Source organism: Paraburkholderia phytofirmans OLGA172, from assembly GCF_001634365.1.
GTDB lineage: Bacteria > Pseudomonadota > Gammaproteobacteria > Burkholderiales > Burkholderiaceae > Paraburkholderia.
The window spans coordinates 3,041,884-3,497,621 of record NZ_CP014579.1 but is presented as its reverse complement, the minus strand read 5'-3'; the positions used below and the strand labels follow the sequence as shown (position 1 = coordinate 3,497,621).

The window sequence follows — 455,738 nt, the reverse complement described above, 5'->3', positions numbered from 1 at the left end:
ATGATCACCATCTACCACAACCCCCGTTGTTCAAAATCGCGAGCCACGTGCGACCTGATTGCTAGCACCTACAACAGCGCAAACGAACCAACGGAAATTGTCGAATACCTGAAACAGCCGCCCACGGTCGCGCAGTTAAAGCAACTCAACACACAACTAGGCTGCACAGTCCGAGAGATGATCCGCGACACCGAAGCCGAATACAAAGCACTCGAGCTTGCCAACGTCACGCTGAGCGACGCTCAGTTATACGAAGCATTGGCAAAGCACCCCGTCCTCCTGCAACGACCGATCGTCGTGCGAAACGGGCGAGCCGTGATTGGCCGCCCGCCGGAAAATGTCGAAGCGCTATTCGCCTAGGCGTCGAAACATCACGGCCTACGTGACTTAGGCCTTGGCGGGTAATGCAGCGTCCTTCGTCACAATCTTTGTCGGGATGATGTGCAATTCGCTGAATGTGTCGGCAATACGTTGTTGTTCTGCAAGTATGTTCGCGTCGACGGGTTTGTAGATGTGCGCGTAGTGCCGCAAACCCGCTTCGATCACGCCTGCGTCGAGCCCCTGAATCGGCGCGAGTTGTGCGGCTGCTTCGCCGTAGTGGCCGCGTATCCATGCCCCCTCTTTACCCACCTCGTCCATCGTGATCGCGAGTACGTCACCGTTTCGCTGCGCAAACGGCCGCGCGCTCAGGAAGAACTGATGGTGACTCACGATACCTCCGGCGTCGGCAAGCAAGCGGGCGTTCGACTGGCGTTTTGCCGACTCGAGGAACGGGTCCCAGATCGCCCATGCATCGATCGCACCGCGTTCGAAGGCCGCACGTGCATCGGCGGGCGCCAGAAAAACGGGGTGGATATCGCTGTACTTCACGCCGTTCTTCTGCAATGCGGCGACCACAAACCAGTGAACGTCCGAGCCTTTATTGAACGCGATCTTTTTGCCCTTCAGGTCGGCCAGTGTTTTGATCGGCGCGTCCTGATGCACGAGGATGCCTTCGGCATGCGGCGTCGGGATCTCGTAAGCGGTGTAGACAAAGTTCGCGCCGGCCGCCTGCGCGAACACCGGCGGCGCTTCGCCGACATAGCCGAAGTCGATCGCGCCGACATTCAGTCCTTCGAGCAACTGCGGTCCGGCGGGGAACTCGGTCCACTTAACCGTGAGGCCAAGCGGAGCAAGCCGCTTTTCGAGCGTGCCGTGCGCCTTCAGTAATACGAGCGTATTGGCCGCCTTCTGATAACCGATGCGAAATTCCTTCACCTGCGCGTCCGCGGCGAAGACTGACGTGGAGACAACGGGCAACGCCGCGGCGGCCAGCGAGGCGCCCACGCCGGCGATAAACGCACGGCGGTTGAGCAACGGATGACGGGACATAAAAGTGCTCGTTAAAAAGACGGACGCAAAACGGACCGATTGGCTTCGACGATAATTCGTCTGCAGGCTTGGACGAACCGATAAATTCGCATAAGCAAATCACGGCAGAAGGCACAGGCACACCGAAGAAGCCTGGCTGCGTCTAGTCGCCGTGCGCCGCTACAATCCGTCATCCGCGCGCAGTCGCGGCTGCGTCAATCGGAAAAGGGACATCGTGCATCTGACGACAACACTCACGCCGTGGTCATCCCACGATACTCAACTGATCTTGTCGTGCGTGCTCGGACTCGCACTGATCATCGTCTTTATCAGCGTGCTGAAGCTCGCGCCGTTTCTGTCGATTCTGGTCGGCACGTTCGCGGCGGGTTTTTCGGCCGGTCTGCCGCTGGAAGCGGTGGCCAGCGCATTCAGCAAAGGCGCCGGTGCATTGCTCGGCGACGTCGGCATCATCATCGCGCTAGGGGCGATGCTCGGTGCGCTGATGGCGGAATCAGGCGCCGCCGACCGGCTCGTCTCGACCATCCTCAAACATTCCACGCCGCGCACGCTGCCTTGGATGATGGCACTGGTGGCGATCATCGTCGGCTTGCCGCTTTTTTTTGAAGTCGGTCTGGTGATGATGGTGCCGATCATCTTCGTGATGGCGCGCCGCTCGCAGCAGCCGATTCTGCGTATTGCGATTCCCGCGCTCGCCGGCATGACCACGCTGCACGCATTGTTGCCGCCGCATCCGGGCCCGCTGATTGCGGTGAGTGCGTTGCATGCGGATCTCGGCCTGACGCTCGGTCTCGGCATGATCGTTGCGATTCCCGCGGTCATTCTCGCGGGTCCGGTCTACGGCATCTGGTTGTCGAAACGGATGCACGTGGTTGAGCCGGAAGAAATGGGCAAGCTTTTCACTGCGCCGCAAAACGCCGGCGAGCCGCCGAATTTCGCGATCTCGCTCATCACGATCCTGTTGCCGGTCGTGCTGATGCTGGGCCGCACGGTCGCGAAACTTCTGCTTCAACCTGAGACTTTCCTGTTCAACGCACTCAATTTTCTGGGTGAGCCATTGGTCGCCCTCGGCCTCACCGTACTGTTCGCGGTGGTGGCGCTGGGCTGGTCGCGCGGCATGGCGCGCGACCGGGTCGGCGGTATTCTGCGCAAGAGCTTGCCGCCGATCGCTGCCCTGCTGCTGACCATCGGCGCAGGCGGTGGCCTCAAGCAGGCGCTTGTGGTGGCCGGCATCAGCACGACGATCGGCAAGATCGCCGTCGGCGCGCACATGCCGCTGATTTTGCTGGCGTGGCTGATCGCCGTCGCGCTGCGGCAGGCCACCGGTTCCGCGACCGTTGCGACCACCACGACCGCCGGCATCGTTGCGCCGGTCGTCGCGGGCCTCAGCACGACCCACAATTCGCTGATGGCGCTCGCGATCGGCGCCGGTTCCGTGTTCTTCTGCCACGTGAACGATGCGGGCTTCTGGATGGTGCGCGAATACTTCGGGCTGCAATTGAAGCAGACGGTTATGGTCTGGTCGGTGCTGCAGACGATCGTATCCGTCGTCGGTCTCATATTGACGTTCGCGTTGTGGACCGTGTTGACCTGAGCCTGGCAGGGGGATCGCAAGCGGCGCCCCTTCAGTCGTCGTTGCCGCCCGCCCCCGGCGTCGCAATCCCGCTCACCGTATGCGCAGCCACGCGCAGCAGGCGAATCTGCTTGCGGTAATTGCGGCAGCCGCTGCAAGTCGGCAGATGCAGCCGGATCGCGACCCATTCGCCGGTCGTCAAAGGGCGGTCGAGCGCGTCTGACAACAGGCGCGTGATGTTCTTACACTTCCCCATTCGCATCCTCTCTGGATAGGCCCTTTTCGCTCAGGCAAGTGCGCAAGCGCAGCCGCGCGCGGTAGATCAGCACGCTGCAGTGATTGGCGGTCATCTGCAGTTCGGCGCAGATCGCTTCGGTTTCGAGATCGAGGAATTCGCGCATCATGAACACGCGCCCGATGTGCTCGGGCAGGTGTTCCAGACACATCTCGAACAAGGTCCAGAATTGCTGCTGCCGCAGCGCGGTTTCCGGCGTCGGCCACGGCTGCGGCTTGGACTCGCGCGACCAGTGGCCGTTGTCCTTGAAGAGTTCGCGATCGAGGAGCGCTTCGCCGTCGATTTCGGATTCGAGCGCCGACAGGTTCACGGTGCGCTGCCGGGCGCGCAAGGTGTCGACAAGCTTGTGCCGCAGGATGCCGAACACCCACGTCTTGTGTTCCGATTGCGCGGCAAACCGGTCGGCTTGCGTCCAGGCGGCGGCCAGCGCTTCCTGGACGGCGTCTTCGGCGGCAGCGGCATCGCGTAGTTGCAAACGGGCGAAGCGCAACAGGTCGCGCCGCAGTTGCGTGAGATAGACGGGATCGTCGAGCGCCGGCCCGCTTACTTGCGCCATGGCATGCTCCGTCGCCGCGCTCGCGGTTGCCGCACGTTGTCTCGTGAATCGTTGTGGTTCATAGGCGGGTGGGTCTCCTCGCGCAGTTCCCGAACGTGTGCGCCATTCTCCCGCACGTTCCTGCGCAAGCGAATCGGTATTGAACATGTGCCCGCCAGCAAGCGATGACCTGATCCCCTTAGTCGTGCTGCGACGGGCTTTATGACAGCGAAAAACATTATTGCGCAAAATGAAATCAACGCTGCGATGGTGAACCGTGACCTTGAGCGCATAGGCGAAACGTGCAGTCAGCTACGTCTCGAACCGGCCCTAAATACACACCTGGATTATTTCACTATTTGAAAAAATGTCTTCTTGCCTTCGGTATTTTTATGCGGACATTGAATCGTTATTCTTCAGTCCATCGATCGCATCAGATCGCAAACCAGATGCTGAAGAGGAGCCGCACCATGAAACGCATTCTTACCGCCCTGATCGCTTCCGTTGCGCTGTTTGCTGCTGCTTCGGGCGCAGCTGAGGCTGCAGCACCGGCCCAATGCAACGGCCCGGCATCGTACTGCAATGTGTTCTTCGGCAACTAATCGTCCGGAGGACGCGGCCGGACGCATGTCCAGTGCGAGTCTGCTGACGAGACGGGTTCTCGAAGTCAAAAAAGGGCGCTGACAAAGGCGCCCTTTTTTGCGTTTCATTCAACACGTTTGACGCGCGTGGATGGCATCTGCAGAACAAGGTCAGGAGCCCACGCCATCAGCGTGCGAGCGTCACAAAACAGAAAGCGGTACACAATACGCGGCACTCCAAAGCAACACCCGCGCCCGGCGCGCAAATGCGTCAAATGCTCGCTCTTCTAACGTGTTACAGTGAGCCAACGGCTTGCAGTTCTCCTGCGCGTCTTACGCAGTCCCTCAGGCATCCGCCTATCTTCACAGCGCCCTGCATCGAACGGGGTCCTTTCCTTCTACTTCGCCTTGCGTGCCGTCGGCGTGGCCTGACAGAAGCGGCCGCTCTTCACGCGCATCGTCGATCAACATCGTGTTTTTGCTAAAACGCCGCGACTCGCCCGGCGTCACGCCACACATACAGCAACACGCCTCAAGCGAGATCCTTCACAGGAGACGACCACCATGAGCAATACGATCAGAAGCTACCGGGGCCTCGAGATTTATCCACTGGTTTATCCGCACCAGCCACGCTCTCCCGATGGCGCCCGCCACTACGATGCGGGTTTCGACGCCGCCGTGCGAATCTGCCGGCGCGGCACCGACGACACCTTGACCAGCAGCCGCGTATTTCGCGTGCCGAGCCGCTCTCCGTTTGGCGCAGCCGGCGACGCGCGCATTGCGTCAGCGAATTACGCGGAGCGAGTGATCGACGGCATGGTTGCCGGCCAGTCGATCGCCGGTCTTTGATGCGCGCACCGACGGCAAGTCATCTTTCCAGGCGCTCGCAGGGCGCCAATTCCACGCCGCTAACCGGCCGCGCGAACTATCAGGTCGCCGTGTCGTCGCGCCGAACCTCCAGTGGGACGGTGCCGACGCTGAAAGTGATCCGGTTGAGCGACGAGCGCGTGATCTATCCCTTTCAGGGCCACGCGGACATGCCATTCTTTGAAAATGCCGATGCCGCCCAACTGTTTGCCGAGACCTACGGCTGGCAGCTTGTGGATGGCGACATCGCCGTCCCGGAGTGACAGTGGCGAAGGTGCATTTGCCTCAAATTGTCCTGGACCGAAAGCATGCTTGATTGAGAAGGCAAAAATACCAGTTATCCACAAGGTTATTCAGCAAATCTGTGGATAACTTTGGGTGCTACCGGGTTATCCACCGGTTGCAACTTTCCAGATGGGTGCCTGCGCAGCCAGAAGCGGGCGTTTGGGTACCCGCTGCCGCCATCCCGTCCCGCTTTTGCCTATGATGGACAGTTCGTACCCTTTTGCGCGTCCAGCGCCTCACCTCAAGGAAGCGAACATGGCCTATCACATCGCAGTCGTTGTCGGCAGCCTGCGCCGCGCATCGTTCAACCGCCAGTTGGCGCAAGCCGTGATTTCACTCGCGCCCGCGGACTTCACGTTCGAATTCATCGAGATTGGCTCGTTGCCGCTTTACAGCCAGGATTACGACGCCGACTATCCCGACGTCGCCAAGCACCTGAAGCAACGCGTCGAAGCCGCCGACGGCCTGCTGTTCGTCACGCCCGAGTACAACCGCTCCATGCCGGGCGTCCTGAAGAACGCACTCGACTGGGGCTCGCGGCCGTGGGGCACCAACTCCTGGGCCAACAAACCCGGTGCGGTGCTCGGTACATCGGTCGGCGCAACCGGCACGGCGCTGGCGCAACAGCATCTGCGCAACGTGCTGGCGTACCTCGATGTCGCCACGCTTGGCCAGCCTGAAGTGTTCATCAAGCACGACCCCGCGGCCATCAACGAGAAAGGCGAGATCGTGAACGACGGCACCCGAAAGTTCTTGCAGACGTTCGTCGACCGTTACGTCGCATGGGTCAAACGTCAAACTGCTGCCTGACGGCCAAATTCAGGCGCCTTTGCAAAGGCATCTCCATACCGAAAGCGCCGGCATGCTGCAACTTCACGACACGCCGGAGCCTGCACGGCGTCCACCTATACGTGGTGATGCCCTGTCACCCTTTCCCAGCCATGCCGCACGGCGAGCTTGAAGCGCTCCCACGTGCTGTCGGGCGAGGTGGTCTCCCAATGACGCCGGGCTTCCGGCTCGACGTCGTCCCACGGCCGGTCGCGATAACGCACGTCCCGACCGATCTCCGCGCCGTAACGATAGGCCGGCACGTAATCTTCATAGCGCGAGGTCTCGGCCGCGTACTGCTCCTCGTAGTGCGTGCGGAAATCCTCCTCGTATTCCAGATACTCGTTCGGAATCTGGCCGCCTGAACCCTCGGTCGGCTGCTCCGCTTCGGAGATGACTTCCGGCGGCTGCATGATCGCGCCCGAGCCGGGCATCGAACCGGCCGCGATCGCGGTCCGTCCCGCATCGCCAACCAGCGGGTCCGTGACGGGCTCGTTGACCGGGTCGCGCATCGGCCGCTCAGCCGGCGGCGGTGGGACGAACGGCTCGGCGTCGGTGCCCATGAGCGGCGGCGGATAGCGTGGATCGGCCGCGGTCGCAGGCTGTGTGGTTGAACGGGCAGTCGCCACGCCGGGCGTCGCCACGCTCGATGTATGCGGCGTGCCGGGCGTCGCTGCGCCGATGCCGAGTTCGTCGAGTATTGAATGATCGCGGCTCGATTCCACTGGCGTGTCCCAATCGGGCGAGCGCTCGCCGATGTCGGTCGCGCCCAGCCTCTTCAAGGTATTGCGAGCGAGTTCCGCGTGCGATTCGCTGGCTGCGCTGACGCAGACCAGGACGGCGCCGCGGCGGACGGCTTCTGTGTAGCGAGCTGTTTCCGACGCGCGATGGCCGGTCGCAAACAGGCTCGAGATAAAACGCTCGATATTGGCGAGCACGCCGGAATTGGCAACTTCATCGGTTGCGGATCCGACAGAGGGTTCCGGATTCGCCTGCAACTCGATCGTTTCGCGTGCAAAGCCGGTCTGCACAAGCGTGTCGCGTGCGGTTTCTGCTTGAGAATAGGTGTCGAATAAACCAATCACAGTGTGTCGCATGGCTGTCTCCCGGCGGTTTCAGTTGGGACAGACGGCGTAAGCGCGCGTCGGCCTCCTCCCCTGGAAGCACCGCAACGATCATGCCGGGCCTGCGCGATATGCCCGTATGCCCGCTGCTGGCCGCCCGCACCGATCTGGTTACGTAGAAACTGCGGCATACCGCTGCCGCGCTTTTACAACCGCCGGTAATGAGCGGCGACCCTGACAAGCTGGGCTTTAGCCGGCTGGATGCGCCGCCGCGGCCGGATCGGTGCCCGTCTGCGTCAGATCGCGCTGGATTGCTTGCAGGAGCGTTTCCAGCAACGCGATATCGAAAGGTTTGGACAGCACCCGCACGTTCACATGCCGCGCCCGGTCGAGTTCTTCCGCGTAGCCGGTGACCAGAATGACAGGCAGCCTGGTGTCGAAAGCCAGCACGGCTTCGGCCAGGTCGATGCCGTTCATCGTGCCGGGCATGTGGATGTCCGACAGCACCAGATCGAACGGCAGGGGCTCGCCAGTGCGCGCCTGTCTCGCGTGGGCGTCGTCGAACAGGCGCAGTGCGGTATCGGCGTTGAACACGCAGGTGACCTGGTGGCCCATCATCTGCAATAGAGCTTCGGTGCCGGCGGCGACTTCGTCGTTGTCCTCGACCAGCAGGATGCGCAAGCCCTGCGGCGCACCGCTTTCCTCGACGCCCGGCTCCGCCGGCAATTCGGCCTCGGGCGCCGCCATGGCGCGCGGCAGGTAGAGGCGCACGGAGGTGCCCGCGCCGATGGCGCTATCGATCGCGGCGAGCCCGCCAGAGCGCTCGCAGAAGGCGAAAACTTGCGGCAGCCCGAGACCGGTGCCCATGCCTTTGGGCTTCGTCGTGAAAAGCGGTTCGAAGGCGCGCGCGAGCACGCCAGGCGGCATGCCGCCGCCGGTGTCTTCCAGCGACAGTTGCACGAAGTCGCCGGTCAGTGGAAAGCCGTCCTCGCGGCGAAAGCTGATATTGGCGGCTCGAACCGTGAAGCGGCCGCCGTTGGGCATGGCGTCGCGCGCGTTCACGGCGATGTTGATCAGCGCCAGTTCGAGCTCGGCGACGTCGACACGCATCGGCCAGATAGCGACGCCGATGTCCATCACCAGCGAAATCTTCGCGCCCAGCGATGCGCGCAGCAATTCGCGGCACGCCGGCAGCCAGCGCTCGAGCGCCAGCGTCTCGTTGCGCAACGGCTGCTTGCGCGCGACGCCGAGCAATTGCCGGGTGAGCGACTGGCCGCTCTTGAGCGCCCGCTCCATCGCCGACAATTCGCGGTCGAGCCCCGGCGTGCCGCGCCGCCGGGCGATCTGCACGTTGGCCGAGACGATCATCAGCAGGTTGTTGAAATCATGCGCCACACTGCCGACCAGATTGCCGAGCGCCTCCATCTTGCGCGACTGGCGATACGCGGATTCGATCGAGCGGCGCATCGAGGCTTCGGCCTGCCAGCGCTCCCACGCTTCCTCTTCGGCGCCAAGGCGGCGCAGCGACAGCCAGATCACGCACCACAGCACAAAGGACGGCGTGAACATCGACAGGATCAGCACGCTCAGATGCCGGTACCACGCGGCCCAGATCGCGGGGGTGCGATAGGCGCACGACACGTACACCGGATAAGCGCCGACGCGCCGGAATGCGAGGATCACATTGTCGCCGTCGATATCGGAATGCATCCGTACGACGCCGGCTCGCCGCCCTTGCGCCAGCGCTTCGGCCAGTGGCGAAGTCGGCGCCATCGCCGCCGGTTCGCGCGGGCGGCGCGGATAGTGCGCGAGGATCGCGCCGTCGGTGCGGATGAGGCTCATGATCATCGGCGTGCTGTCGGTGCCGCCGAGCAGTTCCCTGTAAAACGCGTCGAAATAGCTGGGCCGCAGTGCGACCGAAACGACCCCGGCGAACGAGCCGTCGGCGGCGACGCGCTCCACGCCCGTGTTGAACACCTGTTCGCCCACGACGTGTCCCGTCATCACCTTTGAGACATGTTCGAGGCCCTTGCCGTCGCGAATGCCGACAAAATCGTCGCGCTCGGCAATCGACAACACCGGCGCGGGATAGAAGCGGCTGGTGGCGAGCAGATCACCCTCGAGGCCGAAAATCGACACGGCCGCCACCTGCGGATAGCCACCGCCCATGGTGCGCAGCTTTTCGTGAATCTCGCCTTCTTTAGCGCGAACGCCGTTGTCGTCCAGACCTTGTGTCAGATCGACGATGCGCGCGTCCAGCGTCTCATTCATGTCGAACACTTTCAGCGCGTGTTCTTCCGCCACGCGCACGGTGCGCAGCGTCACGTCGGTCGCGTCGGCCATGCGCCCGCGCAGGTCGCTGAACGCCATCGCCGCGACGTATACGCACGGCAGCACGATGGCAGCGATCAAGAGCGCGATCAGCGTGATGCGCCGGACGTGGAAATTCTGTTCCGGCACGGCCGGAAAGCGCGCCTCGTCCTGGCGGCTAGCGGGAAGGCGGCTCGCTTCGGGCGGGTCGAACCGGTCTGGTGTCATGGTCGATAACGCTAAGGTCGTTCGGGACGAAAGGGCCGGGAGTCGGCTTCATACGAAAAGCATAGACACGTAGCGGCGGTACTGGTTATGTGACAAATGGCCGGCCGGTGATTTGTCTGCTGTCTAAATCAGTGACAAATCGAGAAGCGCAAACGTACACAAAAGTATAATTGCAAAATAAAGCGGGAAGAATCTACCAAAATTTTTTCAAAAATAGTCATTGACGGGAAAAATTCTTTAATCAAATCGAAATTGGCGAGTTGCCTTTCCGCCGTTTTGCTTCGAGAATCGATGCCATTACAAATAATGCGTCCGCCATGTTCGGACGCATCTGCCGCGAGGGCCGCCAGATAACGCGCACAACGCGTGACCGAAGGCGCTCGTGGAAACAGGCGCGCGGCAAGGGGACCACCCCGATCCGTGAAGCCGCGGGGATTCATCTACGGGGTAGGCTCGAACATGCCGGTCATAGCCGTTGTCCACCGTGCTCGCACGCATCCATGCGCGCTCACGGGTTCCGTCAAAAGCAGCCTCGCTGCGCGCTCCCCCCGCTCGTTTGAAAGCCGCATTCTCGCAAGCTTCAGCCCGCTTTGCCGCTGGTCGACAGACCACGCGTTAAAGAAACCCACTCTACCCGCCGTTAACGCGTAAGAGCTAATTTCGCTTATTGACCCGCCCATGTCTCTGCCTATTGTGATCGCCGACGATTCGTTGCTTGCCCGCAAGGTGCTCACCAAGGCATTGCCGCCGGACTGGGATGTCGACGTGTCCTACGCGGCGAACGGGCGCGAAGCGCTCGGCCTGTATCGCGAAGGCAAAGCGTCGGTGATGTTCCTCGATCTGACGATGCCGGACATAACCGGCTACCAGGTGCTGGAAGCATTGCAGCATGAGGACCTGAACACCTTCGTCATCGTCGTCTCCGCCGATGTTCAGCCGATGGCCCAGGCGCGCGTGCGCGCGCTCGGCGCCGCCGCGTTCATCGCCAAGCCCGTGACGCCCGAGGCGGTACTACCCATCCTCAAGGAGTACGGGTTGTATGTCTGAGCCAGTCCTCAACGAAGACCAGCGCGACGCGCTGCAAGAGCTCGCCAATCTGGCGATGGGCCAGGCCGCGACGCGTCTCGCACGCCTGCTCGATGCGTTCATCGAATTGTCGGTGCCGCGTGTGAAGGTGGTGGCGGTGAGCGAGGCGGCAGAGGCGCTGCGCGAGATGACCGGGATCGACGACACGGTGAGCGCGGTGCGTCAGGGCTTTCGCTCCGACATCAAGGGCGAAGCGCTGGTGATCTGCCGCAGCGACAGCATCGACAAGCTGTGTTCGCTCGTGAGCGATCCGTATTCGCGCTCGAGCTACGAGACGGTGAGCCAGAAAGAACTCGTGTTCGACGTCGCGAACGTGCTGACGGGCGCGTGTGTCTCGTGCATTCTCGACCAGCTCGGCCGCACACCGGTCTTCTCCGCGCCGGGCTTGCTCGGTGAAGCGATGACGCTCGACGAAGTGTTCCAGCCCGGCGTGCTGCAATGGGAAGTCGCGCTGCTGGTCGAAGTCAATTTCGCGCTCGAGGACCAGAGCTTCCGCGCACACCTCGTGATCCTGATGGCCGAAGAGTCGATTCGCCACATGAACGAGGCGCTCGACGAACTGCTGTCCAGCCTATGAATGCGCCCGTGGACTCGTTGAGCGATCTGGTGGTCGAACGTGTCGGTTTCGGCATCTTCGTGCTCGATCGCGAGATGAACGTGCTCATGTGGAATCGTTTCATGCAGGATCACAGCGGGTTGTCGCCGGACCAGGTGGTCGGCAAATCGCTCTTTACGCACTTTCCGGAATTGCCGCGCGTGTGGCTGTCGCGCAAGATCGAAAGCGTGTTTCAGCTCGGCAGTTTCGCGTTCAGTTCGTGGGAGCAGCGCCCGTATCTCTTCAAGTTCGATCACGACCGGCCGATTACCGGCGGCGTCGATTTCATGCAGCAGGACTGCACGTTCATGCCGCTCATGCGCAATCGTGAAGTGGTGGCCGTGTGCGTGACCATCTCCGACGTCACTCATGTCAGTATCGTGCAGCGCGAACGTGAAGAAGCGGTTGCCAAGCTGCAGGAATACGCGGACCGCGACGGCTTGACGGGCATCGCCAACCGGCGTTACTTCGAAGCGCGCCTGCACGATGAGTACACGCGCTGGCAGCGCTACGGCGGCGAGATGTCCGTGTTGCTGTTCGATCTCGATCACTTCAAGAAAATCAACGACCAGTTCGGCCACGGCGTTGGCGATACGGTGTTGCGCGTGATGGCGCAGCGGGTCGCCGGGGTGGTGCGGGCGCAGGATACCTTCGGGCGTTTCGGTGGCGAAGAGTTTGCCTTGCTGTTGCCGTGCACGCCGCTCGAAGATGCCATGCGGGTCGCGGAAAAGATCCGCTGCACGATCGCCGACACGCCGGTCGAAGTGCAGGGCACAAGCGTGCCGGTGACGGCCAGCGTCGGCGGTGCGGCGGCGCGCGTGGGCGTGCCGGCCTACGACGTGCTCATCAACGAAGCCGACGCGGCGCTGTATAGCGCGAAGCGGCAGGGACGCAACCGCTCGGTGGCTTTCTCCTGAATTCGGCTTGCCGAAACCCTTCTTCCGGCCCCCTATTCACCCCCAAAACTGCGGCATCTCACAAACGTTGTTATACTTTTCGCCGTTTCCGGCATCCCAGCCGGGTGTTTCGCGCGTGCCCGCGCGCGCGGGCCGCTTGCCCTGCGGGTAAGCATTAAAAATTCTTGAACGCCTTTCAGCGGGCGCCTCCAGCGGAGATCGTCTTGGCTGTTTCCAATCTTGTCGTGGACGAACCAGAAATCGACGCCGCTGCCGCCACGTCCGGCAGCTCGTTTTATCTCGCGATGCGCATCCTGCCGGCCGCGCAGCGCGACGCGATGTATCAGGTCTACGCCTTTTGCCGCGCTGTCGACGATATCGCCGACAGCGACATGCCGCGCGCCGAACGCGCCGCCGCGCTCGAGCGCTGGCGCGCCGACATCGACGCGTGCTATGCGGGTGCACCGCGCGCTTCCTTGCGCGCGCTGACGCGGCACATTCATACGTTTCACCTGCAACGCGAAGATTTTCACGCAATGATCGACGGTATGGCGATGGACGCCGCCGCCGACATCTGCGGGCCGGACGAAGCCACGCTCGACCTGTACTGCGACCGGGTCGCGAGTGCGGCGGGCCGGCTATCGGTGAGGATATTCGGGATGCAGGAAGAGCCGGGCCATTTGCTCGCGCACCATCTGGGCCGCGCGCTGCAACTGACCAACATCCTGCGCGATATCGACGAAGACGCCGGTATCAACCGCTGCTATTTGCCGCACGAATTGCTGGCGCGCGAAGGCATCGCGGTGTCGAGCCCGGCGCAGATCGCCGACGATCCGTCGCTGCCGCGCGTCTGCGCCACGCTTGCCGAGCGCGCCAAGGCACACTTCGCCGCCTCCGACGCGATCATGGACCGCGAGCCGCGCAACCACGTGCGGGCGCCGCGCATCATGTCGGGCGTCTATCGCGTGATGCTCGAACGAACGCTTGAGCGCGGATTCGACATTCCGCGTACGAAGGTCAGCAAGCCGAAACTGCGCCTGCTGTGGATCGTCGCGCGTTACGCGCTCTTCTGAGCTGATGCCCAAGCTCATCCATGTGATCGGCGCCGGCCTCGCCGGCCTGGCCGCGGCGGTGCAATTGCAGCGCCGCGGCGCGCAAGTCGTGCTGCATGACGCAGCCCCGCAGGCGGGGGGCCGTTGCCGTTCGTATTACGACCCCAAGCTGGGCGCGACGATCGACAGTGGCAATCACATGGTGCTATCGGGCAATGTCGCCACGCTCAACTATGTGCGCGCGATCGGCGCCGCCGACGAGCTGGCCGGTCCGGCCCAGCCCGAGTATCCGTTCGTGGATCTGGCGACGCGGGCGCGCTGGACCGTGCGCATGTCGCCGAGCCGTCTGCCCTGGTGGATCTTCGACCCGAACGCGCGCGTGCCGAACACCGGCCCGAGCGATTATCTGGCGCTCGCGCCGCTGCTGTTCGCCAAGCCCGGGCGCAGTCTGGTGCAGACCATGCGCTGCAATGGCCCGCTGTGGGACCGCCTGCTGCGACCGCTGTTTCTCGCGATGCTCAATGTCGAGCCGCGTGAAGCGTCCGCGGAGCTGACGGGCGCGATGCTCAGGGAGACGCTGGTCGCCGGTGGTCTGGCGTGCCGGCCTCTGGTGGCGAAGAACGGTCTGGGCAGCGCCTTTGTCGACCCGGCGCTGCGGCTATTGCAGCATGGCGGCGCGGCGATCCGGCTCGAATCGCGCCTGAAAGACATGGTGTTTGCCGACACTGGCCCCGGTCGTGTCTCGGCACTGAATTTCGCGGACGAAAGCATCGCGATCGATGCCAACCAGGCCGTGGTGCTCGCGGTGCCGCCGGAGATTGCGCAGACGCTCGTGCCTGGCTTGCGCTCGCCGAATCGCTTCGCAGCGACCGTCAATGTGCATTTCGCGGTCGAGCCGCCGTTCGGTATGGCGCCGATCACGGGGCTGCTCAATGCGACAGCCGATTGGCTATTCGCCTCCGAAGGCCGCGTATCGGTCACGATCAACGCTGCGGAGCGCCTGCTCGATACACCGCACGAAGCGCTCGCGAAAACCATTTGGGCCGAAGTGGCTCAGGCTGCCAACTTGCCAGCCGAGCGGATGCCGGCCTGGCAGGTCGTGATGGAAAGACGCGCAAGCTTTGCCGCGTTGCCGGATCAGGAAACGCTGCGCCCCGGCACGCGCACTCGCTGGAACAACCTGATGCTCGCGGGCGACTGGACGGCCACCGGCCTGCCCGCGACGATTGAAGGGGCGATCCGCTCGGGCCAGAAGGCCGCGGACACGCTGCTGAATCAACCGATGGAACGCCGATGAACGACTTATCTCAAGCCCAGCCGCTGGACGCCGTCCTGCCTGAATTTGCCGAAGCGGCGCCGACTGTGCCAGACGCGGTGTCGAACGCTGCGCCCGTCGCTGCGCCGCAAGGCGCCGCAACGTCGCTCGACGCCGCGATCACGCGCGCCACCGACGCGATCCTCGGCGCACAGAAGCCGGACGGCCACTGGGTCTACGAACTCGAAGCCGACGCGACGATTCCCGCCGAATATGTGCTGCTCGTCCACTATCTCGGCGAAACGCCGAACCTGGAACTGGAACAGAAGATCGCCCGCTATCTGCGCCGCATCCAGCTGGCGGACGGCGGCTGGCCGCTCTTCACCGACGGCGCGCTCGACATCAGCGCCAGCGTGAAGGCGTATTTCGCACTGAAAATGATCGGCGACTCGCCGGATGCCGAGCACATGGTTCGCGCGCGCGAAGCGATTCTGGCAAACGGCGGTGCGGAAACTGTGAATGTGTTCACGCGGATCCTGCTTGCGCTGTTCGGCGTGGTGTCGTGGCGTGCCGTGCCGATGATGCCCGTGGAAATCATGCTGCTGCCCCAATGGTTCCCGTTCCATCTGTCGAAGGTGTCGTACTGGGCGCGTACCGTGATCGTGCCGTTGCTGGTGTTGAATGCTAAGCGGCCGGTGGCGCGCAATCCCCGCCGTGTCCGTATCGATGAGCTGTTCCGCGGCGCGCCGGTCAATACCGGCATGCGCGACCGGGCACCGCATCAGCACCTCGGCTGGTTCCGCTTCTTTCGCGGCGTGGACGTGATGTTGCGCATGCTCGACGGTCTGTTCCCGAAGGCGACGCGCGAACGGTCGGTGCGCGAGGCCGTGCGCTTCGTCGACGAACGGCTGAACGGCGAAGACGGCCTCGGCGCAATTTTCCCAGCCATGGCCAACTCGGTGATGATGTACGACGTGCTTGGCTATCCGGCCGATCATCCGAACCGCGCGATCGCCCGTCAGTCGATCGAAAAGCTGCTCGTCATCAAGGATGACGAAGCATATTGCCAGCCCTGCCTTTCACCGGTGTGGGACACCTCGCTTGCGGCGCACGCGCTGCTCGAGACTGGCGAAGCGCGTGCCGAGCAAGCGGCTGAACGCGGGCTCGCATGGCTGCGTCCGCTGCAGATTCTCGACGTGCGCGGCGACTGGATCTCGCGCCGTCCGGACGTGCGTCCTGGCGGCTGGGCGTTCCAGTACAACAACGCGCACTATCCGGACGTCGACGATACGGCGGTGGTGGTAATGGCGATGCAGCGCTCGGCGGCGCTGACGCAATCGGATGTCGATCGCGAAGCTATTGCGCGGGCGCGCGAATGGGTGGTCGGCATGCAAAGCAGCGATGGCGGCTGGGGTGCCTTCGAACCGGAAAACACGCAGTACTACCTGAACAACATTCCGTTCTCCGATCACGGCGCATTGCTCGATCCGCCGACCGCGGACGTGTCGGGCCGCTGCCTGTCGATGCTCGCGCAACTCGGCGAATTTCCGCAGGGCAGCGAGCCGGCGCAGCGCGCGTTCGACTACATGCTGAAGGAGCAGGAATCGGACGGCAGCTGGTACGGCCGCTGGGGCCTGAACTACATCTACGGCACGTGGACCGCGCTGTGTTCGCTGAACGCCGCAGGCCTGCCGCACGACGACCCGCGCATGAAGCGCGCCGCGCAGTGGCTCCTGTCGATCCAGAACGAAGACGGTGGCTGGGGCGAGGGCGGTGAGAGCTATAAGCTCGACTATCGCGGCTACGAGCGCGCGCCGAGCACGGCTTCGCAAACCGCGTGGGCGCTGATGGGCCTGATGGCGGCGGGCGAGGTGAATCGCGAGGCGGTGGCGCGCGGCGTCGAGTATTTGCAGCGCGAACAGCGCGAGCACGGTCTGTGGGACGAAACGCGCTTCACGGCGACCGGTTTCCCGCGCGTGTTCTACCTGCGTTATCACGGTTATCGCAAGTTCTTCCCGTTGTGGGCGTTGGCTCGCTTCCGTCATCTGAAACGCAACGGGCTGACGCGCGTCGCGGTCGGGATATAACGGATGGCGCTTTCGACAACGCCGGCAGTCGACGCCGGCCGCAGCGTCTTGCCGGTGATCGTGGTGACGGGTATGGCGTTCGAAGCGCGTATCGCGCGCGGCAAGGGGGTTGAGGTGGTCTATGCCGCGCGCGCCGATCTGCTGGAGCGGGCGTTGAGCGAGGCGGTCGCGCGTGGCTGTTCGGGAATCGTCAGTTTCGGGACGGCGGGCGGGTTGGCGCCGGACCTGGAGCCGGGCGCGCTGATCGTTGCGGAGGCCGTCGAGGGGCCGTTTGGGTTTGGGCGGCTCGAGACCGATCGGGCATGGGCTGACAGGCTCGCCGCGGCGTTGTCGGCGGGGCCGCTGGCGGCGCGTCTGCGGCGTGGGCTGATGGCTGCTGTGACCGCGCCTTTGGTTTCCGCTGACGACAAGCGTGTGCTGCATCGTTCGACGGGGGCTTTGGCCGTCGATATGGAATCGCATATTGCCGGTGCGACGGCCGCTGCGCATGGGTTGCCGTTTGCGGTGTGCCGCGCGGTTGTTGATCCGGCTTGGCGCACGTTGCCTTCCGCTGCGACTGCTGGCTTGCGGGATGATGGCACCACGGCGCTAGGGCCGATTTTGCGGGAGCTGCTGCGGCAGCCGTCGCAGCTCGGGGCGCTGATTCAGGTCGCCGTCGATGCGAGAGCGGCGCGGACCTCGCTGGTGCAGGCGCGGCGTGCGATGGGGGAGGCGGGGGTTTTGCGGTTGGGGGGTGGCTGACGGCGGGTGTTGGCTGTTTGCCTAAGGCGTTGGCCTTTTCTTGTTTTGTTTGTGGTCTATTAGCATTTTGCCCCTGTGCGTGGCGGCACTTTTCCTGGCCCGCTCTTCGGCGCTGCCCGGCACGCTTTGCGCGTGCCGGGGCGTCTGACTCAAATCCCTTATTGTGTCGCCGGGACTGCTTCCTGCGGTTTTTTCTTGTCCGTCGGCGCGGTTTGCTGGAGCGGCGCCGGGGTCATTACGCCCGACGCCGCTGCAGGCGCCGCCGCTGGGGCGCTCGGCATCTCGCCTGGATCGGAATAGTTCGGCGCACCCGCCGGGGCGCCTGTGGCGCCTCCCGATGCCGCGTTCGGGGCGTCCGCTGCGTCGCCCGGGTCCGTGTAATTCGGTACGCCCGCCGCCGCGCCCGAAGCACCCTTGGCGGGTGCGGCGGCGCCGGAGTCGTCCTGGTCCTCGTAGTTCGGGGGCGGCGCGGCGTTTTCGCCCGTGCCGCGCAGGCGCGCTTTACGCTGCTGTGTGTAGGCGTCGCGAACGAACGAATACTTGTCCAGCGCGGCCTGCTGCAGCAGGTTGGATGCGCCCAGCAGGTCGGAGCGCACGCTCACGAACTGCAGCACGTACAGCGGATTGCGTACTGCCGGCTCAATGTAGTTCAGCGGGTTGAACTTCACGTCCACGATCAGACCCATGCTGTCACGCACCGTGCTCGGACCAAACAGCGGCAAGACAACGTAGGGGCCCGACGGGACGCCCCAGTGGCCCAGCGTCAAACCGAAGTCCTGGTGGTGCTTCGGCAAGCCAGCCGGCGTCGCCCAGTCGAGCAGGCCGCCGAGCCCAAAGGTCGAGTTGAACGCGAAACGCACAAAGTCTTCAGTCGCGTCCGTGAACTTCAGCTGCAACAGGTTGTTGGCGACGTTGGTCAGGTCGCCCAGATTCGAGAAGAAGTTGCTCACCGCCGTGCGCAACGGCTGCGGTGTCACCTTCTGGTAACCCTTGGCGACCGGAACGGCAATGAAGCGGTCCACGCCGTCGTTGAAATTGAAAATCACGCGATTGGCCGGTTCGAACGGGTCGCCCGGTTTGCGGTCGGGGCCGGTCGCGCAACCGGAGATCAGACCGGTTGCGGTCAGCGCCAGCACGGTGGTTCGCATCTTCATACTTATATTCCTTTGTGCTTCGCGCGACGTGGGCGCGGCTTGCCCATCAGTACAGGTTGGAACACCACAGCGCCGATCAGCGTACAAAACAACGAGAGCGCCAGCAAGCGTCCCATACTCGACGTACCCGGATGGTGCGACAGCCAGAGGCTGCCGAACGCCGTTGCCGTGGTCGCTGCGCTGAACAACACAGCATGCGTGAGGCTCGACTGCAAAAGGCCAGTCTGCCCGTTGCGCCACGCCATGACAAAATAAATCTTGAATGCTACGCCGACGCCCAGCATCAGGGGCAGCGCAATGATGTTCGCGAAGTTCAGCGGCATGCCGAACACCACGCACAACTCCAACGTTACCAGTGCCGACACCAGTAGCGGAACCAGGGTGCGCAGCATGTCGCTGAGCCGCCGCAGCGCAATCCACAACAGCACGGCAATCGACAGCAACGCGTAGCCGGCCGCCTGCAGGAACGCCTTGATGATCGTATCCGCGGAATTCAGGATCGAAATCGGGCCGCCGATCGCGTCCGGCTCCGCTTTCTTCACCGAGTGGACGAAGCGGGCGAGCATTGCGTCGTCGTTTGGATCGGTGCCGGGTTTTACCTTCGGCGCGATGTCGACGAGCGCGCGGCCGTCCTTCGAGACCCAGCTTGTGGTGATCTCCTTGGGCAGGTTGTCGCGAGTAATCTCGGTTGGCTGCAGCAGATCCGCCAGTTGCTGCAGCGCGATGCGCAGCGGCTCGGACATCGCGGTTTCGGCGTGCTCGCGCGTGGCGGCGTCGGCGGCGGCCAGCTTTTGCAGCGTCGCGGACAGATGCCTGGCTTCGGCGGCGCCCGGGCCCGGGTGGTCGTCGGCGGCGAGCGAGAGCTGGTTCGACGCGCGCTTTAACGCGGCGACGCGCACCGCGTCCGTGGCTTGAGGCGCGGACTGTTGCTGCAGTGCGGGCAAGAGTTGCTGCGCGGCACTGGCGATCAGCATCAGCTTTTGCTGCTGCTCGTCCGGGATGAAGGTGTCCAGCGTGGTCACGCGGCCCACGTCCGGCAGCGTGCGCAGACGTGCGGCCTTCTGGTCCGCGTCGGCCAGCGTGGGCGCCAGCACACTTACATTGTTGACCGCCGCTTCCGGCGAATCCTTCAGCGACAGCAGCGTCGCCATCGATTCCGTGTGCGGGTCCTTCAGATGCAGCGGGTTGAAGTCGAAGTGCAAATGCGTGAGCAACGGCGAAGCGCCGATCACCACAATGAGCGTTCCGATCAGCACCGGCCTGCGGTGATGATCGAGGAAATCGTCGACGGGGGCCAGTTGCTTGAAGCCGGGCGAAACGGCTTCGACCGGCGGGTTGAAGACTTTCAGCAGCGCCGGCAGCAGCGTCATGTTGGTGAAGTACGCGACGAACATGCCGACGCCGGCGATCTCGCCCAATTCCGACACGCCGCGGTAAGCCGTCGGCAGGAACGAGAAGAAGCTCAGCGCGACCGCCACGGCAGCGAGCGTCAGCGGCACGCCGATGCTATGTGAGGTATGCATGAGGGCGGCGGAAAGACGGTTGTCGCGATTGCGCTCCTCACGATATTTGACACCGAACTGCACGCCGAAATCGACCCCGAGCCCGACGAACAGCACCATGAAGGCGACCGAAATCATGTTGAGCGCGCCGACCAGCAGCAGGCCGAGCGCCGCGGTGATCGCGAGCCCGACGAACAGCGTGATGAACACGGCGACGATCATGCGGCTCGAACGCAGTGCCAGCCACAGAATGACCAGCACGACGATGAAGGTGCCGATGCCGTTGAGCGCGGCGCCGTCCTGGACCGACGCGAATTCTTCGTCCGCGAGCGGCTGTTCGCCGGTCAGGCGGACCGTGGCGCCATAGCGCGTATCGAGGTGCAGCGAGGCGGCGGTGGCGCGGATCGCTTTCGACGCGCTCGCGCCCGGTTCCAGCGCGTCGTAGTTCACGACCGGCTGCACCGTGACGAAGGCGCGCGCCGGATCCGTGGCGGCGCCCTTATCGACCAGCGCGCGCCATGAGAAGGCCGCCGGTTGGCCGGCCAGCACGCGGTCGAACGTGGTTGCGCTTTGCGACAGCAAATGGCTCATGTCGGCCAGCTTCACCTGACCGAGCTGCAGCGGCAGCAAGAGGCTCGTGGTGAGCGTGCCGGCGAGGCCGGTCAGGCTCGGATCGTGCGCAAGGGCATTGACGAGCGGGCGCGACTGGACGAGCTGCGAGGTGGTCGAGAGGACCTCGTCGGTCGACGGGAACAACAGGCCATTGTGTTCGAAGAACGGGCCGCCGGCGGGCTGCGAGACCGCGATAAACTCCTTCGGATCGGCTTTGAGCGCGGCTGTCAGGGCATTGGCGGCGGCATCGGCAAACTCCGGTGCGCGGGCTTCGACCACCACCAGCACGGTTTGACCGCGATCCGGGAAGGCTGCGTCCATGGCATTTTCGAGCGACGACCATTGCTTGTTGGTCTCGACGAGACGGCCGATATCCGTGTTGATCTTGAAGTTATAGGCAACGTAGAAGCCGCTCAAAACGGCGAGCACGAGCGACACGGCGATGATCCGTGATGGATGGCGCACCGAATAGGCGACGAGGCGGACAATAGATGACTTCAGCATGTAGGCGGAGGTGGCCTTATCACGGATAGTGTTTTTGACGAAAGTGCACAAGTATACAGAGCCAGAGCGACTCGGTTCCACTTCGGTAGAAAGGCCGGCTCCCAGATGGCGTGGATGGGGCGGGAACGCAATATCGGTATACTGGTCTATCCTGCATTTGCTGTGGGCTCGTGAGCCTGCCAGCGCTTACTTCTTGGGGATTTGGCGAGCGTATGAAACGTTATCTGTCTGCTTTTCTGGCTGCGGCTGTGGTGTCCACTGCGGCCTATGCGCAAAGCGCGCCCGATGCGGTGGTGAAGAGTGCCGTCGAAGGCACGGTGGCCGCGATGAAGGCCGATCCACAGGCGCGCGGTGGCGATATGGCGAAGATTACCGAGCTGGTTCAAACGCGATTTGTGCCGGCTACCGATTTTCAGCGCACCACGCGGATCGCGGTCGGGAAGGCATGGGGCACTGCAACCCCTGAGCAGCAAAAGCAGTTATATGACCAGTTTACGCTGCTGCTGGTGCGCACTTATGCATCATCGCTTTCGCAGTTGCGGGATCAGGACGTGAAGTTCAAGTTTTTGCCTGTCAATGAGGCGGCCGGCGCCAAGGATCTGGTGGTGCAGTCGCACGTGATCAGCAACGGCGGTGACGATGCCATCGACTACCGGCTGACCAAGGGCGCCAACGGCTGGAAGATTTACGACATCAACATGATGGGCGCCTGGCTGATTCAGGTGTATCAGACGCAGTTTGCCGATCAGATTTCCAAGGGCGGCATTGACGGCCTGATCAAGTTCCTGACTGCGCATAACGCACGCAGCGCAGGCTGAAGTCAGCCAAAAAAGAAAAAGCGCGGTGGCAATCGGGCCCAGCCCCTCACTTAGCGTGTTGTTAGGGGCCTTGCCGGACGGGGCTGATTCAATGCCGAGGACCCAAATCCTCGGCATTTTTATATTTTTCGGCCCAAAAGTCTAAAATTCGGCGGCAATTTCCGCTTAAGGACCAGTTCTCGGCGCTTTCGGGCATTCAATCCGTCCACGGCAATCCGTGCGCGACGACCTCTGGCGGGGGTTCTCAGGCCGCGTCCGGGTATCAACGGCCTCAGCAATACCTAGCCTTCAGTCCCGCGCAGCCCGGCCTTCCAAGGAGGCCTGGCCTCGTTTTCCGCGCGGGAAATTTTTTTAAAAGTAGAAGAGCCCCGCCAATCCAAGACTGGCGGGGCTCAGCGTTAAATCAAACGCCCGGCAACAACACGCTAAGTGAGGGGCTGGGCAATCGGGCCACCGCGCTTTTTTGCGAAACATGCGCGTCAGTCATGGGGCGGACATAGCCGCCCCAATGCCAGAAGTTCTCAGTGTGCGGAAGCGGAAGCCGCCGTCTGCACCTTCTTACCCTTTCCAGCGCGCCCAATTTCTTCGAGCTTGATCTCGACGTGCCGCGAGAACACGTACTCAGCGGGACGCTGCTTGTCCAAAGCAATATCCTTGGTAAAGGCGCCGGAAGTCTTCGGGCCGCGCAAGCTGACCTTCAACGCCTTCAACGGGTGCGCCACCGTATCCATCACGGCAGTCGCTTCGAAACCGCAGTGCACCATGCAATCCGCGCACTTCTCATAGTTACCCGTGCCGTACTTTTCCCACTCCGTGGTTTCCATCAGTTCCTTGAAGGTCTTCACGTAGCCTTCGCCGACCAGGTAGCACGGCTTCTGCCAGCCGAACACCGTACGCGCCGGGTTGCCCCAAGGCGTGCACTCGTACGTCTGATTGCCGGCCAGGAAGTCGAGGAACATGCCCGACTGGCTGAACGACCAGTTCTTGCCGTTGTTGCCGCGCTTGAAAATCTCGCGGAACAGTTGCTTGGTCTTGTCGCGGTTCAGGAAGTGCTGCTGATCCGGCGCGCGTTCATACGCGTAACCCGGCGAGACGGTGATACCGTCCACGCCCATCGGGCCGAGCGTGTCGAAGAACGCGGCGACGCGTTCCGGCACGGCGTCGTTGAACAACGTGCAGTTGATGTTCACGCGGAAACCGCGGCGCTTCGCTTCCTTGATGGCGGCGACAGCCTTGTCGTACACGCCTTCCTGCGACACCGAGTGATCGTGCGCCTGTTGATCGCCGTCCAGGTGAACCGACCAGACGAAGTACGGATTCGGCTCGTAGTCGTCCATCTTCTTTTCCATCAGCAACGCATTCGTGCACAGGTACACGAACTTCTTGCGCGCGATGATGCCCTTCACGATCTGCGGCATTTCCTTGTGCAGGAGCGGCTCGCCGCCTGCAATCGAAACGACCGGTGCGCCGCATTCGTCGACTGCGCCAAGGCATTCTTCGAGCGACAGACGCTGATTCAGGATGGGATCCGGATAATCGATCTTGCCGCAGCCATTACAGGCAAGATTGCAGCGGAACAGCGGCTCCAGCATCAAGGCGAGCGGGTAGCGTTTGTTGCCAGAGAGATGCTGACGCATGATGTATGCGCCAACCCGGACTTTCTGTAGCAGCGGAATAGACAAGACGTCCTCCTTAAACTTCGCGTGCAGCGAGTGGTTGCATCAGTTTCGATGGCAACTTGAATTCGACTTTCTCTTCACGGCCCGCCATCGTCGTGACATCGACAGGCCCCAATGCGCGCAGCGCATCGATTACGTTCGTTACCATCTCTTCCGGCGCGGAAGCACCAGCCGTGATGCCGACGGTCTGCACGTTCGCAAACCACTCCGGCTTCACTTCCGAGCCATCGGCGACGAGATAACTCGCCACGCCGGTTTCGCTGCCGATCTCGCGCAGCCGGTTCGAGTTCGAACTGTTGGTTGCGCCCACCACCAGCAGCACCTCGACCTCTTTGCTCAGCTCACGCACCGCCGCCTGGCGGTTTTGCGTGGCGTAGCAGATGTCGCGCGTGTCCGGACCGACGATGTCGGTGAAGCGGCGCAGCAAGGCGTCGATGATGCCGCGCGTGTCGTCGACCGAAAGCGTGGTCTGCGTGACGTACGCAAGCGGCGTATCGAGCGGCAGGTCCAGATGCGCGACTTCGGCCTCGCTCTGCACCAGCAGCACCGTGCCGGGAATCTGGCCGATCGTGCCTTCCACTTCCGGATGGCCTGCGTGGCCGATCAGGATCAGGGTACGGCCCGCAGCCACATATTGGCGCCCCTGCACGTGAACTTTGGTCACGAGCGGGCAGGTCGCGTCGAGCACGTCGAGGCCGCGCTGTTCCGCGTCGCGCTCGACGGTCTGCGCGACACCATGTGCGCTGAAAATCGCGACGGCGCCATGCGGCACCTCATCGAGTTCTTCGACAAAGCGCGCGCCTTTCTGGCGCAAATTGTCTACCACGTGGCGATTGTGAACAATCTCGTGGCGGACATACACGGGCGCGCCGTGTTGCTGTAACGCGCGATCGACAATCTCGATGGCACGAACAACACCCGCACAAAAGCCGCGGGGCTGAGCAAGGATGACTCGCATAAATTGGCGAACTCCGACTGACGCGGGTCTCGAAGAAGTCGGTAATTATGACTTTATCGCCGCGACCATCTATTTAGTTGACGTCTTGAGCCCCGGCGATGAGGCCGGTACAGCAAAACCAAACGCGCATTCTAACGCTATCAGGCCGGCTTTGCTCTGCACGCCTGCCAAGGTGTTGGGCAGCCGCCGCACCGAGGGCTCGCCGTTCGGCACCGCATCCGTGGCGCAGGCGGCAATGCGCGGGTGGCAATGCGCGGATGGCAATGATTACACGCTGCACCGGTTTGGCGGAACCCTTAAACTACGTGGTCCTGCGGTGCACGTTTGCGACCGCATTACAGAAAGGTTTCAAGGCTCGCTGGATGGGCGTCGGATCAGAGCGGCGCGCGGCGCCGGTGCACCCACTCCTGTTCGGCAAGCTCGCCGGCGCGATTGCGCAGTATAAACTGCCGCTCGCGTTGCGTACTCCCGGGCGGCTGCGAATCGAGCTGTGCGGCGCCATCCGGCGGCTTGCTTGACTGGTGCGTCGTCGCGGCACGCACTGTGGTGATGCGTCTGTCGCGACGCGTCGGCGTCCACGCGGGTTCACTCGAGGGTAATGGTTAATGGCGGTGGTTCTGTTTCTTCTTTCGTGTCTTTCCCTGCTGATCTGGTGCGTGTTGTTGTTCGCGCGTGGCGGTTTCTGGCGGGCGCGTCCCGCCACGCCGCTCACGCTCGAACCGCGTGAAACCTGGCCTGCGGTTGCCGCCGTCGTGCCGGCACGCAATGAGGTCGATGTGATCGCGCAAGCAGTCACAACTCTGCTCGAGCAGGACTATCCGGGCGAGTTCCACGTCATTGTCGTCGACGACCACAGCACCGACGGCACCGCCGACGCCGCCCGCGCGGCCGCGTTGCAACTGCAATGCCCCGATCGCCTGACGGTCCTGAGCGCGAAGCCGCTGCCGCCGGGCTGGTCCGGCAAGGTGTGGGCGCAGTCGCAAGGTATCGAGGCGGTGCGCACGCTCGGCCTGCCGGCCGATTTCCTGCTGCTCACCGACGCGGACATCGGCCATCCCGCCGACGCCGTCGCACAACTCGTCGCCCGTGCGGATGCGGAAAAGCGCGACCTCGTCTCGCTGATGGTCCGTCTGCGCTGCGATTCGTTCTGGGAGAAGGCGTTGATCCCGGCCTTCGTGTTCTTCTTCGCGAAGCTGTACCCGTTTTCGTGGGTCAACAACCCGCGCAACCGCACGGCCGCAGCTGCGGGCGGCTGCATGCTGGTCCGGCGCAGCGCGCTCGAAGAAGCGGGCGGCATCGAGTCGATTCGCGCCGAACTGATCGACGATTGCAGCCTTGCTGCGCGGATCAAGCATCGCGGCACGGGGCGTCACCCGATCCGTCTGGATGTGGCGGCGCGCAGCGTGTCGCTGCGTCCTTACGACAGCTGGCGTGAGATCTGGAACATGATCGCGCGCACGGCCTTTACCCAGTTGCATTACTCGCCGCTGCTGCTGGCAGGCACGCTGTTGGGCATGACGATCATCTACCTGATGCCGCCGGTGGCTGCGCTGGTGCTCGGTCCGCAGGGCTGGCCGGCGTGGCTTGCCTGGGCGCTCATGTGCTGCGCTTATGCGCCGATGCTCGGCTATTACCGCCGCTCGCCGCTGTGGGCGCCGTTTCTGCCGCTGGTGGCTTTGTTCTATGTCGGCGCGACGTTCGCGTCGGCGGTGCGCTACTGGCGCGGCAAGGGCGGCCAATGGAAGGCGCGGGTGCAGGCGCCGGTGCAGGAGCGCTGAGACGCGCATTCAGAGATTTATCAGACGAAAAGAAAAGCGGCGCACTCTAAACTGAACCCCAAAAATTTGGACACCCGTCCACGCTTTTTGGGGTTCAGTTCATTCAGGCGCCGCTTTTTTAAATCGACCTTTATATCAGCCCTTGGTGAGCATCATGTACATCTGGATCACCATGTCGGGCGAGAACGTGAACGGCACCCAGCCGTGGCCGGTGTGGCGCATCACCAGCAGACGGTCGCCATTCGACTGTTTCTGCACGGCCATGACGGGGTTTTTCGTCGAGACGAAGCGCCAGCCCGGCGGGATGCCGGGCGGCGGTTCCGGCTTCATCGAGGCACGTGCGTTCGACAATTCCTCGATCAATTGCCCGATCTGCTCAGCACCCAGCGCGACCGTCTGACCGCCGATGGTCATCGTGATCTCGTTCTGCGCGGGGCGGTTGATTTCGAGCGTCGGCTGCAACTGGGCGGCCGGTTCTTCGCCAGGCGCCGGTGCCGGCTCCGCTGCCTCTACCGCGACCGCCGCTGCTTCAGGCGCAACGTCTTGCGCTTGCGATTCGGATGAGACGTGATTGGCCACCGGCGCTGCCTGCGCTGCGGCCTCTGCGGGTGTCTGGGGGATGTTTTCGGCCTGTGGGGCCACGACAGCCTGGATGAGCTGATCGACGCCCATTTCCAGCGCGCCGAGCTGTTCATGAAGATTCATGCGAGGTTTCTCTGGTAAGACCCACGATTTTAACTGCTGCGCGTAGGCTTTTACCTGTCGCAAACACAGTGACGTTGTAACAAAGTGCGTGCAGGCCACGCCGGAGCGTCCGGCGTGGCCTGCACGACCTGGGTGATGCGGCTTGCGCGGCCCGGCGCGGAGTATCGTGTCCGGGTTAGGACTTGATCAGGGCTTTAAATACCCGGCTTGCCTGAACCATTCGATCGCATCGCTCAAGCCTTCGCGATAAGGTCGCGCGCGATAGCCGAGCTCGCGTTCCGCTTTCGCCGACGTGAAGTACATTTTGTTCTTCGACATTTTCAAACCGTCGACGGTGAGGAACGGTTCGCGCTTCGTGATCTTGGCGACTGCTTCGGCGCCCGCGGCGAGCGGATAAAGCGGCCAGCGCGGCAAACTCAGCGTCGGCGCTTTGCGGCCGGTCAGCGCCGCGATATCCGCCAGCATTTGTTGCAGCGGCAGATTTTCGCCGCCGAGAATGTAGCGTTCGCCGATCTTGCCACGTTCGAGGGCGAGAAAATGGCCGGCGGCCACGTCATCCACATGCACGAGGTTCAGCCCCGTATCGACGAACGCGGGAATCTTGCCGAGCGCCGCCTCGACGATGATGCGACCGGTCGGCGTCGGCTTGACGTCGCGCGGACCGATCGGCGTGGACGGGTTGACGATTACGGCCGGCAGGCCGTCCTCGGCGATCATGCGCTCCACCGCGCGTTCGGCCAGCACCTTGCTGCGCTTGTACACGCCGATCGCCTGGTCGGCTTTGAGCGGCGAGGTCTCGTCCGCGGACTGACCGGAACTGGTGACTTTCAGCGTGGCCACGCTGCTCGTGTAGACGATGCGCTCGACCCCTTCCTTCAACGCCGCGCGCATGGTCGCCTCGGTGCCTTCGAGATTCGAGCGCTCGATTTCGCTCGGGTCTGGCGCCCACAGGCGATAGTCTGCCGCGACGTGCAGCAGATAGCGCACGCCGCGCAGCGCGTTGCGCATCGACGCTTCGTCGCGCATATCGCCGACGACGATTTCCGCATCCAGCGCCTCGACGTTTTTGCGTGGACTGGTAGCGCGCACCAGCACGCGCACCTTGAAACCCTTCTGCTGCGCGATGCGCGCCACCGACGAGCCCACGAAGCCGGATGCGCCGGTCACGAGCACGAGATCGCGATTCTGTTCGGTCATTCTCTTTCATTCCCTGCGTGACAGTCGACGGATTGTACGTGTCGCGCGGGCCGCGTGTCGCGCCGGGCGGCCTGGACGCGCAGGCGAACTGAGACATCGCCGAGCATTCTCGTCGCGACGCGACTAGAATGCCGGCTTGAAAGATTTGCGTTGCATGGGACACAGGAGAGGACGGCATGGCCCCGGATCTGGATCAGCGGATCGAAACGTATTACGTGCGGGTGCGCGGGACCGTACAGGGCGTGGGCTTTCGCCACGCCACTGTGCGGCAGGCCCACGCGCTCGGTATCAAGGGATGGGTGGCGAATCTCGACGACGGCTCCGTCGAAGCCATGTTGCAGGGCTCGGCCAACCAGGTCGACCGGATGCTGTCGTGGCTGCGGCACGGGCCGCCGGCGGCGCGCGTGACCGAAGTGACCGGCGAGGAGCGCGCGACCGAAAAGCGTTACGAGCGCTTCGAGCAGCACTGAGGCCACCGAGGCCACCGAGGCACGACTGAGCGCCTAGCGCGCCACCAGCAAACTCTCAGCGAACCCCCATTCATCTTCGACCCACTGATGGCTGCACACGAAGCCGGCATCGTCGGCGATCGCGGGCATCTCGTCCGCGCGATATTTGTGGCTGCTCTCGGTCCAGATGGTTTCGCCTGCTTTGAGCGAGACCGTCAATTGCGCGGCGCCCACGTGTACGGTGACATTGCGTTTCGCGCGCAGATGCATCTCGATGCTGCGCGCGTCCGGATTGAAGCGCGCGACGTGCTCGAACGCATCGAGCGGAAAATCGCCGTCGAGTTCGCGATTGACGCGCGCCAGCAGATTCAGATTGAACGATGCGGTCACGCCGATCGCATCGTCGTAGGCGGCCACGAGCACCGGCGTCGGCTTGATCAGATCCGTGCCGAGCAGCAGCGCGTCGCCGGGCGCCAGCATGTTGCGGATATCGCGCAGAAAACGCGTCGCCGCGAGTCGGCCGAAATTGCCGATCGTACTGCCAAGAAACAGCACGAGTAAGCGTTCGTCCGCCGCGCGGTTCTTGCTCACCTCGGCCAGTCCGGCCAGGTAATCGCGTTCATAGCCGACGATCGAGATGCGCTCGATGTCGCCGAGTTCGCGCCTGCACAACTGCAGCGCGCTGCGCGAAATTTCAATCGGGAAGTAAGAAGTGGGGCGCTTTTTACACAGCGCTTCCAGAATGCGCCGCGTTTTGCGGCCGCTGCCGCTGCCCAGTTCGGCGACGGTCACGTCGTGCGGCAGGTGCGCGACGATATCCGCCGCGTGCTTCGTGAGCAGCCGCTCCTCGGCGCGTGTCACGCCGTATTCGGGCAGCACGGTGATCACTTCGAACAGCGCGGAGCCTACTTCGTCATACAGATACTTCGACGGCAGCTCTTTCTGCGGCGTGTGCGTGAGTCCGGCGCGTACGTCGGCGGCGAAGGTAGCGCGAAGCAGATCGGGCGATGCGTCGTGCGAGAGGGCTGGCTGGGTCATGCTGGCTCCAGTAGTCACATTCGATGAGCGGGATTGCTGGCCGGGCGGCGGCATGCGCGGCGAAACGCAGTTGATGCATGCCGTGAGGAAGAAGGGCTGGCCCGGTCCGCGTGGACTGCCTTTGCCAGCCCGGCTCATTGATGCTGCAGAAGACGGTTGCAAATGACGGTTGCAAATGACGGTTGCAAATGACGGTTGACGGTTGACGGTTGCGACGGATATCCAGGATCTCCCAGATGACGTTGCAAACGGTGTCGCCAGACTTCGCAGCAAGATTCGCGCTTGAGCAACTGCACGGGAAATGGCCGGCGTTGCAGTTGCGGATTTGCCTGGCGCACGTGAAGTTATGTTCTAGTGCATCGGCGCGCGATGCGCACGGGAAAAATTGCTGCCAATTGCAAGGAATGAGCGAGCATGTTGGCGGGGAACCCGTCTAGAATGCCCGCTTGCATCGCTTATCGAAGATAAAAACGCAGCGCCTGATACGCACTACCAGCCGCACTGCCAGCTTGTGAGACTTCACTTCTAATGACAACAATTCGAGGCGTGCAGCCGTATGCTGCGCCGCACACACCTGTATCTGCATCTGCTCGCGCCCCCGCACCGCATGCCAAAGGGATTGAGCCACGAGCCGCGCGATGAACCAGTATGACCCAAAGCGCGGGATCGCGTTGTCACTCGGCGCGTCGGCGATGTTTGCTTTACTGTCCGCTTACGCCAAGCTGCTTGCGCCGCTGAGCGGTCTCGACATCTTCGCATGGCGTGTTGTGTGGACCGTCCCCGGGGCGCTTCTGCTGATCGTGCTGCGCAAACGCCTGCCTATTCTTCGGCAACTTCTTTACCGCATGGTGACGGAACCGAAGCTCGGCGCGGCGATGGTTGTCAGCGCAGGTTTGCTGGGCGCGCAGCTGTGGGTGTTTCTATGGGCGCCGCTGCATGGGCGCATGCTTGAAGTCTCGCTCGGCTATTTTCTGCTGCCGCTCGTGATGGTACTGGTGGGGCGCTTCTACTATCACGAGAGTCTCGACGGTCTGCAGTGGCTCGCTGTTATCTGCGCCGCTTTGGGCGTCGCGCATGAACTGTGGATGACGGGTGCCTTTTCATGGCCCACCTTGCTCGTCGCACTCGGCTATCCACCGTATTTCGTGCTGCGCCGCAAAATCAACCAGGATTCGCTGGCTATGTTCACGGTGGAAATGGCGCTGCTGCTGCCCGCGGCGGCGGTGTTTGTCGTCATCGGCGGGTCGCTTGCGACGATCGGCAACCGTATCGACATGTGGTGCTTGCTGTTGCCAGGGCTCGGTGCGCTCAGCACCATTGCGCTCGCTTCGTATCTGAAGGCGAGCCGGTTATTGCCGATCGCATTGTTCGGCATCCTCGGGTATGTCGAACCGGTGTTGCTCGTGTTTGTCTCGATCACGTTGCTCGGCGAGACGCTCAGTGCCGCACAATTGGTCACGTATATTCCGATCTGGATTGCGGTTGCGCTGACGGCATTGCATAGCGTGCGGCTCGTTCGCTTTGCGACGCGCTGAGCCTCGCTTCAGCGATGCGCCGCCGCGCGATCCGCATTGATGCGCGTCGCGCCGACCTGCGCCTCGATCGCTTCGCGCAGCGCCGGCCGCCAGCCGAAACCGAACAATGCTTCAGCGAGGACGAAGAGCGGCCCGATCAGCAGGCCGATCACATCGTCGACAAATGCCGGCTTGCGATGTTCATATGCGACGTGGCCAATGAACTGAAACACCCAGCCGACCACGAATAGTCCGATGCCCGAGGCGAGCCAGGTGAGCGTAGCTTGCGCAGCGAGCCACTGTCCGCACGCGACGCACAACACCGATACCACGGTCATCATTACCCCGAGCGGCACGTCGAGCACGAGGTAATAGACGCTCGCCGCGGCGAACAGCACCCACGCGGGCGATAAGGCAAACGGCAACGAAAACGGCAGCGCACCGAAGCCGAAAACCGGCCGGCTCAACAACACCGCCAGCGCCAGCACGATCATCGGAATGCCGATGAAATGCGTGGCGATATTGCGCCGGTCACGATGGTAGGCCGCGTATTGCGTAAGCTGTTGCGTCAGCGTTCTCATGGGTGCCGCTCCTCGATCAAAGTCAGCATAATCGCGGGCAGCCGAATTTGAAACCATCGGGTAGCCGACAATCGGGCACGGATGCCGTCCTATGACTGTGAGTTTTTCATCGAATGAGCTTGCCACGCTGCTTGAGCGCAGTGCGTGGTTTCGCTCGGCGCCCGCTGCCATGCAGGCGCAGTTGATCCAGGCGGGGCGTGTCGAGCGCCTCACGGCCGGTGAACGGCTCTTTACGCGCGGCGATTCCGACGACGGCCTCTATTGCGTGCTCGACGGTCTGGTGCGAATTGGCGCGGCGAGTTCGGCCGGCAAGGAAGCGTTGCTTGCGGTCATCGAGCCGGTCAACTGGTTCGGTGAGATCGCGTTGTTCGATAACCGCCCGCGAACCCATGACGCGTATGCCGAACGCGATGCCGAGCTGTTTCATGTGCCGCGCGCCGCGCTTGCCGCGCTGCTCGAACGCGCGCCCGAGTATTGGCATGTCTTCGGTTTGTTGTTGACGCAAAAGCTGCGCCTCGCGTTCGATGCCATTGAAGAAGCCGCCTTGCTTCCGGCTGCGCAGCGCGTGGCGCGCCGCTTGTTGTTGATGGCAGGCGGCTACGGCGAACCCGGCGCACTGCGGCGTGTGCTCAAAGTGCCGCAGGAGGACCTGGCGATGATGCTGGCTTTGTCGCGGCAGACGATCAATCAGGTGCTCAAGCAGTTCGAAACGCAGGGTGCGTTGAAGCTGGGCTATGCGGAAATCGAAATCGCCGATGCGCAAAAGCTCAACGCGCTAGCTGAGCTGAACCCAGCGCGGGATTGATCGAAGATCGGCTCGATTTAGCCCGTTAGCTCATCACCCCGGCAAACTCGGCGCGCAGGTCTTGCAACCGGTCGCGCGCGGTGCTCAGGCGCTCGACGAGTTGTGCCGAAGCGCGCGTGATCGGCATGCGTGTTTCGTCCGTCATTGAATGATCGAAGGCCAGCAGGGCTTTTGATCGCGGACGGCTTGGCGGCGCTTCAATGGTCCGATCAGTGCTGCGGGGAGTGTCGAGATCAGCGTATGCAAGGTGAAATCGAGGTCGTCGAGCGCAATGTCGAGTTGCACGCGTACTTCTTCGCGCACGGCCTCTGTGCTGATCACATACACGCCGAGCGGAGAATGAAGCAGGGTGCGCAGCTGGGCGCCAGGAAGATCGTGCGGAGGGTGGGGCAGGGTCACCTGCAAGCGGGCGCGAGCCGCGGGGAAGGGAATCACATTGTTGCGTTGGGCCGGCGGCGCGCTGAGCGGCTGCATTTCGAAGCTGTCGATTGATTGCGTGAGAGCCATTTGATGCGGCGTTCGTTGACGCCATGGTTGATCAAGACAGTTCGAGATTAGACGTCTACGGGTAAACGCAGTGCAAAAATTGGGGTGTCTGACGAAAAAAAGGCGAGTCACTAGACTCGCCCTCCCTGAACGGCACAGTTCGGCTTCGATTAACTACGCATGCCTGGCCGGTGCGTGCCGAAAACCGATCACGTGTTATTGCGCTTTCGTCGTGTCGGTTTTTGCGCCGTCGGTTTTTACCGGGGCAGTGCTGGCCTCTTTCGTGCTGTCCGTCTTGGTCTTGCTTGCGCTTGTGTCGACCGGAGTCTTCTTGGTGGCTTTGTGCGTCTTCGCCGTGTGTGTGGCGGAAGCCTTTTTCACATGCGCTTTCGTAGCAGCTTTAGTCGGCGCATTCGTCGTCGCCGTGCCATTGTCGGCGGCGCCGGTTTGCGCGGCGGTGCTCGCCTTCAGATTCGCTTGGCCGGCGGGCTGCGTTTGTGCGGGTTGCGCGGCCGCCGGCGCGGCGGTTTGTGCGAATGCGGTCGACACGACGAGAGCGGAAGCGAGAGCAGCGAAAAGCGTCTTCATGATGTAACTCCTGGTTAAACCGGTTGTTCTTTGTGCAGCGGCTGAAATATTTCAGCGCTGCCGGTTTAACGTTGGCCGGAGGACAGCAGTTGACGGTGCTCTGGTGACAAAACGTAACGGCGGATACATATCGGGGTCCTGAATCCGCCGGCGCCGATCAGCCGGCACATCATCAGACCGCCCATCGGCACGTAATTCGACGTCAGACCCTTAGTAATACAGATCATATCTGGTTCGAAGCCGAAGTGCCGATGCGCGAACCACTCGCCGGTGCGCCCGAAACCCCCAATCACTTCGTCCGCGCACAACAGCACGTCGTACTGACGGCAAATGCGCTGGATCTCAGACCCGCCACGCCGGCGGGGGCGGTCTCGGCCGTTACACCAGCAACAGCCTAACGTCATGCTCCGTGAGCGCGCTATTGAAACGGATTCTGCACAATGCCCGGTTTCGCATCGGGCTCGTCCTTCACCTGTGCCGGCAGACTGGCCTGCGCCTGCAGCGCAGCCACCACCGCATCGATCGCTTCCTTCAGCGCCAGCGCAGCCTTCAGGCCGCGCTGGTCCCGAGTCAGCTCCAGCGTTCCGTTCAGCACCACGCGCGTGGTGCCGTTGCTGACGGTGAGTGCATCGCCCTGGATGTTGAGCACGTCGTCATCGTTGGAATAGGGTTTAAACACCTTTCAGTCCTCCCGGTCGCTGATCTTTGAGATTTACGCATAAGTATGCGCAATGTTGCCAACAATCTCAAGTGTTGTAATAATGGACAGAAGTCGCAACTTGCAGGGAGGACGAACTTCATGAATCGAGGGACTGTTGCAGGGCTCGCGAGGCGGATTCTTCTACCTCAATTTACGCTGACCGAGGTTTCCCATGCGGGCGACCCCGATGCGTATGAGGTTTCGGCAACGTCGGAGTCGTATTTTGTGAGGCCGACGATGGTTCCTGTCGGCGGTATCCGGCGCGACGGAAAGCCCCGCTGGGTTAAGCATCGCTTCAATCTGTTTCCAATCGTCCTCGACCGACACGGTGTGCCTTGGGCTGAGGCGGAGGTTTATCTCCTTGCTCGTATGCAGGGCACTTTGAATCCGTTGGCGACCACATTTATGGGAATCGGCGACGATTTGGCCTCGTACCGCCGCTTTCTGGACGAAGAGAAAATCGACTGGCTGGAATTTCCGTCTCTTAAGCAAATGCGGCCTACTTATAGATTCAGTGGGCATCTCACGTTTTGCGTAAAAAGCGAAGAGCTTTCAGCCTCGACGGCGCGTCGCAGGATGGGTACCGTCGTCAGCTTCTATCGATGGCTAATAACGGAAGAGGTATTCGAGCCCGCCTTCCCCGCGTGGAAAGAGCGAGATGTTTACATAAACATCTCCGACGCCCGGGGCTTTCGTCGCCTCAAAAAGGTTTCAAAAACGGACGTGTCTATCAGCGCCCCAAAGCAACGCGACTCGTTTGATGGATATATTGATGACGGTGGAAAGCTCAGGCCGCTACCTCTCGAGGAACAGGAATGGTTGGTGGATGCGTTGGTATCCATCGGCAATATCGAGATGGTGTTAATTCACATTTTCGCTCTCGTGACCGGGGCGCGGATTCAGACTGTCCTTACTATTCGAGTGCGGCATGTATTGATGCAAGAGGGTAGTGATGCAAGCGGCGAAATACGAATGCCGGTTGGTGCAGGTACAGGAATAGACACGAAGAACGATAAACAGATGGTGCTTCATGTTCCACGTTGGTTCTATTCGATGTTGAGTACATACGCAATGAGCGAGCGGGCGACCCGGCGGAGAAGCAAGGCTAAGGGGGGTGACGCGGAAGACCAGTATCTATTTCTCAGCGAGCGCGGCGCCCCGTTCTATCGAAGCAAGGAAGAAGCGATACAGTTTGATGACGAAAACGACCTGCGCCACATGAAGGCTGGGCAGGCGGTCAGACAGTTTATTCGTGACCGCGTACTACCCTTTATTCGCGAGAAGTACAACGTCGCCCACTATCACTATAGATTTCATGATACACGGGCAACCGCTGGCATGAACTGGACGGACGCACAGATGAAGCTTGTCACTGAGGGAGAAATTACGCTGCAGGATGCGCGGAAGTTCGTTGCGGTCCGTATGGGACACGACTCAACTGCGACCACAGACGGATACCTTCAATATCGACGCAATCTAAAGATGGTGCGTGAGGTTAAAGTTCAACAGGAAAGCCATCTGAAAACGCTAACCGAAAAAGCAATGGCGGGTTTGCTGTGAACTATGCCCGGCGCAATATTGAAATCCTGCAATTGCCGTTGATAGCCGACGGGTTTGTCGAACACCCAGAGCGCGCAATATTGCAATTCAAGAAAGGCGAAACCATTGATTTCGGCGCGTTTTGCTACTCCTCTGTAACGGAGGTCGCTAGCGCCCAGAGAGGCCTAAATCGTCCACGTTCTGAGCGCCTCGTGGATGCATCAACGTTTCGCCCAGAAAGAGTCGCGCCAATGCGCGCTGCCATCATTTTCTTTTCTCGCGAGATTAGCCATAGCGCCTACAGTCCGCTTACGGTAGCTTTAGCGGCGAGAACATTCGTGCGGTTTTTGTTTTGGGCAAACGAGAGCGGATTCTCCGATGTGCTGACAAATCGGCCGACACTCAGGCTAGGATTTCGGAGTTTCGTGTCCCATCTCTGGGAAGAGGTGGCCGCGCAGAGAATGACAGAAAAGACGGCCGGTGTGCGAGTCAGCACATTGCGCGAGGTTTTGGCACAGCTTTACGATATCGACGACATTCATCACGGAGTGCGTCTTCCTCGCTCGAGGAAACGGGCCGCGCAGCCAACGGTTCCACCCAGCGAAGAGGACCAAGGCAAAATGCTTGCGCTCTGTCAGGCACTCTTTGATGGTCTGACGTCTCTGTGCCTAGATTTCAAGCCTTATCCCTATCCGCTGGCAGTCCCACGGAGCCTTGGCGCTGCTGATGACAGTATGTGGATTTTTCCGTCTCGAAAGTGGTGCATGCCTCCACATCAGCTTGCAGTTCGTGAAAGCCTGACACTGGGCTATTGGGCCTTCGACTACGGGACCGGTACGATTGCAGAACCAGCGGAAATTGCGCATTACTATTCCCAAGATTATCCCTCGGACCGGTTAAACGCGGCGGCGATTGCTGTCTCGCACGCCCACGCCGCTATCAACGACGCGAACGTCAACGAGCGCAGCGCATATCGCGTCGCCGCCGCGTTGCGGGCCCATCAAGCATTTGTGGTGATGTTCCTCTCGCGGACCAACATGAACTGGGCACAGGTCCGAGAACTACCTTGGGGAGCCGACTACGAAGTAGGCGCGGAACGTCAGGGCTTCCGGGCGGTGAAGGCCCGAGCAGGAGGGAAAGTTGTCACGTTCGAAATACAGACGGTTTTTCTTCCGGAACTCCGAAAATTTCTCAAGCTGCGTGAATATCTGTTGAACGGAAGTGAGTACGAGTATCTTTTTATGATTTGCGACGGCCAAACGGGAAAGTTCGAACCGTTGCAAGCGAAGACACAGGACCACATTGCGGCTAGCTTGAGGCGAATCGACCCAAACGTACCCAACATTAAATCGCGGAAATGGCGCGCTGGAGGCGGCGACTGGATGCTTCGCCGTGGCGTTGACACGGAGACTGCGTCTGTGATTCTGCAAAATACAGAGTCAACCGTACGCAATAGCTACGCGGAAGGCTCGCCGATTGTCCAGATGGAAGAGCTAGGGGCATTTTTCGATAGCATCCAAACTGCGGTGATTGCCAAGGGATGTGAGGTTCAGAACGGAGTCGCGCGCCCGGTCGGACTGTGCTCAGATTTTGGTGCCCCGACTCAAAGCGAGCAAGCGGCCGTCGTACCGGATTGCCTAAGTAACGAGGGCTGCTTCTTCTGCAACAAGTTCAGGGTACACGCGGACGAAGATGACACGAGGAAACTAGTCAGTTGCCGGTATGTCATCCAGCGGACAGCGACGACCCACGATGAAGAACAGTTTTCGTCCATTTTTTCGCCGATTTTCAAACGCATCGAGGACCTGCTTGCGGAGATTGATAGGTTGAGCCCGGGTCTTGTCGGTGCAGTGACGCTGGAAGTTGAAAATGGCGAACTCGACGCCTATTGGGCCAGAAAGCTGGAAATGTTAATCATCCTCGAGTTAGTTTCATGAACTCAAGTACCGAAAGCCTTTCGCAACTGATATCGTCAGTCCCCCTGGTAGGCGCCTCTGCCATAGGCCAACCTCCTGCCGACGACACCGTCGTGAGCCGACGTGGTGACGGCACGGTCGCCTCTAGGTACGAGAATATGATTTGGGACTGGACCACATATGCGGACAGGGGGCGAAGCAGCCCCTTGAATTTCGCGTTCTGGCGAAAGAAAGACCCGGAGACCACCGCTCGGGCCGGACTCGTGCGTGAAATGAAGTTCCTACTCTATCTTGTTATTTGGAGGAGGGACGGTCCACCGTTCTCATATCGAACGCTTAAACAGCGTGTCGGCTTGCTTCGCGCCATAGCGCGACGATGCGAAAGTCGCGAGCGGACAATCCAAGACTTCCTTACCGATGAAGGTGAAGTTTTGGAGTTCTCGTCCGACACTAGTCCCGGAGCGTTGCTAGGCCTCCCGGGACTTCTCGAGGACTTGGCGACCTTAGGGCTTGAAGAAGTAGGTTACCGCGTCGCGGGTGACAAGGTGCAGCAATCGCTAAGGGTGATTCTTGGGCAGTACGGGGATTCTCTGAAGCAGGTTCCACCGATTCCTACCAGAATCTATACGCATATCCTGTCGACGCTCCGCCAAAAGCTGGAAGACTTCAATGCGGTGTTGGACCGGTTCCTAGACCTGACTAGGAAGTGCTACGCCGACCCGAGACTGGGACGAAGTAAGGGGTTGCAAAATGGCAAGGGTAAAGAACTGGGGGAAGCCTACATGTTCACCATGCCGGAACTTCTTAATGAATACGGTCTCAAGGAGTATTTTCACTCTAACGACATTTCCGCCGACGTTAAAGGCATTTCCAACTGGCTCCATACCATGCAGACGGTGGCTCGCCTTGCAATTCATGCATACAGTGGTATGCGCAACGAAGAGGTTTCAGCGCTCACGTGCGATTGCCTCGAGACATCGAAGAAAAATGGGCGCCTTCACTACATAATAAACGGAATTACCTCCAAGCTTACAGGGGGCACGCCAAAGAAGGCGAGTTGGGTAACCGGCAACGTCGGGGCTAGTGCCATCGAGATAGCGCAAAAAATCGCGTCCATCGTGCATGCGGTCGTCGTAGGCGACGCAGAAGAAGCGATATCGCCAGGTGCCGCACCGCTAATGCCAGCCATATCGCATCTTGGCTTCGGGGGGCGGCTACCAAAATCCGACGGTAACGGTCTCGTGACTAGCGTTCTTGGCCTGAGCGAAATGCCACGTTTGCGTTCGAGCCTGCAGCCGTTAATTACGGAAGCTGACCTGCTTGAGCTTGAGCACATCGACCCACATCGAGCGTGGCGCACCGAAGAGAATTTCGTTGTCGGTACACCCTGGAAACTGACAAGTCATCAACTTAGGCGTTCGCTCGCCTTGTATGCACAGCGCTCTGGCTTGGTTTCTCTTCCATCACTTCGCCGACAGCTTCAACACATAACGGAAGAGATGTCTCGTTACTACGCTCGTGGGTCGGTCTTTGCAGAAAATTTCATAGGTGACTATAAAGCGCATTTCGGCCGAGAATGGCAGTCGACTCAGCCGGCGTCGGCTGCACTAAGCTATATAAAAAATGTTCTGCTTGGTGATGAGGTATTGTTTGGAGCTCACGGCAACTGGATTGAACACCGGTTGAAGGACAACGATGGTGTCGTAGTGTTCAATAGAGAGCGCACGATGAGGCGCTTCAAAAAAGGTGAGCTGGCATATCGTGAGACGAGCATCGGCGGATGCACGAGCACTGAGAAGTGCGACAAGCTGCCGCTGAGCTGGTTGAACGTGGAATGCGTGAACGGTTGCAAAAATCTTGTCGGACGCCTGCCCAAATTGGAGCGGGTCATTGTCGCGCAGTCGAACTTGGTCGATGCGCTTGACCCGACATCCCCGGGGTACAGGATGGAGAAGGCCGACCTTGAAGTTCTGGTGAGCGCTCGGGACAAAGTAGTAAAAAGGGAGTTCGCGAGGAATCATCGGAAGAGAGGTGGTGAAGGAGAGATGCGTGACTGACGGCAAAGGCCCACTTGAGGATTATTTCACTGCACTTGATAGGCTGAAGTCAGGGAAGTCGACGATAGTCAATAAAGGAACCCGCATAACAAACGACGCGGTCTCTGTTGAGGCGGGGCGCGCGAAAGGGAGCATAAAAAAGTCGCGAGCGATATTCGCGGATTTGATTCTGGCCATCGACGAGGCAGCAGGCGAACAATCGAAACCGGCGAAGGAGAAGCAAGAAGCGCTATCGAAGAAAAAGGATGAAATCAGGCAGTTACGGCTGGCGCTTGATGCCTCGCTGGCGAGGGAGGTCTCCCTGTTACACGAGTTATTTGAGGCGAAGAAGAAGCTGAATAAGCTTACTGCCGAAAAGGTGATACCGATTCGGAGAACGCGTCGGAAGTCGACCGGAGAAGACTCATAGGGTTTAGAGTGCACTGGGAGTTACGCGCTTCGACACGTCGGCCCCGGTCCGAGCCGGCGTCCAGTGGTGGTTCCTCAGGCGCTTTGAGAGGACGGTTCCGACAAAACAGCGCGACACAACGCGCCCGCCTTAGCGCAAATAGTTCGGGCACTTCTTCACGATGTACCTTGGGATTCGCATAGCAACTTGCCCGCAATATGTTCTGGTGCAGGTCTCCGCTCACAACCTCCCGCGCAATCACACGGGTTCGCGTCCCGCGTCCAATTGGGCGCCAAGGCTCTTCTAGGCATTCACCACACTGATGACCTTGGTCGGCGCGCACACCTACCGCCCTCGAGTAACCAGTTATGGACGTAGCCGTAAGTGATTGTTCTATATAGCGATTAGGCTGTCGTCTGGATGTCCATGCTGATGTGTCCGCCTAGTTCTGTTTTCGGTGCGGATGTCCACAGCCGTTATCCGTTCCGCTCACGTGTCCGTTGGTTCTCCCTACTTCGTTCTCGACTTAACTCGCTTTATGGGCGTTGGCCACCGAAGTGCCGTCGGTCCGGATATTGGTGCCGGCGCGGCGCTGTACGCTAGGTTTCTTTCCGAGTTTTGCGGACGAGCCTCTGCATGTCTACTTCGAGCTCACCCGGTTCAAGTGGCTGTAGCAATGTTTCAATTCCAACCCCAAGCGCGAATGCGATTGCTTCAACATCGGAAAGGCTCGGATTGACTACCTGCCTCTCCAAGTTCCCGACGTAAGTCCGGAAGTGCCTCGACTGTACGGACAGCGTTTCCTGGCTTACACCAAGGGCGGCCCTAACCTTGTTTACATTCCGTGCAATTCGCTCAAGTGAGGGGCGATTGTCGGCGCTCGCGCTCGCGGGTAACCCGCTTGTAATCAATTCGAGTATGTCGACATCTAGCACCCGGGCGACCTGGTCCAACGTAGCGAATCGGGGATTTGACTTGCCGCGTTCCATGGCCGTTATAGACGGGCGCGACACGCTTGACATCCTCGCCAATGCATCTTGCGTCATGTCTCGCAGGTCTCGTAAAGCTCTTAGTCGTTGGGCGAGCTGGGTAGCTGCAGCGGATGGTTGCTTTTGCATAGCCGCGCAAGCATTCCCCACCACGATAGTTTTTTCTAGATATAAAGAAATAGCACTCTTGTAAATAGCACTCTATAAACTATACAATGGGCTTTGTGATGCGTGCGGTGGGCGCGATACCGAGGAAACGCAACGACGTCGCTCCCGGGCCGGCTACTTCAGCGATACGCCTAATTGAGACGCACAGTTCGACTTGCTGTTCGCCGCAGAAATGTCAGAGGGCGCAGACCTCTAGGGTTCTGCGATGTGTACAAATTACTGGCCCAAACGTTATCTGCGCAGCGTTCTACGGTTCCGGGCTGCGCTGAACCGGAGGGCAATCCATGCGGGTTCGACGGTAACGGATGTTTGCAACGCAGTTTCGCTACTGGTGGGAAGAAAACACTTACCTCGCCGAGATACAAATGGAAAACAGCGCTGGCGACGAGTTCGCGGCGCTATACGACCCGGACGTTGGGATATGGAAGGTATGGCAAGACGAAGAGTTGGTTGCGGTAATCGGCGGCAGCGTGCATCCCGACGAGGAGCGGGGACTTGGTCTCGGTATCTTCTTGATGAACTTCGAGGATGCGGTGAAGTCGCTCGTGGCAAGAGAGGTTAAATGCGGTTATTTCGGATGGCCGGCGCGTCGCCACGACACACGCGGCAGGCGTCCCGAGCCTGATGGCTCGCAATCTATCACCACAGGACATACCTCGAATCTCGACGGTTGGTATGCCCGAGACGGCGAATACGAGTTAGTGCTAATGCCTGACTCGTCGCTGATAGCGCGAATTGGCGGGGCAGAGCCGGCGAATGCAGCAGACGGCACGTTGCGATGGCGGCTAGACGATAACGCGCGTTTCGAGCTCACCACGAGGACGAATTGGGACTGTCATCCTGCGGGGAATTTGGACTGGATTTACCGGCTGGCACTCGCCATCGTCGCTAGCCAGCATGTTGGTGATGTGAACTGGCGTGACTGGCAAATCTGATAGATGTTCATCATGAAAGCTCAAGTCACCGGCGCAGGCATCGGCGAAGCATGGAAATGGACCGCTACGGCATACCGCCAGGAGATGAACGCACACTCTGATGTCCTCGGCGAACCGTCGGTGCTATTGGGAGAGTGTTTCGCCGAGACATCTGGAGCGGGCGACGGGACCCTTTTGAGGGAAGTAATCGCATCGATGTTGAAGCGTCTTGAGGCGCCGAATGATGGAGGTGCAACAACGCCTCAAGAAAGGCGGGCCCCGATGACAGCGATGACCATTGTCATTCGGGTCGGCCGCCGTGCACGTCCTACGGAGGCAATCACAATCATGCGGTTTGACGTTGTTCTCAAAGACGGTCTGGTCTACACCAGCGTCATGAGGGAGGACGCACCACGCATGGACATAGAGCCTATATCGTGCGGAAGGGACGCACATATTTGGAGCATCTTTCGCGAAGTCCTACTGCGTCTGTGAAGGATGATACCCCAGAAATTACAGGAGGCGCGGCGAGCGTGCGTGGCGTTCCGGCGGGCGAATTGAAATTGTAACGTAAGCACTACGATGTAGATGACTTTGGCTACAAGAATATTCGTTGTTATCCGAATCAACGAACAGAAGTAAAGGAGCAGCTATATGAGCATCGGAAAGGTGAAGCCGCTGACGGAAGAGCACGACATTGTCCTGATTCGTTGGCGAGTATTGCGTGCAGACAATGGGACGGACCGTCTGGTTGGAGCGCGTCTCGATGACTTTGACGGCCGGGTCAGTTCCGCACTGACTGAGTTCGATAGAGAACGAATGGTAGCCACCACGCGCTCCGGGCGTGTGTATCTATTACAGGGTCCGCCCGGCTATAACGCCGATGCGGAATACGTGTGGGAGTTTGTTTGCAAGCGCGACGGAATCAAAGAGTTTGCTGACGTAACGCGAGAATACTATCCAGCATCGGATGTTGACGCGAACAACGTCACCGAACCATCGGCGGCCCCATCTACGACCGGTACCCAGCATTCGTCACCGATACCTAAGGCCCAGTGACTAGGATTCAACTCGTTTTCGACGCGCGAGCGCCGACCCTCTACCTAGATATAGACGGTACGCTGCACGCCGGTTCTGCGGTCATCGATGACGCCGGGCTCGTCGCACTTGAGAGCAGGCGGGAGTTGTTCGAATTCGCCCCGGTGCTCGTTGAACTGCTTGCACCGCACCAGCGCGTTCAGATTGTACTGACCACGTCCTGGCTGCTGCTTATAGGCCGTAACGGTGTTGTTTCGCACCTTCCCGAAGCCCTACGTTGCCGAGTGGTTGACGACACTATGAGAATCAGGTCGAGGATGGGCGAGGTGCGGGACGGCACCGACCGCGTATCCAAAATCCTACGCCACGTTTGGTCTCACGGAGTGAAGACCTGGCTCGCGCTCGACGACAGGGCATGGGGAGTGCCGGCTGGTTACGCCGAACATTTCGTTCATCTCTCCCCCGAAAGCGGCGTTAGTTCGCCCGATGCGCGTTCGCGGATTGAATCTTGGCTGCGTGAGCAGCAGGAGCAGTAGCCTCATTTCGAAGGGGAGACGATTTCCTCTTGCTTATGTGATTTCGAGTTCTGGCGGCCTGCAAATGACCAATACTGTTGCAAAGGACAGGAACTGGGCCGAAGCTCGTGACCTACGAACGCGAGCGCACCATCACCCGAGACCGTGGCGTCATTAAGACGACAGGAAACTGTTGCGTCCCGAAAGTGATGAAATGGTGCTGCGCGCGTTTCTCGTCACTACGACAGTTTGCGCAAACAGAGGAGGGATGCTCCATGAGCCCCGACGCTTACGAACGTGCGATACAACGGATTGATGCGGAATTTGACATCCCGCAGTACGACGTATCAGGTCTCATTCGCCTAATTCGCGCAAATGACGGACGGCTACCTGCCGACAAGTATGAGCGATTCGGGTATCTGCCAGACGCCGTCCTGCAGCGAATCGAGGCCATCGTCCGCGAGGTTTTTGGAATTGGAATCGACGGCTAGCGGCCGTGCGCTATACCTTGCAATGCCACGATTGCGGGGCTTCGGTGAGTGGGTGTCCGATTTTGTCCCAAGGTCCCGACCGGCTAGTTCAGGAAAGTGGGTCTTCGCGTCAGGCATGAAAGCCATGGACCTACCGCATTCTTACAACATTCGAACGACGCGAACAGAAGTGCGGTTAAGACCTGACGTCAGCTTGTTCTAGCTTCCCCACTGAAATTGCTAAACCGGCTAACACATAAAAACAAGTGCTGTACGCATAACATCAAGGAGGTAGCGCAACTCGTCTACGGATTCGCTGTGTTTTTGACCTTCCTCAACCTGGCAGTCATGTGATGAAAGACATTGCTTCCAATCAGCTCTATCTGCTCGGCTTCCCGTTCGCAATCGTGATTGTGATGGCCTTGCTGGTCCTGGCGATTCGAGCGGTCGTTCGATATGTAGTGGTCACGCGCGTTCAGCGAAAGAGGCCGGGGGACGACACGTAGGTCAAGGCCTTTCAGCCGCCGCAGAAAATCGCCGAGACAGAGAAAGCGCTCAGCCGCAGGTAACCATTTCTCGACCTGGCGACGCCGAGACTGCTTGTTTGTGTTTTTCATGCTCCCCTCCAGCAAGTCTGGGGGCAACCGACCCTGGGGAAGGCGTAGACCGCCCACCCCAGTTCCGCGCCTTGTCTACCATCGGCGATAAGCGCTATTGGCCAATCTGGCCGCTTACGCGGTTTTCCTGCTGATTCAACGCGTAGTTTTCTCGCCGGGTGATATGGCTGCCGTCCTGGCTTGCCATATCGCGCTCCTCCTGCCGAATCTGATGGTCATCCCGATGCAGTCTCGCCGCCTCGGCGTGCGACATGTCGCCTTCCCGTACTTCCTGGTGAATGCGACGGTCCTGATTCGCGAGGCGATGGTTGACCTCAACACGGCGTGGGTGCGTCGCATCCCAGTTGGTTTGCGCCGAGGCGGTGCCGGCGAATGAAAAGGCAAGTGCTGCAACAGCGGCAAGTTTGTAGGCAATGTCGTGCATGTTCGTCTCCGATTCAGTTGAAGGGACGGCTTCTGGCCGTTCATCTCCTTAACGTCTCGGACGGAATTCCTGAGAAGGCTCGGGACGAGGTAGGCGTTTCAAATTACACGTCTCGTTACACACAAACACACTGGTAATCTGCGCTCCAAATATAGTGCGTTCACAACTGACAAGTGAGGCACGTTATGAAACGAATCATTGCGCTGATGCTGATGGCCGTATGTCTTGGAACCGCGCTGGGCGGCTGCATCGTTGTGCCTGCAGGCGGCTACTATCACCGCTATTAACTGTAGCTGACTAGCAGCCATTCAACTGTTCAACCGTACATATCTGACCACGCAAATCATGACCATCTTACGTAGCCGCTGGTTCGCGATGACACTCGTCGCCGGCCTTGGCATTGGCGTATCGTCCGTCGCTCTCGCGCATGTCGATGTTGGAGTCAACATTGGCATCCCGGGTGTCGCGTATGCACCCGAGCCGGTCTACGCACCGCCGCCACCGGTGTACGTCGAACCTCCTGCTGCTGTTGTCATCAGTCCGGGATGGTATAGAGACCGCTATTACGACGGGCATCGTTATTGGGACCGTAGGGAGTGGGAAGAGCACCATCATGATGAACGGGAGTGGCACGATGCTCGGGACCATTACGATGGGCGTCGTGGTGACTGGGGCCATGACCACGACGGCGGTGGCCCGAGAGATGGCTGGCACCGTGACCACTGGGATGGCGACGAGAGGCACGACCATTGACACGAACGGCGCTGGTGTTGCATTCGGCGTGCGGAGACTTCCGCAGGTTCATCCCGTACCGCGCGCGTAACGCGGTGGCTGCGGACGTCTTCGGCGAGAGACGCGGTTGTCGTGGCACGCGCGGATTTGCTATTGCGCTGGCGCCACCTGCAGCCAGCAAAAAACGTCTCGCCAACGGTCGGTGGTCATCGAACTGAACCAGTCATTGTGACCGGCGCCGGGCAATAGCAGGAGCTGCGCATGAGGATGCAGGCGGGCAAGCCGCTCAGCGTGCCACACGGGGATGAGTGTATCTTGCTCGCAACCGACTACAACGACCCGACCTACATAGTGCTTCAGCGCGTCGACCGAATCGAACGGGCTATGCAATATCCATCGAACTGGAAACAGCCGTAGCTTCTCCGAGGCAACATTTTCCAGCGAATCCCACGGCGTGATGAGCAGCACACCGGCGACCGCTGACTCGTTGCCGGAGACTACTTGTGCTGCCATGCCGGCACCCAGCGACTCGCCGGCCAAAAATACAGGTCCTGTCCATTGGGCCCTGGCGTCGGAAAGCGCGCTTCGCGATGCTGCCAAAGCCGCTCTCATCGTTCGCGCGCCCGGTCTTCTGCCATGGCCGGGATACTCGACCAGGACAGCCCGGTATCCAACACGCACAAACACTTCGGCAAGAGACTGCTTGTTCTCCGCCGACTCTGCGTTACCGTGATAGACGAGGACCGTTCCAACCGGTTCGCGGCCATCTGGGGTGACCACATATCCTGAGTACCCGCCGCTGGGATACCACGCTTGGACCTCATAGTCCCCATGATGTCCCGACCGGATATCAGTCACGCTTGGGACCGGAGGGAGCAGCAGCCGGTCCTGGAAAACGTAAAGGGCCACCGCCGCCACAACGTAGACGACGAGCGCAAAGCGGAGGGCAGAAAATAACAAGGACATATTGCTTGCAATGTGTGCGCGTGGTCTGCGCGCATGCGCTACTACTTCGTTCCTGGTCTTGCCGTTAATTTGCGGTCGTATCGCCGGGCACGTACTTCACTGCCGCTCGTTAAAAAAGCCGCAGCGCGACTGGGATGCCATCGCGAGGAATGGTGAATAGTGCTGGCGTGTCTTTCCGGCTAGGGGAGGATTAGCGGGGCGATGAGCCCTGCTTTTTCCCTGGCTTCTCCGATTAAAAAGCGGTCCTTGTGAGGTAAGCGGCGTAAGGTACGCCGGGTTGAAACAACAATCGTACAAACGCGAGCAAGTTCCTCCGGATGCGTCCCGGGTCATAAAAGCGTGCACGCCTGGTCGAAATCGAGGCGCGGGCCGCGCGGGTGGAGATTGGAAGCATCGCCGTATCCCAGGTTGCACAAGAAGTTCGATTTGAGGTGACCTTCCGGGAAGAACTCTTCGTCGGCATCCCGGTCGCTTTTCCCTCCTCCAAAAAACTCCTCGTCGACCTTCGCGTTATCGAAGCCGGACATCGGTCCGCAATCGAGCCCCAGGGCACGAGCGGCGAGAATCAGATAGGCCCCTTGCAGAGAGGAATTGCGCCTCGCGGTCGTGTCGACCAGTTCCGGCGCACTTGCGAAGTGGTCACGCATGCCGGGATTGTGCGGAAAAAGCGTGGGCAGCTTTTCGTGAAAATTCAGGTCGTAGGCGATGATGGCCGTCACGGGGGCGCTTATCACCTTGTCTACGTTCCCGGGGGAGAGGGCCGGCACCAGCCGTTCCTTGGCCTCTTTCGTGCGGAGGAAAACGATTCTTGCCGGGTTACAGTTGGCGCTCGTGGGAGCCCACTTCATGAGGTCATAAAGTTGCCGCAGTGTTTCATCGGCGACCGGTTTGTTCAGCCACACGCTATGCGTGCGCGCTTCACGGAACAGGAGATTGAGCCCATCATCATTCAATATGTTGTTCATGAAACCTCCTTGAATGGCAGACTGCGGTGAGCGCGCACGGCGCAGTCCCGCATGGCGGAATTATAGTTTCAACAACAAGGTTGGTTCCGTCGAGCCGGAGCAACGTGGAACCCTTCGCGGTCCACCTCAAAAATGACGCGGCATAACTTATGCGGACGGTTGGCCCGACATCAATGTCTAGGGCGATGGTCGATGTCCCAGAAATGCGCGTGCACGTGTAATACCTCGCGCGGATTGCTTCCCGACCAGAGCCGAATCGCTGGTTGACGTACTCGGCTGCTGACACCAACATAATATTGGCCCTCATGTCGAAAATCGGCAGACCAGCCAGATTGGGCAGCAAGCCGTTGATGACGGAGTCGTTTCTTGATTGGCAGGCTGGTCAGTCCGATGCCGGCATACGGGTCAACCTTGCATTGGCGACAACACGGCGATGACCTCAGATGGGCCATCAAGGCGCTACCGATGCCTGCTGTCCTCGGCAGGGATGGGAAACACTTTATCATTTACCACCATCACCTCGGACGTGCGCTGTGGGACGCTCAGGTTGAGTATGCCTACGTGGAGGTGGTGTGCGACGTTTCCAAGCTCGCCACGGAGGCGTTCTGGAACGAAATGGCGTTGAAGCGCTGGGTGCACCCGTATGACGAGCAAGGAATTTTGCACGGGATAGCGGCCGTCCCCGGTCATGTGTCAGGTCTGGTAGACGACCCGTTTCGCAGCCTGGCTGCATTCGTCAGGGACGCTGACGGTTATGCCAAGACGCCAGAGCCATTTGCGGATTTCCAGTGGGCCGATTTCTTCCGGACTCGCATCCGACTTTGGACCACTTCGTTTCAGTTTACTGCGGCTGTACATCAGGGCGAATACCTCGCGAAAAGCCCGGATGCCAGAGTGCTGCCAGGCTTTATTGGCGGCAAAAAGCGGTAGGTCGCCTGGATGCACGGCGCTGGGTGCTCAGCTTCACTGTGCGTTCGGTCGAGGCTGATAGGTGAGAGCTTCGAACGTTGAGGAAATATGGCCAGGCGACATAGGGAACAGCATCGTCTTGAAACCATTGGCTGGTTGCGTGCTGCGGTTCTCGGAGCCAATGATGGCATCGTATCGACTGCCAGCCTCGTTACCGGCGTAGCATCAGCACATTCCTCTCATGGAAGCATTGTGCTCACGGCCGTGGCCGGGCTGGTTGCGGGGGCCATGTCGATGGCGACTGGCGAATACGTATCTGTTTCTTCGCAGGCGGATACTGAAAAGGCAGCTTTGGTCCAAGAGCAGGCCGAACTCGAGGCTGACTTTCCGCGCGAGCATCGAGAATTGACTGCAATCTATGTGCGTCGCGGTCTGGCTTTGCCGCTTGCCAAGCAGGTTGCCGAAAAGCTGATGGCCCACGACGCGCTTGGCGCTCACGCACGTGATGAGCTGGGCATTTCGAAAGTGACGTCCGCCCGACCTTTGCAAGCAGCACTGGCTTCTGCCTGCAGCTTTTCGGTGGGCGCAGCCTTGCCGGCTATCGTTGCCGCAGTTGCGCCCGAACCGGTGCTGGTTCCACTTATAGTCTTCTCTGCCTTGGTTTCGCTAGCCTTTCTGGGCGGCCTGGCCGCAAAAGCGGGCGGAGCGAAAGTCGGCCCTGGCGTTGTCCGCGTGGTCTTCTGGAGTGCTTTGGCAATGGGTGTGTCTGCAGGTGTCGGCGCCTTGTTTGGTGCGGTAGCCTGAGGCGCCGCGCTCGCGTCGTGTCGGCTCGGGCGCCCAACCAACATCTCACGGGCCATCCAAGGCGCGCGGGCAAAGAAATCTGGCGGATGGAGCGAACGCCGAGCGAGTTTTCCGCTGCGAACACGGCGACGCCGGCGCGTCTAGCTATTGCGCGACGAAATTTGCCGTAGAAGGCATCACCGAGTGCTTGGCCATCGAGGTCGCCCCGTTGGGGATTCATGTGACGGTAGTGGGGCCAGGATACTTCAGCACTGAGTATCTCAGCGGCATTCCGTCAAGTACGCGAAAAAAGCAATCGACGCATATGCTGCGACGGCGCGGGCTACACGTGGAGCAACGGTCGCTGTCAATGGAAAAGAGGCCAACGACCCGAAGAAGCTGGCGCAGGCACTTATCACGCTTGCCATGTCGATACGCCGCCGTTGCGCTTGCAATGCTTTGAAGACCGGATTGCAGTAACTTGCCCGGTTCCCGAAGGTATGGCAGAGATAGACTATCAGATGCTACAAGACGGAGTTCGAGATGCAGGGAAGATTCAGGCAGTAGTTGATGCAAGATGGGCGCCGAAGGGGTAGCAGCGCATGACGTCCTTCCATCAAGGAGTCAACGAGGAGCAAGACATGGAACTTAAATGTGTTGTGGCGGTTGTTCGGCCGGACGCTCTGCAAACTCTGGAAAAGAGGCTCGGCGCTATTGATATCCACGGCATAACCGTCAGCAAGGTAAAAGGGTTCGGCGCGCATCCAAACCTGTTTGCCGATGATTGGACGACCGAACACCTCAAAATCGAAATTTTCGCCCAGGCATCGGACGTTGAAACCCTCGTAAGAGCAATCATGGATATCGCGCACGTCGGGCCGGCCGGCGACGGCATAGTCGCGATTATTCCCGTCGAAAGGTTTTTCCGCGTCCGCACGCAGTCTGAGGCAATACCTTGACCTGATGGCTCACGCCGATGGTCCTGAGTGCGCTCGCCCCGGCTCTGGCACGGGAGGCCGAAAAGGACAACGGTGCAGACTGGGTTCGTGCGTTGCTCGGTGAAATGAGCCGGTCTTGTCGCCGGCCATTCCATCGGAGCTAAATGGCACACGAACAGCATCAACCTTGCATCTCGGCCTTCGACGCATGAGCGACGGCTTGCGACCACTGCGTCGCTTCCCGTTTGTGAGAGGAACATGCGACCGAAATGGCCGAACGCATAAAACTCGATGTCGATTGCGCGGCGGTCTGCCGCCTTGCATCCGGTGGCATGGTATGCAGCCGCCGCCACGCGACGGCTATCTGTGCCTTGTGCGCGCAGGTGTGCTGCGTGCGCCGCAGAATGCAAGGAGCATCAGGAGGAGCATTGCAAACGCTGTACGGGAGCGTGTCGCAAGTGTGCCCGCGAACGCCTAGCAAAACCGCGAAGCCTGGCGGCAGAAAAAACTCTGTCAGTCGGCAATGCTCACATTGCTATGTGCCGTCGAGAAAGCACAATGCCCGGCGAACCGGGCACTTGCGTTGCAAAAGAAGAGCTGGCACTTAGGCCGGCGTGATGTTTGCAGCCTGCTTGCCCTTCGGGCCTTGCTTCACTTCGAAGCTCACCTTCTGGTTTTCCTGGAGGGATTTGAAGCCGTTTCCCTGGATTTCAGAAAAATGCGCGAACAGGTCTTCGCCGCCGCCGTCCGGCGTGATGAAGCCAAAGCCCTTTGCATCGTTGAACCACTTCACAGTACCTGTTGCCATTTTCCTGAATTTTCCAAAAAGTTTTGTCTTGTTGTCACATTCAGCGGAACGGCAGAACGTGACGCCTTCTTTGTACCACGGGGAAATGACAGCCGACAACCAGGGGCGCTACGCGTTGCTTCCGAAAATGTCGAGACCGCAGCGCGAAACCGAAAAACAGGTCACCCCCGCGACTTTAACCGTCTGTGCGAGAGCCCAAGGTCAGTGACGACTACTTCCAGTCGGGTGGTCAGGTCTCTCGGCGCGGCGGAACGAGACGTGACGCTTTGGCGCGCGGGAGTTACCGTTCCGAGGAGTACGGATTGTGAGCGCCTTTCTGAACTTCTCCACGTGGACCTCGCGTGGCTATGCGCAGATGAAGCTTAGGCCACAGCATTTCATGGCAGTTCTCGTCGGACGCGAGCTCGCAAGCGGTCCGACTTGTCGCTACTCATCGGCGCGTCGGTCGGGTCGCGTGCCGGGCCCCCTGCCATTGACCGGCATCACGGTCGAAATGGCATGTTTGAAAACAAGTTGCACGCCTGGACCAGACTCCAACAGAACTGCAAACTGGTCAAAGCCGGCCAGTTGACCACTCAGTCTGATGCCGTTCACGAGGAACACGTTTACGGTGGTCTTGTCCTTTACGAGCGTCTGCAGAAAGTCGTCTTGAACGCATGGCTGCGCATCTGGTCGGCAGGGAACTCTCGTGTTGCAGTTTCTTATTGGGTCCGCCTCATCTTCTGAGGCAACCCAGACTGCGCTTAGCCTGCCACTACGAGCGGGATTTTTTTTGGCCGTGCGTGATATTAGGACACGACAAGAATCAACTTTGGTTATTGTGCCGGTCCGTCCGAATTCACGAGCAGGTTATCCAGTGTGAAACCAGAGAGCCCGTGCCGGAGGGCTGCTAGCGGCCGACATCGCCCAAAACACCTCACTCTTTCACTGAAGGTGTAAGCGTACAATGTCCCGGAGCACGACCGGCGGCGGAGAACAACATGTCAAATCAAGCCTCAGTTCAAGACGAATTCCTGCAGGCACTGCTCAAGGGAAAGACCCCGGCAAGCGTTTACCTGATTAACGGAATCAGACTGAGCGGCCAGGTCGCGTCGTTCGACTCATACGTAGTTCTCCTGGAGTCCCCGTCCGGCCACCAGATGGTATTCAAGCACGCAATCTCTACGGTGATGCCCAGCACAGGGGAACGGGCGCCACGGTCGCTTCCCAATGCGGAAGACAATCGGGCGAGAACCTCGCGCGCGTAGTGCACGGGTGCTACGCGTAAGTGTGGTCCCTCGTTAAGCGAGTGAGGCACGCCCCAGGTATCCGACGCACGCTATTCCGGAGCAACAGCCCGTCGCGACACGGCATCCGCCTCAAGGGGGAGCCCGACAAGCTCGATGGGTTTGCCGGCCGCCTCCGATTGCAAATTTTGCGGCTTCAATGGATGTGTGCTTGGCGGTCACCGCGCTTGAGGCGATGGACGGTTAGCGAATTTTCGCACGGGGGCCCACTACCGACAGCGTGTGCCAGCGTCCGGGGCTGGCAGGGGATAGTCGTCCAGCTTCAGATGCTGGTGGCACATGTGCCCGTGTTGTCCATGACCTTGCCAAGAAAATGTCGGAATAAGTGTCGCAGGGCGTGGCGGGTATACGGGCGGCATCGGCCACCTCAAAACGTTTCTGGCGCCGCACAAGCACGCCGAGGCTGCGTGCGGTTCGAAACCGCACTGGGCAATCAAACGCCGACGACTTCACGGTCATTCAACGCGGAGGCGCGCCGCCGCTGGAACCGCTCACTTAGCGGCAGCCGCGTTGAACATTGCCCGCAGTATTTCTTTGTGCTCGGACCTTAACCGGTGAGCACTGGCAGGCAAATCGATGACGACCTTGAATTTGAGGTCACCGTTCTCCCCGGTCTTCGAATTCTTCAACCCCGCCTTTTCCATCGTGACGATTTTCCCCGCTCGGGTCATTGGCGGCACGGCGACCTTGACCTGCGTGCCGAATAACTCGACCGGAACTGCGCCACCCAACATGGCTGTGACAAAGTCCACCGTAAGGTCCCGGGTCAGGGTAAGGCCGTGCAGCTCGTAGGTGCGATGCGCCTGAATCTTGATGCGACAGAAAGCCGAACCCGGCGCACCCCCGTTCAGACCAGGGCCTCCAGCGCCCTTAACACGCAGAACGGTGCCTTCGACGACACCGGGCGGGACAGTCACCCTTATCGTCTTCTCAGTCCTGACTACGCCCTTTCCGCTGCAGTTCGGACAGCGCGTCTCGTCGACCGCGCCGTAGCCACTGCACTTCCTGCAATTGCGCCCATGGTCGTCTTTGCCGTCGCCGCCGCATGACGGACACGCGAAATGACCGGAGAGCTTGCCGTTTCCGTCACAGGTTCCGCACAGCCTCGGTGCAAGCATCGTAACGTCCACAACGCCGCCGAAAATTACCGTTTCGAGCGGGACCGTCATCTTGCATTCGATATCCGCGCCTTGGACGGGCGGCGGTCCACGTCGCTTGTTCCATCGCGCCCGGACGGCCTCATCAAAGGACGAGCCTGGCGACGCACTGTCGGATGAGCTAGACCGGCGTGCCGAAATCTGGAGGTCGTAAAGCTCTCGCTTGCGCGGGTCGCTCAGCACGTCGTACGCGCTCCTGATTTGCTGGAACCTCGTTTTGGCGTCGTGCGGGTTGGCCGGGTTGCGGTCCGGGTGCCAGCGCATCGCCAATCGGCGGTACGCCTTCACGATATCGTCGGCGGACGCGGTGCTCGTAACGCCAAGGGTCTGATAATGCGTGTCTGAGTTCAACGTTTAACTGCCATTGACGGTCCCACAGAGTATGCCGGCGCAATTGACTGCCAATTGTACTGAATGTCACTATCGGTTCGGGAAATCGCCCCCTTGGAACGCGACGCGCCCGTAAGCCGTTGGCTCGCCGGTGCGCCGTTCCGGCGTGGGGCCAGGTTGGACCTGGTGGGCGGTGGAACGCCGGTGCTGGTCCGGCCCCGAGTTGTAGCGTACTTCACGGATTGGGCAGTTCCCCCGGCAACTCAGCACCGTGCGCACGAATCGCTGCAATCAACTCTGCGGCAGTAATCTCGTAGCGAATTTCGCGATGAATGCCGGGCTTCCGTTGGTCAACGTCGATGAGAAGGATGGCCTTTCCGTCGACCGCTGCTTCCAGGCGCAAGACGCGCACGTCTTGGCCGGTCGTGTCGTCTCGTTCAGTCATCAGAGTCATCGTGCCTGTCGCACCGTTCATACGCATGAAACGTCTCCTATTGCTTGCATTTCGTCGGGGGTCGATTGCCCGGCCAAACTCTCGTCGCGGCGTCGGCTGCACCCATCGGCCAAGTTGAGCTACGACGCTGCCTGCAGCGGTACGTCACAAACAGCGGATGAACCGGTGACGAGCTGGCTGCTACAGATGCGTCGCTCTCGGATTTTCGCCTGACCTGCGGGACATGAGGATGTCAAACGCTTCGCGCGCGTCTTTCAGTTCTTGCATCGCGACTTCGAACGCGACGAGCTCCGGCGTTGACGGCCGTCCGTCTCCATTCGGAGCAAAGCGCGGTTAAAGAGCGTTCAGTGCAGTACAACCCGGCCCCCTCACTCGCCTTAATCATGCTTCGTGACGCCCTTTCTGTGCCGCCGCTTCTCTGCTTGTCGGTATGTCTGTACCGCGCCCAGCTTGAATGTCGTCTCCCCAGTCACCGCGCTACCGACGTCACCCAGCTGTCCCGCCGTCGCCAACTTCCTGACATAGGCCGGCGACACGTTCAGCAGCGTCGCGACTTCTGCGGCACTAATCCTCCCGTCATCCGAGGCCGTCGCAACCTGGCTCGGCTCCACCGGCGCATTCGGTTTCCGCCGGAGCGGGCCAGCGGGCACATCGACCGCACTCAGAAGATGCATGAGCACTACGCGCCGCGCTCGAGCATCGGCATCGGACGACAGCAGTTCCTGCCTGAAGGCCTTCAAAAGTACTTCGGGGAATGCCAGGTTGAGCGCCTCGGCGAGACGGTCTCCTGTTTTCAGCTTCCTGCCGTCAAGCGCCGCAGCCAGCAACCCCGCCAGCTCTTCTCCCAGAGCAGTCGCAACCGGCGCAAGCGCCAGTTTCAGTCCATCGGCCAGGTCGGGGACAGCCGGTGGCTGAGTGGATGCGGATGCAGACTTGCGCTTTGCTGGCATGATGGGCTCCGGAGGCCTCCCGATAGTATGCGCTGGCGCGGTAAAGCCAAGGGCCCGGAGCCCCTGGCCAGTCATCCGGCCATCCGGCAGTCCGGAAAGACGTCCATTGTGCCGCGCTACAAGTTCGCATACGGTTTACGCGTGGCGGTCTGTTCCATTTCAGCAAGCATCGCCCAATGACGGCTACGCCAATCGCAGTGGACTGTGACATTCCGTCATCCGAAGACATTGAACGCATCTACGACGCGGCCGATGGCGTCTATATAACGCGGCCTATTTCAATTTTGGAAACAATCATGGCAACCGGTACCGTGAAGTGGTTTAACGATGCGAAGGGCTTTGGCTTCATTACGCCAGACGACGGCGGCGAAGACCTGTTCGCACATTTTTCGGAGGTGAAGGCAGAGGGATTCAAGTCCCTTCAGGAGGGACAAAAGGTGAGCTTCGAAGTAAAGCAGGGCCCCAAGGGCAAGCAAGCGGCGAACATCATGCCTATCTGATAGCTTGGCGCGCTCGCTATCTTGCAAAGAATGGTCCGCTATGGCGGACCATTCTTTTTTCGGCTGTTTGCCGATTGTGAACGTGGACGGGGGCGCGTACTTGATTGACCGCGCCCGCATGGGATGAGAAGGCCACCGCTTTTGTTCGAGAGCACGGCCATGGACCTCGATAGCGTGTTCACAGCGGTCACAGAACCGGCGTAACCGGTAGGTCCGTGACAGCGTCCGAGGTGCACTGGTTGCCGCCAAAAAGGGAGTCGAAAAAGGGCACTCACAAAAAAGCGAGCAGAGCTCGCTTTGAAAATTTCCTGGGCAACCGCGACCTCAACGACCTTATTTCTTCTCGACCGCTTCGACCTGTTCAATGGCTTGTTTAGTCGACTTGGCCGAGGCGGCAGACGCTGCGCTGACGTTGCTTTCGGCGTTTTCGACAACCTGTTTCGTTGTCTCCTGGGCAGCGCGGTACGCTGAGCTGGCGGTTTCGGTGGCGGTCGCAATAGCGGACTTCCATGCGGACAAGACTGCTTCACTTCCTGCCGGCGCGTTCTTCGCGAGGCTGTCGACGAAAGCTTGCGAATCCTGCTGGTACTGCTTGAGCTGAGCTTCTGCGAGCGCGGCGAGTTCGGTCTGGGTGCTGGACACGATTTCGTAGACATGGCGCCAGTACGACTGCGCTTTTTCTATGGCGGGTTGCGTCTGGCTCGCAGGCAGCGCGAACAACTCCTGCGGCTCTTTGGCCGCAAACGCCTTGGCCAGGATTTCCTGACTTTCGGCAAGGGTCGATTTGACCGCTTGCACATTCAGCTCGACCAGCTTTTCGATGGCTTCGAACGCTTTGCTCAAGAGACCAAGCGTCGTTTCGAAACCGGCTTTCTGCGCGGCGACCAATTGTTCCGGGGCAAGATTGCTCATCACTACCTCCATAGGGGTGAAGTGCCGAATGTCCGGGAAACCGTAGAACGGAATCACGAACGACGAGTCGTAGAGTTGGAATCGCTATTGCGACGCAGCAAAAGACCATCCTAGGGTAGAGCGCCCGAAAGTCAATCGTATGTCGCGATGTCGCGATGTCGCGATGTGGCGATGCGCGGCGTGTGCGAGCGACGCTTGTGTGTGGTTTAACGAATTCGAACATTGCAAGACATTGCTCAGGCCGAGACCCGGGGATTGTTGCGCGTACTGCTCATATGGCACCAACAGGTGCCCGCCGATGCAGCAGTCTGGCTCTTGCCGCACGGACCGGGTTACCTCAAGCTCGTCGACTAGCGCTGCGGACGAGTCCTCGCTGAACAAGGGGCACATGTCGGCAAGCTGCTCCGGCGAGCCCTGCAGCATCGCTTCTACCGAATCGTCCATGCAGTGTCGGACCCAGCCCATGACGCCCAGCGCCTAGGCGCGGCGTACCGAGGCTTCGCGATAGCCGATGCCCTGCACGCGGCCGCGTACTCGCACGAGCCGGGTTTTAAGCATCCCATCTTTGTCGTCAGCTTCCACGCGCGCGGTCGGAGCTTCAACATCCTGCGGGCGTAACCAGTCTATCGCGTCGGGTGTGGAATAACGGACCCGAAGAACACGACCCACGTCTGAAAGTCATCGCTGAAGGTTTCGAAGCGATGTGGCACATGTGCAGCAACGAACAGAAAATCTCCGGTCTCGAAAGCAACAACTTCATCCTCGCGCCGGAACGTGCCGTGACCTGACGCGACAAAATATAACTCGTCGCGGTCGTGCGGTTGCTGCATGTCGGCGGTGCGTGGCGAGAACAACTCCAGCGATACGCCTTGTCGCTCGAACAGTTCGACAAACGGCAGCGACTGCGCCGCGAGTGTGGCGCGCAATTGTTCATGCGACAGCTTGAGCGGATTGGATTCAGCCATGTTCGCCTCCCTTGGTCCGTCCACTGTAGCCAGTCCGGGACGCGACCGCACGCGTCAATTTACCTCGACGTGGCTCACGCCGGCGAACCTGGTGGAGTCTGCACGGATATGGCCCGCGCGTGATGCGCTCCGGACGGAATCAGAACAAGACACACTGCCGAGGACAAGCGGCCGGCCTTCCGGCAGATTCGCGTCCGAAGCTCCCGCTTCGGGCGGTAGAATGATTGCGTACTTTAGCTCGGAGGGAACTGTGGACGACCGTTTTGACAGGCGACAACTGTTGCTGCACCTTGGTGACATCTTGGAAGCGATGAGCTGGGTGGCCAAGTTGAACCGGCCGGAAGCCCCGGTGGTGCAGTTGGCCGAGGATGAGGAGGCGCTGCAGGAGTTCGAGTTTCTGCGAGGCATCAGCTCCGCCATGACTGCTGCGGCATTCACAGAGCGCGCCGCGAGCGCATTCTTCCTGTGGCCAAAGGAACTGCTCGAAGAGCACTTGAATCGCAAAGCCTTGGCCTCCACCGTCGAGCACGACCTGTTCGAGGGCAACCCCGAGGGCTGGAAAGTCTATGTGACTCACATCCGGAAAGAGGTGAAGTGGTTTGGGGAGGACCTGCCCGAGATGAAGGCGGACGCCTCGCTGGAACCCGCGCACGACGCGTCTGAAGAGGCGAGCCCTGTCGAGGCGTCGGTCGAGACTGCTCCGCCTGCGGAGTGGGGGGCGTCCGATGAAAAGAGGGGGTGGCCCTGGCCCCAGCCTGGGTCGACCTCCTGAACAACCGCATCTGCGCGGGCATGACCGGTACGGCGGACATGAGCACGACTGCCGCCGTCGCCCTCGCCATCGAACAGTATCGAGCCAAGGTCCGCGCGCTCCGCTCCGACATGACGGGGCTCACTGTCCTCCCCTCAGACGAGGAAATTGTCACCTTGAGCGCACAGGGCGGCTATGTCGCGACGATAGTTGCCCCGCTTCAAGAGCTTCAATCGGACCCCGCTCAGTCAAAGGTAGGTGCGCTCGACTTCCCATCGTTGCTGAGATGAGGTCGTCCTCGCATGTGTTGCTCCTCGCAGTGGACGCCAAGTGCTCCGCAGTATCGCCCAGCTCATCTTGAGTAGCCAAATTAAATGAAGGCCCGTACGCCTCAGGCATAGAAGCAAAAAAGCCCCTCAGACTTCCGTCGCGAGGGGCTTCCTTTCCAGCGTCTCGGTTTAGAGAGCGGCGTCCTTCAGCTTCTTCAGCGGGCGAACTTTCAGACGCACCGAAGCGGGCTTCGCGGCAAACCACTTGTCTTCACCCGTGAACGGGTCCTTGCCGAAGCGCTTCTTCTTTGCCGGCACGTCCTGAGCAACAACCTTCAGCAGACCGGGCAGCGTGAATTCCTTCGCGCCCTTCTTGTGGACCGACGCGAGCACCGTTTCTTCCAGAGCGGCCATCAGAGCTTTCGCCGCTTTCGGCTCGACACCTGCGCGCTCGGCAAGATGGGTTGTGAGCGAAGCCTTCGTGAACGAATCCTTGATGGGCTTCAGTGGCGTGGCAGCGACCGCCGTCCTCGTGACAGGAGCCGCAGCCTTCTTCACCGTCGGTGCCTTCGCCTTTTTCTCGACCGGAGTCACCACCTTCTTCGGAGCCGGTTTTGCTGCAGCTTTCGTTGCACTCGTTGTTGCCATAGATTCCTCGTCATTGGTCAAAGGTTGGCCCGAGACCTTTGTCTTTGCGTAGTCACCGACAATACGCAAAGGCCTAAATCCTCAGGCTGGCGCTAGCGTAGCAACACGGATGTGAATCTGCAACGGGCGAGGCCCTAAAACAAGGGGTTTGTCGCCGAGGTGACGCAAAAACGATGACCTGTACCCCCCCGGAGAAGGCTGCGTCCACGTACAAGGCTATGCGAAAGGGTTTGAAGCACGGGCAGGTGGAGCAAAACTCTCGCGCAAGTCCAGCGTCGGGTGCCCTGTCGACTTTCTGCTGGAGAAGAAGAAAGCCATTCTCCCGGCCTATGACTGGGCTGCGTTGTATCAGCAACGCCCCTACGCCGAAGACGGTGGGCTGCTCAACGTCAAGGGCATGGTCCGGTACCGGGAGAACCCTCGCAGCGTTGCGCTGGGCATGGGCGGAGAGGAATGACGCGCGACCGCCAAGACGCCGCCCTGCTTGCCAGCTGCGCTCTCATCGCCTTCGCCTGCCTGGCCAACTGGTCCGCCGACAGCCCCCAGTTCAAGCGCTACGCGTGGCACAACGTGGTCGCCAAAGAGCATTGCTACCTGACCACGGACACCGGCGCCGGCCGACGGGTCTATGCCTGCGACGACGGGTACCGCGTCGAATACGAACTGAAAACAATGTCCCAGGAAGGCATCTGACCACAGCCCGCACAACCGGGCTTTTCATGTAGGCTATCGGGCGAGATAGGAGGCAACGATGCCTGACTGGTCAGAATGGCGAGCTTTTCCAGACCCGCGCAACTTCGGAATTCTTGTCGCGCCGTTTGGCCCGGGCGTCTACGAACTGCGCAATGAAGATGCCCTTGTATATTGTGGCAGCGGAGGCAACGTCGCGTTGCGTATGAGCTCGCTGCTACCGACCCCGCTCGGTGCCGGCACACGTAACAACGCGCCGCTGCGCGACTACATCCTCCGGAACCTGCCTCGGATAGAGTACTGCACGCTGCCGTGCTATACCCGAACTGAGGCGACGACTCGAGAGTACGAGCTCAAACAAGCGAGCACGTATCTATTTCACACCTAGCGGGCTGTTCGCGGTGCAGGCGACGCTCAGTTGCAGTTCGTGTTGACTATGTTTCCAAAGCTGGCAGACGTGCAATGCACACCGCTATTCACGGTGTTCAGATGAACAGTCTGCGGCTGGCGGGCGTTGACGGCTTGCATGGAGTTCGACCAGGCATTGAGGTTGTTCGCGAATTGCTGATTAGCAATCTGCTGCGCCTGGAGCTGGCGGTCCTGGTCCTGAATCAAACGAGCTTCCCGATACTGCCGCGAAGCGTCGACCGCTGCTTTGCCAATTGCATATCGGCGCTGTGCAAACTCGCCGTACGTCAGTTTCTGTTGGTAGAGCGCGACGACCAGCTCGCCCACTTTAGCTTCGGCCTCTTGTCCGAATGCTTGCTCTTGTTTGATAAGCGTAACGTCGAGAGGCGTCGCATTGGGCGGAATCACGTCAATAGCATGCTCGCGTCTGATGCAATCGTCCCGGAGGGTCGCCCACTTCGCGATGAGCGGCCGGTCGGCGGCAGACGGGAACGCGTCGAGCGATGCGTATTGGAACGGCGGCGCGTCGTCGAACTTGCGAGCAAATTGAATTTTGTCGCGGAGCGGGTCGAGCTCATGCGTCGACATGTCGGCCTCGCACTGCTTTAACGCGGATTCATACTGCGCTGCCAATGCGTCGTGCTGCGCCTTCGCCGCGTCTGCTGCTTCTTTCCGGTGCAGGCTCCCGCCGCCGTTCGCGTATCCCCGCGTGCCAGGTAGGCAGTCAGCCCACGCGATGCCTATCGCGCAGTCAGCAGGATGGTTCGCAAAACCCGGCCCGACGCTGCTACATCCTGCGAGCAATGCCATGGCGACCGAACTGGCGATTAATCTCTTGTTCATGACGTTCCATCCCCCGATGGTCTTGAATTTAAGCTACTTGATTGCGTCGACTGTGCAGCCGATGTATGTCGCAAGGATTGCCGAAAGGCTTCCCAACTGCTCGCTGTAGCGTTCCTGCTGTTCTTCGTTGAGGACGTGCGGCTTGCGAGCGCTGTCAACGCGGGAGTATGCCATCCAGTCGTTCACTGCGAAGCTCAATCTGGCCATCACAAAAGCAGCCTTCTTGGTCTGAAAACGCTCGAGCGACTCGCCATACGCCGGGCCCCCCATGCCAGTCAGTTCTTCACGAACCCGTGCCAAGGAGCCGTGCAAAGCCCACGCGGCGTAGTAAGGGGGCGGTCCACCAGCATGTTGTAACGCGCTTGGTTGTGGTCTTTGATTGCAGCGACGTATTCCGTTTGCAAGTAGTTCGCCTCGTCCGGTGGGACCTGCTCGACATGGGCATCAATCTCGTTGACCACCTTCAGCGATGCAGGAACCGCTTGCTTGCGCGCCGCAGCGCATTGCTGGTCCTCCGCATGCGCCACCACATGAACGGTCAGCAGCGCAGCAAAAAGCAAAATATGGGCTTTCACGGTGCCTCTTAGTTCTTTAGCGACTCCGCCATGCAGCTGACGTATTGGTTCACTATTGGCGCTGACCGCGTGCAAGCGGGGTGCCTGCAAATGGGTCATCACGCCAATCCACACCGGCTCGGGCAGACTGAACCGTGCGTGCTGCCTTTGACGACAATTCGAAATGTTCAATGGATTGTCCCGCGCTAGTCGCTTGTTTAAGCCATTGAGGCATTTCGCCTTCGCCGCTCCAGGTGTTCCCCGTTGCACTACGGTAGCGCGCTTCTTTCTGTTCTGTTTCTTCGCTTGCTATTGCTGCAGCCAGGTCGTCTGGCCTGATGCCAAACTCGTCCATGCGATGGCGGAGATAAGCAATCATGCTGTCTCGCTTACGTTCGTCCATGAAAGATTCCTTCTTAAGACAATTGCTTGACGTTCATCGAACGCCGATTGTGGCGAATCGCACGGTACGTGCATTGCGCCGATGTGATGGGATAGGCATGCCGATGGCAAGCAGTCGCATTCCGGGAAACTCGGGAGCAGGCGCAAGCGGCCTTGCTGAGTGGAGAACCAGGAAACCGGTTCTTCAATGTCGTATTTGGGCGTCTGGATTCATACAGAACCTTCGGCAACCTGTGACCTTATAGCCGTAGTATGCATCCACGTGGCATAGTGCGCTCATTTAATCAACAACAAAGGGAGTCCATATGGCAACACTAGAGCAAATCCAGGCAAAGGTGAAGAAGCTTCAGCTGCAAGCCGACGCCCTGCTGGCCAAGAAAACTCAGGCGGCGGTCGACCAAATTCGTGCACTGATGCTTAAGCACGGATTGACGACAGAAGATGTCGAGGCCAATGCAAAGGCGACGCGCGAAGCGAAAGCACCGAAGGGTAATGCCTCAAGCGGCAAGACTAAAGTTGTCGGCAGCGTCAAAGCCAAAAAGGCACCGAAGTACCGGCACCCCAAAACGGGCGCGACCTGGACTGGTCACGGCCGCGCGCCGGCTTGGATTGCCGAGGTCAAGGACCGCACGAAGTTCCTGATTGAAGGTGTTACGGACGCTGCTCCTGCAGCGAGCGTGGGTGCTGTGAGCAAGGCAAAGACTGCGGTCAGGAAGGCATCTGCTTCTGTCGGTGCGACTTCCCTCAAGGGGCAGCCGAAGGGGCCGCAGCCTGCCAAATATCGTGACCCGAAGTCTGGCGCGACGTGGAGCGGGCGCGGTCCGGCGCCGGCGTGGTTGGCTGGAACGAAAGACCGCAGCAAGTTTCTGATTGATGGCGCCGGCGCGGCGGCCGATGTGCGTGCTTCGAGCGAGACGAAGCCTTCGGCCAAAAAGGCGGTTGCCAAGAAAGCCGTCGGCAAGAAGGTCGCAGTGACAAAGACCGCACCGACGAAGAAGGTTGCGGTGAAGAAAACGGTTGCCAAGAAGGCGGTGAACGCGAAGGCGCCGGCGAAGAAAGCACTGGGCAAGAACGCCGCTGTGACTGCTCCGGTGGCCACTGTCGAGTCTGGCGCCGAGTCGATGACCTGAGCGCAGTTGTCCGTTGCCCGGTGGAAGCGCGATTCTCTGGTCCCACCGGGTGTACCAAGCCGACGACGTTTTATTGCGCCTGTGCTGCCTGACGTTGCGCGGCTTGCTGTTAAGCGTGCTGTTTCGCTAGCTGCCTGCAAACCATGCAGCCTCCGACTGCCCCAACGACCGCATGGTGTCCAGCATCGTGGCAGCCACTCCACCCACGACCGCGCCTTTGAGGCAGCCGGTAGCGTTCGCCGTTCCCATTGTTGCCAACGCCAGGGTAGTGGCCAGCAAAGCTATTTTTATCGGACTAGTTTCTTTCATTCGAAGGTACGTTGTTGTATTCCGGAGTCGCGGTACCTTCCGGCGTCGTTTCAATAGCCACTTTCACCGTGGCAAGACTGCTTGTCTCATCCTCTCAAAGTGACCGCCATCGCACTTCTCGATGAGTTCGAGCAGGTCCTTTAGGACGTCCGGTGCTTCGGAAAGGGCCGACGCGTCATCGTGGCCCTCCGCGATTTGTTCGGCATGAGAATGCGTATCAAGAAACCGCAGAATTCGCGTTTTCTTGGGGCCGTCGAAATCGACGGCTTCCAGCCTTGCGTGCAATGTGTCTTCATCTGGAATTTTGAACACCAGGAATGCCTCCAATAAGCGCCTGGCCAAGTTCGGTAGTTCATAGTACGTCTGTAGCTGTCCGCCTTCCGGGAAGGCGCTAGCTTCCACGATTCGTTTGAAAAGATAGTGATATTCAGACTCGTAGTCCCGCAGAAACGGGTCCATCTCTTCGAGTGTTGAGCTTCGCTGTCCGCCAACATAGGACGCTCGCAACATGTAAAAACGCGCGGGCTTCGCCTTTTGACGATTCGCGTGCCTGAACCAGTTCCGTACCTGTCGTAGGAAGGTGTAGTTGTGCGTCAGCACGAATAGCTGACCAGCATTAGACAGCCGACGCTTCATAAAGCCAAACGCACTGTAGATGGAGTTTGAGTCGAGGCTCGATATGGGGTCGTCCACCACTACGATACCGTGATTCAAGTCGAACGACCGGTCCTCAAGTGACTTAAGAAAGTAGAGAAATGCGATTGCGGTGCGCTCCCCTTCGCTGAGGTTCGTTGCGGCACCGCCTTGTCGAACTAGCCGATAGCCAGTGTCCTCAGGCACTACTTGGATATCGTCATGGCCGAGGTACGCTCGCAATTCGCGATTCAGTTCCGCCGCAGGCGGTCGATGTTCCAAGATGACCCCCTCCAGCATACGAATCTCCTTGTCGACTGTCACCTTAGCTTCGTCGGCTGAAGAATGCGCTTTCTTTGCAGATTCTAACTGCTTCTGCATTTCGAGCCAGTCATCGAGCGCAATCGCAAGTTCATGGTTATGCAACCGTTCACGAGCAGACGTAACCCGTTCGGCAAATGTGTTCGTTTTCCTATTATGCTTCTGCACAACCGCTTTCATGCGCGCAGATGCCTGCTGTCCCATGAATTCACTGAGCGCGGGTACGCCGGCGTGCAGAGATTTCAACAAAGTCGACAAGAATGACTTGTTTTCTTCCGGGAGACCGCTTCCTCCGACGAGCAGACTTTCAAGTTCCAGTGAGTCAAAAACGCGTGCCTGCTTTTCCTGCACAGCACCGGCGAGCGCTAATAGCCCACCCCGAAGGTTGAAGAGGTTTAAGTCAAACGTGCGTCGTGCTTCATCATATTCGGAGCGGAATTCTCTGTATAAGTCTGTGCTGCGCAGAAGGTTTGTCCATCCGTCTAGGTATGTGGCCCTACCCTCAATGCGCTTGGTCAAATCTCGAAGGTCGCGAGTAAAACGTCGGAACTCGTCGTTAAAATGAGCCTCGAGCTTCTGCAATCGGTTTACTGGTAACGGTTGGTCGCAGAATTTGCACATACCGGCGTTCTCGCTATGCCTGTGAATAGCTAGGCCGTCGCGAACCCAAACACTAACCTCTGGGTTCGTCGCAAGTTCGTCAATGATGCTCGATATGACCGTCTTTTTGAGCGCTTCTCGAACCTCGTTTTGAAGTGCCATCACATCCGGGAAATTTACTACTCCAAACTCGAGATGCGGCATGGGCGTCGCGTCTTTCATATCGAGCAACGCCTGGCGGTCTTCGGGTAACAAACGCGGCTCTGCTGCTTGGCTAAAAACCAATATCCTTTCCTTAAAGTCAGCGGCGTTATAGTTGTTGAAGCTGCCGCCCGGAGCGGTCAGCAGGTTTTTTATCGCGCGCGCAGCGTTGGTCGCATACTCATTGAGTTCTCTTTGAGCCCGGGCCTCGTCGCTCGCAGCCCTCGCCGCCTCGTCGGTCAGCTTCGGCAGCTCCGACTTCAGCGCATCCAATTGGCGTTGCTTTTCCGCACTCTCTTCGCCGAAAACGTAGACGGGAGGAAGACGGGAGAGAGGACCACTACTGCTCTCAAATACGCTCCGCGCCACCGTCTCCCGATTAAACACGCGTACGGGTGGCAGTGCCGATGCTCCAAGGTTCTTGCCGGAAACATGAGTGCCATCGAAAACGAACTCTACGTCGCCCTCTACGAGGGTTGTTGCCACTTGAACGGACTTGAAGAGGCCAGAAAGCGTGGTCTTCCCTGACCCGTTCCAGCCATAGATGAGGTTGAACCGTCCGAAGTTTTCGAGACCTCTCGGCCACACAAAGTCCTTGAAGATGCGGTGGTCGCGAATTTTTGCAAAGCGGTCGAGCTTCATTATCTACCCCTTAACCAAACTGCGGGCCGCACACAACACGGCATCTATTCTTGTTGCAACACGCCGAGCTTCGGTGCGTGCGCCGATAATGCCGAGAAAGCCTGATGCTGTCCCGTATGCAACTATTTCCTGAACACGTGCGTGCGATGCCAATTCAGATATGGGCGCATGTCGACAAAGGTTCGATTGGCTACCTGTCAGCAGTTCGAGCATTTCGATACATCAACACTCCGCCAGACCTCCTCACGCACGCGCCTTGAGTTGCGTGCGGTGCCGGGCGAGACATCAGTGAGACTCTCGTGCAGCCGATGCCAATCCGATGTCCGTCAGTTCATTATCGTACCCGGCCGCAGCACGTCAATATTGCCGCGCAACATGGCGCCGGGTAAAAGCATTGCGATAGGGTTGACCTGTCGATATAGTCTCTCCAGACGCCATTTATGCACGCTGCATAAATGGCCCAGCCTGACGAAGGAAGCACAGTACATCGAGCGCCCGTATCACCGCCCCAGAATAGGTAAGGCGTACTCTGGGCGCGGAAGCAGCGAAAAGAAGCGCTAAGCGTCGTTGCGCGCAGTGTACGGAGTCTGGCAGTGCCAAGGGGAGTCCGCCATCTCGCAGCCCGGAGACTCGCTGATATGTCCCACCTACTGGGCGGCCCGCATTCCGCGAGCATGAATTTTTTGCTAAATGGCCGTAGGTTTTTCTGGACAATGATATTTACTGGTTTGATAGCGCAAAGATTCAGTGTTGAATAAGTATCTCGATAATCCGTGCGGTGCGACAGATATCAGCTGATTTGCGGCAACGTGAGTCGAGTGAAAAAATGAGCCGGTCATCCGTAGTTACGTTATTTTGGGCATACTGGACCGATACAACTAGAACGGCGAGCTGCAAATGAGAGTGCGTCTTCCAAGCATCTATGCAGTAAGAGAGTACAAAGACAAGAATGCGATACGTCAACTACTTGAACCTGAGCGTGAAATCGACGCCACGGTCGTTCGATATACGACTGACGGGGCGACTGGCTGGGAAGTGACTCCGACCGACGGTGGCTTGCCGCTCTTGGTCCTGAACAAGGAGCCACGCGTTAGACCTGGGGTGCAGGAGGCAGCACTCATCAAGCTTGCTTCGCCCGAGACGTCGAACGGAACAATGGACGCCCGTGCCGGAACCTGGATTCAGCACCCCGCATTTGAGCGTTTAGGCCACGCACGGGGTAGGGAGCGCGTCACGAATGCGATAGCTTCTTGGCGCAATGCATTTTCATACATCGGTGAGGACCCTGCTAATGACGTGATTGGCCTTCGGCTACCGCAGGAAGGCGCGTTACATGCCATCCATGCTCACTGGTCGGTTAGCAGCGGAGTCGCCTCCGTGGTAATGCCTACGGGGACTGGCAAGACTGAAACAATGCTTGCTGCCTTGGTGTCAACTCCATGCGACAGGTTGCTGGTCGTCGTTCCAACGGATGCGTTGCGCACCCAAATCGCAGCGAAGTTCCTCACATTGGGCGTGTTCAAGTCGCCCCAATGCCGAGTTCTTTCCGCAAGCGCCCACTATCCTGTCGTTGGGGTCCTCGAGCACAAACCAAAGACAGTCGAAGCCGTGCAAGAATTCTTCGACGCCTGCAACATTATCGTGACGACCAGTCAGATTGCGGGTCTATGCGCGCCAGAACTTCAGCAACGGATGGCGACCCTCTGCAGCCACCTTTTCGTCGATGAAGCTCATCACGCAGAGGCGCCAACGTGGAAAACCTTCAAACTAAGTTTCGCCAGTCGTCACATACTGCAGTTCACTGCGACGCCATTCCGGGAGGACGACCAACTTATCGATGGCAAAATTATTTACGCCTACCCTCTGAGGAAGGCACAGGCCGAGGGATATTTCCGGCCAATCCGATTCGCCACAGTGTTCGAATTTGACGCGGCGAAGGCAGACAAAGCTATTGCGGAAAAAGCCGTAGCCGCGCTTGAGGCTGACGAAACCGGTCGACATGTTGCAATGGCACGGGTCGCGTCGATTGAACGCGCAGTGGCCGTACACGGTCTTTACGAGAGCATGGGTCGCTATCATCCCGTCCTGCTGCACAGCAAACTCGGTGCTCAAGAGCGACGCCAGTCGTTGGAAAGGCTTCGGTCCGGCGAATCGAGAATAGTCGTCTGCGTTGATATGCTCGGCGAGGGTTTTGATATGCCAGAACTCAAAATAGCCGCATTTCACGATATTCGAAAGAGTCTGTCTGTAACGCTACAGCTTGCTGGCAGATTTACCCGCGCGCGCAGCGACGTCGGTGACGCGACGTTCATTGCGAATACTGCGAACGTTGAAGTCCAGTCTGAACTCAGGAAGCTCTATACCCAAGACCCTGACTGGAACGATTTGCTTCCGCAACTCAGCGAGACCGCTATAGCGGGCGAGGTTGCGTCGCAGGAGTTCCTTGCGGGATTCGGTGACTTCCCTCCCGAATTTCCCTTGCGCGAACTGAAGGTGGCCGCAAGCATGGTTATCTATCGAACGCGATGTTCGGTGTGGGAACCGGAAAACTTCAGGAAGGGACTTTTTGCAGTGAAGTCGTCCCACGAGGTTTACCACTCCATCAATCAGCAGGAGCGGGTGCTAGTGGTCGTGAGCGGAAGCCCACGACCGTTGTCATGGACGGACATCGAGTCGATACACGATTGGGTTTGGGAACTGCTTGTGGCGGTTTGGGATGCGGAGAGGTCGCTTTTGTTCATTCACGGCTCGGGAAAGAACGGTGAGTACAAGTCGCTTGCGAAGGCGCTTTGCGGCGAGGACGTGGAACTGCTAACAGACCCTTTGCTCTATCGTTGTTTCCATGGCGTCACGCGTTTGCTCCTGACGAACCTCGGCCTAAATGAGCAGTTCGGTCGTCAGGTCCGTTTTATCGGGCGCATGGGTGCGGACGTCGCGAGCCGGCTTCCGGATGCGGCTAAACACAACGCCCGTAAGGCTGTCATTTCCGGAATGGGCTATGAGAATGGCGCGACCGCAACTATTGGTGCAGCGAAGCGGGGACGAGTATGGTCATTTCAGCGTCTCCGCATCGATGCGTTTGTGCGTTGGTGCAAGCACGTCGGAACGAAGGTCATCGACGAAACTATCGACCCGGAGGCGGTGCTCAAGGGAACGCTCGTTCCAGAAATCGCCGACTCGCGGCCAAGGGTTATGCCAGTTGCGATTGACTGGCCAGAGGCCATCTACACTCAACGCGAATCGGCGCTAGCAGTCAGTTTCGGTAGCAGTACCGCCGAGACCGAATTTTGCCGCGTCGGCATCGACCTTGTCTCGCCCACGGAGGACGGCCCGCTGTTCTTTCGGATATTCAACGACTCAGCGGATGCGGTGTTCCAGCTAGCGCTGCCCAGCGACGACTCCAAGATTGCGGACTACCGCTTTGTTCAGGTGAACGGCACGAGCACTATGAGGCGAAGCAATACTGAGCTCGAGATGCTCGATTTCTTCGAAGAAAATCCCCCCGTGTTTTGGTTCGCCGACGGCTCCTGTCTTGAGGGAAACCAATTGGTTAAGCTGCGGGCGACTTTCGAAACGTTCGACCGAAACAGGATTCAATCGTGGGACTGGACGGGAATCGACATTCGAAAAGAAGCCCAAGGTGTAACGGGCGCGCAGGATTCAATTCAGTTTCGCGTCATCGAGAAATTGCGCGCGGACGGGACTTATCACATTATTTTTGATGACGACGGCGCGGGGGAATCTGCTGATGTCGTTACAGCGATTCACAAGGAAGAAGATGGTCGGCCTGTCATTGAAGTCGATTTTTACCACTGCAAGTATGCTGGGGGTGAACCCGGCGCACGAGTAGACGACTTATATGTTGTATGCGGACAGGCGCAGAAGAGCATAGCATGGCTCCACGGTCTGAACCGCCCCGGATTTGGTGGAGGCTCCAATTTTTGAGAAAATGGAGCTATGAACAAGTCGAACAAATTTTCTGCTGAAGTCCGCGAGCGTGCTGTGCGCATGGTGCAAGAGCATCGGGGCGAGTATCCCTCGCAGTGGGCAGCGATCGAATCCATCGCCCCCAAGATCGGCTGTACGAGCCAGACGCTGCTGGGATGGGTCAAGCGAGAAGAAGTTGATAGGGGTGAGCGTGAGGGCGTCACGACGTCGGAACGTGAGCGCCTCAAGGCACTGGAGCGTGAGGTTAAGGAACTGCGCCGTGCCAATGAGATCCTGAAGCTGGCGAGCGCATTTTTCGCCCAGGCGGAACTCGACCGCCGCCTGAAGTCCTGAAGGCCTTTATCGATCAGCATCGCGACACCTTCGGGGTCGAGTCGATCTGCAAGGTCTTGCGGATTGCCCCGTCTGGCTATCGGCGTCATGCCGCACAGCTTCGCGATCCGTCGCGGCGCTGTGCCCGAGCGAAACGCGATGAGTTTCTGAGTCCGGAAATCAAGCGAGTCTGGCAGGCCAACATGCAGGTCTACGGCGCAGACAAAGTCTGGAAGCAGTTGAACCGGGAGGGTATCGCGGTGGCACGTTGCACCGTCGAGCGGCTGATGAAGCAACAGGGTTTGCGCGGTGTGAGGCGTGGAAAGCGAGTTCGCACGACGATCCCCGACGTATCGGCTCCACGCCCGCTCGACCGGGTCAACCGTCAGTTCAAGGCTGACCGGCCGAACCAGCTCTGGGTTTCGGATTTCACGTACGTCTCGACGTGGCAGGGCTGGCTTTATGTCGCATTTGTGATCGACGTATTTGCTCGGCGCATTGTCGGCTGGCGCGTCAGCTCGTCGATGACCACGGACTTCGTTCTGGATGCACTTGAACAGGCGCTGTACGCTCGACGGCCGGACAATGACGGAACACTGATCCATCACTCCGATAGAGGTTCGCAATACGTCAGCATTCGCTACAGCGAACGGCTGACCGAAGCAGGCATCGAGCCGTCGGTTGGCAGCAGGGGCGACAGCTACGATAACGCGCTGGCTGAAACGATCAACGGGCTGTACAAGGCAGAAATGATTCATCGTCGTGCGCCGTGGAAAACGCGTGAGTCCGTCGAATTGGCGACGCTGGAATGGGTAGCCTGGTTCAACCATCATCGGCTGATGGAACCTCTCGGCTATATCCCGCCCGCTGAAGCTGAGGCAAACTACTACCGGCAATTCAGCAATACCATCGCTGTGCCGGCATCAACTTAAACCAACCAGCCTCCACGATTCTCGGGGCGGTTCAGTCAGCTCCGACGCACCGACCTGTTCCTTCATTGGTTAAGGCGCGAACCGAAGACCAAAGACGGAAAGCATGCGACGCGGTATCAGCATGGCACGCAGGAAACTCTTATCGCGATGAAGGACGCTAGCCGCACCGCCGACCTGAAGCTTCGTATTTTCATCGTTCAACCTGGACTGTCCAAGGCTCGAGCCAGCGCTGCTCAACTGGCCCTGCTCAGTGTCGCAGAGAACTACCTACTGGAAACGTATGGCGTACCTTTTGGCGTCATCGGAAGCAACTAGCAGACGAGAGATTTTCTGTCGTACGACATTCACTGCTTCGGCCCAGGACGTCCGAGCGCCACACTCACGGGTCCGAGATGGCATAGACTTTCTACGGTCGATTTACAGGAAATCTACGATTTCCAAATAGAGCTTCGCACGACTATTATTTGGTTGCCACTGTCTCGTCAAGACGTCTGACCGAACAGCTCATCACACGGAAAGTGTCTGTATATCTCACGCTGTCGAGTTCAACTTAAACGGGTTGTGTTGTTACATAGCCTTCAACCAATGCGCTTAAAGGACGAAAACACCAGCGTCTGCGGCAAGTCAGTGCTGCTCGCACGTACGTGTGTTCACGGGAACGTCCTTGGAGGGCGGCACGCCACAGGCTGTGGCATGCTACGGATGAGGTACAAACGGGAGACTCCTATGTGCTACTCGGCTCAAATCCTTTCTGACTATCGGAAGTACGTGAAGATGTTCGGCGCGCAGATGAGCATCGCGGAGTTTGCTCGATTGTTTTTCGAGCGAGCCGAGGGCAGTAAAGCAAAGATACCAAAAGGAATTGAAGACTCGTTCGCGGACCCGCAGTCAGACGCCGAGCGAGAAGTCAAAGCGCTCATCGACCAGTTCAAGGCCGAGCAGGTGACGAAGCTCGAACAGGACCTCTTCAAGCAACGTGCCCGTCTTGCGGACGCAGAGCGGTCACTTCAGACAAAAGTGACGAAGGCGGCAACCGAGAGCCAGCGAATCGCGACAGACAAAATTGCTTGGACACGCGGCAAGCTGGACGACATCCAGCGGACCGAACCAAGGGCGCGCGACTCGCGCATTTTCCCTGGGCACTACGCGCCAGTTCTGGTGGTGGAGAATGGTCAGCGCGTTATCAGGCCCATGAGATATCAGTGCCGCATTGCCGGCAAACCTCCGTCATACGACGTCAAATACGCTGGCACCTACAACGCGCGCAGGGACAACCTCGAAGGATTCTGGAAACCGCTTTTCGGCTATACGCACGGCATTCTTGTCGTCAGCGCATTCTACGAAAATGTTAGCCGAGCGAAGACGGAGGGGCGAAACCTCTCAGAGGGGGAGCAAGACGAAAATGTCGTCCTTGAATTCAAGCCCAACCCGGCCCATGACATGCTTGTCGCGTGTCTTTGGTCACGCTGGTCTGCGCCGGGCGAGCCCGACCTCTTGTCTTTCGCAGCAATCACCGACGAGCCACCGCCGGAAGTGGCTGCGGCAGGCCACGACCGATGCATCATTCCAATCAAGCCGGAAAACATCGACGTCTGGCTCAATCCGAACGCGGCTGACCTGGCGACACAGTACGCAATCCTGGATGACCGAGACCGGCCATACTATGAGCACAGGCTGGCCGCATAGGAATGCCCATCCGAGCAAACGACCTGCAATGCCTAACCGTGGCTGTCCAGCCACGCTCGTGCCCAACTGAGCCCGGCCTGTTGTGCTTCTTCCTCGGTATCGAAATAGCCAAGCACGCCAGACGCTTCAACAAGTTTGTTGTTTTGCGTAATGGTCCCGCTTGCCGCATAGCGCCCTGGTTGGAGAATGTCTTCCTGCTGCAAGATGGCATGGCCCCAAGCGTTGTAGCCTCTGTAGCTCTCTAACTCCATCAACGGGTGACCTCAGCAGTTGCATTGCGAGAATCAACGCGAAGCACATTTCCTTCTGGCGTTATCTGCCGGGGGATGTCAGACAGGTCCGGCTCTGGCGTTTTCGCGGTTACGCCCGTCGGCGCGGTGTGTCGCTTCATCGCAAGCGTCGGCGCAGAGGCAGACATCGGTGCACGATGCGTCCGCGCCTTCACGATACGCGGCATGGCATGCTTGTGTTTTGCTGGCTTATGCGCTGTCGCAGGATGAAGCGGCGCGCCACCTACCTCTGGTGGGTACCAGATTTCCTTGTACTCACCAGTCGCAAACGCAGACGACGTGAAGCCGAGTAGCAACAAGGCACATCCAACAAGTCTCATCGGTCCTTCTCCTGATTTCTTCGCTTCAGCCAGTCACTGCAGCAGACTCCCTGACCGACACATTCGCCCTCACAACCGTCGCAATAATGTCGGTCGTGAATCGAATCATCGACCTGCCAGACGCTGTCGCCCGAAGGCGCCGCTGTCCCGACGGTGCGGCCATTTTCGCACGCGTAGAAGACCGGCTCTCCGGCTTTCCCGCGCCTGACCGCATCGTCAATCACCTCGTCGCCGAACACCGAGCGAAATTTTGCGACGAAGGCCGCTGTCTCGGGCATCGGATGGCCGACCTTGCGAACGCGTGCATCCATAGTTCAGCCTCCGATTAAAAGTGACAGTTCACTGTCGCAAAATTGCGTGTACGATACTGTATAAATATACAGGTTTTTCGATGCCACATGTCTACCGCTAGCGTTACTGCCGAAGAGATACACCCGTCCTTGTGGCGGGCGTCGCAGCTTGCGCGCGGCCGTGGGCGGGTTGTTGATACCGGCTACCCGGCGCTTTCAGCCGAGCTGCCGGGTGGTGGTTGGCCGGTCGGGGCGCTGATAGACCTTTTGGTGCAACAAGCCGGCATGGGCGAGCTTAGGCTTCTGCGTCCCGCGTTGAGTGCGGCGGGCAACCGGCCGGTGGCCTTCGTGCAGCCGCCGCATACGCCGGACGGTCTTGGGCTGAGCTACATCGGCCTCTCCATTGACCAGGTTCTACGCGTGAACGCGAAGACAACGGCCGACGCACTCTGGTCTGCTGAACAGATTCTGCGGGCGGGAAGTTGTAGTGCGTTGGTTTTCTGGACGCAGTATGCGCAAGCGTCATCGCTTCGACGTTTGCACCTTGCCGCGCAATCATCCGAGACGCTGTTCATCATGGTGAGGCCGCTGGCTGCAGCGCAGGATTCTTCACCGGCACTTTTGCGGTTGGCGTTACGACCGTCATCCGACGGCTTGACCGTCGATATCGTGAAACGACGAGGCCCCTCTCGCGCAGAGCCTTTGTCAATTCCTCTTCAACCAACTCCTGTTCTGCTTTCCCGACATGCGCGTCTTCCTCGCCGTTCACTTGCCGAAGTTGCCGCTCGAAGTATTCCGACCGCGTTGGTCGCCTGAGCCGGCTCAGGGCAGTGCTGTGCTTGAGAAGGACAAAGTTGTCATTGCCGACCTTGCGGCGCGCGCGGCTGGCGTCCGCCTCGGCATGAAGCGTGGTGGAGTGCTCACTCTGTCGCCCGAGACGGAGATGCATGAGCGCGATGTAGGTCGGGAAGCTGCGGCACAGCGGGAGGTCGGCATCTCCCTGATGCGGTTCTCGCCCGAAGTCGCGTTGCTTGACGAAGCGGTGGTCGTGGTCGAAGTTGGCGCGAGTCTGCGGCTTTTCGGCGGCCTGCGTGCGCTCTGCCGCGAAGCCAAGGCAGTACTCGTGACATTGGGCCTCAGCGCGCGCATCAGCGCTGCGCCCACCGGACAAGGCGCATGGCTACTGGCGAAGTTTGGGAACCGTAGGGTGCTGAAGCTGGCTTCACTCGAGCAGCGGCTGTCTCAACTCCCCATGATTTCTGTTCCTGAAGTTCGCCCATTCGCCGATTGGTTCTTCGGTCTCGGCTGCGAATCCATCGCTGACGTACGCCGTTTGCCCCGCGCAGGCCTGCAGCGTCGTTGCGGGGAACACCTGCTCGATTCACTTGACCGTGCGTTCGGGACAGCCCCGGAACTTTTCGACTGGCTTGAGTTGCCGCCGACCTTTTCTGCACGCATTGAGATGCCTGACCGGCTTGAGCATGCCGACGGCGCCGTTTTTGGCGCGCATCGACTGATTGTGCAACTGTGCGGATGGCTTTGCGCGAAGCAACTGGCAGTCACAGCGATAAATCTCCAGCTGGAACACGAACGCGGGCGCGACGCCATCGGGCCGACGACAATTGACATTGCGCTAGGTGAGCCGACGTGGCGGGAGGAACACCTGGTCCGGCTGTTGAAAGAGCGGCTTCATCGTATCGAGCTGACTGCGCCCGTTATCGCATTGCGGCTTGATGCATCCAGGGTTGAATCCGCAGCGCTGGCCTCCGACACACTGTTTCCAGAGCCGGGCGGCTCCAAAGAAGACCATGCACGGCTGCTGGAGCTACTCGTCGCACGACTTGGCGAAGAGAACGTCCTTCGGCCCGCACCGACAGCCGACCACCGACCTGAGGTTGCAAACCGCTGGGTTCCAGTGGCGCACAAGGCGAAACAGGAAGAGCTTCCTGAGGGCCTTCCGAGGCCGACCTGGATGCTGGATAACCCGGTGCGCCTCCTGATGCGTCAGCACAGGCCGTTCTACGGCTCGCCATTACGCATGGTATCGCCCGGTGAGCGCATTGAAGCTGGCTGGTTCGATGGCGAACTTGTAACGCGCGATTATTACGTTGCTCAAGCGGAAGACACAAGCTTCTATTGGATATATCGTGAACGCGTAAGCAGCCGCGACGCTGAGGAAGAACAGCGTTGGTTTTTACATGGTCTCTTCGGATGAAGTGCCCATGGACACAACCTTCAACATCTTGCCGGCGTATGCCGAGCTATTCTGCTTTTCGAATTTCACATTCCTGCATGGAGCATCGCATGCGGAGGAGCTGTCCGGGAGAGCCGCGCAGCTAGGATACTCTGCGCTCGCAGTGACCGACGAATGCTCGCTAGCCGGAGTTGTTCGAGCGCACGTTGCTGCAAAGGAAGCGAAGCTGCCCTTTATCGTCGGTTCGTATTTCCGCCTTGTGAACGCCGACGGCTCACCGGCATTCGCTCTGATTCTGCTCGCGAAAAACCGCGAGGGATACGGTAATCTATCCGAGCTGATTACGCTCGCTCGGACGCGCGCGCCGAAGGGCGAATACCGGCTCACGCCCCAGGACATCTCGCGGCCCGACACGGAAAACCGGCACCTGCGTGGCATGCCAGACTGCCTCGCGATTCTCGTTCCGGACTTTCCTGCGAAAGAAGACGCCCTTGCCGCGCAGGTCGAGTGGCTCGATGATACGTTCACGGGACGGGCCTGGGTCGGTCTTGTGCTGCATCAGCGCGCAATGGACGACATCCATCGGGGAGCGGTCGAATTCGTCGCTCGCAATCAGGATGTGCCGGTTGTCGCGCTAGGCCACGTCGTCATGCATGTGCGTTCACGAAAGCCGTTGCAAGACACAATGACAGCCATTCGCGTGGGCAGGCCAGTCCATGAGTGTGGCTACGACCTGGCGCCCAATGCCGAACAGCATCTGCGCTCCAGATTGCGCCTCGCGAACCTTTATCCGGGCGAGGCGCTCGCGGCGACGGTGGATATCGCGAGCCGGTGCACGTTTTCGCTCGATGAGCTGCGCTATGAGTATCCGGACGAACTGGTTCCCATCGGCTTCACGCCAGCGGCCTACCTTCGGCAGGAAACGTACGTCGGCGCACAGCGACGCTTTCCATCAGGTATACCGCACAACGTACAAGGGCAGATTGAGCACGAGCTTGAGCTTATAGCAGAGCTTCAATACGAGCCGTACTTTCTCACCGTCTACGACATCGTGCGCTTCGCACGTAGCCAGCATATCCTCTGTCAGGGGCGTGGCTCGGCCGCAAATTCAGCAGTCTGCTACTGCCTGGGCATCACCGAGGTGGACCCGGCGCGAGGGAACATGTTGTTCGAACGCTTCATCAGCAAGGAGCGTGGAGAACCACCTGACATCGATGTTGACTTTGAGCATCAGCGTCGCGAAGAAGTCATCCAGTACATCTATCGGAAGTACGGGCGTGACCGAGCTGCTATCGCCGCCGCCGTGTCAACCTATCGTCCACGCGGTGCACTCCGTGAAACCGGCAAGGCGTTGGGCGTGGACCCTCAGATAGTTGACGCGGTAGCGAAGTCGCATCACTGGTTCGATAACAGTCAGGACCTTTTGAAGCGTTTCGCGGAGTCGGGCCTCAATCCTGAAACTCCACTCATTCAGGCGTGGGCCAGACTCGCCTCGCAGCTGCTCAACTTTCCACGTCACCTGTCGCAGCACTCGGGCGGCTTTGTTATCAGTCGAGGGAAGCTGACGAGACTGGTGCCGGTCGAGAACGCTGCCATGGTGGACAGGTCAGTCATCGAATGGGATAAGGACGACCTTGAGGCATTAGGGCTTCTGAAAATCGATGTGCTTGCGCTCGGCATGCTGTCGGCTATCCGCCGGGCGTTGGACATCGTGTCAGAGCAGCGGGGCGAGCGATTCGAGATGCAGGACATACCGCCCGAAGACCCACAGACATACGAGATGATTTCGGCGGCAGACACGGTCGGCGTTTTTCAGATTGAATCGCGCGCGCAGATGTCGATGCTGCCGAGACTGCGGCCGAAGACCTTCTATGACCTCGTCATCGAAGTTGCCATCGTCCGCCCGGGACCAATTCAAGGTGGCGCCGTCCACCCGTATCTGCAGCGCCGTCAGGGATTTGAACCCGTGACCTATCCGAGCGAGGCGCTTGAGACTGCATTGGGCCGCACGCTAGGCGTGCCGATTTTCCAGGAACAGGTAATGCAAGTTGCCATTTTGGCGGCGGGCTTTACCGCCGGAGAGGCCGACCAGCTACGTCGCGCAATGGCGGCATGGAAAAGGAAAGGTGGGCTCCAGAGGTACTACGACCGCATCGTCAACGGCATGCTTGAGCGCGGCTACGACAAGTCGTTTGCGGACGGTATCTTCCAGCAGATACTGGGCTTCGGCGAGTACGGGTTTCCGGAGAGTCATGCGGCTAGCTTTGCACTGCTCGTGTACGCGAGCAGTTGGCTCAAGCGTCACGAGCCCGAAGCGTTTCTGGCGGCAATGCTGAATAGCCAGCCGATGGGTTTCTACTCGCCTTCACAGTTGGTGCAGGACGCAAAGCGCCACGGCGTGATGGTGCTGCCGGTAGACGTAACTATCAGTGGCTGGGACTCGTCGCTCGAGCCAATCGACGGCGTGCGGAAACCTTCCGTCAGGCTCGGATTATCGTTGCTCCGAGGTATGCGCGATGGGGCCGCAGAACGTATCGAGAACGCACGAGCCGTGCGTCAGTTCATGACCGTCTCCGACCTCGCGCGGCGGGCGCAGCTGGACCGTCACGACCTGCAGGTGCTTGCCGCAGCGAACGCATTGTCATCGCTTGCAGGCAATCGGCGCGAAGCGCTGTGGCAGTCGGTCGCAGCCGTGCCGGACAAAGACATGCTCTCGGTCGCGAAAATTGAAGACGAAACACCGGAGCTGGGTGCGCCCTCCGAAGCGGACGACATCGTTGAGGACTATCGGTCGATGGGGCTGACACTGGGACGGCACCCGCTGGAACTGTTGCGGCCACAATTGCTAGCCAACAAACTGATGCCGGCCTCAACGCTGCAGACTTATCGGAACGGCCGGTTGGCGCGCGGATGCGGCATCGTCACGGTGCGTCAACGTCCGGAGACAGCGAAGGGTGTCATCTTCATCACAATTGAAGACGAAACCGGAAATGTCAACGTCATCATTTGGCCCAAAGTGATGGAGCAGCAGCGCAAGGAGGTTCTCGGCGCGTCGTTACTCGGAGTGCTGGGCGTATGGCAGTGTGAAGGTGAGGTGCGACATCTCGTGGCACAACGTCTCATTGACATGTCGCATCTGCTCAGCGAGCTGCCGTCAATGAGCCGTAATTTTCATTGATGGTGTAATCCTCGGTCTAAGGGGGTCGCCCACGCTTCCTCTATCCGGTTGAGGTGCTTGACAAACGACCGAAATCTTGCTTATTCTGAAAAAAGGCAGGGACTCCCTGCCCGGGTAAGTTGGCACCCGTCACGCGCACGCAACGCATCAGGCAAAGCCAGACCGCCTCCCCCCACATTGAGTGTTGACTCCTTAACCAGGAGGGCGCTCAGGTAACGCGTGCCGCCTGACCACGAAAGCCCTCCATTGGTCGAGGACGTCTCATGTCTGACTTTGCCATCCCTTCTGTGGCTGAACAGGCCGCTACTCTCCACTCGTTTGTGGGTCGTTCCAACTTCTCTCTTGATTCCGCACGTGCAATCGTAGAGGCGCTCGTTGATGTGCATGAATCGCAACTGCCGTTAGCGCTTCGCCAACGTTTGCAACTGCAGCGGGTAAAGCTCGGGCACATGCAGGCTTTGCAGGTTGCCGCCAAGCTCCGTGGGCGTCGCGGCATGAACGACCCTAAGGAGCCGCCTGCGTTCGGCCTTCAATTTGCCGCCGTCGGTCACGATGGCGTAGAAACGAAGTTCACGCAGTTCGACGATGCTGCTCGCGCTTTTGTGAGCAACGTATCGGCGTTCGCGTCGCACCTTCGCCAGCCTTTCACGGCTACGCTGACCCGCAATGCCCAAGCCGTGATGTGCACGTTCGGCGAATTGATGCAGCCCGGATACGCCATTGCACTGTTGATGCTCGCCGACGAAAGCCGCGTGTCGGAGTGGATTGAGGGCATGCCAACCTTTCTCGAGTCGTTGCGCCGCACCGTTGAGGAGGCTGGGAGCCCGGGCGTCCTGGTCGGATACGCGTGCGCGCAGTACGGTACCGTCGGTCGCAAGAACTGTGGTCAGCTTGAGTTGTGGCGCGGCGGTCTGCGCGTTGCCGCTGGACACGAACTTGAGGCCTATTCCGCACTGCTCGAACGTTGGACGCCCGCGCAGCTCGCGCAAGCTGTCGCGGACATTTCGTCGATTCGCATTGGCAGTGAATCGGTGGCAGTAGTGTATGTCCTTCGTGAAACGGAATATCCGATGCGCGTCTCGAACCTTACGTCCTTGCATCCTGCTACGGAATCCCTTCTCAAGCGGGCGCAGCGTTTTGCAAAGCGCGGCCTCATGCAATCGATGGTCAAGCCTGCCGCCGCAATTCGCTATCCGGCAGGTAGCGGGCTGCCTGAATCCGTGGTGCTTAACGATGAGGTCCTTGACCGCCTGCTCGCCGATAGGGAGCTGTCCAGGGGCGTCTTGGCTGAAAAACTCGAGGTCGACGCAGACGAGCTGCCGGACCCTGTGCCTATCGGACTGTTCGTCAAGGTAGCGACGTTCCTCGATGTTACTGACTACAACGTACTGGTTGGCAACATCCCACGGGAGGCGTGGGTCGATGCGCAATCGCCCGAGGTTCTTCAGGGGCTGCTCGATGCGACGGACACGGTGAGCTTCGCGTTGTCGTCGAAGCTCAGCGCCGGAGACCGTGAGATGGTCAACGCAGCCGCAGAAGACCTCGCGGCCTCACGCTGGGCGGAACAGCAGAATCGTGCCGGTGTCATTCAGGGGCTGGACGGCGCGGTCCACTCCGTTGATGCCGAGGAGTTCCTGGCCCAATTGCAGAGCGTGGATTGCCTGGTGCGTGCCGGCGTGAAGCCCTTCTTTACGCCTGTACCCGACTATGAGGTCCCGGCCATCGGAAAGCGCCTTGTCATTGCCGTGCTGCCGACTGCCCCCGTTGCGTCGTAGGGTGGGGTGCTCGTCGAACGCCCGCTTCTGCGGGCGTTTTCTTCAGCTCGTTTTTGAAGACATGTTCAGTAGTCACTGCACCCTTAGACGCGTGAATTCCCGAAGGAGACGACCATGTGGTGTGAAACATTGAGTGAACGCGAGGGACAGGCGATGCAGAAGGTATTGCCTGAACTGAACGAGGTTCAATGGGCCAAGCCACTTGCCGAACGTATTGACCGTGACGGAGGGCTCAAGAGCGAGAACATGCCATTACTGTTTGAGGCGAGATTCGCTCACGGTCTGTATCTGCAAGGGTTGACGCCCGAATACGAATATCGCGGAGGGGTCGGGGAGACAGTCATCGACTTCCGAGTGCCCGGAAATACGGACTGGTTGTTCGAACTTACAAGTATCCGCCCGAGCGAGGCGGTCAAGCGAGCTACGCTTGATAGAGGTCCGTTCATCTCAAGATTCCTACAGTCGCCGCGCATGGCAAACAACGCAGGACAAAACGAGGAGAGTGAAGAAGGCGAAATATTACTGGCCCAGCAAAAAATCGGAGAGAAGGTTTTCAACGGTGACCAAGTCGTGAAATTTCCGGAACCCGACGGACGGATTCACATCATCGTCGTCGACATGCGGGCGTTTCTGGACGGCGGCGACCAATGGGACTATAGGCAAATTGCCTACGGCCCAAACGGGGTGCCGCAAGAACTCGTGCACTGCTGGCTACACAGAGGTCAGTGGCAGCCAATTCGCGGGCTATTCGAGCCCGAGTGCCCGGGAAGAGCTGCACCGCACGTACGGCAACGCATTCACTTCTTGGCGTTTGTGGCCGAAAAAACGTATGAACCCGGAGAAATCTTTAAACAAATTCTTCTTTTGCCCAATCCGGCATTACTAAGTAACGACGATGTAAAAGCCCTTGCCCCGCAATGTCCGGTCAAATATGGCGCATAAACTTGACCTTGAAAGGCACGACGCACGGCCCGTTCTTCGCCGGTAGTTCCCCGGCATATGGCAGTATTCAAACCGAAAGACAATCGGGCGTTCGCTCGTATATCGACCATCCGGGGATATCGCCAGTGCATATCGAATACTTGTGGGTAAATCATTTCCGAGGCATTGAAAGTCTCTGCTGGCGACCGGCGCGGGGCATCAACTGCTTGATTGGTCCCGGGGACAGCGCGAAGACAACCATCCTTGATGCATTGGAACTTCTGTTCGCTGAGCGCCAGAACGCGACCTTCGATGACCTCGACTTCTACGACACCGACACCTCGAAGGCGATTTCGATAAGTGCAGTCTTGTCTGGGCTTCCCGCCGAGTTCCTGCGCGACGACCGCTACGGCCTGTTGCTGTCGGGATGGAATGCGGCGACCGGACAGTGGACTCCTGAACCGGCGGAACATCTCGAAGTCAAGCCAGTACTAATCCTGCAGCTTGACGTCGATAGCACGCTCGAGCCGTCGTGGTCAATCTACGTTTCGCGCAACGGTATCGTGGACAAGTCCCGGCGTTTGAGCTTTTCGGACCGTAAGGCAATGGCTCCGGCAAGGCTCGGCGCATACGCTGACCGACATCTCTCTTGGGGACGTGGGTCGTCTCTTCAACGGGTCGGCTCGCACCCGGAACAGCTACCAGCGACGCTCAACGGCCTGCTACGCTCAGCACGCGATAGCTTTGCAACGGGTAGTGCCACGGCGTTCTCCGATTTAGTGAACGCTATCGCACCCGCCATCGCCAAGCTAGGCGTTAGTGTCCAGAGCGGACTGGTCGCGAATCTCGACCACACCAGCTTCTCGATGAATGCGAGCGGCGTGGCCTTACATGATGGAAATGTGCCGATGCGTTGCATGGGAACGGGTTCGTCTCGTCTGGCGGTGGCTGCACTGCAGAGCGCTGAATCCGCCGGTAGACAGTTCCTGCTCGTCGACGAACTCGAGTACGGCTTGGAGCCCCATCGCATTTCACTTCTTGTCAGCCATTTGCGTCAGCGCGTCGCCAGCAGCGGGCAGGCGTTCATCACAACTCATTCGACGGTGGTTCTGCGCGAAGTACGCTTTGACGAAGTGTTTGTCTGTCGACGGAACCCCAATGACGGCACCGTGAAAATTGCTCCAGCAGCGACGGCTACTACGCCAGTCCTAGATGCGAAGCGGTACGTTCGCGATAAGGGGGAGGCGTTGCTCGGTAAGACGGTGCTGGTTTGCGAGGGGCAAACGGAAATCGGGTTGCTGAAAGGTTTCGCCGAGGGAACGAGTAGAAATATTCAGGCAAGCGGTGTCGTTCTCGTAGATGGCGGCGGTGACCCGGCGGTGTTCGCCGTCGCACTGCACTTCGCCAGGATGGGCTACCGCACGGCGGTGCTTACGGACAGTGACCGGCCGATGGACAAGAACACGTTCGAGGAGCTTCAAGCAGGCGGCGTTCCTCATTTCGCATGGGGGCTTTCGCGCTGTACTGAAGAGGAACTGTTCTGTGGATTACCCGTCGATTTGCTGGGCGACTTGCTTTCGTTGATTGCCGAAAGTATTACCCATTCCCGGTTGCTGCAGGAGCTTTCGCGATTGGCTCAAATCACATTCAACAACCTTGACGAAGTCAAGCCGTACCTTTCAAACCCGGGGTTCGTGCAGGCGATAGGAATCCAGGCGAACAGGTCGAAGTGGATTAAGAACCACTTCGACCTTTGCTTCGAAATCGGTTCGAAGATTCTGTCTATGGCCGACCTGCTGGGCGATGGCAGCCTCGACGGCTATCTGCAACTGCTCACCAACTGGTTGACGGCCAATGATTGAGGTCGCCGTCGGGAAAATGCTGGCAACGCGAAAGGGAGCCATCGAGGCTCCTGCTGGTACGGGAAAGACCGAACAGATTGCCCTTGTAGCTGGCACGCTTACGGGGCGCTGGCTCGTGCTCACGCATACGGTCGCGGGCGTTGACGCAATCCGGAAGCGACTGAAGAAGTACTCAGTGCCTGACGTAAAGGCCCATGTCGAAACGATATCAGCGTGGTCTTACCGTTGGGCGCGCGCATTTCCCGAGAATTCGCATCTATCAGCTCAATGGACGGCAAAGGAAAACGATTGGTCGACAGTTCAGCGTGCTGCCGCAGACCTCGTCGAGAGCGGTGCGGTCCAGAGCGTCCTGGCCGCGTCTTACGATGGCGTGCTGGTTGATGAGTATCAGGATTGCGCAGAGTCGCAGCATCGACTGATATGCGCACTAAGCCGGATGATGCGCTGCTATGTGTTCGGCGACCCGTTGCAGGCCATATTCGGCTTCACCCGAACCGACCGCGTCGTCGACTGGCACACGCGCACACTTCCTGAATTTCCCCTGGCCGGGCGGCTCGCGACTCCGCACCGCTGGAATGCCGTTGACAACGGAGAGCTGGGCGCGTGGCTGCTGTCAGCGCGACCAGGAATTCAGGCAGGCAAGATTGACCTAACCAATGTGCCGCAGTCCGTTGAGTGGGTGCAGTGCGAGGCTGGGCAGCCGGTCACTGATTTGGGCAAGTTCTGTTTCGTTCGTTCACAACAGCCCGGACAGACGATGGCGGTACTCGATTCCAGTTTCGACGCAGTACGGCGCGCAAAGCTGGCGAAAACCATTGGCGGCACAACCGTCGAACCCGTATCTGGAAGATGCGAGCGGGACTTCTACGATTCCGTGCGAAACACCGGAGGTATCGAGCGTGTGGCGGCCGTCCTTGATTTTGCAAGCTCGGCATTCGCTGGTGCCGCTGCCGCATCCAAGAGGAAACGCGTCGAAAGTCTGTTGGCAAATCCGGGGCGCCAGCGAATTCCAGCTTCTCCTGCCGAGATTGCCCTTTGCGCGATGGCGCGAGATACATCCTTCCGGCATGTAGTCGATGCGTTACAGTGCATCGAACACGAAGGAGGTGTTACGGTCACCCGTCCTGAACTCGTTTACGGGATTAAGGCCTCTTTACGTCTGTGCGTAGAGAATCCCGGTCTCTCACTTGAAGATGCGACATGGCAAGTTGCCAATACACGGCGCGAACGCGGTCGAATCGTGCGAAACCGGTCCGTCGGAAGCACGTTGCTTGTGAAGGGACTAGAATTCGACCACGTTGTTATTACGCCGGATGCGTGCCGGACGAAGCTCGAATGGTATGTCGCGTTGACACGGGCGACCCGGTCCGTGCGAGTGCTCGCGCCACAGAAGTCATTCACTGTCGGCTAATTAGCCACCTGCACGAAAATTTGTTTCGCGGGACTACAGTTGACGCGCCACGCCAAGTCGCGAATCCTCATTGGAAGAGTGCGCCGAGACAAACGGCGCGCTGCAAACCGTTATTGGTTTGTTCAGAGGTTTAGAGGACGAAATCACCGGCGTCTTCGGAAGGTCGGCGGTCCTCTCACTTACGCTATGGCCGCATAGCACGGCTCGTCTGGGCAAACTTCTGTTATGCCTAGCCGTCGCTGTCGACCCAGGCTCGCGCCCACGCGAGCCCGGCCTGCTGTGCTTGCTCGTCGATATCGAAATAGCCAAGCACGCCAGACGCTTCAACAACTTTGTTGTTTTGCGTGATAGTCCCGCTCGCCGCATATCGCTCCCGCTGCAGGATATCTTCTTGCTGCAAGATGGCACGGCCCCACGCGTTGTAGCCTCTGTAGCTCTCTGACTCACTACGCATCCCCGGCAGCCACCGCCATCGGTTCAATTGCACCGCATAGGCCGCACAGCAGAGCGATGCATGGTCCCTGTGACGGCAGCTTGGGTTGGCATCGACCATTCGGACCGTCGAATCTGCGGCATTCGGCGCCCCAGTGGGCCGATGATTCTCATAGTCGTTTCCGGCACTCTCATTGGCCCGCTTGTTCTGACGAGATTGGCACGCCTCCAAATTGTCGTGACTGGTCAAACCCTGCTCGTGTCTGCAGGCGAGATTCCAGGCCTCGATTTGCTGGGCTCGGAGGTAAAATCTCGGACATTTCATGCCGTTAACTGCGGTAACGCCAAATCACCGTTCGACTCGGGCGGCCGACCTACCAACAAGTGGTAGCAGGTATAGGTATCAAAAAAATGAACCATCAGGCCCTATCTTCTTTCATCTGGTCTGTAGCCGACTTGCTACGTGGCGATTACAAGCAATCTGAATACGGACGCGTCATTCTGCCGTTCACCGTACTGCGACGTCTCGATTGCGTGCTTGAGCCGACGAAGGCGGCAGTACTGGCTGAATTTGACGCAAAGACGAAGGCGGGACTGAACCCGGACCCGTTCCTCACGCGCAAAGCCGGACAGTCGTTCTACAACACCTCACCGCTTGACCTCGTGAAGCTGCTGGGTGACCAGGACCATATCCGGCAGAACCTGTATACATACATCCAGGCATTTTCGCCCGCCGCGCGGGACATCTTCGAACGTTTCGACTTTTACACCCAGGTGGAACGACTCGCGAAAGCCAACCTGCTGTACTTGGTCACGGAGAAGTTTGCAAACATCGACCTGCACCCTGCTGTCGTAGATAACACGCAGATGGGTCTAGTCTTCGAGGAACTCATCCGGAAGTTTGCGGAAATCTCGAACGAAACGGCCGGGGAGCATTTCACCCCGCGCGAAGTCATCCGGCTGATGGTCAACCTGCTGTTCATTGAAGATGACGACGTCCTGACTTCCGGCAACGCCGTGGTCCGGACCATCTACGACCCGACAGCGGGCACGGGTGGCATGCTCTCGGTAGCGGGCGAGTATCTGCTTGAACACAATTCGGACGCGCGGCTCACCATGTTTGGGCAGGAGCTGAATGACGAGTCGTACGCCATCTGTAAGGCGGACATGCTCATCAAGGGGCAGGATGTCGCCAACATCATTGTCGGCAACACGCTCTCGGACGACGGTCACAGCGGACGCAAGTTTGACTACATGCTCTCCAATCCGCCGTTCGGCGTGGAGTGGAAAAAGGTCGAAAAGGTGGTGCGCAAGGAGCACGAAGAAAAAGGCTTTGATGGCCGCTTCGGCCCCGGCCTGCCGCGTGTGTCCGACGGCTCCATGCTGTTTTTGATGCACCTGCTCTCAAAGATGCGTCCGGCGAAGGAAGGCGGCAGTCGCTTCGGCATCGTGCTGAACGGGTCGCCGCTCTTTACTGGTGGTGCTGGCTCGGGCGAATCCGAAATCCGCCGCTACGTGCTGGAGAACGACCTTGTGGAAGCCATCATCGGGTTGCCAACTGACATGTTCTACAACACCGGCATCGCGACATACGTGTGGGTTCTGTCGAACAAGAAGCCGCAGAACCGCAAGGGTAACGTGCAGCTTATCGATGCGTCCAGCTTTTGGCAGAAGATGCGCAAGAGTTTGGGCAGCAAGCGCAAGGAGATGTCGGACGAGCAAATCGCGACTGTTACCCGGCTCTTCGGAGATTTCGTTGAGGCTGAACTGGCAACGGTGCTGGATGCAGAGGGCAAAGAGCTTTCCCGCTGGGTCGTGCCTGCTGGCGGGCGTGCACCGGAAGCACCCACTGACGGCAAGGTAAAGTCAGTACCCATTTCGCGGGTATTCAGGAACGAAGACTTCGGCTACACCACCATTACCGTCGAACGACCGCTACGCGACGAGAATGGTAAGGTGCTGCTTGGCCTGAAGGGCAAGCAGAAAGGTAAGCCGCAGCCGGACAGCGCGCTGCGCGATACCGAGAACGTACCGCTCTCCGAGGACATTGCCGCCTACTTCAAAAGGGAAACTCTGCCTCACGCGTTGGACGCGTGGATTGACGAGGAAAAGAGCAAGATAGGCTACGAGATTCCTTTCAACCGCCATTTCTATGTATTTGAGCCGCCGCGCGACCTACATACGATTGACGAAGAACTGAAAGCGGTGTCGGCCAACATCATGAAGATGCTTGAGGAGCTGGCGGAATGAGCTTGCCGCGCTATCGGGAATACAAGGACAGCAGGTTCGATTGGATAGGAGAGGTGCCCATACATTGGAGCGTCGCGGCCGCTGGGCACCGCTACGAGGTGCTTTTGGGCAAAATGCTCGACGAGAAGCGCATCACCGGTGACCACTTAGCTCCGTACCTCCGCAACGCAGATGTTCAGTGGGACCGCATCAATGTTGAAAACCTTCCTCAAATGGACTTCTCGGGAAGTGACCTCGCTCGCTACGCCTTAACTCCGGGGGATTTGCTTGTATGCGAAGGTGGAGAAGTCGGCCGCGCAGCAATTTGGCGCGGCGACGTTGACGAGTGCTATTACCAAAAAGCCTTGCATAGGCTGCGCTGCCGGGATGCCGCCAAGGACTTGCCGCGCTTCATGTTTTATCTCTTGCGAGCCGCGTCATCGCTCAATGTCTTCACTGCCTCCGAAGGCAAGTCGACCATTGCACATCTCACGGCAGAAGCGCTTCGCAGCTATCGATTCGCTTTCCCAACGTTTCCGGAGCAGCAACATATCGTCGGCTTCCTCGACCACGAGACCGGCAAGATTGACGCGCTGATTGCCGAACAGGAAATGCTCCTTGCCCTGCTGGCAGAAAAGCGCCAGGCGACCATCTCGCACGCGGTTACCCGTGGCCTCAATCCGGAAGCGCCGATGAAGGATTCCGGCGTGGGTTGGCTAGGGAAAGTGCCGGCGCATTGGGAAGTCTCAAGAGTAAAGCGCATCATCTGGTCAATCGAGCAGGGCTGGAGTCCGCAGTGCGAGAATTATCCAGTTGAGGGACCTCATGAATGGGGCGTACTCAAGGTGGGTTGCGTTAACGGCGGCATATTTAACTCTTCCGAAAACAAGAAGCTTCCACCTGAGTTGGAGCCCATTGTCGAGTACTCTTTGCGCAAAGGGGATTTGCTAATTTCTCGCGCCAATACCCGGGAACTTGTTGGAAGTGCAGCCGTTGTACCCGAAGATTTCGAAAATCTGCTGTTGTGTGACAAGCTGTACCGCTTGCGAGTGGAGGCAGACATGTGCCGTCCAGACTTCTTGTCTGCGTATCTTGCCATCCGCGCAACTAGGGCTCAAATCGAACTGGATGCGACGGGAGCAAGCAGCTCGATGCTCAATATCGGCCAATCGGTGATTCTCGAACTCCTTGTTCCTCTGCCGGACGTTTCCGAACAGGCGGCCATTATGAGTTTTGTCTCCATCGAAACTTCGAAGCTCGACACGCTCAAAACCGAAGCCGAACGAGCCATCGACCTGCTCAAAGAACGCCGCAGCGCCTTGATTGCCGCAGCCGTCACCGGAAAAATCGACGTGCGCCAGCAGCCATTTGCGCTAGAGGCCGCAGCGTGAACGACAGTGGCTCGCTTCGCCTGCCACCCAACGACAAGTCGACGACTCGCGAGGCGAGCCAACGCATCCTTTAAGAACAACAGACGATTCCGGGGAACGCATGAGCAACCTGCATCAAGAGCATCACTTCGAAGCGGAAATCTGTCAGCACCTGGGCGCCAACGGCTGGCTGTATGTCGAGGGCGATGCGGCACAGTACGACCGAGCCAACGCGCTCTACCTGCCCGACCTGCTCGTGTGGATAGAGGCAACGCAAGCCGACACTTGGCAACGCCTCACCAAGACCCACGGCCCGGCGCTCGAGGACCGACTAGCCGAGCGCGTGCGCAAGAGCCTGAACGAGCGCGGCACGCTGGACGTGCTGCGGCGCGGCGTGGAAATGCTTGGCCTGAAAGAGCCGCTGTCATTGGTGCAGTTCAAGCCGGCGCTTGCCATTAACCCAGCCATCCTGCAGCGTTACGCCGCAAACCGCTTGCGCGTTGTGCGCCAGGTGCGGAATTCGCCGAACAACCCGCTAGAAGAACTGGACCTCGTGCTATTCGTCAACGGCATCCCGGTTGCCACGGTCGAACTGAAGTCCAATTTCACCCAGAGCGTGCAGGATGCAGTGGACCAGTATCGCTTCGACCGACATCCGCATCCTAAGGCAGGCGTGGCAGAACCGCTGCTCAGCTTCCCCGGCGGTGCGCTGGTGCATTTTGCCGTCAGCCAGAGCGAAGTACTGATGTGCACGCGGCTGGCAGGCCCGTCGAGCGTCTTTCTACCCTTCAACCGGGGCAACGAAGGCGCGGCCGGAAATGCACCGAATCCAAATGGCTTCGCCACCGCCTACCTGTGGGAAGACGTCTGGGCTCGCGAGAGCTGGCTCGAAATTCTCGGACGCTATCTGATTGGCAAGCGCGACGACAAGAAGCAGCTCAAGAGCGTCATCTTTCCCCGATACCACCAGCTTGATGCGACCCGAAAATTGGTTGCCGACGCGCTAGCTAGGGGCGCGGGCGAGCGCTACCTTATCCAGCATTCCGCAGGCTCCGGCAAGACCAACTCGATTGCGTGGACGGCGCACTTCCTTGCTGACCTGCATGATGCTGAGCACAATAAGATGTTCGACAGTGTGCTGGTCGTGTCGGACCGTACAGTTCTCGATGCGCAGCTGCAGGAAGCCATCTTCGACTTTGAGCGGACCACCGGCGTGGTTGCAACCATCACGAACGAGCACGGCAGCAAGAGCGCCCAGCTCAGCCAAGCGCTAAAAGACGGTAAGAAAATCATTGTCTGCACCATCCAGACCTTCCCTTTCGCGCTGCAGGCGGTGCAGGAACTGGCCGCTACAGAAGGCAAGCGCTTTGCCGTCATTGCTGACGAAGCGCACAGCTCCCAGACGGGCGAAGCGGCGTCCAAGCTCAAGCAACTGCTGTCTGCCGAGGAGTGGACTGCACTGCAGGACGGAGGTGAAATCGATACTGAAGCGCTGCTCGCCGCGCAGATGGAAGCGCGCACCGGCGCAAAGGGCTTGACGTACGTAGCGTTCACTGCGACGCCGAAACAAAAGACCCTCGAACTCTTCGGTCGTCCCGGCCCGGACGGCCTGCCGCAGCCCTTCCACGTGTATTCGATGCGCCAGGCAATTGAGGAAGGCTTCATCCTCGATGTGCTTAAGAACTACACCAGCTATAAGCTCGCTTTCAAACTCGCGCACGACGGTCACGAGCTCGACGAGAAACAGGTCGAGCGTAGCACGGCGATGAAAGGCATCATGCAGTGGGTCCGGCTACACCCATACAACATATCGCAGAAGGTTCAGGTCGTTGTCGAGCACTACCGCGAGAATGTGCAGCCACTGCTCGACGGCCGCGCGAAGGCGATGGTAGTTGTGGCCAGCCGCAAGGAAGCGGTCCGCTGGCAGAAGGCGATTCGCGCCTACATCGAAAAACAAAACTATTCGTTGGGAGTGTTGGTCGCATTCTCCGGCGAAATCGATGACCCAGAGAGCTTTCCGACGCCGGTAACCGAAACCAGCAAGGAACTGAATCCGGGCCTCAAGGGCAGAGACATCCGTGATGCGTTCAGCGAACCAGGCTATCACCTGCTGCTCGTTGCCAACAAATTTCAGACCGGTTTCGACCAACCGCTGCTGTGCGGCATGTACGTCGACAAGATGCTGGGCGGTATCCAGGCCGTACAAACGCTCTCGCGCCTGAACCGCGCGCATCCGGGCAAGGACACCACCTACATCCTCGACTTCGTAAATGACGCCGGCGAAATTTTGAAGGCGTTCAAGACCTACTACGAGACGGCAGAACTCGAAGCGACGACGGACCCCCACAAGGTCTACGACCTGCGTGCCAAGCTTGATGCGAGCGGCAACTATGATGACTTCGAGGTCGAGCGGGTGGCAAAGGTTGACCTTGACCCGAAAGGAACTCAGGCGCAATTGGATGCGGCAATCGCTCCCGTCGCGGACCGCTTGCTTAAGCGCTACAAGTCCATGTGGCAGGAGCGAACCCATGCCGAGGAGCAGCATGATGACAAGGCCGCTCAGGCCGCAAAAGATGCCCTCGACGCGCTCGTTCTCTTCAAAAATGATATGGGCGCGTTCGTCCGCCTGTACGCGTTCCTGTCGCAGATTTTCGATTACGGCAATACCGACATCGAAAAGCGCTTCCTGTTTTTTAAGCGGCTGATACCGCTGCTGGAATTTGGTCGTGAACGCGATGCGGTCGACCTCTCCAAAGTGGTGCTGACTCACCATAACTTGCGAAACATCGGGAGACAGCCGTTGAATCTCGGGCACGGTGAATCACCAAAGCTCCCGCCGATGGATGCAGTCGGAAGCGGCTCCGTTCAGGATAAACAGCAGGCGTTTCTCGATGAAATCATCGAGAAGGTCAATGGACTGTTCGAAGGCGAGCTCACGGACGATGACCAGCTCGTGTACGTCAACGGCGTCATCAAGGGCAAGCTGCTCGAAAACGCTACCTTGGTGCAGCAGGCGATGAGCAACAGCAAAGAGCAGTTCGCCAGCTCACCAGACCTGAAAAATGCGCTGCTTCACGCCATCATGGATGCGTTCGAAGCGCACAGTGCGATGAGCACTCAGGCACTTGGTTCTGAGCGTGTGCGTGAAGGCCTTAAGGACATTTTGCTTGGACCAGCGCAGCTATACGAAGCATTGCGCGCCCGGTCGCCTGGTGCAGGCGAGGCAGCTACGTCCAGCTGAAAGGCCACTATCGCTTGAGGCCACTGCAGGAGCATACGCAAATCGCATGTCGGGACAACTCTGTTACCCGGTACAGTGCTCCGCTAGGCGCCTTAAACCAAAACTCGGGGAATAAACTTGGTTCAGCAAGCAGACAGCCTTTTGCAGCGCCACCGCCGGCCGTGGTCTATCGCGAGACAAGTTAATGCCGATGTCCGTGCCTGGATGTCTGCAAACGAAATCGTCCATCGTTTGAGGTATTCCATTGCGCGACGCGTACTTACGGCTGCGAGCCAGCGCCCCGTTGTCTACGTAGTCATTGTATCGGTGCTTTTCCTTTCTTGCGGTCTTGCGTCCCGCTTGGTTAGCGCAAGAATGCTTGAAGAACTAGGCGCCGGATGGAAGAGCGGTGACTGGGTGGGATACTTTCAGACGCTGTGGCAGGTTCAGGCCACTATCGTCGGGCTCGTCTACCCCTTCGTAATTTCCTTCGTTACCTTCCTGCTGCAACGTCGCGCGTCCGGAAGTGCGCAACTACATATATACCTTTCGGATTCCGGCGCACTCGTTGCCGGTCTAAGCTCGTTTGCTCTCGCCTTGGCAATGCCGGTTCAATATATTCTTATCGTGCATTGGCCGGTCTTTGGTGGCTTGCGTTGGGCGTCCGTCGACACAATGTGGTTTGTGGTAAATGGTCTGTTGACGCTGTGGTTTCTCTTCCGCACAGTCGCATTCATCCGTCCGGACCAGCAGCAAGACATCGTGACGCAATACGCGGTGAATTCTGCTTTGTCGGTTGAAGTAAGAACTCAACTTCGGTCGCTCTATTTGCTCAACTCGCAGGGGCTTGGGTGGCTTCCCGGAAAGTCATACGCACTGGCTAAAAAATCTGGGGGACCAGTTGTCGCGATGGGTCTCGCCGGATATGACCGTGGCTCCGCCCAGCTGATACGCAAATTCACTACGCGCGTCCGCGTGAAAAATGTACGGGTCATCTTGCTTGGAGCGACTATCAATGGGTGGTTGAAGAGAAACGTTCGGGAAGCTAGACAAAGAACCGCATCTCCAATCGCTTCTGCAAGAGAGCCAGCTCTTTTCTTCCCGTTTGGTGGAAGCAGCGAGTTCGAAGAGGGAACGGTCGTCCTCTGCCGCGTAGAAAACGGCTCCGACCTCTCGAAGCTCGAGCGCTTGCTTTTGCGTCTGAGCATCAGTTTCATCAAAGTAAGTTCCGAGGGCACGCGTCTCACAACTGGAGAAATCCTGAGTGAACTGGCGAGCGACGCGCGCGCGGCGCTCCTGGAGCGTGACACAAATGCTTTCGAGACTAAGTACAGCGAACTCGTCAGGCTGCACCGGACGCTACTCGATGCATCTGTTTCTACTGATGCACAAGCGCTTGTTGCCAGCTACGCTCTACTGGAGTCGCGAGTGTTCCCCTTCATAGCGATGCATGTGGGTTGGGGGCGCCCTTACCTCGAACTGGCGAAGGCTGCGGTCGAATGCCTGCCGTACGAGGCCCAAGCAATTAAAAGAATGTGTTACGTCGGAAGACATGTTTGCAATGCTTCGTCGTTGACCGGTCAGCCAATGCAGATTCGTGAACGCCTGATGTCATTGAGTGTTGACGTTTATCGCGTAATTGGAGATTGGTGGCAAGCTAAGGCCGGCGAACACCTTGGGGTTGCCGGCGGCCCTGATAATCGGCTGCGATTGTCGGGACCGTTGGGGGCAGCGTACGAGTCGGTTTCAACATACATCGTGGGTGCATGGGAAGCCGTTCGCGAAGACTTGGTTCGATTCGGCCGAGGCGAGGAGACTCGAACCGGTGACGCATGGAAGGAGATGCTATCGCTTGCATATAGGCATATGGAGCGGACAAGCCACTTGTTGCTGGCCTCCGTAGTGCGGGGGGACGAGTGTCAGGCTGAATGGTTCTCAGATTCTATGGGTAAATGGTGGCATCAGGCCGTCAGTTTGCATAACCCATCCTACTATCTTCTAGGTAAGACTGATTTTTTGACAGTTCACGACGTTCCGATGGATTGGAATGCAATCGCCAATGCCTTCGGAATTAGCGAAAACGAACTGGAATTTTATCGCGCCAGAAGCGTTGACCTTCCCGGTGAAGTGTGTCAGGCGGCTCTACAGAACGCGTGGCGTGATGTTGAGCTAGTGACGATGTTGGTGCTTATCTCGTGGGCTCTAACAAATCCAGACACCAAAGACCAATCGCTTGCCTTACACATAGCTGGTGGCTGGGTTGCAGGAAAGATGTGGCGGGAAGGTGGCGGTGGCACTTTCCCGCCCCCGCAAATCGATGCTCAGGCGCTGCTCACCGCGTTCATCAGACAGCAGGTCAGCGGTAGCTTCCAAAGTGGCTATCGCGGACGCCTCGATGGGGTAGTGGCATCAGCTGCCGAACTCAGACGCGAGGAGATGGTTCCTGGTCGAATCTATTCCGCAAGAGGTTTCAGCAGCATGGAAGAGCTGATAGACGCGCAGTTGATTTTGCTATTGGTATTCTCCGGCACAGACTGGCGGCCTGGCGCGAGTCTTAATCGGCAAATTGCCGTATGGACCGGCATGGATTTCGCAAAGGTAGAGGATATCCGCCGTTTGCTGAGCACTATGGTCGAGCGGTTAAGAACGAGCGGTGGGACCTTTCATTTGACCATTACTGAGCACTTTTTTGCCGCCCGGCATGCGACCCATACCGTAGCAGACGGCACGGCTCGAGTAATCAATGTGCTTGAAGGGATTCTTGAATCTACTGGTGCACAGCAAGCCGAGGCGGAAGCGTCCGCTCCGCTAAGTGAAGTCGCGATACTCTCTGTTGCGGCGGCAGCATCGGCGACCGGCTTTCATAAGGACGGCGGTGGGTTCCCTATATCGTTGTTCCAGCGGGTGAGCTATCGGCCGCAAGAGGGAAAGCGATTCACGCTCAATGTTGTTAAGCAGCGAAGAGGCGAATTCACTGAGCCGCGTATGGCCCCTGTGGCCATCAATCAAAATGAGGTCTTTGCTGACGCGATAGCAAGTCACGTGGGCTTGATTTTGCTAAATGACGTAATCGTTGAGCTTCCTGCTCGCCATATTCATGCAATCGACGAAGCGTCCTACTGGCAGACTTTCATAGTCGAATCTGGTCGGATTAGGCAGGACGGTAGTACGCCAATACTCGTCGTAGCGAATACAGGGCAACCAGAATGGCTGTTTCAGTGGTTATATGACCAGTCGACATCCGAGTCGGCCAAGCCCGCAGACATGCATGTCGCGTGGCCGTCGAAACGCGAGGCGGGTGGCCCACTGGCCTACATAAACGATGTCGCCCTCTACGTTGCACCCATTCCACCGGAAGAGTCTTGGATACTGTCTGCCGAGGCGTTTCTGTCCGTAGAATTCACGGAGTTTTCACCTGGCGTCTTCGTTCATGTAGCACTCGTACCCGACGCAGCAAGTGCCAATCTCGTCGACGTCCAGCTCGGCTTCGAACGCAACGTCGTTACGAATCCAGTGGAACTCGTTCGCATAGCCCACGGTCCAGATAGAACTCAAGAAGGCCCCCGTCCGTGAATTGGGCACCGCAAAACCATGAGCTTGCCCCCGAAAAACGAATCCCTTGCTGAGCAGGTAAACTCAAGCAAGGAGAAGAACGATGACAGGCAAGGCAAAGCGGGCACAGTACACGCTCGAATTCAAGCTGGAAGCCGTGCGACTGGTCAAGGCCGGACAAAGCATGGCGGCCGTGGCGGCGACACTGGGTGTTGTTGAACAGACGCTGTACAACTGGATAAAGGCTGAGCGGGAAGGCAGGCTGGCGGGCGCTGGCACGAAGCCTGTGAGCCCAGAACAGATGGAACTGGCGCGGCTGCGTGCGGAAGTGGCTCGCCTGAAGATGGAGCGGGATATTTTAAAAAACCGCCCTACGCGCTTGCGCGCGCCCCTCATGAGTAGAAACTCCCGGGGAGTACACTCGATGCACGCAGAGACAGTGGCCGTAAGCTTCTTGGAGGTATGAACCCCGTCAAAAAACCTGGCCCAGGGGAAGCTGCGGACTCATCTGTGGCGGCGTCTTCGGGCGACCCCGTTTAGGAAATTGATCTATTCCGAGTCCCCGTCCTGCGCCTGATTATCCAGGAGGTGGGTGATGCCAAAAGACCGAACACGATCCAAGCCCTCAGGGTTGCCGATCATTCATCCGTTTGCAGCCGGTATTGATATCGGTTCACGGTTCCATGTTGTCGCCGTGAGTCCAGATCTGTGCGACGAGCCGGTGCAGACATTCCAGGCATTTACGAGCGATTTGCAACGCATGGCGGACTGGCTCGTCGCGACCGGCACAAAGACGGTTGTGATGGAATCGACCGGCGTGTACTGGGTCGCCGCCTACGAGGTGCTGGAGTCCCGGGGCCTTGAAGTCGTTCTTGCCAATGCACGCGAGGCGCGCGCAGTCCCTGGAAGAAAGAGTGATGTCAACGACGCACAATGGCTGCAGCGACTGCACGCGTGTGGGCTACTACGGGCAAGTTTCCGGCCTGGGCGCGACATCGCGGAATTACGCGCATACCTGCGTTGCCGCGAAAGGCATACTGACTATGCCGCCGCGCATATCCAGCACATGCAGAAAGCGCTGACCTTCATGAATATCCAGTTGCACCACGTGATCACGGATATCACGGGCGTCACTGGAATGCGGATCGTCCGCGCGATCGTCGCCGGCGAACGCGATCCAGACCGGCTGGCGGCGATGCGCGACGTCCGCTGCAAGGAAAGCCTTGAGACCATTCGTAGTGCACTGGTGGGCAACTACCAGCCCGAGCACGTATTCGCCTTGAAGCAGGCGCTTGCGCTGTATGACTTTTACCAGCGGTGTATCGACGAGTGCGATGTTGAGATCGAACGCGCTGTCGCGATTCTCAATATCGCTCACCCGATTCCGGATGCGCCGTTGCCGAAGGCGAAGCATCGCAGCAAGCTGCCCAGCGATCCCAACTTTGATGTGCGCACGGCCATGTACCAACTGGCGGGGACCGACCTGACGCAAATTCACGGCATCGGCCCATTCCTTGCACTGCGCCTGATTGGCGAATGTGGAACGGACTTGAGCCGATGGCCAACCGCCAAACATTTCACTTCATGGCTCACGCTTTCGCCCGGCTGCAAGATCAGCGGTGGCAAGGTGCTGTCATCGCACACGCGCAAAACAAGCAGTCGCATCACAGTCGCCCTGAGGCTTGCGGCGGTGACCGTTGGAAGAAGCAATACCGCGCTTGGTGCATTCTACCGGCGCCTCGCCGGGCGCATCGGCAACGCCAAGGCCGTGACCGCGACGGCGCGCAAGATCGCTGTCCTGTTTTATAACGCGATGCGCTATGGCATGGACTATCGCGACCCGGGTGCGGATCATTACGAGCAGCAGTACAGGGACCGCGTCATCAAACAGCTTCATCGCCGCGCGGCGCAATTTGGGTATTCACTGCAACCTCAGGACTCGCCAGCGTGAAGGTGTGTTTCTTAGGAAAGCCGCAGCGTACTTCGCGAAGGAGTCGATGTGAAGTGCGCGTTCATTGACCGGAATCGACACCACTGGCCAGTTTCAGTACTGTGTGAAGCGCTCGAAGTCAGCCCCAGCGGATATCATCAGCGCCAGCAACGCAGCGCCAAGGACAAGCCGCAAAGAGGCTACATGAGCAACGATGCCCTGCTCGCGCACATCAAGGCGATTCACGCGCAGGTCAAGGGCGAATACGGCTGGCCGCGCATGTGGAAGGAACTGCTCGCGCGCGGCGTGCGCGTGGGCAAGGAGCGGGTTCGCAAGCTGATGGCGCAGCATGGCATTCGTGCACGGCACAAGCGCAAGTACATCGCGACGACGAACTCGAATCACAACCTGCCGGTTGCACCGAATCTACTGGGGCGCGACTTCACGGCGTCGGCGCCGAATCAGGTCTGGACGAGCGATATTACCTATCTGGCGACAGCCGAAGGCTGGGTGTACCTCGCGGTCATCATCGACATGTTCAGCCGGCAGGTGGTGGGCTGGTCGATGCAGCCGCACATGAAAGCGGAGTTGGTCACAGACGCGCTACGCATGGCGTGGTTCCGGCGTCGCCCCGAGGCTGGTGTAATCGTGCATAGCGACCGGGGCAGCCAGTATTGCGGCGGCCTGTTCCAGGACACGCTGAAGGCCTACGGCATGCGCTCGTCGATGAGCCGACGCGGCGATTGCTGGGACAACGCGCCGACGGAAAGCCTGTGGGGTTCGCTGAAGGTAGCTCGTATGCATGGACGACACTTCACCACGCGGCGTGCTGCAATGGATGAGGTGATTGACTGGCTGAGCTTTTACAATACACGCCGGTTGCACTCGACACTCGACTACGTCAGTCCCATGACATTCGAGAAAAACTGGTTCGCGGCTCAGCAGGGACGAGCCGCATAATTCCCTCGGTTATGGGATTCGCGGAACGGGGGCAAGGTCACCACTTGATGAAATATCTATCCCATAGAGCGAGTCTAAGAATAGGCGTGCGTTGTTCAGGCAGCGCTTGCGATATACGGATGTTTCCACTTGCTACCTGTGTTCTTGACACAGCTCAAGACCATCCTAGCCACCTTCACCTCGAACGGGTCGAAGTCGTTTCATTCATTGGTAATGCGGCACATCACTAAGCCGCTTCCGGGAACCTCGTCGGAGTGGCAGTAACTTTAACTATTCATCTATGAGGTACGAAACCAACGGCGGATTGTCACCGCTGCCTCTCATCATATGCCGCACCTTGATATCCATTTCAGGCCCGTCACTTGGAGCCGTGTATTCGTTGTCGATGATTACAAACTGCGTACCCGCGAGTTCACTGGATGCGAGGCGGTAGACGAAGTCGTAGAAAGCCGCAATGACCTCGGGGTTTTCAATGGAGCTAACGTTCTTCGTGGCAGTGTCGATGACCAGCACGCTCGGTAGCCGCGAACCGATGGCGGCAGCCAGTCGATGAAGAGCCAAAGCGAAACATGTCTTGAACAGACTTTTCATGCCGCCGCTTCCAGCATTCGCGAATGACAGGGCGACGAAGTCCCCGCCCTTGCTTAGCATGATTTGCGGAGTGAAGTTGGATGGGTCGATTTCCACATGATAAGAAGCCCTGACGTCAGGGAATTTCACCTCAAGCAGGCAATCTAGAAACAGCTCTCCAAGTTTCTCAATGTTTTTTGCGTCGCGAAACGTAGTCTCTCGCAACTTATCCAAGCGGATGCGCAACTCACTCTCTTTCCCCGCGAGAGTTTCAACCAGTTCACTTTGCTCTTGCAAGATGTCCGGTAGCTTCCGATTGTGGAGCAGGCTATTTAACTTCTGCTCTAAGGTGGCGATGACGCGTTCGTTTTCGACCGCCTGTGATAGGAAGGCGGAGTCGTAGTCTCGAAGCTGTTCAGATAGCGCCGTCTCGCATAGCATGCGCTCTTGTTTCAGTTCGTCGGTACGCAGGACAAGCCGACGCCGTTGCGTCCGCATCCGCGATAGGACGTCTGTCAGTTCCTCGAGTCGCGCTTTCAGGTCTTGCGAAACTACATCTTCGCGCAGGTTGTTGCCACCTTCTACAACCCGGTCCGCCTGCCCGCATACGGAGCAGCAATCTTCGTCGCGCGGTGGCAGGGACTGAGTACATCGAGGACAACTTCGGAAGTCAACGCCGGCCAACACGCTTCGAGCGGCGGCGTTGCGCTGAAATCTAACAGAGAGCATTCTCAGTTCGTTGCTGTGGCGAATAATTTCGTCAATTCGCTCACCCAACTCGGTGCTTGCTTCCTCGGTCGAAGCGACCTCTGAGGCGAGACTTCGAACCCGTGCTCGAATACCGTCGACAGCGTGCGGTAGCGGCTGCCGGGCGCTCCGTGCTTCACGCGCGTATCGTCTTGCAATATCGATTGCTGACTTTGTCTCTTCGATGCGTCCTTCAATCTCGATAACGTCGTCGAACCCTGCTTGTGCGAGCGCTTTCTGCAGAGCTTCTGCGGAAGCAGCTCGGGCAAGACGGTCCTCTCGCACAGCTTGGAGCTGAGATTCTAGTTCAGCCACACGCTCTTGCTTATACCCAAGCAGGTAGCGAAGTGTATCGACGCTCTTTCGACTCACGGCGAAGTTGTCGGAATTAAGTCTGAAAAAGCTGTTGTCCATCGTATCCTGGTCCAGATAGCAGAACAGGTACAGGTCACGGAAACTTAGTCTTTCAAGATGTTCATCCGACATTCCCTTTCGTCGTCGGACTTTAGGTTGCTCAATGTTCGACAGATAGAATAGAAGGTCAGAGAGCACTTCGACACCGGTCGACGGTAATACCTCTCCCGCCCCTTTACGGGCAGGTAGGGTCAACTGCAGCGTGTCTTCGTCAAGCTTCCAGGCCGCCACTACCATGCCGGAATCGCGAGTGCGACTGATAGTTAGACTGGTATCGTTTAATGCAATTTCGAGTGATGCAGAAACAAGTTCCTTTTGTAAAACGGGTGTCCATTCCACTTTGGCGCCAAGACAGAAGTCAATTAGGCGCGCGATGCTCGACTTTCCTGAGCCGATGGGGCCAAAGAAATAACTAACTTGAGGAAACGTAATAACTTCAGACGCTCTGCGAAACTCGAGGTTAAGCTTTTCGAAACGAATGTTCATATTTTGATTTCCTGACCCCATTTCATGTCGGTAATTTCCGGAAACGTGTCGTAAACAAAGTCTTTCAATGCGGTGCCGCTTTTCGTACCAAATCGCTTGGCGACAACGGATGCTCGGTCGGCTACGGCTTCCAAGGAACCGTCAGCGGTCAACTGCTCCGCGATTTCGTGACCGAGTGGCGTAAGCCATATCTGAACGGTCTTTCCTATAACCCCGACTTCAACAAGACTCCGAGCAGCCATAAGAGATACCCACCGCCGGTACCGATGGTCCCATGGACCGTATCGGAATCGAATCATCTTGCTTTCAATCGTGGTACGTTCGAACTCGCGGACATGAGCTTCCTCCGCAGACCGTTGTGAAGCCGTAAGAGCACGTTCAAGACAATTTGGGTACCGTAGCAAAAAGTCGAGTTTCGCTAGCTTCGTGAGTCCTTCCATCGGTTTGTTTCTCTGACCCTCGCCAGAGTGTGCTTCGAGGAGCAAGAGCAACCGTCCAATATGGAAGTCGTCATCGCGTTCGGTGGCAGCCAACGCTCTTGCTAGTTCAAGCGCCATCGACGGCTCCATCGTCGTCGTCGTCCAACGGGACACCCCATGCGAAGCGGCAGCTTCCCGACAACATGGCCGCTACACCGAGCAAAGTGTCCTTGGGCTCGTTTTCGACTTTGTCCGGCTCGTTTTTAGCTACTTCTCCAAGGCGCTCGAGAATGGTTCTGTAGATGAGCGGCCCGCGCTTTCGTTCGTCAGATTCTATGCATGCTAACGCTTCAGCATCTTTGCACTCGGTGAGGACGGCGCCTTCTAGTTGATTCGCAATCTCGTCAAAATTTTCGGCGTCACTGATTGCTCTTGCCAATAGGCGACTTTCGGCTGACATTGCGCGGGACCATATGGATTCGAATTGGCCCTCGATATATGCATTTCGCATCTTCCGATGCAGGACGTCACGCTGACCCTTGACATTGCCGAGAGGAAGACCGCCTCCAACATTTATGTATCGAAAGGCGGATTGTCTTGCGTTTTCAATACACGTTCTTGCCGACTCGAGCGTTATGCACTTGCCACGTAACGAGACGTCTGGCCTGCCGTTCGCCTCGATGTAGGCGAAGACTCCATCGAGCCCGCCGGTGGGAATACCGCTCGCGGTTTCGACAAGGCCCATCAACTCGTCGCAAACCTGTACAAGTTTTTTGTTGTGAAGCGAAGCGCAGTCAGGAAGGGCGGGAATCACCTTGGCAATCATCGTGTCTTCATAGCCTCGGAGAGGAGGTCCTCTGCGGAACATAACTCGTCGCATAACTCCGAACAGTACAGCGGCCGGCACTTGAGCGGCCTTGGCGAGGCGGTCGAATGCGGTTTGGTAAGGATTCGCTACTTCGCTTGGGGCATTCGCCTGAATGCAAGCCTCGCGAAGTCTCATCGGGCTGCTCATCAAGGTCTTTAACTTTTTCGCGCTCCTGTCGGGGATATAGACGCCAGCGTTCGAGAAGAAGTGGTATTGGTCTATTCTGGGTCCGTGCTGTTGCTCAATGGAGCAAAATCGTGAAATAGCGTGAACAAATGCTGCATCTGTGACCAACCAGTTTGCGTTCTCACTGCTGTCAGTCTTGACTTGAACTGCCCAAAACTTGCCCGTCGAGAGCTCGACTAGGAAGTCGTCGTGGTGTTCGCACCAGATTGCCGAGACAGCCGAATTCCCCCGGAGTGCTTGCACCAGTAGGTAGACGCCAACTGCCCACTGATATCTGAAACGGTCTTGAGTCTCATCTCCCCTGTCGACGGGGGAGGTCGGTAAGCCGTCGAGTTGGTCCGGAAGGCCGAGGGCAACGTCCTCTTCGGAATTTCGGTGCATTTTCGAATTGGTCTCTTTCCACGCACTACGTTGGGTTTTTCGCTAAATTTTTGGACGATGCAACGCAGATAGTATATGCCTCTCGCAGTTTCTAAGATTGACCTCCGCCCGTCCAATAACTCTTCAATGGAAGCAAAACAGTCTCTTCATCTGGCAGCGCGAGCCTCCTGACAAGGTCAGGCTAATTCTGGCGGGACGAGTAGAGCTCCCCATGAATGTCTAATTCGAAACAGCGTCAACTCGGCACGACTAAAAACCGTTAGGTTGCAGAGCCGTGGAAAAGTTGCCATTCGGCAACTGCGTGGGGACAACCCATGGACAAGGCCGGAAAACCCGGAACCCGCCGGGTTTCCCGAAGCCTTGCCCACCGGTTGCCCCCACTTTCCCACAGCGGCCGGCGGTCCGCCACGCAACGGCACGACCACGACGTTTCATAGATATTTTCAGCACAGACCGAACCAAACCCGCCCCGGAGGTTTGTGCAAGTCGCGGTTGCGCGCGGATAACGTTTTGGCTACTTTTAATGCACGGCGCAAAACCCAAAGCGGTCATTCGATATCAGGCTTGATTCATTGCGTGATGCGATGCGCTTTTAGCGCGCGTCGAGAATGCTGCATCGATGGCAGACCGCTGCGGGGTTAGCTTCGTTGGGACAGCCTTGCGTTCCTGAAGACCACCAAACTGGAGTATTCGCATACTCCGCTTATGTACATTAGCGACCCGAATTGCCAACCGGTGCAGCGCGGAAATTCAGTTGGCGTTCGTAGCCTGCGCCGGGCCAGGCCCCACGTCGCAACTATGCTACGGCCACTGAGAGTCCATTTTTTCCTGGTGACAAATGGACAGAGGCGAATTTCCTAACTGGCTGATATTTAAAAAGAAAATGCGTGTCCATCAGGGCGTACTTGTGCGTGCGGGCTCTCCGGAATACCCGGAAAACGGATGCCCGAGGCCGCCTCGAGTTCGTGAATCGTCCTCATGTCGTAACGGTTGGTCGAGATGTTGTCCACGATCACCGCGAACGCCATCTGCCGGGACGGCACGTAGACCACCTTGAACAACTGAGTCGGCACGAAGACGCGCGTCGGTCCGATGGTCTGCAATTGCTGGCCGCTGAAAATCGGCCCGGTGACCACATAGGTATCGTCGTACGACATTGCGATCTTACGCACCGACGTTTCGATGCGCGCCCACAAGCGCTGATTGTTCTCGCGGTTCTGTGGCACGACGTTGGCCAGCGAAAACGATTGTGCCATCGCTTCCTGATTCCAGCGATTGCCTGCCGGGCTCATATGCCCGCGATCGAAGCCGCTGCGCTTATAGTCCGCGAGCGTTGCGCCTTCACCGTCGGGCAAACGCGCATCTTCGAAGAATTTGTTGGTACGAACCATATCTTTGGCGGCTTCGATATGCTCGCGCGTCAGATGCTCGGCGGACCACAGCGGACCATGCGTGATACCCGAATGCAGCACCGCGAAATCGCTATAGCAAAGCATGCGCGTTTTCGGGGCCATCTTCTGATTGGTCAGAACCGGCCATTGCGCATTCGGGGTGAACTGGGTGCAGGAAGGCGCCGCGCTCGCGTGAGCGGCAACGGCGAATAACAGACAGGCAAACCACTTCTTCATGTGTCGGTCAGTCGAGGGATGGGGGCGCAAGTATAGCGTCGCGAACCCATATCGAGCGACGTGAAACACAGGAAAACACGGGGGAAGGAAGAGGTTTTTTGCGCCGCGCCCACAGCGATGAAAATGGTGCTAGCGCATGGAGCGGATAACGCCCACAGCAAAAAGGCCCACACCAAAAAAGCGGGCCGCTTTGCAGCGACCCTAATGCGTGGATTTAAAACTCTACGCGCGCAAACTTAAGACCGGCTTAAGCGCGCGCGATGCAGCGTATGACGTGTGTTGAAGGTCGAACTCGCGCACGAAGCCACCCACGCTCAGGCGGCGTGGTATGTGCGAGTAAAAATTTCGACCGGCGAAAAAGCGCCGGAACTTAATTACCGAATACGCTGTGCTCAGCGTGCACGTTCTGGCGGTCGACAGCTTGCAAGCGCCAGAAGCCGCGGGTCGGCGCGCGCGTGGGCAAGGCGGTCCACGCTGCGGCGCCTTGCGCCGCGCTCACGCGCTGCTTGCGATCAACATGCAATCCGCGCAGCGTACACAGCGGCGCGTCCGTGCTTGGCGCACAGAGGGTGGTCACGCCATTGTCGTCGTCGTGTAACTCGCCCCACGGGGGCAGATCGATCCCTTGATGCGCTTCTCTCGACCACCGGTGTTCATCGGTGTCGAGCCATAACACAGCGTAATCGTGGCTGACGGTGGGATCGGAACCGTTGATGAGGATGGTCAGGCGCATAGCAGTTCCGTACAAATTGCGAAGCATGGCTTTAACAGTCTATGCCGCAACGCGTGTTATGCAAGGCAAAAAGGTATGACGATCGGGCACGAAAAAACTTACGCACCGCGCATACGGCTGTACGATAGCCGCGTCTATGAGACATTCGCGGAGGCGCGCCATGCTGGGTCGATTTCTGCAACTCACGATGGTGGCGGGATGCCTGGGCGCGGTATCGACGCTCGGTGCGGCGGCGGACAGCACCCCCTTTGCAGCGCCGGCGCCGATCGTCTATGTGTCCGACTTCGAACTCGACGTGGCCAACGTGAAACCTGACAGCGGACCGGGTCAACGTGTGCGCCGCCTGCGCGGTCTGCTGCCGAGCGGTCCGGGACCGTTGGGCCAGGACAAGAATCCCGAGGATCACGCCAGGGACATCGTGAACGAGATGGCGGACGCGCTGACTGCGGATTTGAAAAAAGGTGGCGTCGACGCGCGTCGCATTGCACCCAGTCAGCCACTACCCGCAGCGGGTTGGCAAGTGCGCGGCGTGTTTCTGAGTGTCGACGAAGGCAATCGTCTAAGACGTGCGATGGTCGGTTTTGGTGCGGGTCAGAACGATATTCAGGTAGCGGTATCGTGCGACAGCCTGGGGACGGCTGATTTGCCGCCGCTCTATCAGGCCGTCGAAGAGGCCGACAGCAAGGGAAAGCCTGGTGCGGCGATCAAACTCAATCCGTACGTGATCGCGGCCAAGTTCGTGATGGCGAGCGGCGACGAGAAAAAGACGATCAAGAAGACCGCACAAGAGATTTCGGACTCGGTAATTGCGAAGCTGCACGGGGTGGCGCAGTGATTGACGTGCTGCTGCCCACCCCTGAGATAGTTAAGCGACTCAGGCCAGATCCAACGTACCCGTCAAATCCCCAAGCGGCGCCAAGCCATTCTGTGCAAAAGCCCGATCTCGTGCGACAACCCCGTCGAGTGGCGCCAGCCCATGCACGCGGCTAATCAGGCGAAGAATCGAATTGGTGTCGTACACCGTATGATCGACATAGCCCTTCTTCGCCAACGGCGAAATCACCAACGCGGGAATTCGCGATCCCGGCCCCCAACGGTCGCCCTTCGGCGGTGAGACCGGATCCCACCAGCCGCCGTTCTCGTCCACCGTGACGACCACGACCGTATTGGCCCATTGCGGGCCGCGCTGAATATGCTCGATCACATTCGCGATGTGACGATCCCCCGATGCGACGTCGGCATACCCCGCATGCATGTTCAGATCGCCCTGCGGCTTGTAGAACGTGACTGGCGGCAAACGCCCCGCATCGATATCGGCGATCAGGCGGTTGGTGGAGGCGTCGTCGCCGAGGCCCGCATCGCGCAGATACTTGCGCCGCGCGGCAGTGCCCGGTGCGTAATGGATGAAGTAGTTGAACGGCTGATGGTGGTACTGGAAGTCAGGCACTGCGCCCGTGTCCTGATGCTCCAACGCGTACTGCCACGCACCGCTGTACCACGCCCAGTCAATGCCCTTGTCCGTTAGACGGTCGCCGATCGTCGCGAAGTTTTGCGGCGGCAGTACGCGCGGATTCGACGGATCGGCAAAGGCGGGATTGCCGCCTTCGGCCGGACGCACGTTACTCGGCTGGTAGGGCGGCGCCATCGTGTTGACGGCGTAGCCGTCGGCGGTAAACGCGCCGTCGTTGACGAATTTCGGCGGACCGTCGAGCGCGGAAGGGGGAGAGTCGGCCGCCAGCTTGAGCCGCGTGCCGGTCGGATCGTCTCCGTCCACCACCGAGACCATCTTCTTCGCCGGACTGTTGTGGATGTCGGGATAGAACGGCGCCTGCGCCGCGATCAGAAAGATGTGGTTCAGCCACGAACCGCCGAAGGCGGCCATAAAGAAGTTGTCGCACAGCGTGTATTGCTGCGCGAGATTCCACAGACGCAGCGTGTCGGCGGAATTGCGGTAATGCCCCATGACCAGGCCGCCGGAATCGCCCCATGCGGCGAACTGATTGTTGCGCCCGGCGTTGATCTGCATCTGGTTCTGATAGAAGCGATGCACCAGATCGCGCGTGATTACGCCGTTCGGCAGCGGCGCGCCTTGCGCGTCGGCGATGTGGAACGGACCGTTGCGCAAGTTGCCAATGTCCTTCTGACCGATCATGTAGCGCTTGCCGTCCACCTCCTGCGCTTGCGGCACGAGGCCGCCCCAGATTGCTGGCAGGCGCGGCAGCGGCGTCTTGCCGTCGCGATCGAGTTGCAGATAACGCTCCGCGCTCACCGCGTCGAGTGGATGCTGGACGCCGGGAAAGTTGCCGTACAGGTTCGCGAAGCTGCGGTTCTCGGCGTAGATCACCACGATCTGCTTGACCTGGTCGCGTAGCGCGGCGTCGAGCCGCAAGTCTGCGGCACTGCGCGGCGCCGTGTCGCTCGCGGTACTTTGCTCGGTCTTGCAGCCGGTTAGCGCGAGTCCGATGCCGACCGCCGCAAGCCCGGTCAGGACACGGCGGCGCTCGGGATCGTCGGGGGCGTTGTCGGGGTTCGGCGGCAGGGTGGAGTCGTTGTCTGTCATCGGTAGGTTTCGTGGTTAGCGTGACGGGCGCATAACAGCCAGATAGAGCGAGATAACTGCGGCTCGGGGCGGCGTGCGCGCGGCACCGGGTTCAGAGTCTCGGAGTCGAGGTGGCCGGACGGTTCCGGCACAGCTAAGGTAATCGTCGCTTCACGCGCCAACTGTTGTGCGTCGAATCGACGGCGAGCAGAAGCCATTGTCTGGCGTCCACAGGATGACGCCTCCGCGTAGCGTAACCGTCAACGGTCAATTCGAGTTCGTCGAAAGTCCGCCGATGGCAGGTGGCATGCGCGCCGGAGCCGTCCGCGAATTCGACTATAGCCTCGGCCTCGCGGGCCGGTTCGGGCAGGTGCGCGATATGCACTGCGCAGCCCGGATAAAGATGTGAGTCGGCAACCTGGATCTGAACGGAATCGGACATGAGCGTGGCCTCCGGACGCCTGGCGGGAGTCAACGCGCGGCAGTGAGACCTTGCGCGATGGACCGCACCAAAGGATAGCACCGAGCGAAACGATGGCGGTGGCGCGGAAGGCCGCATGCTTCGCGCTATCATGTTGACCTGTACCCGATGAACAGCAGAAACGGCAGCCAAGATGGCAAAAGAAGAGCAGACAGGAGCGGGACGCAAGCACTCAAGGCCACGTGGTGCGACAGTCCCGGCTTCGCAGGACGATGCGGCATTGTCCCGCGCGGATGGCGCCGATGCCCCCGATTCCAGCGATGAAGAGAGCACCGGCGGATCGACTTATCTCGTGCCGGGGCTGGAGCGCGGCCTGCGCATCCTCGCGGAATTCAGCGCGCGCGAGCCGATTCTGGGTGCGCCCGAATTGTCGAAGCGCATCGGCATTCCGCGCACCACCACATTTCGTCTATTGCAAACGCTCGAAGCTTTAGGCTTTCTCGAGCGCGTGAACGGCGATCGCTACTTTCGTCTGAGCGTCGCGGTGCTGCGGCTCGGTTTCGAATACTTGAGTTCGCTCGAACTCACCGACGTCGGCACGCCGATTCTCGAACGTTTGCGCGACGCGACCGGCCTCAGCACGCATCTGCTGATCCGCGACCAGCGCGACGTGGTGTTCGTCGCCAAAGCGCAAACCCATGAGCCGATGTTCAGTTCGGTGAAGGTGCATGTCGGGACGCGTCTGCCGGCGCATGCCACAGTCCATGGTCAGGTGCTGATGGGCGATTTGAGCTTCGACGAATTGCGCCAGTTGTACCCCGAGCCGCAACTCGAACGTTTCACCGAACGCACGCCGGCGACTGTCGAAGAACTGTATGGGAAAGTGCGCGAAAGCGCGGCGCTCGGTTATGCATTGAGCGAAGCGTCTTTCGAACGAGGGATTTCGGTCGTGAGCGCGCCGGTGCGCGATCAAAGCGGCAAGATCACGGCCGCGCTGACGGTCACCATTCCACGTTCCGATATCGGCGAAGCGGAAGAACGGGAGCCGCTCATCATCGCGGTTTGCCAGGCGGCGCTCGAGTTGTCCGAGCGGCTCAGCTATCGTCCGCGGCCGGATGATCCGACTGCGGCTCAAGCGCGTCGCAAGCCGGTTGCGGCGAACTGAACCGGCTTCTGTTTTCGCTTATATAAAACGGCCCGGGTGCGTAAGCAGCCGGGCCGTTTGCTTTACGGCGTCGACGTTGGCAGCGACACCGACATGACTGACATCAGAACGAGTGGTGGATACCCGTCAGAATAATCGTCTGGTTCCGGCCGCTCGACACACCCGCCGTAAAGAACGCGGCGTCCGTATTTGAGCCTGCGCGCTCATACAGCGCATTCACATACAACTGCGTCGACTTCGACAGCGCGTAGATATCGCCGATCTCGAACTGCGTCCAGCGATGGCCGGCCAGGGTCGTGGTCGCGGCGCCGCCGGCAACGCTGTTGAACGGCGTGAACTGGTAGTTCGCACCCACGTCGTAGCTCTGATACGTGTCCGAATGGCCGGGCGACTCCAGCTTCACACGCGTGTACAAACCATGCACCAGCAGCTTGCCGAATTGATATGACGCGCCCGCGCCCATGTTCTCGACCTTGTCCGCCGTGTAGTTTGCCGCGGCGACACCCTGGAAGTGGGTGATGCCCGTCGTCACGATCGAGGGTGTACGGTCGTGCTCGTTCGCATAGGTCGCGCCGGCTCTGAACGGACCATTCGCATAACTAAGTGCAAAGCTCAGTGTCTTGCCGGTCGAGAAGTTGGTCGTGTTGCCAAGACCCATCATCGCGCCGACCGAGAAGCCGGCGAAACTCGCCGAGCGGAACTTCACCGAATTGTCGAATGGCACCACGCCCGTGTCGGCGAGTTCGTCGATGTTGCCCGGGTGGAACGCGTACCAGCTCGCGGCCTGATAACCCGTGCTAAACGGACCCAGCACGTCGAAGCTGAACGGCGTTTGATGGCCGAGCGTCACAGTGCCGATCTGGTCCGAACTCAAGCCCACGAACGCCTGGCGATTGAACAGCGCGCCGGCTTTGGCGAACGCCCCCGTGTTCGTATAGAAGCCGTTTTCCAGCTGGAAAACCGTCTTCAGACCAGCGCCCAAATCCTCAGCGCCCCTCAGGCCCCAGCGGTCCGGCTGCATGTTGCCTTGCTCCTCGATCCACTTCGAATGGCCGCCTGCATTGCTGATATACGCGATACCGGAATCCAGGCTGCCGTATAACGTCACACTGCTTTGCGCCCATGCGCCAGTCGTTGCGCAGATTGCCGTCAAGCCGGCCGCCGCAATGATGTGCTTCACCGTTGGTTCTCCTGATCACACGACGGATAGCTCGCGCCGATTTCGTCGTCCCTGATCCTTGCTTTGGGTTGAATGCAGCTTCGGGTTTATGCGCCAAAACCGCACCTCTTTATGTTCCACCTATGGGCCTTTGTATCGCCTATGGAAAATTATAGTGAGTCTAGGCGTGGTCAAAGTAAATTTTCGGACCCCGTACAAACCCGTATGCGGGCTTGGCTATTCGTCTGAAAATTATGGCAAAACCGAAGCCCATAAAGGCTTTCAAGCAAATTCGGCCATTCACGTCAGTTCACGGAAAGCTGTCTTGTGGATGCCACAGTCGGTGTTTTCCCCTACCGGCCCAGATTTCTATTTTCTCTAGCCGAAGCCACTCCTATAATTATCCATACACGAACTGATGTTCCGTATATGGAACATATAGCTTCAGGAGAAGGCGAGAAATGACTGAACAATGGCGCTGCGCCGGCCATGCCGGCGACCTGTCCGAAGACGCGCCGCTCGAGTTCAAACTCGACGGCACCGAAATCGGCATCTACAAGGTGGGCGATGCGCTGTACGCGCTGGAAAACGTCTGCCCCCATGCGTACGCGTTGCTGACGCAGGGCTTTGTCGACGGCGACACCGTCGAATGCCCGCTGCACGAAGCCGTGTTCCATATCCCGACCGGCAAGTGCTTGAAAGAGCCCGGTGGCCGCGACCTGAAGATGTACTCGGTACGTCTCGCCGGCGAAGAAATCCAGATCAAGGTGGAATGACATGCGAGAGCAAACCGTGAACTTCAATCCCTTCCTGAAGCCGTGGCTCGCGCCGCAGCCGAACAATGTCGCCGGCAAGGGCGTGATCGAGAAGCCGGGCGAGGCCGAAAACTTCGTCTGGCAAACGCGTAAAGCGGAGCCGACCCAATACGAAAACGATTTCGGCGATGCGCTCGAACAGGTTTTCGAAGCCGGCGCGAATGAGTTGCAAGAAGTCGTCGACGGATTGAACCGCATGGGCTTCCGCACCCCGGAAGGCAACACGTGGGACGCCGACCGCCTCGCCGCCGAATTCCGCCTGCTCGCCGAATAAGCGCGCTTTCCCGAACACGTTTCACCGCTTTCGCATCCGGAGTCTCTTCATGACGTCCCCCAATACAACGACTCAAGCCGCGGCCGACCCGATCCAGTCCTATCTGAACCGTGGCCTGCGCAACTACTGGTATCCCGTTGCACCGAGCTGGCAAGTCGGCGGCGCGCCGGTCGGCATCACGCGCCTCGGCGATCAGATCGTGCTGTGGCGCGGCAAGGAAGGCAAAGTCCGCGCGCTCGAAGACCGCTGCCCGCACCGTGGCGCGCGTCTGTCGCTCGGCTGGAACCTTGGCGGCAGCGTTGCGTGCTGGTATCACGGCATTGAAATCGACGGCGGCGGCACGGTTACCAAGGTCCCGGCCGTCTCGAACTGCCCGCTGGAAGGCCAGAAGTGCGTGAAGTCTTATCCGGTCGAAGAGCATGCTGGCGCGATCTTCCTGTGGTTCGGCGACGACGCCCATCAAGAACCCGCGCCGCTCGTGCTGCCGGAAGAACTGGTCGGCGAGGAATACGCGAACTTCCTGTGCATGTCGAACTGGAAGTGCAATTACCAATACGCGATCGACAACGTGATGGACCCGATGCACGGTGCCTATCTGCACGCGACCTCGCACTCGATGGCCGAAGGCGACAAGCAGGCCGACATGCGCGTGCGCAAGACGGAAACCGGTCTGATGTTCGAAAAGGTCGGCCAGCGCGACGTGAATTTCGACTGGGTCGAACTCGGCGAAACCGGCACGCTGTGGATGCGCCTCGCGATCCCCTACAAGAAGAAGTTCGGCCCGGGCGGCAACTTCGGGATCATCGGCTTCGCGGTGCCTATCGACGAAAACAATTGCCAGGTTTACTTCTGGCGTACCCGCAAGGTGTCGGGCTGGCAGCGCGACGCATGGCGCTTCATGTACCGCAACCGCCTGGAAGGTCTGCATTGGGACGTGCTCGAGCAAGACCGCTACGTGCTGGAAAGCATGGCGCCGAATGCGCGCAATCACGAATTCCTCTATCAGCACGACGTCGGCATGACGCGTGTGCGCCGCATGCTGCGTCAGCGCGCGCAGCAGCATTTTGCCGATCTGGACGCGCATCGCGCTCGGGCTGCTCAGGCCGGCAGCGCTCAAACCGAAGCAGCAGGCCACAGCCATGCATAACGAAGCGTCACCGGCATTGTTAGCACTCAAAGACCGGCGTGTCCTTGTGACCGGCGGCGCGCGCGGTCTCGGCGCAGCGTTTGTTCTGTCGCTGGTGCAAGCCGGTGCGCAAGTCGTATTCGGCGACGTGCTGCATGACGAAGGGCGTGCGCTCGCTGCGTCGCTGGTCGAGCAAGGACACGCGGTGACGTATCTGCCGCTGGATCTCGCTGATCCCGCCAGCATCAAGCAGTTCGCGGGTCAAGCCGCGGCTCGACTCGGCGGCCTCGACGCACTGATCAACAACGCGGCGATCACCAACTCGGGCGGAAAGTTTGCCGACGAGTTGTCGGTCGATACGTGGGACGCCGTGATGAACGTCAACGTGCGCGGCACGTGGCTGATGAGCACCGCCGCATTGCCGTATCTGCGCGACTCGGGCCGCGGCAGCATCGTCAACATTGCGTCGGACACGGCGATGTGGGGCGCGCCGAAGCTGCTCGCGTATGTCGCGAGCAAGGGCGCCGTGATCTCGATGACCCGCTCGCTGGCGCGCGAGTTCGGCGCACATCAAGTGACGGTCAACGCGATCGCGCCGGGCCTCACCGAAGTCGAAGCCACCGCTTACGTGCCCGCCGAGCGTCACGAGTATTACCTGCAAGGCCGAGCGCTGACGCGCGCACAAGTGCCCGACGACGTTACCGGGCCGGTGCTGTTCCTGTTGTCCGATGCCGCGCGCTTCGTGACCGGCCAGTTGCTGCCGGTCAACGGCGGCTTCGTGATGAATTGATCTTGTCGAATCGAAAGGAGAAAGAGATGGCGGATGCCGAACTCGAACGCAATTCCTGGGACCAACCCGCGGACGCGAGCTTCGCACAATGGTTGGACAGCCGCGTCGCGCGCCTGGAAACGCGTCGCTATGACTGGGACGCGCTGAAGTTTCAGGCCGACTACGACCCGAAATATCGCCGTGCGCAAATGCGCTATGTCGGCACGGGCGGCACGGGTGTCGCGAAGGACGTGAACACGGTGCCCGCGGGCGGCTTCACGTTTTCGACGATGGTGATCCCGGCCGGCAACATCGGCCCAAGCCATATTCATATGGATGTCGAAGAAATTTTCTTCGTGCTGCGCGGCAAGATGAAAGTGATCTGCGAGAAAGACGGTGAAACGTGGGAAGCCGTGCTTGGCGAACGCGATCTGATTTCGGTGCCGCCGGGCGTGTATCGCACGGAAGTGAATATCGGTGAGGAAGACGCGTTGATGTGCGTGATGCTCGGCGCAGCCAAACCGATCACGCCGACGTATCCGCCGGATTCACCGCTGGCCAAGCTCAAGCGCTAAGCCCTCAACGTCGCTTTGAAATCACCCGCGAAGGAAATCATGTCCGCAGTCCCGTCCGCTACCGTCGATCAGAACGCTACGCTCGAAGCATGCCTTGCACGCTTTCCCGCGCAGCAAATCCGGCTGGCATCGCAACGTGCGGTGAGCTATCGCGATGTGGATAGCGCCGCAAGCGAAGCACTGCCTTTGGTGCTGCTTCACGGTATCGGCTCGGGCGCGGCTTCCTGGGTTCAGCAGTTTGAAGTGCTGGGTGAGACGCGTCGTGTGCTGGCATGGGATGCGCCAGGGTATGGCGCATCAACACCTGTAGAAGCCGATTCGCCCGCTGCAAGCGATTACGCAACTGTACTAAAGGATTGGCTCGACGCGCTTGGCATTGAACGCTGCGTGCTGCTGGGGCATTCGCTTGGCGCGATCATGGCTGGTGCGTTTGCCGTGACGAATCCGCAGCGTGTGGACGGCTTGCTGCTGTTGTCGCCGGCTCGCGGTTATGGCGCTTCGTCGGCGGAAGTGCGCGAGACGAAACGCGATCAGCGTCTCGCCATGATTAACGAACTCGGCCCGCAAGGTCTCGCCGAACAACGCAGCGCCAACATGTTGTCCGCGCATGCGAGCGACGAAGCGCGCGCATGGGTGCGCTGGAACATGTCGCGCGTGATTCCGCACGGTTATGCGCAGGCAACGCATCTGCTAGCCAATGCCGATCTCGCCAGCGATCTTGCGCGCTACCGAGGCCGCATCAACATCGCGGCCGGTGCAGACGACGCCATTACGCCCCCCGAAGCCTGCGAGCGACTCGCTCTCGCCGCCGGCACCAAACTGCAGGTCGTGCCACGCGCGGGGCATGCAGGTTACATCGAAGCACCCGCCGCGTACACCGCGATCATCGACACGTTCTGCCGCGCGAGCGACGGACAACGGAGCCAATGAATGACGTCCGACACGCATGACATGGTTAGCGCCGAGCGCGACGCGGACGACGACCGCAACGACGCAGACACCAGCAGCGAGATCAGCTATCGCGTGCCGGGTCTGGAGCGCGGTCTGAAGATTCTGACGGAGTTCTCGCCGCGCGAGCCGGTTCTCGGCGCACCGGAATTATCGAAGCGCCTGAAGATTCCCCGCACGACGGTGTTCCGTCTGCTGCAAACGCTCGAATCGCTCGGTTTTCTCGAGCGCGCCGACAAGGACCGCAACTATCGCCTCGGCGTCGCGGTGCTGCGGCTCGGTTTCGAATATCTGAGCTCGCTCGAATTGACCGACCTCGGTTTGCCGATCATCGAAGCGCTGCGTAACGACACGGGCCTCACCAGCCACATCGTGATTCGCGACGGACGCGATGTCGTGTTCGTCGCCAAAGCGCAAAGCCATGCGCCGATCTTCAGCTCGGTGAAGGTGAATGTCGGCACGCGCCTGCCGGCTCACGCGACGACGCACGGCCAGGTGCTGATGGGCGACATGACGCTCGACGACTTGAAAAAGCTCTACCCCGAGCCGGAACTCGAACGCTTCACAAAACAAACGCCCGCCACGATCGACGACCTGTACGAACGCGTTCGCGACGACGCACGGCGCGGCTTCGCGATCAGCGAGTCGTCATTCGAACGCGGCATTTCGGTGGTAAGCGCGCCGGTGCGCAACGACGCGGGCCGCATCGTCGCGGTGATCACAACGACGATTCCACGTCACGAGATCGACGCTTCGCTGCTCGACAGCGGCTTGATCGAAAAGGTCCGCCGCGCGGCTGACGAACTGTCGCAGCGGCTCAACTATCGGCCGAAGGGCAGCCCGAACGCGGGCACGAAATACATGAAGGCACTGGGGCTCAAATGATCCAAATCGACTTGACCGGACAGGTGGCGGTGGTGACGGGCGGTTCGTCCGGCATCGGCCTTGCGACTGCCGAACTGTTTCTGCGAGCAGGCGCTTCGGTCGCGATTTGCGGACGCGACAGCGAACGGCTTGCGCAAGCGGAAACCGCTTTGAAGGCGCAGTTTCCCCACGCGCAGCTGTTGGCGCAAACCTGCGACGTGCTGAACGCGGAAGAAGTGAACGCATTTGCGCAAGCGGTGCGAACACGCTTTGGCCGCACCGACATGCTGGTGAACAACGCAGGCCAGGGTCGCGTGTCGACCTTCGCCGACACCACCGACGACGCCTGGCGCGAAGAACTCGACTTGAAGTACTTCAGCGTGATCCGCCCGACCCGCGCGTTCCTGCCGATGCTGCGCGACGCGTCAAACCCCGCCGTGGTCTGCGTGAACTCGCTGCTCGCACTGCAACCCGAGCCGCACATGGTGGCGACTTCGTCGGCACGTGCCGGCGTGCTGAGCCTCATTAAATCGCTCGCGGTCGAACTTGCGCCGCAGCGTATCCGCGTGAATTCGATTTTGATCGGCATCGTCGAATCGGGTCAATGGCGCCGCCGTTACGCGAAAGAAGCGCAGCCGGGCCAGAGCTGGGAAGACTGGACCGCCGAACTGGCACGCAAGAAAAACATTCCGCTAGGCCGCTTCGGTCGCCCCGAAGAAGCCGCACAAGCACTCTTTTACCTGGCTACGACGCTGTCGTCCTATACGACGGGCAGTCACATCGATGTTTCTGGAGGCGTTGCACGACATGTCTAACAAAACCACCGTTGGCGAACTGATCGCCGCTTTTCTCGAGCAATGCGGCGTTCAAACCGCATTCGGCGTGATCTCGATTCACAACATGCCGATCCTCGACGCGATCCACAATCGCGGCAAGATTCGCTATGTCGGCGCACGTGGCGAAGCGGGCGCGGTGAACATGGCCGATGGCCTGGCCCGTGTTTCCGGCGGCCTTGGCGTGGCATTCACGAGCACGGGCACTGCAGCAGGTAATGCTGCCGGCGCGATGGTCGAAGCACTGACCGCGGGCACCGCGTTGCTGCACGTCACCGGCCAGATCGAAACCGAATACCTCGATCAGGACCTCGCTTATATCCACGAAGCGCCGGATCAATTGTCGATGCTGTCGTCGATCTCGAAGGCTGCGTTCCGCGTGCGCTCGGTCGACACCGCGCTGCCGACGATCCGCGAAGCCGTCCGTGTCGCACAAACCGCACCGAGTGGTCCGGTCAGCGTTGAAATCCCGATCGACATTCAAGCTGCCGAAATCGAATGGCCTGCCGATCTGGGCGCGCCGCACGTTACGACGCTTACGCATTGCAGCAAGCGCGTCGCTCAGTTGGCAGAGCAACTGGTGAGCGCGAAGCGCCCGCTGTTGTGGCTCGGCGGCGGCACGCGTCACGCACGTGCTGCGGTTGAACGTCTCGTCGCGTTGGGCTTCGGTGTCGTGACCAGCGTGCAAGGCCGTGGCGTGCTGCCGGAAGATCATCCGGCGACGCTCGGCGCGTTCAACGTGCACTCGGCAGTCGAAAGCTTCTACAAGACGTGTGACGCGCTGGTGGTGGTCGGTTCGCGTCTGCGTGGCAATGAAACGCTGAAATACAAGCTCGCGCTGCCGCAACCGCTGTATCGCATCGACGCCGACGCGCTCGCCGACAACCGCGGCTATCGCAACGACATGTTCATTCACGGCGACGCATCGTCGGTGCTCGAAGAACTCGCGACGTTGCTCGAAGGCCGCTTGAAGGTCGATCCCACTTTCGCACAGGATCTGGCCGCCGCACGCGAAAGCGCAGTCGCCGATGTGGGCAAGGGCCTGGGCCCGTACAAGCGCCTCGTCGACGCGCTGCAACAGGCTGTAGGCCGCGACTACAACTGGGTGCGCGACGTCACGATTTCGAACAGCACGTGGGGTAACCGCCTGCTGAAGATTTTCTCGCCGCGCGCGGGCGTTCATGCACTCGGTGGCGGTATCGGCCAGGGCATGCAAATGGGTATCGGCGCGGCACTTGCCGGCAATGCGGCAAAGACCGTGTGTCTGGTCGGCGACGGCGGCCTGATGGTCAACGTCGGTGAACTCGCGACGGCCGTGCAGGAAAACGCCAACGTGATGATCGTGCTGATGAACGACCAGTGCTATGGCGTGATCCGCAATATTCAGGACGCGCAATACGGCGGCCGCCGTTGCTACGTCGATCTGCACCAGCCGGATTTCGCGCAGTTCAGCGAGAGCCTGAAGCTCACGCACTACCGCATCAAGTCGCTCGACCAGGCCGAGGAGATCATCCGCGAAGGCATGGCGAAGACGGGCCCCGTACTGGTCGAAGTGGACATGCTGTCGGTCGGCTCGTTCGCCACCGCGTTCGCAGGGCCACCGGTCAAGGAAAAGGAGCCGGAACATGCGTGAGACCGGCTACGCGGGGCATCACGCGCCCATCGACGTCGCGATGATCGGCTTCGGCGCAATCGGCCAGGCGGTGTATCGCTCGGTCGAGTCGGATCCGACGGTGCACGTGTCGCACGTGATCGTGCCGGAACGCCACATGGCGTCGGTGCGTGAAGTGGTGGGCGAGTCGGTCGATGTGGTGGCGTCGGTGTCCGTGTTGAGCAGCCAGCCGCATTTCGCACTGGAATGCGCGGGGCACAGCGCACTCGTCGATCACGTGGTGCCGTTGCTGAAAGCCGGTACGGATTGCGCGGTGGCCTCGATCGGCGCGCTATCCGACATGATGTTGCTGGACGCGCTCTCCGCGGCGGCCGATGAAGGCGACGCAACGTTGACGCTGCTGTCGGGCGCAATCGGCGGCGTGGATGCGTTGTCGGCCGCCAGGCTCGGCGGTCTCGATGAAGTGCTGTACACGGGCCGCAAGCCGCCTTTGGGTTGGCTCGGCACGCCCGCGGAACAGGTCTGCAATCTGCACACGCTGAGCGAAGAGACCGTGATTTTCGAAGGCAGCGCACGTGAAGCGGCGCGCCTGTATCCGAAGAACGCCAACGTCGCCGCGACGATCGCGCTTGCGGGCCTGGGGCTGGACCACACCACGGTGCGCCTGATCGCCGACCCGAACGTGTCGCGCAATGTGCACCGCATTGTGGCGCGCGGCGCATTCGGCGAGATGTCGCTGGAAATGTGCGGCAAGCCGCTGCCGGACAACCCCAAGACGTCCGCATTGACCGCATTCAGCGCGATTCGTGCGCTACGCAATCGCGCGGCCCGTTGCGTGATTTAAGACATTAGCTGATTAGCTGAAGCAAACCGGAACGACCGACATGACTCACTTCGATACCAGCCTCGTGCCCAACGGTAATATTTTCATCGGCGGCGAATGGCGGCAAGGGCGTGGCAACCCGTATAAAAGCCTGTATCCGGCGGATCAGTCGGTCAACATGGAAATCTCGACGGCCAATGCCGATGACGCCCGCGAAGCCGTGGAAGCCGCGGATATCGCATGGCGCAAGGCGAATTGGTCGGGTCTGAAGCCGCATCAGCGCGCGCTGATTCTGTACCGCATTGCCGATCTGATCATGGTGCGTCATGAAGCACTCGCGCAATTGCAGCGCCGCGACAACGGTAAGCCGATCGGCGAAACGCGCGTGCTGGTGGCGAGCGCCGCTAACACGTTCCGCTACTTCGCGGCGTGCCTCGAAACGCTCGACGAAGAAGTCACGCCCTCGCGTGGCGACTATCTGACGATGAGTATTTACGAGCCGATCGGTGTGATCGCGGCGATTACGCCATGGAATTCGCCGATTGCTTCGGACGCGCAGAAGCTGGCCCCGGCACTGGCAGGTGGCAACGCTGTGGTACTGAAGCCGGCGGAGGTCACGCCGCTGGTCTCCTTGGCGCTGGCTCGTATCTGCGAAGAAGCCGGTGTGCCGAAGGGCATCCTGAGCGTGGTGCCGGGTAAAGGCTCGGTGATCGGCGACGTGCTGGTGCGCCATCCGTTGGTCAAGAAAGTGTCGTTCACGGGCGGCACCGAAGTCGGTCGCGGTATCGCGCGTATCGCAGCGGACAAGCTGATGCCGGTCTCGCTCGAACTCGGCGGCAAGTCCCCGACCATCGTATTCGACGACGCCGATCTCGACCACGCAGTGAACGGCGTGCTGTACGGCATCTTCAGTTCGTCAGGCGAAGCGTGCATCGCGGGTTCGCGCCTGTTCGTGCAGCGTTCGATCTACGACGCGTTCATGAAGCGTCTCGCGGAAGGTGCACGCAAGCTGCGCGTCGGCGATCCGTCGCGTGCGGAAACGCAGATGGGTCCGCTGATTACCGCGGCGCATCGCGAAACAGTCGAACGTTACGTCGCATTGGGTCTGGAAGAGGGCGGCCGCCTGCTGTGCGGCGGCGAGCGCCCGGTCGGCGATGGCCGCGAAGCAGGCACCTACTTCCAGCCGACGATTCTCGAAGGCCTCACGAACGACGCCCGCATCTGCCAGGAAGAAATCTTCGGCCCGGTGCTGGTCGCGATGCCGTTCGACGACGAAGCCTCGCTCCTGAAAGAAGCGAACAATAGTGTGTTCGGCCTCGCCGCCGGCATCTGGACGCGCGACTACAAACGCGCCTACCGGATCGCCCGCGCGCTTGAGACCGGCACCGTGTGGATCAACACCTACAAGCTGTTCTCGATCTCGACGCCGTTCAGCGGCTGGAAGGAGAGTGGCATGGGACGCGAGAAAGGCCGTCTCGGCATCCGCGAATACATGCAGCAGAAGAGCCTCTACTGGGGCTTGAACGACGCGCCGCTGGCGTGGGCGAACTAATACGCAAGAGGCACATTATGACGATTCTCGGCATTGAACAGATTATCTACGGCGTGACGGATCTCGCCACCTGTCGCCGCTTTTTCGCGGACTGGGGCTTGCAGGAAGTGGCGCACGACGAAACCCACGCACGCTTCGAAACGCTGAACGGCTGCACGATTCTCGCCGTCGACGCGAACGACCCGTCGCTGCCGCCCGCGTTCGAAGAAGGTCCGACGCTGCGTGAAGTGACATGGGGTGTCGCAACGAAAGCCGAACTCGACGAATTGCGCGGCCGTTTCGCCGGCCAGCCGGGTCATTTCGAAACTGACGACGCGGTGGGTTGTATCGATCCGAACGGCATGGCGATTCGCGTTGAAGTGACCCGCAAGCGAGCGCTCGATATTCACGGTTCGCCCTCGAACGTATGGGGCCAAACGCTGCGCGTCGATCAACCGTCGCCGATATACGAACGCGCTGAACCGGTTGAAGTGGGTCACGTGGTGTTCTTCACGAATCAACTCGCGGAACAGGAAAAGTTTTACCAGGAACTGCTCGGCTTCGAAATGTCGGACCGTTATCCGGGCCGCGGCGCGTTCATGCGCTGCGCACCGCACGGCGGCCACCACGACATTTTCCTGCTGGCCTTGCCGGGCGGTAAGCGCGGCCTCAATCACGTGGCGTTCACCGTGCGCGATATCCACGAAGTGTTCGGCGGCGGCATGCATATCAGCCGCTGCGGTTGGGATACGCAACTCGGTCCGGGACGTCATCCGGTGTCGTCGGCGTACTTCTGGTACTTCCAGAATCCGGCCGGCGGTTTGATCGAGTACTACGCCGACGAAGACCAGCTCACACCCGAATGGCAGCCGCGCGATTTCGAACCAGGTCCGACCGTGTTCGCCGAATGGGCGATCGACGGCGGCATCGACGGCAATACGCGTCGCCAGAAAAACGCGAAGGCACCGGAAGGCAAGTTCATGACGGAGCGGAAAAATGACTGACGCTGCTGCTGCAAAGGCTCAAGCCGCGCATGCCGGACTCGAAGCGCCGCGCACGATCGTCGTGATCGGCGGCGGTCAGGCCGCGGGCTGGGTCGTGAAGACGTTGCGCAAGGAAGGCTTCGACGGCCGCCTTGTGATGATTGCCGACGAGATCCATTTACCGTACGAGCGTCCGCCGCTGTCGAAGGCTGTGCTCTCAGGTGAAGCCGATATCGAAACCGTGCGTCTCGTGAAGCCCGACGATTTCGATGCGCTCAATGTCGAGGCATGGCAACCGGAGTACGCGACGTCGATCGATCGTGAACAGCGCATCGTGCGCACGCAGTCGGGTCGCGAAGTGCAATACGACCGGCTGGTGATTGCAACCGGCGGCGCGGCGCGCCGGTTGCCTGACACACTGGTGAAGACCTCGCACGTCACCTATCTGCGTACGCTCGACGAAGCCGTTGCCTTGGGCGAACGCCTGCGTGCAAGCAAACGCGTGCTCGTCGTCGGCGGTGGCTGGATCGGCCTCGAGGTCGCCGCGACCGCGCGCAAGCTGGGCGTGGAAGCGACGGTTGTGGAAGGCGCGCGGCGTCTGTGCGCTCGCTCGTTGCCGCCGATGGTGTCGGATTTCCTGCTGCAACTGCATCGTGAAAATGGCGTGGACGTGCGTTTGAACGCCTCGCTCGTGTCGATTGCAGATCATCCGAACGACGCCAACCGCATTCGCGCAACGTTCGCTAACGGTTCGACATTGGACGCCGATTTCGCGGTCGCCGGCATCGGCCTCACGCCGCACACGGTGCTGGCGGAAGCCGCGGGCATCAAGGTGGAAGACGGCATCGTCGTCGATCATTTCGGCGCGACCGACGACCCGCGCATCTTTGCCTGCGGCGATGTCGCGAACCATCCGAGCGCGTGGTTGAAGCGCCGCGTGCGGCTCGAATCGTGGGCCAACGCGCAGAACCAGGCGATCTCGGCGGCGAAGGCGTTACTCGGCAATTTCGAACCGTATGCGGACATTCCGTGGTTCTGGTCCGACCAATACGACGTCAATCTGCAAATCCTCGGCGATATTCCGAGCGATGCGCAACTCGCTGTACGCGGCGATTTGCCGGGCAAACGCGCCACGCTTTTCCACCTGGAAGACAGCGCGATTCGCGGCGTGATCGCCATCAACACGCCGCGCGAACTGAAATTGTCGCGCAAGTGGATGAACCAGGGTCGAACCATCGACCTTGCCACCCTGACCGACGCCTCGACGGCGCTTGCCTAACCACACTTACGGACGGCACCACGGCATGAGAACCATCGACAACATCATGGGGGACCGCAGCAGCGCCGGTGTCTCAGGCCCCGTGACCCGGGGCTCGATCATCGCGCGTCTTGAGCGCTTGCCGAAGAATGCGATGCAGGTGCGCGCGCGCATACTGATCGGCCTCGCAACGTTCTTCGACGGCTTCGACGTGATCGCGATCGCGGCCACGCTGCCGATCCTGATTGCGAAGTGGCATCTGACGCCGTGGGAAATCGGCTTCCTGATCGGCTCCGGTTCGGTCGGACAGTTGATCGGCGCGTTCGTGTTCCCGTGGTACGCAGAGCGCAAAGGCCGCGTGAAGGCGATTGCGTTGAGTTCGGGGATCATCGGCGTTACGAGTATTGCTTGCGGGTTTGCGCCGTCATTCGCCGTGTTCGTCGCATTGCGTGTAATTCAAGGGCTTGGGCTCGGCGGTGAATTGCCGGTGGCCGCGACCTATATCAACGAGATCAGCCGTGCGCATGGCCGTGGCCGTTTCGTGCTGTTGTATGAAATCGTTTTTCCGGTTGGTTTGCTCGCATCGAACGCGTTGGGTGCATGGATCGTGCCGCGTTTTGGCTGGCAGACGATGTACTTCATCGGCGGCATGCCGTTGATCCTGTTCTTCGTGCTGCGCAAGCTGGTGCCCGAATCGCCGCGCTGGCTCGCCGAGCGCGAACGGATGGCCGACGCCGATGCAGCCGTGCATGTTTTCGAACGCGCTGTGAAGGGTTCGTTGCCGCCGGTCGCCAATGCGGCCGAGTTCGAAGCGATGGCCAATCGTCATCCGAAGCGCCGTATGGGCGACCTGTTTGGACCGGCGTATCTGAAGCGCACGATGGCGGTAGCGATGCTGTGGATTACGTGCGGCTTCATTCAGTACGGTCTGTCGACCTGGTTGCCGACGATCTATCGCACGGTTTATCACGCGCCGCTGCAATTGGCGTTGAATCTGGCGGTCGCGGCTTCGGTGCTGGGGGTGGTGGGGTCGCTGACCTGCGCGTTGCTGGTCGACAAGGTGGGTCGCAAGCCGATCATCAATTTGTCGTTCCTGGCGTGCGCGCTGTCGCTGTTGCTGGCGGGTGTGTTCCACAATTCGTCGGTGTATGTGGTGGCGACGTGCTGCGCGTTCTCGCTAGGTTTCCTCGCCTGCGGCTTTATCACGGCTTATGTGTACACGCCGGAACTGTATCCGACGAGTATCCGTGCGATGGGCTGCGGTGTGGGCGGTGCGTGGCTGAAGGTGGCGGCGATCTTCGCGCCGGCGATCGTGTCGAAGACGATGATCGGCGGCAATCTGCAGGTGGCGTTTTATATTCTCGCGGCTGTGCCGTTCATGGCGGCGATTGCGGTGCACTTTCTTGGTATTGAGACCAAGGGCAAGGTGCTGGAGCAGCTCGAGGCTTGATGCTTTTTGGCGTGTGATGCGTTTGGCGGGCGGTTGATGTAGTACTGCAATGGCAGGAAGGCGAAGGGCGCACTGGGTGGTGCGCCCTTTGTTTCTGGGTTAGCCGTTTCCCTTTCCGCATGCAAACATGAGCCGCGTGCGGTGTATCACAACGCCTTGCGGTACACCACGAAGCCAGAGCGTTCCGCAACCTTGTCGTACAGCTTCATCGCCGTGTGATTCGTCTCATGCGTCTGCCAGTAGACGCGCTGCAAACCGTCAGCCTTGGCGCGCGCATACACCGCTTCGATCAGTGCACGGCCAACCCCTCTGCCGCGCTCCGCTTCCAGCGTGTAGAGATCTTGCAGATAGCAGGTCGGTGCCACCATGGTGGTGTGACGGTGATACAGGAAGTGCACGAGGCCGAGCAACTGGCCGTTGCGTTCGGCGACCATCGCGTGCATGGGCTCGTAGCCGTCGAAGAAACGCCCCCAGGTGACCTGCGTGATCTCGCGCGGCAATGCCGTTTCGCCTGAGCGGCCATAGAACGCGTTGTAGGCGTCCCACAGCGGCAGCCAGGCGTCGAAGTCGGCGGGGGTGATGGGGCGGATTTGAATCGCTTCGGACATGGATGTGGTTCCTTGTGTGGTGATGGTTGCGGGCGAGTGGATCGCCGCTGCCAAGGCTGGGTCGAGCAGGCGCAGACGGCCGCGCTGTCCGTCAGCATAAGAAATTTGTGGCACCATTGTTAGCTCCACAAAGCGACCAGAATTTGGAGCCACGCATTTGGACTACGGTCTGATGATGTCGAACGCCGAACGCCGAACGCCGAACGCCGAACGCCGAACGCCGAACGCCGAACGCCGAACGCCGAGCGTCGAACGTCGAACGTCGAACGTCGAGCTAGGCCGCTTCCGCTCTGAGCCAACGCGCGAGCCCGGCGTCGTCATCAGTATCTAACGCTTGCGCGACCCGGCGCCCGACTGCCGCGCCGAATTTATAGCCGTGCCCCGAGCATGCCGACACCACGAGCGTATTGCCGATGCGCTTCGAGAAAAAACGGTTGTCCGCAGTGAACGTGTAAGCGCAGGTTTTTACTTCGGTAACCGTATATTCGCCGATGCGTTTAAACGGCGGTGAAAACAGCCGGCGCAGACGGTTGCCTTCTCCGGGTGCCGCGATGCGATTGGCATCAGGATCCGGCGCACGCGATTTGTGCATGCCGGCGCCGAACTTCAGGCCGACACCGTCGATTGGCGGGAGCACGTAACCGCCGTTGTCGCCACCAATATCCCCGATAGCAGGCGCATTTGACCATGCGTCCTCCAAATCCGCGGGCGGCTCCATATAGGCGACCGCGTTGCGGTAAGTCATCAGGTTTTCGGCGAGCGCGGGGAACAGTCGCAGCGTCCACGCGCCGGCGGCGACCACGAGCCGGTCGGCGCGGATGATGGTGTCGCCCTCGATTCGCACCGAGGCCGCATGCGCATCGACTGCGAGCACCTTGGCGTGGGTGCGAATCTCGGCGCCGCGCATCTTGAGCCACGCTTTCATATCGTGTGCGATGCGTTCGCTGAACAACGCGCCACCATCGTGATCGAGGTAAGCGTAGCGAAACGTGGCGGGGTCGAGAAAGGGATAACGCTCGGCCGCTTCGTGCGGGTCGAGCCTTTCATAATCGAATTTCATGCGGTCGAGGCCGGCGCGGAATTGCTCGGCGCCGTCGCCTGCGTGTTGTGAAATGCCGAGCACGCCACAGTTCGCATAGTGGGATACGCCCAGGTCATTCCACAGCAGATCCCAACTATCCAACGCCTCGGCGATGCTGCGTGCGTAGCCGTCGGCATCGCCATAGACGCGACGGATCATGCGATGCCGGTCGCCCGAAGCAGCGAGTGGATTTGGAATCGAGCCCTGCTCGATCAACGTGATGTCGTGTCCCAGCTTCGCGAGCGACCACGCCGTACTCAAGCCGGCAATGCCCGCGCCTACGATTGTCACCCGCATGCCATCTTCCCCCGAGTCGATGTATCCGGGTCAGAGTCTAGCAGTGGGAAAAATAATTCGGTACGTGTTCTGACGAATCGCCACGCGAGTCAGCGGGGTCGATTCAGCGTGCTGCCAAGCAGGCGGTGGTCTCCGCACGCCGCTGTATCAGTGTTTGTGCTTCGACGTATGGCGCAGTTTGTCGCGAACTTTCTTCGCGGCGAACAGCGGCACGTAATCGAATACACGCGCTTCGTGCCGGTAGTCGGCCAGTGTGTCTGCGTACATCTTCGAGACCGTTTCTGTGGGCGTATCGGTTTCCTCTGCGATGCTTCTCACCACTTCGTCGACGTTAGGCTCGGGCTGGGACATAGAACTCTCCGGGGCAAGCGGGGTGGACAGGCGGGGTTGCCATGAACAGGCGCGCACGACAGGAGCTTCATTAGAGGATGCGACTGACCGTTATGCCAATTGAATCGGTCTATCGCATAAACCGTTCCACAGAGATTTTTGTCTTGCGCTGCAGCCGCCGCCCGCGCCGTGCGGTGAGGCGAGAAATCAATGCGTATGCCGGTGATGAATATCCGGAAAATGCGCGTGCGCATGCGTGATCGGCGCATGGGAATGCGGATGGGTGTGCGGCTCCACGCCGTCCCACGCGAAATCGTGCTCGTGCTGATGATGCGCGTCGTGCCGATGACGATGCGTGTGGTCCAGCGGGGCGTGCGTGTGCGGATGCTCGTGACGTTCGCGGATATGCAGCCAGACACCCAGCGTCATCAGAGCTGCGGCCACCCAGAACAGCAGCGGCGGCATCTCCGGCCACAGCAGCCACGACAAGGTCACGCCAAATAGCGGCGCGACCGAGAAATAGGCGCCGGTACGCGCGGTGCCGAGATTGCGCAGCGCGACGACGAACAGCACGAGACTCACGCCGTAGCCCGCGAACCCCGTCAGCATGGCGAGCGCGACGGTCGCGGCCTTGGGCCATGCCGCGCCAAGGGTGAGCGCGAGCGTCACGTTGACCGAACCGGCCACGAGCCCTTTTATGCAGGCAATGAACATGGCGTCGTGAGTCGACACCTTGCGCGTGAGATTGTTGTCGACCGCCCAGCACGCGCAGGCGCCAACCAGCAGCAGCGTGCCGGGCGGCAGGCCGGCCGCGCCTGGCTGCCACGACAATGCGACGCCGCCCGCGACAATCGCGGCCATGCCCAGGAACACCTGAATGTCGACGTTCTCGCGAAACACGATCCACGCGATCAGCGCCGTCAATACGCCTTCGAGATTCAATAGCAGTGAACCGGTGGCGGCCGGCGTCGTCTTCAGACCCAGCATTAACAGCGCCGGTCCCGCGACACCGCCCGCCACGATCGCACCGGCGAGCCACGGCACTTCGCGCAATGGGAAGCGGTGGTGACTGACCGGCTGCCCGTCCGCGTGGCCTTTCAGGCGGCGCGCCAGAATCACGGCGGCGAGGCCGGTGCCGCTGCCGAGGTAGAACAGTCCGGCCAGCAGAAACGGTGACAGCGAGCCAAGCAGCGCCTTGGCGAGCGGGGTGGTCGCGCCGAACAAAGCGGCGGCAAGCAGAGCGGTGAAAGCCACGTTGAAACGGGTAGACATAGGCGGAAAATTCGGTGAGTGGTGACCGTAACCAAGCCCATTTTACTGAACACGTTATTGCAAGACATTCGCGCCTGCACGGTGTGCGCGCCGGTGCTGCCGCATGCGCCGTGGCCGGTCGTCGTGGCGTCGGCTGACTCGCGCATTCTGATCATCGGCCAGGCGCCTGGAGCGCGTGTGCATGCTTCCTCCAGCCATGATTCGCCGCGCGGTCGAAATAATCTGAAACACATCATTAAGCGTCTGGCGGAATAAAACGTCACACTAATGCGTTTGTTTCATATCGGCGGCGCGACCGGACCTGCTTCGGCATGGCCGAATTTTCAAACAGCTTTCGCAGAAGCGCATTTGCAGACGGAACGACCCATGAACACCCACGCCGACCCCTTGGCCGATTCGACCGGCACGCCGCTGCCGTCGCGCTATACCCGCACGGCGATGACGCTGCACTGGCTGATCGCGCTGCTGATGGTCGGCAATGTCGTACTTGGCTTGACCGCCGAATCATGGCCTGACGACTGGGTGCGTCCGGTGGTCGATACCCATAAGTCGATCGGTATCACGGTGCTCGGTCTCGCGCTGCTGCGCATCTTGTGGCGTGTGTCGCACAAGCCGCCGCCATTGCCGCGCGAGTTTCCGTCGTGGGAGAAGAGCGCCGCGCACGTCGCCCATTTTCTGCTGTATCTGTTGATGATCGCGCTGCCGCTGTCCGGCTGGTTGCACGATTCCGCGTGGAAAGACGCGGCCACGCATCCAATGCGTCTGTTCAACCTGTTCCCCTGGCCGCGCATCGGCTATGTGATGAATCTCGACCCGGGGCTCAAGGAGACCTTGCACGACCGCTTCGGCGCCTTGCATACGTGGCTCGGCTACGCGCTATATGCGTTGCTGGCGATGCATATCGGCGGCGCGCTGAAGCATCAATGGATCGATCGCAAGTCGGTTCTGAAACGCATGGTGCCGTAGGCACCATTACGCTGCTTTCTATCTCGCTGTCTATCTGATAACCGCACCAACGACGGACTCAGCAGTCATTTTGAAGAAAACTCTGGAACAGGCGCTCGCCCTTGCATCCCCGCGTATTTTGCCGCGTCCCGCCACGCTGCTGAGCACGCTGATTCATTTCAGCGTCGTCGTGCTGTGGCTGCTGCTGTTCGCGCGTGCTTTCTTTCTGCAAGGCGTGGTGGCGTGGTCGACGGGTATTGCGTACGTGGTCTATGACACATTGCTGCTTGCGTTCGTCACGTGGAAAACGCTGCCGCTGATGCGGCCCACGCCGCCGCTCGAGCCTGACTTCGATCCGCGCAGCTTGCCGAGCATGGGGGTGATCGTCGCGTCGCATAACGAGGCGACGGTGTTGCCGGTGACGCTCGCCGCGCTGCTGCGCCAGACGCATGGCCCGGCGCAAATCGTGATCGCCGACGACGGTTCCACCGATGCCACCCACGCGCTGCTCACCGAACGCTTCGGCCTCGCTGCCGCTGCCGACGGCGTGCTGAGCGCGCCGAGTTCCGTTTACCCTAATCTGTACTGGCTGCGCGTGCCGCGCGGCGGCAAAGCGCGTGCGCTGAACGCAGCCATCACGGTCATGACCACCGACACCGTCATGACCGTCGACGCCGACACGCTGCTCGACGACGACGCCACCTACGCGATGCGCGCCGCTTTCGCGAACGAGCCGAAGCTGGTCGCGGCGGCCGGCATTCTGGTGCCGGTGTGCGGCAAATCGGTTTCGGGCCGCGTGTTCCAGTGGTTCCAGACCTACGAGTACATGCGCAACTTCATTGCCCGCTTTGCGTGGATGCGCGCCGACAGTCTGCTGCTGATTTCAGGCGCCTTCGCGTCGTTCAAGCGCGACGCGCTGGTCGACGTGGGCGGCTTCGATCCGCAATGTCTGGTCGAAGACTACGAACTGATTCATCGGCTGCGCCGCTATTCGGTCGACCATGGTCTCGGCTGGGACGTGCGCGTGGTTGGCGATGCCCATGCGCATACCGATGCGCCGGGCAACCTCGGCAGTTTCCTGCGGCAGCGCCGCCGCTGGTTTGCTGGCTTCCTGCAAACGCAATACTGGAACCGCGACATGACCGGCAACCCGCGCTACGGCACGATGGGTATGCTGATGCTGCCGGTCAAGGCCATCGATACGATGCAGCCGATCTACGGACTCACCGCCTTCGCGCTGCTGCTCGGCTTTCTGTTCGACGGGCACGGTGCGATCGTCGTGTCGATTTTCAGCGTGATCGGCCTCAAAACGGCGATCGATCTCGCGTTTTATCTCTGGTGCATCCATCTGTACCGCCGCTGGACCGGCGAGCGCACCGGCTCCAGTTTGTGGATGGCGGTCCTTGCGGCGATCGCTGAGCCGTTCACGTTTCAGCTGGTGCGGCATGTCGGCGCGCTGCTCGGCTGGCTGCATTTCCTGCGTGGCGGCCGAGCGTGGGGCGTGCAACGCCGCTCCGGGCTCGTCACACACGACGAAAGTTAGCCGCCGATCGTCTTTTTTGACGCATGCAGGGTGGCAGACAGGCGCGATTGCGTCCGTGGGCTGCGCAGCGGGGCATGGCGTGTCGTCGGCGGAACCATGCCGCTTCAGGTTCGAGTAGACTGTGCAACGATGCCGGCCTGCGAATTGCAGTGCGGCAACCTTCTACCCGCTCGCGCACGGAGGCTCGACTTTATGCATGCTGTTCCCCCGCTCGAACAAGACACCGTCGACGCGCCGGTCGATGCGTCGCCTGCTCACGCAGCCGCGCAAACCAACGCCACAGCAGCAGGGAATTCCCATGCGCCGGATCATGCCGCCAGCGGCGCCCCGGTGCGCGATCTGCGCCGCGTCGGTATTCACCCTGATTACTGGTATCCGCTCGCGTGGTCGCGTGAAGTGAAGCGGGGCAAGACGCATGGTGTGACGTTCGCGGGTGAGCCGATCGTGCTGGCGCGTACGGAGTCCGGCAAGGTATTCGCGCTTGAAGATCGCTGCGCGCATCGTCAGGTGCCGTTGCATCAGGGCGTGGTGGACGGTGAATCGATCCGTTGCGGCTATCACGGCTGGACCTACGACTGCTCGGGCACGTGCATCGACGTGCCGTATCTCGGTCGCGAACGTTTGCCGAACGGCGTGCGTTCTTATCCGTGCCGCGAAGTCGAAGGACTGATTTTCGTATTCCCCGGCGACGCCGCTTTGGCCGAAGCGCGGCCGCTACCCGCGTTCGGCTCCGTATCCGACAAGAAGTACAAGACGCGCCGTTTCGGCCGTCCGGTGAATTGCCACTATTCGTTTATGCACGAGAACCTGATGGACATGAACCATCAGTTCCTGCATCGCCGGCAGATGGGGCAGATGCGCGCGCGTTCGGTGGGGCGGCGGCGCGGCGAAGGCTGGGTCGAAGTCGATTACACGTTTGCGCGCATGGCCGGCCAGCAGCCGATCGGCGAAGCGATCGTGTTCGGCCAGAGCCGCAAGACAGGCGGCGACAACGACAAGGACGTGATGACGATCCGCACCGAGTATCCGTATCAGACGCTGCAGATCCGCACGTCCGATCAGACGCTGGTGATGGATCTGTGGATTGTCTACGTGCCGCTCGATCGCGAGCAGCGCACGAACCGCACGTTCGGCCTGCTGTCGATTCGCAAACCGGGTATTCCCGGCGCGCTGAATCTCGCTTGGCCGCTGCTCGTGTGGTTCACCGAACGTATCTTCAAGGAAGACCGAGCGATCGTCGAAGCCGAACAACGCGCGCACGATTCGCAGGGTTCGGACTGGAATCACGAGGTGTTTCCGGTCATCAACGAACTACGCGCGTTGCTGCGCGAGAGCGGCGCGCCGGATCAGGTGGTGGGCGCCGGCACAGGTGGCGCCGCGGTGATTCGCTTCTGGGATTCACGGCACGGCAACCCTTTGTCGAGTACCTGATATTCGAGTTTTTTGGCGGCGCGGCCGTTGCCGCGATTGTGAGGGCGGTGTCTGAAGATGCCAGCGAGGTGAGTTTTTCCAAAGCTGGCTTTCCACCCGGTGGGGAATCAATCCATCTCCACCCGGTGGGGAATTCCAGCCGATCGAGCGGCGATAATGGCATTGAACTCACGGAGGTTTGCGCCAATCGAGATGCGCCGGCCGCCGACCCGTGTACCATTTCGCTTTTTCCGATCTTTAAGAACACCCCGTGACTACGCAACAACTCCCCACCGTATCCCGCAAATCGCTCACTCTGCTGCAATTGCTGGGCCTTATTGGCGCCGCTGGACTGATCGCAGCCATCGTGCTGAATCAGTTCTTCTAACCCCCGCCGCGAAGCCCTCGCTTCAAACATCCGACTCTATGCCGGCGCTCGCCGCCGGCTTTATCGACATTCCGATTTGCCATGTACAAAAAGGGCGTAGCCGTAGAAATCCAGTTTTCTCCCGAACGGCTCAACGACGGCGCCGGCGATCCGTACTGGATCGATTTGACGCAGGTTGAAGCGCAGCGGCTGCTGGAAAGTCTGCAGGCACGCCTGGCTGAAAGCAGCGTAGCCACTGCCGCACCGTTGGTGGTGAGCCTCGATGAGACGCCGGCGTCGCAAGCGGTCGCTGCGCCGCAGGCGGCGGTAGAAAGCGCGGCCTCGGCGGACGACTTCAAACAGTGGGTCTGCGTGATTTGCGGCTGGATCTACGATGAAGCCGCCGGCTTGCCGGAAGAGGGTATCGCGCCGGGCACCTGCTGGGCAGATGTCCCGGCCGACTGGCGTTGCCCACTGTGCGACGTGGGTAAGGAAGATTTTGCGTTGGTCGAGTTTTAAGCCGGGCTGGGCATTGTGGAAACGTTTTGATGCACTGGGCAGGATCGAATGCGAATGGCTGCGGATCAATCCCGGTTTCGGCCACGGACACAGCAACAAGACCAACACGGGCGGCGAGCATAGCAAGCACGGCATCTGGCTCGATGACGTGCCGCTGGCGATAGCAATGGTGCGCCGTTACGGTCTGAAGTTGGTCGGATTGCACATGCATATTGGCTCCGGCGTCGACTACACGCATTTATCGCGCGTGTGCGATGCGATGGTCGAAGCGGTGCAAGGGTTGGGGCACGATATCGAAGCGATTTCGGCCGGCGGTGGTTTGTCGGTGCCGTATAGCGAAGGTGATCCGCGGATCGACGTCGAGCATTATTTCCGTCTTTGGGACGCTGCGCGTAAGCAGATCGAAGCGCATCTCGGACATCGCGTGAGACTGGAAATCGAGCCAGGGCGCTTTCTGGTCGCGCAAGCCGGTGTGCTGGTCGCCGAGGTGCATGCGCTGAACCGGCGGCCGAACCGGCAGTTCGCCTTGGTCGATGCGGGCTTCAATGATCTGGTGAGACCGTCGTTTTACGGCAGTCATCATGAGATGACGGTGGTGAACGGCAATGGCCTGCCGAGCGAAGCGCTGGTTGGCGCTTTCGCGGTGGCCGGGCCGTTGTGCGAAGCGGGCGATGTGTTCACGCAGGAGGCGGGTGGCGTCGTCACGAGCCGCGCCATGCAGACGCCGGAAGTGGGGGACTTTGTCGTGTTTCATGACGCCGGGGCATATGGTGCGTCGATGTCATCGAACTACAACAGCCGGCCGCTGGCTGCAGAAGTGTTGATCGAAAATGGCGAGCCGCGTTTGATCCGGCGCAGGCAAACTATCGAGGAGTTGATTGCACTCGAAACGCTGGGTTGAGCACGCCGATAGCCATGTAGCTGGAATGGCGGCATCAAGCTGACGGTTGCAACCCGGTTTCATCGCGCCCGCACCGTGCGCGTGTACGACGCAATCATCGTCGCGAGTTCCTGCGCGGCGGGCGTCACCGGAATGGCCGCGCGCTGCAACAGGCACACTTTCTGTTCGATTGCACGCTCGCGCACATTGATCGTCGTCAGCGTGCTCGCAAACGGCCCGCGTTTCGCGATGATCGACGCCTCCAGCGAAAGGCAGTCCGTCGCGCTAACCAGATGCAGCGTCTCGTACAGACCTTCCACTGTCGCGATGATTTTCGGCGGCGGTAAGCCGTGACTCTCCAACAGATGACTCAGGCGGTTGATTTGCGGATCGTCGGTGAGATTCGGCGAGCGCGTCGCCACCCACGTGCAATCAGCGAGCTCGGCAAGCGAGGTCGCGCCCGCTTTCGGATGACCGCGACGGCAGACGATCACCGGATCGGACGAATAGAGCGGCGTGACGGACAGATCGGCCGTGTCGGTGTGTTTCGATACCAGCGCGAGCGCGAAATCGAGCGTGCCTTCGCGAATCCACGAAATCATCATCCGCGAGGTGCCGGTGCGCAAATGCACCGCGACCCGCTCAAAGCGGGCACGGAATTCCATCAACACCGGCGCGAAGGCGTCGATGAGCGGCTCGGTCGTCATGCCGAACGTGACCTCGCCCGCGTAATCGCCGCGCAATTGCTGCACTTCCTGTTCGGCCCGCTCGCATTCGCCGAGAATCGCGCCGGCCCGCTGCAACAAGCGTTGGCCCAGCGCAGTCAACGCGATCCCGCGGTTCGTGCGGGTGAATAAGGTCGCGCCCAGCATCGATTCGAGGTTCTGCAACTGCTGCGTGATGCCGCTCTGAGCGATGCCGAGCGCCCGCGACGCCGCGCGAATGCTGCCGTGCTCGGCCACGGCGGTGAACGCGCGTAGCTGGGAGATCGTCAACGCCATGAGGAGTCTGTGTGATCGGTAAAAGTGATCATGATATTACTTTCGAGACTTCTGCGAGGCGCGGTGGCGGCATAGGATGGCCCCGTACTCCGTAGTAATCCGCCCAACCCTCACCCGCCTCCCATGAAAATCTCGCTGATGATCTTGAGCGCCGCGCTGGCTTGCAGCAGTGGTGCGTTTGCCGCCGACCCCGCCACGTTGCGCCTCGGTATCGATCCGAGCTATCCGCCGATGGACGCCAAGGCGCCCGACGGCAGCTTCAAAGGTTTCGACGTCGACCTCGGCAACGAAATCTGCCGGCGCATTCATGCGCATTGCCAGTGGGTCGAACTCGAGTTCTCGGGGATGATTCCCGCGCTGCAGGCGCGCAAGATCGACGCGATCCTTTCGTCGATGGCGATCACGGAAAAGCGCGAGCAACAGATTTTGTTTACTTCAAAGCTGTTTCAGTTCAAATCGCGGCTGATCGCGCGTCAGGGGGCGCCGCTCGCGGGCGGTATGAACGCGTTGGCCGGCAAGCAGATCGGCGTGCAATCGGGGACGCAGTTCGAAGGCTATGCGTTGAAGAATTGGGCGCCGCTTGGCGTGCACGTGGTTGCGTACAAGAGTCAGGACGAGGTGTTCGCCGACCTTGAGAACGGTCGTCTCGATGGGGCGCTGCTCGGTACTGTCGAAGCCGACTACGGTTTTTTGCGCATGCCGGCGGGCAAGGGCTTTGCGTTTGTCGGCGAGCCGCTTTCGATGGGCGATCGTGGTGTGGGCATCGGTTTGCGCAAGGATGAGACTGCGGTGCAGGCGTCCATTAACGAGGCCATTGCTTCGATGCGCAAGGACGGTACGTACGCGCAGATCGCGAAGAAGTACTTCGACTTCGATCCGTACGGCAATTGATTCTCTTACTCCCTATTCTTCTTCGACCCTTCCGTTCATGAACAAGCAATCGATTCCGCTTCTATCGCCGGCTATCGGCACGCACCGCGAACTGGTGTCGTTTCACTTTGGTCCTGCGGATAGCGGACAGAAGATTTACATCCAGTCGTCTCTGCATGCCGATGAAACACCGGCGATGTTGACGACGGTTTTGCTGAAGCGTCGTTTGCTCGAACTCGAGAAGCAGGGCGCGTTGAATGCGGAGATTGTTCTGGTGCCGGTGGCGAATCCGGTTGGACTCGGGCAGTACGTGCTGGGGCAGTTTATTGGGCGCTTCGATCTGGGTAGCGGCAAGAACTTCAATCGACACTTCCTGCAGTTTTCGAAGCTGGTGGCGCGGGCTAAGGAGGCGTTGGGATCGGATGCTTCGGAGAATCGGCGGATTGTTCGCGAGTTGATCGCTGCTGAGTTGGCGGAACAGAAGCCGTTGACTGAGTTCGAGTCGCTGCAATTGGCGTTGCTGAAGCTTTCCTTCGATGCGGATGTGGTGATCGATTTGCATTGCTCGTTGGAAGCGGCGATGCATCTCTATACCAGTGAGGCGGCGTGGCCTGAGTTTGAACCGCTGTCACGGTATCTGGGTGCGCAGGCTTCGTTGCTCGCGACGAACTCGGGCGGTGAGTCGTTTGATGAGACGCATAGCTTGTTGTGGTGGAAGTTGCAACAGGAAATGCCGGCTGATAAGCCGGTGCCTAACGGGGCGATTGCTGTGACGGTGGAGTGCCGTGGGCAGCGGGATGTGTCTTATGAAGTGGCGCAGGAGGATGCTGACGCATTGATTGATTACTTGGCCTGGTGCAAGGCTATTAAGCTTGATGCGAAGCCTTTGCCCGAGTTATTGTCGCCCGCGACGCCGCTAGCTGGCAGCGAGCAGTTCTATGCGCCTGTTAGCGGAATTCTTGTTCATCGCGCGAAGATCGGCGACACGATTCGCGTTGGGCAGGCGCTGTTTGATATCGTCGATCCGCTGACTGATGAGACGACTACGCTGTGTAGCAAAACCGAAGGGGTGTTTTATATGCGGCGCGCGATTCGGTTTGTGACGGCTGGTGCGCCGTTGGGTCGGGTGACTGGAGAGAAGGCTTTTAGGACTGGGGTTTTGTTGGGGGCGTAAGGATTGCGGGTTGCCTTCTTCCGCGGCGTTGCATGAACTCTTATCGCGATGACGTTTTCCTGATGCGACTCGTTGGTTGCGTAGCAATCGCGAGCACCAGCGGCCACTACGGCGCAGCAATGCGAAAGGCGCGATCACGCGCCTTTCCATTTGGTTTAGCAAACGAACCTGTTGAAAGCTAGGTTGGCGCGGCGGCTATGGCTCGATGCGGAAGCGCTCCGGGGGCTCGATAAAAAACGGATAGAAACTGCGTGCGCATTCCATGATATCCGCAGGACCGTAAAACACGCCTGTCCCCCACGACCTGTCGCCGAAAATGATCCAGTCACCAGGCAAAGGCAACACCACATAGTGTTCGGAATTGGTTCCGAACGAATCGGCGAGACTTCCGCCCGGGTCCTCTAACAGGAATTGGAAGAATTCGTCATCTGTATTGTTCGCTCGATGAATGAAGCCAGGGTACTTTCCAAAATGAAAATTGAAGTAGCTGAAGGGATCGGGTTTCAAGACCAACGTAGCGAAATCACTTGCACACTTCAACGCGACCAGGTGTCGAATAAGCTCGAAGAATTTTTGAGTCTGGAGATCAATGGAGTCAAAATAAAGCAGGTCCGTTGACGGTTTTTCGCGAAGCATCCGGACGCCCGCACTCGCACGCTCCCAAAGCGGCGTGAACGTTTCGCGATCGTGGATGAAATCAATGTTGCTCATTTAGCCTACCCACCGCATATTTTTTCCCTCGTCGCGCCCGACAGTCTTTCCGTGGCTGCCCGTGATGTGCGGGCCGACATTCTGCGGCGCGGCAACGCCGAGCGAATATCATCGACTGTGAAATGCGCCACTGCTCGCGAGCGGTGATCGCGCCTTTTTCGGTCGGATAAAAATAGAAACATGTTAGTCAATCGGTTCTATCACGCTGCTACGGTTCGATGCGGAAGCCGTTCGGCGGCGTGCCGAAATACGGATAGATCTTGCGTGCACACGCCATAATGTCGGGTGGTCCGTAGGAGACACCGGTATCCCACGGGTGATCCCCGAAGGCGATCCAGTCACCTTCCATCGGCATTATCACGAAGTGGTCGTAGTTCACGCCAAGTGCATCAGCCGGACTGTCGCCAGGGTCCTGCATCATTAAATCGAAAAATTCGACGTATGTGTTATCCCGTCCATACACGAAGCCCGGATATTTTCCAAAGTGGTAGTGAAAATACTTGAAGGGGTCCGGTTTCAAAATCACCGTTGCAAAGTCAGTCGTGCCCTTGATGGCAAGTAGCGTCTGTACAAGTCCGAATAGACGTGGCGTAACAATGTCGAACGGATCGAAGTAAAGCAGTTTTTCACGCGGCACATTCGCGAGCAACCGCACGCCCGCGTTCGCGCGATCCCATAGCGGGGTAAACTCCGTCAGATCATATATGTAATCTAATTGGCTCATTACCTATCCGGTCTGACCTTGAACTTCGCCTGATCTTCACCCGCGATGTACCTGGAACAAGCGTCGCCGCCCTAAACGACAAGCGGCGCTGGTCGAAGTTGTAAAGTACTTTGAACCGGGTTCAGGTCGATCGCGGGGGCTGGTCCGGATTTTCGTAGAACGCGAACGACTCCCTGGCGAACGTCATCACGTCAGGCGGACCTGTCAGGACACCAGTGCCTCCATCCCATCCCCGATCGGCGTACATGAACCATTCGCCTGATATCGGCAACACAACATACTGTTCTGAATAGAAGCCAATCGCGTCGGCTGGACTATCTCCGGGGTCCATCATCAGTATGTCGATAAAGTCATCGTCACTGTGATGCGCCTTAACGATGAAACCCGGATACTTGCCAAAATGGAAATGAAAGTAGCTAAATGGATCTGGGTTCAGAACGATCACAGCGAATTCACCCGTTCCCTTGAAGTTCGCGATTTCTCGAATAAGGCCTTGGAAAATCTGCGTGGCAATGTTTGAAGAATCAAAGTGAAGCAACTCCGAGGCCGGAGTCGCTGCCACCTTCTGAGCGCAGGCACGCGCACGCTGCCAAAGCGACGTGAACGTTTCGCGGTCGTAGATGAAATCAATGTTACTCATCGTGTTGCTAGTGTTCCGTCCCAGAAATAACTTTACGTAAATTGGGATTGTTCTATGATCGAACGGTGATGGACAGGAGGCGATCATGGGACGCAAGGGGATCGAGGTTGTGGTGTCAGAACTGGAGCGAGAACAGTTGCTGTCCATGAGTCGCTCGCGTTCGTTGCCTCATTCTCTGGTCCGTCGGGCAAAGATTGTCCTGATGGCCGCTGACGGTCACACGACCAAGGAAATTGCGATGCAGTGCGAAGTGACGCCACCGGCGATCACGCACTGGAAGAAGCGGTTTGTCGCTCAGGGGCTTGCGGGTCTGCATGATGAAGCTCGCCCAGGCCGACCGCGCACACATGACGACGAGGCGGTCGCGGAATTGCTGGCCAGGGTGTTGCATGAGAAGCCGGACGGGGCAACGCACTGGAGCGTGCGTTCTGCTGCCGCGCGGACAGGGATTTCGAAGAGTTCGGTGGCCCGGTATCTGTCGCTGTTCGGTATACAGCCCCATCGTTCAAAGAGCTTCAAGCTGTCTACCGATTCATTCTTCGTCGAGAAGGTGCGCGATATTGTCGGGCTGTACCTGAGCCCGCCCACCAACGCCCTGGTGCTGTGCGTCGACGAGAAGAGCCAATGTCAGGCGCTGGAGCGCACGCAGCCGATGCTGCCGATGGGGCTGGGCTATCTCGAAGGGGTGACGCATGATTACGTCCGGCATGGCACCACAACCCTGTTCGCTGCGCTCAATGCAGCAACGGGCGAAGTCATTGCTCAATGCAAGCCGCGCCACCGGCATCAGGAATTCCTGGCGTTCCTCAGGCATATTGACCAGGTGGTGCCGGTCGATCTCGATGTGCATCTGATCGTCGACAACTACGCGACACACAAGCATCCGAGGGTCAGGGCGTGGCTCGCCAGGCATACGCGCTACCACATGCACTTCACGCCAACCTACTCGAGCTGGCTGAATCAGGTTGAACGCTGGTTTGGCCTGATTACGCAGCAGGCGATCCGTCGCGGGTCATTCAGAAACGTGCGCCAGCTCATCGCCAGCATCGAGCGTTATACCGAGCAGTACAACCAGCACAAGCGGCCGTTCGTATGGACCGCGACAGCCGATTCCATTCTGCAGAAAGTGACCCGGCTATGCAAAGTTATTTCTGGGACGGAACACTAGCAGGATCTTGAAATTTGCTGACGCGAGCCAGCATGGAGGGAGTCTGCATTGCGCTCGTCTTGGTTCAACTGCACTGATTGCAAGCCATAACACGGCCGTAAAGATTCATACATCGGAATAGAGGGCTCATCGGGTACGCTGAAAGGGCACGATCAGTTGCGCCCATCCAATATCTGCCGGGAGCGTGCCTCAGCTCTAGCCAGCCAACAAACTTGAAGCCATTGACTAGGGCTCAATCCGGAAGCCAATCGGAGGTGCGATGAAGAACGGATAGAAATTCCTCGCACATTCCATGAGGCCCGGAGGGCCATAGAACACACCGGTCTCCCACGACCTGTCACCAAAAGCGATCCAGTCGCCATCAACCGGCAATAGCACATAGTGTTCATGATTCACTCCAAGCGCATCGGCTGGACTGTCACCCGGATCCTGCATCATGAAGTGGAAGAACTCTTCGTCGGTGTTCTCTGCGCCGTGAACGAAGCCCGGATATTTGCCAAAGTGATAGTGAAAGTAATTCAACGGATGTGGCTTCAGAATCAATGTCGCGAAGTCGCTCCTGCCTTCGAACGCCAGCAGTGTCTGTATAAGGTCGAAGAATTTTTGCGTCGCGATATCGATCGGATCGAAGTAGAGCAACTCATCGCGCGGCGTGCTCGCAAGCAACTGAATGCCCGCATTCGCGCGATCCCGTAGCGTCGTGAACGACGCCAGGTCGTGGATGTAATCTAGTTGGGTCATTACTTACCACCTTGAGGTTTATCCAATCGAATTTTAACCGTGGCCTTGTCTGCACTGGTTGGAAAGTATTCGGCCGTAGGACCACCGGACCTCGACTCGTCTCGCACCGTGTACTTGAGATCGCCCTTTTTGAAAATATCGGTTTTGCCGTCCTTGCTTAGCGTCTGCGTCCAACCCTCATTACGCAGATTTGCTTCGAACTCAGCTTTCGTCACGTCCGTCTCAATGTTCCGAACGCTAAATCCTTCTGTTGCGTCTGCCCATTCGGAAGTTGTGCGCCCCGGCGGAATCCCATCAACCTCTGTCTCCGCGGCGGGTTTGCACATCTCCTTGATGCGCTCCCAGTTTTCAGCAACCTTCTTCGTGCCCTGACCGATGCCATATCTGACTACCGGATTCTGCAGAAGCCGGTAGACCATCACGATACCGCGCACAGTACCGTCAATCAGTCCCGCCGAGAAATGGCATCCGCTACATACGGTCGACGTGCCCAGGAAGTTATCGCCCAGCAAGCGGCGCGCGCCCTGGAGATTGGCGGGCGGCCCTACCGGTGAATCACCGTAGTTATAGTTATCAATCCACTGGTTGATTTCCTCGCTGGAAATCGCGATGTCCGTGCCGTCGTTCAGATCAAGAACGCTGCCGTCCTTTGCAGCCGTGCCTGTACGCGACACGACCTGGCCATCTGGTGAATAGCCGAACCTGACCTTGAGTTCGGAGGAGGATGTAAAGGCGTGATATCTCCCGAAATGATGATAAAAATAGTCGTCCGATGTTGAAAGAGGCGCGACAACCGCAACTTTTTCTTGATCAACGACGTTTTGTATCTATAGCACTAGTCAACTATCCGAAAATTTGGACCGGGGTAAAGGAAGAAAGGATAGTGTTCGTGACTGAACTTGAGGACATCTGAGGGCCCAGTTAAGGCGCTCATTTCCTTGCTCCAGTTCCCGTAAACGAACCAACTCCCATTGACCGGCACAATCGCATAACGTTGAGCATTGCTTGCCAACGCATCTGCCAAGCTGTCACCTGGGTCAGCGTTTAGAAATGAAAAGTAGTCGTCGACACTGTGCTCTGGGCCAACGAAGAAAGCGGGATATTTTTTGAAATGGTGATGAAAATAAGTAAACGGGTCGGGGCGGAGCGCAAGTACGGCGAAAGTATCTGCACTCTCGAACGCTAGGAGCGCACGGATAAAGAAGAAAAACATCGGCGTGGAGATATCGATCGAGTCGAAATAGAGCGTCGGCTCGGTGCGTGACGAATCCGCCAATGTTTGCACCGCTGCATTAGCGCGATTCCATAACGGCAGGAAATCTTCTAAATTGTTCACAAAGTTACTTTTTTGTCGATCAATCATTTTCCATCCAAGCGGATTTCTATAGTAGCTTTTCCACCACCCTCGGCGTAAGCGGCGGTAATGGTCCGTTCGTTCGGATCATCCGGAGTGGGCCGAGTCGTAACGTAACCCGAACCGGGTTCAGGTCGATCTGAAGGCCTGGTCTGGATTTTCGTAGAACGCGAAAGACTCCCTGGCGAACGACATCACGTCAGGCGGACCTGTCAGGACACCAGTGCCTCCATCCCATCCCCGATCGGCATACATAAACCATTCGCCTGATATCGGCAGCACAACATACTGTTCTGAATAGAAACCAATCGCGTCGGCGGGACTATCTCCGGAGTCCATCATAAGTATGTCGATAGAGTCATCGTTGCTGTGACGTGCCTTGACAATGAATCCAGGATACTTGCCAAAATGGAAATGAAAGTAGCTGAACGGATCTGGATTCAGAACAATCATAGCGAATTCACCATTTCCCTTGAAGTTCGCGATATCTCGAATAAGGGCTTTGAAAACCTGCGTGCCGATGTTTGAAGAATTAAAGTGAAGTAACGCCGAAGCTGGTGTCGCTGCCACCTTTTCAACGCAGGCACGCGCACGCTGCCAAAGCGACGTAAACGTTGCGCGGTCGTAGATGAAATCAATGTTGATCATTTAGCCTGCCGAATTTTGACAGTTGCATCCTTGGAACCAGCACCGAGGTAATCTGCAGTTGCCCAGTCCTGATTCGTCTGCGCTAATTGCAGCTCGTGGCACTACCGCACGGTTCGCATGCTGGAATAACGCATCTTTCGGATATATGGAATGGCGCGATCCGCTACACCTGTTCCGTATCAGGTGGAAGTGTGCTTCCGCTTACTTAGCCAACAATTTTGAAGCCTTCCCTGGGATCAAGAAAAAACGGATAGAAATTGCGTGCAAACGAAATAATGTCCGGAGGGCCCGATAGCACGCCCATCTCCCATTTTCTGTCTGAGTACACGAACCAATCTCCGGGGATCGGCAAGACTGCATATCGTTCTGAGTTCGCCCAAAGACAGTCCGCCGGGCTGTCGCCTGGGTCCTTTTGCCAGGACTCAAAGAAGTCGTCATCGGTGTGTTCAGCACGATGTACAAAACCAGGGTACTTGCCGAAATGAAAATGAAAATAGTTGAACGGGTCCGGCTTCAGAACTAGCGAGGCAAAGTCTGTGGTGCCCTTGAATGCAAGCATGGCTCGAATGAGATCGAAGAATTTTTGAGTCGATATGTCGACGGAATCAAAGTAAAGCAGATCCGTGGACGGAATGTCGGCCAGTGATTTCGCGCCTGCGCTCGCACGCTCCCAAAGCGGTAAGAAAGTCGCGGAATCACCAATAAAGTCAATGTTGTTCATCTTGGAGGTCGTACCCACCACATATCATTCTCGCGCCGCGACCGACAATCCGAACGTTGCTGACCCCGAGGTGCGGGCCGAGATTCTGCGGCGCGGCAACGCCGAACGGAGATCATCGACTGTGAAATGCATCACCGCCCGAGAGCGGTGACCGTGCGGCAATGACGACCACTAGCGGCCACCAACCTGAAGCAATGAAGGAGGAGCGATCACTCGCGCCTTTTTCATTTGGTTCAGCCAATGAACACTGTTAAAAGCCCTGCTTGACGCGGCGGCTATGGCTCGACGCGGAAGTGCTCCGGGGGCTTGATGAAAAACGGATAGAAACTACGAGCGAGTTCCATAATGTCCGGGGGGCCATAGAACACACCGATCTCCCATGACCTGTCACCAAAAGCGATCTAATCACCGATCACCGGAAAAATCACGTAATGCTCGTGATTCACTCCGAACGCATCCGCTGGACTGTCTCCAGGAGCCTGCATCATGAAATCGAAGAACTCGACATACGTGTTGTCTCTCCCATGAATGAACCCCGGATATTTTCCGAAATGATAGTGAAAGTATTCGAATGGGTCTGGTTTCAAAATCACTGTTGCAAGGTCGGTCGTGCCCTTAGACGCCACTAACGCCTGCAAAAGTTCAAAGAACTTGGGCGTCGCAATATCGAACGGATCGAAGTACAGCAGTTCTTCGCGCGGCACATTCGCAAGCAACCGCACGCCCGCGTTCGCGCGATCCCATAGACGGGTAAACTCCGCCAGATCATTTATGTAATCTAATTGGCTCATTACCTATCCGGAAAAATTTTGAACTTCGCCTGATCTTCACCTGCGATGTACTCGCAACCAGCGCTACCGTCCTAAACGGCACGCGGCGCTGGCCGAAGTTATAAAGTAACCTGAACCGGGTTCAGATCGATCGGGGAGGCTGGTCTGGATTTTCGTAGAACGCGAACGACTCCCTGGCGAACATCATCACGTCTGGCGGACCTGTCAGGACACCAGTGCCTCCATCCCATCCCCGATCGGCATACATAAACCATTCGCCTGATATCGGAAGGACAACATACTGTTCCGAGTAGTAGCCAATCGCGTCGGCTGGACTATCACCAGGGTCCGTCATCAGCATCTCGCTAAAGTCATTGTTGCTGTGGTGCGCCTTAACGATGAATCCCGGATACTTGCCGAAATGGAAATGAAAGTAGCTGAACGGATCTGGGTTCAAAACGATCATAGCGAATTCACCCGTTCCCTTGAAGCTCGCGATATCTCGAATAAGAGCTTTGAAAATCTTCGTGCCGATGTTTGAAGAATCGAAGTGAAGCAGATCCGAGGCTGGAGTCACTGCCACCTTTTGCGCACACACGCACGCACGCTGCCAAAGCGACAAAAACGTTTCGCGGTCGTGGATGAAATCAATGTTGCTCATTTAGCCAGCCGGATTTTGAGGGTTGCATCGGCCGCACCTGGAGGATAAAAATCTGCGGTGGGGTTGCCGTGATTCGACTCATCCCGGACGCCATAGCGGCTCCCGTTCTTTGAGAAGATATCCATCTTGCCATCCTTGGTCAGTGTCTGAGTCCAGCCGTTGTTCCGCAAGTTTGCCTCAAATTCTGCCTTGCCAACATCGGTCTCGATATTCCGTGTGCTTCGACCCGTCGTAATGTCTCTGTACTCTGAAGTGATCCGCCCCGGCGGAATCCCATCAACCTCTGTCTCCGCGGCGGGTTTGCACATCTCCTTGATGCGCTCCCAGTTTTCAGCAACCTTCTTCGTACCCTGACCGATGCCATATCTGACTACCGGATTCTGCAGAAGCCGGTAGACCATCACGATACCGCGCACAGTACCGTCAATCAGTCCCGCCGAGAAATGGCATCCGCTACATACGGTCGACGTGCCCAGGAAGTTGTCGCCCAGCAAACGGCGCGCGCTCTGGAGATTGGCGGGCGGCCCTACCGGTGAATCACCGTAGTTATAGTTATCAATCCACTGGTTGATTTCCTCGCTGGAAATCGCGATGTCCGTGCCGTCATTCAGATCAAGAACGCTGCCGTCTTTTGCAACCGTGCCCGTACGCGACACGACCTGGCCATCTGGTGAATAGCCGAACCTGACCTTGAACACGCGGCGGATACCGCCATTCGCAGGACTCGCATTTTCATTGAATTTGAATAGGTCAATGCGTGCGCGCCGGTCGTAACGAAGATAAAAGTCGCCGGTTGGGTTGTAGCCGTACAGAACACGGTGAGCCGCATCACGCGAGATCATTTCCGTAGCGTCCTGAATCTCGCCGAGCGCGATGATCGCGAAGGCGTTAGCCGTTGCGTCGCGCGTGACTTGCCATTGTCCGGTGACCTTTCCGTTCGCCATCTGCTGAACGAACGCGAGCCGGTTAAATGCGTCATAGGTCATCCCGTACGCCATCGTCACGCCGTCCGCCTTTCCTGCGTCGAAGGCGCTGGCGCCGGTCGCGTCGGTAGTCGGTATCTCGCTAACGCCAGTCGTATTACCGTTCGCGTCGTACACGAAAGACTGGATCAATCTGGGTGACGCAATCATCGACGGACGCAGACTTGTTGCGTCGGCATAACGGATGGTGGATATCGACGTACCGGACGCACTTCTCACTGTCGCCCGAACTGGCCGTCCAGTGTCGTCGTAGCTGTATTCGGAGGTGCCGCCGCCTGCGTCTGCATCTTTCAGGAGATTGCCCGACGCATCCCAGGTCGAACTGCTATTGCCCGCCGTGGACGTGGTCCCGGTTGGTCGGAGCATTCCGCCAATCGACGACATATTCAGCGTGGTGGCGCCTTTGCTACCGGTGATGACCGTCGAGCCAGTGTTATAGGCAAACTGTACGTTTTGCGCGGCGTTGGGATGGCTAACCGCCACGGCCCGTCCCTGAGCATCGTAGCTCCACGTCGCAACGCGGTTGCCCGCCTCATCGATCTCGCCAGTCAGCGCATTCTTGAAACGGGCATCGTCGTAGACATAGCGGTGGGCATAGCCATCAGGCCAGGTGACCGAAACGAGATTGCCATTCGCGTCGTACCCGTACTGCGTCATGCGGCTCAAGGGGTCGTTCAGGCGTGAAAGACGGTTCTTGTCGTCATAGTCAAGGCGAAGCGTGATGTCGTTCTTCGCGTCCGTGCCTGCTGCATGCTGCGTGATCGTGGTCAGCAGCCCTGAGCCACCGTAGGTCAGCGTTCGGACAAATCCTGTCTTCAGGCTCTCCGAAAGCAACATGCCTTGGGCAGAATACGATTCGACGGTATCGGTCTTGAGATCGGTCAGCGTCCATCCGGAGCCGTTCTGTACCAGCGCAAGGCCGGTAAAGCCCGCTGTACGCCAGGTGCCGGCTGACCAGTTGAATGTGACAGGTTCACCGTTCTCGCGATACGCAAGCACTTTGGACGAGCTACCGCTGTTGGCGTTCGCGAGTCCCAGGTTGCGTTGCCAGCTATGGAACCAGACCGGTCCCATCGCCGTGGCGGAATTGCCTAGTGACTTGGATCGGTAGGTCCGTGTGAACCGCATCGGAATGTCGTCGCCGCTGACGAAGTCCGCTTCAGTCAGGGTGACGGCACCATTGCCCGGATACACCGGGTCAGCGACGGGACAGCTCGCTTCTGGTTCTTCCGTAGTGGGTGTCGCGCACTACGCGTCGATAAGCGGCAAACTAACGCAGTTGTAGTACTGCATGCCGCCTGGTACGCCGGCGTATGCATCCCACCGGCAGGTGGGCGAACCCGGTTTTGCGCCGGTTGCTGTCCACACCGCGTTGCAGTCCGCCGCGTTTGCGCCGAACGCGAACATCAGTAATGCGAGTGCCGCCAGTAGACGGGCCAGGTTGCCTGCTGGCCCAAAAAACTGTTTGTTTATTCTCATACGTCTCCCTTTTTGTCTCGCGTCGTTAGAAATGCGTAATAACTCGACACTGCATCGGGGAGTTGGGAGTCAAAATGGGACAACTCTGAAAAACGCCGTCGCGCGATACTTCTTCACAAATCGGCTGAAATTGGCAGCTTCAAAGCAGGGCCGGCGCTAACCTGCGCGCCAACAACGACCACCGTGCGGGCGTCGAGCGGAGGCGAAAACGATGGAAGTTTCGATCTACAACGAAGGGGAACATTCGGTACGCGCCGTCGTTGACCGTGACACCATCAACGATTCGCCGATTGATGCGGGCTTGACCGACAAGTTAGGCACGCCGGGCGGCATCATCGAACTGTGTGAGTTGAAGGCAGGGGCGGACGAAGTACGAGCGTCGTAATTCTTGGACAAAAAAATGGCCCGCTGTCGGCCGGCCCTTAGTAGGCAAAAGAACGCGGCTTACACCAGCTAATGCTGGGTGGACGCGTTGCCCTGAAGGGGGCATGTCTTCGTAGACGCAGAGCTCTCGCAACTTCAGGCGCTAACGTGTAATGACAAGGACGTCATGTTTTCGGGGGCGCTGCGCGCGCCTTAAAATCTGTTGCCGCGACGGCGATCATGGTGTGGCGCTTTACGGCTTCACTCCGCACGCCGACAATTCACGCGCTCCTACTTCCTTCCTACCAGATACGTCACACCATTCGGCCCGTAGCGTTCGGCATGCGGTTTGTTCGCTGGCAGGTGGAAGACGTCGCCGGCTTTATACGTCTGCTCCGTCTCGCCCACACGGATGTGCAACTCGCCGTCCAGAATCAATGCCTTCGCCTCGAACGGATGCTCGTGAACATCCATCGAGGTGTTCGCCTCCCGTGTCACAACGACGGTCTCAGCGAAACCTTCTTTCGTCAGGTTTTCAGTAAACGTTTCGCGGTCCATGGCGTCTCCATCGTGAAGCAGTGCCGGACATTCAATGTAACGCTGTCCGTCAGTTCATGCAGAGCGTCTCGCTGAGCGACTTGGCAGCCTCGACCGTGTAGCGCAACGGACCATCCGTACGATTCGTCGAGTACACATAGAAAGGCGCACCTTGGCTGCCGCTATTGGCAAACACGATTTCAAACGTGTTCTTCTTTTGCGCGACAACGTTATTAACGGTGCTCGGCGATGAAGACACTGACGCCGAGGCGGAGTCATCGGCGCCACAACCGCTCAACGCGAATGTTGCAAGTGCAACGAAAACGGCGCTGGCCAGACGCGTGTCTGTTCTCATGGCTGCATCGCAATTTGTGACGGCGGATGCAGTGTCCATTCCCTTCGAGAAACAATTGTGAAACGTTTGCGAGTGAACAAAGCTTAACAATTCGTGTTGGCCGATCGAAAGGAAACGGAAAGCCATAGGCAGGACAATAGTCACGCTAACGCCACGCGCCTGAAGTCCAGGCACACCGAAAGATTTGCGGTTTGCATAACCTCGGTAAGTGCATGACACACATCGACCGACCGTTCGACCTCACGCGCCTCGAAGACGAATGGCTCGAAGCAGACGGCTTTGGCGGCTTCGCATCGGGAACCGTCGGCACGCTGCGCACGCGCCGCTATCACGCGTTGCTGCTCACGGCCACACGTGCGCCCGGTGGGCGCGTGGTGCTCGTCAACGGTATCGAAGCCTGGCTCGAAGCGGACGGTAAGCATTATCCATTGAGCATGCAGCGATACATGCCGGACGTGATCTATCCGGACCTGACGGCGAGTCTTCTCGAGTTCGACACCGAGCCGTGGCCGACATGGCGTTTCCAACTTGATCCGCACCTAACGCTGATAGCGGAAGTGTTCGTGAGCACGGCGACGCGCGAAACAGTTTTGCGCTGGCGGCTGGAAGGCTCAGACGCCACTTTTGCCACGGCCGCGTTCAGTCTGAAAGTCAGGCCGTTGCTCTCCGGCCGCGACTACCACGCGCTGCACCATGAGAATCCCGCGTTCAACTTTAACGCGCAGACAAGTGGCGGCCAGGCCTGCGTGAGTTGGCAACCCTACGGTGACCTGCCGGTCATCAACGCCGTAACAAACGGCGTCTACACGCACGCGCCTGATTGGTACCGAAACTTCTGCTACGTTCGCGAGCGCGAGCGTGGCCTTGATTTTAGCGAGGACCTTGCCACGCCCGGCGTGTTCAGCTTCAATCTTGCCGATGGTGAAGCGGTGATGATCTTCAGCGCGTCGATCGCATCCTCGACATCGGCGCGGGCAGGCACGAACGCAGTCGCCCACGCCGTCGAACTCGCGCGCATCGAACAGCAGCGCCGCAGCGCACTCGGCTCACGGCTGCAGCGTTCCGCCGATGCCTACGTCGTAGCGCGCAACGAGGGCCGCACGATTCTCGCCGGCTTTCCATGGTTCACCGATTGGGGCCGCGACACGTTCATCGCCATGCGCGGCCTGCTGATCGCGGCGGGCCGCCTCGACGAAGCCGAAGCGATCCTGCTCGAATGGTCGGGCGCCTTGTCCGAAGGCATGCTGCCGAATCGCTTCCCCGACTATGGCGACACCCCGGAATACAACTCCGTCGATGCATCGTTATGGTTCGTCATCGCCGTCCACGACTATCTGGCGACGAACCACGCGAACGCCGACACCCGAACGCGCCTGCAACAGGCTGTCGAGGCCGTCCTCACGGGCTACACGAACGGCACGCGCTTCAACATCAAGGCATCCCCCGACGACGGCCTCCTGAGCGCCGGCGTCCCCGGCGTACAACTCACGTGGATGGATGCAAAGGTCGGCGACTGGGTGGTCACGCCACGGATCGGCAAACCCGTGGAAGTGCAGGCGCTCTGGATCAACGCATTGCGCATTGCAGCAACGTGGAATCCGCAATGGCAGCCGCCTGCGCAGCGAGCACTGCAATCGTTCCATGAACGCTTTACCGATCCGTCGACGCAAGCGCTAGTCGACAACGTCGACGTGGATTTCCTGAAAGGGACAGTCGATCGCTCGATCCGTCCGAACCAGATCTTCGCCGTGGGCGGTCTGCCGTTTCCGTTACTCGAAGGCGCGGCGGCGCGCGCAGTGGTCGATCAGGTCGAAACCCATTTGCTCACGCCGCTCGGCCTCAGAACGCTGGCCCCGTCCGATCCGGCCTATCGCGGGCACTACGGCGGCACTCCGCTGCAGCGCGATGGCGCCTATCATCAAGGGACAGTCTGGCCATGGCTGCTAGGCCCGTTCGTCGAAGCATGGCTGCGGGTTCACAGCGCCGAACCGGATGCCCGTGCACAAGCCAAAGCGCGCTTTCTCGACCCGCTGTACGCGCATCTCGATCACGCCGGCCTCGACCATCTCTCCGAAATCGCCGACGGCGACGCGCCGCACACACCCGCCGGCACGCCGTTTCAGGCGTGGTCGCTGGGGGAGTTGCTGCGCATCGAAAATCTGCTTGCCCGGTTGGAGCCCATCGCCGCTTAAACAGCGCTACGATGTGAGTCCCACCGCCAGGCCCGACGCAAGGACATCGTCATGCCACCGCTGCGCGCTGCCAATCTGTTCGACACGATCGAAGGTGCCCGCCTGCACTCGGCCGACTGTGCCCATTGGCAGCGCTGGGGGCCATATCTCAGTGAGCGTCAATGGGGCACGGTGCGTGAGGATTACAGCCCGGACGGCACCGCCTGGGACCACTTTCCACACGACCATGCACGCAGCCGCGCCTACCGTTGGGGCGAAGACGGCATCGCCGGTTTCGGCGACGACAAACTCAGCTGGTGTGTGTCGCTCGCGCTGTGGAACCGCAAAGACCCAATCCTGAAGGAACGTCTGTTCGGCCTCACGAACGCGCAGGGCAATCACGGCGAGGACGTCAAGGAGTTGTACTTCTACCTCGATGGCACACCTACGCATTCGTACATGCGGATGCTCTACAAGTACCCGCATGCCGCCTTTCCGTACGACGACCTGATTCAGGAAAACGCGCGACGCGGCGGTGACATGCCGGAATACGAAATCCTCGACACCGGCGTGTTCGACGATTTGCGTTACTTCGACGTGCAGGTCGAATACGCGAAGCACGGGCCCGACGACGTCCTGATGCGCGTGACGATCGAGAATCGCGCGGACGAGGCGGCCTCACTCGATGTGCTGCCGCAAATCTGGGCGCGCAATTCGTGGTCGTGGAAGGAGAACAAGGACAAACCGTCGCTCGTTGCGGGCCACGACCACAACGGCGAAGTCCACGTGGTCGGCCGTCAGCATGGCCATGAGCCGATCGTCGTGACAGCGTGGTCGAAAGACGCGCCGCAGATGACGTGGCTGTTCTGCGAGAACGACACCAACGTCAAGCGCCTATTCAACATGGATGGCACGGGGCCGTTCAAAGACGGCTTCAACGACTACCTCATCCATGGCGACGAACAGGCGGTACGCCGCGACGCCGGCACCAAGGCGGGTGCGCACGCGTCAATTGAGCTCGGCCCGCATGGCCGCGCCGTGGTGACCATGCGCTGGCGTCCGCAGTCGAGTCCCGATGACGCGCAACTCGATGCCGATGCGGTATTCGCTCACCGCCTCGCCGAGGCCAATGAGTTCTATGGCGCGCTGCAGCACGAGATCGACGATCCCGACGCGCGCCTCGTGCAGCGCCAGGCGCTTGCCGGCATGTTGTGGTCCAAGCAGTACTACCAGTACGACGTGCAGCGCTGGCTCGAAGGCGATCCACTGCAGCCCAAGCCGCCTGGGTCCCGCAAACGCGGGCGCAATGCGGACTGGCGGCATCTGTGCAACGCTGACATCGTGTCGATGCCTGACAAGTGGGAATATCCGTGGTACGCGTCGTGGGACCTGGCGTTTCATGCGGCCGCCTTCGCGCTGATCGATCCCGCGTTTGCCAAGCGTCAATTGCTGCTGCTGGTGAAGGACCGCTATCAGCATCCAAACGGCCAGATGCCCGCTTACGAATGGGCGCTCGGCGACGCGAATCCCCCTGTACATGCGTGGGCCGCCTGGCGTGTGTACGAAATCGACCGTGCGCTCACGGGCAAAGCGGATCGAGATTTTCTGGAACTCGTCTTCCACAAGCTGTTGCTGAACTTCACGTGGTGGGTGAACCGCAAGGATGCGGACGGCCACAACGTCTTTCAGGGCGGCTTTCTCGGGCTGGACAACGTCGGCATTTTCGACCGCTCGTCGCCGCTGCCGACCGGCGGCCATATCGATCAGGCCGACGGCACCGCGTGGATGGCCGCGTACGCGCTCGACCTGATGCGTATCGCGCTCGAGCTCGCGTATGCGAACCACGTGTTCGTCGATATCGGCGTGAAATTTTTCGAGCACTTCCTGTATATCGCCGAGGCCGTGAGTTGCGACGACGGTTGCGATACGGGGCTATGGGACAGCGAAGACGAATTCTTCTACGACAAACTGCGACTGCCCGACGGCAGCAATATTCCGATGCGCCTGCGCTCGATTGTCGGCCTGATTCCGCTTTTCGCCGTGCACGTGCTCGAAGAACGTTTGCATGGTCACTTGCCGGGTCTGCGCGAGCGGCTCGTCTGGTTCCTCGAACATCGCCCCGATCTGGCGAAGCTGGTGTCGCGCTGGAACGAGCCCGGCAAGGGCAATGCGTTGCTGCTCTCGCTATTGCGCGGGCATCGGATGAAAGCATTGCTGCGCCGCGCGCTCGACGAGAGCGAATTCCTCTCCGATCACGGCGTGCGGGCGTTGTCGCGATTCCATCGCGACCATCCGTTCGAGTTCAACCACAACGGCACCAGCGTCACCGTCAAGTACCTGCCGGCCGAATCCGACACCCGCGTGTTCGGCGGCAATTCGAATTGGCGCGGACCGGTGTGGATGCCGGTGAACTATCTGCTGATTGAATCGCTGTACGAATTTCATCGCTACTACGGCGACGATTTCCGCGTCGAATATCCGACCGGCTCGGGGCAGAAGTTCTCGCTCTGCGAAATCGGCGACGAACTGGCGCGCCGGGCAACCACCTTGTTCCTGAAGGACAAAAACGGCGAACGTCCGGTGATGGGCGCGTATCCGCTCCTGCAGGCCGACCCGCGTTCGCGCGATCTCGTTCTGTTCCATGAGTATTTCCATGGCGACAATGGGCGTGGTGTGGGCGCTTCGCATCAAACCGGTTGGACCGGGCTGGTGGCGTTGCTTCTGCAACCGAGGGCGATGGCCGCGTCGGGTAATGTGCCGCTGGCAGGCGAGCCGGACCGGGCGCCGATTCCCACGTCGACTACGGCGCCCGCCCCCGCTTGCCCGCCGGAGTCTGCGCCCGAACCTGCGTCTGCGCTGACAACGGCAGTGAGCAAGTAGCAAGTAGCGAGTAGCGAGAATCGAGTAGCGACCCAGCCGCGCGCGAGGTTACATAACCCATACAGCGCGCGCCGGGCAGCTTGAGTCGTTGTTTTTGAACTGTGCGGGTTCAAGCGTGGTCTTTCATGTACCGCCACGTCCGTTCCATTGGCTTCCCTTCCTTAAGCGAATCCCATGTCGACTACTCCGAACACCCCAACTTCCGCCCCTCGCGAACCCAGCTGCAAAGTCAGCGCGGGTCCCCATGAGGCGCCGTCGTCGCCGGCCGGCAAGCGGCCTGCGCCGCCTTGCACGCTGGTGATCTTCGGTGCGGGTGGCGACCTGACCAAACGGCTGCTGATGCCCGCGCTGTACAACCTCGCGGTGGACGGCCTGCTCGACGACGGCATGAAGATCGTCGGCGTGAATCACGGCGAGCGCGAGACGAGCGCATGGCGCGAGGACCTGCACACGTCGCTGCAACAGTTCGCCGCCGACAAAGCCAGCACCTTCCATGCCGGCAAGCTCGACGACAAGGCGTGGGAGTGGGTGGCGCAACGGCTCGAATACATGGCCGGCGAATTCGAAACCGATGACACGTTCACGAAGCTCAAGCAAAAGCTCGATCAAACGCCGGGCGGCAACGTGATTTTTTACCTGGCGGTCAGCTCGCGCTTTTTCAAGCCGATCGTCGAGCATCTCGGCAAAGCGGGCTTGCTGAAAGAAGGCGGGGGCGACGCGGGCGGCTTCCGCCGCATCGTGATCGAAAAGCCATTCGGTACCGATCTCGCCTCGGCGCGCGATCTGAACGCGCACATTCTGTCGTACGCGAACGAGTCGCAGGTGTATCGAATCGATCACTTTCTCGGTAAGGACACCGTGCAAAGCATTCTCGCGGTGCGCTTCGCGAACGCCTTGTTCGAACCGAACTGGCGGCGCGAATATATCGACAGCGTGCAAATCACCGCTGCCGAAACAATCGGCGTGGAGGGGCGCGGCAAGTTTTACGAGCAGACCGGTGCGTTCCGCGACATGCTGCCGAACCACCTGTTCCAGTTGCTCGGCATGGTCGCGATGGAGCCGCCGAATTCGTTCGACGCCGAAGCCGTGCGCGACAAGAAGGCTGAAATCTTCGACGCGATCCAGCCGCTGAGTGCCGGCGACGTCGTCTTCGGTCAATACGACAAGGGGCCGGCGGGCGTCGGCTATCGTGAGGAGCCGGACGTCGCGCCGGGCAGCACGACCGAAACCTACGCCGCCGCACGCGTGTACGTCGAGAACTGGCGTTGGGCGGGCGTGCCGTTTTATCTGCGCACCGGTAAGCGGCTTGCCGCGCGCCGTACGGAGATATCGGTGCAACTGAAGCCGGTGCCGTTCCGTCTGTTCCGCGATACGCCGGTCGACGCGCTAACGCCGAACGTGCTGACCTTGCGCATCGATCCCGCACACGGCACGAGCTTCGACTTCAACGTGAAGACACCGGGGCCGGTGATGCGGGTCGGCGCGGTGCAGTCGTCTTTCGACTATTCAGATTTCTTCGCGGAACGGGCCAATGTCGGCTACGAGACCTTGTTGTACGACTGCATGCTTGGCGACGAGACGTTATTCCAGCGCGCCGACAGCATCGAAACGAGCTGGTGCGCGGTGGACGACGTGCTGCACCCGAAGACCGGTGGCGCGATACCGGTGCACGGTTATCCGGCTGGCAGCGAGGGGCCCGCTGAGGCAGACGCGCTGCTCGCACGCGACGGCCATACATGGCGGCCTTTGAAGCGGGATGCAGTCGAAAAGAAGTAGCTTCGTGAGACGCACCAACACAATCGGGGGACCCCGTGGCCACACGTAAGACGACAGTAAAAAGCAGTGCCGAGCGGATTCTGGCGATCGATGTCGGCGGCACAGGCCTGAAAGCCGCGATTATCGATGCCGGCGGCCAGATGAAAACCGAGCGTTTGCGCGTGCCGACGCCGCATCCGTGCACGCCGGATCAACTGGTGGATGCGTTGGTGAAGCTGGTCGAGCCGCTCGTCGAAAAGGAGCGGCCCACGCTGATGTCGATCGGCTTCCCGGGCGTGGTGCGCAACAATCGCATTCTGACGGCGCCGCACTTTGGCGTTGAAGGCTGGCACGACATTCCGTTAGCGGAGTCGCTGGCACAACGCCTGGGCGGTCTGCCGGTGCGGATGATCAACGATGCCGAGATGCAGGGCTTTGCCGCGATCGAAGGTCATGGGCTCGAGTTCGTGCTGACGCTTGGCACGGGCGCGGGCACGGCGCTGTTTCGCGATGGCGAGTTGATGCCTCACCTCGAGCTTGCTCATCATCCGGTTAGTAAGAAGGGCGCGGCGTACGACGAGTACATCGGCGACGCGGCGCGCGAAAAGGCGGGAAATAAGCGCTGGAATCGCCGGGTCCAGAAGGTGATCGGGATTCTCGATTCGCTGGTGAACTTCGACAAGCTGTGGATTGGCGGCGGCAACGCGGCGCGGCTGACGTTCAAGTTACCCGCGAACGTCGCGACCGTATCGAACGATGCGGGGATTGAAGGCGGCGCGCGGCTGTGGCATCCGAAGTCGCTGCGCGAGACGCGGCAGTTGCCGGAGGCCAATGAGCGGACGGGCCGGTTCACGTGATGCGCGCGTCGGTGGGCGAGCCGTGTTGCGATACGGGCGGTGATTTTTCTGCCCTTGCGGCGGCCGGGCAACCGAAGCCGCCGTCAAAGGCAACCCACTACCTGGCCGCATCACCCCATCGATATTCGTGGGTAACTTCATCGAGCTGTGCCTTGACTTGTGCATCGAGCACCAGTTCCGAAGCAGCCAGCGTATCGCTCAACTGCTCAGCGCGACTGGCGCCGATGATCGCCGAGCTAATCAGCGGATTAGCCAACACCCACGCAAGAGAAATCCGAGTCAAAGACTCGCCGGTTGGTGCCGCAATCGCCTTCAACTTTTCGATCGTGTCGAATTCGCGCTTGTGCCAGTACCGCTCCTGGTACATCGCCCCCGCTTGCCCGACGGTTTCGGTAAATCGCCCGGACGTGGGCGCGGCATCCACCCGATGCTTGCCCGTCAGCAACCCACCCGCCAGCGGGTTATAAGGCATCACGGCTAATTGCTCTTCAGCCGCCAAAGGCAGCAGCTCCCTCTCGATCTGCCGGAACAACAGGTTATAGCGGGGCTGCACCGATACAAACCGCGCCGTGCGCAGCACATCAGCGCGGCCCAGAGCCCGCGCCAGCCGATAGGCCAGGAAATTCGACACGCCGATATACCGTGCCTTGCCCGATCGTACGATCACGTCCAGCGCCTCGAGCGTCTCATCGAGCGGCGTATTCGCATCGTCGGAGTGGAGCTGGTACAGGTCCACATAGTCCGTGCCGAGCCGCCGCAACGATGCGTCGATCGCATCCAGCAGATGCTTGCGCGACGCGCCTTGATCCCACGCCGACGGCCCCATCTTGCCAACCGCTTTCGTCGCCAGAATGAAGCGGTCGCGTTTGCCCTTCAGCCACCGTCCGACGATTTCCTCCGTGCGCCCGGCAATGCTCTCGCCGCCGCCGAGCGGATAAACGTTGGCGGTATCGATGAAGTTCACGCCGGCATCTGCCGCCGTGTCGAGAATGCGATGCGAGACATCTTCTTCCGTCTGCAGGCCAAAGGTCATTGTGCCGAGGCAGAGGCGCGAAACGGTCAGGCCAGTGCGGCCGAATTTGCGATATTGCATGGTCAACTCCGAAGCAGGACGGAACGGTTGCGGTATGCAGTGTTGCAAAAAGGATAAACGGTGCGGCGATTTCGTGTTCGATCCCCCGTGCATGCAGGCTTGGATGATTGTCAGTATTTAGAAAGTTTTTTGGTGTTGCTCAGTTGCGCAAATCGCCTTGCGGTTGGCTGTCTGATATTACAAATATGTAATGTGCTGCGAGAGATGACGCATTAAAAATTACGAATTCCATACTTCAGTAAAAAATGGAAACAATTTGATTACAGCGAGTAAACTTCAGCGCCATTGATGCGCCACCGCGTATGTGGAATGATATCGATTCTCATTTAACCATCAGCCAGCCATCCCGTCGTCTTTGCTCCAAGCAGGAGACCGGCAGCCAGCCAATTGCGGTTTGTCATTGATTCCATGTCGAACATGCGGATCTGGCAAACGCACTTCTGACGGGATTTCCCATGTTCAATCACACGCCGCTGGCGACAGCGTTAGCGCTAGCTTTTGCCGTGCCATTCGCCACGCCCGCGGTCGCGCAGACCGCGCCGCAAACCGCATCGCAGCCGTCGGCTCAAAACGCGCCGGCGAATACGGCGGCCGATAACGCGACCTTGCCGGCTATCGGCGTCGCGGCACAAGCCGAACAACAGGACTTCCAGGCAGACCGCGCCAGCGTCGGCGCCAAGACGCCCACTGCGTTGCGCGATATCCCGCAGACCGTCACCGTCATCAACAAAGCCGTCCTCGCGTCACAAGGCGCCACGTCGTTCCAGGATGCGCTGCGCAATGCGCCGGGCGTGACGATCGGCGCGGCCGAAGGCGGTCAGATTGGCAACAACATCAATTTGCGCGGCTTTAGCGCACAGAATGACATCTATCTGGATGGGTTCCGCGATCGCAACCAGTACTATCGCGACACCTTCGACCTCGAGGAACTCGAAGTACTGTACGGCCCGTCGTCGATGTTGTTCGGCCGCGGTTCGACCGGCGGCGTGATCGACCAGGTCAGCAAGAAAGCGAACCTGAAAGACTCGGCGGAAGTCTCGGCAATGGTCGGCACCGACGACCGCTATCGCACCACCGTCGACGTGAACCATAAGCTGACGGATACCGCGGCCATCCGCCTGAACGCATTCGGCCAAAGTCTGGGTTCGACGCGCGACGTGATGAAGAACAAGGACTACGGCATCGCGCCGGAAGTACGCTTCGGCATCGGCACGCCGACCGAAGTGACGATCTCCGCGCTGATCCAGCACAACTACGACATGCCGGATTACGGCGTGCAGGCGTTGAACGGATATCCTTCGCCGGTGCCGAAAAACACGTTCTATGGCCTTACCACCGACCGCACGATTCAGGACGTGCAGACGTTCACCGCCGCGATCAGGCACAAGTTCTCCGACAGTCTCACCCTGAGCAACCAGACGCAGTTCTCGCATTCACTGACCGACGCGCGCGAAACCGCGCCACAAGCCGTGTTGACGGGCCCGCTCGCCAGCAGCACCGCGCTGACTAACGGCAACTACACGACGCTGTCGCCGTCGCAGTTGTTCATCAAGTTGCAGAGCCACGATCGTGTGATCGAAAACCACTCGCTGTACAACGACACGATGCTCGAATACAAGTTCGACACCGGACCGCTCAAACATGATCTGATCGCCGGCTTCGAACTCGGCCACGACAGTTACACGAACCAGGCGTACACGCGCAACAATTTGCCGGTCGTTTCGATGGTGGATCCGGCTTATCTGTCGTCGCCCGCAGGCGTGACCACGACTGTCGGCAACCACGCCGATTCCGGGTCGAATGAAATCGCGGCCTACCTCAACGACACGATATCGCTCGGCCAACACTGGAAGGTGATCGGCGGTTTGCGTTGGGACCGCTTTCAGGCGCAGATCCACAACTCGATCACGGCGCCGCTTTACGCAAGTCAAACCAACTTCTTCACCAGTGTGCGCGCCGGTGTGATTTACCAGCCGACCGACTGGCAGTCGTACTACGTGTCGTATGGCACGTCGTTCGATCCGTCGCTCGAAGCCTTGACGGTGACCAACCTGACGCAGAACCTTGTGCCGGAGTCGACCAGGTCGTATGAAGTGGGCGGCAAGTGGGATCTGCTGGGCGGCAATATTTCGGTGACCTCCGCGTTCTTCCGCGAGGAGATGACTAACGCCCGCACGCAAGTTTCGCCGACTGAATATGAACTCGACGGCGACGTTCGCGTCGATGGTTTCCAGGCCGGCGTTACCGGGCACATCACCGACAAGTGGCAGGTGTTCGGCGGCTACACGTATATGGACGCCGTCATCCTGAAGGCGCTCGACGGCACGCAAGGGCACGTGCCGGCCAACACGCCACGCAATACGTTGACGCTCTGGACCACGTATGCGATCACGCCGCACTGGGAAATCGGCGGCGGCCCGACCTATATGTCGCCGCGCTACGCATCGAATACGAACTACGTGCAGGTCCCGGGCTACACCCGCTGGGACGCGACCGCCGCGTATCACGCGAAGAAATACGACGTGCGTCTGAATCTGCTCAACCTCACCAACAAACAGTACTATGACGCGCTGATTCCATCGGACGGTGGCCGTTCCGTTCCGGGTATCGGACGCACGCTGCTGGCGACGTTCGACTACCGGTTCTGAAGCGTGCCTCATTGATCCGGCGGGCTTGCCGCTCTCGCAAACGGCAGGCCGACTAAACGAGGCCAAGGAAACTCAAGATGCTGCTGCACATTCCGAATGTACTGAACGCCGAGCAATTGCGCTTTGTGCGCGAGCGGCTCGACAGCGCCGGCGACGCATGGGTCGACGGCCGCGCGACGGCCGGTTATCAGGGCGCGCCGGTCAAACGCAACCAGCAGATCGCCGAGCATTCACCGCTTGCGCGTGAGCTCGGCGATGTGATTCTCGCGTCGATCGAGCGCAACCCGCTTTTCATCAGCGCGGTGTTGCCGAATCAGGTGTACCCGCCACTCTTCAATCGTTACGAAGGCGGCATGCAGTTCGGCAGTCATGTGGACGGTGCGGTGCGGGTGCTGCCCAACGGCGTCAAGCTGCGCACGGATGTGTCGGTGACGCTGTTCATCTCCGAACCTGGCGAATACGACGGCGGCGAACTCGTTGTCGAAGACACCTACGGCGTGCAGCAGGTCAAGCTGCCGGCGGGCGACATGATCGTGTATCCGGCCACCAGCCTGCATCAGGTCACGCCGGTCACGCGCGGTGCGCGCCTCGCCAGCTTCTTCTGGGTGCAAAGCCTCGTGCGCAGCGACACGCAGCGCGCGTTGCTATTCGATATGGACACGGCGATCCAACGTCTGAACGCCACGCATGCCGACGATGCTGCGCGCCGTAGCCTGGTGGGCTGCTATCACAACCTGTTGCGTACCTGGAGCGAAACGTGAGCGTCCCCGAGGCGATTGAATTCCAACCGGCCGAGGCCATCAAGGCCATCAAGGCCATCGAGGCCGTGGCGAGCGAACCGAAGCGGCTTGATCGAGGCGAACTGAAAGCTCGCCAGCACGAAAGTGGGCGCTCGCGCTAGAATCCTCGCAGACCGCCAAAACTGTTGGCGCCTGCCGGGACTCACGCGCAGAACTACCGGTTTCTCGGCGCGCCCAGTCGGCCTGTTCTGACGAGCATCCCCACTTCCAATCGGACCATTATGCAAACCTCACGCCGCCATTTTCTGATGCTGAGTGTGGGCGTGAGCTCATCGCTCATGCTGTCCCGCGTCGCGTTCGCCGACACCGCGAACACACTGAGCGAAGCCGATCCGAAGGCGCAGGCCGTCGGCTATAAAGAGGATGCGTCAAAAGTCGACAGGGCGAAATTCCCGAGCTATGCCGCCGGACAAACCTGCGCCAACTGCTCGCTATTCCAGGGGAAAGCCACAGACGCCTACGGTGGCTGCACGCTGTTCGGCGACAAGCAGGTCGCCGCGCGCGGCTGGTGCAGTTCGTATTCGAATATGTGACCGCGCAGCGGCCCGCGCGCGGGTATGGATGCTATAAGAACGTCTTGGCCTTAGTTCAAGGCGCTCAGTACCAGGTCATGCGAATGACCGATCCATATTGCCGCGTCGCGGTGGTCGCGCAAGGCGTCGCCGGTATTCGGGTGTAGAAAAATATCGAGCGCGCCATGATTCAGCGTGAGCCAGCCGACGAGTTCGGCGAACTGCTCCTGCGCGAACGCGAGCTGATACGACCACATCGGGTGTGGCCCGACCGGGCGTTCGTGAAAGCGGCCCATTTGCAGTTTGCCGTTCCAGTGCGCTTCAATCTGCTCGCGAAAGGTCCACGCGGCGTCGCGGCTGCCGGAATCGAAGTAAACGTGGGCGTGCCAGCTCTCGATGGCTGAGGTGTCGCGAAAGGTCATAGCAGGGTCCGTTGCGGTTCCGTTCTTGTCAGACATTCATTTTGCTTGAGTTTCCGCTGACGCGTGCGGCCCACGCCCCGGTGCCGTTTGTCAGCGGTCCGTCTTGCTACGAATGCACCGTCAAGCTTGACGCGTCAGGCGTAGGCGGCGTTTGGCGGCGTTTGCGATTCGCTAGCCGCGGAGCGCGTTATCAGAGCGCGTTGCGCGCAGATTACGTCTGACGAAAACGCCACGCTGTGCCGATTCAGCAAACTGGCCTGCCAATTCCCCTCGTTTCGCGCAATTGCGTTCCCGGGCGCTCACATAAACTGTTTTCCATGGAGCGACAAGTCACCGAGCCCATCGACGCGGTCTTCCCCCGCGTTGTTTTGAACCGTACCGTTGATGGCAGTTTGCCGCGGTTGTCTAACGTGGCAGGGCAGTAAAGCAGTTGGAAGTCGAAGCAATGCAAATAGTGCGCAATCGAAGCAACAATGCGCGCGGATCATCAGGGGGTGCAGCGAGGTGATGTTGAAGGCGCTGGACCGAGCTGCAATGCAGTTGCAGCAGTAGCAGTAGCAGTTCAAGTAACAATAGCTTTGTTAGTTTGTGGTGGCTACAGGTCGGCAAGCATCCTCGCGCCTGTACGACTCATCCATCCTGTCCGGCCCTGTTCCCTCGCGGGAATAGGGTTTTTTTTCGTCGATGGGGCCAATGCGACTTGTATTTAGCCGGTCCGAACCTATATGCCAACGTTGCATTTCGGCCTCGCCGCAGCGGAAAGTTTGCTCGCGCGCGGCGAGATATCACGCGCAATCCAGACTTGGGTTGTTTAAGTCTGTCTTAATAGTTGCTTGCCATGATGGCTACACAGACTCAAATTAGGGGTCTGTCAAGCGTAAGCGATCCATTAGCGCCGTCCCTCTGAGTAGTGGACGAGCGTGGTGTTTGTGAAGTAGATTTGGCGGCGGATCAGCGCAGGGAGAGTGGCATTTTCCAGGGCATCAAGGCGTCGTAATCATCAACGGTCTTTGCCAGGGGGAGCCGTTCAAACAGCCAGGTCAGATAGCGGTACGGATCGATACCATTGGCTTTCGCCGTTTCAACAAGAGAATACAGATTGGCGCTCGCGTTAGCGCCGTCAACGGTATCCGAGAAGAGCCAGCCACGGCGTCCCAGGCAGAAGGGGCGAATGGAATTTTCACAGGCGTTGTTTGAGATTGGCCAGTCACCGTTTTCGATGTAACGAACCAGCTTCGGCCACTGCTCACGCAGATATGTCAGCGCCTTGCCAAGCAGACTCTGCGGCAGCACGCCAGGAGACTGCTTGATCATGAGATCCTTGATGACCGCGAGTACGTGGGCACTATAGCGCTGCCGTAGGCGCAGACGCCGGTCAGCACTCCACGTTTGACTGCGTGCCTCGGCGGCAAACAACTTGCCAAACAGCTTGATGAAGCGTGTTGCGAGCAGATCTGGCGTACGTGCAGCCTTGGGGACGTTTTCTTCTGCTTTGACGAAGTAACGGCGCGCGTGAACAACACAGCCAAGATGCACAAGCTTGTATCGCTCGGCGATACCGTTGTATGGCTCGTAGCCATCTGTCATCAGTACTGCGCCCTCCCGCACACCTGTGAACAACTTGTCGGCCAGTTTCGCACCACGCCCCGGCGTATAGGTAAAGCAACGGATCGGGATTCCCGTGCCCGTCATCTGTGACCACAGATAGCTCTTCGTCTGTGGCTTTCGTCCTTTCTCCTTGAGCACCTGGAAGGTCGTCTCATCGCACAGGATCACCTCGGCATCAAGCAGCGCGTCGCGCATCAGGTTGATCACTGGTTGGGCCGCCAGGCCGACGCGAACCATGCTGGCTGCGATCGTGTTGGATGAGATATCACCGCCGAAGCGACGCAGCAGTCCAGCCTGGCGGTACAGCGGCATACCGAACTGGTATTTGCCGGCCGCGATCCACGCGAGTGCCGATTCGGTCAGTAACCCCCGGGGGATGATGCGCAGCGGCGCCGGCGTGACCTTGATGCCCAGATCACAGCACGGGCAGGCATACTTGACCCGCTGATGCTGGATCACGCGGACCTGTTCCGGAATCACGTCGAGCTGCTCGCTGATTTCAACGCCGAACTCCACCAGCGCATGGCCGTCGTTGCTGCAGAAACGCTCGGCTTCCGGAAGTTCGTGCCGGCGAATCTCACGGGGCAGATTGGGATCAAGCGGCTTGCGGTGACCACGTTTTTTGCGTGTGTGCTCCGCGACCTTCGTCCCGGGAGTCTCTTCCTGGGCAGGTGTCGCATTCGCACCAAGCGCTTCGGCCTCGTTGAACAATCCAAACTGTTCGGAGTCCCGTGCTTCGCTCTTTGCTCCAAACAGATCACGCCGGTAAGCACGCAGCCGTTCCTCGGCCAGGTCGCGCTCCGCAGTCATCAGACGCAGCATGCTGCGGGTTTCTTCATGCGCGCGCTCCAGGGTGGCGTACGCCTCCCGCATGGCGAGTAACGCATTGAGTTCGTCGGCGGAGATCGTGATCTGGGCAGGCATGCCGGGTTAGACCAGCATGCCTGACGCGCGTTCAGCTCACGCGCAGATATTCCCGCCTTGGATGGCGATGGATGGTGGTAATGTCGTCGCCGTCGAGCAGCGCGTGCAGCAGATCGGTTGTCAAGGTCACGACTTCGGTCTTGTTGCCGGGCCAGATGAAGTGCTCTGCCTCAAGTCGCTTCGTCATAAGCCAGAACCCGCTGCCATCCCAGCCGAGGATCTTGATGCGGTCGCGACGCCGGTTCCCGAAGATGTAAAGAGAGGAGTCCATTGGATTGAGTCGCATGGCCTGCTCGACGAGGATCGAGAGACTGTTCATGCCGTAGCGGAAATCAACCGGATCGCGGTGGAGGTAAACTTTCAGGCTTACGTCGAACCGGAACATGGCAGCCTCCCCAGCATCTGTACGACGGTGGTCAACTCATCAATGCTTGCCTTGCCGAGGTCGAACTCAACGCCGTTGGACAGGCGCACGTGTAACGAGAGCGTCATCGCCAACGCTGGTGCCATTGGCAACGGCGCCGGCATGACCGGCACAAAGGCGCCGGGAGGTTGCTCTGTCACCGGGTGCCTCTGCGAATTGACAATCTCAACCGGTACACTGTCGATGACTTGCCCAGCACTCAGTCCATGCGGTTCGTCGGCGCCGCTATCCTGCGGCGCCTGCGTGAGTGCCTTCTCGCGCGCCATCAGGTACTTGGTGATCCACTTGCGCAGCAGATTTGCGTTAAGCCCGTGCTCCTGCGCAACACGGGCAACGGATACGCCGGGCTGCAAGGCTGCCTCGATGAGCGCGCGCTTTCCTTTTTCGTCGTAGCGCCTGCGCCCATCGCGGCTCTGGAACACGACTCTCAACTCAGGATTATTGTCAGCCATAGGTGTCCACCTCAATGTTAGGTGGACACCTATGCTCCTCGCTCAGAGCGTCAGTTGGTAGACGCCGAAGATGGATCGCTTACTGTCAAGCCGCCGGCGCATCGGCGGTGTTTGCCACTGAAGAACACAGCATTCGGTGGCAAAGCCGAGAGTTAGCGAAGGAGTTGAATCGATATGTCCAGTAAATCGCGAGTCCGTAAGCACACCCAGCCGGCCATGTCCCCGCTGCTGCGCGCGCTGACCTATAGCCGCACTGCCCACGAGCCAGTCACCGTGGCGATGCTCCTGCAGTGCTACACCGCCCTTGATGCATTCCGGCGCGGCCGAGGCTCGCGGGATTTGCACCTGACGTTGAGCCGGCATTTGCTGGTGTCGCAAGAGTTGGCGCGCCTTGGGCTTGGAGAGGATGTTCTTGCCGATATTCAGAGCGCACATGCAGCGATGGTGCAGCTCGACGCGCGTGAGCATCATGACGGCGCCTGGATTCTCGCGCATGGCGAGTACGCCCGACTTTGCACGGCGCTGGCGATTCTGGACGGACAACTGTCCGTGGCATCGTTGAGCGAGATCGCGAACGCGGAAGCGAAGATGGTCGAGGGGCTGATGAGATCGGCTCGTGCGCAGGCTATTGTCGAAGCGACGGTCTAAGCCGCGTCGCCGCTCTGCGGTTGGGTCAATACGCAACGTGCTGCAAGACTTCGGCGTTATTTCCGCAGCGCCGCGATCATCTTGACTTCGACTAACAACTCGGGGCGCGCGAGCGATGCCACACCGAGAATCGTCCATGCAGGGAAGTCGGAGCGGATGTACCGCTCCTTTACGGCCCGGAAATCGCCGAGTTGTGACGCTACGTCCACGTGATATGAAACCAGTTCAACGAGGTCGGTGAAGTCGAGACCGAGGTGCTGAAGAATGACTTCTGCACGCTTGAACGCCAAATCGATTTGCTCTTCAGCCGACGCGGGAATGGTCCCGTCCGCTCGCAGCCCGACCTGCCCTGCAATGAAGACCAGACCGTTCGCCGACACAGCAGGCGAATACTGGAAAAGGTCGAAAATCTTGTTGCCGCCGAACGTTTGATCGTTTTCGGGTATTCGCAGGCGCTCAATCTTGCTCATTTTTAACCTCGGCTCCAAGCAGGTGAATACGCCGCGAGTCAGACACGGTCAATAGCGGTGATAGTAGCCGCCTGCAGGCACAACGATGCAGCCACCCAACGCGCTGCCAAGACATACGGCCATCAGTATTAGCGCAAAAATTCTTTTCATAACGTGCCTCACTTGGAAGTTGTGAACGCACTATATTGAGACGGCAGATTACCGGTGTTTTTGTGTGTAACGAGACGTGTAATTTGAAACACCTACCCCTCCCGCGCCATTCTCCGATAGCCTGCCCACGCGAAATATTCGGTTTCACAACTCACAACTCCACAGTCAACATCGTGGTCGTCCGAGACGTTGAGGAGATGAACGGCCAGAAGCCGTCCCCTCAACTGGATTGGAGAAGAACATGCACAACGTTGCCTATAAACTCGCCGCTATTGCAGCACTGGCCTTGTCATTCGCGGGCACCGCGTCGGCGCAAACGAGCTGGAATGCGACGCACCCACGCCGTGCCGAGGTCAACCATCGCCTCGCGAATCAGGACCGTCGCATTCATCAGGAAGTGAGGGAGGGCGAAATGTCCCACGCCGAGGCGGCGAGACTGCATCGCGATGACCATCAGATTCGCCAGGAGGAGCGTGACATGGCAAGCCAGAACGGCAGCCATATCACCAGGCGCGAGGATTACGCGTTGAACCAGCAGGAGAACCGCGCAAGCCGGCAAATCGGACAGTAACGCCTATCGCCAACGCCAACGGTAGCCAGGATACGGCACTGCCGTTGGCGGGCGACGCGCTCTCTTCAATGTCGGTTGCCCTCAGACGTCTGGTGGCAATCGCCACCGCAACAAATGCCTGCATGCTGCCTCGCCGAAGTCGCCGGATGTGGACGGATACTATTCAGTAACGCTCAATCTGCTCTCGGGGCACGTGGCGAACGTCGGTACCCTTAACAATGTAGACGACGAGCTCAGCGATGTTAGTGGCGTGGTCGCCGATACGCTCGATCGCCTTCGCTATAGACAGATAGTCAAACCCCGTCTGGATTGTCCGAGGGTCTTGCGTCATGGACGTGATGAGCCTGCGCACGAACGCCTTGAACTCGTTATCGATGGCTTCGTCGTCCCGGACAATCTGTGCCGCCGCAACGCTATCCATCCGCGCAAATGCATCCAACGCGTGACGAAGAATATCTGCGGCCATTTTGCCGGAGGCTTTGATTTCAGTAATGTTGACGGTCCACGGGTTGGCCTCCATGGCAATGCGGCGTGTTCGCTTCGCGATCTTCCGTGCCTCGTCGCCGGCACGCTCGAGGTTGGTGATGCACTTCGAGGCGGCCATCAGGAGTCGCAGGTCGCGAGCGGTGGGTTGCCGGCGAACGATGATGTTGCTAACTTCTTCGTCGATTTCTATTTCCATCGCGTTGAGCCGGTGTTCACCCTCGAGGACCTGCTCAACAAGTGTCAAATCGAACGTGTTCAATGCCTCTGTTGCGCATGCAATCTGCGCCTCCACCAAGCCGCCCATTTCGAGCAACCGCGTTAAAAGCAGATCGAGATCGAGGTCAAACCCGCTGGAAAGATGCTTATCCGACATCTTCGCTCCTCAGGCAAACTTGCCTGTGACGCAATGCTCAGTTACACAATTCGCTCGCGTCCATCTTACGATTGGCAAACGATATAAACAGTATATACGGTTGTTGGGCGTTTTCAGAATTGCATTGGCGAAGCCGTCCAACGCGCGGAAACGAAGCAGCGGAAATCAGCGGGGAGGTGAGTCACCCTGTGGGTTGGGACGGGGCGGCGGCTGAACGGCTATCATGCCGTGCGCAATGCCTCGTGTGCGTTGTGCATGTGGTGCTTCTTCTGGTCCTGCAAATACCCAACGGCCTCTTTGACCACCTTTGGCTCACCGAGCTGGAACGAATACTCCCGAAGCAACGTTTCGCTCGTGACGAGGTCATTGAGCTTCCCGAGTTCGTCCTGCACCGACGTCAACCGCTCAATTGCGGCCTGATGACTGCCATCGAGGACCGGCGAAAAGAACTCCAGCAGATATCGCAGCTTCTTACCTGCGATGCGCACTTCATGAAGCGCAACGTACCCCGAACCTTTCTCCGATGCCGCTCGCTTCACCCGCTTCCTCAACGCGTTCTCGGCTGATTCCACCCGGTCCTCGGCAAACCCGGCAAGCGTAGGGCTGCTGGCTCGCGAGTCCAGCTGCTGTCGCGCACCTGCCAGTGCGCGCTGGAGTATCTGCTCGACACCGGCGTTCCCGATGGTTCTTCGACTAAACGACAGAGCCTCAGCGCGATGCTCGTCCACAGACTCGAGAAGTGCGGCAAACGTGTGCTGCATCGACTGGTCAGCGCTAAGCAGGCCGCGCAGGATATCCCAGTCGCGAGTTTTGCCTGCGGCGTTGGCGAGAGATTTGAACTCGCCACGCTGCAGCTCCGAGTCTTTCCGGTCGAGTAGTGGCTCGTACGCCCACCAGAGCGAACGCAAACGGCGCAGCGCGACGCGAAGCTTGTGCAGTACTTCAGGGTCCGCTTTCAAATGTAATGCGTGGGCGCGCCGAGCGGCATCTGCAGAAATTGACGTCGCTAGACATACAAACCCGTCTGCCGTCGACATGGACAGGGTGATCGAATCCACTCTCTCACTGCCGTCGCCGGTAATCGAGGTGGACGCTCCTGTTTCTGGTGTTGCCGACACGAGAATCTGGGAGTTCATTTCCGGGACGCCCTCGAATACGACAGGATGAGCAGAGGCAGTAAGCGACGAATACCCGCTCGCTGGGGATTGCGCCACGCGCCGTGATTGCGGACGCTATCTGGCCACTCATTCGGATCGTACAACGACGAAATCCGGAAAGCCAATGCGCCCTCTTGACCGCACCTATGTGTCTCCGGAAAGTCCGCCATGTCTGCAAATGCTTAACGACGATGCGGGCCGTAGGTCAGCGAGGCGGACACCTGCTGGCGCGATATGAGCAGTACACACCACAATCTCCGGGTTTTGGCTTGAGCACTGCTTTGCAATGACCGCGGCCCACCTCGAAATATTCGGTTTCAGAACTCACAACCCCTTGGTCAACATGGCGGGCATCCGAGGCGTTAAGGAAATGAGCGGAGAGAAACCGTCCCGTCACCTGGACGGGAAATGTGCTGGAGCGGAACATGAAAAACACGAACGAGCGGTCCCTGCGTTCGCAGGTCGAAAAGTGGCTCGCACCGGCTCCCGCAACCCCCGTTCATGTGACCAGATTTAGTCGCACTGGATGGAGCGGACGACGCTACGTATGCGTCGAGACGTCGTCACCAGCCGGAGCGCTCGCATTGTTTTTCTTCAGGCACGATGACGGCAGTTGGTGCGTCTTTCCGCCTGTTGCCGACAGGCGGAAGCCGACTGCAGCGCATCCTGTGGCACGAGCGGTCCAGACGCACGCAATGAGCAATTTGCCGGAAGGCCCCAGCGCTACGCTGTTCTAATCGTTGTACTGCGTCATATCGTAGTAGGTGATCCCATTCTGCCCGCCACCCAACTGCACGAGCCGCGAACCGCCAGACGTCAATGCCGGGAACGGGCAATTCGTGCAAGTCTGCACGCCTGAGGCATTGACCCCCGCATAGACGGTGGCTTGATACTGACCGACCGTGGTGTTATTCGGCGCGCCGGTCGAGAAGCCGTCGATTGCAGTCGTCGAGCCGGAGCCCGTTCCAGGGTAGGCCTGGATCTGCACGGACGTCACCGGATAGGTGGGATTCGGTCCGGTTACGATGCTCGACCATGTCGCGCTCATTGCGTACTGCACGCCGGCCAGCGATCCGCCTGGCGTGAGGAACTGGGTCGCGAAGTCGGGCAGCAGCGTCGGCCACGCAACTGTGCTGCCGGCCGCCGCGTTCAACGGACTGCCCGGATTGATGATCGACGACTGGCCAAGCTGCGCGCCGTTCTTGTCGTAGAACGTGACGGTGTAGGTTGCGTAGAGCGGCACAGTGCTCGCGTCGACTGATTGCGCTGAGTAGTAGCCGCTCGAAGCCGCCGGCGTGAAGTTCGCGGTCGACGACAGCGACTGCCATGACCAGCGATACAGCTCCGTATTGCTGTTGGTCGTTGCCGGTGAAACCGGCGCCGCGCTCAACGGCAGATCCGACAGACCCAGCGAGCTGATGCCGAGCGCATTGCGCGGCATCAGCCAGACCGGCGCAGCGAGGCCAGGTCCCGTGACGGAAGCCGAATACACCGTCGGATTCGAAGTGGTTGGAATCGCAATCTTGAGACCCGACTCGTAACGGTTCACGTCGTTCAGCTTCGAATCGAGGAAGGTGCGGCGCTGGATTTGCGACATGATCGAAACAGCGAATTGCGACTGATTGCCGATCAGATCCCAGCCAAGCTGGGTGCCATTGGCGAGCGCGACGGGCGTGGGCAGCTGTTGCGCGATGGTGTAGAGCACGCCGCCTGCAGCGCCGCTCGCCAGTGTGACCGGCAACTGCACTAGCGCAAGCTGCTTGCCGTTGCGCGTGAAGAAGGCGAGTGTCTTTGGCGAACCGAACACTGCGCCACTCAGGATCGCGTCGGTCAGGCCGTGGCCTGCGGCCAGATCGGCCGAGCCGTTCTCGAGGAACGCGGAGCCGATTGCCGGCGAGCATGACGTGTTGAGCGTGCCGTTTGCCGCGCAGGCAGTCAGCAGGGACGCGAGGGGCTCCAGATAGTTCGCCGCCGCCGCCGCCGGCGGCGCTGCCAGCGTGATCGACTGGGCAGTCTGGTTGTTCAGCACGACGGTCGTGCCGGGCGCCGCATTCGACAGCAGCAACAAGCCGCCATTAGCCGCCGGCACCACCGACACCGTGTCGATCACCGCATCGGCGCCGGTGTGATTCGGCGTAAAGGCCGTGCCGATGGGATCGAAGCCCGCCGTCTGGATGCTGTTCTGCGCGAGGATTTTCGCCAGCATCGTATCGAGTGTGATGGTGGCGATCTGCACGGACGGCAGCGTCACCTTGGCCAGCGCCGTGGCGGATGCGAGGTCGATCGGGTTGCCCGAGGCCGTCAGCATGGCGGCAATCGCGGTGGTCAGCGTGGTGACGTTGGCAACAGCCGGCGCCGTACCGTTGGGCAGTTTGGCGAGCACGGAGACGAGCGGGGCGGAGACGCCCGTGGTGTCTGTGGCGACGATCAGGAACGGCGCGGTCATGCCCTTCACCGAGATCGTGTACGCGCCCTGGGTGTTGGTGGTTGCCGTGGCCTGAGCGCCGGTCGCATCGGTGAGCGTGACCGTCGCGCCCACCACGGCGGTGCCGGTGGCGACCGTGCCGCTCACCGAGGTGGCGGTGACCGTCGGCGTGCTCGCTGACGTCGAGCCGGACCCGCCGCCGCCGCAACCGCTCAGCTGGATCAAGGCAAAGGCCACGGCAGCCGCGACGCCGCTACGCACTAACGATCGATGCATGAATTTCCCCGATGCTCTGTTTATATGATTCGTTTGTTATGCCGGCGGACTATGCCGATGAGTTTGACTGTGTTTTTTGCGCGGTGCTGCCGGATCGAATGCGGATTATCTACTGCGATTAATCGATAAACGGCAAATTCATGACGGGCTTTAGCGCGTTCGGAGAATACTTCAAAGTACCGGTCTTGTGTCGTGCGGCGAAGCGGGTTTGCTGGCGTCATCCGCGCTTGCTAGACTGCCTTTCGCAACCCAACTGTAAGCGCGGTTTTGCCGTCGTACGCCTGCCTGGCGTTCACGTCCACGGCGCGATCAATCGGAGACGCCATGTCTTACATGCTGCTTATTGTCGAACCCCCGGATCAACGCATTGAACGCGGCGAGCAGGCGGGGCGGGAAGTCTATGACCAGATGGTGCGGTTTGCCGCCGGCCTCAAAGAGCGCGGCAAGCTGCGCGCAGTCGAATCGCTGACCGCCTCCAGTGACGCCGTGCGCGTGCAGGTGCGCGACGGTCGGCCAAAACTGCTCGACGGCCCATTCGCCGAAGCCAAGGAAATGATCGGCGGTTTCTTCCTGCTCGATTGTGAAACCCGTGAAGAAGCGGTGGCGATCGCACAAGCCTGCCCGGCGGCCTCGTGGTGCACCGTCGAAGTCCGCAAAGTCGGACCTTGCTTCATCTAAGCGGGTCCGCGTCACTCGCGGCTATTTTTCTGGGGGTTTTCCCTAGGCCTGCGGCAAATATGTCGATCCGGTCGCGCATCGCTCGTCGTGTGAGTAGGGAGCCAGCAAACAGACAGCGGCTCGCCACTTACCACACGCTAGCCAAGGAGCGATTGCGATGCGATTCATGATCATAGTGAAGGCGACTGCCGTCAGCGAAGCCGGCGGCCCACCAGACGACGCCTTGATGGCCGCGATGGGCGCCTACCATGAAGAACTGGCCAAGGCCGGCGTGCTGCTCGACGCAACCGGCCTGCAACCGAGTTCGAAAGGCTGGCGCATCCACTACAGCGCGGGCAAGCGCACGGTCATCGATGGTCCGTTCGCGGAAACCAAAGAACTGATCGCCGGCTATACGCTGATTCAGGTTCGCTCCCGCGAAGAAGCTATGGAATGGGCGCGGCGGTTCCCGGCACCGTTCGGCGAACAGGCCGAAGGCGAAATCGAAGTGCGGCAACTGTATGAGCGCGAAGACTTCGAGCCGAGCCCGGAACTGGAGCGCTTCCGAAAACTTGACGCGACCAAACATTGATCGCCACGCCGATCCGGCCACGTCGAAAGGATTCGTCATGCATAAGCAGATCTACGTCGATCTCGCCGCTACGGCTTCATGTACGGGCATGGCTTCGAAGATATCGACGGACACATCTGGGAGCTGATCTACATGGACCCGAACGCCAAGGCAGCGGGCTGATTCCGTGACAACGCCGGCCACCCATCGTGCCATCGAGGCAGTCTGGCGGATCGAATCCGCCAAGGTCATCGCCCACGTCGCGCGGATCGTGCGCGACGTGGGGCTTGCCGAAGAGCTGGCGCAGGACGCGCTGGTGGCGGCGCTCGAACATTGGCCTGATGCGGGCGTGCCCGCCAATCCGGGGGCGTGGCTGATGGCGACCGCGAAGAACCGCGCCCTCGACCGCTTGCGCCAGGAAGCGCTGCATGCCCGCAAGCGCGAAGAGTTGGGCCACGATCTCGACGCATTGGAGGCGCACCTCGTGCCGGATTTCGTCGATAGCCTCGATGCCGCACGCGCCGACGATATCGGCGACGACCTGCTGCGGCTGGTGTTCACGGCGTGCCACCCGGTGTTGTCCACCGACGCACGCGTCGCGCTGACGCTGCGCCTGCTCGGCGGCCTCACCACGGACGAAATCGCACGTGCGTTCCTCGTGCCCGAGCCGACCATCGCGCAGCGCATCGTGCGGGCGAAGCGCACGCTGTCGGCGGCCAAGGTGCCGTTCGAAGTGCCGCAAGCGGATGCGCGCGCGCCACGGCTCGCCTCGGTGCTGCAGGTGATCTATCTGATTTTCAACGAAGGCTATTCGGCCACAGCCGGCGACGACTGGATGCGTCCGGCGCTGTGCGAGGAAGCGCTGCGGCTGGGGCGCGTGCTGAGCGGGCTCGTGCCGGACGAAAGCGAAGTGCATGGCCTTGTTGCGTTGATGGAAATCCAGGCGTCGCGCACACACGCGCGTATCGATGCCGAGGGCAGGCCGGTGCTGTTGCTCGACCAGGACCGCAGCCGCTGGGACCCGCTGCTGATCCGCCGCGGGCTGGCCGCGCTCGCCACCTCGCACGCGCTGGGCGGCGCGAGCGGTCCGTATGCGTTGCAGGCCGCGCTGGCCGCGTGTCATGCGCGCGCCCGCCGCGCCGAAGAGACCGACTGGGCGCAGATCGTCGCGCTGTACGATGCGCTGGCGCAGGCGGCGCCTTCGCCCGTGGTCGAGTTGAACCGGGCGGTGGCAGTCGGCATGGCGTTCGGACCGGCTGCCGGTCTGGAAATCGTCGATGCGCTCGCAGCCGATGCAGCGCTCGCGAACTATCACTGGTTGCCGAGCGTGCGCGGCGATCTGCTGGAGAAACTTGGCCGCATGGAAGAGGCGCGCGCCGAATTCGAACGCGCTGCCGCCATGACGCGCAATGCGCGCGAGCGCGAGCTGTTACTCGAGCGTGCCGCGCGCGGCATCGCGCATTGAGTGGTGCCGCGCATCGAATCTGCGCCGTTTAGCGCCGTATCAGCCGGCGCAGGCCCACAACAGATAGAACTCGCGTGGGCCGAATTCTTGCGGTGGATCGAGCAGCGGCTCGACGTAACGCGTGATGCCTATGCGGTCGAAACCCGCGGCCATGCAGGCGGCTTCCAGCGCGGCCGCATTGTCGACGGTGAAGCCGTATTGCGCGAACGGCATCTCTACGGCTGCCTCGGGCGTGATCGCCGCAATCACCAACACGCCATCCGAGCGCAGCACGCGGTGTGTTTCCTTCAGACCGGCGGTCAAGTCAGGCCAGAAATACGTGGTGTTGATCGCGATGGCTTTGTCGAACGAACCGGACGGGAATGGCAAGGACATGACGTCGGCAGTTTCGAGCCAGACCCGGCCATCGCGGATAAAGCTTGCGTTGCGGCGGCGGCCCTCGGCGATCATGGTCGGCGATAGATCGATGCCGGTGAAGAAGAGTTCTGCGGCTTGATCCAGCACAGATGCGATATGACCGCCGTTGCCCAGACCGATCTCGAGAATCCGCTCATTCGCGCGCAGGTCGAGTAGATCAAAGGCCGCGTCGATGACAGCCAGATTGGTGCGCTCCAGCATGTCGCCGACTGCCAGGCCGATCTCGTCTGCCGGGCAGCCGAGTTGCGGAAGCAGAACGCTTTCGTCGAGGTTCGCGACCAGGTCGCCTGCAGCGTTAGGGGATGCGTTCACGGTGAGTCCTCCATGACAGGTGCGCCGAATCCGGCAACGCGGACACGCGATGCAAGATCGTGGCGCCCTGAATTTATGTCATGAAAGTCGGACTACTGAGCATTCAATCCGCGCATCTTTGATTTATGACAAAGACGCGCGCGGCGGGTTTTAGGGCTGACGTCGAGCCGCATGCCGACGCCTGCCCGCTTTGCTCAGGCTAACCCGCTGATGCGTTTCCATTGAGGTACGTCGTTCACGCAATCAAGCCGAAAAGAACGCTACGACCGCAGTGATCACACCCGCAGCCGCAATACCGAACGACAGATTGCGCAGCCAGTTCTTGCGGGTCAGCAACGTGATCGCGCACAGGGCAATCGCCACCTGTATCAAGGTCGTGGCCTGCGCCCAGCGATGATGGCCGTGCAGCAGCGCTTCACTTTTAGCGTCGTTGTCCACGACTTCCTTTTCGATCGCTTCAGCCTTCGCGCGAATCGGCTCTTTCTGCTGCTTGTACTTGTCGACGTCGGCGACGAACTTCGCGTGCGCATCGGCATTGCCGAGCGACAGCGCCGCGCCGAGTTCAGCGAGATTCTCTTTCTCGCCCTTGGCCTGGTAGTAGTTCCATTGGTTCGACGCCTCGGTCTTTTTAATCGCGGCTTCGTTCTTGTAGTACAGCGCCAGATTTTCGCTGTTGCCGCTCTGGTAGGCGCACAGTGCGCCGATCGTCGCGAGGATCGCGGTCATCACGGCCATGCGGCTCGCAAAGGGGTCCTCGTCGTGGTGGCCGGCGTGTTCAACCGCATGGTCGTGCGGACCATGCACTTCATATTCTTCAGACATCTGATTCTCCGAGCGAAGCTTTTCTTGTGATCACCGGGCGGCGCGCATGGCGGCGGCCCATGCGCGGAAGATGCTGCGTGCGCTGCGCGCCGGTCCGGCGGGCTCAATCTTAGCGTGAGGCGCCTGGTGATGGAAAAGGTATCCGCACGAAGCGGCGTCAATGAATGCCGGCGGCCAGCCACGCCCGCCGGTCGCTTCGGCAATTACATCGTGATGACGACCCGGCCGTGCGTGCCGGTGGCTACTGCCTCATAGGCCTCGCGCGCCCGCTCGAGCGGAAATGCCTGCGCGATGGCCGGCCCTTGCAGCTTGCCGCTTTCGAACCCTTCGACCAGCGCGGCCATCAACGGCGCCGATTCGGCGACGCCGAGCTTGGCGCTGTCCACGCCAAGCAATTGCGTTTCGTTGTGATAGAAGTCGATCAGGTCGAATTCCACGCGGCGCTTGCCGGTGCCGCTGATTTCCAGCACCCGGCCGCGGCGCTTGACGAGACTCAGTGCGGTCTCGAACACCACGCCACCGACCGTGTCGTACACCACATCCGCGCCGGCGCCGCCGGTTAGCGCCCTCAGGCGCCCGGCCGTGTGTTCGTCGAGCGGAACGTAGTCGTCGATCAGCCGGCCCGCGGGCGTATCGGCGGAAAGCGGATGACGGTTGACGGCGATCACGCGCGCGCCCCGCGCTTTCGCGATCTGCACCACCGCGCCGCCGACGCCGCCGCCTGCCCCGATCACGGCAACCGTCTCGCCCGCTTGCAGGTTGGCATACTCGACCGTGCCGAGCCACGCGACCACGAAGTTCACGCCGATCGCGGAGGCCTCCGCATGGCTGAGCGTGGTCGGCTTGCGCGACAGAGCCGCGAGCGGAATCTTGATGAGATCGGCATGCGTGCCGTCGCGCGTGAAGCCGATATCGCCGCCGGTGCCCCAGACCTCGGTGCCGAGCCATGCCTGCGGACCGTCCACCACGACACCGCTGAAGTCGCGGCCGGGCGTGCGCGGCAGGGTAGTGTGTTCGAAATGTCCAGAGACGTTCTTGACGTCGCTCGGATTCACCGAGGCCGCCTTGACCTGTACGACGGCGCTGTCCGCGTCGGCTTGGGGCGTCGGCAGATCGACGTATTCGAGCACCTCGGGGTTGCCAAAAGTCTTGAACTGAATCGCTCTCATTGCATGTCGCTCCTGTCGGTTCTTGCGCCGCGTCGTGCGGCCGATGAGCGTAGTCTAAGGGACGGATGCAAAGGCCGTGCGGCAAGGGCTTTCGAATTTCTGACAAGACGTGCCATTGCGTTCCGCACTGGAGGTCAGTCGAATATTTAATTTCCACATGATGGCGCCGCCCCTTACCCTTTCGACAGGGCTGATGATCCAGCCGGTTTTCAGACCCTCAGGGAGCATCCGAATGACTGATTCCAACACAGCAAGCGCCACCCGCTTGTCGCGCACGGTCGCGGGGTCGCCCGGCGCACTGGTCCTGCTGGCGCTGGTGATGCTGGTGGGTCTCAACCTGCGGCCCTTTCTGACTTCCGTCGGTCCCGTGCTGGAGATCGTGCGCAACGACACCGGCCTCGGCTTCCGGGCCGCCGCGATGCTGACCACATTGCCCTTCGTCCTGATGGGCGTGGTCGCCGGCGCGGGCGTTGGGCTGGCACGGCGTTTCGGCGAGAAGCCCGCCCTGACCGCCGCGCTGCTGTTGCTCGCCGCCGGCTGCACGTCGCGCTTATGGGCAAGCAGCAGCGCAAGCCTGATTACCGGCGCCGGCATCGCCGGCGCGGGGGTGGCGGTCATCCAGGCGCTGATGCCGGGCCTCGCCAAGCGCTGGTTTCCCGATCGGGTGCCGCTCGCGATGGGACTCTACTCGGCGGCGCTGGTCGGCGGCGGAGCATTCGGCGCGGTGGCAAGCCCTTGGCTCGCCGCGCATGGCGGGTGGCATCTTGCCCTCGCCGTGTGGGCCCTGCCGGCACTCGGCACGCTCGCGCTGTGGTTCACGAGTGCGCCGCCCGGTGCAGCCCCGTCCGGCGCCGCGCGGGTCCCGATCGCGGGCTTTTTCGGCAATCTGCGCGCCTGGCAACTCGCGGTGTATTTCGGTCTCGCCAACAGCGGCTATTCAAGCGTGGTCGCATGGCTGCCATCGTTTTACCGGCAAATCGGCATGAGTTCTCAGGCGAGCGGCAACCTGCTCGCCTGGATGGCGGTGTTCCAGGCGGCGGGAGCGCTGGTGATGCCGATGCTAGTCCGCCGCGCCGTGGACAAGCGCGGGGCCTTGTGGCTGACCCTCGCGCTTCAGGCCGCAGGCTTCGCCGGCTTTGCACTGGTGCCGGCGCTTGCGCCGTGGTTGCTGGTGGCCTGCGCAGGCGTGGGGCTGGGCGGCTTCTTCTCGTTGAGCCTGATCGTGACCCTCGACCATCTGCCCGACGCCCAGCGCGCCGGTGCGTTGGCCGCGTTCGTGCAGGGGGTGGGTTTCCTGATCGTCGCAGCCGGCCCCTGGCTGATCGGCTGGCTGCGCGACGTCGGCGGCAGCTTTACCACTGCATGGACGATGCACCTTGCGGTGGTCTTGGCGATGGGCGCGCTGACCGCCGCGTTCTCGCCGGCCAGCTACCGGCGCAGCATGGAACGCGTGTGACGGGTATCCCGTGAAATGAACCTGATTGGGTTCAGGCGGGGGCGAATCCGATGTCGTACCCGCCTCGAGCGCGATCACCGGTTATGCAGCGGGGCCGGCTGCTGACCGGCACCATAACAAGGCCGCTGTATCTTTTTCAAAATAAGTATTGCTTATCATTGAGCTGGACGTGTGGCGCATGCCGGCAACGACCGCAACCTGCGACGGACGCTGTGATGATCTTCACGCGCCGCGGGGATTTCGGCAGCGAACCTGGCGCACAAAAAATCTGCGATCATCCCAGGCACTCTTCAACGCTTCTTAACCCCAAAGCGTCCACGCCAACCACCAGCCCGCCTATGTCCAGCCGCCCCACGCTCCTCACCACCGACCGCCTGATCATGCGCCCGCACACGCGCGACGATTTCCTCGAAAGTTATGCGATGTGGTCCGATCCCGAAGTGATTCGCTATATCGGCGGCAAGCCGTTCACGCGCGAAGAAGTCTGGGCGCGCCTGCTGCGCTACGCCGGGCATTGGGCGATGCTGGGATACGGTTACTGGGTGGTGCGGGAAAGGGATAGCGGCCGCTTCCTGGGTGAAGTCGGCTTTGCCGACTACCACCGCGAGATCGAGCCTTCTTTGATGGGCACACCTGAAATCGGCTGGGCGCTCGACCCCGCCGTGCACAACCGCGGCTACGCGACCGAAGCCGTGCGCGCCGCACTCGCCTGGGCCGATGCGCATTGGCCTGACGGCGAGACCGCCTGCATTGTCGCGCCGGAAAACCAGCCGTCGCTGCGTGTCGCTCACAAGTGCGGTTACCGTGAGCAACTTCGCACGACGTACAAAGGCAAGCCGACCATCGTGCTGCGGCGAACGGCAGGCGTTGCCTGACTCGTCGCGCGGCACGCCGCCTGAAGTTTCGTCAGTCTCTTCACTCCATGAATGAAGGCTCGGAATCATCGAGCCGGCGCATGCCGACCACCTGGCCAGCTAGCAACCGGCCCGCAACCCGGCTGCCTTATTGGTCGCCTTGGCTCGCCACCGCCCGCTGCTGTGCGATCAGGTCGGCCAGCCGTTCAACCTGCTTGCCCTGCGCATCGAAGTTGCCGGCATCCAGCCAGTGTGCATAGCTCGGCCGCAGCGCGGGCCATTCGCTGTCGATGATCGAAAACCACGCGGTATCGCGATTGCGTTCGCGATACACGATCGCCTGCCGGAAGATCCCTTCGAACGTAAAGCCATAGCGCAACGCCGCCGTGCGCGACGGTCCATTCAGCGAATCGCACTTCCATTCGAAGCGGCGATAGCCGAGGTCGTCGAATACATGATTCATCAGCAGGAACATCGCTTCGGTGGCAATGCGTGTGCGCTTCAGACGCGGCGAATAGGTGACGTGCCCGACTTCGATCACGCCGTTCGCACGGTCGATGCGCATCAGCGCGAGCGTGCCGACTGCGTTGCCGGTCGCCAGATCGATGACCGTGTAGTGCAGCGGATCAGGCGATGCGGCCATGCGCGTCAGATGCTCGCGATACGCGGCCAGGCTCTCGAATGGGCCGACCGCCAGATAGGTCCAGTCGCGGCCATCGGGCGCCGAGTTGTAGGCCTCGTACAGGTCCGTCGCGTGGCGTTCTACGTCCACCGGTTCGATCCGGCAGTATTGGCCCACCAGCGGCTCGCGGCCGGGTGACTGGGCGCCTTTCCAGCCCGGCACAGGGGTGCCGATCGGCTGCTCGAAAGCGTTACGTCTGGGTTCCATGTCTGCTCTCCTGTCGATAGTGGGTGACCCCTGCTTATGGAGAACGATACGGCAAACGTGGTATGTTAAAAAGATCCACGAGAACAGCATTTGATAGGTCCAGCCGAGATGATCGAGATCATTGGCCCGCTCGCCAACCGGGCCGCCGCGCCCCCCGCTGGTAGTGGCGAAAAGTCCGCGCCGCTGCAAAAACAACTCATCGAGCGTTTGCAGCAGGCCATCCTCGCGGGGCGTTTGCCGGCGGGGTCGCTGCTGCCGTCGTCGCGCTTGCTGGCAGCGGAGATGGGCGTGTCGCGTAATACCGTGATGATCGCGTACGAGCATTTGGCCGCGGTCGGCTACGTGGTTGCCGACAAAAAGGGCACGCGTGTGAGCCCGCTCTCCAGTCCGGCGGCGCGCGGTGAACCGCAAACACTGCCGGCCGCACCGGAGATCGCGTACGCGGCGCGTGTCGAGCAATTCGCGGCGACGCGCACCCATGCCGACAACACCTTGCCGCTGACACCCGGCACGCCTGCGCTGGACCGCTTTCCGCTAGCCGCCTGGCGGCGCGCGCTCGAACGTTCGATGGAGCGCGCGGTGCCGCTCGCGCTCGGCTACGGCGACCCGGCGGGCGAACCGGCGCTGCGCGACGCGATCGCGGCGCATTTGCGGATGGCGCGGGGCGTACGCTGCGAGGGTTCGCAGGTGGTCATCACCGAAGGCGCGCAGGAAGCGCTGAACCTGTGCGTGCGGCTGTTCACCAATCCGCGCGACATCGCATGGGTTGAAGATCCGGGCTATCGCGGCGCCAAGGCTGCGTTCAATCTCGGCGATCTGGCCATGCTGCCGATGCCGGTCGATCCCGAGGGCATCGCGGTGCCGCCCGACGCGTGGCGGACGCATCCTCCCAAGCTGATCTATACGTCCCCCGCGCATCAATATCCGACCGGTGCGGTGTTGTCGGTGGCGCGCCGGCTGGAGCTGATCGCGCAGGCGCGCCGCTGCGGCGCCTGGCTGATCGAAGACGACTACGACGGCGAATTCCGCCATACCGGCGAGCCGATCGCCAGCATGCAAGGGCTGGTCGAGGACGCGCCGGTTTTGTACGTCGGCTCGTTCAGCAAAACGATGTTTCCGGCGCTGCGTATCGGCTTCGTGGTACTGCCGAGCGCCATCGCCGCGCACACGGCTGTCGCGTTGCAGGAGATGCTGCGCGGCGGGCATCGTCTGGAGCAACTGGCGCTGGCGCACTTCATTGACAGCGGGGAATTCGGGCGGCATCTGGGCCGCATGCGGCGTTTGTATCGGGAGCGCCAGCAGGCGCTGCGCGATGCGCTCACTGCGCATTTCGCGCCGTCGCAGATTCTGGGCGGCAATTGTGGCATGCATCTGACGCTTCGCTTGCCGCTGCATATTTCCGATCAAACCCTTGCCGAACGCGCGCTCGCCGAGCGGCTCAATCCGCGTGCGCTGTCGGGTTTTGCGTTGCAGCAGCGCGAGGAGGCAAATGGCCTGGTGATCGGCTATGGCAGCACGCCAGACGGGCAACTGGCGCCCGCTGTGCGCGTGTTGGCCGAACTGGTGCGCGAGATGGCGCGCGAGTCGGGCAGCGGGTCGGGCAGCGGGTCGAACCGCGGGTCGATAAGGGGGGCGGTGAGCGGGTCGACAAGCGGGGCGACAAGCGGGGCGGCCACGCGGCGTGCCGTGTAAGTTTTTACGTTTGTCCGCGTGACCCATGTCGCGCTATCGTGTCGTTTATGCGCGGCGATTTCGAAGTGCGCGACGTCGACGAATCGCCCGCAGGTCATGCCCAGCGCACCGCTCCGCAGCATCGGGTGACATGCGGCGCCCACCTGCCGGGCCGCCAACGGGCGCGGGCATGAAGAATGCCTTTGTTGTGGTTACCTATGACGATCTATCTGACCGGAGACGACATGAAGGAAATCGAACCGACCGCATGGTTTGAGCTTGCTGCCCATACACCCGTCCGTGAAGGCTGGTACGAGGTGCAGTTGACGAGCGGAGACACGGCATTTGCGAAATATGGCGACGGCGTATGGACCGAGAAGCCGTTGCTGGTGTTTACGCACTGGCGCGGCCTCTCCGCCGACCCGTCGAACGCTGCCGACGGCGAGGCAGAAACGATTGGCGCCGAAGCCACCGTGGCTCAGGGCGTGCGCGCCGCATGGAACGCGTTCTTCCCAGGGCTGGGCGAAGAACAGCACAAACCGCTGGATGCCCTGCCCAACGGCAAAGCTCCGCATTGATTGACGGAATGTCTGGGCGGCGGCTTGCCGGCTGCCGCCTGACGATGTCTGCTCGCCCCGGGATTGGCAGGCTCGGGGTGATAGCGGCGAGGCCTGGGGGTAGCGGCTGTCCCGGATGGTTGTCCTCTTCAGTTCCCAGCGTTTACTTCTGCCTCAGCGCTTCGGCCGCCATTCTGCCGATGTCTATGTCGATGTCCGGCGTCTCACCCGTTTCGAGAATCCACGCCGCGGACAAACCCTACCACGCCATCAGCTGCGCGCCGAATCTCTCTTCGGGATCCTGTGCAACTTTTAGCATCGCGGGGACGCCATGCCGGCGCACGGGCAGCAGACGGCTGCTGTGCGTGCGAATCGGCTCACCGTCCGGCAGCAAGTCCCACTTGATCATGTACTCGGTGAACATCGCGCTTCAGGGGGCGAGTGCGGCTGCGTGGATTGCGGCGGTTCGGCCATGCCGCGCGCTATTTCCACCGCTGAGGGTTGCGCAGGCGGTTCTTGCTGCAGATAGACAAGGCGCGCATCGCTGATTACCTGGCATCGCTGATTACCTGGCTACGTTTCTGTTCAGGGGCAAGCGTATCTCACGTATTGCCATCGGCGAAGGCCGTGAGTGCATCGCCCGCCAGCCGGTAGCGCACCCATTCGCTTTGCGCGCTCGCGCCGATCGATTCATAGAAGCCGATCGCCGGCTCGTTCCAGTCGAGCACGCTCCATTCGAAGCGCCCACAGCCGGCTTCGCACGCAATTTGTGCGAGGTGGCGCAGCATCTGTTTACCCGCGCCGCTGCCGCGCGATGTCGGCGATATGTATAGGTCTTCAAGATAAAGCCCTTGCTTGCCGAGCCACGTCGAATAGGAAAAGAAGTAAACGCAGAAGCCGATCGGCTCGCCGTTCATTTCGCAGATCAAAGCCTTCGCGGTAGACGTGGCGGAGAACAGACTCGCTTCGATGTCTTTAACGGTCGCGACGACTTCGTGCTCCGCTTTCTCATACACCGCGAGTTCGGTGATGAAGCGGAGAATCAAGGCGGCGTCGGACGCGTGAGCGGGGCGGATGTGGATCGTCAAGGTAAGGTGCTCGGTCGGTTGGATCGGGGATTGAAGTTTAGCGAAGCTGCGTCAGCTTCGGATCAAGCATCCATCGTATCGGTTTTTCTGCTTGCCACGCGGCCCGCGATGCGTGCGAGCCATTCGGCACCGCGTTCTGCACGACCGATACCAGGCACGCCAGGCCGGACGTTGATATTCAGATCGTGCAAGAGGATCCAGCCAAACCGGGTGGCGTTGGGGAGCGGTCGAGTCCCTCGGTGGCGCACGCGGTGGCTAGTGCGGTGTTTAAGCTGACGGGACGGAGGTTGCGGGATACGCCTTTTGATTTGGAGAAGATGGGGGCGCAGGCGGGTGTTCACGGCAAGGTCAGCGACGGCGAAGGCTTGAACGGGTGAGCGTACGCCGCCTGCATCACCGGACTACAATCACTTATATGACCCTAATCATGCGTTGACCATGCACCGGCTTCGACGGCGCATTGGCAAGGCGGTCAGCCAACTTCACGGCAGATCAACGGTTTAAGCAGAGCTGATCGCAGCCAGCCACGAGTGGCGTTCCGGCAAAGGAAGGGCGATGCATTGGCAACCAAGCTCCCGCGTGCACTTCAGACGCACCGCAATCACGGTGGCGGTCGTCGTGGGCTGCCTGATCGTCGCCGGGCGCATCACCGGCGTCGCGGTCGACTGGCTGTGGTTTTCTTCAATCGGTTATGTCGACGTTTTCTGGACGGTTATCTCCGCCAAGGCGCTCCTGTTTGCCGCCGTGTTCGCAGCGTCGGCGGCCGTCATAGCCGGATCGGGGTTCCTTGCGCATCGTTATGCGAGGCGTCCCGGCAGCTGGCAAGTAGAAGCGGCCCGTCTGTCCGGTACGCCTGAGTTCATCAGCGAACTGGCAGACCAGCTCGCCCCGCGCATTCCCTGGCGCGCCTGCATTGCCGGTAGCGCTATTGTCCTGGGGCTGATCATCGCCGCCGGCGACATCTCCAACTGGGATCTGGTGCTGCGCTTCCTGCGCCAGGTGCCCTATGGCGAGCGCGATCCGATCTTCGGCCAGGACATCAGCTTCTATCTGTTCTCACTGCCCGCCAATATTGCGTTCAAGAACTGGTTGCTGCAGTTGCTCTTTTGCAGTGCGATCATTGCAGCCGCGGTCTATGGGGTACGGGGCGACATCACGTTCGAGCGGCCGCCGTGCCGACTCTCCGCCGCTGCCGCTGCTCATGGTTCGGCGCTGCTCGGTGTGTTCTTCGTCCTGAAGGCCTGGTCTTACGCACTCGACCGCTTTCTGCTGCTCTACGGCGACAACGGCGTCGTGGTCGGCGCCGGCTATACCGACATCCACGTCGAGCTCCCGGTCTTATGGGTGCTCATTGGCCTCGCCGCCGCAGCAGCCGTCGCGTCGTGGGTCAATATGCGCCGGCTGGACTATCGAATTTCTGCTGCCTCGGTGTTGCTGGTGTTCGGCACCTCGTTCGTATTCGCCCTGATCTACCCGGCGCTGTTCCAGCGCCTCTATGTCAAGCCGAGCGAACTGCAACTGGAGATGCCCTATATCAAGCACAATATCGCGCTAACGCGGATGGCCTATGGCCTCACCCAGATCGCGGTAAAGCCGTTTCCTGCCGAGCAGGAATTGAATCTCGCCTCGCTCGAGGCCAATCGCGCAACCATCGGCAACATTCGCCTGTGGGACGTGCAGCCGCTGATGGACACCTACGCGCAGCTGCAGGAGATCAGGACTTACTACAAATTTCTCTCTGTCGACATCGACCGCTACCGGCTCGACGCCGGTTACCGGCAGGTGATGCTGTCGGCCCGCGAACTGGAGCCGTCGATGCTTCCCGCGAACGCCCAGACCTGGGTGAACCTGCACCTGCTGTTCACGCACGGCAACGGCGTCGTGATGTCGCCCGTCACGGAGAAATCGACGGAAGGCTTACCCTCGTTTTATCTGCAGGATATTCCGCCGGTCGCCCACGGCGGGCCGGCCATTCACGAGCCGCGTCTGTATTTCGGGGAAGGAGGTGAAGGTTACGTCATCGTAAAAGGCAGCGTCCCCGAATTCGACTACCCCAAGGGCAAGGACAACGCTTACACCACCTACGGCGGGAGAGACGGTATTGCTATCGGCAGCACCGCGCGCCGCAGCCTGTTCGCCTGGCAGTTCGACGATCCGAACATTCTGCTCACCGACTACATCACGAACGCCAGCCGCATCCTGCTGCACCGTAACGTACAGGACCGGGTGCGTACGATCGCGCCGTTCCTCAGGCTCGACCATGATCCCTATCTCGTCACAAGCAACGGGCGCCTTTTCTGGATGCAGGACGCCTATACGACAAGCCGCTGGTTCCCCTACGCCCAGCCGGGTTTCGGCGATGGCGTGAATTACATCCGTAACGCAGTTAAAGTTGTGGTCGACGCGTATAACGGCACGGTCGATTTCTATGTCAGCGATCCTAACGATCCGATCCTGCGAACTTATCAGCGCATCTTCCCGGGTCTGTTCAAATCTCTCGCGACGATGCCGCAAGACCTGCAGCAACATATTCGCTACCCCGAGGATCTGTTCCTGATCCAGGCGCAACTTTATCGGGCCTACCACATGGATGCGCCGGAGGTCTTCTACAATCGCGAGGATCTCTGGCAGTTCCCCCGGGAATTGATCGGCATTGATGGTGGGAATAGTCCCGGCACACCGATGACGCCTTACTACATGATCATGCGGTTGCCCGAGGAACCGCGCGAGGAGTTCGTCCTGATGCTGCCGATGGTGCCAAGCCAGCGCGACAATATGATCGCGTGGCTCGCGGCGCGTTGCGATCCACCCAACTACGGCAAGCTTATCGTCTACGCGTTCCCGAAGGATAAGCTCGTCTATGGACCCTTCCAGATCGAGGCGCGCATCCAGCAGAACACCGAGATATCACAGCAGATTTCGCTGTGGAACCAGATGGGGTCGCGTGTCATTCGCGGCCATCTTCTCGTCGTACCGATTGAAAACTCCATCCTCTACGTCTCTCCGCTCTACTTGCGTGCCGAGTCGGGTCAGCTACCCGAGTTGAAGCGGGTAATCGCCGCGTATGGGGACCGGGTGGTGATGCAAGAAACCCTGGGCGAAGCGCTGGCGGCGCTCTTCAAGGAACGCGCCCCAATCGCATCGCCGCCTCAGGGCACGGCGGACGCGCGCGCCCGCGAGGCGCTTGCACATTATGACCGTGCAATGGAGCGATTGAAGGCGGGAGACTGGAGTGGTTTCGGTGCGGAACTGGATGCCTTGCGGCCACTGCTCGAGGCGCTAGGTGGGGGGCGTTCGGAGGGGCAAAAGTGACTTGTGTGCGAAAGGCACGGTATGCCGCGCCTTTCGCTGGTTATCCCAACTTGACGAGATTAAGCACCGGCAGCGGCCCGCCCGGGATTTGAACCAGCCGGCCCCCGCCTTCGAGCGAACCCAGGTCGATGCCGAAGAAGCCGAGCCGCTCGATCAGTCCGCTCACTGCCGCTTTCGCATGCGCGTCGTCTTGCGCTGACGCCCGCCGCGGTCAGCAGGAACGTCGCGCTGCTCGAACGCAACCTGGGCGTGCGACTGTTCCAGCGCTCGACGCGCAAGCTCACGCTGACCGAGGCGGGCGAGCGCTTTCTCGTGGAAATTGGCGACAATCTGGACGCGCTGCAGGCAGCGATCGCGTCCGTCTCGACCGATCGCGGCGATCTTGCGGACCTCGACGGCATCGTGATGCGCTCGAGCCGCACCGGCCGCGTGCACCACCGGACGATGCGCAACGCGGCGGGCGGCAAAATGCCTGCGCAGCTTGGCGAGACCATCATGGTCAACGACCCGGCAGCGATGCGCGAGGCTGCGATTCTCGGGCTGGGTGTTGCGCCGCTGACTGTGTCGGACGTGCTGTCGTCGATCGAACGTGGGGAACTCGTGCGATTGTTGCCGCGCTGGTACGCGGACGCCGGGGCAATTTCGATCTATTACGCGACGCGAGCGCTGCTGCCGGCGAAAACACGGGTGTTTGTCGATTTCGTTGTCGAGGCGTTCGAGCGGGAGAGGTTGGCTGAAAGGTTTGCGGGAAGCATCGGATGAGTGGTGCCGGGCAGGCAAACAGGCCGAGATTAGCGGCGTTATACTTTGCGAGCGCCCGCCAACACGTGTCATCGCTTCCTGTTCAATGACTGAGTCTGTCCAATTCCAGCAAGTGTCCGAGATACCCGGCCTGGTGCTGAGTACCGCACGCTTCGCGGCTTTCAGTTTCGACCGCCACTTCCACCTTGATTTGCACGTCGGGCTGGTGACGGATGGGGTTCAGCGCCAGAGGGTCAACGGAAAGACTGTCCTGCACGGACCCGGGTCCATCGTTCTGATGCCGCCAGGCGAGATTCACGACGGAATCACGGTGGACGGCAGCCAATCCACGCTCAAGACATTCCGCCTTTCGCAGGAACTCGTCGCAAGCGTGGCGGAGGAGATCAGCGGCTTGCACCGCGAGCCGGAATTCGCAGGAGCCTTGCTTGAAGACCCGCTGCTCGCCGGCCATCTTCTGCGCCTGCACAATGAGATGCGGTGGTGCAACGCCGCGAGCAGTCTTGCAATGCAGGCTGAGTGGCTCACGTTGCTGGAGCGCTTGTTGAGCCAATCGCGCACGATCGTGCCGGAAACGGTCCCGGGCTCGCTTTCGCGCATTCAATGGCAACGCGTCAGAGACTACTGCTTCAGTCATCTCAGCGACAAGATCACGCTCGACGAACTGGCCGGGTTGTGCTCACTCGGCAGATTCCAGTTCCTCAAGCAATTCAAGCAGACCATCGGGATGACGCCCCACGCGTGGCTGCTCCGTCTTCGTCTCGAGCGGGCTTGTGCGCTCCTGTCGCGAAGCTCGCAAGCGATCGCAGCAGTCGCTCAGGAAGTCGGGTTCTACGATCAAAGCCACTTCAACCGCGCTTTCCGGCAGGCATACGGCGTCGCGCCGTCGTGCTACAGGGCGTAAGCCGCGCGGTCGTCGGCAGAGTACGAGGTTCAGCGCTATCTCGCCCCGTGGCTGGGCGACTGATCAATTTTTTACAAGTCCGGCGGCCTCACTCGACATAGGATGCGCCAATCCGGGGGGAAGTTCTCCTCCCGCCGAGTTGAGGATATGACAATGGACAGCAGTAATCGATCACACGGTGCTAGGGCGCCGGCTTTGGGTTTCACGAGCGATAACATCGCAGGCGCGTCGCCAGAGGTAATTGAAGCCATCGCGGCGAGCAGCGCCGGGCAAGCGAGCCCATACGGAGGAGATGATCTTACTGCCCGCGTCGAACGCAAACTGAGCGAAATCTTCGAGCGCGAAGTCGACGTGTTTCTCGTGCCGACCGGCACCGCCGCCAACTCCTTGTGCCTGAGCGCGATGACGCCGCCCTGGGGCAACATCTATTGCCATCCGGCGAGCCATATCAACAACGACGAATGCGGCGCGCCCGTGTGGTACACGAATGGCGCGAAGCTGGTCGGCGTAGAAGGGCAATCGGCGAAGATAGACCCCGCAAGTCTTCATAGCGCGGCTCGCGTGAAGGTGGGCGACGTACATTCGACGCAACCGTCGTGCGCGAGCATCACGCAGGCGACGGAAGAGGGCGGCGTGTACACACTGGCCGAGATCGAAGCGCTGGGGGAGGTCTGCAAGGCATCCTCCATCAAGCTTCATATGGATGGCTCACGATTCGCCAATGCGCTGGTGTCGCTGGGCTGTTCGCCCGCAGAGATGACATGGAAGGCCGGGGTCGATGCACTGTCGTTCGGCGCGACCAAGAACGGTGTGTTCGCAGCGGAAGCGATCGTGCTGTTCGATGCATCCCTTGCGCCCGAAATGGGCTACCGTCGCAAGCGCGCGGGCCATCTGTTCTCGAAGATGCGCTTTCTTTCGGCGCAGATCGACGCGTACTTGACCGACGATCTGTGGTTGCGCAACGCACGCCAGGCCAACGACGCTGCGCGGCGCCTGACCCGAGGACTTGCGGGGTTGAGCGGCGTCGAAGTGCTCGGCGCGACTGAGGCCAACATCGTCTTTTGTCGATTGCCTTCCGCGATGATCGAATCACTACATCAGGCGGGATTCGAGTTTTATCACGATCGTTGGGGACCAAACGTTGTCCGGTTCGTGACTTCCTTCTCTACCACGGTTGAGGATGTCGACAACCTGCTGGCACATGTGACGCGCGCCGCCGTCGCTCATCAATCCGGCAATTGACGGCAGGAGACGTTGCATGCTCGCGCCGATCGACGTCAGCATGGTCCTGGATGCGCAAGGAATCTCGACAACAGGCCTATTTCGGCTTGCTAACTCGTACTCGTCAAAGAGACGATAAAGTCAAGAAATACCCTTGTCCTGGCCGGCACGTGATGCCGCGATGGATGGTACGCATAGAGCGGGAAGCGCTCATCCGGCCAGTCTGGGAACAGGTTGACGAGCTGTCCTTCCCGGATCAGGTGCTCGGCGCCGAGCAGAAGCATCTGCGCGACGCCGGACCCGGCCAGGCACGCGTTGAGGAGTGCGCTCGGATCATTCACCGTAAGCCGTCCATTCGTTTCGACAACAAGCTTTTTGCGCTTGCGATGAAACGCCCACGGATACGGCTTTCCGGTTTCCGGGTTCCGGAACTCGAGACACCTATGCGCACCGCACCCCAGCTCTTGAGGCTCCGCTGGCCGCCCCCGGCGAGCGAGGTACGAGGGCGATGCGACGGTGACAACCGTGGTGTCAAGGAGCTTTCGCGCAACCAGACTGGATGAGCGAGGTTCGCCAAATCGCAGGGCCAGATCGAAGCCGTCCATGATGAGGTCGCCGAGCTGATCTCTCGCAATGAACTCGAGTTCAAGTTCAGGATGCACATCCATGAATTCGTCGAGCTTCGGGCCCAGAATAATTCGCGAAACAACCGGATCAAGATTGATTCGCAGCTTCCCGCGCACCGTCGCGACGCCTCCTGCCGCGGCGACGGCCGCTTCCTCCATTCCCCTTAAGTGCGGCATGACCTGCTCGTAGAACCGTCGGCCCTCTTCAGTGAGGGAAACGGCGCGGGTCGTCCGATTGAAGAGCCGTATTTTCAGCCGCTTTTCGAGTCGAGCGATTGCCCGGCTAACCCCCGGTGGCGACATACCCATCAATTCGGAGGCGGCTGCGAACGTCCCCGCATCGACGACGGCAGCAAATACGCCGATACCGCTGGAGAGATTCTCGCTGGGCGATCTCATAGGGCCTGCACAGTGCGTCAAAAACCGCACTATGACTCATTGGTAACTATCCGTCATTTCACAAGTGTCATTCGTGTCATTTAGTTTCTTGTCGCGTTTACCCACAATGCATCCCAACAGGACGTTTCAACCTCAGTTCATTCCAATTTCCAAGGAGTAGGAGATGACCGTTCAACTCACTCGCCGTGACCTGTTGACGCGAGCATCCGGCTTCCTGGCCGTCGCCAACGGCACCGTAGCTGGTGTGGCGGCCGGGGAGTTTGAACGGAGTTTGTATCAGGGCTTGCAGCGAGCCTGAGCGAATAGCGAGCTGTGATGTACCGATGAAATATTGAAAGACGCTTATTTATGCAAGGAGAAGCAAACATGTACGCGATAACAGGAATAACAGGGAAGGTCGGTGGCGCTGTGGCGCGCACGCTGCTCGCGGCAGGTCAGTCAGTACGCGCGGTGGTGCGCGATGCCGCTCGGGCACGTTCATGGGCTGAGCGCGGGTGTGAAGTCGTGACAGCCGACATGGACGATGCGACGTCCCTGACCGCCGCTTTCGAGGGCGCGCACGGCGTCTTCATTCTGCCGCCGTCCGAGTTCGATCCGTCGCCGGGTTTTCCCGAGGCAAGGGCTGTCATTGACGCCGTGCGCGGGGCGCTTCAGTCGGCAGCATCTGGCAAGGTTGTCTGCCTGTCGACGATCGGCGCGCAGGCCACCGAGACCAATCTGCTCACGCAACGTACGCTGATGGAGCAGGCGCTTCGCGATTTACCGATGCCCGTGACATTCCTGCGTCCCGGCTGGTTCATGGAAAACGCCGCATGGGACGTTGCGCCGGCCCGGGACATGGGAGTGATCCCCAGCTTTCTGCAACCACTCGACAAGGCTGTGCCGATGGTCGCGACCGCGGACGTTGGTCGCATTGCCGCACAACTGCTTCGACAAACCTGGCGCGGCGTGCGTGTCGTCGAACTCGAGGGGCCGCAACGTGTGAGCCCGAACGATCTGGCCGAGGCATTTGCCCAGGTGCTCGGTCGTCCGGTTCGTGCGGAGGTGGTGCCGCGCGAAACATGGGACGCGCTGTTCCGGTCACAAGGTATGAAGGAACCATTGCCGCGCATACGCATGCTCGACGGGTTCAATGAAGGCTGGATCGCCTTCGAAGGCGATCCAGCCGACGTCGTCAAGGGCGAAGTGGACCTGGAAGCCGTTCTGCGAGGCCTCGTCTCGCAGGCGGCCTAACGCGGGCATACCCGGCGACGCGCACGCCCGACCAACTGACCGCCAAGCCAGAAAACAACCGATCGAATCCAACCAGGTCCGCTGGCTCAGGTATGCTGAGCGCTTTTGGGTAGGTTCCGCTCAAGGGGAGAACATGCGGCGCGTCGTATTCAATCAGAAAGGTGGTGTAGGCAAATCGACCATTGTTTGTAACCTGGCGGCAATCAGCGCCAGCGAAGGCATCCGCACACTGGTCATCGACCTGGATGCTCAGGCGAATTCAAGTCAGTACCTGCTCGGCTCGCAGGCCGGCGAGGCCAGCCCCACCGTCGCCGGCTTCTTTGAAACCGCGCTAACGTTCAGCTTCAGGCCTGTAGAAGTCACGTCGTTCATTCATCCGACGCCATTTGAGAACCTCGACGTCATGCCCGCTCATCCTGATCTGGACACGTTGCATGGCAAGCTGGAATCCCGTTACAAGATCTACAAGTTGCGTGACGCGCTGAACGAACTCGACATGTATGACGCGATTTATATCGACACGCCGCCTGCGTTGAACTTCTACACACGCTCCGCGCTGATCGCGGCCGAGCGTTGCCTGATTCCGTTCGACTGCGATGACTTTTCCCGTCGCGCGCTTTACACGTTGATGGAGAACGTGAAGGAGATCCAGCAGGATCATAACGTCGCGCTTGAAGTGGAAGGCATTGTCATCAACCAGTTTCAGCCTCGCGCGAGCCTGCCCCAAAAGCTGGTCGATGAACTTGTCAGTGAGGGCTTGCCGGTGCTGGCTTCAAAGCTGTCTTCGTCCGTGAGGATCCGCGAATCGCATCAGCAGGCAACCCCCCTCATTCATCTCGATCCGGGGCACAAACTTTCGCAAGAATATCGAGCCTTGCATCGTGAATTGGCTGAATAAGGGGGCAGCGGACGGCCGCCCTTGGCCGATTGCATTATTCAACAGCTGCGGGTGAATCGTTGAATCTGCGTCTCTGTCGATGCGGTCCCCGTCCGTGCCATGCTGGCGCGAATACGGCACAATGATCAAACCCACGGGTGCCTGCACCGCAAGTGTGAAGGTGCGCATCACTCGCCAGCGTATGGTCGGAAAAATCGCCCGACACAGTGGTGCGAACATAGCAGCCGGAGTAACGTCCGGCCGCCCGTGGCATGCCGCTCTACGAGCAATCGGAACCGAGTGACCATTGCTCGCGGCGGACGGAGCGTCAGTTCACGTCTCGACAACGGACGACGGAGTGCAACTGTTGGCAAGCAACTTATCGCGCACCGGCCGTTCGACATCGGGCCGCGAATCGTCGACAATCCCGTACGCGAAAGCGGACCACACACGATGCGTGCGGTCCGCACTGTAAGATCGAGCCGTTTTATCGCGCGGCGAATTAACTGACCGGGATCGCGCGCGGTCAGGACTGCAAAGCCCGCATCCAGCCCTATCACACTGCCTGCGCCGAATTGGCGTGGATCCGTCGCACTGAGACTGCCAGACAGACCTGAGACTTGCCGTCTCCTCAATCAGGTCAAATCCCAGATACCCGATGACTGCCTTCGGCAGCGGTTCAAAAATCCGAGCGTTCGGATGAAATTTACGTAAGTCCCACTAGATAAAGGCATTACCTCATGCAAACCGAAAGCTTCATTCCTGGCAAGGATGCATCGCTGGAATTTTCCATTGCCACCATGCAGCAGAAGCTGGCGGCGCGCGGCTTTTTCCTCGAAGAAAGCTCGTGGCTCAATCCGGCCGAGAACATCTGGTCATGCCACATGCGCGACAAGGCATGTCCGATGCTGTTCACCAACGGCAAGGGCGCCTCGGAACTGGCTGCCCGTGCCAGCGCGATCGGCGAATTCATCGAGCGTTTGGGTTGCCACTATTTCTGGACGCACTTTTATCTTGGCGAGACCCGGGCCAACCGTCCCTTTGTTCACTATCCGCAGGAACGCTGGTTCGCTCCCACCGAAGATGGTGCTTGGCCGGCGGAATTGCTGAACCCCGAGTTGCACGCGTTCTACAACCCGGACAGCGATATCGACGGATCGGTGATTGTCGATTTGAACTCCGGCAACGTGGATCGTGGCATTTGCGCTTTGCCCTACACCCGTCTGCGAGACGGTACGACGACATGGATCCCGGTGAATATCATCGGCAACCTGTATGTCAGCAACGGCATGTCGGCGGGCAATACTAAACTCGAAGCGCGGACCCAGGCGTTGTCCGAGATTTTCGAGCGCCAGGTCAAGTACCGCATCATCAGCGAAGGCCTGTGCCTTCCCGACGTGCCGGAAGAAGTGATTGCGCGTTACCCGGGGATTGCCGCTGGTGTGAAATCGCTGCGTGACGCGGGCTTCGGCATCCTCGTGAAGGACGCGTCGCTGGGCGGCCGCTATCCGGTGATGAACGTGACCTTGCTGCATCCGAAGGATCAAGGCGTGTTTCCGAGCTTCGGCGCGCATCCGCGTTTCGAAATCGCACTGGAACGCGCGTTGACTGAGTTGCTGCAAGGCCGCTCGCTCGAATCGCTGGAAGATTTTCCGGAGCCCGGCTTCGACATGGACGAGATTTCGGCTGTGGCGAATCTGGAGATTCACTTCGTCGATTCGAGCGGTGTGGTGAGCTGGAATTTCCTGAGCGACAAACCCGACTATGACTTCGCGGACTGGAATTTCAGCTCGACGACGCAGGAAGATTATGACTGGCTGTGTGCGTGCATCGCCGAGGAAGGCAAAGATGTCTACGTCGCCGACTTCGAAGAACTCGACGCCTACGCCTGCCGGATTCTCGTACCGGGTATGTCGGAGATCTACCCGGTCGAAGATCTGCAATGGGAAAACAACAGCGTGGGCAACGACATCCGCCCGGCGTTGGTCCGCCTGAACGATCTTAGCGACGAGGAGTGCCGCACGCTGCTTGACGATCTGCAGACCATGAATCTCGGCGATGAACGCCCTCTCTGGGAAATTCTCGGTCTCGCCGTACCGCTCGGAACAGCGTGGAAAGAACTGCGCATCGGCGAACTCAAGACCTTGTTGGCGCTCGCGATCGGCGACGTGGAGGTGGCGCGCGAAGGCTGCGACTGGATTCACCATTACCGCCAGATGAATCAGGGGCGCTGGCTGGTTTACCGTTGCGTCGAGGCGCTGCTTAATCTCGACGAGCCGGCTAATTTCACCCATTCGCTGACCTTGCTTTATGGCGCGGAAACGCTAAGGCAAGCGCGAGCGCTGGTGGATCGCAAGGAGCGTTTCTTTGGTCTCGCTACGCTCGGCGTGGATTTTGAGGGAAGCGCCATGCACAGCAACCTGCTCGCGGCTTACGACAAGCTTTTTGCTTCGACAGCCGGGGCTTGATCAAGCGCGCCCGTCGCGTCCTCGGGCGTCGAGGACCGGTGTCGTAACCGGTGCCGCCTATCGTCCAAGGACGTGGTATCGACGTCCCCGCCATCCACACACTCGAGGCAAGAACCGATTCCGGCAAATGACCGCGTTCGACTAGGCCAACAATTTCATGGCAGCGTCGATGAGGTCGCCCCTCAGATCATCCGACTCCGCTATCAAACCGGTGACGTACGCACCGTTGATGAGCAGTGCTAGCTGAGACGCGGTACGGTTGGGATCACTGACGCCCAGCCTGGCAACAATGGTTGCAAGCCTTGCCCGCATTTCCTCCTTGTTGTTTCGGGCGATAAGCCTGCCTGGATAGTTGCCGTCGGGAAACTCCGCCACCAGGTTAAGAAACGGGCAGCCACGAAAGGCGGGGTGAGCAATCCGCTTCGCGATTCCGGATAGCAGCGCGTCCAGCAAAGCGCGCGGGTCCTCAGCGTGCTTCTCTTCAACGTTATCCCACCACGCCCAGAACAACCGATCTTTCTCGGCGGCGAAAGCGGCGATCAAAGCGTCCTTGGAGTCGAATACGCGATAGAGGCTCGTCTTCGATACCCCGGATCGTTCGACGACCGTGTCCACACCGATGGCACGTATGCCCTCGCGGTAGAACAACTCGCTTGCCGTCGCGAGGATACGCTCGCGTGCGCTCACTTCGCCCTTTGGCGGGGCTCCCCGCCGGGGCCGGGCTCCTGCCTTCATAGCCGCAAACTCCTTTGATTCGGATTTTTCAGGTTGACAAAGTAACAGATCGGTACCTAGTATGAAAGTTACGTACAGGTCTGTTACTTTAAAGGATATACCAATGCGCGTGATCGAAGCGGAAACCTTTTCGGGCTATGACAGGTTACGGCAGATTGAATTACCAAAGCCGCAACCGGCGAAGGACCGGGTGCTGGTTCGCGTGACAGCCGCCGGCGTCACGCCGCTCGAATACACGGTCCTGTCGGGTGGACATCCTCGAGCCAAGGCGCCGCTGGTGCTTGGCAATGAGGGTGTCGGTGTTATCGAGGACGCAGGCGACTCAGGGCTAGAGGTGGGAAGCCGCGTGATGTTTACCGGGCCCTACGGCGTTGGTGAGAATGGCACATGGCAGGAATGGCTGCTGGTGAGGCCGGAACATCTGGCGTCGCCTGACGCGATCGGGGACGTCGTCGCGGCCAGCCTTCCGGTGGCCTATCTGACGGCACAGATCACGCTGACGCAGGCCGGGTTCAAGCCGGGCATGACGGTGCTGGCTCCGGGAATCGGCGGGTCGGTCGGCAACGCGACCTATCAGCTTGCGCGGGCGCAGGGCGCCGGCAAGGTGATCTCCACGGCCGGCAGCGCGGCGAAGGCCGCTAGAGCGCGCGAACTTGGCTTCGAGGACGTGATCGACCTCACCGCGGAAGGTCTCGCCGACGGCGTTCGTCGGATAACGGCCGGCAAGGGCGTCGATATCGTCATCGAGAGCATCGGCGGCACGGTGACGAGTGAGGCATTGAGCAGCCTGGGTCTCGGCGGTGTCCTGATCACGCTGGGCTATTCCGCAGGACGCAAAACCACGATCGATGTCACTGACCTGATCTGGAAGCGTGCGCGGATGGCTGGCTTCTCTTTGTTTGCCCAGTCACCGGCCACAATCGCCAATGCGTGGCAGGACATCGTCCCGTTAGTGCTAAGCGGAAAGGTCAAGCCGATCGTCGAGCGGATCTACCCCCTCGCCGAAGCGGGCGAAGCCTTGCGCCACCTGATAGAGGATCGGCCGTTTGGCAAAGTCATTTTGACGATGTGACCTCTGCCCACTATGCTGCACAAGGGCGCCCGGCCATTTTTTGGCAGCTGACCGGCAGCCCAGAAGCGCTGCCAACCGGAATTAACAATCGACGGAGTAGTCGCTATGGCTAAGTTGCAGGGAAAGGTGGCCGTCATCACCGGCGGCTCGTCGGGGATAGGCCTCGCCGCCGCGAAGCTCTTCGTCGCGGAAGGCGCTTACGTCTTCATCACCGGTCGTCGCCAGAAGGAACTCGACGAAGCCGTGCGGGCCATCGGGAGCAATGTGACCGGCATCCATGGAGACGTCGCCAATCTGGATGACCTTGATCGTCTCTATGAGAACATCAACGCGACAGGGCGAAGAATCGACATCGTCTTCGCCAACGCTGGCACGGCTGAGTTCGCCGCCTTGGGCGATATTACTGAAGCGCATTTCGACAAACTGTTCAATACCAACGTGAAGGGAGTGCTCTTCACCGTCCAAAAGGCTCTGCCGCTCTTGAATGACGGCGGATCGATCATTCTCACGGGCTCCGTCGCGAGCGCCAAAGGGACGCCTGCCTTCTGGGTATACGGCGCGACCAAGGCCGCCATCCGCAATTTCGTACGAGGATGGACTGTGGAACTGAAGGACCGTCGCATCCGTTCAAACGTCTTGAGCCCGGGCCCAATTAATACCCCGGTCATTGGCGAGCAGCCTCCGGACGCCATGGCGAGAATTTTATCTACCATCCCGATGGGACGCATGGGGGAAGCCGACGAAGTTGCCAAGGCTGCCCTGTTTCTCGCTTCGGATGACTCGAGTTTCGTCACGGGCATCGAACTATTCGTGGACGGGGGCAGAGCGCAGATCTGACGCGCACGCTTTTCCCCAGCGGATTGGCTGACGTTCCGCAACCCAATGCCCTATAGGGCATGCCCGGGCGTCGTGTCTACTTAGGCATCCATCGAAGAGGCGTTTCATCACGAAAGGTATGGTGCTCACCGCCTATGGCGACCCCGCAACGGGACTTGAATTCCATGAGTTGCCCGAACCCGCCAGTCCGGGCGCGGGCCAGGTGATGGTCGCTGTCGAGCATGCCCCAATCAACACATCGCGCGCGATGTCAGGCCCCGTTTGCGGCTTTGCGGGATCATCATCAACGCGGCCAGGCGTTCACCAGATTGGTGACGTTGACCGTGCCGATACCGGTGGCAAAGTTCCAACCCGCACCGGTGCCGTACGCTTTCGAATAGCTGCTATTGCTCGTTGAGAGGACACCGTAATTGCCGCTCGGGCGATAGCAACCATTCGTGCCCGAGCAGTTTACGTCCATGTCGCCGAGCGTGGTCCTGATGTCTCCGCAGGACGCGAGTACAACGGCGGCGCCTGGCGCCGCTGCACTGGCCCATTCCGCGTCCAGCTCAGCACCTGCCTGCACGCCATTCACTGTTAGACCATGCCTTGAAAGCCGGTCAATGACCACGCCCACATCGGCGTCAGCCGGGCCGAAATTCGCACGGAACTGCTCAGCCGTGAGCCACTGGTGGAAATAGGGTGACTTCGAATCGTGGAGCTGGTCGATGAAGCGAACGAGTGCGGCTTCCCTCTCGGCTGGACGCTTCAGGAGGAGCTGCATGTGCTCAAGAACGAGCGTGTCTTCGACGCGTCCGCGATCACCCCCTGCGTTCACTTCGGGTCGGGTATTGCCGGCCAGTTCGACGGTTTGGCGCTCGTCAATGACCTGGGCGACCAGTTGCCGGGCGGTTTGTGCCATTGATTCGGATACCGTACTGCCCAAGGCGACGAGCATCAGAAGAAAGACAGGGACGCCTGATCTGAATCTCGGGAATATGTAGTTTCTCCCCACGCGTCCTCGCAGCATCGGCCACCAGCCTTGTGCATCCGAAACTGAGCAACTAGCCGTATTCGGAGCTTTTTTTGAGCTAGCACTTCAATCATCTGGTCGAGGCGAATTCCGTCGGCCTTCTGGGTGCATACATTGCTTACAGACAAAATCAAGCAGTGCAGAATGACCAGCCGCTGCAATGGCTGTTCACTTTCACTCGGACCTTGCTCCATCGCGAAGAGGAAGAAAGCCCGTGCACCTATCCGGGAACCGGGGCACTTGCCGCTATTTCACCGCGCACCAGGGTGCCCCATCCTAATGCGGTCTTTGCTCAGCGAGCAATATGTGCGATAGAAATTTTTTTGATAAATTCAGCATGGTGATTCCCTGTTTCGTCATATTGCTCGATACAGGAGCGGGAAAGCGTTTGGATCGCTCCGCCGTATTCAAGAGAATGCGTAATAGATTGGGCGATTTCCGGATAGGCATTCTGTTTAAATCGATGGTTTGGATCACCGGGCAACGAGCCACGCAATGCGAGCAGACCGAAAGGACAGGTGTCCGATAAGAGGGCTCGTGCGGTCGCCTGAAGTCGCGCGACGCTAGGGTCAAGAGACATTCATGATGTTTCGCGCACTAACGTGGTGCCTCAAAAGTGGCAGAAATTCCACATATCGCCTTTTATGCGACTGCATTCACTTTTGTTGCACCAACGACAAATGCATGTCGCATGCTCGCGGGCCTGCAGGTCGGACTTAAATTGCGCTTCCAGTTGCAATGGACTCGGGTTTTGCCATTTCCAGCGGAGCTCATTTTTTGTGCATGGTAGAGTGAAATACCTTTTCGCAATTATGTCGCTTGCAATTGGCTTTTTCGGAAAATAGCCTATAGTTTCTGCTTATATATAAATGTACACCGGTCAATGACCAACATGCGAGGACGTACCGGGGGCGGGCGTGGGCATATTGATTGATGACGACATCGCGCACATTGCGCGCGTGATGCGGCCGTCGTTGTGCGGGTTTCTCGGCGGTCCAATTTTGCCGGCCGAATACTGGCGCAAACGACTCCATGAGCTACTCGACTCGTGTCACCTGTCGAAAGGCCAGTTGTGTTCGATCGATAGCCTGCTCCTGCAGCTAGACCAGTTCGACGCAGAACGATCCGCGAAACGGAATAGACTACAACGCACTGCATCCATCCGCCGGCCGAAGACCACGCTTCCCGGCCTTGAGGACAACAGACGCGATACAGAGGGAAAGGGCGGTCGTCGCAATTCAGTTGCAGCTTTGTTTGTGGTGCCCCCTGATCCGGCGATGTGTGATGACGTCAAGGCTCACTGCCGCAAGGTCGTCAGAGGTCCGCGTGCGATAACGCGAAGATCGAGGATCCCGGTAGAGGCTGCTTGTCCTGCGGCTGACGAGATCCGGCCCGGGCAGTCCGCTACCAGAGCTAACATTGACGGGTCTGCTTCGATGCCCGATGGACACGCCGCGAACGAGCATGCGTCGGCCGGCGAAGGGGACGGGCGGAATGCTTCGATTTTGCTCGCGGCGGCCGTGCATGAATTATTCGCGGACGGCCTGGCCGCCACATTGAACGCTGCGGGCGCCGGAAATGTATTGCTCGGAGTTCGAGCGATGACGTTGGCGCAGATTTCAGCTTTTGAGGCATGGCAGGACGGTATAAGGCAGCAGCTGGAAATGGAGCGATTCGATGGCACCATTCGCACCGTCAACGAAGATCGCATGACGCAACCCTAATCCAGGGAATGAAAGGTTGTCCTCAGCATACCCCTGGCCAGGCACTTCTCGGAGCAAGCAATGAATCTGTGGAATCCAGAACAAAACGCTGCGCTGCAACGAGCCAACGCGCAAACATCGTTTGCTTTGCTAAACAAAGCCTTCGAGAGCTTTCAGAAAGTGGTCGATCTGAACCTGCAAGCCACCAGGTCGGGTATCGCCGAAGCTGACGAAGTGATGCGCAATGCACTATCGGCAAAAAGTCCGCAAGAGTGGGCCACGCTGCGCAGGGGCGCGGTGGAACGGAACGCTCCGCGAATCCAGTCGTACTACGGCCAACTGTTCGCTATTGCTTTAAATGCACAACTGGAAGTTGCAAACGTCGCAAATGAGCATTTCACTGCGCAGCAGCGCAAATTGCGAGAGCTGATCGACGGGGCCGCGCAGCATGCGCCGGCTGCTGCAGAACCGGCCATCACAGCCTTGAAGTCTGCGATCGACGCCACGGGCACCTGGTACGAAACGGCGCGCAAGGCCGCTCAACAGGCGATCCATGTTGCTGAAAGCAACGCCGAAGCAGTGAGCGCGCCGTGTCGAGAACCACCAGACAGGCGGTCGAGCAGGCTTCTCGCGTCACATCAAAGTAATCGTTCCCGCTGCGCGCACGGCCTGCTAAGCGCATTTCCGCGTGTCGTTTTATTCGGGCGAAACCGATTTGCAGCCGCTGGACACGTTCCGGATGCGCTCACTGTCCCCGTTTCCCCCCCACCGCGTCGCGTTGAATGCCGTGTGGGAGTCCATCGCCCACTTTCGAGCGGCGTTCACCCATCCGGAATTCAAGGCGAAACTCACCGCGTATCCTTCGTCGGCGATCGCTTCGCCACACCTGTTCCAGAAGATCGCAGTACCGGGTATTTGTGTCGGTTAGGGGGCCGGTCGGGCGTCATCTTGGGAGCGAACCTTCATGCGATGTGGCCATTGAGTCATCCGTCGACGCGCTTCAGTACGAAAAGCTTGCCTTGTCGGCGTTCAATTTATGCGACCGTGAGCTGTACCAGGTGATTGCGCTTGATGCGAAAGGTGTTCCGCAAAGCCGCATCACGGCCATTCACTCTTCGCATTTCACGTCCTGCTTTCGCACGACGATAATCACCGGGTAGGTCCCGCGCTCGAGTTCCACGCGCGCGACTACGGCCATCGTCTCGTTGTCGATGTCGTCGTACACGCTGACCTCTTCATGCCGAAGGCTTGTGACGCCGGTACAGGCTGACGCGCGACCCTCATCGGAGATCTTGCATTGGATCGGGTTGTCAGCAAGGTAGCGATATCTGTCTCTGTCGGGGGTCGCAAGGTATTCACGAAAGCTCTGTGCCGATCCACCGATGCCGGTGACGTACCCAATGGCGCACTGCAGTTTGGGTGTGTCGCTGGCCCCGGATGTCTGGGCTGCCGCAGCCGTGCTTGCGGCCGCGATGATTGCCGCGAGTGTCGGTGCAAGGAGGTATCTCATGGCGAAAATCACCGTTGTTGGATCGAAGTGCTGGATTGTAATGGCATCTTGCCCGAGGGGTCTGAAAGCGAAGAACGTTACCAACGGCGTGTTGCACTCTCCCGGAACCCTCCGCAGTTGCCCAGTCTTTCATTTGCTACACTTGATCAATGAGCAGACCTGTCTGGGACCTGGCGTGGCGATTGCAAGTCCAAGAGCCGGCTATCGTCACTTCGATTGTGCCGAACGATATCGGAACGAGCGCGAGGTGGGCGAGGCTCTGCGGATAGGGCTTGCTGCCGGAGGGATTGCGCGCGAAGACATCTTCGTGACCACAAAATTGTGGAACTCCAATCGTCGGCCCGAGCGTGTCGAACCGGCGTTCGAGGCAGGTCTTGAGAGGCTCGGGCTCGACTATCCTGATCTCTATCTGATACACACTCCGTTTGCATTTCGATGTATTCCGCGCAGTACGCAATAGATAGGCGTGAACGATACTTCCGCAGCAAGATCGATCAGCTCTGCTTGCGGCGATCTCTACTTCGACCTCGGGATAGGCCTGGCAGAAAAATACGATGGGCATTTTTACTTAGGGGTATCTGCCGACCCCGGCACCACAGTTTGCTCGACGTGGCGATGGTCATCCTGGCTAGTGTGACCCGCACTGCAGTAGACTCAGAAATCATGTATGGTCCGCCGCGGCGATACGATGCTGCGGCGTAGGGCATTTGTCAGCCGAACGCACCTGTTAGCGTCACGCGCGGGTGCTGGGGAGTGTTACCACAAAAGCGTGCGCCCAAAGTACTGGAAACCATGAACAAGAGAGACATCAAGTCAACCGACACAGGTCACAGCGAGCGCCGTAGGAGCGTTGTTTCGGGCCTCGTCTACGTGTTTGAACAGGTCATGCCGGACCCATTTATCCTTGCGATCGGCTTGACCCTGGTGGTGGCCCTGCTGGCGTTGGCCTTCGCGCCCCATGCTTCGGTGCCGGTCATCCTGACCTCCTGGTACGGTGGCACATTCAACATTCTCGGCTTTGCGCTGCAGATGATCCTGATCCTGGCGACTGGCTACGCGATCGCCGACGCACCCCTCGTCCAGCGCGGCCTGCGTGCGATGGCTGCCGGCGTGCGCACGCCGACCCGCGCCGCGCTGCTGGTTTTCCCGATCGTCGCGGTGGCCGCGTGGCTCAACTGGGGACTTGGCCTGGTTGTCGGTGCACTCCTGTCGCGCGAAATCGCGAGGCGCGTGAAGGTCGATTTCGCATGGCTCGTCGCAGGCAGCTACTCGGCGTGGTCTGTCTGCAATAGTGGCCTGTCTAGCTCCATCGCGTTGTCGCAGGCATCGCATGGCAACGCGTTAAATCTCGTTGAGAAAGCCACCGGACAGGTGATTCCGCTCAGTGAGACCGTGTTCGCACCGTTCGTCTTCATCCCGACCGTACTGGTTGTTGTTGTCATGACGGCGATCTTCATCTGGATGCACCCGAAGCAAGAAGATGTTGTCGCTTTCAATGAAACGCAGCCCGAGCCCGCCGTGGTTGCAGAGGCAGATCCGCATGCGCGGGACGCGAAGGTATCGTCCTTCGCTGCCCGTGCAGAACGGTCAATGCTCGGCACCCTGTTCTTGCTGGCGTTGGGCGGCGGCTTTCTTGCGATGACGTGGACCAGCAAGGGCTTCGAGTTGGACATCAACACCACGATCCTGATCTTTCTGCTGGTGGGGCTCGCGCTGCAGCGCACACCGATCGCCTATGCCGATGCGATTCGCCGCGCCGCGCGGCAAACCGGTTCGATGCTGCTTCAGTATCCGATGTACGGCGGCATCATGGGCATCATGACGGGGACCGGGTTGGCGTCGGCGATCGCCAAGACGTTCGTCGCCATTGCGACTCCACTCACGCTTCCTGTCTTGAGTTACTTCAGCTCGCTTATCATCACGCTGCTTATTCCAAGCGCAGGCGGACATTGGGCTGTTCAGGGGCCTTTCGTTCTCCCCGCGGCGCTCAGCCTGCATGCTTCGGTTCCGCGCACCGCCATGGGTGTCGCCATGGCCGAAAACGTCTCGAACATGCTGCAACCTTTCTGGGCCGTGCCCGTCGTTGCTATTGCCGGCATTCGCATTCAGCGTGTCATGGGCTATACGGCGATTACGTTTGCCGTATCCCTCGTCATCTATGCGGCGGCGCTTTGGCTGATTCCATGATGACCATTCCTCCGCGACACAGCCACGCGCCGCTGCTGCTCCTGGCCCTCTTGCTGTTCACGGGGCTCCACCTGTTTGTGCTGCCCTACGTCCGGGTGACAGGATCGCGCAATGTCACCTGAGCATAAATACTGGTTTCCGGCGAAACGCTACGGCTGGGGTTGGGGCTTCCCGTCGCGGTGGCAAGGATGGGCCGTGTTGTTCATGTACGTTGCGCTGATTGGTTTCGGTATGCGCTTTCTCCGTCCGGACCTGGAGCCTGTCACTTTTGCCTTGTTTGTCGCGCTATTGAGTGTCGCCCTTGTGGCCGTATGCTGGCTCAAGGGAGAACCGCCGCGCTGGCGGTGGGGCAAAGACTGAGCTGACCCGTCACCGCGGGCTTTGCTGCGCCCGCGATGCCGGCGCGACACCCGCTCAACCTCCGTCATCCCGATCCCATGGCGGCACACCGCCGAACGCATCGACCAGGAAATCGACCATTGCGCGTGTCTTGGCACTCAGGTGCCGACGGCTCGGGTACAGCGCGAGTACGTCGATGTCAGGCAAGCGGTACTCGGGCAATACCCGAACGAGCTTGCCGGTGCGCAGATCGTTGCCGACCAGAAACGTGGGTTGCCAGATCACGCCTTGCCCGGCGATCGCGGCGGCGCGCGCCGTATCGCCATTGTTGGTATGCATGTGACAGTTGACCTTCACGGTGTGAGCCTTGCGCTCACTGTCGATCAGTTGCCACTCGTCGCCGGTGGCTGCATACGAGTAGCCGATGCATTGATGCTCCATCAGGTCCGCTGGCGCTGCGGGGTAGCCGCAACGCGCCAGGTAGTCTGGCGACGCACACAGGATGTTTCTCGATGTCGCCAGCTTGCGGGCCGCCTGGTTAGTCGAACCGGCGCGTGAGATGCGAATGGCGAGGTCATAGCCTTCATCGACGATATCGACCACGCGGTCAATCAGCGCAACGTCGAGTTCCACTTCCGGATACTTCCGCATGAACTCGGGCCATAGCGGCGCCAGGTGCAGAATCCCAAAGCTCACAGGCGCGTTGATGCGCAGTCGTCCGCGCGGTTCGACCGACGCAGACGACACGAGCCCCTCGGTCTCGGCGACGTCGTCGAGGATGGATTTGCAGCGGGCGTAAAAGGTCTCGCCGCCCTCGGTGAGAGAAAGCCTGCGTGAGGTGCGATTCAAGAGGCGTGTGCCGAGATGCGCTTCCAGCTCATTCACATAGCGGGTCACGTTGGCGGGCGACGTCTCGAGCGCATCGGCCGCGCGCGTGAAGCTGCCGCGGCTCACCACCGTCACGAAGACTTCAAAAGCGCGCAGCCGATCCATGTGCTTCTCCGATCATTCATAAATGCTGAATGATATCCCCATATTTTGTGCCTTTCTGTATATGTGGCTGAAGCCTATATTGCTTCTCACGGACCAAGGCATTGGGCACTGGCCAACAAACTGCAGCAGGAGATTGAACATGCAACGCTTGACAGGAAAAGTCGCCATCGTGACTGGCGCGAGCGCGGGAATTGGCCGTGCCACGGCAAAACTGTTCGCCGCGGAAGGCGCAAAAGTCGTGATCGCCGCGCGCCGCGAAGCTGAACTTGAAACGCTCGCTGCCGAGATCGTCAGCGCAGGCGGCGAGGCGGCGTTTCTGGCGGGCGACGTGCAGTCGGAGGACTTCGCGAAAGCGCTGGTCGCGCTCGCTGTCAGCCGCTTCGGCCGTCTTGACATCGCCTATAACAACGCCGGCACGCTGGGCGAAATGGGCCCGACCACGGGTGTGTCGGAGGCCGGCTGGTCGGCCGCCCTGGCGACCAATCTGACGAGCGCCTTTCTGGGTGCGAAGCACCAGATCCCCGAAATGCTGAAGCAAGGCGGTGGATCGATCATCTTCACGTCGACGTTCGTCGGTTATTCGTTCGCTTTCCCGGGCACCGCGGCATACGCTGCGAGCAAGGCCGGGTTGATTGGGCTGACGCAGGCGCTCGCTGCCGAATATGGACCGCAAGGTGTGCGCGTCAACGCCATTCTGCCCGGCGCCGTGGACACAGAGATGTATCGCGGCATGAACGACACCGCCGAGTCCCAGGCCTTCGTGACCGGCTTGCATGCGCTCAAGCGGGTCGCACGGCCGGAAGAACTCGCCCGCTCGGTGCTTTATCTTGCGTCGGACGACTCGTCCTTCGTGACCGGCACCGCTTCGCTAGTCGACGGCGGCGCATCGATCACGCGCACGTGAGCCAAGGCTTAAGCCGGAGGTGACTGCACGATCACGCCATACCACCCCAAGCCGCGATAGCTCTCGTAGCCTGGGGTGGCGGCGAACGATACGGTGCGGCCATCAGACAGTTGATAAAAGCCTGCTGAACGGCCGTCGGTGTTCAGACGGAACTGTTCGTCGAGCACACCTTTGTCGTCCGAACTCGCAATCACGCGGTGCGACGCGTTGACGATCATGCAGCGCGTGCGCCGCCATTCTTCGTCCGTGAGCCGCACGCCTTCAACGACGGCCGACGCTTGTGGCGCCCAATCGAAAAAGATCACCAGCGCACCGAGCGGCTTGCCGTCGACCGCGCCGTTTTCGCGGATCGCCGTCGCATAGGTCGCGACGTGCGCGTGTTTCAAAAGCGGCAGCGCCTCGATATCGCCGGCCACGAAGTCCGCGCCCGAAGGCGTTTTCATCGCTTCGCGAAACCAGCTGGCTTCACCGACATTACGGTCGTGCACCGCATACATATCCGGGCGGCCATTCGCGACCACATTGCCTGCTGCGTCGATGATCCATAAATCACGGTACACGGTATAGCTGTCGAGAATGACCGACAGACGGCGCGACGCATACGCCCGCGTTTCGGCGCTCTTGTTGGCGAGGCAGTCGACCACCGCGGAGTCGGTGGCCCACCAGCGCACATCGCATGAACGCTCGTACAGATTGCGGTCGATCACGTCGATCATGTTCAGTGCGAGATCGGCGCAGCGCTGACCCTCGTGCGAACGCAGCCGTTCGATCATGCTGTCGCCGAGATCGGTCAGCTTGGTCAGCGAGCCGGCAAGTTCGCGATTGAGCACCGTGGTGATTTCGCCGATCCGCGCGGACACATGCTTGACCTGATTCGCCACGACCGCGAAGCCGCGCCCCGCATTGCCGGCGCGCGCCGCTTCGATCAGGGCGTTGAGTGCGAGGAAAGTGGTCTCGCGATTGATGTCGTTGATATCGGAGATTTTCCCCGTCGCGAGCTTCTTGACGTAATGCGTCAGTTCGACGATTTCGAGCGGATTCGACATGGTCTGGTCCCGGTAGCCTGGAGATGTTGTGCTTGCATAAAAGCAAGCATCGGGCCGGGTCGATCCCGCGGGCATCGTGCGCGCTGTCATGCACCCCGCAAACGTTTAGTGATGCATGTCATGGTGCAGCCAGAAGATGCGATGACCGGCGGCGCACCGGGTGCGTGCATCGCCGGGAAGGACGACACAGGCAGCGGTGCGGTAGGGGTAGACACGCTATCCGCGCTGCGCACACGGTGCTACGCTCAGATTGCTACGCGCACGATGCTATTGCCATACACGCGCCGTTGGCACGGGTGGTTGCTGTAAGCAGACGAATATCCGCGCAGGAGACACCGATGAAGACAGCGGCTTCCACGCCTCTACCGCCGAACCAGGCGAAGAAGCAGGCCTTCTGGCCCCACGGATGGTGGAGGCTGATGGAAACCCGTATCGGCATCATTCCGCTACCGATCTACGTGACTGCCGCAGCGCTGATCGCGGGTCTTGTCTACATGGGTAAGCTGCCGAACGAGATCTCAGTGGTCATCGTGATGTTCGCCTTCTTCGGCTTCACCCTCGCCGAGATCGGCAAGCGCATTCCGATCATCCGCGCAATCGGCGCCGCCGCCATATTTGCCACCTTCGTCCCGTCCGCGCTGGTTTACTACAAGTTGCTGCCGCCACAAATCGTGAAGGTGACGATTGATTTCACCAAGTCCACCAACTTTCTCTACCTGTTTATTGCGTCCATTATCGTGGGCAGCATCCTGGGGATGGACCGGCAGGTTCTCATCAAGGGCTTCCTCAAAATCTTCGTGCCGCTGGCGAGCGGAACGATCGTGGCCGGCGCGGTGGGCACAGCCGTCGGTACGGTATTGGGTCTAGGCGCGTATCACACATTTTTCTTCGTCGTCGTGCCGATCATGGCTGGCGGCGTCGGCGAAGGGGCCATTCCGCTTACAGTCGGTTACGCCGGAATTCTGCACCAGGACCCTGGCGTGCTGTTCGCCACCGTGCTGCCGCCGGTCATGCTTGGCAGCCTGTCGGCGATCATCTTCGCGGGGACGTTGAACTTCGTCGGCAAGCGATATCCGCGCTTCACGGGTGAAGGGCGCTTGCAGCCCGGCGAGAACGACGAGATGGACCCTGCACACGAAGAGATATCGGGAAACATGGACGTGACCCATATCGCCGCGGCGGGCATCACCGCCTTGACGCTCTACGTTGTCGGGATCATGTGCCAGCGACTGTTTGGCCTGCCGGCGCCGGTTGCGATGCTTTTCATCGCGGTCCTCCTCAAGCTGACGCAGGCGGTACCGCCGCAACTACAGGAGGGCGCTTATGTTGTGTACAAGTTCTTCTCCACGGCGGTCACCTACCCGTTGCTGTTTGCGATCGGCGTGGCGTTGACGCCATGGGACAAGCTGATGGCTTCCTTCAACCTGCCGACCATCATCACTATCGTGTCGACCGTTGCGACACTGATGGCGACCGGCGCCTTGGTGGGGTATTGGATAAAGATGTATCCGATTGACACGGCCATCGTGAACGCTTGCCACAGCGGCCAGGGCGGCACCGGCGACGTCGCCATCCTGACGGCGGCCAATCGCATGACGCTAATGCCGTTCGCCCAGATCGCGACCCGGATCGGCGGTGCGGTCACCGTGACGACCGTGCTGATAATCCTGTCGCGCTCTGTCTAGATAAAAAAAAGCCGCAGACGATGCTGCGGCGAACAAACACACACGCCGAACGTTGGGAACGCTGACGTGTTTCCTCATGCTATCCAAGCTTGCTGCGGATGCAAATCGGGTATTTCGTATGAAGTGTCCGATCGTCCTGCGGAGGCTTGCAGGACGTGCTTGTTGTCATGCCTGAGCCGAGCGGAAGTCGCGAAAAAACCACACGTGATCGCGCGTCGGCGTCGGCCGGGCGATTCGCTGGGTGTAGGCACGGCCGCCCTCCTGAAAGTCGCGTCAAACCTTTACGACGGAGGCCCGATAGATCTCGTCGATGCTCTTCGCGAGCGCCGCGTCGAACTCACTGTCGCTCATCGATTCCTTGAGCTCGTTGATCAATGCCCTTGAGAAGCTGGCGATCATGCCGTGATTGGAGGCGAGCCGCTCGCAGGCGTCGGCTCGCGTGTAGCCTCCTGAAAGCGCGACTACCCGCGCGACGCGTGGGTGCTCGATCAGTGGACGATAGAAGTCCGCTACGTCAGGTATGGTCAGCTTGAGCATCACGCGACGGCTATTCGGCAACGCGTCGAGACCTTTGCTCAGTTCCGCGAGGAGGGTGGCTTCCGCCCCTGGCTTGTCCGGACTCTTGATCGAAATTTCGGGTTCCAGTATCGGCATGAGACCGTGCGCGTCGATCTGCGCTGCCAGCGCGAACTGTTGCTTCACAATCGCAGCGATACCGTTTGCCGAATTCAGGTTGATGACCGACCGCATCTTGGTGCCGCAGATGCCGAGCTTCGTGGCCCGATCGAGCAGCGCGTCCAAGCCGGGTATCGGCTTCATCAGTTGCACACCGTCGGCTTCGGCTTCCAGGCCCTTATCGACCTTCAGGAAGGGTACGACGCCGCGCTCCTCCCACAGGAACGCCGGAACGGGTTTCCCCAGTGCCTGTCCGTCCATGGTTGCTTCGAACAGAATGGCCCCAATGACCTTGTCCCCTGTAAAGGCAGGCGCGGTGATGATGCGCACCCGCATCTCGTGGATCAGTTTGAACATCTCCGCGTCACCGCTGTAGGCACTCTCCGGAATGCCGTAAAGCTTCAAGGCGCCGGGGGTCGATCCGCCGCTCTGGTCCAGGGCCGCGAAAAATCCCTGTTTTTCAAGAACTTGCGCAAGCATCTTCTCGTCTGCCACGATCGTCTCCCTTTTTCAACAAGCGAATATCGGACCCAGCACGTCTGGTCCGGACCCATTGCGTTCAGCACGTTCAGTGCCCGTGCCGCTCGCCAGCCGGTGCGTGTGTTTGCTGGGCTCGCCGACTCAGCATCAACGTCACGACGGCAGACACCGCCAATGTTCCGGCGACGACATACAGCCCGGCCGAATAACTCCCCGTCACATTCTTCAGCCAACCTATCACAAACGGGCCGACGAAGCCGCCCAGGTTGCCCACCGAGTTGATCATGGCGATGCCCGCAGCCGCTCCCGCGCCGGAAAGAAACATGCTCGGCATGGCCCACAGCGGCGCTTTTGCGGCGCTGATGCCGATGTTGACAATGACAAGTGCCAGAATGACCGTTAATGCCGTGGTGGCTTGGCCGACAAGGACAAAACCCAGGCACGCGACGACACACGGAATCACCACGTGCCACGTGCGTTCTTCGGTGAGATCGGAGTGTTTGGCCCACAGGATCATCGCGATAACGGCCAGCACGCTGGGAATGCCTGCGATGAGGCCGGTCTCGAACGAGCCGAATCCATACTGACGGATGATCAGCGGAGCCCACAGGCCGAGTGTGTAGAGGCCCGCCGAAGTGCCGAAGTAAATCAGGGAGAGCGCCAGAACACGGGGATCGCGCAAAGCACTCAGCGCCCCGGCAGTATGTCCAGCGTGCGATTCCCGTGCGTTAGCTTCGCCCTTCAGCTTCGCAATCAGCCACTCGCGTTCTTCGGGTTTCATCCAGTGTGCTTTCGACGGCGTGTCCGTCATGTACTTCAGGACCACAAAACCAAGAATGATTGCGGGCACGGCTTCGAGGATGTACAGCATCTGCCAGTCAGCCAGTCCGGCGATTGGCGGGAGCTTCATGATCGCGCCCGAGATCGGTGAGCCGATCGCCGTGGAGATGGGGGCCGCTGCCATGAACCATGCCGCCGCCACCGCTCGCTGGCGGCCCGGGAACCACAAGCTCAGGTACAGGATGATGCCAGGGAAGAAGCCGGCTTCCGCGACGCCAAGCACAAAGCGAAGCGCATAGAAGCTGTTCGGCCCGACCACGAAAGCCGAGGCTGCCGAGACGATGCCCCATGTCACCATGACTCGTGCGATCCACAAGCGCGCGCCGACGCGGTGAAGAATCAGGTTCGACGGCACCTCGAACAGGAAGTAGCCGATAAAGAACAGTCCGCCACCCAGACCAAACGCCGTCGGCGAGAGTCCGATGGCCTTGTTCATTGTCATCGCGGCAAATCCTACGTTGACGCGGTCCAGAAAGCTGACGAAATACAGCAGCATGACAAACGGAATTATCCGCAGCATGAGCTTCCGGGAAACCCGGGCTTCGAGATCGGAAATCATTGTCTCCTCCTTGGAGGCTTGAGCCGTGCTCTATTGGAAATGGGATACGCCTGGGCGTAGTCCGGCAGCCGTTGGTTCGGCTTTTATGGTTTGCTGATGGCCGACGGGAGGGCAGATGCGCCCCGCTACGAGGCCATGTCACCGAGTTCGGCCTCGATGCGTAGAAGCCGGTTGTCCTTCACACCTCACTGGATTTGCGCGATGCGCAGCAGATTGGTCGTGCCGGGTGTGCCAAAAGGCACACCCGCGGAAATCACGACGGTCTGTCCTGTTTCTCCAAACCCTTCCTCGCGCACGGTGTGGCACGCGAGCTCGCTGACTTCGAGCACGTCGATCACTTCGGCACAGAGAACGGGATGCACTCCCCACGCCAGTGCCAGGCGACGGGCAGTGGCTTGTCGCGGGGTCATGCCGATAATCGGCGCACACGGCCGTTCGCGTGCCATCCTGAGCGCCGAATAGCCGGAGCTCGTGTAGGCAACGGTCGCGACCGCGCGACACGATTGATGTCGCCGGGTGTCTCTGCGTCGAGATCGAGGCGAAACCTCGCGCCTTTCTCGAGCCTGATGGGGCCATCGACGAACGTGCCGATCCGCAGCTTCGGACCCTGAAGGTCAAGAAGCACGCCGATGGGCCGGCCTGCGTCCTGCTCGATGGACCGGATGACGTCGAGGCGGCGTTGATGATCCTCGTGAGTTCCGTGGCTGAAGTTCAGCCGGAAGACATCGGCGCCCGCCTTGAACAGCGCTTCAATGGTTTCGCGGCTGGTGCTAGCCGGACCCAGCGTAGCGACAATTTTTGCATTTCGATTGCGGCGCATCTTATCTACCCTCTGAAAGATCAGCCGTGCTGAGCGGCAATGAAAATGGCACGAAAATCGTTGATGCTGGTCAGCGTCGGCCCGCTTCGATCAGCGCACAAACAGCGGCCGTCACCTGTGCGGTCGTTGCCGTGCCGCCGAGATCACGTGTGTGCAGTGACGTATCGGCGGTGACCGCTTCGACTGCCTGCATGACTCGCTTGGCGGCGTCCACTTCGCCGAGGTGCTCGAGCAGCATGACGACTGACCAGAAGGTGCCGACCGGGTTGGCGAGGCCCTTGCCCATGATGTCGAACGCGGAGCCGTGGATCGGCTCGAACATGGAAGGGAAGCGCCGCTCGGGATCGATGTTGCCCGTCGGCGCGATGCCGAGGCTGCCCGCGAGTGCGGCGGCCAGATCGCTGAGAATATCCGCGTGCAGGTTGGTGGCGACGATCGTGTCGAGCGTCGCGGGACGATTGATCATGCGGGCGGTCGACGCGTCCACCAGTTCCTTGTCCCATTTGACGTCCGGGAATTCCTTTGAAATTTCCAGCGCGATCTCATCCCACATCACCATCGCGTGACGTTGAGCGTTGCTCTTGGTGATCACCGTCAGCAACTTGCGGGGGCGGGATTGAGCGAGACGGAACGCGAAACGCATGATCCGCTCGACGCCGGCGCGGGTCAGGATCGACACGTCCGTTGCCGCCTCGATCGGATGTCCCTGGTGGACCCGACCGCCCACGCCCGAATATTCGCCTTCTGAATTTTCACGGACGATGACCCAGTTCAGATCTTCCGGTTTGCAGCGCTTCAGCGGCCCGTCGATGCCCGGCAGAATGCGGGTCGGCCGGACGTTGGCATATTGGTCAAAGCCCTGGCAGATCTTCAGGCGCAGGCCCCAGAGCGTGATGTGATCCGGAATGTCCGGGTCGCCTGCCGAGCCGAACAGGATCGCGTCCTTGTCGCGGATGGAGTCGAGGCCGTCTTCGGGCATCATGACGCCATGTTTGCGGTAATAGTCGCCGCCCCAATCGAAGTTTTCAAACTCGAACGCGAACGACTTCGTGGTCTTTGCGAGCGCTTCGAGGACCTGTGCGCCAGCCGGTACGACTTCCTTGCCGATGCCGTCGCCAGGGATGGTTGCGATGCGATAGGTTTTCATGTCTCCGTCCTTCAGGTGTTGTGGGTGTGAGCGAACTCTACCTATCTCCGGACGCAAAAACCGGTGCTAAACTCAAAGCATCCTTAACTTATATTCACAAGTGAAGGCCGTGCGCGAAACCGTCCAACCGTCTGATTTAAGCTTCTTTTCGACGCTCGCAGCGTCCGGCAGCCTGAGCGCGGCGGCGCGTGAGCTGGGGCTGACGGCGGCGGCCGTCAGCAAGCATCTGACGCAGATGGAGAGTCGCGCGGGTGTTCCGCTCGTCAACCGGACCACGCGGCGGATGATGCTCACCCCAGAGGGCGAGTTGTATCTGGAACACGCTCGCCGGATTCTTGATGAGATTGACGAACTGGCCGAGTTGCTTGGCAGCGCGAAGAAAAGCCCCACAGGGTTGCTGCGGGTCAACGCAACGCTAGGCTTCGGTCGCGGGCATGTCGCTCCGGCGATTTCGCGTTTCGTAGCGAAATACCCGCAAGTGTCTGTGCAGCTCCAGTTATCCGTGACCCCGCCGCCTCTGACAGACGACGCGTTCGATGTCTGCATCAGATTCGGTGAGCCGCCTGACACGCGCGTGGTCGCACGTCGTCTTGCCGCGAATCGTCGACTGCTGTGTGCTGCGCCTTCCTATATTGCGTCACGCGGGATGCCGCTGACCGCGCACGACTTGACCCGGCACAACTGTATCGGCATCAGACAAGGTGACGAGGCGTACGGTGTCTGGCGTTTGACGTCAGGGCGGGGCGCTTCCCGCAAAACGGAGGCCGTGCGAATTAACGGCAGTCTGACGACGAACGACGGCGAGATCGCCGTGAAGTGGGCGCTCGAGGGGCACGGGATTTTGATGCGGGCCGAGTGGGATATCAAACAGTACGTGGCCGACGGTTCCCTTGTGCCGGTGCTGCCCGATCACGACACGCCGAACGCCGATATCTTCGCGGTCTATTCGCAGCGACATCAGATGTCTAATCGCATCCGTGCGTTCGTTGAGTTCCTGGCATGCGATCTTGGAGGCGGAGCGGGCGAGTTCGCGTAGGCAACTGAAAGCGGACCGTCGCCCTGCCACGTTGGGGAACCGTTGTAGATCGACATGACGAGGGATGGAAACGCAGTGCTGTTTCGCCGGCGATGGCAAGTGCAGTGAGCATCTGACAAAATCTCTAGAAGAATACGAAGAATGGAGGCAGCTTGCGGACAGTCGAATACCGCTTTTCCACCATTTGGCGCATTGATGCGCCGGTGCAGAAAGTTTGGGCGGCAATCCAGGATTCGGCGCGCTGGCCCGAGTGGTGGAATAGCGTCGAGCGCGTGGACCAGCTAGAGGCCGGTTCTGATCAAGGCGTGGGCGTCGTACAGCGCTATACATGGAAAGGCTGGTTGCCCTATCGCCTGGTGTTCGATATGCGGGTGACACGCGTCGACCCGTTGGTCGCGCTAGAGGGGGAAGCCAGCGGCGACGTCGAAGGCGCCGGCCGGTGGAGCTTCTCGACGGACGGACGCAACCTTACCGTGGTCCGCTATGACTGGTGCGTGCGTACGAACCGCGCATGGATGAATGCATTGGCACCGTTGTTGCGGCCGGTTTTCCAATGGAACCACGATGCGGTGATGCGCGAAGGCGGCGCGGCGCTAGCGCGGCGGCTGGACGCGCGGCTCCTTGGCATAGAGCATGGATGAAGCCAGCGCGGCAATGGATTGAACGCTCCGCAATGTTCCCCCGTTGCCTCGACAGGACGAAGCGCATCGCGAACCCTTGGTTTTCCCTTTGACATGTGCCACGCAGTCAACCGGCCGTCCCCGGAAAACCGCAACGAGCTTTCGCGAAAGAAAGACCCGCCTGTAGTCGCCCCATTAACGGCGTTATCGAAACAAGACCGATAAGCAGCAAGACAACATGCGTCAGCGAATGGCCGTTGGACTTTGAGAACGGCCCTTCGTGTCACCGCTATCCGAATGACGGCAAGGGGTCGAGCCTGTGTGAAAACGCAAAAATACTCGGTTTTCGGGTGTCGCTTTACCCTTCCCGAGTTGCTGCCAGCCCAATCCTCGGTCGATGGCACGCGTTCGCCGCTAACCGTCGGGCAGAAGGGCACCCCAAATCGCGTGCGGATCTGCCCACGCTGCGCAGCTTCCAGGGCTGGTTCTTTGCTCAGCTCGACGCATGAGCGGCAAAGCATGAAAATTGCTGAACGGTAAGAACGCTGACAAACCGTAATTGCGCAGGCAGCCGGGTGCAATTCGAACGCCACCCGGCTTGTCCAAGCAGTGTGGCCCTGCTATCGAGGCGCCGTTATGGCCTTGACGAAACGAATAGCGCACCTCATGCATGGGCCGCTCTTTCCGAGGGAGGAATCGTGCAAAAGAAAATCGTCATTCGAGCCATCGCGGGAGGCGTTTGCCTGATGGCGCTGTCCGGCGCGGCGTTCGCTCAATCGCTGGCGTATACAAATCAGCCCGTGGAAGTTTATGCGGGTCCGTCCGGGGAGTATCCGGTGGTCGCGCAAGTGCCGCCGAGCGCGCAGCTTACGGTGTACGGCTGCGTTACCGATTACAGCTGGTGCGACGTCGGAGCGCCCGGACTGCGCGGCTGGGTCTATGGCGAATATCTCGACTATCCGTACCAGGGTACCGAGGTGCCGATCATGACTTACGGCTTGCAGATCGGGCTGCCGATCGTAGCGTTCTCGTTCGGAACTTACTGGGATCACTACTATCGCGGCCAGCCTTGGTATCACGACCGGGACCGGTGGGCGAATCATCCGCCGCCGATGCGGGGCGGTCCGCCGCCGCATGGTGGTCCGCCGGCGGCGGGCGGTCCGGCTATGAACCCGAGGCCAGTCATGCACGGCGGCCCGCAGCCGCAACCCCAGCCGGGGTACGTGCATGGGCCGATGCAGCCGCAGTCGGGATATGCGCACGGGCCAGCGCAGCCGCCCGGGCAAATGAAGGGTGGTCCTCAGGGACAGGCTGCCGTGCACCCGGGCGGTCCGTCCGGTGAGCACGGCGGCGAGGCGCGCGGCGGCAATGAAGACCGCAATCATCCGCCGGATAACCATTAGCGATTGAACGCTTTTCGCCCGCCACCGCTTCGCGATCGCATGGCAACGCGCCTGGCGCCCATGCCGCTCAATTCGACGGATGATCGTCGGCGTGATCGTGAAGCGGGTCCGGGCTCTTTTGCGTCGAGCGCAACACGCCTGCGTCGTCGAATTAGAAGTGAAAGAGCTGGTACCGCGTATTGTCTTCCAGGTACCGGTAGGTCCAGACTTCGCGCTTGACGAGCGGCAGATACATCGTTTCTTCGGGACGGCCGAAATTGACGAGCACGTCCGCGCGGAACCTTCAGTCTTGGCCGATAGCGACCAATCGCGAATGTTTGCTTGCGCTCCAGTCGTGCCTATACTTTTCTTGGGAATAAGACGTACCGGCTTCACAAGGAGTCAGAGAAGTACGCAGTGCACTGTTAACGTCGCGACTCACCACTGCAGCGTCCGCCATTCATGCAACAACGGCGGGTGAGTCGCCCAAGTCATTAAGAACAAAAAGAAAGGGACAGTATGATCCGGCGTGCACGTTTGTTCGGCTATATTTTTGCTTGCTTGCCATTGCTGGCTTTTGCCGGATCGTCTGATGGCAACGCTCTTCCAGATTACTGGAACGGCCTGATCACTACCCAGTCCACCCCGCCGGAAGCCTCCGCGACCGCGAATGTGCTGGCGCTCAACACGAGCATGTTCGAGTTGTATGACGCGGCTGGCCAGACCTTCACCAAAAACATTCTGGGGACCCACCCCGTCATACTCGCGCTGTTCTCCGGGGAGGGTGGCAATTTCACCCTCTATCGTCCCGGCCAGCCGCCGCTGCAAGCGCCAGCAGTGCCGATCGTCTATCAGGTTTTGAAGTCTGTTGGCCATAGCACGATGGCGCTGGCCGAAGTCGTAAGCCCTTATCTGACCAGCCCGCAGAACCAGTCGTGGCGCGGCCCGATCCTCGCATTTCGCAGCCGGATGAAGTCGGCAATCGACAGTCTCGATGGCGTGACGATGCAGCCCGGCTGGCGTGAAAACAGCCGCAAGATCCTGCAGGGCAACCTCGATTTCATCGATCAATGCGTTGCTAACGGAGCGATTACGCCGGCCATGCTGGAGGGGTTCGGCCATCGGCAGGCACCGGCGCTAGCCAAAGAAGTCGCATGGGCGGCTCAGACCCAGGTCGCGCATTGGATGAACGTGATGGACGACTGGAAGGCGATGCTGGGCCCGGACTGGGACAAGACCATTGCGGCCAGCAATACGATTTACGTCGCCCGCCAGAACAACGTCCTGTTTAGCGTGCTGGCGCAATACTTCGGCCCGGACGCGATTAACGACCGCTTGCTGCTGATTGAAACCATGTCTTTCACGACGACCCGGGAAGACATGCTGGCCGCGTTGACCCGGATCATCGCCGATCGCTCGGTGGGCCAGCTCTTCTTCGGCAACTACCATCTGATGGATTACGAACTAATGGGCGGCGATGCGCGCGATGCGATTGTCACCGAAACCGCCAGGCGCAACATGACAGCGTTCTTGCCGCCGCCGGTGCCATTCGGTTCCCACCAGTGGCCCACGCTGATTACGCCGGGCCCCGGCCCGAGCTCGCTGTCGACGCTGCATTGACCACCATTGCCCGAGGGCCTGCATCATGAATCTGAATACGATCACGACTGTCAAGCGCCCTGCGAACGCCGACGAGATCGGCGGGTGGGAGGCGGGCGACGCCTGGCTAGCTGGGGGCACCTGGCTGTTTTCAGAGCCCCAGGCCGCCACGCATACCTTGATCGATCTCGAGCAACTCGACTGGCCTGCGCTGCAGGTGAGCCCCGACGGGATCGAAATTGCCGCGACATGCCGCATCATCGAGATCTATCGCTTGGCGTGTCCGGCTGAGTGGACGGCCGCACCCTTGCTGCGCGAATGCTGCAACGCGTTGCTGGCTTCGTTCAAAATATGGAACGCGGCGACGGTCGGCGGCAATATCTGCATGTCGCTTCCGGCAGGCGCGATGATCTCGCTGGTCACGGCGCTCGATGGCACGCTCAGCTTGTGGCCGCGCAATGGCCAACCCCGCGTGGTTCCTGCGCTGGATTTCGTCACCGGCAATCACCAGAACATCCTGCAAGCCGGTGAATTGCTGCGCAGCATCCACCTGCCGGCCACCGCGCTCGCCAGGCGTTACGCGTTGCGACGCGCCTCTCTCGTCAAGCTCGGACGCTCGGCCGCGCTGTTGATCGGCACAGGCGGGGACGACGGCGATCTTCTGATCACCATCACCGCGTCCACGCAGCGGCCTGTTCAGTTGGCTTTTGCGGCTATCCCCACGGCGGAAGAACTGCGGCGTGCGATCGCCGCGGCCATTCCCGACGATGAATACTTCGACGACGTGAACGGCCTACCGGAATACCGGCGGCACCTTACCTACAACTTCGCGGAACAGATCCGTGTCGAGCTGGCACAGTCAGGGAGCCAAGCATGAAATATACGGTCAATGGCGAGCTTTTCGTAGCCGAGCCGGATCCCGGCCAATGCCTGCGCACCTTGCTGCGTGATTTCGGCATGCTGGGGGTGAAGAAGGGGTGCGACGCTGGCGATTGCGGTGCTTGCACCGTGTGGCTGGACGGTGAGCCTGTGCATAGCTGCCTGATGCCCGCATTTCGCGGCGCAGGCCGTCAGATCACGACGATCGAAGGGCTGGCGAGGCACGGCGAGCTGCACCCGTTGCAGCAGGCGTTTCTCGATGCACAGGCATTCCAGTGCGGCTTCTGCACGGCGGGCATGATAATGACAAGCGCGTCGCTCGACGCGGACCGCCGCCAGGATCTACCGAACGCACTCAAAGGCAATCTGTGCCGATGTACGGGCTATCGCAGCATCGACGACGCACTGCATGGCCGAAAATCCGCGGTGGAAGATGTGGCGGGAGAGGCGTGCGGCGCGAGCCTGCAAAACCCGTTCGGCCACGACATCGTGACAGGCCAGGCACGCTATACGATGGACGTGGTAATCGAAGGCCTGCTGCATCTGAAAGTGGTGCGCTCGCCGCATGCCCATGCCCGCGTCCTCAAGATAGACCGCACGAAGGCGCTGGCCGTGCCCGGCGTGGTCGAGGTCTTTACCTGGGAAGACGTACCACGCCGGTTGTTCAGTACTGCAACTCATGAAGATCACCTGGTCGACCCGGACGACACCTACGTGCTGGACAATGTCGTGCGTTTTGTCGGCCAGCGGGTGGCAGCCGTGGTTGCCGAGACCGAAGCTGCCGCGGACAATGCCTGCCGCCTGATCGAGATCGAGTACGAAACGCTGACGGCGGTGTTCGATCCGGTCCTCGCCATGGCGCCAGACGCGCCGCTCCTTCATGACAAGGGGCAGGCCGCGCAAGGCAATATCTATGTCGATATTCACGGCGAGGTGGGCAGCGTCGAAGAGGGCTTTGCCGCGGCCGATGCAATCCACGAGAAGACCTATTCGACGTCGCGGGTCCAGCACGTCCATCTGGAAACGCATGGTTCGATCGCCTGGCGTGGCGAGGATGGCCGGTTGCATGTGCGTACCAGCTCACAGGCGCCTTTCATCGCGCACCAGAAGCTCTGCCACATCTTCGGGCTCAGGCCGGCTCAGGTGCATGTCTTCACGGAGCGGGTCGGCGGCGGCTTCGGCGGCAAGCAGGAAATGCTGTCGGAAGATCTGTGCGTGCTCGCGACGCTCAAGACCGGGCGGCCGGTCAAGTGGGAATTCACCCGCGAGGAACAGTTCATCGCCGCGTCCACGCGCCATCAGATGACGTCCCACGTCAAGCTCGGCGCGACTCGCGATGGCCTTCTCACCGCGTTGCAGGTCAAGGTGATCTCCAACACCGGCGCGTATGGCGGACACGGCGGCGAGACGCTGGCCGCCGCGCTGGGTAGCCCGCTGGCCGCGTACCGTTGCGCCAACAAGAAAGCCGACGGCTATGCGGTCTACACCAACATGGTGCCGGGCGGCGGCTTTCGTGGTTACGGCGCCTCACAGACGACCTTTGCAATCGAATGTGCGATCGACGAACTGGCCGAGCAGCTTGGTTTGAGCCCGTTCGAGATTCGCCGGCGCAACATGGTTGGCCCCACGGACTGGATCGAGTCGGTCTGGAAGGACGTGGCCGATGTCGAGTTCGGCAGCTATGGGCTCGATCAGTGCATGGATCTGGTCGAATGCGCGCTAGCCGCCGAAGGCGGTTTGCCCAAGCCGGCCGGTGACGAGTGGGTCGAGGGCGTCGGCGTCGCCCTTGCCATGCTCGATTGCGGGCCGCCCACCGAACATCGGTCTGGCGCCGTCATGTCGCTCCTGGCCGACGGTACCTATCACCTCGCCGTGGGCTCGACGGAGATGGGTAACGGTTCCGTGACCTCTCACCGGCAGCTTGCAGCCGCGGTGGTTGGCACGCGAGCTGATGCGATCGCGATCATCAATGCCGATACGGATCGGACACCGTACGACAGTGGCACGTTTGCCAGTACCGGCACCGTAGTGGCGGGTAAGGCGGTGACGCTCGCCGCGGCCGCACTACGCGATAACATCACAGATTACGCGGCCCAACATACCGGTGTGCCCGCCTCGGACTGGCGGCTGGAGGGCACTCACCTGGTAGCAGGCGGACAACGCCTCGCGCTGACTGATCTGCATGCCGCCGGAACACGTGACGGGCATCGTTTCGAGGCCAAACGCAAGGCTTATCTTTCGCCGCGGACCACCGCCTTTAACGTGCAGGGTTTTCGCGTTGCGGTACACCTGATTACCGGAGAGATCCGGATTCTGCGCAGCGTGCATGCGGCGGATATCGGGCGGCCGATCAATCCGATGCAGTGCCGTGGCCAGATCGACGGCGCCCTCGCGATGGGGATCGGCTGGGCCTTAACAGAGAACATGGTGCACGACTCAAGCGGCCATATCGTGAATGCGGCGCTGCGCAATTATCGGATACCGGCTTTTGCCGACATCCCCCGCACCGAGATATTCTTCGCCGACACTTACGACAGAATCGGACCATTGGGCGCCAAATCGCAAGGCGAGTGCGCGATCAACCCGGTGGCACCAGCGCTCTCGAACGCCGTCAAGAATGCAACCGGAGTGCGGTTCACTGCGCTACCCATGACACCCGACCATATCTTCGACCGTCTCGTACCCGTCCTTACACCCTTGTTCGAGCGAGGCTGAGAGGTGAATGAAGATCGCAAGACCGGCAACCGCAGCAACGACAGCATGACCACCGAGGGTGGCGCGACTATCGTCACGCAAACCCGTCCGCTGGCCGGGCACGAAGAGGCCTTTAAGCGTTGGCAGGATGCGATGGGAGCGGTGATCGCCACGTGGGAGGGCTTTATAGAACAGGAGGTCATACTGCCGAGACCGCCTGCCCAGATCGACTGGGTGATCCTCCAGCGCTTTGTATCGTCGGACGCGGCCGCCAGTTGGCTGCGCTCGGCGCAACGGCTCAGCCTGGTCGACAGCATTCAGCCGATCCTCGCCGGCAACGACGATATTCATCTGGTCAGGGACGGCGCGTCGGGCGTGTTGCCCGCGCCGGTTTCCGTGGTGATCTCGACCCGGGTCAAGCCCGGCGAGGAAATCGCTTATCGGCGCTGGGAACAGCGCATCGCCGCAGTCCAGTCTCGCGCTGCCGGCTTTCAGGGCTACCGGTTGGAGCCGCCCGTCCCGGGCGTGCAGGACGACTGGCTGGCAATCGTTCGCTTCGACTCGGAAGCCAATCTGCAGATCTGGCTGAACTCACCCGAGCGGCTCGAGCTGTTGAGTGACTCGGATTGCTTTACTGAGCACCTGGATACACGCATCGTTCGCAGCGGCTTCGATCAATGGTTTTCGGTGGGCAAGCGGGATGCGGCGCCAGTACCGGTCTGGAAGCAAAACATGATCGTGCTGAGCCTGCTGTATCCAGTAGTGTTCCTGTTCGGATTGCTGGTGCAGACGCCGTTGTTGATCAAGCGTATCGGCATGCCGTTCTGGCTGGCGCTATTTGTGGGAAACGTTGTTAGCGTGGTGTTGCTGAACTGGCTGGTACCGTGGGCCTGCAAGCGCTTGAGCTGGTGGCTGCAGCCGGCCGTGCAGAAATCGATGGGCAATCACGTGCTGGGAGCTGGCATCGTCGTCGGCATCTATGCGGTGTCGCTGCTGGTGTGCTCGTGGCTTTAGCCCCCGTCAACGATCGCCGACTGTCGGCAAAGACCGGCGGCCCGACCGTGGCGATCTTCGCGCAATTGGCAGTTCAACCTTCGGAAGCTGTCTTTTGAATGATGAGCAGCCGTAGGTCCGCAGAGGGTCGGTTATCGTCCCAGGTGGTCGGTGCTCCAATCACACGCCATCCACCACCGCGAAAATGCCTTTACTGCTCGAGAGTCGCATGGGCAGGATTTCCTGGTATTCGGAAGAGTTGTACCATGCAATCGCGTCCTGGCGCGTAGGGAACTCGATGATGACGAGCCGCTTGTGCGGCAATTCGCCCTCCATCACTTCGAGGTTGCCGCCACGCGCGAGGAACTTGCCGCCATATGCCTCGATCGTCGCTGGCGCCTTTGCGCGATATTGATTGAAAACAGCTTCGTTTTCTATCGATTCCTGTACGACGACAAATGCTGCCATGTGTTGGCTCCTTAAAGTGAACAGCGCTGCTGCAGTAGAACGGCGCCTGAGCGTTGAATGGGTACAAAGGGTACGCCGCGCGGCTCCTCAGGGCTTGAGTACCAGTGAAGTTGTCCGCTCCCGAGACTCGAGCTCAGTATGCGCCTGGGCGGCGTCCCGTAGAGAAATCGACTGAATTTGACCGGTCCTGATGATGCCCATCGACAACGCATCAAACAGGCTCGCTGCAGCCTCGCGGAACTTTTGAGCGGTGCGGAGATGCTGCATTATGTTGGGGCGAGATAGCGAGTTTGATTTCGGAAAGAGTTGCGAGACCTCGAACTGCTCCACGGCGCCAGAGGCCTGGCCGAAGTTGGCCAGATGGCCACACGGCGCGAGGCACTGTAGTGAGCCGAAGAAGGTGTCCTTCCCTACAGAGTCATAGGCAACCTGAACGCCTTCGCCGGCAGTAATGTCAAGCACCCGCGGCACGAAGTCTTCGTCACGATAGAAGATGACAGATTCACAGCCGGCCCTGGATGCCGCCTCGCCTTTCCGCGGTGTACTTACTGTTCCAATCACGCGAGCACCGAGATGCCGCGCCCACTGGCAAAGAAGCAGGCCGACGCCGCCTGCGGCGGCATGGACCAACACCCAGTCATCTTTTTGCACGCGGTAGACCTGCTGGACCAACACCTGGGCGGTAAGGCCTTTCAGCAAGGTTGCGGCAGCTACCTCGTCAGACACGTTTGGAGGCAGCAGCACCAAGCTCTCCTGGCCGATGACACGCTTCTCCGCGTATGCTCCGTAGGATTGTGAGACATAAGCAACACGGTCACCGGGGCGGAAATCTGTGACATTCGCGCCAATCGCTTCAACAACGCCTGCCGCTTCGATGCCAGGAACGCCAGGCAATGACAGGGTGTTGTAGAGACCGGATCGAACATACGCGTCATGAAAGTTGACACCGATCGCGGTGTGACGAACGACAACTTCGTGCGACTGCGGCTGTGGCACAGTGACTTCTTCAAATTTCAGAACGTCTGGGTCGCCGGGGGCGTGCATCACGACGGCAAAGGGCATTGGATTTTCCTTTTAGGATTTTCATGTTCAGAATGAATGTCTGCTTTCTCTCTGATCGACACAAGAAAATCAGGAAGCCGAATTAGCCAAGGTCTCCAGATTCTCTGCTCAATACGCGTGGCTTTCATGATCGCCTCCAAATGGAGTCGAGTTCAATACGTCAAGCCGACGTGGTTGCCTCTGCGCCAGACGGCATTTTGCAGACGCGTTAGCTATCGCGGCGAACGGTCCACAATGCGCCCGCCATGATAAGGACCCCAACGGTCTGTAGTGCGGTTAGTTGGTGTCCGTATACAACCCGGTCCACGACAATGGCTGTCAGCGGATAGACGAATTGCAACAGCGCCACACGACTGGTGCGAAGCTGGCTCATCCCGGCATAGAGAATGACGTACGCGACGCCGCTATGGATGCTTCCTAGCCCGGCTAACCAAAGCCATGCAGTCGTAGTTTGCGGCAGTCCATGCCAGAGCGGCCACCAAGCTGTAAGCAACACGCCGACAGCACTCTGCCACCAGGACAACACAAACGAACTAACTCGTTTCGCCTTGCGCGCGATTAACGGTAAGCCAGCATAGGCGACGGCACCCACGAGGCATAGGGCGACGCCGGTCTGATAAGACGATGTTGCGATCAAGCTCGTCTTGCTTCCAATGAGTCCGGTGGCGAGTACAAGTCCGGCCAGCGCTACAACGCAAGCAATGACCTGCGCTTTGGATACGCGTTCACCCAGCCACCAGGCACCCAGACCGATGACGAAAAAGGGCTGGATGTGAAACAAAACTGTCGCTATTGCAATAGACACCCGTGGAATGGCGGCAAAGAACAAAACCCAATTGAGCACGATTAGCACGCCTGCGCCCAGCGCCACCGTCAGCTCGTGCCATCGCAGTTTGAGTTCATGCAACCGTCCCGTTGCCGCGCCCCACAGCGAAAGGGCCAGCATCCCAAAAAAGCAGCGAAAGAACACCGTGGTCATCGGGTCCTGGCGGGCTTCTTCGACGAAAATGCCGATGGTCCCGAGAATTAGCCCGCCCGCGACCATCAACGCAGTGCCTTGCCGTTCCGAGGTGCTTGATGGGGCTAGCACGGCAGATTCAGGCGGGGAAGAAGTTGCGCTTTTCATGTCCTGAATTGTGGAATGGATTGACCGTCACGAAAAGCGAATTTATCGTTTCGTTATTATTCGATTTTCAAATGACCGACCACCATGTCCCAATCTCCCGATCTACAGCTTGACTGGCTGCGCGCGTTTGTCGCCGTCGCCGACACGGGGTCGCTCACGGCAGCGGCGAAGCAGGTCTATCGCTCGCAGTCCGCTGTGAGCATGCAGTTGAAGAAGCTAGAGGATGCCGTGGGGCAATCGCTGATGTTGCGCGGGCCACGTCATATGCTTTTAACTCCAGCCGGCACTGAGCTTTTGAGCTATGCGCGGAGAATGCTGGATATACACGCCGAGGCCATCACTGCGCTTCGGGGGCCAGAGGTCACAGGCCGTATTAGTTTGGGCGTGCCGGAGGACTATGCGACGGCTTATCTCACACCAGTCCTTCGCACCTTCTTGAGTCGCTACTCAGCGGTGGAAATCACTTTGGTCTGCGAGCAGTCAACTGCACTCATTCCCAAAGTAGAACGGGGCGAACTGGACCTGGCGGTCGTCACGCGGGATCGCGCTGACAGAGGGACGTTGCTGTTTCGAGAAAAGCTTGTCTGGGTCGGAAAAGAACAATATGAGGCCTGGCGTCGTAATCCATTGCCCATTGCCGTCCACGAATCAGGAAGTCGACCGCGCGATGCCGTGCTCAAAGCTATTTCATCCCAGCGGCGTCAGTATCGGATCGTCTATCACAGCCCAAACGTCGCTGGACAACTGGCCGCCGCAGAGAGCGGCATGGCGGTGGCGGTGCTAACGCAATGCAGTCTCCCTGCCGGCCTGAAAGTGCTCGACAGCCGCCACGGACTCCCGGATTTGCCTGAAATGGAGGTGGTCGTCATCCGTTCAAAGCAGGCCAAACAATCGGCTGCGGCAGGAGCGATGTTTGACCAACTCATCCGAACTTTGCGCCGCGCGGAGTAAGAACCCACTACGAGTCGCTGCTGGGCTTCGCGCGAAGACAACCGCCCCGCGTTGCACGACCGCTTTCGAACGCGAAACGGACGTACGAGCGCGTTGCGCGAGCGACCGAATCGAACAGGATGCGCCGACAACTTACGACCGGAGCGAACGGGATCGCGCTCGCCTTGAACGGCGGCAGATCAACGTCGATCTGTTTGACCATTGATGTGCGCGGTGCAATCAGCGTGGTAACCGCTAGAATTGCGGTTTTAGCTCGGAATACGCCCGTGTCTTTTGCCTCGCTTGGCCTGATCGATCCCTTGTTGCGTAATGTGCAGGACCTCAATTACCAGACACCTACGCCGGTGCAGGCCAAGGCGATTCCTGCTGTGCTCAGTGGCAAGGACGTCATGGCTGCGGCACAGACCGGCACTGGCAAAACGGCGGGGTTTGCGCTTCCGCTGTTGCAACGGCTGGTGCAACACGGCCCGGCGGTGTCCAGCAACCGCGCGCGTGTTCTGGTGCTGGTGCCCACGCGTGAACTGGCTGAACAAGTGCTGCAAAGCTTTATCGATTACGGCAAAGGCCTCGATTTACGATTTCTGGCCGCCTACGGCGGTGTGAGTATCAACCCGCAGATGATGAAGTTGCGCAAAGGCGTGGATGTGCTCGTTGCCACGCCGGGTCGTTTGCTGGATCTCCATCGCCAGAACGCAGTGCAGTTTGATCAAGTACAAACGCTGGTGCTGGATGAAGCCGACCGCATGCTGGATCTGGGCTTTGCGCGCGAACTCAACGCCGTCTTTGCTGCCTTGCCCGTTCAGCGCCAGACTCTGCTGTTCTCTGCCACGTTTACCGATGATATCCGCGCCATGGCGGCGGGCATTCTGCGCGGCCCGGTCAATATCAGCGTCAGCCCGCCCAATGCCACGGCCAGCAAGATCAAGCAGTGGGTGGTGACGGTGGATAAAAAGAACAAGCCTGATCTCTTCATGCACCTTGTGGCTGAGAACAACTGGGAGCACGCGCTGGTGTTTGTCAAAACCCGCATTGGCGTGGATTACCTGGCGGCCATGCTGGATGAAGCGGGCTATGCGGTCGACACCATCCACGGCGACAAACCGCAACCCGCGCGCCTGCGTGCGCTGGAGCGCTTCAAGACGGGCGAAGTAAGTATGCTGGTAGCCACCGATGTGGCTGCGCGCGGGCTGGATATCGACGACCTGCCGCTGGTGATCAACGTTGATCTGCCGATCGTGGCACAAGACTATGTGCACCGTATTGGCCGTACTGGCCGCGCGGGCGCCAGCGGCGTGGCGGTGTCCCTTGTGTGTGCCGATGAAGCGCCGCAACTGGCCGCGATTGAAGCGCTGATCCGGCAAACGCTGCGCCGTGAAGAAGAGCCGGGTTTTGAAGCCGAACATCGCGTGCCGCAAACTAGCGCGACGGGCGAGATCATCAAGAAACCCAAAAAGCCCAAGAAGCCCAAAGTGCCGCAAGCTGCGCCGGGCGCCATGCAGGTGCTCAGCAAAAAACCGCGTCCGCAAAGTGGCGAAAGCAAACGCAAGCCTACGACGCAGCGCGCTGTAGCCGCAGGTAAAGGCACAAGTTTGTCCAGCGGTAACCCATTCAGCGTGCAAAAGCCACGCAGCAAACCCGCCAGCAAGCCAGCTGCGGGTTCACGTAAGCCGGCTGGCAAACCCGCTGGTGGCCGTGGCAAACGTCAACCCTGATCCGCGGGAAGAGTAACGCCAGCCTTGGAACAGGCTGGCGGTTTGCGGCCCGCTGGTAGGCAGCGGCGCGGCTTCGACGTGCATCTGGTCGGCAGGTAACGGCGCACTGAATCCAGAATCCATAACAACTTCGGGGCCGAACGGACGTTGAAATCGTGCGTAGCGAGCGTCCGATCAAGGTCGTCTCTGGTGAATGTGTCCGCTTCTCACACGAAAGCCGTCATTTGATCGGCTCATCGCGAACTACCGCTTTGGCTCGGTGCATGACTGCGCGAGCAGAAGAAGTGTTGCATCCCCCGATTAATTCCGCAAAGCCACCCGGCCAGATATGCGAGGTCCTAATGCAACCAGTCCTGGCTGCCCGACGAGGGTGCATGTTCAGGACCGACGGCATCGTCCTCGATTCGCGTATTCCGTCCGAGGTGGACCCGGAAGTGTCACGCCTGCGAGGGCGAACCGTCCGTGCTCGCGAGATAGAGGCGGGTCATGAGTTTCCACTCGCGCAGCAACTCATCGTTTAGGAGATCGTCTCCGTAAAGAATGGCCCTATGTAAAAGGGCTTCTCCGGATGATTCAATGACAAAAGCCGCGAGGCGCAGGTCCGGCCTGGGTACTGGCTCCCCGCATTTGCGAAGTGCGCTTTCGAGAAGGTCAGCAATAGCGAGAGAAATGCGTCTCAGGTGCTGCGTCTTGCTCACCTTGCCCATCTGATCGAGAAGAACGCGATGCAGTGCAAGATCTTTTGCGTACGCGTCCACACTTGTATCGATCCACGCGTCGACCAATGACGCTATCCCCTTGCCCTCCACCTCCTTGAAAGCTCCGGCGTACGTGTCAAGCAGGTTGTCACAATGGCGTTTGATCAGCTTTGCGACAAGGGCTTCCTTGCTGGTGAAGTATTCATAAAGAGAACCAACACTGACACCCGCTGCTTCGGCAATGCGAGTCGTGCTCGTGGCTTCAAATCCATCTCTTATCAAAAGCTGTTGAGCCGCCTCGAGAATGGCGTCAACAGTCATCAGGGACCGTCCTTGCCTCGGCCTGCGGCGCACGGCAATCTGTGCGTTCGTGCCAAATTTCCGACCTTTGACAGGCACCTCTTCCTCCTCGGCAACAACGTTCTCGACGGCCACCACAAGGCGCGACCTACGCCCTATCGATTTTAGCCTTATGCGCGTGCCCTGAAACTTCGGAACATGCGATATCCGAGTAGGCGCCCAGCAAGTCACGCGGGCACCCTAGAAGAAAGGCGTCGTGGCGGACCGAAATCGGGGCGCCGAAATCCGAATAGAAGCACGAAAGTGCGCCGCTTATGATAGGGCCGTAACCAAGTTGCGGCCTCGCGGGCGATATGCTGCACCGAGGAATATTACACTTATCTTACGCCCGGTGCGAAGATAGACGGAGACATAAGTCACATGGAACATGGCGCTTCACAGAATCTGGCGTACTGGCCCGCAGACCAAACCGAGCCGTTCCTGGAGATCAGCATTGGGGACGCGCTCACGAATGCAGCTGAGCGTTGGAAAAACGAAGTCGCGCTGATTGAGGGTGTAAGCGGAACCGGCAGGCGTCGCTGGACCTATGGCGAGCTGCTGGCGCAATCACGTAAAGTGGCGGGCGCACTTCTGAGTTGCTTTCGCCCGGGCGAGCACGTCGCGGTGTGGGCATCGAACCGCCCGGAGTGGGTGCAAATCGAACTGGGTGCAGCGCTCGCGGGTATTACGCTTGTCACTGTGAACCCGGCGTATCTCGCTGCGGAGCTCAAGTATGTCCTCAAGCAGTCACAGGCCTGCGGAATCATCGTGGAACCCGAGTATCGCGGAAGGAAACTCGCAGCGGTCGTGGAGGAAGTCAAACCTGAACTGCCACTCTTGCGGGAAATCATTTCGCTGAAGAGTTGGGGAGATTTTGTTGAGGGTTCGTCAGAGGTCGCCACGTTGCCACGTGTTGAACCTGGCGATATAGCCCAAATTCAATACACATCTGGCACCACAGGATTTCCCAAAGGCGCGCTTCTAACCCATCGGGGGTTGGCAAACAATGGGCGAATCTATGCGCAAGTTATCGGTGCGCGTAAAGGCGACGTATGGGTCAATCCCATGCCCCTGTTTCATACTGCCGGGTGCGGTCTCGTGACTTTGGGAGCATTGCAGACGGGAGGAGCTCATGTGCTTCCGTCGACGTTCGATCCGGCGTTGATATTGAATCTGATTGAAACGGAGCGCGGTACATTGATGTCCGCAGTTCCAACTATGCTAGTTCGTATTCTCGAGTACCCAGAGTTGACCGTCTTCGACTTGAGTTCCTGGAGACTCGCAACGCTCGGCGGCGCGCCGGTCCCGCCGGAGCTTGTACGGAGGATCGAGAATACCCTTCGCATTAGGGTGGGCATTGGATTCGGGCAAACGGAAGCCTCCCCATATATCACTCATACGCGCGAGAACGAGTCTCGATCGGGTTGGGCGTTGACTGTCGGGCGGCCCATGCCACAAATCGAAGTCAAAGTGGCCAATCCGCAAAGCGGCGAAACTGTGCCGATCGGCACATTGGGTGAAATTTGGACTCGGGGAAGTTGCGTAACTAAGGGCTACTTCGATAATGCGGAAGCAACGCGACAGGCGCTGACCGACGACGGATGGCTTCGGACGGGCGATTTGGGTTCGATGGCAAACGACGGCTATCTCACCATTCAGGGAAGAATGAAGGAGATGATCATTCGCGGTGGCGAAAACGTATATCCGCGCGAAATCGAGGAGGTTTTGCTCAGCCATCCTGCCGTTTCAGGCGCTTGCGTGGTCGGGTTGCCCGACACCGAATGGGGTGAAATCATCGCTGCCTTCGTCCAGCTCAGAGCCGGACATGCCGAAGGAGAGAGCGAACTCACGAGCTTTTGTCGAACGCGTCTCGCAACATACAAGACGCCACGGGTCTGGCGTTTCGTGGATGAGTTCCCTCAGACTGCGTCGGGAAAGGTCCAGAAATATGTTCTACGTGAGCAGCTTCTTAAAGAAGTTCGTGCGGACAAGTCACTGAACGGCGCCCCGTAATTCGTAAGTCACGCCCCGGTGAGGGCAACCTCTTGGGGCGGACTATTTCAAACTCCGCCGGGGTCACAGGATACGGGCAGGACGCTGAATTTTCCCAATGAAACTATGGATTCGATCGCCTTCTATTTTGATTTCGTCTCGCCCTACGCGTACCTCGCATCGAATGAGATTGAGGCCTTGGCAGAGCGTCACGGTATAAAACTTCATTGGCTACCTTTCCGGCTTGGCGTTGCGGTGGTGAAGGTAATGGGGCTGAAGCCGCTGCTTGATACGCCGCTCAAAGGCCCCTATGCTCGTCACGACGCGTCACGAATGGCAAAAGTATTAGGACTGGCGCTTACCGATGATTTCTCCATGTTTGACCCTGTACCCGCTCATCAGTTGATGTACACGCAACCGCTTGAAAAGCGACCGGCGCTGGCGAAGGCGTTGTTGAGTGCACGTTGGGGTGAGGGGCGGAACCTCGGGGACAGGGATATCTTGTTCGATGTTGCTCAGAAGGCTGTGGGTATCGACAAGCAATGCTTTCGAGAAACCATTGAATCGAAAGAATCACGTAGCGCTGTCAACGAGGCGACTCAAGCTGCAGTCTCCCGAGGGGTGTTTGGCTCCCCAACATTCGCAGCAGGAAACGAACTTTTTTGGGGCGGAGACCGCATTTGGCTACTCGATCAGTATCTTGCCGCTGGGGCGCGATATGTGCCGGCCACGGTCACCCCTCTCACCCCCAGATTAACGGTAGAGAAACTCAAAAGGATATGAGGAGCCAGCATGAAGACACGTATAACCGAACTTTTCCAAATTAAATATCCCATCATACAGGGAGGGATGCATTACGTCGGCCTCGCAGAGCTTGCCTCTGCGGTTTCCAACGCGGGCGGCTTGGGCATTATCACTGCCCTGACTCAAAAGACGCCTGAACAACTTGCAAAGGAAATTGCACGGTGCAGGGAAATGACCGATCAACCGTTTGGCGTGAATCTCACGTTCCTTCCAACGTTCTCGGCCCCTCCCTATCCTGAGTACATTGATGCTATCAAACAGGGTGGCGTGCGCATCGTCGAGACGGCGGGTCGCAATCCAGAGCCCTACATGGGTCCTCTCAAAGACGCGGGCATCAAGGTTTTTCACAAGTGCACGTCAATACGGCATGCCCTTAAAGCACAGCAGATAGGATGCGATGCTGTCACTGTGGATGGCTTTGAATGCGGTGGCCATCCGGGAGAGGACGACATTCCGAATATGATCTTGCTGCCACGTGCGGCCGACGAGCTAGCTATTCCGACTATCGCTTCGGGTGGCATGGCTAACGGGCGCAGTCTGGTGGCGGCACTCGCGCTGGGCTCTGAAGGCATCAGCATGGGCACTCGGTTCGTTGCTACGCAAGAAGCACCGGTTCATGAGAATGTAAAAAGGGCGATTGTTAACTCAACCGAGTTGGACACGCGACTGATCATGCGCGGCTTGAGAAATACTGAGCGCGTGCTCAACAATGCAGGTGTGGAGCGTCTTCTGGAGATCGAGCGCGAGAAGGGAAATAATCTTCGTATCGAAGACATCATTGACCAGGTGGCCGGTGTTTATCCTAAAGTCATGCGCGACGGCTTGCTGGATTCCGGCGCCTGGAGTTGCGGCATGGTTGCCGGCTTGATTCATGACGTTCCGTCTGTGAAGGCACTTATTGACGATATTATCGACGAGGCCAAGACACTGATCGGGGCAAGGCTCCGATCAATGCTCGATGCGACGAGCGTCGACAAGCCGAACCAGAGCTGTGTTGAGGATGTTTTGCGATAGTACGGTGACACGCAACTATTCGGTCAAAGATGCAGAATTACTCATGTTCGGGGTGGGTCTATTGCAAATCTTGTCGAGAAAACGGAGGTGCTGTTCGCTCACCGTCGCTCTCACCACACTCCTGAGACGATAGTCGCGACGATCGCATCAGCCATTCGCGATTGATCGCCCTTGCTACAGCGCGCAGGCCCGATCGGGCCAAGCGGCAAGCCGCCGGCGTCAGCGAGCGTCCGGTTTGCCGTACAACAGCGGACACTCGTCGACGCTGGGCGAAGGGCAAGAGTGGGTCGTGCGCCGCCGATCAGATATGTGCGCGGTTCAGGTTGCGTATGCCGTTTGCACGAGGCAGTACGCGACCGAGACCAGCCGACCAACCGCGCTCTCAGCGGCACATTCGAACGTCGTCTGCACTCGGGTAACAGACCATGCCAGATCATTCTGTTCGCTGGACCACGTACCAATACAAATTGATACTTTCACCAGTCCTGTAACTGGAGCTATTCTCAATTACTGCTGAGTCCTATACGCGTGCGGGACAGCGCAAAAAATGTCCTCAGACGCAATCTCCTCCCACGACGTATCTCGTCGCCTGGCTAGCCCCGCTCAGCGATATCGCACACCAGTTCAAAGTGAGATATTCGTGAGACCTTTTCTTCTATTGATTGGCGCTCTGGCTGGCGGGTCTTTCGTCGCCACGGCCCAAGCCACCGACATTACTGTGGCGCCGGCAGCACGTTTGCGCCTCCCCCAGTTGAATTCGCAGATCAAACTGCCTGACACCCCCATTGCCGCAGTGCTTCGCCAGGATGGCTCTGGTACAACCCTCATCTGGACGCACTATCTTGCGCAAGTTAGTCCCGAGTGGAAGCGCAAGGTTGGTGAGGGCACCATGATGGGTTCGGATCGCTCAATCAATTCCTGACCAATCAAGCGGGCAAGGATGCGTGGCCAATTATTGGTGCCACCTACGTGTTGTTGCATGCAACGCAGGACTAGCCAGACCACGGCGAGGCAACGCAGAAGTTCTTCGACTGGGCGTTCAGGAATGGGGGGCAGGCTGCGGAAGACCTAGACTACATCTCACTGCAGGACTCGGTTGCAACGGAAATCCGCTTGCGATGGCACACGGGGGGGAGGGCTGATCCTTCGGCTCAAGCCAGTCGCCGGGCAATGATTCGACAACCCTCGTGCGGGGGATGCCACGACAAACCGACGCACGTGTGCAATGTGACGCGCGACGAGAGATGAGTCTTCCATGATGGCGATGCGCAGGGCGGCATCGAAGCCTTCCCCAATCAGATCGGCATGGACATCCGTGAGATGAAGATCCACGGAAATATCCGGGTAGGTCCGGAAAAATTCGGGTAGCAGTGGTGCAACCCACCGAGCGCCAAACGTGAGCGGCGCAGCGAGCTTGACGAGACCACGTGGTCGGCTTGAGGTCTCACGGGCGAAATCCTCGGCCTCCTCGGCGTCGGCATAGATTTTCGCCGCTCGTTCGGCGAGTGTGCGGCCATAGTCCGTGAGTGCAAGTCGTCGGGAAGTCCGGTTGAACAGTCAGCCTCCCAGCCGCTCTTCAAGGCGGGTAACGGCCCGAGAGATCGTGGCGACCGAAACACCCATGGCCGTGGACGCCGCAGCGAACGAACCCTCTTCGGCGACCTTCGCGAACATCGCGAGCCCTTCGAAATCCGGGAGCTTCGACATCGACAATCCTGCAACGATGGGGCGGGCGATGGCGGACGGATCCAATGGGTATCCGGCCGTCCAGGTGAGGCTCCAGCTTACGCTGGAACTGATTTCATCGTTGCCCGGGAAGGCCGCATAGCCGCCGTTTATCTCTTCTTCGACAAGCTGCCCTGAACGTGTCGCTAAGTTTTTTGAATTGACGAACACTGTATGCCGCACCTCGGATTTACTCGAACATGTCCGGCTGCTGCACCACTAGCTGATCGTAAATCGTTTGGAAACGCAGCCAGCCGATGAACGGGCTACCCACGTGCTCGCGACTGTAGCGCGCGCTCCGGCGTCACCATCGTCGGGGTGATGCCTGTCGCTTCAACCAGCAACTGTTGCTGGCACGCGCGTTCGAGGGCAATAAACCAGAACGCCGCTTCGTCGATGCTATGCCTGCTGGCCGTCAGCAACCCGTGATTCTTGTGTATCGCCGCGCGCACATCCTTGAACCACCCCGCTACCGAACAGCCCGCCTCCTCTTCGACGGCGACTTGTCCCGCCTCGTCGTCGATCACGACGTGGTCTTCGAAAAAGACGGCTGCATCCTGCGAGATTGGATCGAGCTTCGAACGGCGAACTCGTTATCGTAGGGGAGGGGCTATACAGGCCCATCGAACGAGAGACTCATTTCTTCTGTTATCGCGCTGCTGACCGTTCGTCCCGAAAGATACAACAGTTCCACGACTGGCTCGTGCGTGAATCTCGCAGGCTATCCAGCGATGAGTAGTGTGGAAGTCCCGTGCTGTCGGCAACTGTCGAACTGCAATCGACGTATCCTGCCGAAAAGCCAGCCCCTTGGAACGAGCGACACACACCGTTGAATTGTTGACAATCGCTATTCCGAGCGAGAGCAACTGCTGGCTAAACTACGGTTTCCACGCAGTGGCGTGACAGACGCTGAATGACCCAAGCCGCACGAACGCGGCGACCCGGAAGATCCTATGACCATGAAAGGAAAGGATAGACCTCATGCCGAGCCTTGAACGAGTGCGACCGGCTACGCTTATCGACTCTGTCTGGCGCATGGCGCTTCGCCTCGGATTCCGGCTTGCTCGCGCCTGGTGGTACCTTCGACGGCCTCGCCATGAGGGGGCGCTAGTAGCAATCTACGTCGGGCGGGCGCTGTTGCTTGTGAAGTCGTCGTACCGGGCCGAGTGGAATTTTCCGGGCGGCAGTGTCCGGCCCGGTGAGACGCCTGATGCAGCGGCGCAGCGCGAAATGGAGGAGGAGATTGGTCTCTCGTCGTACCCATTACTCCCCGCGGGCAGCGCCTGCGGCATTTGGGACGGGCGAAGAGACCGGGTGCATTTCTTTGAGCTGCACCTCGACCGCATACCCGAGTTGCGGCTTGATAATCGCGAGATTGTCGCCGCGCGCCTGGCATCGCCGGAAGAATTGCACGGCATCGCGCTGACAAAGGCGGTCGCTGCATATCTCGGCAGAGATCTCTGCTGTTAGTTAGTTGCCCTTTTCCTTTCGGGACACCTCAATGGGGCCGGGGCCGGGGCCGGGCGTCGCGAGTAGGCGCAACTTGCCTGTGCAAACTAGTTCGATGGTCAAGCCTCGCAAACCGGAAACGCCCTCGCGGTTCGGGGTAAACGCGCATGCAAGATCCTAAACATCGGTCGTAAACAAGAGGCGCCGGGCAAACGCCTACAGTGGGTCTCGAAATGCCAGGCTCTGCGCATGCCGATTTGAAGGCTGGTTAGTTCAATGCCCGCATTTCGGTAAAACGGGCTCCCGCGACAGCACTTCGAAACGAGTCTGGCTGTGTCGTAGTCCCATACCTGGCGTTAATCTTCATGGCGCAGTCGCGTCGTCACTCACGAAGGAAACGAAGTGCAGAAATTTGTTTTCACGATCAGACTCAAGTTGATGCTTGCGTTCGGCACCTGGGCAACACTGATGTTCGTCGTCGGACTGATGGCGATCGTCGCACTATGTGGCCTCGACTCGAACGCGGCTTCGTCATACCGTTCGTTGCTGACGAGCCTGATTGCGGTGGCGTCAATAGGATGTGCCGTCGCGCTCTATTGTGGCCTCCATCTGAACGGTGTCGTCTGCGGTGGACTGAACCGCATGGGCAGAAAATTTGAGGACATTGCGACAACCCTTGACTTGTCAAAGCGGTCTTCGAGTCCGCGCATGGACGAGTTCGGCCGTTCAGCAGTCGCGTTCGACAAGCTGATGCGTCGTGTGGAAGAGACCATGTCTGCTGTGAATTTGTCGACTGATTCTGTTACCACCTCTACGCGCGAAATCGCCGCCGGAAACCTTGACCTTTCCGCACGCACAGAAGAACAAGCTGCGTCGCTGGAGCAGACTGCATCCAGCATGACGCAACTGACCGAGACGGTGAAGCAGAACGCAGACAATGCGCGTCGTGCGAATGCACTGGCCACGAATGCCACGGACATCGCCGGTACAGGCAGCGATGTCGTTCAAACCATGGTTGCCACCATTGAGAGAATCAACGGCAGCTCGAACAAGATATCCGAAATCACGAGCGTGATTGAAGGGATTGCGTTCCAGACAAATATTCTTGCGCTCAATGCCGCTGTGGAAGCGGCTCGAGCTGGCGAACAAGGAAGAGGCTTCGCGGTCGTGGCCAGTGAGGTTCGTAGTCTGGCTCAGCGATCTGCGTCTGCGGCAAAGGAAATCAAGGAACTGATTGCCTCATCTGTAGCCACGATTCAGGATGGCTCGCAACAGGCCATTGAAGTTAGCACTGCGATGGGCGAGATTAAAAGTGCTATCAAGCGTGTTTCCGAAATCGTCGGTGAAATCGCTGGTGCGTCGGACGAGCAAAGTCGTGGCATAGAACAGGTCAACCAGGCCGTCAATCAGATGGACCAGGTGACGCAGCAGAATGCGGCGCTGGTCGAGCAGGCGGCAGCAGCGGCCCAGTCGCTCGAGGACCAGGCGGCCAAACTAAAAATCGCGGTTTCGTCATTCAAGCTTGCTGAGACAACGGGATCCGCGCTACCTATCGTTAGGCGTATGCGCCCTTCGTAGCATTGATTTCTGAAAGATTTTCATGGATCCACTGGATCGCCCACTTGTTCGAGAACGCGATGGCTTCAGCCTCGGTGGCGAAATGTGGAAGGTTGATGATAAGTAGCGGTAGCTATGGCGCTGCCTCTCTGTCGCCAGCAATGTTCGCGAGTGCTCTACTGAGGCCAACGGCAGCAGTGATAGACGTCCAGCGGAGACACGCTGCCCACGCTTACGAGCTGACGAATTTGAAGGCGAGCACTGCCAAGGCGGCGTCCCCTTCGCCTCGACGTTGCAGATCCTCTGCAAGCAGTTTCTGAAAGAGTGTTTCTTCCCGTTCGCCGTACAGTTTGCGAAATTCGCCGAGAACCTCAGCGATAGCGCTGTTCCGCGTGTCCGGACTCAGAGTACTGCTGATGTATGAACAACCTCGTGCCAGTTCAAGCACGTAGGCTGTGCGAGCATTCGCCATGGCGGCGCCACCGGTTTTTCCTCGTGGCATGAGGTCTCTCAATTTTTTTTGCGCGCGCACATCCACTGCCGAGCGTACAGCCGGGCTGAGTTGCAATGAGCGCCCCACGATAGTGTGGAACTAATTTACCGCAGGGTGCTGAAGGAAAACTTAAGAAGCGCGATCTCGTGACCTGAGACACGAAGTCGATGCCGGATGGCGCCACCTCCCTCACTACTGACTCGACGAAACCTTCGATGCTCCATTTCGCAGCGTGATAGCCCGATTGTGTTGAATGGTTCATGCTGGGTCTCTTTGGCCGCGCCAGGAAGTCCGCTTGTGCCGGTCGCGACAACCACGAGGGCTCGGACACGAGCAAGATGGATGTTACCTATTTGCGGCATGTCGACGGCTAACCTATCTTGAATGAGTGGACGGCATTGACCCCGTGGGTTATCCAAAAGGGCAGGGGCGTGGCTCTCCGCCGGCCGGTTCCAACGCGCGTAGTCAGAGGTTCACGATGAATAGCGACGCAGCTTCGCCACCGGGCGGGCCAGAAAACCAGACAGAAGCCGGCACGAGCGGCGCCGATCGTTTTGCCGTGGCGGATGCGCAGACCCCATATAGCACCCCGCGCTGGCATCAGATATTTCCGGTACTGACTGACGCCGAGATTGATCGGATCAATCGCTTTGGTGCGATACACAGCTACGCCGCCGGCGAATTCTTATATCGCGCGGGTGGCATGAGTCCAGGCATGTTCGTCCTGTTGTCGGGCACGATTCGATACACGGCACGCGACGGACTGGGCCATCGACGTTTGCTGCGCTCTCAGGCGAAACGGGGCGAATTCACCTCCGACGTTGGCATGCTTTCAGGCAAGCCCGGCCTTGTCGATGCCGAGGTTATCGAAGATGTCGTGGCGCTCGTGATTTCGCCGGAAAAGCTGCGTGCCCTGATGATCGGCGAGGCGGAGCTCGGTGAAAGGATCATGCGCGCGCTGATCCTGAGGCGCGTCGCCGCGATCGAGCGCGGGCAAGGGGCGGTGCTCGTTGGCCCGCCCGACAACGAGCGGCTTCTCGCGCTGCAACATTTCCTGCAGCGCAATGCTTACCCGCATATGACGCTTGACGAAAGCGGTGCCGATGCCGTCGCGTTGCTCGAGCGCATGACGCCTCGGCGCGATGACATGCCGCTCGTTGTCTGCCCGGATGGCACCGTGCTGCGCAATCCGGACGACGGGCAGCTCGCCTCATGCCTGGGACTCGTGCCGGAATTCGATCCTGGGCATGTTTACGACGTCGCGATCGTCGGCGCCGGGCCTGCTGGCCTGGCGGCAGCCGTCTATGCGGCATCCGAAGGCTTGTCAGTGGCAGTCTTCGATTGCCGCGCGCCCGGCGGCCAGGCAGGCACGAGTGCCCGCATCGAGAATTATCTGGGCTTTCCGACCGGCATTTCGGGGCAAGCGCTAGCCGGCAGGGCATTTAACCAGGCGCAGAAATTCGGCGCGCACATCGCGATTCCCGTCGAGGTGAAAGGCTTGCATTGCAGCGCATACCCGCTCGAGGTGGGACTGGCCGGTTCGCAGCGCGTTGCGGCACGCACGGTAGTCGTCGCGAGCGGCGCGGAATATCGGCGTCCGGCAGTGAACGGGCTTGGGCGCTTCGAAGGTCACGGCGTCTATTACTGGGCGACATCGATCGAGGCCCGGCTTTGCCGCAGCGAAACCGTGCTGCTGGTCGGTGGCGGGAATTCAGCAGGACAGGCCATTGTGTTTCTTGCATCGCATGCTGCCCATGTTCATGTCCTCGTCAGGGGGCAGGATCTCGAACACAGCATGTCGCGCTATCTGATCGAGCGAATTGCCTCGTTGCCGAACGTGACGATCCATATGGGTTCCGAAATCACGGCCCTCGAAGGTGACGAACGGCTGGAGTCCGTCCACTATCGGCGACGCGAGGGGGGTATAGAAAGTCTGAAGACGCATCACTTGTTCCTTTTTATCGGTGCCGACCCAAACACGAAGTGGCTGCGTACGAGCGGAGTGTCGCTGGATCCGAGAGGATTTGTGTTGACCGATACCGACCTGGGAACACGAGCCAGCGGGCCCACGCTCCCGCTGCATACAAGTGTCGACGGCGTGTTTGCAATCGGCGATGTTCGATCGGGTTCCACCAAGCGCGTTGCAGGGGCCGTGGGCGAAGGGGCAGCCGTGGTCGCGCAGATTCACCGCTTTTTAGCCATGAAGCGCGCCGACACAGCCACGCGTTCCATGCATGTGTAAGCCGCCTGTCGCATCACCCCGGCGTCCCGTGTCTACTGCGCAACTGCGTGAATCTCGGCGATATAGCCACCAGGGAACTGCACGAGCGCGGCTTCGCGCTTATCCGAAGTGAACGGCGGGACCAGTACCGTGACGCCTGCCGCCTTCGCCTTCTGCAGCGTGTCGGCGAGATTCGTCACTTCATAGCCCGTCATCTCCCGGCCGAACGGCCAGGGCAAGTGGCCGTCGGTCACCAGCACCGTCATCTTGCCGAAGCCCGAGTCGATCCGCACGCGTCGGTACGTATCGCCCGGCCGGCCATTTCGACGCCAGGCGCGTTGTGATCATCGGAGACAACCTTGCCATGCGAAAAAGCCACGAAGTTGCGCATCAGTAAGCAACTCCCCCTGCCGGCTGGCGGCGTCACGCCGCACGGCCGGAGTCGGGACATCAAACGAGATGGCGGGCGGCTGATTATCCGGCGGGAACCGCAGGCACGATTTCGTGGGGACCATCGGTGCGCTGCGGTGCCTTGTGCACCATCGTGTACGCGTAGTCCACGCCCATCCCGTACGCACCAGAGTGTTCCCTGACGACCTTCATGACGGCGTCGTACGTTTCGCGACGCGCCCAGTCGCGCTGCCATTCGAGCATCACCTGTTGCCACGTCACAGGCACGACGCCTGCCTGGATCATGCGCTGCATGGCATAGTCGTGCCCGTCCTTCGACGTGCCACCCGAGGCATCTTCAACCATGTAGATCTCGTAGCCGCCTTCCAGCATGGCGCTGAGTGCGAAGGTGTTGTTGCAAACCTCCGTCCACAGGCCGGAAACCACGATCTTCTTGCGTCCATTCGCAGCCAGCGCGTCACGAACCTTCTGGTCATCCCAGGAGTTCATCGACGTGCGTTCGAGCACCGGCTGGCCGGGAAATACGTCGAGCAGTTCGGGGTAGGTAAAGCCCGAGAAACTTTGCGATTCGACCGAGGTGATGGTGGTCGGAATGTTGAATATCTTCGCTGCCTTGGCGAGGCCCACCACATTGTTCTTCAGCACCTGCCGGTCAATGGATTGGACGCCAAATGCCATCTGCGGCTGTTGGTCGATGAAAAGCAGCTGGGAGTTTTGCGGTGTCAGTACTTCAAGTTTTGGATTGCTCATGATCGGTTCCTTTCAGCGTGTTTGGGTAATCAGGCTTGCTTCAGCGTTTCGATGGCATCCAGCACGTGCGTGCTGTAGGTGATGGCAGCGCCGGCGTTCAGGTTGATGGCAACGCCGAGCGCTTCTGCGATTTCCGCGTCCGGGACGCCGAGCTTGACGGCCTCCGCTGCATGAAAGGCGATGCAACCATCGCAGCGCGTGGTGACTGCGACGGCCAGCGCGATGAGTTCACGCGTCTTCGCGCCAAGATGGTTGGTGTTGGCGCCCGCACCGGCGACAAGGGCAAAACCGCGAAGGGTGTCCGGCGTGCGTGTGGACAGTTCCTTGAGGCGAGAATTGATGTCGTGAATCGTCTCTTTCCACTCGACCATGAGATAGCTCCAATAGGATTACATAGGATGTAGGCGTGCGAACCGACCGCTCTGCCGCTTGCCAGCTTCGGGTCAATGTGGTTCATCGACTCCGGGCGTCAACGGATTGACTGAGATGAATGCTAATTGGGCGTCCGGCATGCGTCATTTGGAAACGTGAAAAGAATTCATAATCTCGCCTATCTCGTTGATTTGTATATATTTTTACTGTACTATTCAACCGAACGAATCGGCGTGCAGCGACCGTCACCTTCCCGGATCGGTTGGAGAAAATGAACCTTATCGAGATGCTCCAGGCGGCCGGCATCGACGGAAACAAGGCCGACTTCTATCTGGCTTCGCTCGAACTCGGCGAGGCGACGGTCGCTTCCATCGCCCAGAAGGCGGGTATCGGCCGCACCAACGCATACGAAGTGCTCGACCGGCTGCTCGCCGATGGACTCGTCGCGACCGTGCAGAAAGGCGCGCGCAGCTACGTGATTCCGCAGGATCCAATTGCTCTGCTGAGGCGTATCGAGGCGCAACGTCAGCTCGTTCAGGAAGTGCTCCCGCGACTGCGCTCGATTCACAACTCAGCCGGTGGAAAACCGAAGGTGCGCTATTTCTCGGGCATCGAAGGGATCAAGACCGTGCTCAACGAAACGCTCGAATGTCAGAGCAAGGAGTTGCGCGCCGTGATGTCGAACAGCGAGCTGTTTCAGATGCCCGGCGTCGAGGTCATCAGGGGTATCGTCGCGCAACGCGTCCGTGCGGGCATCAACCTGCGCGTGATCCGCTCGGGTCCAAGCGATACGCGCGATCTGTGGCGATCGTCGACGCGCGATCGCCGCGAACTCCGCTTTGCGCCCGCCGATTTCGAAGTGGGCATCACGACCTATCTGTACGACGACACCGTGGCCTTCATTTCATCGCGGGCCGAGCACTACGCGCTGTCCATTCAAAGCGCGGAGTTCTTTGCGTTCGAGTGCAGTCTGTTCGAAGTGCTGTGGAGCGCGAGCACGCCCGATCGGTTCGACAAACCCGCCTGAACCGCTTTCGTCCACTCCGAGACAGTACGGGGTGCTAATCCAAACACGCAGGCCGGAAAGATAAGTGAGCCCGCGTGCCAGTGTGTCCGATGTCTCCAGATGGCGGTGCAGCCGCTCTTGGCGACCGTACTGGCGCAACTGCCAGTTGACGCCGATGTGATTTTCTTCCTTGCGGGTCCTAAGAAGCCTTCAACGGCAGCCAGATCTCGAGCCCACCCATGCCGCTGACCGGATCGAACTTCTCGTCATAGCGTTCGAAGTTCGGCGCATCGGCGGGAGTATGTCCCGAAGCAGGCAGCCACTGATTCCAGATCGTGTTCCAGGTGCGCCGCACGGTCGAGATATGCTCGCGGTGGCTGAACACCGCGTAGCGCTGCGGGGAAATGCGCAAGCGGCCCAGCTCGGCGGGCAATGCCGAGAAGTCGCTGACTTCGACACCGCACAGATAATCGACATTGCCGGCGTCGTCGGCGTTGTAGCAGACGCCATACGCCACGTTGCCGACCTGGCCCGGCACTTTGCCGAAGTAGTCGCCAAAGCGCTGCCACTGCGAAGGAATCGCGGCGCAGGTTTCGCTGGTATAGCGCTCGCTTAAGCCCGCGACGAGAAACGGTTTGCCGTCTTCGAAACGCGGCGGTTCGAGATGCGTGAGAAGGGTTTCGTCCATTTTGATCGGCTCCACGATGGCAATGTTGTCGAGGTGGCCACGCGCGCGCAGCGCTTCGGGTGTGAGTCCGAATTGCTCGCGAAACGCGCGCGTGAATGCTTCGTGAGAACCGTAACCGGCGTCGACGGCGACCGTCAGGATGTCGGGGGCGCCGTCGGCGAGGTGCCGTGCCGCTTCGCTCAAACGGCGCGCGCGAACGTAGCGCATCACCGAAAACCCAGTGGCCGCTTCGAAAGCACGCGTCAGGTGAAAGCGCGACACGCATCCACAGTTGGCGATGTCGTCGAGCGTCAGCTCGCGGGCAAAATGGCTCTCGATAAACCAGAGCGCTTTTCCAACGGGGTTCATATCGGCTCTCATGTCAGCATGAAGCCAGCATAGCCAGGCGCGACGCGGCGCATTTGATCGCGCTTGCGGTTTTGCCGTTGGGCTGGATTGACCGCGATCGGCCTGGTTTCAGGTGGGAGCCGGTCAGTAGTTTTCTGTTGTCGCCGCATTCCCTGCGCCATGCGGTTGTGCCGGCGTGGACCCGCCGTGACCGTGTGCTTCCGCTTCGGCTTCGGCTACCGCTTTGGCGCCGCCTGGCTGCCCAGGACGCAACAGCAAACCGCCCAGCACACCCGCCGCCGCCGCGAAGATCGCACCGAACAGAAACGCCACGTGGTAGCCGCTATTGAGCGCCGCCGTAGCGCTTTCGGAAACCTGCATCGCGCCGCTGCGCGCGGCAGCGAGACTCGCGAGCACGGCGAGGCCGAGTGCGCCACCCATCATGAACGACGTATTGACGATACCGGACGCGAGGCCCGAATCGCTCGGATCGACATCACTCATGGCAGCCAGCAGCAAGGGATTGAACGCGATGCCCGCGCCGAAACCGAGCATGATCATGCCAGGCAGCACGTCGAGCACGAAGCTGCCGTTGACCGGTGCCCGTGCGAACAGCGCGAGGCCACACGCCGCGACGAGCAGCCCGACGGCAAGCGGAAGGCGCAGGCCGAAGCGCATCACCACGCGCGCCGAGAGGCCCAACGAAAAGAACGCCATGATCAGATTGGCCGGCAAAAACGCGAGCCCGACCTGCAAGGGCCGGTAACCTAGCACGCGCTGCAGATACAGCGCGGAGATGAAGAACCACGCGAACATCGCCGCCGCCCACAGTACGCCGACCACGTTGGCGGTCGCGACATTGCGCAAGCGGAACAGACCGAGCGGCATCAACGGATGCTGCACGCGCGCTTCAATAACGAGAAACACGGCCAGAAGCGCGAGCGCGGCGAACAGCAGGCCCAGCGTCTGCGCCGAGGTCCAGCCGGCCTCATTGCCGTTCACGACTGCGTACACGGCGAGCATCAGCGAAGCCGTCACCGTCACCGCGCCGGCCACGTCGAGCCGTTCGCCGTGAGCATGACCGCGTGCCGACGGCAAGAGCGCGACGCACAGCGCGTAGACGGCGATGCCAATCGGCAGGTTGACGAGAAAGATCCAGTGCCAGCTCAGCAGGTTGGTCAGCAGACCGCCGAGCAATACGCCGATGCTGCCGCCCCCCGCGCAGACAAAGCCGTACACGCCCATCGCTTTGGCCCGTTCGCCGGTCTCGGTGAACAGATTCATGATCAGCGACAGCGAAACCGCGGAGACGACCGCGCCGCCCAAACCCTGCACGGCACGCGCGCATATCAGCAGGATCTGCGAATTCGCCATGCCGCATGCGAGCGACGCCAGCGTGAACAGCGTGATGCCGCCGAGGAACAGCTTGCGGTGGCCGTACAGATCGCCCAGCCGCCCGCCCAGCAGGAGGCAGCCGCCGAAGGTAAGCATGTACGCATTGACCACCCACACCAGCGAGGTCTCGGTAAAGCCGAGGTCCGCGGCGATCGACGGCAAGGCAACGTTCACGATCGTCGTATCGAGCACGATCATGAGCACACCGAGGCACAGGACGATCAGCGCCAGCCAGCGTTTGTTGCCGTGGATGGAATGGGTCATGCAGGGACTCCTTTTACCTTGATCAAGCAGATGCAATCGCATGCAAGCGGGCACAAGCGGGCACAAGCGGTTCAACCGGGTGCCAAATGTGCCGCCGCACGGCACGAAGCCGGAAATCCGGTCGGCAACCCGTTGAGCGCAATAGGAAATTTTAGTCTAGCACCCGCGACTTTTGACCCACAACTACGAATTCCCAGGCGGCGTTTGCCGTTAATCGCCACCCAGTAGTTCGTACTTGCCGCCGCGCTCCAGCGCCCGTTGATAAGCCGGCCGCGCGTGAATGCGCTTCAGGAAATCGACTACGGCGGGAATCTGCCCTTCCATGCCGCCGCGTGCGGTGGCGGCTTCGAGCGGAAAGCTCATCTGCACATCGGCCGCCGTGAAATCGTTGCCGACGAACCAGCCCGTCGCGCTCAATTCCTTATTGATGTAGCCGAGATGGAGCTTCAACTGCGGATCGATGAAGCTCGATTGCAGCGTCGAGGCGATCTTGCGGGCGATCGGTTTGGCGAAGAACGGCATGGGTGCGCTGGCGATGCGCAGCGCCACCAGCTTGAGCAGCAGCGGCGGCATTGCCGAGCCTTCCGCATAGTGCATCCAGTAGGTGTAACGCAGCCGATCAGGCGTGCCCGCTGCGGGCGCGAAACGGCCTTGACCGTACTTGTCGACCAGATACTCGATGATTGCGCCGGATTCGGCGAGGGTCTGACCGTCGTCGGTAATCACGGGCGACTTGCCTAGCGGATGGACCGCGCGCAGCTCGGGCGGCGCCAGCATCGTTTTCGGGTCGCGCTCGTAGCGCTTGATCTCGTACGGCACGCCGAGTTCTTCGAGCAGCCACAACACGCGTTGCGAGCGGGAGTTGTTCAGATGATGGACGATCAGCATGGGTCGAGTGACGTTGGCCTGTGAAGTGTCACATCATAAGGATGTTGTGCCGAGGTGGGGCTCTAGTTGCTCGCCTCTTCGACGAAAGCAGCAGCCATGCGGTGGGTCCCATGCAAGATGGCTGCCGTGGAAAGAGGCGCTGGTTGACGGGCTACTTGAGCGTACGCAATTCAAAGCGTTTGAGCTTGCCCGTTTCGGTGCGCGGCAGCGAGTCGATGAAACTGATGACGCGTGGGTATTTATACGGCGCCACGCTGTTTTTCACGAAATCCTGCAGTTGCGCGACCAGTTTGTCATCCGGCTTATAACCTGGGTTCAGCACCACGAAGGCCTTGACGATTTGCCCGCGCGTCTCGTCGGCCACGCCGATCACACCGCATTCGGCCACCGCGTCGTGTTGCAGCAGCACGCTTTCCACTTCCGGGCCGGAGATGTTGTAGCCGGCGGAGACGATCATGTCGTCGGCGCGGGCCTGATAGAACACGTAACCGTCTTCGTCGAGATAGACCGAGTCGCCGGGAAGGTTCCAGCCGTCGCGGACGAACTTCATTTGGCGGTCGTCGGCGAGATAGCGGCAGCCGGTCGGCCCGCGTACCGCGAGTTTGCCGATTGTGCCCGCCGGGACCGGCTGCATGGCGTCATCCACGGCTTGGATGACGTAGCCCGGCACCGCGCGACCGATAGCATTCGGGCGGATCGCGTCGCCTTGCGCCGAGATGAAAATATGGATCAGTTCCGTGCCGCCGATCCCATCGATCATGTCGATGCCGGTAGCGTCGTGCCATAGACGTCGCGTCGAATCCGGCAACGCCTCTCCCGCGGAGACCGTTTTCGCCAGGCTCGAAACGTCATGATGCGCAACAAGCGGTGCCATTTGCCGATAGAAGGTCGGCGCGGTGAACATGATCGTCGCGTGAAAGCGTTCGACGATTTGCAGCAAGGTCTCGGGCGTGAGCCGCTCGATCAGCACCGTCGACGCACCCACTCGCAGCGGAAAGCACAGCAAGCCGCCCAGGCCGAATGTGAAGGCGAGCGGCGGCGTGCCGCAAAACACATCGCTCGATGAAGGCTTCAAAACATGACGCGGAAACAGATCGCACATCGCCAATACGTCGCGATGAAAATGCATGCAGCCTTTCGGTGCGCCCGTCGTGCCGCTGGTGAAGGCGATCAGGCAGACGTCGTCGGCCGCGGTGTCGCACGCGGTGAAGTGGTCCGGTTTGTTGATCGCGAGGGTGTCGAGCGAATCGGCGGAATCGTCATGAAACCAGCGTATCTGTTTCAGGCCCGCGCAATAGAACTCATCCTGAGGGTCGTTGCAGCGTGCGAGTTCATCGGTCAGGCGTGCGTCGCATAGCGCGGCGCTGACTTGCGCCTTCTCGATGATCTGCTTGAGTTCTTTCGCACGCAGCAGCGGCATGGTGGGCACCACGACGAGGCCGGCCTTCAGCGCGGCGAGCGCCGTCACCGCCATGTGCAACGTGTTCGGTCCGCGCAGCAGCACGCGATTGCCCGGCTGCAAACCCATTTCGTCGACCAGCACATGCGCGCTGCGGTTCACCAAGGCAAGCAGCTCACCGTAAGTGGTCGCCTGCGGTTTTCCATCTACGTCCGACCAGATCGCCGGACGGTCGCGATGTCCCGCTTCGATCGTTCTGTCGAGCAATTCCGTCGCGCAATTGAAGCGCGCCGGGTAAGCAACGTCCGGGTTGTCGAGCAGAAAGACAGGCCATTGATCTTGCGGCGGAAGATTGTCGCGCGCGAAGGTGTCGACGTGTGCTGACGGTTCCATCATTGTCTCCCCGGCCGTTGAGCCGGCTGAATGCGTTTCGGTTGGCTTGGTGGGTTTCGTGTTTCGCGTGCTTACTGAGGGATCACTGCCGTCGCTTCGATTTCGACCTTGGCTTCGTCTTCGATCAGTGCGACGACCTGGACCGCGCTCATTGCGATGTCGTAGTCGCCGATCAGTTCGCGAAATGCACGGCCGATATCTTTCAGCGAAGCGAGGTATTCGCGCTTGTCCGTGACGTACCACGTCAAGCGGACCAGATGCTCCGGTGCGCCGCCCGCTTCGTGCAGGACGGCCACGACGTTCTTGAGCGCCTGAATCGCTTGCTGTGCGAAGTCGGTGGTCTGAAAGCGCGCCTGTTCGTCCCAGCCGATCTGGCCGGCGATGAACACTTGCGTGCCGGTTGCTGCAACGCCGTTCGCATAGCCGCGCGGTTTGATCCAACCGGCAGGAAGGAGAGCTTTTTTCATGAGCGATGTGCCTCGATGGGTTCGGGCTGTGGGGCGAACGTCGCGAGTGCGCTCGCGATGTCGGTGGGAATGTCGATGGACGTACCGCTTTCGAGCGATGTCGTGACCAGCACCTGTTTCGCGCGGAAGCGGGTTTCGTCGCCGTGCTGGCCGACGATCTCGATGCTGATCGAGCGGCGCCCGACCTTTGTGAGGTTGAGTGCCAGCGTGATCGTTTCGCCCATCTGGCTCGGCCGCGAAAACTCGCAGTCGAGTTTGACGATCGGCAAGCCGACGCGGCGTTGCGCGATCATTTGCGCATAATCGATCTGCAGGCCTTCGTTGAACCAGTCTTCGACCAACGCGTTGGTCATCACCAGATATTGCGGAAAGAACACGATGCCCGCCGGATCGCAATGCGAGAAACGGATGCGGACTGGTCTTTCGAAGGTCGTGTTCATTTCGCTGCGTCCTTGATGGCTTCCGCGGCGTGGGCCTTCAGGAGGTCGCGGCCGACAATCAACTGCTGCACCTCAGTCGCACCTTCATAGATACGCAGCGCACGAATTTCGCGGTACAGCATCTCGACCGCTGTGCCGCTTTGCACACCCATGCCGCCATAGAGTTGCACGGCGGCGTCGATCACCTGTTGCGCGCCTTCGCTGGCGTGCCACTTGGCCATCGCGGCTTCACGCGTGACGTTTTCGCCCTGATCGCGCAGCCAGGCCGCGCGATAGACCAGCAACGCGCTGCTGTCGATAGTCAACGCCATCTGGGCGAGCTTGGCTTGCGTCAGCTGAAAATCGCCGAGCGTCTGTCCGAACATCTTGCGCGACGATGCGCGCGAGAGGCCCTCAGCCATGGCATGACGCGCGAAACCCAACGACGCAGCCGCCACCGACGTGCGGAAAATATCCAGCGTACGCATGGCGAGCTTGAAACCTTCGCCGGGTGCGCCGAGCATCTGGCTGCGCGGCACGCGTGCGCCGGCAAAGTGCAAACGCGCTAGCGGATGCGGTGCGATCACGTCGATGCGTTCGGCGATTTCCAGTCCCGGTGTGTCGGCTTCGACGATAAAGGCGGTAATGCCGCGTGCGCCCGGCGCTTCGCCGGTTCTGGCGAACACCACGTAGAAATCGGCGATGCCGCCGTTCGAGATCCACGTCTTGTCGCCGTCGAGTACGTAGAAGTCGCCGTCTTCGCGCGCCGAGAGGGACATCGCGGCGACGTCCGATCCCGCTTCAGGTTCCGACAAGGCGAAGGCGGCGATGGCCGACCCGTTCGCCACGCGCGGCAAATAGCGCGTCTTTTGCTCATGCGTGCCGCCGAGCGAGATCGCGCCCGAGCCGAGTCCTTGCATCGCCAGCGCGAAATCCGCGAGACCGGAATGCCTGGCGAGCGTTTCGCGCAACAGGCAGACGGCGCGTGTGTCGATGGTGTCGCCATTCCCGCCATAGGCCACGCCGCCGACACCGTATTTCAGCCAGCCTGCCGCGCCGAGTTCACGGACCAAACGGCGGCAGGTCGTATCGACGTCATCGTGCTCTACGTGCGAGAGATTCGCGCGGCACCATGCTTCAATACCCTTAGCCAGTTCGCGATGGCGCGATTCAAAAAACGGCCAGGCCAGTGCGCTGTGCAGATCCATATCGCTGTGAGTGCTCAATTCAATCTCCTTCGAACACAGGGCGCGACTTCACGGCAAACGCGCTATACGCACGTTCGAAATCGCGTGTGCTCATGCAGATTGCCTGGGCTTGCGCTTCCGACTCGATCGCTTCGTCGATGCTCATGCTCCATTCCTGGTGCAGCATCGTCTTCGTGATGCCGTGCGCGAAAGTCGGACCGGCGACGAGATCGGCGGCGAGCTTTTGCGCGTCCGCGAGGAGCGCTGCCGGTTCGCACAGGCGGTTATAGAAGCCCCATGCGTGGCCTTCGTCGCCACTCGCCGAGCGGCCGGTGAACAACAACTCGGCGGCGCGTCCCTGACCGATGATGCGCGGCAGGATCGCGCAGGCGCCCATATCGCAACCCGCGAGGCCGACGCGTGAGAACAGAAACGCGAGTTTGCTGCGCGCGGTGCCGAGCCGCATATCCGACGACATTGCCAGAATCGCGCCGGCGCCGGCGCATACGCCGTCGACCGCGGCGATGATGGGTTGCGGGCAATGGCGCATCGCTTTGACCAGGTCGCCGGTCATGCGCGTGAACAGAAGCAGTTCCGGCATCGGCAGATCGATTAGCGGCGCGATGATGTCGTGCACGTCGCCGCCGGAGCAGAAGTTCTCGCCTGCACCGTGAATCACCACTGCCTTCACGTCGGTTGCATAGGCGAGTTGCCGGAACAGATCGCGCAATTCCGCATACGATTCGAAGGTCAGCGGGTTCTTGCGTTCGGGGCGGTTTAGCGTGATCGTCGCGACTTTGTCGGCGACCGACCAGCCGAAATGTTGCGCCTCGTAGCCGGCGAGCGTCAGGCGGTTGCCGGCTAGTAGCGCGTCGGCATTGGATCGTGTCATGAATGTCTCCGTGTCGACCAGAGTTCGCGCTTTAGCGCGTTACTCTGGTCCCATGCAAAGCGGTCGACCAGAGTTCGCGCTTTAGCGCGTTACTCTGGTCCCATGCAAAAGCGGTCGACCAGAGTTCGCGCTTTAGCGCGCTACTCTGGTCCCATGCAAAGCGGTCGACCAGAATTGACGCAAAGCCCGTACTCCGGCCCCATGCAAAATAGTTTCTCGGTTCGGTGCGGGTCAGTCTTTCAGACTGTCGAGCAGATGCTTCTTAAGTTTGCCGAGGTGCTGATGGGTACGTGATTTTTCGTCGAGGCTCAAGCCGCCGAACAGTTCGACGACCCACTGCTCATGCGCCACGGCCATCTTGTCGAACGCCTTGCGGCCAGTGGGCGTAAGGCACACGCTGATCGAACGGCGGTCGTTCGGATCGGTGTCGCGCGAAACCAGGCCGTCTTTTTCGAGCTGATCGGTAATGCCGGTCACGTTGCCGCCCGTCACCATCAAACGGCGCGACAGTTCGGTCATCTTCAGACCTTCCGGATGCCGTTCGAGCTGCGCCATCAAATCGAAGCGCGGCAGCGTGGTGTCGAATTCGTTGCGCAGGCGTTTGCGCAGTTCGGCTTGCACGAGATTGGTGGTGGTCAGCATGCGCAGCCACAAACGCAAGCCCATGTGACTATCGGCGCCGGTGCTCATTTCCAGATCCACGACGTTCTCCGCTGGTTTGGCGACGCCTTTGCGCGGCGGCTTGACGTCCACCGGCGAGGGCTTTTTGATGCTTGATGACTTGGTCACATTACCTCTCCCCCGGAGATGGAAATGGACTGGCCCGTAATCGCGTCCGAGCCGGGTTGGCAGAGCCAAAGCACGGCGTTGGCGACTTGCTCCGGGCTGACGAAGCGACGTTGCGGATTCGAGCGAAGCAAGGTTTCGCGCGCCTGCTGTTCGGTGCGCGAGGTCTTGCTGGTGATCTGTTCGAGCGACGCGTGCAGCAGCTCGGTCTCCGTGTAGCCGGGACATACTGCATTGACGGTGACGCCTTTCGGCGCGACTTCCAGTGCGAGCGAGCGTGTCAGGCCGATTACACCGTGTTTAGCCGCGCAGTACGCCGCGACGTAGGCGTAGCCGATTTGCCCCGCGGTGCTCGCGACATTGACGATGCGGCCGTGGCCGCGTTCGAGCATGCCGGGTAACACGGCGCGCGTGCCGAGGAACACCCCGGTGAGGTTCACGTCGAGCATGCGCTGCCAGAGCGCCATGTCGGTGTGAGCGAAGGGCGCGGCTTGCGCCTGGCCGGCGTTATTGACGAGGATGTCGATTGCGCCGGCTTGTGCGAATGCCTTCTCGACCGACTCTTCGCTTGTGACGTCGACGCTGATGCAGGCGACCTCGCCGAGCCCGTTGAATTTTTCCCGCTGCGCATCGAGACGTTGTGCGTTGCGCCCCATCAAGGTGACTCGGGCACCGGTGCGCAACAGCGCTTCGGCCACCGCTGCGCCGATGCCGCTGCCGCCGCCTGTGACGACAGCGTGCTGTCCTGCGAGCGTTCTAGTGGATGTGTTCACGTGGTTCCTTCTGCGCGTTGCGCGCGTTCTTGTGGTGATAGGCCGGCGTTCGCCGCAGCTTGAGCGCGTTCACGTTCCAGATTGCGTTCGAGTTGCGACTTCGCTGCCGTGTAAGGCTTCGGCCACGTCACGTCGAAATAACCGATTTTTGCGGCTTCATTCAATGTCCACGCCGGATTGGCCAGATGCGGGCGCGCAATCGCGCAGAGATCGGCACGGCCCGCCGCGATGATGCTGTTCACGTGGTCCGCTTCCGAGATCGCGCCAACAGCGATCGTTGCGATACCGGCTTCGTTGCGCACACGGTCGGCGAATGGCGTCTGGAACATGCGGCCAAACACGGGCTTTTCCTGCTTGCTGACCTGGCCCGACGAGACGTCGATCATGTCGGCGCCGGCCGCTTTGAAGGCACGGGCAATTTGCACGGCGTCGTCAGGCGTGGTGCCGCCTTCCACCCAATCGTTAGCGGAAATACGCACGGAAATCGGTTTGTTTTGCGGCCAGACTGCGCGGATTGCCTTGAAGATCTGCAATGGGTAGCGCAGACGGTTTTCGAGCGAGCCGCCGTATTCGTCCGTGCGTTGGTTGGTCAACGGAGAGAGGAAGCTGGAGAGAAAATAGCCATGTGCGCAGTGCAGTTCGAGCCAATCGAAGCCCGCCTCTGCGGACATTTGCGTGGCGCGCACGAACTGCGCTTCGATTTCGCGCAGTTCGTCCCGAGTGGCTTCGTGCGAAACCTGACTGACGCCGCTCAAGTATTGTTGTGGCGAAGCGGACACGAGCGGCCAGTTGCCTTCGTCAAGCGGCTGGTCGATGCCTTCCCACGAGACACGTGTCGAGCCTTTCGCGCCGGAGTGCCCCAGCTGAATGCCGATCTTCGCGTCCGACTGACGGTGCACGAGATCGACGATACGCTTCCATGCCGTGAGATGTTCCGGCGCGTACATGCCGGGACAGGCGGGCGTGATGCGCGCTTCGGGCGATACGCAGGTCATTTCCGTCATGACCAGCGCGGCCCCGCCCATGGCGCGGGCACCGAGATGCATCAGGTGATAGTCACCGGCGATCCCGTCGACAGCGGAGTATTGCGCCATCGGCGAGACCACCACGCGGTTTTTCAGCGTGACGCCACGCAACGTGAAGGGCGTGAACATCGGCGGAACGGAGTGCTTTTCAGGCGCGCGGTCAATGCCTGAACGGTGTGCGAGCCAGTCTTCGAATGTTGAGAGATAGGTTGCGTCACGCTCCCGCAAATTCTCGTGCGAAATGCGCTGCGAGCGAGTCAGCAGCGAATACGCGAACTGTTCCGGTTCGAACGACGTATAGCGATCGACATGCTCGAACCACTCCGTCGAATTGCGCGCGGCGTTCTGGATGCGCAATACGTCGATGCTGCGGACGTCCGTGTAGTGCTTCAACGCAGCGGGTAAGTCACCGGGATGCGCGCCGATGCTGTTGGCGAGTTCGATCGAATCTTCGAGCGCCAGCTTGGTGCCCGAGCCGATCGAAAAGTGTGCGGTGTGCGCCGCGTCGCCCATCAGTACGATCGGTGTTTGCGTGCCATCGGCGTTGCCGCGCCAATGCACCCATTCCTCGTTGATGACGCGCGGGAAGCGAATCCACTGCGAGGACCCGCGCAAATGCGCGGCGTTCGATAGCAGCGGGTTGCCGTCCAGGTACTTGGCGAACAGCTTCTCGCAGAACGCGATGCTGTCCTCCTTGCTCATTTCGTCGAGACCGGCGGCGCGCCACACGCGCTCCGGTGTTTCCACAATGAACGTGGAAGTCTGATCGTCGAAGCGATAAGCGTGGGCCTGGAACCAGCCGAACTCGGTTTCTTCGAAGGCGAACGTGAAGGCGTCGAAGAGCTTCTTGGTGCCGAGCCAGACGAAGCGGCAATCGCGCATGTCGATCGCGGGCTTGTAGGTGGCGGCGTGCTTCTGACGGATTGCGCTGTTGGCGCCGTCACAGGCGACGATCAGGTCGGCTTCGTAGGTGGTGTCTTCCGTGACCTGGGTTTCGAACACCAGCTTGACGCCCAACTCTTCGCAGCGCGCCTGCAGGATATTCAGCAGACGTTTTCTGCCGATGCCGCAGAAGCCGTGGCCCGACGAACGAATCTGCCTGCCGCGAAAATTGATCTCGATGTCGTCCCAGTGATTGAAGGCGTCGAGGATCGCGTCCGCGCTCGGCGCGTCGGCGGCGCGCAGGTTGCCGAGCGTCTGGTCGGAGAAGACCACGCCCCAGCCGAAGGTGTCATACGGGCGATTGCGCTCGACCACCGTGACGTCATACGCCGGGTTCCGGCCCTTCATTAACAAGCCGAAGTACAACCCGGCTGGTCCGCCGCCGATACAGACGATGCGCATGTTGACTCCATGGGTGGACGTTGCTGTGGAATGTAATTTAGGCCTATATAATTTAGATGTCAAGTAATTGGCGGGGGAAATCGGCGTGCAGGCGTGTTGCCTTGTGACCTGAAAGAAATGAAGTCCATCAACGGCGCGATGCTCAGTCAGGCGATTGCATCGACGAAGGCGCTCGGCAGCAGCTATCGCGCCGATCCACCCATCGAACCGAAGCCGCGTTGAGCGACCCGCAGACAGCGTTCATTCGGCATCGACATGGCAAAACTGCCCGGATACGGTCCGGGCAGTCCTCGGGGATCCAACTCAGATGTCGGCGTAGTCGATACCGGTCAGCACACCCAGATGAGCAACGGTGGTGAAGTGCGACTCCTGCTTCGTATCGATGTCCAGTTCGCGCACGTTGCCACCCAGATCGGTCACAAATGCGCGGCGCCCCTGTGAGTCCAGCGACACGCCAATTCCCTCTTTCAGCTCGCGGGCAAGCACCTGGCGATCAACCAGTCCGGACGCCGTGATTCTGGCGCGATTCAGTGTATTTCCGTCATGCGTATCGTCGCCACGATCCGTCCAGTAAAGCATGGCGTCCTGGTGATCGATATCGAGATCGATCGGCTCGGGCAGATCGGCCAGCAAGCATTCGACGTCTGGGCGCCGCTCGGGTGTCGCACCAGGCGGCAGCTCGATGCCCGCCCTGAAGATGCGGCCCTCTCCGGCATCCGGCGGTCCCTTTTGCGTCCAGTAGACATGCCCGTTTGCCTTATCCAATGCGATGCCTACGCAATGGCGGGTCGCGTCGCCCGTATCCTCGGGGAAATTTCCGGTGCGGACGAGTTCCGTCACCTCCGTGCCGTCCAGCCGCGCGCGCATGACTCGCATGCCTTCGCGATCGCACCAATACAGGTGACCGCCCTCCGTGTCCAGCACGAGCTCCTTGGGTGTTCCGGCCCTGCCGGGAGGCACCAGCACACGATGCTCGCTTCCGTCGAGCTTCGCGCTTTCGATCGTGCCGTCGTTCGGGGGAATTGCGCCGGAAGCCGGATCGCCGTCGACCAGATGGATGCCGGTTCCCATGTTGGTCCAGTAGACCACCTGGTTTTCAGCATCGACCTTGATGCCGTCGGGCGTGCGCGTAAGGTTCGCGAGAACGACCTCGTGTGAACCGTCCGGTGATAGAGCGATGATCGCCGGTGGACGTGCCTGCAGGACATACAGCGTACCGCCATTCTTCGTAGCCACAGTAAGTACCCTCCATCAGGTTTCTAAAACCGTCGTCGTACTGGCGGAGTCGATCCATAGACCCGCCGCTGCTGAACAGCTCCAGACAGACTACCTTAGGTTGTGCGAGAACTTCGTGAATATCGGTCAAGAGGCTGGGCGCGCCGCCGCGAACCGCTCAAACAGCATGCGGGGCAGGATCAGTTGCATCGGCAGGGTACGACAATGGACGAAGCGCGACTCGCCGATGCGTCTGTCGTGCTGCGCTCGCCCGCACTAACTCAACCCAAATTATCCCGTCGAGTTCCGACGCCCAGACGATGGTGGGAATCAGCATCGCGCATATTTTCTAGTCGTTGCGCCGTGCTGCAATTGCTGGCCGTTTCGATGCGGAAAAGGAGCGATTGGTCGACGTCCGTGTCGCCAACAAATAAACCCAAAAATCAAATCAATACAGTAACAAAAACTGGCTTGAGCTAGATACGATAGTGGAAAACGCTGTCTGTCAGCGATAACACGGGTCCTCAATAACGGGCCTCCATTCCCTTTCCAAACCAGCCCTCAACGCCTCCTATGCCACGCCCCATCGTTGCACAGATTCATCCTGACGCAGTCAGCCACAACCTCTCCCTCGTCAAGCAGAGAGCGCCCCGATCACGGGTCTGGGCCGTGGTCAAAGCCAACGCATACGGACACGGAATCGATCGCGTTTTCCCGGCACTCGCGAAGGCCGACGGTATCGCGCTGCTCGATCTCGACGAAGCGGTCCGTGTGCGTGAGTTGGGTTGGACCAAGCCGATTCTGCTTCTGGAAGGTATTTTCAGGCCAGGCGATGTGCCAATCGCCCAGCAGTTCGATCTGTCCATGGCCGTGCATTGCCGTGAGCAACTCGATCTGTTGCGCCTGTCGTCGTCGCATGAACGCGTCAATGTGCAGCTAAAGATGAACTCCGGGATGAATCGTCTTGGATTCCGGCCCGACGCATATCGGGCCGCGTGGGAACAGGCGAGGGCGTTTCCGGCCATTGCAGACATCACATTGATGAGCCATTTCGCAAATGCTGACGATGGCGGCGTGGCATGGCAGATGGATCGCTTCGATGCGGTGACTCACGACTTACCGGGCCAACGAAGTCTCGCGAACTCAGCGGCCGTTCTATGGCATCCCCAGGCGCATCGCGACTGGGTGCGCCCGGGTGTCGTGCTCTATGGCGGTTCACCCACCGGTCAGTCGCGCCACATTGACGACGTGGGCTTGCGCGCGTCGATGACGCTCAGGAGCGAAGTGATCGGTGTGCAGTCGTTGTCGGCGCAGGAAACAGTCGGTTATGGCCGCGCCTTCGCCGCAAATCGTGAAATGCGCATTGGCGTGGTCGCATGTGGCTATGCGGACGGCTATCCCCGGCACGCATCGACGGGTACGCCAATCGCGATCGACGGCGTCATGACGCAAGTGGTGGGCCGTGTTTCGATGGACATGCTCACCGTCGACCTGTCGCCGTGCCCGCATGCGCGGATCGGTTCAAAAGTCGAGCTATGGGGCGACCAGGTCAAGATCGATGACGTCGCTCACGCTTCGGGGACGATCGGGTACGAACTGATGTGCGCATTGGCAAAACGGGTGCCGGTAGAAGTCGCCTGAACGACCTTCTTTCTCGCCGGAGCGCGAGTTAATCCGCAAGGAGTAGTCGCGTCTTCGGCCGAGTTGTGGCGCAACATTTTTGCTGCATAGACGTCGGGGCGTTTAAAGCAGCACTATAACGTTGCACCGGACATGTTGTGTTTACGTAATAATCGCGAGGCGCGTCCTATTCGACCCCCTAACCATTAAAAATGCGTAGGTCATGGCTTTCAGCGAACCAAGGTCTCCATTTTTCAAATGGCTGGTGTCCTCCGCTCAGAATCTGAGCGCCGACAACCGGCAAATATTGCTTGCCAACCTGTTCACTCGAACCGCATCGATTGTATTTGCGTCGATCTGCGAAATCAGTGTGTGCGCGACCGCCTACTATCTGTATCCAAGAGCCCTTTACGCGTGGTGGGGCAGCGCCGTGGCCGCGCTGCTGATTACGCGTCTCACGTTGATCCGGCAGTGCTGCCGGCGCAGCGCTCGCAACCTGCCGACTCCTACCTCAGCCTTTCTCTTCGCTAGCCTTCTCTGGGCTGCCTTATTTGGCTTTGGCACCTTTTTATGCAATACCAGCGGAAACCAGACGCTTTTTCTTCTCGGCAACGTTTGCGCGGTGGGTGTAATCGGTGGGCTAGCCGGACGCAATGCAGGCACACCTCGGTTGGTGCTTCTCCAGATTTCGTTCATTCTCGCGCTGTTGGGTTGGGGGGCGGCGCTTTCTCCCGGCTCCGGCAAGCTCGTGCTGCTATTTCAGGCGCCCTTTTGTGCGGCGGGTTTCTTTACCGTGGCATTGCGCAGCAATCGCGACACCGTTGCGTTACTGTTGGCGCGCGAAAGCAGTCATCGGCTCGCTCACCATGACAGTCTCACTGGCCTGCCCAACCGTGCGCGCATTACCGAGCTTCTGCTGGAGCGCACCGCGGCAGGCTCGTTACGGCAAGATTATCGATTCGCGGTGCTACTGATCGACCTCGACGGTTTCAAGGCGATCAATGACAGCCTGGGCCATGCCGCCGGTGATCAGATCCTTGAGGAGGCCGCGATGCGCTTGCGTGAAATCCTGCCGGCCGGCGATCTGGTCGGACGCCTGGCCGGCGACGAGTTCGTCGCCATGACCGACTGCACGGCGTTGGCCCGCGACGTCCATGTGTTGGCAGACCGTATCGTCAAAACGCTGGCGCGTCCTTTCGCATTGAGCGAGGCGTTGGTGCATATCGGCGCGAGCGTGGGCGTCTCGCTCTATCCGGAGCATGCAAAGACCGGGCCGCAATTGCTGATCTGCGCGGACCGCGCGTTGTACGCGGTCAAGCGCAGTGGCAAAAGCGCCTTCGCTATCTTCGATGCCGTCAGGCACGCATCCGACGAAAGTTTGAGCCTCCTGCGAAGCGATCTGGAAGGCGCGATGCAGTCTTATAGCGATTTGCGCATGGAGTACCAGCCGATTGTCGATCTCGGCAACGACACGATTTCCGGCCGCGAGGCACTGCTTCGCTGGACGCACCCGACTCGCGGCGAGCTTTCTCCGTCCGCCTTTATTCCCACCGCCGAACGTACGGGCCTGATCCTCGCACTCGGCGAGTGGGCCTTGCTGCAATCATGCACGGAAGCTGCCACCTGGCGTGATGCAGTGAGCGTCGCTGTGAATGTTTCGCCGGTGCAATTGCGGGAGGAATCGTTCGCCTCGACGGTCGCATTGATTCTTGCCAGGACGGGTTTGCCGCCGGCGCGTCTGAATATCGAAGTCACAGAAACGGTGTTGTTGCGCGACGATACCGTCACCCGGCGCAACGTCGAGAAGCTTCGCGCGTTGGGAATCGGTCTCGCGCTCGACGACTTCGGCACTGGCTTTTCAACCATGTCGACGCTCGTGCGCTTCTCATTCGACAAGCTCAAGATCGACAGTTCGTTCGTGAAGGAGTCCGTGCATCGGCGCGAATCCGCGGCCGTGGTTCGCGGGATTGTGGCTTTGGCACGGGAAATCGGCATACCAACCACGGCGGAAGGCATCGAAACGCAGGAACAGCTGAATTTTGTGCGCGTCTGCGGATGCACGCATGCCCAGGGTTTTCTTCTGGGCAAGCCAGTCCGGGGTGAGGAGATTCCGCACGTGGAGAAAAGGCTTGCCGCGCATTGCGCGGATAAGGTGTGAGAGGTAGCAGTTGCTGATGATGTCATTTCGGATCGGCGGCAAACTGGTAAGTCAATTTTACATTTGGCGACAAGGCATGGAGTTCGTGAGAGGATGGCATTTCACTTTTTCTCGCGGAGGGCGAAATGGGACTCTTGGATGAAGTAGGCAAGATCGCTGGGGCAGTAGCGGCCGTTGAAGCGGCAGAAAAAGTCGATCCGGAAGCAGGTCTGCTAACGAAAGGCGTTGCAGCGGTGGCGGGCTTTGAAGGCGCCGGTGCACTGGAGTCGCTGGTCGAGAAGAAAGACGGCGAGAAGCAGGACGACGCCGACAATGCTCAAGCCACAGACGATACGAATCCTCAAGCGTGATTTCGCGTGGTGAGCGGGCCAGTCCTTCGCAGGACTGGCCCGTTTTTTATGGCGAGGAAACCAATGACTATGCAATCGTGCGCCCACCGCGACGTGCTCCGCTTTTCATTGCGGCCTATTACGATGCGCCGGCGCTTGGCATGCCCACTCGGGAGGCTGTCTTGCGGGAGGTCGGTGCTGTATTTGTGAAGTGGACTTTGGATCGGACGTGAAAGCGGTGCAAACCGGCGGATTGTTTTTGGCCGGCTTGTGATGGCTCAGGGCTTCGACTGATCTGCCCCCGCGCTAACGGGGTTTGCCTCGGGCACTCTTCCTGGCGCTCGCAGTACGAGGCGCATCTTTTGCCGGCGAGGCGCTGCCGCCGTTCATCTGCTCCATCCACGACAAGGCGTCGACGTACGACAGGAACTGCTGGAGATACCCGGGCGACAGCTCGCGCATTAGCGAGAGCGACCGATGCACAAGGCTGCTCGAATTGAGCGGACCGGCATTACCCGGCGCTTTCTTGAGCGACTGCCGCAACTGTTTCTCGGACCGGACCTTGGACCAGGTCTCCCTGAAGTACTCGAGCGCCTCCAGTTCCGGATAAGCGGGGCGCCGGGGCGCGGCGTCACCCGTTGCAGGGCCGGTTCCATCTGCCGACGCGTGGCTGGCGATGTAGCCGATCAGTGCGGCCAGCGCTCCGCGTGCGGGTTCGCTGGATGATGCCGCGGTGCCAGTGCCAGTGCCAGTGCCAGTGCCACCATCGGCAACCTTGGATGCCGTACGCGCGAGATCACCCGCATAGGCCTCGATCAGTTTGGACAGCCTGTCGTCCAGCAGACGCCGCACTTCGCCGTTGTGGCTCGCTGCACGCCGATCCAGCGCCTCGATGAAATGAAAGCGGATGGGATCCAGACGATCGGCGCCGCGCTCGCGCCATGCGTCGAGCGTTGCCCGGGCGCTGCTTGCCACGCGGCTAGCGCCACCGTTCTCACTAGTCTCGCTACTCAAGGGACTTCACCGTTGCGCTCGAAGGCCTCGGAACCGGCGCTATTTCCACTCGCCGGTTCTTGGCCCGGCCCTGGTCGTCGGCATTCGAGCTGACGGGCTGCTGGGCGCCGAACGCAGCCGCAAATACGGACGAAGCGGGAACCCCTTCATCGATCAACGCGCGGGTCACCGTCAACGCGCGCTGGGCCGACAGCTCCCAGTTGTCGGCAAAGCGGCGGTTAGCCTCGCGCACTTGCCGGTCGTCGGTAAAGCCGCTCACCATCAGGATCTCGTCATTGGCCCGGAGATAAGCGGACAGCGGCCCCGCCAGGCTCTTCAGGACGTCCCGGCCTGCGGGCTGCAATTGATCGGAGTTCAACGCGAACAACACGCTGCCGTTGATGCCGATGCGCCCGTTGACCAGCGTCACCCGGCCCGCTGCCAGCGGCCCTGCCAGTGCCTGTTCCAGAGTCTTGCGGCGCTGCGTTTCCAGCTGACGCTGCTTGACCTCCTGCTCCAGCCGGGTCGAGAGTTCCAGTTGAACGCCGATGACGCCCACCAAAATCAGCACGAAAGCGCCCAGCAGCACCGACATCAGATCGCCGAACACGGGCCAGATGGGCGCCGTGGTCTCCATGCCGCCGTCGATTTCCTCGCTCATGCCGCTTCAGCTCCCGCGGACGCCCGCTTGCCCGCGAGGTGCTGCAGGTCTTCGACGATCTGCCTCTGCGACATCATGCTCAGGTCGATGACTTCTCTCGCCTGGGCCACGTAATAAGCCAATTGCTCGTCACTGCGCGCGAGGGACTTGTCCAGCGCGGCTTCGATACGCTGCAGATGCGCGACCAGCGTGGTGTTCGACTCGCCGAACAACTGGACGGCCGCGCCGAATGCTTCGCCGAGGCTTGCCACTTCGACGGCGCTGCCGGTGACTTGCGCGGCCACCGCGCCCAGCTTCCCGGTCTCGAGTTCGACCTTATCGGTGAAACGGGTGCCGACACGATCCAGCAGATCCGCCGATGTGGCGACCAGCGCGTCGACGGCTGTGCGCTGCTCGGTGGAGGCATGGTTCACGGCATCGAGCAGGGTTTCCAGCGTTGCCAGCAGTCGGCTGCGCTCTTCCAGCATCGCGGTATCGCGGACCATGCTGTCGGAGAGCTTCTGACGCAGTTCGGCGACGACTTCCGCTGCGGCCCTGGGTGCTTCCGACGCGGCTTGCACGAGTTGGGCGATCTCGGCGATCGTGCTGCTTGCGTGCGCCTGCGTCTGAGCTGAGATGTCGTGTGCCGTTTGTGCCAGCGTGTCGCAGATCTGCTGCTGCCGGCTTGCGGTGTGCGCGCCGACCTGCTCCCATTCCTTGCTCAACGTCGTGGCCATGGAACCGAGCGTCTCGGTCCATGCGGCCAACCGCTGCTGGTCCCGGGCGGCGAGTTCTGCCTGCAGGTCGGCCGCGGCCTTGGGGGCTTCCGCCGCCGCTTGCACGAGCCGGTCGATCTCGGCGATCGTGCTGCTCGCGTGCGCCTGTGTCTGGGCCGAGATGTCGCGCGCGGTCTGTGCGAGGACGTCGCAGATTTCCTGCTGCCGGCTCGCGGTGTGCGCGCCGGCCTGCTCCCATTCCTTGCCCAAGGTCGTGGCCATCGAACCGAGCGTCTCGGTCCAGACCGCCAATCGTTGCTGGTCTCGCGAGGCCAATTCCGTCTGCAAGTCCGTATGCGATTGGCCCACTGTGCGTAGCAGCGACGCCGAGTGCTGCTCGAAGGCCGCAGCGGCGGCCGCCAGGGCTTGCTGGTTGTGGCCCGCCAGCTTCTCGCTGACCTGTTCTTGTCGTGACAGCGCCTCGTGCCATGCTGCCGACACGCTGCCAGCCGTTGCGTCGAGGCGTGCGGCGACGCCATCCAGCAGGCCGGCCGAGCGTTGCTCGAAGGTCTCGGTGAAGCGATCCAGCGACGTGCCCAGATGTTGGGCGAGCGCCTCGCTCGAGCGCTGCTGCCGCTCCAGGGCTTTGTTCCAGATGTCCGCGACGGTGGTGGTGGTGGCCTCGAAGCCGGTCGAGAGCCCGTCCAACTGCCGCTGCACGGCGTGCGTGACGGTATTGTGCAGTGCGGTTGTCTCACGTGCGAGGCCCGCCATCGTGGCCTCCATGACCGGCTGCAGCGCCGCGCTGGCGGCGCGGGTGCTTTCGGCGACGCTCTCCTTCAACGACTGCTCCACGGAGGCAGCAAGGCGCGTGTAGGCCGCCTCGGCCTTGCTGTGGAAGACGTTCTGGCTGGCGATCTGCCGCTCGTTCAAGGCGAGGCTCTGTTGCTCGATGGCCGCCATCATCGCCTGCAGACGATCGACGAGGGTGGGCATCACCTCGGCCTGCCGCTGCAGAAGCTTGAAGCTTTCCTCGCGCTGATGGGTCTGCGAGTAGATGCGCAAGGTTGTCGCAATCTTCACGTCGAGCATCTGCGCGGCATCGATCCGCTCGCGCCGGCACAACGCCGACAGCAGCCCCAGCATCGCGGAGGTGGCCACGCCCGCAATCGAGGTGCCGAACGCGAAGCCCAGCCCCTTGACCGGTGCGGCGAGCGAATCGCGGATAGCCTGCAGGTCCGTCGCGCTTTCCAGCGCCATGCCGGTGCCCCGCAGGGTCGCCACCATGCCGAGGAGCGTGCCGAGCATGCCCAGCAGCACGAGCAAGCCGACCAGATACGGCGTCAGCGCCGGGCCCGGCAAGGCCACACGTTCACCCTCGACGCGCAGGCGTACTGCGTTGCGCAGGCTGGGATGCAGCGGCTCAAGCCAGGCGCCCAGGCTGGGCGGCGGCCCGGACATGTCCGCGGCCGCACGCGCCAATGTGGAAGTGGCCTCGCCGTAGCGCCGCAGTTCGAGCGCGCCCGCCAGGTAGCAAACGCCGATCAACATCGTGACCGCCAATGCCAGCGCGTTCGAGCCGACGTAGCCGGCACCGATCCAGCACACAGCGGCCAGACCTACCAGAAAAACAACGAGATTGAGATATCTGGACATAGTGTCCCAGTTAGCGGGTGCGAAGGGCCGCGAGCAACCCTTCGACCGGTTGTAAACGAACATCCAGTTCGGCAAGCAACACGCTCTGCATATCCTTGCGGAACGCGTCCAGCCAGGCGCCGGGCGTGGCGGGTTTGGTGGTTGCGGCGTCCCCCGAGGCTTCAGCGTCGGCCAGCGCCTGTTGCTCCGCTTGGCGCAAACGCTCGAAGTGTCCTGCGAGCAAGCCGGGCACGGCGGCCAGCAGACTCCGTTCACGCTCGCTGAGCGCGCGTTCCATCACGGCGTCCACCACCGCGAGCCGGGCCATGGCGGGCGTTTTGGCAGCCAACATGGCCCGCAGACGGCCGCGCAGGTTGCCGATGGCCGTCTCCATCGTCTGCTGCATGGAGTGGTAGCGCTGACGAAAAACCGCGTAATCGACCGGCGCATCCACCGGGGCTCCTTGCGGGAGCGCTTGCGCCGCAGACCCGCGACGCCTCGCGCCGGCCAACACGCTATCGCCGACGATGGCATTCGCCAACGACGTGCGCACGCGGGCGCACTCGCTCTCTTCAGCGTCGCCGAACGCGCGCGCGCCGGCGGCGCCGGCAGGCGGAGGATTGTTCAGCGCCGCGGACAACGCGATCGCGTCGGTCCAGCCGAGCCATTGGCTTAGCCGGTCCGAGAGCGATTGGCTGGATTCGGGAACATCGACGTCCGTCAGGCGAGCAAGTAAGCGAATGAGCGCCGGGCCACTGAAAGCTGTGCGCTGTGGGGCTTGCACCATACCACCAGAGTCAAAAAAGACAGCAGTTTACACGCCGGCGGGGTGAGGGATGCAGCCCCTTAATGAATCGGGCTGCCGGGCGCGGCATTTCAGCGTGGCCGACAGGCCACTCGCGATGCCTGGATTATTTCAGCCGTCGTGACTTGGAGCCCGGCAGCATTCGGGCGTCGGGGCTCCGCGCAAGGTGGACAGACTGCTCGACGGCTGCCTTGAACTGCGATTCGGTCGTCCACATGCTAGGCTGTCAGTGCTGGTGACTCTATTTGGCTATGCTGGTTTTAAACGACAACGTGGAGCCTGCACATGGACGTGAGCACGGAAACGCTGGTTGAACTGCTGCGGGAAGTGGAAGCCGACGACCCGATCGACTACGCGGACCTTCCATTTGGAGAGCAGGAACTCAGGCGCCTCGTCATGAGTTCACTGGTTGAGCGTCACCACCTGGTCGAAGCAGGCAACATGTCGATCTCCGACATCCACGCGCTTTATCTGCTAAGCACCGCCAAGCTTGTTCTCGAGAATACGGTGCTTCACGCGAGGCTGCTTCTGCTCCAGGGGCAGCAGGTCGATGTCCAGTCACTGTTGGCTCCGTTTACCCTCAAAGGCAAACCTTAAAGGCCGGCTGGCGGCTCTGCCCGCGGCAGCGCATCGGCGCCGGCCTGGGCAGACCGCGGTGGCCTGCCCGGCATTGTTTGCGAATGACCGGATCAGCGCCGCGCGCGCGTCACTTCTCAAGTTCCGCAAATAGCCAATCCTGAAAGCTGTGCAGCTTCGGCAATTCGGCGCGAGATTTCAGCAGGTTGAGCGTATAGCCGCGCACGGTGAGCCCTTCGACGCCGAACGGTGCCACCAGCCGGCCCGTTTCCAGTTCGCGTTGCGCCAGAAGCAGGCTTTCAAGGCAGACGCCCAGGCCGTCGACCGCCGCGCTGATCGCCATGAACGAGCGATCGAAGCGCGGACCGCGTCCGATGTCGAGCCGCGTTTTGCGATGCAAACGCATCCAGTCACGCCAGCTCACCAGACACCCCTCGCTATGAATCAGCGGATGCTGCTGCAAATCCGCCACGCTGCGCAGCGGATGCTCGCCCGCCATGAGCACCGGCGAACACAGCGGCACGATCGTCTCGGGCGGCAATTCGAGCACCATCGTACCGGCCGGCTGCAGCTTTCTCGGGCCGTAGCGAATGTCGATATCGACCGCTTCCGAGATCAGATTCACCGCCTCTGACGACGCATTCAAACGCACATCGATATCCGGATGCGCCGCGCTGAAGCGCGCGATGCGCGGCATCAGCCATTGAGTCGCAAAGCTGGGCGTGCAATGGATTGTGAGGATGTCGCTCTTGGCGGCCCGCCCGATCTCGCGGGTGGCTGAGTCGATCCGCGCGAACGCCGCGGTGATTTCCTCAGCGTATTGCCTTCCATTGTCCGTCAGGATCACGGTGCGGTGCAGCCGATGGAACAGACGAATGCTCAATTGCTCTTCGAGCAGCTTGATTTGGTGGCTGACGGCGGAGGGCGTGACAAACAGTTCGTCTGCTGCGAGCGCAAACGACGAGAGCCGTGCGGCGGCTTCGAATGCCTGTATCGACTTGAAGGTGAAGCGATTGTGCATGGCAGCATCAACGTGAATTGAATTCATCCATTGACCCATCTTAATTCGTTTGAGCGCGTGTGAGCGCGAGATTACGCTTGACTCACTGGGATCGGCATCACAGCGGCCCCTGCAAAGCGATCCTCAAGGAGACAATCAGTGACCACTAGCGAAACCGCGCCGTACCCCCAGCTCGCGGAGCACGCCTATCAGATTCGCCGCAACGCGCTGCGCATGGGTGAAGTGCAGGGGCAGGGCTATATCGGCCAGGCGCTCGATATCGCCGATGTCCTGGCCGTCGCCTACTTCCGCGCCATGCGCTATCACGCCGACGACCCCGAATGGGAAGGCCGCGACCGCTTTCTGCTATCGAACGGCCACTACGCCATCGCGCTGTACGCCGCGCTGATCGAGGCCCGCATCATCGCCGACGAAGAACTGGAAACCTACGGCAGCGACGACAGCCGTCTGCCGATGTCCGGCATGGCCAGTTATACGCCCGGCATGGAAATGTCCGGCGGCTCGCTCGGGCAAGGGCTGACGATTGCGGTCGGCCGCTGCCTGGGTCTGAAGCGCAAGGGCTCGGATGCCCGCGTCTACACCCTGTTCTCCGACGGCGAACTCGATGAAGGCGCAATCTGGGAAGGCCTGATGTCCGCGGCCCACTGGAAGCTCGACAATCTGATCGCGATGGTCGACGTCAATAACCAGCAGGCCGACGGCCCGTCGTCGAGCGTCATGGCGTTCGAGCCGCTGGTCGAGAAGCTCCAGGCGTTCGGCTGGTTTGTGCAGCGCGTGGACGGCAACGATCTCGCGGCCGTCGTCGCCGCGTTCGATGCGGCGCTGGCGCATCCAGAAGCGCAACCGCGAATCATCGTCTGCGATACGCGGATGGGTTGCGGCGTGCCGTTCCTCGAAGCGCGTGAGAAAAATCACTTTATCCGCGTCGATGCGCACGAGTGGCAACTCGCGCTGCAGGCGCTGGAAGCCGGGAGAAAAGCATGAGCGCCGCCGCACCGAAACCGCGTTTGAAGACGTCGGCGATGATCGCATCGATCGCCGGAGAAGGGCAGATCACGCGTTCCGCGCCATTCGGCCACGCATTGGTCGAACTGGCACGCAACCGGCCCGAAGTGGTCGGCATGACTGCCGACCTCGGCAAGTACACCGACTTGCATCTGTTCGCGAAGGAATATCCCGGGCGCTACTACCAGATGGGCATGGCCGAACAACTATTGATGGGTGCCGCGGCCGGCATGGCGCACGAAGGCGCGCAGCCGTTCGTCACCACGTACGCCGTGTTCGCCGCGCGCCGTGCTTATGACTTCATCCATCAGGCGATTGCCGAGGACAACCTCGACGTCAAGATCGTCTGCGCCCTGCCTGGCCTCACCACCGGCTACGGCCCGAGTCATCAGGCGGCGGAAGACCTCGCCCTGTTCCGCGCGATGCCGAACCTCACGGTGATCGACCCGTGCGACGCCATCGAAATCGAGCAGATGGTGCCGGCCGTCGCCGAGCATCGCGGCCCGGTATATGCGCGGCTGTTGCGCGGCAACGTGCCGGTCGTGCTCGACGAATACGATTATCAGTTCGAGCTCGGCAAAGCGAAGCTGCTGCGCGATGGCGCCGAGGTGCTGATCATTTCGTCCGGGATCATGACGATGCGTGCGCTGGAAACGGCCAAGGCGTTGGCTGCGGATCGCGTCGACGTGGGCGTGCTGCACGTGCCGACCATCAAGCCGCTCGACACCGTCACGCTGCTGCGCGAAGCGCGCCGCTCAGGCCGCCTTGTGGTGGTGGCGGAGAACCATACAGTGATCGGCGGTCTGGGCGAAGCGGTGGCGGCGGTGCTGCTGACCCATGGCGTCACGCCGCCGTTCCGTCAGATCGGCTTGCCCGACGCGTTTCTCGACGCGGGTGCGCTGCCGACCTTGCACGACCGCTACGGCATTTCCACCGAGGCGATGTGCGACACGATCAGAGGCTGGCTGCGGTAAAGGCCGACAAGCGCCCATCAGGCGTGGCAAACACGAGTAGTAGCCGATAGCAAACAACCTGGCAAACCATAAGCTTCATATTCAGGAGATACGCATCATGTCAGAGTCACGTCTACTCGACGGCAAGGTCGCCGTCATTTCCGGCGGCGCGTCGCCGCGCGGCATCGGCATGGCGACCGCCCGGATGTTCGCGGCGCATGGCGCACGCATCGCCATCTTCGATCTGGACGAAGCCGCCGCGGTCGAAGCCGCTGCGTCGATCGGGCCCGAACATCGTGGCTATGTGTGCAACGTGACCGACCGTGGCGCCTGCCAGGCCGCTGTCGAACGCACGGTTGCCGATTTCGGATCGATCGATATCCTGATCAACAACGCCGGCATTACTCAGGCCGCCAAGCTGCTCGAGATCGATCCGGAAAGCTGGGACCGTATCCTCGACGTCAATCTGCGCGGTGTGCTGTATCTGTCGCAAGCGGTCGTCCCGCAGATGAAGAAGCAGAAGAGCGGCTCGATCGGCTGCATGTCGTCGGTCTCGGCGCAGCGCGGCGGCGGCATTCTCGGCGGCCCGCATTATTCGGCGGCGAAGGCGGGCGTGCTGGGCCTCGCCAAGGCGATGGCCCGCGAACTCGGCAACGACGGCATCCGCGTGAACTGCGTGACACCCGGTCTGATCCAGACCGACATCAACGCAGGCAAGATCAGCGACGACAAGCGCGGCGAAATTCTCGCCGGCATTCCGCTCAATCGCCTGGGTGTACCCGACGATGTGGCCGGCGCATTCCTGTTCCTCGCGTCGAACCTGTCGTCGTATATTACCGGCGCGGTGATCGACGTGAATGGCGGCATGCTGATTCACGGCTAATCCTGGTCCGGCAGGACGGGCCGTCCGACGGGAGCCCGGCGGCGGCGATGGAGACCTTGTAGTAGAGAGCAGACGACCGCGGCGAGCGACACGTGCAGCCGCCGCGGTTCAGATACGAAAAAAAACCATAACGACGCGCGATCCAGGATTGGAGGAAGACACCATGACAACCCGTTCGAACGCCCCGCAGGGCATCAGCCGCCGCACCTTTCTGAAGGCCGGTGCGGCCATGTCAGCCGCCGCGCCGCTATGGAGCATCTCGCGAAGCGCGATGGCGGCCCCCGAGTTTTCGTACAAGCTCGCGACCGGCCAGGACCCGACGCATCCGGTCAACATCCGTGCGCAAGAGGCGATCAATCACATTCGCGAAGCGACCAAGGGCCGCCTCGACATCAAACTCTTTCCGCAGAATCAGCTCGGCTCCGACACCGATCTGCTCTCGCAGGTGCGCAACGGCGGCGTCGAGTTCTTCAACCAGGCCTCGTCGATTCTGGCGACACTGACGCCCGCCGCGGGCATCGTCAACACCGGCTTCGCATTCAAGGACTACGACGCGGTCTGGAAGGCGATGGACGGCGATCTCGGCAACTACATTCGCGCGCAGATCGGCAAGTCGGGCATCGTGTCGGTGAGCAAGGTGTGGGACAACGGCTTCCGGCAGATTAGCTCGTCCACCAAGGCGTTGCGCGCGCCGGCCGATCTGAAAGGCTTCAAGATTCGCGTGCCGCAAGCGCCGATGCTGACCTCACTGTTCAAGGCGCTCGACGCCGGCCCTGCGCCAATCAATTTCAACGAGCTGTATTCGGCGTTGCAAACCGGCGTGGTGGAGGGTCAGGAAAACCCGCTGCCGATCATCGCGACGGCCAAGCTCTATGAAGTGCAGAAGTACATCAGCCTCACGTCGCACGTGTGGGACGGTTACTGGATTCTTGGCAATCGCGCCGCGTGGGAGCGCCTGCCGGCCGACATCCGTGCGATCGTCACGCGTGAATTCGAAAACGCCGCGATGCTGCAACGCGCGGATATCGCCAAGCTCAGCCTCTCGTTGCGCGACGACCTGAAAAAGAAGGGCATTACCTTTATCGATGTCGACCGCGACGCTTTCCGTGGCGCGCTGGCCAAGACGAGCTTCTATCACGACTGGAAAGCCAAATACGGCGACGAGGCGTGGGGGCTGCTGGAGAAGTCCGTCGGAAAACTGGGGTAATGCGATGATCTCGATCTCCTATTCGCACGAGCGGCAGCATCGGTTCGCCTGTGCGCTCGACTCCGCCCTCGGCCATCTGGTCGAGATTCCCGCTGCCTTGCTGGTACTCGCGGAAATCGCCGTGCTGCTGGCTGGTGTGACGAGCCGCTATCTGCTGCACGCGCCGCTCGTCTGGTCCGATGAACTCGCATCCATGCTGTTCCTGTGGCTCGCCATGCTCGGCGCCGTGATCGCCTTGCGGCGCGGCGAGCATATGCGGATGACGGCGCTGGTCGGCATGGCGCCGCCGGGTGTGCGGGCCTTTCTCGACGTGGTCGCGATCGCCGCGCCGATCGCGTTCCTTGCGATGGTGATCGGCCCGGCGATCAGCTTCGCGCAGGACGAATCGTTCATCACCACGCCGGCACTCGAATTGTCGAACTCGTGGCGCGCGGCGGCATTGCCGGTCGGCTCGGCGCTGATGCTGCTGGTGGCAGTGGTACGGCTCGCACGCATGGGCAATTGGCGGCTGACGCTTGGCGCGATCGTGACGGTCGGCGCGCTGGTCGGCATCTTCATTGCGCTGGGACCGCTGTTCCGAGATCTCGGCAATATCAACTTGCTGATCTTCTTTGTCGGCCTGGTGGCGTTGGGTGTGCTGAGCGGCGTGCCGATTGCCTTCTCGTTCGGACTCGCCACCTTCGGCTACCTTGCGTTGACCACGAATACACCGATGCCGGTGGTGGTTGGCCGGATGGATGAGGGCATGTCGCACCTGATCCTGCTCTCGGTGCCGCTCTTCGTGTTTCTCGGGCAATTGATCGAGATGACCGGCATGGCCGCGGCGATGATCGCGTTCCTCGCGAGCTTGCTGGGGCATGTGCGTGGCGGCCTGTCGTATGTGCTGGTCGGCGCGATGTATCTGGTGTCGGGCATCTCGGGCTCGAAAGCCGCGGATATGGCGGCGGTTGCGCCCGTGTTGTTTCCGGAGATGAAAGCGCGCGGTGCGAAGCCGGGCGATCTGGTGGCGCTGCTCGCCGCGACCGGCGCGCAGACCGAGACGATTCCGCCGAGCCTCGTACTGATCACGCTCGGCTCGGTGACCGGCGTGTCGATCTCGGCACTCTTCACGGGCGGCATGCTGCCGGGCATCGTGCTGGCGATTACCTTGTGCATCGTGGTGCAGTGGCGCTATCGGCGCGAAGACATGTCGGGCGTCAAGCGTGCAACGGGTGTCGAGATTCTGCGCAAGTTCGTGATCGCGTTCCCTGCGATCGCCTTGCCGTTCGTGATCCGCGCAGCGGTGGTCGAAGGGATCGCGACGGCAACCGAAGTCTCGACGATCGGTATCGCCTACGCGGTGCTGGCCGGCCTGCTGATCTATCGCCGTTTCGAATGGGCGCGGTTAAAGCCGATGCTGATCGATACCGCGACATTGTCCGGCGCGATTCTGCTGATTATCGGCGCGGCGACGAGCATGGCGTGGGCGTTGACTCAATCGGGTTTCTCGGGACAGCTTGCGCAGACGCTCGGCGGCTTGCCGGGCGGCGCGGCGATGTTCATGGCCGCTTCCATCTGCGTGTTCGTGATTCTCGGCAGCGTGCTCGAGGGCATACCGGCGATCGTGCTGTTCGGCCCGCTCATGTTCCCGATCGCGCGGCAGATGGGCATTCACGATGTGCACTACGCCATGGTGGTGATCCTGTCGATGGGTGTGGGCCTGTTCGCGCCGCCGTTTGGGGTGGGCTATTACTCGGCATGTGCGGTGAGCCGCATCCATCCGGACGAAGGGATGAAGCCGATTCTCGGCTACATCGCCGCGTTGATGGTCGGCCTGATCATCGTCGCTGCGGTGCCCTGGATTTCGACCGGCTTCCTGCATTGATCCGCTGACGGACGAGGCTGCGCCGCGCAGCCTCGTATGAAGTTCTTTCGCCCAATCCGATTCAATCCGCTTTGATTGCCGCCGCCCTGCATGCCAGGGCGGCGTAGAGGAGCCTTTTGTCATGTCCACTACTGAAGCTCAGCCTGCTTCACCGATTGCTTCGCTGGCAGCATCGCCATTGCTGTCAGCTGCGGCGGCGCAAACGCGACCCCAGGAGCCAGCACTCCGATTACCGCTCGCCGACGCGATCCGCTTCCTCTCCATCGATGCGATCCTGCAAGCCGGCGAGGGCCATCAGGGTGTGCCGCTCGGCATGGCTGAAATCGCGACCGCGCTGTTCACCCGGCACCTGAAATTCAATCCCGCCGATCCAACCTGGCCCGACCGCGACCGCTTCGTGCTGTCCAACGGCCACGGTTCGCTGCTGCTGTATTCGCTGCTGTATCTGACCGGCTATGCGGCGATCGACCTCGACCAGCTCAAGACCTTCCGCGAACTCGGCTCGCACTGCGCGGGACATCCGGAGTACGAACCGGCACATGGTATCGAAGCGACCACCGGTCCGCTCGGGCAGGGTATCGCCAACGCGTTCGGCATGGCCATTGCCGAAGCGTATCTCGCGGCGAAGTTCGGCAGCGAGCTCGTCGACCACTACACGTATGCGTTTGTCGGCGATGGTTGTCTGCAGGAAGGCATTGGTCAGGAAATGATTTCGCTGGCCGGGCATCTGCGGTTGGGCAAACTGATTCTCTGCTGGGACGACAACCAGATCACCGACGACGGCAGCACCTCGCTTTCGATCAGCGAAGACGTCTGTGCACGATTTCGCGTGGGCGGGTGGCAGGTGATCGAAGTCGACGGACATGATCTTGAAGCGGTATCCGCGGCGTTGACTATCGCGCGCCTGGACCCGCGCCCGTCGATGATTGCTTGCAAGACGGTCATCGGCCGCGGTATTGCGCGTCTGCAAGGGCAGCGCGGCGGGCATAGCGGCAAGCTGTTTCAGGCAGACGCAGACGCGGCGCGCGCACAACTAGGCTGGCCGCACGCACCGTTCGACGTGCCCGCGGACGTACTGAACGCATGGCGCGAAGCGGGCCGGCGCAGTAGTGAGGAATACAACGCGTGGCACGCGCGCCTCGCGGCTTTGCCAGACGTGCAGTGCGCCGAGTTCGAGCGGGTCCAGGCGGGCGGTTTGCCGGAAGGCTGGCGTGATGTGCTCGACGCTTACCGCAAGCGCGCCGTTGAACGCGACGAGCCGCAACCGGGCATCACAGTGTCGGGCGAGATCAGCGATCTGTTCGCGCGGCTGCTGCCCGAGCGCATGATCGGCTGCGCCGATCTCGAAGCGCCCACGGGCCACAAGCGCCAGTTGCACGCATTCACCGCCGACGACCGCAGCGGTGCATACGTCCACTGCGGCGTACGCGAACATCTAATGGGTGCGATGGCCAACGGCATGGCCGCGCATGGCGGTATCGTCGCGACCAGCGTGACCTATCTGGCGTTCTCCGATTATCAGCGTCCGGCGATGCGCATGGCCGCGTTGATGGGCTTGCCGGTGCACTTCGTGTTCAGTCACGACTCGATCGGGGTCGGCAAGAACGGGCCGACGCATCAACCCGTCGAGATACTCGCCTCATTGCGCGCGATGCCGAACATGCGCGTGCTGCGTCCCGCCGATGCGGTGGAAGCCGCCGAGTGCTGGGCCCTCGCGCTCGAACACCGCGGTGGCCCGAGCACGCTGGTATTTGCGCGCCAGGCATTGCCGCTAGTGCGTCGCGAACATAGCGCCGAGTCCTTGTCGCGGCGCGGTGCTTACGTGCTGGCTGAGGCGGAGGGCGGGCCGCGTGCGGTGACCTTGCTCGCCACCGGTTCCGAGGTCGTGCTGGCGTTGCAGGCACGCAACCAACTGCAGAATGAAGGCCTCGCGACTGCAGTGGTGTCGATGCCGTGTTGGGAAATCTTCGACGAACAGGACGCCGACTATCGCGCCGCGGTGTTGGGTTTAAATACCGTGCGCGTCGGTGTCGAGGCAGCGCTGCGTTTCGGCTGGGACCGCTATCTGGGCGAGCGGGGCGGCTTTGTCGGGATGACGGGCTTCGGTGCTTCCGCCTCTGCGGAGACCTTATACGAGCATTTCGGTATCACAGCGCAGCATATTGTCGCCGAAGCCAAGCGGCATCTGTAAATCATCGAGGAGATGAGCATGCAAAGAATCGTTTTTCTCGACCGCGCCACGCTTGCGCCGCAGATTGTGTTGCGCGAGCCGCGCTTCGATCATCAACTGACCGAGCACGATCGCACGACACCGGATCAATTGCTGAAGCGGCTGGACGGCGCATCGATCGCGATCACTAACAAGGTGCCGTTGACGAAAGAAGTATTGGCGCAACTGCCCGACCTGAAACTCGTCGCGGTCGCTGCCACCGGCACCGATTGCGTCGACAAGGCGGCCTGCCAGCAGCTCGGCATCGCGGTGTGCAATATTCGCGGCTATGCGATCAACACCGTGCCCGAGCATACCTTTGCACTGATCCTCGCGCTGCGACGCAATCTGATCGCTTACCGCGACGACGTGCTCGCCGGCGAGTGGCAGAAGTCGGGGCAATTCTGCTTTTTCACGCATGCGATTCACGATCTGGCCGGCGCGCGCCTTGGCATCATCGGCGAAGGAGTGCTTGGGCAACGCGTTGCGGAAATCGGCAAAGCCTTCGGCATGCTGCCGATGTTCGCCGCTCACAAGGGGAGGGAGGGTCTCGGCCCGCTTTATACGCCGTGGGACGAGGTGCTCGCCACCAGCGATATCATCACCATGCACAGTCCGCTCACACCGAATACGCGGAACATGCTCGCCATGCCCGAGTTCCAGGCAATGAAGCGCAAGCCTTTGATCATCAACACGGCGCGCGGCGGCCTGGTCGACGAAGACGCATTGGTGCAGGCGCTTGACGAAGGTTTGATCGGCGGTGCGGGTTTCGATGTGACCGCGAGCGAACCGCCCTCTGAGGACAATCCGCTGATGCGTGCGGCCGGCCGCCCGAACGTCATTCTGACGCCGCATGTCGCATGGGCGTCGGACGAGGCACAACAGCGTCTTGCCGATCAATTGATGGACAACATCGAGAACTTCGTCGACGGCGCACCGACCAACCTGGTGCAAGGGGCGTATTGATTGGCGGGGGACGCTGCGTCACACTGCAGTCCCCTATGACCGCGGGCGCACAAAATGCCCGCGGTTTTGGCACTATTTCGCGTGGACCTCGCGTCCGTTCAGCACAGATTGTTTTTTCGCATTAGCATACGAAGTGTCCCGTGCCGTTCGGTCGAGTGAATCACCGGACCATTGCCGCTGGACCATCAACGTGTGCGGGTCACGCGAATCATCCCCACATCAACCCATCGCCGGCTCACGCTGGGAACCTGCTGTCCGACGTGTTTTTCGAACGGGCGGCCGTCATCAATCCAATCGCATTGATTGAACGAATCGTTGGTTAATATGAGGAATGTACGTACATCATTGATCGTCGGAGTGCTTCTCGTCGAGTTGGTGTTCGGCGCTTTCTTATTGTTACAAAAAAGCCAGCGCTCGACGGCCGACACCGACACCGACGTCGCGACAAATAGCTCAGCGGAATTGGCCGCGACTTCCTCCCAATTGGCTGACACTCATGTGACCGCGGGAAGCGTGGTCGTTGCAGCGCCTCTCTCCGGCAACACAGTAACTGACCCTAAACAGCCTGCGAGCCAGTCTGCGAACGGGACAGTGGTGACGGAAGCCAGCTTGCCGGTTAGCAGTGCCGTGCAAGCGCCGCGACTGGACACGCATACGCGCGAACCGGTCGTGGTTCATGCCGTCGTCGTGCCGAAGGCCGACCCGGTGCCGCGAACCGATAGCAGGCGTGACAGTCTGCACCGGCATGGTTCGAATCCGGCCGCGTCCGCGATCACGGATGAGCTGGTCAAAGAGTCGGCCAAACTCGATCCGGCCCTGCCGCCGCCGCTGGCCCTGCCTAGTCGTAACGACCCATATCGTCCCGGCTCGAACCCGGTTGCGGCTGCAATGACCGATCAGCTAGTGAGAGAGTCCGCGAAACTCGATCCGGCACTTCCGCCGCCGAACTAGCCCGACCTGAAGTAAGCGCGCGACGCGAAGAAACGCGGGCGGCTATCTGCGTGTGCGGACGGTTGGCAGCTCGTTCGCGCAGCTATTGCTCCCTTGCTACACGGGAAATTCTATCCCGCACTACGCCAATCGCCTGCTTGAGTGCATAAACGTCATGGAAATAACGCTGCGGCATCTTAATCTGGTTGGCATGCGCATCGATGTGCTCGATCTCATCCCGCCATTGCGCAATCTGGTCCGGCGTTGGATGGCTGTTCTTCCATATTTCATCTTCGAGCGCTTTGATCTCGCGATACCAGACAATCAGGCGTTTCTTTATGCGTGCCTCCGCCATGCGCGGCAACGCCTGCAGCAGGCCCAGCAATACAGCCATGAAGGGGAGCAGGATCAATAGACGTCGTTCGATAAAGCTGGCCAGCCAGAACGGCAGGTAGCGCTGCAGGAAGGGGCGCCCCGTTTTGAAGTAACGCTCGCTCTCTTCGGAAACAGGAAATTCCTCGGTGTTCAGATTGGGAAACACGCCGAGCGGCGTGAAGTAATCTTCGCCGCCGTGGACGGTTTTAGCCGCGTCCAACAACAGGTAGGCGAGCGCGGGATGCAGCGTGTCCTTGGAGACGAGCAAAGCCGTGGCGGCGAGCAGCGTGACGTCGGCTTGCGGCAGATCGTTGACGATGCTGGTCGCGGCGCGCGGAAAGACAACCTTGGATAGCGACGGGAATTTCTGCACCAGTGCATCGGCCTGCGCAAAACTCATCAGCTTGAGATCGCTGTTCAAGAGGGTTGTCTGCATGGGCGCATCGGGCCTGCCGATAAAGAAAGCCGCATCCAGTTGACCGTTTTCGAGGGCTTGATAGGCTTTGGCTGCGTCCATTTCGAGCAGCGTTGTATTGTCCCGCGTGATGCCGCTGTACCTGAGCAATACCTGGGAGACGTTCAGCAGACCACTGCCAGGCACACCGATTGAAACCCTCTTGCCGCGCAGTTGTGCCAGCCGGTTGATGGTGGACTCGCCACGGTAGAACACCCAGATCGGTTCATAGGAGACGGCGGCGATGGCGGCGCGTGTCAAGGTACTTGTCGCCTCAGTCATGCAGCCAAAGGCTGTTTAAGTGTGGCGTGCGAGGCCATCGTGACGACTGACTCGCGCTCCGGATTGAGGGTGACTGCGCCGACTGGCGTCCAGTCTCGCGTGCAGCGTGACCAGCGTGCCGGGTTGCGTTCCCGCGCCCGAACATACACCTCGTGACGCGCCGCAAGAATCGCGTGATCGTCGCCGTCATGGCGCTGCGCCGGACTGACGTAGCGGATGCTGCTGTGACGGTGGTCGAAGTTGTACCAATGCACGAAGTCGGTTGCCCAGTCGCGTGCAGCATTGAGATCGGCGAAGCCCGTGTTGGGGAACTCCGGTCGGTACTTGGCCGTGCGGAACAGCGCCTCGGCAAAGGCGTTGTCGTCGCTGACGCGTGGGCGCGAGTACGAGGGCTTCACGCCAAGCCAGTGAAGCATGGCCAGCACGGTCGTGGCCTTGAGCGTGGAGCCGTTGTCTCCGTGCAGCACCGGCTTGTCCGCCAGAGTAGCGATGCCCTCGGCCAGCGCTGTGCGCCGCACCAGATGGGCAGCATGGCTGGCATCGTCGCGCTCGTGCACCTCCCATCCGACGATCTTGCGGCTGTACAGATCGAGGATCAGATACAGGTAAAACCATTGACCGGCGACCTCGGCGGGTAAATAGGTCATATCCCAGCACCAGACTTCCCGTGCTGCGCCAGCGATGTGCGTGGTCGGCGGTCGACCCGCCCTGGGTGCTTTGGCCCGGCCGCGATGTGTGGTTTGCCCATGCTCGCGCAGCACGCGGGCGAAGGTGGACTCGCTGGCGATGTACACGCCCTCATCAGCCAGCATGGGCACGATACGCGCAGGAGGCATATCGGCGAAGCGCGGCTCGTTGGCTACGCGCAGCACCTCGGCACGTTCGGCGACGCTCAGCGCATGGGCAGGTTGCGGGCGTACCGCATGAGGCCTGCCATCGCCCAATACGAGGCCCGCGCCGGTATTCCAGCGCTGCAGCGTGCGCACGTCGATGCCGGCCGTCTCGCAGGCCAGGCGTAGCCGCGCGCCGGCCTTGTGCGCGGTGTGGATATCATGAGCCAGCGACTGGCGATCTTCGAGGCCGATCATTCGTCCTCGCCCGTGCTGAAGATCGCCGCGACTTTTTTTGATAGGACCAGCAGCGCGGCCGTCTCAGCCAGCGCACGGTCCTTGCGACGCAGTTCGCGCTCGAGTTCCTTGATGCGACGCCGGTCCTGCTGGGTCTGCTGCGGGCTGGCGCGCGCCTCCTCGGGCTCGGCCAGCGCCTGTGTGGCGCTTTGCCGCCAGCAAGCCAGTTCATGCGGGTACACACCGTTGGCGCGGCACCATGCGCTCCTGGCAGCCTCATCCATCGCAGCGGTCGTCAGCACGGCGTCGAATCGGGCCACCGCTGTCCAGGCCCGCTCGCGAGCGGGCCTGGACAGCGCATCACTGCGCCAGCGCTCCAGCGTCCCCACGCCTACGCCAACCTCACGCGCAACGTCTTCCAACGTCGCGCTCTCCGGCGGCAGCAACCGCGCAACCGCTCTGTCCTTGAATGCTTGTCCGTATTTTGCCAATTCGCTTTCTCATCATCGCCCCCGGGGTTCACCGATTCTAATGGAGCGACAAGTATTCTGACGCGGGGGGATGGTCTGCAGGTGGTCGGTTTCTTTGGGGCTGGTGGTGCCGGACTGGATAAAGCCCACCTCATATTCGCTGTCAGGATCCTTCAACCGCTCATAGTTTTCGCTCGAACCCGAGGAACTGCGGATATCGAGCTTAATGCCATCGCGTTTCAGGATGGGCGCATAGCGATCTGCAAAGCCGCGATAGATCCCGTTGTCTGCTCCGGTTGTAATGACGATCGTATGGCGGAAGGCGGGTTCGAGTATGACCGAGAGTCCCCAACCTAGTGCGGCCGTCACCAGGATCACGCCGGCGACGAGCAGCCGCCGGCGACCTGGTGTCATGGGAATTTTTTCATTGCGATGAAGCGCTGGGTGGTGCCTGGGCATTGTTCGCCTCTCTCGTTCGGCGCTGCTCGCCAGGTCTCTGCCGCGCGCGGGTGGTGTCCAACAGACAGCATGGATAATGCAGCGCCTTGAACGCCTTGTCCACATCCGCACTCAAGGTGGCGATCGTCGCGATGCGTGATAAATCAGTGCTGCAAGGACTGTTGCGCGCCGTCCGGCACGAACACTTAACCATGCATGATCTGGTCTCTTTAACGGAGCAGCCAGCGGGAATCCGTCGCCGAATGTCGATTTTTTTGTTTTGGCGGAGCGCATGGTTTGCGCGGCATCACGCGACCTGTGCAGCAACGGTATTTAGCCTTTACGACTTGCCTGATACAGCCGATACTCGGGCGGTTTTCGCATTCGCGAAGACCACCAGGTCGAAACCGGGATCGAGCCTGGACGATATGCAAAACGAATTGTTTTTGTCTGCGCGTGCAGACCGGTGTGCCGCTTCAGACAGTACTTCGCCGCCATTGGGATGTTGACGGCTCTATTCCAACAGAAAAAAGGCTATTCATGAAAACGACACTGATCGCCACCTGCGTTACAGGCATAGTCCTCGCAGCCGTTGGCACTACTCAGGCGCAAACCGCCGCGGCGCCGTCAGCGGGAGCGGCGGTTCCCGTTACCGTCGACAATTTTGTTCGCGCGGAATCAGACATGTATGTCGTTGCGTTGGCAAAGCAAGGGGGGCTGGGGAAACTGCTCCATCGCCGGGAGCCGGCATCGATCGACCATCAAACCGTCATCCGGCTGAATCGCGACACGCTCTATTCATCGGGTGTCTTCGACCTCGACGCCGGGCCTGTCACGATCAGCATGCCTGATCCGGGAAAGCGTTTCATGGCGATGCAGGTCATTAACGAGGACCACTACGTACCGAACGTATTCTACGGCGGGGGTACGCATACCTTGACGCGAGAGAATGTCGGTACGCGTTACGTGGTCGTCGCGATACGAACGCTGGTCGACCCGAATAGCCCGGACGACATCAAGCAGGTCCACAGCCTGCAGGACGAGATCACCGTCAGCCAGAAGGCACCCGGCACGCTCGACATGCCCAACTGGGATGCAGTGAGCCAGAAGAAGGATCGCGATGCGCTCCTGGTTCTCGGTTCCACGATTCCGGATTTCAAGCATGCGTTCGGCACCAAAGAGGAGGTCGACCCGGTACGGCGCCTGGTCGGCGCCGCGGCAGCGTGGGGCGGCAATCCTGACAAGGACGCAACCTACCTCAATTTCACGCCGGCGAAGAACGACGGAAAGACCGTCTATCGGCTCTCGGTCAAGGACGTCCCCGTGGATGCGTTCTGGTCAGTGAGCGTCTACAACGCTCAAGGGTATTTTGAGAAGAACCCGTCAAACGCGTACTCGATCAATAACCTCACCGCGAAGAAGGGAGGTGACGGCTCAATTACCATGCAGTTTGGCGGTTGCGATGGACAGGTGCCCAATTGCCTGCCTGTTGTTGCTGGCTGGAACTATACCGTGCGGCTGTACCGCCCGCGCGCCGAAATTCTCAGCGGCGCCTGGACTTTTCCGGCGCCTGAGCCAGTCAACTGAGCTGACGTTTTCTATCCCGCTCGCCGCCGGCATTCGTCGACATGCGATCGGCGAGCCCCGGCGCGACGGTTCTGGATCAGGATCAACCGTTACATGCTGGCGTTTTCGACGACGCGGCCTTCTGCACGCCAGCGAAGCATGCCGCCGGCAAGGTTGGCAACCCGCTCGAATCCGGCCTGTCGCAGCATGATCGTGGCTTGTGCCGACCGTCCGCCGGCCCGGCAGACCGTCACGATCGGGCGTTCCTTCGTGAGCTCGGCGGCGCGCCCGGCCAGCTCACCCAATGAAATGAGCGTGGCTGAGGGGATACGCCCCAGCGGTCCGTCGAACTCGTCGGGCTCGCGCACGTCGACGATCTCGACGGCACGCAGATTTTCCTCGAGCCACTGGGCATTGATTTCCCAGATGCCCGCAAAGCTGCATGTCAGTGGCGCCCAATCGGGCTCCGTCATCTGCGCGGGGTAGCTCGCCGCCAGGCCGCATTTCAGGTTCGCGGGCACCGCTACGTCGATCTGCTTTGGATGCGGCAGGTGCAGGTTCTTCATGTATCCGGCGAAATCGTCTTCACACAGTTCACCGCCAAGGCGTGGATTGAAGCGCCGCTCCTCGCCCACGCTCGTGACCGTCAAGCCGCGATAGTCGTGGGCCGGATAAAGCAGGCACGCGGCGGGCAGCGTAAAAATGTGGTTGTGGACCGCCCGAAACATGGCGTGCGCGTCACCGCGCTGGAAGTCCGTGCGGCCCGTACCCCTGATCAACAGGCAATCGCCGGTAAACGCCATGGTCTCGTTGTCGAGTACGAGCGTGATGCATCCATCGGTATGGCCCGGTGTCGCACGTACTACCAGGTACCTCGCGCCGAACTCGACCTTGTCTCCATGGCTCAGATAGCGGTCCGCGCCTTCGGCGCCGCTCGCAGCCGATATCGCAATCCGGCTGCCTGTGCGGCGATTCAGCATCCATGCGCCGGTCACGTGATCGGCGTGGACGTGGGTGTCGATCGTGTAAAGCAGGTGAAATCCAAGTTCTTCGATCAGGGCAGCATCCCGGCGCACCTGTTCAAATACCGGGTCGATCAGCACAGCCTCTCGCGTTGTGCTATCGGCGAGAAGATACGTGTAGGTTGACGATTGCTGATCGAATAGCTGCCTGAAGGTCAACACGATTTCGCTCCGCGGGCCGCTTTTGCAAGCGCTTTACTTCGGTTGCGCAACGTACCGCAGGTAAGGCTTCACGGTTTTGAAACCCTGCGGATATTTTTGCATCGCGGCATCGTTGGAAACGGATGTTGGAATGATCACGTCTTCACCTGGTTTCCAGTTCACCGGCGTGGCCACCGTGTGCTTCGCGTTGAGCTGCAGCGCATCGAGCAGCCGCAGCACTTCGTCGAAATTGCGGCCTGCACTCATCGGATAGACGAGCGTGGCTTTGACCTTCTTGTCCGGCCCGATGAGAAATACCGAGCGTACGGTCGCGTTGTCTGCCGCGGTGCGTGGGCCGCTGCCGCTCGCCTCGGGATGAATCATGTCATAGAGCTTCGCGACCGTCAGGTCCTCGTCGCCGATCAGCGGGTAGCCGACCTCGTGGCCCTGCGTCTCCGCGATATCCTTGACCCACTCCTTGTGGTCGCTGACGGGATCGATGCTGAGCCCGATAATTTTTGTGTTGCGCTTATCGAATTCTGGCTTGAGGCCCGCCAGGTATCCGAGTTCCGTGGTGCAAACGGGGGTGAAATCCTTCGGATGCGAAAACAGGACCACCCAGTGGTCGCCGATCCACTCGTGAAAACGGATCGTTCCTTCGGTGGTTTCGGCGGTGAAATCGGGAGCGTCTTCTCCTAGTCGAATCGACATCATCAGTCTCCATAGGGCGGGTGCACCTGGATACCAGTGCCGCGGGCGGAGTGCCGTCCCCGGGGCTGTCTGGGTGTTTAGTCAGGCGATTGGTCTGACTTGAGATCACCCGCCGGCTGGTTGCACCGTTTCGCGCTGGCGGGCCATCTGCGGGCGCGCAGCGGATTCAGAGGCTCTCCCCAATAGTCGTGATGCGGGAAAGAGATCGGGACGCGCTGCAGGTCGCCCATATAGGGTAGAACAAAAAAGACTATCGCTGTAGGCCGGAGGTAGGGTGAATCCGCTCTTGTGATGACAAGTTGTGGTTCCCGGCACTGCGTCGGGGTGACTATACTCAAAGAGGCCGCCTCTGGTTCAGGTTCACCCGGGTCAGGTGAGAGAGGCGCCGGGCAGGATTTCAGCGCGAACCGGCCGAGTCGCGGGGGAGACAGGTATGTTCAAGCATCTGCTGGTGCCGACCGACGGCTCGGCGCTTTCTGAGGCCGCCATTCAGATGACGGTAACGCTCGCCGTGGAGAACGGAGCCAAAGTCACGGGACTCCATGTCATCCCGGAGTTTCATATCCTCGCCTATGGCACGGAGATGATCGCGGACAACGAGGACCGAATCATCGAGGCCGCGCGAAAGCGTGCGGATGACTACCTCGCGGTTATCAAAAGGGCCGCTGCGCAAGCCGGTGTCGAGTGCAATACGGTTGCCGTGAATCGCGCCCATCCTTATGAAGCGATTATCAGCGTTGCGGCACAACAGGACTGTGATCTCATTGTTATGGCGTCCCACGGTCGAAGCGGCATGCGGGCGTTTTTGCTCGGCAGCGAGACCCAGAAGGTTCTGACGCACAGTCAGATCCCGATCCTCGTCGTCCGGCAGTCGACGCCAGCGGGTTCTAGAACCGCTCCACCCTGAACGGCCGCGTGTCCACGAGCGTTTCCTCGCCGGTCATCATCTCGGCGATCAGCCGGCCCGTGACGGGGCCTAACGTCAGCCCGTGGTGTGCATGGCCGAACGCGAACCACAAGTCTTTGTGATTTCGCGCGGGTCCGATGATCGGCATCATGTCGGAGGTGCAGGGACGCCGTCCCATCCAGGCTTCGTTGTCGAGACGCTCGCCCAATGGAAACAGCGTGCGCGCAATCGGCTCGACCGCGGCGAGTTGCGTGGGCGTCCTGGGCGCATCGCAGTGCGCGATTTCCGCCCCCGTGGTCAGGCGGATGCCCTTTGCCATGGGCGCCAGCAGGTAGCCGTTCTCGACGTCCAGAACCGGATGATTCAGACAGGCGGCGGCCTGCGGCGCATAGTGCATGTGGTACCCGCGTTTGACGGCGAGCGGCAAGCGGTAGCCGAGTCGCGTACTCACGCGATCCGACCACGGCCCCAATGCGACGACCGCCGATGGAGCGCTGATCGTTCCGGCTTGTGTGTCGACCGCCCAACCCTCACGAAACGAGTCCGCATCGCCGATGAAGAACCGTCCACCCAGCGCTTCGAAATACTTCGCGTAGGCGGTGACAAGCGCGTTGGGATCGTTCACGGAATAGGATGCCGTATAGCGCAAGCCGCCTAACAAGGCCTTGTCGAGATCGGGTTCTTTCTGTTGCAGGTGGGCTGCATCCAGCGATTCGAATTCGACGCCATATTCCCGATGCCACTGTTCAGCGTGCTGGATTTCCGCGTCCCGTACTTCTTCGGTGCGAAACACCTTTATCCAGCCGGTTGGGCGCAATAACGCGCTCGCGCCGGCCTCGGCCGCCAGCGCGCGGTGCTCGTCCACGCAATGCTCGATCAGAGTCGAGTACGACCTGGCGATGGCGGCGTGCCTTGCCGGGTGAGAATTGCGCCAGTATTGCCACAGGAAGGGGGCCGTCTTGAGGATGGCATCGGCATGGTAGCGAACGTCCGGCGACTGGTTGCGCGCGTACCGAAGCAAGGTGCCGAGGTCACGTGGAAACGCATAGGGATACACACCTTCGCGCTGGATCAGCCCGGCGTTACCGAACGAAGTTTCGTTGCCAGGCTGCTTGCGGTCGACCAGTGCGACCTGACGGCCACGTTTCTGAAGATGCACCGCCACGCTTACGCCGACAATGCCCGCGCCGAGCACGACGGCATCGAATTTCATTGTTGTCATCAACTCACCTGTTGCCGGTTACGCGACATCTTCACGTAACGACGACGGGTTGGCAAGCTGACGCCCGCATGCCTCCCTACGTCACATGCTTCAAGAAGTCCCTCAAGCGTTGCTTAGTCGGGTTGTCGATCAGCATCGCCAGTTCGCTCTCCTTCGCAATTCTCCTGTTGGTCATAAACAGCAAGCGTGTCCCCACCCGCCTCGCTTATTCGCTCGCAGACTCGACGGGAAGCTCGGCGCCTCGCTCGGGCCGGCGGACGGCTCGCACCTTCCCGCTGTTTCCGCCGCCGCAGAAGAACTGATCGCCGCCATCGGCTTCCAGCCCTGATACGACTAAGCCGGGCGGCATTTCGAGGCTTTCCAGCACTTCTCCCGTACCAGGATCGACTCGCCGCAACTCGCTCGCGTCATCTTCCCAGGTGCCGTGCCAGAGTTCTCCGTTGCTCCAGGTGACGCCGGTGACGAAGCGGTTGGACTCGATGGTGCGAAGAATCGCCCCTGTTTCGGGATCGACCTGATGAATCTTCCGGTCGCTATAGCGCCCCACCCAGAGCGTCCCTTCGGCCCACGCAAGCCCCGAGTTACCCCCACCGCCGGGCGCCGGAATCGTACCCAGCACACGGCCGGTATCCGGATCGATCTTCTGGATGCGATCATCGGCGATCTGAAACAGATGCTGGCCGTCAAAGGCCGTTCCTGCTCGCGCGACGACGTCGATCGAGCGCACCGTTTCTCCGCTTGCCGGATCGAAGGCTGTCAGCTTGTCTCCGGTAGCAATCCAGACGCGCTGACCGTCATACGTGACTCCACCCACGTTGTCGACGCCCGGAAAGGGTCCATATTCACGCACGATTTTGGCGGCTGATCGATTCATGGTTTCCATCCTAATCACTCGGTAGGGGGGCGGGGAGTAACAAAGTCGTCGTGAATCCGGGCATGGGCGGCGTCATCCAGCGTCGCGCCCGTCCGCGGCCGAACGATTGCACCTTGCCGGCTGCGGCTAGCGAGTCGAGTGCCCGCTGCATGGTGCGCTGGCTGGCGTCCAGCGCAATCGCGAGCGCCGAGCTCGACCACGACTCGCCGTCGGCGAGGAAGGCGAGCACCGTTGCATGCGGCTCTTCGACCGGCCGCGCGAGCACGACGACCTCGTGCGCGCCATGCGGCACCAGCGCAAAGCCCCGCTTCGTCGCGCTCACGCCTGCCAGCGTCCCAAGCAACGCGCGAAGCCGCCCGACTTCGACGCGCAGCCGCGCGCGATGCGATTCATCGGCGTGCTTCGTCCGGAATGCTCGCGCGATGAGTGCGTCCCTCGACACATCTTCGGGCCACGCTTCGGCTAGTGCGCGTGCGAGCGTGAACAACACCGGGCGCCTGGCGAGTGGAACCACGATGTTTGCTTCACGTACGACATAACGGCAAGCGTCCACAACGAGCGCCTTCGACGCCAGTAACGCCTCGACCTCCTCGAGCAGGAGGGGCCGCTCCTCGCCATGCGCGAGCAAGCGCGCCGCTGGCGTGTTCAGCAGAAGGAGTGCGCTTTCGACCTCTGCGATCAGCGACGGGATACCTGCATGGCGCGCGGCGCGCTCGGCCCTCGCGAGCGCAGCGCGCGCTATCTTCGTCTGGAGGCGGCGCATCGCGATCCCCGCGACGACCAGCTCGTGGGCGGCTCGCGGCGCGGGTGGAAAGGGCGCGGGATCGAGTTGGGCGAGCAGGCGCTCGGCTTCGTCGAGGCGCCCGATCAATAGCAGGCGCCGCACTGCGAGATACCGCGCATGCGCGGCGTTCAGCCGGTCACCGTGGGCTTCGAGCGTCGCCCGCGCGGCGTCGAGCGCCTTTGCGGGCCAGCCCAGATCGCGCGAGGCGAGCGCGATTTCGGCTTCGGCGACCACACATCTCGCGCGGGCCACCGGCTCCTTAGGACCGAAGGCGCGCGCCGCACTTCGCACGAGCGCTTTCGCTCGAACGAGATCGCCGAGCTGCGCCATCGCAATGCCTCGCAGCGCGAGGGCGGGCGCGTCGTCGCGCAAGGCGACCCGGTTCAGTGCGCCGAGCGGATCACCCGCCGCCAGCGCCCGTGCCGCGGCCGTTACAAGCGAGTCCATGGTCTATTCGAATCCCGCCACACTTGTCACTCCCACCGTTCGGGTGCCTGTGACTAATCTAGCACGACCACCAACCAGTACGTCGTATCGACAACTGAACGAACGACGAAGGACGCCCAAGGAGGCAAGCATGACCACGACACATACGACCGCGACACGTGAAGAGTGGCTGGCGGCGCGGCTCGAACTGCTCAAGACGGAGAAGGCGCTCACGCAGCAGAGCGACGCGGTGGCGCAGCAGCGGCAGGCACTGCCCTGGGTGCGAATCGATAAGACGTACCGATTCGAAACCGATGCGGGAAGTGCCTCGCTGGCCGACCTCTTCAAAGGACGCTCGCAACTCCTCGTGTACCACTTCATGTTCGGGCCCGACTACAAGGCGGGGTGCCCGTCGTGCTCGTCGATTGCGGATGGGTTCGACGGCACCGTAGTTCATCTGGCGAATCATGACGTCACGCTGACGGCGGTGTCGCGGGCGCCGTTCGAGAAGCTGCAGACGTACCAGCGCCGGATGGGGTGGACGTTCCCCTGGGCGTCCTCGTACGGAAGCGACTTCAACTTCGACTTCAACATCGCGTTTACCGAGGCGCAGCAGCGTGAAGGGAGCATCGAATACAACTACGAGCGTGGCGGACACGCGATGGACGAAGCCCAGGTTCCGGAGCCGGTCGCGCAGTTCGCGGCCACCTGCGGAACCGACCCGGCGACGTACACGCGAGATAGACCGGGCTTGAGCGCGTTCGTACTCGAGGACGGCGTTGTCTATCACACGTATTCCACCTATGCGCGTGGGGTGGACGGCATCTGGGGCATGTATCAATGGCTCGACCGCGCCCCGAAGGGCCGCAACGAGACGGGCGTCTGGTGGAAGCGTCACGACGAGTACGAGACGCGCTGAGCCAGGTGATGGAACACGTTAGAGCAACCGGGGGACGGGAAATGCCGGGACGTCCGATCGACATGCCGGTTTCGCAGCGGGCGTTCCTCGGCGTCTCGGCGCTGCTCTTCGCCGTCAGCGCGGCGGTGACGATCGTTAGCGCCGCGTCCATGTCGGCGATGGGCGAGATGCCGATGCCCGGCGGCTGGACGATGTCGACGGCATGGATGCGGATGTGCGGACAGACGTGGCCCGGCCTCGCGGCGTCGTTCCTCGGCATGTGGATCGTGATGATGGTCGCGATGATGCTGCCATCTCTGGTTCCCATGCTGTGGCGCTATCGCGTGGCCGTCGGCGGGACTGGCGAGACGCGCCTTGGCGGGCTGACGGTGCTAGTGGGCGTGGGGTACTTCCTAGTGTGGACCGCGTTCGGCATGGCCGTATTTCCGCTGGGCGTTGCGCTGGCGGCGCTCGAGATGGCGCTGCCGGCGCTGGCGCGCGCCGTTCCGCTCGCCGCAGGTGTCATTGTGTTGATGGCCGGGGCGCTGCAGTTCACGGAATGGAAGGCACGGCACCTTGCCTGCTGCCGCGAGGCGCCGGGGCGTTGCCTCATGTTGCCAGGGTTGCCCGCCGACGCTGCCACGGCATGGCGGCACGGCCTGCGCCTCGGCGCCCACTGCAGCTATTGCTGTGCCGGCCCGACCATGGTCCTTCTCGTCGTCGGCGCCATGGATTTGCGTGTGATGGCTGTAGTGACGGCGGCTATCACCGTCGAACGTCTTGCCCCACGTGGTGAACGGGCAGCGCGGGTGATTGGGGCCGGTATCGCCGGCGGAGGGGTGTTGCTGATCGCGCGCGCAGTGGGATTGGGATGAGGCCGCCGCCATCGCTAATCGCTCGTTTTCGCTGGACGGCTTTCGAGGTGGCAGCCGGGGCTTCAGTCGCTGTCTGCGACTTGACGAGCGGGTAGCGGTGAGAGCCGCACCCGCCCCATGGCGATGGCAGATCAGTCTGTCACACCGCCGTAATTGCGTTGTCCCCGCAGACGCAGGGCGATGCGGCCAAACGCGCGCCATTGCTGGGCGATCATACCGTCACCATAGGAGCGCCCTGCGCCGTGCGGTACGGGCAACTGGTCACGAATGCCGGTCGGCTCGACGGTAGGGTTCCACGACGCGGTCCTGAACATCATGTCCCACCACGGAAACAGCACGCCGAAGTTACAGCCGTAGCGTGTGCCTTCATGGCCGTAACCGACCGCGTGATGACGCCGATGAAAAATCGGGCTCACGATCACGCGTTCGAGCAGCCATCCATACAGCAAGCGCGCGTTCACGTGCTGCACGCTCTGCATGAAGTTGCCGACCGCGACCAGCACGACGAACTGCGTCGGCTGCACGCCGATGAACAGCGAAATTGCAGCGAAGAACGCGGCCTGAATGATGTCGTCGAGAAAGTGATTGCGGTCGTCGGCCCACAACGACATCTGCTGTTGGCTGTGGTGCACTGCGTGCAGTTCCCACCACACGCCGAAGCGGTGCTGCCAGCGGTGATACCAGTATCCGAAGAAATCGAGCACGATCAGATAGATGAGGAACGACACTACCGGTTGATCGGTGACCCCGGGCCACAGCCCGTCGATATCGATGTTCGGCACGTCGTAGATCGCCATCAGGCTCTGCCAGTGATCGAACAGCGGCTGCAGCATGAAGAAGAACGCGATATTGATGATGCCGAGCTTGGCGATCCACGTGTAGATCACATCGGCTCGCAGCGCTTTTCGATCGGACCACGCTTCGATGGGACGCAGCGCTTCCAGCGGCCGCAAGGCGATATAAGTGATCAGTATTTCCAGCACGCCGATGATCACCCAATAGAGCGCATCGTAGGTGTCCTCGTCGTATCCCATCAGGCCGAAGCGGTAGAAAAACGGCTGTACCACGTCGACGTACAGGAGTGTCTGTAACGCCGAGATGCCATTGTCGAGTTGCGCGACGATTTCGTGAATCATCGAAAACCTCTTGAAATTGCGGGTGCTGTTATCAAAACGAAAGTCTGGTCAGTCTGGATTGGGCGCATACACGGGTGCACGGTTGGCAAAATACAAACCGTGCGGTGAGCGTCCGACCGCGATTGTGTCGATAAGTTTATGGGTTGTCAGATCAATGATGCCGACATGCCGCGAAAAACGGAATGTGACCCACAGGTAGCGGTGATCCGCGGACAGTTCCATGTCGTCAGGGCCAGGCATGAGTCCGGTGATGTCGGCTGCCTGCGCCGGCATCGCCATGGTTAGCGTGCAGTAAGTTAGCGCGGCAAGTGCGCAGGCCTTTGTAATCGAAGCGATAGAAATTGGCATCTGAACGATAGACTGGCGGGAAAACAAATTGGGGGAACATCGTGGTGGCGGGCGCAGGCGGATTCAGCGTGCGTTGACCGCGCTCAAACCGTTGGCGGCTTAACGCGCCAGTTCGCTCTGCCGATGACACGCGACACTTTGTTATTTATATGAAGGGTTCGGCGATGGCTGGGGCCAGTAAGATACGGCTCGCCGAATTTTTCCGAATAGAAGGAGTGTTTTCAGTGATTCAACCGAGCAACGTGTTCAAGGATAACCTCGCCCAACTGCCTGCCATTGACGGTATCGCACGTATCGATCTGCTCGACGGCAAGGGCGCCGTGGTGGCAAGCATCGAGAACAAGCCGGGCAAGCAGGGCTCGCTGGCGGTGTACCACTATCTGCAGCAGACCTTTGGCACGCTGGACGCCAAGGCGGCCGAACACGGCCTTGCGGTGTTCGCCGAGCATACGGCCGACGCGCGCAACCGTCCGGGTGCACACCCGAACGTCGACCATCTGCTCGCGATTGCGGCCGGTGCGGAAGCGTTGCGCATCGACGTCGTCGCAGCCGGCTAGGCGCACCACTGTTGCGCGGCGCGGCGTGGATCGCGTGACACCGGGCCGCGCCATAACCCGTATCGATTCACGCTAGCGTTCCGGTCTACGAATGAGTGCCTGAATCGTTGGCGGCAAGAATAAAATCAACGAATGCCCGGAGCGGAGCCGGCATGTGCGTTCGGCTCGGGTAGTACAGAAACGGTCCGGTGAAGGATTGACACCACTCATCGAGCACCGGCGCGAGCGCGCCTTGCTCTATGGCCGGCCGCAGAAACGCGGCGCAACTTCCGAGGCACATCATGAAACAACTTCAACTAGGTAAGACGGGTCCGCTAAGCTCTGCGATCGGTCTTGGCTGCATGGGTATGTCAGGCATGTACGGTCCCTCCGACCGCGCCGAAAGCATCGCAACGATTCACGCCGCGCTCGAAGCCGGCATCACGCTGCTCGATACGGGCGATTTCTATGGCTCCGGCCACAACGAAATCCTGATTGGCGAGGCCCTCAAGAGCGCGCCGCCGTCACGTCGCGATGCGGCGATCGTCAGCGTGAAATTCGGGGCCATGCGCGACCCGGCAGGGGGCTGGTCGCTCTACGATGCACGTCCCGCAGCGGTCAAAAATTTTCTCGCCTATTCGCTGCAGCGGCTGGGCGTCGATCATATCGACATCTACCGTTCCGCGCGGCTCGATCCCAACGTGCCGGTCGAAGACACGGTTGGAGCGATTGCCGACATGATCAAGGCCGGCTATGTGCGGCACGTCGGTTTGTCCGAAGTGGGCGCCACGACCATTCGCCGTGCGGCAGCGGTGCATCCCGTGAGCGATCTGCAGATCGAGTACTCGCTGATTTCGCGCGGCATTGAAGACGAGATCCTGCCGACGTGCCGCGAGCTCGGGATCGGCGTGACGGCGTATGGCGTATTGTCCCGCGGCCTGATTAGCGGCCATTGGAGCAAGGATTCCGCGGGGAAAGGCGATTTTCGCGCTATGAGTCCGCGGTTCCAGGGGGACAATGTCGATCACAATCTCGCGCTCGTGGATGCGCTGCGCAAGGTGGCTGATGCAAAAGGCGTCTCGGTTGCGCAGATTGCGATTGCGTGGGTTGCAGCGCAGGGCAGCGATATCGTGCCGCTCGTTGGGGCGCGCCGGCGCGATCGTCTTGCGGAAGCGCTCGGTGCGGTTGACGTGACGCTCACCGCGGAAGATCTCGCTGCGATCGCACAGGCAGTACCGATCGGGGCTGCCGCGGGTGAGCGTTACGCGGCGGCGCAGATGGCGCATCTCGACAGCGAACAGGGTAGCCGCGGACACACTGCCTGACGCGCTGACGCCGCGAACGTCATTCGCTCCGATTCAAGAAGCCACGCTATCTAGCAGCGGGCGGCGGATGCGAAACCGTTCGAAGGGCCGTCGCTCACGAGCGCGGCAGCACAACGATCGAGACTACATCGCATCATAATTTTTATATATCATCATGTGATGTATATGCGCTTTACTCCGGCACCCTGCATGGTTTGACCCCGATGTGTTCGCGTCAAAGGAGGGGCTTCGAGACTCATGGGGACTCAGAAATCAATCTGAGGGACGTTAAAGGCGCCTTTGAGCGACTTCAGTTCGGCGCGGTGCATCTCGGCGAGACGGGCAAGCACCAGTTCGCCCGCTTTCAACAAATGAACCTCGACCTGGCGGCGGTCGGTCTCACTGACCTTTCTGCGGACCAGATCGAGTGCCTCACAGCGGGATACGAGCGCAACCACACCGTGATGCTGCGCCTGGAGCCTTTCCGCAAGCTCGCCGACGGTGGCCCATTCGCGCTCCGGATAGCCCTTGATGTGCAGGAGCAGCAGATACTGCAATGGTGTAATGCCTTCGCCCTGGGCGGCCTGCTCAGAAAAACGCTCGAAGCGCCGCATCTGGTAGCGAAACTCGGACAGCTGCTCGAAGTCCGTCTTGGTCAAGCCGCGAGCGAGTGCTTTCATCGGAGTTCTGTGAAGAAAAGGTAGGGTGAAAAGTATATCATGTCATGATATTTGCGCCTGTATTCAACTCTGGTGACGGGGGCAGCGGCTATGCAGCGGTGTGTCGCTGCTGGGCGTAAGCCTGGCGGTACAGCCCCGCGATGAGGTCGGCCTGCGTGATCATTCCGGCAAGCCGCTGATTCGAATCCAGAACCGGGATATGGTGGTGCCCGTAGTTCGCGAACACGGGCACCAGCTCGACGATCGGTGTCGTCGCGTCGACCGTATGAACGTCGACGTTCATCAAGGCGCCGACCAGCGGCGCCGGGGTGATGCTGCGCCGGAACCAGCGTTGCATGGGAGACGACAGAGCGGCCCCTTTGCTGAACGCGCGTTTGTCGACGAGGTCTGCGCGGGTCACGATGCCGATAACGTGCTGCCTCTCGTCAGTGACCGGGAGTGCCTTGATACGGCTTTGTTTCAGCAGACTCCATGCGGCGGAAGCTCTCGTGGCTGCCGATACGGCGACCAGGGAGCACGACATGATGTCCGCGCAGGTCAGTTCGTTGAATATGCGGGCATAGGCCTGCAACTGAACATCGCGCAGCAGGGATTCCAGATCGTCCGTGTCGATATCGAGCAATTCGCCGCGCCGGTTCAGCACCGACTCGAGGTCCGCGCGCGTGAAGCCTTCGTTCGCCGCCGGGGCCGCCGCGCCTTTGCCCGAAGTCTGGGCGACGTGCGGGTATCGATGCCCGGTAGCCGCGTGGTAGGCGATGGCAGCGCATAGCAGCGCTACGGACTGGATCGCAATCGGTTCGGCCACAAAGCGGTAGCCCAGCGCGTGCACCGCCGGACCGCCAAGGACCGCGGTCAGCGCAACCGCGCCCGACGGGGGGTGAACACATCGCAGCGCGAACATCGCACAGATCGCCAGCGCCACGGCCAGAGCGGCGGCGCCCACCGGATCGGCGATCCAGCTTGCACAGGCAACGCCGACCGTGGCGGAGACGATATTGCCGCCGATGATGGACCACGGTTGCGCAAGCGGACTGGCCGGAACCGCGAATAGCAGCACGGCCGAAGCACCCATTGGAGCCACAAGGAGCGGAATGTTTGCCGCCGGTCCGAGAAGGACGTGCATTGTCCCGCCGGTGAACGCAATCCCCAGCAATGCGCCGAGACACGATCTGAAGCGTTCTGGCCACCGGACGGCAATGGGGTGGGGAGTAAAGCTGGAAAGCCAGCGAATAAGAGCGTAGCGGGACAAGGTTCAGGTAGGAAAGGGGGGTATCCCGTGGGACGCCACCGCACCTTGCGGGAAAATCCTCACGAAGCGAAAGAACGTGTCGTCATGATTGTAGTTCATTGTGATATAAAAATACGTTTCGGATCGTCGCGATCCGAAACGTACTGATCACAGGGTCAGACTGATTCTGCGTCTGGTGCAGAAATACAGCACCCGCGAAGGATGCCCTATCCGCAGACCCGTGCAACCACGCGGGCCCGCGGCGCGACACCGCGATACCGTTAAACCGCTTTGACTTCGCGCAGGTTGAAGATGTCCTGCTTGGTGTAGCCAAGGCTCGCCAGCACTTCGTCCGTATGTTCGCCGAGCAGCGGCGACGCGGTGACTTCCGGCTTCATATCCGAGAACTTGATCGGGCTGCCCACCGTCAGATACGAGCCGCGCTTCTTGTGCGGCACTTCGACAATCGTGCCGCTCGCGCGCAACGACGGATCGTTGGCCAGTTCCTTCATCGTCAGCACTGGCGCGCACGGAATGTCGAATTTGCGCAAGATGTCGACCGCTTCGAATTTGGTCTTGTCGGCGAGCCACGCTTCGATGGTTTTGAATATCCCGAAGATATGCGGTTGACGCGCTTCGGCAGTCTTGTAGGCCGGGTCGTCGATCCACTCGGGTTTGCCCAGTGCCTTGCAGATCGGCTCCCACGCATGGCCCTGGATCGTGAAGTAGATGTAGGCGTTCGGATCCGTTTCCCAACCCTTGCACTTGAGCACCCAGCCCGGCTGGCCGCCGCCGCCCGCATTGCCGCCGCGCGGCACCACATCGCTGAATTCGCCGTGCGGATATTGCGGATATTCCTCGAGGTAACCCACGCGCTCCAGCCGCTGCTGGTCCCGCAGCTTCACGCGGCACAGGTTCAGCACGCTGTCCTGCATCGATACGGCGACCTTCTGGCCTTTGCCGGTTTTGTCGCGTCCAAGCAGTGCGGTCAGAATGCCGATCGCCAGATGCATGCCGGTGTTGCTGTCGCCGAGCGCTGCGGCGCTGATAGTCGGCGGACCGTCCCAGAAGCCGGTGGTGGACGCCGCGCCCCCTGCGCATTGCGCGACGTTTTCGTAGACCTTGAGGTCGTCGTAGTGATGGCCGTCGCTGAAGCCCTTCACCGAAGCGACGATCATCTTCGGATTGAGTTCGTTGAGGCGTTCCCACGAAAAGCCCATCCGATCCAACGCGCCTGGGCCAAAATTCTCGACCAGCACGTCCGATTCGCGGATCAGTTTTTCGAGTACCTCCTTGCCTTCGGGCTTTTTCGTGTCCAGTGTCAGCGACTTCTTGTTGCTGTTGAGCATGGTGAAGTAAAGCGCGTCGGCGTCGGGGATGTCGCGCAACTGGTTGCGCGTGACGTCGCCCGAACCCGGTCGTTCAACCTTGATTACGTCGGCGCCGAACCAGGCGAGCAACTGGGTGCAGGCGGGGCCGGCCTGAACGTGGGTGAAGTCGATGATCTTGATGCCTTCGAGAGGTTTGGTCACTTTGATATCTCCTTGGTTACGCTGGATCACTTTTTCATTGCCGCGCTTTGCGGATTCAGATTGGTCAGGCGGCCGCTTTCGGTGCCGGCCGCTTCGTCGATCACGGCATTGATCAAGGTCGGCTTGCCCGATGCGAGCGCTTCGACGAGCGCCTTCGTCAGTTCTTCCGGTGTGGTCGCGTGGTAGCCGACACCGCCGAATGCTTCGATCATCTTGTCGTAGCGCGCACCCTTCACGAACACGGTCGGCGCGACGTCCTTGCCGCCCGTCGGGTTCACGTCGGTGCCGCGATACACACCGTTGTTGTTGAAGACGATCGTGCAAACCGGCAAGTCGTACCGGCAGATGGTTTCGAGTTCCATGCCGCTGAAACCGAACGCGCTGTCACCTTCGATCGCGACAACCGGTTTGCCGCTTGTCACCGCCGCGCCGATCGCGAAGCCCATGCCGATGCCCATGATTCCCCACGTGCCGGAATCGAAGCGTTTGCGCGGCTCGTACATGTCGATGATGCTGCGCGCGTAGTCGAGTGTGTTCGCACCTTCGTTGACGACGTTGATGTCCGGGCGCGTCTTCAGAACATCGCGGATTGCGCGCAATGCGCTGTGGAAATTCATCGGCGACGGGTTCTTATCGAGCGTGGCGGCCATCTTTGCGAGGTTCTTGCTCTTGCGCTCGGCGATCGCGCCGGTCCACTCAGCGCCCGGCTTCGCGAATCCCGCATCGAGGCCAGCACGCAATGCCGCCACGCACGAGCCGATATCGCCGATCACCGGCGCGGCAATCGCGACGTTGCTGTCGATTTCGGTCGGCGAAATATCGACCTGGACGAACCGCTTGGGCTCAGCGCCCCACGTTTTGCCCTTGCCATGCGAGAGCAGCCAGTTCAGACGCGCGCCGATCAGCACGACGACGTCGGCTTCCTGCAGCACGAACGAGCGCGCCGCCGACGCCGATTGCTCGTGGGTATCGGGCAACAGGCCCTTGGCCATCGACATCGGCAGATACGGAATGCCGCTTTGCTCGACGAACGCGCGGATCTCCGCGTCGGCCTGCGCATACGCGGCGCCCTTGCCGAGCAGGATCAGTGGACGCTTGGCGCTCTTCAGCACATCGATCGCACGCTTGACCGATTCCGGCGCCGGCAACTGACGCGGCGCGGCGTCGACGACTTTGACCAGCGACTGTTGTGCCTTCACGGCGTCAAGCGTTTGCGCGAGCAACTTGGCCGGCAAGTCCAGATACACGCCACCCGGACGGCCCGACACCGCGGCACGGATCGCACGCGCCACGCCGATGCCGATGTCTTCCGCATGCAGCACGCGGTACGCGGCCTTCGCATACGGCTTGGCGGCATTCAACTGATCCATCTCTTCGTAATCGCCCTGCTGCAGATCCACGATCTCGCGCTCGCTCGAGCCGCTGATCAGGATCATGGGGAAGCAGTTGGTGGTCGCGTTGGCGAGCGCGGTCAAGCCGTTCAGAAAGCCCGGCGCCGACACCGTCAGGCAGATGCCAGGCTTCTGCGTCATGAAACCGGTAATGGCCGCTGCGTTGCCCGCGTGCTGTTCATGACGAAACCCGATGAAACGCATCCCTTCCGCTTGTGCGAGCCGCGCGAGGTCGGTGATCGGGATGCCGACAAGACCAAAGATGGTGCTGATGTCGTTCAGTTTCAGCGCGTCGATGACGAGATGAAATCCGTCGGTCGTCTCGGCTGCCTGTTGCTTCGGGGTCGCTTCTTCTGCGGGCCTATCGGCTTCTGCCATGATGTCTCTCCTTGGTCACGGGGCGTTATGGGATTCGTCGCGAGTTGCGCGCTCACGTTGTTGTTTATTCAGGCGAGCCGCCGGACGACGGTTGCAGCCGCGCTTCGGCGATGACCATGCCAGCCGGCGCGCCCGAGTTCTCGATCCAGCGTTTTCTCATGGGGGCGAGGATGAACTTCGCGGACACCGCTGCCGCGATCGAGATCGCCGCCGCCGAGATGAACACGGTGCTCCACCCGCCGTTCGCCGACAGCACCGATGCGATCGGCACCAGCATCGACGCGGTCCCCTTCGCGGTATAAAGCGTCCCCGCATTGGCCGCGGCGTATTTGCTGCCGAACGTGTCCGCGCAGGTGGCCGGGAAGATCGAGAAGATCTCGCCCCAGCACAGGAACACGGTGGCTGCGAAGAACATGAATGCGTAGGGGTTGTGGCCGAACTGCATGAGTCCCAGCAGCGCGACGCCTTCGCCGAGAAAGATCATGAACATCGTGTTTTCACGGCCGATGCGGTCCGACAGAAAACCGCACAACGGACGCGTGAAGCCGTTGCACAGATTGTCGATCGACAGCGTCATCGTGAGCAGCGGCAGCGTGACGCCCAGCAGATTCACCGGCTGTTTGGCAAAGCCGAATTCCTTCGCGATCGGCCCAAGCTGGGCGGTTGCAATGATGCCGCCGGCCGCGACGAACACGAACATCAGGTACAGCACCCAGAAGAGCGGCGAACGGATCATCTCGCCGGGCGTGTAGTCGATCTTGCTTGCCACCACGCGTTTGGCCGTGGCTGCGGTTGCGGGCGGTTTCGGCCGTATCAGCATGGTGCCGAGCAGCAGCATGCAGGCGCCCTGGAAAATGCCGAAGAACATGAACGTGTGTTCGTAGCCCGAGCGCTGAATCATGTTGGCGATCGGGATTACGGTGACGGCCGCGCCGGCGCCGAACCCTGCCGCGGTCAAACCGGCCGCGAGACCGCGCTTGTCCGGAAACCATTTGAGCGCCGTGCCGACGCAGGTGCCATACACGCAACCCGCGCCGATGCCGGCGATCACTGCCGCGACGTAGAGCTCGGCGAGACTGCTCGCATGCGCGTCGATGATCCAGCCGAGCGCCGCACACAGCGAACCGCCAATCACGACCGGGCGCGGCCCGAACTTGTCGACCAGCCAGCCTTCGACAGGCACGAGCCAGGTTTCAGTGACGATGAAGACGGTGAACGCGGTCTGGATTGCCGCCTGGCCCCAATGGTGGGCGTTATCCATAGGTACGACGAAAAGCGTCCACGCATATTGCAGATTCGCGACAAGCCCCATGCACACAATGCCGATCGCCAGTTGCACCCAGCGGTGATGCCAGAACGCCGTACTGCCGCTCCGGGATACGTTGGAATGTCCCATGTCTTTCGTCTCCTGTAGATTCCGTCGCGCTCGGGTGGCGCGTTGGACTTACGTGATCGAATCGCTTCATTGCCGGTTTGTTGGTGGGCAATGGCGCGCCAATGGTCGGCCAGCGGGAACTGCACTAACGAAAACCCTTACCCGTCGATCGCACGACAACTGGGTGAAAGGTGTTTGGCGTGGAGCGCGTCTGAGGAGATGCTGCGCGAGAACGGCGATAAGTGAAAGTTAAAACATTTTATGGTTTGCATTAGGCATACCTAATAGATAGGCGTGCTGCTACTGACTATTGGGCTGTGAGCAACGCGATGCAGCTGTCCGGACATCCGGATTGGGTCGCTGCCGTACTGGAGGGGAATCGAATGTATAAACAAAACACTATTGTTTTTCGAAATAACTTTAATTGTTGTTTATCTACGTGTGCTCCTATTGTTGGTCATGCCATTTGCCTGAAGGAGACGAACATGAACCAGTCCCAGTTCGACGCTTGCGACAGCACGCATGATCCGGAAGTCGAGGCGCAACTGTGCGCCTATAACAGTGCGTTCGATGAACTCGGCCTGCGCTTCCGTTGGGATGCGAGCACGCTGGCGCTAGTCGCCATGATCGACGGTGAGGAGGCGCAGATTGCTGCGTATATCGAAGCGCACCATGCGCACTTGCTGAAAGCGTATAGCGCCGGGTTTCTGAGCCGGGCCATTCTCGAGAAGAAAAACGCCCGCTATCCCGCGCGCATACCGAGGCGCGTCGAGAGCGCGGCGCAACTGAGCGACGTGGCACATCAGCCACCGACAAGCAGCCGGCGCGTGCGCGTGTCGTACGAGGTCGAGCTGCCGGCGCTGGCTGGTGTTTAGACGCGGCGGCGGATGAGGTCGAAGCGGCGATCGCGGCGTGCGCTGCCTCATCAGCGGCGCACGCCGCTAATCAGTGTTCATTCATTGATCTCGCTTCACAGCATGCGCGCGCGATTCGTTTCTATCTTGCCTGCGATCAGGCTTACCGTTGCGCGCCGAATAGGAAAGCTCCGCGCGTGATCCCGAAACCGGCCGGCCACCCCCGCAGTGCGTTCAATGACCGCCTCCGCGGCACGGGCCGGTAGGCCCGTCAGGCTGGCAAGCTGCAACAGATGCTTACGCGCCGGCGCGCGGCTCTCGCCGCACACGTCCATTTGATGCTCACCGCCCGGCCCTTCGTTGAAGGTCAAGTCGTAAGCCGGTGAGAATTGCCACTGCCCCTGCGCCGACAGTCGGAAAGAGAAGTTTTTCGTGTGGTCGTCCCGATTGTTGAACACCACATTGAACACACAGCGCTCAAAGGCCCGCAACACTTCACGCTCATCCCGCGTGATGAAGCGAGTCAATTTCAGAAGCGAACCATAGTCGATCGACGGATATCGGAAGTTGGCGTTCAGCGCGCCGGCAGCGGTGTGCATTGGCACGCGCTGAGCGCCAGACCGGTCGAAACGCTCGATGCCGAATGCTGAAAGAGACGGACCGAGATCAAAGTACCTTGTTAACGGCACGGGAATCTCACATGCTTCGGCAAGCACGGCATACAGCGCCTCGACTGCGCACACCTCCTTGTGGTCGTACTGGGCGGGAAACTTGACCAGCCAGGGCGTGCCGGCACGCTGCTCCGAGTTCGACATGCGGCCACTGTGCGGGTCGAAGTTGACCAGCACTTTAGGCCGGGCGCCGTGCGGCGAGCCGCCCATCAGGACGAGTTCGCGCAGCAACTCGGTACTGCCGTCCGTCATCACTTCGCGGACCTCCCGGGCAAGCTCGATAAGCTGCACATCGGAAGGTTGAAGATCGTCTCCCTGAGCCGGCTCAAAAACAAGGGCACCCATTGCCTTCTCGCCAATGAACGCAAGACGGTCGAGCGGGGACATCCGCGCAGGCTCCCAGCCTCGCTGCCGAAAGAGACGGTCCATTAGCAGCATGCCCCAGCCGTCGGGCAGCGCATCGGAAACGAGCCCTGGCAAGCGAAACTGGTGGTCCGGAAAGCTATCGTAGGCCTGCTGACGCAATGCCAGATGCAAGGGCGAAAGCTCGAGACCGCGTTGCAGCGCCTCGGAGGAGTACTCAAATATCAGGTTTGTCCCGTCGTCCCCGAGCTTGCCCAGTTCGAAACGCTCGCTCCAGCCGGCGTAGACGACGCTCAGTTTTTTCATCGTCACCTCCGGGAAGCCCGCTCACGCGCGGCGCTCGCCTTTTCCATCGCGCGAATGGAGTTCGGTTTGTATTCGAACAGAGGCGACAGCGAGCCGGTCAGCCCAAGCGCCATCGCTACCCGGAGAAGACTCTCAAGCGTTGCCTTCCCGGTACGTTCGAGGTTGCGTACCGCGCGCTCGGACACCCCGGCGCGGGCGGCCAGTTCGCTTTGCTGAAGATTCTGAGCGAGGCGCTGCACGCGTAGCCGTTGACCCAGTTCAAGCGCGATTTCGTCCGCAGTAGCGAGATCAAAGAGCAACATTTTGCCGGTTATCCATCAAATTTGCCGATAAACGTTAATATTTTACCGGTTAATGTTCATTGGAACAATGCGATCCTATTTAACAGGTAAATATGTGCCGTTTATACTATATTTTTCGAGTTAACCAGCCAGAAAATGATGATTACTCGAAGTCGCTCACGATCGCGCGGTTGCACAGCATGCCTGCACGGCCGGCGATGAGTTTTCCGCCAGCAAGGCCTTGATCTTCGCTTCGGTCTGTTCGTGGTCGCCTTCGCCGAAGTGCGTGTAGACCACGTGCCCTCAAAACGGCGATCAAACGCTTCGACATTACGTTCCCGGTGGCGCAGGACAACGACTATGCAACGTGGCGCGCCTACGACAACCAGTATTGGCCTGCGTTTTATCTGGTCGCCAGCCGGAGACCATCACGCGTGCATCGGCCGGCTGCGCACAACCTGACCCAGCACGGCACAAGCAATCAACAGCGAGCCTGTGACGAAGAACACGGCGTGCAGGCCAAGATGAACGCCGATCACTCCACCGATCAACGGCCCGATAACCTGACCGGCGAATTGCGCCGACTGAAGATACCCGAGCATCGTTCCCGACTGCTGTTCACTGGCCGCGTGCCGGACCAGTTTCGCAATCGACGGCAGCAGGCCAGCCAATGTCATGCCCATCAAACCGCGCAGAAGGGCCAGTTGCCACCACTGCGTGACGAACGCTTGCGGCACCATGACGAGTCCGGTCAACACGAGGCATCCGATAATCACGTTCCAACTGCCGATCCGGTCCGCCAATGCGCCAAGCCGCGCCGCCGTCAGCATGCTGCCGAACGCCGAGCACGCCATCACGATGCCGGCCGTGCGGGCCAGGTGGTCGGTCGGCACATTGAGGTGCGCGATATACACGGTGATGATCGGTTCGATCGACATGTTGGCGAGCAGCACCATCATCGCGGTCAGCAGCAGCGCGACCATCACGGTGCGGTTGGTCAGCTTCGGCGCCGCCGCGCTTGTTGGGGCGCGCGCCTTGGCATCGGCGTCGGGGCGAAAGTCTTCCCGTACGAACAGGATCGTCAGCACGGCGGCGACCGCGATCATGGCGCCGCCGGCGAAGAACGTACTGCGAATGCTGATCAACGAGGGCAGCAGACCGCCGACCAGCGGACCCGCGAGACTGCCGGCCAGCGAGCCGGTCGAGAGGATGCCGAGTGCCCATCCCGCGCGTTCGCGAGGCGCCTGGGTGCCGATCATCACAATCGACGCCGATGCATATCCCCCGATCAATCCGGCCAGCAGCCGCAACACCACCAGCTCGGTCACGTTGTGCGCCATGCCGATCAACGACATCACGATCGCCATGCCGACTGCTGCCCTTACGAGCATCGGCTTGCGCCCATAACGATCGGCCAGACGCCCCCAGAGCGGCGCCGTGACGGCCGTGCCGAGAAAGGTCGCGCCGAACGCCACGCCTGACCACTGCACGATCGCGGCCTGCGAAGTTACACCGAGTTGCTGCACATAGAGGGGCAGAAACGGCAGCAACATGCTCAGACTGACCAGTGTGGTAAACGAGCCGAACACGCAAATGAAAAGGTTGCGGCGCCAGTAGCATGTATTCCGTTCGGCGTAGCTGGTGGCGTTCGTGAACCCGGCCCCAAGGGGCGCCACATTGGCTGCCTGATTCATATCGCCCCCCGTGATTCCGCGCGCATCTGCGCACCGGCGACGAGTACCACGTTCTGTTCCGAGTCCATTGCCTGCTCCATGCGTTTGGCGTTGCAACCAGGTTTGGCCGCAGCTGTTACCCATGGAAAGCAGTTTAGGGACGAACGCGTGGCGAGAGAATCGCCGCCGCGCGGCAGACATTCTTCCGCGTGACGGTTTAATCCGCGTCGGTGATCGCTTTGAGCGTGCTGAAATGGGTGCGTAGACGCGGTACCGCGAAGTCGACGAAGGCCCGGACTTTCGGCACCGAGAGACGGCCTTGCGGCGTGAGCAGATGAACAGGGAGCGGCGCTTGCTCGTAACCGGCCAGCACGATCTTCAACGAAGCTTCGCGGACCTGCTCGGCGATGTGATACGAAAAGAGCCGCGTGACCCCGTAGCCGTCGACGGCGGAGGCCACCGCGCCTTGCACGCTGTTGACGATCAGCCGCGGCGTGAAGTGCACCGTTTGTGGAGCCGCCGAATTGTTCGATGACGGAAAGCTCCACGAATCGACGCCGAAATGCGTCATCGAAATGATCCGGTGTTGGGCGAGATCGCCGGGTTCCTCGAGACGCGGATGGTTGGCGAGATAGCGCGGCGCGGCGGCGACCACCCGGCGGACTTCGCCGACCGGCGTCGCGATCAGCGTCGAATCGGCCAGGTGGGCAATGCGCAGCGCGACGTCGATCCCTTCGTCGATCAGGTTGGCAGGGCGGTCGAGCAGATAGAGGCGCGCGGTGACATCCGGATACAGGTCCACAAACTCGTCGAGCAGCGGGCGCAGAAAGTCCTGACCGGCGGCCACGGGCGCGGTCAGCGTCAGCGTGCCGCGTGGCGCCGCGCGTTCGCCGGCGATCATCAGATCGGCTTCTTCGAGGTCGGTCAGGATTCGCCGGCACGAGGCAGCGTAGCGCTCGCCGGCTTCGCTCAGCTTGATCGTGCGCGTGGTGCGATGCAGCAGCGCCATGCCGGCATGCGCTTCGAGAAACGCAATGGCCCGGCTCACGGCGGCGGGCGAGCGGCCGAGGCGCCGGCCTGCCGCGGCAAGGCTGCCCTCGTCGAGGGCGGCGACGAATACCTTCATCGCGTCGATTCGATCCATTGCCGTTCAGCCGTCAAGGAGGGAAGAGGCGAGCTGATTGCCCGGAGCGGAGCCGAGCGTCGCGACGAGAAAATCGACGAAGCGCCGCACCCGCAACGACAGATGGCGTTTGTGGGGATACAGCAGCACGAACGGCCGGGAGGCGCCGCCGAGCGCCGGCAACACTTCCACCAGAGCGCCTGTCGCCAGGTCCTGCTCGACGACGAAACGATACGTCTGGAACAGCCCGGCGCCGCTGCGCGCCAACGTCACGCCGCCAAGTACATCGCCCGCGCTCGAATAGCCGCCATCGGTGAAATGCTCCTGCACGTCCGCCCCGCTTTTGAACAGCCAGGGAATCTTGCGGCCACTGCTTGGCAGGTCGAACTGAATGCAATCGTGGCGCGCGAGGTCCTCCAGCGACGACGGCGTTCCGGCTCGCGACAGATAAGCGCGGCTGGCCACCACGACCAGTTCCGCGTCTTCGAGCTTGCGGGCGATCAGATTCGATTCGCCCGGCGCGCTGCCGCGAATGGCCAGATCGAAGCCTTCTTCGGCGAAGTCGATGTTGCGATTGCTGATGTGCACGTCGACCCGCACCTGCGGATGCCGTTCGCGAAAGGCCGGCAGGATGGGCAGCACGCGATAGTGCGCATAGGGCGTCGGCATGCTGATGCGCAACACGCCGGCGGCGGCGGACTGCTGGCCCGTGGCTTCGCGCTCTGCGTCGACGAGTTGTCCGAGCGCCTCGCGACAACGCTCGTAGTACGTCCTGCCCGCGTCGGTCAGCCGGATACGGCGTGTGGTTCTGACGAAGAGCCGCACCTCCATGCGCTCCTCCAGCCGCGACACCGAGCGGCTCACCGCCGCCGGCGTGACGCCGGCTGCGGTGGCGGCGTCCGTAAAGCTCTCCAGTTCCGCCGCGAGACAGAACAGCTCGATGCTGCCGAGCATCAAGTCGTCGAACTGGCGCTTGCTGTTTCGTTCGATGATCCGTGAGCTATTCATTACCTGATGTATCAAATGAATTCTACTTGGGCGTATTTATCGACGCGAGTGGCATAAGTATAGTCAGTTACATGGGAGCCGGACAGCCATCGCGACTCCCTGCGATGCCCGCCGATGCGTGGCTCGGAGCCGTTTTCCTTTACCCATGGAGCCGAGCGTCATGAACAGGCAAAACAAGACTGTCGTCGTCACCGGTGCATCTAGCGGTGTCGGCTTTGCGCTGGCCGAGGCCTATGTGGAGCGTGGCTACAACGTCGTCGGCAATGCCCGCACGCGCTTGGATGGCGGGACGGCTGCCGGTAAGTGGTAATACGTCCCGTCGAACCCGGGGCAACTGAAAGGAGTGCATGATGCCGTACATCAATATTCAGGTGACGCGCGAAGGCGTTACCCGCGAGCAGAAGGCCGAGTTGATCAAGGGCGCGACCGATCTTGTGGTGCGCGTGTTGCACAAGGACCCCGCGGCCACTTTTGTCGTGATCGAGGAAATCGACACGGACAATTGGGGCTGGGGGGGGAATCCATCACAGACATACGCGCGCGGGAACGCTGAGCGCGTAGCGATTTCAAGGAGCTGAGGACATGAAGGACTCTCCGAATCTGCTCGCCCGGTTGGGCGTTGCCTTGCCGATCATCCAGGCGCCGATGGCGGGCGTGGGCACGCCGGCGCTTGCCGCGGCGGTGTCGAACGCGGGCGCATTGGGCTCGCTCGGTGTCGGTGCGATGAATGCGCAGAGCGCGCGGACGGCGATCCACGAAATTCGCGCATTGAGCGGCAAGCCGTTTAACGTCAATGTGTTTGTGCATGCGCCGGCCGTTGCCGATCCCGTTCGGGAGGCGCGTTGGCTCGACTATCTGGCGCCGCACTTCGCGCGCTTCGGTGCTCAACCACCCACGGCGCTGCGCGAGATCTATACGAGTTTTGTCGAAGACGATGCGATGCTCGAGATGTTGCTCGACGAGCGTCCGGCTGTGGTCAGCTTTCACTTCGGGTTGCCGTCGGCCAGGAAAATCGCTGCGTTACGCGAAGCCGGGATCATGCTGCTTGGGAGTGCCACCAGTCTTGACGAGGCAGCTCGGATCCATGCAGCAGGACTGGATGGCATCGTTGCGCAGGGCGCCGAGGCCGGCGGTCATCGAGGGAATTTCGACCCGTCGGCCCCGGACGAGTTGCTCGGCACAATGGCGCTCGTGCGGCTGATTGTTCGCGAGATTCCACTGCCGGTGATCGCGGCCGGCGGCATCATGGACGGCGCGGGCATCGCGGCTGCGTTGGCGCTGGGCGCACAGGCGGCACAACTCGGCACCGCATTCATTGCCTCGCCCGAATCCGCCGCCGACGCAGCGTATCGGGCGGCACTGCTGAGTCCGCACAGTCGCACGACATTTATTAGCGCGATCTCTGGACGTGCGGCGCGCGGCATCGAGAACCAGTTCAGCGAGTTGGGCGATGATCCAACGTGCCCCGCGCTGCCTGATTATCCGATTGCTTACGACACCGGAAAGGCGTTGCACGCGGCCGCCAAAGCGCACGGAAGCGCTGCCTATGCAGCTCAATGGGCAGGGCAGGCCGTGCGGCTTTCGCGTGCGATGCCGGCGGCGGAACTGGTTCAGACGCTGGTTCGCGAAGTCCGTGAAGCGCAAACTGGAACGGCTAGGTGAACGCTTGAAGTGTGCCGTACGCGGAAACCGACCGCGCACGACGCGTGCAGTCTGCACTGTTAGATCGAGCCGCTTTGTCGTACGGTGAAGTAACTGACCTGGATTGCGCGCCGGCGCACCGTTCGCTGGCGGAGGGCCCCCACCCACTGAGAAGGAGCCATTCATGGAATCGTCTTCAGGCCCGCAATCGGGCGCCCAGGCCGACCACGGCGCGCAAGGCAGCCACGGCTCGATGGTCAAGCTGGCGCTGGCCGCCATCGGCATCGTGTTCGGCGACATCGGCACCAGTCCGCTCTACACCATGAGCACGGTATTCGATTCGGGTCACGGGCTGGTGCTCAACCGCTTCAATGTACTGGGCGTGGTGTCGCTCATCATCTGGTCGCTGATCATCGTGGTGACGCTAAAGTACGTGACGCTGATCATGCGCGCCCACAACCACGGCGAGGGCGGCATCATGGCGCTGCTGGCGCTGGCCTCCAGTTCGGTGGTGGACCGGCCCCGCCTGCGCAACGGGCTGCTGCTCGCCGGCGTGTTCGGTGCAGCGCTGTTCTACGGCGACGGCGTCATCACGCCGGCCATCTCGGTGCTCAGCGCGGTGGAAGGGCTGGAAGTGGCGGAGCCGCAGCTCAAGCCCTTCGTGGTGTCGATCGCGCTGGTCGTGCTGAGCGCTTTGTTCCTGGTGCAGCGGCGCGGCACGGCCGGCATCGGCGCGGTGTTCGGGCCGGTGATGGTGCTGTGGTTCGGTGTGATTGCGGTGGCGGGACTGCTCAGCATCGGTCGCGCGCCGGGCATCCTCGACGCGTTCAACCCGTTCGTGGGCCTCGAATTCCTGATGCGTAACGGCTGGCGGGCCTTTGTCTCGCTCGGCGCGGTGGTGCTGGCGCTGACCGGCGCCGAGGCGCTGTATGCCGACATGGGCCACTTCGGCGCGCCGCCGATCCGCCTGTCGTGGTTCGCTCTGGTGCTACCCGCGCTGGGGCTCAACTACCTGGGCCAGGGCGCGCTGCTGTTGTCGGACGCCAAGGCCGTCGACAACCCCTTCTTCCACCTGTTCCCTTCGGTGACCCTGTTTCCGATGGTGCTGCTGGCCACGGTGGCGACTGTGATTGCGTCGCAGGCGGTGATCAGCGGCGCGTTTTCCATGACCAAGCAGGCCATGCAACTGGGCTTCATGCCGCGCATGGGCATCGTCTACACCTCCGAGCGCGAGGTCGGCCAGATCTATGTGCCTGCCATCAACTGGCTGCTGCTGATCGCGGTGGTGGGGGCGGTGCTGGGCTTCGGCTCCTCTACCGCGCTGGGTTCCGCCTACGGTATCGCCGTAACGGGCACCATGATGATCACCACCTTCCTCACGTTCTACGTGGTGCGCTACGCCTGGCACTACAACTGGTTGCTGTGCGTGCTGGCCACCGGCTTCTTCTTTGTCATCGACTTCGCGTTCTTCTCGGCCAACCTGCTCAAGTTCGTGGATGGCGGATGGTTCCCGCTGCTGCTGGGCGCGATCATGTTCACCGTCATGTCCACCTGGCACCGCGGCCGTGCGCTGATGGTCGAAGAGGCCAGCATCCATGCCGGCGCGCTGCCGCTGACCAGGTACCTGGACAGCCTGTTCGCGAAGGAAACGATACGCGTGCCCGGCACTGCCGCGTTCCTGACCATCGACCCCAGCACCGTGCCGCATGCGCTGATCAACAACCTGGCGCACAACCACGTGCTGCACGAGCGTGTGCTGTTCGTGCACGTGACCAACCTGGATGTGCCCTATGTGCCGCGCGAGCAGCGCGTGGCGATCACGCCGCTGGGCCACAACTGCCACAGCATCCTCGTGACCTACGGCTTCAAGGACGAGGCCAGCCTGCCGCAAGCGCTGCGCGACTGCGAGCCGAAGGGCCTCGTGGTCGATCCGGCGCAGGTGTCCTTTTTCCTCAGTCATGCCACGGTGGTGGCGACCGGAGGCAAGGGCATGCCGGTGTGGCGCGAACGAGTGTTCAGCGTGATGGCGCACAATATCGGCAACCCCGCGGCTTATTTCAAGCTGAGTTCAAGCCGGGTGATCGAACTGGGCTCGCGCGTCGAAATATGAGGTGAAATTTCCGCCGGGCTTCGAACTCTTCGAGCCGATGGCCCCGACGAGTGGCCGCGTCGGGATGTCAATCGGTGAATCGTGGGTGTCGAGGACGCCGTTGCTCCATTGCGCGATGACAATCTCGCAGGACGAGAAGGACCGCGAACATGAAGAGGCTTTTCGTTTGCTGTGACGGCACATGGAACTCGGATAGCGACGAGTTTCAGGGGGTGCCCGTTCCAACCAATGTCGTTCGCTTTTTCTTTCAGGCTCCCTATCGACCGAACATAGACCCTGCGGTGGCGGTCCAGGTGCGGGTTTTCGCCAGCCCGTTGTGGAATTGGACAGGTATTTTCATGAAGGAGGGCGTGCGCTACCGGTTCAAGGTGCCTGAAGGTCAAACGTGGCTGGACGGGGACAGCGCATCGGGCGCGGAGGGGACGCGAGGCAACTGGATGCAACGCCTGTTTGCGTGGTGCAAGCGGGTCAGGGGGGCGAACTGGTTCGAACTCTGCGGTGCAATCTCATATCCAGGGCAACCGGGCGAGGCAGGCGTGCCACCTCAACCCTTCTACTTCAGAGTCGGCAGAGAGATGGAGATCGAGGCTCCATACTCGGGTTACCTGTATTGCTTTGCCAACGATGCCAGCTGGGCGTATTGGAATAATCAAGGAAGTCTGCGGGTTGAAATCGCCGAATCAGCCGGCATGCCGGCGGGTAAGGGGGCGGCATACGCGCCTTCAGACGATGACCTGACCGCGCCCGCAACAGCACCCGGAGGTTCTGGCGCAGGCCAACCATCATGACGCGTCAGGCAGATGGTCAGGCCGGCCCTGGATCCGGGCAACCAGACCGTGTCTCAGCCTGGAGCCTGATCAGACCGTACTGGGTCTCCGAGGAACGCAGAACCGCGTGGGGTCTGCTGATCACGATCATCGCCATGGACCTGATCCTGGTTGGCATCAACGCCCGCTTGAACACGTGGAACCGTGACTTCTACAACGCACTGGAAGGCAGGAAGGTGCATGAATTCCCGCAGCTGATGCTGTTTTTCAGCGCGCTCGCGTTCGCGTTCGTCGGGATTTCCGTCTATAACCGCTATCTGCGTCAGATGCTTGGCTTCCGCTGGCGCCAGTGGCTGACCACGCGTTATCTGCAGGAATGGCTGGGCGACGGCACCTTCTACCGCATCGAGCGCGATCGCCTCACCGACAACCCTGACCAGCGGATCGCCGTCGATCTCGAGTCATTCGCCAACACCACACTTTCGCTCACACTCGACCTGCTCTCGACGCTCGAAACACTCATCTGGTTTTCGGCGGTTCTATGGAGCACGGCGGGCGCGCTGGCAGTCATGATTGGCGGCACGCCCGTCCAGATTCCTGGCTACATGCTCTGGGCAGCCATCGTCTATGCGATTGCCGGCTCGTTCCTGACAAACAAGGTCGGTCATCCGCTTGTGTCGATCAACTACCAGTTGCAGCGCGTCGAGGCGGATTTCCGGTTCGGCCTGATCCGTCTGCGCGAGAATGCCGAGCAGATTGCGTTCTACGACGGTATGCGGGCCGAGGAATCGACCGCCCAGGACCTGTTCGGCCGGATTCGTGAAAACTGGTGGCGCGTGATGAAGTACACGCGGCGCTACAGCTTCGTGCTCAATTTCTACGGTCAGATCGCCGAAATCTTTCCGATCGTCGTGGCGTCGCCCCGTTATTTCGCAGGTGCGCTCAGTTTCGGCACGCTGATGCAAATCGCCGACGCATTCGGTTCGGTTAGCGAATCGCTTTCGTGGTTCATCAACAATTACGACACGCTTGTTCAATGGCGCGCAACGGTCAATCGTCTGCGCGAGTTCAGGCGCGTCATGCAGCTGCCTCATCTGAAGGAGTCCGTGTCGCCCGCAACCGAGCATGGCGGCATCAATCTGCACTACGTCGACGAGAGCCAGCTCGTCACGCACAACCTCACGCTTGCGCTGCCCAACGGCGAGACGCTCGCGAGCGTGCGCGACATCGCCGTCAAGCCTGGTTCGCGCTGGCTCGTGCGCGGACCGTCCGGCTCGGGCAAGAGCACGCTGTTGCGCGCGCTGGCCGGTCTCTGGCCGTTCGGAAACGGCTCGATCGACGCACCTGTGAACGCGCGCATGATGTTCATCCCGCAGCAGAGCTACCTGCCGGTCGGCACCCTGAAGGCTGGGCTCACCTATCCCGCAGCGGCCGCCGATTTCAGCGACGAGGCATGTTGCGAGGCGCTGCGTCTGTGCCGGCTTGATGGCTATGCTGACCGGTTGCACGAATCTCACCATTGGTGGCGCATTCTTTCTCCGGGCGAGCAGCAGCGGCTAGCGGCCGCACGCGTGCTGATGCACAAGCCTGACTACGTGTTTCTCGACGAAGCAACGAGTGCGCTCGACACCGAGAACGAAGCGCATCTGTATCGCCTGTTGATCGAACGATTGCCGAAAGCGGCGATTGTCAGTGTCACGCACCGCAAGTCGCTTGCGAAGTTCCACCAGGAGACCCTCGATATTGCGCATGCGCGCGAGCACACGGTGGCAGATACACGGCCGCCGCCGACGTGACGACACTCAGCCGATTTTTTCGAATGCGGTTTTGTACAGGGTTCGCTTCGGCTCGGCAAACACTCGCCGCACCATCGGTTCGAAGAACTCTAGCGGCAGCGTTTCCGCATCCGGATCGAAGGCCGCCGCGTCATATTTCTCGCAGAAATGTGCGGTACGTTTGAACAACTCCGGCACGTCGCGGTAGTTATCGCGCAGATTGCGGTCCATGCCCATGTGGTGGAAGAAGTAATGTCCCTGGAAGATCCCATGGTGCTTGATCATCCAGTGATTTTCCGCGCTGACGAATGGCTCCAGCAGCACGGCTGCAACGTCGGCATGGTTGTAACTTCCCAGCGTGTCGCCAATGTCGTGCAGCAGCGCGCAGACCACGTATTCCTCGTCCTGCCTGTCGCGATGCGCCAGCGTGGCAGTCTGCAAGCTATGCGTCTGACGATCGACAGGAAAGCCGCCAAAGTCGCCATTCAGCAAGCGCAGGTGGTCCAGCAGGCGGCCAGGCAGTCCTTTGGCGAACGGCCCAATTTCATTACCGATGATCGCCCAATCCTGCTCGGTACCCTCGCGCATATGGCGGAACGCGGCGCACTGTTCATTGTGTTCCATGGGACTACTCCTTCTCGTTAATTGGAGCTTCATTATCAGGAGGAGGGCGGTATAAAATCCAATAACTGGAAAGCCAACATCCATAACCCCAAGGAATGGCATGATTGATGGCGACCTTGCATATTTCCTGACCATCGCGAGTACCGGTACGCTGGCACGCGCCGCCGAACAGCTGGGCATTTCTCAGCCGGCCGTGACAAAGGCCATACAGCGGCTGGAGCGCAAGGTGGGAGTAACGCTGGTCGAGCGCACCGCACGCGGCTCGGTATTGACCGAGGCGGGCAAGATATTCCATACACGGGTATTGGGCGTTTCCATGCAGCTCGATAGTGCGCTGCAGGAAGCGCGCGATATTGGTGGAGGACACGCAGGCCTGCTGCGCATCGGTGCGACGCCGGCCACCACGAGTTTCGCGCTGCGCTCGCTGTTCCCAACGCTGCTGGTGGAGCGGCCCGCCGCACGCGTCAATGTGACGACAGCGTTTAGCGATGCGCTATTGGACGCCATTGACCGGCGTGAAGTGGAACTGGCTGTATGCCCCTTGCCCGATACATTGGACGCATCCATGGTCAAGGAGGTGCTGTATGACGATCACTACAGCTTGATGGTCAGCACCGGGCACCCTCTGGCTGAGCGGGAATCGGTCACGCTAGAGGATTTGGTGGACTGCGCATGGGCCGCGTCCAGTCGACAGGAATTTGCGCGTGTGCAGATCGAGCAAGCCTTTGCAAAACATGGGTACCCGCGTATGCGCGTGGTGGCCGAGGCCAATAGTTTGGCCGCGTTGTTTCTGATCGTATCAACTACACAGTTGGTCAGCTTGATCAACGCGCGCAGCTTCGACCCTGGCCCCCTGCCGTTCGACATTGCTGTGCGTCCGATCCAGCTTGACGGCCTGCTGCGTAAGGTCGGACTGATACGAAGGGCCGGCTACCTATCCCCGATCGCGCAACGCGCTCAGGAAATTTTGCGCAGCGCAGCCCGGGAGTTGTAAGCCTATACGCCTTGCACCTGCTCGTCCGACGCTGCCGGGATATCGCCCATAATATCGGGCACACGATGTACCGCGCGTATGACAGCGTTCATTGTGTTGCCGGGTTTTTTCAGTGAGCGGCGAGTCGCGGGGTATGAGCAAACCCGCAATCCTTTGGTCGGGAATATTGCCGGATGGAGTACCGTATTGGGGACTCAATTTTTCGTCAGGTCAAAATGAGCTTTGAGGCGCTTATGTCTACGGACGCAGACACAATCACGGACGAACTCGTCGCGGGAATCGCAGATCGAATGGTCGACGAAGGCCGGAAAGTTTCCCCAGTGACCATTTGGCCCGAGATCCCAGGCGGGTCGATTGTTGCCATTGCGGCGGCCTTGCAACGCTGGCGCGAAGCGCGGCAGCCCCTCATGCCCCATGTGCAGGTCCAGGCCGGGTTGCCGGAGCACATTGCCGAAACCATGATGAGCGCCGCGGATCGGCTCTGGATGGCCGCGCAGGGCGAAGCTGACCGGGCCGTCAGTCAGCACCTGAGCGCCGTGAACCAGCACCTCGACATGGCCCGCGCGGAACGGGACGAGGTTCTTGTCGAGTATCAGAAGTCGACGGAAGAAGTCGCAACCGGGCGTGAGCGGCACGTTGCGCTGACGGGCGCGCTGAGTGCCTCGGAGGAGACGTCCGCACGCCTCGCGGCGGAACTTGCGACAGCGTCTGGCCGCGCGGAAGCTGCGGAGGCGCGTGTGGAGGAACTGGCACAGCGCGTGTCGGTGGAAGAGGCCGCGCTGGAGCATACCAAGGCGGAACTCGACGAGGAGCGTAAGGCGCGTGGAGAGTTGGGCGCTGTTGTTTCCAGCCAAAACGATCAGATCGCACAGATGAAGCAGGAGCTTGACGAGGCGCGGCAGGAGATCACCTCGTTGGGTTATGACTGTCAGGCGAAGTCCGCGGAGGCGGATAGAGCGTTGCAGGAGGCCAGCGCGGCATCATCGCGCGCGGAAGCCGCCACGGCGCAGACGAACGAAAGCCTCGCGCGGGCTGCCGCGCTGGAGGCTGAACGGGATGAGACGCGCTTCGCGCTCGAGGCAGAGCGCCAGACTAGCGCAGCGCGCCGCGAAGAAGCAGCGATTCAGTTTGATGAATTGCAGCGCGTTAGTCGTGAACTTGAGGCGGCGCGGGAGCAGGTCGCCGCCATCTCTGAAGCGAAAGCGGCTGTGAGCGCTGAGTTGGCTCAGGTTTCGCAGGACGCCTCTGTCGCGAGCGCTGAATTGGCCCGGGTCTCGCAAGAGGCGTCTGCCGTGAGCGCTGAACTGGCACAGGTCTCGCAGGATGCTTCTGCCGCGAAGGAGCGGGCAGAGGCCGCGGAACAGCATGCGGCGACGTTGGCGCAGCGCCTCGCAGAAGTCGAGCAGGCGAAGGCGGCCGAAGCGGAACGATGGGCGCAGGAATCCAGCGCGGCTTCGTCGCGTGCTGAAGCCGCTGCGGCGCAGATGAGCGAGAGTCTGGCGCGGGTCGCCGCGCTTGAGGCTGAACTGGATGAGGCGCGCAACGCGCTTGCTGTAGAGCGTCAGACGAGCGCAGCGCGGAGCGAGGAAGTGACGGTTCAGCTTGGCGAACTGCAGCGCGTTGGGCGGGAATTTGAGGCGGCGCGGGAGCAGGTCAGTGCTATGACTGAAGCGAAAGCGACTGCGGATGCCGAACTGGCCCGGGTTGCGCAGGATGCGTCTGCCGCGAGCACTGAACTGGCCCGGGTTTCACAAGATGCTGCAGCGGCAAAGGAGCGGGCAGAGGCCGCCGAGCAGCATGCGGCGACTTTGGGGCAGCGCCTCGCGGAAGTCGAGCAGGCGAAGGCGGCCGAAGCGGAACGATGGTCGCAGGAATCGAGCGCGGCTTCATCGCGTGCTGAATCTGATGCAGCGCAGGTGAGCGAGAGCCTGGCGCGGGTAGCTGCGATTGAGGCTGAACTGAATGAGGCGCGCACCGCGCTTGCTACGGAGCGCCAGACAGTCGCAGCGCGAAGCGAGGAAGCTGCGGTTCACCTTAACGAACTGCAGCGCGTCGGTCGGGAACTTGAGGAGACGCGCGTCGCGCTCGAAGCCGAGCGTCAGACAGGCGCAGCGCGGAGTGAGGAAGCGTCGATTCAGCGCAACGAGCTGCAAGGCGTTGCCCGTGAGCTTGAAGAGGCGAGGAAACAGGTCAGCGCGATGACTGAGGCGCAAGCGGCTATGAGCGCTGAACTAGCCCAGGTTTCGCAGGGTGCGTCTGCCGCGAGCGCTGAGCTGGCCCGGGTTGCACAGGATGCGTCGGCTGTGAGCGCAGAACTGGCCCGGGTCTCGCAAGACGCGTCTGCGGCAAAGGAGCGGGCAGAGGCCGCCGAACAACGTGCGGCGACATTGGCGCAGCGCCTCGCAGAAGTTGAGAAGGCTCGCGCCGAAGAAGCGCGACGCAGCCATCAACTTGCCGCTCAAGCGGGCGAATCTGCGACGGCGGAAGAAGTCGCCGAGTTACAACGCCAGATCTCGGCTCAGGCCAAAGCGCATGAGAAGGCCTTTAATGAGCTTCGCTCGATTGCTGAACAATGGGTGGCGCATGCCAAGGACCTCAAGGGACGGCTCGGTTCGGCAAACGAGAAACTATTGTTCATCGACTCACGCAGCACAGGAGAAGTGGCGCTCATCCGGAAACTCTCGTCCGAACTCGAGCGGCTTAAGCCAGATAGTGAGTTGATATCGCGGGACATTCAGCAAAAGCTTATCGGAGCGACGATGGCCGAGCGACTTTCGCAGAAGGGTTATCGGTATGACCCGGCGACGGCGGTTATGTCGAAAGTGGAGCGTTGAGGTGGGTATAGCAGTTCGAGGGAGGGCGTCGCCACCGCGTTGTCCGGAGGCGACGTACTGCCCGCCTCATGCTGCGACCTCGCTGGTACTTCTTGGACCGCCTGACACTCGCTTGAGGTAGTGGGTGCACGGGCACATAGAAGCGTATAGCAGACCGGGGTTTCGCAAAAACCGGCGAGCCTTGTGGCTCCCCCCATACCACCCGCCCGTTTTTTGCGTCCGCGATTGAACTTCCGCTAGCGGCAACGCCACTCCGATCAGGGTTTCTGTTTCGAGACTTTCCACAGGCCGGTCATGTGGCTCGGATCAAAGTTGACACCCCGATTCGAGAGAACAGACGTGAATACCTGATACCTGGTGTTAGGATGGGTTGAGTTTTCACAGCTGTCGAGAAATCCACCGCGGGTGTTGTCATAGTCGTTGAGCAAGCGGACTACGTTATCTTCACGGAGTTTCCCGTCGTAGCCCTCTGTCGACTCAACGATGAGGCGCCAGGTGAGTACGTCGTTGGGGCGTTCACTCTTGTTTGCAGTGACGACGCGGTATAGTTCGGGCGGGTTCGCAATGTTATTAGTGCCGAGGTATCCGCCGTCGCCCTGGTGTAGGTTGAACAGGTAGACAGAATCGCAGCTCTTCACTTCGCTGCCGAAAGCTTTCCCTTCTGCCGATTCGATTCGCCACGTGCCGCTGTGTCCGTCGCGGTTCGGTGTGGTTGCGGTCACCACATTCAATTTTGATGCTGGGAGATCGGCGAGACCGCAGCTGTCCAGATAGCCACCGTCGAAATTCTGAAAGCCGTTGAGAAAGTGAAGCAGATCACCATATAGAACAACGCTTGCCATGTTGCCTCCAAAAGGTAGGTGTGTGGTCGATGGAGAGATTAGTCTCCAGCCACGCCAGACTCTAAACGTACCGTCTTAGGCTCAGCAACTACCAAAATTGGAGGTTCCTTTGTATGGCCGGCGCTGATCCGCAAACTCGACCGTATTGACGACAGTTACCGTTCGTAGAGAAGCGGTCCTGGATGGACACGACCGACTAGTCGTTTCGAGAAAGGGGGGGCCTCCTTTTCTCGTTTCCAGGCCCTAACGTAAAAAAATGTGCCTGGAACAGGCGATTCCACTAAAGCTGATTGTCGGTCCGGCAGACCCCATCTCTGGCAACCATAGGGTCAGCCATTATCGCGAACTGATGCCACACCCGGACGTCTCGGAATTGGCATGTATCCTGGCTAAGCGGGCGCGGCAAGTTCACCCTTGCCGCAGATCACACCACACCTACTTCACCGCCCCCAACGCCAACCCCTTCACCAGGAACCGCTGCAGCCACGCAAACACAATCGAAACCGGCAGCGTTGCACAGAGGGTAGCGGCCATCACCAGATGCCATTCGACGACGTACTTCCCGGCGACCATGTCAGTCACTTGAACGGTCAAAGTCTTATTCTCCGGCGACCGAATCAACGTATAAACGACAGCAAACTCATTCCACGCATTGATAAAAGTAAAGATCGCCGTCACAACAATCGCTGGCACGGCCAACGGCAGGAACACCTTAAAAACAGCCCTGGTCCTCCCGCACCCCTCAAGCCATGCCGACTCTTCAAGATCACGCGGAACAGTCTGAAAATAAGAAGACAACATCCAAACCGCGAATGCGATATTAAAGGCCGCATAAGAAACGATGACTCCGATCTTTGAGTCGACCAGATTCCCATCCCCATAAGGAATCATCGCCGCCAGTCGGAACAGGCCGACAACCAGCAAGATAGGCGACAACATCTGCGTCACCAGCAGAAACTGCGAATACCACCCCTTCCCGCGAAACGGAAACCTGGCCAACGCATAAGCCGCCGGCAAACTCACTGCCAACGCCAACGCAGTCGACAAGAAACTGATCACGCAACTATTCCTCAGCGCCACGCCGAAATTAGCCGCGACCCACATGTCCGAAAAATTGCTCCACTGCCAATGCACCGGCAGCCACCTCGCCGGATAAACAAAGATCTCCGTAGCCGGCTTCAACGCAGTAAACAACATCACCGCAAACGGGAACAGCACGGCCACAATCAGCGGCGAAAGTGCCAGCCAGCACCACAGCGAGCGCTTCATCCTGACGCTGAGACTTGAGCTTGACGCTGCCGCAGTGCGGCAAGCGGTTGCCGAAGCCGTGATGGAGCGCGGTCCGGTGGACGTGCTGGTCGCCAACGCGGGTGCCGCCAAAGGCCTGACGCTTGCCACGACCGATGCCGCCAGCTGGCAGCGCGACATCCATCTGAATCTGAACGGCACGTATCACACGGTGGAAGCGGTGCGCGCGTCCATGATCGAACGGCAGAACGGTGTGCTGGTCCTGATCGGATCGGTGAACGGCATGGCCGCGCTTGGGCATCCGGCGTATAGCGCGGCGAAGGCGGGGCTCATCAGCTACACCAAAGCGCTGGCGATCGAGCTTGGCCGTTATGGGATTCGCGCGAACATCGTCTGTCCGGGCACGGTGAAGACGCAGGCGTGGCAGGCGCGCGTCGACAAGAATCCGCAGGTTTTCGAGGATCTGAAGAAGTGGTACCCGTTGCGCGACTTTGCGACGCCGGACGACATCGCCGATGCGGTGCTGTTCCTCGCATCGCCGATGGCACGTGTGATTACCGGCGTCGCGTTGCCGGTCGACGGTGGACTGATGGCCGGCAACCGTTTGATGGCGGAAGAACTGACGCTCGAATCGCTTTGAACGGATTGGATTCGCTTTGAACTGCATTGACCCGATGGCGTGGCGTGTTCCTTGCTCGATGAAGCAAGGCAACGCGTCCGCATGACAGCACGACGATGAGGACAGCATGGCAGCAGTGCAACTGAGCGGCATCTTCAAACGCTATGGCGACACGCAAGTGGTGCACGGCATCGATCTCCACATCGACGACGGCGAGTTCGTCGTGCTGGTCGGCCCGTCGGGTTGTGGCAAGAGCACGCTGATGCGCATGGTGGCGGGCCTCGAGGAAATCAGCGGCGGCGATCTGATGATCGGCGGCACGCGCGCGAACACGCTTGCGCCGCAGCAGCGCAATATCTCGATGGTGTTCCAGAGCTACGCGCTCTATCCGCATCTGTCGGTCTACGAAAACATCGCGTTCGGGCCGCGGATTCGCAAGGAATCGTCGGCGAGTTTCAAGCCGCGGATCGAAGCCGCCGCGAAGATGCTGAACCTCGGCGGTTATCTGGACCGCTTGCCGCGTGCGCTGTCGGGCGGTCAACGTCAGCGGGTAGCGATGGGCCGTGCAGTGGTGCGCGAGCCGTCGTTATTTCTGTTCGACGAACCGCTGTCCAATCTCGACGCCAAACTGCGCGTGCAGATGCGCACGGAAATCAAGGCGCTGCATCAGCGTCTGAAGAATACGGTGATCTACGTCACGCACGATCAGATCGAAGCGATGACAATGGCAGACCGCATCGTCGTGATGAACGCGGGGCGGATCGAGCAGGTCGGTCGTCCGCTCGACCTGTACGACCGCCCGGCGAATCTCTTCGTCGCCAGCTTCCTCGGTTCGCCGTCGATGAATTTTGCGGAAGGCGTGTTGACGAATCGCGCAGATGGGCAGGGCTTCGCGTTGAAACTCACGGACGGTGGCGAGATCGTGCTGGAGGGCGCGCCTGCTTCCGCCGTTGCCGGCGCAAAGGTCACGCTCGGTGTACGTCCCGAACACATTGAAACGATGGCCGACAAGCCGGACGCCGCGATGGAAGTCGAAGTGGTCGAGCCGACTGGCGCCGAGACCCACTTGTACGGGAAAATAGGCGGCAGCACGTGGTGTGTGACGACTCGCCAGCGCTCGAAGGTCGAGCCCGGTCAGCGCGTCACGCTGCGCCTGCCGGCCGAGCATATTCATCTGTTCGATACGGAGAGTGGGCGCAGGCTGGTCTGAACCGCGTGTTGCCGCTTGAGGCTGATTCAAGCTGTTTGAAGCTGCGACGCAACGCGGATTCATTTAACCCTTAAGGAACACCGGGTGTCCGCACCGAACTTGATTCCCCACATCCGCGGCGCACTGGCCAATTTGCGGCCCGCCGAGCGCAAAGTCGCCGAAATGGTGCTGAGCGACGTCGACTTTGCGATGCGCGCGAGCATCACCGAACTCGCGCAGCGCGCGGACGTGTCCGAGCCTTCCGTCACGCGCTTTTGCCGCGCGATCGGTGCGCATGGTCTGCGCGACTTCAAGATGCAATTGGCGCAAAGCGTGGCGGGCGGGGTGCCGTATGCGTCGACGGCGGTTGCGCGTGATGATGATGCTCAGACGTTGATGGACAAGGTGGGGGAGGCCGCTGTCGATGGGATTACGCATGCGTGTGGTGCGTTGGATCCGGCAGTGTTTGAGAGTGCGGTTGGGGCGTTGTCGAGCGCGGGGCGGGTTTTCTTCTTTGGCGTTGGGTCGGGCTCGGGACTCGTTGCGCAAGATGCGGCTTTAAGGTTTTTGCGGCTGGATATCGCAGCTACTGCGTTTACCGATGGTCATTTGCAACGGCTTTACGCGGGTCTCATGGAGCCGGGTGATGTGGCGTTTGCGATTTCGCATTCGGGACGCAGCGTCGAAGTGAATGAAAGCATTCAGATCGCCAAGGAGCGTGGCGCGACTACGATTGCGCTGACTAATGTGGGCTCGCGGCTCGCGTGGCTTGTTGATATTCCGCTGCTGCTGCGCGTGCCGAGCCCGATCGATCCGAATACGCCAGGGGTGTCGCGGCTCGTGCATCTGTGCATCATGGATGCGCTGGCGATCGGCGTCGCGTTGAAGGCGAGGCCCAAGACGCTTGAAAAGATGCGGCACGCGAAAGCGCGCTTGTCGTCACATGAGCCGGAGGCGGCGGGCGACTGAAGCGAGCGTGATGCGCGTGCGGATGCCTGTGCGCCACGCAGATCCAAGCTCGCCGCGGAGGCCTTGACGGCGGGGCCTAGCGGTCGTTCTCGTCTGAAAATGCTTCGGTGACAGCCTGCACGATTTGCGCGCTCAGCTCCGGCCGCTCGTCAAACAGCGGATAGCGCTTGCGCAAGCTGTTCGATACGCTGTTGCCGTTCTGCCGGACGCTGCGAATGATGCCGTCCAGATCGTTGTCCGGTGCTTCGAGAAATTCCTTGATGGCGCGCCGTGCTGTGTCGTTGGCGTGAAGAAAGCGCGCTTCGGTACGCATTTCGTGCGTTAGCGTCACGTCGATCACGTTGGCCAGATAGATGACGTGTGCAGTCAGATCGGGGTAGCGCCAGGCGGGCAGCGCGTCGTCATAGGCCTGAAAATGCAGGTTGTATTCGACACCGTCTTCCGCGATCTCGGTCTTGCCGAACGTGTACCGGTCCGCATAGTGTTTCATCAGCGGGCGCGAAAAACGTTCGAGCACCTTGTCGTAAGCGGCGCGATCGCGCGTGCTGTGAGTGATCGTAGCGGACACCGGCAAGATGATAGGCGCAGATACTGCGCCGTCGCGACGCAGAATGTCGTTGATCAGGAAGCGCGATATGCGGCCGTTACCGTCGGCCATAGGGTGCACATAGACAAAGCCGAACGATGCCGCGGCTGCGCGCACGATCGACGCCCCCCCTTCGGTGCGTTCCAGAAAGCGGCTCAGCCCCGCCAGCATCGTTTCGATGTGTTCCCAATGCGGTGCGATGTAATCGACCACCGGTTGATAGCGTGCGACATGTCCCACATACACCGGTGAGCGGCGGATGCCATAACGCAGCGCCGACTGCCCGAGGATGCCGCGTTGCAAGACGTCGAGCGTTTCAGCGTCGAACGGATTCGCATGCTGTCCGCATTCGCTTTCCATGACCGCAGCGAAACGGCGGATTCGGTCCTCTTTGTCCTGCTCATGTTCGATCAGAAAGCTCGCGCGGCTCTCTTTGACCGTCAGCCAGACGGCGCTGCGCATGATCAGATCGATGCCATAGTCTGCTTCCAGTTCGGCGAGCGGTGCGGCAAGGTCGTAAGCTTCGGCGCGGCGAACCGCTTCGACACGTCGAATCACCGGGCAGAAGTCCCGATTGCCCGGCAGGTTGTCGCGCACGCGCCAACGCGGGTTGTTGACCGGGGTGCCTACGATGAAGTCCTCGGGATTCAACGCATCGACATAATTTCCTCGGGAGACGCCCGGCGCGTCCAAGGGCTCCGGCATCAGCCATTCATAGAAGAAGCAGGCACGGCGCGCATAGGCGCCCGTGGGCTCGCGGGCGATCCATGCCTCCAGTTCGCCGCGTACCGACTGCAGTGCATAGAGCCGCGCGAGGAATTCCAGATGAATGCCCTCGTGCCGGAAGGCGAACGTCAGGTTATCGGTCAGGCTGGCGGTGGGGCGATAGGGCTCGGGATATACCTCCCGACGAATATCGCCGTCGGTGGACGTTGAGCGAACCCGTCCGATTTCGCTCTGAACGGCGAACGGGTGGACCGGTACGACGCCGTACGTGTTGGATAGCCATTGATAACCGATATGCGGCATGATTTTCGATCCGGGTGGCGGGGACGCGCGCGAGGACAGGTTGTTTCGCTCAGTTTCGCGCAGCTTCGATTACTTGGCTCGCAAAACGATTACAAAATACATATTTTATAAAAAAACGATTATACGGCGTCCGGGCATCGTTTCGATTACTGGGCTCGCAAAACGCTTACAAAGCGGCCATTTTCAGAAAAAACGATTACTTTGCCCTCGTCGAGGCATTTTTCAGGCCTCGCCCGCCACCGCCATCCACCCAAACCGCCGCGACAACCTCAGGGTTGCGGTGCGCAAAGTCTGCGCGGGGCCCCCCGCGATCTCGCTATCGAAGCTGCCGCTCGGCCCCATCAACGCGAGCACCAGACAGATGCTGCCGGTATGGTCCAGCACCGGCGCGGCCAAGGTGTCGATGCCAGGCACCGGCCGGCTCAATGCGGTATCGATGCCGTCCGCGCGGATTTGCGTGAGCCGTTGCGCATAGGTTTTTGTCAGCTGCGGTAGCGATGGCGCGGTGTCTTTGCGACCTGAGGCCGTGCCTGGATTTTCAGCCCCCGCCCCCGCCCCCGCCCCCGCCCCCGCCCCCGCCCCCGCCCCCGCCCCCGCCCCCGCAAAAATCTCCTCCGCTCCAGCCCCTGCCAGCCGCAAATGATCCTGCGCCAACAGCCCATTGCGCACATCGTCCGCGACATACGCAGCAAACACCCGGCCGATTGCCGTATTCACCAGCGACATCACCGTGCCGACCCGCAGGCTCACATGCAGCGGCCGCGCCGATTCTTCCAGGCGCACGACGGTCGGCCCGAGCGGGCCGAGCACCGCCATCGCGACACTCATTCCCGTCGACGCCGCCAGTTCGACCACCTCCGGCTCGGCTTCCCGCGTCGGCGACAAACGCTGCAAGCCGATCAACCCAAGCTCGAGTGCGAGCGGCCCGGCTTCGAAACAACCGGCAGCATCCCGATTGAGCAAGCCGATCTTGAGCAGACTCACCAGATGCGGAAACGCTTTGGCCGGCGGCATGCCCGCAGCCGCGGCAAGGTCGCGCAAGCTCAACGGCCGCGCAGCGGCAACCAGCGCACCAAGCAACTCGCCGGTGCTATCGAGCGACTGGATACCGCGCTGCGGTTTCGCCTCGGCGGATGCGGCGGAAGTGGGGGAACTGGCAGAAGCGCTAAAGCCCGCGGAAGAGGTGTCGAGAGAGGTGGTCACGATGCAGAAGAAGCTACCAAGGAAGGCGCTGCCGAAAGTTCAGCGCCGATATCACGAGCAGCGGCAAGCAGCGCGCGGGCCGTCGGGCCATCGGCGGCGACGTCGATCGCGCCGGTCGAGCCGATCACCGTCAGCGCCAGGCACAAGCGGCCGCCCGCATCGAGCACCGGCGCGCTCAAACTGCTGATGCCTGGACTCGGCGCATCGACGCTGCATTCCAGGCGGCGTGCGCGGATTGCGTCTAAAGCAGCTTCGAACGCGGCGCTTGCGTCAGGTGGCGTCATCGCGCTACCCAACGAGCCCGACTGATTCGCCCACATCCCCTCCAACGTTTCGCGGGGCAGATAAGCGCAAAACACGCGCCCCGTCGACGTGGCCGGCAGCGACATCACCGTGCCCACATGCAGATTCACGTGCAATGGAAAGCCCGCATGCTCATAGCGGACGATGGTTGGCCCTTGCGACCCGGCAATACAGATCGCGACGCTGAACCCAATCGCTTCGGCCAACGCCGCGACGCGCGGCACCGCGGCGCGAAACGCCGGTTGGTTCTGCAGATGCATCAATCCAAGCCGCAACGACAGTGGGCCGGGTTCATAGCGGCCCGACAGTTCGTCACGTTTGATCAGACCTAAGCGGCTCAAGCTCACCAGATAAGCATGCGCCTGCCCCGGCGCAATCTGCGCGGCGGTGGCGAGATCGGACAACGCGAGCGGACTGCGCGCCTGCGCAAGCGCCAGAAGCACGCGGCCGCCGACCTCGACGCTCTGAATCCCGCGCTGCGTCTTGCCGCCATCTGCCGTCTCGCTGCCGCCCGCGCCTTTGCCGGTGGCTGGTTTTGCTGCTTTGCTCACACCCGCGCTCGTCCGTAAAAAGGGTCCATGTTAGCCGAAGCCTGCGCGAAAACCCGCGCCTTCATGTCGTCATCTTAGACGTTCAGAAGTTTGCATATAGCGATACATTTCGCTATTGACAAATAAACTCGCCCGGCCATAAGATGCATTCACCCCGACATACCGGTGCAGTCACAGAGTCAAAACGGGGCGAGACAAGCTCCACTACAGTCAGCCTGCGCATCTGAAATCTGAACGCGCGTAGCCGGCCGTCTCGCCTCACGTCCAACTTTTGAGGGAGACAAACATGGCAAAGGCATTCGCATCCCAGGCCGACCTGGAAGTCAAGAAAGTCACATGGACCAAGCTGTCCGAGAACGCTTACGCGTACACCGCTGAAGGCGATCCGAACTCGGGCGTGATCATCGGCGACGACGGTGTGCTGATCGTCGACACTACCGCCACGCCGGCCATGGCGCAGGACCTCATCGCGAAGATTCGCAGCGTTACCGACAAACCGATCAAGTACGTCGTGCTGTCGCACTACCACGCGGTGCGCGTGCTCGGCGCGTCGGCGTATTTCGAAGAAGGCGCGCAGGAAGTGATTGCGAGCCGCGGCACGTACGAGATGATCGTCGAGCGTGGCGAAGCGGACATGAAGTCGGAAATCGAACGCTTTCCGCGCCTGTTCGCGGGTGTTGAGACAGTGCCGGGCCTGACGTGGCCGACGCTCGTGTTCGAAAAAGAAATGACACTGTTCCTCGGCAAGCTCGAAGTGCGTATCGCGCATCTGGGCGCGGGTCACACGAAGGGCGATACGGTGGTGTGGCTGCCGTCGCAGAAGGTGTTGTTCTCCGGCGACCTGGTCGAATACGACGCAGCCTGCTATTGCGGCGATGCTCAACTCGAACAATGGCCCGCCACGCTCGAAGCACTGCGCGCGCTGAAGGCCGAGAAGCTGGTGCCGGGCCGCGGTCCCGCCTTGACCACGCCGGAAGACGTCAACAAGGGCCTCGATTACACGAAGGACTTCGTCACCACGCTGCTGCAGCAAGGCCGCGAAGCCGTCGAACAGAAACTCGATCTGAAGGCCGCAATGACGCACACGCGCAAGGCGATGGACCCGAAGTTCGGCCACGTGTTCATCTACGAGCACTGCCTGCCGTTCGACGTCTCGCGTGCCTTCGACGAAGCGAGCGGCATCACGCATCCACGCATCTGGACCGCGCAGCGCGACAAGGAAATGTGGGACGCGCTGCAAGCCTGATAAGCGCATAGAAATGCCGGAACGCGCCAAGCAGAGCAGAGAAGGACGGAGACACAAGATGAGCATCAACTACCAGACGCTGTCGTTCGAGTATCAGCCGTGCCGCGAACAAAGCAGGCAAAGCGATGCGGAGCAGACGACTTATCCCGTGATCGTGGTCGGCGCGGGACCGGTGGGCCTCGCTACCGCGATCGATATCGCGCAGCAGGGCGTGCCGGTTGTGCTGGTCGACGACGATGGTTCGTTATCCACCGGTTCGCGGGCGATCTGCTTCTCGAAGCGTTCGCTCGATATCTTCGATCGGCTCGGCTGCGGGCAGCGGATGGTGGACAAGGGCATCAGCTGGAATGTCGGCAAGGTGTTCCTGAAAGATGAACTGGTGTACACGTTCAATCTGCAGCCGGAGGCGGGCCACCACCGGCCCGCGTTCATCAACCTGCAGCAGTACTACGTCGAAGGCTTTCTGCTCGAACGCGCGCAGGAGATGCCGAATCTCGAGATCCGGTGGAAGAGCAAAGTGGTTGGCGTGCAACAGAACGGCACGCCAGGTACGCAAGACGCCAGCGTGACGCTGACCGTCGACACGCCCAACGGCCAGTACCCGTTATGCGGCCGCTATGTGGTGGCCGCCGACGGCTCGCGCAGTCCGATGCGTAATCTGATGGGGCTCGACAGCAAGGGCGTCACATTTAAAGACCGCTTCCTGATCGCCGACGTGAAGATGGAAGCGGAGTTTCCGACCGAGCGGTGGTTCTGGTTCGATCCGCCGTTCCATCCGCATCAATCGGTGCTGTTGCATCGTCAGCCGGATAACGTGTGGCGGATCGATTTCCAGTTAGGCTGGGACGCCGATCCGGTGCTGGAAAAAACGCCGGACCGTGTGATCCCGCGCGTGCGTGCGTTGCTCGGACCGGACGCGAAGTTTGAACTGGAATGGGTCAGCGTCTATACGTTTTCGTGTTTGCGCATGGAACGCTTCCGGCATGGCAACGTGCTGTTCGCGGGCGATTCCGCGCATGGCGTGTCGCCGTTCGGCGCGCGCGGTGCGAATAGCGGCGTGCAGGACGCGGAAAACCTCGCATGGAAACTGGCGATGGTCCTCGAAGGCGAAGCCTCCGACGCGTTGCTCGACACGTATGCAAGCGAGCGCGAATTCGCCGCCGACGAAAACATTCGCAACTCCACGCGCTCGACCGATTTCATTACGCCGAAGAGCCCGGTTAGCCGCGTGTTCCGCGATGCTGTGTTGAAGCTCGCACGGCATCACCCGTTCGCGCGACAGTTGACGAATAGCGGCCGCCTCTCGGTGCCGGCGGTGTTGCGTGATTCCCCGCTGAATACATCGGACAGCGACAGCTTCGAAGGTCTGATGGTGCCGGGGGCATCGTGCGTCGATGCGCCGGTTCATGCGGCGGGGCAACCGGCATGGCTGTTACAGCAACTCGGCCAGCAATTCACGGGCGTGTTGTTCTGCGGCTCGCAAGCTATCGATCAGGCGACGCAAGCTGCGTTCGATGCATTGCGAAGCGGGCCGATTCCGCTGAAGCTCGTTGTGGTGACGAGTGGTGATACGCAGGTCGCGGCGGTTTCGGCTGCAACGGTGGTGCGCGACATGGACAGTCTTGCAGCCGCTCGTTATGACGGCAAAGCTGGCACGTTCTATTTGATCCGCCCGGACCAGCATGTCTGCGCGCGCTGGCGGCAACTCGACGTGAGCTTTGTGGAAGGTGCGTTGAAGCGAGCGTTATGCGTGGAAGGCACGGCCTGAGGGCGGGGCAAACGCAGCGAAGATGGCACAGGGCTAAAACGTGGTGAGCGCGGCAGGCGCATGATTTGCAGCGCATGCAGCCTGGCCGACACACGCAGCCCAGCAGCCCATCGGCAAAAGCAAATAGGAGGAGACAGTCATGGCATTGAACACGCAACCCAACCTTGCCCGCCCCGACGATTTCTACGAGGCGCTGATCGATATGCATCGCGATCTCGATGATGCGCAGAGTCAGTCGGCCAATGCGCAACTGATCCTGTTGCTCGCCAACCATATCGGCGATCACGCGACGCTGCTCGAAGCGATGCGGCACGCACGCGAAGGCGTGACCGACGCTTCGGTGCAAGGCGCACAGGCGCATCTGTGCGGCCGCATGCCGTTCTAGTAGAAACCAGAAACGCGGCGCATCAAGACGCCGGACCCAGCGGGTCCGTTGGACCCTCACGTTTGGAGATAACCGATGAGCCAATCCCTCGCCCCCACGCACGCGCCGGGTGCATCCGCTGCTGTGCAAGACGACCTGTTATATCGCAAGGTCTCGATGCGGATCATTCCGTTTCTGTTCCTGTGTTACGTGGTGTCGTTTCTCGACCGCATCAACATCGGCTTCGCGCAGTTGCAGATGAAGCACGACCTTGGTTTTAGCGACGCCATGTACGGTTTAGGCGCAGCGGTCTTTTATATCGGCTATGTGTTGTGTGAAGTGCCGAGTAACATGCTGCTGGCGCGCTTCGGCGCACGCCGCACCTTCACGCGGATCATGCTGCTATGGGGCATTGCATCGGTCGGCATGATGCTGGTGTCGAAGCCCCCGCATTTCTACGTGCTGCGGTTCATGCTCGGTGTGTTCGAAGCAGGGTTCTTCCCCGGCATCGTGCTGTATCTGACCTATTGGTACCCGGCGCGGCGGCGCGCCGCCGTGCTGTCGATTTTCTTCGCGGGCGTCGCGGTGGCGGGGGTGCTCGGCGGCCTGGTGTCCGGCTGGATCATGCGCGATATGGGCGGCGTGATGGGGCTGTTCGGCTGGCAATGGATGTTCGTGATCGAAGGCGCGCCAGCCATCGTACTCGGTCTGCTCGCCGCGTTTTATCTGGTCGACGGTCCGCAACATGCAACGTGGCTCAACGCCGCCGAGAAGGCGCAACTGATTGCGCAACGCGATGAGGATCGCCGTGTTTCATCGGACGCACATTCATCGCGCTCCGTCATGCAGGCGCTGCGCAATCCGCGGGTGTATCTGTTCGCGTTCATCTATTTCTCGCTCACCTGCGCGTCGTTGACGCTGAACTTCTGGATGCCGTTGATGATTCGCGACTTCGGTGTTCACGATGTGCTGGCGATCAGCCTGTACACCGTCATTCCGAATGCAGTCGGCGCAGTGGGCCTGATTCTGATTGCGCGCAACTCGGATCGCCGTGGCGAACGGCGCCGGCACTTTGCGGTTTGCACGGTCGGCGGCGGCATCGCGCTTTCCCTGCTAACGCTGCATTTGAGCAGCTTCCCGGCGATGCTCGCGATTCTCTCGCTGGCAGCCGTGCTGATCTTCGCCGCGTTGCCGATTTTCTGGACCGTGCCGTCGGGCTATCTGTCCGGCACCGCGGCGGCGGCCGGCATTGCGCTGATCAGCAGTATCGGCATTACGAGCGGAATTGTCAGCCCGTGGGTGATCGGTTTGATCAAGACGCACACCGGCAGCATGGACAATGCGCTGTATGTGCTGACCGCGCTGCTGTTTGTCAGCGGTGTGGCGTTGCTGATTGGCGTGCCGAAAGAAGCGAAGCGCATCTAAAGATCGAACGGGGTCGAACGTCATATCGGGTAGAGTCGCGCGTATTCCCTTGCGACCACGCGTCTAACGTCCGAACCTTCGCGATGTATTCGATCGAACTTATTGCGTTATCCCATGACGGTCCGCCCGACATTTCGTTGTGGCGGGTCGATTTCGCTTTCGACACCTCACTGGACAACGCCGTCTTCGCGGCGCTCAGCGATGATGAGCGCGCGAGAGCCGGCAACTTTCGCCGCCACGAAGATGCGCTTCGTTTCGCGTCCGTGCGCGTGGCGCTGCGCGAGCAACTCGCAAGTTATCTCGGCATTGCGGCGCACGCTGTCCGCTTCACGCTCGATGCGAACAACCGTCCCTGTCTCGCCGATTCCAATGCATGCGACTTCAACGTCTCGCATGCGGGCGCGCATGGACTCATCGCGATGTCGTCGTGCCGACGCGTCGGCGTCGATATCGAGCAATACAGCGATACCTTCGATTGGCGTTCGATCGCATCGTCGACGCTTGATTCAAGCGAAGCGGCGTGGCTCGAGCGGCTAGACGTCACGCAGCAGATCGGTGCGTTTTACGACGCATGGGTCGCGAAAGAGGCGTTCGTCAAAACGACGGGCGTGGGCATCACGCGCGGCTTACAGCATCTGACGGTGCTGCCGCGCGACAGCACGCTGGTGACGCTACGCAATGAGACTTCGGATGACATGCGCGAGATCGCTGCGCGCTGGATCTCGGCGCCGGAAGGTTATTCCGCATGCGTGGCGTGGTCGACGAAAACGTTCTGCACTAGTTGAAAACGCAAGGTTTCGGCAGCGCCGCCGCAGGCCATGAGCGCCTGTTCCGCAACTAACGGTCAGCCGCGCAAGGCGCCCCCGGATATGATGGCGAAATGCCGCAGCAAGCTTGCCGCACCCTTATCTACCCACGCTAGCCAATGCCGACAAAAACGCTCGACGCCGCATCGACCGACACGTCCACCGAAGCGGCGCAGCGCCTGCCCACCTTGATGCTGGCCGCCGGTCTGTCCTTAGGCAGCGCGATCGCACTGGGCCTTGCCCGCTTCGCGTACGCGCTGCTGTTACCGTCGATGAAACTCGACCTCGGCTGGAGCTTCGCTCAAGCTGGCGCGATGAATACCGCCAATGCGCTGGGCTATCTGCTGGGCGCGCTCGCTTTTCCGCGGCTCGCGCGCCGCTGGTCGGCCGGTGTGCTGTTCGGCGCTGGCTGCGTGACCACTGCGCTTCTGATGGCGATCAGCGGCCTGTTTGCCGACACGCATTCGCTGCTCGCGTTGCGCGTGATCACCGGCGCAAGCAGCGCGGCGATTTTCATCAGTGGCGGCGTGCTGGCGGCGCGGCTTGCGTCGGCGAGACCGCACGATGCGGGATTGGTGCTCGGTTTGTATTACGGCGGGACCGGTTGGGGCATCGTGGTCTCGTCGGTGCTGGTGCCGTTGACGATTTTCAACGTCGCGCATGGCTGGCAGTTTGCGTGGTTCGCGCTGGCGGTGGCATGCGTGGTGTTCGCCGCGATCGCCATCGGCGCCGCGAGGAAAGTCGAAAGCGCGCATGTCGCCGGGTCTTCTGCCGCGCATGTTTCCGGTATCGCCGACGCGCCACGTTGGCCGCGTTTCAGCCCCGCGCTGGCAGGCTACGGTTTGTTCGGCGTTGGCTATATCGGCTACATGACGTTCATCGTCGCGCTCCTGCGCAACGCGGGCATCAGCGCGGCGGTGGTGACGGGCTTTTACCTGTTGCTCGGCGTGGCGACCGTGGTATCGGCGCGCGTGTGGTCCGGTCTGCTCGACCGCATGCGCGGTGGTCACGCGCTCGCGATACTCAACGCATTGCTCGCGGTGGCGACGCTGCTGCCCGCGTTGTTCACGCAACCGTGGGTGGCGTTTGTCTCCGGCGTGCTGTTTGGCGCGACGTTTCTCTCAGCCGTCGCGTCGACCACAGCTTTCGTGCGCCACAATTTGCCGGTGAGTCACTGGGCCAAGGGCATCAGCGCATTCACGATCGTGTTTGCGTTCGGACAGATCGTCGGGCCGATGGTGATCGGCTGGGTCTCGGATGGCGCCGGTCTCGCGCGCGGGCTGGTTTATTCCGCGTTGCTGCTGGCGGCGGGCGCGGTGCTGGCGGTTTGCCAGAAGCCGTTACGCGGAGTCTGACATGATGTCTGGATGCGCGACAGCAACTCCGTATCGCTGCGCGCACGCGCAGACGGTTTGCGCCCGAGCCATGCGTAGAAGCCGCTGGTGGAGACCTTCAGCAGCCGCGCCATCGTGGCGATGGACCAGGTGGCCTGATACTGTTGATTTGCCTTGAATTCCAACCCAACCAGCCGGAACGAGATGTTTGGCTGGTTGGGTGCACAGGAGAGGGAGTCGAGTGGACTAACGCATTCCCCCGCTGGCGAGAAGTTGCTCGCCGGTCAGCCAACGTGCGTCGTCTGATGCCAGAAAGACCGCTATGGCCGCGATGTCATCAGGCTGGCCCAGACGGCCGAGTGGTGTCTGGCTGAGCACGGCCGCGTCGAAAGCGGATCCGATAATCCCCGCGCTGTGCGTGCCTTCGGTCACGATAACGCCCGGATTGACAGCGTTCACACGGATCTTTTTCGGACCCAGTTCACGCGCCAACACCCCGGTAATGGCGTCGACCGCGCCTTTGGTGCCGCTGTACACGGCACTGGCCACCGGGGTAATGCGGCTGACGACCGAGCTTATGTTGATGATGCTCGCGCCCTCGCCGAGGTGCTTTATCGCGGCCTGTGTCGTGAGCAGCAATCCAAGTACGTTGATGTTGAACTGCCTATGGAAGTGCTCTTCGGTGATCTCTTCGAGTGGAGCGAACTCGTAGACTCCCGAATTGTTCACGAGGATATCGAGACGGCCATAAGTCTCGATGGCAGCATCGATAATGCTTTGCGCATCTGCCGCCTTCGAGACATCACCGCCCACGGCGATCGCCTTACCATTGGCAGCTGTGATGGCCGCGACGACGGTCTCGGCACCGGCTTTGCTGGTGGCATAGTTGACCACCACCGACGCACCTTCTGCAGCGAGTGCCTTGGCAATGGCGGCGCCAATGCCCTTGGACGCGCCCGTTACGACGGCCACCTTACCTATGAGCTTATTCATGATCGTGTCCATTTGAAGAGGGTTTATGCGGGACTGAACGTCGAACATTATGCGGATCCATCTGCATTGCGACAAGGCGAACTGCAACGAGCAGTGTGTTGTCAAGTGCCGACCAGCCTTGTGTGGACGTTCAGGTCATCAGTGATTCTTCGAATCTGGAGTCGCACGGTCCAGACTCATCATGTTAGGTCGGAGCGGGTTGATGCAATCATCTATTGAACTCGACCCAATCAGACACCAACGGGTGAGGCGGGTTTGAATACGCCGACAAAACGGTAGATCAGAAAACTGACTGCACCAAAAGCCAGTGTGAGACCGACAAACGCCAGCTGCAACCGAACGTTCCAGCCGGGTACCGTGTGGAGAATAATTCCCATTAGCGCCACTCCCACCAAAGCGCCGATCTGACGGTTCGCATTGAGAGCTGCTGCCGCGCTGTTTGCGTAGGTGCGTCCGGCAATCTGCATCGCCAGAGTAGTCATCGCTGGTATAGCAACAGCGATAAGCGAAGACATGGTAGTCACACAGAGTAGCAATAGCGGATAGGGCATGTACGTTTGACCGGCCGCCACGGTAAGCGCCATTAGCGCTGCGGCGCCAGAGCAAACGAAAATCACTTTGGGCATTCCGAAACGCGCAGAGTAGCGAGATGAGGAGAGGTTGCCTGCTGTAATTCCGATCATTATGGGAAGAAGTTGTAAGCCGGCCTGTAGAGCGTCCGCGCCACGCGCCTGCTGTAGATACAAGCTCAAAAGGAATATCAGCCCAAACATACCGAAGTTGAAGAGGAAGCCAATGACATTGATTGCCGTAAAACTGGAGGTCTGGAACAATGCGCGCGGCAGCAGCGGATGGGCGCCCCTACGCTCCTGTTGCACAAGCGCGATCACTGTCACGCCAGTGATGGCCGCAGCAGACATCACAGGCGCAGAAAGCCAGCCGAGATTCGGCCCTTCGATCAGAAAGAAACTCAATGCGCCCAATGCAAGCACGGCGAGTCCATGGCTGATCAGCGATAGCGGGTGTTCGTGTTTGGGCGTGGCAGGGATCAAGAATTGTGTCAGTCCAATACCGAGCACACCAATCGGTAAATTAATCAAAAATACGCTGCGCCAGCCGAACTGATGAACCAGCACGCCACCGATCAGGGGTCCGACGGCCGATGACGCCCCGACCATAGCTGACCAGATGCCAAACATTTTTATACGCGCCTGTTCATCCTCAAAGGTTTGGGTGAGCAAGCTGAGCGAGCTCGGCATGAACATCGCCGCACCCGCTCCCTGTAACAAGCGCGCGCCGATGAGAACGCCGCCGCCTGGCGCGATTCCGCATAAGGCGGAACTCAGCAAAAAGACTGTCAATCCCGCTTGATAGATTCGCTTTGATCCGAGGCGGTCGGCTAACGCTCCGCCAGCTAGCAGTAGAGCGGCAAAGGTCAGGGTGTAACCATCGACCACCCACACCAGGCCGGTTAGCGGAACCGACAGATTCAGAGAGATGTCCGGCAGAGCGACGTTGACCGCGGTTACATCGATCATCGCCATGACGAAGCCGATCGCCAGTGTCAGCAGAATCAGCAGGCGACCTTTTGTCTTCGGGACCTGAGCGTTATCGAGGCTCAGTTTAGTCACCGTGTTCATTATTTCCAATCCTTGAGTGTCAGGCGAACTACATAACGATCTTTCCGATGCGCTCGCCCGGTTCCAAGCCTCGAACCAGTACGCCGCGATCATCCGCATGGCCACTGCGGTAAAGTGACAGACCTGTACTTTAGTTTAATGTTACGGACAGGTCTGTGACTTTGTCAACTACATCAGCGAAATGAGCGGAGCTTGCGGATATGAAAGCAGGTGCCCGACCCCGGCGCGGCGCCCCTACGGCTTTCACGCAATCGGAGAATTTGTCAGTCGTTGATTGATCGTGATTTTTGGATCGAACCGCCAGAAATTGCACGGAAGGTACGCTTACTCCTGGTTCGGCCGCAGGGCGACAGACGGGATGAACGCGCGATCAGAAGCGCTGCGTCACGCCAACGATGGCGGCCACTGCGTGCTCGAGTAGGTTGAACCGCTGAAGTTGGCAACAGCGGCCTTGCCCGTCGAGTCCGTGCCTGCCGCGGCTTCGTAGAAGCCGTCCGCGTAGAGCGACGTGCGCTGCGCGCGTGCCGTAGACAAGGCCCGAAGCGGCCCAGTCGGCGCCCGAGGCGAACGTTCTGGTGGCATCGTTGCTCGCCGAGTATTGGCGCCCGGCGGTGACTTATCGACATAAGCTTTATGCGTCGAAGAGGCTTTGCCTACGCCACGATGCACCGGCCCGCGCCATGAACTATCTTTCGCTTTATATCGTTTAAGCGTTTCGTTATACAAATCACGAGAAGAAGATTAGAAACGGATTCGAGTTTGCGGTGACGTCCTAATGGTTGAAATTTCCCGCGACTTGTTTCTGTTCTCGGCCTGCGGGACGTTCATCGGGTACGTCACATCCCCATTCAGGCCACGCTTCAGTGAATTTTCAACTCAGGAGACTAGGCATTCCCAGAATACCGGGCGACTGTCTCAAGAACGTACACTCGTCGCTTGTTCCCTGCGCTGAGAGAAACCGTGCCTGTCATCACCTGCATCGAAGATTTACGCGTGCTTGCTCAGCGGCGTGTGCCGCGCATGTTCTACGACTATGCCGACAGCGGCTCGTGGACCGAAAGTACCTACCGCGCCAATGAAAGCGACTTCCATCGCCTGAAGCTGCGCCAGCGAGTGGCGGTCAACATGGCGGGCCGCAGCACGCGCACGGACATGATTGGCCAGGAGGCCGCCATGCCCGTGGCGATCGCGCCGACGGGGTTGACCGGCATGCAACATGCCGACGGTGAAATCCTCGCGGCGCGTGCTGCGGAGAAGTTCGGTGTCCCGTTTACCTTGTCCACAATGAGCATCTGCTCGATCGAGGACGTGGCCGCTCAGACCACCAAGCCGTTCTGGTTCCAGCTTTATATGATGCGCGACCGCGATTTCATTGTGCGGTTGATCGAGCGTGCTCGCGCGGCACGATGCAGTGCCTTGATGCTGACGCTGGACCTGCAGATCCTCGGCCAACGCCACAAGGACATCAAGAACGGGCTGTCGGCGCCGCCCAAATTGAGCCCTGCGAACCTCATCAACCTCGCGACCAAGCCGCGCTGGTGCCTTGGCATGCTCGGCACCCGGCGGCGCACATTCGGCAACATCGTCGGTCATGCGAAGGGCGTGGGCGATCTGTCGTCCCTGAGCTCGTGGACCGCCGAGCAGTTCGATCCGGCGCTGAGCTGGGCAGACGTCGAGTGGGTCAAGAAGATGTGGGGCGGCAAACTCATTCTGAAAGGCATCATGGATGTCGAAGACGCGCGCCTTGCCGCCGACAGCGGCGCTGACGCGTTGATCGTCTCCAACCATGGCGGCCGTCAACTCGACGGTGCACCTTCTTCGATCTCGGCGCTTCCCGAGATCGCACGCGAGGTCGGCTCGCGCATTGAAGTGTGGATGGATGGCGGCATCCGCAGCGGACAGGACGTGCTCAAAGCCGTTGCGCTCGGCGCGAAAGGCACGCTGATCGGCCGTAGCTTCCTCTATGGCCTGGGTGCCATGGGCGAGGCGGGTGTCACACAGTGCCTGCAGATCATCCACAAGGAACTGGACCTCACCATGGCCTTTTGCGGCCACACGGACATCCGTCAGGTGGACGAGCGGATCCTGCTGCCTGACAGGCGGTGAAGACTGACGCCCGGCGCGACACCTGGCGTTTGCGGGCATACCTGGCGGTAGCCGATCAAACGGGCGTTCATCGCCCGGACGCGAAGGGGCCGCGCCCTCAGTTGAGCATTCGCCTCATGAGCAAAATGATGCGGAGCAGATCTCAGCTCTTTCTTGACGTCTTGGCGACAAATGGCGTCGGGACGTGCTGACACTTCTCGCTTCCGCACTTCGGGCAAAGTGGGTGGGCGACCTGATGTTCAGCGAGATGTTCAGCGTGCTCGAACAACTCGCCACACTTCTCGCAACGATATTGATACGTCGGCATGCTCTCCTCCAACATGGAATTCCGCCGGCGCTGGCCAGAGACGGCTCGCCAGCACGGTCCAGTACTGTGAAAATTCATTCTAGTGCAGCAAACGCGCAGTCATACGTCTCATCTCGCCCAATGTTCACTGGCTACGACGGCGCCACCCGCGACCCGCGCTTCCGCTGACGGCGGGTTCGTACTAGGCTTGATTGTGGAAGGCAGTCGTCGGCTGGCAAAACTTGACGAACCGCGATCCGCTGACGAAAGCAGCCTCCCGCCCGGTGTTCCTGGCCCCACAGAGCGAGGTCCGATATGCAAATGCTTACGGTAACAATCGTCAAACCCGAAGCGACGAACTTCATCTTGGGGCAAACCCACTTCATCAAGTCTGTCGAAGATCTGCACGAGGCCATGGTCGGTACCGTTCCGGGTATCAAGTTTGGTTTGGCCTTTTGTGAAGCGTCGGGTAATCGCCTCGTGCGCCGATCTGGCACCGACGCCGACCTGATCGAGTTGGCCTGCCAGAATGCCATGGCTATCGCTGCAGGCCACTGCTTCGTGATCTTTCTGGGCGATGGCTTTTACCCGGTCAATGTTCTGAACGCGATCAAGGCTGTGCCGGAGGTATGCAGGATCTTCTGCGCGACGGCGAATCCCACGCAGATTCTGGTTGCCGAGACAGACCAAGGGCGCGGTATCCTGGGCGTGGTCGACGGGTTCCCGCCGCTCGGCGTAGAAAACGAGGAGGGCGTTCAATGGCGCAAGGATCTGCTACGGGCTATCGGTTACAAAGCGTAGACGCGGTTACGTTCATTCGACGACATACGCGTTTGCCACATGCGCACCGGTTTGCCTGAGCCATGGAACATCCACATCTCCAGCCCGGCGCCCTATGGCCGGCCATTCTGCGCCAGACCGAGCATGCGCTGCGTTGCGGTGCACTGCGACCGATAGAGACAATCCAGGTGCTGATCGAAGACCGTGGCATAGGCTTCCTTATCCGTCAGGTCTCAAGTCTCGCTCGCAAGGAGGAAACGCGACAGGCGTCTAAAGATAAGGCCGTGACGTGCAGTACGGTCAGTCCATTCCTTCCTTATGATCCGGATCTCTTTGTGGCCGATATCTCGGACACGCACGTCGCTTTGCTCAACAAGTTCAACGTTATCGACCATCACCTCCTGATCGTCACCCGCAGCTTCAAATCGCAGGAAACGTTGCTCGATCTCGCAGACTTTGCTGCATGGATCGCGTGCATGGCAGAGTTCGATGGCCTTGGTTTCTACAACGGCGGCGCGGACGCCGGCGCGAGTCAACAACACAAGCATCTGCAGATCGTGCCGCTGCCGCTCGGAGAATCAGGTCCGCCGCTCCCCGTTGAGTCCATTCTTGAATCCGCGTGCATGGACGGCCCGATTGGCACGATACCCGGTCTGGCTTTCAGGCACGCGTTTGCCCATCTGGAACCGGCTCCTGCCGGCTCAACGCACGCCGCACACGCCGCGCTCGATTGCTACCACGCGTTGCTCGCCGCGGTTGGCCTGCGAGCGAGCGAGGTGAATGGCGAACTGCACCAATCGGCACCGTACAACCTGCTTGTCACCCCGCGGTGGATGCTGCTCGTGCCACGGTTTTCGGAGCGTGTAGAGGGAATTTCGGTGAATGCGCTGGGGTTCGCGGGATCGCTCTTCGTGCGGGACGCAGCGCAGATGCGAGCAATCGAGAGGCTCGGTCCGATGACCGTGCTGCAACGAGTCGCGGTCTCCCCAGTCATGGGGTAATAGGGCTCGTCAGACGTCTTCGAACGCATTCGGGGTGCCGACTTCAAAAACACCGCTATGAAACAGATATAGACGAATGAAGACGGTCGTTGCTATTTCTCTGGTCACCTAAAATATAGGCATGGTTTTGACCTCAAAGGAGGTTGCCATGACCCAATCGATGATGAGTTTCGTAGTAGGAATCGTGGTGGTGCTGTGCCTCGTGATATTTACAGCGGCACGCTACAGGCGGGAACACAAGGATGACCAGCCGGTTGCCCGCTGGCTGCACGCGCATCCGATCAAGGACTGGCTGCACCATAAGCACTGAAGACGTGGGCGTTCCGTTGCTCGACCGGTAAGCCGGCGTGGCGACAACGCCCCGTTTTTCCCTTCGGCAAACCCGCCTAGATCGCAATCGACGGAATGCTCTTCATGCATCGGAGGGCAAACATCGAGCGGCTATGGCGGATGCCCGCGATCTTATAGAGCTTCTCGCGCAGAAACCGCTCGTAACCCGCCGTACCGTCGACCGCCACTTTGACCAGATAGTCGTATTCGCCCGATACCAGATACGCTTCCAGCACTTCGGTCAACGTCGCCAGTTCGGCGCCGAAGCGGGCGAGCGCGTCGTCGTCGTGACGGTCGAGCGTGACTTCGAGCAGCACCACGTCGGCGAAGCCGAGCTTCTGCTGATCGAGCAACGCGACGTAGCCGCGGATATACCCCTCGGTTTCCAATTGACGCGTGCGATTCCAGCATGCAGTGGTCGACATGCCGACCAGTTCGGCGAGTTCGGCGTTGCTCAGGCGCGCGTTCTTTTGCAGTTCGCGCATGATCTTCCGATCCTGGTTGTCCAGTGGGCGATTTCGGGTGGTCATGGCATTCTCGGAAGTTTATTCAGATAAATACCATTTTAATGGAAGATTGTCCCAATGTCGGCGGGTGGGTGCATCGCTTTAAGAAGCATATCCAGCCGGTGCCCGGGTATATTTTCAGGGTGCATTCATGCCCGGGACAACCGTCCGGGCCGCCGGCCTTTGGCCTGCGGTTTCACGCGGCCACAAGCTGCCATCCGGTGTCTCGCTGCCTTCACAGGAAGGCGGCACGCGGGCGAATTCCGGCGTTACCCGTGCCGGAAGACGCGCTCGCCGGGCATGAAGGCATTTTTCTTTCGAGGCAGATGACGGATTGCGTTCAGCCGGGTTTGGTTCGCGCTCTGACCGCGCTTTGTACCGCGACATTGCGATAGACGTCGCGACAGAATTGCATGCCGCCTTTATGCGCGCCGTTCGCGTCCGCCGCAATATGTGCTGCGTGTACTGCGCCTTCAACATGTTCAGGCACCGGTGGATTGACGAGGGCGGCGTCGATGGCGAGGGGGTCGGCAGATGAGACCCGCTTGATGCCGATGCCCTTGATTGTCACGGCGAGACCGGGGTCCGGCACTCGCGGGCCATGAGTAGCGGCGACGTTGAAATTGATATTCAGCGTCCAGAAGCCCTCATGAATATTCTGATGAATGATCACTGCCTTCACCACGTCCTGATGTGACAGTGTGTATTCGTTGTTTGCCATCGGTCCCTCCTTGCTCGTACGCCGTCTGTGCGTGCGGGTGCAGATATGGCATTTTGCTCGGACTAGGGGGCCTAGTTTTACGCACCGTTTTGTTCAGCGCAAGTGGAAAGGCATGGGCGCCTGTACGCGATTTTGCGCTGACGTGGGAGGGCTCGATCGGGTGTGCTGGAAAATCGGGGCGCGCGGCGGCTGGGACAGGCAGAGCCGCGCGAGATAATCTTAAGGTGAACTGCTTATGTTGAAAGGGATTAGTGGAAAATCAGGTACAGGATGACCAGTACGATCAGCGGGACGCCAAGAAGCCAGCCGAGAAGGTAAGGCATGATGTGATCTCCTTTCGTATCAAAGTTTGAATACGATGGTGATTGAGCATCCGGCGTGCCCACCCCACTGCCGCACCCGAATTTGTCAGCGCTTGCGCAAGGCTATACCCGTTGCCGGGACTCGTGCCTGCGATCAAAGCAACCTGATGCGCGAGTAACTTTTCCATTGCGTTCTCCGGCGTGACAACGTGAACGTGTATCAATAGTCGACATAAGAAGGCCGCTGGATATCGATGCAGAGAGCTGCATCGATATCCAGCGGCCTTCTTGGTTTGGATTGCTGACCAGAGTACTTCAATTCGGCTATATCACGCCCGCGACGACTAGCACTATCACGACGATAACCACGATGCCGAGACCACCGGTCGGTCCATAACCCCATGAACGGCTATGCGGCCACGTCGGAAACGCACCGATGAGAAGAAGGATCAGCACGATCAGAAGAATAGTTCCCAACATATTAATAACCTCCGCTTGGGTTGATAGGACATGCCTGTCACGATAGCCATGCAGCGCGCGGTTGGGCGAGCTCGCGAAAAAGCAGTGCCGATGTCTCGGGTTCAGCAAGCCATGTGCCCAAAGGCGAAAGTCCGGGCGTGAATTTGTTTAAAACGACCATCCGCGTCCATGCGAGGCGCTGTTCCGATTCATCGGGAGGTGAGGCGGATCGACCCATATCCCGAGACTTGCTCCTGCTGCCGTAAGGCGCTTTTCCACACGGATCTCTTCAGACTTTTACAGCGCCGCATTTCCCCACTTCCGTCGCTTGATCGAACGGGCCGTTACGGGCCACGTTACGTAACGGGCGCGTTACCGAACACGGTTTTGCATTTTATTTGCCGGTTTTCGGGTAGACAGCGCCGGAGAAAAACGTATGTCTGACAAGGGTTTGCCCGATATCACCGAGGCAACTGTGAAAGAGATATAACAATTGGCACGGTTGCTGCTTTAAAGGGTGTGCGGTGCAAGACACAGACAACACAAGCAGTAAGTGGTGATGAAGTTCGAGTCAACGACTGGCCTGGTCGGGGGTATCAGGTCGGTGTCCTCAACGCACAAGCGGTGTGATCTTTTTGTTCGGATCTCGTCGCGGCGGCGTTTTGCCTGAGTACCCAAGTTAGACGGGTGCGAGCGGCTTGCGGTACATCCCCCATTGTTGTTCACGAACGTCCAGTCGTTTGGTTTCGCGCTGGATGAGTGAAATCCAGATTGTTCTGCATTGCGCGCTTCTTCGCGTGCCGGGGCGGTGTTGTTGCCGCGAAGAGCGTGGTGGTTGAAGTAAGAGGCGCATGAGCTGTTGAAGCGAACACAAGTTGAGCAGCTCGACAAGAACGTTTGGCGCGAGAGACCAGCGCGGGGATAAGTATGGATACGGCTAACTTTGAGCTGCAAAGAAGAACGATACCGGGGTTGCAGAGCCTGATCGCGCGTTTGCTCGATGTGATGCTAGTCGTCCTCGGGGCGCTGGCCGCATCGCAAGTGCGATTTGAAGATCTCACGCAAAGCCGTATCGATGCCGCTTTCGTCGCGTTTGCCGCGGCTTTTACGCTGGTTCTTTTCCCCGCATTTGGCGTGTACAGCTCGTGGCGTGGACGGGCAATGTTGCGCATGGCCGGTCAGGTATCGCTGGCGTGGTTCGTGGTTCAAGGCTGTGGTCTCGCGTTGATGTTCTCGCTGCATCGCACGGATTTCATCTCGCGTCTCTGGTTTGCCTATTGGATGGCAATGACGGGCGGCGCGCTGATTGTGTCGCGTCTGGCTGTGCACGCCGTACTCGCACGAGTCCGCCATGCGGGGATGAATCTCCGCCGGGTCGCGGTTGTGGGATGCGGGTCGCACTGCCACCAGGTCGTGCGCAATATCGAGGGCTCGACGACCAGCGGATTTCGCGCAGTAGCGGCCTTTGACGTGCGGCCGGTGACGGGGACGATAGGTTCAGGTGTACCGGTGTACGACGACATCACCAAGTTCGCCGCCTACGTGAGATCTCAGGACGTGCAGGAATTGTGGCTGGCGTTGCCGCTCTCCGAGGAACGCACGCTGTCGCGCTTTGTGGCCGAGTTTCGCGACGATCTCGTGAATGTGCGTTTTGTGCCGGATATGCGCAGCGTCGCGCTGTTCGATAGCGGCATGATCGACTTGATCGGTATGCCTGCGATCAACCTGGTCGCGTCGCCGGTGCCAGCTCCCGCGTTGGTGAAGAAAGAGATTTTTGATCGTGCGTTTGCTGCTTGTGCGCTGATTGCGCTTGCGCCGTTGCTGATTGCGATCGCGATTGCTGTAAAGCTCTCTTCGCGCGGACCGGTGTTCTTCACGCAGAAGCGCAAAGGTGCGGATGGACGCATCTTCAAGATCTACAAGTTCCGTTCGATGCGCCCTCACGCTGTAGAAACGGGCGTGGTGAAACAGGCCACGCGAGGGGATCCGCGGATTACGCGAGTGGGTGCGTTTCTCAGGCGTACCAGCATGGATGAATTGCCGCAATTCTTCAATGTACTGCGTGGCGATATGTCGGTAGTGGGGCCGCGGCCTCATGCGATTGAACACGACGAGCTCTATCAGAAAGTAGTGAACGGCTACATCCATCGGTACCGGATAAAGCCTGGGATCACAGGATGGGCACAGATCAACGGGTTCAGAGGAGAGACAGACCAGATCGAGAAGATGCAAGGGCGCGTCGAACACGATCTGTATTACCTGCGCAATTGGTCGTTTGGGCTCGACATGCGGATAGTCGCGGCGACGATAGCAAAGGGTCTGGTTCATAGCAACGCGTACTGACACGTGCACACAATTAAAAAACATGGCCATGAAACTACGCGGACAACAACCCCGATCGGCGCCGAGCGCGCTGGCGCTTGCTGCGGTTTTGGCGTTCTCTGCTTCAGCGCATGCGGCCGACCCTGCGCTGAATGCGCTCGGGCAGGCGGGTGGTTTGGTGATTCCGTATGCGTTTGCACTGCCCGAAGGGACGGTGGAAGCGCAATACAACAACTACATTGATCCGCGCTACGGAAAGCAGGCGACGGGCGCGCAGATGTATTGGGGGGCAGTGGGCTTGCTGCCTTATGTGGAGGTGTCCGGTGGACTAGCTAATTACCCGGCTGATGTCCACGCACCCTTCAGCGGCGCCGACCACTTCCTGTTTCGCCACCTGATGGGCGACGTCAAGCTCGAAGTGCCGAAATTCTTTAAGTATCAGCCGAGCATTGCGTTCGGCATTAGCGATATTGGCGGTCAGACGCATTTCTTCCGTTCGAAATACGGTGTGGTGTCGCAAGCGTTTGGACCGGTGACGTTGACCGCCGGTTACGGCCAGGGCGATCGCCTCGATGGTTTATTCGGCGGCGCGCAGGTCTCGCTGTGGAACACGGGATTGTCGTTGCTCGCAGAAGACGATTCGAAGACGCCTTATGCCGGCGTGCGTTATCAGTCTCCGCGGATTAGCTGGCTAGCCGATGCGAATGTGATTGGTACGTTCATGCGGTCGATCCGCTCGACGGATGGCGTGTCGCCGCGCACGTCGTTCTCGGTGGGCATTCAGATTCCACTGGGCAAACGTTTTAGCAGTGCACGTTGTGCAGGCGGCTTGTGCGAGGGGCCGGAAGTGTCCGCAGCCCAGACAGCGGATGCCGACGATGACGGCCCGATCCGCCTCGCTAGCTTGCAACCGGTGGACACGCTCAGTGCCGCAAGTAACGACAACGCGCTGGCCGCAGCGCCGATTACGTATGTGCTGCCGCTGCAGTCGTATGCATCTGTGATGCTGAGTGACGTGGCGGCGGCCAAATCGCCGGATGCGCAGTCTCAGGCCATTCCGGAGGCGCTGGATACCTCCGCGCTCGACAAAATCGCCGCGCAACTATTTGCCGCCGGCCTCGAGCGAGTGCGTGTCGGGATGAGCGGTCGAGATCTGGTGGTCGAGTACGAGAACCATCGCTACAACCAGAACGAAGCTGACGCGCTGGGCATTGTGCTTGGTGTGGCGAGCGTGAATGCGCCGCACGGCACCGACAAGATTCACGTGGTCATCAAGAAGGCCAATGAGCCATTAGGCGAAGTCATTGTCGATCGTGATGCATTTGCGCAGTTCGTTGCTGGCGGCGCGCCGACGGCTACAAGCGCGTCAATGACGATGCGCACACGCCCGACCTACGACGCGGATTCGATCGCATGGCATGGCAACGAGCACACGCATGGGCTGACGCGGATCCAGGTCGAGCCGATCGTCAGTTACCTGTACGGAACCGAGTACGGCGTCTTCGACGTCTCGCTTGGCGCCAACATTGAAGGGTTCGTGCCGCTGTGGCGTGGCGCGGAGTTATACGCGAGTTATATCGCATCGATCTACAACACCAAAAACATGGATGAAGGCCGAGTGTTTAGCGATTCCCGCTTGCGCGGCGGTCTGAATGCGGTCGCATTGGCACAAAGCTTCTGGATCATGCCGCAGGTGTTCAACGTGGCATCGGTCGGCAAGTTCGATTACTCGTATGTCGGCGTGCAAAACGAGACCACGGTGTTCGTGCCAGGCCGCCCTGATCTGGTTCGCTTGCGGCTCGCCTATTTGCACCACGAGCCGGGTCATGACGAATTGCCGAGTGAGAAGAATGCCGAGCTGACTTACCGATGGGTGCAGCCGTCCTGGAAGCTGTGGATCGAAGCGGGTGTGACGCGCTTTGTCGGTGGGGACAAGGGACCAGTCGCGACGCTGACGCGCTGGTTCGACGACGTATCGGTGAGCGTGCACGGCGAGCATAGCGGGCAGGGCACGTTCGTGGGCGCTGCAATCAGCTTCCCGCTGACGTTGCGCCAGGGGATGAAGCCGGGGATCAGTCAGGTGTACGGCTCTGAACAGTTCGGGCTCGATTTCCGCACGCGGGTGGCATCGACGAATTATCTGTCGACCAATGCGGCCGAGAACGTGGCCTTCCCGTACAGCACGCAGCAGTACCTGCTGAATCAGGGCCGCTTTAGCGGCGAGTACTTCTCGACCCAGCTTTACCGGATGCGTGATGCGTATCTGCGTTACGGGCAACCCAGTAATGATGGAACGAAGCCGAAGCCGAAGCCGAAGCCGAAGCCGCAAGCGAGTGCACCTATTGTATCGACAGGTGCTGCGATTTCACATGGCATCTGCGGAAACGGTTTGCAGGGTGTAAGCGACGGACGGGCGTTGGTGCCAGTCAATTGTGAATGACTTTCTTTGGAGATGGGCGATGAAGCTTCTAAACGGCGCTACGCTGCGCACGCTGCAGTTCGGATCGATGGTGCTTGCGACCAGCGCGTTGGTCGCATGCGGTGGCGGGACCGGTAGCGGCGGTTCGCCGGCCGGGACGGTGAGCGGTACGGCTGCGGTGGGCGTGGCGCTGGCTAACGCAAGTATCACGCTGACTTGCAAGAACGGGTCGGGTAGCGCGACGGCTAACTCGAACGGCGCGTATTCGGCGACGTTTGCGTTCGATGGTCCTTGCGCGATTACGGCAACCGGGGGGGCGGTCACGATTCATTCGTTTGCGGCCGGTGCGGGTACGTACAACGTGACGCCGCTGACGGAGTTGCTGTTGGACTACCTCGCGGGGCAGTTGGGCACGACGGTTAGTGGGTTGCTCGCGGGGATTACTTCTAACCCGTCGTATCAAAGCGCGCTGTCAAATAGCACTGTGATTGCGAATGCTGAGGCGGCGGTTGTGAAGCTGATCAAAGACACGTACGGGATCACGCTTTCCTCTTCCTCGTTCTTGACAGTTTCGTTTACGCCGGGCACTCCGGGTGCGGATGCGGATCTCGATACGTTGCTGACGGCCGGGGCGATTTTGAGTAATGGGCAGCCGAAGGCTTCGTTGGCTTCGGCTGCGCAGGCGGCTGGGGCGGCGGCGCCGATTAGCAGTGGGAGTAGTGGGCCGACGGGTGGGACGGGTGGTTCGGGCACTGCTACGCGCTGATGGCAACTCTGCGTACTGGAGAACTAGACCGCACACCTCGGGGTTCCGTCCGAACCTCAGAGTAAGCCGGCTGCAGCGCGCAGAGAAGACGTTCCGGATCTCGTCGTTTGTGTGTGAACCGGGAAAAGTTGACGAATTACGGGGTTAAAGCGATGCAAGTGCAGGTATTTTCAATTCGAGCCACGAATCGACGTAGCGTCCTAGCGAGCCTCTCACACGCCGCCGTAATTGGGATGTTTTCGCTTGCGCTCTCCGCATGCACGATTGCACCGGGCATGCGGATGACAGAGTCCGCATCTATCCCTGTTTCGAGCGGTGATGCGAACACGCCAGCAACGGAGCTGCAACTCCCGATCAGTGACATAAACATCAACTTGATCCGGCAGCAGGAAATCGCCCGTCATGCCGATGCAGAAAACGATCTTCGGGTGCTTATGACCCGTGCCCATCCCTACACGATAGGGCAGGGTGACGTATTGCAGATCAATGTTTGGGACCACCCCGAATTGGTTCCAACCGGAACGGCTCCGGTAAATAGCACTCGTCTCGCGGATCCTGCTCCCGGATTTGTTGTCGATCAGTTGGGTAACATCCAATTTCCCTATGTTGGCACTCTTCATGTAGCCGACCTGCGGCCTGACGAAGCGCAGGCTCGATTGCTTGAGGCGTTATCCAAGTCCTATAAAGAACCGCAGTTGACATTACGCGTTGCGTCTTTTCGAGCGAAAGATGTCTACGTTGACGGCGAGGTAAAGGCCCCAGGTCTTTTGCAGCTCAACGACATCCCAATGACGTTGCTGGAAGCCGTCAATCGCGCAGGCGGTTTTAGCCTGAATGCTGACCAGAGCCGTCTTACTCTTTTGCGAGCCGGCATTTCTCACCCGATTAGCCTTACTGAGATGCTTGATAAGAACGTTAGCCCCGCCAGTATCATGCTTCAGGCGGGCGATGTTCTTCGCGTTCCAGGGCGGGATGACAACGGTATCTTTGTGATGGGAGAGGTGAATAAACCGGCGCTTGCCTTACCGATGAAGACCGGAAAACTCACTCTCAGTCAAGCATTGGCGCAAGCGGGTAGTATTAATTCGAATACGGCCGATGCGAAGGAACTCTACGTGATCCGAGGTATCGCGACTGACAAACCGCAGGTCTTTCATTTGAACGCTCACAATCCCGTGGCGATGACGCTTGCGAGCGAATTTGAGCTGCTACCGAAAGACGTAGTCTACGTTGATGGGAATGGCCTTGTGCGCTTGAGCCGAATCCTTAGTCTGCTTCTACCAGCCTATAACGCTGGTATTGCGGCTACTGTACTGACAAGATAAAAATATGACGAATCCGTAAACAATTGCGGCAGTTAATTTATATAGCGATTGAACCATTAAATTGGAAGCGGCGATGTTTCACCATATTCTGATTGTTTGTACAGCAAACATTTGCCGTAGCCCGATCGCGGAAGTTCTATTTCGTGAGCGACTTACCGACCGGTCAATCTGCGTTGACAGCGCCGGGTTGAGTGCTTTGGTAGGTCGCGAAATGTGCAAAGACGCGGCAAAAATGCTCTCTGAGAACGGCTACGACGGAAGTCGCCATCGGGCACAGCAACTTACGATGCCAATGCTTCATTCAGCTGATCTTGTACTCGTTATGCAGGACGATCAAGTAAGTGGAATCGTGGGAATGGCCCCGGAAGCAAGAGGAAAAGTTCTGCTTCTAGGAAAGTGGCAGGGTGATGCGACGGTACCTGATCCTTACCGTCTTTCCAAAGCTGCCTATCAACATGCCTATCGTCTTATTGATCAAGCTGTCGAAAGCTGGATTAAATATATTTAAGTTTAACTAACGACCTCGAGTCGAACATGCCAAACGACGTAACAATCAAAAAAGACGAGGAGATCGACTTCCATCAATTGGTTGGAACGTTGATCGACAACAGGTGGCTTATCGCCGTAGTGACTGGGATATTTCTTGCAGTAAGTATTGCCTATGCCATGTTGGCCACTCCAGTCTATCAAGCTGATGCGCTCCTTCAAGTGGAGCATCGCACGCCGGTCGGCGGTGTAGCTTCGGAATTGCAGCAATTGCTGGGTTCGTCGAACACAGAAGCGATAACGGAGATCGCTCTACTTACCTCTCGTATGGTAGTCGGTCAGGCTGTAGACGACCTGCGGCTTGACATTCCAGTCCAAGTGAGAAGGTTTCCCTTGGTGGGCGACGCGATAAGCCGGCAATTTCGCAGCAGCAACAGCCTGTTGTTAGCACGGCCAATTTGGGGAATGGGTAGATACGGTTGGGGCGGAGAAGCCATCTCGGTTAAGAAGTTCGAAGTTCCCGACTCGATGTTAAATGTTCCGCTGACCTTGGTTGCAGATAGCGGGGAGGCATACCGACTCGAAGATGGAAACGGCGATGAGATCTTGCATGGAAAGGTGGGTGAGATTGTCGAGAAGTCTGGATTCACGATCATGGTGAGTCATCTGCGAGCCAATCCTGGGACCGTTTTCGACATAAGGCGAGTTCCGACGCTTAGCGCGATTGTGAACCTTCAAAACGATCTCATAGCCATTGAACAAGGTAAAGATTCAGGAATTATTGCTATTAGCTACCAGAATGAAGATCCCATGCTAGCGAGCGCGATCCTACGCGATATCAGCGCAGCATACGTCAGACAAAACGTTGATCGAAGTGCCGCGGAAGCGGCCAAAAGTTTGGATTTTGTGCGTCAACAGCTTCCTCGGGTGAAAGCCGATATGGAGAAAGCGCAAATAGCGCTTAAACATTTTCAAATGAGCGCAAAGTCAGTCGACTTAACGCTTGAAACACGCTCCATGTTGGAGCAGATGGTGGCAGTAGAAACAAACATACAACAAATCCGGTTGGAGCAAGCTGTGGCGGATAGCAAATTCCAACCTGGTCATCCAACGCTGAAAGCGTTGGATGACCAGGTTGCTCAGTTGTCAGCCAAAAAGGACGCGCTTCAGAATCAAATGCTTTCTCTACCTGATGCGCAACAAAAATTACTCCAATTAACTGGTGACGTCGAAGTTAGCACTCAAACCTATACCGCCTTGCTTGCACAAGCGCAGCAGCTGGATGTCGCGCGGGCTGGCACGGTCGGGAATGCCAGAATTGTCGATGTTCCAGCGGTTGACACAACCAATCCGGTCAAACCAAAGCGAATCTTAATATTGGCAATTGGTATTGTTGTTGGTTTGCTTTTCTCTGCATTAGCGGTGTTCCTAAGGCAGTCGTTGAAGCGAGGCCTCGAAGATCCTGCCGCAATAGAGGAAATTGGGATGCCGGTCTACGCGTCGGTGCCTGTTAGCGAGCGGTGGCTCGCGATGGTAGAAAAGAAACGGGGCGTCTCTTTACCGACCGGCGCGAAGTTGCTCGCAGTCGAAAACCCAGCGGATCTATCCATTGAGGCACTCCGTAGTTTGCGAACTAGTCTGCACTTTGCACGCATTGAGGCAAAGAACAACATATTGATGATCACCGGATCTAGTCCAAACGCGGGCAAGACGTTTGTGGCGAGCAATCTCGCTGCTGTAATTGCTCAGTCAGGGCAGCGGGTACTTCTTGTTGATGCCGATATGCGCAAGGGAACAGCACATCTGAGTCTTGGGGTCTCCGCTGGGAACGGTCTGTCGGAATTGATATCTGGTCGCGTAGCTTTTCAAGATGCGATTCACAAAAATGCAGGTCAAGAAAATCTTGATTTCCTCTCTCGGGGCTGCGTCCCACCGAATCCTTCCGAGCTTTTGATGCACCCGCGGTTTACGAAGATCATGTCCGATGTGGCCGGTCAGTACGATCTGGTTATCGTTGACACGCCTCCGATTTTGGCCGTAACCGATGCAGCAATTATCGGGAATATTGCCGGCACTTCGTTAATGGTCGTTCGATTTGGCGTCAATCAGCTTAAAGAAGTGGAGCTGGCAAGACAGCGGCTTGAACACAATAGCGTGAAAGTCAACGGAACAATTTTCAATGCCGTCGAACACCGAGTCGCCGGCTACATGAGCTATGGACATTATGCCTACCTATCCGATAAATAAGTTGAATCACCACTCACAAGCCCACACGCGCTTATGTTTTTTTATCGCGCGAATGGACGGATTTGGTGGCACGGAAAGGTCGGCATGCACCGTTGCGGATGGCGTTGTCGATCTGGCGAATGTTTTAGATGTACACATGATCGCTCTCATGGGAGAGGCGGCCTGCAAGTTTGACGTGGATCAACGAATAAAGCGAACTTCTCTGTTCAAAGAATCAGGGCGCATGACAGGTAGATATTTACCGGCAATAGCGAAGTTGAGAAGGTACCTGATAGAAAACAGGATCAACACGATTGTTGTTGTCGAATCATCGCTATGCCTCTACGCAATTCCAGCTGCCGTAGGACTAAAAATTCGGACCATATGCTGGGAACATTTTAATTTCAATTCCAACGCGGGAAGGCGAAAGAGGACGTTCGCGAGGTATCTGGCTGCATTAGTTGTTGACGATATTGTCACGTTGACGCAGCGGGACAGAGAGGTTTGGTTGAAGAAAACCGGTACCGAAGCACGTGTTCACGCCATCGTAAATCCAATCGACGGAGATCTTTTTGATTGCACTTACGATCATCAGTCGAAGACGGTCCTCGCAATTGGGCGACTCGTACATCAGAAGGGTTTCGATCTCCTCATTGCGGCGTGGGCCGAGGTTTTACGAGATCCTGCCGCGGACGGCTGGAATCTCTTGATAGTGGGCGACGGTGAAGGCCGAGCGGTATTGGAAAGGCTAATTTCGGATTGCAAAATCACGGCGTCAGTGACTTTGAAGAAGTCTACTGAAACGGTCCAAGACTACTACAAAAAGGCGGCTTTGGTATGTTGTTCATCAAGATACGAAGGGCTTCCGATGGTACTCATTGAAGCATGTAGTTGCGGACTACCGATCGTATCGTTTGATTGTGAAACCGGTCCGAGAGAAATCGTTGCCGATGGCGAATCAGGGAGGCTAGTTCCCAACGGCGACGTATTAGGTCTTGCAGTCGCCTTGCGCGAACTTATGAAGAACGAACGGATGCGAATTGATTTTTCGAAGGCTGCAAAGTCCACGTCCGCGAGATTCAGCAGGCAGGCTGTTTTGGAGCGCTGGCGTACGTTGCTTCTTGAAGGCGATGCTGGAAACAGCCCACGCTTCGAATCGCGAGCGATCCAATGAAGTTAAGGTTAGGCCACAGAAAATTGGGCGGTGCAAGTGCTAAGCACCAAATGCTTTCGTGCGGTTTCCCGATCATGTCGCCCGGCGTCCGTACCCCTCTTATAAGGTGGCTCAGAGAACTGCCCGCTTTCTATTTTGGCAAAGATGAGAACCTAAAAGTTTCTCGCTTGGACGAAATGTGCATGCCAAATCCGGAATTTGGAACCACGGGAAGTCACGCGTTTTTAGATAGATGGGGCAAAAAATGAAAATGCCACCGCGCATTCTCTTGCCTATGCCGCGTGGAAAGCCACGGCCGTTACAGACCGGGGTGTCTGCGCTCGTTTGGATATTCATGGCAGGGGCTATGCTTTTATGCGCGTTTATGAAGGAAAGTCTCCTGCCACGTTATTTCTTTTTCGATGCTGGAACTATTAATAAATTTATTTCTATGGGCGCTAAATTGGTGCCGGGCGATAGTTATTCAAGCACCGCTGCAGTATTCGGTATGTTGGGTTTTCGCCAAAGTTCTCCGTTGCTGCCAATTTGCACTGGTATGGTCGTTGTCCCATCCTTGCTCTGGGGAATATGGAGCGCGCGCGGACGGTTTATCCGTATTAGTGAGCTCACTATATTCGGATTCTTTTCGTTCATGGGAGTTATTTACCTAACTACCTTGAGCAAGGATGTCATCGTTTTATTATTAATTCTCTCGTTTGTGTTTCTTGTTAATCGTGGACGGGGTTTGGGTTTGATTTCGTGGGTGTGTCTGGCACTTCTATATGGTTATTTTTTCAGAACCTATTGGTTTATTGTGGTACTCCAGTTCATTGCGTTTAGGGCAGCGTTGCCTCGACTAAAAAATCGTGCATTGATCGTCATGGTTGTTTTGATGTCGCTGTTTTCAATTGCGGTAATTATTAGAGTGAAGTTCGGGTTGAGCGCTGATGCGTTTCGAACTTCTGTTAATGAGGCGCGGGTTGATGCGGGCGTGGGCGAAGCAAGAACTATGATTGCGCCGGTATTTCAGGGGGCCGGCTTTCTTCTTGGATATATCAATGTATGTCTAACCCTTGCTGAGTTGATAACACCTGTGCCTTTGCTGGCAGTCCCTTCTCCTTATTACATCCTAATATTTATTTTTATCGCCACATTGCAATATGCCTTCTGGAAATCCACTTGGCACGCGATATTGTCGAGAGACAGATTCTCGATTGACTGTGCCACGTTGGTAATTTCGTTTCTACTTGTTCAGAGTTTGTTTGAGCCTGATTACGGAAGCTATGTTCGCCACCTCGCCCCGTTCTATCCGCTAATGTTTTATGTTTGGTTGCGGCGTCCTTTTTCCGCTGTGTGCGACGAGATTTATTCTAAAGGAGATGGGATAAGAAGAGGAGGCTTTAAAAATTTTGACGTTAAAACGATATAAAGGTGCAATCTTGTCTCGGGAAAAAATAAAAATTCTTCATGCCGCGGAGACTGTTAAAGGCGGCGTGGCTACGGTAATGCGCCAGTTAATATCTGCTCAAAGCTCGGCGGGAGACATAGAGGTCGTCGGGTGTTTGATCCCGTCGGATCAAATCAGCGAGATACGCACGGTTAACCCGGGCTTAATTCGTGGCTTCACTAGATCTGGTCGGGACTTTGGGACTTTGATTAGATTTTTCTTTCAATTTACGATCTTGGTACTTCGCCGTAGGCCGGATGTCGTGCATTTACATAGTACGTTTGCTGGACTTTTTGGACGGTTAAGCTTATTTATATTGCGGCCTTTTGTTCGCCCGGAAATTGTGTACTGCCCGCACGCATTTGCATTTCTGATGGAAGCTCCTGCTTGGCGGCGCAACATATACGCCGTGCTGGAACGTGTCCTCTCCAATTTTACGAGCAGGGTAATTTGTGTTAGCCAGCATGAGATAGCTGCTGCTGCTGCTCGGGGACTCCCGATACGTCGAATGGTCCTAATCCGAAATGGCGTCGATGAAAGAAGTGCGTCGGTGCGCAACAACTCCGCCCGCACGTCGGAGGTGATTAATCTACTGTTCGTCGGGCGATTTGACCGGCAAAAAGGTTTTGACATCCTCCTGGATGCCATGAAGGAGCTAGAGGGAAGACCATTTCACCTGACCGTAGTTGGAGGAGGCGTACTACATTTGAGCGATTTGCCGTCACGAGAAAACATCACATATGTGGGATGGCTTGATGCGGACGCGACGGCGCTGGCGTTTAGCGTTGCCGACGTTCTGGTGATGCCGAGTCGTTGGGAGGGGTTCGCCATGGTTCCGCTGGAGGCGATGAGCCATTCTTTGGCGATTATTGCCAGCGATTGCTCTTCGCTTCCGGAGGTTGTTAAGGACGGTTATAACGGGTTGCTGTTTCCCGTGGGGGACAGCGAAGCACTTGTGAAATGCATTGAAAGCCGAGCGGTGGAACAGTGGGCGGTCATGGGACGCAATGGATATTCCATGTATATAGCGCACTTCACGGGGACGATGATGAGCGAAGCTACCAATCAAGTCTATCGGCAGATTGTCGGACACGCTAACAGCGAAGCGGCGGGAAGGAATGTTGGGACAGTGCGTGCTCTTGACATGTCTTATGGCGAGCAACCGTTGGTAAGCGTCTATATTCCGACGAAGGATCGCCTCAATTTGTTGAAACGGGCAGTCGAGTCTGTGGCCGAACAGACCTATTCAAACATAGAACTCGTAATCGCGGATGATTGCTCGACGGACGGTACGCGCGAATATCTCCAGTCGCTTGCGATGGCTGGTCGCGCCAAGGTCGTACTTCTGCCGTCGAGCATGGGGGCATGCGTCGCCCGGAACTTCGCGATTTCGGCTGCCTCTGGAAAATTCGTAACCGGTCTGGACGATGACGATTATTTTCTGCCCCATCGAATTACAGACTTTGTTGAACTTTGGGCTCGCGTCCAGGCGGGAAAGCCCGTCGCTGGCCTGTTTCAACCTGCTCGAATGCTTCACCCAAAGGGAGAAGAGACCGTATTCACGCGGGCACTACAGACGGCCGATGACCTGAGGTCAACAAATGAGGTCGGAACTCACGTCTTCGCACCAAAGGAACATTTTTTGGGCGCGGGACTATTCGATCCCGCTATGCCATGCTGGCAGGACTGGGATCTCTGGGTGCGCATGGCGGCTCGTTATGGAGTGTTCGTAGGCGGTGGAAAGGAAAGCTATGTGTGGGATATGAGCCGTATTGAAGGACACACAACGAATAAGCCAGAATTTTTGATCAGACATGGTTTACAGCTTTTCACGTACAAGCAACAACTTCGTGCGCGGCACGAGCGCTTAGGTGTATTGGGTACCTTGTCTCTTTACCCTCAGATCAGATTGAGTGCTGTTGAGGTTTTGATGCTGTCGTCGTCGAAGCAGTGGCGGTTTGCAGTGAAGTACGTTGCAAGGAAAGTATTGGGGAACAGCGGTTTTGGTCGCCTCCGTCTAGCCGTGAAAAACAAGACCATTCAAGGAGCATGAAAACCGTGAATTTGGCCCCTTATAGCGCCCATACCGTTATCGATGTCCAGCGTGTCGAAACATGTGGCAACGAAGTAATTACGCCGGTGATGCTTGCAATAGGGCACTTTCACGTTTCTCAGGTGTGCACGGATACCATCTCGCGCTCAAGATGCTCAGGGAGCACACGGGCTCTGGCGGGGCATGTCACAGATTGTGCCGATGGCCAATCGAGCACTAATCAGAGTGGCGTGCAGTCCCTCGCTAAGGACGAGTGGCACTTTGATGTCGCCGCTGCAACGAGTTTGATATGCGTGCCGAAAGCTGCGTTATGCGATCACGGTTCCGCTGAACCAGAGGAAGAATACGGCGCATTCGGCGTGCGCTCGCGTGATAACCCAGGACTGTGGAGGAGGCTGTCATTCGCGCCTACTTCAATAACTGGTGCGGACAAATCGGTTAGCGCGTGTGTTGTTCTGGCGGAATGGAACGCCCTTCAAGAGCCGATCCGTAGGAATTGGAGTGTGTAATGGTGGCGCTATACAAATCTGAAGACCGTGATCTTTCCTCCATGTCAATACCCGCCGAGATCAAATTCGATTGCCGACGCATCTGCGGAGGTTTTCCATTTTTCAGGGTCGTGGAGGAGCATAGAGCGTGTTAGAGGTCAACCGAAACCTACGTCGGAGCGTTTCTATCAACATGGTTGGGCGCTACTCCAATATTGTTATCCAACTAGCCGTAACTGCGGTCTTAGCGCGTGTGCTGAGCCCGGAAGACTTTGGCTTGATAGCAGTAGTCAGCGTTATTGCCGTTTTTCTTTCGTTTGTCAGTGAGATGGGGCTTGGTCCCGCCATCATACAATTCGATGATCTTACAGCGGCGCAGCTAGCTGGTCTGTTTTGGATAACCATCGCAATCGGTTCAATCGCGGGGCTTACGCTCGCCTCCTGTGGACCATTCATCGCTAAGATTTACGCGAAAGCGGTCTACGTGAAGATTGCGAATGGACTAGGGTTGAACGTCACTCTTTCATGTTGGGCAATCGTTCCACTCGCACTTCTCAGAAGGCGCCAGCGATTTACCACGATCGCGAGCATGGAAGTCGGGGCCGCTGCGCTATCAGGCGCGTGCGCAGCATTCTCTGCCCTGTATGGTGGTGGCGTTGACACATTGGTGGTCAAAAGCACGGGTAATGCGCTATTAATTTTCTTGATGTGTTTTGTCTGGCAAAGACCGCCGATGTCACGGCCGTCTGTCCGAGGAATGAGACACGTCATATCGTATTCGGTCTACCAATTTTTGTTCAACTTGGTTAACTACTTCACGCGCAATCTTGACAAGCTATTGATAGGGAAGTTCCTAGGCAGTGTCCAACTGGGCTTATACGATATGTCGTACCGGTTGATGCTCATGCCGATATCCAATTTGACTCACGTCGTAACACCTGCGATTCAACCTGTCTACGCGGCCCATAGCACCGATACAACCATTATTTTTTCGTCGTATCAGAATCTCTTGCGGGTCCTTTTCGTCGGCGGTGGCTTCGTGGGTTTGATGGCCCTGACCTGTTCGCCCGAGATTATCATTTTGGCGTATGGTAGCCAGTGGACCGAAGCCATTCCGGTGTTCTCGATCTTAAGTTTTTCGATTACGGTGCAAGTTGTTCTGTCCTCAACTGGTTCGGTGTTTCAAGCGCTAGGGAAAACTAAGCAGTTGTTAAAATGTGGCGTTTTTTCAACCTTCACAGCCGGTACAGCTATCGGTGTAGGAATTTATTTCTCTGACTTGAAATTGTTGTCATGGCTTTTGGTTATCAGTTTTTTTCTCAATGCTTTGCAAGGTTTTTACATCCTGGCGTCAGAAGGTTTTGGTCGATCGATGGTCGAGCTTTTTCGGCCGGCAGGTCGCGTAATCCTTGGTATCGCGATGCTCAGTTTGATCGTGGGCGTGGGGCGAGATCAAATCTATGCTTTATCGGGCAACGCACTACTGCGGCTGGCAATCAAAGTTCCCATCATTAGCGCATTTTACTTAATGATGATTTTTGTGACCGGTGATGTTGCCTTCTTACGGCGCATGCTGACGGTGCGCGTGCGTCAAAGTCCAATCTGATTCAGTGGGACAGTAATACATCAAATCTTACTCGAGGCATGTCACGAATGCGCATTCTTGTCGTTGCTCCGCGTTTTCCAGTTCTGTCGGAAACATTTGTCATTGAGCAGGTGAAGGCGTTAATTGCTGCTGGTGCCGATGTCGAGGTCTTGAGTTTTGCCGCTGGTGATTCGGAGGTGACAAACTGCGTTCGCTTTCAGTTCGATGTCCGCACGTTGCGACCATTGACTTTGTCGACCTTAGACAAAGTCAAAGTGCTGACAGCATTTGCTTTACGAGCCCCGTTCAGTGGTCTGGGGCGACGGAGTTTCATGTCTGCCGTGAGATCTGTATGTAGCGGTCTTCCCGGCACAGCTCTAAATATTGCGCTGATGTTCGACCGCGGCTCGTTGGGCTCGTATGACGTGATCCTGGCGCATTTCGGACAGACCGGTGTTGCGGTCCATCATTTGCGGCGTGCAGGATTGCTATCGGGGGCGCTAGCCATTGTATTTCACGGTTTTGACGTCACGATCCACACCGTTATTCAGAAGTATCTCCGGCACTATCGGCAGCTGTTTGAGCATGGCGATCTATTTCTGCCAGTAAGCAATGTCTTTGGCGATCGACTTCAATCGTGGGGATGTAGTTCACAGCAAATCTATGTGGGTCGCATGGGCATCAATTTGGACGATTTTCCATTTGAGTTTCGGCCTCCGGCACCGGGACGGCTCAGACTTTTGTTTGTAGGAAGACTGACGGAGAAGAAGGGTACCGAGTTCGCCATCCGTGCGATGGCGATGCTGCCAGCGTCGATACATCTGACGATTGTTGGCGGGGGGGATTTGGAGGTATCGCTACGCTTAATGATCGAGGAGCTTGCCGTTGGTGAGCGGGTGTCGTTGTTGGGTAAGCAACCCCACGCTGAGGTGAGTCGTCTGTTGCGAGAGGCCGACCTTTTCCTATTGCCCTCAATAGTTGCAGAGAACGGTGACATGGAAGGGGTCCCCGTGGCGTTGATGGAGGCGATGGCAAGCGGAGTTGTCACTATTTCAACACGCCATAGCGGCATCCCTGAATTGATTGATGATCGCTATTCCGGTTTTCTCGTTGACGAAAAGGATTCTCTGGCTTTGGCGGCGGTGATCCGCGATATCGCGGATTCGGCATATGACTTGGCTGCGATCGCACGCAACGCTCGGCGCAAGATCGAAGTGGCTTTCAACTCTACGCGAGAGGCTAATGCGCTAGTCGCCACGCTAGCCGGCTACAACACAAGTGACCACGCCGTCATACGGAAGTGACAACTCTGATGGAGAACGGGATGAGGAGCGCTAGCATGAAGTGCGGGATGCTCGAGAACATCCAGGCAGCTCGAGCTCTCGCTGCGCTGGCAGTTGTTGCCTATCACATGAAGGCGTTGCCGGTCGGGCAATACGGCGTCGACATTTTCTTTGTCATAAGCGGGTTCATCATGTCATATATTGCTCCGAAAGAAGGCCTTGCGTTCTTTCGAAAGCGTGTGATACGAATTGTCCCGGTTTATTGGCTTTCTACAATCGGAGTTTATTTGGTAGCTATCTTTCGGCCTTATTGGCTGAACACCACGACAGCGAGTGGGATCTACCTAGTTAAGTCGCTTTTTTTTATACCCTACATCCAGGAAAACGGCCATTGGGGGCCGCTGAACTTGAACGGTTGGACGCTTGAGTGCGAAATGTTGTTTTACTTGACAATTTCTGCAACATTATTGTTGGTGCGCCATCGGTATGCTACGACGCTCGCTGGAGCGGGGCTCGCTGCCGTATGTTTATTATTGCCGTTCTTCAATTGTCCTCAAATTTTTTTCCACATGTTTAGGCCGATAATAATCGAATTTTGTTTCGGGATATTGTGTTTCTGGATATTCGAGATGGAGGTAATTCGCTCGCTTCCTGCTTGGATTTGGGCGATAACTTCTATGCTCAGTATCATTTCCATCCCGTTCATTTATGGCGTATGTGGGGTGGTGGACAGTTCCGCTCGGGTTGTCGCATATGGCATCCCTTCGTTTATTTTTGTCGCATCTCTGCTTGGCATGGAATGCCAGGGGTTAACCGCGCGTAGCAAGTTAATCGGAAGACTAGGCGCATCTAGCTATTCGATATATCTGCTACATCCATACATTATTGGGGTCACGCGTAAAATATTTCACATACAAGATGGTTCGTCCATTTATGTCGATTTTGTTTCCTTGATTGGGGTATCGGGAATCGTCTGTATCATCGGATATGGATTTTATTTCTATATTGAACGGCCATTGCTTTCGCGCATTGTCACCGTTTTGGCTCGTGGGCGGATATCACCGGTCGCATCGAGTTAATAAATTCGGTTTAATATGGCAGAATTAATCAAGAAGTCTATGCACTCCGAGTTGCGTTTTTTCTTGAATTCGCAATTAATTGTAATTTCGATGAACTGTTGCGCTGGAGTGCAGATCAACGGCGGCGAAAGGCCAATAAAAATGGCCCGCCTCAATGCGTTTGTGGAATTGACCTTGAAGTCACGACATTTTCCATGGAGCGTATGCGTGCGCCGGGTGTTGCGTATAGTTTGTATGAGGTTAGATAAAAATCTTATCTCGATACAAGTCGACGGAGATTTTTTGAGTTCGGCGAGTTCGTTATATTAAAAAAGACGATTGATTATGACTGGTGAAAAAGTGAAATCGCTATTTTTGATGCAAGATATTCGTGGGGGTGGCGCCGAACTGGTGACATTAAACGTTGTCAGTGGCATTGTGGCGAGCGGTGGGGCAGCGAGAATCCACTTACTTAATGCGTGTCGCGTCGATCATGACCTACCATCGAACCTCGTGAAAATTGGGCGATCGGTTGTGGCGCAAACGGGAAATTACCTCCCATTATTGCAAGCGATACGTGATTGCGATGTCCTGGTTGGAGCGCTCGAGATCAAGACGCATATAGTATCCATAATTCTTGGACTAATTTTCCGGCGCCCAGTTGTTCTGTGGCTTCACAAAGATTTGGCTGTTTTTCTGGCGGGGAAAAATTGGTTTGTTAGATTAATTTACAAGGCGCTATTTTCAATTAACATCCGATTCTCGAGGGCTATTGTTGCTGTTAGTGATGGCGTGGCGAAAAGTCTTAATTCGATTTATCCATGGGCGTCAATCAAAATCAGAATTTTAAACAACCCCGTCAACTTGGAGCGGATCGATCAAATATTGAGTAATCGCGATGTGGAGCAGTGGCTTAACAGACCCTTCATCCTGGCTGTTGGCCGCCTAACCTGGCAGAAAGGGTTTGACTTGCTTCTGGAGTCGTTCGCTATTGTTTCAAGACAATTTCCTGAGTTTAAACTTGTAATCTTGGGGGAGGGAGAGGAGCGCGCGGCATTGGAAGAAAGGGTGGTGAAACTCGGACTGAGCGGGCGCGTACTTATGCCAGGCTTCAAGAGTCCCTATTTACCGATGTCACGGGCTTCGGTTCTGGCTATGTCGTCGCGTTTCGAAGGCTTGCCTACAGTGTTGATCGAGGCTCTATATTTGGGTATTAAAATCGTCTCTACTGACTGCCCCTCCGGGCCTGCTGAAGTGCTTTCCGGGGGGCTGCACGGAAAACTTGTTCCTGCAGACTCTGTGGAGGCTTTCGCAAACGCGCTTATTGAAAGCCTGAGCGCCGTAGACACATCCGAAACGAAGCAGGCTCGTAAAATGCGAGCCGCCGATTTCTCGTTCGACCGGATCGTACCCGACTGGGAAAGAACGTTGAAAGATGTCTCGAGCATACGAATCTGATTGCGTCGGGGCTGTTCTGTCGAGCTGAACACTGCCGATGATGGTGCGCAAATCACGGCGGGCTATTTGGGTGCCTATGCTTGTATTGGGTCCGATGCGGACTGCCCGGAGCGTCTTCGAAGTTATGTCAATAGGTTCGTGGTCAGCGGGTGGGCCGTCACTATCTGTTGAGCCAAATTCTCCACAGCGGTCTCTTCGAATGATAGGTAGACTTCGCCGATTTGCTGAGCGGTCGCAGAGGCTGTGGCTTAACCTTTCAAGCGCGAAGGATACAACAAATCGTTTTGGGCAGCTTTCGAGCGGGTCTTTTTCGCGTGAAAGCCGGAAGAGGGGAACCGCATGCACTCGACACCGTACCGAGGGGGAGTTCAGTCGTAGAGCACAGACATGGAATTTAGTCTCTTCTGGGGGCTGTGTTACGCGTAACATTACGGGTACGTTACCTCACGGACCGTCGCAGGTATGAGCATTTTGGTAGTCTTTCGCGTAAATTCTAGCTCTTGATCTGATTCCAGAGTGGCATAACGGAGATTCAATTCGTTAGGATCGACTGAAATATTTACTAGGGAATGGGCTCTACCATATCGCTGCATCTTTCGAGACTGCGTTGCGTCTACGTTGAGCAGTGGTTCGTCTTGCCACGAGTGTGTCTATCAGACGCTTTCCGACTCGCTGGCCTGGCTCTTCGATGAAACGATGTGTGATAGTAGCAATGGCTACGGTTCCGATTACAGTTGCGACGCTCAGTATCAACCAGTACTCGTCAGCGGACAAAGTACCGTTGAAGCCTCGCGTGTTCAAAATCTGTATGACCCGTGCAAGTACTGCGAAGTGGATCAGGTACGCGCTGTAGCTAATCTTTCCAACAAAGCAGATCACCTTGTTCACCAGAACTGTCGATCTTCTGAAACGAAGCAGAGTAACCACTAACGCGATAAAAATCGCGTACTGGAAGTGTGAAGGGATGCCCGGGATGTGCAAAAATGGCATAAATGGGGCAACGACCAGCACCGCTATCTCGGCAGCTTGAAGATATCGAGGCTGCTCTTGCAGCCACGTCACTACTGCAGCTGAGCGCGGTCCGAAGAGAACGTGATATAGAGCAAAACCGCTTATGAATACCGGCAGCTGATTCGGAAGCCAAAAGAAAGCAAACGTTTCCAAATCCAGCCGGTTACCGCTACTTCCGTTCGAAAGCAAAAGACGGTTGGCGACGAATGTGAGCACGAGGGAAACGCACAGCGCGGCCAGTGACCGCCGTAGGGTGCGGACCACAATGAACAGTGCCGGAAAGATAGCGTAGAACGACATCTCCATGCTGACCGACCAACCGCCAGGCACTAGCACGTGTGAGGTGATGAACGCAGGAAACCAACCGTTGACAAAGGTGAGCGTGGTGAGGATGTTCGAAAGACTTGGTATATCTGTTCCGAATTTCCCCCTGAACATGGGCCAAAAGCAAAAATACGCGAACGCAGCGTAAAACATCGGCGCGATTCGAAACAGGCGACGGATGGCAAAATCGGTCCACGGAAACGCGTCCGTCGATCGCTTGGCGGCAGACAGGCAAAGGGTCAAAGCGCTAATGACGAAGAAAAGTTGAACGCCCCGCGCGCCATCTGCCCAATATGTTTGCAACCAAGAAGACATCAGACCGGGCTTTCCCATCGCGCTGTGCAGCGCAACTGCCCTCATCGCGTGATGAACTATGACTACCACGATCGCAAATCCCCTTAGCGCGTCGATAAAGTCGTATTTTCCTTCTTGCTCATTGGCCATGGTGGTCTGCTCGCAGTTTTTGATTTTCCAAAGACCGCAAAAATACGCAAAATTCATGCCATTGGTTTGCCAGGCATAGACTATCGAGCAGTAACGCTAATGTCGGCAGCTTCAATCATTTGAGGGATTTGTGTGGAACGGGAGTTGCGAACCACGTGGACTGGTGGGCGAAAGCTTGAGGTCTCTCCCGGTTACTCTTCCAGCAACGGCTAAGCCACGATTTATCTTCGGAGCGAAAAATGCGGTCAATCCATACCGTCGCTCCTGAATCGGCCCGAACTGGCAGATACTGAGCTCTTAACCGCGCTCTTAACCGCGCTCTTAACTGACGACGGTTCGAATTTCCGTCTGAGCAAGCATCGAAGCAAGATACTGTCACCTCTCGACGTCTCATGCCGGAATGTTGATGTCAGGAGTACGACTTTAATGCCGGAACTCCAGTACTCTGGCCGCGCACTAAATGCCTCTCCCCCTGTCCCCTGTCCCCTCTCCACCTCAAACCGATCCAACTCCACGGCAAACGTTCGATCTGAAACGTTTGCAATTCGGTCAGAAGGAATTCATCCTGTATGCGTTGTAGCCGTTTTCGCCAATATGCTGGTGGCAGCACAGGTTCACCACGAAAGGCGCGCAAAGACGGCGCCATCACACGCGCCACGTGCGCAATGTCTTCATCCATTGTCATGCATGAACCCCGGAAGACCTCGTTATTTAGCTTTGGCCTTGTTCTATGCGCGCGTGGTTGAAAACGAGTTGGTCTTAGGTGCGCAAGCGGCGCCGAATTGTCCTTTATTTCAGGGTTATTTCGATTGCGGAAGGATTTCAAGAGGTGCCTTGCCGGGCCTTCAAAAAGGGTGCTTTTACTCGCGAGATCGGTTCGGCATGACACGTGTTAAACGGCGCAAGTGAGTGCCTCCGAACCCCAAAACGCAGGTAGAAAAACAGAGGATGGATGTAACTGGGTGGCGTGACAGCGTCAGGTCATTCGTTGCGCACACCATTATTGCGGTGGCGAAACGTGAGCCCCACCTAAAGCATATTCCCCCGCGGCGCATTCCCCTCACCTTGCTCCGCTCCCCCACCCACCACCAATTCCCCCTCCGCATACCCAATCCTCACCGGCGGCACAAACCACGCCAGACACAACCCAACCAACGCAGCCCCACCCGCCACCAGAATCCCAATATGAATCGACTGCACAAGCGCATCCCGCGCAGAATTCATCATCGCATCGCCCGCATGCCCGGCGCTCACCAGACGATTAATCAACGCCGCCTGCTCCGCACGATCCACCAACAACTCCGGGCTCGCAAACGATTTGAACCACTGCGTCGCCTGATACGAGGCGAGCGAACGATGCACCCCCTGCGTATAAAGATGCCCGAGCAACGCACCGGTCATCACCGTACCCAGCATCCCCCCAAAAGTACGCAACGATTGCAGCAACGCCGTCGCCGCACCGATCTGATCACGCGCGACGATCTGCTGCGAACAGACAGTCAGACTGGTCGCCACCAGACCGAGCCCAAGCCCGCTGATGCCCATGCACGACATCCACACCAGATGCGGCTCGGTACCTCTGAGCACGATCACGCTCAGACACGCCAGCGCGGACAGCGCAAAACCCACATACATAATGCCGTTCGCGCGGCGAATCCGTGTGACGATACGATTGTTCACCACACTGCCGACCGTCGTACCGAGCAGCAGCGGCGTAATCAACATGCCCGAGTCATGCGCAGACATCGCATAGCCGCCCTGAAACAGCAGCGGCACATAAAACACCAGCGAAAACAGCGCGAAGCCGCCGAGCACGGACATCGCAAAGAGCGCGGAAAGCTTGCGATCCAACAGCATATCCACCGGAATGATCGGATACTTGATCCTCCGCTCCCATAGCCACAGCGTCATTGCAAAACTCGCCGCGACGACGGCCAGCACGATCGTTATCGTGTCGACGCCATACTTCGGAAACAATTCGATCAGCAATTGCAGCGCGCCGAAAGTGACCGCGATCACGAACGCGCCAAGCCAGTCGAGCCGCACGGGGTCCTTGCTCCGCAGGTGATGCAGCGGCGGCAAAAAGCGCTGCACGAACAGCAGCGACACGAGGCCGACCGGCACGTTGACGAAAAACACCAGCCGCCAGCCGCCGTATTGCGTGAGCATGCCCCCGAGCGTCGGCCCGACCATATTGGCGATGCCGAACGCGGACGTGACAAACACGAGCCAACGCAGCCGCAGTTTCGGATTGGGGAACAGATCGGCGACAGTGGCGAACACCGTGCCGATCAGAATGCCGCCGCCTATCCCCTGCAATCCGCGCGAAATCACCAGCAACAGCATGCTGGTGGCAAACCCGCACAATACCGACGCGCAGGTAAACAACAGAATCGCGGCGATCAAAAACGGCTTGCGGCCGAACAAATCACCCAGCCGCCCGAAGATCGGAATGGTGATCACCGAAGCCAGCATGTAAGCCGTGGCGACCCATGCGTACAGATCGAAGCCCTTCAGATCGGCGACGATGCGCGGCAGCGCGGTGCCGACGATAGTTTGATCGAGCGCCACCAGCATCGAGACAAAGGCGACACCGAGCATCGCCAGCAGCGACTCGCGAAACGGCAGCAATTGTCCGCTGGGTAGAGGCGTGTCGAGACTGGGCGTCATGATCGTCTTACTTGCACACTTACTTGCGCGCGGCCTGTTGCGCGCCCAATGCCGCGCCGAGCTCTTCGTCCGTCATCGCCGGGACAACGCTCATCGTCAGTAAATCGCCCCATTCGAGCGCCAGTGCTGCCAGTCCGCGCGTATCTTCCGCCTCGACGACCGCAAAGCCATGCAATCCGCCGACTGCATGCCAGCGCCCCAGCAATTTGACGCCTTCAGGCGCCTGGCCGCCGGTTTTCATGAAGCGCTCGATGACGGAGTTTTCCGCCGTCGGCAGGCCATTCCATTGCACGATGAATTTCATAGCGTGTCTCCAATATGAATTGGCGATGCCGGCTCGTGGCGCGTCTTCACCGCGGCTCGCGCTGTGCGACGCTTTTGCATGCCTTGCGCCGCCAACACTTCTACGCCAGGAGGCTGTCCGGATAGCACGTCCTATCGGCGAACGGCATAAAACCACGCGGCGTCCTAAACATCATAGGTGAGTGCACGGTCGCTAACGTCGCCGCGTGCAGACATTCACCAGGTCAATCGAACAATTCGTCCGCTGCCGGAATAGCGTGGAGGGCTCGCTCGTTTCCAATTGCAGGCGTCTCGCGCGTCCTACAAGAAGGACCTCTTAATACGGCTGTCGACAATGTCGGTATCGATCTGGTTCGAAGCACGCCATGCCGTGTGCCGGCACGACCTGCACGCAGGCGAATGGCATGCGGAACAAACGCCGATTCATCAAACGAAAACGGCACGCGCGTTAAGCGCGTGCCGTTGCTACGAGTGTCCGATCAGAGGCCTAGCTGCGCGACAAATTGCGCGGCACGGCAGCAACGGAAACATCGGCTATCGCCTGATGCGCTGCGGGAAAACCCGGTGGATAGTCGACCACGCGCGCGGAACCCGGCACCACCTGCACGGCGACGCTCGCGTGCGCACCGATCCGCGCGCCGCCGACAATAGCGGCCATCGCCTGGCGGTCGAGTTCGACGCTGTCGGTGAGGTCCTTGATAACGAGCTTTGCCATGGCGGCTCCAGGGAAGCGTTCGAGCCGGCGGCCGGTGCGATTTTCCGGCCGCGGCCCGGGTGTGTCTTTAAGTGTAGAGAGGTCTCGTCGCACTATCAGTATAGGAAATCTGCTTGCAGCTCGCCTGTTGGATGTGACCAGGCAGCAGAAGGGAAGCCCCCGGCCCTTCGCTATTGCACGCAGTTAAACATTGGCGTAATTGGCGCCCCACAGCGACGGGCTGACATTCAGATGCAGCGGCACGAAGCCCGCGCCGATCACGCCGATGTTATTGAGCGCCGCAACATTGACGTTTTGTATCTGACTGAGGTTCTGGTTCACCGAGACGTTGACATTGGCAATGCCGCTCAGGCCGGCCACCGAAGGCAGGCCGGGCACGCTGCTGCCGGTGCCGCCGGCCACTGCCGACATTGCGCGGCGGTCGAGTTCGCGGGTGCGGGATAGATCGCGAATCATGAGGGATGACATGGTGATTCTCCAAAGGTGCGCGGAAGACGGGCGTGATCGGCGCGAAGCGGAAATTGCCGAGGGCCTCTCCGCTTCGCCGAATCGGACTTTAAACGTGAATGTTGTTGCTCGACGTGACGCTGGGGTTGATCGACGACGTGATGCCCGCTGCGAACGCGACGTTGTTGCCGTTGGCGTTCTGGATGTTCATCGCGTTGCTGATCAACTGCGTGGCGTCGACAGTCTTGCTGTTGTTCGGCGCGACCACCGGGCTGAAGTTGAAGTACGACGTGCTGGGGTAACCGTAGCCGTAGCCGCCACGCACGGCGCTCATGGCCTTGCTGTCGAGTTGTTCGGTGATGGACAGGTCTTTGATCATCAGCGTGTTCATGGTAAATCTCCTGGAAGGGAACATCACAGTCTTGCGGTTGGGTTCGAGCATCTTGTCTGCTCGAGTGTCACTAACGCATGGGCTGTGCCAGTTTTATTCGCGGCTCCTAAGAAAGTTGGTGGAGGCTTGATGCACAAGGCTTTCGCGTCACACCGCCGCGTCGAAGCGATAGTATGGCCACTAGCCGGAGACTGGCGGCTGATGGCGCGCACCCAACAACGCGCCGGATTCTGTTGGATGTCGCAAGACACTCGCCGGCAGTGCTCGCAGCGGGGCAATCCTGGTTTGCGAAAGCTCAGACCGGGAGCTAGTATCGAAGCGGCACATGTAACTGGTTACGACAGGTTTTCTATCAGCCCGAAAGGCTCCGGTCGCATGCGATCCGGCCCAACGGCAGCGGGGGCGCTTCGCACAAATGGCTAGCCTTGCGCATGTGATTCGCGACTATCAGAGCGGCGAGCTGTCACGTGACGAGTTCGTCGCCCAACTCGACAGCACGTTGACGACCGAAGGACTCGGTCCCACACAGCTGCTGGAAATGCTCGGCGTAGCACATCGAAAATCGCCGCTGCCCGACGATCTCTACACCGAAGTGCGTCGGCGCATTGAACAGTTGCGTGTCTCGAACGTGGCGGCGGGCGGCGAGGAAACCGGCATGCAGACCACCGTCGAGATACCGTCGGTACGCTCGGCGAGCGGGGCGAGCGAAGCAAGCTCGGCAGGTGCAGCGAGCGCCGCCGGCGCGCCGGGACATGATCAGATCAAAGGCACCGGCGATACGCTGAACAACCGTTTCGTTCTCGAGGAATGTCTGGGTGTCGGCGGAATGGGCACGGTGTACAAGGCGCTCGATTTGCGCAAGCTCGAAGCGTCGGATCGCAAGCCGTATGTTGCGATCAAGGTGCTCAACGTCCAGTTCCGCGGCAACCCGAATTCGCTCGTCGCGCTGCAACGCGAGGCGCGCAAGGCGCAGGTGCTCGCGCACCGCAACATCATCGCGGTGTACGACTTCGACCGCGACGGACCGATCGTCTACCTGACGATGGAGTACCTCACCGGCAAGCCGCTCAGCCAGCTATTGCGCACGCCGGGCTATAAGGGAATGCCAGTTCGCGCTGCGCTGCCGATTGTGCGCGGCATGTGCAATGCACTTGCCTATGCGCACGAACACGGCTTCGTGCATTGCGATTTCAAGCCCGCCAACGTCTTTCTCACGACGAATGCCGAAGTGAAAGTGATCGACTTCGGCATCGCCCGCGTGTTCCAGCGGCCGGAGGAGGAGACCGATGCCACGGTGTTCGACCCCGGCAGTCTCGGCGCGTTGACGCCTGCGTATGCGAGTCCGGAAATGATCGAGCATCGCGAGCCGGATCCGCGCGACGATATCTATGCGCTCGGCTGCATTACGTATGAGCTATTGACGGGCCACCATCCGTTCGACCGGTTGTCGGCGACACAGGCGCGCAATGCTGATTTTAAGCCGCAGCGGCCGTCCAATCTCGATGCGAAGCAGTGGCGCGCGTTGCGGGCTGCGCTGTCGTTCGATCGAAACACGCGCATGCCGAGTGTCGCGCGTTTTATTGCGGAGTTCGACAACGAAGCGCGCGCGGAGAAGTCGGGCACGTTGGCGAAGGCCGGGCTCGCGGGGTTGGCGGTGGTGTGTGCGGCGGTTGTCGGCGTGTTTGCTTTGCGGTCGGCGCCAAATCGTCAGAGCGGGACACAGCCGGCTGCGACTACTTCGGAGGCGTCTGCGGATCAAGCGGCTTCGGCGGCGACGCCTGTTGCTGCCGCACCGGTAGCGAGTGCGCCTGAGCCACCGTCAACTGCCGCGCCGGTTGCCGGGGGCACAGCGCAGCCTCCCGCACCGCCCGCGCCGCTCGCGCCGAAACCCGCGCTGACCTTAGCCGCCGTCGCGCCGGTGCTGGCGCAGGTGCCGTGTTCGGCGCTGTCCGCTTCGGCACAGGATCATTCGTTGACGGTGCGCGGCTACGTCTCGCAGCGCTACGGCGCGGCGCATCTGAAGGATACGCTGGTGGCATTGCCGGGCGTCGATACGCTCGCGCTGGAAGTCGAGCCGCTCGCCGACGACAAATGCGACACGATCAAAGCACTCGCTCCCTATTGGACCCGCAACTGGCAAGCAGGGCACGTTGCGTCGCTGCATGTGCGGCCGCCCGGCGGACAGTTGAGCGACGGCGATCCGCTAGTCGTCGACGTGACGACACCAGGCTACGACTCGTACGTGAACCTCGACTACTATCAGCTCGACGGCAGCGTCGTGCACATGGTGCCGAGTCCGCGTGCGAAGGACAATCAGGCGCCCCCGCACTATGCGGCCACCATCGGCAGCGCGGGCGACTGGGTCATTTCGAAGCCGTTTGGATCGGAGATGGTGGTGCTTCTGATTACGCCGGCGCAGCTATTCGACAAGCCGCGCCCCGAAAGCGAATCACGTGCCGATTATCTGCGCGCACTGAATATGCGACTCGCGCAGATCGCCGGCAAATTCGGCCAGGATCATATCGTCGCGGACTTCGCGCCGATCACGACCAAGCCGCGCACGCCTTAAGCGACGCGCCGGGAGCATCACTTAAGATCCTTGACCACCCTGAAGCCATCCTGCGATTGGCGCACGCTTGCGCTGTACTTGAAGCGTGTCGCGCTCAGCATATAGCTCCCGCCTTCGCGCCAAGAGCCGCCGCGAATCACCCGCATATCGCAACTGGGGCTGTCCCATGCGTGGCCGTCGGCGGGCGCGCTCTGGTAGGAGTTGTGCCAGCAATCGGCGACCCATTCCCAGACGCTGCCGTTCATGTCATACAAGCCGACCGGATTCGGCGCGAACGAACCGGCGGTCTCGGGCCCTTCCTTGTGCCAGGGATCGCCGCAGTCCTTGCAATTGGCGTTGCCCTTGCGCATCTGATCGCCCCACCAGTAGGCCGTCGTGGTGCCGCCACGGTCCGCGTATTCCCATTCGGCTTCGGTGGGCAAGCGGTAGGGTTTGCCGGTCGTTTTGCTCAGCCATTTCACGTACTGTTGCGCGTCGTCCCAACTGAGGTCGCGTGCCGGCGCCGCTTTGTTCGTATTGCTTTCGGGCGTGAGCTTTTGACAGGCGTTCGCGGCCACGCACGCATTCCATTGCTCGACGGTCACTGCGTATTTGCCGATCGCGAACGGCGCCCCAATGGTCACGTGATGGACGGGCTTTTCGGAGGGGTCGTCGGTGTTGCTGCCCATCGGGAATGCGCCCGCAGGCAAGGCGACCATGATTGGGCAGGTGGCGCAATCGCGGCTTTCGCCAGCGACGGGTGGATGCGCCGTGGGCTTTTGCGCGACTGCCGGTGTGGAAGGGGCAGCGGATGGGGCGGTCGTCGTAGTTGTCGTCGGTGGCGGTGCAGCAGCGTGCGGGTGGTCTTGCGGCTGCGCGCTTGCGGGTGGAGTTGGCCGCGCGGCTTGTGGTGACGGTGCAACCGGCGGTGCAACAGATGGCGTGGCAGCAGGCGAAGCAGGTGGCGCGCTCGCCGATGCCGCGGCGTGCAGCCGGTCAATGCGTGCGTGGGCAAGCGTGGCGAAGCGGCCGTTCGGATAGGCCTTCAGATAAGCCTCGTAATCGCCGGGATAGTTGCTGTCCTTGATGGAATTCCAGAAAGTGATTTCGTATTGCTCGCTGCTGTCCTTCGGCAGAATGCCTCGGCTGCGCAGCGCGACAACCGCGCCGTCGTTGGTAGCGGATGTGAGCGCCACAGTAGCCGCGCGAGATGCCGGCTCGGTCAGACGCGCGTCCCACGCAAGCGACGACGCGATCCACGGCGTTTGCTCGCCGCCAGTAACCTCGCTAACCCGCGTCGCGACATGTTGAAACAATCCCGCAAGATCCTGTGTCGACGAAGTGTCGTTGAGCGCGCGCAGCAATGCATTCGTATACACGCCGTGGTGCGTGCCGTCCGCTGCAAACCCGCCTGGCGCCGTCGCGTAAGCGACCAGCGTATTGGCGGGCAGCGTGGCCGTATCGAGTGATACGTCAGCGGAGAAGGGATTGTTCAGGCACGTATCGAGAATCACGAGATTGAGTGCGCCGGCACGCGGCGCGCGCATCGTCTGCAATACGGTATTCAAATCGACGCCCTCGCTGACCACCCGCGCCGGCGCGCGTGCATTGATGCCGGCTGGCACGAGCAGCGTCTGCCGTCCGATTTGCAAGCCATGTCCCGCGAAATAGAAGAGGCCGGTGCCGCCGTCTTGCAGACGTTGGCGGAATTCACTGATGGCTTGCCGCATTTCCTGCGCCGTCGCATCGGTGCGCATGATGACGTCGAAGCCGTGCGCACGCAGCGTGTCGCGCATGGCTTCAGCGTCGCGCGGCGCATTATCGCTAACCGGGCCTGCGTGATCGCCGTACGCGCCGTTGCCGATCACCAGCGCAATGCGCGCTTGCTGCGGGTTGTCTTTTCGCAGTGCGAGTGGCGCGATGAACGTTGCCGCCGTACGCGTAGCGGCAGCGCCATACTCCGCGCCGTCACGCTGCGCCGCGGCATAAACGCTGCCCCAATGCGCCTGAATTGCCCCGGCCATGCACACCAGCAGGAATGTTCGCCACATATTCGTATCCTGTTTGTTCCGGACAGAACATAGGTATTCAACGACCGCGACGCCCACAGCAGTCGTCCGGATGGATCGAGCGCAGCATCGATACCGCTATCGGCAATCCATCGACAACCTATGAACAACGATAGCACGCGGTTTGCACGTCACAATGATCCGCGCGTCGTCAGTGCGTTATACGGTTAACGAGTGTGGCGTATCTTTTTGGCAAGTTACGTCCTAAGCTAATTCACAAAGTAGGGCAGTACGCCCGTTTTAATAATGCCGCCGCTCCTCGACGTAAACCCGCGACGCAAACCCGCGACGCAAACCCGCGACATGAACCCGCCACGTGAACCCACGTGAAACGACGCGAGTGCCCGCGACATCCAGCCGGAGCGTCCGGCTTGCGCTTTGCGCAGCCGAGGCGGCTATGACCATTCTTCGGGAGCGTGCGCAATGCGAAGAACCCTCAGACTTGGCGTGCTCGACATACGTCAAGGAACAAAGGCGGCGCTCGCAGCGTCCCGCATCGCCTGGTGCGCCACGCTTTTTCTTTTGCTCGGCATCGCGTCACTGTCTGGCTCCGCGCTTGCCGAACAAACGCCTTCGCCGCCGGGCGCCGAGGAATACATCATCTGGCCGTCGGACGGCGCGGTGATTCACGGCGGCAAGCTTTGGGTCCGCATGGGTCTGCGCAATATGGGCGTGTGCCCGAAGGGTGTCGCGGTTCCGAACACCGGGCATCACCATCTGCTGATCGACACCGACCTGCCGCCGCTCGACCAGGAGATTCCGTCGGACCGCAATCACCTGCATTTCGGTGCGGGTGAGACCGACGCGCGCATCGAGTTGCCGCCAGGCAAGCACACCTTGCAGCTCATTCTCGGCGACCACAACCACGTGCCGCATGTGCCGCCGGTGTATTCGAAGAAAATCACCATCACCGTACTAAAAGACTAGCGCGTCCCGTTCGTTCAAAGCGGGTCCGTCAGGACGGAGAGACCAACATGTACAAGATCATCGCGCTCGCGGCGCTCGTGGCACTTGCGACATTGACGTCACTGGCCTCGCCGAATCTCGCCATGGCCGGCACGACACCGTCGCCGGCCGGCGCGCACGTCTATATCGGCTATCCGAACGACGGGCAGGTGGTGCCGGCCAATAAGCCTTTCCGCGTGTGGTTCGGCTTGCGCTATATGGGTGTGGCGCCGAAAGGCGTCAAGTATCCGAACACGGGGCACCACCATCTGCTGATCGATACCGACCTGCCGCCGATGGACCAGGAAATTCCCAATGATCGCAACCACCTGCATTTCGGCGCGGGCGAAACGGAGACAATGATTCAACTGCCTCCCGGCAAGCACACGCTGCAATTGCTGATGGGCGACGACATGCATATGCCGCACAACCCGCCGGTGTACTCGAAGAAGATCACCGTGATTGCGCGCTAACAGCGTGTGGGATAGCAACACAACGCGGCTTTCCCGCTTCAGTGTCACGTCGCAACCAACACCGTCACGCGCATTGTTGGTTGCGATCCACCAGCTCCACTCTCCCGCCTGGTAGCCATCACGCTGCATCCACCGGCACACCATCCCCGAAGTCCTTTATCCACGGCCATCTGGAAAGTTTCTTAGGAGCGGAAAGCAAAACTGGCACAGCCCATGCATTAGTGACACTCGAGCAGACAAGATGCTCGAACCCAACCGCAAGAATGTGCTGTTACCCCTCCAGGAGATTTACCATGAACACGCTGATGATCAAAGACCTGTCCCTCACCGCACAACTCGACAGCAAGGCCATGAGCGCCGTACGTGGCGGCTACGGCTATCCGTCGTCGTCGTTTTTCAACTTCACGCCCGTGTATGCGCCGAACAATAGCAAGACTGTCACCGCCACGCAGTTGATCAGCAACGAAATGAACATCCAGAACGCCAACGGCAACAACGCAGCGTTCGTCACCGGCGTCACCACCACGATCGACCCGCATGTGAGCTCGAGCAACAACATCAACGTGTATTGAACGGCGCAGGCCGCCGCGGAGGCTCTCAGGCCTCCGCGGGACGTGCAATCTCAGCGCGTCGAAAAGATTTCGCATCCAATCGTTCTTTCCACACGACCCCAGCCTCACCGTTCGATCCCCGCGCCGACCTTCCTGTACCGCTTCGATGGTGAAGCCGGGCAGGACATGCTTTACTTAAACAGCGCGCTCGTCTCGTGCGGCGTAGCCGGTGTCATCGGAGAAAATCGTGTCCGCGTTGCTTGATTCAATGGTCCGTCAGCGCTTTTTCTACGCCTCGGCGCGGTGCTGTACGGACCGTCGGCCGGCGCGTGCGAGCCGCATGTCCGCGGCGTTGCGCGGACTCTGCGCCGCAACGGCCTGCGCGCTGTCGCTGTGCGCGTGCGTCGACGTCAGCATGCCCGACTACAAGCGGCCCGATACACCCGCCAAGGCGTCGTGGTCGGATCAGAAAGGCTCGCCGGTTTCGGCGGCCGCGACCATCGAGCCGGATTGGTGGAAAGGCTTCCACGATCCGTATCTGGACACACTGGTCGCTAAAGCAATCGCAGGCAACTTCGATATCAAGGTGCTGGCCGCGCGCATCGACGTGGCCAGCACGCAGATCGGCGAGGCCAAAGCAGGCGCGTTGCCGACCATGGATCTCGGCGGCGGCGCCGATTTCGAAAAGAGTACCGGCCAGACGTTTTCCAAGCAGTACAACGTCGCAACCCAGGTGAGCTGGGACATCGATATCTGGGGCAAAGTGGAGAAGGGCGTGCAGGCGCAAAAGGCCGAATTCCACGCCAGCGAAGCAGATTGGCGCGCCGGCTATCTGGAACTGGTGGCGAACGTCTCGAGTACCTATTTCCAGATCCTGCAATTCGACGACCAGATCGAGCAGCAGCAACAAACGCTCGTCACAAACCGGCAGATTCTCACTATCTACGACGGCCAGCGCCGCAACGGCCTCATACCGCAAACGCAGGTGCTGCGCCAGCAGGCCGAGATCAACCGCCTGACCAATCAGTTGCTCGAACTGCGCCGCTCGCGCGATCTCGCGAACAACGCCCTATGCACGCTGCTCGGCGTGCCGGCAGGCGAGTTCCAGTTGCCGAAAGGGCATTTGCAGCAGCGCGTGCAATTGCCCGTGGTGCCGGACGGCTTGCCCGCGCAACTCCTCGCGCGGCGCCCCGACGTGGTGGCCGCCGAGTTCAGAGTGCTGGAAGCCTACAACCTGGTTGGCCAGGCCAAGCTCGCGCAACTACCTACCATCAATCTCACCGGCCATGGCGGCACCGCGAGCTTCGCGCTGACCGATTTGCTGAAGTCGTTCACCTATGGATTCATGCCCAGTATCAACATTCCGTTGCTCGATCCCGGCGTGCGGGCCCATGTGAAGGTCACGCAAGCGCAATCGACGGTAGCCGAGCAACAGTACCGTGTAGCCGTCATGGGCGCGTTCGAGGAGGTGGAAAACGCGCTGGTCAATCTGAACTCGCACAAGGCGCAGCGGGTGGAATTGCAGCAGGAGGTATCGCGTCTGCAGATCGTTGCCGATCAGATCCAATCGCAATTGCGCCTCGGCGTGGTGTCGCAGCTGGAAGTCTTCGAAACCGAACGGACCTTGCTGGAAGCGCAGCAGGAACTGCTCGCCAATCATCAACTGATTCTGTCCGACACGGTTTTGCTTTATAAGGCACTGGGCGGTGGTTGGCCGAATGTGGATGTGCAAGCGGAAGTAAAGGAACACTGAGCTAATCCGGGACGTGGCGCGTGCGTGGCGTATTTCGGCTGCAGATGACGCATGAATGGCCCTTACAGCCGACGATCTGAAAATTGACACTTGCCATGCGTGACTTAAAATTTGTAAGAAGCCGGGTTGTGCGCGGCTCGCTAGAACACCCGCCATTCGCCGTAGTTCTTTTTTCCGTTCCCGTTGCGATCTCGTCGCAGCGGGTAAACGATTAGTGATCCAGATAAAATGACTGCTGGCGAAGCTCCGATTGCTGAGATGCGCGCGACCCTGGACGCCACCTTCGAGGTGGTGCTGTCGCCGGTTTTGTCCGCGCAGCGTCCCGCGCTCGGTGCGATCCGGATCGTCGACAGCCTGTTCGCGATCGGCCGCAGCGAGGTGCCGTTCACCGACTACCCCGCCGAGCGGATAACCCGCCTGTCACGCCGCCATGCGCGGATTTTCACGGAGCACGGCGCTATCTATGTCGCCGATCTCGGCAGCAAGAACGGCACGACACTCAACGGCGTTGCGGTGCGGCAAGCTCCGTCGCGGGTGCGTGCCGGCGACGAACTGTGCTTCGGTGGTGAGCTCTGTTATCGGGTGAGTATCGAGCCGCGCGCGCGGATCGTCGCCGCCGCGAGTGCGGCACCCGCACCCGGCCTGCTGCTGGAGCCGCAGCGCGACGATCTCGGGCTTCAGCCGATCGACGTGCAGGCGTTCCCGTTTCTCATCAGCAAGGCGGACGAAGTCTTCGCGCGCTACAAGGACCGCTATCCGCATCAGGTCAACTACATTTCGCGGCGCCACGCGCATATCTTTCTGAAGGGTGGCGACCTCTACATCGAAGATCTCGGTAGCACCAACGGTACATTCGTCGGTGGAAAGCGGCTCGACGAAACCGCACTGCCGCTCGTGGAGGGGGACCTCCTTGCATTTGGCGGCGACCACTTCGTCTACAGGGTGACACTGCAAAAACCCCCTGAAGTCGAGCCGACCGTGACCCAGCTATTCCTCAATCCCGCTGCCGACGAAGCTGCCGATACCGACAAGACCACGTTTGTTGGCGCCGCGCATTCGTTCCTCGATATCTTTTGCGTCGACCCAGGACTACAACGCGAAGACGAAGTCAACGAGGCGGCGCAGGCCGCGTATGCGCACGCGAAGCGCGACACGCTGACCGGCGGTGCGAACGGCACGAGCGGAACGAATAGGACAAACGGCGCGCATGGCGCAAATGGGACGTACGGCAAGCAAGGCTCGAACGGCTCACATGGAACGAACGCAGCGAAGGGCCGGCCGCAGCGTTGGCGTCTGCTCGCGGGCGAACTCAGCAAGGCCTTTGCGGGCGGCGATCACGCTATGGGGCGTCGCGCCGCGTGGTGGAGTGGCGCGGTCTTCGCCGTTCTGGTGGCCATCGCGCTGGCGCTATACATGCGCGGCTCATCGGAGCGCGACTTGAGAAATATGCTGGCGAGCGGCGATTACACCAGCGCGGTGGCCGCGGCAAACGGCTACCTGGCGAGCCATCCCGGCGACACCAAAGTCAGCGCATTGGCGAGCGAAGCGCTGCTGAAGGCGAAACTCCCCGGCTGGCTTAACGCGCTGCAAAAGGCGCAGTTCGACCAGGCCGACGCGCTGCTCAAGGAGATGAGATCGTTGAGTGCGAATAATGTGGACGCCGCCTCTCTGGTCGGCGAATTGCAATGGGTAGGCGACCTGGAGCGTTTCGTGGTGGGGCGCGGCGGGGTGGACGCGCCGATCCGCATGTATGCCGACGAGGCCACCATCAACGGCCTGCTGCAACGCTGGGACGACGACGCGAGAAGTCATCAGCGCGCGCTCGATCGCATCGCCTCGTATGTGCCCGTTTTTGCGGAGCCATACGCGCAGGCGCTGAGCCATCTGCGTAAACTGGAAAGCGACGACTCGGTGTACCTCGCCGCCATCGACCGCCTGAACGGCACCATTCGCACCGAACTGGCGCGCGACAAGCCCGACACGCTGCCTGCCGTCCTCGACGATTACGCGCAGCGTTATCCGCGTCTCGCCGGCCTCGATCGTGTACGGGAAGATCTGCGCCACTACGCCGACGTCCTGAACGCCGCGCTCAGCCGGCAATTGACCCCGCTGCTTGCCTTGCTGAAAACGGTGCATTTCAGCACCCCGCCATTTCAGGCGCAGTTTCAGCAATTGGCCGCGAGCCGCCTGCCGTCGCCGGACGTCATCCAGCGCCATGACGCGGCGAGCGCGGCGTGGCTGCGCGGCGACACCCAGCAGGCGCTGAGCGACTTGCAGGCCATGCCTGCCGGGCCGTGGTCCGATGTGATCGCAGCGGAACTGGCGCATAAGAAAGCGCTGCTCGACCAGTTCGCCGACTTGCAGAAGACGCGCGGCGGCAAGGATTACGACCAACGCTTGTTGTCGTTCTACGCCAGTCTCGATCCGACGGCGGACGCGTGGTTCGTGCAATCGATCCAGAAAGACGTCGCCGCTTTGCACGACAAAGCGCTGGCGCGTGCGCAAGACCTGCTGCTGCGCGCGCAGAGCCTCTGGAAGCAGTATCGGGCGAGCGGTCCGATCGGCGGCACGCAACGGCTGGAAGCGGGGATTTCGCCCGGCTTTCGCAGCGAGGCGCGTCTGCTTTCCGATGCGCAGTCCGCCGCGCAACAGGGTATGCGCATCTATACGCAGCTGAAGGCGGATCATCCCGCCGACTTCGACCGCCTGCTAGCGGATATCGAAGCCGAAGCGGATTTGCAGCGCCGCTCGCTGACCGAGCTGCGCATGGTGCTGGACCCTGGGCTGTTGAAGGCGAAGCTGGCGTTGATCGGAGGCGAGCAGAGTGAAACGCGACAGTCACCCTAGACCGTTGTCGGAGGCGCTGGAGGACCACAGCGTCGAAGGCATCGCGATTCTGACCGCGGAGCCGGTGCGGCTCGCTCGCGCGCTGATCTGGGCGATGGTCGCGCTGGTGGTGGCCGGCTTGCTGTGGTCGTTCGTGGGGCGCGCGGATGTGATCGTCAGTGCGCAAGGCACGCTCTCGCCGGAATCGGAGGTGCGCCGCATCTATGCACCGATCGACGGCGAACTGGCCGATCTGTACATCGCCGAGGGGCAGCCGGTATCGAAGGGTGACGTGCTGGCGCGGCTGAATGCGCGCGGCGCGATCGAGGCGGCGAGCAACGCCCTGCAGGCGCAACTCAAACTCGAAGATGCCGAGCGCGACTGGAAGCAGTTCCCCGAGAAGAAGGCGCTGATGGAGCGCAAGGCGGCCGCGCTGAAGGCCCAGATGGAAGTGGAAGCCCACCAACACGAAAATCGCATCTCCGAGGGCACGACCAAGCTCGCCGAAGGCCAAAAGGCCGAACTCGACGAAGCGCGCAGCGTGCTCGACAACGCGCGCCGCACGCGTGAGGCGGCGCATCAGGAGTTGGACCGCTACTCGCAGCTCTTCGCACAGCCCGGTGGCGGCGGTATCGCCGAGTTGCAGGTGGAGCAGAAACGAACCGCTGCATTGGAAGCGGATAACGCCTACCGTGTCGCGCAATCGAAACTCGCGGAGCTGGATTTCCGCCTGAGCCACGAATACGCGCAGGCCAATGCGCAACTCGAAACCAGCGGGCAGCAGACTACCGACCTGCAACTCCAGTACGACTCGGCAGTCCGCGACATCACCGACGCGGAAGACAAGGTGCGCCTGCAACTCCAGAGCGCGCGCCTCGTGGCTGAAGCCGCTGCGCGGATCCGCTTCGAGAACATCGACAAAGACAATTTTCTGCTGATCCTCGCGCCGGTTTCCGGCGTCATCACCGACGTGACCTCCACGCAGCGGGGCGACAAGATTCAGGCGAACGCGCCGCTCGGCGGCATTGCGCCGAAAGATGCGAAGCCGGTGCTGAAGATCGAAATCGCCGAACACGATCGTGCTTTTCTGCACGAGGGGCAGCCGGTGAAGCTGAAATTCAACGCGTTCCCGTATCAGCGCTATGGGCTGATCAACGGCACGCTGGCCTATATTTCACCGGCCACCAAGCCGTCCCTGCAGGACAAGCAGCCGGTGTACGAAGGCCGCGTGACGCTCGAGAAGAACTACTACCAGATCGCCGACACCCGCTATCCGCTGCGCTATGGCATGACGGCGAGTGCGGAGATTGTGGTGCGCGAACGGCGCCTGATCGATCTGGGTCTCGATCCGTTCAGGCAGGTGGCGGGTTGAGCGCGCCGATTACACGTCAATGAAAGGAGCCGATGACATGACCGCGATAGTGCGAATCGATGACGAAGTCGTGGACGTTTCCGAGTTCATTCGTCTTCTGAAATTGACTGGCCAGTTCGACAGCCTGATCGAGCAGATCGTGCGCGACAAGCTCACCGTGCATGCGGCGAAAAAGCAGGGCGTCGCCGTCACCGCGGACGAAATCCAGCAGCGCGCCGATCAGTTCCGCCGCGTGCGCGGCTTGCATCGCGCGACGGATATGAATCAGTACCTCGATGCGCTCGGCGTGAGTCTCGACGAGTTCGAGACCTTCATAACCGACGGGCTGTATCAGGAAAAGATGCTCGACGTGGTCGGTAACGAGGTGGCGATCAAGGATTACTTCGCACTCAATTCGCCGAAGTTCGACGCAATCGAGGTGAGCCATATCGTGCTCGACAGCGAGGGCAAGGCGAAGGAAATGATCTCGTACCTGCACGACGATCCCGACAGTTTCGCCGACATGGCGCGCGAGCATTCGATCGCGGATACGCGTGAGGCGGGTGGCGTGATCGGCAAGGTGCTGCGCGGATCGCTGAAGCCGGACATTGAAGCGAAGATTTTCAATGCGGCGGTGGGCGATCTGCTCGGGCCGTTTCCGTCGGCGGATCGCTCGTGCTTCGAGATTTTCGCCGTGACGGCGAAATATCCGGCGACGCTCGATGCCGATGTGGCCGCCGAAGTCAGACGTCTGCTGCGCGAGAGCTGGCTGATTGCGCGCGCGCAGGAACATGTGATCGAAGCGCGCTAGCCGCGCATTTCGCATCGCTTCGCGCCGCAACGCAACATCGAAACGCGAAGTAAAGCAACGCAACGCAAAGCCGAATCGAGGTCCGCAAGCACATGGATGCACCCCAGACCGCGCCCTCCGCTGCCGAGTTTCTCACCTCGGTGGAAATCCTCTCGCCGTTTTCGCGCGACGAGATCGAGCGTCTTGCCGAATACGCGCAGGCACGCTTCTATTCGTTCGGCGAAACGGTGTGCTCGACGGGCGAGACGGCTGACGGTCTTTACGTGGTTCGCTCGGGCTCGGTGCGCATCTTCACCGAGGAACACGGCAAGGAAACCAGCATGGGCGTGCGCAAAACCGGCGAGATTTTCGCCGACATTGCGATGTTGCGCGCGTATGTGCACGAGGCGTCGGTGCGGGCGTCGGCGAAAACCGAGTTGCTGTTCATTCCCCGCGCCGCGATCGAACCGGTGCTCGCCGGTAATCAGGCCGCGTTGGCCTTTATCGCGAGCTACGTGGCGATCAGCTCGGCTGGCGGTTTCGTCGCGCAGTTGTTCGATCTGCGCGGCAAGCTCAACAAGGCGGAACTCGAAGAGTATGTGCGCAGCGTTGGCGTAAAAAGGGTGGCCGCCGGCAAGGAAATCCTCAAGCAGGACGGGCGCGACGACCGGCGGCTCTACGTGGTGCGGCAGGGCGAAGTGCGCATTGTCCGCCATGAGGAAGGCCAGGACTACACGCTCGCGACGCTAGGCGAAGGCGAAATCTTCGGCGAAAAGGCGTGTTTGATGCGGCAGGAGCAAATGGCGTCGGTGGTGGCGACGACCGATACGCGGCTGCTGGTGATCCCCGAGCGCACCGTCCATTTCATTCTGGAGCGCAATCCGAAGCTGCGCGAAGTCCTGGATGAGCGGATTCGCTACGGCGACCGAGAGTTGCAACGGCAAAAGCGCCTCGAACAGCGGCGCAAGTTGCCGCTGATGCTCGATCTACAGACCAAACCCGAGTTCGGCGAAAAGGTCATCAAGCGCTTTGCGCTGGTCGAACAGGCCGAAGAAATGGATTGCGGCGCCGCGTGTCTCGCCATGGTTTGCCGCCACTACAACATTCCGATGACGCTCGGCAAGCTGCGCGAACTTGCCAACGTGACGACGCAAGGCGCGACGCTCGACAGTCTCGCGCGCGCGGGCGAATCGCTCGGCTTCACCGCGCGCGGCGTGCAATGCACATTCGATTCGTTGCGCGGCTTCGATCTGCCCTTCATCGTGCATTGGGAGGGATATCACTACGTGGTGGTGTACGGGCTGTCGAAGGAATACGTGTGGGTCGCCGACCCGGCACTCGGCTTCAGGAAAATGACGGTTGAGGATTTCGAGCGCGGCTGGAGCGGCACGTGTTTGCTCTTTACCGGTGGACCGCATCTCTTGCAGATGTCGGCCGCGCGTTCGCCGTGGATACGCTTTGTCGGCTATCTGAGGCCGTACAAGAAAATTCTCGGCCACCTGTTCCTCGCCACCTTTGTGATTCAGGTGCTTGGCGTGATTCCGCCGCTGATTATCCAGAACATTCTCGACGGCGTGATCGTGCATCAGAACGTCAGCCTGCTGCATCTGCTGATCGGTGGCCTGATCATTGCCAATGTATTTTCGCAATTGATGTCGTCGATTCGCGCATATCTGGCGAATTTCATGGTGCGCAACATGGACTTCGCGATGATGTCGCAGTTTTTCAAGCACACCATGTCGCTACCGTTTTCGTTTTTCGCCAAACGCAAAACTGGTGACATCTTCGCGCGCTTCCAGGAGAACCAGACGATCCGCGCCTTCCTCACCGAATCCACGGTGACCACCGCGTTGAATCTGCTGATGGTGTTCATCTATTTCACGATCATGTTCGTCTACAACGTGAAGATGACGCTGGTGCTGATCGCGTTCGTGATACCGATCATGGCGCTGACCGCCCTCGCCACCCCGAAGATCAAGAACTATGCGCGTGAGGTGTTCACGGCCTCGACCGAATCGAAGTCATTTCTGATGGAAGCGCTCGCCGGTGTGGAGACCATCAAGGGCATGGGCATCGAACGGCCGGTACGGTTGCGCTGGGAGAAGAAATACGCGAAGGCGCTCGAAGTCCAATACCGGGCGCATGCCTTCAGTATTCTCGTTGGGCTTGGCAGCCAGTTGCTGAACGCGGCGACCACGATCGCCATTTTGTGGGTCGGCGCGAATCTGGTGTTGGCGCGCGAAATGACCATCGGTCAGCTGATCGCGTTCAATGCGTTCATGGGCAGCGTGCTGGGGCCGCTGATGGGACTGGTCGGCTTATGGAGCATGTTGAACGACGCGGGCGTGGCGATGGAGCGCCTCGGCGACGTGCTCGATATCGAGCCGGAACAGAAGCCGCAGGATTTGCCGTCGCGCGTGATGCTGCCTGAACTGCAAGGCGAAATCAGCCTCAACGGGGTCTATTTCCGTTACGGCGAGAACGATTCGGCGTATGTGCTGGAAAATATCAGCTTCGACATCAAGCCCGGCGAACTGGTGGCGATTGTGGGCCGCAGCGGTTCCGGCAAGACGACGCTTGCCAAACTGCTGGTCGGTTTCTACGCGCCGACCGAGGGCAAGATGACGATCGACGGCTACGATCTCGGCGTGGTCGATAAGGCCTATTACCGCGCGCAGATCGGCTATGTGATGCAGAGCAATCTGCTGTTTTCCGGCACGATTGCCGAGAACATTGCAAGCGGCGACGACGCACCCGAACGGCGCCGCATCGAGGAAGTCGCGAAGATGGCCGACGCGCATGCGTTCATCAGCAAGATGCCGCTCGGCTACGAGCAGATTGTCGGCGAACGCGGCATTGGCTTATCCGGCGGGCAGATCCAGCGGCTGTGCATCGCGCGGGCGCTGTATCACGATCCGCGTCTGCTGGTATTCGACGAAGCAACCTCGGCGCTGGACTCGCAATCGGAAAGCAATATCCTCGGCAACATGCACGATATTCTGAAGGGCCGAACGGCGGTGATCATTGCGCATCGGCTCAGCACTATCATGCGTGCCGACAAGATTCTGGTGCTGTATGAAGGGGCGATCGTCGAACAGGGCCGTCACGATGAACTGATCCAGCGCGGCGGCATGTACTACCAGCTGGTGCAGAAACAATTGAGTGCGTGATGAAGATACTCGACCAGGTAGAGGAGGCGAGCCCGGCGATTTCGTACGCGGGCCTGATCGAGCGCATCGAGATTCTGCGCTCGACGCTGCGCTGGTCGTCCCGGCTCGAGCGCGCCGACATCGACAAGCTGCTTCGGCAAGCCACCTCGCTACGCGACGAGGTCATGCAGCTCTCGCACAAGGAGCGCTTCGTACAGGCCGCAACGGCTGCGGAATCCGCCGCCCCTGCCGATCAATCGCGGGGCGCGCGTAGAAAGGCATTGATCGAGCGCAGTTTTATTTTCGAAGGGACATTCGGCGACAATCCACGTCTTCTTGAATCGCTCGAAATCGCCGAGAAAGCGGCGCCGACCGATTTGCCGGTGTTGATCGACGGCGAGAGCGGCACCGGCAAGGAGCTCATGGCGAAGGTGATTCACGCGAATGGTTCGCGCCCGGATAAGCCATTTATCTCCGTGAATTGCGGCGCGATTCCGGACAATCTGCTGGAGTCGGAATTGTTCGGTCATCGCAAGGGTGCGTTCACGGGGGCCTCGAATGACCGCAAGGGCAAATTCGAAAGCGCGCATACCGGCACGATCTTTCTCGACGAAATCGGCGAGTTGCCGCTGGCCGGTCAGGTGAAGCTGCTGCGCGTGCTGGAAGCGCACGAGATTCAGCGAGTGGGCTCCGACGAAACGATTGCCGTCGATACGCGCATCGTCGCGGCGACCAATCGCAATCTGCGGCAACTCAGCGAAGAGGGCAAGTTCCGCGAGGATCTGTTCTACCGTCTCAGCGTGATTCACGTCACGTTGCCGCCGCTGCGCGAGCGGCGCGACGAGATACCGCTGCTGATTGCATGGTTCGGCGATGAGGCTGCCGGCACGCTAAAACGCAGGCCTGTGAGGTTGACGCCGCGTCTGCGGGACTTTCTGCTGAACTATGCGTATCCGGGCAATATCCGCGAATTGCGCAACGTGATGTATCGCGTGTCGTGTCTGGCTGGGGAGATGGCGGATATCGATCATCTGCCGCTGGACATGCGGCCGGCTGCGCCCGGTTCGGTCACGGCTTTGTCCAATGCAGCCATTGCGACGGGACAGGAGCCAATCAGCGTGGCGAATCTGATGTCGCTAAGCGACGCGAAGCGCGCCGCGAGCGACGACGCGGAAAAAGCCTTCCTGGAACGCGGCCTGCGCGAAGTGAGCGGCACCGTCGCGGAACTGGCCCGGCGCATCGATATGAACCGCTCGCATCTGCAAATGCTCCTGAAGAAGCATGGCCTCCATTCAAAGGATTTTCGCAACCGCAATGCGCCGTCCACGGGCAAAAACGGTGCTGACGAGCACGATGAGGAAGACAGCGATAGCTGAAGCCGAGTGTCTGGAATAAGGTGCCCTACGGCGTCTTTAGCGCGTTCGACGCCGCGCATTCAAGTCTGTACTTTCAAGACGCGGGGTTCAGCAGGGTTTTGTCCGACGCATGCAGATCTTCGGCTTGCACGACTATCGCAGTGACATTGTCACGTCCGCCGTGCGCAATGGCCAGTTCGACCAGTTCGTCGGACGCGCGCTCACACGCCACCGAGGTCAGCACTGCCAGTATTTCCGCATCGCTGACTTCGTTGCTCAGCCCATCGCTGCATAGCAGGAAGACGTCGCCGTCCGCGACTTCAATGGCATCGTCGTCGAGTTCGAGCACATCCGTCGCGCCGACCGCACGGGTGATCATGTGCTGCGCCGGATGATGCCGCGCCTCTTCGTCGGTAATGACACCGAGCGCCTTGAGTTCTTCCACCTGACTATGATCGCGCGTGAGTTGGCGCAATTGCCCGTCGCGAACCAGATAGAGGCGGCTGTCGCCGGCCCATAGATAGCCGCAGAAGCGGTCGCACGCGAGCAGCACGATGACTGTGCTGCCGATCCGTTGCACCTGGCGGCGCGCGGCTTCGTCCCGCAGTTGGCGGTTGGCCGTTTGCAGCCGTGCCCGCGCGTCGGCGATGCCGGTTTTCATGGCGAGCGGCGGCGCTAGCCGGCTCAGCGCATCGATCACCACGCGGCTCGCCAGATCGCCGACCGCATGGCCGCCCATGCCATCGGCGACGGCCCAGCGCCCGGATTCGGGCTGGTCGAGGCAGGCATCTTCGTTGATTTCACGGACGCGTCCGGCGTCGGAACGCGCGGACGACGTCCATCGAAATTGGCTCGGACAGGTCACAAGGGCTACACCGTATCGTTTCTGCTGCGTGCGTCCGGGGAGACGTTGATGTTCGAGTTCGCGCCGGTGTTGCGCACATCCACCGACTGGAACGTGTTGATCATCTGGTTAGCATAGAAGTTGTTCGAAATGTCGTACAGGTTCACAACCGGACCAATGCTCGGCGTTTCCCGCACGTAAGGCTGAATCCAGCCATACACCCACGGCGCACCGCCGCCGCCGCGGATCGCCGCCATCGCTTTACGATCGAGCGCGAGGTTGAGCGAGAGGTCGTTCACAGTGATGGAAGCCATGTCGTTCTCCGGTTGGCCGCGTGCGTCGGGCGCGCGGTTGAAAAGGAATTAGACGTGATGGTGCAAGTGCCATGCCAATTCGTGGCTCGTGCGCACGCTTTCTCGTAACGCATTGATTGGGCGGCGATTCCGGGCGCTTGTGCAGGCAGCGTCTGTTCCTGCAGCGGTGCAGAGGTCGGGATGCAGCCAACATCCGGGTGCGTGCACCGGTGCGGGACCCAACACATTGGGCAGACTCCCGGACGTTCGCGGATACGCGTGAGGCCGGTCCACCGGCGCCCCAAATGGTCGATTCAGGCCAACACATCGGCTTGATTTATGTCGGCTCATAACGGACACATGCTGTGCTCAAAACGCCTCGCAATTTCTGCCAGCCCTTTAAATAAAGGCTTTCCGGCACATGGCCCGGATGATGCGAATGATCTCGCAACAGTGTTGGATATTGAAGCGAGGCCAGCCATGAACACGAACCCTCTTCCGACGAGCAGCGAAGCGTCGAGCATCGACCTGCCGATCGGCGCGCATCTCGTCACGCAACGGAGCGGCTACGAACATCACGGCATTTACGTCGGCAATGGCCGCGTGGTTCATTACGCGGGCTTCGCGAGTTCGGCGCACCGCGGTCCGGTGGAAGAGGTGGAATTAACTCGCTTCGCCGCTGGTCATCCATTGACGATCCGCCCGACGCCGAGCGCCCGCTACGTCGGCGATGAAGCCGTGCGCCGCGCGCGCTCCCGTCTCGGCGAAAACCATTACCGCCTGCTGACGAATAACTGCGAGCACTTCTGTTCGTGGTGCCTGCTTGGCGAGAGCCGCAGCGAACAGGTGCATTGCTGCTTAAGGCATCCCCGCGCCGGCATGCACGCGCTGGTGTGTCTGGTGAAGGCGTTTGTCGAAAGCGCCGCGAAGAATGGCCACGTTGCCGCCCAGCTCGCGTAAGCCGGCGGGAACGAGCGGGAACGAGTTGAGGAATTCAGGAATTCAAGGAGCGCATCATGGTTACCGCAGAAAAGACCTTGCACTGGGCCGTCGATAAATGGCTCGCGCCGACACCGTCCATGCCCGCTCGCGTCGTGCGGTTTTGCCACAGCGCGTCGCAGCATCGGCGCTACGTCTGCGTGGAAGCACTTCGGCCAGGCGGCCTGCTGTCGATCTTCTTCTTCCGTCATGACGACGGCTCGTGGAACGTGTTCCCGCCGCAAGCCGAGCGGCCCGCCATGAACGGCCATTGCCGTGCGGCAGTTTGCTAGCTTGGTGTGGACGAGGCCGCTTCGTTGGCGAGATCCGTGGGGGCGGATAGCGATATCTGAGCTTCACGCGCGCCGCGCTCGAATTGAACGCGACTAACTTATCATCGTTTGCCAGCGGGCGCCGGAAGCCCGATAGTTGCAGCTTCACATAAGGAGCAGGGATGATCACAAGACGGAAATTCGCGGGCGCGATGTTCGGCGTTTCGATAGCTGGCGTTGCGGTTGGGAGTGGCGGCGCGTTCGGGAAAGTGTTGAAAATGGGCACCACAAAGCAAGGGGGCGGCGTGGCCAAAGCGGACGCCATCCGTCAGCGGCTCGCGCAGATCGAAGTGGAAAGCGGCGGACGGCTCGGCGTTTCGATCGTCGACACGACCTCCGGATTGCATGCCGGTTTGCGGACGGACGAGCGTTTTCCGATGTGCAGCACGTTCAAACTACTGGCAGCGGGTTTTGTGCTGACTCGCGTGGATCACGGACAAGAGGACCTGGAACGGCGCATCGTGTTTTCGAAAAGCGATCTTGTGCCGTACTCGCCGGCCACCAGCCAGCACACCCGCGAACGCACCGGCGACGCGGGGATGAGCGTCGCCGACTTGTGCAAGGCGGCCATGACGCTCAGCGACAACACCGCGGCCAATCTGTTGCTGGCGAGCTTTGGCGGTCCCTCCGCTTTGACCGCGTTCGCGCGCAGTATCGGCGATGGCATCACGCGTCTGGACCGTAACGAGCCGACGCTGAACGAAGCGACACCCGGCGATTCGCGCGACACCACCACGCCCAACGCAATGCTCGGCAATCTGCGCGAGTTGCTGCTGGGCGAGCGCTTGTCCTCGTCGTCACGTGCGCAACTGTTGGCCTGGCTTGCCGCCAATCAGACCGGCGGCGAACGGATTCGCGCGAAGCTGCCGAAGGATTGGGGCGTCGGCGATAAAACCGGCACGGGCGATCACGGCACGGCAAACGACGTCGCGATCCTTTGGCCGCCGGGACGCGGGCCGATTCTCGTGACGGTCTACCTTACCGAAACGAGCGGCGATGCGGCGCGCTGCAATGCGGCGAGTGCGAGTGTTGGCGCGTTGGTGGCCGGTCTCCTTTGAATCAATCGCAACGCCACATATTTCGTTCCCGTCACATCCCCGATCCTGTGAACTCGGTGGCGGGATACGCTGTCTCCTTGCCGTTCACAACCAGCACGAGCCGTACCGAATAGTGATAGCTGGCGTAGCGCCCCACGAAGTGACTCAGTACATCGCCAAAGAGCACCACGTCGCCTGAGCCGGCGAAGCCCGCTGGATCGATCTCCACGTGAATGGCGAACTCCCGCAGCATGCCCCCTTTCCGGATGACGCTCCGCTGCTCGATCCATACGCGCTGGATCGCCGCGATGCGCTTCGCGTTGTCGTCGCGCCCGGCCCAGTCGTACAGCGCGAGCACACCGCGCAGCACGTCCTTGTCCAGCACGTCGAACTCGCGGCTGGAGAAATGCGAAATGACCTGCCACCGGTACTGCCTGTCCCGCGGCGGGTAGAGCGGCAGCGTGGGTTGCGTCAGGTTGCGCACGCTGCCTACGCCACCGGCGTTCGAGGCGAGCGTGCTGATGGTCGACTCGCGCAGCGCCATGCGCGGCAGCGAGCCGTTGTTCGCCAGCACGCGCACCTTCACGTGGGTATCGGGCAGGCTGCCGGGTTCGTCCCCGGATTCGTCCCATGCATGGCCGCCCAGCGTGATCCACATCTCTCGGCGACCCGTCACGCCAAAGCCCAGGGACGTATGGAAATACCGCTCGGATGCCTCGTGGCGCAGCATGCCGCCGCGATGCTGGAAGGTCTTGAAAGGCCGGTAGGCGCGCTCCTCCACACTGTCCGGGTCGGTGGCCGATACCGACAATACGTCGTAGGCCTCGATGTGAGCGCCGTCGGCGGCCGGTGCGCGTACCAGGTAGTCGCGCTCGTGCGCGTCAGGTTGCAGTGGCTGCGCATCGGTTTCGAACAGGTTGATGACAGGTGTGCAGAAGAGCCGGATATGGTGGGCGCTGAACGTGACATCGCCAGCGAGCCGCTCATTCAGTACGATCTCGAATTCGATACGTGTTTCGCCGGGAGGCACGCTCACCGCATTGAATCCGCACAGGTCCACAAAACGGAATTTCTCGGGGAACGTGAAGTACTCGAGCATCGTCTGCTCGCGATCCAATTCCCGGTTGCGCCGCTCGTGGTCGGACGGCCAGAGCCGCGTCCCGGGGCCGAAGCCGGCCGCCTCGACCGTCATGTGAGGCTGTGGCTGCAGGCGCCCGTCATGGAGGGTCGGCAGACGCACGCCGATCGTATCCACCTGGCGCGTGAACGCCGCATATAACGCGGAGGCAGTGGGCTGGTCGCCGTGCAGGTACAGGCGGATGCGCGCCAGGTCATCGAGTGAGCGCTGATCGAAATTCAGCAGATCAAACGCGATACGGATCACCGTGCGGCCGTCGGCACGCACCGCCGGGCCAGCCTCGCGCAGCTTGAGCGGCTGCAGGCGAACCGGCTGGGTGGTGCGGTACGCGCATACCGTGCCCTCGGGGCCGACTGGACTTGAGCGCACTTGAACGCCCGGAGGCAGCGTACCGAGCACGCGCGCTTCGCCCGAACGCGGCACGCATTCGAGAATCGCCAGCGACGGAATCGTGCGGCCGGCATGCGGCCACAGATGGTCGATCAGCGGGTCGGTGATTTCAGGTAGCGCGTCGTCGAGCTTCATGCGCAGCCGCGCCATCAGGAACGCAAAGCCCTGATATAGCTGCTCCGTGCTGTCTTCCCGCGGACCCAGGCCCGTCAGGCCTAGCCTGAGCGCGGCATCGGGGTGCGCGGCAGCGAACGCCTTGCTCGCGTCGCGAAGATAGCGCATCTCCGCTTCGTAATATTTCAGATGCGGATTGTCTTCGTCACTCATTGCATCATCTCCGGCGGCAAGGGAGGAAGTGCCGGCACCGATCCTGCCTTGCCGGCAACGCCCGAAGGAAATCCCTGCGTGAAAAAAATCCGCTCGGGCATCCTGAAGCCGCGCAGCTTGAGCAGATCGAGAGGCCCGGCGCCAACCTGCGTGCGCAGCACGTAGCGCAACGGCGCGGCATCCGGCTGGTTCCACGTCAGCTCGTATCGGGTGCTGTCGAGCGGCTTGATCTCGGCCATCGACAGCAGTCGCAGGAAAGCCCAGTCGCCTGTTGCGTCGAACGCCTGCTGCAGGCCGGCGTTGACCATCTGCCACATCAGGGCCGCCCGCCCGTTCAGGCCGTTGCCGGGCCACGTAAGCGCCGTCCACGATTCCTGCTGGTTGAAGTAGGCGAGCGGCTTGCCGTCGACGGAGAGTTCCGTGCGCGTCACGTTAACCGACGGCAGTGCCATGATCTCGAATCGATAGGCTGCGTCGCCTTGCGAATACAACTGCGTGCCAAGCGTTGACAGTTGCCGGATGGCCGTGAGGAACTTCGGGTCGAACTGCAGCGCTTGCGGCGCCAGGCCATTCGGCACCCATTGATCGCCCTGTGCCTTGAGGACACCGGCAAGCTGCGTCGTGATAAAGCGGGCGATCAGGCCGGTGTCCGGACGCACGTAGCGCCCCAGTTCCGCAAAGGAAGCGTCGGCATTCGTATCGAAAAACGGATAGCGGCCGTTGAATGCGCTCCCGAACGGTGTGGCGACGCTCGCGCGCCATGCTTCGTTCAGGCTTGCCGCCGCGGGTTGCAGGATCGTCTGCCACCCGGTATCGAGAGGGCGAGCGAACAGTGCGTCGCCGAAGCCCGCCCACGCGGTGCCGAGGCTTGCGGCCGTGAGCGCCGCGTCGTCGCGTGCCTGTGCGAGTTCCGAGAGCTTGCCCTGAAACACGGCCTGTGCGAGCGAGCCGGCCATCGCCTGTGCATCGGGACTGGCCGCGATTTGCTGGAGCTTCAGGCGCATCGTGGTCGCGACTGTCAGGAAATGCGCGAGGCTCACGCCGTTGAGTACCGCCGGGGCGTTCGCCGCATTCTCATTGTTGCCAGCGCCCCTGCCGGTGTCGCCCATCAGGGCAAGCAGCGGACCGAATGGCTTGTCGAGCGGGTTGATTGCAGGCTGCCGGGTTTTGTCTTCGCTGCCAACGCCCCGCAGGAAGTCCCCTTGGGGGATCAGGCTCTGGGCCTTGCGTACCAGCGTATCGGTCAGGGCCTGTGACTCGCGGCCCGCCTGCGCCTGGTATTGCACGGACTTCATGAGCGCGATCAGTGGCGAGGTTTGCGCGTCCGCGAGGCGCGTGAGTTGGTCGATCGCCCCGTTCAGATTTGCCGCGGGTTGCCACTGGACGCTGTTGAGCATGCCCTGCCATGCGGCGGTGTATTCGGCAAAGTAGCGGGCGGTTAAGCGCGCCTTGAGATCGTCGATCGAGCGCTTGTTGTCGACTGCAAACGCGTCCGCGTCCGCGTCCGCAGCCGCAGGCGATGTCGTCATGGCACCTTGCGCGCTGGACGCGCGTGCGGATTGCGCCGGGCCGCTATCCTCCTGGATGACTTCCTTTGGGGCGTTGGACAGCACCCAGTCGCCATGCACATGCCGTTCGCTCGCGGCCTTCCCGATGGCCTCGGCGATCACGCCGTCCCACGCCGCGCGGGTGTAGATGCCTGGCACGGTCCGCGTAGTCGCGAAGAGCCCGCGTGCGTCCGTGCCGTTTAGCAGCGTGGTGAGCGATGCGTCCGTGTACTTGCCCTTCGCATCGTCGAGGATGTGCTGATAAACCGTGTCGTCAGCGTTCGCGAGACCGATCTGATTCGCGAGCGTATTGCGCGCGGCGGTCACGATCGGGGACGACGCATCGATGCGCCATTCCGGATGCGCCTTCAGGTGGTCGGCGTAGAAGCTGGCGAGTCGCTGCGACGTGTCGAGCCACTCTCCGGTCGACATGGCGGCGGGTGCAGACCATGTGCTGGCGATCTGGTTTGTCAGGAATGCCGGGTCTGTGCGACGCGGTTCGGCCAGCATCAGGTACGCCTTGAGCACGTTATAGCCATGACGCTGCGCGTCGTGGCTCTGCAGCGCATCGGCGCGCACTTCAGCGAGATTAGTTAGGGATGCTTTAAGTGACTGTGCGACCGGGCGCTGCAGGTTGCGGGTGGCAACTGTCCGGTACGGCTGCCACAGCGCATCGAGGATGTCGTCGTTGCGGTTCAGGCCTGCGCGCAGGTACCACGGTGCACCGTGCTGCTGGCGATACTCGAACATGTCGATCTGATGTTGCAGCGCGAGTTGCGCCCGCAGCGCTGCCGGTGTGCCGGGTGCGGCTGCGAGCGCTGCGCTGGACGCCGCCTGTGCGTCGTGGATCAGATGCCGGTTGCCGATAGCCGAGATCGTCATCGCCACGCACCAGCCGATTGCCAGTGCCATGATAAGTGCGGCTAATGCGTTGGGCCAGTAGAAGCCGACGCGTTTGCCGCTCAGGCGGCGCACGTCGCGGGCGATCTCCTGCCAGGTGGGCAGTAGCGAGGCCGGCTGTGCGCGCAGCGTCATGCCGTTGAGGGCGGTCGTGCCGGTCGAAGTGGCCTGGGTCGAGGCAGCTACGGCGGGCGTGACGACCGGTGTCGCAATCGGCTGGATCACCTTGAATACTGGCGCGAACATCACGCCTGCGAACGGGGCGCGGAGCCATTTCGAGGCGATCAGTGCGTCCCAGCCCGTCATAATGCGCTCGTGTTGGTCACCGATGTACTCCGATACCTCCGCAAGGTACGGCGTGCGCCTTGACTTGCCGCACAGGCGCACGCCGATCGTTCCCGTCTGCTGTTCGAGCGCGGTGAGTTTGTCTTTTAGTTCGTGGGGCGAAGCTTTATCTGCGCGCCGGAGCGAGCCCGATGTCAATGCGCCGATGGCCTGGAATTTCTCGGGCTGCTTTCCGGTCGCCGGCACGGCATGCAGGAGTGTGATGGGCGCGGCCCAGCCAAGATCCGTCGCGATCCCTGCGAGCGCGCGCGGCAGTTCGGCGTCTGGCCGGATGGTGTCATCGACCTGTTCGACCTGGACCACGCCATCTACTGGACGCCTGCGTCGTAACTGCCGGACCTGTTTGCGCCACAGCGCGGCCTCGATGCCGTCGGGGGCCGCATGCACGAGGAACGCATCGGCGATATGCATCACGCCAGCCTGTTTCAGGCCGGGCGCGACCGTCTCGATCAATGTGTCGGCGCCGCTCACCAGCAGCCACGGCATCCGGTAACGCCAGAACCAGCCATGCGAGGTGCGCAGTTCCTCGGACAGGTATTGCAGACGTGCGTCGCGCTTCAGTGCAGGGATCGGCTCGACGGCGTTTGACCGATTCCCGGTCTCCCGGAGAAACAGTCGGCTCACCATGCTGTACGCGCCTAGTCCCAGCGCGACCAGATGCAGGATCACGACCACAACGAGTACAGTAAGGATCCAGAGCGATGCGGTTTTCCTGGCGTCAAGCGTTGTGAAATCGAGCAGATCGCCCTTGAGCCAGACCAGCCCAAGCGCAAGCACGGCAAGCACGACGGCGAGCAGGATCAGCCCCCAGATGGCCAGGCTGCCCGGTGCGCCGGCGGGCTCGTCGCCCAATGCAAGTGTCTTGATGTTATTCGTTGGATTCGTCATGCGGCGAAGCGGAGTTCGTTGCGGGGTTCACGTAAAGGATCGCGGCCTGCGCGGTTTGCGTGTGCTTAGGGCTGTGAAGGATCAGGTGCGGGCCAGCCGTTGCCGATTCGACGGCGGCGGCAATCGACAGCCAGCCGCCTGCCGCGCCTGCGTGGCCGATGAGGCCGTCGGGGCGGCGCTGTGTTTCCAGCTTGGTGACACCCGTCAGCTTTGCCTTGCCGAGCGCGGCCAGCAAGGCTGTTTCATGCGAGTCTTCCAAGCCGCTGATCCACGCGGGATTGACGGTGGGGGCTTCGGCATTGCCCCACAGCACAGCGTTCGCGAGTAGATCGGTGAGCGTATCCAGTTCGCCCGCGACAGGCCGGTGCAGGGTTGCCATGACCTTGACCGGCTCGGGCAATACGAAGATGCCGGGGCTGAGCAGTACAGCGATCGCGCCCTCGGTGCTGCCGACGGAGGGCTGCGCGTCGTGCCATTCCGCAGCTATCACCAGCAGTGGGCGTTTCTCGGCTGCGTCGAGCCAGGCGTCGGCCACGAGCAGGCCATCGCTGGCCCGTATTGGCATACATTCGAAGGCTGGCAAGTCGGCGATCTGCAGCGCGTGACGGACTTGATGCACGCGAATGTCGGCTGACTTCGCGGATGCGAGCACGCGGACGGCAGGTGCATATATCGCGCCGTACTGCGACAAGGTATGGAGGCTTGGAGCGAGCGTATCGAGGGTCTGGACAAGCATGCGCACGATGGGCGGAACCGCTTCGCGAGTGAGGACTGGCGTCTCTATTGGGTCCTGTCCGGTAGCGTCTGTCATGGCCTCTTTATCCACCGACAGCGGCGCAGTGTCGGCCGGCTCCGCGAACAGCGAATCAGCATCGGCAAACCGGCTATGCACAATCTTTCCGAGGCCGTTGCGCGGCGCTTGCGCTTTCATTAACGTCGTCGTCGCGGCGAGCGCCTCCGAAAGACCCTTATCATCAAGCGGCAGGCAATACCCCACACCGAGTATCTGGAGCGGTTGCTGCGCATATCGCACACGGCTATTGAGCCATTTGCAGCGATGCATGTTCCAGTAATGTGCGCGGAACCAGAGTGCTTCGTATCCGGCGCGGGAAATACCTAGCACGAGAAAGAACAGGCCGTTGGGTAGGCCTACCACGCAGAACAAGAACCACGCGCCGCGCGCGGGCGTGCTCACCGGCCACAGGAGCAGCGCGACGGCAGCGCCAATCGCCCAGCACAGCACCCAGCCAATGAGCCACGGTACGAGGCGCGGTTTGTTCGTCGGGTAGGCACGTGGCAGGCCCGCTGGCGACAGATCGACCGGCATCGTCAAGCGATATTCACGTTTTGCAGCGATGACAGCAGCCGGCAGCCACACGCGCAGCGGTGGTAGTGCATCGCGACCGGCTTGCCGCTCTTGCCGGGAAACGACGCGTTGCCCTCGGCAATCGTCGTCTTTCCATGTAGGGTACAGAGCGCCTCGTCACCTTGGCACGCGAGGAGCCGGTCCATAAACATCATTTCTGACGAGGCTGTTGTCACCTCGCCGCCATTTTCAAGTTTGTCGCCTTTGCGGATGGGAGATCGCATGCTTAGCTCCGACCAAAAGTTGACTCATGAAATATCTGATGCTGAATCGGTATTCTCGGTGTTCTATTTTCATCATCTCGATTGTTTTGTCTGTCGAAGAAAGTTGTTACGCCAGAAATAGCATTGGCATCAACCGGTGTCGGGGTGTCGACAAACTCGACAGGCTCCAGGATCGCCTTGATCCGATCAAGATCGCTGCGAGTCTTGCGATCCGCCAACCATGTAACCGGAGTGTTCCCACACAACGCGCGGGATTTGTGGATCAGGCAGAAGTGGAAAACGCGAGTCCGTTGCCGCTCGTCACCGGTTGTGTCATCGTCGGTGTATGCCATCCCAGTCCAGTTTGCTCCCTTCATTGGGACCGTTCGAGCATTCGCCTGCTTCTCGAATTGAATGAATTCGGGGCCGTTGACCGGTCCGTGCCTCAGCCATTTGCCTGCTACATATCTTGCGTTCAGGGCGCTAGTAATTCGTTCCTCGCTGGCGTCTACACAGAATATGCCGAACCCGTCTGTTAGAAAGGCTTTTGGTCCGGTCATTGGGAGCAGATATCCGCCTTGTACAGGAGAACTCCCGTCGAAAGCTTCGAAATGCCCATCGAACATGTTCGCGATGCTGAACCGACATGAACCGACGACATGTTCTGCCGTCGTCGATGTCCGCCCGGTCAAAGGCTGAGCGAAGTCCTGCGCTGCGGCAGTACTAAAGTATTGTGCAGCTGCCATGCCTGCTACGCAGGGACAAAGGATCAGTTTTTTCATCTGGACAATCCGTTCCACGTTACCAGTCAGGGAGTTCTTTCAGCGCCCCGTTTGCACCGGGAAACCGAATCCCATCCGTCAGCATGACAAGCGCGGTTGTATAGATTCCGTGCGCAAGCTCGAGTCGATCGATAGCGTCCATCATCGGATCGGTCGAATGGATATCGCTTGAAGCTGTGCCCGCAAGAGGCAAAAACGGCGGGCTGGTAATCATCGTCTTAGCGCGACCGCCTGAATCTCGACCTTGCCCTTGGTTGCGATAATCTTCAGTCCGAGCTTATGTGCGCACAGGGAGATCCCTCGCCTGCCGCCAGCGTGAAGCGCCTCACGGCGCTCACGTCGGCGTGTTGGCGTCACCATGCCATTGACGGTGCGCGCGGGACTGGTTACTAGGTCGAGCAGGCCCGGCAACGACGGGATCGCGGCACGCTCGTCGAGCGTAAATGTCGACCGGCGTAACGGTGACGAGTCAAGCGTAGCGATTGAGAAACCCCGGTGTTGGGTGAACCTCGCATCCGGTTGCTGCAGGACATTATTGATGGTTCGCATGGCGGCAGTGAAGTCCCCTTTCTTTTTGGGTGGCACGGTGCGTGCACATGTTGGAATGTGCCGACCCGTGCGATTCGATTTACTGAGGTTACCTGCCGCGGTGAGCTAACGTCTATGAGACAAGCATGAGAAGAATCTGGGTTTGACAAATATTCGCACTTCTGATGTTTTTTATTACATTACGGATGACGTGCAAGATTTTTCGCTCGAGTTGCATCGAACCAGTTACTGTTCCTTGAAACGAAGCGTCTTGAGCAGGTCCATAAATAGGTCATAGCTGAAGCCATTTTCCAGACTAAGTTCACGCTTCCGTAGCAGACACACACCATCTAATTGGGCTGTCATTTTGTCGTTGCCTACCATGACATGAACACAGCGGTAGCGTGATGTGTATTCCTTGGCAGGCCTGCAACTGCCGCGCGCTTTGGCGAATGTTTCTTCAGCAATCCAACCGTGCCAGTTGCTGCCCTGGATGGGCGTTACGTCAGTTTTGGTGACCGGGTCACCGCAGTTTGACTCTTGGTATGCTGAGCCCGGTGCCAGGGTCGGCAAGTTATCGCCGGGTTTCAAGCGGAACACGCTATCCTCTTCTGCAGCAGTCTTTTTCTCGATACCGACGCCTTCTACTACGAAGTTTATGCGAGCGCCGCCGCTGAGTTCGAAGTTCCGGTCGTACTGGAAATCCATATTTATGACGGTGTAACCACCGCTTTTATATGAACCGGAACATCCGAACCTAATGGCTTGTTCATCGACACGTTTCAGGTCTGGAGTGCGCATCGACATGCCGCATTGTTCCTCCATTTCCGGATCCGTTGGATTGGTTCCGATGGTACCAAGGAGATCTGAATCGACTTCAGATTGCTTGCGGGAATGAATGCCGACTTTCGAGAGTCGGGTCGTGGACTGCTTAGGGATGTTGTCTATAGCCGAAGTCTCCGCATAAGAACTGCTGCATGAAATCAAAGCCAGTGCGACGAGCAGAGATTGACCAATGGTGCATGTAGTCATCAGTTGGTTTTGAATTCTTGGCTTAACTGGATCGCCCAGAAGGACCCGGCTGGGAGTCGACGAGATTGGCAATGCGATTCGTAAGATCCGACGTCCCATCAGAGTATTTTTTTGCCAATTCTGATCAGACAGGGGAGTGCCTGACAGCAAGCTTTTCCAACACCGCGTCTGCTTTCGAACTGATGTCTGCCACGCTCTTGTCATAACAATTGTGAAGAATCGTGCCGCAGCCAGACCGGCAGTGATATGCTTGTTCGCGTCATGCATATGAGAAGGCATCCTTGGGTGAACTATCAGCGTAAGCTGACTTGCCGAAAGTCATTAGTCGGCCCTGCAAAATTCAGTTTGCTTGACGCACGACGCCGATCGGGTATTTTGTCGGAGCGGGACGGTTAGCCCGCCGGAAGCGTTCCCGGTGCGCAAGCAGCGGATGCGACAGGACATCGGCGATCGAATGCAGCCAGGCGAGGACAAAAAAGATGGGCCCCAGACCCAGGCGAACAATCGCGCGCAACAGCCAGCGCAGGTTGTAGCCCGTGGCGCACAGCACGGCATGCAGCGCATCGCCGGTTTGTCCTTTGAGCCAGCAGCGACGCATACCGTGGTCGTGCTTCACATGGCCGATGATCGGTTCAATCGCCTGGCGTCGCTTGAGCCAACGTCGCTGCGTGCTGGTCAGTGTCCTGTGTTTGCCGCGATGAATCAGGTGTACTGATGATACCTCCACGTCGACGCCGCGAAACCCGAGATCGACCAACACGGTCTTCGGCTGTGGTGTACCGGGCAGGTCCTGCAACAGAATGGAGCTCTGTTCGAGTTGCTCGGCCAGCGTATGGCCGTCATAGGGGTTGCCGGGGAACGCCCGCGCACCGACGATCAACCCTTGTTTCTCCGTGATCGCGAGGCTCACCTTGACGCCGAACTCGTAGGGCTGGCGTGCCTTTCCTTTCCCAATGCATTCAACTTCAGGCGCATGCAGTGCGTAGAGTTTGTTCCTGTCCTTTGGACGTTGGTGGCAAATGCGCCAGGCCCGCTCAAGCCAGACGCGCAGTTGTGCCTGCCGTTCGTCTGAAGCTCCAGACAGCTTGCGTTCGATATCGCGCAGCAACCGTCCCAGTACCGTGCGCTGACGCTTGAGTACACGACGCAGGCGCCTGAACTGCTTCGCATGGGCATAGCCGCCCGCGCGGCGACGCAGTCGCTTGCCTTCGCGCTCGTACGTTTGCTTCAGCCCCAACCCTGCGCGTTGCGCCAACTGAACGAGTCTGGCCCGCGCCACCTCAAGCAGACGGCTGTCGGTCGGATACGCAATCGCCTTCTCCTGCACCGTGGTGTCGACAATCACGCGCTCGAATTCGACCGGCGTCACCGCCTTCATCTGCACCGCAGCCGCGATCGTCGCCGCGAGCAGCTCCTCGACACCGGCTTCGCCCAGCGCCTGCCGAAAACGCACCAGGTTGGTCGGGTCGCACGGCAGACGCGGCTGGAAATACTCCTCGCCGCAGAAGAACTGAAAGTACACGTCCTGTGCCCAGCGCTCGCACACCGTTTCGTCACTCTCGTTGTAGGCGTGCTTCAGGTACAGCAGACCCACCATCAGCCGCATAGGCAAGCGCGGACGTCCAGCCGCACTGACGCCACCGGCAAATTCCAGCGAGTTCGAGCCAAACAGGTCAACCGCTTCGCTCACCCGTCCATCGCGTGAACGTCGCTCGAACAGGGGAGCAAGCGTCGTTTCGATTGAAGCCCATGACATCTTCGTTGCCAACACGGCAAGCGGGTGACGTAGATCAATCATCGCGTCCAGACGGCTACGAAAGAAATCAGGCGTGCTCATTGGCGACCACTCCGAAACTCCCAGAATCTTTATCAGATCGATATTCGTTCTGGGAGTTCTATTACCCTCCAACAAACTGCATCGCTTGGCCAGGCGGGGCTTCACGAACTTCTGCAAGGCCGACTCATTAGGCTAAAAGCAATAATAGCTGACGGAATTTCGATGGCCGATCTCATAAAATTATTCTCGACCTGACTTGCGTCGCCACCGCTTTCTAGCTGGTCGCTTATTCGAATGGGGTTATTCATATCTGTTCTCGTTCTATTCGCCAAAGCTTGCCGCGCCTGATGCGGCACCAGTCGGTGCCGTGGGGTCAACAAACTCAACAGACTCGAGGATCGCTCTAACCTTCCACAGTTGGTTGACCTTGTGATTTGCCAGCCATTCGACAGGCGTTGTTCCACACAAAGCATGCATTCTGTGAACCAGGCAGAAACTGAAAAAACGGCCTCGACGTTCCTCGTCGCCTGTGGTGTCATCGACGGTAATTCCTGTCCCTATCCAGTTTCTTCCATTTAGCGGCACGGTTTTGACATTTGCAGATTTCTCGAAAGGCGTTAATTCAGAACCATCAGTCCATGGGTCGTATCGCAGCCATTGGCCGTTGACCAATTTGGCTCCCAACGCAGCACCTATTTGCTTATCGTTTGCCTCCACACAAATTAAACTGAACCCGCCATTCAGTACGGGGGATGCGTTCGGGCCTGTATCGGGGATGTCGTATATACCCTGTGATGGAGAGCTTTTTGGTGAAACATAAAAAGTACCGCCGAACATGTTCTCAATTCGAAATCTGCAGGTTCCCACAGCATATTCCGAGGAAGTTGTTGAGGCACTTTCTTTCAAAAACGGGAGGCGTGTCCCGTGCTGCAACGGCGCCGATAGCTAATGACACAACGATGCCTGTCATGAAGTGAGCGGTAGTCAGGTTCTTCATTCAGATTTTCTCCGTGTGTTACCAGTCGGGGGTGAGTTTGAGCGTATCGTGGGCGTCCGGAAACTGGACAACCGTCCGCCAGCTCGACCAGCGCCTTGGTATGGGCCTGAAATCGCGCCTGAAGGCCATTGATGTATGAGAAGGAGGTGGCTGCGAAACCCACATTCACTGTCGCCGCGACTAGCCCGAATGACTCGCAACTGTAGTAAGCCTTGAGTGTGTTTCCCACCGGTTTCGTCTCGCGGCGTATTACCGGGGCTTGGTCGGCGAGTTCGGGCGCGCCAGGCCGCCCAGTACGCATCCGTGCTATCAGCGGCTTCAAATGGACGTGGATTACTCATGGGTAGATACCATTGGTGGTAGTGCGAAAGAGTTCGGGTTCGAGTTGCATCGAACAAGTTACTGTTCCTTGAAACGAAGCGTCTTGAGCATGTCCATAAATAGGTCATAACTGAAGCCATTTTCCAGACTAAGTTCACGCCTCCGTAGCAGACACACACCATCTAATTGGGCCGTCATTTTGTCGTTGCCAACCATGACATGAACGCAGCGGTAGCGTGACGTGTATTCCTTGGCTGGCCTGCAACTGCCGTGCGCTTTGGCGAATGTTTCCTCAGCAATCCACCCGTGCCAGTTGCTGCCCTGGATGGGCGCTACGTCAGTTTTGGTGACCGGGTCACCGCAGTTTGATTCTTTGTATGCTGAGCCCGGTGTCAGCGTCGGCATGTTATCGCCGGATTTCAAGCGGAATACGCTGCCCGCTCTAGCAGCAATCTTCTTGTCGATACCGGTATTTTCGACTACAAAACTTATGTTATCGCCGCCACGTGGGTCGAAGTTTGGATCGTATTGAAAATCCATTTCCATGACGGCCTGCTCACCATATTTATATGAACCGGTGCAGCCGAACCCAATCGTTTGATCCGAAACACTTTTCAAATCTGGAGTATTCATCGACATGCCACATTGATCCTCCACTTTCGGACCCGTAGGACTAATTCCGATACTGTGGAGACGAGCATTGTCAGTTGCCGATTGCGCGCAGGCTATTGAACACAAGAGCAGTTCGAGTGCTACAAAGATGGCACGAATCATGGGGCACTTTCTTTTGGCGTGCGGGTTTTGGGACGCTTCGAATTCGATGCCGACGAGCCTCGCCACGTGGAGCTTTCGTGTGGTTTTATAAATTTCCCGCGACTTGAAGCGCTTGCAAAAAGTCTTGCTGCTCGGACACCGGCCGACTTGTGGGTAACGTAATATGTTTGACCAGCCGGAAATTGGAAGAGTAACCATATTTCATTAAGAATACGCATCTGCAAAGTTAACTTCTTTCACGGAATTTTTACTGACCTGATAGCAATTCATTGGAAAATAAATTGATTTTCGCTCATTCCATATGTAAAAAATTTTCGTCGCCGATACCCCGCGGCGGCTTGCGTCAGAGTTGTCCATTGCAGTCGTTTTGACGATGCCATTTTTCGCGTAGACGGAATGAGACTGGCGGCCGGCAGTGAGGCGAGGACCACACAACAATTGCCATGTCTCCGCCTTTCGAAAATAGTTCAAGATGCGTTCGTTCCGGTTGTACGATCGACAGCAACAACGATCTCGCCAGCACCAAACTTCACATGCCTTTGGCCGATACTGTCGTCGAACGCGTGGTCTGATCCGTAAACTTCCGACATAGCATTGGCGATTGAGCTATAACACACTCGATAATGTGTTCCTAACCAAGTGCGAGGTAGCTTGGCCGCGTCACTTGCAAACCCCGGAATTACGATAGGTGCAAACAGAAGATTAAGAAACTTGCGGCGCATAGTTGATGGTGACACTTAGAGAGAGAGCGGGAAAATCGTCGCAGGGACGGACCGGCAAAGTACGAGATTGGAGGCAGGTGATAACGGCGGATACTGCAATACTTCCTGCGATACATGATTAACCGTATCCTGTAGCTCGCGACCAAGTAGCATGGCGGACTTTTGTCGATCCCTATAGCCATTGATGTCGACATTGATAAGCCAGCTGATAAGTCCGACTATGGTCGTCGAAGTGCCGAGACTCGCCAGCCAATTATTTTTATGATAAAAATAATAGACCGCGTCTTCCGCTGTGTAGCGTTCATGCATTTCTGTGAATAGATAGTATCGAAAATTTCGAGTATCGAGCATCCCGCCCCAATTTATTTGAAAATTTGCCCACGAAATAGTTATCCGGCGTTGCTGCTCACTATTGATCGACAAAACGGATGGTCTTGACAATTTGCAAAAAAATGCCATAACTTAAACCTATATCTAAATAAAAATTCTCTGGCTCCCTGGTGAGACAATTATGCGACATCGTGACGCTGAATTTTGAATTCCCAATCACCATTCGTATGCAGCGGTTAGCTTCAAAATACCGCTTGCAGTAGTCCGGGGTGGATGCATATTTTTTTTGGTTTTGTAAATATCCTCCGCAAGCCACCCGTGCCAGTTTTCACCATAAATTTTTTCTACTGTTGTCTTTGCCTTTAGATTGCATTCCATTGGAGCGTTTGCTGCTATGACTGTCTTTCCGGTTGGTGAGCCATGAAAAATTGCTTCTTCGTTCTTTTGGATGGCTGCGTTAATACTCGCGCGTCGAATATGGAGCGTTGGGATCCTATCCATCCAACTTGGATCGTGGAGACTTGAATCGATAGGGGCGAGGGATAGCACAGTGCCTCCGACCGTGTCGTACGATCCAACGCATGTTCCTGGTGTTCCCTGACCCATAGAGAATAAATCCGCTGGAAGTGCAAGCGTGATGCCGCTTTTCTCAGAGAACTCTGCGGATTGTGTAGGTTGTAGGACTTCTTTCGACGAGGCTGAGGCGCAACCGCACGCCATAATTGTAGACGCCACAAACATAAGCAGCTTAATTCGCATATTCAGATTCCTTCCTGTCAGAACGTGTAACTTGGCGATGGATTTGCCCTCTAGTCTCAAGTCGTCACTGCTGAGTGATGGGTAGCGGTGAGTTCCGGTTGTCTGTTAATCGACTGGGGGCATACATACAAGTGCGCCAATGCGATTTGGCGATGTACACCAACCCATGCAGTCAGTAATAGTCTGCGAGACAAACTAAGATGTAACCATTGTTTGAAATTCTTAATCTTTAGATAAGACGGTGGCCGCTTGGAGGGCGGGAAAAAATTCATTTCGAAGGCACTGTGTCAACACGGCATCTAAATTTCTCAGATTGACTCGCGGGGTCGCAAAAGATATTGCGATCAGCATCAAAGATGAGTTCGAACGTAATCGGAGTTGGAAAGCCGTCGTACCATTGCCGGATTGAAGCATCAAAATTTACACTCCCGGAGTTTTTCGTCATACGACCAACCGGTCGTTTAGTAAAATGGCAGAACGGGCCGCCAGTTACAAACTCAAAATTCCCGGTTCCAACATTTTCATAGACTGAGCAACCCGAAGATTTTCCAACCCCCTCACTTGCCACAATTACGGTGCCTCTCGTTGATCCGGCTCCCCACTCAACAATACTTAATATTCGATAATGATCAACATCGAAGTTTGGGAATTCTTTTATCTTGCTTTCAATCTCCGCAAGGCGATGGGCGCCCATCTCGTTGCGCTGGAGCAGACGAGGGCTACTTGGATCTAAATTATCATGCGGATTGCCAGAAGCAACTGCAGAATTTGAAAAAATAACAAATGTGGCGCAAATGCCAGAGATCAAGCGCTTGTGAATTTTATTACTTTCTGATGAATATTTATTCATGTTTTGTTATCTATTCAATTTCGGTAAAATCAACGCGGACGGCACCGCTCGGCGCCGCGATGACTTGGGGATTCTGATTGTCCACCGCGTCAAGCAGGAGGCGCGCAGCAAAGGCAGAATATGCATGTCGCTCCGCTGCACCGTTCCCACCGCCATTTACCCCTCGATTGACGTCGTGGATCGTGCTGGCACTCCACGGTTGATCTGCCTTCCGACTTATATTTACCCCTGCCTGGAACGGTCGGGCAACCCAATAGAATCCCGCTGAATTACAAGCGTGCATTGGATCGTCCGCGACAATATTGGGGTCGTAACGTGGTGCCCACTGAATCTGCGTTCCGTGATCAGCGGGGGCAACAGTCCAGTGCCTTGAAGTAGTCGGCCTTGCAGAAGTTCGTGAGGCCCCGCCTGGCTTGGCGATGCAGTTTGTCGGCGGGTAAGAGAACTCCCAGAACGAATATCGATCTGATAAAGATTCTGGGAGTTTCGGAGTGGTCGCCAATGAGCACGCCTGATTTCTTTCGTAGCCGTCTGGACGCGATGATTGATCTACGTCACCCGCTTGCCGTGTTGGCAACGAAGGTGTCATGGGCTTCAATCGAAACGACGCTTGCTCCCCTGTTCGAGCGACGTTCACGCGATGGACGGGTGAGCGAAGCGGTTGACCTGTTTGGCTCGAACTCGCTGGAATTTGCCGGTGGCATCAGTGCGGCTGGACGTCCGCGCTTGCCTATGCGGCTGATGGTGGGTCTGCTGTACCTGAAGCACGCCTACAACGAGAGTGACGAAACGGTGTGCGAGCGCTGGGCACAGGACGTGTACTTTCAGTTCTTCTGCGGCGAGGAGTATTTCCAGCCGCGTCTGCCGTGCGACCCGACCAACCTGGTGCGCTTTCGGCAGGCGCTGGGCGAAGCCGGTGTCGAGGAACTGCTCGCGGCGACGATCGCGGCTGCAGTGCAGATGAAGGCGGTGACGCCGGTCGAATTCGAGCGCGTAATTGTCGACACCACGGTGCAGGAGAAGGCGATTGCGTATCCGACCGACAGCCGTCTGCTTGAGGTGGCGCGGGCCAGACTCGTTCAGTTGGCGCAACGCGCAGGGTTGGGGCTGAAGCAAACGTACGAGCGCGAAGGCAAGCGACTGCGTCGCCGCGCGGGCGGCTATGCCCATGCGAAGCAGTTCAGGCGCCTGCGTCGTGTACTCAAGCGTCAGCGCACGGTACTGGGACGGTTGCTGCGCGATATCGAACGCAAGCTGTCTGGAGCTTCAGACGAACGGCAGGCACAACTGCGCGTCTGGCTTGAGCGGGCCTGGCGCATTTGCCACCAACGTCCAAAGGACAAGAACAAACTCTACGCACTGCATGCGCCTGAAGTTGAATGCATTGGGAAAGGAAAGGCACGCCAGCCCTACGAGTTCGGTGTCAAGGTGAGCCTCGCGATCACGGAGAAACAAGGGTTGATCGTCGGTGCGCGGGCGTTCCCCGGCAACCCCTATGACGGCCATACGCTGGCCGAGCAACTCGAACAGAGCTCCATTCTGTTGCAGGACCTGCCCGGTACACCACAGCCGAAGACCGTGTTGGTCGATCTCGGGTTTCGCGGCGTCGACGTGGAGGTATCATCAGTACACCTGATTCATCGCGGCAAACACAAGACACTGACCAGCACGCAGCGACGTTGGCTCAAGCGACGCCAGGCGATTGAACCGATCATCGGCCATGTGAAGCACGACCACGGTATGCGTCGCTGCTGGCTCAAAGGACAAACCGGCGATGCGCTGCATGCCGTGCTGTGCGCCACGGGCTACAACCTGCGCTGGCTGTTACGCGCGATTGTTCGCCTGGGTCTGGGGCCCATCTTTTTTGTCCTCGCCTGGCTGCATTCGATCGCCGATGTCCTGTCGCATCCGCTGCTTGCGCACCGGGAACGCTTCCGGCGGGCTAATCGTCCCGCTCCGACAAAATACCCGATCGGCGTCGTGCGTCAAGCAAACTGAATTTTGCAGGGCCGACGAAGTAGACGTGATTCTCGGATGTTGCGGAGAAAGACGATCGTCATAGGCGCCCACATGCGCGGGAAGCAACTGTGGGCCGCAGAATTCCTGATAATCAGCGTAATTTTTCGCCCACGTCAACTGCATTGCGCCTCGGCCATAAAACGCCCCATAGTATTGCGTTGCTGGAGCATGGAGAACGTATGCCCCGTACCCCCATTCGTGCATAATTGGACGGTTTGGAAAGCTGCGCCACTGCGCAGTTTCCCAGTTCGTCTGAGCGAGAAATATCGTTTTTCGTTGCGGCGTGTCTAGGCCGTATTTACGGATGGTCCGATTTAAGTGAACAACATATCGTGCCTGACTGGACTTAACCGCTTCAAGCCGCATTGTATTGTCACCACCTGTGACAAACGCAACGCGCATTCCGCCTTGTTGCCCATAGAAAGGAAACTTAGGCATCGTCTTTGCAATTTCATCCGCGCTTAACCATCCTGACCTTGCCCCCGTTCCGCGAATCCCATAACCGAGGGAATTATGCGGCTCGTCCCTGCTGAGCCGCGAACCAGTTTTTCTCGAATGTCATGGGACTGACGTAGTCGAGTGTCGAGTGCAACCGGCGTGCATTGTAAAAGCTCAGCCAGTCAATCACCTCATCCATTGCAGCACGCCGCGTGGTGAAGTGTCGTCCATGCATACGAGCTACCTTCAGCGAACCCCACAGGCTTTCCGTCGGCGCGTTGTCCCAGCAATCGCCGCGTCGGCTCATCGACGAGCGCATGCCGTAGGCCTTCAGCGTGTCCCGGAACAGGCCGCCGCAATACTGGCTGCCCCGGTCGCTATGCACGATTACACCAGCCTCGGGGCGACGCCGGAACCACGCCATGCGTAGCGCGTCTGTGACCAACTCCGCTTTCATGTGCGGCTGCATCGACCAGCCCACCACCTGCCGGCTGAACATGTCGATGATGACCGCGAGGTACACCCAGCCTTCGGCTGTCGCCAGATAGGTAATATCGCTCGTCCAGACCTGATTCGGCGCCGACGCCGTGAAGTCGCGCCCCAGTAGATTCGGTGCAACCGGCAGGTTGTGATTCGAGTTCGTCGTCGCGATGTACTTGCGCTTGTGCCGTGCACGAATGCCATGCTGCGCCATCAGCTTGCGAACCCGCTCCTTGCCCACGCGCACGCCGCGCGCGAGCAGTTCCTTCCACATGCGCGGCCAGCCGTATTCGCCCTTGACCTGCGCGTGAATCGCCTTGATGTGCGCGAGCAGGGCATCGTTGCTCATGTAGCCTCTTTGCGGCTTGTCCTTGGCGCTGCGTTGCTGGCGCTGATGATATCCGCTGGGGCTGACTTCGAGCGCTTCACACAGTACTGAAACTGGCCAGTGGTGTCGATTCCGGTCAATGAACGCGCACTTCACATCGACTCCTTCGCGAAGTACGCTGCGGCTTTCCTAAGAAACACACCTTCACGCTGGCGAGTCCTGAGGTTGCAGTGAATACCCAAATTGCGCCGCGCGGCGATGAAGCTGTTTGATGACGCGGTCCCTGTACTGCTGCTCGTAATGATCCGCACCCGGGTCGCGATAGTCCATGCCATAGCGCATCGCGTTATAAAACAGGACAGCGATCTTGCGCGCCGTCGCGGTCACGGCCTTGGCGTTGCCGATGCGCCCGGCGAGGCGCCGGTAGAATGCACCAAGCGCGGTATTGCTTCTTCCAACGGTCACCGCCGCAAGCCTCAGGGCGACTGTGATGCGACTGCTTGTTTTGCGCGTGTGCGATGACAGCACCTTGCCACCGCTGATCTTGCAGCCGGGCGAAAGCGTGAGCCATGAAGTGAAATGTTTGGCGGTTGGCCATCGGCTCAAGTCCGTTCCACATTCGCCAATCAGGCGCAGTGCAAGGAATGGGCCGATGCCGTGAATTTGCGTCAGGTCGGTCCCCGCCAGTTGGTACATGGCCGTGCGCACATCAAAGTTGGGATCGCTGGGCAGCTTGCTGCGATGCTTCGCCTTCGGCAACGGCGCATCCGGAATCGGGTGAGCGATATTGAGAATCGCGACAGCGCGTTCGATCTCAACATCGCACTCGTCGATACACCGCTGGTAAAAGTCATACAGCGCAAGCGCCTGCTTCAAGGCGAATACGTGCTCGGGCTGGTAGTTGCCCACCAGTGCACTACGAATGGTCTCAAGGCTTTCCTTGCAGCGGACGTCGCGCATCGCCGCCAGCCGGTCTGGATCGCGTTCGCCGGCGACGATCGCGCGGACGATCCGCATTCCAGTGACGCCCGTGATATCCGTGATCACGTGGTGCAACTGGATATTCATGAAGGTCAGCGCTTTCTGCATGTGCTGGATATGCGCGGCGGCATAGTCAGTATGCCTTTCGCGGCAACGCAGGTATGCGCGTAATTCCGCGATGTCGCGCCCAGGCCGGAAACTTGCCCGTAGTAGCCCACACGCGTGCAGTCGCTGCAGCCATTGTGCGTCGTTGACATCACTCTTTCTTCCAGGGACTGCGCGCGCCTCGCGTGCATTGGCAAGAACGACTTCAAGGCCCCGGGACTCCAGCACCTCGTAGGCGGCGACCCAGTACACGCCGGTCGATTCCATCACAACCGTCTTTGTGCCGGTCGCGACGAGCCAGTCCGCCATGCGTTGCAAATCGCTCGTAAATGCCTGGAATGTCTGCACCGGCTCGTCGCACAGATCTGGACTCACGGCGACAACATGGAACCGTGAACCGATATCAATACCGGCTGCAAACGGATGAATGATCGGCAACCCTGAGGGCTTGGATCGTGTTCGGTCTTTTGGCATCACCCACCTCCTGGATAATCAGGCGCAGGACGGGGACTCGGAATAGATCAATTTCCTAAACGGGGTCGCCCGAAGACGCCGCCACAGATGAGTCCGCAGCTTCCCCTGGGCCAGGTTTTTTGACGGGGTTCATACCTCCAAGAAGCTTACGGCCACTGTCTCTGCGTGCATCGAGTGTACTCCCCGGGAGTTTCTACTCATGAGGGGCGCGCGCAAGCGCGTAGGGCGGTTTTTTAAAATATCCCGCTCCATCTTCAGGCGAGCCACTTCCGCACGCAGCCGCGCCAGTTCCATCTGTTCTGGGCTCACAGGCTTCGTGCCAGCGCCCGCCAGCCTGCCTTCCCGCTCAGCCTTTATCCAGTTGTACAGCGTCTGTTCAACAACACCCAGTGTCGCCGCCACGGCCGCCATGCTTTGTCCGGCCTTGACCAGTCGCACGGCTTCCAGCTTGAATTCGAGCGTGTACTGTGCCCGCTTTGCCTTGCCTGTCATCGTCCTTCTCCTTGCTTGAGTTTACCTGCTCAGCAAGGGATTCGTTTTTCGGGGGCAAGCTCAATCAGTTGCTGCAAGCGGCGGAAATTGGATGCTAGAATCACCTCCCATACGCAAAAGCAGCCTTGGCACAGCAAGGCCGACCGGGTGCGATTCGAGCCGTTTGCCGACGAATTCCCATAAATCCAGGATTGATTGGGCATGATTCCCGATGCGAGTTGTCACGCATCGGGAGAGGCACTGTGAGTTCGATTTGCACTCAACCCATCTGATTCACGCATAGGCTTCGCGTTGTTTAGCGAAGCTTTTTGTTTTTCGAACGCGAGCACTATCAGCCGCGAAACCGGTACGTTATGAAAGAGCGAGAAGAACAACGGCTGTTCGACCTCGACGGGAATGCGCGTGAGCGCCTGATCGTGTGGATCCGCCGACGCATGGACGAATACGGCATTTCGATGGAAGCGCTTGCCGATGCGATCGAGGCCGACAAAGCCGCAGTCCGGGCAGTGATGTATCGCGACGCCTTCGGCAATACGTGGGACGGTCATGGCGATAAGCCAGATTGGCTCGCGCGCGCGATCTACGCTGGACAGAACATCGACCATTTCCGCTGTTGAGCGTGGCCTCAGCTTCCTCTGTGAATCGTTTTCCTGTGCGGCTGCGCTACACACGTCGTGCGGCTTGCTGTGGCTGAATATCGGCGGGGCGTTCAGTGTTCACTGAAAAGCACGCTGATCGAGTTATGCTGAATTTTTTCGGCATCCGAATTGATAGCCGCGCAGGCGCAAGAGCCAAAAAAAAGCCCGCGCGGGGCGGGCTTAAATACTCGGAGTTTCGCGATCCAGTCGCTAGACGGATCATGTCGAGTGTATGCGAAAGCTATATGAAAGTATAGAAAATCCGCGTCACAGGTCGAAAAACACGGTTTCCTTGTCACCCTGCATATAAATATCGAACCGGTACACATTGGCCGCATTCGGCTCGCGACGCGCGATCAGCGTGCCACGCCGATCCGCCGGAACCGCTGCCAGCACGGTGTCCTGTTCATTTGCCTCGGCTTCGTCCTCGAAATAGACGCGCGTGAACGTGTGCAGCAGCATGCCGCGCATCGTCACGATTACATTCAGATGCGGCGCTTCGTCCGGGCTTGCGCGGCCCGGTTTCACCGTTTCAACGACAAAGCGCTTCTGCGGATCCGTCCCCGTGCCGACGCGAGCGAAGCCGCGGAAGCCAGTCTTCAGGATTTCCTCGCGTGATTCCGGGTAGTGGCCTTGCGCGTCCACCTGCGACACTTCCAGCATAGCGTCGCCGATCACTTTGCCGTCGCCGTCGAACACCTGGCCGACGATCGTGATGTGCTCGCCGGCCGCTTCACGGTCCGCCAGAACCGGCGTAAACAGGCTCTTGAAGTCGAAGTCGTATTGCTGCGGACACAGACCGTAGGCGAAGTACGGTCCAACCGTTTGCGAAGGCGTTTGCTTGAGGGTCGTCATGGCTTAGCGCTCCATCGGAGTTTCGTTGCGGCCGCGCAGCACGATGTCGAAGTCGTAGCCGAGCGCATAGGCCTCCTGCGTCGTATCGAGCGAAAAGTTTGCGATCAGGCGGTCGCGGGCGTGCTCGGGCGTGCCCTGGAAAATCGGGTCGAAGGCGAGCAGCGGGTCGCCGGGGAAGTACATCTGGGTGACGAGGCGCGAGCCGAAATAGTCGCCGAACAGCGAGAAGTGGATATGGTTCGGACGCCACGCGTTCGGGTGATTGCCCCAAGGGTAAGCGCCCGGTTTGATCGTCAGAAAGCGATAGCGGCCTTCGTTGTCGGTGATGCAGCGGCCGGCGCCGAGGAAGTTCGGGTCGAGCGGCGCGTCGTGCTGATCGTTCTTGTGCACATAGCGGCCGGCGGCATTGGCTTGCCAGATCTCAACCAGCGTATTGCGCACCGGACGGCCGCCTTCGTCGAGTACGCGGCCCGTCACGATGATGCGCTCGCCGAGCGGCTCGCCGTTACGCACCGCATTGCGCGTCAGATCGTGATCGAGCGCGCCGAGGTCTTCTGTGCCGTAGACCGGCACGCGCTGGTCGCGCAGCTTTTCCTTCAGCGGAATCAGCGGACGCGTCGGGCCGCGTTTTACCGACGAACCGTAACCGGGATAGACGTAGGCGGGGTGGGACGCGAAATCGCGTGCGGTGAGAAAGGACTCGTCCATCAGTGTCTCCTTCGGGGAATTGTGGGATACAGCGTATGAAGCGACTTTATCCAACCTGAGAGGTTATGCAAAATGACGTTTTCGCCCTTTTCGTATAACCTGCCGTTATGCAACGCAGTCTCGCGGACAGCCGCGTCAAATTCCGACATCTCCAGTGCTTTCTGGCCGTCGCCCAGTTCGGCAGCGTGGGGCGGGCCGCCGAAAGCCTGTCCATTACGCAGCCCGCAGTCTCCAAGACGGTCGCTGAACTGGAAGCGATTCTCGGCGTGAAGCTGTTCGAGCGCGGCCGCCACGGCGCCGTGCCGACCCGCGAGGGGCAACTCTTCATGCCGCATGCGAGTGCTTGTGTCAGCGCGTTGCGGCAAGGCGTCGATTTACTGGCGCGCGCGGAAGGCGCGGCGGCCGCCACGCTGGAAATCGGTATTCTGCCGACCGTCGCGGCCGCGCTAGTGCCGCCGGCACTGAAGCGGTTCGCCGCCCTTTGGCCGCGCGTGATCGTGCGCCTTGCTACCGGCGCCAATCCCGAATTGCTCGAACGCCTGAAGGCCGGCACGATCGAATTCGCGATCGGGCGTCTGGCGGACCCGGAAAGGATGGTCGGGCTCAGTTTCGAGCAGCTTTTCAGTGAGCCGTTGATTGCTGTGGTGCGCGCCGGGCATCCGTTGGCGCTGGGGGCCGGCTTGCCGGCCACGTCGCTGGAGGATTATCCGGTGGTGCTGCCGCCGTTCGGCACGCTGATCCGGCAATCGGCTGAGAGTCTGTTGAGCGCATGGGGCGTGCCGCCGTTGTCGGGGTTTGTCGAAGTGCTGTCGGTGTCGACGGGGCGCGCATTGGCGCTGGAGAACGACGCGGTGTGGTTCGTGCCGCTGAGCGCCGTCGAATATGAACTGGCGCACGGGATGCTGGTGCGTTTGCCCTTGCCGTTCGCGGGCACTGGCGAGCCCGTGGGGTTGATCCGGCGCTCGGACACGCAGCCGTCGCCGGTGGGGCGGGCGTTCATCGATGCCGTGCGCGAGGTCGCGCAGCAGCGGATGGCGGCGGCCGCTGGCAAGCCTGCGGCCAAACGTGTGTCCAAACGCGGCCGCGGCGGCTCGCCCACGATCTGACGCTCGCCGCGCAGCGATGCTGCGGCGCAGGCGCCACGAGAGACGCAGAAGACGCGCGTTGCGCCCCGATTCGCCGCGCGTGAACCATCCAGTACAAAATGAAGGTTGCGAACGCCCTGCCAGCCGGTGTACAAACACGGTGCAAAAGCCATCGCGAGGTCGCATTGCTGCGGCACACCACGCGCGCGGTGTCACACTACGGATGGATGACGGCTTGCACCAAACACCAGAAACATCACCAACACCCGGAACAGTGCACGAACGACTGTACAAGGAGATTGCCATGCCCAGCGACTTGCCCACTCCAGACGCCGCGCTGCGCGCCGTGTCGGCGCCTGAGCACAATCCGCTCGGCACCGCCGGCCTCGAATTCGTGGAATTCGCCTCGCGCGAGCCGAAGGCGCTCGGCGAGACTTTCACGAAACTCGGCTTCAAGGCGATTGCGCGCCATATCAGCAAGGACGTCACGCTGTATCGCCAGGGCGAGATGCATTTCCTGATCAACGCTGAGCCGGATTCGTTTGCCGAGCGCTACGCCGAGGAATACGGCGCGGGCATCTGCGCAATCGGCATTCGCGTGGCCAACGCGCAGCGCGCCTTCGACCGCGCGATCGAGCTTGGCGCATGGGCGTTCGAAGGCGAGCGCCTCGGCGCGGGCGAACTGCTGATTCCTGCGATCCAGGGCATTGGCGATTCGCACATCTATTTCGTCGACCGGTGGCGCGGCCGTGGCGGCCAGCGCGGCGGCCTCGGCGACATCTCGATCTTCGACATCGACTTCCGTCCAATCGAGATCGATACCGCGCAAGCCGATCTGAATCACGCGGGCACTGGCCTCGTCGCGGTCGATCATCTGACGCAAACGGTCGGTGAGGGCCGGATGCAGGATTGGCTCGACTTTTATCGCGACCTGCTCAACTTCCGCGAGATTCATGAGCTGCACGCGAACTGGCATGTGTCGGCGGAATCGCGCGTGATGGTGTCGCCGTGCGGCGCGATCCGCGTGCCTTTGTATGAAGAGGGCACGCGCCGCACGAGTCTGATGCACGAGTATCTGCCGGATCATCCGGGCGAAGGCGTGCAGCACATCGCGCTCGCCACCGACGATATCTTCGCGTGCGTCGAGCAACTCCTGGCGAACGGCGTCGAATTCGTCGAGCCGCCGCCGCGCTATTACGAACAGCTCGATGCGCGCCTGCCGGGTCATGGGCTCGACGTCGAGCGGCTCAAGCGCACGCATGTTCTGGTGGACGGCGAGATCGACGCCGATGGCGTGCCGTTGCTGTTCTTTCAGACCTTTGTGCGGCGCGGTGCCGGCGAGATCTTCTTTGAGATCGTGCAGCGCCAGGGGCACCACGGCTTTGGCGAAGGCAATCTAAGTGCGTTGGCGCAGGCACGCGAGCAAGCCGGCGCCTAGCGCTTATCGTTTACCGCTTACCGCTTACCGCTTACCGCTTACCGCTCACCGCTCACCGCTCACCGCTTGGCGCTGAATCAATCGGTATCGGGATTACCGGCCAGCCCAGGATTCACCGCACTGTACGCGGCTGCTTCCCGCAACAGCCACTCGCGAAAGCTCGTGAGTGGCTTGCCGTGGCTCAACTCGGTCGGATACACGAGGTAATACGCCGAGTTGGCGACTACGGGCACGTCGAGCGGTATCACGAGTCCGAGCTGTTCAAGCTGTGCGCCGACGAAAAAACGCGGCACCAGCGCAATGCCGAGACCGGCCGCGGCGGCACTGATCAGCATCGTGTGGAGTTCGTAGCGGACACCTTGCATCGTCCGGTTATCGTCGACACCGAGACTGGCGAACCACGACGCCCAGCCGTCCGGGCGGGTGGTGGAATGCAGCAGGGGATAGTCCAGCAGATCGGCCGCAGTCTCGACCGGCCGCGTCAGCAGGCTTGCCGCACACACCGGCACGACTTCCTCGCTGAACAGAAAATCCGCCGACGTGCCCGGCCATGTCGGTTTCCCATAGTGAATCGCGGCTTCGAAATGCGTATCCGCGAACGGGAAGGTGCCGGTGCGCACGCCCATATTGACCCGCACATCCGGATACTGCGCGTTGAATGCCGCCAGCCGCGGAATCAGCCATTGCGATGCGAAAGTCGGCAACACCGCCAGCTCCAGATACCCGCCGCCGCTGCCGTGCGCGATGATCGACAGCGTGTCGCGGTCCAGTTGTTCCAGCGAGCGGCGCACCTGCACGCTATAGACCTTGCCCGCCTTGGTCAGCACCACGCGCTGTTTGACGCGCACGAACAGCCGCACGCCGAGATTGTTCTCCAGCGTATTGATCTGCCGGGACACCGCGCTCTCGGTGAGGAAGAGTTCGCGCGCAGCATGCGTGAAGCTCTCGTGCCGCGCGGCGGCTTCGAAAGCGAGCAGCGCACCCATGTTGGGGAGCTTGAATTTTCGCATGTTGATTCCAAAAGCGCATCAAGTGGCGATTTTATCTCGCTTTACGGCAGTGCCGCGGATTTGAATAATCGCGCATTCAACGACGCCGTGCTTGCGCCCTGAAGCCACGCCGGCAGGCCACCTCCAAATACACGAACGCGTGCTCGCCGCACCCCGCCCGGAACCGATATGCGAAACATCAAGAATGCGAATGTCGAACAACTGCTGCTGAAACTGCTCGGCGCCGAGAGAACCGCAAGGCTGTTCGCCACGTTGAACCATCCGCAGATTCTCAACGAATGGGAAGACGGCGCCGTCACGCGGGCCGAAATGGCGCAGGCGATGAACATGGCGCTGTTCGAAGACTTGCTGGCGCGCTCCGCGAATGGCCGCCAGTACACCGAGGAGACGATCGCCGCCGGGGGCAGCGTCTACTTCGACCACGGCGCATTGCGCACCGTGCGCTGGGCAGAGAGCGGCGCGCTGCCGCCGGGCGAAGCGGCGTTCGCGCGCATCCTGCGTCCGCTCGGGTTCAGCATCAACGGCCGCTATCCGCTCGACCGTCTCGGCATGACCGGCCGCGCCTGGGCGCATGACGACGCCCCTGATGAGATCGCGCAGTTCTTCGTCAGCGAATTGCATCCGGAACGGTTTTCGACGGAATTTCAGGAGGCGGTGACGAACGTGATCGGCGCCTCACGCGATCCGTTGACGCCGCAAGCCGCCGGCCAGTTGTGGGAGCTCGAACGCGAAGGCGTGCTGCCGCTCGAGGCGGCACATGCGTTGCTGCCGGCGATCGTCGGCGCGTTCGCACGTCAGCACGAGACGCCACGCGAAGCCGATTACGAAGTATTGTTGAAGGAGTCGGCGGAAATGGCGTGGATCGCGACCGAAGGCAACGCCTTCAACCACGCTACCGATCGCGTCGCAGACGTGTTCAAGCTTTCCGACGACGAAAAGGCGAAGGGCCGTCCGATGAAGCCGGAAGTCGAGCGTTCGCGTTCGGGCCGCGTGTTTCAGACCGCGTACCGCGCGGATATCGTGCGCCGCGAGTTCCGTGCGGCCGACGGCAGCATCGTGACGCGCGAGGTGCCGGGCTCGTTCTACGAGTTCATCACGCGTAAGCGGACCTTCGATCAGGACGTGCGCCGCTGGGAAACGGACCTGCGTTTCGACGCGGGTAACGCACAGGGCATCTTCAAGATGACCGCGAGCCAGGCTGCGTGATGCGTAGTTCAGGCCATAGCGCGGGCGTCGGACACGATACGTGAGGAACGCAGTGGGAACGTCATTGGATGAAGAGCAGGGCGCGGGCGTGAATGCTTCGTTGAGCGACGTGCCTCATGACACCTTGAAAGCGCCGCGCGTTGCCAAGCCCTTTCAAGGGGCTGCCGCCGTGATGCAGGCGCTCGAAGCCGACTTGCGCCGCAATGTGCGCGGCGAAGTACGTTTCGATCAAGGCTCGAAAGCGTTGTATGCCGCGGATGCGTCGAACTATCGGCAAGTCCCGCTCGCCGTGGTGGTGCCGTCGGACGTCGACGACCTGCTGGAAACGCTCGCCGCCTGCCGCCGCAATGACGTGCCCTTCCTCCCGCGCGGCGGTGGCACCTCGCAGAACGGCCAATGCGTGAACGTCGCGGTGGTAGCCGACGCGAGCAAATACGTGAACCGCGTCGTCTCGGTCGATCCTGAAGCGGGCGTAGCGCTCGTCGAACCGGGCGTAGTCTGCGATACCTTGCGCGACGCCGCGGAAAAGCACGGCCTGACGTTCGCCCCCGATCCCGCGACGCACAGCCGCTGCACGCTCGGCGGCATGATCGCCAACAACTCGTGCGGCGCGCATTCGGTGATGGCCGGCAAGACGGTCGAGAACGTCGAGGCGCTGGAAGTCGCGACGTTCGACGGCGCGCGCTTCTGGGTCGGTCCGACATCGGACGACGAACTCGATCGCATCATCGCAGCAGGCGGCAGGCAAGGCGAAATCTACGCCGCACTCAAGCAACTACGCGACACTTATTCCGATCAGATCCGCGCGAAATTCCCGCAGATCAAGCGGCGCGTGTCGGGCTTCAACCTCGATCAACTGCTGCCGGAAAACGGCTTCAACGTCGCGCGTGCGCTGGTCGGCACCGAAGGCACGTGCGCCGTGACCCTGCAGGCGAAAGTGCGGCTCGTGAAGAGTCCGCCGCAACGCGTGATCGTCGTGGTCGGCTTCACCGATATCTACATCGCTGCGGACGCCGTGCCGCATTTCATGCGCTGTGGGCCGATCGCAATCGAGGGACTCGACCGCGCGATCATCCGCGGCTTGCAGGCACGTGGTTTGAAGAAGGACGAGATCGCGTTGCTGCCGGATGGCGATGCATGGGTCGTGCTCGAATTCGGCGCGGATACGCAAGACGATGCCGTGCGCCAGGCGCAAACCGCCGCGGCGTATTTTTCGTCGGGCGAAGCTGGGCCGAATGTATCGGCGATGCTCGTCGAAGATCGCGCGTTGCAGGCGAAGGTGTGGTCGATCCGCGAGACGGGGGCGTCGGCGGTGGCGTTGTCGGTGGACGCGGGTACGCCCGATCCGGTGGTCGGCTGGGAGGATGCGGCGGTCGATCCGATGCGTCTCGGCGATTATCTGCGTGCGTTTCAGGCGCTGGTGGATCGTTACGGCTACGAGACGAGCCTCTACGGCCATTTCGGCGATGGCTGCGTGCACGCGCGCATTACCTTCGATCTGCGCAGCGCTGAAGGCGTCGCGACGTGGCGCAAGTTTCTGCGCGAAGCGGCGGAACTGGTGGTCGAATTCGGCGGCTCGCTCTCGGGCGAACACGGCGACGGCCAGGCCAAGGCTGAGTTCCTGCCGATCATGTACGGCCCTGAACTGATGCAGGCGATGGAGCAGTTCAAGGCGATCTGGGACCCAGCCAATCGATTGAATCCTGGCAAGGTCGTGCATGCGTATCGCGCCGATGAAAATCTGCGCATGGGTCCGGCGTACAAGCCGGTGACCCTGCAAACGAAGCTCACGTTCGCGAGCCAGGAAGGTGATGGATTTCAGCGCGAGATCGAGCGATGCATCGGCATGGGCAAGTGCCGTTCGCTCGAGGGCGGCACGATGTGCCCGAGCTATCGCGCGACACGTGAAGAGCAATACTCGACGCGTGGCCGTGCGCATCTGTTCTGGGAAATGCTGCAAGGCGACGTGATCGTCGACGGCTGGCAAAGCCGCGAAGTGAAAGAGGCGCTCGATACCTGCCTCGCATGCAAGGGCTGCAAATCCGATTGCCCGACGCATACGGACATGGCTTCGTACAAGGCGGAATTTCTTTCGCATTACTACGAGACGAATCGTCGGCCGCGCCAGGCGCTGTTTATGGGGCGAATTGGCGAATGGGCGCCGTGGGCGGCAAGGTTTCCGCGGCTGACGAATTTTATGATGTCGGCGCCGGGATTGGCTGCGGTTGGGAAGTGGGCTGCTGGGGTGGCGCAAGCGCGTGAACTGCCGAAGTTTGCCGCGCGGACTTACCGGCAGATTGCGCGGCAATCGCTTAAGGCCGAGCGGGGCGCTCGTGTTGGTGCTCGTGGCGAGGTCAAGAAAGTCATCCTGTGGGTCGATACCTTCAACGACCACTTCACGCCCGAGATCGCGCAGGCCGCTGCCGACGTGCTGACGCAAATGGGCTGGCACGTCGTGCTGCCGAAGAACCGTTTGTGTTGTGGGCGTCCGCTGTATGACTTCGGTTTGCTCGACCGTGCGCGCGAGCTGCTGACCACGATTCTCAATGACCTTGGAGACGATATTGCTGCGGGTGTGCCATTGGTCGGTCTTGAGCCCGGTTGCTTATCGGTGTTCAAGGATGAGTTGCTCAAGCAGCTCCCCGGTCATGCGTTAGCGAAACAGCTGTCGGCGCAAACTTTTCTGTTCTCCGATTTCGTCGCGCGTCAGCCGTTCGAATGGCCGACGCTTGCCGCGGACGTGATCGTACACGGGCATTGCCATCAGAAGGCGCTGTTCGGTATGCAAGGCGATACCGCGCTGCTGAACAAGCTTGGCGTGAAATGGAAATTGCTCGATACGGGATGCTGCGGGATGGCGGGATCGTTTGGCTTTAACGACAAGCATCACGCGCTTTCGGAGAAGATCGGCGAGGACACGCTGTTTCCTGCGGTGCGTGCTGCTGCGGCGGCGAATGCGGAAACGATTGTGCTGACCAACGGCTTCAGTTGCCGTGAACAGATCGAGCAGGGGACTGGGCAACACGCGATGCATATCGCGCAACTGGCGCAGCGGGCGTTGGCGGCGCGCCGTTAAGGGGCTGTGGCAGCGGTGCTATTGATGTTGGCACTGGCTTTAGTGTTGCCATTTGCCGGTGGCGCTGCCATCGGCATTGGCGACGCAGGCTTTCGCCTTTTGGCGTTTCGACGTGCTGCGAGCGGTCGTGACGCGCTCGTTATTTTTTCGCCGGTTCCACAGTGGCCGACGTCTGCGGGATGTCGGCGCTGGTCGCCATCCACAACACTTCGGCGTCTTCTTCGCTGGTGGAGACGGCGGCGTGGCCGGTGCGGCTGTCGAAGTACAGACTGTCGCCAGCGTTCAGATGCGTCGGCGCGTACAACTCGGAATACAGGCATACGCTGCCGCTGATCACATACAGAAATTCTTCGCCTTCGTGACGGCCCCAGTCATCGAACGCGTCCAGCGTGTGCGCCGAGATGCGGATGCGGAACGGCAACATCGCTTTGTGCGCCAGATCCGTGGCGAGTAACTCCATCTGATAGCCGCGGTAGGCGTGGCGCTGGCCTTCGTTTTTGCGGGTCAACGCGCGGCGGCCGCTGGCGCTGACTTTGGGTGTCGAGCCAAAAAGCTCGCCGATTTCGATCTTCAGGCCGGTTACGATTTTCTGCAGGACGTCGAAGGTGGGGGACATCAGGCCGTTTTCGACTTTTGAGAGGGTCGAGCGGGAGACGCCGCAGAGGCGGCTCGCGGTTTCGAGCGTCAAATCCTGCGCCTGGCGGGCGGCGCGGACGCGGCGGCCGAGGTCGGTTGTCGATTGGTCGGCAGGTTTGGAGAGGTGGGTGTCCATGGGGTCCAACGGCTTAAATGCGCGCCTTGGGCGGCGGGTCGTGTTTCCGATAATAACATTTGGCTTGGCGGAGACGTTCGCTGGCAGCGTTAGAGCTCGTATCGGGGAAGCGCTGGTGATGGTTGTGAAGTGATGCATTCCCTTTGCGCGCCAATCAGTGAGGGCTTGTACGCGCTGCTTCCTTGACGCGGGTGCTGACCGAAGCTGTCGCGCCTGGATTTGCGTGCAGTATCGAAGAGCCTTTCTCATCGGAAACGTGGCTTTCCACTGCCGACGCTTCTACCCTGGAATGGGGCCGCCGCCGGGTCCGGCTCGACATGATCGCCTGTATGCGATCGCCGTATGGGGTTCTACGCATGTCGCGCACGTCGAACCGCTAGAATAAGGCGCCAGCGCCCTTCAAGTGCGCACGCCTCCCCTCAACCCCGAGTTTCACGCCATGGCCCGCATTCAGTTGCAATTTCCCGACGACCAGTTTTACTACTCGACGCATCTCACGGTGCGCGTCACCGACATCAACGGCGCGAACCACCTGGCGAACGATTCGATGATCTCGATGATTTCCGAGGCCCGCGCACGCTTCCTGTTCGACGCCGGTATCGAGGACATGAAGGACACGCACACGAGCATCATCGTGACCGACCTCGCCACGACCTATCGCGCTGAAGCCTATGCGCGCGACCAGCTGTGCTTCGAAGTCGGCATCATGGATTTCAACAAGTATGGCGGCGACGTCATCTTCCGCATCACGCGGCCGGCAGATGGCGCGCTTATCGCGATGGCGAAGTCGGGCTTCGTGTTCTTCAACTACGAGATGAAAAAGGTCGTGCCGATGCCGCAGGCGTTTCGTGGCAAGTTTCCGAACGTCAACGCCGTCGACTGAAGTTTCCGGTTCGCTCCGGTGTGGCTGGAGCGCAATCTGCGCCATGCCGGCGCCAAACGCCCGCACTCGGGCGGATCGCGCTTGACGACCGGAGACGTGCTTATGTTTGTCGCCGTTAACACCGGCATAGAACGGCCAGTTGCGGTCATTGGAAGCACCCTGGTGATCCCCAATAGTGGTCCTTTGAACGTGGAACTTGCTTCATTGCGCCGATAGGCGAATGGACACCACGTGCGCCGCGATGCAGCGCGTGCAGGCAGCTTGTCGTAGTCGATACCTCGCTATGACCAAGCTGCTCCTGCACTGTCCGGATGTCGCATTCCGATTCCGGTAGATCCATTGCAAACGAATGGCGAAAGGTGAGCGACGTCACCCGCTTGGTCAGCGTGGCGGCTTCCGCAGCGCGTTCGATCGGCGTTGGAACGTCTATTGGTCGAAACAGACGTCTACAAAATCATCCCGCCCGCTATCGTTGCTCAAGCCATCCGTGCATCCCTGCTTGTCCTGCCTCCAGCAGCCGAAAGGGCGTTTCACATTGTGGAGGTCAGTTCAAATTTCCGCAGCATCATTTTCCCGCGGTTTGAAAACATGTTTCACATCGCAATAATTATTGTGTATCTCATTGAAAAATAAGCATAAATTATGTCATATGTCTTATATAAGACATAGGTGCGGCGCGTCAAAACGGTCCTACAATTAAGTCATGCAGTTCGCTTCGACATACGCAGCGGCACACCCAACTATTTTTTAAATGCGCTTTGCTCTTAGGAGATACACATGACCCAATATCAAGACGACATCAAGGCAGTTGCTGGTTTGAAGGAGAAACAAGGCAGCGCGTGGAATGCCATCAATCCCGAGTCTGCCGCACGCATGCGTGCTCAGAACAAGTTCAAAACGGGTCTGGACATCGCCAGGTACACCGCCAAGATCATGCGTGCCGACATGGCCGCCTACGATGCCGACTCGTCCAAGTACACCCAGTCGCTGGGCTGCTGGCACGGCTTCATCGGCCAGCAGAAGATGATCTCAATCAAGAAGCACTTCAACAGCACCGACCGCCGCTACCTTTACCTCTCCGGCTGGATGGTGGCCGCGCTGCGCTCCGAGTTCGGTCCGCTGCCGGACCAGTCGATGCACGAAAAAACCTCCGTTAGCGCGCTGATCCGCGAGCTGTACACCTTCCTGCGCCAGGCCGACGCCCGTGAACTGGGCGGCCTGTTCCGTCAGCTGGACGCGGCCGTTGGCCCGGCCAAGGCCGCCATCCAGGAAAAAATCGACAACCACATCACCCATGTCGTGCCTATCATCGCCGACATCGACGCGGGTTTCGGCAACGCCGAAGCCACCTACCTGCTGGCCAAGCAGTTTATCGAAGCGGGCGCGTGTTGCATTCAGATCGAAAACCAGGTGTCCGACGAGAAGCAGTGCGGCCACCAGGATGGCAAAGTCACCGTGCCGCACGAGGACTTCCTGGCCAAAATCCGCGCCATTCGCTACGCCTTCCTGGAACTGGGCGTGGACGACGGCATCATCGTGGCCCGTACCGACTCGCTGGGCGCCGGCCTGACCAAGCAGATCGCCGTGACCAACACACCCGGCGACTTGGGCGACCAATACAATTCCTTCCTCGATTGCGACGAAATATCGGCCGAAGCACTGGGCAATGGTGACGTCATCATCAAGCGTGACGGCAAGCTGCTGCGTCCTAAGCGCCTGCCTAGCAACCTGTTCCAGTTCCGCGCCGGCACGGGCGAAGCGCGCTGCGTGCTGGATTGCGTCACCGCGCTGCAAAACGGCGCTGACCTGCTGTGGATCGAAACCGAAAAACCGCATATCGCCCAGATCGGCGGCATGGTCAGCGAGATTCGCAAAGTCATCCCGAACGCCAAGCTGGTGTACAACAACAGCCCCTCGTTCAACTGGACCCTGAACTTCCGCCAGCAGGCGTATGACGCGATGAAGGCCGCAGGCAAGGATGTGTCAGCATACGACCGCGCCCAGCTGATGAGTGTGGAATACGATCAGACTGAACTGGCGATCGCCGCCGACGAAAAGATCCGCACCTTCCAGGCCGACGCGGCGCGCGAAGCAGGTATCTTCCACCACCTGATTACGCTGCCGACGTACCACACCGCCGCACTGTCGACCGACAACCTGGCCCGCGAATACTTCGGCGACCAGGGCATGCTGGGTTATGTGGCTGGCGTGCAGCGTAAGGAAATCCGTCAGGGCATCGCCTGCGTCAAGCACCAGAACATGTCCGGCTCGGACATCGGCGACGACCACAAGGAGTATTTCAGCGGCGAAGCGGCCCTGAAAGCGGCGGGTAAAGACAACACCATGAACCAGTTCTGATACCAGTAATACTCCAAGCAAAACGCCAACCCATACAGGTTGGCGTTTTTTTTATCCGGCGAGATAGCTCGCGGGATTCTCATCAAACATTTTCTTGTGCGCTTCCATGCAGAAGCTGTACGTGTGGCTCGGTAGACTGAGGATGGCGCGGTGGCCTTGGCCACGTTCATCTCGCAGATGGGGCACAGAGGATGCTCGTTGCTTGAACGTCGTTCAACTGCCTTATCGGCAACAACAGGTTGTCACCTCAGAATGCATAGCGCCGGGCTGATTAGTTGGAGCGTTCCGATCAACGGACAACACGCACGCTGCTCGCAAGACCGGGTCAATCCAATTCTTGCGCCCGGCGGTGGATTGGAGCGGGATGAAACTGTGGCGGCGAAGACGAGAGGGATGTGAGGCGCTGAGCCTGCACGCGATCAAGAGCCTCGCCCGCCTCACTCAACATCCGCTGGATGACTTCTTCCGCCGACTCACGTGCGTGAATCAACGCCGACGACTGACCCGCGTATAACGCCATCTTCTCCAACTCACCCGTGGTGCTCCGCAACGGTGAGACCGTGCTGTACTTGGGTATCGGTCCCCATTCATCTTCAGCGATCACTTCGCGCGGCAACGAATACGGATCGTTGCCGAATGGATGATCACGCACCTCGTCGGTCACGCTGTTGGCGAGCACGCGCACGGGCGAGCCAACTGGCCAGTTCGATCGTCGCGGGTGATTCCCTCACCATGCCGAGCAGGCCGAAGCCTGTCGCCAGGGAACGGAAGTTGTGAGAGCGTGCGCAAGACCAGATTAACGCGCGAGGCCGCCACCCATTTGCGCACCGTGCTGTGGTCAATACGGTGTCGGCGAGCCACCTCTGCGCTACCGCCGCCTCTGCCAGACAGATAGTCTTCGACAACCGACTGCTTGAACCGCGCGCTGTATCTGCTCATGAAAAAACACCCCAAATCGTTGGACGGGTGTCCAACTTTTGGGGTGCAGTTCAGGCCTGATGCCGTTTAGCGCCCGGTTGAACGGCACCGGCAATCAAGCGAACACGCGAGTGTTCGCTTGATCCATTAGTTGCCGGCGATGGTGTCAACCTCGTAGGGTGACGGTTTGTTTTCCGTCTTCCATTTCACTTCTTGCTCGGTGTTCGGCATCGGCGGAACGAGTCCCTGAATCAGCCAGAGATCTCGCGACGTCTCGTCAACGTGGAACTCCCAGCTAATGCCGAGCTCCTTAAACATCGGCTCAATTGCCTCTCGTGCACGCGACAACCAGCTTTCCCTCAGTTCCGGTGTCGGTAAACTTCGCGCGATGTGATCGATCCAGATCCGCACGAAACGCTCGGCCGGTTTGCCGCCAATATAGAAATCGCCCTGCTTGATTTCCTGAAACACCACGGCGACGTAGAACGCCGGCAAGCGGAAATAAACATTTTTCGTAATCCTCTCCGCCAGTTCGGTTTTTTGCTCGTCGTTCAGTGTGTCGGCGGTGTGATACAGCTTCCAGAGCGGCATGATTCGTCTCCTTGTCGGTAACTGATATGGATTGTTTACTGCTGGGTTATGCAACGCGTGCGGGTCCAAACGGCGATGCGCCGACGGAAGCAACCCGGATCAGCTTTTTGTTCACGAACTCGTCGAAGCCAAGTCGTGAAAGCTCCCGGCCGAATCCGGATTTCTTGACGCCGCCAAATGGCAGTTCTGGCGCCGTCGCAAGCGGCTGGTTGACAAAGACCATTCCGCTTTCGATCTGGGCTGCCACTCGCTGACCGTGTTCAGTGTCAGCCGTGAAGACCGATGCACCCAATCCGAAACGTGTGGCGTTCGCCAGCTCGATTGCGGCCGCTTCGTTGTCGACGGCGTAAAACGCGGCGACCGGCCCGAAGAGCTCTTCGTCGAAGACAGGATTGTTGCGGTCGATGTTGGCGAGAATCGTGGGTTGCAGATAGAAGCCCGGGCGGTTGACCCGTTGCCCGCCGCACTCGATCGTTGCGCCGTTGGTGGCTGCCCGGTCGATCTGGGAGAGCAGAAGCGACAACGCGCGCTCCGACGAAAGCGGGGCGACGGCCGTAGTCGGATCCGTCGGATCGCCAACTTGCAAAGCGGACATCTTCTCCTTGAATCCGGCAAGGAAGGCCTGACTACGTTCCTTCCCGACGACGATGATGCGTTTCGATCCGACACAGCATTGGCCCGCGTTGAGCATGCGGCCTGCGACAGCGCTATTGATCGCCCATTCGAGCGGTGCGTCCTCCAGCACGATGAACGGGTCGCTGCCGCCGAGTTCGAGAATGACCTTCTTCAGGTTTCGCCCGGCGCGCTCCGCGACCGCGGCGCCGGCGCGTTCGCTGCCGGTGAGCATGACGCCCTGAACGCGCGGATCGTCGATGACGCGCCCGATCTGTTCAATGGACGCGAAAAGGTTCGTATAGACGCCCGCCGGCGCGCCGGCCTCCTCGAACAGCCGGGCAAATGCCAGTGCCGATTGGGGCACGCTCTCAGCATGCTTCAACAGCAGAACGTTGCCGACCATGAGTTGCGGGCCTGCCACGCGAGCAATCTGGTAGTACGGGAAATTCCACGGCTCGATAGCAAGCAGAACACCAATCGGCTCGAGGTGAATCTCCGATTCGGGGGATTCCTCGAGCGGGCGCGGCTTCAGATGCTCCTCCGCATGATTTGCGTAATATTCGAGGATCTTGGCCGCCGATTCGACTTCTCTACGCGCCTCGCCCGTGCGCTTGCCCATTTCCAGTGTTACGTAGTGGGCATACTCATCGGCCTTCTCCCGCAGGATTGCTGCAGCGCGGGACACGATGCGTGCGCGTTCCGCCACGGAACGGTGTCGCCAGTCGGATTCAAAAGTCTTGTGGGCGGTCGCCAGTCGAGCTTCGAGCTCCAGGTCCGTAATGTCGTCGAATTTCGCGACTAGCTCGCCTGTAGCGGGATTGATTGTCTGGTAATTCATAGGATCTCAAATTAAATAATATGCATCACTAATAAAAGTGTATGCGGTTTAAAAAACGAAAAATCCGGGAACGTATGGGTCGCCAGTAACCTTCTTGGCTCATCCGGCGTCGCCGTCATTCGGCGTATCTGTCATCGTGTTGTAACGCAGCCAGAAAAGCGACAACCGACTCAGTGGAACACCATCTCACGACTCATCACGCAGTTCGTATGATTCAGATCCTAACGGCGTTAATATTTCTGAACAAGTCCGGGTAATCCCTCAACGACATCAAGGCGATGACCGCCATTCGGATTGCGACTCTTGTCACATGAGAGGCGGTAACTTAACCCGAACGAATGCGGGCGAAAGATAAGAAATTTACCGGGACAATCGCAAGATTTGAGGAGTGCTTCGTGTAAATCAATGCGACGTTCGAAGGGATGCGAATACTACAGAAAGGATACGGCCAACGCGATATGCGTGATCGCCTGAATACCTGCCATCCGTGCCCGGAACGGGTATCGAGCCCGCGTCCCAAAACGCCAGTTATCGAGCCCTTTCGAGGCCGTCTTTAAATACCGTTCACGCCCCGGATGCCGGCAAATACCAGGTCAAGCGCTTGATCGATCAGCTGCTGGCGACTCACCTTGGGTGCACCCACGGGGTTGATGCTGAAGTCGATCATCAATGTCGATACGCCGTGCATGCACATCCACGCAATACGCGCCATTTCAAGCGCTCGCGTCTCATCTTCCTTGCCTCGTTCGCCCATGTAATCCACGACAGCCCGAGCGAGCGTGTGGTAAGACTGGGTCGTCGCAGCTTCGAGTTCGGCGTGTATCTGCCGCGCGGGGAACTGCGGTCCGAACATCAAATGGAACAACGTCGGATGGTGCCACGCAAACGTCACGTAGGACGACAGCAGTGAGCGCAGTCGCTGCTCGGCGGACATATGGGGGCGCAACCGCGAGAAGCGGAACTCGGTAAGGTCGCGAAAGCCGCTGGCCGCGATGGCGGCCAGCAAGCCTTCCTTGTTGCCGAAGTGGTGTTTGGGGGCAACTTGCGATACGCCAACTTTGGCGGCGATCTGCCGCAAGCTCAGTCCAGTCAGCCCGACCTCGACAAGCTGCTGCTTGCCACAGCGGACGAGCTCCTCGCGTAGATTGCCGTGGTGGTATGGACGCTGCTTGGGCGCATCGGCTTCCCGCTCACCGCTCGACGCGCCGGAACGGTCCGCAGTGGGAGAACGGGACGCGCTTGCCTCCTTCTTTGCCTGCCGACGCGGAGATGCGGTGTTGGCACGGGTCGCGCGTTTGGTTTCTGCAGAGTCGTTCATGCGAGTGATCTTAACACTCAATCGATCCGCGAACGTGCTCTCAACGCCATCGTCGTCATCAGCAATAACCGGATCGGCCACACCACCGGATCATGGCGTTGCTTGTCAGTGCGTCACCTGGCTCGGCCGGCGAGCGGGAAGGCCCAGTATGCCGCGAGCCTCGTCGGGGGTCGCTACTTCTCCACCGATGCTCTTGATGATATCGACTGCGCGTTTGACCAGTGCAGCGTTGCCCGGCGCCAGTTCGCCCTTGTCAATATAGAGATTGTCCTCGAGGCCGACGCGGACATGCCCTCCGAGAATCACGCTTTGAGCCACCATGGGGAACTGGGCACGCGAGATACCGAATGCCGACCAGCGGGCGTTTTCGGGCAGATAACTCTTCATCAGTAGAAGGCTTTCCGTATCGGCATGGGCTCCCCATGGCACGCCAAGACAAAGCTGGAACAGCGGGGCCTGCAGAATCCCCTGTGTTTCGATCAGGTGGCGTGCGAGACGCACGTGTCCGAGATCAAACACCTCGATTTCCGGTTTCACGCCTGCTGCCTCGACCAAGGTCGCCATCTTGATCAGATGGTCCTTCACGTTGACGAATGCGCGATTGCCGAAGTTCATGGTGGCGACGTCCAGGCTGCAGATTTCCGGACGCAATTCGAGCACGTGTCGGACGCGGGCTTCGGGCGTCATCATCGTGCTTTCCTTGCTTCCCCGGTTCGGGTCTTCGTCGCTAGGGATGAACCCGGCACCCAGCCCGGTCGTCAGATTGATCAAAATCGGGCATCCGCTATCGCGGATCCGCGACACGACTTCTCGGTATAGCGCCAATTCGGCGCTCGGGCCGCCCGACTTGGGGTCGCGGACATGAATGTGGGCGATGCTCGCGCCAGCCTCGCATGCCGCGATGGCCTCCTTGGCGATTTGCTCGGGGGTGACGGGCACCGCAGGGCTAAGCCGCGTGGTATCGCCGCTTCCAGTCAGTGCACAACTAATAATTGTCTTGTTCATCACAGTGGTCAGTAAAGAGAAAGGGGCTGACTCATAAACGATGCCCTGAAGGGGGCTTCTGTGCTGCGAGCAGTTCGATCAATCATAAATTCGCACTCCAGAATGACTGGATGCGAAGAAAGAATTTCAGACGGCGAATTCATGATAACACTGTTAGGATTCGCGTCAAGACAGGTGTAATTCCGATCATGGTGCGTCCGCGGCGTGTGGTTTATCCGTCACGGTCGCGCGCATTCCCGTTTGTTGTGGCGAGCGGCGCCCGTCGGATGGGCGTGCAACCACGCCTGAGCGCGCTTCGCCGGATGGCGGTTGCATGCATCGACTGATGCGGAGCACGGGCCGAAGCGGGCGTCACTTCAAGACTTGGGGAATTCCCGGATTTCGATAGATATTAACGGTGTTAGGATGCGTCATGGGCTGAGCGAATTGACTGCGAAGATGCCGGAAGGTCGATGTTTTCGATCAGGTCGTGCGTTCGTCATTTCGCGCCCGTTGAGCTTTTTTAGCTGGGCGGTCGAGCAGATTGGCTATGAAGTCGTCGCGTTCAAGGGCCTGCTGTATTGTGGCAATCAAGCGCTGCCGTACGTCGTTATCGTCAATAGGTGAACCGTCTGGTCGTCCATCTTCAAACGATCCTGGCGAAATCGCGTCCGAAGGCTTCGGTACCGTCGACCCAGGTTTGGAGTAGTGTAGTTCGGAGAACTTTCATGCCTCTACCGCCCGTCCTTGCCAATCGACTGTCAGTTCCTGTCGTCGCTTCGCCGCTTTTCATCATTTCGAACCCAGATCTCGTCATTGCGCAATGCAAGGCCGGCGTAGTCGGTTCCTTCCCGGCTCTGAACGCACGTCAGGAGGGCGCGCTTGACGAGTGGCTAGACCGGATTACTAACGAATTGGCCGAGCATGACGCGAAAAATCCGGGTCGTCCGGCCGCTCCTTTCGCTGTCAACCAGATCGTTCACAAGTCGAATGACCGTCTTGATACGGATATGGCGATCTGCGAAAAATACAAAGTTCCCATCGTCATCACGTCGCTGGGAGCGCGAGAAGAAATAAACGACGCCGTGCATCGCTGGGGTGGCATCGTTTTGCACGATGTCATCAATAACACCTTCGCGAAGAAGGCCATACAGAAGGGGGCGGATGGTCTGATCGCCGTCGCTGCCGGAGCCGGCGGTCATGCTGGCGTGACGTCCCCCTTTGCGCTTGTACAGGAAATTCGGGAATGGTTCAATGGGCCGCTGTTGCTCTCGGGTGCGATCGCCGGTGGTAATGCCATTCTCGCGGCGCTGGCCGCCGGAGCCGACCTGGCCTACGTGGGCAGTGCTTTTATCGCCACCCATGAGGCGAACGCGTTGGACGGCTACAAGCAGGCCATTGTGGACAGCGCGGCGTCCGATATCGTCTACACGAACCTTTTTTCCGGCGTGCACGGAAACTATCTGCGCAACAGTATCGCCGCTGCCGGCTTCGATCCGGACAACCTTCCCGAATCCGATCCTTCGAAGATGAGCTTTGGCTCCGGAGGCGGCTCGAGAGCCAAAGTCTGGAAAGATGTGTGGGGCGCCGGGCAAGGCATTGGCGCGATCAAGAAGATCGTCCCTGCCGCCGATCTGATTGGGCGTCTGAAGGAAGAATACGGTCTGGCACGCCAACGTCTCGCTGTCTGAACCTGAGAGAATGGATAAGAAAGTTGGCTATCTTTATTTAAACAAATAACCGGAACATGCGATAGCTGAGCAGGTGGAAATGTGACGTCGACCGCGGCTGGTCATTCGCCGATGAATAAACGGAAAGTCATTTGAGTCGCTCCCGTTATCCATCGAATGCGCGCTCCACCGCCGCGGTTATCGCCATCTTTCTGCTTTAGCCACGCAGGTTGCGGAGGAGACCACTGATCAATCGCTGGGAGTCGGCCGATCCTGCCGTCAGGAACGGGCATGCGCGCGTGCGTTCGCTTATCTAACTATGTCGAACGCTAATTCGCGCGAGGATGCTCAAGCGCTGCGGTGGTCGAGAACGTATTACCCAATCACGCAATCGAATTTTACAAGAGGCAAAGCAATGACATCCGGAGTCAAAGTAGAACTGTCGAACGATGTGCTGGTCGCTACCATTTCTCGACCGGAGAAGAAAAATGCTCTCACCAACGACATGTATGGCGCGCTCTCGGATGCCATCGTCAGGGCGGATGTCGATGCCGAGGTTCGAGCGCTGTTGATTCAGGCCGATGGAGACGCTTTTACGGCGGGCAACGATATTTCGGACTTCGCTGCCAAGGCGGCGGGCCGTCATCCGGAAGAACATCACGCCACCCGCCTGCTGCGCGTCCTGGCCAATGCAACGGTACCGATCATCGCCGCGGTCCAAGGCAAGGCAGTGGGAGTCGGCACGACGATGCTGCTCCATTGCGACTACGTGCTGATGTCCAAAGAAGCACAATTGATTACGCCCTTTGTGAACCTGGGTCTGGTTCCGGAAGCTGCGTCGAGCTATCTGCTTCCGTTGCGAATTGGTTATGCCCGGGCATTCGAAATGTTTGCGCTCGGCGATCCACTTCCCGCCGAAACGGCCGTTGCATGGGGCATCGCGAACAAGGTCGTTCCCGCCGAACAGCTGCGTGCCGAGGCGCGCCGCGTTGCCGACAAGATGGCGTCCAAGCCCAGCGGATCGCTGACGGCCACGAAGCGGCTGATGCGGGACGCGGGACGATTGCTAGCCCAGATGGATCGCGAAGACACCACTTTTGAGGAGCGACTCAAAAGCGCCGAGGCAAAGGAAGCGTTTGACGCATTCGCGCAAAAACGCAAGCCTGATTTCACCAAAATTGCTCAATCGTAGGATCGGCATGTATTGAGCTCGAGTGCCCGGGCCACGTGATTTGCGGACAATTCCCGGGCTCGTCGATACACGGCGATGCCGCGCCGGATTTGCGGGGAATGTGGTGCAAATATCAGCGGAGGTTCTCGTCAATCGAGATATGTGGTGTCTCAAGTGGTCGAGTGGTTCGAAGTAGGCGAAGGTAATAACAAACGAAAATAAGATAACTTATTAATTTGGAGATGCTTCAGCCGTGATTACTCAACGAAATAGACGTCTTCCGATTTTTCAAGCGTGCACCGTTGCCGCGGTCCTTTCCGTTCTCCCTGGCGCGGTAAGGGCGCAAAGCAGTGTTACGTTATACGGGATTCTGGACACCAGCCTTTTCTATACGAATCACACGTTCAATCCGAGGACCCGGGCATCCGGGGGGCACGTGTTCTCGCTCACGGACAGCGACTACTCGTCATCCCGATTCGGCCTCAAGGGCAGAGAGGATCTTGGCGGGGGAACTGCGGCAATCTTTGCTCTGGAAAGTGGCTTTAGTACTTCCAATGGTGCGCTTGGAAACTCCAACGGGAATTTTTTTGGTCGTATGGCGTATGTGGGCCTTACCGGTCCGTATGGCACCGTGAAAATGGGTGAGCAATACTCTCCGTTTGCACTGTCCCTGTTGAATACGGAACCCCGCGGCGCGTCTTTTTTCGGCAGTGGTGCTGTAATCTATATCGGGAGCGTATTCACTACCGGGCTCTTTACGCCCAATGCCATTTCGTACACGTCGCCGAAGATTGCCGGGTTTGAAGGGAGTGGCATGATCGCGCTGGGTGGTCAGGCGGGTAATTTCCAAGCCGGTCGTCAATACTCTGCTCGCCTGACCTACACGATGCCGCATCTGGTTGTCGATGCGGCGCTTTTCAGTGGCAACAGCGGGGGTTCCGCGGCAAGCACGCCTATCCCGACGACAGTTGCCTTTACAGGTCGAACGATCGGAGCGGTGTCGAACTGGGGTAACGCCATATTCAATCTCTCGTACACGAACTACAAAGTAGCGAGTTCCTTCGATGAGCAAGTGTATATGGGCGGGTTCCGTTACACGTTCACGCCTGCATTTGCAGCCGACGGTGGCGTCTGGTGGATTCACGACGGTAATGCCGGCACGAATCACTCATTGCTTGCCGCGGCGGGCGTTACCTATTCGCTCTCCGCGCGTACGATGGTCTACGGTGAACTGGCGATGGTGAACAACCATGGGCGGCTTCACACCGGTCTATCCGTGAACGGCGCACTATACGAGCCGACTGGATCGTCGACGGGCGCGACAATCGGGATCAGGCACTTGTTCTGACGGCGCGTTATCGATCGATTGTGTGTTTCGAGGGCTTGGGAATACCCTGATTTGCTTTAACGTTAACACTGTTGTCATTGGTTGAACGAAATATTTTTTTATGTGGCGAGTGTATGTCGAGAAACCTCGAATGCAACGCGGAAGATGTGTAGTGGATGTCGTCGTCTATTTATTGAACGATCGTTTTGACCAATTTGCCTGACACTCCGTCAGGCCATGATTTAGGACATGAAATGAGCACTGTCGTATTTGAAAAAGACGGCGCAGTTGGCGTCGTCACAATGTCGAAGCCGCCCCACAACCTCATTGAGGATACGTTTTTGGGTGATCTCCTCGACTGCTATAAAAAAGCGGTCGACCAGGGTTGCCGTTCGATTCTCCTGCGCAGCGCGATGCGGCATTTCTGTGCCGGTGCGGACACCGCGGGCTTTACCGGTGGACGCCGGCGTCGTGATCAGGCCGGGCTGGATGCCTTGCTTGGCGCGCTCGAGAACGTGCCCGTGCCGACGATCGCGGCCGTTCACGGGGGCGCACTCGGTGGCGGATTCGAATTGGCACTGACTTGCGACATGATCGTCGCGGCCGATACGGCGTTTTTTGGGCAGGCAGAAGCGTCGCTCGGCCTGATTCCGCTGCTGGGCGGGACGCAACGCCTCGTTCAACGGGCCGGCCCGGCGCGTGCGAAGGAAATCGCTATGTTCGGTCGACGCCATAATCCGGTGGCGCTGGAGCGCTGGGGTGTCATCAACCTCGTGACTGCCGAAGCCGAACTGCCGACCGTGTCGATGTCGTGGGCACGGCAGCTGGCGGCGGGTCCGACGGTCGCATTCAAGGGCATCAAGAACCTGGCGAACCTGTCCGCGAGGCAAGGCATCGCTGGCGCAGACGCTCAGCAAACCGAAATGAACAACATGATGTGGGCGAGCGCGGACCAGAAACGTGGCCTAGAGGCGTTCGCGAAGAGCGGTCCCGGTTCGGCTCTTTTCGAGGGGAATTGAACATGAGCGCTCCACTCGACGGACTGAAGGTGATCGACTTCACGCGTGTGTTGGCCGGTCCGCATTGCACGAAGGCGCTGCGCGATCTCGGCGCCGACGTCGTCAAGATCGAGCCGCCGGGCGGCGATACCGGTCGCGGTGGCGTGCCGCATATCGGCACCATGTCCGTGTACTACGCGCAGCAGAACGCGGGAAAGCGCAATCTGAGTCTCGATCTGAACTGGCCGGAGGCTCGCGAAATCGTGGCGGATCTTTGCCGCGACGCCGACGTTATCGTCGAGAATTTCCGGCCGGGGACGCTCGCCCGCTTTGGTTTGGGATATGAGCAGGTTCGTGAATTCAATCCTTCGGTAGTGTATGTCTCGATGAGCGGCTATGGGCAGACCGGTCCGTGGCGCAATCGTCCGGCATTTGCGCCCACCGTGCAGGCGGAGACGGGCCTGACCGACATTCTGCGCGACCATTTTGAATTCGACCCGAATGCATTGAGGAACGACGCCTGCAGCCATGCCGACGTCTATACCGGGCTCCACGGCGTGATTGCCGTTCTCGCGGCTCTTCAGCATCGCAACCGCACGGGCGAAGGTCAGCACGTGGACGTTTCGATGGCGGCGACCATGCTGTCCGTCAACGAGCGGGCAGGTGCGCAACTGTCGGGCGTGGACACCAATGGCGAACCGCCTGCGCTGAGCGCGGCCGAGTCTCACATTTTCCGCATGCCTGATGGCCGCCATGTGACGATTGCGGCGAGCCCGATCTATTCGCCGATGTTCGTGCGATTCTGTTCGATGATGCGTCGCACGGACCTTCTGCTTGACCCGCGCTTTGCCTCCGCGCATCTTCGTCGGCAGAACCTCGATGCGCTTCTCGCGGAGGTGCGCGCCTGGATCCTGACGTTTACGGATCTCGAGGAATTGCAGGCGCAGGTGAGTGAACAGGGTCTCGCGATCGGCGTGGTGCGTACCACCAACGAGCTTGCCGATTCGGAATGGGCGGCCGACTGGGGGGCGATCGTGGAAGTGGATGATCGCAGCGGCGGTACGTTGCGCATGCCCGGGTCGCCGTGGCGATTCAGCGGCGCGACGCTGCCGAAGCCCGGTATTCCGGCCTTCCAGGGCGAGCATAACGTTGAGCTGCTCGCCGAACGTGGGGTTGATCCGGCGTTGATCCAGAAGCTTCGCGAGCGGCAGATCTTGCTGAGCCGGCGCAGCCTGCGCGGGGATTTCGACGCGCTTTGATCAGGCGCATGGTCAGCCGACGTTGAACGGGTTCTTCGCGGTGGTGCAAGCGGCGTGGCGAGCATGGTGCCACGCCGCTTGCTTTTGAAGAGCGAACCCCGGTCAGAAAATCTCGAAACGCACATTCTGGGGTTGGGCACTCGTCCAAGCGGTTGGGGTGCAGTCGCTAGCGTGACGCGGGTCAGCGCAACACCGCGGCACGGCCCTGACGTTTAGTCAGCGCGGCACCAACGACCGGAATCCGGGCACACAATGACCGGTTCGTCGTTCAGCCGGACTTGCTCTGCATCCAGTTGCAACGCGGTCGAAGGGGCGATGTCGAAGACAACCTGAAGTGCTTGCCCAACCTGCGCATCTTCGATGGGAAGCTCCCAGGTCAGGAACATCTGGACGCAATCCTGGTCCGGCGCGAAGTCGGCCACATTGAAACCGCTGCTGCTGCGCCGAATGACGCCATGAGGCTGGCCAGTATCGAATATCACAGCCGTTCCCCGGGTCAGAGGAATGCGATGGCCCGTAGAGGGAAAGTGCAAGTCCAGACCCTTGTCCTCGCTCAGGAAGAGATTGCAAAAGGCCGCACTGCCATATTGCTCGGCGTCATGGTGGTACCTCGCGCCGCGGCAGGCCATGAGGGCGACGTCACTGGAGGCAAGCACTGCGGGCAGTCCAAGCGCGCACGTCCAATCGGACATTGCCTGCACGCAGCGCGTGTAGTCTGGCCAGCGCGCCCGCGCTCGCGCCAATGGCATTACCTCGACGTCCCCGGGCTCCAGGACCATGTGCGACGATATCTCCCGGTCCCAATCTGCAAGCAGGCGTGCGGGGGGCGCAGGCACGTCGATCGTGCCTGATAGCACGATGTCGCTCACGCGTCGGCTGCGGATGGCGTCGCCACTCCAGAAATAGGAGGTCAGCATGTCTGGCACCAGGCGCCCGTCCGTCTTTACAGATAGCTGCAGATGTAGTCGAGCGTTTCGATCACGTCGATATCGAAGCGGCTCTTGCCGGGCACCGAGAACGACTCGCCCGCGCCATACGTCTTCCACTCGTCACTGCTTTCGAGGCGGATGCGGCATTGCCCGGCCTGCACCTCCATGAGTTCCGGCGCGTCGGTGCCGAAGTTGAGCGCGCCGGGCAGGATCACGCCGAGTGTCTTGCGTGTGCCGTCGGCGAAGAGAACGGTATGCGAGACACACTTGCCGTCGAAGTAGACGTTGGCTCGTTTGAGAATGGAAACTTGATCGAATTGCGTTGCGGCCGTCATGGCGGTCTTCCTCTGGGTCATTGTGAATGGATGCGTGGGTGCCGCGTAGCAGCAGCGGGCGGTGCGCGATCTGCGCGGACCGCTGCGTGGACTTTCGGGCGCCCGCCCGCCATGATACAGGCGGGCGGCGGCGCTTGCGCAATGCCCGGTTGACTGAGTCTCTATGGCGTATTCCGGGCGGGAATGACAGCTATTGCCGCATGCTCCCTTCTGTGTCACCTCGACTCGCGCAATCATTCTCTCTCCTAATCCGGATATCCGAGGGACGAAGCGATGAGCAGGCTCTTTACACCCATCTCCGTTGGACCCTTCGAACTGAAGCATCGCGTCGTACTGGCGCCGCTGACGCGCATGCGCACCGAAGCTGGCAATGTACCCGGCGATCTGATGGTCGAGTATTATTCGCAACGCTCGTCCGATGGCGGTTTGCTGATCACTGACGCGACCGCGGTCTCGCCGCTGGGCATTGCGTATGTCGACGCTCCCGGCATCTACACACAGGCGCAGGTCGACGGCTGGAAGCGTGTCACCGACGCGGTGCATGCCAAAGGCGCCCGCATCTTCCTGCAGCTATGGCACGCCGGCCGGCAGGCGCACCCCGCTAACACGAACGGACAGACACCGGTCGCGCCGTCGGCGATACGCGCGTATGAGCATGCTGCGATCCGCGACGAGCGAGGCAATATCGTCGAAGTCGAACAGCTCGTTCCACGAGCGCTGGACACGCGCGAGATCGCGGATATCGTTGAGCAGTTCCGGCAGGGCGCTGCACGTGCGAAAGAAGCCGGTTTCGACGGCGTCGAACTGCATGCGGCGAACGGCTATCTCATCGATCAATTCCTGCTGGATGGCTCGAACCATCGGACGGACGCTTATGGCGGTCCGATTGAGAATCGGGCGCGCTTTCTGTTCGAGGTTGTGGAGGCTGTCGTGTCGGTGTGGGGTGCAGGGCGCGTTGCCGCACGGCTGTCGCCCTGCGGCGCTTATGGGACCATGTCCGACAGCGACCCGCACGCGACCTTCGGCTATGTGGCGAGCCGGCTCAACAACTACACCCTCGCTTACCTGCACGTGATCGAGCCACGCATTCGCGGCAACGAGGACACGGTGGCGAGCGATTCCGCCATCTCGTCGAAAGATCTGGGCCGCCTGTTCACCGGCACTATTGTGGCCGCCGGAGGATTCACCGCTGAAAGCGCGGAGCAGATCCTGCGTACCGGCGATGCCGATCTGGTCGCGTTCGGCCGGATGTTTGTGTCCAATCCGGATCTGCCGGAGCGTTTGCGTACGGGTGCGCCTCTGAATGCCTACGACCGTTCAACATTCTATGGCGGCGATGGACGAGGCTACACTGACTACAGTACGCACCGCGCAGCGGCCACGGCCTGAGTGTGCCTCGTCGCGCGACACACGAATCACGTAGATTCGTTCCAGGAGAGAAAGGAGAGAAGGAAGTGGACCGACTGGCAGCGATGGAAACGTTCGTATGCGTGGTTGAATCCGGTTCTTTCCCCGCTGCTCGATGTAGAGCAGCCGGCCGTTTCAAAGTCGATTGCACAACTCGAAGAGCGGCTCGCAGTCCGATTCAAATGGAAACCTTGCCGATCGAGGCGCCGCCATCGACAAACAGAGTTTGACCTGTAATGAAAGCAGCCTCTTCGGACAGAAGGAAAGCGATGGCCGCAGCAATCTCTTCTGGCTTGCCAATGCGGTTCATCGGTACAGCAGCGAGGTAACGCTGTTCGCCTTCGCTTCCCGGCGCGTTGTTGGCTCTAAAGAGTTCGGTTTCCGTCGGTCCGGGCGCGACGGAATTGACCGTGATGCCGGTGGTCGCAAGCTCAAGTGCCCAGGAGCGTGAAAAGCTCACCAGCGCGGACTTGGCGGCAGCATAAGCGGTACGTTCCACGATGCCAAGGACAGTGAGGCTCGATATGTTGACGATTCGCCCCCAGCCTTGAGTGCGCATATTGGGCAGGAGCGCTTGCGCGGCCTGGACAGCAGGATGCAGATTAAGCGACATGACGGAGTCAAGTGCGTCGAGGTCAATGGCGCCTAGCCTCTGCGGTTTCACCAGCCCAACGTTATTGACCAGGCCATCGAACTGGTAGTCCGATACAAGTTTGTCGAGCGTGGCCTGTGTTTTTACGCGGTCGGACAAATCGACGGACACAAGCGTTCCTGGGAAACCCTCATCGTCTCCCTGGCGTGCTAGCCCTACAACCCGGTGCCCATCTGCATTCAGCCGCTGTGCGACGGCCAGGCCGATGCCTTTGCTGGCACCGGTTACTAGAAAAGTACGTGATTTCATGGTGTCTTGATGTTTTGGATGCAGATCGTCCGCATGCGTTCGCTCCCGACCTTGCAGTGTCGGGAGCGAAGCAGATCCGGTCTACAAAGCCGGAGCAATTTTCCGGCGGAGAACGGGCAACATGTCCAGCGGTTCGGGCCGATGGGTATAGTCCGGATTCACTTCGGAGTACAGAATCGTGCCGTCTTGCCCGACCACGTAACGCGCTGGCATTGGCAGAGTCCAGCTGTGGTCGCCGTTGAACGCCGGCAGGTCGTTCTTGAGGTTCTTGTACAGATCAACGAGATAGTCGGGCAGGGCAAAGCGGATGCCGAACGCTGCCGCAACATCGTTGTGCGTGTCGCTGAGGATCGGAAAGCTCAGTTTGTTGGTGCGGACCGACTTGCGGCTATTCACGGCATTCTGCGGTGAGATGGCGACCAGGTTGGCACCTTCGGCCTTGAACGACGGCACTGCTTCCTCAAGCGCCAGCAGTTCAAGATTGCAATACGGGCACCATACGCCACGATAGAAGCTGATGACGAGCGGCCCGCGCTTCAGCAGCTCAACAGACGACACGGGTTTTCCCTCCGGGTCGTTGAGGGTGAATTGCGGCGCTACGTCGCCCGCTTTGAGTGCGCGTTCAGCCTGGCGAGACGCCACGAGCTCGGCCGTAGCGCGTTCCATGACAGGATGGATTTCCGGCGGCGCAAAGTACGGGGCCTTTCCGCTTTTGAAATCCGCCTTGAATGCGTCGAGTCTCGCTTGAAGTGACATGACAATCTCCTTCTCCAGACAGAGTGATGTGTTGAAGTTGCACTGCGTTGGACAGATAGTCCGCCAACGCAAATGCGTGGAGAAGGCACGCCGGCCACATAACAGTCATTCCGGCAAGGCATAAAGGCGGAAAACCCGCTGCCACGCGATAGCGTGACATCCCGGGTTGCGGCTACAGCCAGCGCCAGATGCCCGCGGCCCAACCGGTGAGTGGGAAATGAGCCCAGGTCGCTACGAGCCAGACGACGAGGCCGCCCAACAGCGCGTGCAAGCCGAACCCGCCCAGCCGCGCGCGGCCGGCGGCGATCGCCGCGAACGGCAGGTAGCTCGTCTTCGACTCCCATGCGGGCCAGAGATCGGGTTGGAGCCGCTCCTTTTTCCGGTCCTGCAAAGCAGCGCCGACGAGCGCGAGGAAGACGATAGCCGCCGCAAGTATGATGTTCCTGGCCACCGGGAACACCGCGACGTGGCACAGCCCCCAAAGCGCGAACGACCACATCATCGGGTGGCGCGTCACCGCGAACGCGCCGCGCGCCGCTTCCGGGAACGCGCCGGGCCGGCCGCCGGTGGGCAGCGCCGGGTTGCGGATCAGAGAGCCCATCAGGAGGATCGACGCGATCAGCATGACGGCGGTCGCAACTGCCCAGAGCCCGTTTCCTACCGGCCATAGCGGCGCCGACAGGGGCGCCTTTAGATAGGTCAGGATCAGCCAGCCGAACGTCAGGAGCGCTACCAGCGAATAGACGCCCAGGAATCCCGTTTCGCCAATTGCGCGGACCAAACGCCGGCGCAGCGGATGGGACAGGAGAAAGTGGCTACCCACGAAGGCGACCGCCGCCGCCGCAACTGCGTTGGTGCTTCCCATTGACCCGGCTCCTCTAGAGGGTTGGTGCATCGCCGCTGTTCCATATCCAGTACCGAAGATTACTACTGACGCGGGTAGATCGGTCAGTTATGCGGGAATCGGCAGCTCGTCGAACGCTATCTGAAACGCTCTGCGGTACATTTATTATTATGTTCGATGTGGGCGCGGCGATTGCTCCGCGGTTGCGAGGCGTCTTCGGCGCAATCAGCAGTGCGATGCCGTGAGTGCTGCGCCTGCCTGGTAAATCGGGCACTCCTGTCATATTCATGAGCAAGGAGCGAGAGCTTGGACGAGCGTGCTCGTAAGGCAGCCAGACCGGCGACGAGAACCGAGCGGACAACGCTTGCGGTAAGAGCGGTATTGGAAGGCCGCCGCGGCGGCGCGCTGATGCTCCTGCCGTTTGCTGGACCGGCTGTGGTGGTCTCTGTTGCCTATATGGATCCGGGCAACTTTGCGACGAACATTCAGGCAGGCGCCAAATACGGTTACGCGTTGCTCTGGGTGGTGCTGTTGGCAAACCTTGTGGCGATGCTGTTTCAGGCGCTCTCGGCGAAGCTCGGCATCGTCACCGGGCGAAACCTCGCGGAACTGTGTCGCGAGCGATTTTCGAAACCCGTCGTGCTGATGATGTGGGGTGTAAGCGAAATCGCCGCGATGGCAACCGATCTCGCCGAATTTCTCGGCGGAGCGATCGGACTGTCGTTACTGTTTCACATGCCCTTGCTCGGCGGCATGGTGGTCACGGCGGTAGTGACTTACGGCCTGCTGTTGTTTGAGAGCGCCGGTTTCCGTCCCCTTGAACTGGCGATTGGGGCACTCGTCGGCATCATTGGTTTGTCCTACCTTGCCGAGCTGTTCATTACGCCGATTGCGTGGCCGAGTGTCTTCGCTCATACGTTTTCCCCCCGATTGCCCGACGCGAACGCGCTCACGATTGCCGTCGGGATTGTGGGCGCGACGGTGATGCCGCACGCGCTTTTCCTGCACTCCGGGCTAACCCAACGGCGAGCACCCGCGAGGACGGAGCCGGAGCGGGCAACGTTGCTGAAATTCTCGAATGTCGAGGTCATAATCGCACTGACCATCGCCGGGCTCATTAATATGGCGATGGTGATCATGGCCGCGGGGGCATTTCATCACGGCTATCCCGAGGTAGCGGAGATCGAAACGGCTTATCACACGCTGGCGCCGCTATTAGGCATTGGAGCAGCAGGGATTTTCCTGCTGTCCCTGATCGCTTCGGGCATATCGAGTTCCGTAGTCGGCACGATGGCGGGTCAGATGATCATGCAAGGGTTCGTGGGCTTTCGCATTCCGCTGTGGTTGCGCCGGGCTGTCACGATGGTGCCGAGTTTTGTCGTGGTGGCGCTTGGGGTCAATGCGACTCAGGCGCTTGTCCTTAGTCAGGTTGTATTGAGCCTCGCGTTGCCGCTGCCGATGGCCGCGTTGCTATGGTTCACCTGCCGTGAGGACGTGATGGGCCCATACAAGAATCGCGCGTTCATCGCCGTGCTCTCCACGCTGGCGGCATTGGTCGTCTTATCGTTCAATGTCGTGCTGATATTGCAAACATTCGGCGTTGAGATTCCTGGCTTGCCAGGCTGAAACATTCGCTAGCGGCGAGCTGACGCGTTCTGCGAGTTCATGTCAGTGTGTGGTTGTCCGCATTGCCCGGTATTCGCGTCGCACGATATCCATCAGCTCCTCGACCGAGGTGCTGGCTGCCTCCCGCTGGTAAGTGACACGTCCGCGCTGCATCAGCATCACACGATGCGCGATATCGAGCGTCTGGGCGTAGTTGTGCATGATCATGACGATCGACAGACCACCTTTATTCTCGAGTCGAAGGATCAGGTCGATGATCAATCCAGCCTCGCGAGCGCCCATCGCGGCGAGGAAACGCTGCTTCGCTCCGTGGATCGTGTGTCTGCCGCGAAGCGCCTGCTGTGCGTTGATGCCTCGCTACGCGACGTGGTGCGTTCATCAAGGCTCGCGACGTCTGCGCTGGAAAATAATGTCACAAGAACGCCTGTTCGCCCAACCGTGTCTGGCAAACAGGTCATGCTGCACCGCGACGGCTTCGTGATGGTGCCGTAAAAATGTCACAAAAAGATTTGTCCACATATTGATCTATTGGACACCTCAGCATTAAGATGGGTGCCTTGGCGCGCGACATGCCACCCGAACGCAAGGTGGAATTCCGCAGCAGCCATCCCCGAATTGATCCTGCTCGCGCAGCGAGGCCAACGGATCAGGTTCCCAGCGAAGCAACAGGCTCAGCCAGGAGACGGAGATGCTCAGTCCACATGAACTCGCTACTCTCATGCTGCTCAAGGATGCACCGGATCTGTTGAGTCTGGACGGTGCAGATCTGGAAGCGCTTCTAGACCGTCAGCTCGTCACGCTTGAAAACCTCGCTTCCGGGCAACAACGCCCTCGCATTACCGATGACGGGCAGATGCTTCTGAAGGCTGCCGCTCGTATCCTGAGCGACGAATGACACGTATCGCTTGATCAGTTTCACACTCAAGGAGTGTTCTGTGGCCGAATCGTGGACAGGAGTCGTCGTGGGTCTGTGTGGGCTGAGCGCCGCCGCGCTGCTGATCGCCGTTCACTATCGGCGCGAAATGATGCGGCAGCGGAAACTCAGGCAGATGGATCATCGCGATTGTTGGGAAGTGATGCGCCAGCGGCGCTGAAGGCAAGCCCTGTTTGATTCAATCGGATCCGCGCGAAGCCGGTCACAAGAAAGCCAGATCATGATCTGGCTAGCCGATGCGGTGCTTGTCGTGCATGCGCCGCTTGCGGTTTTCATCCAGCGTTGGATAAGCCGCCTGCTCTACTACGATTTGCCGGTCTGGGTATTCAAGCTCTTGCACGTCGCTTTCGGTCTGGTGGTGTTGCACGATCGGCGGCGTTCCCTTTGTTTCGAGCATTCAGGAAACTATCGACAGGGTAGGGCGTAAAGATTTCTGCATCCTTGTCGATATACTGCACTGAAGTGCCGCCTCATCGTGTGGCAAGCTCCTCGTTCACCCGTAATCGCACATGTCTTCTGGCTGATACATGCAGTATCGGGCTCGCCAGTTCAAGCGAAGACAGCATTTGATCGAGCCATTGCTAAATACGGCCGAAAACTACGATGCCAGGGAGCGGGGCCGAAATCAGGTGGTCACATGTCCCGGCGATGATTCCGGAGTCCAGTTGACTGCGAGCAACGACTGACAATTGATGGCCGATCTGAAAGCGGGCTGGAAGCAGACACAATCCGGAAGACTATGTTTCGAATCGCGCGTTCCCTTCTGGCAAAACCGGCCCTGTTCATTTTTGCCGGGATTGGCATCACGCTTGCCACCACCGGCGTCACGGCAGTCTCGCTGTACCAAATGAGGCTTGACGCCATGACGCAGGCCCGCGCTGCCGCACAGAACCTTGCACTCTCCTTGCAAAAGGAGACCGAACGTAATCTGGACATCTGCCTACTTGCCATGCGGGATGTCGTGACAAGTATGGAGACCCCCAGTCTTCTCCAACTCACTCCCGAGGCCCGGCACCTCGTCGCTTTCAGCGCGGCCATCAATGTAAGGGAACTGGGCGCGATATTCGCGGCAGATGCTGCTGGCAACAGCACCCTCGACTCCCGAGGAATTCTGCCGCCGAAGTTCAATGTGAGCGACCGCGATTACTTTCAGGTTCAACAACAGCAGATAGGGGCCGGCTTGTATCTCAGCAAGCCATTCGCGCCACGCCTGGGCAACTCTGGGCAACCGTCGATCGCGCTGAGCCTGCGACTTGATGATGCAAATGGCCACTTCGCAGGCATTGTTGCAGGTACGCTCCGGCTAAGCTATTTCCACCAGCTATTCGAAGACTCCATACTCGGCGATCACGGAACCCTTACCCTGTTGCGCACAGACGGGACTGTCCTGATGCGGCAACCGTATCACGGGGGCGATATAGGTCGCACGCTCGCGGGCGGCCATTCTTTTCCCCCGCTTGTGCAATCGGATCACGGCACCTATGTCGACGTTGCCGTGCTCGACCATATCGAGCGCCTATATAGCTTCAGGCGGATTGGGAACTATCCGCTGGTCGTGGTCGTTGGCCTGGCGACTCAGGATATCTACGCCGGGTGGCGTAAGCGGGCGTTTGCCATTGGTATCGTGACTGCCATACTGGATGTGCTTACCATCATGCTGTCGCTGATGTTCAGCGGACAATTGCGTAGAAGATTCGCAATGGAACGTCAGTTGCGGACGCTGGCATGGTTCGATGCCTTGACCGGCCTGCCCAACCGGGCTCAACTCAACAAGGACACGCTCCGAATCCTGACGGACGCCAGCCGGAATTCGTCACAGTTCGCGATACTGTTCATTGATCTGGACCGTTTCAAACGCGTCAACGACACGCAGGGCCATTCTGCCGGTGACGAAGTGTTGAGCGAAATCGCACGGCGTCTCCGGAATTGCGTCCGAGGTGAAGACGCGATCGGTCGACTCGGTGGAGACGAGTTCCTGGCGGTATTGGAAAATTGTGACGTACATAGGGCAGCCCACATATCCGGGCGCATCCTGCAGGCTCTGTACCAGCCTATCACTGTCAATGCAAAGTTTGACACCAGCATCACGCTCAGTGCGAGCATCGGCGTCGCGCTGTATCCACACGACGGGCTGGACACCGATACGCTGCTCCGTAATGCAGACATGGCGATGTACAAGGCGAAGAGCACGGGACGTAACCAGGTGCATTTCTATGCTCCTGTGTATGAGCGTCAGGCCAAAGAACAGCTCGAACTGGAAATCGCGCTGCAGCGAGCCTTGCAAGGAAGAGCCCTGAGCGTCGCCTACCAGCCCAAGGTCGATGTGACGGGAACACTGCATGGAGCCGAAGCCCTGGTTCGGTGGAGCGACGAGAAACTGGGGATCGTCCCGCCAGACCGCTTTATCGCCATCGCGGAAGAAAGCGGCCTGATTGCAGAACTGGATGCCTGGGTGCTGGGCGAGGCTTGCCGTCAACTCGCCGAGTGGCGCGCCGAGGGTATCGAGGTACCAAACATATCAGTGAATGTCTGCGCCGCCGACTTCAAACGACCAGATTATCCAGGCTTTATCGCGGGCACTTTGCGGGCTCATGGTCTGGAGCCTGCAAGCCTTATCCTCGAAATGACCGAGCGAGTCATGTTTGATGAGTCGGCCGATGACGTTCACGCATCGCTCGATGCGATACACGCCCTTGGAATAGCGCTGTCGATAGATGATTTCGGTACGGGCTACTCGTCCTTGCGCTATCTGCACCGGTTCCCCGTCAAGGAACTGAAGATCGACAGAAGCTTTGTGCAGGATATCGGGGCCGATGCAACGGCCGAATCTCTGGCACAAATTGTAATAAACATTGGCAATGTGCTGAAACTGAGCGTCATCGCTGAAGGCGTGGAAACGCAAGCGCAGCGCGACTTTCTGCGTAACCATGGCTGCCTTATGTACCAGGGACATCTATACTCGGAGCCACTGCCACCGGGAGACTTTGCGCTCTGGGTAGAAACGCATCGGCAGCAAACACCGATAAGCGAATCAGGCTAGGCGCTGTTCTCATTTCCATGTGTTTGCGCCGGGCTTCCCGTCCCCGAACAGCGCATCCGTGGAAAACATGGTTACCGGTTTGGATAACAGGTTATTAAGATTCCTTAAGAAATGATCCGTCGATAGGGTGCGGGAGAAATTCCAATAATCAGGCCGATCCGTGGACCGACGGTCAGGCCGATAAACGGAAAGGACGCGGCAGATTGGATGACGATTGCCGCAACCAAGTATCAACAATGGTTGATGGGCGCTTGCGTGGACGCATCGCGAAGGGTCCGGACAGCGCTGGATTGCTGGCATCTTCCGACACGGTTCCCTGAGGACGGGCGATGCCGCGGTCGCGCGACGACAGGCAAACGGGGAGCACGTTTGTAGATCGCTTCGTCATCGAAAGCGCAAGTGAGTGTAAATTCGGGTCTAGTGGTTTCCGACCGACCCGCCACTGTGTCTTCGAATCTCGTCATCGGAGTCGGTCCGACAGTCGTACAGGAGCCGGTATGAGCACGAAGCACAGCAAAAAAGAACATCTTGAAGCCGCGGCGTCACATCACGAGCAGGCCGCGCGATATCACCACGGGGCGTCGCGGCATTTCGAGGCGGGTAAGGACTATGCCCACGCCGCACACCAGGCGATGATAGCCCATGGCCATACCTTGCACGCGATCGATCAGGCACACGTCGCTGGCGCACACAGCGCCAATACGCCGCCGGTCACACCGGCATCGCCCGGCTCCGGCGCAGACAGCGCAAACGCGGCAAAACATCACGCGCTGGCAGCGGAGCTTCACGAGCAGGCGGCGCAGCATATGCGCCACGCCGTCAAGCTCTTCGATCAGGACCGTAGTGCAGCCGCCCACGACGCGCAGCTAGCGCTCGCCCTTGCACTGCGCGCTTTGTCCCATGGCAACGAAGCAGCCAAACTATTTGTCAAGCTCGCTCCCGCCGAAGCTTCGTGAGTGATGCTGTATGAATTCAGACCCGTGACATCGAGTCTGGCCGAGTGTCATGCAGCACCCGGTTGTCGTGCGGATTTACGGTCGTGGGCCGGCCGTAAAGGTCCGCACACGGTGCGCACGGGTGACTCCAGCATCCCACTCGGGACTATGCCTTCCGGTCCAGCAAGTCTGCCGCAATGGACTTCGCGTGCGCGACGGCCTCCTGCGCGTCAAGGAATATCCCGAGTTGTTCCCAATGTTCTTCGACCGCGTAAGTCCCCTTCATACCGAGTGCCCTTTGTACGCGCAATTGCGCTGCGTACCTGCCGTCCTCCAATGGTCGAGCAGTTGCAATCACTTTGTGCGGGAGGTCGGATCTCTCCGGTTGAATCAACTCTACAGGACCGCCCGGCACGCCGACGTCGTTCAACGCGTTCCTCACTTTGCAGTCTGGGCAGTAGAAGCACCACCCCTCGTTCTCGCGAATGGATCTGACCTGGCCGCGGGCCAGCACGGCGCGACATTCAACGTTTTCGCAGATGAACGGCATAGCAGTCTCCGGAGTTGTCTGCGAGAAATCCTAGCATGACCGTCGACGGCAAACCATCGGCATTGTTGCCGTACCTGTTCCGCGCGCTGGAGGCCGAAAGTCACGTCGCTCCGCTTTCCGGGAAAACCTTTAAGCGCGGGTCGGCGCGATCGCGGTACGCGGCCGCAGCGTCGCCATGATCAGATACATGCCGCCGCCGATCACTACGCCGAAGAACCATCCATAGGTATTCCACCAGGCCGGCAGCAGGTTGGTGAAGTTAGGCAGGAAAGTCGAAAACACGCTGCCGAGCGCCGCGGAGACCAGCGCGTTGACGTTCCAGCCGCCTTCGTAGCGGTACTCGCCGTGCTCCTGGTAGAGCGCCGCGATGTTGATGTTGCCCTTGGCCACCAGGTAGTAGTCCACCAGAATGATCCCCAGCAGCGGACCCATCGTGGCGCCGATGGCGTTGACGAAGTGCGCGGCGTTGCCTTCCCACGGCGCGAACGGATAGAGCACCAGCGCGATGGCCGCGGCGATGTAGCCACCCTTCTTGAAACTGATCTGCTTGGGGAACGTGTTGGAGATGTCGAACGCGGCCGAGACAAAATTGGCCACTACGTTGATGCCCAGCGTGGCGACTGCGAAGGTCAGCGCCGCGATGAGTGCCAGCACCCAGCTATCGAACTTGGCCGAGATCTGTTCGGGGTGAAGCAGCACTTCGCCGTACACCTTGAAGGCGGCGATGGTGGTGACGCCGGCGACCAGCGAGAACGCGATCAGGTTGACCGGCAGGCCCCACAGATTGCCCTTCTTCACGGCGTTGCGATTTTTCGCGTAGCGGGAGAAGTCGCAAAAGTTCAGGTATAGCGCCGCGAAGTAGGTGATCCAGGTCGCGCCCACTGCCATCAGCGCCCAGAACGAGCCTGGCTCGCCGCTGACACCGGCATCCCTGGTCTTCTCGAGCAGCGTGTTCATCGGAATGCCACTGGTGAAAGAAAAGCCGCCAGCCTTGAAGCACAGGCCGATCGCCAGGATCAGCATCGCGACCCACACTGCCGGACCGGCCCAGTCCTGGAATTTGCGCACCGTCTCCATGCCCTTCTGGATGATGAGCAACTGCAGCGCCCAGATAATCACGTAGCAGATCACCTCCAGCCCTGAGTGGCCGAGCCACTGCGTGCCCTTGTGGAACGCCATCAGGCTGTCGCTGCGGATCAGCAGCGCGACCAGCGCGCCCGACGCGGCTGCCGTTTGCGCGCCGTACCAGAAGCAGGCCACCACGGCGCGCACCATTGCTGCCAGGTTGGCGCCCCATACCCCGAAGGAGGCGCGCGCCAGCACCGGGTAAGGCACGCCGGTTTTCTCGCCGGCGTAGCCGATCAGGTTCATGAGCGCGAATATCACCAGCGAGCCGAGCCCGATCGCCAGCACGAAGTTGACAAAGCTGCCGCACAGCAGGAACAGGCTGGCGGCGAGGTAGTAGCCCCAGAGGCTGTGCACGTCCGAGGTCCAGACGTTGAAGATGCTGAAGGCTCCCCAGTTGCGCTGCCTGGCGGGTGCGAGATCTTCGTTGTAGAGGCCAGGGGAAGGATCGCGGATTTCCATCTGTCATCTCCTTTGATCTCGTGGAACTAAGGAAACACCGCCGGACACGCCTGGGCGGAGATGCCACCGCGTCTGAAGCCAGCTGGCATGTGAGAACTGTATGTGCTTTGCCGCATCGTTTCGAATGGGTAAACCCTGGTCGGAATGCCTGCGGGCGCAAGCCAACTGCCCATTCCCACGCACGATGGGCGCCATCGCAAGTTCGTCGTGGTCGTCCGCGTGACCGTCCTGCGAAGTCACGCGGTTCATCTAACCTCGACCGAAACAAAACTGCGTGCGTGGTTGCGCTGGATTAGCACGGCTACCTGTCTCCCTGCCTTTGCTTCCAGCGCGGTTACGTCCGCCTGCGTTTCGACCAGCGTGTCATTCAGTGACAGGACGATATCGCCAGGCTGGATGCCAGCTTTTGCCGCCGGCCCATCAACTGTGTCCACCATCAGACCAACGGCCAGGTCGCTCGCGCGCCGCTCGTCCTCATTCAGCGGATGCATGCTCAAGCCCAGGCGATCCCCTGAGCCGCTTTCGCCTGGTCGAGCTTTAGGGCTTTCCGCGGACGCGCCGACCATGACCGTGATGGTCATCGGCCTGTGATTGCGGATCAGCTTGAGCGTGGTCTTCGTCCCGGGCGGCAAAGCAGCCGCATCCTCGCCGAGTTCGGTCGAGCGATCAATCGTCTTGTCGCCGATCCGCATGATCACGTCGCCTGGCTTGAGGCCGCTAGCCGCGGCCGATGTGCCGGGCGCGACGGAATTGACCAGCGCACCTGCCGGCCGCGGCAGGCCAAAGGCCGCGGCCAGGCCGGGGCCGACGTCCTGAACTTCCACGCCAAGGCCGCCGGGAGAGGTCGCTTGCGGGGCTTGCGCCTGCGTTCGCACCTTGGCCGCCATGTTGATCGGGATGGCAAAGGCCAGGCTGGGGTACCGGTCTGAATCCGCGTAAATCTGCACATCGATGCCGACCACTTCGCCAGCACGGTTGAACAGCGGGCCGCCCGAATTGTCCGGGTTGGCGGCGATATCGGTTTGAAAAAAGGGAAAACTGCTCCCGTCCTGGAGCGTGCGAGACGTGGCACTGACAATGCCGGCGGTAACGGTATTCGCGAAGCTGTCCGGTGAGCCGATCGCCAGGACCGATTCACCGACGCGCACTCGCGACGAGTCGCCAAGTTTGACGGTCGGAAGCTTGGTGGCATCGATCTGAATCACGGCGACGTCGCTCTGGGCGTCGACCGCCAGGACCTTTGCCTTGAACTCGCGCCGATCGGTGAGCCTGACCGTCACTTCGTCGGCCTGATCCACCACATGAGCGGTGGTCAGAATGAGGCCGTCGGGGCTGACGATAAAACCGGAGCCCGTACCGGTAATGGCGCGTGCCGAATTGCCTTGAGACGCCAGTGATTTCGGAACCATATGCTTGACGAAGGCAAGAAGGGGATCGTCGGCATCGATTGCCGCGGGAGCGGGTATCGACGATGACTGCTCAGTGGCACTCGCGGTGATATTCACGACGGCGGGCCCGTATCGCTCCACGATGGTCGGGAAGTCGACCGATGCCGACGCGTTGGCTGGTGAAACCCGCTTCTCCTTCACAGGTGGCGGAGCGACGCCCGTGGCGTTCGCCGTCGGGTGCAGGCACGGATAGCCGCAGAGAAATGCCGCTATCAGGGCAGCGCGAAGCAAGGTGCGAGCAAGAGTCGGGTGAAACACAGTTCACCTCCATGGCGGTCGTCATGCCAGAGCCAGGCGCGTGATCAACGGGCCGATCGATACCTGAACGCATCGAATACGCCAGTACGACAATGCGCGATCCTCGCCTACTATGATTTATAGCGGGGAGGACGGGAAATTGCAGGGAGTGCTAATCCTGGGGTGCGCTTGCGGCTGGCACCCCGTCTATGCAATTAGCGGTATGGCAGTTTGTGGTGGGTCGTGGTTCAATGCGGTGCTCGTTGCTGATTTTCGTTCAGTTATGATCCGTCCCGTGCGGCTGAACTTTATGTTGAGCCACTAGCCCGCTCGGAACGCGCTAGTGTAGTTGCCAAGCATATCGGTAAGAGGGCTAACTGAGACGGGCAGTCAAGTGCGTTCGAGCGTGGCTGAAACAATGGCGGCGCATCCTGGATGCGGTATGTGCTGTTCCTGTCCGGAAATATGAAAAAAATAAAGGCCTGCGAGAATATGAGAATCAAAAGCAAATGGGGAAGGGGTATTCACGAAGGAAAAGTCGTTTCCGTTGTGGACGGTAAGAGGATTTTCATCCATCTGCACTCTGCGATCGAGACGCACGCTTTGGGCAAAATAGCAGCCAGTCAAAGGCAAAGGCAAAGGGTGCTTACCGTCGCGATCGACAATGTGCAAAAAATAGCAGATCACATGAGTGAGCCATTTATCCACGCGAAACAGGACGACGTTGTAGTTCTGCTTTATGCCAGCGACGAAACCCGTGTAGCGGCCCTCGGTGTGCTCGGTCTGTGCGACGCATAAGCCTATCTCCTCGCAATTGACTTCGATCGTTCGTTTCGTTCGGTCTCGCTGCAGCACCGTGCATGTGAAGGGCGGCAATGGATCTCAACCCGTATGCCCCGGATGCGATCGTCTGCGATGGCAGCGCCGCTGCACGTGCGGCCGGCCGAACGCTCGCGCGCCAGGCCGAGCGGCTTCCTGCTTTTGTCCAAGCAGCAACTGATCGATTCCGTTACATGGGCGAGGCGTCGGCATGATCCGGCGACTCGCCTCTTGTCGCAGCCGGGTCCTGCGCCTAATGTTTAGAAGCAGGCACCGGACAAGGGAAGAGATCGTATGCGCTGCGCAAACTGCGGAATCGAGAATCCCGCTGGGGCTAGTTTCTGTGAAGCATGCGGCGCCATGCTGGCGCGCACATGTTCGCGCTGCGGACACGAGGCGGGGCCTTCCGCCAAATTCTGCAGCGAGTGCGGCGCGCAGCTGACCGATGGGCCCGCAGCGCCGTCCGTGCAGCCCCGGTCTGTTTCAGAGCCGTCCCCGGCGCCCATCCATTACACGCCACACCACCTTGCCGAGCGCATCCGCGCCGAACAGGCGGCCATGGAAGCCCGTGGCGAGATCGCGGGCGAGCGCAAGACCGTCACGGCGCTGTTTGCCGACATGGCGGGGTCCACGGCGCTGGTTCACGACCTGGACCCGGAAGAGGCCCAGCGCCTGATCGAGCCCATCGTCGCGTTGATGATGGAAGCGGTCCACTACTACGAGGGCTATGTCGCCAAATCGCTTGGCGACGGCATCCTGGCGCTATTCGGCGCGCCCATCGCCCATGAAGACCACCCGCAGCGTGCGCTATATGCTGCGCTGCGGATGCAGCTTGCGATGCGCCGGCACGGGGACAGGATTCGTCTGGAAAAAGGCATCCCGCTACAAATTCGCGTCGGCATCCACACCGGCGAGGTCGTCGTGCGTTCGATCCGCACGGATGACCTGCATACCGATTACGACCCGGTCGGACACACGATCCACATTGCGTCCCGGATGGAAGGGATCGCCGTCCCCTCGTCGATTCTGGTGAGCGAGTCCACGCACAAACTCGCCGCAGGCTATTTTGAATTCAAGGCGCTGGGGGCCACGCAGGTCAAAGGGGTCCCCGAGCCGCTCGTCGTGTATGAGGTATTGGGTCCCGGCGCGTTGCGCACGCGCCTGCAACTGTCGGCACATCGCGGCCTTGCCAGGTTCGTGGGCCGTCAGACCGAACTGGACCATTTGCATGCGGCGCTGGAGCAGGTCAATGAGGGGCGCGGACAGGTCGTCGCGGTGGCCGGCGAGGCAGGGGTCGGGAAGTCGCGGCTGTTCCATGAGTTCAAGGAGCGCTCCCGGGGCAGCTGTGCGTTGCTGGAGACATTTTCGGTTTCGCACGGCAAGGCCTTCGCCTATTTGCCGCTCATCGAGCTATTGAAGAACTATTTCCAGATCACCGCTCAGGACGACGAGCGGCAGTGTCGGGAAAAGGTCATGGGCAAGGCGCTGACCCTCGAGCGAAGCTTCGAGGATCTGGTGCCCTACCTGCTCTTTCTGCTTGGCATCGGCGAGCGCGGATCGGCGCTCGCCGAAATGGATCCGCAGATCCGGCGTGATCGGACCATTGACGCGATCATCCAGATTCTGACGCGGGAGAGCCGCGACCAGCCGATCGAGTTGTTGTTCGAGGATCTGCAATGGCTGGACCGCGAGACTGAAGCATTCCTCTTGAGCCTCATCGGCCGCGTGGCGGATTCACGAATCCTGCTCCTTGTGAACTACCGGCCAGAGTATCAGCCGGTCTGGGAACGCGCGGGCCATTGCAGCCAGTTGCGACTCGAACCGCTGGGTCCGGCGGAAGCCCAGGGATTGCTCTCGGCGCTGCTTGGAGATGACCCCACCCTCGTGCCGCTCAAACAGCTCATCCTGGAGAAGACGGAGGGCAACCCTTTCTTCATGGAGGAAGTGGTACAGACGCTGGTCGAAGAGAAATCACTGCTCGGCGAACCCGGCCGTTTCCGGATCGAGCGTACCCCGGCTGCGCTGCATATTCCGACCACCGTGCAAGGTGTGCTCGCCGCACGTATCGACCGGCTCCCCGTCGCGGAGAAGGACTTGCTGCAGGCACTTGCCGTCATCGGCAAGGAGTTTTCGTTCAGTCTGATCCAGCGTATCTGCGAAGGACCGGGCGCTCCCACCGATGACGCATTGCGGAATCTGCTGGCCAGGCTGGAGGCCGCGGAATTCATTTACGAGCGTCCTGCGTTTCCGGAGGTCGAGTATTCGTTCAAGCACGGGCTGACCCAGGAAGTCGCCGGCCGCTCGCTGCTGACGGAGCGCCGTAGCGCCTTGCATGAGCGTGCGGCGCAGGCCATCGAGGCGCTGTTCCCCACTCGTATCGCGGATTACTGGAGCGAATTGGCGCATCACTACCGGCTGAGCGGCAATGTCGCGAAGGCCGTGGAATACCTGCACCGCACCGGGCAACAGGCGCTCCAGCATTCCGCCCATCTGGACGCGATGCGTCATCTCGGCGCGGCACTGGAATTGCTCGAGCAGATGCCTGACACGCCCGAACGCGCTCAGCAGGAACTGACGCTGCTGCTCTCGCTGGGGCCCGCCTTGGCGACCGTCCGCG

Annotated in this window: 404 protein-coding genes, 28 pseudogenes and 1 other annotated feature (1 of these 433 running past the window's edge); of the genes and pseudogenes, 229 read left to right on the top strand and 203 right to left on the bottom strand. The window is 59.9% G+C overall.

Translation table 11 applies throughout. The features are described 5' to 3' along the window. Positions 1-360 (top strand): arsenate reductase (glutaredoxin), encoded by a 360-nt coding sequence (gene arsC / locus AYM40_RS35560; RefSeq protein ID WP_063500581.1) that lies wholly within the window; start codon positions 1-3, stop codon positions 358-360. A gap of 27 nt (positions 361-387) precedes the next feature. Here arsC and AYM40_RS35555 read toward each other — a convergent pair whose 3' ends face one another. Beyond that, positions 388-1,371, bottom strand: a complete 984-nt coding sequence (locus tag AYM40_RS35555; protein ID WP_063500580.1) for a sulfonate ABC transporter substrate-binding protein — start codon at positions 1,369-1,371, stop codon at positions 388-390. A gap of 214 nt (positions 1,372-1,585) precedes the next feature. Here AYM40_RS35555 and AYM40_RS35550 point away from each other — a divergent pair, with 214 nt between their 5' ends. Then, positions 1,586-2,962 (top strand): gluconate:H+ symporter, encoded by a 1,377-nt coding sequence (locus tag AYM40_RS35550; protein WP_063500917.1) that lies wholly within the window; start codon positions 1,586-1,588, stop codon positions 2,960-2,962. Between the two features lie 31 nt (positions 2,963-2,993). Here the strand turns inward: AYM40_RS35550 and AYM40_RS35545 are convergent, their stop codons facing one another. Then, a complete protein-coding gene (locus tag AYM40_RS35545) occupies positions 2,994-3,197 on the bottom strand; it encodes a zf-HC2 domain-containing protein (RefSeq protein ID WP_063500579.1) in 204 nt (67 codons plus the stop codon). Next, complete coding sequence (locus AYM40_RS35540; RefSeq protein ID WP_063500578.1) at positions 3,184-3,792, bottom strand: RNA polymerase factor sigma-70; 609 nt, start codon at positions 3,790-3,792, stop codon at positions 3,184-3,186. Before AYM40_RS35540 ends, AYM40_RS35545 begins: the two co-directional genes overlap by 14 nt. Positions 3,793-4,241: 449 nt before the next feature. On the opposite strand from AYM40_RS35540, the gene AYM40_RS43355 reads away from it, so the two are divergent. The 4 genes from AYM40_RS43355 to AYM40_RS35525 all read left to right on the top strand — a co-directional run bounded on the left by AYM40_RS43355 (position 4,242) and on the right by AYM40_RS35525 (position 6,314). Beyond that, on the top strand, positions 4,242-4,373 hold the full coding sequence (locus AYM40_RS43355; RefSeq protein ID WP_256390494.1) for a hypothetical protein: 132 nt from the start codon (positions 4,242-4,244) through the stop codon (positions 4,371-4,373). 543 nt (positions 4,374-4,916) lie between these two features. Beyond that, complete coding sequence (locus AYM40_RS35535) at positions 4,917-5,201, top strand: hypothetical protein (protein ID WP_063500577.1); 285 nt, start codon at positions 4,917-4,919, stop codon at positions 5,199-5,201. After that, positions 5,201-5,482 carry a DUF6723 family protein gene (locus tag AYM40_RS35530; protein WP_063500576.1) on the top strand — a complete coding sequence of 94 codons (282 nt, stop codon included), beginning with the start codon at positions 5,201-5,203 and terminating at the stop codon, positions 5,480-5,482. The genes AYM40_RS35535 and AYM40_RS35530 overlap by 1 nt, the downstream gene beginning before the upstream one ends. 277 nt (positions 5,483-5,759) lie before the next feature. Continuing rightward, positions 5,760-6,314 carry an NADPH-dependent FMN reductase gene (locus tag AYM40_RS35525; protein WP_063500575.1) on the top strand — a complete coding sequence of 185 codons (555 nt, stop codon included), beginning with the start codon at positions 5,760-5,762 and terminating at the stop codon, positions 6,312-6,314. Positions 6,315-6,409: 95 nt separating this feature from the next. Here the strand turns inward: AYM40_RS35525 and AYM40_RS35520 are convergent, their stop codons facing one another. The 3 genes from AYM40_RS35520 to AYM40_RS41075 all read right to left on the bottom strand — a co-directional run bounded on the left by AYM40_RS35520 (position 6,410) and on the right by AYM40_RS41075 (position 10,374). Beyond that, positions 6,410-7,429 (bottom strand): hypothetical protein, encoded by a 1,020-nt coding sequence (locus AYM40_RS35520; RefSeq protein ID WP_063500574.1) that lies wholly within the window; start codon positions 7,427-7,429, stop codon positions 6,410-6,412. Positions 7,430-7,645: 216 nt separating this feature from the next. Then, positions 7,646-9,934: a hybrid sensor histidine kinase/response regulator gene (locus AYM40_RS35515; protein WP_063500573.1), complete on the bottom strand. Its 2,289-nt coding sequence runs from the start codon at positions 9,932-9,934 to the stop codon at positions 7,646-7,648. Positions 9,935-10,062: 128 nt separating this feature from the next. Next, the gene (locus tag AYM40_RS41075; RefSeq protein WP_148662406.1) at positions 10,063-10,374 is read right to left on the bottom strand and encodes a hypothetical protein; all 312 of its coding nucleotides are present in this window, start codon (positions 10,372-10,374) and stop codon (positions 10,063-10,065) included. 238 nt (positions 10,375-10,612) lie between these two features. On the opposite strand from AYM40_RS41075, the gene AYM40_RS35505 reads away from it, so the two are divergent. From AYM40_RS35505 to AYM40_RS35475, 7 genes are all read left to right on the top strand, one after another. After that, positions 10,613-10,981 (top strand): response regulator, encoded by a 369-nt coding sequence (locus tag AYM40_RS35505; RefSeq protein WP_063500571.1) that lies wholly within the window; start codon positions 10,613-10,615, stop codon positions 10,979-10,981. Further along, on the top strand, positions 10,974-11,597 hold the full coding sequence (locus tag AYM40_RS35500; protein WP_063500570.1) for a chemotaxis protein CheC: 624 nt from the start codon (positions 10,974-10,976) through the stop codon (positions 11,595-11,597). Before AYM40_RS35505 ends, AYM40_RS35500 begins: the two co-directional genes overlap by 8 nt. Continuing rightward, positions 11,594-12,532 carry a sensor domain-containing diguanylate cyclase gene (locus AYM40_RS35495; protein ID WP_063500569.1) on the top strand — a complete coding sequence of 313 codons (939 nt, stop codon included), beginning with the start codon at positions 11,594-11,596 and terminating at the stop codon, positions 12,530-12,532. The genes AYM40_RS35500 and AYM40_RS35495 overlap by 4 nt, the downstream gene beginning before the upstream one ends. A 203-nt stretch (positions 12,533-12,735) precedes the next feature. Continuing rightward, a complete protein-coding gene (gene hpnD, locus AYM40_RS35490) occupies positions 12,736-13,584 on the top strand; it encodes a presqualene diphosphate synthase HpnD (RefSeq protein WP_063500568.1) in 849 nt (282 codons plus the stop codon). 4 nt (positions 13,585-13,588) lie between these two features. Further along, on the top strand, positions 13,589-14,860 hold the full coding sequence (hpnE, locus tag AYM40_RS35485; protein WP_063500567.1) for a hydroxysqualene dehydroxylase HpnE: 1,272 nt from the start codon (positions 13,589-13,591) through the stop codon (positions 14,858-14,860). Further along, a complete protein-coding gene (gene shc / locus AYM40_RS35480) occupies positions 14,857-16,905 on the top strand; it encodes a squalene--hopene cyclase (RefSeq protein WP_063500566.1) in 2,049 nt (682 codons plus the stop codon). Before hpnE ends, shc begins: the two co-directional genes overlap by 4 nt. 3 nt (positions 16,906-16,908) lie before the next feature. After that, positions 16,909-17,646 (top strand): phosphorylase, encoded by a 738-nt coding sequence (locus AYM40_RS35475; RefSeq protein ID WP_063500565.1) that lies wholly within the window; start codon positions 16,909-16,911, stop codon positions 17,644-17,646. A 158-nt stretch (positions 17,647-17,804) separates the two neighbouring features. Here AYM40_RS35475 and AYM40_RS35470 read toward each other — a convergent pair whose 3' ends face one another. Both AYM40_RS35470 and AYM40_RS35465 read right to left on the bottom strand, forming a co-directional pair. Then, entirely contained in the window at positions 17,805-18,800 is a 996-nt protein-coding gene (locus AYM40_RS35470; protein WP_082855480.1) for a VacJ family lipoprotein, read from the bottom strand. Between the two features lie 2 nt (positions 18,801-18,802). Beyond that, positions 18,803-21,418, bottom strand: coding sequence for an MMPL family transporter (locus tag AYM40_RS35465; protein ID WP_063500564.1), 2,616 nt, complete (start codon positions 21,416-21,418; stop codon positions 18,803-18,805). A gap of 212 nt (positions 21,419-21,630) precedes the next feature. Between AYM40_RS35465 and AYM40_RS35460 the strand changes: the two genes are divergently transcribed. Then, the gene (locus AYM40_RS35460; protein ID WP_063500563.1) at positions 21,631-22,236 is read left to right on the top strand and encodes an MlaC/ttg2D family ABC transporter substrate-binding protein; all 606 of its coding nucleotides are present in this window, start codon (positions 21,631-21,633) and stop codon (positions 22,234-22,236) included. Between the two features lie 521 nt (positions 22,237-22,757). On the opposite strand, the gene hpnH is transcribed toward AYM40_RS35460, so the two are convergent. After that, positions 22,758-23,918, bottom strand: a complete 1,161-nt coding sequence (hpnH, locus tag AYM40_RS35455; protein WP_063500562.1) for an adenosyl-hopene transferase HpnH — start codon at positions 23,916-23,918, stop codon at positions 22,758-22,760. Between the two features lie 10 nt (positions 23,919-23,928). Continuing rightward, positions 23,929-24,873, bottom strand: a complete 945-nt coding sequence (gene ispH / locus AYM40_RS35450) for a 4-hydroxy-3-methylbut-2-enyl diphosphate reductase (protein WP_063500561.1) — start codon at positions 24,871-24,873, stop codon at positions 23,929-23,931. Between the two features lie 257 nt (positions 24,874-25,130). Here ispH and AYM40_RS43090 point away from each other — a divergent pair, with 257 nt between their 5' ends. After that, entirely contained in the window at positions 25,131-25,391 is a 261-nt protein-coding gene (locus tag AYM40_RS43090) for a hypothetical protein (RefSeq protein WP_063500560.1), read from the top strand. Between the two features lie 87 nt (positions 25,392-25,478). Continuing rightward, on the top strand, positions 25,479-26,651 hold the full coding sequence (locus AYM40_RS35440; RefSeq protein WP_063500559.1) for a glycosyltransferase: 1,173 nt from the start codon (positions 25,479-25,481) through the stop codon (positions 26,649-26,651). A 135-nt stretch (positions 26,652-26,786) separates the two neighbouring features. Here the strand turns inward: AYM40_RS35440 and AYM40_RS35435 are convergent, their stop codons facing one another. Then, positions 26,787-27,356 (bottom strand): hypothetical protein, encoded by a 570-nt coding sequence (locus tag AYM40_RS35435; RefSeq protein ID WP_063500558.1) that lies wholly within the window; start codon positions 27,354-27,356, stop codon positions 26,787-26,789. Between the two features lie 186 nt (positions 27,357-27,542). Further along, positions 27,543-28,553, bottom strand: coding sequence for a hopanoid-associated sugar epimerase (hpnA, locus tag AYM40_RS35430; protein ID WP_063500557.1), 1,011 nt, complete (start codon positions 28,551-28,553; stop codon positions 27,543-27,545). Positions 28,554-28,729: 176 nt separating this feature from the next. Between hpnA and AYM40_RS35425 the strand changes: the two genes are divergently transcribed. After that, positions 28,730-29,023, top strand: coding sequence for an acylphosphatase (locus AYM40_RS35425; protein ID WP_063500556.1), 294 nt, complete (start codon positions 28,730-28,732; stop codon positions 29,021-29,023). A gap of 33 nt (positions 29,024-29,056) precedes the next feature. Here AYM40_RS35425 and egtD read toward each other — a convergent pair whose 3' ends face one another. Further along, positions 29,057-30,040: an L-histidine N(alpha)-methyltransferase gene (egtD, locus tag AYM40_RS35420; protein WP_063500555.1), complete on the bottom strand. Its 984-nt coding sequence runs from the start codon at positions 30,038-30,040 to the stop codon at positions 29,057-29,059. Between the two features lie 638 nt (positions 30,041-30,678). On the opposite strand from egtD, the gene rarD reads away from it, so the two are divergent. After that, the gene (gene rarD / locus AYM40_RS35415; protein WP_063500554.1) at positions 30,679-31,575 is read left to right on the top strand and encodes an EamA family transporter RarD; all 897 of its coding nucleotides are present in this window, start codon (positions 30,679-30,681) and stop codon (positions 31,573-31,575) included. An 8-nt stretch (positions 31,576-31,583) separates the two neighbouring features. Here rarD and AYM40_RS35410 read toward each other — a convergent pair whose 3' ends face one another. After that, a complete protein-coding gene (locus AYM40_RS35410; protein ID WP_063500553.1) occupies positions 31,584-32,135 on the bottom strand; it encodes a DUF962 domain-containing protein in 552 nt (183 codons plus the stop codon). A 91-nt stretch (positions 32,136-32,226) separates the two neighbouring features. On the opposite strand from AYM40_RS35410, the gene AYM40_RS35405 reads away from it, so the two are divergent. Beyond that, the gene (locus AYM40_RS35405; RefSeq protein WP_063500552.1) at positions 32,227-32,940 is read left to right on the top strand and encodes a Crp/Fnr family transcriptional regulator; all 714 of its coding nucleotides are present in this window, start codon (positions 32,227-32,229) and stop codon (positions 32,938-32,940) included. Between the two features lie 141 nt (positions 32,941-33,081). Here AYM40_RS35405 and AYM40_RS35400 read toward each other — a convergent pair whose 3' ends face one another. From AYM40_RS35400 to AYM40_RS35385, 4 genes and pseudogenes are all read right to left on the bottom strand, one after another. After that, complete coding sequence (locus AYM40_RS35400) at positions 33,082-33,447, bottom strand: hypothetical protein (RefSeq protein ID WP_063500551.1); 366 nt, start codon at positions 33,445-33,447, stop codon at positions 33,082-33,084. Between the two features lie 195 nt (positions 33,448-33,642). Continuing rightward, a complete protein-coding gene (locus AYM40_RS35395) occupies positions 33,643-34,014 on the bottom strand; it encodes a hypothetical protein (protein WP_063500550.1) in 372 nt (123 codons plus the stop codon). 173 nt (positions 34,015-34,187) lie between these two features. Continuing rightward, positions 34,188-34,358: pseudogene (locus AYM40_RS39655) on the bottom strand (aminotransferase class III-fold pyridoxal phosphate-dependent enzyme); the annotation flags it as partial. A 74-nt stretch (positions 34,359-34,432) separates the two neighbouring features. Beyond that, positions 34,433-34,693 carry a hypothetical protein gene (locus tag AYM40_RS35385; RefSeq protein WP_063500548.1) on the bottom strand — a complete coding sequence of 87 codons (261 nt, stop codon included), beginning with the start codon at positions 34,691-34,693 and terminating at the stop codon, positions 34,433-34,435. Positions 34,694-34,813: 120 nt separating this feature from the next. Between AYM40_RS35385 and AYM40_RS35380 the strand changes: the two genes are divergently transcribed. The 4 genes from AYM40_RS35380 (at position 34,814) to AYM40_RS35365 (ending at position 40,635) form a co-directional block, all read left to right on the top strand. Next, entirely contained in the window at positions 34,814-36,274 is a 1,461-nt protein-coding gene (locus AYM40_RS35380) for a hypothetical protein (RefSeq protein ID WP_063500547.1), read from the top strand. Continuing rightward, positions 36,271-38,190, top strand: coding sequence for a hypothetical protein (locus AYM40_RS35375; protein ID WP_063500546.1), 1,920 nt, complete (start codon positions 36,271-36,273; stop codon positions 38,188-38,190). The genes AYM40_RS35380 and AYM40_RS35375 overlap by 4 nt, the downstream gene beginning before the upstream one ends. 473 nt (positions 38,191-38,663) lie before the next feature. After that, positions 38,664-40,226, top strand: a complete 1,563-nt coding sequence (locus AYM40_RS35370; RefSeq protein WP_148662405.1) for an integrase — start codon at positions 38,664-38,666, stop codon at positions 40,224-40,226. After that, positions 40,219-40,635: a hypothetical protein gene (locus AYM40_RS35365; protein WP_063500545.1), complete on the top strand. Its 417-nt coding sequence runs from the start codon at positions 40,219-40,221 to the stop codon at positions 40,633-40,635. The genes AYM40_RS35370 and AYM40_RS35365 overlap by 8 nt, the downstream gene beginning before the upstream one ends. Before the next feature lie 578 nt (positions 40,636-41,213). Here the strand turns inward: AYM40_RS35365 and AYM40_RS43950 are convergent. Next, positions 41,214-41,732 (bottom strand): helix-turn-helix domain-containing protein, encoded by a 519-nt coding sequence (locus AYM40_RS43950; protein ID WP_082855478.1) that lies wholly within the window; start codon positions 41,730-41,732, stop codon positions 41,214-41,216. A gap of 344 nt (positions 41,733-42,076) precedes the next feature. Here AYM40_RS43950 and AYM40_RS35355 point away from each other — a divergent pair, with 344 nt between their 5' ends. The 5 genes from AYM40_RS35355 to AYM40_RS35335 all read left to right on the top strand — a co-directional run bounded on the left by AYM40_RS35355 (position 42,077) and on the right by AYM40_RS35335 (position 44,729). Continuing rightward, positions 42,077-42,706, top strand: a complete 630-nt coding sequence (locus AYM40_RS35355; RefSeq protein WP_063500544.1) for a hypothetical protein — start codon at positions 42,077-42,079, stop codon at positions 42,704-42,706. A gap of 3 nt (positions 42,707-42,709) precedes the next feature. Beyond that, a complete protein-coding gene (locus tag AYM40_RS35350; protein ID WP_063500543.1) occupies positions 42,710-43,180 on the top strand; it encodes a hypothetical protein in 471 nt (156 codons plus the stop codon). Positions 43,181-43,339: 159 nt separating this feature from the next. Further along, entirely contained in the window at positions 43,340-43,744 is a 405-nt protein-coding gene (locus tag AYM40_RS35345) for a hypothetical protein (protein WP_063500542.1), read from the top strand. Next, positions 43,741-44,259, top strand: coding sequence for an HAD domain-containing protein (locus tag AYM40_RS35340; protein ID WP_063500541.1), 519 nt, complete (start codon positions 43,741-43,743; stop codon positions 44,257-44,259). Before AYM40_RS35345 ends, AYM40_RS35340 begins: the two co-directional genes overlap by 4 nt. Positions 44,260-44,513: 254 nt before the next feature. Further along, positions 44,514-44,729 carry a hypothetical protein gene (locus tag AYM40_RS35335; RefSeq protein WP_063500540.1) on the top strand — a complete coding sequence of 72 codons (216 nt, stop codon included), beginning with the start codon at positions 44,514-44,516 and terminating at the stop codon, positions 44,727-44,729. 284 nt (positions 44,730-45,013) lie between these two features. Here the strand turns inward: AYM40_RS35335 and AYM40_RS41065 are convergent, their stop codons facing one another. After that, on the bottom strand, positions 45,014-45,325 hold the full coding sequence (locus AYM40_RS41065; RefSeq protein ID WP_148662402.1) for a hypothetical protein: 312 nt from the start codon (positions 45,323-45,325) through the stop codon (positions 45,014-45,016). Positions 45,326-45,419: 94 nt separating this feature from the next. Beyond that, entirely contained in the window at positions 45,420-45,749 is a 330-nt protein-coding gene (locus tag AYM40_RS35330; protein ID WP_063500539.1) for a hypothetical protein, read from the bottom strand. 345 nt (positions 45,750-46,094) lie between these two features. Between AYM40_RS35330 and AYM40_RS39645 the strand changes: the two genes are divergently transcribed. Then, positions 46,095-46,502 (top strand): hypothetical protein, encoded by a 408-nt coding sequence (locus tag AYM40_RS39645; RefSeq protein ID WP_082855477.1) that lies wholly within the window; start codon positions 46,095-46,097, stop codon positions 46,500-46,502. A gap of 129 nt (positions 46,503-46,631) precedes the next feature. Here the strand turns inward: AYM40_RS39645 and AYM40_RS35320 are convergent, their stop codons facing one another. Continuing rightward, positions 46,632-47,447 carry an alpha/beta hydrolase gene (locus AYM40_RS35320; RefSeq protein ID WP_063500537.1) on the bottom strand — a complete coding sequence of 272 codons (816 nt, stop codon included), beginning with the start codon at positions 47,445-47,447 and terminating at the stop codon, positions 46,632-46,634. 329 nt (positions 47,448-47,776) lie between these two features. Beyond that, entirely contained in the window at positions 47,777-48,412 is a 636-nt protein-coding gene (locus AYM40_RS35315) for a malonic semialdehyde reductase (RefSeq protein WP_063500536.1), read from the bottom strand. Positions 48,413-48,802: 390 nt separating this feature from the next. Here AYM40_RS35315 and AYM40_RS35310 point away from each other — a divergent pair, with 390 nt between their 5' ends. The 4 genes from AYM40_RS35310 (at position 48,803) to AYM40_RS35300 (ending at position 51,063) form a co-directional block, all read left to right on the top strand. Then, on the top strand, positions 48,803-49,342 hold the full coding sequence (locus AYM40_RS35310) for a ParB-like protein (protein ID WP_082855476.1): 540 nt from the start codon (positions 48,803-48,805) through the stop codon (positions 49,340-49,342). A gap of 87 nt (positions 49,343-49,429) precedes the next feature. After that, positions 49,430-50,125 (top strand): VIT1/CCC1 transporter family protein, encoded by a 696-nt coding sequence (locus AYM40_RS35305; RefSeq protein ID WP_063500534.1) that lies wholly within the window; start codon positions 49,430-49,432, stop codon positions 50,123-50,125. A 79-nt stretch (positions 50,126-50,204) separates the two neighbouring features. After that, the gene (locus tag AYM40_RS39640) at positions 50,205-50,567 is read left to right on the top strand and encodes an SDR family NAD(P)-dependent oxidoreductase (protein WP_082855475.1); all 363 of its coding nucleotides are present in this window, start codon (positions 50,205-50,207) and stop codon (positions 50,565-50,567) included. Between the two features lie 178 nt (positions 50,568-50,745). After that, positions 50,746-51,063: a P-II family nitrogen regulator gene (locus tag AYM40_RS35300; protein WP_063500914.1), complete on the top strand. Its 318-nt coding sequence runs from the start codon at positions 50,746-50,748 to the stop codon at positions 51,061-51,063. A gap of 583 nt (positions 51,064-51,646) precedes the next feature. Here the strand turns inward: AYM40_RS35300 and AYM40_RS35295 are convergent. Both AYM40_RS35295 and hfq (AYM40_RS43560) read right to left on the bottom strand, forming a co-directional pair. Beyond that, positions 51,647-51,850 (bottom strand): cold-shock protein, encoded by a 204-nt coding sequence (locus AYM40_RS35295; protein WP_063500533.1) that lies wholly within the window; start codon positions 51,848-51,850, stop codon positions 51,647-51,649. Positions 51,851-52,276: 426 nt separating this feature from the next. Further along, positions 52,277-52,555 carry an RNA chaperone Hfq gene (gene hfq / locus AYM40_RS43560; protein ID WP_201788192.1) on the bottom strand — a complete coding sequence of 93 codons (279 nt, stop codon included), beginning with the start codon at positions 52,553-52,555 and terminating at the stop codon, positions 52,277-52,279. 275 nt (positions 52,556-52,830) lie between these two features. On the opposite strand from hfq (AYM40_RS43560), the gene hfq (AYM40_RS35285) reads away from it, so the two are divergent. Continuing rightward, positions 52,831-53,097, top strand: coding sequence for an RNA chaperone Hfq (gene hfq, locus AYM40_RS35285; protein WP_063500531.1), 267 nt, complete (start codon positions 52,831-52,833; stop codon positions 53,095-53,097). Between the two features lie 530 nt (positions 53,098-53,627). Here hfq (AYM40_RS35285) and AYM40_RS35280 read toward each other — a convergent pair. The 4 genes and pseudogenes from AYM40_RS35280 to AYM40_RS35270 all read right to left on the bottom strand — a co-directional run bounded on the left by AYM40_RS35280 (position 53,628) and on the right by AYM40_RS35270 (position 56,027). Then, positions 53,628-54,305 carry a DnaJ C-terminal domain-containing protein gene (locus AYM40_RS35280; protein WP_236721043.1) on the bottom strand — a complete coding sequence of 226 codons (678 nt, stop codon included), beginning with the start codon at positions 54,303-54,305 and terminating at the stop codon, positions 53,628-53,630. Between the two features lie 147 nt (positions 54,306-54,452). Further along, positions 54,453-54,644 (bottom strand): annotated as a pseudogene (locus AYM40_RS43945) (DnaJ domain-containing protein); the annotation flags it as partial. A 214-nt stretch (positions 54,645-54,858) separates the two neighbouring features. Further along, positions 54,859-55,104 carry a hypothetical protein gene (locus AYM40_RS35275; RefSeq protein ID WP_063500529.1) on the bottom strand — a complete coding sequence of 82 codons (246 nt, stop codon included), beginning with the start codon at positions 55,102-55,104 and terminating at the stop codon, positions 54,859-54,861. Between the two features lie 350 nt (positions 55,105-55,454). Then, positions 55,455-56,027: a hypothetical protein gene (locus AYM40_RS35270; RefSeq protein ID WP_148662401.1), complete on the bottom strand. Its 573-nt coding sequence runs from the start codon at positions 56,025-56,027 to the stop codon at positions 55,455-55,457. A gap of 296 nt (positions 56,028-56,323) precedes the next feature. Here AYM40_RS35270 and AYM40_RS35265 point away from each other — a divergent pair, with 296 nt between their 5' ends. Then, entirely contained in the window at positions 56,324-56,527 is a 204-nt protein-coding gene (locus tag AYM40_RS35265) for a cold-shock protein (protein ID WP_063500913.1), read from the top strand. Positions 56,528-56,860: 333 nt separating this feature from the next. Here AYM40_RS35265 and phaP (AYM40_RS35260) read toward each other — a convergent pair whose 3' ends face one another. Continuing rightward, entirely contained in the window at positions 56,861-57,439 is a 579-nt protein-coding gene (phaP, locus tag AYM40_RS35260; RefSeq protein ID WP_063500527.1) for a TIGR01841 family phasin, read from the bottom strand. A gap of 139 nt (positions 57,440-57,578) precedes the next feature. Between phaP (AYM40_RS35260) and AYM40_RS43415 the strand changes: the two are divergent. Next, positions 57,579-57,734, top strand: a pseudogene (locus tag AYM40_RS43415) (GDCCVxC domain-containing (seleno)protein); the annotation flags it as partial. A gap of 38 nt (positions 57,735-57,772) precedes the next feature. Here AYM40_RS43415 and AYM40_RS43080 read toward each other — a convergent pair. Both AYM40_RS43080 and AYM40_RS35250 read right to left on the bottom strand, forming a co-directional pair. After that, positions 57,773-57,997, bottom strand: a pseudogene (locus tag AYM40_RS43080) (acylphosphatase); the annotation flags it as partial. A 65-nt stretch (positions 57,998-58,062) separates the two neighbouring features. Then, positions 58,063-58,404: a cupin domain-containing protein gene (locus AYM40_RS35250; RefSeq protein WP_082855474.1), complete on the bottom strand. Its 342-nt coding sequence runs from the start codon at positions 58,402-58,404 to the stop codon at positions 58,063-58,065. A gap of 250 nt (positions 58,405-58,654) precedes the next feature. On the opposite strand from AYM40_RS35250, the gene AYM40_RS35245 reads away from it, so the two are divergent. Beyond that, entirely contained in the window at positions 58,655-59,176 is a 522-nt protein-coding gene (locus AYM40_RS35245; RefSeq protein ID WP_063500911.1) for a hypothetical protein, read from the top strand. Between the two features lie 437 nt (positions 59,177-59,613). Here the strand turns inward: AYM40_RS35245 and AYM40_RS35235 are convergent, their stop codons facing one another. Beyond that, entirely contained in the window at positions 59,614-60,072 is a 459-nt protein-coding gene (locus AYM40_RS35235; protein ID WP_063500525.1) for an HU family DNA-binding protein, read from the bottom strand. Positions 60,073-60,525: 453 nt separating this feature from the next. Between AYM40_RS35235 and AYM40_RS35230 the strand changes: the two genes are divergently transcribed. Both AYM40_RS35230 and AYM40_RS35225 read left to right on the top strand, forming a co-directional pair. Continuing rightward, a complete protein-coding gene (locus AYM40_RS35230) occupies positions 60,526-60,765 on the top strand; it encodes a hypothetical protein (RefSeq protein ID WP_063500524.1) in 240 nt (79 codons plus the stop codon). Between the two features lie 58 nt (positions 60,766-60,823). After that, the gene (locus AYM40_RS35225) at positions 60,824-61,150 is read left to right on the top strand and encodes a hypothetical protein (RefSeq protein WP_063500523.1); all 327 of its coding nucleotides are present in this window, start codon (positions 60,824-60,826) and stop codon (positions 61,148-61,150) included. Between the two features lie 26 nt (positions 61,151-61,176). Here the strand turns inward: AYM40_RS35225 and AYM40_RS35220 are convergent, their stop codons facing one another. From AYM40_RS35220 to AYM40_RS35205, 4 genes are read right to left on the bottom strand one after another with little or no spacing between them, the layout of a single operon-like run. Beyond that, positions 61,177-62,013 (bottom strand): hypothetical protein, encoded by an 837-nt coding sequence (locus tag AYM40_RS35220; RefSeq protein ID WP_063500522.1) that lies wholly within the window; start codon positions 62,011-62,013, stop codon positions 61,177-61,179. 33 nt (positions 62,014-62,046) lie between these two features. Beyond that, complete coding sequence (locus AYM40_RS35215) at positions 62,047-62,283, bottom strand: hypothetical protein (RefSeq protein WP_063500521.1); 237 nt, start codon at positions 62,281-62,283, stop codon at positions 62,047-62,049. Between the two features lie 5 nt (positions 62,284-62,288). Beyond that, a complete protein-coding gene (locus AYM40_RS35210) occupies positions 62,289-62,588 on the bottom strand; it encodes a hypothetical protein (RefSeq protein ID WP_063500520.1) in 300 nt (99 codons plus the stop codon). Positions 62,589-62,640: 52 nt separating this feature from the next. Next, the gene (locus AYM40_RS35205) at positions 62,641-62,970 is read right to left on the bottom strand and encodes an H-NS histone family protein (protein ID WP_063500519.1); all 330 of its coding nucleotides are present in this window, start codon (positions 62,968-62,970) and stop codon (positions 62,641-62,643) included. Between the two features lie 304 nt (positions 62,971-63,274). Here AYM40_RS35205 and AYM40_RS35200 point away from each other — a divergent pair, with 304 nt between their 5' ends. Further along, positions 63,275-64,099, top strand: coding sequence for an H-NS family nucleoid-associated regulatory protein (locus tag AYM40_RS35200; protein ID WP_063500518.1), 825 nt, complete (start codon positions 63,275-63,277; stop codon positions 64,097-64,099). Between the two features lie 372 nt (positions 64,100-64,471). Here the strand turns inward: AYM40_RS35200 and AYM40_RS35190 are convergent, their stop codons facing one another. Continuing rightward, a complete protein-coding gene (locus tag AYM40_RS35190; protein ID WP_063500517.1) occupies positions 64,472-66,805 on the bottom strand; it encodes an AAA family ATPase in 2,334 nt (777 codons plus the stop codon). Between the two features lie 897 nt (positions 66,806-67,702). Here AYM40_RS35190 and AYM40_RS35185 point away from each other — a divergent pair. From AYM40_RS35185 to AYM40_RS35170, 4 genes are all read left to right on the top strand, one after another. Continuing rightward, complete coding sequence (locus AYM40_RS35185; RefSeq protein WP_063500516.1) at positions 67,703-70,750, top strand: DEAD/DEAH box helicase; 3,048 nt, start codon at positions 67,703-67,705, stop codon at positions 70,748-70,750. A gap of 12 nt (positions 70,751-70,762) precedes the next feature. Next, positions 70,763-71,997, top strand: a protein-coding gene (locus AYM40_RS35175) for an IS3 family transposase (RefSeq protein ID WP_420488449.1) whose coding sequence is annotated in 2 segments (ribosomal slippage) — positions 70,763-71,051 and positions 71,051-71,997 — 1,236 coding nt in all. Because the reading frame shifts where the segments join, the coding sequence is not laid out codon by codon here. After that, positions 71,041-71,157 (top strand) — a sequence feature (AL1L pseudoknot). It overlaps the preceding gene by 117 nt. A gap of 147 nt (positions 71,998-72,144) precedes the next feature. Next, entirely contained in the window at positions 72,145-72,312 is a 168-nt protein-coding gene (locus tag AYM40_RS41675) for a hypothetical protein (RefSeq protein ID WP_158515382.1), read from the top strand. A gap of 411 nt (positions 72,313-72,723) precedes the next feature. After that, complete coding sequence (locus tag AYM40_RS35170; RefSeq protein ID WP_063500910.1) at positions 72,724-73,683, top strand: SOS response-associated peptidase family protein; 960 nt, start codon at positions 72,724-72,726, stop codon at positions 73,681-73,683. Between the two features lie 32 nt (positions 73,684-73,715). Here the strand turns inward: AYM40_RS35170 and AYM40_RS35165 are convergent, their stop codons facing one another. Together AYM40_RS35165 and AYM40_RS35160 are read right to left on the bottom strand one after the other, a co-directional pair. Further along, the gene (locus AYM40_RS35165) at positions 73,716-73,934 is read right to left on the bottom strand and encodes a hypothetical protein (protein WP_063500515.1); all 219 of its coding nucleotides are present in this window, start codon (positions 73,932-73,934) and stop codon (positions 73,716-73,718) included. Between the two features lie 355 nt (positions 73,935-74,289). Then, positions 74,290-74,604: a hypothetical protein gene (locus tag AYM40_RS35160; RefSeq protein WP_063500514.1), complete on the bottom strand. Its 315-nt coding sequence runs from the start codon at positions 74,602-74,604 to the stop codon at positions 74,290-74,292. Positions 74,605-74,691: 87 nt separating this feature from the next. Between AYM40_RS35160 and imuA the strand changes: the two genes are divergently transcribed. The 7 genes from imuA (at position 74,692) to AYM40_RS35130 (ending at position 85,924) form a co-directional block, all read left to right on the top strand. Then, positions 74,692-75,399 carry a translesion DNA synthesis-associated protein ImuA gene (imuA, locus tag AYM40_RS39625; RefSeq protein WP_082855473.1) on the top strand — a complete coding sequence of 236 codons (708 nt, stop codon included), beginning with the start codon at positions 74,692-74,694 and terminating at the stop codon, positions 75,397-75,399. Then, positions 75,329-76,798, top strand: a complete 1,470-nt coding sequence (locus AYM40_RS35155; protein WP_148662400.1) for a Y-family DNA polymerase — start codon at positions 75,329-75,331, stop codon at positions 76,796-76,798. Before imuA ends, AYM40_RS35155 begins: the two co-directional genes overlap by 71 nt. Before the next feature lie 7 nt (positions 76,799-76,805). Further along, entirely contained in the window at positions 76,806-79,955 is a 3,150-nt protein-coding gene (locus tag AYM40_RS35150; RefSeq protein ID WP_063500513.1) for an error-prone DNA polymerase, read from the top strand. Positions 79,956-80,218: 263 nt separating this feature from the next. Continuing rightward, the gene (locus AYM40_RS35145) at positions 80,219-81,730 is read left to right on the top strand and encodes a hypothetical protein (protein WP_063500512.1); all 1,512 of its coding nucleotides are present in this window, start codon (positions 80,219-80,221) and stop codon (positions 81,728-81,730) included. A 114-nt stretch (positions 81,731-81,844) separates the two neighbouring features. Beyond that, on the top strand, positions 81,845-82,672 hold the full coding sequence (locus AYM40_RS35140) for a hypothetical protein (RefSeq protein WP_063500511.1): 828 nt from the start codon (positions 81,845-81,847) through the stop codon (positions 82,670-82,672). Positions 82,673-82,674: 2 nt separating this feature from the next. After that, the gene (locus AYM40_RS35135; RefSeq protein ID WP_063500510.1) at positions 82,675-84,513 is read left to right on the top strand and encodes an ATP-dependent nuclease; all 1,839 of its coding nucleotides are present in this window, start codon (positions 82,675-82,677) and stop codon (positions 84,511-84,513) included. Further along, on the top strand, positions 84,506-85,924 hold the full coding sequence (locus tag AYM40_RS35130; protein ID WP_063500509.1) for a UvrD-helicase domain-containing protein: 1,419 nt from the start codon (positions 84,506-84,508) through the stop codon (positions 85,922-85,924). Before AYM40_RS35135 ends, AYM40_RS35130 begins: the two co-directional genes overlap by 8 nt. 229 nt (positions 85,925-86,153) lie before the next feature. Here AYM40_RS35130 and AYM40_RS35125 read toward each other — a convergent pair whose 3' ends face one another. Next, positions 86,154-86,378: a hypothetical protein gene (locus AYM40_RS35125; RefSeq protein ID WP_063500908.1), complete on the bottom strand. Its 225-nt coding sequence runs from the start codon at positions 86,376-86,378 to the stop codon at positions 86,154-86,156. Between the two features lie 389 nt (positions 86,379-86,767). Here AYM40_RS35125 and AYM40_RS35120 point away from each other — a divergent pair, with 389 nt between their 5' ends. From AYM40_RS35120 to AYM40_RS35090, 7 genes and pseudogenes are all read left to right on the top strand, one after another. Beyond that, positions 86,768-88,606: a type I restriction-modification system subunit M gene (locus tag AYM40_RS35120; RefSeq protein ID WP_063500508.1), complete on the top strand. Its 1,839-nt coding sequence runs from the start codon at positions 86,768-86,770 to the stop codon at positions 88,604-88,606. After that, a complete protein-coding gene (locus tag AYM40_RS35115) occupies positions 88,603-89,976 on the top strand; it encodes a restriction endonuclease subunit S (protein ID WP_063500507.1) in 1,374 nt (457 codons plus the stop codon). The genes AYM40_RS35120 and AYM40_RS35115 overlap by 4 nt, the downstream gene beginning before the upstream one ends. A 100-nt stretch (positions 89,977-90,076) precedes the next feature. Beyond that, on the top strand, positions 90,077-93,196 hold the full coding sequence (locus AYM40_RS35110) for a type I restriction endonuclease subunit R (protein ID WP_063500506.1): 3,120 nt from the start codon (positions 90,077-90,079) through the stop codon (positions 93,194-93,196). A 354-nt stretch (positions 93,197-93,550) separates the two neighbouring features. Next, positions 93,551-96,748 (top strand): hypothetical protein, encoded by a 3,198-nt coding sequence (locus tag AYM40_RS35105; RefSeq protein WP_063500505.1) that lies wholly within the window; start codon positions 93,551-93,553, stop codon positions 96,746-96,748. Between the two features lie 82 nt (positions 96,749-96,830). After that, positions 96,831-97,091, top strand: a pseudogene (locus AYM40_RS35100) (transposase); the annotation flags it as partial. Between the two features lie 231 nt (positions 97,092-97,322). Beyond that, the gene (locus AYM40_RS35095) at positions 97,323-98,678 is read left to right on the top strand and encodes an IS110 family transposase (RefSeq protein WP_063495238.1); all 1,356 of its coding nucleotides are present in this window, start codon (positions 97,323-97,325) and stop codon (positions 98,676-98,678) included. 15 nt (positions 98,679-98,693) lie between these two features. Further along, positions 98,694-99,617 (top strand): annotated as a pseudogene (locus tag AYM40_RS35090) (IS3 family transposase); the annotation flags it as partial. Between the two features lie 270 nt (positions 99,618-99,887). Here the strand turns inward: AYM40_RS35090 and AYM40_RS35085 are convergent. From AYM40_RS35085 to AYM40_RS35065, 5 genes are all read right to left on the bottom strand, one after another. Further along, on the bottom strand, positions 99,888-101,834 hold the full coding sequence (locus AYM40_RS35085) for a hypothetical protein (protein ID WP_063500503.1): 1,947 nt from the start codon (positions 101,832-101,834) through the stop codon (positions 99,888-99,890). Beyond that, positions 101,831-102,391 carry a hypothetical protein gene (locus AYM40_RS35080; RefSeq protein ID WP_063500502.1) on the bottom strand — a complete coding sequence of 187 codons (561 nt, stop codon included), beginning with the start codon at positions 102,389-102,391 and terminating at the stop codon, positions 101,831-101,833. The genes AYM40_RS35085 and AYM40_RS35080 overlap by 4 nt, the downstream gene beginning before the upstream one ends. Further along, positions 102,381-103,688, bottom strand: a complete 1,308-nt coding sequence (locus AYM40_RS35075) for a dsDNA nuclease domain-containing protein (RefSeq protein ID WP_063500501.1) — start codon at positions 103,686-103,688, stop codon at positions 102,381-102,383. The genes AYM40_RS35080 and AYM40_RS35075 overlap by 11 nt, the downstream gene beginning before the upstream one ends. Before the next feature lie 872 nt (positions 103,689-104,560). Further along, positions 104,561-105,316, bottom strand: a complete 756-nt coding sequence (locus AYM40_RS35070) for a DNA/RNA non-specific endonuclease (RefSeq protein ID WP_063500500.1) — start codon at positions 105,314-105,316, stop codon at positions 104,561-104,563. A gap of 370 nt (positions 105,317-105,686) precedes the next feature. Beyond that, entirely contained in the window at positions 105,687-106,049 is a 363-nt protein-coding gene (locus tag AYM40_RS35065) for a DUF3564 domain-containing protein (protein ID WP_063500499.1), read from the bottom strand. A 160-nt stretch (positions 106,050-106,209) separates the two neighbouring features. On the opposite strand from AYM40_RS35065, the gene AYM40_RS35060 reads away from it, so the two are divergent. Continuing rightward, positions 106,210-106,884 carry a DUF4410 domain-containing protein gene (locus tag AYM40_RS35060; protein ID WP_063500498.1) on the top strand — a complete coding sequence of 225 codons (675 nt, stop codon included), beginning with the start codon at positions 106,210-106,212 and terminating at the stop codon, positions 106,882-106,884. 39 nt (positions 106,885-106,923) lie between these two features. Here AYM40_RS35060 and AYM40_RS35055 read toward each other — a convergent pair whose 3' ends face one another. Beyond that, complete coding sequence (locus tag AYM40_RS35055) at positions 106,924-108,609, bottom strand: acid phosphatase (RefSeq protein ID WP_063500497.1); 1,686 nt, start codon at positions 108,607-108,609, stop codon at positions 106,924-106,926. 133 nt (positions 108,610-108,742) lie between these two features. Then, positions 108,743-109,030: a hypothetical protein gene (locus tag AYM40_RS35050; RefSeq protein ID WP_063500496.1), complete on the bottom strand. Its 288-nt coding sequence runs from the start codon at positions 109,028-109,030 to the stop codon at positions 108,743-108,745. A 172-nt stretch (positions 109,031-109,202) separates the two neighbouring features. On the opposite strand from AYM40_RS35050, the gene AYM40_RS35045 reads away from it, so the two are divergent. Beyond that, positions 109,203-110,174, top strand: coding sequence for an IclR family transcriptional regulator (locus AYM40_RS35045; RefSeq protein WP_063500495.1), 972 nt, complete (start codon positions 109,203-109,205; stop codon positions 110,172-110,174). A 103-nt stretch (positions 110,175-110,277) separates the two neighbouring features. Here AYM40_RS35045 and AYM40_RS35040 read toward each other — a convergent pair whose 3' ends face one another. After that, positions 110,278-111,354 carry a porin gene (locus tag AYM40_RS35040; protein ID WP_063500494.1) on the bottom strand — a complete coding sequence of 359 codons (1,077 nt, stop codon included), beginning with the start codon at positions 111,352-111,354 and terminating at the stop codon, positions 110,278-110,280. 440 nt (positions 111,355-111,794) lie between these two features. Between AYM40_RS35040 and AYM40_RS35035 the strand changes: the two genes are divergently transcribed. From AYM40_RS35035 to AYM40_RS34970, 14 genes are read left to right on the top strand one after another with little or no spacing between them, the layout of a single operon-like run. Continuing rightward, a complete protein-coding gene (locus AYM40_RS35035) occupies positions 111,795-112,109 on the top strand; it encodes a non-heme iron oxygenase ferredoxin subunit (RefSeq protein ID WP_020068683.1) in 315 nt (104 codons plus the stop codon). Between the two features lies 1 nt (position 112,110). Further along, on the top strand, positions 112,111-112,422 hold the full coding sequence (locus AYM40_RS35030) for a recombinase-like helix-turn-helix domain-containing protein (RefSeq protein WP_063500493.1): 312 nt from the start codon (positions 112,111-112,113) through the stop codon (positions 112,420-112,422). Positions 112,423-112,471: 49 nt separating this feature from the next. Next, the gene (locus tag AYM40_RS35025; RefSeq protein WP_063500492.1) at positions 112,472-113,569 is read left to right on the top strand and encodes an aromatic ring-hydroxylating oxygenase subunit alpha; all 1,098 of its coding nucleotides are present in this window, start codon (positions 112,472-112,474) and stop codon (positions 113,567-113,569) included. Continuing rightward, on the top strand, positions 113,562-114,338 hold the full coding sequence (locus AYM40_RS35020) for an SDR family oxidoreductase (protein WP_063500491.1): 777 nt from the start codon (positions 113,562-113,564) through the stop codon (positions 114,336-114,338). The genes AYM40_RS35025 and AYM40_RS35020 overlap by 8 nt, the downstream gene beginning before the upstream one ends. 26 nt (positions 114,339-114,364) lie before the next feature. Then, positions 114,365-114,892 (top strand): cupin domain-containing protein, encoded by a 528-nt coding sequence (locus tag AYM40_RS35015; protein ID WP_063500490.1) that lies wholly within the window; start codon positions 114,365-114,367, stop codon positions 114,890-114,892. Between the two features lie 39 nt (positions 114,893-114,931). Next, the gene (locus AYM40_RS35010; protein WP_063500489.1) at positions 114,932-115,822 is read left to right on the top strand and encodes an alpha/beta fold hydrolase; all 891 of its coding nucleotides are present in this window, start codon (positions 114,932-114,934) and stop codon (positions 115,820-115,822) included. Positions 115,823-115,843: 21 nt separating this feature from the next. Then, a complete protein-coding gene (locus AYM40_RS35005; protein WP_063500907.1) occupies positions 115,844-116,725 on the top strand; it encodes an IclR family transcriptional regulator in 882 nt (293 codons plus the stop codon). After that, positions 116,722-117,519, top strand: a complete 798-nt coding sequence (locus AYM40_RS35000) for an SDR family oxidoreductase (RefSeq protein WP_063500488.1) — start codon at positions 116,722-116,724, stop codon at positions 117,517-117,519. The genes AYM40_RS35005 and AYM40_RS35000 overlap by 4 nt, the downstream gene beginning before the upstream one ends. Continuing rightward, positions 117,512-119,170, top strand: coding sequence for a thiamine pyrophosphate-binding protein (locus AYM40_RS34995; RefSeq protein ID WP_063500487.1), 1,659 nt, complete (start codon positions 117,512-117,514; stop codon positions 119,168-119,170). Before AYM40_RS35000 ends, AYM40_RS34995 begins: the two co-directional genes overlap by 8 nt. Beyond that, positions 119,163-119,993: an aspartate dehydrogenase gene (locus tag AYM40_RS34990; RefSeq protein ID WP_063500486.1), complete on the top strand. Its 831-nt coding sequence runs from the start codon at positions 119,163-119,165 to the stop codon at positions 119,991-119,993. The genes AYM40_RS34995 and AYM40_RS34990 overlap by 8 nt, the downstream gene beginning before the upstream one ends. Before the next feature lie 40 nt (positions 119,994-120,033). Continuing rightward, a complete protein-coding gene (locus AYM40_RS34985) occupies positions 120,034-121,524 on the top strand; it encodes an aldehyde dehydrogenase (RefSeq protein ID WP_063500485.1) in 1,491 nt (496 codons plus the stop codon). Between the two features lie 17 nt (positions 121,525-121,541). Next, complete coding sequence (locus tag AYM40_RS34980) at positions 121,542-122,507, top strand: VOC family protein (RefSeq protein WP_063500484.1); 966 nt, start codon at positions 121,542-121,544, stop codon at positions 122,505-122,507. Next, positions 122,500-123,765 (top strand): NAD(P)/FAD-dependent oxidoreductase, encoded by a 1,266-nt coding sequence (locus AYM40_RS34975; RefSeq protein ID WP_063500483.1) that lies wholly within the window; start codon positions 122,500-122,502, stop codon positions 123,763-123,765. The genes AYM40_RS34980 and AYM40_RS34975 overlap by 8 nt, the downstream gene beginning before the upstream one ends. A gap of 25 nt (positions 123,766-123,790) precedes the next feature. Next, positions 123,791-125,194 carry an MFS transporter gene (locus tag AYM40_RS34970; RefSeq protein ID WP_063500482.1) on the top strand — a complete coding sequence of 468 codons (1,404 nt, stop codon included), beginning with the start codon at positions 123,791-123,793 and terminating at the stop codon, positions 125,192-125,194. Between the two features lie 146 nt (positions 125,195-125,340). On the opposite strand, the gene AYM40_RS34965 is transcribed toward AYM40_RS34970, so the two are convergent. The 4 genes from AYM40_RS34965 to AYM40_RS34950 all read right to left on the bottom strand — a co-directional run bounded on the left by AYM40_RS34965 (position 125,341) and on the right by AYM40_RS34950 (position 128,782). Continuing rightward, positions 125,341-125,802 (bottom strand): GNAT family N-acetyltransferase, encoded by a 462-nt coding sequence (locus AYM40_RS34965; RefSeq protein WP_063500906.1) that lies wholly within the window; start codon positions 125,800-125,802, stop codon positions 125,341-125,343. 274 nt (positions 125,803-126,076) lie between these two features. Next, the gene (locus AYM40_RS34960) at positions 126,077-127,180 is read right to left on the bottom strand and encodes an NAD(P)/FAD-dependent oxidoreductase (RefSeq protein WP_063500481.1); all 1,104 of its coding nucleotides are present in this window, start codon (positions 127,178-127,180) and stop codon (positions 126,077-126,079) included. A gap of 147 nt (positions 127,181-127,327) precedes the next feature. Then, positions 127,328-127,531 (bottom strand): DUF3562 domain-containing protein, encoded by a 204-nt coding sequence (locus tag AYM40_RS34955; protein WP_028195916.1) that lies wholly within the window; start codon positions 127,529-127,531, stop codon positions 127,328-127,330. Between the two features lie 186 nt (positions 127,532-127,717). Further along, positions 127,718-128,782: a DMT family transporter gene (locus AYM40_RS34950; RefSeq protein ID WP_063500480.1), complete on the bottom strand. Its 1,065-nt coding sequence runs from the start codon at positions 128,780-128,782 to the stop codon at positions 127,718-127,720. Between the two features lie 18 nt (positions 128,783-128,800). Between AYM40_RS34950 and AYM40_RS43075 the strand changes: the two are divergent. The 6 genes and pseudogenes from AYM40_RS43075 to AYM40_RS34915 form a co-directional block, all read left to right on the top strand. After that, positions 128,801-128,971: pseudogene (locus AYM40_RS43075) on the top strand (uracil-DNA glycosylase family protein); the annotation flags it as partial. A 177-nt stretch (positions 128,972-129,148) separates the two neighbouring features. Next, positions 129,149-129,748, top strand: coding sequence for a cytochrome b (locus AYM40_RS34940; protein WP_063500905.1), 600 nt, complete (start codon positions 129,149-129,151; stop codon positions 129,746-129,748). 70 nt (positions 129,749-129,818) lie between these two features. Beyond that, positions 129,819-131,270 (top strand): glycosyltransferase family 2 protein, encoded by a 1,452-nt coding sequence (locus tag AYM40_RS34935; RefSeq protein WP_063500478.1) that lies wholly within the window; start codon positions 129,819-129,821, stop codon positions 131,268-131,270. 192 nt (positions 131,271-131,462) lie between these two features. Beyond that, on the top strand, positions 131,463-132,701 hold the full coding sequence (locus tag AYM40_RS34930; protein WP_063500477.1) for an aromatic ring-hydroxylating oxygenase subunit alpha: 1,239 nt from the start codon (positions 131,463-131,465) through the stop codon (positions 132,699-132,701). A 448-nt stretch (positions 132,702-133,149) separates the two neighbouring features. Next, positions 133,150-133,566, top strand: coding sequence for a rubredoxin (locus tag AYM40_RS43410; protein WP_082855470.1), 417 nt, complete (start codon positions 133,150-133,152; stop codon positions 133,564-133,566). A gap of 55 nt (positions 133,567-133,621) precedes the next feature. After that, positions 133,622-134,467, top strand: a pseudogene (locus AYM40_RS34915) (diaminopimelate decarboxylase family protein); the annotation flags it as partial. A 59-nt stretch (positions 134,468-134,526) separates the two neighbouring features. Here the strand turns inward: AYM40_RS34915 and AYM40_RS34910 are convergent. Next, the gene (locus tag AYM40_RS34910; protein WP_063500476.1) at positions 134,527-135,447 is read right to left on the bottom strand and encodes a LysR substrate-binding domain-containing protein; all 921 of its coding nucleotides are present in this window, start codon (positions 135,445-135,447) and stop codon (positions 134,527-134,529) included. A gap of 123 nt (positions 135,448-135,570) precedes the next feature. Between AYM40_RS34910 and AYM40_RS34905 the strand changes: the two genes are divergently transcribed. Together AYM40_RS34905 and AYM40_RS34900 are read left to right on the top strand one after the other, a co-directional pair. Beyond that, positions 135,571-136,338 (top strand): transporter substrate-binding domain-containing protein, encoded by a 768-nt coding sequence (locus tag AYM40_RS34905; RefSeq protein WP_063500475.1) that lies wholly within the window; start codon positions 135,571-135,573, stop codon positions 136,336-136,338. Between the two features lie 37 nt (positions 136,339-136,375). Then, on the top strand, positions 136,376-137,491 hold the full coding sequence (locus AYM40_RS34900; protein WP_063500474.1) for a succinylglutamate desuccinylase/aspartoacylase family protein: 1,116 nt from the start codon (positions 136,376-136,378) through the stop codon (positions 137,489-137,491). Between the two features lie 195 nt (positions 137,492-137,686). Here the strand turns inward: AYM40_RS34900 and AYM40_RS34895 are convergent, their stop codons facing one another. The 3 genes from AYM40_RS34895 to AYM40_RS34885 all read right to left on the bottom strand — a co-directional run bounded on the left by AYM40_RS34895 (position 137,687) and on the right by AYM40_RS34885 (position 139,566). Further along, positions 137,687-138,202 (bottom strand): hypothetical protein, encoded by a 516-nt coding sequence (locus tag AYM40_RS34895; RefSeq protein WP_063500473.1) that lies wholly within the window; start codon positions 138,200-138,202, stop codon positions 137,687-137,689. 208 nt (positions 138,203-138,410) lie between these two features. Then, positions 138,411-138,926, bottom strand: coding sequence for a hypothetical protein (locus AYM40_RS34890; protein ID WP_063500472.1), 516 nt, complete (start codon positions 138,924-138,926; stop codon positions 138,411-138,413). A 121-nt stretch (positions 138,927-139,047) separates the two neighbouring features. After that, positions 139,048-139,566, bottom strand: a complete 519-nt coding sequence (locus tag AYM40_RS34885) for a hypothetical protein (RefSeq protein WP_063500471.1) — start codon at positions 139,564-139,566, stop codon at positions 139,048-139,050. 85 nt (positions 139,567-139,651) lie between these two features. On the opposite strand from AYM40_RS34885, the gene AYM40_RS34880 reads away from it, so the two are divergent. Beyond that, entirely contained in the window at positions 139,652-140,734 is a 1,083-nt protein-coding gene (locus AYM40_RS34880; protein ID WP_063496049.1) for an IS630 family transposase, read from the top strand. A 225-nt stretch (positions 140,735-140,959) separates the two neighbouring features. Here the strand turns inward: AYM40_RS34880 and AYM40_RS34875 are convergent, their stop codons facing one another. The 9 genes from AYM40_RS34875 to AYM40_RS43070 all read right to left on the bottom strand — a co-directional run bounded on the left by AYM40_RS34875 (position 140,960) and on the right by AYM40_RS43070 (position 148,091). Further along, positions 140,960-141,475: a hypothetical protein gene (locus tag AYM40_RS34875; protein ID WP_063500470.1), complete on the bottom strand. Its 516-nt coding sequence runs from the start codon at positions 141,473-141,475 to the stop codon at positions 140,960-140,962. Beyond that, positions 141,475-142,149 (bottom strand): hypothetical protein, encoded by a 675-nt coding sequence (locus AYM40_RS34870; protein ID WP_063500469.1) that lies wholly within the window; start codon positions 142,147-142,149, stop codon positions 141,475-141,477. Before AYM40_RS34870 ends, AYM40_RS34875 begins: the two co-directional genes overlap by 1 nt. Positions 142,150-142,310: 161 nt before the next feature. Then, positions 142,311-142,838: a hypothetical protein gene (locus AYM40_RS34865; protein WP_063500468.1), complete on the bottom strand. Its 528-nt coding sequence runs from the start codon at positions 142,836-142,838 to the stop codon at positions 142,311-142,313. Positions 142,839-142,958: 120 nt separating this feature from the next. Next, entirely contained in the window at positions 142,959-143,477 is a 519-nt protein-coding gene (locus AYM40_RS34860; protein WP_063500467.1) for a hypothetical protein, read from the bottom strand. Between the two features lie 205 nt (positions 143,478-143,682). Beyond that, positions 143,683-144,198, bottom strand: coding sequence for a hypothetical protein (locus tag AYM40_RS34855; protein ID WP_063500903.1), 516 nt, complete (start codon positions 144,196-144,198; stop codon positions 143,683-143,685). Positions 144,199-144,599: 401 nt separating this feature from the next. Next, on the bottom strand, positions 144,600-144,989 hold the full coding sequence (locus tag AYM40_RS34850) for a hypothetical protein (RefSeq protein WP_236721042.1): 390 nt from the start codon (positions 144,987-144,989) through the stop codon (positions 144,600-144,602). Between the two features lie 121 nt (positions 144,990-145,110). Further along, on the bottom strand, positions 145,111-145,629 hold the full coding sequence (locus AYM40_RS34845) for a hypothetical protein (protein WP_063500466.1): 519 nt from the start codon (positions 145,627-145,629) through the stop codon (positions 145,111-145,113). Further along, a complete protein-coding gene (locus tag AYM40_RS34840; protein WP_236721041.1) occupies positions 145,626-147,806 on the bottom strand; it encodes a DUF6531 domain-containing protein in 2,181 nt (726 codons plus the stop codon). The genes AYM40_RS34845 and AYM40_RS34840 overlap by 4 nt, the downstream gene beginning before the upstream one ends. Before the next feature lie 54 nt (positions 147,807-147,860). After that, positions 147,861-148,091, bottom strand: coding sequence for a hypothetical protein (locus tag AYM40_RS43070; protein ID WP_236721040.1), 231 nt, complete (start codon positions 148,089-148,091; stop codon positions 147,861-147,863). Positions 148,092-148,302: 211 nt separating this feature from the next. Between AYM40_RS43070 and AYM40_RS41670 the strand changes: the two genes are divergently transcribed. Next, on the top strand, positions 148,303-148,476 hold the full coding sequence (locus tag AYM40_RS41670) for a hypothetical protein (RefSeq protein WP_158515381.1): 174 nt from the start codon (positions 148,303-148,305) through the stop codon (positions 148,474-148,476). Between the two features lie 269 nt (positions 148,477-148,745). On the opposite strand, the gene AYM40_RS34835 is transcribed toward AYM40_RS41670, so the two are convergent. Together AYM40_RS34835 and AYM40_RS43065 are read right to left on the bottom strand one after the other, a co-directional pair. Further along, a complete protein-coding gene (locus AYM40_RS34835; RefSeq protein WP_063500465.1) occupies positions 148,746-149,012 on the bottom strand; it encodes a cupin domain-containing protein in 267 nt (88 codons plus the stop codon). Positions 149,013-149,076: 64 nt separating this feature from the next. Further along, positions 149,077-149,211: pseudogene (locus AYM40_RS43065) on the bottom strand (phospholipase domain-containing protein); the annotation flags it as partial. Between the two features lie 347 nt (positions 149,212-149,558). Between AYM40_RS43065 and AYM40_RS34825 the strand changes: the two are divergent. The 4 genes from AYM40_RS34825 to AYM40_RS34810 all read left to right on the top strand — a co-directional run bounded on the left by AYM40_RS34825 (position 149,559) and on the right by AYM40_RS34810 (position 157,009). Beyond that, positions 149,559-151,538, top strand: a complete 1,980-nt coding sequence (locus AYM40_RS34825; RefSeq protein ID WP_063500463.1) for an amylo-alpha-1,6-glucosidase — start codon at positions 149,559-149,561, stop codon at positions 151,536-151,538. 51 nt (positions 151,539-151,589) lie between these two features. Next, entirely contained in the window at positions 151,590-154,397 is a 2,808-nt protein-coding gene (locus AYM40_RS34820; protein WP_063500462.1) for an MGH1-like glycoside hydrolase domain-containing protein, read from the top strand. Positions 154,398-154,571: 174 nt separating this feature from the next. Next, positions 154,572-156,173 carry a glucose-6-phosphate dehydrogenase gene (gene zwf / locus AYM40_RS34815; protein ID WP_063500461.1) on the top strand — a complete coding sequence of 534 codons (1,602 nt, stop codon included), beginning with the start codon at positions 154,572-154,574 and terminating at the stop codon, positions 156,171-156,173. 35 nt (positions 156,174-156,208) lie between these two features. Beyond that, positions 156,209-157,009: an ROK family protein gene (locus tag AYM40_RS34810; protein WP_063500460.1), complete on the top strand. Its 801-nt coding sequence runs from the start codon at positions 156,209-156,211 to the stop codon at positions 157,007-157,009. 97 nt (positions 157,010-157,106) lie between these two features. On the opposite strand, the gene AYM40_RS34805 is transcribed toward AYM40_RS34810, so the two are convergent. Beyond that, on the bottom strand, positions 157,107-158,102 hold the full coding sequence (locus tag AYM40_RS34805; protein ID WP_063500459.1) for an aldo/keto reductase: 996 nt from the start codon (positions 158,100-158,102) through the stop codon (positions 157,107-157,109). 455 nt (positions 158,103-158,557) lie between these two features. Here AYM40_RS34805 and AYM40_RS34800 point away from each other — a divergent pair, with 455 nt between their 5' ends. The 4 genes from AYM40_RS34800 (at position 158,558) to AYM40_RS34790 (ending at position 162,083) form a co-directional block, all read left to right on the top strand. Further along, positions 158,558-160,750 (top strand): TonB-dependent receptor, encoded by a 2,193-nt coding sequence (locus AYM40_RS34800; protein WP_063500458.1) that lies wholly within the window; start codon positions 158,558-158,560, stop codon positions 160,748-160,750. Between the two features lie 77 nt (positions 160,751-160,827). Further along, positions 160,828-161,511: a Fe2+-dependent dioxygenase gene (locus AYM40_RS34795; protein WP_063500457.1), complete on the top strand. Its 684-nt coding sequence runs from the start codon at positions 160,828-160,830 to the stop codon at positions 161,509-161,511. Continuing rightward, a complete protein-coding gene (locus AYM40_RS41665; RefSeq protein ID WP_158515380.1) occupies positions 161,508-161,651 on the top strand; it encodes a hypothetical protein in 144 nt (47 codons plus the stop codon). The genes AYM40_RS34795 and AYM40_RS41665 overlap by 4 nt, the downstream gene beginning before the upstream one ends. 120 nt (positions 161,652-161,771) lie before the next feature. Beyond that, the gene (locus AYM40_RS34790; protein ID WP_063500456.1) at positions 161,772-162,083 is read left to right on the top strand and encodes a high-potential iron-sulfur protein; all 312 of its coding nucleotides are present in this window, start codon (positions 161,772-161,774) and stop codon (positions 162,081-162,083) included. 50 nt (positions 162,084-162,133) lie between these two features. Here AYM40_RS34790 and AYM40_RS34785 read toward each other — a convergent pair whose 3' ends face one another. The 4 genes from AYM40_RS34785 to AYM40_RS34770 form a co-directional block, all read right to left on the bottom strand. Next, positions 162,134-162,484, bottom strand: a complete 351-nt coding sequence (locus AYM40_RS34785) for a DOPA 4,5-dioxygenase family protein (protein WP_063500455.1) — start codon at positions 162,482-162,484, stop codon at positions 162,134-162,136. A gap of 951 nt (positions 162,485-163,435) precedes the next feature. After that, positions 163,436-165,016: an IS66 family transposase gene (gene tnpC, locus AYM40_RS34780; RefSeq protein WP_063500454.1), complete on the bottom strand. Its 1,581-nt coding sequence runs from the start codon at positions 165,014-165,016 to the stop codon at positions 163,436-163,438. Between the two features lie 31 nt (positions 165,017-165,047). Then, positions 165,048-165,401, bottom strand: a complete 354-nt coding sequence (gene tnpB, locus AYM40_RS34775) for an IS66 family insertion sequence element accessory protein TnpB (RefSeq protein WP_063494893.1) — start codon at positions 165,399-165,401, stop codon at positions 165,048-165,050. Beyond that, positions 165,383-165,892 (bottom strand): transposase, encoded by a 510-nt coding sequence (locus tag AYM40_RS34770; RefSeq protein WP_063494892.1) that lies wholly within the window; start codon positions 165,890-165,892, stop codon positions 165,383-165,385. Before AYM40_RS34770 ends, tnpB begins: the two co-directional genes overlap by 19 nt. Before the next feature lie 174 nt (positions 165,893-166,066). Here AYM40_RS34770 and AYM40_RS34765 point away from each other — a divergent pair, with 174 nt between their 5' ends. Beyond that, positions 166,067-166,540 (top strand): hypothetical protein, encoded by a 474-nt coding sequence (locus tag AYM40_RS34765; protein WP_063500453.1) that lies wholly within the window; start codon positions 166,067-166,069, stop codon positions 166,538-166,540. Between the two features lie 56 nt (positions 166,541-166,596). Here the strand turns inward: AYM40_RS34765 and AYM40_RS34760 are convergent, their stop codons facing one another. Further along, a complete protein-coding gene (locus tag AYM40_RS34760) occupies positions 166,597-167,010 on the bottom strand; it encodes a RidA family protein (protein ID WP_063500452.1) in 414 nt (137 codons plus the stop codon). Between the two features lie 391 nt (positions 167,011-167,401). On the opposite strand from AYM40_RS34760, the gene AYM40_RS34755 reads away from it, so the two are divergent. Continuing rightward, the gene (locus AYM40_RS34755) at positions 167,402-167,731 is read left to right on the top strand and encodes a hypothetical protein (RefSeq protein WP_063500451.1); all 330 of its coding nucleotides are present in this window, start codon (positions 167,402-167,404) and stop codon (positions 167,729-167,731) included. Positions 167,732-167,894: 163 nt separating this feature from the next. Here AYM40_RS34755 and phoU read toward each other — a convergent pair whose 3' ends face one another. After that, a complete protein-coding gene (phoU, locus tag AYM40_RS34750; RefSeq protein WP_063500450.1) occupies positions 167,895-168,590 on the bottom strand; it encodes a phosphate signaling complex protein PhoU in 696 nt (231 codons plus the stop codon). A 221-nt stretch (positions 168,591-168,811) separates the two neighbouring features. Then, on the bottom strand, positions 168,812-169,549 hold the full coding sequence (locus AYM40_RS34745; RefSeq protein WP_236721039.1) for a CHAD domain-containing protein: 738 nt from the start codon (positions 169,547-169,549) through the stop codon (positions 168,812-168,814). A 623-nt stretch (positions 169,550-170,172) separates the two neighbouring features. Between AYM40_RS34745 and AYM40_RS43060 the strand changes: the two genes are divergently transcribed. Then, complete coding sequence (locus tag AYM40_RS43060; protein ID WP_236721038.1) at positions 170,173-170,484, top strand: hypothetical protein; 312 nt, start codon at positions 170,173-170,175, stop codon at positions 170,482-170,484. On the opposite strand, the gene AYM40_RS34740 is transcribed toward AYM40_RS43060, so the two are convergent. Beyond that, entirely contained in the window at positions 170,481-172,448 is a 1,968-nt protein-coding gene (locus AYM40_RS34740; protein ID WP_063500449.1) for a hypothetical protein, read from the bottom strand. The two genes, AYM40_RS43060 and AYM40_RS34740, sit on opposite strands and share 4 nt — an antisense overlap. 324 nt (positions 172,449-172,772) lie before the next feature. On the opposite strand from AYM40_RS34740, the gene AYM40_RS34735 reads away from it, so the two are divergent. From AYM40_RS34735 to AYM40_RS34725, 4 genes and pseudogenes are all read left to right on the top strand, one after another. Next, positions 172,773-173,126, top strand: a complete 354-nt coding sequence (locus AYM40_RS34735; protein WP_063500448.1) for a YciI family protein — start codon at positions 172,773-172,775, stop codon at positions 173,124-173,126. 157 nt (positions 173,127-173,283) lie between these two features. Next, positions 173,284-173,697 (top strand): YciI family protein, encoded by a 414-nt coding sequence (locus AYM40_RS34730; RefSeq protein WP_063500447.1) that lies wholly within the window; start codon positions 173,284-173,286, stop codon positions 173,695-173,697. A 54-nt stretch (positions 173,698-173,751) separates the two neighbouring features. Continuing rightward, positions 173,752-173,859: pseudogene (locus AYM40_RS43055) on the top strand (glyoxalase/bleomycin resistance/extradiol dioxygenase family protein); the annotation flags it as partial. 4 nt (positions 173,860-173,863) lie between these two features. Then, positions 173,864-175,141 (top strand): RNA polymerase sigma factor, encoded by a 1,278-nt coding sequence (locus AYM40_RS34725; RefSeq protein WP_063500446.1) that lies wholly within the window; start codon positions 173,864-173,866, stop codon positions 175,139-175,141. A gap of 39 nt (positions 175,142-175,180) precedes the next feature. On the opposite strand, the gene AYM40_RS34720 is transcribed toward AYM40_RS34725, so the two are convergent. The 3 genes from AYM40_RS34720 to AYM40_RS34710 form a co-directional block, all read right to left on the bottom strand. Continuing rightward, a complete protein-coding gene (locus AYM40_RS34720; protein WP_063500445.1) occupies positions 175,181-175,870 on the bottom strand; it encodes a class I SAM-dependent methyltransferase in 690 nt (229 codons plus the stop codon). Positions 175,871-176,113: 243 nt separating this feature from the next. Further along, positions 176,114-176,692 carry a DUF4337 domain-containing protein gene (locus AYM40_RS34715; RefSeq protein WP_063500444.1) on the bottom strand — a complete coding sequence of 193 codons (579 nt, stop codon included), beginning with the start codon at positions 176,690-176,692 and terminating at the stop codon, positions 176,114-176,116. Between the two features lie 203 nt (positions 176,693-176,895). After that, positions 176,896-177,861, bottom strand: coding sequence for a quinone oxidoreductase family protein (locus AYM40_RS34710; protein WP_063500443.1), 966 nt, complete (start codon positions 177,859-177,861; stop codon positions 176,896-176,898). Positions 177,862-178,093: 232 nt separating this feature from the next. On the opposite strand from AYM40_RS34710, the gene AYM40_RS34705 reads away from it, so the two are divergent. Further along, positions 178,094-179,317 (top strand): cyanate transporter, encoded by a 1,224-nt coding sequence (locus tag AYM40_RS34705; protein ID WP_063500442.1) that lies wholly within the window; start codon positions 178,094-178,096, stop codon positions 179,315-179,317. A 338-nt stretch (positions 179,318-179,655) separates the two neighbouring features. Continuing rightward, positions 179,656-180,192, top strand: coding sequence for a GNAT family N-acetyltransferase (locus AYM40_RS34700; RefSeq protein WP_063500441.1), 537 nt, complete (start codon positions 179,656-179,658; stop codon positions 180,190-180,192). Between the two features lie 127 nt (positions 180,193-180,319). Here AYM40_RS34700 and AYM40_RS34695 read toward each other — a convergent pair whose 3' ends face one another. Then, the gene (locus AYM40_RS34695; protein ID WP_063500440.1) at positions 180,320-181,060 is read right to left on the bottom strand and encodes a GNAT family N-acetyltransferase; all 741 of its coding nucleotides are present in this window, start codon (positions 181,058-181,060) and stop codon (positions 180,320-180,322) included. Positions 181,061-181,168: 108 nt separating this feature from the next. Here AYM40_RS34695 and AYM40_RS34690 point away from each other — a divergent pair, with 108 nt between their 5' ends. Both AYM40_RS34690 and AYM40_RS34685 read left to right on the top strand, forming a co-directional pair. Then, complete coding sequence (locus tag AYM40_RS34690) at positions 181,169-182,752, top strand: PLP-dependent aminotransferase family protein (RefSeq protein WP_082855469.1); 1,584 nt, start codon at positions 181,169-181,171, stop codon at positions 182,750-182,752. Positions 182,753-182,976: 224 nt separating this feature from the next. Further along, positions 182,977-183,309 carry a hypothetical protein gene (locus AYM40_RS34685; RefSeq protein WP_063500901.1) on the top strand — a complete coding sequence of 111 codons (333 nt, stop codon included), beginning with the start codon at positions 182,977-182,979 and terminating at the stop codon, positions 183,307-183,309. Positions 183,310-183,547: 238 nt separating this feature from the next. Here the strand turns inward: AYM40_RS34685 and AYM40_RS39605 are convergent, their stop codons facing one another. After that, on the bottom strand, positions 183,548-183,712 hold the full coding sequence (locus AYM40_RS39605; protein ID WP_236721037.1) for an aminoglycoside phosphotransferase family protein: 165 nt from the start codon (positions 183,710-183,712) through the stop codon (positions 183,548-183,550). A gap of 178 nt (positions 183,713-183,890) precedes the next feature. Next, positions 183,891-184,376, bottom strand: coding sequence for a GNAT family N-acetyltransferase (locus tag AYM40_RS34680; protein ID WP_063500439.1), 486 nt, complete (start codon positions 184,374-184,376; stop codon positions 183,891-183,893). A 164-nt stretch (positions 184,377-184,540) separates the two neighbouring features. Between AYM40_RS34680 and AYM40_RS43050 the strand changes: the two are divergent. Beyond that, positions 184,541-184,753 (top strand): annotated as a pseudogene (locus tag AYM40_RS43050) (hypothetical protein); the annotation flags it as partial. A 178-nt stretch (positions 184,754-184,931) separates the two neighbouring features. Continuing rightward, complete coding sequence (locus AYM40_RS34670; protein ID WP_063500437.1) at positions 184,932-187,688, top strand: UPF0182 family protein; 2,757 nt, start codon at positions 184,932-184,934, stop codon at positions 187,686-187,688. A 40-nt stretch (positions 187,689-187,728) separates the two neighbouring features. Here AYM40_RS34670 and AYM40_RS43350 read toward each other — a convergent pair whose 3' ends face one another. Beyond that, positions 187,729-187,854, bottom strand: coding sequence for a hypothetical protein (locus tag AYM40_RS43350; RefSeq protein ID WP_256390493.1), 126 nt, complete (start codon positions 187,852-187,854; stop codon positions 187,729-187,731). Here AYM40_RS43350 and AYM40_RS34665 point away from each other — a divergent pair. The 3 genes from AYM40_RS34665 to AYM40_RS34655 all read left to right on the top strand — a co-directional run bounded on the left by AYM40_RS34665 (position 187,854) and on the right by AYM40_RS34655 (position 190,593). Next, the gene (locus AYM40_RS34665) at positions 187,854-188,450 is read left to right on the top strand and encodes a LysR family transcriptional regulator (RefSeq protein WP_063500436.1); all 597 of its coding nucleotides are present in this window, start codon (positions 187,854-187,856) and stop codon (positions 188,448-188,450) included. The two genes, AYM40_RS43350 and AYM40_RS34665, sit on opposite strands and share 1 nt — an antisense overlap. Before the next feature lie 85 nt (positions 188,451-188,535). Next, a complete protein-coding gene (locus tag AYM40_RS34660) occupies positions 188,536-189,351 on the top strand; it encodes a helix-turn-helix transcriptional regulator (RefSeq protein ID WP_063500435.1) in 816 nt (271 codons plus the stop codon). Positions 189,352-189,504: 153 nt separating this feature from the next. Further along, positions 189,505-190,593 carry a threonine aldolase family protein gene (locus tag AYM40_RS34655; RefSeq protein WP_063500434.1) on the top strand — a complete coding sequence of 363 codons (1,089 nt, stop codon included), beginning with the start codon at positions 189,505-189,507 and terminating at the stop codon, positions 190,591-190,593. Between the two features lie 89 nt (positions 190,594-190,682). Here AYM40_RS34655 and AYM40_RS34650 read toward each other — a convergent pair whose 3' ends face one another. Then, a complete protein-coding gene (locus AYM40_RS34650; RefSeq protein WP_063500433.1) occupies positions 190,683-191,597 on the bottom strand; it encodes a LysR family transcriptional regulator in 915 nt (304 codons plus the stop codon). Between the two features lie 163 nt (positions 191,598-191,760). Between AYM40_RS34650 and AYM40_RS43345 the strand changes: the two genes are divergently transcribed. From AYM40_RS43345 to ycaO, 4 genes are all read left to right on the top strand, one after another. Continuing rightward, positions 191,761-191,895 (top strand): hypothetical protein, encoded by a 135-nt coding sequence (locus AYM40_RS43345; RefSeq protein WP_256390492.1) that lies wholly within the window; start codon positions 191,761-191,763, stop codon positions 191,893-191,895. 68 nt (positions 191,896-191,963) lie between these two features. After that, positions 191,964-192,830, top strand: coding sequence for an NmrA family NAD(P)-binding protein (locus AYM40_RS34645; RefSeq protein ID WP_063500432.1), 867 nt, complete (start codon positions 191,964-191,966; stop codon positions 192,828-192,830). Positions 192,831-192,963: 133 nt separating this feature from the next. Beyond that, on the top strand, positions 192,964-193,728 hold the full coding sequence (locus tag AYM40_RS34640; protein ID WP_063500431.1) for a ParA family protein: 765 nt from the start codon (positions 192,964-192,966) through the stop codon (positions 193,726-193,728). A gap of 719 nt (positions 193,729-194,447) precedes the next feature. Continuing rightward, positions 194,448-196,175, top strand: a complete 1,728-nt coding sequence (ycaO, locus tag AYM40_RS34635; protein WP_063500430.1) for a 30S ribosomal protein S12 methylthiotransferase accessory factor YcaO — start codon at positions 194,448-194,450, stop codon at positions 196,173-196,175. Positions 196,176-196,316: 141 nt separating this feature from the next. On the opposite strand, the gene AYM40_RS34630 is transcribed toward ycaO, so the two are convergent. Beyond that, on the bottom strand, positions 196,317-196,910 hold the full coding sequence (locus tag AYM40_RS34630) for a TetR/AcrR family transcriptional regulator (protein WP_063500429.1): 594 nt from the start codon (positions 196,908-196,910) through the stop codon (positions 196,317-196,319). 103 nt (positions 196,911-197,013) lie between these two features. On the opposite strand from AYM40_RS34630, the gene AYM40_RS34625 reads away from it, so the two are divergent. Beyond that, positions 197,014-197,982, top strand: a complete 969-nt coding sequence (locus AYM40_RS34625; protein ID WP_063500428.1) for a quinone oxidoreductase family protein — start codon at positions 197,014-197,016, stop codon at positions 197,980-197,982. A 105-nt stretch (positions 197,983-198,087) separates the two neighbouring features. Beyond that, positions 198,088-198,819 carry a glucose 1-dehydrogenase gene (locus tag AYM40_RS34620; RefSeq protein ID WP_063500427.1) on the top strand — a complete coding sequence of 244 codons (732 nt, stop codon included), beginning with the start codon at positions 198,088-198,090 and terminating at the stop codon, positions 198,817-198,819. 283 nt (positions 198,820-199,102) lie between these two features. Here the strand turns inward: AYM40_RS34620 and AYM40_RS34615 are convergent, their stop codons facing one another. Then, a complete protein-coding gene (locus AYM40_RS34615) occupies positions 199,103-199,720 on the bottom strand; it encodes a protease pro-enzyme activation domain-containing protein (RefSeq protein WP_158515379.1) in 618 nt (205 codons plus the stop codon). A 403-nt stretch (positions 199,721-200,123) separates the two neighbouring features. After that, on the bottom strand, positions 200,124-200,411 hold the full coding sequence (locus tag AYM40_RS41050; RefSeq protein ID WP_148662397.1) for a hypothetical protein: 288 nt from the start codon (positions 200,409-200,411) through the stop codon (positions 200,124-200,126). Between the two features lie 337 nt (positions 200,412-200,748). On the opposite strand from AYM40_RS41050, the gene AYM40_RS43045 reads away from it, so the two are divergent. From AYM40_RS43045 to AYM40_RS43035, 3 genes and pseudogenes are all read left to right on the top strand, one after another. Beyond that, positions 200,749-201,555 carry a hypothetical protein gene (locus AYM40_RS43045; RefSeq protein ID WP_236721140.1) on the top strand — a complete coding sequence of 269 codons (807 nt, stop codon included), beginning with the start codon at positions 200,749-200,751 and terminating at the stop codon, positions 201,553-201,555. 60 nt (positions 201,556-201,615) lie between these two features. Then, positions 201,616-201,942, top strand: a pseudogene (gene phaP, locus AYM40_RS43040) (TIGR01841 family phasin); the annotation flags it as partial. A gap of 376 nt (positions 201,943-202,318) precedes the next feature. Next, positions 202,319-202,462, top strand: a pseudogene (locus AYM40_RS43035) (antibiotic biosynthesis monooxygenase); the annotation flags it as partial. Positions 202,463-202,642: 180 nt separating this feature from the next. On the opposite strand, the gene AYM40_RS34590 reads toward AYM40_RS43035, so the two are convergent. Further along, positions 202,643-203,044, bottom strand: coding sequence for a hypothetical protein (locus tag AYM40_RS34590; RefSeq protein WP_063500900.1), 402 nt, complete (start codon positions 203,042-203,044; stop codon positions 202,643-202,645). Between AYM40_RS34590 and AYM40_RS43030 the strand changes: the two genes are divergently transcribed. The 4 genes from AYM40_RS43030 (at position 203,043) to AYM40_RS34575 (ending at position 205,591) form a co-directional block, all read left to right on the top strand. After that, complete coding sequence (locus AYM40_RS43030; RefSeq protein ID WP_236721035.1) at positions 203,043-203,504, top strand: aldo/keto reductase; 462 nt, start codon at positions 203,043-203,045, stop codon at positions 203,502-203,504. The two genes, AYM40_RS34590 and AYM40_RS43030, sit on opposite strands and share 2 nt — an antisense overlap. A 332-nt stretch (positions 203,505-203,836) precedes the next feature. Then, entirely contained in the window at positions 203,837-205,231 is a 1,395-nt protein-coding gene (locus AYM40_RS34580) for a TIGR00366 family protein (protein WP_063500421.1), read from the top strand. Then, positions 205,228-205,353, top strand: coding sequence for a hypothetical protein (locus AYM40_RS43340; protein WP_256390491.1), 126 nt, complete (start codon positions 205,228-205,230; stop codon positions 205,351-205,353). The genes AYM40_RS34580 and AYM40_RS43340 overlap by 4 nt, the downstream gene beginning before the upstream one ends. Next, the gene (locus AYM40_RS34575; protein ID WP_063500420.1) at positions 205,343-205,591 is read left to right on the top strand and encodes a hypothetical protein; all 249 of its coding nucleotides are present in this window, start codon (positions 205,343-205,345) and stop codon (positions 205,589-205,591) included. Before AYM40_RS43340 ends, AYM40_RS34575 begins: the two co-directional genes overlap by 11 nt. Before the next feature lie 54 nt (positions 205,592-205,645). Here AYM40_RS34575 and AYM40_RS34570 read toward each other — a convergent pair whose 3' ends face one another. Continuing rightward, complete coding sequence (locus AYM40_RS34570) at positions 205,646-206,563, bottom strand: LysR family transcriptional regulator (RefSeq protein WP_063500419.1); 918 nt, start codon at positions 206,561-206,563, stop codon at positions 205,646-205,648. Between the two features lie 139 nt (positions 206,564-206,702). On the opposite strand from AYM40_RS34570, the gene AYM40_RS34565 reads away from it, so the two are divergent. Continuing rightward, a complete protein-coding gene (locus AYM40_RS34565) occupies positions 206,703-207,467 on the top strand; it encodes an SDR family oxidoreductase (RefSeq protein ID WP_063500418.1) in 765 nt (254 codons plus the stop codon). A gap of 8 nt (positions 207,468-207,475) precedes the next feature. Here the strand turns inward: AYM40_RS34565 and AYM40_RS34560 are convergent, their stop codons facing one another. Further along, the gene (locus AYM40_RS34560; RefSeq protein ID WP_063500417.1) at positions 207,476-208,513 is read right to left on the bottom strand and encodes a methyl-accepting chemotaxis protein; all 1,038 of its coding nucleotides are present in this window, start codon (positions 208,511-208,513) and stop codon (positions 207,476-207,478) included. A gap of 338 nt (positions 208,514-208,851) precedes the next feature. Between AYM40_RS34560 and AYM40_RS34550 the strand changes: the two genes are divergently transcribed. Beyond that, positions 208,852-210,198: a 2-hydroxycarboxylate transporter family protein gene (locus AYM40_RS34550; protein ID WP_063500415.1), complete on the top strand. Its 1,347-nt coding sequence runs from the start codon at positions 208,852-208,854 to the stop codon at positions 210,196-210,198. A gap of 273 nt (positions 210,199-210,471) precedes the next feature. Here the strand turns inward: AYM40_RS34550 and AYM40_RS34545 are convergent, their stop codons facing one another. The 4 genes and pseudogenes from AYM40_RS34545 to AYM40_RS34525 all read right to left on the bottom strand — a co-directional run bounded on the left by AYM40_RS34545 (position 210,472) and on the right by AYM40_RS34525 (position 214,719). After that, complete coding sequence (locus AYM40_RS34545) at positions 210,472-211,353, bottom strand: fructose bisphosphate aldolase (RefSeq protein WP_236721131.1); 882 nt, start codon at positions 211,351-211,353, stop codon at positions 210,472-210,474. An 88-nt stretch (positions 211,354-211,441) separates the two neighbouring features. Then, complete coding sequence (locus tag AYM40_RS34540; RefSeq protein ID WP_063500413.1) at positions 211,442-212,752, bottom strand: MFS transporter; 1,311 nt, start codon at positions 212,750-212,752, stop codon at positions 211,442-211,444. A 185-nt stretch (positions 212,753-212,937) separates the two neighbouring features. Further along, positions 212,938-213,572: pseudogene (locus AYM40_RS39585) on the bottom strand (pyruvate kinase). A gap of 70 nt (positions 213,573-213,642) precedes the next feature. After that, entirely contained in the window at positions 213,643-214,719 is a 1,077-nt protein-coding gene (locus AYM40_RS34525) for a tartrate dehydrogenase (RefSeq protein WP_063500412.1), read from the bottom strand. A 109-nt stretch (positions 214,720-214,828) separates the two neighbouring features. Here AYM40_RS34525 and AYM40_RS34520 point away from each other — a divergent pair, with 109 nt between their 5' ends. From AYM40_RS34520 to AYM40_RS34490, 7 genes are all read left to right on the top strand, one after another. Further along, on the top strand, positions 214,829-215,755 hold the full coding sequence (locus AYM40_RS34520) for a LysR substrate-binding domain-containing protein (RefSeq protein WP_063500899.1): 927 nt from the start codon (positions 214,829-214,831) through the stop codon (positions 215,753-215,755). 152 nt (positions 215,756-215,907) lie between these two features. After that, positions 215,908-216,396, top strand: coding sequence for an SRPBCC family protein (locus AYM40_RS34515; protein WP_063500411.1), 489 nt, complete (start codon positions 215,908-215,910; stop codon positions 216,394-216,396). Between the two features lie 677 nt (positions 216,397-217,073). After that, positions 217,074-217,778, top strand: a complete 705-nt coding sequence (locus AYM40_RS34510) for an SH3 domain-containing protein (protein ID WP_082855467.1) — start codon at positions 217,074-217,076, stop codon at positions 217,776-217,778. A gap of 498 nt (positions 217,779-218,276) precedes the next feature. Next, the gene (locus tag AYM40_RS34505; protein ID WP_063500409.1) at positions 218,277-219,377 is read left to right on the top strand and encodes a hypothetical protein; all 1,101 of its coding nucleotides are present in this window, start codon (positions 218,277-218,279) and stop codon (positions 219,375-219,377) included. 25 nt (positions 219,378-219,402) lie between these two features. After that, positions 219,403-220,233, top strand: coding sequence for an FAD binding domain-containing protein (locus AYM40_RS34500; protein WP_063500408.1), 831 nt, complete (start codon positions 219,403-219,405; stop codon positions 220,231-220,233). Further along, complete coding sequence (locus AYM40_RS34495; protein ID WP_063500407.1) at positions 220,230-222,950, top strand: molybdopterin-dependent oxidoreductase; 2,721 nt, start codon at positions 220,230-220,232, stop codon at positions 222,948-222,950. Before AYM40_RS34500 ends, AYM40_RS34495 begins: the two co-directional genes overlap by 4 nt. A gap of 3 nt (positions 222,951-222,953) precedes the next feature. After that, on the top strand, positions 222,954-223,943 hold the full coding sequence (locus AYM40_RS34490; protein ID WP_236721034.1) for an antibiotic biosynthesis monooxygenase: 990 nt from the start codon (positions 222,954-222,956) through the stop codon (positions 223,941-223,943). A gap of 159 nt (positions 223,944-224,102) precedes the next feature. Here AYM40_RS34490 and AYM40_RS34485 read toward each other — a convergent pair whose 3' ends face one another. From AYM40_RS34485 to AYM40_RS34475, 3 genes are all read right to left on the bottom strand, one after another. Continuing rightward, positions 224,103-224,390 carry a DUF1330 domain-containing protein gene (locus AYM40_RS34485; RefSeq protein ID WP_063500406.1) on the bottom strand — a complete coding sequence of 96 codons (288 nt, stop codon included), beginning with the start codon at positions 224,388-224,390 and terminating at the stop codon, positions 224,103-224,105. A gap of 87 nt (positions 224,391-224,477) precedes the next feature. Beyond that, positions 224,478-225,452: a quinone oxidoreductase family protein gene (locus tag AYM40_RS34480; RefSeq protein WP_063500405.1), complete on the bottom strand. Its 975-nt coding sequence runs from the start codon at positions 225,450-225,452 to the stop codon at positions 224,478-224,480. A gap of 208 nt (positions 225,453-225,660) precedes the next feature. Then, on the bottom strand, positions 225,661-226,578 hold the full coding sequence (locus AYM40_RS34475) for a DMT family transporter (RefSeq protein WP_063500404.1): 918 nt from the start codon (positions 226,576-226,578) through the stop codon (positions 225,661-225,663). A gap of 84 nt (positions 226,579-226,662) precedes the next feature. On the opposite strand from AYM40_RS34475, the gene AYM40_RS34470 reads away from it, so the two are divergent. Further along, on the top strand, positions 226,663-227,529 hold the full coding sequence (locus AYM40_RS34470) for a LysR family transcriptional regulator (RefSeq protein ID WP_063500403.1): 867 nt from the start codon (positions 226,663-226,665) through the stop codon (positions 227,527-227,529). A gap of 266 nt (positions 227,530-227,795) precedes the next feature. Further along, entirely contained in the window at positions 227,796-229,241 is a 1,446-nt protein-coding gene (locus AYM40_RS34460) for a DEAD/DEAH box helicase (protein WP_063500401.1), read from the top strand. A 437-nt stretch (positions 229,242-229,678) separates the two neighbouring features. On the opposite strand, the gene AYM40_RS34455 is transcribed toward AYM40_RS34460, so the two are convergent. Then, the gene (locus tag AYM40_RS34455) at positions 229,679-230,374 is read right to left on the bottom strand and encodes a TetR/AcrR family transcriptional regulator (RefSeq protein ID WP_158515378.1); all 696 of its coding nucleotides are present in this window, start codon (positions 230,372-230,374) and stop codon (positions 229,679-229,681) included. Positions 230,375-230,659: 285 nt separating this feature from the next. Between AYM40_RS34455 and AYM40_RS34450 the strand changes: the two genes are divergently transcribed. From AYM40_RS34450 to AYM40_RS43025, 4 genes and pseudogenes are all read left to right on the top strand, one after another. Then, a complete protein-coding gene (locus tag AYM40_RS34450; RefSeq protein WP_063500399.1) occupies positions 230,660-232,291 on the top strand; it encodes an AMP-binding protein in 1,632 nt (543 codons plus the stop codon). Positions 232,292-232,396: 105 nt separating this feature from the next. Continuing rightward, positions 232,397-233,053: a 2-hydroxychromene-2-carboxylate isomerase gene (locus tag AYM40_RS34445; protein WP_063500398.1), complete on the top strand. Its 657-nt coding sequence runs from the start codon at positions 232,397-232,399 to the stop codon at positions 233,051-233,053. Positions 233,054-233,062: 9 nt separating this feature from the next. Continuing rightward, positions 233,063-234,088 carry an NAD(P)H-dependent flavin oxidoreductase gene (locus tag AYM40_RS34440; RefSeq protein WP_063500397.1) on the top strand — a complete coding sequence of 342 codons (1,026 nt, stop codon included), beginning with the start codon at positions 233,063-233,065 and terminating at the stop codon, positions 234,086-234,088. 751 nt (positions 234,089-234,839) lie between these two features. Beyond that, positions 234,840-235,216: pseudogene (locus AYM40_RS43025) on the top strand (phosphate ABC transporter substrate-binding protein PstS); the annotation flags it as partial. A gap of 60 nt (positions 235,217-235,276) precedes the next feature. Here the strand turns inward: AYM40_RS43025 and AYM40_RS39575 are convergent. Together AYM40_RS39575 and AYM40_RS34425 are read right to left on the bottom strand one after the other, a co-directional pair. Next, a pseudogene (locus AYM40_RS39575) lies at positions 235,277-235,795 on the bottom strand (LysR family transcriptional regulator); the annotation flags it as partial. Between the two features lie 208 nt (positions 235,796-236,003). Further along, positions 236,004-236,388, bottom strand: a pseudogene (locus AYM40_RS34425) (class II aldolase/adducin family protein); the annotation flags it as partial. A 406-nt stretch (positions 236,389-236,794) separates the two neighbouring features. Here AYM40_RS34425 and AYM40_RS34420 point away from each other — a divergent pair. Together AYM40_RS34420 and AYM40_RS34415 are read left to right on the top strand one after the other, a co-directional pair. Next, a complete protein-coding gene (locus AYM40_RS34420) occupies positions 236,795-237,283 on the top strand; it encodes an NUDIX domain-containing protein (protein ID WP_063500394.1) in 489 nt (162 codons plus the stop codon). 381 nt (positions 237,284-237,664) lie between these two features. After that, a complete protein-coding gene (locus AYM40_RS34415; RefSeq protein ID WP_063500393.1) occupies positions 237,665-238,840 on the top strand; it encodes a methyl-accepting chemotaxis protein in 1,176 nt (391 codons plus the stop codon). A 211-nt stretch (positions 238,841-239,051) separates the two neighbouring features. Here AYM40_RS34415 and AYM40_RS34410 read toward each other — a convergent pair whose 3' ends face one another. Further along, complete coding sequence (locus AYM40_RS34410; RefSeq protein ID WP_236721033.1) at positions 239,052-239,387, bottom strand: hypothetical protein; 336 nt, start codon at positions 239,385-239,387, stop codon at positions 239,052-239,054. A gap of 403 nt (positions 239,388-239,790) precedes the next feature. On the opposite strand from AYM40_RS34410, the gene AYM40_RS34405 reads away from it, so the two are divergent. Continuing rightward, positions 239,791-241,554 carry an FAD-dependent oxidoreductase gene (locus AYM40_RS34405; RefSeq protein WP_063500391.1) on the top strand — a complete coding sequence of 588 codons (1,764 nt, stop codon included), beginning with the start codon at positions 239,791-239,793 and terminating at the stop codon, positions 241,552-241,554. Between the two features lie 32 nt (positions 241,555-241,586). Here AYM40_RS34405 and AYM40_RS34400 read toward each other — a convergent pair. The 3 genes and pseudogenes from AYM40_RS34400 to AYM40_RS34390 all read right to left on the bottom strand — a co-directional run. Next, positions 241,587-241,927, bottom strand: a pseudogene (locus AYM40_RS34400) (VOC family protein); the annotation flags it as partial. Between the two features lie 80 nt (positions 241,928-242,007). Next, positions 242,008-242,694, bottom strand: a complete 687-nt coding sequence (locus tag AYM40_RS34395) for a hydrolase (RefSeq protein WP_063500390.1) — start codon at positions 242,692-242,694, stop codon at positions 242,008-242,010. A gap of 29 nt (positions 242,695-242,723) precedes the next feature. Then, positions 242,724-243,065, bottom strand: coding sequence for a carboxymuconolactone decarboxylase family protein (locus tag AYM40_RS34390; protein WP_063500389.1), 342 nt, complete (start codon positions 243,063-243,065; stop codon positions 242,724-242,726). A 272-nt stretch (positions 243,066-243,337) separates the two neighbouring features. On the opposite strand from AYM40_RS34390, the gene AYM40_RS34385 reads away from it, so the two are divergent. Then, the gene (locus tag AYM40_RS34385) at positions 243,338-244,093 is read left to right on the top strand and encodes a TrmB family transcriptional regulator (RefSeq protein ID WP_063500388.1); all 756 of its coding nucleotides are present in this window, start codon (positions 243,338-243,340) and stop codon (positions 244,091-244,093) included. 178 nt (positions 244,094-244,271) lie between these two features. Here the strand turns inward: AYM40_RS34385 and AYM40_RS34380 are convergent, their stop codons facing one another. The 12 genes from AYM40_RS34380 to AYM40_RS34325 all read right to left on the bottom strand — a co-directional run bounded on the left by AYM40_RS34380 (position 244,272) and on the right by AYM40_RS34325 (position 257,555). After that, positions 244,272-245,108 carry an AraC family transcriptional regulator gene (locus AYM40_RS34380; RefSeq protein WP_063500387.1) on the bottom strand — a complete coding sequence of 279 codons (837 nt, stop codon included), beginning with the start codon at positions 245,106-245,108 and terminating at the stop codon, positions 244,272-244,274. Positions 245,109-245,231: 123 nt separating this feature from the next. Further along, positions 245,232-246,746 carry a DHA2 family efflux MFS transporter permease subunit gene (locus AYM40_RS34375; RefSeq protein ID WP_063500386.1) on the bottom strand — a complete coding sequence of 505 codons (1,515 nt, stop codon included), beginning with the start codon at positions 246,744-246,746 and terminating at the stop codon, positions 245,232-245,234. 210 nt (positions 246,747-246,956) lie between these two features. Next, positions 246,957-247,634, bottom strand: coding sequence for a glutathione S-transferase (locus tag AYM40_RS34370; RefSeq protein WP_063500385.1), 678 nt, complete (start codon positions 247,632-247,634; stop codon positions 246,957-246,959). A 151-nt stretch (positions 247,635-247,785) separates the two neighbouring features. Further along, positions 247,786-249,426, bottom strand: a complete 1,641-nt coding sequence (locus tag AYM40_RS34365) for an AMP-binding protein (RefSeq protein ID WP_063500897.1) — start codon at positions 249,424-249,426, stop codon at positions 247,786-247,788. A gap of 71 nt (positions 249,427-249,497) precedes the next feature. After that, on the bottom strand, positions 249,498-249,893 hold the full coding sequence (locus AYM40_RS34360; protein WP_063500384.1) for a RidA family protein: 396 nt from the start codon (positions 249,891-249,893) through the stop codon (positions 249,498-249,500). Next, a complete protein-coding gene (locus AYM40_RS34355) occupies positions 249,890-250,333 on the bottom strand; it encodes an acyl-CoA thioesterase (protein ID WP_063500383.1) in 444 nt (147 codons plus the stop codon). Before AYM40_RS34355 ends, AYM40_RS34360 begins: the two co-directional genes overlap by 4 nt. Then, positions 250,330-251,520: an acyl-CoA dehydrogenase family protein gene (locus AYM40_RS34350; protein ID WP_063500382.1), complete on the bottom strand. Its 1,191-nt coding sequence runs from the start codon at positions 251,518-251,520 to the stop codon at positions 250,330-250,332. The genes AYM40_RS34355 and AYM40_RS34350 overlap by 4 nt, the downstream gene beginning before the upstream one ends. 19 nt (positions 251,521-251,539) lie before the next feature. Next, on the bottom strand, positions 251,540-252,391 hold the full coding sequence (locus AYM40_RS34345; protein WP_063500381.1) for an enoyl-CoA hydratase family protein: 852 nt from the start codon (positions 252,389-252,391) through the stop codon (positions 251,540-251,542). Between the two features lie 231 nt (positions 252,392-252,622). Then, positions 252,623-253,180 (bottom strand): MarR family winged helix-turn-helix transcriptional regulator, encoded by a 558-nt coding sequence (locus AYM40_RS34340; protein WP_063500380.1) that lies wholly within the window; start codon positions 253,178-253,180, stop codon positions 252,623-252,625. Then, positions 253,177-253,950 (bottom strand): SDR family NAD(P)-dependent oxidoreductase, encoded by a 774-nt coding sequence (locus AYM40_RS34335; protein ID WP_063500379.1) that lies wholly within the window; start codon positions 253,948-253,950, stop codon positions 253,177-253,179. Before AYM40_RS34335 ends, AYM40_RS34340 begins: the two co-directional genes overlap by 4 nt. After that, positions 253,947-256,319 carry a bifunctional salicylyl-CoA 5-hydroxylase/oxidoreductase gene (locus AYM40_RS34330; RefSeq protein ID WP_063500378.1) on the bottom strand — a complete coding sequence of 791 codons (2,373 nt, stop codon included), beginning with the start codon at positions 256,317-256,319 and terminating at the stop codon, positions 253,947-253,949. Before AYM40_RS34330 ends, AYM40_RS34335 begins: the two co-directional genes overlap by 4 nt. A gap of 303 nt (positions 256,320-256,622) precedes the next feature. After that, the gene (locus AYM40_RS34325; protein WP_063500377.1) at positions 256,623-257,555 is read right to left on the bottom strand and encodes a hypothetical protein; all 933 of its coding nucleotides are present in this window, start codon (positions 257,553-257,555) and stop codon (positions 256,623-256,625) included. A 552-nt stretch (positions 257,556-258,107) separates the two neighbouring features. Here AYM40_RS34325 and alr point away from each other — a divergent pair. The 3 genes from alr to AYM40_RS34310 all read left to right on the top strand — a co-directional run bounded on the left by alr (position 258,108) and on the right by AYM40_RS34310 (position 261,662). Then, positions 258,108-259,175: an alanine racemase gene (gene alr, locus AYM40_RS34320; RefSeq protein WP_063500376.1), complete on the top strand. Its 1,068-nt coding sequence runs from the start codon at positions 258,108-258,110 to the stop codon at positions 259,173-259,175. Positions 259,176-259,377: 202 nt separating this feature from the next. Further along, the gene (locus AYM40_RS34315; protein ID WP_063500375.1) at positions 259,378-261,312 is read left to right on the top strand and encodes a putative bifunctional diguanylate cyclase/phosphodiesterase; all 1,935 of its coding nucleotides are present in this window, start codon (positions 259,378-259,380) and stop codon (positions 261,310-261,312) included. Positions 261,313-261,437: 125 nt separating this feature from the next. Beyond that, the gene (locus AYM40_RS34310; protein WP_063500374.1) at positions 261,438-261,662 is read left to right on the top strand and encodes a hypothetical protein; all 225 of its coding nucleotides are present in this window, start codon (positions 261,438-261,440) and stop codon (positions 261,660-261,662) included. Positions 261,663-261,947: 285 nt separating this feature from the next. Here AYM40_RS34310 and AYM40_RS34305 read toward each other — a convergent pair whose 3' ends face one another. The 4 genes from AYM40_RS34305 to AYM40_RS34290 are packed head-to-tail and all read right to left on the bottom strand — an operon-like array spanning position 261,948 to position 266,412. Next, positions 261,948-262,655: a DUF2894 domain-containing protein gene (locus tag AYM40_RS34305; protein ID WP_236721032.1), complete on the bottom strand. Its 708-nt coding sequence runs from the start codon at positions 262,653-262,655 to the stop codon at positions 261,948-261,950. Next, on the bottom strand, positions 262,648-263,295 hold the full coding sequence (locus AYM40_RS34300; RefSeq protein WP_063500372.1) for an OmpA family protein: 648 nt from the start codon (positions 263,293-263,295) through the stop codon (positions 262,648-262,650). The genes AYM40_RS34305 and AYM40_RS34300 overlap by 8 nt, the downstream gene beginning before the upstream one ends. Further along, on the bottom strand, positions 263,292-265,646 hold the full coding sequence (locus AYM40_RS34295) for a DUF802 domain-containing protein (RefSeq protein ID WP_063500371.1): 2,355 nt from the start codon (positions 265,644-265,646) through the stop codon (positions 263,292-263,294). Before AYM40_RS34295 ends, AYM40_RS34300 begins: the two co-directional genes overlap by 4 nt. Positions 265,647-265,656: 10 nt before the next feature. Next, complete coding sequence (locus tag AYM40_RS34290) at positions 265,657-266,412, bottom strand: DUF3348 domain-containing protein (RefSeq protein ID WP_063500370.1); 756 nt, start codon at positions 266,410-266,412, stop codon at positions 265,657-265,659. Between the two features lie 303 nt (positions 266,413-266,715). Here AYM40_RS34290 and AYM40_RS34285 point away from each other — a divergent pair, with 303 nt between their 5' ends. After that, positions 266,716-267,027, top strand: coding sequence for a hypothetical protein (locus AYM40_RS34285; protein WP_063500369.1), 312 nt, complete (start codon positions 266,716-266,718; stop codon positions 267,025-267,027). Between the two features lie 109 nt (positions 267,028-267,136). On the opposite strand, the gene gcvA is transcribed toward AYM40_RS34285, so the two are convergent. Beyond that, complete coding sequence (gene gcvA / locus AYM40_RS34280) at positions 267,137-268,054, bottom strand: transcriptional regulator GcvA (RefSeq protein ID WP_236721031.1); 918 nt, start codon at positions 268,052-268,054, stop codon at positions 267,137-267,139. A gap of 111 nt (positions 268,055-268,165) precedes the next feature. On the opposite strand from gcvA, the gene AYM40_RS34275 reads away from it, so the two are divergent. The 8 genes from AYM40_RS34275 (at position 268,166) to AYM40_RS34240 (ending at position 278,065) form a co-directional block, all read left to right on the top strand. Next, positions 268,166-269,011 carry a transketolase gene (locus AYM40_RS34275; protein WP_063500368.1) on the top strand — a complete coding sequence of 282 codons (846 nt, stop codon included), beginning with the start codon at positions 268,166-268,168 and terminating at the stop codon, positions 269,009-269,011. Then, on the top strand, positions 269,008-270,006 hold the full coding sequence (locus AYM40_RS34270) for a transketolase family protein (RefSeq protein ID WP_063500367.1): 999 nt from the start codon (positions 269,008-269,010) through the stop codon (positions 270,004-270,006). Before AYM40_RS34275 ends, AYM40_RS34270 begins: the two co-directional genes overlap by 4 nt. 97 nt (positions 270,007-270,103) lie before the next feature. Then, on the top strand, positions 270,104-270,868 hold the full coding sequence (locus AYM40_RS34265; protein ID WP_063500366.1) for an SDR family NAD(P)-dependent oxidoreductase: 765 nt from the start codon (positions 270,104-270,106) through the stop codon (positions 270,866-270,868). A gap of 163 nt (positions 270,869-271,031) precedes the next feature. Next, positions 271,032-272,075 (top strand): TRAP transporter substrate-binding protein, encoded by a 1,044-nt coding sequence (locus AYM40_RS34260; protein ID WP_063500365.1) that lies wholly within the window; start codon positions 271,032-271,034, stop codon positions 272,073-272,075. 4 nt (positions 272,076-272,079) lie between these two features. Then, a complete protein-coding gene (locus AYM40_RS34255; RefSeq protein ID WP_063500364.1) occupies positions 272,080-273,939 on the top strand; it encodes a TRAP transporter large permease subunit in 1,860 nt (619 codons plus the stop codon). Between the two features lie 121 nt (positions 273,940-274,060). After that, a complete protein-coding gene (gene tkt, locus AYM40_RS34250; protein ID WP_082855464.1) occupies positions 274,061-276,130 on the top strand; it encodes a transketolase in 2,070 nt (689 codons plus the stop codon). A gap of 18 nt (positions 276,131-276,148) precedes the next feature. Further along, the gene (locus AYM40_RS34245) at positions 276,149-277,114 is read left to right on the top strand and encodes a D-2-hydroxyacid dehydrogenase (protein WP_063500894.1); all 966 of its coding nucleotides are present in this window, start codon (positions 276,149-276,151) and stop codon (positions 277,112-277,114) included. A 357-nt stretch (positions 277,115-277,471) separates the two neighbouring features. Beyond that, entirely contained in the window at positions 277,472-278,065 is a 594-nt protein-coding gene (locus AYM40_RS34240) for a hypothetical protein (RefSeq protein ID WP_148662393.1), read from the top strand. An 82-nt stretch (positions 278,066-278,147) separates the two neighbouring features. Here AYM40_RS34240 and AYM40_RS34235 read toward each other — a convergent pair. The 3 genes and pseudogenes from AYM40_RS34235 to AYM40_RS34220 form a co-directional block, all read right to left on the bottom strand. Continuing rightward, a pseudogene (locus AYM40_RS34235) lies at positions 278,148-279,119 on the bottom strand (TAXI family TRAP transporter solute-binding subunit); the annotation flags it as partial. Between the two features lie 32 nt (positions 279,120-279,151). Beyond that, positions 279,152-280,713 (bottom strand): IS3 family transposase gene (locus tag AYM40_RS34230; protein WP_148662111.1). Its coding sequence is split into 2 segments (ribosomal slippage): positions 279,152-280,275 and positions 280,275-280,713, totalling 1,563 coding nucleotides; the frame shifts between segments, so codons are not numbered across the junction. 69 nt (positions 280,714-280,782) lie between these two features. Next, positions 280,783-281,151, bottom strand: a pseudogene (locus tag AYM40_RS34220) (C4-dicarboxylate ABC transporter substrate-binding protein); the annotation flags it as partial. Between the two features lie 519 nt (positions 281,152-281,670). Here AYM40_RS34220 and AYM40_RS34215 point away from each other — a divergent pair. Continuing rightward, positions 281,671-282,717, top strand: a complete 1,047-nt coding sequence (locus AYM40_RS34215) for a DUF1254 domain-containing protein (RefSeq protein WP_063500361.1) — start codon at positions 281,671-281,673, stop codon at positions 282,715-282,717. A gap of 89 nt (positions 282,718-282,806) precedes the next feature. Here the strand turns inward: AYM40_RS34215 and AYM40_RS34210 are convergent, their stop codons facing one another. Further along, the gene (locus AYM40_RS34210; protein WP_063500360.1) at positions 282,807-283,877 is read right to left on the bottom strand and encodes a rhodanese-like domain-containing protein; all 1,071 of its coding nucleotides are present in this window, start codon (positions 283,875-283,877) and stop codon (positions 282,807-282,809) included. Positions 283,878-283,913: 36 nt separating this feature from the next. After that, positions 283,914-284,570, bottom strand: coding sequence for a peroxiredoxin (locus AYM40_RS34205; protein WP_063500893.1), 657 nt, complete (start codon positions 284,568-284,570; stop codon positions 283,914-283,916). Positions 284,571-285,003: 433 nt separating this feature from the next. On the opposite strand from AYM40_RS34205, the gene AYM40_RS34200 reads away from it, so the two are divergent. After that, positions 285,004-285,477, top strand: coding sequence for a universal stress protein (locus tag AYM40_RS34200; protein WP_063500359.1), 474 nt, complete (start codon positions 285,004-285,006; stop codon positions 285,475-285,477). Here AYM40_RS34200 and AYM40_RS34195 read toward each other — a convergent pair. From AYM40_RS34195 to AYM40_RS34185, 3 genes are all read right to left on the bottom strand, one after another. After that, the gene (locus AYM40_RS34195; RefSeq protein WP_063500358.1) at positions 285,458-286,690 is read right to left on the bottom strand and encodes an NAD(P)/FAD-dependent oxidoreductase; all 1,233 of its coding nucleotides are present in this window, start codon (positions 286,688-286,690) and stop codon (positions 285,458-285,460) included. The genes AYM40_RS34200 and AYM40_RS34195 overlap by 20 nt on opposite strands. Positions 286,691-286,904: 214 nt before the next feature. Further along, a complete protein-coding gene (locus AYM40_RS34190) occupies positions 286,905-287,573 on the bottom strand; it encodes a DUF6923 family protein (protein WP_063500892.1) in 669 nt (222 codons plus the stop codon). Positions 287,574-287,583: 10 nt separating this feature from the next. After that, positions 287,584-288,804: a hypothetical protein gene (locus AYM40_RS34185; protein ID WP_063500357.1), complete on the bottom strand. Its 1,221-nt coding sequence runs from the start codon at positions 288,802-288,804 to the stop codon at positions 287,584-287,586. A 130-nt stretch (positions 288,805-288,934) separates the two neighbouring features. On the opposite strand from AYM40_RS34185, the gene AYM40_RS34180 reads away from it, so the two are divergent. Together AYM40_RS34180 and AYM40_RS34175 are read left to right on the top strand one after the other, a co-directional pair. After that, positions 288,935-289,702 carry a DUF899 domain-containing protein gene (locus tag AYM40_RS34180; RefSeq protein ID WP_063500356.1) on the top strand — a complete coding sequence of 256 codons (768 nt, stop codon included), beginning with the start codon at positions 288,935-288,937 and terminating at the stop codon, positions 289,700-289,702. Positions 289,703-289,710: 8 nt separating this feature from the next. Beyond that, a complete protein-coding gene (locus tag AYM40_RS34175) occupies positions 289,711-290,556 on the top strand; it encodes a DUF2182 domain-containing protein (protein WP_063500355.1) in 846 nt (281 codons plus the stop codon). Positions 290,557-290,687: 131 nt separating this feature from the next. Here the strand turns inward: AYM40_RS34175 and AYM40_RS34170 are convergent, their stop codons facing one another. Both AYM40_RS34170 and AYM40_RS34165 read right to left on the bottom strand, forming a co-directional pair. Next, entirely contained in the window at positions 290,688-291,692 is a 1,005-nt protein-coding gene (locus AYM40_RS34170) for a sterol desaturase family protein (RefSeq protein ID WP_063500354.1), read from the bottom strand. 48 nt (positions 291,693-291,740) lie between these two features. Further along, a pseudogene (locus tag AYM40_RS34165) lies at positions 291,741-291,947 on the bottom strand (YncE family protein); the annotation flags it as partial. Between the two features lie 317 nt (positions 291,948-292,264). Between AYM40_RS34165 and AYM40_RS34160 the strand changes: the two are divergent. Beyond that, positions 292,265-292,597, top strand: coding sequence for a DUF2322 family protein (locus AYM40_RS34160; protein ID WP_063500352.1), 333 nt, complete (start codon positions 292,265-292,267; stop codon positions 292,595-292,597). A gap of 85 nt (positions 292,598-292,682) precedes the next feature. On the opposite strand, the pseudogene AYM40_RS43020 reads toward AYM40_RS34160, so the two are convergent. Continuing rightward, positions 292,683-292,850, bottom strand: a pseudogene (locus AYM40_RS43020) (LysR family transcriptional regulator); the annotation flags it as partial. A 28-nt stretch (positions 292,851-292,878) separates the two neighbouring features. Between AYM40_RS43020 and AYM40_RS34155 the strand changes: the two are divergent. Beyond that, on the top strand, positions 292,879-293,901 hold the full coding sequence (locus AYM40_RS34155) for an aldo/keto reductase (RefSeq protein ID WP_063500891.1): 1,023 nt from the start codon (positions 292,879-292,881) through the stop codon (positions 293,899-293,901). A 245-nt stretch (positions 293,902-294,146) separates the two neighbouring features. Here AYM40_RS34155 and AYM40_RS34150 read toward each other — a convergent pair whose 3' ends face one another. The 5 genes from AYM40_RS34150 to oxlT form a co-directional block, all read right to left on the bottom strand. Further along, the gene (locus AYM40_RS34150; RefSeq protein WP_063500351.1) at positions 294,147-294,560 is read right to left on the bottom strand and encodes a MarR family winged helix-turn-helix transcriptional regulator; all 414 of its coding nucleotides are present in this window, start codon (positions 294,558-294,560) and stop codon (positions 294,147-294,149) included. An 88-nt stretch (positions 294,561-294,648) separates the two neighbouring features. Further along, entirely contained in the window at positions 294,649-295,809 is a 1,161-nt protein-coding gene (locus tag AYM40_RS34145; protein WP_063500350.1) for an HPP family protein, read from the bottom strand. A gap of 260 nt (positions 295,810-296,069) precedes the next feature. Further along, entirely contained in the window at positions 296,070-297,320 is a 1,251-nt protein-coding gene (frc, locus tag AYM40_RS34140; RefSeq protein ID WP_063500349.1) for a formyl-CoA transferase, read from the bottom strand. A gap of 26 nt (positions 297,321-297,346) precedes the next feature. Continuing rightward, entirely contained in the window at positions 297,347-299,089 is a 1,743-nt protein-coding gene (gene oxc / locus AYM40_RS34135) for an oxalyl-CoA decarboxylase (protein WP_063500348.1), read from the bottom strand. Between the two features lie 64 nt (positions 299,090-299,153). Next, complete coding sequence (oxlT, locus tag AYM40_RS34130; protein ID WP_063500347.1) at positions 299,154-300,485, bottom strand: oxalate/formate MFS antiporter; 1,332 nt, start codon at positions 300,483-300,485, stop codon at positions 299,154-299,156. A 464-nt stretch (positions 300,486-300,949) separates the two neighbouring features. Here oxlT and AYM40_RS34125 point away from each other — a divergent pair, with 464 nt between their 5' ends. After that, positions 300,950-301,339 (top strand): hypothetical protein, encoded by a 390-nt coding sequence (locus AYM40_RS34125; RefSeq protein WP_063500346.1) that lies wholly within the window; start codon positions 300,950-300,952, stop codon positions 301,337-301,339. Between the two features lie 95 nt (positions 301,340-301,434). Here AYM40_RS34125 and AYM40_RS34120 read toward each other — a convergent pair whose 3' ends face one another. Both AYM40_RS34120 and AYM40_RS34115 read right to left on the bottom strand, forming a co-directional pair. Further along, positions 301,435-302,658, bottom strand: a complete 1,224-nt coding sequence (locus AYM40_RS34120; RefSeq protein ID WP_063500345.1) for a type II toxin-antitoxin system HipA family toxin — start codon at positions 302,656-302,658, stop codon at positions 301,435-301,437. A 2-nt stretch (positions 302,659-302,660) separates the two neighbouring features. Further along, positions 302,661-302,960, bottom strand: coding sequence for a helix-turn-helix domain-containing protein (locus AYM40_RS34115; RefSeq protein ID WP_236721030.1), 300 nt, complete (start codon positions 302,958-302,960; stop codon positions 302,661-302,663). A gap of 281 nt (positions 302,961-303,241) precedes the next feature. On the opposite strand from AYM40_RS34115, the pseudogene AYM40_RS43015 reads away from it, so the two are divergent. After that, positions 303,242-303,352, top strand: a pseudogene (locus tag AYM40_RS43015) (thioredoxin); the annotation flags it as partial. A gap of 15 nt (positions 303,353-303,367) precedes the next feature. On the opposite strand, the gene AYM40_RS34110 reads toward AYM40_RS43015, so the two are convergent. From AYM40_RS34110 to AYM40_RS34100, 3 genes are all read right to left on the bottom strand, one after another. Then, a complete protein-coding gene (locus AYM40_RS34110; protein ID WP_063500344.1) occupies positions 303,368-304,633 on the bottom strand; it encodes an MFS transporter in 1,266 nt (421 codons plus the stop codon). 196 nt (positions 304,634-304,829) lie between these two features. Beyond that, the gene (locus AYM40_RS34105) at positions 304,830-305,756 is read right to left on the bottom strand and encodes a LysR family transcriptional regulator (protein ID WP_063500343.1); all 927 of its coding nucleotides are present in this window, start codon (positions 305,754-305,756) and stop codon (positions 304,830-304,832) included. A 6-nt stretch (positions 305,757-305,762) separates the two neighbouring features. Further along, complete coding sequence (locus tag AYM40_RS34100; RefSeq protein ID WP_063500342.1) at positions 305,763-306,743, bottom strand: LysR family transcriptional regulator; 981 nt, start codon at positions 306,741-306,743, stop codon at positions 305,763-305,765. 160 nt (positions 306,744-306,903) lie between these two features. Between AYM40_RS34100 and AYM40_RS39555 the strand changes: the two are divergent. The 6 genes and pseudogenes from AYM40_RS39555 to AYM40_RS34075 all read left to right on the top strand — a co-directional run. After that, positions 306,904-307,047: pseudogene (locus AYM40_RS39555) on the top strand (SDR family NAD(P)-dependent oxidoreductase); the annotation flags it as partial. A gap of 46 nt (positions 307,048-307,093) precedes the next feature. Beyond that, positions 307,094-307,321 (top strand): tautomerase family protein, encoded by a 228-nt coding sequence (locus AYM40_RS34095; RefSeq protein WP_063500341.1) that lies wholly within the window; start codon positions 307,094-307,096, stop codon positions 307,319-307,321. A 4-nt stretch (positions 307,322-307,325) separates the two neighbouring features. Next, positions 307,326-308,405: an NAD(P)H-dependent flavin oxidoreductase gene (locus tag AYM40_RS34090; protein WP_063500340.1), complete on the top strand. Its 1,080-nt coding sequence runs from the start codon at positions 307,326-307,328 to the stop codon at positions 308,403-308,405. Positions 308,406-308,568: 163 nt separating this feature from the next. Beyond that, the gene (locus tag AYM40_RS34085; protein ID WP_063500339.1) at positions 308,569-310,494 is read left to right on the top strand and encodes a potassium transporter Kup; all 1,926 of its coding nucleotides are present in this window, start codon (positions 308,569-308,571) and stop codon (positions 310,492-310,494) included. 149 nt (positions 310,495-310,643) lie between these two features. Then, entirely contained in the window at positions 310,644-311,282 is a 639-nt protein-coding gene (locus tag AYM40_RS34080) for a DUF2235 domain-containing protein (protein WP_063500338.1), read from the top strand. Beyond that, entirely contained in the window at positions 311,279-313,057 is a 1,779-nt protein-coding gene (locus tag AYM40_RS34075) for an ABC transporter ATP-binding protein/permease (RefSeq protein WP_063500337.1), read from the top strand. Before AYM40_RS34080 ends, AYM40_RS34075 begins: the two co-directional genes overlap by 4 nt. 6 nt (positions 313,058-313,063) lie before the next feature. Here the strand turns inward: AYM40_RS34075 and AYM40_RS34070 are convergent, their stop codons facing one another. Continuing rightward, positions 313,064-313,660, bottom strand: coding sequence for an HD domain-containing protein (locus tag AYM40_RS34070; RefSeq protein WP_063500336.1), 597 nt, complete (start codon positions 313,658-313,660; stop codon positions 313,064-313,066). Between the two features lie 100 nt (positions 313,661-313,760). On the opposite strand from AYM40_RS34070, the gene AYM40_RS34065 reads away from it, so the two are divergent. Next, entirely contained in the window at positions 313,761-314,654 is an 894-nt protein-coding gene (locus AYM40_RS34065) for a LysR family transcriptional regulator (protein WP_063500335.1), read from the top strand. A 233-nt stretch (positions 314,655-314,887) separates the two neighbouring features. Further along, on the top strand, positions 314,888-317,488 hold the full coding sequence (locus tag AYM40_RS34060; RefSeq protein ID WP_063500334.1) for a DNA-binding protein: 2,601 nt from the start codon (positions 314,888-314,890) through the stop codon (positions 317,486-317,488). A 257-nt stretch (positions 317,489-317,745) separates the two neighbouring features. Here the strand turns inward: AYM40_RS34060 and AYM40_RS34055 are convergent, their stop codons facing one another. After that, entirely contained in the window at positions 317,746-318,330 is a 585-nt protein-coding gene (locus tag AYM40_RS34055; protein ID WP_063500333.1) for a hypothetical protein, read from the bottom strand. 435 nt (positions 318,331-318,765) lie between these two features. Next, the gene (locus AYM40_RS34050) at positions 318,766-319,599 is read right to left on the bottom strand and encodes a carbohydrate ABC transporter permease (RefSeq protein ID WP_063500332.1); all 834 of its coding nucleotides are present in this window, start codon (positions 319,597-319,599) and stop codon (positions 318,766-318,768) included. Between the two features lie 22 nt (positions 319,600-319,621). On the opposite strand from AYM40_RS34050, the pseudogene AYM40_RS34045 reads away from it, so the two are divergent. From AYM40_RS34045 to AYM40_RS34035, 3 genes and pseudogenes are all read left to right on the top strand, one after another. Beyond that, positions 319,622-320,218: pseudogene (locus AYM40_RS34045) on the top strand (SDR family oxidoreductase); the annotation flags it as partial. Between the two features lie 106 nt (positions 320,219-320,324). Next, complete coding sequence (locus AYM40_RS34040; protein ID WP_063500330.1) at positions 320,325-321,407, top strand: ABC transporter ATP-binding protein; 1,083 nt, start codon at positions 320,325-320,327, stop codon at positions 321,405-321,407. An 84-nt stretch (positions 321,408-321,491) separates the two neighbouring features. Continuing rightward, the gene (locus tag AYM40_RS34035) at positions 321,492-322,355 is read left to right on the top strand and encodes a MurR/RpiR family transcriptional regulator (protein WP_063500329.1); all 864 of its coding nucleotides are present in this window, start codon (positions 321,492-321,494) and stop codon (positions 322,353-322,355) included. A 76-nt stretch (positions 322,356-322,431) separates the two neighbouring features. On the opposite strand, the gene AYM40_RS34030 is transcribed toward AYM40_RS34035, so the two are convergent. From AYM40_RS34030 to AYM40_RS34020, 3 genes are all read right to left on the bottom strand, one after another. Then, the gene (locus tag AYM40_RS34030) at positions 322,432-323,970 is read right to left on the bottom strand and encodes a Fic family protein (protein WP_063500328.1); all 1,539 of its coding nucleotides are present in this window, start codon (positions 323,968-323,970) and stop codon (positions 322,432-322,434) included. Positions 323,971-324,192: 222 nt separating this feature from the next. Beyond that, entirely contained in the window at positions 324,193-325,077 is an 885-nt protein-coding gene (locus AYM40_RS34025) for an IclR family transcriptional regulator (protein WP_063500889.1), read from the bottom strand. Positions 325,078-325,169: 92 nt separating this feature from the next. Further along, positions 325,170-326,027: an IclR family transcriptional regulator gene (locus tag AYM40_RS34020; RefSeq protein ID WP_063500327.1), complete on the bottom strand. Its 858-nt coding sequence runs from the start codon at positions 326,025-326,027 to the stop codon at positions 325,170-325,172. Positions 326,028-326,313: 286 nt separating this feature from the next. Here AYM40_RS34020 and AYM40_RS34015 point away from each other — a divergent pair, with 286 nt between their 5' ends. From AYM40_RS34015 to AYM40_RS33990, 6 genes are all read left to right on the top strand, one after another. Then, positions 326,314-327,273 carry an MBL fold metallo-hydrolase gene (locus AYM40_RS34015; RefSeq protein WP_063500326.1) on the top strand — a complete coding sequence of 320 codons (960 nt, stop codon included), beginning with the start codon at positions 326,314-326,316 and terminating at the stop codon, positions 327,271-327,273. 58 nt (positions 327,274-327,331) lie between these two features. Next, positions 327,332-329,041, top strand: a complete 1,710-nt coding sequence (locus AYM40_RS34010; RefSeq protein ID WP_063500325.1) for an FAD-dependent oxidoreductase — start codon at positions 327,332-327,334, stop codon at positions 329,039-329,041. Positions 329,042-329,180: 139 nt separating this feature from the next. Continuing rightward, a complete protein-coding gene (locus AYM40_RS34005; protein WP_063500324.1) occupies positions 329,181-329,426 on the top strand; it encodes a DUF2783 domain-containing protein in 246 nt (81 codons plus the stop codon). A gap of 75 nt (positions 329,427-329,501) precedes the next feature. Beyond that, positions 329,502-330,830, top strand: coding sequence for an MFS transporter (locus tag AYM40_RS34000; RefSeq protein WP_063500323.1), 1,329 nt, complete (start codon positions 329,502-329,504; stop codon positions 330,828-330,830). An 83-nt stretch (positions 330,831-330,913) separates the two neighbouring features. Next, positions 330,914-331,615: a 4'-phosphopantetheinyl transferase family protein gene (locus AYM40_RS33995; RefSeq protein ID WP_063500322.1), complete on the top strand. Its 702-nt coding sequence runs from the start codon at positions 330,914-330,916 to the stop codon at positions 331,613-331,615. Positions 331,616-331,755: 140 nt separating this feature from the next. Continuing rightward, a complete protein-coding gene (locus tag AYM40_RS33990) occupies positions 331,756-332,991 on the top strand; it encodes a YbfB/YjiJ family MFS transporter (protein WP_063500321.1) in 1,236 nt (411 codons plus the stop codon). 225 nt (positions 332,992-333,216) lie between these two features. Here AYM40_RS33990 and AYM40_RS33980 read toward each other — a convergent pair whose 3' ends face one another. From AYM40_RS33980 to AYM40_RS41010, 3 genes are all read right to left on the bottom strand, one after another. Beyond that, positions 333,217-333,963 carry a glucose 1-dehydrogenase gene (locus tag AYM40_RS33980; protein WP_063500888.1) on the bottom strand — a complete coding sequence of 249 codons (747 nt, stop codon included), beginning with the start codon at positions 333,961-333,963 and terminating at the stop codon, positions 333,217-333,219. Between the two features lie 230 nt (positions 333,964-334,193). After that, the gene (locus AYM40_RS33975) at positions 334,194-335,603 is read right to left on the bottom strand and encodes an MFS transporter (protein WP_063500319.1); all 1,410 of its coding nucleotides are present in this window, start codon (positions 335,601-335,603) and stop codon (positions 334,194-334,196) included. 384 nt (positions 335,604-335,987) lie between these two features. Next, positions 335,988-336,185 (bottom strand): hypothetical protein, encoded by a 198-nt coding sequence (locus AYM40_RS41010; protein ID WP_148662391.1) that lies wholly within the window; start codon positions 336,183-336,185, stop codon positions 335,988-335,990. A 378-nt stretch (positions 336,186-336,563) separates the two neighbouring features. On the opposite strand from AYM40_RS41010, the gene AYM40_RS33970 reads away from it, so the two are divergent. Then, the gene (locus AYM40_RS33970; RefSeq protein ID WP_063500887.1) at positions 336,564-337,709 is read left to right on the top strand and encodes an alpha-hydroxy acid oxidase; all 1,146 of its coding nucleotides are present in this window, start codon (positions 336,564-336,566) and stop codon (positions 337,707-337,709) included. 142 nt (positions 337,710-337,851) lie between these two features. On the opposite strand, the gene AYM40_RS39550 is transcribed toward AYM40_RS33970, so the two are convergent. Next, complete coding sequence (locus AYM40_RS39550) at positions 337,852-338,016, bottom strand: FmdB family zinc ribbon protein (protein ID WP_082855534.1); 165 nt, start codon at positions 338,014-338,016, stop codon at positions 337,852-337,854. A gap of 294 nt (positions 338,017-338,310) precedes the next feature. On the opposite strand from AYM40_RS39550, the gene AYM40_RS33965 reads away from it, so the two are divergent. From AYM40_RS33965 to AYM40_RS42050, 3 genes are all read left to right on the top strand, one after another. Continuing rightward, a complete protein-coding gene (locus AYM40_RS33965; protein WP_063500318.1) occupies positions 338,311-338,796 on the top strand; it encodes an adenosine-specific kinase in 486 nt (161 codons plus the stop codon). Between the two features lie 62 nt (positions 338,797-338,858). Beyond that, positions 338,859-339,776 (top strand): ATP adenylyltransferase family protein, encoded by a 918-nt coding sequence (locus tag AYM40_RS33960; protein ID WP_063500317.1) that lies wholly within the window; start codon positions 338,859-338,861, stop codon positions 339,774-339,776. 148 nt (positions 339,777-339,924) lie between these two features. Then, the gene (locus tag AYM40_RS42050; RefSeq protein ID WP_181448450.1) at positions 339,925-340,086 is read left to right on the top strand and encodes a hypothetical protein; all 162 of its coding nucleotides are present in this window, start codon (positions 339,925-339,927) and stop codon (positions 340,084-340,086) included. 76 nt (positions 340,087-340,162) lie between these two features. Here AYM40_RS42050 and AYM40_RS33955 read toward each other — a convergent pair whose 3' ends face one another. The 4 genes from AYM40_RS33955 to AYM40_RS39545 all read right to left on the bottom strand — a co-directional run bounded on the left by AYM40_RS33955 (position 340,163) and on the right by AYM40_RS39545 (position 342,115). After that, positions 340,163-340,636: an Lrp/AsnC family transcriptional regulator gene (locus AYM40_RS33955; protein ID WP_063500316.1), complete on the bottom strand. Its 474-nt coding sequence runs from the start codon at positions 340,634-340,636 to the stop codon at positions 340,163-340,165. Positions 340,637-340,952: 316 nt separating this feature from the next. Continuing rightward, entirely contained in the window at positions 340,953-341,333 is a 381-nt protein-coding gene (locus AYM40_RS33950) for a hypothetical protein (protein WP_063500315.1), read from the bottom strand. A 283-nt stretch (positions 341,334-341,616) separates the two neighbouring features. Beyond that, positions 341,617-341,823, bottom strand: coding sequence for a hypothetical protein (locus AYM40_RS41785; RefSeq protein WP_162493833.1), 207 nt, complete (start codon positions 341,821-341,823; stop codon positions 341,617-341,619). 136 nt (positions 341,824-341,959) lie between these two features. Further along, the gene (locus AYM40_RS39545) at positions 341,960-342,115 is read right to left on the bottom strand and encodes a DUF3309 family protein (RefSeq protein WP_082855462.1); all 156 of its coding nucleotides are present in this window, start codon (positions 342,113-342,115) and stop codon (positions 341,960-341,962) included. Positions 342,116-343,021: 906 nt separating this feature from the next. On the opposite strand from AYM40_RS39545, the gene AYM40_RS33945 reads away from it, so the two are divergent. From AYM40_RS33945 to AYM40_RS33890, 13 genes are all read left to right on the top strand, one after another. Then, the gene (locus tag AYM40_RS33945; protein WP_063500314.1) at positions 343,022-344,437 is read left to right on the top strand and encodes an undecaprenyl-phosphate glucose phosphotransferase; all 1,416 of its coding nucleotides are present in this window, start codon (positions 343,022-343,024) and stop codon (positions 344,435-344,437) included. Positions 344,438-344,459: 22 nt separating this feature from the next. Further along, complete coding sequence (locus AYM40_RS33940; protein WP_063500313.1) at positions 344,460-346,856, top strand: YjbH domain-containing protein; 2,397 nt, start codon at positions 344,460-344,462, stop codon at positions 346,854-346,856. A gap of 19 nt (positions 346,857-346,875) precedes the next feature. Beyond that, a complete protein-coding gene (locus AYM40_RS33935; RefSeq protein ID WP_063500312.1) occupies positions 346,876-347,601 on the top strand; it encodes a hypothetical protein in 726 nt (241 codons plus the stop codon). Between the two features lie 233 nt (positions 347,602-347,834). Then, positions 347,835-348,926 (top strand): polysaccharide biosynthesis/export family protein, encoded by a 1,092-nt coding sequence (locus AYM40_RS33930; protein WP_236721028.1) that lies wholly within the window; start codon positions 347,835-347,837, stop codon positions 348,924-348,926. A gap of 73 nt (positions 348,927-348,999) precedes the next feature. Beyond that, positions 349,000-349,434 carry a low molecular weight protein-tyrosine-phosphatase gene (locus tag AYM40_RS39540; RefSeq protein WP_082855460.1) on the top strand — a complete coding sequence of 145 codons (435 nt, stop codon included), beginning with the start codon at positions 349,000-349,002 and terminating at the stop codon, positions 349,432-349,434. 26 nt (positions 349,435-349,460) lie between these two features. Beyond that, positions 349,461-351,659, top strand: a complete 2,199-nt coding sequence (locus AYM40_RS33925; protein ID WP_063500311.1) for a polysaccharide biosynthesis tyrosine autokinase — start codon at positions 349,461-349,463, stop codon at positions 351,657-351,659. Next, positions 351,628-352,812 (top strand): glycosyltransferase family 4 protein, encoded by a 1,185-nt coding sequence (locus AYM40_RS33920; protein WP_082855459.1) that lies wholly within the window; start codon positions 351,628-351,630, stop codon positions 352,810-352,812. The genes AYM40_RS33925 and AYM40_RS33920 overlap by 32 nt, the downstream gene beginning before the upstream one ends. Positions 352,813-353,056: 244 nt before the next feature. After that, a complete protein-coding gene (locus AYM40_RS33915; RefSeq protein ID WP_148662390.1) occupies positions 353,057-354,220 on the top strand; it encodes a hypothetical protein in 1,164 nt (387 codons plus the stop codon). A 10-nt stretch (positions 354,221-354,230) separates the two neighbouring features. Continuing rightward, positions 354,231-356,291 carry a glycosyltransferase gene (locus tag AYM40_RS33910; RefSeq protein WP_148662389.1) on the top strand — a complete coding sequence of 687 codons (2,061 nt, stop codon included), beginning with the start codon at positions 354,231-354,233 and terminating at the stop codon, positions 356,289-356,291. 636 nt (positions 356,292-356,927) lie between these two features. Next, positions 356,928-358,385, top strand: a complete 1,458-nt coding sequence (locus tag AYM40_RS33905) for a lipopolysaccharide biosynthesis protein (RefSeq protein ID WP_148662388.1) — start codon at positions 356,928-356,930, stop codon at positions 358,383-358,385. Positions 358,386-358,432: 47 nt separating this feature from the next. Further along, positions 358,433-359,668, top strand: a complete 1,236-nt coding sequence (locus AYM40_RS33900; RefSeq protein WP_063500307.1) for a glycosyltransferase — start codon at positions 358,433-358,435, stop codon at positions 359,666-359,668. A 47-nt stretch (positions 359,669-359,715) separates the two neighbouring features. Beyond that, positions 359,716-360,726, top strand: a complete 1,011-nt coding sequence (locus tag AYM40_RS33895) for an acyltransferase family protein (RefSeq protein WP_158515377.1) — start codon at positions 359,716-359,718, stop codon at positions 360,724-360,726. 324 nt (positions 360,727-361,050) lie between these two features. After that, positions 361,051-362,163 (top strand): glycosyltransferase, encoded by a 1,113-nt coding sequence (locus tag AYM40_RS33890; RefSeq protein ID WP_063500306.1) that lies wholly within the window; start codon positions 361,051-361,053, stop codon positions 362,161-362,163. A gap of 576 nt (positions 362,164-362,739) precedes the next feature. Here the strand turns inward: AYM40_RS33890 and AYM40_RS33885 are convergent. From AYM40_RS33885 to AYM40_RS33860, 6 genes are all read right to left on the bottom strand, one after another. Further along, the gene (locus tag AYM40_RS33885) at positions 362,740-363,999 is read right to left on the bottom strand and encodes an acyltransferase family protein (protein WP_063500305.1); all 1,260 of its coding nucleotides are present in this window, start codon (positions 363,997-363,999) and stop codon (positions 362,740-362,742) included. 972 nt (positions 364,000-364,971) lie between these two features. After that, positions 364,972-366,612 (bottom strand): MFS transporter, encoded by a 1,641-nt coding sequence (locus AYM40_RS33880; RefSeq protein ID WP_063500304.1) that lies wholly within the window; start codon positions 366,610-366,612, stop codon positions 364,972-364,974. Between the two features lie 19 nt (positions 366,613-366,631). Beyond that, a complete protein-coding gene (locus AYM40_RS33875) occupies positions 366,632-366,916 on the bottom strand; it encodes a DUF3303 domain-containing protein (RefSeq protein ID WP_063500303.1) in 285 nt (94 codons plus the stop codon). A 486-nt stretch (positions 366,917-367,402) separates the two neighbouring features. After that, positions 367,403-367,630, bottom strand: a complete 228-nt coding sequence (locus tag AYM40_RS33870) for a hypothetical protein (protein ID WP_063500302.1) — start codon at positions 367,628-367,630, stop codon at positions 367,403-367,405. A gap of 183 nt (positions 367,631-367,813) precedes the next feature. Next, positions 367,814-368,098, bottom strand: a complete 285-nt coding sequence (locus AYM40_RS33865; protein ID WP_063500301.1) for a hypothetical protein — start codon at positions 368,096-368,098, stop codon at positions 367,814-367,816. Positions 368,099-368,186: 88 nt separating this feature from the next. Beyond that, a complete protein-coding gene (locus AYM40_RS33860; RefSeq protein WP_063500300.1) occupies positions 368,187-368,468 on the bottom strand; it encodes a hypothetical protein in 282 nt (93 codons plus the stop codon). A 415-nt stretch (positions 368,469-368,883) separates the two neighbouring features. Here AYM40_RS33860 and AYM40_RS33855 point away from each other — a divergent pair, with 415 nt between their 5' ends. Next, the gene (locus AYM40_RS33855) at positions 368,884-371,037 is read left to right on the top strand and encodes a serine/threonine protein kinase (protein ID WP_063500299.1); all 2,154 of its coding nucleotides are present in this window, start codon (positions 368,884-368,886) and stop codon (positions 371,035-371,037) included. Positions 371,038-371,054: 17 nt separating this feature from the next. On the opposite strand, the gene AYM40_RS33850 is transcribed toward AYM40_RS33855, so the two are convergent. Beyond that, entirely contained in the window at positions 371,055-373,067 is a 2,013-nt protein-coding gene (locus AYM40_RS33850) for an SUMF1/EgtB/PvdO family nonheme iron enzyme (RefSeq protein WP_063500298.1), read from the bottom strand. A 441-nt stretch (positions 373,068-373,508) separates the two neighbouring features. Here AYM40_RS33850 and AYM40_RS33845 point away from each other — a divergent pair, with 441 nt between their 5' ends. The 9 genes from AYM40_RS33845 to AYM40_RS33805 all read left to right on the top strand — a co-directional run bounded on the left by AYM40_RS33845 (position 373,509) and on the right by AYM40_RS33805 (position 386,299). After that, positions 373,509-374,012: a DUF4399 domain-containing protein gene (locus AYM40_RS33845; RefSeq protein ID WP_063500297.1), complete on the top strand. Its 504-nt coding sequence runs from the start codon at positions 373,509-373,511 to the stop codon at positions 374,010-374,012. A gap of 47 nt (positions 374,013-374,059) precedes the next feature. Then, positions 374,060-374,503, top strand: coding sequence for a DUF4399 domain-containing protein (locus AYM40_RS33840; protein ID WP_063500296.1), 444 nt, complete (start codon positions 374,060-374,062; stop codon positions 374,501-374,503). Positions 374,504-374,796: 293 nt separating this feature from the next. Next, positions 374,797-375,075 carry a hypothetical protein gene (locus tag AYM40_RS33835; RefSeq protein WP_063500295.1) on the top strand — a complete coding sequence of 93 codons (279 nt, stop codon included), beginning with the start codon at positions 374,797-374,799 and terminating at the stop codon, positions 375,073-375,075. Between the two features lie 319 nt (positions 375,076-375,394). Beyond that, positions 375,395-376,807: an efflux transporter outer membrane subunit gene (locus tag AYM40_RS33830; protein WP_063500883.1), complete on the top strand. Its 1,413-nt coding sequence runs from the start codon at positions 375,395-375,397 to the stop codon at positions 376,805-376,807. Between the two features lie 228 nt (positions 376,808-377,035). Next, the gene (locus AYM40_RS33825; protein ID WP_063500294.1) at positions 377,036-379,654 is read left to right on the top strand and encodes an FHA domain-containing protein; all 2,619 of its coding nucleotides are present in this window, start codon (positions 377,036-377,038) and stop codon (positions 379,652-379,654) included. Continuing rightward, positions 379,632-381,005: an HlyD family efflux transporter periplasmic adaptor subunit gene (locus tag AYM40_RS33820; protein WP_063500293.1), complete on the top strand. Its 1,374-nt coding sequence runs from the start codon at positions 379,632-379,634 to the stop codon at positions 381,003-381,005. Before AYM40_RS33825 ends, AYM40_RS33820 begins: the two co-directional genes overlap by 23 nt. Before the next feature lie 37 nt (positions 381,006-381,042). After that, on the top strand, positions 381,043-381,795 hold the full coding sequence (locus AYM40_RS33815) for a peptidylprolyl isomerase (RefSeq protein ID WP_063500292.1): 753 nt from the start codon (positions 381,043-381,045) through the stop codon (positions 381,793-381,795). Positions 381,796-381,887: 92 nt separating this feature from the next. After that, positions 381,888-384,944, top strand: coding sequence for a peptidase domain-containing ABC transporter (locus AYM40_RS33810; RefSeq protein ID WP_063500291.1), 3,057 nt, complete (start codon positions 381,888-381,890; stop codon positions 384,942-384,944). Further along, complete coding sequence (locus tag AYM40_RS33805) at positions 384,941-386,299, top strand: sigma-54 interaction domain-containing protein (protein ID WP_063500290.1); 1,359 nt, start codon at positions 384,941-384,943, stop codon at positions 386,297-386,299. The genes AYM40_RS33810 and AYM40_RS33805 overlap by 4 nt, the downstream gene beginning before the upstream one ends. 73 nt (positions 386,300-386,372) lie before the next feature. Here the strand turns inward: AYM40_RS33805 and AYM40_RS33800 are convergent, their stop codons facing one another. Both AYM40_RS33800 and AYM40_RS33795 read right to left on the bottom strand, forming a co-directional pair. After that, positions 386,373-387,143 (bottom strand): PP2C family protein-serine/threonine phosphatase, encoded by a 771-nt coding sequence (locus AYM40_RS33800; RefSeq protein ID WP_063500289.1) that lies wholly within the window; start codon positions 387,141-387,143, stop codon positions 386,373-386,375. A gap of 5 nt (positions 387,144-387,148) precedes the next feature. Continuing rightward, positions 387,149-387,436, bottom strand: a complete 288-nt coding sequence (locus AYM40_RS33795) for a hypothetical protein (RefSeq protein WP_054035641.1) — start codon at positions 387,434-387,436, stop codon at positions 387,149-387,151. Between the two features lie 459 nt (positions 387,437-387,895). On the opposite strand from AYM40_RS33795, the gene AYM40_RS33790 reads away from it, so the two are divergent. The 3 genes from AYM40_RS33790 to bla all read left to right on the top strand — a co-directional run bounded on the left by AYM40_RS33790 (position 387,896) and on the right by bla (position 389,783). Then, entirely contained in the window at positions 387,896-388,375 is a 480-nt protein-coding gene (locus AYM40_RS33790) for a lecithin retinol acyltransferase family protein (RefSeq protein WP_063500288.1), read from the top strand. A gap of 56 nt (positions 388,376-388,431) precedes the next feature. Next, positions 388,432-388,686: a hypothetical protein gene (locus AYM40_RS33785; RefSeq protein ID WP_063500287.1), complete on the top strand. Its 255-nt coding sequence runs from the start codon at positions 388,432-388,434 to the stop codon at positions 388,684-388,686. Positions 388,687-388,847: 161 nt separating this feature from the next. Further along, on the top strand, positions 388,848-389,783 hold the full coding sequence (gene bla / locus AYM40_RS33780; protein WP_063500286.1) for a class A beta-lactamase: 936 nt from the start codon (positions 388,848-388,850) through the stop codon (positions 389,781-389,783). Positions 389,784-389,814: 31 nt separating this feature from the next. Here the strand turns inward: bla and tssF are convergent, their stop codons facing one another. From tssF to AYM40_RS40985, 12 genes are all read right to left on the bottom strand, one after another. Then, positions 389,815-391,617 carry a type VI secretion system baseplate subunit TssF gene (tssF, locus tag AYM40_RS33775; protein ID WP_063500285.1) on the bottom strand — a complete coding sequence of 601 codons (1,803 nt, stop codon included), beginning with the start codon at positions 391,615-391,617 and terminating at the stop codon, positions 389,815-389,817. Next, positions 391,614-395,297 carry an ImcF-related family protein gene (locus AYM40_RS33770; RefSeq protein WP_063500284.1) on the bottom strand — a complete coding sequence of 1,228 codons (3,684 nt, stop codon included), beginning with the start codon at positions 395,295-395,297 and terminating at the stop codon, positions 391,614-391,616. The genes tssF and AYM40_RS33770 overlap by 4 nt, the downstream gene beginning before the upstream one ends. Then, positions 395,278-396,624, bottom strand: coding sequence for a hypothetical protein (locus AYM40_RS33765; protein ID WP_063500283.1), 1,347 nt, complete (start codon positions 396,622-396,624; stop codon positions 395,278-395,280). Before AYM40_RS33765 ends, AYM40_RS33770 begins: the two co-directional genes overlap by 20 nt. Positions 396,625-396,626: 2 nt before the next feature. Continuing rightward, the gene (locus AYM40_RS33760; RefSeq protein WP_063500282.1) at positions 396,627-396,887 is read right to left on the bottom strand and encodes a PAAR domain-containing protein; all 261 of its coding nucleotides are present in this window, start codon (positions 396,885-396,887) and stop codon (positions 396,627-396,629) included. A 2-nt stretch (positions 396,888-396,889) separates the two neighbouring features. After that, positions 396,890-397,648 (bottom strand): hypothetical protein, encoded by a 759-nt coding sequence (locus AYM40_RS33755; RefSeq protein ID WP_063500281.1) that lies wholly within the window; start codon positions 397,646-397,648, stop codon positions 396,890-396,892. 210 nt (positions 397,649-397,858) lie between these two features. Beyond that, positions 397,859-398,197: a hypothetical protein gene (locus AYM40_RS43010; protein WP_063500279.1), complete on the bottom strand. Its 339-nt coding sequence runs from the start codon at positions 398,195-398,197 to the stop codon at positions 397,859-397,861. A gap of 225 nt (positions 398,198-398,422) precedes the next feature. Continuing rightward, a complete protein-coding gene (locus AYM40_RS41000; RefSeq protein ID WP_148662386.1) occupies positions 398,423-399,475 on the bottom strand; it encodes a hypothetical protein in 1,053 nt (350 codons plus the stop codon). Between the two features lie 73 nt (positions 399,476-399,548). Then, positions 399,549-401,045, bottom strand: coding sequence for an IS5 family transposase (locus AYM40_RS33735; RefSeq protein WP_063494538.1), 1,497 nt, complete (start codon positions 401,043-401,045; stop codon positions 399,549-399,551). Between the two features lie 261 nt (positions 401,046-401,306). Next, positions 401,307-401,822, bottom strand: coding sequence for a hypothetical protein (locus tag AYM40_RS40995; protein WP_148662385.1), 516 nt, complete (start codon positions 401,820-401,822; stop codon positions 401,307-401,309). Between the two features lie 559 nt (positions 401,823-402,381). Then, positions 402,382-403,077, bottom strand: coding sequence for a hypothetical protein (locus tag AYM40_RS33730; protein ID WP_148662384.1), 696 nt, complete (start codon positions 403,075-403,077; stop codon positions 402,382-402,384). A gap of 1,268 nt (positions 403,078-404,345) precedes the next feature. Beyond that, positions 404,346-404,888, bottom strand: a complete 543-nt coding sequence (locus tag AYM40_RS40990; protein WP_148662383.1) for a hypothetical protein — start codon at positions 404,886-404,888, stop codon at positions 404,346-404,348. Positions 404,889-405,156: 268 nt separating this feature from the next. Then, a complete protein-coding gene (locus AYM40_RS40985) occupies positions 405,157-405,738 on the bottom strand; it encodes a hypothetical protein (protein ID WP_148662382.1) in 582 nt (193 codons plus the stop codon). 501 nt (positions 405,739-406,239) lie between these two features. Between AYM40_RS40985 and AYM40_RS33725 the strand changes: the two genes are divergently transcribed. Next, entirely contained in the window at positions 406,240-407,736 is a 1,497-nt protein-coding gene (locus tag AYM40_RS33725; RefSeq protein ID WP_063500276.1) for an IS5 family transposase, read from the top strand. 532 nt (positions 407,737-408,268) lie between these two features. Here AYM40_RS33725 and AYM40_RS33720 read toward each other — a convergent pair. From AYM40_RS33720 to AYM40_RS33710, 3 genes and pseudogenes are all read right to left on the bottom strand, one after another. Beyond that, positions 408,269-409,192: pseudogene (locus tag AYM40_RS33720) on the bottom strand (IS3 family transposase); the annotation flags it as partial. 15 nt (positions 409,193-409,207) lie between these two features. Further along, positions 409,208-410,563 carry an IS110 family transposase gene (locus AYM40_RS33715; RefSeq protein ID WP_063495238.1) on the bottom strand — a complete coding sequence of 452 codons (1,356 nt, stop codon included), beginning with the start codon at positions 410,561-410,563 and terminating at the stop codon, positions 409,208-409,210. Positions 410,564-410,794: 231 nt separating this feature from the next. Beyond that, positions 410,795-411,055, bottom strand: a pseudogene (locus AYM40_RS33710) (transposase); the annotation flags it as partial. Between the two features lie 353 nt (positions 411,056-411,408). Here AYM40_RS33710 and AYM40_RS33705 point away from each other — a divergent pair. Next, the gene (locus tag AYM40_RS33705; protein ID WP_063500882.1) at positions 411,409-411,672 is read left to right on the top strand and encodes an H-NS family nucleoid-associated regulatory protein; all 264 of its coding nucleotides are present in this window, start codon (positions 411,409-411,411) and stop codon (positions 411,670-411,672) included. Between the two features lie 288 nt (positions 411,673-411,960). Here AYM40_RS33705 and pcaG read toward each other — a convergent pair whose 3' ends face one another. Further along, positions 411,961-412,548 (bottom strand): protocatechuate 3,4-dioxygenase subunit alpha, encoded by a 588-nt coding sequence (pcaG, locus tag AYM40_RS33700; protein WP_063500274.1) that lies wholly within the window; start codon positions 412,546-412,548, stop codon positions 411,961-411,963. A 3-nt stretch (positions 412,549-412,551) separates the two neighbouring features. Beyond that, positions 412,552-413,256 carry a protocatechuate 3,4-dioxygenase subunit beta gene (gene pcaH / locus AYM40_RS33695; RefSeq protein WP_063500273.1) on the bottom strand — a complete coding sequence of 235 codons (705 nt, stop codon included), beginning with the start codon at positions 413,254-413,256 and terminating at the stop codon, positions 412,552-412,554. A gap of 107 nt (positions 413,257-413,363) precedes the next feature. On the opposite strand from pcaH, the gene pcaQ reads away from it, so the two are divergent. After that, a complete protein-coding gene (pcaQ, locus tag AYM40_RS33690) occupies positions 413,364-414,362 on the top strand; it encodes a pca operon transcription factor PcaQ (protein WP_063500272.1) in 999 nt (332 codons plus the stop codon). A gap of 283 nt (positions 414,363-414,645) precedes the next feature. Then, complete coding sequence (locus tag AYM40_RS33685; protein ID WP_063500271.1) at positions 414,646-415,779, top strand: 4-hydroxyphenylpyruvate dioxygenase family protein; 1,134 nt, start codon at positions 414,646-414,648, stop codon at positions 415,777-415,779. Positions 415,780-415,856: 77 nt separating this feature from the next. On the opposite strand, the gene AYM40_RS33680 is transcribed toward AYM40_RS33685, so the two are convergent. Continuing rightward, entirely contained in the window at positions 415,857-416,789 is a 933-nt protein-coding gene (locus AYM40_RS33680; RefSeq protein WP_063500270.1) for a LysR substrate-binding domain-containing protein, read from the bottom strand. A 168-nt stretch (positions 416,790-416,957) separates the two neighbouring features. Between AYM40_RS33680 and AYM40_RS33675 the strand changes: the two genes are divergently transcribed. Continuing rightward, positions 416,958-417,995, top strand: coding sequence for a DUF1338 domain-containing protein (locus AYM40_RS33675; RefSeq protein WP_063500269.1), 1,038 nt, complete (start codon positions 416,958-416,960; stop codon positions 417,993-417,995). Positions 417,996-418,047: 52 nt separating this feature from the next. Continuing rightward, positions 418,048-421,071 carry an FAD-binding and (Fe-S)-binding domain-containing protein gene (locus AYM40_RS33670; RefSeq protein WP_063500268.1) on the top strand — a complete coding sequence of 1,008 codons (3,024 nt, stop codon included), beginning with the start codon at positions 418,048-418,050 and terminating at the stop codon, positions 421,069-421,071. 139 nt (positions 421,072-421,210) lie between these two features. On the opposite strand, the gene AYM40_RS33665 is transcribed toward AYM40_RS33670, so the two are convergent. Continuing rightward, a complete protein-coding gene (locus tag AYM40_RS33665; RefSeq protein ID WP_063500267.1) occupies positions 421,211-421,843 on the bottom strand; it encodes a helix-turn-helix domain-containing protein in 633 nt (210 codons plus the stop codon). Between the two features lie 439 nt (positions 421,844-422,282). Between AYM40_RS33665 and AYM40_RS33660 the strand changes: the two genes are divergently transcribed. Next, positions 422,283-422,726 carry a thioesterase family protein gene (locus AYM40_RS33660; protein WP_063500266.1) on the top strand — a complete coding sequence of 148 codons (444 nt, stop codon included), beginning with the start codon at positions 422,283-422,285 and terminating at the stop codon, positions 422,724-422,726. A gap of 145 nt (positions 422,727-422,871) precedes the next feature. Here AYM40_RS33660 and AYM40_RS43940 read toward each other — a convergent pair whose 3' ends face one another. Beyond that, positions 422,872-423,138, bottom strand: coding sequence for a tyrosine-type recombinase/integrase (locus AYM40_RS43940; RefSeq protein WP_420488527.1), 267 nt, complete (start codon positions 423,136-423,138; stop codon positions 422,872-422,874). Between the two features lie 17 nt (positions 423,139-423,155). Between AYM40_RS43940 and AYM40_RS33655 the strand changes: the two genes are divergently transcribed. Next, on the top strand, positions 423,156-423,359 hold the full coding sequence (locus AYM40_RS33655; RefSeq protein ID WP_063500265.1) for a hypothetical protein: 204 nt from the start codon (positions 423,156-423,158) through the stop codon (positions 423,357-423,359). 144 nt (positions 423,360-423,503) lie between these two features. Beyond that, positions 423,504-425,084, top strand: coding sequence for an isocitrate lyase (locus tag AYM40_RS33650; RefSeq protein ID WP_063500264.1), 1,581 nt, complete (start codon positions 423,504-423,506; stop codon positions 425,082-425,084). Positions 425,085-425,409: 325 nt separating this feature from the next. Here AYM40_RS33650 and AYM40_RS33645 read toward each other — a convergent pair whose 3' ends face one another. From AYM40_RS33645 to AYM40_RS33625, 6 genes are all read right to left on the bottom strand, one after another. Beyond that, positions 425,410-425,769 carry a hypothetical protein gene (locus tag AYM40_RS33645; protein ID WP_063500263.1) on the bottom strand — a complete coding sequence of 120 codons (360 nt, stop codon included), beginning with the start codon at positions 425,767-425,769 and terminating at the stop codon, positions 425,410-425,412. Beyond that, a complete protein-coding gene (locus AYM40_RS43935; protein WP_082855453.1) occupies positions 425,745-426,023 on the bottom strand; it encodes a transposase in 279 nt (92 codons plus the stop codon). The genes AYM40_RS33645 and AYM40_RS43935 overlap by 25 nt, the downstream gene beginning before the upstream one ends. 126 nt (positions 426,024-426,149) lie before the next feature. Next, a complete protein-coding gene (locus tag AYM40_RS33640) occupies positions 426,150-426,593 on the bottom strand; it encodes a tautomerase family protein (RefSeq protein ID WP_063500262.1) in 444 nt (147 codons plus the stop codon). Positions 426,594-426,639: 46 nt separating this feature from the next. Beyond that, positions 426,640-428,046, bottom strand: coding sequence for an NAD-dependent succinate-semialdehyde dehydrogenase (locus AYM40_RS33635; protein WP_063500261.1), 1,407 nt, complete (start codon positions 428,044-428,046; stop codon positions 426,640-426,642). A gap of 553 nt (positions 428,047-428,599) precedes the next feature. Then, positions 428,600-429,445: a TetR/AcrR family transcriptional regulator gene (locus AYM40_RS33630; RefSeq protein WP_063500260.1), complete on the bottom strand. Its 846-nt coding sequence runs from the start codon at positions 429,443-429,445 to the stop codon at positions 428,600-428,602. Positions 429,446-429,469: 24 nt separating this feature from the next. Beyond that, positions 429,470-430,372, bottom strand: a complete 903-nt coding sequence (locus tag AYM40_RS33625; protein WP_082855452.1) for a 3-keto-5-aminohexanoate cleavage protein — start codon at positions 430,370-430,372, stop codon at positions 429,470-429,472. 704 nt (positions 430,373-431,076) lie between these two features. Here AYM40_RS33625 and AYM40_RS33615 point away from each other — a divergent pair. From AYM40_RS33615 to AYM40_RS33595, 5 genes are all read left to right on the top strand, one after another. Then, entirely contained in the window at positions 431,077-432,039 is a 963-nt protein-coding gene (locus AYM40_RS33615; protein WP_063500257.1) for an NAD(P)H-dependent flavin oxidoreductase, read from the top strand. Positions 432,040-432,433: 394 nt separating this feature from the next. Next, positions 432,434-433,210, top strand: a complete 777-nt coding sequence (locus AYM40_RS33610) for an enoyl-CoA hydratase (RefSeq protein WP_063500256.1) — start codon at positions 432,434-432,436, stop codon at positions 433,208-433,210. A 235-nt stretch (positions 433,211-433,445) separates the two neighbouring features. Continuing rightward, positions 433,446-434,537: a porin gene (locus tag AYM40_RS33605; protein ID WP_082855533.1), complete on the top strand. Its 1,092-nt coding sequence runs from the start codon at positions 433,446-433,448 to the stop codon at positions 434,535-434,537. Between the two features lie 233 nt (positions 434,538-434,770). Beyond that, positions 434,771-435,535 carry an enoyl-CoA hydratase/isomerase family protein gene (locus AYM40_RS33600; protein ID WP_063500255.1) on the top strand — a complete coding sequence of 255 codons (765 nt, stop codon included), beginning with the start codon at positions 434,771-434,773 and terminating at the stop codon, positions 435,533-435,535. Between the two features lie 2 nt (positions 435,536-435,537). After that, positions 435,538-436,773, top strand: a complete 1,236-nt coding sequence (locus tag AYM40_RS33595) for a CaiB/BaiF CoA transferase family protein (protein ID WP_063500254.1) — start codon at positions 435,538-435,540, stop codon at positions 436,771-436,773. A 212-nt stretch (positions 436,774-436,985) separates the two neighbouring features. Here the strand turns inward: AYM40_RS33595 and AYM40_RS33590 are convergent, their stop codons facing one another. Together AYM40_RS33590 and AYM40_RS33585 are read right to left on the bottom strand one after the other, a co-directional pair. Continuing rightward, positions 436,986-437,690, bottom strand: coding sequence for a hypothetical protein (locus AYM40_RS33590; protein ID WP_063500253.1), 705 nt, complete (start codon positions 437,688-437,690; stop codon positions 436,986-436,988). A 26-nt stretch (positions 437,691-437,716) separates the two neighbouring features. After that, positions 437,717-438,037: a pyrimidine/purine nucleoside phosphorylase gene (locus AYM40_RS33585; RefSeq protein ID WP_063500252.1), complete on the bottom strand. Its 321-nt coding sequence runs from the start codon at positions 438,035-438,037 to the stop codon at positions 437,717-437,719. A gap of 273 nt (positions 438,038-438,310) precedes the next feature. Here AYM40_RS33585 and AYM40_RS33580 point away from each other — a divergent pair, with 273 nt between their 5' ends. Further along, positions 438,311-439,426 (top strand): alkene reductase, encoded by a 1,116-nt coding sequence (locus AYM40_RS33580; RefSeq protein WP_063500251.1) that lies wholly within the window; start codon positions 438,311-438,313, stop codon positions 439,424-439,426. Positions 439,427-439,622: 196 nt separating this feature from the next. Here the strand turns inward: AYM40_RS33580 and AYM40_RS33575 are convergent, their stop codons facing one another. From AYM40_RS33575 to AYM40_RS33565, 3 genes are all read right to left on the bottom strand, one after another. After that, positions 439,623-440,345 carry an SDR family oxidoreductase gene (locus AYM40_RS33575; protein WP_063500250.1) on the bottom strand — a complete coding sequence of 241 codons (723 nt, stop codon included), beginning with the start codon at positions 440,343-440,345 and terminating at the stop codon, positions 439,623-439,625. 81 nt (positions 440,346-440,426) lie between these two features. Further along, positions 440,427-441,101, bottom strand: coding sequence for a peroxiredoxin-like family protein (locus tag AYM40_RS33570; RefSeq protein WP_063500249.1), 675 nt, complete (start codon positions 441,099-441,101; stop codon positions 440,427-440,429). Between the two features lie 172 nt (positions 441,102-441,273). After that, a complete protein-coding gene (locus AYM40_RS33565; RefSeq protein WP_063500248.1) occupies positions 441,274-441,966 on the bottom strand; it encodes an NnrU family protein in 693 nt (230 codons plus the stop codon). Positions 441,967-442,251: 285 nt separating this feature from the next. Between AYM40_RS33565 and AYM40_RS33560 the strand changes: the two genes are divergently transcribed. Then, the gene (locus AYM40_RS33560; RefSeq protein WP_063500247.1) at positions 442,252-443,571 is read left to right on the top strand and encodes an Nramp family divalent metal transporter; all 1,320 of its coding nucleotides are present in this window, start codon (positions 442,252-442,254) and stop codon (positions 443,569-443,571) included. Positions 443,572-443,613: 42 nt separating this feature from the next. Here AYM40_RS33560 and AYM40_RS43000 read toward each other — a convergent pair. Further along, positions 443,614-443,862: pseudogene (locus tag AYM40_RS43000) on the bottom strand (sugar ABC transporter ATP-binding protein); the annotation flags it as partial. Positions 443,863-444,259: 397 nt separating this feature from the next. Here AYM40_RS43000 and AYM40_RS33550 point away from each other — a divergent pair. Together AYM40_RS33550 and AYM40_RS42040 are read left to right on the top strand one after the other, a co-directional pair. After that, complete coding sequence (locus AYM40_RS33550) at positions 444,260-444,466, top strand: hypothetical protein (RefSeq protein WP_063500245.1); 207 nt, start codon at positions 444,260-444,262, stop codon at positions 444,464-444,466. Between the two features lie 40 nt (positions 444,467-444,506). After that, positions 444,507-444,665 carry a hypothetical protein gene (locus AYM40_RS42040; protein WP_181448448.1) on the top strand — a complete coding sequence of 53 codons (159 nt, stop codon included), beginning with the start codon at positions 444,507-444,509 and terminating at the stop codon, positions 444,663-444,665. Between the two features lie 69 nt (positions 444,666-444,734). Here the strand turns inward: AYM40_RS42040 and AYM40_RS41655 are convergent, their stop codons facing one another. After that, positions 444,735-444,902, bottom strand: a complete 168-nt coding sequence (locus tag AYM40_RS41655; protein ID WP_158515376.1) for a hypothetical protein — start codon at positions 444,900-444,902, stop codon at positions 444,735-444,737. Between the two features lie 342 nt (positions 444,903-445,244). On the opposite strand from AYM40_RS41655, the gene AYM40_RS33545 reads away from it, so the two are divergent. Both AYM40_RS33545 and AYM40_RS41650 read left to right on the top strand, forming a co-directional pair. Continuing rightward, positions 445,245-447,545, top strand: coding sequence for a putative bifunctional diguanylate cyclase/phosphodiesterase (locus AYM40_RS33545; RefSeq protein ID WP_063500244.1), 2,301 nt, complete (start codon positions 445,245-445,247; stop codon positions 447,543-447,545). A 497-nt stretch (positions 447,546-448,042) separates the two neighbouring features. Continuing rightward, positions 448,043-448,501 carry a hypothetical protein gene (locus AYM40_RS41650; protein WP_063500243.1) on the top strand — a complete coding sequence of 153 codons (459 nt, stop codon included), beginning with the start codon at positions 448,043-448,045 and terminating at the stop codon, positions 448,499-448,501. 145 nt (positions 448,502-448,646) lie between these two features. Here AYM40_RS41650 and AYM40_RS33535 read toward each other — a convergent pair whose 3' ends face one another. From AYM40_RS33535 to AYM40_RS40965, 4 genes are all read right to left on the bottom strand, one after another. After that, positions 448,647-449,030, bottom strand: a complete 384-nt coding sequence (locus AYM40_RS33535; protein WP_063500242.1) for a hypothetical protein — start codon at positions 449,028-449,030, stop codon at positions 448,647-448,649. Positions 449,031-449,159: 129 nt separating this feature from the next. Then, a complete protein-coding gene (locus AYM40_RS33530; RefSeq protein WP_063500241.1) occupies positions 449,160-450,617 on the bottom strand; it encodes an NCS1 family nucleobase:cation symporter-1 in 1,458 nt (485 codons plus the stop codon). Between the two features lie 245 nt (positions 450,618-450,862). After that, positions 450,863-452,323, bottom strand: coding sequence for a trypsin-like peptidase domain-containing protein (locus tag AYM40_RS33525; protein WP_063500240.1), 1,461 nt, complete (start codon positions 452,321-452,323; stop codon positions 450,863-450,865). Positions 452,324-452,692: 369 nt separating this feature from the next. Next, complete coding sequence (locus tag AYM40_RS40965) at positions 452,693-453,178, bottom strand: hypothetical protein (protein WP_148662380.1); 486 nt, start codon at positions 453,176-453,178, stop codon at positions 452,693-452,695. Between AYM40_RS40965 and AYM40_RS41645 the strand changes: the two genes are divergently transcribed. Together AYM40_RS41645 and AYM40_RS33515 are read left to right on the top strand one after the other, a co-directional pair. Further along, positions 453,178-453,336 carry a hypothetical protein gene (locus tag AYM40_RS41645; protein ID WP_158515375.1) on the top strand — a complete coding sequence of 53 codons (159 nt, stop codon included), beginning with the start codon at positions 453,178-453,180 and terminating at the stop codon, positions 453,334-453,336. The two genes, AYM40_RS40965 and AYM40_RS41645, sit on opposite strands and share 1 nt — an antisense overlap. Before the next feature lie 79 nt (positions 453,337-453,415). Beyond that, on the top strand, positions 453,416-455,738 hold the 5' portion of the coding sequence (locus AYM40_RS33515; protein WP_063500238.1) for an adenylate/guanylate cyclase domain-containing protein. 1,136 nt of this gene lie beyond the right edge of the window; 2,323 of the gene's 3,459 nt are visible here — the first part of the coding sequence; it begins with the start codon at positions 453,416-453,418; its stop codon lies off the right edge, out of view.

What these genes read in the sequence shown, in the direction of transcription:
- arsC (WP_063500581.1), top strand. Translation starts at nt 1, where the DNA reads ATGATCACCATCTACCACAACCCCCGTTGTTCAAAATCGCGAGCCACG.
- AYM40_RS35555 (WP_063500580.1), bottom strand. Translation starts at nt 1,371, where the DNA reads ATGTCCCGTCATCCGTTGCTCAACCGCCGTGCGTTTATCGCCGGCGTG.
- AYM40_RS35545 (WP_063500579.1), bottom strand. Translation starts at nt 3,197, where the DNA reads ATGGGGAAGTGTAAGAACATCACGCGCCTGTTGTCAGACGCGCTCGAC.
- AYM40_RS35540 (WP_063500578.1), bottom strand. Translation starts at nt 3,792, where the DNA reads ATGGCGCAAGTAAGCGGGCCGGCGCTCGACGATCCCGTCTATCTCACG.
- AYM40_RS43355 (WP_256390494.1), top strand. Translation starts at nt 4,242, where the DNA reads ATGAAACGCATTCTTACCGCCCTGATCGCTTCCGTTGCGCTGTTTGCT.
- AYM40_RS35535 (WP_063500577.1), top strand. Translation starts at nt 4,917, where the DNA reads ATGAGCAATACGATCAGAAGCTACCGGGGCCTCGAGATTTATCCACTG.
- AYM40_RS35530 (WP_063500576.1), top strand. Translation starts at nt 5,201, where the DNA reads ATGCGCGCACCGACGGCAAGTCATCTTTCCAGGCGCTCGCAGGGCGCC.
- AYM40_RS35525 (WP_063500575.1), top strand. Translation starts at nt 5,760, where the DNA reads ATGGCCTATCACATCGCAGTCGTTGTCGGCAGCCTGCGCCGCGCATCG.
- AYM40_RS35520 (WP_063500574.1), bottom strand. Translation starts at nt 7,429, where the DNA reads ATGCGACACACTGTGATTGGTTTATTCGACACCTATTCTCAAGCAGAA.
- AYM40_RS35515 (WP_063500573.1), bottom strand. Translation starts at nt 9,934, where the DNA reads ATGACACCAGACCGGTTCGACCCGCCCGAAGCGAGCCGCCTTCCCGCT.
- AYM40_RS41075 (WP_148662406.1), bottom strand. Translation starts at nt 10,374, where the DNA reads ATGAATCCCCGCGGCTTCACGGATCGGGGTGGTCCCCTTGCCGCGCGC.
- AYM40_RS35505 (WP_063500571.1), top strand. Translation starts at nt 10,613, where the DNA reads ATGTCTCTGCCTATTGTGATCGCCGACGATTCGTTGCTTGCCCGCAAG.
- AYM40_RS35500 (WP_063500570.1), top strand. Translation starts at nt 10,974, where the DNA reads ATGTCTGAGCCAGTCCTCAACGAAGACCAGCGCGACGCGCTGCAAGAG.
- AYM40_RS35495 (WP_063500569.1), top strand. Translation starts at nt 11,594, where the DNA reads ATGAATGCGCCCGTGGACTCGTTGAGCGATCTGGTGGTCGAACGTGTC.
- hpnE (WP_063500567.1), top strand. Translation starts at nt 13,589, where the DNA reads ATGCCCAAGCTCATCCATGTGATCGGCGCCGGCCTCGCCGGCCTGGCC.
- shc (WP_063500566.1), top strand. Translation starts at nt 14,857, where the DNA reads ATGAACGACTTATCTCAAGCCCAGCCGCTGGACGCCGTCCTGCCTGAA.
- AYM40_RS35475 (WP_063500565.1), top strand. Translation starts at nt 16,909, where the DNA reads ATGGCGCTTTCGACAACGCCGGCAGTCGACGCCGGCCGCAGCGTCTTG.
- AYM40_RS35470 (WP_082855480.1), bottom strand. Translation starts at nt 18,800, where the DNA reads ATGAAGATGCGAACCACCGTGCTGGCGCTGACCGCAACCGGTCTGATC.
- AYM40_RS35465 (WP_063500564.1), bottom strand. Translation starts at nt 21,418, where the DNA reads ATGCTGAAGTCATCTATTGTCCGCCTCGTCGCCTATTCGGTGCGCCAT.
- AYM40_RS35460 (WP_063500563.1), top strand. Translation starts at nt 21,631, where the DNA reads ATGAAACGTTATCTGTCTGCTTTTCTGGCTGCGGCTGTGGTGTCCACT.
- ispH (WP_063500561.1), bottom strand. Translation starts at nt 24,873, where the DNA reads ATGCGAGTCATCCTTGCTCAGCCCCGCGGCTTTTGTGCGGGTGTTGTT.
- AYM40_RS43090 (WP_063500560.1), top strand. Translation starts at nt 25,131, where the DNA reads ATGGCAATGATTACACGCTGCACCGGTTTGGCGGAACCCTTAAACTAC.
- AYM40_RS35440 (WP_063500559.1), top strand. Translation starts at nt 25,479, where the DNA reads ATGGCGGTGGTTCTGTTTCTTCTTTCGTGTCTTTCCCTGCTGATCTGG.
- AYM40_RS35435 (WP_063500558.1), bottom strand. Translation starts at nt 27,356, where the DNA reads ATGAATCTTCATGAACAGCTCGGCGCGCTGGAAATGGGCGTCGATCAG.
- hpnA (WP_063500557.1), bottom strand. Translation starts at nt 28,553, where the DNA reads ATGACCGAACAGAATCGCGATCTCGTGCTCGTGACCGGCGCATCCGGC.
- AYM40_RS35425 (WP_063500556.1), top strand. Translation starts at nt 28,730, where the DNA reads ATGGCCCCGGATCTGGATCAGCGGATCGAAACGTATTACGTGCGGGTG.
- egtD (WP_063500555.1), bottom strand. Translation starts at nt 30,040, where the DNA reads ATGACCCAGCCAGCCCTCTCGCACGACGCATCGCCCGATCTGCTTCGC.
- rarD (WP_063500554.1), top strand. Translation starts at nt 30,679, where the DNA reads ATGAACCAGTATGACCCAAAGCGCGGGATCGCGTTGTCACTCGGCGCG.
- AYM40_RS35410 (WP_063500553.1), bottom strand. Translation starts at nt 32,135, where the DNA reads ATGAGAACGCTGACGCAACAGCTTACGCAATACGCGGCCTACCATCGT.
- AYM40_RS35405 (WP_063500552.1), top strand. Translation starts at nt 32,227, where the DNA reads ATGACTGTGAGTTTTTCATCGAATGAGCTTGCCACGCTGCTTGAGCGC.
- AYM40_RS35400 (WP_063500551.1), bottom strand. Translation starts at nt 33,447, where the DNA reads ATGGCTCTCACGCAATCAATCGACAGCTTCGAAATGCAGCCGCTCAGC.
- AYM40_RS35395 (WP_063500550.1), bottom strand. Translation starts at nt 34,014, where the DNA reads ATGAAGACGCTTTTCGCTGCTCTCGCTTCCGCTCTCGTCGTGTCGACC.
- AYM40_RS35380 (WP_063500547.1), top strand. Translation starts at nt 34,814, where the DNA reads ATGAATCGAGGGACTGTTGCAGGGCTCGCGAGGCGGATTCTTCTACCT.
- AYM40_RS43950 (WP_082855478.1), bottom strand. Translation starts at nt 41,732, where the DNA reads ATGCAAAAGCAACCATCCGCTGCAGCTACCCAGCTCGCCCAACGACTA.
- AYM40_RS35355 (WP_063500544.1), top strand. Translation starts at nt 42,077, where the DNA reads ATGTTTGCAACGCAGTTTCGCTACTGGTGGGAAGAAAACACTTACCTC.
- AYM40_RS35350 (WP_063500543.1), top strand. Translation starts at nt 42,710, where the DNA reads ATGTTCATCATGAAAGCTCAAGTCACCGGCGCAGGCATCGGCGAAGCA.
- AYM40_RS35345 (WP_063500542.1), top strand. Translation starts at nt 43,340, where the DNA reads ATGAGCATCGGAAAGGTGAAGCCGCTGACGGAAGAGCACGACATTGTC.
- AYM40_RS35335 (WP_063500540.1), top strand. Translation starts at nt 44,514, where the DNA reads ATGAGCCCCGACGCTTACGAACGTGCGATACAACGGATTGATGCGGAA.
- AYM40_RS41065 (WP_148662402.1), bottom strand. Translation starts at nt 45,325, where the DNA reads ATGAAAAACACAAACAAGCAGTCTCGGCGTCGCCAGGTCGAGAAATGG.
- AYM40_RS35330 (WP_063500539.1), bottom strand. Translation starts at nt 45,749, where the DNA reads ATGCACGACATTGCCTACAAACTTGCCGCTGTTGCAGCACTTGCCTTT.
- AYM40_RS39645 (WP_082855477.1), top strand. Translation starts at nt 46,095, where the DNA reads ATGACCATCTTACGTAGCCGCTGGTTCGCGATGACACTCGTCGCCGGC.
- AYM40_RS35320 (WP_063500537.1), bottom strand. Translation starts at nt 47,447, where the DNA reads ATGTCCTTGTTATTTTCTGCCCTCCGCTTTGCGCTCGTCGTCTACGTT.
- AYM40_RS35315 (WP_063500536.1), bottom strand. Translation starts at nt 48,412, where the DNA reads ATGAACAACATATTGAATGATGATGGGCTCAATCTCCTGTTCCGTGAA.
- AYM40_RS35310 (WP_082855476.1), top strand. Translation starts at nt 48,803, where the DNA reads ATGCCGGCATACGGGTCAACCTTGCATTGGCGACAACACGGCGATGAC.
- AYM40_RS35305 (WP_063500534.1), top strand. Translation starts at nt 49,430, where the DNA reads ATGGCCAGGCGACATAGGGAACAGCATCGTCTTGAAACCATTGGCTGG.
- AYM40_RS35300 (WP_063500914.1), top strand. Translation starts at nt 50,746, where the DNA reads ATGGAACTTAAATGTGTTGTGGCGGTTGTTCGGCCGGACGCTCTGCAA.
- AYM40_RS35295 (WP_063500533.1), bottom strand. Translation starts at nt 51,850, where the DNA reads ATGGCAACAGGTACTGTGAAGTGGTTCAACGATGCAAAGGGCTTTGGC.
- hfq (WP_063500531.1), top strand. Translation starts at nt 52,831, where the DNA reads ATGTCAAATCAAGCCTCAGTTCAAGACGAATTCCTGCAGGCACTGCTC.
- AYM40_RS35280 (WP_236721043.1), bottom strand. Translation starts at nt 54,305, where the DNA reads ATGACGGTCCCGCTCGAAACGGTAATTTTCGGCGGCGTTGTGGACGTT.
- AYM40_RS35275 (WP_063500529.1), bottom strand. Translation starts at nt 55,104, where the DNA reads ATGCGTATGAACGGTGCGACAGGCACGATGACTCTGATGACTGAACGA.
- AYM40_RS35270 (WP_148662401.1), bottom strand. Translation starts at nt 56,027, where the DNA reads ATGCCAGCAAAGCGCAAGTCTGCATCCGCATCCACTCAGCCACCGGCT.
- AYM40_RS35265 (WP_063500913.1), top strand. Translation starts at nt 56,324, where the DNA reads ATGGCAACCGGTACCGTGAAGTGGTTTAACGATGCGAAGGGCTTTGGC.
- phaP (WP_063500527.1), bottom strand. Translation starts at nt 57,439, where the DNA reads ATGAGCAATCTTGCCCCGGAACAATTGGTCGCCGCGCAGAAAGCCGGT.
- AYM40_RS35250 (WP_082855474.1), bottom strand. Translation starts at nt 58,404, where the DNA reads ATGGCTGAATCCAATCCGCTCAAGCTGTCGCATGAACAATTGCGCGCC.
- AYM40_RS35235 (WP_063500525.1), bottom strand. Translation starts at nt 60,072, where the DNA reads ATGGCAACAACGAGTGCAACGAAAGCTGCAGCAAAACCGGCTCCGAAG.
- AYM40_RS35230 (WP_063500524.1), top strand. Translation starts at nt 60,526, where the DNA reads ATGACGCGCGACCGCCAAGACGCCGCCCTGCTTGCCAGCTGCGCTCTC.
- AYM40_RS35225 (WP_063500523.1), top strand. Translation starts at nt 60,824, where the DNA reads ATGCCTGACTGGTCAGAATGGCGAGCTTTTCCAGACCCGCGCAACTTC.
- AYM40_RS35220 (WP_063500522.1), bottom strand. Translation starts at nt 62,013, where the DNA reads ATGAACAAGAGATTAATCGCCAGTTCGGTCGCCATGGCATTGCTCGCA.
- AYM40_RS35215 (WP_063500521.1), bottom strand. Translation starts at nt 62,283, where the DNA reads ATGGGGGGCCCGGCGTATGGCGAGTCGCTCGAGCGTTTTCAGACCAAG.
- AYM40_RS35205 (WP_063500519.1), bottom strand. Translation starts at nt 62,970, where the DNA reads ATGGACGAACGTAAGCGAGACAGCATGATTGCTTATCTCCGCCATCGC.
- AYM40_RS35200 (WP_063500518.1), top strand. Translation starts at nt 63,275, where the DNA reads ATGGCAACACTAGAGCAAATCCAGGCAAAGGTGAAGAAGCTTCAGCTG.
- AYM40_RS35190 (WP_063500517.1), bottom strand. Translation starts at nt 66,805, where the DNA reads ATGAAGCTCGACCGCTTTGCAAAAATTCGCGACCACCGCATCTTCAAG.
- AYM40_RS35185 (WP_063500516.1), top strand. Translation starts at nt 67,703, where the DNA reads ATGAGAGTGCGTCTTCCAAGCATCTATGCAGTAAGAGAGTACAAAGAC.
- AYM40_RS41675 (WP_158515382.1), top strand. Translation starts at nt 72,145, where the DNA reads ATGAAGGACGCTAGCCGCACCGCCGACCTGAAGCTTCGTATTTTCATC.
- AYM40_RS35170 (WP_063500910.1), top strand. Translation starts at nt 72,724, where the DNA reads ATGTGCTACTCGGCTCAAATCCTTTCTGACTATCGGAAGTACGTGAAG.
- AYM40_RS35165 (WP_063500515.1), bottom strand. Translation starts at nt 73,934, where the DNA reads ATGGAGTTAGAGAGCTACAGAGGCTACAACGCTTGGGGCCATGCCATC.
- AYM40_RS35160 (WP_063500514.1), bottom strand. Translation starts at nt 74,604, where the DNA reads ATGGATGCACGCGTTCGCAAGGTCGGCCATCCGATGCCCGAGACAGCG.
- imuA (WP_082855473.1), top strand. Translation starts at nt 74,692, where the DNA reads ATGTCTACCGCTAGCGTTACTGCCGAAGAGATACACCCGTCCTTGTGG.
- AYM40_RS35155 (WP_148662400.1), top strand. Translation starts at nt 75,329, where the DNA reads ATGCGCGTCTTCCTCGCCGTTCACTTGCCGAAGTTGCCGCTCGAAGTA.
- AYM40_RS35150 (WP_063500513.1), top strand. Translation starts at nt 76,806, where the DNA reads ATGGACACAACCTTCAACATCTTGCCGGCGTATGCCGAGCTATTCTGC.
- AYM40_RS35145 (WP_063500512.1), top strand. Translation starts at nt 80,219, where the DNA reads ATGTCTGACTTTGCCATCCCTTCTGTGGCTGAACAGGCCGCTACTCTC.
- AYM40_RS35140 (WP_063500511.1), top strand. Translation starts at nt 81,845, where the DNA reads ATGTGGTGTGAAACATTGAGTGAACGCGAGGGACAGGCGATGCAGAAG.
- AYM40_RS35130 (WP_063500509.1), top strand. Translation starts at nt 84,506, where the DNA reads ATGATTGAGGTCGCCGTCGGGAAAATGCTGGCAACGCGAAAGGGAGCC.
- AYM40_RS35125 (WP_063500908.1), bottom strand. Translation starts at nt 86,378, where the DNA reads ATGCGTAGTGAGTCAGAGAGCTACAGAGGCTACAACGCGTGGGGCCGT.
- AYM40_RS35120 (WP_063500508.1), top strand. Translation starts at nt 86,768, where the DNA reads ATGAACCATCAGGCCCTATCTTCTTTCATCTGGTCTGTAGCCGACTTG.
- AYM40_RS35115 (WP_063500507.1), top strand. Translation starts at nt 88,603, where the DNA reads ATGAGCTTGCCGCGCTATCGGGAATACAAGGACAGCAGGTTCGATTGG.
- AYM40_RS35110 (WP_063500506.1), top strand. Translation starts at nt 90,077, where the DNA reads ATGAGCAACCTGCATCAAGAGCATCACTTCGAAGCGGAAATCTGTCAG.
- AYM40_RS35105 (WP_063500505.1), top strand. Translation starts at nt 93,551, where the DNA reads ATGCTTGAAGAACTAGGCGCCGGATGGAAGAGCGGTGACTGGGTGGGA.
- AYM40_RS35095 (WP_063495238.1), top strand. Translation starts at nt 97,323, where the DNA reads ATGCCAAAAGACCGAACACGATCCAAGCCCTCAGGGTTGCCGATCATT.
- AYM40_RS35085 (WP_063500503.1), bottom strand. Translation starts at nt 101,834, where the DNA reads ATGAACATTCGTTTCGAAAAGCTTAACCTCGAGTTTCGCAGAGCGTCT.
- AYM40_RS35080 (WP_063500502.1), bottom strand. Translation starts at nt 102,391, where the DNA reads ATGGCGCTTGAACTAGCAAGAGCGTTGGCTGCCACCGAACGCGATGAC.
- AYM40_RS35075 (WP_063500501.1), bottom strand. Translation starts at nt 103,688, where the DNA reads ATGCACCGAAATTCCGAAGAGGACGTTGCCCTCGGCCTTCCGGACCAA.
- AYM40_RS35070 (WP_063500500.1), bottom strand. Translation starts at nt 105,316, where the DNA reads ATGAAGAAGTGGTTTGCCTGTCTGTTATTCGCCGTTGCCGCTCACGCG.
- AYM40_RS35065 (WP_063500499.1), bottom strand. Translation starts at nt 106,049, where the DNA reads ATGCGCCTGACCATCCTCATCAACGGTTCCGATCCCACCGTCAGCCAC.
- AYM40_RS35060 (WP_063500498.1), top strand. Translation starts at nt 106,210, where the DNA reads ATGCTGGGTCGATTTCTGCAACTCACGATGGTGGCGGGATGCCTGGGC.
- AYM40_RS35055 (WP_063500497.1), bottom strand. Translation starts at nt 108,609, where the DNA reads ATGACAGACAACGACTCCACCCTGCCGCCGAACCCCGACAACGCCCCC.
- AYM40_RS35050 (WP_063500496.1), bottom strand. Translation starts at nt 109,030, where the DNA reads ATGTCCGATTCCGTTCAGATCCAGGTTGCCGACTCACATCTTTATCCG.
- AYM40_RS35045 (WP_063500495.1), top strand. Translation starts at nt 109,203, where the DNA reads ATGGCAAAAGAAGAGCAGACAGGAGCGGGACGCAAGCACTCAAGGCCA.
- AYM40_RS35035 (WP_020068683.1), top strand. Translation starts at nt 111,795, where the DNA reads ATGACTGAACAATGGCGCTGCGCCGGCCATGCCGGCGACCTGTCCGAA.
- AYM40_RS35030 (WP_063500493.1), top strand. Translation starts at nt 112,111, where the DNA reads ATGCGAGAGCAAACCGTGAACTTCAATCCCTTCCTGAAGCCGTGGCTC.
- AYM40_RS35025 (WP_063500492.1), top strand. Translation starts at nt 112,472, where the DNA reads ATGACGTCCCCCAATACAACGACTCAAGCCGCGGCCGACCCGATCCAG.
- AYM40_RS35020 (WP_063500491.1), top strand. Translation starts at nt 113,562, where the DNA reads ATGCATAACGAAGCGTCACCGGCATTGTTAGCACTCAAAGACCGGCGT.
- AYM40_RS35015 (WP_063500490.1), top strand. Translation starts at nt 114,365, where the DNA reads ATGGCGGATGCCGAACTCGAACGCAATTCCTGGGACCAACCCGCGGAC.
- AYM40_RS35010 (WP_063500489.1), top strand. Translation starts at nt 114,932, where the DNA reads ATGTCCGCAGTCCCGTCCGCTACCGTCGATCAGAACGCTACGCTCGAA.
- AYM40_RS35005 (WP_063500907.1), top strand. Translation starts at nt 115,844, where the DNA reads ATGGTTAGCGCCGAGCGCGACGCGGACGACGACCGCAACGACGCAGAC.
- AYM40_RS35000 (WP_063500488.1), top strand. Translation starts at nt 116,722, where the DNA reads ATGATCCAAATCGACTTGACCGGACAGGTGGCGGTGGTGACGGGCGGT.
- AYM40_RS34995 (WP_063500487.1), top strand. Translation starts at nt 117,512, where the DNA reads ATGTCTAACAAAACCACCGTTGGCGAACTGATCGCCGCTTTTCTCGAG.
- AYM40_RS34990 (WP_063500486.1), top strand. Translation starts at nt 119,163, where the DNA reads ATGCGTGAGACCGGCTACGCGGGGCATCACGCGCCCATCGACGTCGCG.
- AYM40_RS34985 (WP_063500485.1), top strand. Translation starts at nt 120,034, where the DNA reads ATGACTCACTTCGATACCAGCCTCGTGCCCAACGGTAATATTTTCATC.
- AYM40_RS34980 (WP_063500484.1), top strand. Translation starts at nt 121,542, where the DNA reads ATGACGATTCTCGGCATTGAACAGATTATCTACGGCGTGACGGATCTC.
- AYM40_RS34975 (WP_063500483.1), top strand. Translation starts at nt 122,500, where the DNA reads ATGACTGACGCTGCTGCTGCAAAGGCTCAAGCCGCGCATGCCGGACTC.
- AYM40_RS34970 (WP_063500482.1), top strand. Translation starts at nt 123,791, where the DNA reads ATGAGAACCATCGACAACATCATGGGGGACCGCAGCAGCGCCGGTGTC.
- AYM40_RS34965 (WP_063500906.1), bottom strand. Translation starts at nt 125,802, where the DNA reads ATGTCCGAAGCGATTCAAATCCGCCCCATCACCCCCGCCGACTTCGAC.
- AYM40_RS34960 (WP_063500481.1), bottom strand. Translation starts at nt 127,180, where the DNA reads ATGCGGGTGACAATCGTAGGCGCGGGCATTGCCGGCTTGAGTACGGCG.
- AYM40_RS34955 (WP_028195916.1), bottom strand. Translation starts at nt 127,531, where the DNA reads ATGTCCCAGCCCGAGCCTAACGTCGACGAAGTGGTGAGAAGCATCGCA.
- AYM40_RS34950 (WP_063500480.1), bottom strand. Translation starts at nt 128,782, where the DNA reads ATGTCTACCCGTTTCAACGTGGCTTTCACCGCTCTGCTTGCCGCCGCT.
- AYM40_RS34940 (WP_063500905.1), top strand. Translation starts at nt 129,149, where the DNA reads ATGAACACCCACGCCGACCCCTTGGCCGATTCGACCGGCACGCCGCTG.
- AYM40_RS34930 (WP_063500477.1), top strand. Translation starts at nt 131,463, where the DNA reads ATGCATGCTGTTCCCCCGCTCGAACAAGACACCGTCGACGCGCCGGTC.
- AYM40_RS43410 (WP_082855470.1), top strand. Translation starts at nt 133,150, where the DNA reads ATGTACAAAAAGGGCGTAGCCGTAGAAATCCAGTTTTCTCCCGAACGG.
- AYM40_RS34910 (WP_063500476.1), bottom strand. Translation starts at nt 135,447, where the DNA reads ATGGCGTTGACGATCTCCCAGCTACGCGCGTTCACCGCCGTGGCCGAG.
- AYM40_RS34905 (WP_063500475.1), top strand. Translation starts at nt 135,571, where the DNA reads ATGAAAATCTCGCTGATGATCTTGAGCGCCGCGCTGGCTTGCAGCAGT.
- AYM40_RS34900 (WP_063500474.1), top strand. Translation starts at nt 136,376, where the DNA reads ATGAACAAGCAATCGATTCCGCTTCTATCGCCGGCTATCGGCACGCAC.
- AYM40_RS34895 (WP_063500473.1), bottom strand. Translation starts at nt 138,202, where the DNA reads ATGAGCAACATTGATTTCATCCACGATCGCGAAACGTTCACGCCGCTT.
- AYM40_RS34890 (WP_063500472.1), bottom strand. Translation starts at nt 138,926, where the DNA reads ATGAGCCAATTAGATTACATATATGATCTGACGGAGTTTACCCCGCTA.
- AYM40_RS34885 (WP_063500471.1), bottom strand. Translation starts at nt 139,566, where the DNA reads ATGAGTAACATTGATTTCATCTACGACCGCGAAACGTTCACGTCGCTT.
- AYM40_RS34880 (WP_063496049.1), top strand. Translation starts at nt 139,652, where the DNA reads ATGGGACGCAAGGGGATCGAGGTTGTGGTGTCAGAACTGGAGCGAGAA.
- AYM40_RS34875 (WP_063500470.1), bottom strand. Translation starts at nt 141,475, where the DNA reads ATGACCCAACTAGATTACATCCACGACCTGGCGTCGTTCACGACGCTA.
- AYM40_RS34865 (WP_063500468.1), bottom strand. Translation starts at nt 142,838, where the DNA reads ATGATTGATCGACAAAAAAGTAACTTTGTGAACAATTTAGAAGATTTC.
- AYM40_RS34860 (WP_063500467.1), bottom strand. Translation starts at nt 143,477, where the DNA reads ATGATCAACATTGATTTCATCTACGACCGCGCAACGTTTACGTCGCTT.
- AYM40_RS34855 (WP_063500903.1), bottom strand. Translation starts at nt 144,198, where the DNA reads ATGAACAACATTGACTTTATTGGTGATTCCGCGACTTTCTTACCGCTT.
- AYM40_RS34850 (WP_236721042.1), bottom strand. Translation starts at nt 144,989, where the DNA reads ATGAGCCAATTAGATTACATAAATGATCTGGCGGAGTTTACCCGTCTA.
- AYM40_RS34845 (WP_063500466.1), bottom strand. Translation starts at nt 145,629, where the DNA reads ATGAGCAACATTGATTTCATCCACGACCGCGAAACGTTTTTGTCGCTT.
- AYM40_RS43070 (WP_236721040.1), bottom strand. Translation starts at nt 148,091, where the DNA reads ATGAGAATAAACAAACAGTTTTTTGGGCCAGCAGGCAACCTGGCCCGT.
- AYM40_RS41670 (WP_158515381.1), top strand. Translation starts at nt 148,303, where the DNA reads ATGGAAGTTTCGATCTACAACGAAGGGGAACATTCGGTACGCGCCGTC.
- AYM40_RS34835 (WP_063500465.1), bottom strand. Translation starts at nt 149,012, where the DNA reads ATGGACCGCGAAACGTTTACTGAAAACCTGACGAAAGAAGGTTTCGCT.
- AYM40_RS34825 (WP_063500463.1), top strand. Translation starts at nt 149,559, where the DNA reads ATGACACACATCGACCGACCGTTCGACCTCACGCGCCTCGAAGACGAA.
- AYM40_RS34820 (WP_063500462.1), top strand. Translation starts at nt 151,590, where the DNA reads ATGCCACCGCTGCGCGCTGCCAATCTGTTCGACACGATCGAAGGTGCC.
- zwf (WP_063500461.1), top strand. Translation starts at nt 154,572, where the DNA reads ATGTCGACTACTCCGAACACCCCAACTTCCGCCCCTCGCGAACCCAGC.
- AYM40_RS34805 (WP_063500459.1), bottom strand. Translation starts at nt 158,102, where the DNA reads ATGCAATATCGCAAATTCGGCCGCACTGGCCTGACCGTTTCGCGCCTC.
- AYM40_RS34800 (WP_063500458.1), top strand. Translation starts at nt 158,558, where the DNA reads ATGTTCAATCACACGCCGCTGGCGACAGCGTTAGCGCTAGCTTTTGCC.
- AYM40_RS34795 (WP_063500457.1), top strand. Translation starts at nt 160,828, where the DNA reads ATGCTGCTGCACATTCCGAATGTACTGAACGCCGAGCAATTGCGCTTT.
- AYM40_RS34790 (WP_063500456.1), top strand. Translation starts at nt 161,772, where the DNA reads ATGCAAACCTCACGCCGCCATTTTCTGATGCTGAGTGTGGGCGTGAGC.
- AYM40_RS34785 (WP_063500455.1), bottom strand. Translation starts at nt 162,484, where the DNA reads ATGACCTTTCGCGACACCTCAGCCATCGAGAGCTGGCACGCCCACGTT.
- tnpC (WP_063500454.1), bottom strand. Translation starts at nt 165,016, where the DNA reads ATGCCTGCCCAGATCACGATCTCCGCCGACGAACTCAATGCGTTACTC.
- tnpB (WP_063494893.1), bottom strand. Translation starts at nt 165,401, where the DNA reads ATGTTCCGGTTCGACGTAAGCCTGAAAGTTTACCTCCACCGCGATCCG.
- AYM40_RS34770 (WP_063494892.1), bottom strand. Translation starts at nt 165,892, where the DNA reads ATGGCTGACAATAATCCTGAGTTGAGAGTCGTGTTCCAGAGCCGCGAT.
- AYM40_RS34765 (WP_063500453.1), top strand. Translation starts at nt 166,067, where the DNA reads ATGTCCAGTAAATCGCGAGTCCGTAAGCACACCCAGCCGGCCATGTCC.
- AYM40_RS34760 (WP_063500452.1), bottom strand. Translation starts at nt 167,010, where the DNA reads ATGAGCAAGATTGAGCGCCTGCGAATACCCGAAAACGATCAAACGTTC.
- AYM40_RS34755 (WP_063500451.1), top strand. Translation starts at nt 167,402, where the DNA reads ATGCACAACGTTGCCTATAAACTCGCCGCTATTGCAGCACTGGCCTTG.
- phoU (WP_063500450.1), bottom strand. Translation starts at nt 168,590, where the DNA reads ATGTCGGATAAGCATCTTTCCAGCGGGTTTGACCTCGATCTCGATCTG.
- AYM40_RS43060 (WP_236721038.1), top strand. Translation starts at nt 170,173, where the DNA reads ATGAAAAACACGAACGAGCGGTCCCTGCGTTCGCAGGTCGAAAAGTGG.
- AYM40_RS34740 (WP_063500449.1), bottom strand. Translation starts at nt 172,448, where the DNA reads ATGCATCGATCGTTAGTGCGTAGCGGCGTCGCGGCTGCCGTGGCCTTT.
- AYM40_RS34735 (WP_063500448.1), top strand. Translation starts at nt 172,773, where the DNA reads ATGTCTTACATGCTGCTTATTGTCGAACCCCCGGATCAACGCATTGAA.
- AYM40_RS34730 (WP_063500447.1), top strand. Translation starts at nt 173,284, where the DNA reads ATGCGATTCATGATCATAGTGAAGGCGACTGCCGTCAGCGAAGCCGGC.
- AYM40_RS34715 (WP_063500444.1), bottom strand. Translation starts at nt 176,692, where the DNA reads ATGTCTGAAGAATATGAAGTGCATGGTCCGCACGACCATGCGGTTGAA.
- AYM40_RS34710 (WP_063500443.1), bottom strand. Translation starts at nt 177,861, where the DNA reads ATGAGAGCGATTCAGTTCAAGACTTTTGGCAACCCCGAGGTGCTCGAA.
- AYM40_RS34705 (WP_063500442.1), top strand. Translation starts at nt 178,094, where the DNA reads ATGACTGATTCCAACACAGCAAGCGCCACCCGCTTGTCGCGCACGGTC.
- AYM40_RS34700 (WP_063500441.1), top strand. Translation starts at nt 179,656, where the DNA reads ATGTCCAGCCGCCCCACGCTCCTCACCACCGACCGCCTGATCATGCGC.
- AYM40_RS34695 (WP_063500440.1), bottom strand. Translation starts at nt 181,060, where the DNA reads ATGGAACCCAGACGTAACGCTTTCGAGCAGCCGATCGGCACCCCTGTG.
- AYM40_RS34690 (WP_082855469.1), top strand. Translation starts at nt 181,169, where the DNA reads ATGATCGAGATCATTGGCCCGCTCGCCAACCGGGCCGCCGCGCCCCCC.
- AYM40_RS34685 (WP_063500901.1), top strand. Translation starts at nt 182,977, where the DNA reads ATGAAGGAAATCGAACCGACCGCATGGTTTGAGCTTGCTGCCCATACA.
- AYM40_RS39605 (WP_236721037.1), bottom strand. Translation starts at nt 183,712, where the DNA reads ATGTTCACCGAGTACATGATCAAGTGGGACTTGCTGCCGGACGGTGAG.
- AYM40_RS34670 (WP_063500437.1), top strand. Translation starts at nt 184,932, where the DNA reads ATGCATTGGCAACCAAGCTCCCGCGTGCACTTCAGACGCACCGCAATC.
- AYM40_RS34660 (WP_063500435.1), top strand. Translation starts at nt 188,536, where the DNA reads ATGACTGAGTCTGTCCAATTCCAGCAAGTGTCCGAGATACCCGGCCTG.
- AYM40_RS34655 (WP_063500434.1), top strand. Translation starts at nt 189,505, where the DNA reads ATGGACAGCAGTAATCGATCACACGGTGCTAGGGCGCCGGCTTTGGGT.
- AYM40_RS34650 (WP_063500433.1), bottom strand. Translation starts at nt 191,597, where the DNA reads ATGAGATCGCCCAGCGAGAATCTCTCCAGCGGTATCGGCGTATTTGCT.
- AYM40_RS43345 (WP_256390492.1), top strand. Translation starts at nt 191,761, where the DNA reads ATGACCGTTCAACTCACTCGCCGTGACCTGTTGACGCGAGCATCCGGC.
- AYM40_RS34645 (WP_063500432.1), top strand. Translation starts at nt 191,964, where the DNA reads ATGTACGCGATAACAGGAATAACAGGGAAGGTCGGTGGCGCTGTGGCG.
- AYM40_RS34640 (WP_063500431.1), top strand. Translation starts at nt 192,964, where the DNA reads ATGCGGCGCGTCGTATTCAATCAGAAAGGTGGTGTAGGCAAATCGACC.
- ycaO (WP_063500430.1), top strand. Translation starts at nt 194,448, where the DNA reads ATGCAAACCGAAAGCTTCATTCCTGGCAAGGATGCATCGCTGGAATTT.
- AYM40_RS34630 (WP_063500429.1), bottom strand. Translation starts at nt 196,910, where the DNA reads ATGAAGGCAGGAGCCCGGCCCCGGCGGGGAGCCCCGCCAAAGGGCGAA.
- AYM40_RS34625 (WP_063500428.1), top strand. Translation starts at nt 197,014, where the DNA reads ATGCGCGTGATCGAAGCGGAAACCTTTTCGGGCTATGACAGGTTACGG.
- AYM40_RS34620 (WP_063500427.1), top strand. Translation starts at nt 198,088, where the DNA reads ATGGCTAAGTTGCAGGGAAAGGTGGCCGTCATCACCGGCGGCTCGTCG.
- AYM40_RS34615 (WP_158515379.1), bottom strand. Translation starts at nt 199,720, where the DNA reads ATGGCACAAACCGCCCGGCAACTGGTCGCCCAGGTCATTGACGAGCGC.
- AYM40_RS41050 (WP_148662397.1), bottom strand. Translation starts at nt 200,411, where the DNA reads ATGTCTCTTGACCCTAGCGTCGCGCGACTTCAGGCGACCGCACGAGCC.
- AYM40_RS43030 (WP_236721035.1), top strand. Translation starts at nt 203,043, where the DNA reads ATGGCGAAAATCACCGTTGTTGGATCGAAGTGCTGGATTGTAATGGCA.
- AYM40_RS34590 (WP_063500900.1), bottom strand. Translation starts at nt 203,044, where the DNA reads ATGAGATACCTCCTTGCACCGACACTCGCGGCAATCATCGCGGCCGCA.
- AYM40_RS34580 (WP_063500421.1), top strand. Translation starts at nt 203,837, where the DNA reads ATGAACAAGAGAGACATCAAGTCAACCGACACAGGTCACAGCGAGCGC.
- AYM40_RS43340 (WP_256390491.1), top strand. Translation starts at nt 205,228, where the DNA reads ATGATGACCATTCCTCCGCGACACAGCCACGCGCCGCTGCTGCTCCTG.
- AYM40_RS34575 (WP_063500420.1), top strand. Translation starts at nt 205,343, where the DNA reads ATGTCACCTGAGCATAAATACTGGTTTCCGGCGAAACGCTACGGCTGG.
- AYM40_RS34570 (WP_063500419.1), bottom strand. Translation starts at nt 206,563, where the DNA reads ATGGATCGGCTGCGCGCTTTTGAAGTCTTCGTGACGGTGGTGAGCCGC.
- AYM40_RS34565 (WP_063500418.1), top strand. Translation starts at nt 206,703, where the DNA reads ATGCAACGCTTGACAGGAAAAGTCGCCATCGTGACTGGCGCGAGCGCG.
- AYM40_RS34560 (WP_063500417.1), bottom strand. Translation starts at nt 208,513, where the DNA reads ATGTCGAATCCGCTCGAAATCGTCGAACTGACGCATTACGTCAAGAAG.
- AYM40_RS34550 (WP_063500415.1), top strand. Translation starts at nt 208,852, where the DNA reads ATGAAGACAGCGGCTTCCACGCCTCTACCGCCGAACCAGGCGAAGAAG.
- AYM40_RS34545 (WP_236721131.1), bottom strand. Translation starts at nt 211,353, where the DNA reads ATGCTTGCGCAAGTTCTTGAAAAACAGGGATTTTTCGCGGCCCTGGAC.
- AYM40_RS34540 (WP_063500413.1), bottom strand. Translation starts at nt 212,752, where the DNA reads ATGATTTCCGATCTCGAAGCCCGGGTTTCCCGGAAGCTCATGCTGCGG.
- AYM40_RS34525 (WP_063500412.1), bottom strand. Translation starts at nt 214,719, where the DNA reads ATGAAAACCTATCGCATCGCAACCATCCCTGGCGACGGCATCGGCAAG.
- AYM40_RS34505 (WP_063500409.1), top strand. Translation starts at nt 218,277, where the DNA reads ATGATCCGGCGTGCACGTTTGTTCGGCTATATTTTTGCTTGCTTGCCA.
- AYM40_RS34500 (WP_063500408.1), top strand. Translation starts at nt 219,403, where the DNA reads ATGAATCTGAATACGATCACGACTGTCAAGCGCCCTGCGAACGCCGAC.
- AYM40_RS34495 (WP_063500407.1), top strand. Translation starts at nt 220,230, where the DNA reads ATGAAATATACGGTCAATGGCGAGCTTTTCGTAGCCGAGCCGGATCCC.
- AYM40_RS34485 (WP_063500406.1), bottom strand. Translation starts at nt 224,390, where the DNA reads ATGGCAGCATTTGTCGTCGTACAGGAATCGATAGAAAACGAAGCTGTT.
- AYM40_RS34480 (WP_063500405.1), bottom strand. Translation starts at nt 225,452, where the DNA reads ATGCCCTTTGCCGTCGTGATGCACGCCCCCGGCGACCCAGACGTTCTG.
- AYM40_RS34475 (WP_063500404.1), bottom strand. Translation starts at nt 226,578, where the DNA reads ATGAAAAGCGCAACTTCTTCCCCGCCTGAATCTGCCGTGCTAGCCCCA.
- AYM40_RS34470 (WP_063500403.1), top strand. Translation starts at nt 226,663, where the DNA reads ATGTCCCAATCTCCCGATCTACAGCTTGACTGGCTGCGCGCGTTTGTC.
- AYM40_RS34450 (WP_063500399.1), top strand. Translation starts at nt 230,660, where the DNA reads ATGGAACATGGCGCTTCACAGAATCTGGCGTACTGGCCCGCAGACCAA.
- AYM40_RS34445 (WP_063500398.1), top strand. Translation starts at nt 232,397, where the DNA reads ATGGATTCGATCGCCTTCTATTTTGATTTCGTCTCGCCCTACGCGTAC.
- AYM40_RS34440 (WP_063500397.1), top strand. Translation starts at nt 233,063, where the DNA reads ATGAAGACACGTATAACCGAACTTTTCCAAATTAAATATCCCATCATA.
- AYM40_RS34420 (WP_063500394.1), top strand. Translation starts at nt 236,795, where the DNA reads ATGCCGAGCCTTGAACGAGTGCGACCGGCTACGCTTATCGACTCTGTC.
- AYM40_RS34405 (WP_063500391.1), top strand. Translation starts at nt 239,791, where the DNA reads ATGAATAGCGACGCAGCTTCGCCACCGGGCGGGCCAGAAAACCAGACA.
- AYM40_RS34395 (WP_063500390.1), bottom strand. Translation starts at nt 242,694, where the DNA reads ATGAGCAATCCAAAACTTGAAGTACTGACACCGCAAAACTCCCAGCTG.
- AYM40_RS34390 (WP_063500389.1), bottom strand. Translation starts at nt 243,065, where the DNA reads ATGGTCGAGTGGAAAGAGACGATTCACGACATCAATTCTCGCCTCAAG.
- AYM40_RS34385 (WP_063500388.1), top strand. Translation starts at nt 243,338, where the DNA reads ATGAACCTTATCGAGATGCTCCAGGCGGCCGGCATCGACGGAAACAAG.
- AYM40_RS34380 (WP_063500387.1), bottom strand. Translation starts at nt 245,108, where the DNA reads ATGAACCCCGTTGGAAAAGCGCTCTGGTTTATCGAGAGCCATTTTGCC.
- AYM40_RS34375 (WP_063500386.1), bottom strand. Translation starts at nt 246,746, where the DNA reads ATGACCCATTCCATCCACGGCAACAAACGCTGGCTGGCGCTGATCGTC.
- AYM40_RS34370 (WP_063500385.1), bottom strand. Translation starts at nt 247,634, where the DNA reads ATGCTGATCGTCCATCATCTGAACAACTCCCGCTCGCAACGCGTGTTG.
- AYM40_RS34365 (WP_063500897.1), bottom strand. Translation starts at nt 249,426, where the DNA reads ATGGAACCGTCAGCACACGTCGACACCTTCGCGCGCGACAATCTTCCG.
- AYM40_RS34360 (WP_063500384.1), bottom strand. Translation starts at nt 249,893, where the DNA reads ATGAAAAAAGCTCTCCTTCCTGCCGGTTGGATCAAACCGCGCGGCTAT.
- AYM40_RS34355 (WP_063500383.1), bottom strand. Translation starts at nt 250,333, where the DNA reads ATGAACACGACCTTCGAAAGACCAGTCCGCATCCGTTTCTCGCATTGC.
- AYM40_RS34350 (WP_063500382.1), bottom strand. Translation starts at nt 251,520, where the DNA reads ATGGATCTGCACAGCGCACTGGCCTGGCCGTTTTTTGAATCGCGCCAT.
- AYM40_RS34345 (WP_063500381.1), bottom strand. Translation starts at nt 252,391, where the DNA reads ATGACACGATCCAATGCCGACGCGCTACTAGCCGGCAACCGCCTGACG.
- AYM40_RS34330 (WP_063500378.1), bottom strand. Translation starts at nt 256,319, where the DNA reads ATGCGCATCGTCTGTATCGGCGGCGGACCAGCCGGGTTGTACTTCGGC.
- alr (WP_063500376.1), top strand. Translation starts at nt 258,108, where the DNA reads ATGCCACGCCCCATCGTTGCACAGATTCATCCTGACGCAGTCAGCCAC.
- AYM40_RS34315 (WP_063500375.1), top strand. Translation starts at nt 259,378, where the DNA reads ATGGCTTTCAGCGAACCAAGGTCTCCATTTTTCAAATGGCTGGTGTCC.
- AYM40_RS34310 (WP_063500374.1), top strand. Translation starts at nt 261,438, where the DNA reads ATGGGACTCTTGGATGAAGTAGGCAAGATCGCTGGGGCAGTAGCGGCC.
- AYM40_RS34300 (WP_063500372.1), bottom strand. Translation starts at nt 263,295, where the DNA reads ATGAGCGAGGAAATCGACGGCGGCATGGAGACCACGGCGCCCATCTGG.
- AYM40_RS34295 (WP_063500371.1), bottom strand. Translation starts at nt 265,646, where the DNA reads ATGTCCAGATATCTCAATCTCGTTGTTTTTCTGGTAGGTCTGGCCGCT.
- AYM40_RS34290 (WP_063500370.1), bottom strand. Translation starts at nt 266,412, where the DNA reads ATGGTGCAAGCCCCACAGCGCACAGCTTTCAGTGGCCCGGCGCTCATT.
- AYM40_RS34285 (WP_063500369.1), top strand. Translation starts at nt 266,716, where the DNA reads ATGGACGTGAGCACGGAAACGCTGGTTGAACTGCTGCGGGAAGTGGAA.
- gcvA (WP_236721031.1), bottom strand. Translation starts at nt 268,054, where the DNA reads ATGAATTCAATTCACGTTGATGCTGCCATGCACAATCGCTTCACCTTC.
- AYM40_RS34270 (WP_063500367.1), top strand. Translation starts at nt 269,008, where the DNA reads ATGAGCGCCGCCGCACCGAAACCGCGTTTGAAGACGTCGGCGATGATC.
- AYM40_RS34265 (WP_063500366.1), top strand. Translation starts at nt 270,104, where the DNA reads ATGTCAGAGTCACGTCTACTCGACGGCAAGGTCGCCGTCATTTCCGGC.
- AYM40_RS34260 (WP_063500365.1), top strand. Translation starts at nt 271,032, where the DNA reads ATGACAACCCGTTCGAACGCCCCGCAGGGCATCAGCCGCCGCACCTTT.
- AYM40_RS34255 (WP_063500364.1), top strand. Translation starts at nt 272,080, where the DNA reads ATGATCTCGATCTCCTATTCGCACGAGCGGCAGCATCGGTTCGCCTGT.
- tkt (WP_082855464.1), top strand. Translation starts at nt 274,061, where the DNA reads ATGTCCACTACTGAAGCTCAGCCTGCTTCACCGATTGCTTCGCTGGCA.
- AYM40_RS34245 (WP_063500894.1), top strand. Translation starts at nt 276,149, where the DNA reads ATGCAAAGAATCGTTTTTCTCGACCGCGCCACGCTTGCGCCGCAGATT.
- AYM40_RS34215 (WP_063500361.1), top strand. Translation starts at nt 281,671, where the DNA reads ATGAAAACGACACTGATCGCCACCTGCGTTACAGGCATAGTCCTCGCA.
- AYM40_RS34205 (WP_063500893.1), bottom strand. Translation starts at nt 284,570, where the DNA reads ATGTCGATTCGACTAGGAGAAGACGCTCCCGATTTCACCGCCGAAACC.
- AYM40_RS34200 (WP_063500359.1), top strand. Translation starts at nt 285,004, where the DNA reads ATGTTCAAGCATCTGCTGGTGCCGACCGACGGCTCGGCGCTTTCTGAG.
- AYM40_RS34195 (WP_063500358.1), bottom strand. Translation starts at nt 286,690, where the DNA reads ATGAAATTCGATGCCGTCGTGCTCGGCGCGGGCATTGTCGGCGTAAGC.
- AYM40_RS34190 (WP_063500892.1), bottom strand. Translation starts at nt 287,573, where the DNA reads ATGAATCGATCAGCCGCCAAAATCGTGCGTGAATATGGACCCTTTCCG.
- AYM40_RS34185 (WP_063500357.1), bottom strand. Translation starts at nt 288,804, where the DNA reads ATGGACTCGCTTGTAACGGCCGCGGCACGGGCGCTGGCGGCGGGTGAT.
- AYM40_RS34180 (WP_063500356.1), top strand. Translation starts at nt 288,935, where the DNA reads ATGACCACGACACATACGACCGCGACACGTGAAGAGTGGCTGGCGGCG.
- AYM40_RS34175 (WP_063500355.1), top strand. Translation starts at nt 289,711, where the DNA reads ATGGAACACGTTAGAGCAACCGGGGGACGGGAAATGCCGGGACGTCCG.
- AYM40_RS34170 (WP_063500354.1), bottom strand. Translation starts at nt 291,692, where the DNA reads ATGATTCACGAAATCGTCGCGCAACTCGACAATGGCATCTCGGCGTTA.
- AYM40_RS34155 (WP_063500891.1), top strand. Translation starts at nt 292,879, where the DNA reads ATGAAACAACTTCAACTAGGTAAGACGGGTCCGCTAAGCTCTGCGATC.
- AYM40_RS34150 (WP_063500351.1), bottom strand. Translation starts at nt 294,560, where the DNA reads ATGAAAGCACTCGCTCGCGGCTTGACCAAGACGGACTTCGAGCAGCTG.
- oxc (WP_063500348.1), bottom strand. Translation starts at nt 299,089, where the DNA reads ATGGCAGAAGCCGATAGGCCCGCAGAAGAAGCGACCCCGAAGCAACAG.
- oxlT (WP_063500347.1), bottom strand. Translation starts at nt 300,485, where the DNA reads ATGGGACATTCCAACGTATCCCGGAGCGGCAGTACGGCGTTCTGGCAT.
- AYM40_RS34125 (WP_063500346.1), top strand. Translation starts at nt 300,950, where the DNA reads ATGAACCAGTCCCAGTTCGACGCTTGCGACAGCACGCATGATCCGGAA.
- AYM40_RS34120 (WP_063500345.1), bottom strand. Translation starts at nt 302,658, where the DNA reads ATGAAAAAACTGAGCGTCGTCTACGCCGGCTGGAGCGAGCGTTTCGAA.
- AYM40_RS34115 (WP_236721030.1), bottom strand. Translation starts at nt 302,960, where the DNA reads ATGTTGCTCTTTGATCTCGCTACTGCGGACGAAATCGCGCTTGAACTG.
- AYM40_RS34110 (WP_063500344.1), bottom strand. Translation starts at nt 304,633, where the DNA reads ATGAATCAGGCAGCCAATGTGGCGCCCCTTGGGGCCGGGTTCACGAAC.
- AYM40_RS34105 (WP_063500343.1), bottom strand. Translation starts at nt 305,756, where the DNA reads ATGGATCGAATCGACGCGATGAAGGTATTCGTCGCCGCCCTCGACGAG.
- AYM40_RS34100 (WP_063500342.1), bottom strand. Translation starts at nt 306,743, where the DNA reads ATGAATAGCTCACGGATCATCGAACGAAACAGCAAGCGCCAGTTCGAC.
- AYM40_RS34095 (WP_063500341.1), top strand. Translation starts at nt 307,094, where the DNA reads ATGCCGTACATCAATATTCAGGTGACGCGCGAAGGCGTTACCCGCGAG.
- AYM40_RS34090 (WP_063500340.1), top strand. Translation starts at nt 307,326, where the DNA reads ATGAAGGACTCTCCGAATCTGCTCGCCCGGTTGGGCGTTGCCTTGCCG.
- AYM40_RS34085 (WP_063500339.1), top strand. Translation starts at nt 308,569, where the DNA reads ATGGAATCGTCTTCAGGCCCGCAATCGGGCGCCCAGGCCGACCACGGC.
- AYM40_RS34080 (WP_063500338.1), top strand. Translation starts at nt 310,644, where the DNA reads ATGAAGAGGCTTTTCGTTTGCTGTGACGGCACATGGAACTCGGATAGC.
- AYM40_RS34075 (WP_063500337.1), top strand. Translation starts at nt 311,279, where the DNA reads ATGACGCGTCAGGCAGATGGTCAGGCCGGCCCTGGATCCGGGCAACCA.
- AYM40_RS34070 (WP_063500336.1), bottom strand. Translation starts at nt 313,660, where the DNA reads ATGGAACACAATGAACAGTGCGCCGCGTTCCGCCATATGCGCGAGGGT.
- AYM40_RS34065 (WP_063500335.1), top strand. Translation starts at nt 313,761, where the DNA reads ATGATTGATGGCGACCTTGCATATTTCCTGACCATCGCGAGTACCGGT.
- AYM40_RS34060 (WP_063500334.1), top strand. Translation starts at nt 314,888, where the DNA reads ATGTCTACGGACGCAGACACAATCACGGACGAACTCGTCGCGGGAATC.
- AYM40_RS34055 (WP_063500333.1), bottom strand. Translation starts at nt 318,330, where the DNA reads ATGGCAAGCGTTGTTCTATATGGTGATCTGCTTCACTTTCTCAACGGC.
- AYM40_RS34050 (WP_063500332.1), bottom strand. Translation starts at nt 319,599, where the DNA reads ATGAAGCGCTCGCTGTGGTGCTGGCTGGCACTTTCGCCGCTGATTGTG.
- AYM40_RS34040 (WP_063500330.1), top strand. Translation starts at nt 320,325, where the DNA reads ATGGCAGCAGTGCAACTGAGCGGCATCTTCAAACGCTATGGCGACACG.
- AYM40_RS34030 (WP_063500328.1), bottom strand. Translation starts at nt 323,970, where the DNA reads ATGCCGCATATCGGTTATCAATGGCTATCCAACACGTACGGCGTCGTA.
- AYM40_RS34015 (WP_063500326.1), top strand. Translation starts at nt 326,314, where the DNA reads ATGGCAAAGGCATTCGCATCCCAGGCCGACCTGGAAGTCAAGAAAGTC.
- AYM40_RS34010 (WP_063500325.1), top strand. Translation starts at nt 327,332, where the DNA reads ATGAGCATCAACTACCAGACGCTGTCGTTCGAGTATCAGCCGTGCCGC.
- AYM40_RS34005 (WP_063500324.1), top strand. Translation starts at nt 329,181, where the DNA reads ATGGCATTGAACACGCAACCCAACCTTGCCCGCCCCGACGATTTCTAC.
- AYM40_RS34000 (WP_063500323.1), top strand. Translation starts at nt 329,502, where the DNA reads ATGAGCCAATCCCTCGCCCCCACGCACGCGCCGGGTGCATCCGCTGCT.
- AYM40_RS33995 (WP_063500322.1), top strand. Translation starts at nt 330,914, where the DNA reads ATGTATTCGATCGAACTTATTGCGTTATCCCATGACGGTCCGCCCGAC.
- AYM40_RS33990 (WP_063500321.1), top strand. Translation starts at nt 331,756, where the DNA reads ATGCCGACAAAAACGCTCGACGCCGCATCGACCGACACGTCCACCGAA.
- AYM40_RS33980 (WP_063500888.1), bottom strand. Translation starts at nt 333,963, where the DNA reads ATGAATAAGCTCATAGGTAAGGTGGCCGTCGTAACGGGCGCGTCCAAG.
- AYM40_RS33975 (WP_063500319.1), bottom strand. Translation starts at nt 335,603, where the DNA reads ATGAACACGGTGACTAAACTGAGCCTCGATAACGCTCAGGTCCCGAAG.
- AYM40_RS41010 (WP_148662391.1), bottom strand. Translation starts at nt 336,185, where the DNA reads ATGCCACCAGAACGTTCGCCTCGGGCGCCGACTGGGCCGCTTCGGGCC.
- AYM40_RS39550 (WP_082855534.1), bottom strand. Translation starts at nt 338,016, where the DNA reads ATGCCGACGTATCAATATCGTTGCGAGAAGTGTGGCGAGTTGTTCGAG.
- AYM40_RS33965 (WP_063500318.1), top strand. Translation starts at nt 338,311, where the DNA reads ATGCAAATGCTTACGGTAACAATCGTCAAACCCGAAGCGACGAACTTC.
- AYM40_RS33960 (WP_063500317.1), top strand. Translation starts at nt 338,859, where the DNA reads ATGGAACATCCACATCTCCAGCCCGGCGCCCTATGGCCGGCCATTCTG.
- AYM40_RS42050 (WP_181448450.1), top strand. Translation starts at nt 339,925, where the DNA reads ATGACCCAATCGATGATGAGTTTCGTAGTAGGAATCGTGGTGGTGCTG.
- AYM40_RS33955 (WP_063500316.1), bottom strand. Translation starts at nt 340,636, where the DNA reads ATGACCACCCGAAATCGCCCACTGGACAACCAGGATCGGAAGATCATG.
- AYM40_RS33950 (WP_063500315.1), bottom strand. Translation starts at nt 341,333, where the DNA reads ATGGCAAACAACGAATACACACTGTCACATCAGGACGTGGTGAAGGCA.
- AYM40_RS41785 (WP_162493833.1), bottom strand. Translation starts at nt 341,823, where the DNA reads ATGGAAAAGTTACTCGCGCATCAGGTTGCTTTGATCGCAGGCACGAGT.
- AYM40_RS39545 (WP_082855462.1), bottom strand. Translation starts at nt 342,115, where the DNA reads ATGTTGGGAACTATTCTTCTGATCGTGCTGATCCTTCTTCTCATCGGT.
- AYM40_RS33945 (WP_063500314.1), top strand. Translation starts at nt 343,022, where the DNA reads ATGGATACGGCTAACTTTGAGCTGCAAAGAAGAACGATACCGGGGTTG.
- AYM40_RS33940 (WP_063500313.1), top strand. Translation starts at nt 344,460, where the DNA reads ATGGCCATGAAACTACGCGGACAACAACCCCGATCGGCGCCGAGCGCG.
- AYM40_RS33935 (WP_063500312.1), top strand. Translation starts at nt 346,876, where the DNA reads ATGAAGCTTCTAAACGGCGCTACGCTGCGCACGCTGCAGTTCGGATCG.
- AYM40_RS33930 (WP_236721028.1), top strand. Translation starts at nt 347,835, where the DNA reads ATGTTTTCGCTTGCGCTCTCCGCATGCACGATTGCACCGGGCATGCGG.
- AYM40_RS39540 (WP_082855460.1), top strand. Translation starts at nt 349,000, where the DNA reads ATGTTTCACCATATTCTGATTGTTTGTACAGCAAACATTTGCCGTAGC.
- AYM40_RS33925 (WP_063500311.1), top strand. Translation starts at nt 349,461, where the DNA reads ATGCCAAACGACGTAACAATCAAAAAAGACGAGGAGATCGACTTCCAT.
- AYM40_RS33920 (WP_082855459.1), top strand. Translation starts at nt 351,628, where the DNA reads ATGGACATTATGCCTACCTATCCGATAAATAAGTTGAATCACCACTCA.
- AYM40_RS33915 (WP_148662390.1), top strand. Translation starts at nt 353,057, where the DNA reads ATGAAAATGCCACCGCGCATTCTCTTGCCTATGCCGCGTGGAAAGCCA.
- AYM40_RS33900 (WP_063500307.1), top strand. Translation starts at nt 358,433, where the DNA reads ATGCGCATTCTTGTCGTTGCTCCGCGTTTTCCAGTTCTGTCGGAAACA.
- AYM40_RS33895 (WP_158515377.1), top strand. Translation starts at nt 359,716, where the DNA reads ATGCTCGAGAACATCCAGGCAGCTCGAGCTCTCGCTGCGCTGGCAGTT.
- AYM40_RS33890 (WP_063500306.1), top strand. Translation starts at nt 361,051, where the DNA reads ATGACTGGTGAAAAAGTGAAATCGCTATTTTTGATGCAAGATATTCGT.
- AYM40_RS33885 (WP_063500305.1), bottom strand. Translation starts at nt 363,999, where the DNA reads ATGAATTTTGCGTATTTTTGCGGTCTTTGGAAAATCAAAAACTGCGAG.
- AYM40_RS33880 (WP_063500304.1), bottom strand. Translation starts at nt 366,612, where the DNA reads ATGACGCCCAGTCTCGACACGCCTCTACCCAGCGGACAATTGCTGCCG.
- AYM40_RS33875 (WP_063500303.1), bottom strand. Translation starts at nt 366,916, where the DNA reads ATGAAATTCATCGTGCAATGGAATGGCCTGCCGACGGCGGAAAACTCC.
- AYM40_RS33870 (WP_063500302.1), bottom strand. Translation starts at nt 367,630, where the DNA reads ATGGCAAAGCTCGTTATCAAGGACCTCACCGACAGCGTCGAACTCGAC.
- AYM40_RS33865 (WP_063500301.1), bottom strand. Translation starts at nt 368,098, where the DNA reads ATGTCATCCCTCATGATTCGCGATCTATCCCGCACCCGCGAACTCGAC.
- AYM40_RS33860 (WP_063500300.1), bottom strand. Translation starts at nt 368,468, where the DNA reads ATGAACACGCTGATGATCAAAGACCTGTCCATCACCGAACAACTCGAC.
- AYM40_RS33855 (WP_063500299.1), top strand. Translation starts at nt 368,884, where the DNA reads ATGGCTAGCCTTGCGCATGTGATTCGCGACTATCAGAGCGGCGAGCTG.
- AYM40_RS33850 (WP_063500298.1), bottom strand. Translation starts at nt 373,067, where the DNA reads ATGTGGCGAACATTCCTGCTGGTGTGCATGGCCGGGGCAATTCAGGCG.
- AYM40_RS33845 (WP_063500297.1), top strand. Translation starts at nt 373,509, where the DNA reads ATGCGAAGAACCCTCAGACTTGGCGTGCTCGACATACGTCAAGGAACA.
- AYM40_RS33840 (WP_063500296.1), top strand. Translation starts at nt 374,060, where the DNA reads ATGTACAAGATCATCGCGCTCGCGGCGCTCGTGGCACTTGCGACATTG.
- AYM40_RS33835 (WP_063500295.1), top strand. Translation starts at nt 374,797, where the DNA reads ATGAACACGCTGATGATCAAAGACCTGTCCCTCACCGCACAACTCGAC.
- AYM40_RS33830 (WP_063500883.1), top strand. Translation starts at nt 375,395, where the DNA reads ATGTCCGCGGCGTTGCGCGGACTCTGCGCCGCAACGGCCTGCGCGCTG.
- AYM40_RS33825 (WP_063500294.1), top strand. Translation starts at nt 377,036, where the DNA reads ATGACTGCTGGCGAAGCTCCGATTGCTGAGATGCGCGCGACCCTGGAC.
- AYM40_RS33815 (WP_063500292.1), top strand. Translation starts at nt 381,043, where the DNA reads ATGACCGCGATAGTGCGAATCGATGACGAAGTCGTGGACGTTTCCGAG.
- AYM40_RS33810 (WP_063500291.1), top strand. Translation starts at nt 381,888, where the DNA reads ATGGATGCACCCCAGACCGCGCCCTCCGCTGCCGAGTTTCTCACCTCG.
- AYM40_RS33795 (WP_054035641.1), bottom strand. Translation starts at nt 387,436, where the DNA reads ATGGCTTCCATCACTGTGAACGACCTCTCGCTCAACCTCGCGCTCGAT.
- AYM40_RS33790 (WP_063500288.1), top strand. Translation starts at nt 387,896, where the DNA reads ATGAACACGAACCCTCTTCCGACGAGCAGCGAAGCGTCGAGCATCGAC.
- AYM40_RS33785 (WP_063500287.1), top strand. Translation starts at nt 388,432, where the DNA reads ATGGTTACCGCAGAAAAGACCTTGCACTGGGCCGTCGATAAATGGCTC.
- bla (WP_063500286.1), top strand. Translation starts at nt 388,848, where the DNA reads ATGATCACAAGACGGAAATTCGCGGGCGCGATGTTCGGCGTTTCGATA.
- tssF (WP_063500285.1), bottom strand. Translation starts at nt 391,617, where the DNA reads ATGAGTGACGAAGACAATCCGCATCTGAAATATTACGAAGCGGAGATG.
- AYM40_RS33770 (WP_063500284.1), bottom strand. Translation starts at nt 395,297, where the DNA reads ATGACGAATCCAACGAATAACATCAAGACACTTGCATTGGGCGACGAG.
- AYM40_RS33765 (WP_063500283.1), bottom strand. Translation starts at nt 396,624, where the DNA reads ATGCCGGTCGATCTGTCGCCAGCGGGCCTGCCACGTGCCTACCCGACG.
- AYM40_RS33760 (WP_063500282.1), bottom strand. Translation starts at nt 396,887, where the DNA reads ATGCGATCTCCCATCCGCAAAGGCGACAAACTTGAAAATGGCGGCGAG.
- AYM40_RS33755 (WP_063500281.1), bottom strand. Translation starts at nt 397,648, where the DNA reads ATGAAAAAACTGATCCTTTGTCCCTGCGTAGCAGGCATGGCAGCTGCA.
- AYM40_RS43010 (WP_063500279.1), bottom strand. Translation starts at nt 398,197, where the DNA reads ATGCGAACCATCAATAATGTCCTGCAGCAACCGGATGCGAGGTTCACC.
- AYM40_RS41000 (WP_148662386.1), bottom strand. Translation starts at nt 399,475, where the DNA reads ATGCATGACGCGAACAAGCATATCACTGCCGGTCTGGCTGCGGCACGA.
- AYM40_RS33735 (WP_063494538.1), bottom strand. Translation starts at nt 401,045, where the DNA reads ATGAGCACGCCTGATTTCTTTCGTAGCCGTCTGGACGCGATGATTGAT.
- AYM40_RS40995 (WP_148662385.1), bottom strand. Translation starts at nt 401,822, where the DNA reads ATGTTCGGCGGTACTTTTTATGTTTCACCAAAAAGCTCTCCATCACAG.
- AYM40_RS33730 (WP_148662384.1), bottom strand. Translation starts at nt 403,077, where the DNA reads ATGATTCGTGCCATCTTTGTAGCACTCGAACTGCTCTTGTGTTCAATA.
- AYM40_RS40990 (WP_148662383.1), bottom strand. Translation starts at nt 404,888, where the DNA reads ATGCGAATTAAGCTGCTTATGTTTGTGGCGTCTACAATTATGGCGTGC.
- AYM40_RS40985 (WP_148662382.1), bottom strand. Translation starts at nt 405,738, where the DNA reads ATGAATAAATATTCATCAGAAAGTAATAAAATTCACAAGCGCTTGATC.
- AYM40_RS33725 (WP_063500276.1), top strand. Translation starts at nt 406,240, where the DNA reads ATGAGCACGCCTGATTTCTTTCGTAGCCGTCTGGACGCGATGATTGAT.
- AYM40_RS33715 (WP_063495238.1), bottom strand. Translation starts at nt 410,563, where the DNA reads ATGCCAAAAGACCGAACACGATCCAAGCCCTCAGGGTTGCCGATCATT.
- AYM40_RS33705 (WP_063500882.1), top strand. Translation starts at nt 411,409, where the DNA reads ATGAAAGAGCGAGAAGAACAACGGCTGTTCGACCTCGACGGGAATGCG.
- pcaG (WP_063500274.1), bottom strand. Translation starts at nt 412,548, where the DNA reads ATGACGACCCTCAAGCAAACGCCTTCGCAAACGGTTGGACCGTACTTC.
- pcaH (WP_063500273.1), bottom strand. Translation starts at nt 413,256, where the DNA reads ATGGACGAGTCCTTTCTCACCGCACGCGATTTCGCGTCCCACCCCGCC.
- pcaQ (WP_063500272.1), top strand. Translation starts at nt 413,364, where the DNA reads ATGCAACGCAGTCTCGCGGACAGCCGCGTCAAATTCCGACATCTCCAG.
- AYM40_RS33685 (WP_063500271.1), top strand. Translation starts at nt 414,646, where the DNA reads ATGCCCAGCGACTTGCCCACTCCAGACGCCGCGCTGCGCGCCGTGTCG.
- AYM40_RS33680 (WP_063500270.1), bottom strand. Translation starts at nt 416,789, where the DNA reads ATGCGAAAATTCAAGCTCCCCAACATGGGTGCGCTGCTCGCTTTCGAA.
- AYM40_RS33675 (WP_063500269.1), top strand. Translation starts at nt 416,958, where the DNA reads ATGCGAAACATCAAGAATGCGAATGTCGAACAACTGCTGCTGAAACTG.
- AYM40_RS33665 (WP_063500267.1), bottom strand. Translation starts at nt 421,843, where the DNA reads ATGGACACCCACCTCTCCAAACCTGCCGACCAATCGACAACCGACCTC.
- AYM40_RS33660 (WP_063500266.1), top strand. Translation starts at nt 422,283, where the DNA reads ATGGCCCGCATTCAGTTGCAATTTCCCGACGACCAGTTTTACTACTCG.
- AYM40_RS33650 (WP_063500264.1), top strand. Translation starts at nt 423,504, where the DNA reads ATGACCCAATATCAAGACGACATCAAGGCAGTTGCTGGTTTGAAGGAG.
- AYM40_RS43935 (WP_082855453.1), bottom strand. Translation starts at nt 426,023, where the DNA reads ATGAGCAGATACAGCGCGCGGTTCAAGCAGTCGGTTGTCGAAGACTAT.
- AYM40_RS33640 (WP_063500262.1), bottom strand. Translation starts at nt 426,593, where the DNA reads ATGCCGCTCTGGAAGCTGTATCACACCGCCGACACACTGAACGACGAG.
- AYM40_RS33635 (WP_063500261.1), bottom strand. Translation starts at nt 428,046, where the DNA reads ATGAATTACCAGACAATCAATCCCGCTACAGGCGAGCTAGTCGCGAAA.
- AYM40_RS33615 (WP_063500257.1), top strand. Translation starts at nt 431,077, where the DNA reads ATGCCTCTACCGCCCGTCCTTGCCAATCGACTGTCAGTTCCTGTCGTC.
- AYM40_RS33610 (WP_063500256.1), top strand. Translation starts at nt 432,434, where the DNA reads ATGACATCCGGAGTCAAAGTAGAACTGTCGAACGATGTGCTGGTCGCT.
- AYM40_RS33600 (WP_063500255.1), top strand. Translation starts at nt 434,771, where the DNA reads ATGAGCACTGTCGTATTTGAAAAAGACGGCGCAGTTGGCGTCGTCACA.
- AYM40_RS33595 (WP_063500254.1), top strand. Translation starts at nt 435,538, where the DNA reads ATGAGCGCTCCACTCGACGGACTGAAGGTGATCGACTTCACGCGTGTG.
- AYM40_RS33590 (WP_063500253.1), bottom strand. Translation starts at nt 437,690, where the DNA reads ATGCTGACCTCCTATTTCTGGAGTGGCGACGCCATCCGCAGCCGACGC.
- AYM40_RS33585 (WP_063500252.1), bottom strand. Translation starts at nt 438,037, where the DNA reads ATGACGGCCGCAACGCAATTCGATCAAGTTTCCATTCTCAAACGAGCC.
- AYM40_RS33580 (WP_063500251.1), top strand. Translation starts at nt 438,311, where the DNA reads ATGAGCAGGCTCTTTACACCCATCTCCGTTGGACCCTTCGAACTGAAG.
- AYM40_RS33575 (WP_063500250.1), bottom strand. Translation starts at nt 440,345, where the DNA reads ATGAAATCACGTACTTTTCTAGTAACCGGTGCCAGCAAAGGCATCGGC.
- AYM40_RS33570 (WP_063500249.1), bottom strand. Translation starts at nt 441,101, where the DNA reads ATGTCACTTCAAGCGAGACTCGACGCATTCAAGGCGGATTTCAAAAGC.
- AYM40_RS33565 (WP_063500248.1), bottom strand. Translation starts at nt 441,966, where the DNA reads ATGGGAAGCACCAACGCAGTTGCGGCGGCGGCGGTCGCCTTCGTGGGT.
- AYM40_RS33550 (WP_063500245.1), top strand. Translation starts at nt 444,260, where the DNA reads ATGCTCAGTCCACATGAACTCGCTACTCTCATGCTGCTCAAGGATGCA.
- AYM40_RS41655 (WP_158515376.1), bottom strand. Translation starts at nt 444,902, where the DNA reads ATGCTCGAAACAAAGGGAACGCCGCCGATCGTGCAACACCACCAGACC.
- AYM40_RS33545 (WP_063500244.1), top strand. Translation starts at nt 445,245, where the DNA reads ATGTTTCGAATCGCGCGTTCCCTTCTGGCAAAACCGGCCCTGTTCATT.
- AYM40_RS41650 (WP_063500243.1), top strand. Translation starts at nt 448,043, where the DNA reads ATGAGCACGAAGCACAGCAAAAAAGAACATCTTGAAGCCGCGGCGTCA.
- AYM40_RS33535 (WP_063500242.1), bottom strand. Translation starts at nt 449,030, where the DNA reads ATGCCGTTCATCTGCGAAAACGTTGAATGTCGCGCCGTGCTGGCCCGC.
- AYM40_RS33530 (WP_063500241.1), bottom strand. Translation starts at nt 450,617, where the DNA reads ATGGAAATCCGCGATCCTTCCCCTGGCCTCTACAACGAAGATCTCGCA.
- AYM40_RS41645 (WP_158515375.1), top strand. Translation starts at nt 453,178, where the DNA reads ATGGATCTCAACCCGTATGCCCCGGATGCGATCGTCTGCGATGGCAGC.